Genomic DNA, 461,373 nt, shown 5'->3' on the forward strand with positions numbered 1-461,373 from the left:
TGGATGGAGTCGAGGCTTGCCGAGGACTGGTCGGCGGCCGCGGCCTGCTGCGAGGCGGCGATCGCGATCTGGGCGATCATCTTGTCGACGCGCTCGGCCATACCGATGATGCGCTCGAGCGCCTCGCCGGCCTGGTTGGTGGTGACCACGCCCTGCTCGACCGTGCCGGTGCCGCTCTCCATGCTGGAGATGGCGACGCGGGTGCGGTCCTGGATCTCCTGGATCATGGTGGCGATTTCGCCGGTCGCCTGCGCTGTGCTTTCGGCCAGGCGGCGCACCTCACCGGCGACGACGGCGAAGCCCCGTCCGTGGTCGCCGGCGCGTGCCGCCTCGATGGCGGCGTTCAGCGCCAGCAGATTGGTCTTGCGGGCGATCTCGTCGATGGTGGTGACGATCTGCGAGATGCGTTTGGAGTCTTCACCCAGCAGCCCGACGGTCGACGAGGTCTCGCTGACGGCCGTGGCGATGGAGTGCATCGCCCCGAGCACCTGCTTGACGATGTCGCCGCCATCGCGCGCCGTCTGCGCGGCGCTGCGCGCGGTCTCGGCGGCCGACTGCGTGTGACGCGAGACCTCGGCGATGGAGGCCGACATCTCCTGCATGGCGGTCGCCGCCTGCTGCGTCTGCTGGCTCTGCTGGTCGATGCGCTTGTGAATCTGGTCGGAGGAGGAGCGCATCGAGACCGCGCTGCCCGTCAGCGAACCGGCCGTGTCGACGACGGTGCCGATGATGGAGCCGAGGTTCGACTGCATCTTCTGCATGGCCTGCGCCAGTGTGCCGATCTCGTCGGAACCGAAGAGATGGTCGAGCCTGTTGCCGGTCAGGTCGCCCTCGGCGATGGCGTCGGCGCGCTTTGCGACCTGGTCGATCGAGCGGGTGATGCGGCGCGAGAGCAGGAACGAGATGATTCCGCCGACGAGAGCGCCAAGGATGGTTGCGATCCACAGGGTCCAGAGGGTGGATGTGTTGGCGTGCTTCAGTTGCGCGATCTCAAGGTTGGCCTGCGACATCTGCGACTCGCCGAGGTCGCCGGTCAGGTTGAAGAACGACTTGCCCAGGGGAAGAATCTGGTTCTGGAAGGTGTCGTAGGCCTGCGTGGTCCCCTGCGGAGTCTTCGATTCGTTGAGCTGTTCGATCTTGTCTTCGAGCGCCTTCAGGTTGGCAAAGCCGGTCTCGATCTCGCGGATTCGCGTGGCGTCGTAGCCAAGGGCGTACTGCTCGTTGTACTGGCGGAGCCTGGCCATCGACTCATCGGCCTGCGCCAGATACTCCTGCCGGGCGCGGCGGAAGTTGGCTGCCGTGGCCGGATCGACGCCGAAGAGCATGTAAGACTCAAGCGCATGGATGCTGTAGACCATCCTGATCCGCAGGTCGCGGGTCACGGCGTTGATGGGGATGTGCTGCGTGGTTGCGCTGGCGGCAAGCCGGTTGGCTTCCTGGATGCGCATCGTCGCGGTAAACGCGCTGAGCAGCATGGCAAAGATAAGGGCGCCTGTAGCAAGGCTGAGTTTCGTTTCAAGTTTCATGGGTCTTCCCGTCGCTGAAAGTTTTGTTGGAGGCAGGTGCAGGATTGCCGGGCGGTCAGGCCATCGATCCGTGAATCAATGAGGTTCGCTGAAGTTCACATCGACCGTCTGATCGGTGGTATCGGGACCGGGCTCAAAACGCCAGCGGCGAACGGCTTCAGTTGCTGCCGGACTGAGAAGAGCGTGGCCGGACTCGACCTTGGCGTCGGAGACGGAGCCATCCGGCTGAACCGTCGCATGGACAACGACGGTGCCGCTGACATGCATCCGGCGGGCAAGCTCGGGGTAGACGGGCGGGACTTTGGTAAGGCAGGCGCGGTGCGTGCCGGCAGCGTGGGCGAGCCCGGCCCCTATAGCCAGGGCAAATAGAACAAGTAGATGAGCGGGTAAGCGGCGAATCGTTGCCAAGGTAGTCCTCCAAAGGTTTCAGAGGATGTATCGGCAACTGTGGATTTGGCTTTAGGTGCGGAGTTTCATGAGGTTGTTTGTCTACGAAACTGAGTGCCCATCTTCGCTGCGTAGCGGCTAAGGTGGGACGACCGCCACCGCACTCTCCGGAGTCAAAAAGAAAAGGCGGATCGCACTTCGCGCGATAACCCACCTTAGCGACGATGAAGCCGTCGCGAAGATGGGGCACCCGGTTGGTTGGCCATGAACACAACCTTTTGAAATTTCACATTCAGTGGGCGGCTACAAGGTCGTGCGCCGCGATTTCGGCGAAGGTAAGGTTCTCGACCGCGCTGCCCGTCCGCTGCTTCCAGTCCAGGAACAGCTTGCCATAGCTATCAGTCAGGCAGGTCGCGGTGTCGATCTTCAGCTCGGCGAGCGTACGATCGATCCACTCCGTAGGGCCTTCAAGCTCGGCGTAAGTGCCAATCGGCGTCTCATCGATGACCAGGTGCGGTGTCGAGTTTGTCGCTGCATCGACGACGGACCATTCGGTGCGGTACTTCTCATAGGTAAAGGCAGGCCTGTAGCCGAGGCTCTCGAAGATATGGCCGAGGGCGGGGCCGTCGGCGACGGCGGTCTCGGTCTCAATGCGCACCTTGTAGCGTGAAGACTCGATGATGTCGCCCGGGCGAGCGGTGCGCTTGTGAGTGACCGTCCAGACAGGGCCGTACTGCCGGATGCGCAGAATCTCCGTGTGCGCGCGCAAATCGCGGGCCGGTGTGTCGTAGAGCGTGTTCTGCTCGAAGGTGCGCGGAGTGTCGAGATGAAAGCCGAGTTCAGGCAGGAGGCTTTGGAGCGCGGCCGGATCGGAGACGGGAAACTTCAGTTCGATCTCTCGGTTCTGCATGGCTGGAGTATACGGCGGTATGGCAGCCGCAGACGATAGGATTGAGGTATGTCCGAAGGAAAAACAGAGCGTCTGGAAGGGATGGCGGGCGTAGCGCGCGCGGCCCAGATTCTGCGCGAGGGCGGCACGGTGGCATTTCCTACGGAAACCGTCTACGGCCTCGGGGCGAATGCGCTTGATCCTGTGGCAGTTGCGAAGATCTTCCGCGCCAAGGAGCGGCCCGGCTGGGATCCCGTGATCGCCCACGTCAGCGACCGCGAGATGGTTGCACGAGTGGCCCGGGTTATGCCAGCGGCGGAGAAGCTGATGACCGCGTTCTGGCCGGGGCCGCTCACGCTGCTGCTCCCGAAGACGTCGGCTGTCCCGGATTCGGTCACTGCGGGACGTTCGCTCGTGGGAGTGAGAATGCCGCGGCATGAGTTGGCGCTGGCGCTGATTCGTGAGGCGGGAACTCCGCTGGCGGCGCCGAGCGCGAACCGCTTTGGCAGGACGAGTCCGACGGCGGCGGCACATGTGCTCGAAGACCTCGATGGCAGGATCGACGCCGTGCTCGACGGAGGGTCTACTCTTGTCGGGGTGGAGTCGACGGTGATCGGACCTTCGGAAGACGGCCCTGGCTGGGTGGTGTATCGGCCGGGCGGTGTCTCTCTGTCGGAGCTGGAGCGCGTTCTTGGCGCTGGTTCGGTCTCGGTGTTTCGTCCGGTTGAGAGGGCGAACGCGCCGGAGAGCCTGCCGTCGCCGGGCGTTGGCATCAGGCACTATGCTCCGCGCGCGCGGCTGGTGCTGGTCTTTGAGCCGTCGCGGAAGAAGGTTGCAGCGCCGTTATGTCTCATCGGAGAGATCGATCAGTTGAAGGACTCTCCGGGCGAGATCGGCGTAATGCTACCCGATGGCTGGGAGAGCCCCGGTGCGCCGCTTGTGTACCGCTGGGGTGCGTGGGGCGACGGCGATACTCTGGCGCGGCGTTTGTTTGCTGGACTGCGCGAACTGGACGAGCGCGGCGCGAAGGTGATCGTCTGTCCGGTGCCGGAGATGGATGGTATCGGCGAGGCGATCCGCGACCGGCTGCGCAAGGCTGCGCGGGAGAAATAGTCAGCGCGCCGAGGTTGCGAGCTGGCCCGCGAAGGCGTCGAGCGAGAGGGAGCGCAGGAGGTTGCGGCGCATTCCGCTCCAGACCTGGTCGAGAGCGCGGGTGGTCTGTTCGATCCATTGGAAGGTGACGGACTGCGCCATCTTTTCGAGGTCGGCGCGGATGTCGGTGTTGCGGACTAACTCCGGCGTTCCGGATTGCAGTAGAAGCAGGTCTTCGAGCAGGAGCGAGAGGGTGCGGAGGAGGCCGACGGTTTTTTGCTGGCCTTCTGCCCCGGCGCGATAGGTCTCGGTCATCTTGAAGAGTGCGGTATGGTCGGGCTCGGCCACGGCCTGCCGGAGAAGGAGCAAGGCATCGGCGCGCGCGGCTGTGTAAGCGGCGAGGTCGAAGGAGAGCGCCTTGCCCGCGGCTCCCTGGGCGAGGCGGGCGATGAGAGTGCGCTGCTTTGGTGGAACGTTGTGGCGCCGGTCGGCGAGGAGCATCTCGATCTCTTCGACGGGAAGAGCTCCGAGGCGGACGAGGGCGCAGCGGGAGCGGATGGTGGGTAGAAGTTCGCCCGGGTTCTCGGCGAGCAGGATGATGTGGACGGTTGCGGGCGGCTCCTCAAGCACCTTGAGCAGGGAGTTCGCGGCCTCCTTCATGAAGCTGGAGGCCGTGATGATGAAGATCTTGCGCGGGGCCTCGGCGGGCAGGTAGTTGGCGCTATGGATGATGGAGCGCACCTGGCCGAGCTTGATGAGCAGCTGCGGCGGGTCGGGCGGCACGATGAGCACGTCCGGGTGCGGCTGGATGAGGACGCGCGTGTCCTTTTTGTCCGTTTCGCGGAGGTCTTCGCGAGCGGCGACGGCCTTGTCGACCTCCTCGTCGAGGTTGAAGGCGGTGGCGATGCGGGTGCAGTTTTTGCAGACGCCGCAGAAGCTGGCGAGCGTCTGTCCGTTGGACCAGAGGTCGCGGGGCTGGCGCTCGCACTCGACCGCCATGGCCAGCATTAGCGCGAGGGTGTATTTTCCGGCCCCGGCGGGACCGGCGAGGATGAGCGAGTGGGGCAGGCGGCCGTGCGCGATCGAGGTCCGGAGGTGCTCGACGGCGGCCGAGTTGCCGAGGAAGTCGTTGAAGGTGGCAGGGCTGCTACGTTCCGGTTGTGTGTCGCTCATTCTCCACCCCTCAGGTCTATTTTAGAGGACGAGAGTGGATGCTCCGGGGGCCGGGTTTTAACCAGAGGGGCAGCGGAATGAACGTCGCGAGGATGGGAAGGAGAACAAGCTGTCCGTTACCAACTTCGCAGCCCATCCTGACGCTTCAGGCGAAGTGACAGCACAGGAGGAGTAAGCACTTGTCCTGACGCCTTTGGGGGATGGTGGAAAACGGGGTGATTTCGCAGTATGGAGGAGATGCGGTTCCTCCGGCCCCAGATCGGTTTGCCCATGGCTCTTATGTTGGTGAGCACCGTTGGCGCGAACGCTACGATCAGCACGGTGTGGCGCACGGCTACAAAGACCGTGCTGCAGTTGGATGACGCAGACGACAGCGGGCAGGCTTACGAGAGCCTGCGCGACGACGTCTCCCGGCACCCCGATGATTTCATCACCTTCGCGACGCAGACTGCCGCGAACCGTTTTATCGAAGAGCATGGCTTTGAGATGAACCGCGAGACCGAGCGGCGGATGATCGAGCGTGGCGTGCTCGGATACTGGCGCGGCAAGACGGTCGTGGTGCTGCCGCTGTATTCGATTCATCGCGGGCTGTAGAGCACCGGCCAAACCTCTGGACAGTTTGCTTTTGCTCCCTGCAAATAATGCAGGTCCTTCGACTTCGCTTTGCTTCGGTCAGGATGACAAGCTGAAGAGGGCACTTCTGTACGAGAATGAAGCGATGACCTCTGTGCGTATGGACAAGTGGCTGTGGGCGGCACGTTTTTTCAAGACGCGGGTGCTGGCGGCGAAGGCGTGTGAACTGGGCCGGACCGACTGGAAGAGGGGCGAGATGACATGGCAGCCGGCGAAGGCTGCGCGCGATGTTCATGTGGGGGACATGCTTCGCGTGAAGAACGATGGCGGCGAGTTTCAGGTTGAGGTGCTGGGTCTGAGCGAAGTGCGTGGGCCTGCCTCGGTGGCGCAAACGCTGTATCGCGAAACAGACGAGAGCAAGGCTGCGCGCGCGGCCGTGGTTGAGGCGAAGAAGGCGATTCCTGTGTATGAGAGCACGTGGGAGTCGGGACGGCCTACGAAGAGAGATCGCAGGGTGATGACGCGGCTGCGAGGACGGTAAAACAATGAGGCATTCTTGTAAGCGAGGAGATATTTCATGCGGTTGATCAGCAGTAGTTTCAAGGACGGAACTGCCATCCCGGGAGAGTTTGCGTTTGCCGTTCCCGATGCGGCGAACCATGTTGCGTTGAGCGCGAACCGGAATCCGCAGCTTGCGTGGTCGGATGTTCCCGCGGGGACGGAGTCGTTTGCGCTGGTAGTGGTTGATCCCGACGTGCCGAGCCGTGGCGACGATGTGAACAAGGAGGGCCGGGAGGTTCCGGCTTCGTTGCCGCGAGTGGACTTCTATCACTGGCTGCTGCTGGATGTCCCTTCGAGCGCGCGGGAGATTGCGGCGGGAAGTCAGAGCGACGGAGTGACTCCGCATGGCAAGCGCGGGCCTGCCGCGCCGGGCGGGATGCGGCATGGAGTGAATAGCTATACGGGATGGTTTGCGAGCGATCCGGTGATGGAGGGCGACTACTTTGGATACGACGGCCCCTGTCCTCCATGGAACGACTCGATCGTGCACCACTACGTCTTTACGCTGTATGCGCTGGGTGTGGAGCGGCTGGAGGTTGACGGTGAGCTGACGGGCGAGAAGGTGCTGGAGGCTCTTGAAGGCCATGTGCTGGCGACGGCGAGTCTGACAGGAACGTATTCGCTGAACCCGAGTGTGAGGTAGGCTCTTCGACTGAAGAGGCGATGAACGGATACACTTAAAGGCCAAACGCAACGAAGCCTCTCAAGACCCAAGGATTCAGTAAATGAAACTGTTGTTCTCGCTTGTTCTGTCAGCCCTCTTCATGGCCCCAACTCTCTCTCAGGCGCAGGTCGGACTTTATGTCAATCCTGTGGGGACGCGGGTGAGTAACTCGCAGGCCGACCACGGAGTGTTCGCGTTTCTCGGCGACGGGTCGACCTCGCGCATGTTCTGGGGCGCGAACATGGGCGGATACTACGACCGCTGGCATGGGGAGAAGTATGACGCGGGCATCGACATCCGCGACACCATCATGGGCGCGGACAACGCGCGATTGAACAACTTTCTGATCGGCGCGCGCGTGGTGGCGACGTCGTGGTCGCCGAAGTGGCGTCCTTATGCGCAGCTTTCGGGCGGCGTGGGAACGACTCGCGCCCCGCACAGCACCGTGAAGACGAGCAGGGCAACGTATGGCGTCTTCGTGGGCGCGGACTACAAGCTGAGCCGCGTGATCGACGTCAGGGCTTTTGAGATTGGCTATGGCTCGCTGACGACGATATCGAGCGCGACGGTGGGCAGCACGGCGACGTCGTTTCCGTCGTCGAACCTGATCCAGGTGAGCGCGGGGCTGGTCTTCAGAATTCGATAATCAGGATCCGATCATTCAGACGGTTGCAGAGATGCGCGCGGCGACGATCTCGCGGATGCGCGCTTCGATCTGATCGATGCCCGCATCGTCGCGGATTGCTGCGACGCGCTGGGGTTCTCGTGCGGCGATGGCCTCGTAGGCCTGGTGGATGCGGCGGTAGAAGCCGTCGTCCTCGCGCTCGAAGCGGTTCTCGTCGGTGCCTTTCTGCTGGGTAGTGCGCCGGTTGCGGCGGCGGGCGCGTTCGAGGGAAGACTCAAGCGAAGGAAGAAGAAGGATGGTGAGGTCGGGCTGCAGGTTGTCGCAGACGGCGCGGTGCATGGCTAAGATGCGCTCGCTGCCGAGCTGGCGTCCCGCACCCTGATAGGCCTCGGAGGAGTCGGTGTAGCGGTCGCACAGGACGACGGCCCCGGCTTCGAGCGCAGGCAGGATGATCTCGTGGATGGCCTGGGCGCGATCGGCGAACATGAGCGCCATCTCGGCCAGCGGAGCGATGGGGCCAATGGTGGCCTCGGAACGTGAATCGAGCAGGATGGCCCGTATGCGGTCGCCGAGTGCCGTGCCGCCGGGCTGGCGGAGGGTGACGACCTTGTGGCCCTGGGATTCGAGCCAGGCGGTGAGGCGGCGGAGCTGGGTGGTCTTGCCGGAGCCGTCAGGCCCCTCAAAAGTAATGAAATAGCCGTGAGACATGAGTTCAGCTTATCGCAGGGGCGTCAGAAGGCGTCTAACGAAGTAGAGCAGTTGGACGGCGACAGCCGAACCGCATTGCCGTCTTCTGCTCCGCGAAAAAAGCGGAGTGAGGAGGAAGTATGCTCGTCGCTGTTTTCATCGTGGTTGGAGTCATATTGACTGCAATCTGCATCGTTGCCTATACATCGAAGAAATACCCCGACGGCCAAACTCGTTCCAGCGCTGTAAGCGACGCGCTGAGAAGTGAGCTGGCGCATCGTCATGCAAGCGGGCACACGCGGTAAGGCCCGGCGCGCTGAGGGTGTAATCGAAATGCAGACAAAAAGGCCGCTCCCATGGTGGCGCGGGGAGCGGCCTTTTGGGTTGAAGGCAGTTCGTTCAGGAGCGTCGAATGCGTTCCATCTGGACTTCGTTGTAGCGGTCGCCTGCGATCTCGCCCTGAGGAACAGCAGCCTCGAGTTCGGCGACTTCGGCTGCTGAGAGCTTAATGCCGGCGGCGGCTGCGTTCTCTTCGAGGTATTTCCGGCGCTTGGTACCGGGGATTGGAGCCATGTCGTCTCCCTTGGCGAGGACCCAGGCGAGTGCGAGCTGGCCGGGTTTGACGCCGCGACGATTGGCGATGGCTGTGACCCGGTCGACGAGGACCTGGTTCTTGTCGAAGTTCTCGCCGGCGAATCGCGGGTAGCGCTCGGCGCGGAAGTCTCCGGCGCCGAGGTCGGACTTGCTCTTGATGGCCCCTGTGAGGAAGCCGCGCCCAAGCGGTGAGTAGGGGACGAAGCCGATGCCAAGTTCACGCACGGTGGGCAGGATCTCGCCTTCGACGTCGCGCGTCCACAGGGAGTACTCGGTCTGGAGAGCTGTGATGGGGTGCACCTTGTGGGCGCGGCGGATGGTTGCAGGTAAGGCCTCGGAGAGACCGAGGTACTTCACTTTGCCGGCCTTGACGAGGTCGGCCATGGCTCCGATGGTGTCTTCGATGGGCGTCTCGGGATCGACGCGGTGCTGGTAGTAGAGGTCGATGTGGTCGACGCCGAGACGCTGGAGCGAGGCATCGCATGCCTGCTTGACGTACTCGGGCTTGCCGCTGATGACCCAGTAGGTGGGGTCGTCCTTCTTGCGGATGTTGGCGAACTTGGTGGCGAGGAAGACCTCGTCGCGGCGAGACTTGATGGTCTTGCCGATGAGCTCTTCGTTGTCGCCGATGCCATAGGTGTCGGCGGTGTCGAGGAAGGTGATGCCGAGGTCGAGCGCACGGAGGAGGGTCGCTGCGGACTCCTCGTCGTTACGCGGACCGTAAAACTCGCTCATACCCATGCAGCCGAGTCCCATCTGCGAGACGACCGCGCCCTGTGAACCTAACTTGATCTTTTTTATACTCATGTAGCAGTTAGATGATGTCGGCGGCATTGAGGGTTCTCCCTTTCGTGGAAAGAACGGTGGCATCGGCAAAATGCGAGGATCCCTCGACTGCGCACACACAACTTGTCATCCTGAGCGGAGTGGTTCGCTTTTTTGCGAACCCGTAGCCGAAGGACCTGTACTCTTTCATTTTCTGTAAATTGTCGCCGGAAAGATGCGGATGCAGGCCCTTCGACTGCGCTGCGCTCCGCTCACGATGACAAACAAGTTTTATCGGCCGGTCGTGCTGTTCTCCCAGTGCACTCCGTCGGGGGCGATGGTGATGTTGACGGGACCCTGGGCGCCCTCTTTGAGGAACGGGCCTTCGGAGTCCTGTTCCTTATGAGCGGAGTCGGTGTAGATGAGCTTCATCTTGCCTTCGCCGAGCACCTTGAAGCGATAGTGAAAGTCGGCACCCGGCGCGAGGGACTGCGTTCCGAAGCTGGCGCTGGGGTAGTCCACCTCGATAAGGCGGATTGGCTCTGCCGTGCGATTGGAGACGGTGGTCGCAACATAGGGAGAGCGGCAGCCGGTGAGACAGAGCGCAGGCAGCAATGCTAAAGCATGGAAGAGACGCATACGGGTTTAAGGGTATCAGGTGGGTGCAGATACGGCTGGAAGAAGAAGTAAAGCAGATCCGCTCCGCTTCGCTGCCGAATGCCAAGATGCGTGAAAGCAGCTACGACGAGGCACGGTTCAGGCATAGAGAGGCGGTGGAGTGCGTTCGAGGATGCGGGCGGTGAGGACGACTCCGGAGCGGTTGTCGTGGAGGGTGATGGGGAAGGCGAGGACGCTCCATGTGATGTTGAGTTCGCCGGACTTTGGCAACGCGAGCAGGCCACGGCGCGTACGGTCAATGTAAGTCTCGCGGGTAAGGGAGACGGTTTTGAGGACCTCGCGCCAGTCGCGCATCAGCGTAGGCATCTCGTCAAAGACGCAGCGGCCGGGGAACCAGTCGCGCGCCTGACCGAGATAGTCGGCGGCAGCGTCATTGCAGTACATCCAGACGCCGCGGTCGTCGAAGATCTGCACCAGCACGTCGGAGCCGATGGCCATGGAGATGCGCGAGTAGAAGAAGTCGCGTGCGTCGACGACGACAGGCACGCCGCGGCGCTTGGCCTCGAGCGAACTGAGGGCCGAGAGCAGGTCTTCGACCGAGCTGTAGCCCTTGAGCAGGTGCATGTCCTCGGCGCCACCGAAGTGCCGCTCGAGCGTGGCGGAGAGGATGATGATGGGCACATGCGGGCGGCGGCGGCGCAGGTGCGTCGCGACCTCGGTGCCGAACTGTCCGGAGCCCAGGTGGTAGTCGAGCACGGCAATGTCGATGGTGTTGAAGGCTTCCATCGCTTCGTCGATGGTTGAGGCTGGGATGCAGTGGTAGCCGTGCTGCCGGAGGATAGCCGATCGAAGATGGAGATTGGCAGGTTCGTCGTCCAGCAGCAGGACACGAACATTCCCTCCGTTATGGGACACACCTCCACTCAGTTCGGGCGGCTCAACCATGGCTAGCCATAGGATGCAACAGATTGCAGAATCGTCAACCCGCAGATGGCTTATTTTTCATTAATTTTGGAGGAGGACTTCAGGCTGCGGAGTAACTCCGGCAGACGGTTGACCAGGGCGACAGACCGCAGCCACTGGCGGTTATCGATAGCGGGGTAACCGCTGACGATCTTGCCGGGCTCGACGTCGCCGGGGATGCCGCTCTGCGCCGTGGCGATGGCTCCGTCACCCACGGTGCAGTGGCCGGCGACGCCGACCTGCCCGGCGAGGATGACGGATCTGCCAATGGTGGTGGATCCGGCGAGGCCGACCTGGGCGCAGAGCAGGGTGTCTTTGCCGACGGTAGAGCCGTGGCCGACCTGAACGAGGTTGTCGATCTTGGCCCCGGCGTGGATGCGGGTTTCGCCGATGGAGGCGCGGTCGACGCAGGCGTTGGCCTGGACCTCGACGGAGTCCTCGAGGACGGCTGGGCCGGACTGGAGGATCTTGTACCAGCTTCCGTCGGCCTGTTTGGCGAAGCCGAAGCCGTCGGCCCCGATGATGGCACCGTTCTGGAGGACGACGTTGTCGCCGAGCTGGCAGAACTCGCGGACGACGGCGTGGGCGTGGGCGAAGAGGTTGTCGCCGGCGCGGACGCTGGGGTAGATGACGACGTGAGGGAGCAGGACGGCATTGTCGCCGATGACAGCGTTATCCCCAACCACAACGTAAGGGCCAATATGAGCGTTGGCCCCGATCTTCGCGGTCGGCGCGATGACTGCGGTGGGGTGGATGCCGGGGGCGTATGCGGGTGCCTGATAAAAGAGCTCAATGGCGCGGGCGAAGGCGAGGTAGGGGTTCCTGATACGCAGCGTGGCGGCGGGGATCTCGGGGAAGTCAGGCTCGACAAGGACGGCGGAGGCGCGCGTGGTGCGCGCGAGAGAAGCGTACTTGGGGTTGGCGACGAAGGTGATCTCGCCGGGGCCGGCGGTCTCGATGGAGGCGACTCCGGTGATGTCGGCGGAGGGGTCGCCCTGGAGGGCGGCTCCAAGGCGCTGGGCCAAGGCTTCGAGGTTCATGGAGGAATGATAAGGCCTGCTTCAATTCGGTCGGGCGTTGGGCGGAAGGTTTTGGAAGAGATCTTCCTGCAGGGAGGGAATGGAGGAGGAGGGCGGCAAAGGCTTTTTGCGTGACGGCGTAGTGATGACGGCGATGAGCTGGAGGTCGGAGATGGAGGTGCGCGGGATGTAGATGCGCTGGGTGTTGGAGCGGATGTCGGGCGGGATGAGGAAGAGTCCTGCGTCGTCGAGGATGTCGTCGGCGAGGGAGAGATCGATGGGGGCGAGTCCTTCAAAGATGTCAGCTTCCGTAGAGGTGCCGGACTTGTTGCCGCCGGGGGCGCGGAAGGCGAGCCGCAGCCAGAGGCCTTCGGTACGAGGGCGAGCGAGAAAGGTCTTGCGGGTGAGGCGTTCGGGATTTACCGCGTCGCTAAGGTTGAAGTCGCGGACGTAACAGATGTATTTGATGTCCTCCAGCGGCAGGGGGAGGATGTGGCCGGAGAGGTCGAGCAGGTCCACAACCCGCTCCGGGGTCTTGTCGCCGGGTTTTGCCGGGGACTGGCTGCGGACGAACTTCGACAGCGGAAGATAGCCGGGCAGGGTATCTCCGAGGGAGCGCCGGACGATGACTTTTTTGTGCGCCGAGGACATGGGTCTACTGGCGGATTGTCGCATGGCGCAGTGAGGACAACAGGCAAAAGCTGCGTCCCGAGTAGTCAATTAGCCAACTCTATGTTAGAGTCAGCTTTTGTGTCTCAAATAGCGAGACTTTTCTAAGCGGTTGATATTTCTTGGCTTATGCCGGGCCTGGCATCGGGAGAACCGCTTAAGACCGGCTTGGAGCGACTACCAACACATATGGCCGATTACATCTATCTTCTTGAAAACCGACTTTCCAAAGCACAGCAGGCAGCTTTGGAGAAAGTACGTGAAGTAGCTCGCACAAAAGGATTTACAAGCTTTCTCGTAGGTGGGGCGGTCAGAGATTTGACGAGTGGCTCGCCAGTGCGCGATCTGGATGTAGTGGTTCAGGGAAACGCTCTCAAGTTAAAGAAAGATATAGAGAAGGCGGGTGGAAAAGTATCCGGAGAGTCGGACGCGACGCAATCGTTCTTTGTCCGCTTTCCCGGGTCGGTGCGGTTAAGCGTTGGCTCGACACAGTCGGTCACCTATCCGAAGCCGGGCAAGCCGGTCTACAAGCCGGCAAACATCCTCGAAGATCTGCGGCAAAGGGACTTTACGGCCAATGCGATGGCCCTTTCGTTGAACCAGGGGTCGTATGGCCTGCTGATGGATCCGCTGAACGGCGTTGCGGACATTGAAAACCGCGAACTGCGCCTGGTGAACCCTTACGGGTTTATCGAGGATCCTGTGCGGATGATCCGCGCAGTGCGATTTATGGCCCGGCTGGGCTGGCAGATGGACGAGCGTACCCGGTCGCGGTACGAGACAGGAAAAGAAGAGAACTACATTGCCGCTATGCCTGCCTCGCAACGTGGGTATGAGACGGAGGAGCTCTTTCTGGAGGAAGAGCCTCTGCGGGTGATCAGGCGGCTTGAGGCCGAGGGGTGGGTGAAGCACCTGAACCCGGCGGTGGCCTCGAACAAGGCGAATGTGAATGAGCTGGAGAAGCTGCGGGACGTCCAGACGCAACTGCATATGCAGGGAATCCACGCGGAGACTTCGGCGGCAATCTTTCCTCTTCTGACGGCGAAGATGGCCCCGAAGGATGTTGCCGCGCTTAAAAAGAGCTTTGTGCGTCAGGGGTTTGTGGACGACATCAATGGCCTGGAGGCGGAGGGCAAGGCGTTCGCGGCGCAGCTTGCGGGCAAGGAGGCGGCTCAGCCGTCGAAGGCCTGGAAGCTGCTGCATTCGGCCCGGCCCGAGGCCGTTCTGTGGGCTGCCCACCATGTGAAGACAGCCGGAGTGCAGAACAAGCTGAAGGCGTTCTACACAGAGTGGCCGCAGGCGCGCCAGAAGATTCCGTATGCGCAGATGCAGGAGATGCGCATTACTCCCGAGGTTGCGGGGTATGACGAACTGCTGGATAAGCTGTTCTTTGAGCTGATGGACAACAGGCTGGGAACCGTCGAGGAGATGAAGGCGTTCCTCGAGCCGTATTCGCCACCCGCTCCTCCTCCGCCGGTGCATCTGCGCCGCGCGCGGGCGACCCGCAAGGACGCGAAGCCGCCCAAGAACCGGAAGAAGGCCGCAGCCGCGGCGTCGGAAGAAGGGCAGGACCAGGTGGCGGTGTCCGTGGAAGGGACAGCAGCTCAGGAGACGAAGAAGGCATCTCCCGTTTCTTCGAAGGTGAAGAAGGAGGAGCTGAAGAAGGTTGCGGCTGTTCCTGCGAAGAAAGCTGCTCCAGTTGCAGTGAAGAAGGCTGCTCCGGTTAAGAAAGCTGTGGCCAAGCCGGTGGCGAAGAAGGCAGCGGCGCATAAGTCAGCCAAGGCCGCGGCGAAGAAGGCTGCTCCTAGGGCTACTGCAAAGAAGGCGCCGGCGAAGAAGGCTGTAGCGAAGAAGCCGGTGGCGGCGAAGAAGGCCCCTGCAAAGAAAGCGGTGGCGAAGAAGGCTGCTCCGAAGAAGAAGCGGTAGTCGGGCTTCTCAGATTGCAGAATGACCGAGTTGGCATTTGCCGGCTCGGTCATTCTGGTTTCAGAGCGATTTTCCTTCAGGCGTGGTTCATTCGGCGTGGATTTTATGTCGCGTTTTCAGCGCTCGATACCTTGATTGGCATCGCTTACCTGGGACTTTGGCCCAGGCTGGTTTATGTAGGGTCTTTGGCCCTCGGACTACATGTCCGTGAAAAATGCTCTAACGGGCTGTGTGGGAGCGGAGACAAAATGCGGGGTTCCTCGACTACGCGTATCCGACTCGTCTGCGACTCGCTCATGCCTTCGCTAGGAATGACACCTCTGACAGGAGTGTTGCAGAGGTCCTATGGCTACTCGCCGTAGATGTTGATGGTGAGGGGGGAGTCCTGGAACCAGTAGCTGCGCGCCATGCGGAATGCGGTGGTCTTGCGGTGGATATCGTAGTGCGTCCCGGTGACGACGGTGGGGACAGAGAGCAGGCAGGCGGCGTGCAGCACGGGAACCTTCGACTTCCAGGCCCCGGCGAGGATGTTGGCGATCTCACCCAGCGCGTCGTAGACGTCGCCGTTGAGCTCGGCGATCTCGATGCCGAGCATGGTTGCGGCGATCTGCCTGGCGGTCGCCTCGTTGACGACGATGCTGTAGCCCCCGCTGAGCGCGCCGGCCAGGCCGACGACAGCGGTGAGCGTGATGGGGATGTTGGTGGGGGCTACGGCCGACTCGGACACGGTGACAGCGGAGCCGAGCATGAGGGCGAAGACCTCGTCGACGGACTGGTCGAGGAGGGCGGTGTCGGTGATTTCGGCGAGTAAGGAGGTCTGCTCCGGTGCGTCGATCGTCGGGGCCATGTTGGTTGGGTCATCTCCTGCGCAGGTGGTCTTGCTTGCTCTATCGGCAGGAGCAGGGAAGGGATGAGGAGAAAGAAAAGGCCCGGCCTCCGCAAGGAGACCGGGCCAGGGTTGTAAGGGTTAGAAGTGGTACTTGACCGACAACTGGAGCTGACGCGGACCGGAGCGGACAGAGGTGATCTGACCCCAGGTCGAGGGCGTGCTTACGTTGGAGGATGGGTTACCCCAGGATGCGTGGTTAGTGACGTTATCGGCATCAGCCCGGAAGTTGATCTGATGCTCGTGCCATATGGTGAAGTCCTTGGTGACCGAGGCTCCGTAGTTCTGGTAGCCGGGCCCACGCAAAGCTGAGGGACGTGTGGTACCGAAGGCGCCGTCTGCGGGCTGACCAAAGGCGCAGTTAGCGATATTTGGCACCGTGCTATTCACGACCTGGTTTCCGAAGCTATCCTTGACTGTTCCACAGGGAGTAGCCGAGGCGTCGTTACCCCACCACTGGTCGATGGTGCGGTTGACAATCTTCAGCGGACGATAGTTATTCGAGCGCTCCGAGTTGCCGTTGGTACGCGTGTTGTTGGATGCTGCGATATTGACCGGGAAGCCCGAGTAGTGGATGCCAGTCAGGCCAATCTTCCAACCACCGACAATCTCGTCGAGGAAGGCTGGCATGTTGCCGCCAAACATCCGTTTCCGCCCAAGCGGCAGGTCGTAGACGAGGTTCCAGTTGATGGCGTTGCGCACGTCTTGGCCTGTCGAACCGTACTCTGTGCTCCCGTCGTAGACGTTCTGCCAGTAAGCCGAGGCTGCGGTGATGCTGGGTACACCATAGAAGCCTGTGCTGTTGGTAAAGGCGTGGCTCCAGGTGTAGTTGGCGGTGTACTGCAGGCCGTGCCATGCACGCTGGCGGAAGCTGGCTTGCATGGCGTTGTAGTTCATCATCGCGTTGGAGTCGGTATAACGGACATTGCCGTTGTAGTCGATGCCAGGCGTTTTGGCGAACGGAGCCGGGGCCTGAGTAAGGCATGGCGAGTTCGAAGCGTTCTTGATGGTTGCCGGGTTTTGAATGACGCCATTGATGACGCAGGTGTTACGCAGCTGGTTGCGCCAGTTGGCGGTGACCAGGTGTTGGCCCGACTCGCCGACGTAGCCAACCTGGACTGAGGCAGTGTTGGTGACCTGGTACTCCAGGGTAAGGTTGTAGATGGAGATGAACTCCGGTTTGAAGTGCTTGTTCCAGACGTTGAATACATTGGAGAGCGTAGTGCCGGATCCCATGCCATCCTCGACCTTGAAGAAGTTGCCCGGCGTGGTACTGGTAGCTATAGTGCCGTTCGCCTCAAACGCGGACTGGAAGGGATAGTTGGTGGTCATGCGGAGGTTGGCGCCAGTGCCTTCCATGAAGTTCTGGAGACCGTAGCCGCCGCGAACCACGAATTTTGGAACGGCGTTCCATGCAAAACCGAGACGCGGCATAAAGCTGGCATGGTAGGGGTCCACCAGACCGCGGCCGTATCCGGCGGATTTTGCCGTTACGCAAGCGACGCCCGCTGCGGCGCACGCAGAGGTATTGTCACGGTCGATGATGATGACCGAGGGGTTGTTAGGATCAACGGTGGACATCTTGCCGTTGACTTCGTAGATCGGCTGCGCGTACTCGTAGCGAACGCCGAGATTGACGGTGAGAGTGGGCAAGACCTTCCAGTCGTCCTGGACGAAGAATGCGTTACGCCACTGACGCATGCCAACCGGACCGGAGACACCGCCGATAGCCTTGGAACTGACGCGATCCATCACTAGGTCTGCAGCAGCATAGCCGGTGCTGTACTGCTGAGCTGGCTGAGTACCCGTGCCAACCCACTGCACGTTTGTGGGGACTGTGCCGCCGTTGGGGTTGGTAGTTCCTTTACCGGTGAAGAAGTAGGCACCGAGTGAGCCATCGTTACCAGGGTAGAAGTTATTCTGCTGCTGGCGGAAGAACTGAACTCCGGCCTTGAGGGTATGGCGGTTCTTAAGCCAGGTGAAGTTATCGCCATAGAGGAAAGAGTTGAGGGTGAAGTTGGTTCCGGTGTTGATATTGCCGAGATTGGTGTACTCGGTACCGAGGCCGGCGGTAATGGAACCCGTGGCAAGGGCCTGAAGGGAGAGGCCGCTGAACCCGGCAAAGGCCTGCGCATAGGGATTGTTGGCCCCGATGCCGAGCACCTTATTGCCGTTGGTGCCGAAGACGCCGGTGGGATCGAGCAGGACGGCGGCGTTGGACACGATACGAGTGTAGCCGGCGCGGAACTCATTGACCATGGATGAGTTGAAGGTGTGAACCTCATTGATGGCCAAACCGCGGACGGGGAAGGTGGGAGCAGCGGCAAAGCTGGTAGGAAGGACGTTCTGCGTGGACGCTCCCTGGTTGGCCCATGAGAAGCGACCGGAGACCGAGTCCTTGTCGGAGAGCTTGTAGTCGAGCTTTACGTCGAACTGGTCTCCGTAGTTGCGCTGCTTGGTGGGACCAGAGTAGTTGCCGGACGCTGGCGAGTTCGGGTTGGGTGCGTGGTTGGCGCGGGGATATATTTCGGGATGCTGTAAGAGGTAGAGAATTGCAGGATTGGTAATCGTGATCTTGTTATTGACGTAGCCCGGAGAGCCTGCGCTGGTTGCATCATAGAGTTGAACCAGGCGGCCATAACTGGCGCAATGGTAGCCGTTGATTATGACATACGACGAAAGGCCGCCGTCATTGGAACACATGAATTTGGGATCAAGGAGTTCTGAGAAATCGCCGGCTCGCTGAGCGTCGGTGAGCACGGTTGCTGTACCCACACCGCCCGAGTGATAGCGTCCACCTTGGTAGTCGGCGAAGAAGAAGAGCTTGTCATGGAAGACCGGGCCGCCGAAGGTAGCTCCGAACTGGCTGCGAGTGAAAGGAGCGCGCGGGGTAAAGTTTGCAGCAACACCATTGGTGACGTGCTTGTTGGCCCAGGTGTTGGCGTTGAGGCGTTGGTTGCCGAGAAAGAAGAAGGCACTGCCATGGAACTGGTTGGTGCCGCTCTTGGTCTGGTACAGAATGTCACCGCCGAGAACGTTGCCGTATTCGGCAGGGGCATTGGCGCTGATGACCTGAACCTGGCCGATGGCGTCGGGGCTGGGGCTGTAGCCGGCGGTATCGTCGAGGGTCTGGTTGATGTTCATACCGTCGAGCAAGTATTGGTTCGTCTGCTGACGATTGCCGTTTACAGAGACGGATTGTTGTGTGCTTACCGGGCCAGAGATCGACATCTGGCTCACGAATCCGTTTGGATTGGTGCTGACTGCGCCGGGGAGGAACATGGTGAGCGCAACAATGTTGCGGCTGACCAGGGGCATGTTCTCGATGGCGCGGGTGTCGAGTGTCGTGGAGAGCACAGGGCTCTCGGTATTGATCAGAGGAACGAGTTCGGACTCAACAGAGACCTTCGATTCTGTGCCTGCAAGGTTGAGCTTGGCGTCGAATTTTACGGTCTGGCCCGTATCGAGGACGAACGGTCCGACGGTGCTGGTTGCGAAGCCGGCTGCATCGACAGCGACCTTGTACTTACCGATCTGGAGGAAGCGGAGGTTGTAGACGCCTTCGTTGTTGGAGGTCGTCGCGGTTTGAACGCCGGTGTCGACGTTGGTCGCGGTGACCTTGGCGTTCGGCACGACAGCGCCGGACGCGTCGGTGACGATACCGGTAACTCCGCCTGTGATCGTCTGCGCCCCGGCGGCCAGGCTACAAACCAGTAGCAGGACCAGCGGGAGGAATGTGTGTTTGAGATATTTTTGCATCTGTGTCTCCTAAAATGCTTGGTGACGCGGTGAAGTGTGACTTCTCTTTACGGCTGGTTTGATGGAGCAAAGAATCTGTAGTTGATCTTCCAGTGGCCTGTCTTTCCCGGCGGCACATCGAGGTTGATGTAGGCTTCCGGGGAGACTGTGGTGTGAACCGACCACAGAAAGAAGCGCGAGATCGGTGAATCGGAGCTCTGCTCGATCCCAACCTTTGTTTTCGTGTCTTCGACCGTGAAATGGTAGTCGCTAACGTTGCTGGAATAGCCTTTGAGGTATCCGGCTACGGATTGCCCGGGCTGTAGGTCCTCCTTATAGGTGATGTTGTTTGTTGCAATCTCTACGGCGTCCCCCAGCGGAGTCTCGGGCTCAGGCTTGAAGGGGAAGCGAATCTGATAGCCCGCGGACGTGGGCTTTCCGTCGAAGACGAAGAAATCGTGGTCGTAGACGGCGGTGGTGATCGCGCGGGTGCCGGTGTTCCTGAGCGAATGATCGAGCGTCATCACGGGGCCGTCGATGCTCAGCGTCTTCTGGTAGACGTAGGCGTAGCCGCGCGGGCCAGTGAGCTTATGGGTAAAGGTGACGGAGTGTTTCTTGACGCTGGTGGTCCACTTACCGTTGTCGACGATGGGATACACGGTGCCGAACTTGTATGGCGTGTCGTCGATGCGGCGGAGGACGCCGACGCCGGGCTTGACGAAGAGCTCACCGGGCTTCGCCTCGCTATACCCCAGAGCGCCGTCTTCGGAGCGGAACTCCTCGACCGGGCCGGTGATGGCGTCGTGGATCATGGGGTCGTACTTCGAGAACCACTCGCCGAAGAAGCGGTGGCCGTTGAGCGAGACGCAGCCGACGACGCCCGACCAGTCGAAGCGGGAGGAGCGGTAGTAACCGTTTACGGTATCGGGAAGGAAGACCAGGGCGTCGAGGGTGCCGTTGGAGAGAAGCGCCTTGGGGTGGTCGGAGTGGGGGACGTCCGCGCAGAGAGACGGAGCCGCCACCGCTGCAAAGGGAGCAAGCAGCAGGGCGGCGGAGAGCATGCCGCTGTGTAGATGTATGGACAACCGGCGATTCAGAACTCTAACCAAGAGACTCTCCGCAAAGGCTGTACTCCAAAAACGGAACCATGACCTGCAAAAAAGTGCAGGCCAAAACGGCCTAGGGCCGAATGGACATCGAGTGGTGAAAGATATTGTTGGAATCGTAACGCTTTTTAACCCCCTGAAGGAAGGGGTAAAGTTCGCCTTCGCCATAATAAAGCTGGGGCCAGAAGTCGTAGGCCAGCATGTCGGCGTCGGGATAATTGATATAGCAGCCCTCGTAATGGTCGTTCCAGTAGGGGGTTCCCTTGTGTTTTGCATCGACATCGGGGCCTGAATAGAGGTCGCTGTAGAAGTCGCGCATCCATTGCAGGTGCGCGGCGTCGTCCTCGGGCTTGCGCCAGTAGCTCTGGAGCTGGAGCTTGAGGATGGAGGCCCGCTGGGGAACCGAGGTAGATGCCGCCAGTTCGGGTTTGTTGACGGCGCCGCCGTAGGAGTCGACGGCAAGGATGCCGCTGACCTGGGCGCCGGGGATGGTCCGGTTGAGATGTTTGTAGATGAGTTTCGCCTCGTCGGGAGTGAAGGCGCGCTTCATATAGCAGGACTTGTACTTTGCCCGGGCGCCTCCGCCAACACCGCCGCGAACCGTGGCATCGAACCAGGACTGCTTGTTCATCATATGGGGACCGACGGAGCAGGGGACTGGAGTGCCATCGGGCTTTCTGACGATCTCGCTCTTACCGGCATCCGGGGTGTGGCGGGTTTCCATGGGTTCGCTCTTGGTGACGACGGGCTTGCAGGGCTGAAAGAGATCGACGAACTCGTTCAGCGGGCCAAGGTCGTCGCATGTTCCGTCGGGATTGCAGAACTGTACGGAGATTCCGATGCGGCCTGAGGAGCGATGGGAGAGTCCAAGCGCGGTGAACATACCCCAGGTGTCAGGATCTTTTCCGCGTGCCTCGAAGTAGTGGCTAAAGGTGGTGAGTATGGCCTCGAAGCGCTCTGGAGTCATGTCCTCCCAGGGGAAGCCCATGCTGACATTCATGACCTCGCGGGGAGCGACGGGCATCTTGTCGAAGTAATACGACGTAATGACGCCGAAGTTGTTGCCTCCGGCACCGCGGCAGGCGCGGAAGAGGTCGGGATCGTGAGTGGCATCGACGCGGCGTTTTACGACGTTTCCGGAGGCGTCCACGGTGAGGATATCGACGGCGGTGAGCCAGTCGACGGTGAGCCCATGAAGCCGGCTGAGAACGCCGTAGCCACCGCCGGAGATGTGTCCCCCGGCAGCTACTCCGTAGCAGGAGCCTCCTGGAAGCGTTACACCGTACTGCTTATATAGCTCCGTATAGGCGTCGCCCAGGCGCATGCCGGTACCGAGTTTATAGGTGTGCCCGCTTCCGGTGGCGTCAAAGCCGTTCAGCAGGCTGACGTCGAGAATGACTCCGCCGGGGTTGTTGGCCACGAAGTCTTCATAACAATGGCCGCCGGAGCGAATAGTGGGGCGCAGGCCTGCTTTGACAGTCTTCTGGAGCGCATCGGCAAGGTCGTCAGCGTTCTGGCATACAACGATGTTTGCCGGGCCGTCGGCGTCGGTTGACGGCCAGCGAAGGTTATTGCCCTTCCGGAGAGTGAGGTAACGAGGATCCTGACGCGAGACGGTGATCGACATGTTCTTCCTTGACAGCTTTGACTGTGATACACGTGCAACGAAACCCTGCCGATTTTGACCGGATGGATGCCATGAAAGGCATTGACAGGGGTATAACTCGAAGGTTCAACCCGGTATCGACGATCGCAAAAACTGTTGATGGAGTCCTGCATCGGTTCTGCGGACTTCCTAGTGTCTGTGTACAGAGTGTTTCGATTTGATTACAGCGGAGTTATAGATGTCAACTGTCTGAAGGGTCATGGGTTAGCTAGGTCAAATGGCCTACGGAGTGTCCCATGCTATTTGGCTTTTGAAGTCGCAGGTTTGGCATGCCCGAGATAACTGACAATGCTGGGCGGCTTCATGGGTGATTTGAGAGAAGGTGTAATGAGATTGTGGCGTAAGCGTCTTTGCGGGTGGGAGGCTGATTGGAATGGGTGAGATGGCAAAAGATCCGGTATGTGGGATGCAGGTTGCCGTTGCATCGGCGAAGTGGGTATTCGAGCACGGTGACAAACAGTGGTATTTCTGCTCCGAAGGATGCAGGCGGAAGTTCGAGAACGAACCTGCGCGATATGACGGAAGCAGGCCCAACCCGACATCTGGAGGTCTGGTTGCGATTGGTGGAGCGCAGTCTGTAGAAGGGGGATGCTGTGGCAGTCGCGGCGGCGGTCGCGCGGCGCGGGCTGATATGTCCTCCCCGGCTGGCGCGGGCAAATATACGTGCCCGATGCACCCAGAGATTGTTAAGGACGGTCCGGGAAGCTGCCCCAAGTGCGGCATGGCTCTTGAGCCGCTGGAGATCACTGGCGAGGAGGGGAGCAATCCGGAGCTGGAAGAATTTACACGCAGATTGTGGGTTGCCGCGGGACTGACGGTTCCCCTGATCGCCGTCATGGTGATGGAGATGTTGCCGGGAGCCCCATTCGCAGGTTGGATTCACAGCCGTTGGCTGGGGTGGGTGGAGATGCTGCTGGCGACGCCGGTCGTGCTGTGGTGTGGTTGGCCGTTCTTTGAGCGGGGGCGGGTCTCGGTGGTGAACCGCAGCCTGAATATGTTCACGCTGATCGCACTGGGAACAGGTGCGGCCTATCTGTACAGCGCGGTTGCGGTGATTGTTCCCGGGGTGTTTCCGGATTCGTTTCGTGAGAACGGCGCGTTGGGGTTGTACTTCGAGGCCGCTGCTGTGATTACGGCGCTTGTACTGCTAGGCCAGGTGCTGGAGCTGAAGGCCAGGGACAAGACGGGAGGCGCGATTCGCGCGCTGCTGGGGCTGGCCCCCAAGACGGCGCGGCGGATTGAGAGCGATGGCACGGAGAGAGATGTTCCTTTGAGCGAGATTGCTGTGGGAGATCGCCTGCGAGTCCGGCCAGGGGAGAAGGTGCCGGTGGATGGCGTGGTGCTTGAGGGGCGAAGCTCGGTAGACGAGTCGATGGTGACCGGAGAGCCGGTCCCGGTGGAGAAGAGCGAGGGAGAGCGGGCGGTCGGCGGCACGATCAACGGCAATGGCACGCTGGCGATTCGCGCAGAACGAGTAGGGGCCGATACGCTGCTGGCTCAGATTGTGAAGATGGTGAGCGAGGCGCAGAGATCGCGCGCTCCGATCCAACGGCTGGCGGACAAGGTGGCGGGATACTTTGTTCCCGCGGTGCTTGCGGTGGCAGTGGTTGCGGCTGTTGTGTGGGCGGTGTGGGGGCCGGAGCCGCGTCTGGCGCATGCGTTGGTGATTGCGGTGGCCGTGCTGATGATTGCGTGTCCGTGCGCACTGGGGCTGGCGACGCCGATGTCGATCATGGTTGCGACAGGGCGTGGAGCGCATGAAGGCGTTCTGGTTCGAAGCGCTGAAGCGCTGGAGACGCTGGAGAAGGTCGACACGCTGATTCTGGACAAGACAGGCACCCTGACGGAAGGCAAGCCGCAAGTGGCGGAGATGATTGCCGCGGAAGGTTTCAGTGAGGATGAACTGCTGAAGACAATTGCAAGCCTGGAGAAGGTAAGCGAACATCCGCTTGCGGCGGCAATTGTTCATCGCGCAGTGGAAGGCGGAGTTGCTCTTGAAGAGGTGAACGGGTTTACGTCGGTGACAGGGAGGGGCGTCGCGGGCGTTGTTGGCGGACGCCGTGTTGCAGTTGGCAACGGCACATTGTTGCGCGATGAAGGAGTCGTTGCCGGAGCCGCGACCGAGCAGGCAGAGGCGTTGCGCCGGGAAGGAAAGACGGTGATGCTGGCTGCGATCGATGGGCGGTATGCAGGAGCGATTGCGGTTTCCGATCCGATCAAGGCGTCGTCGAAACAGGTAGTGGACGAGCTGAAGCGGGGCGGGATGAAGATCGTCATGGTGACAGGAGACAACCGCACCACTGCGGCCGCCGTGGCGGAGAAGCTGGGGATCGAGTTTGAGGCGGAGGTCTCACCCGCAGGCAAAGTGGAGGTCGTCAGGCGGCTACAAAAAGCGGGAAGGAGCGTTGCCATGGTGGGGGACGGAATTAACGACGCACCTGCGCTGGCGGCGGCGCAGGTGGGGATTGCCATGGGAACGGGAACGGACGTTGCCATGGCGGCCGGGGGCATCACTCTTGTAAGCGGCGATCTGCGCGGACTTATACGGGCCCGCTCGCTGAGTGAGAGGACGATGAAGAACATTCGGCAGAACCTGTTCTTCGCCTTTGTCTATAACGCGGCTGGAGTTCCGTTGGCTGCCGGAGTACTGTATCCGCTGTTTGGGTGGCTTCTGAGCCCGATGGTAGCGGCGGCGGCAATGAGCTTCAGCTCGGTTTCCGTGATTGCAAATGCGCTTCGACTGAGGACGGTGAAGCTTTGATGATGGTCAAAGTTAGCGATGAAGTGCTGGTATTAAGTACGAAATAAAAACAAAAGCGAAGAGCGCAACACAAGCAATTTGTACGCGCGTTGGAATTTATTGGCCAACGCGCGTACAACTCCTGTCTAACGTAAACCCATACCTGCTATGACTCCGCGCATGTAGGCGAAGCTCTTTGTGACGCCGGGCATGGGGTCGTTTTCATTAATTTCATACTCAAGATCAACGTTGCCCTTGTAGCCGATATCGACAAGTGCCCGGAAGATTGCGGGGACGGGCATGACGCCATCACCGACGGCCACCTGGCTCTCTTTGACCATGCCGTTGGCGAGGTCCTTCATGTGGAGATCGAAGAGGCGTGGTCCAACCTTTTTGATGGCAGCGACAGGATCGGTGCCGGTTCGCATGGTGTGGCCGACGTCGATGCAGCAGCCGATGCGGGGGTCCATGGACTTCACAACTGCAAGGACATCAAGCGGGGATGGCCACTGTTTGTCTTCCGTCCCGTGGTTGTGGATGGCGAGCTTGATGTCGTATTGCTTGACGAATTTTTCGACACGAGGAAGGACCTGCCTGGTAGGAGAGCCGACGATGATGGGAATGCCAGCGGCCTTGACGTACTCGAATTTTGACTTGATGTCGTCGTCGTCATCCTTGCCGAAATAGATGGTTCCGGCGGCAGTTAGCGTTAACCCTGCGGCCCGATATTCCGCGGCCCGCGTGGCGATCTGATCGAAGGGTGTCATGGGGAGATGGACGTCTTTGAGGTTGAGGTAAGGAGACTTGAGCTCCTTCATGAAGCCGATCAACTGCTGCTGATTGAACTTGCGGAAGGTGTAGCTCGCGATGCCGAGGCGAATCGGCGACCCGGATGGTGCCGGTGCGGCAAAGGAGAGGGAAGTATTGGCGAGGGCGGCGGAGGCGGCGAGGGCGGTTCCGCCACGAAGCAGGCTGCGGCGTGAGAGGTTTGGATTCATGAACGGCATAGTAGCGATGTTGGAAGGTGGTCGTCCAGTTGGAAAGGACATGAGCAATGGGATGGAACTCTATTTAAATTTTTTATTGACATGCCTTAATCGTTGCTGGTAGCTTTCGTTCGCTCTTCAAACAATACAAAGTTTTGGGACGAACGTTGTCCATTTTCGGAGGCTTACGAATGAAACGCTTATGGATGGTACTGTCAGTTGCTCTATGTCTAACAGCGTTACCACTTACGCTGAGAGGGCAAGCGGTGAATGCGACGTTGCTGGGTACGGTTCAGGACACGACCGGCGCGACGATCAACAATGCGAAGGTCACGGCGACCAATATGGCCACGTCTACGGTCTATGAGTCGGTGACAAACTCAGCAGGAAATTACACGGTGCCAAACCTTCCTCCGGGCAGGTATTCGGTGGTGGTTGTTGCCCAGGGATTCAAGAAGGAGACGCACCAGAACATCGATGTGCTGATCAACTCTTCGACCCGCGCGGACTTCGACCTTGCGCCGGGAAGTGTTTCGGAAGAGGTGATGGTGACGACGGCTCCTCCGCTGCTGCAGACCGACCGGGCCGACATCTCGACGAAACTGGAGGCGCACCAGCTTGCGAATCTCCCGATGACAACGAACCGGAACTTCCAGTCGCTGCTGACGCTGGTTCCGGGAACGACGCCGTCGACATACGAGCACTCGCAGTTCTTCAATGCGCAGGGCTCGCTGCAGACACGTGTCAACGGCATTCCGCGCCTGGGGAATTTGTACCAGATTGAAGGTATCGATAACGATGAGCGCACTGGCCTGCTGCAGATCATCATTTCTCCCGCAGAGTCGATCCAATCGGTTGATATTTCTACCAACAATTTTGATGCGGAGATGGGCCGCGCAGTAGGTGCAGTGACGAACGTGATCCTGAAATCCGGATCGAATTCGTTTCATGGATCGGCGTTTGAGTACATACAGAACAACGCGGTGAATGCCCGGTCGTACTTTGGTGGACCGCTTGGTCATCTCACATACAACAGCTATGGCGGTTCGATCGGTGGGCCGATCTTCAAAGATAAGCTGTTTTTCTTTGGCGACTACCAGGGCAGCGCGGATCACGAAAGAATATCGAATACGTTCACGATTCCAGATGCCCGCTACTATACGCCGAATGCGCAGGGCTTCATCGATCTGAGCTCGGCGATAACACTGGATAAAAACGGCAATCAGATTGGGATCGTCTACGATCCGGCGACAGGCGATGGGCGGACGGTTGCTCAGCCGGTGGGAGTTCCGGCTGGAACACCTCGAACAGCGTTTGCGAACAACCAGATTCCTATCGGGAGAGTGAACCCGATCTCTCTCGATATCCTGAAGCGCGTAAACGCCGCAGCCGCACAGTATGGCAAGCTGAATGGGTCTGCGCCGTTGTCGAATCCCAGCAACAACTACACGTCAAATCTTCCCTTCACGAAGGGGACGAATAGCTGGGACACAAAGATCGACTTCACGCTCAATGAGAGGAACCACATCAGCGGCCGTTATAGCTGGCAGCGTGTGAATACGTTCCAGGCGCCCGCGTTTGGTTCGTTCCTCGGCGGTCCGGCCGGCGGCGGTTTTCAGGGAACGGGCGTTCAGACGTCGTACAGTACTGGGGTGAACTACGATCACGTCTTCTCGCCGACCTTGTTTACCGAGGTCAGGTTCGGTGTCGCCCATCTTCGCAACAGTGCACAGCCAAGCGACTACGGCTCGAACGATGCGACGGCGCTGGGAATTCCTGGGGTGAATATCAATCAGTTCACCAGCGGGCAGGTGGGACTTTCGATTAACGGGGGATTCACCGGCACCCTGATCGGTTACTCCGCCTCGGTGCCATGGATCCGAGCTGAAGCGAACATCGACTTTGTCAACAACTGGACGAAGATCGTCCGTAACCACACGATCAAGTTTGGCGGTGACTTGCGACGGGTAAGAGACGATCTGTTGCAGGACCAGACATTCAGTCCGCGTGGCGTCTTCAATTTCTCTGACGTGCAGACGTCGGACGCGGCCAGCAAAGGCACAAACCTGGCGAACAATATTGCGAGCTTCCTGTTAGGGCTTCCTAATCAGGTTGGGCGTGATGTGAACACGTTCTTTCCCGCTTATCGCCAATGGTGGCTCTTTGCGTTTGCCACCGACAAGTGGCAGGTTACGCCGAAGCTCACAGTGGACCTCGGCACCCGATGGGAGTTCTATCCGCCGGCGACGCCGAAGATTGCCAGCGGATTCTCGAACTACGATCCGGTTGCAAACAATCTGGTTATTGCGGGCGTTGGCGGCAACCCGTCCAATCTCGGTATGACGACCCGCTACCGCTATTTTGCCCCGCGCACAGGTTTTGCCTATCGTGCGACGGACAATACCGTGATACGCGGTGGATTCGGTATCAGCTACATGCCGTTTGCGGATAACAACTATGCGTATAACTATCCCGTGCGTTCCAACAATTCATATGGACCGCAGGGACTGAGCGCGTTTACTCCTGCCGTGCTGGCCGATGGCGTGACTCCTGCTACGTTCCAGGCGGGATTTCCGGCGCCGGTACCTGTGCCGATTCCGGCAAACGGTATTATTCCCGTGACGACGCCGACTCTCGTGGCACAGGCACAGTACTATGTTCCGCTGGACTACAAGAACCCTTATGTAGAGTCGTGGAATCTTGCGGTTCAGCAATCGTTGCCTTATGATATGTCGCTTCAGATTGCGTATGTGGGTAATCACGGCGTAGGCATTCCCGGGAACATCGACATTAATAATCCGACCGATGTCTACGGTGGAGGAAATAATTCGAAGCCGGGTTATAACTGTGCGGGGTGCAGCCCAACAGTTCACCGCGTTGCAGCAACCAACAAGATATTCAACGGATTCTCCTCCAACTTCCAATCGTTGCAGGTTCAGGCGACGAAGCGGTTCGCGAAAGGACTAGGTTTTACTTCGGCCTTTACCTGGGGTAAGGGGCTGGGGTATGTCACTGGCGATGATGGTGGGATCCTGTTCTTTACGACGGCCAACATGCACAGAAACTATGCTCCGAATGACTTTGATCGCAGGTTGAACTTCCAGCAGAGCTTTACCTATGAGCTTCCGGTTGGCCGTGGTCATCGCTACCTGAGCTCCGGGGTTGGGGCTTATGTTCTGGGAGGCTGGAAGCTGTCGGGTGTGTTCTCAGCCGTATCTGGATTGCCCTTCTCGGTCTATGCGAGCGGCACCAATTTGAACACGCCAGGCACTGCGATGCTTGCGAATCTGACCGGCGTCTACAAGGTCCTGGGAGGTATTGGATCGAGCAGCCCGTGGTTGGACAAGACTGCATTTACGCAGCCTGGCGCCTGCCCGCAGACTACTCCCGCTACGCCATGCACACTGCAAAATGTTCAATTGGGAAATACCGGAAGGAATCAGTTCCGTGGACCGGGCTATATTCAGGACAATCTGTCGATCTTCAAGAGCTTCCCAATCTGGCGTGAGGCTGCGCTGGAGACGCGGCTCGATGCGTTCCAGTTGAGCAATACGCCGCAGTTCAACGTGCCGAATTCTGGCAGCGGCAATCTGTTTACCTCTGGAAACTTTGGAACCATTACCGGCACTCTGGGAAGCGGGCAGGGAAGTGTCAACGGTATCGGCGGCGGACGCAGCCTTCAGGCGTCGGCGCGGATCACGTTCTAGGCCTGCAAAATCTGTAGCGAATTGGAGGCCAGTTTCTGTTTCAGCAGAGACTGGCCTTATCTTTATGAGGAGGGGAATAAGCGATGAATCGGATTTCAAGGCGCGGTTTTTTAGCCGGTGGAGTTGCAATGGGGCTGGCTACTGGTATGGACCGTTCGGCATTCGCATACAAGGCATCACCGTTTCGGGTCGCGGTGATTACGGATGAGATCTCGCAGGACTTTGACCATGCCTGCTCGGTTGCGGCGAGGGACTTTGGCATGCAGTGGGTGGAGCTGCGTGGGATGTGGAAGAAGAGCTTGCAGTCGTTGAGCGATGCGGAGACCGCGGACGCGCTGAAGATTCTGGCGAAGTACAACCTGCGCGTGACCGACATCGCGAGCCCGCTGTTCAAGGTAGACTGGCCGGGCGCGCCGAAGTCGGAGCATGGCCCGAAGAACGCTCCTGCTTCGAGCGATGTGTTGAAGGAGCAGGACGCTGTGCTCGAGAAGAGCATCTCGCTGGCGAAGCAGTTCAAGACGGACAAGGTGCGGTGCTTCGATTTCTGGCGTATTGAGAACGTCGCGCCTTATCGCGAGGCGATCGACCGGAAGCTGGCCGAGGCGGCTGAGGTCTGCGGGAAGCAGGGTGTCAGGCTTGTGCTCGAGAACGAGTATGCCTGCAACACGGCGACTGGGCGCGAGGCGGCACGGACGCTCGCGGCAGTGAAGTCGCCGCACCTGGCGCTGAACTGGGACCCGGGCAACGCCGTGATGCGCGGTGAGTTCGATGCGTACCCCGTGGCGTGGAATCTTCTGCCGAAGGACCGGATTCATCACTGCCATGTGAAGAATGCGGTGAAGGGAGCCGACGGCAAGGTGGTGTGGTCGCCGGTGGGGACGGGCATCATCGACTGGACGGGGCAGTTCCGCGATCTTGCGAAGGCGGGGTATCGCGATTCGGTGAGCCTGGAGACGCACTGGCATGGCGGATCGTCGCCGGAGGATTCGACGCGGCAGAGCTGGGCTGGGATGAAGAAGGCGCTGGAGGACTCGGGGAATCTGTGAGGCATTCCGGATTATGGCGAGGCGCAGGATCCCAGCTTGGTATTGGTTGCGGTGCAGGCAAGATACGGGGATTCTTCGCCTTCGGCTCAGAATGACGACAACTATTCGCCCTAGCGATTGGAAGATTGCTCGGTGTGCGGTTGCTTTCATCAAGGAACTTTGCCGGTTGCCAGCATACTCCGATATGCAGTTCGTCCCGCGATTTCGCATTTCAGCGGCTGTGGAAAGCTTGCGTAGAAGTGCAAAAACACCCCAATATATTGACGTTGACCTGCCGGTAGGCCCTTGCTATAGTGAGTGAACTTCATGGTGTTGCCGGTCGCGAGGCCGGCAACTGAAAAGGGAATCCGGTGAAAATCCGGAGCTGCCCCGCAGCGGTAAGCAGGAACGAACGCTCCACGAAGGCACTGGCCGAAGGGCTGGGAAGCCGGAGCAAGTAGGTAGCCTGCAGAGTCCGAAGACCTGCCATGAGGCCGTGCCCGAGGGCACGAAATTCACACACCTCCGAGGGGAAGGTGCGGTGGTTGCGGCCTGTCTTTTTGCGGGCAACTTCCGCTGTACGCAGCTCGGAGCAAAGGACGCTCCCATGGCGACGGTGCAGGCGACACTCACTGATCTCGATCCGAACTTTCCCCCATCCGAAGCCGTGCTGCAGATGCAGGTGCGCAAGCGCAACGGCTCGCTCGAACCGGTCGATGTGAACAAGATTGTGCGGGCGGTGCAGCGCTGCTGCTATGGGCTGCCGCACGTCGACCCGCTGCGCGTTGCCAGCAAGACGATCGGCGGCCTCTTCGATGGCGCCTCGACGCGGGAGCTTGATGCGATCTCGATCCAGACTTCGGCGGCGTTGATCGCCGAGGAGCCGGAGTACTCTCGTCTGGCAGCGCGGCTGCTGCTGGCCACGATCGAGAAAGAGGTGGCGGGGCAGAACATTTACTCCTTCTCGCAGTCGATGGAGGTGGGGCATCGCGAGGGTGTGGTTTCAAAGGACGCGGCGGAGTTCGTCGCGGCGAATGCAAGGAAGCTGAACAGCGCCATCGACGACCGACTGTCCGATCGCTTCGAGTACTTTGGGTTGCGCACGGTCTATGACCGTTACCTGCTGCGTCATCCGATCACGCGGCAGGTGATCGAGACGCCGCAGTACTTTTTCATGCGCGTCTCGGCCGGACTGTCGGTGCGCGTGCATGAGGCGGCAGAGTTTTATCGGCTGCTGGCGTCGCACGACTATCTGCCCAGTTCGCCGACGCTCTTCAACAGTGGGACGAAGCACTCGCAGATGTCGTCGTGCTATCTGCTGGATTCGCCGAAGGACTCGCTGGAGTCGATCTACGACGCTTACAAGCAGATTGCGATGCTGTCGAAGTTTTCGGGCGGCATCGGTCTTGCGTTTCATCGTGTGCGCTCGGAGGGCTCGTTGATTCGCGCGACGAATGGGCTGTCGAACGGCATAGTGCCGTGGCTGCGTACGCTCGATGCGTCGGTGGCGGCGGTCAACCAGGGCGGCAAGCGCAAGGGCGCGTGCTGCGTGTATCTCGAGCCGTGGCACGCGGATGTGGAGTCGTTTCTGGAGATGCGCGACAATACGGGCGACCATGCTCGGCGAACGTATAACCTCAATCTCGCCAACTGGATTCCGGACCTTTTCATGAAGCGCGTCGATGAAGATGGCATGTGGTCACTCTTCGATCCTAAAGATGTGACTCATCTGCCCGATTTATTCGGTGTGGAGTTCGAGCGTGCTTACGTCGAGGCCGAGGAGCAGAAGAAGTATGTGCGCCAGGTGAAGGCGCGCGATCTCTACGCGCGCATGATGCGAACGCTGGCGGAGACCGGCAACGGGTGGATGGTCTTCAAGGATGCATGCAATGTGAAGTGCAACCAGACGGGTTTGCCGGAGAACGTCGTTCATCTCTCGAACCTCTGCACGGAGATCACGGAGGTGACATCGTCCGAGGAGACGGCGGTGTGCAATCTGGGTTCGATCAATCTTGCGCGGCATGTGACGGATGGTGCGTTCGACTTCGACAAGCTGGCTGCGACAGTGCGTCATGCGGTGCCGATGCTCGATCGCGTGATCGACATCAACTATTACCCCGTGCCGCAGGCCGCAGTAGCAAATAGCCGATGGAGGCCGGTGGGGCTGGGGGTGATGGGGCTTCAGGACGTCTTCTTTCAACTCCGGATGGTCTTCGACTCGCCGCAGGCGCGTGCACTCTCGGCCAAGATTCAGGAGGAGATTTACTTTCATGCGCTGACCGTCTCCTGCGAGCTTGCGGAGCAGCACGGTCCGCATGCGGCTTTTCAGGAGTCGCGCGCCGCAAAGGGAGAGTTTCAGTTCGATCTGTGGGGCGTGAAGCCGGAAGACAGCGCGCGGTGGGAGTTGCTGCGTGAGCGAATGAAGAGGTCGGGTCTGCGCAACTCGTTGATGATCGCGATTGCTCCCACTGCGACGATCGCGTCGATCGTCGGCTGCTATGAGTGCATCGAGCCGCAGGTTTCGAATCTGTTCAAGCGCGAGACGCTTTCGGGCGAGTTCATGCAGATCAACCGCTATCTTGTGCAGGAGCTGAAGCAGCTTGGCCTGTGGTCGGAGGAGATGCGGACACGCATCAAACTTGCCGAGGGCTCGATCCAGGGCATTGAGGAGATTCCGAGCGATGTGCGCTCGATCTATCGCACGGTGTGGGAGCTGCCGATGCGTTCGCTCATCGACATGGCGGCGGGCCGCGGGGCCTTTATCGACCAGAGCCAGTCGCTGAACCTGTTTGCGGAGTCGCCAAACATCGGGAGGCTCAGCTCGATGTACATGTATGCGTGGAAGCGCGGCGTCAAGACGACGTACTACCTGCGCTCGCGTCCCGCGACGAAGATCGCGAAGACCACGGTCGCGGCGGCGTCGAAGGGCACAGCCGTCGTTATTAACGCATCCGCGAGCGTTACGTGCTCGCTTGACAATCCAGAGAGCTGCGAAGCCTGCCAGTAAAGGAGAAAATCTATGTCCATCGCAACACCGAACGCCATTCTCGATCCCGGTCTTTCGCTCACGCTGAGGCCGATGCGTTATCCCGTCTTTTTTGAGATGTTCAAGGATGGCATCCGCAATACATGGACGGTTGAGGAGGTGGATTTTTCGACCGACCTGGTTGACCTGCGCTCGCGTCTTACTCCGGCGGAGATTCACCTGATCCAGCGGCTGGTTGCATTCTTTGCGACTGGAGACTCGATCGTCTCCAACAACCTGGTGTTGAATCTCTACAAGCACATCAACTCGCCCGAGGCGCGGCTTTATTTGTCGCGTCAGCTCTTTGAAGAGGCAGTGCATGTGCAGTTTTACTTGACGCTGCTGGACAACTATGTTCCCGATCCCGAGGCGCGCGCGGCGGCGTTTGCCGCGGTGGAGAACATTCCGTCGATCACGAAGAAGGCGCAGTTCTGCATGCGCTGGATGGATTCGATTCAGAAGCTGGATGAGTTGCGTACTCCTGCCGAACGCAAGCAGTTTTTGCTGAACCTTGTCTGTTTCGCGGGGTGCATCGAGGGTCTGTTCTTCTTCGCGGCGTTTGCCTATGTGTATTTTCTGCGTTCGCGCGGGTTGCTGAACGGCCTTGCTGCGGGAACGAACTGGGTCTTCCGCGACGAGAGCTGTCATCTGGAGTTTGCGTTTGAAGTCGTGAACGTTGTGCGGTCGGAGGAGCCTGAGCTCTTTGATGCGGAGCTCGAGCAGCAGATCGTCGAGATGATGAAGGATGCGGTGGAGTGCGAGCTGCAATTCGCCGCAGACCTGCTATCGGGCGGCGTCGCGGGCCTGTCGGTGCGCGAGATGCGCCAGTATCTGGAGTACGTCGCGGACTCGCGCGTTGCGCGCCTGGGTATGCCAGCGATCTTCGGCTCGAAGAACCCGTTCGCGTTCATGGAGCTTCAGGATGTGCAGGAGCTGACGAATTTTTTTGAGAGACGCGTTTCGGCGTACCAGGTTGCCGTGGCCGGCGAGGTGGCGTTTCACGAAGATTTTTAGTCTGCCCGGTACTGCCTGATATACCGGCGGCAAGGCTTTGACGGTATCGTGTGCATCTTCCTCTATAACAAAAGGGAGGCTGCCGAAGTTCGGCGCACAAGAACTCTCACACATAAGGAGAAGCATGATGAATCGTCGATCCTTTCTGCAGGGCTCTGCGGCCCTTGCCGGATGCAGTACCGTCGGCCTGACGGGATGCATGAAGCGGGCAGTTACTGCTGCGGTTGCGGGTGCGCCGCCGCTTCCGTTCTACGATGTGCCGGGGCCGATTACGCCGATCCGCGCAGACGTCGATCGCATCTTCCGGATTACGGTCTGCCTGAGACCGTTTCGCGCTGCCGGCCCTCGCCTCGATGTCGAGCGCGTGGGCGACAAGGTTGTTGTGCACAACTATGGGCATGGCGGAAGCGGCTGGTCGCTCTCGTGGGGATCGGCCGACGTTGCGGTACGCAAGGCGCTTGACGCGGCGAATGGCAGCAGGGAGATCGCGGTGATCGGCTGCGGAGCGCTGGGTCTGACTGCGGCGATCACAGCGCAGCGCGCGGGGTTTCGCGTAACGATCTACGCGAAGGAACGGCCGCCGTTTGTGCGTTCGTCACGGGCCACGGGCTCGTGGACGCCGGATTCGCGGATTGCCCTGGCTTCGGCGGCGTCGCCTGATTTCGCTGCGCAGTGGGAGTCGATGGCGCGTACATCGTTCGCGATGTATCAGAGCTACCTCGGCATGTCTGGAGCGCCGATCGAGTGGACCGATCGCTATATGCTCTCGGACATGACGCGCAAGGAGAGTGCTGCTCAAGCGGATCAGGGCAATACGCATGGGTTTGCGCATTATGCGGAACGCATCGACGACATTACTCCCAGCTCGCAAACGATCCCCGAGGGGTTGCATCCTTTCCCCACGAAGTATGTGCGGCGCAGTTCTTCACTGACGTTCAATGTTGCGGACTACTCCCGGCAGTTGATGAACGACTTTCTGATTGCGGGCGGAAGGATTGAGACGCGAGAGTTCCATTCTCCTCAAGAGATCGCCGCGCTAACGCAGCCGGTGATCGTCAACTGCACGGGATACGGCGCGCGCCAGCTCTGGTCGGATGAGAGCATCGTCCCGATCCGCGGGCAGATTGCGTGGCTGATTCCGCAGGAGGGGGTCCACTACGGCCTGTTTTACAAGGGTGTCTATGTGCTCGCGCGGCGTGACGGTATTGTCGTACAGCCGGGAACGGGCGGCGAGGATGAGGGATGGAACGACACGAACGAACAGCCGGACAGGGCGGCTGCCGTTGCCGGTGTGCAGGTGCTGCAGGAGCTTTACAGCCGCATGGAGATGATGCCGCGCAGGCGCGCATGATGCGGTCATCGGGACGAAAGCGAAGGTCCGTGCTGGCGCGAGCAAAATACGGGGATTCCCCTTCGCTGCGCTCGAGAGTCAGAGTGATGGCACGGTAGCTGGTAAAGCGCTACAACTCGAGGCGGGAGTCGTCGATTGCGAGCCTTACGTTGCCATCGGATTTTGCCAGGCGGCGGACGGCTTCCATCTTGTCGACGTTAGCCTTCAGCATGACAACGGCTATCGGGATGGACTTTCCTGCCGATTTGATGGTGCGGATCGCAGTTTCGCGGTCGATATTGCAAACCTTCATCAGCACACGAATGCCACGCTCGACGAGCTTGGCGTTTTTCATGTGCACGTTCACCATCAGATTGTCGTACACATAGCCGAGCCTCGTCATGGCGCCAGTCGTGATCAGGTTCAGGATCATCTTCTGTGCAGTTGCCGACTTCATGCGGGTCGAACCGGAGAGCGCCTCGGGGCCTACTTCGGCGACGATGGTCGTATCGGCTACATCAGCCAGTGCGGTGTTCAGGTTGCAGACGACGGCGGCGGTCTTGGCCCCTCGTGCACGAGCATATTCGACAGCGCCGACGACGTACGGCGTGCGGCCAGATGCCGATACGCCGATAACAATGTCCTTGCGGGTTGGCCGGCGCCGTGCGATGTCGCGTTGGCCGATTTCGGGAGAATCTTCGTTGACGTCAGAGGCGGATGCCAAAGCCTTTGGTCCGCCGGCCATGATGTACTGCACCTGCGCGGGGGCGGTGGAGAAGGTGGGCGGACACTCCGATGCGTCGAGCGAGGCGATGCGTCCCGAAGAGCCTGCGCCGACGTAGATCAGCCGGCCGCCATCGCGCAGCGATCGTGCAACGGTATCGATCACAATCGCGATCTCCGGCAGCGCTTTTTTAACGGCAGCGGCGATCTTTGAATCTTCGTGATTGATGATCCGCGCGATTTCAAGAGCCGACTTTGTATCGAGGCCCTCGGAGGCAGAGTTGGGGGTCTCGGTGGTGAGTTTCTGAAACTCATCGGGGCCGTTCTGAGCGGATTTCAACGGCGGAGTCGACTCGATCATGGTGAGAGTAGCCATAAAGATTTTACTGGGTGTTCGCCTGCTGCTCCTCTTTTATATGATTCTAGTCCTAATAGACCGTAGTTGCGTATGGAAAGGTACATGTTTGATACCCGGCATGAGGCTCCGATCAAGCGAATCATACCTTCCTCACATGCTTGGACGGTCGAGTCGCCGGTCCGTCTCGGATGATAAGTGAGCAATCGCAGGATTGCCCTGCTATGTCAAACGATTATCTGTAATATGCAGGTCATGGCAAATAGATCGCGTTGGTGCTGCTCTGTGGCCGGTTTTCTGGCTATCGCATTGGGAGTTGCTGGTCTTCGTGCTGAAGCGCAGCCTTTTTCGCTCGGCCTGCAGAAGACGGATACTACTCTGGAGGACCGACTCACAACTTTGGCATCGACGCATCACGGTCACGTGGCGCTCTATGCAACCCAGTTGAACACGGGGAAGACCGTGGCCATCGATGAAGACCATCCCGTCCAGACAGCCTCTGTCATCAAACTGGCGATTCTGTTTGAGGCGATGGAGCAGGTGCGCGCGGGGAAGGCCCACTGGGATGAGAAGCTCACTCTTGCAAAGGGCGATGGCGTCAGTGGCTCGGGCGTGCTCAGTTTCTTCGATGCTCCGCTAACGCTAACACTGAAGGATGTTCTGACGATGATGGTCATCGTGAGTGACAACACTGGCACGAACCTGGCGATCGACCGCTTTGGCGTCGACGCGGTGAATGCCAGGATCGCCTGGCTGGGCCTAAAAGATACCCACCTGTACAAGAAGGTGATGAAGCCGGCGACAGGCCCGATGCCCGCAGACCAGCCGAAGTTTGGCCTGGGAAAGACGACGGCACGGGAGATGGCGACGATCATGGAGAGGATCGGTCTGTGCGAGCTGGCCGGTCCAGGCGAAAAGCCGCAGCCTGGAGATGCGGCGATCTGTCAGGTGGCTTTAACAATGTTGCGTAACCAGTTCTACCGAAACACGATACCGAGGTATCTTGAGAAGCTGGATTCGAGCGAGACTGGCTCAGGGATTGCCAGCAAGACTGGCAGTTTGAATGCAGTTCGGAACGATGTTGCTCTTGTGGCCGGGAAAGATGGACCGATGGTGATTTCGATCTTCACCTACGAAAACGAAGATAAAAGCTGGACTCCCGATAATGAGGCTGAGATGATGATTGCAAGGCTGGCGAAGGAGATTGTTGAGGCCTGGTCGCCGGCTGGAGTGGACGGCAAGAATCTCGTTCCCGGGTTGGGGCTTGGTCTTCATGTGGCTCCCGAACCTGCGAAAAGCGCGTCTAAATGATTGAGGAAGAAAGTAAGGCCGTGGATGTAAGCGAGCCGAGAGAACCGGCACAAGAACTCGACACAGGTCTGCCTGAAGCGCCAGCCAGAAAGAAGGGCAGCGCTCACTCGTGGATTCGCGACCTCATTATCTCTGTCGCTGTTTCCAGCTTCATCATCATCTTTCTCTACCAGCCTGTTCGTGTAGAGGGCACGAGCATGTTACCGATGCTTGAAGACCAGGACAGGCTCTTCATCAACAAACTGGCATATAGGGTAGGCGAGATTCAACGCGGCGATGTGGTCGTCTTCCTTTATCCGCACGATCATCAAAAGAGCTATATCAAGCGCGTCATCGCGCTTCCCGGCGACGATCTTCGCATCGACCACGGCCGTGTCTTCGTCAATGGGCATGAGTTGGTTGAAAAGTATGTTCCGCCGCGCTTTGAAGACGATCGCTCTTTGCCGGAGACGGTTGTGCCTGAGCATGAGTACTTTGTGATGGGAGACCACCGTTCTATATCGAGTGACAGCCGAGACTTCGGCCCCGTTGACCGCGACCTGATCTATGGGAAGGCGGCCTTTGTGTATTGGCCGATGGAGCAGGCTGGGGTTGTCCGGTAGATTGCCGTCTCACAACAAATACAAAGACAGAAAGCGGGGATTCTTCCCCTTCGGTTTCGCTCAGGGTCAGAATGACGGCTTGTTGAGGGAGTTTTCAAACTCGAAAACGGCGTGGCTGAAAGCCACGCCGTTTCTCTTTGCGTGCAAGATTATTTGGAAGTCGCGTTTGCAACGATCTGAGCAAAGGAGCCCGGGTCGAGCGATGCTCCTCCGACCAGAGCGCCGTCAATGTCCTCCAGGCAGCAGAGCGAAGCGGCGTTGTCCGGCTTCACTGAGCCGCCGTAGAGAATTCTCGTCGCCGCGGCGACAGTGGGCCCTGCCACCTTTGCCAACTGCGCACGAATGATCTTGTGCGCTTCCTCTGCGATCTCGGGTGTGGCGGTCTTGCCTGTTCCAATGGCCCAGACGGGCTCGTAGGCGATGACCAGCGGGCCCAGCGCGGCGGGGTCGATGCCTTCGAGGGCGACCGCGACCTGAAGGTTCAGGACCTCGGTGGTCTTGTTGGCCTCGCGCTCATGCAGGTGTTCGCCGACGCAGACGATAGGCACCAGGCCATGCGCGAGCGCCGACTTCAGCTTCAGGTTCACGGTGGTGTCGGTCTCGTTGAAGTACTGCCGCCGCTCGGAGTGGCCGATGAGGACGTGGGTTGCGCCGATGGCCGTAAGCATCGTCGGCGAGGTCTCGCCGGTATATGCGCCTTCATTGAGCCAGTGCATCGTCTGCGCGCCGACGGCGACGGACTTGCCGCGTGCGGCGTCGACGAGCGCGGGCAGCGAGGTCATCGGAGGGCAGAGAACGACTTCGGCCTTGTCATTTTGCTTGACCAGGGGAACGAAGTGCGTGAGGAAAGCCGTGGACTCGGCGGGGTTCTTGTACATCTTCCAGTTGGCAGCGATTAGCAGTTTGCGCATGGGAATCAGTTTCCATTTCCTTCAGGAATGAGTTTGGCGTTGCAGCGATTACTTGTTCGTCAGCGCGGCAACGCCCGGCAGGGTTTTGCCTTCGAGAAACTCCAGTGAGGCTCCGCCGCCGGTCGAGATGTGCGTGATCTTCGCGGCGACTCCCGATTGCTGGACCGCGGCGACGGAGTCCCCGCCGCCGACGATGCTGGTAGCATCCTGATTTGCCGCGACGGCCCTGGCGACTGCGTTCGTGCCTTTGGCGAAGGCCGGCATCTCGAAGACCCCCATCGGGCCGTTCCACACGATCGTGATGGCGTCGGCGATCTCTCGCTTGAAGAGCTCGACCGAGGCGGGGCCGATGTCGAGCGCCATCATGTCGGCAGGGAAGGCGCCGGTCCCGGAGAAGACCTGCGTCTTCGCATCGGAGGCGAACTTGTCAGCGAGCACGTGGTCAACCGGCAGCAGGAAGCTGACGCCCTTCTTCGCTGCTTTGGCCAGCGCCGCCTTGGCGACGTTGATCTTGTCGGCCTCGACAAGCGATTTACCGGTCGTCTGCCCCTTGGCGTTCAGGAAGGTGTAGGCCATGCCTCCGCCGATGATCAGCGTGGTGACGCGGTCGAGCAGGCTGTCGATGACCTCAATCTTGTCGGAGACCTTGGCCCCGCCGATGATGGCGACGAAGGGCTTGATGGGATCGCTGACGGCCTTACTCAGGTAAGTCAGCTCCTTTTCCATGAGCAGGCCTGCGCCGGAGACGGGCACGTGGTGCGTCACGCCCTCGGTCGAGGCATGAGCGCGATGGGCGCTGCCGAAGGCGTCGTTGATGTAGATGTCGCAGAGTGAGGCCAACTGCTTTGCAAATTCCGGGTCGTTCTTCTCTTCTTCGGCATGGAAGCGCAGGTTCTCAAGCAGCAGCGGCTGGCCGGGCTCGAGACCGGCGACCATCTCGGTGGCGATCTCGCCGACGCACTCGGGGGAGAAGGCGACGTTCTCCTCTTCGCTGATGACGTGGTCGAGCAGCTCGCGCAGGCGGTCAACGACCGGCCGCAGGCTCATCGAGGGCACCACCTTGCCCTTGGGGCGGCCAAGGTGCGAGCAGAGGATAACGCGAGCCTTGCGCCGCAGCGCGTACTCAATTGTTGGGATCGTCTCGCGGATGCGTGTGTCGTCGGTGATGCGAGGCGAACTGTCGGGTCCATCGACCGCAAGCGGTACGTTGAAATCAACGCGGATCAAAACCCGCTTGTTGGTGAGGTCTATATCGCGGATGGACAGCTTCGACATGCAGGTTCCTTTTCGACGGAGGGGAGTCTGGTTGTGATGCAGTGGATTCGTGAATCGTTATTGCTATCCATGATAGCGGGTGCCGGAGCATTCTGACCGGCCAATGCAAAAACTTCACCCCTGGAGTGGCATATCGGTGCGAATCAGCGCGATGGGGAATTTGACGCAAACGCCGAGGGGAGCGCAATTGGGATGGGGTAGGCTCAAGGCGCGCGGAAGCGGAGGCTGTTACCACGCTCCCGATGCAGCACAGATGCAGCGTTATGAAGAGTACCTATTCCGGAATAAAGGCGTCGGCTTCGATCTCGATGTGCCAGCGCGGATCGAGCAGCTCCTTGACGACCACCATGGTGGCGGCGGGAAGGACGGTCGAGAAAAATTTGCCGTGCGCATGGCCGACCGTCTTCCAGTCTTCGGCACGCGTCAGGAACATGCGTGTGCGATAGACATGTTCCATGGAAGCGCCGGCGTTCTTCAGGGCCTCGGCGATGATCGTCAGGCAGCGCTCGGTCTGCCGGGCAACGTCGAGGTCGTCCGCGCCTACTGGCCCTGTCCCGGAGACATGCACATGGTTACCGATGCGGACTGCTCGCGAGAAGCCGATGACAGGCTCGTAGGGAGATGTACCCGAAATGTTGGTCCGTTCCATGAGTTGAGTCTAATGGCAAAGCTGGGATACGGTGGTCAGCATTTGATGATGTAGCATTCGGCCATGCGCGTAACCAACCCCGCCCGGAATCGAAGGGTTCTCGATGTCTTGTGCATCTTGCTTTCAGTTCATTTTGCAATTGCCTACCTGACATTGACACGGCCGATGGTCGATTTCGGAGTATATAAAAACATCGACCAGTTGCGTGGTCCGTTTGCATTCCGCTTGCTCCCCGCGCTTCTGTGGAGATGGGTGACCATACCTGCCGATTTTTTACATCGGCATATACCGCATCTTTTTCTACCCCGGTTGAATGCTCCCTTCGATTCAAACGACAACTGGTTTCTCTTCTTTCTTACGTTCGCCGCCCTGCTCGGCACGCTCAGCATCGCGAGGCGGCTGGCGCGTGATATCGGCAAATCAGAAGGATTCGAGTGGCTTGCGCTCGGAATGGCGTATGCCGCCTACTTCGACACCATTCTGGTGCTGAATCGAAACCTTTTCTATCCCTACGATCTGACTGCTTTATTCTTCTTCACCGCGTTGTCTTATCTGGCATATCGCGGCCGTGCTCTTGCTTTTGCCCTGGTGCTTGTGCCAGCGATGATCAACAAAGAGACCGCAGCCATGGCAATCTTTCTCTGCTTTGGTCTGCACGTTCGTCGCACCAACCTGGTGAAGATATTGGCGACCTGTACTGCCTTAGGTTTTGAGGTGATTGCGATCCGCCTTGGCCAGAGCTTCTATCTGAACTCGCTCTGCCCGGGATGCGCAGGACCGCCGGAGTACCACATGGGCATGAATCTGCGGCAGATGGCAAACCCATTATTCTGGGCCGCGCTTCCCGGCGTCTTTGGTTTTGCCTGGGTTGCGGCGTTGATCTTCTGGCGATATGCTACTCTGCGCACGCGTCGAACCGTTGCAGGATTATTTGCAGTCTGGTTTGTGGTGATGATGGTAACCGGCATCATCCGGGAGATCAGAATCTTCTCCGAACTATCGGCGCCGTTGCTCATCGTCGTCGCCGAGGGCTTGAGCGGCTGGATGGCACAAAAGAAGACGGAAAGAGTTGAGATCTCGACTCTTTAGAGCATAAGGAAGGGCGTACGACCATGCTGGCCGACGCCCTTTCTGCATTGCAGAGATTACGCCTTTACAGACCCTTCTTCACCAGGAAGAGAATCAGGTCCTTGACGCGGTTGGAGTAGCCCCACTCGTTGTCGTACCAGCTGATGACCTTGCCCGTGGTTCCGATCACCTTGGTTAGCTTGGAGTCGACGATGGACGACAGGGCATTGCCCTTGAAGTCGGAGCTCACGAGCTCCTCGTCGCTGTAGCCGAGGTACGGCTTGAGTTCGCCTTCAGCGGCGGCCTTCAGCGCGGCGTTGACGCTCTTCACGTCGATGGGCTTCTCGGTGACGAAGGTCAGGTCGACGACCGAGACGTTCGGGGTTGGAACGCGGATGGCGAAGCCGTCCAGCTTGCCGTCCATCTCGGGGATGACGAGCTTGAGGGCCTTGGCGGCGCCTGTGCTCGACGGAATCATCGACAGGGCAGCGGCGCGGGCGCGGCGCAGGTCCTTGTGCGGCGTGTCGAGGATGACCTGGTCGTTGGTGTAGCTGTGGATCGTGGTCATGATGCCCGACTTGATGCTGAAGGCGTCATTGAGCACCTTCACGACCGGGGCGAGGCAGTTGGTCGTGCAACTCGCGTTGGAGATCACGTTGTGCTTTGCGGCGTCGTACTTGCCTTCGTTGACGCCGAGCACAACGGTGATGTCCTCGTTGGTGGCGGGGGCGGAGATGATGACCTTCTTTACGGTCGAACCGAGGTGGGCCTTGGCCTTCTCCGCGTCGGTGAAGAAGCCGGTCGATTCGACGACGATCTGGGCGCCGACGGAGGCCCAGTCCAGCTTGGCAGGGTCGCGCTCTGCGAAGACCTTGATCTTCTTGCCGTCGACGGAGATGAAGTCGTCTCCATGCTTGATGTCGTGGTGCAGGTTGCCGAGGATCGAGTCGTACTTGAGCAGATGCGCAAGCGTGGCCGGCGTGGTGAGGTCGTTCACGGCGACGAATTCGATATCTGGGTTTCCGAGAGCGCTGCGGAAGACGTTACGTCCTATACGGCCGAAGCCGTTGATTCCTACCTTTACAGCCATGGTTACCGTTGCTCCTGTCAATTTATAGTGTCTTTGAACTATTGTAGAACGTTGCCGCGGCAAGGCGCATCCGGCCAGCGGGATTCCCCAGGAAATGTCTGTGATTCGTGGAAAGAGTGCAGTCTCTGGTTCGCCGATTTGCGGGCCGGTTTCGCCCTGTGTTACAAGCGACATATGCGCGAATTGCGCGATTGGATAAGCGAAAAGATGAGACGACGCCCAAGACGTGGCCCGAACGATTCGGAGTCCACGGGCAAGAGCGGGCAGGAACTGCCCGCAAATCAACCTGCTCCGCTGAGGCCCTCGTACCCTGAGCCAGCGGCTGCAACTGTAGCTCCGCAGGCTGTTGACGAACCTGTAGCATCCGCTACCGCTGAAGTTCAGGATGTCGCTGTTTCTGCGCCAGAGCCATCGGAGCAAAAGGTCGTTGTGGAGACGCAGCCTGAGTCGCTTGCGACCCCACCTGCGGAGCAGTCGGCGGCGAAGTCCCCAAAGGGTTCCGTGGTCCTTACGATTGGCCTCCCCGGATCAGGTAAAACGACCTGGTACAAGCGCCGTGGTGTTACACCGCTTTCGAGCGACCTGCTGCGCACCATCCTGTTTGACGACATCACGGAGCAGCGTTACCAGGGGCTGGTCTTCTCCACGTTGCGCAGCCTTCTGCGTGCGCGGCTGATTGCCAAGATGCCCTGGAACTATGTCGACGCGACGAACCTCTCGCCTCACGAGCGGCGCCAGTGGATCCGCATGGCGAAGAGCTTCGGCTACGAGGTGCAGGCGGTCTTCTTCGATGTGCCGCTGGCCGTCTGCATGGACCGGAACCGCAAGCGCGAGCGCGCCGTGACCGACGAGGTAATGCAGAAGATGGCCGACCGCCTGAAGCCTCCGAGCTTCAAGGAAGGCTTCGAGAAGATCACCATCGTGCGCGTCAAAGGCCAACCCGGCACGACGCCAGAACCGATCGCCGCTGACCAGCAGCACGGAGCCGAGTCCGACCCCGAGGCGGCGCAGTAGCGACGCACGCGGTAGAGTAACGACATGCCCACGGCTGGCGTTGAGTTCGCGAAGGTGAGCTACACGGCAGCAGGTGGGCATCTTGTTTTGCGCGACATCTCACTGAAGCTTGAGGCGGGGACGACGACGGCGCTGCTTGGCCGCAGCGGCTCGGGCAAGACCACCCTGCTTCGGACCGTAAACGGGCTTGTATCGCCGGCTTCGGGAGAGGTTATGGTGAATGGCCGCAGGGTGACGGCGATTCACGATGCCGCGAGCATGGCGGCGCTGCGCCGGGGCATCGGCTACGTGATCCAGGAGACCGGCCTCTTCCCACACATGACCGTGGAGCGCAACGCCGCGATGGCGCTGGAGGTAGCTGGGCACTCCAAGGCCGAGTGCGAGCGGCGCGCCCGCGAGGTGCTGGAATTGACAGGCCTCGAGTTCGACAAGCTGAGCAAACGGTATCCCTGGCAGCTCTCCGGCGGCCAACGGCAGCGCGTGGGGCTGGCGCGGGCGCTCGCGCTCGATCCCGAGGTGCTGCTGATGGATGAGCCGTTTGGTGCGCTCGATCCGCTGACCCGCGCCGAGATGCAGGATATGCTCAAGGGCTTGCTCGGCGGATTGGGGAAGACAGTGCTGCTGGTGACGCACGATCTCGACGAGGCGCTGTACCTCGCTGATCGAATCGTCTTTCTCGATGGAGGCGAGGTAGCAGCCGATCTGCCGGTGGCAGATGTTCTGCGCTCGAAAATTTCTAAAGTAAAAGATTATGTTTTGGCGGTACATCGCGCGGTGAATGAATGATGCAGGTCATTCATCGATACGGATGGGAGATTGGGCGGCTGACCTTTGAGCACCTGTGGCTCACGCTGAGCGCCATGCTGCTGGCAGTTGCGATTGGGCTGCCCTTTGGCATTCTGCTGACGCGCAGGCCAAAGCTGGCGCGTCCGGTGATTGGTTTTGCGAACGTCGTGCAGACGGTGCCGAGCCTCGCGCTCTTCGGTCTTCTGCTGCCGGTGCCGTGGCTGGGGGAGAACGCGGCGCGGCTGGCTATCGTCGCACTCACCGGCTACGCTCTACTGCCGATCCTGCGCAATACCTATGCGGGTATACGAAGCGTCGACGCTGAGCTGGCGGGGGTCGCCGATGCGCTGGGCATGACGGCGAGGCAGCGGCTGTTGAAGGTGGAGCTTCCGCTGGCGGCGAGCGTGATCCTTGCGGGGCTGCGTACGGCGACTGTGACCTGCGTCGGCGTAGCGACCATCGCGGCGGCGATTGGAGCCGGGGGGCTTGGCGAGTTGATCTTCCGTGGCGTCGCCAGCGTGGATAACGGTCTCGTACTTGCCGGAGCGATTCCTGCGGCGCTACTGGCATTAGTTGCCGATGCGCTGCTGGGGCTGCTTGAAAAGCGACTGACGGTTCGGCGGGGATGAGCGGTATGCGTTTCATGCATCTTTCTGCCGCTGCGGTCTTTGGACTGTTTTTACTGACTGCGTGTGCGCCTCCGCGCTCTTCGCGCATCACGGTCGGAGCAAAGAACTTTACAGAGCAGGTGGTGCTGGGCGAGCTTCTGGCGCAGGAGATCGAGGCCGTTACGGGGCAGCCCGTCGCGCGGCGGTTCTATCTTGCGGGGAGCTACATCTGCCAGCAGGCGCTGGTGAGCGGCCGCATCGATGCCTACGTTGAGTACACGGGCACGGCACTTACGGCTATCCTGAAGCAGCCGCTGCCTCCGGTGGGTGAGCGGGATGAGGCCCGGGTCTTCGATACGGTGCGGCGTCTTTATGCGGAGCGGTATCGTGTTCGCGTCGAGCCTGGTCTGGGGTTTGAAGATACCTTTGCGATGGTTGTTCGCGGGGCAGATGCGAAACGTATGGGACTGAAGACGATCTCCGATGCCGTGCCACACGCCTCTGGGATGCGGCTGGGGGTCGGCTATGAGTTTGAGGAGCGGCCCGACGGCCTGCGCGGGCTTCAGGCCGCCTATGGGCTGAAGTTCGCCGAGGCTCCGCGGCTGATGGATCTGGGTTTGCTATATCGTGCGTTGTCGAACAATCAGGTAGACATGGTGGCAGGGAACTCAACAGATGGCCCGATTCGCGCGCTTGGGTTTGTGGCGCTTGAGGACGACAGGCATTATTTTCCACCATATGAAGCGGTGCCGCTGGTGCGCGAAGACTCGCTTCGCCGCCATCCCGGGATTCAGGATGCGATGGACAGGCTGGCGGGGAAGTTGACCGCAGACGAGGTTCGCGAGATGAATAATGCAGTGGATGGTCAGCATCGGGATGTGGCCGAGGTCGTCCGCGAGTTTCGCCGCAAGAAAGGTCTTTGAATGGAGGTGCATGAATGTCTGAGCAAAAGGTAGAGCCATGGCTGCGTGGGACGCGGACTGACGTCGACGCTGTGCGTCGTGGAGTGCTGCACGCACTGGAGTTGGCCGCTGAAGACATTGCGCGCTGGTGCGATCCGCTGAATGGCGAAGAGTTTGAAGTGCATCCTCTGGGCCTGCCTTCGGTGGGGTTTCAGTTGCGCCATATCGCGCGATCGCTCGACCGCCTGCTGACCTACGCCGAAGGTCAACAACTCAGCGAGCGACAACTGAAGCTCCTGCGCACGGAGGAGGAGTTCGTCGATCGCGAGGCGACGCTGATGGAGTTTGCCGAGGCCATCGAAGTATCGGTAAACCGTGTTATGGGAATCTCTTCGGCAATCTACGAAGAACCTCGATATGTCGGACGCAAGAAGCTCCCGACGACTGTCGGAGGGCTTCTGGTCCACGTTGCCGACCACACGCAGAGACACGTGGGGCAGACGGTGACGACATCCAAAGCCATTGTTGCCTTGCGGCCGAAGTGAATAGTCGTACGGTCAGCGTTTGCGGTTGAGGAGCCCACCCAGGGCGTTGGTGAGTGAGTCGGTGGCTGGTTTCTTGATGCTGGCCGGAGTCTTGCTGTCTCCGCTTAATGCACTTGCGCCACTGGTCATTGCGCCGCTCAGGTTGGGTGTAAAGGTTGGATTGGAGGTAGTTCCACCAATCGCAACTGGGATACCGTTGCGAAGCGCGTTTGAGGCCAACCCGCCGACGGCACCGGCTGCGCCTGAATTGGGGATCATTCCCATCAGCGATCCGGCAATACCGCCGATTCCCGCAGCATTTTTTCCACTGCCGGAGCCTAAGATGCCGGTCAGTTTGAGGATGATGTTGTAGTTCAGCGCGCCTGCCGCAGACACTGTCCCTGCTCCAGTTGCCGTACCAAGCGCAGGCATATCGAGCGCGAGGTTGTCGGTGCGTACATTGCCGCCGTTGACGTTGATGTTGGTGCTGAGAGAGCGGACGGCCGTCGTTGATCCAGTCTTGGCGCCGGTGAGAGCGGTGACGGCGGAGAGCTTCGACCCGAGGTCGAATCCGGCCAGGTTGGTGTTTTCGAGACGAATGGGACCGTTGATAATCGGCTGAGCCGTCGATCCGGTCATAGTCAGCTTTGTGGTCAGGGTCCCGCCCTGCAGCCGCGAGCCACTGGGCAGATGCACTCCAACGGAGGGAAGGAAGGCCTCAAGCTCGTCGACTGGCATAGCCTGTCCGTTGACTTGCAGGTTGAGCGCCGTGGTCGATCCGCTGGTCTGGTAGGTCCCGGTGATGTTGACGACAGCACGGCCGATGGTGATGGTGGCTTGTTGAATTTGCCCGGCAAGTGTCTGCATATTCTGTGCGACGGCCATCTGCACATCGACTGGCTTCTGCGACGGCGAGCCGTTTGCGGCGACCTGAAGATTCTGCGCATTGGCTGAGATGTTGGCGTTAAGGTTCCTTCCGTCGGAGAGGGCCTTCAGGTCGATATTGGCGAGCCCCTTGATGCCTGCATCGGGAGCGACGATGCCGCTCGAAGCGAGGTCGACATGCGTGAGCGCTGCGTGCGCGTTGAAGGGTGTCGAGGAGGCTTTCTGCTGGTTGAAGGGGCCGGCGGTTCCGTCGGCGCTCAGTGAACCTCCACCGGGAATCTGCGCGCTGGCCTTGAAGGGAGCGGCGGTCGTTGGGGAGATATTGTTGATCTCGGCGTTAAGCTGCTGGTAGACAGCGGAGTTCTTCTGGCCGGGAGCGGTGAGGGTAAGCGAGCCGTTCTTGATCTGCAAATGGTTGGCGCTGAAGGTGCTGAGCATGTCGCTGGAGTCGGGCGGCTTCTGCTGCACGGGAGTTGTGGAGGGCTTGTTGTCGCGAAGGACGGTGAGCCTGGGCGAGTCGACGACGAGGTCGGCGACGTGAAGCTGCTGGCCGTTCCATGTGGCAGTGAGGTCGACGGCGCCGATCACGCCGGAGATGCCGGAAGAGGACTCGACGAATCCGGCCGCGAGCGGGTCAATGTGCTTCGCCTGAAGTTTGGCGGAGAAGGGCGTGAGGGAGGCGTCCTTCCGGTTGATCGGCCCGGCGTTGCCGGCGATCGATACGGTCCCGTCGCCGGGAAGGTGTGCGGAGGCGTTATACGGAAACTGTTTGTCGAAGGTGAAGTTTTTCACTTCGAGATTAAGCCGGTCGTAGGTCCGCTTCGGTGTAGCGGGTGACCCGGCGGCAGGCTCCGTCGTTATGGTGAGCTGGCCGTCAGTCACGTCGATCTTCGCGATATTGACATCGGGGGCTTCACTGTTGCCGCCACTGGCCGGTGTTTGAGCGTGCGCTCCACCGATGGTGGAGTAGTTCCAAGTGCCGTTGACGTGACGAATGAGGTTGATCTTTGGCTCGTTGATGACAAAACCGGTGATGCTAACCTTGTGGCTCAGGATGAGCGGGATGATCCCGACGCCGATCTTGACGCGCTTGGCCTGAAGGAAGGGCTCAGTGCTGAAGGAGGGATCGTCGGAGAGGGTGGCGTTTTCGGCGACGAGGCTGCCGGAGAAGACGGAGAGGTCGAGCTTGCCGAGAGTCGCCTTGCGGCCCAGCGAGGTCGAGATCTCCTGCTCGATGCGCGCACGGAAGCTGTCGGCGTTGAGGAAGAGTGGAATGGCCAGACCGGCGATGAGAATGAGAGCGACGATACTGCCGAGGGCGATGAGAAGAGTCTTGTGACGCGCTGCCATAAAAGCCCTTTCTTTATTTGAAAGGTTCTATCTTCAGATGCAAGCAGTGTAACGGAGTCGCAGTCTCTGGATTGGATTCGTGCCTTGGGCCAATACGGGGATTCTTCGCTGCGCTCAGAACGACGACGTAAGAAGGCGAAACGGCGATACTAACAATCAGCCGACAAGGTGACCCATCTTGTCGCGTTTGGTCCGAAGATAGCGCTCGTTGGTTGGCTCTGACGGAACCTCAGCGGAGATGCGTTCAACGACTTTGACGCCGGCCAGCTCAAGCGCCTCGACCTTGGCGGGATTGTTGGTGATAAGGCGAACAGCGGGGACGCCTAGCTGCTTGAGAATCTCGGCCGGGAGCTCAAACTCACGGCAATCGGCTTTGTAACCCAACTCGAGATTGGCCTCAATGGTGTCGAGTCCCTGGTCTTGCAGCTCATAGGCGCGAAGTTTGGCCATGAGACCAATACCACGCCCCTCCTGCTGCTCGTAGAGCAGAATGCCCGAACCGGCGTCGGCGATGGTTGCGAGTGCAAGCTCGAGCTGCTGACGGCAGTCGCAGCGCAAGGAGTGAAACACATCTCCGGTAAGACACTGCGAATGAATGCGGACGATCGGCGGCGCGGCGTGGATATCTCCCATGACCAGGGCCACGGCCTCTTCGATCCGTTTTGCCGGAACGGGAATGGCATCATTGCAGGGACCGGGGTTGTCGACGATGCCTTCAAAGCCAAGGATGCGAAATTGTCCCCAGCGGCTGGGAAAATCGGCTTCGGCTATCTTATGGACTTCTGTGAAGGTCATCGTCTTTCGATTATACGTTTCGGCGCCCATGCAAGATTTGATTCGGGATGAGGCCGGGACGATGCAAAGCCAGAATACGTCAACGAATCCATAGCTGCCTTGAAGCTGGTGGAGCGTAAAGTAAGGGTGTGGCGCATATCTCGCAATCGCTGATTTTGATTACGCTGCTGGTGGAGCTTGGGGTGGCGGCAGCGCTCTCCAGCTCGCTGGCGCGGTCAAGCGTCTTCAAGCGGCTGCTGCTGGCCGAAAACAGAACCTTGCGGCAGACGGTGGGCCTGGTTGCTCTAATCTGCATACCGCTGGCTTTAGGTGTGCTGGTCCGAGTGAAGGTACCGAACTTTCTGGCTGCGGACATCTCTTTTGAGGCGACGATCCTGCTTGGAGTTCTGGTTGGTCCACTGGCGGCGATGGCGGGCGGAGCAGCGATGTCCTTGCCCGCCATGGGGCATCACGAATACTGGACTCTCCCGATAAATCTGATCATTGCCGCAATCGCGGGCACCTTTGGCCGGTTTGCCGATCGTGAAGATGTGTGGTCGTTTTCGCCGATGATCGACCTGAGCATCTACCGATGGGTGACGCGCAATATCCGCCGTCCACACCTGGATCGGCAGGTACTGCTGCTGGTGTTGATTGCGGGGATGCAGTTTTGCCTGAGCATGCTGTCGCGGTTCTATCCGCGGCGGTACTTTGCGTTGCACTCGGACGAGTGGTGGGTGGAGCTTCTGATCTGCGCCAATGCTCCGATTGTTGTGGGCATCCCGCTGAAGATATGGAATGCGATCCGCGTGGAAAAGAAGCTCGAGGAGCAGGGACGGCTGTTGTTGGAGGCACGCCTGGATGCATTACAACGGCAGATTAATCCGCACTTTCTGTTCAATACGCTGAACTCCATCACTTCGCTGGTTCGCGTGCATCCGGAGCTGGCGCGGGAGATGATCGTGAAGCTCGCGAACATTCTCCGCGTGATTCTGAAAGACCGCGAGGCGTTCGTTCCCCTGAGCGAGGAGCTTGCGTTTACAGACGACTATCTCGATATCGAAGTCGTGCGCTTTGGAGAAAAGCTGAAGGTCGTGAAGGAGATTGCCCCAGAGACGCTGGATATCGTCGTTCCGGGAATGCTGCTGCAGCCGCTGATCGAAAACAGCATCAAGCATGGGCTCGAGCCAAGGATCAGCGGTGGAACGGTGACGCTCCGCAGCCGCATCTCGGATGACGGTATGCTGACGATCGAGGTCGAAGACGACGGTGTGGGAATACCAGTCGAGCGCGACGATCTATCTCCCATAAAGGGGCCGGGATCAGGAACGGGCATAGGTATGCGGAACGTTCGTGAACGCATGGCGGTGCAATATGGAAATCTCGGAAGCGTCGAAATCAATAGCCGTCCTGGCCGTGGGACGAAGGTGATTCTGCGAATGCCTGTGCTTGAGGCTGGCGCTGTGACATGGCCGCAGAGCGGGCGCGAGGTACTTGAGGCGGCGACTCATGTCGTGGGCGATGTCATGCGCAAGGTCGACCCCGATGGCCGGCTGACTCAGGCGTTGCGTTCGAGCACGCGGCGGTAGTAGTCCTCGTAGAACGGAATGATCCGCGTAGTGCAGAAGCGGTCCTGTGCTGTGCGACGGGCAGCCTGCGACATCGCCTGAATGCGAGGTGGGTCGTTGAGCAGGGCGATAGCGGCGCTGGCCATGGCATCGACGTCTCCAATCTCGAAGAGCAGGCCGTTTTCTCCATCGTCAATGAGCTCGGGTACGCCGCCGACGCGCGTGGCGATGGCGGGAACGCTGCATGCCATGGCTTCGAGCGCGGCGAGGCCGAAGGACTCCATCTGGCTGGGCATGAGCATGAGATCGGCGAGCGGGAGAAGCTCGTGGACCCCATCCTGCTTGCCGAGGAAGTGGATGCTGTCCTGGACGTTGAGGCGGAGCGCGAGATGCTCGGCAGCGCTGCGGTCCGGGCCGTCGCCGATGAGCATGAGCCGCGAGGGAAGCGCGCGGGCCACACGGCTGAAGACTTCGATAACGTCGAGGACACGCTTGACCGGACGGAAGTTGGAGAGATGCACGAAGAGACGCTCATTCGGCGCTGCGAACTGTGGTCTCATCCGGGCGACGAGGCCGGGCTGGCGGACGTAGAGGTCGCAGTTGACGAAGTTGCGGATGACCTCGATCTCGCTGTCGATGCCGAAGGCCTCGCGTGTGCGGTCGCGTAGGTGCGATGAGATGGCGGTGACGCCGTGGGACTGTTCGATGCCGAAGCGCGTGATGGGAAGGTACGAAGGGTCGAGGCCGACGAGGGTGATGTCGGTGCCGTGCAGCGTGGTGATGAAGGGAAGTCTGCGGCGGCGCGTCGTGATGGTGTGCGTCGCGATCATCTGGCTGGCGAGCAGCGCGCTGACGGAGTGCGGGATGGCGTAGTGGACGTGCAGCAGATCGAGCGCGTAGAAGTCAGCAACCTCGGCCATGCGCGTCGCGAGTGCGAGGTCGTAAGGCGGGTACTCGAAGAGCGGGTAGGTGGCGACGGAGACCTCGTGGAAGTGGATGTTGGCTTCGCGGCCGGTTAGGCGGAAGGGCTGTGACGAGGTGATGAAGTGCACCTGGTGGCCGCGCGCGGCGAGCTCGATGCCGAGTTCAGTAGCAACGACGCCGGAGCCGCCGTAGGTGGGGTAGCAGGTGATGCCGATCTTCATCGTTTGCTCCTACACCTTCGCGGATGCGTGGACAGACTGAAGGCTACCGAAATGGATGAGCGAGGGGGCGTTCGGTTGCAGGAGTCTCGCAGGGATGGCTGCGAGGAGCGCCTGCATCTCGATCTCGCGGTGTGCGCGAAGGCGCGTGGTGACGCGATCGAGGTCTCGGTCGTTGTAGCCGGGGTGACACACAAGCTCGAAGGTCCCGTCGGACGGCAAGGCGTTGAGAATCTCGGTGAGCGTTGCCGTGTTGAGGTTTCCCGTGGCGGAGACGCCGACGGTGCCATCGGTCGTGATGACGCCGTGATTGCGGAGTTCGGGGATGCGCTGAAAACGGGATTCCAAAGAGTTGAGAATGCGAATCTGCATGCGACGTTTGAAGCTGGCGTGATCGAGCTGGCGAGTGAAAGCAGGCTCGAAGGGGTTGCGGATAGCCGGGATGGAAGCGCCGGTTGCCATTTTGACGAGAAGGTTCGCCATGCGGGGGAAGAGATGAGTGTGTTTATGGGTGTCAATGTGTGTGGGCTTGAGGCCAGAGAAGACGAGGCGCTTAATCTGAGCATAGGCTTCGCGCACGATGTCCTCTTCGCGGATCTGACCGAGGTGGAAGGCGCGGATGAAATCGACGAGTTTGGGACGGAAGGTTTTGCGGTCGGGTCCGATGAGTGTGGGGATGCGGTTTGGCGGTGAGACGGGAGTGCCGTCGGTGAAGACGAGATGGCAACCGACGCCAAGCGTTGGGTTTGCTTTGGCGATGGCAACGGCGTCGTCGAAGGCGGGGCCGCCGGCCATGAGCGTGGCCGAAGTGAGCACACCCGCGCGATGCAGTTCGAGGATTGAGCGATTAATGCCGGAGGTAAGGCCGAAGTCGTCCGCGTTGATGATGAGGCGGGGAGGCATGAGCAGTGGACTTTGGCGCAGTGTGAAGTGGTGGGCAGAGAGGGACTCGAACCCCCGACATCCTGCTTGTAAGGCAGGCGCTCTAACCAACTGAGCTATCCGCCCACTTCTTCCTCAGTGTATTGGAGCGAGTGGCGAGATGCAACGATGGACGGCAGGTTTGTCAAAGAGACCCACTGCGGATATTGTCAATCGGTGTGTGTATTTTGAAAGGACTCGAAGAGCATGGGGATTCGTTTGCATTTTTGGGGCGCGGCACAGACGGTCACGGGGTCGTCACATCATCTTGAGTGTGCGGGCAAGAATATCCTGCTGGACTGCGGTTTGTTTCAGGGCAAGCGGCAGGATGCGCAGCAGATCAATACGCATCTTGCGCTCTCGGCGGCGCAGCTTGCGGGGCAGGGGCAGGATGCGCTTACCTCCGTCGTGCTCTCGCACGCTCACATCGACCACAGTGGCAACCTCGCCTCGTTGACGAAGCAGGGGTACCGCGGACCGATCTACGCGACGCCTTCAACGATTGACCTGTGCAATCCCATGCTGAAGGACAGCGCGCACATACAGGAAGGCGATGCGGACTTTATGAATCGCCGGAGAGGGAAGCGCCGGATGATCGGGGTGCCGGAGGGCGCGGCCCCAGTGGAGCCGTTGTACACGGAGGCCGACGCGGAGCAAGTGCTGCAACAGCTCAAGCCCGTAAAGCTGCATGAACCGCAGTTGCTTGCCGGATCGTCCGCTGACGCCGGATTCAGCATCTCGCTGACGAATGCAGGGCACATGCTTGGCTCGACGTGTGTGCTGGTGAATGCGACGGAGAAAGGGCAGAAGACGCGCCTTTTATTCTCAGGCGATGTTGGAAGAAAGGACCTGCCGATCATTCAGGACCCCGACCCCGCGCCAGCGGCCGACTACCTGATTATGGAGAGCACTTATGGCAACCGTCTGCACCAGCCGATCGGCCCAGTGAAGCAGAAGCTGGCAGGTCTGGTGAGGCGCGTGGCGGCGCGCGGTGGACGCATTATCGTTCCTGCGTTTGCCGTAGAGCGCACGCAGCAGTTGGTCATGCTGCTGCACCAGTTGCACGATGAGAAGCTGATCCCCGATCTGCCGATCTTTGTCGACAGTCCGCTGGCGACGAACGTGACGGATGTCTTCCGCAAACACACGGAAGACTGGGACAAGGAGATATGCGAGTTCTACCAGAAGGGGATCGACCCCTTCGGGTGGGAACGGCTGAAGTATACGAAGACGGTGCAGGAGAGCAAGGCGCTCAACGACCTGCATGTGCCGTTCATAGTGATGTCTGCCTCAGGCATGTGCGAAGCGGGGCGCATTCTTCACCACCTTAAGAACGGCATCGAAGATCCGAGGAACCTCATTTTGATTACCGGGTACCAGGCTGCCAATACGCTTGGACGCAAGCTGGTGGAGCGGCAGCCGGAGGTCAATATCTTCGGCGAACCGATGCGCGTGCGGGCCGAGGTCGATTCGATCGGCGAACTGAGTGGGCACGCCGATCAGCACGAGTTGCTGAGCTGGATGGAGCCGACGGTATCGACGCTGAAGAAGGTCTTCCTTGTGCACGGCGAGCCATTGGCCCAGCAGGCGTTGAAGGAAGAGATCGAAAAGCGCTACAAGCTCGAGGTCGTCTGCCCGAAGCGTGGTGACAGGTTCGAGGTGTCGTAGCAGCGCTTCCGTTCAGTGCGCTGCGGCGGGAGTGAGTGGAAGAAAGCGCGATGAGGGGTAACCCTCTGCGCGAAGCTGGAGACAGCGCCAGGCTTCGACGGAGTTGAGTACCACCTTGTGATGGATGTCGTACTCCGGCGGCCAATTGGAGCCGTGCGTCCGCCAGTCAATCGACAGAGCGGGCTGGCGCGTGTTGAATGCGTTCATGATGAGCGCGGTGCGGCCGAGGTGGTAGGGCGAGCTCACGATCTCTGCCGACGACCAGCTGTGCTGGTGCATGATCGCGGATGAGTAGTAGATGTTCTGGATGGTGTTCTGCGCCTGGCCCTCTTCGATGATGTCGGCGGCGGGAACGCCCTGCGATTCGGCGAAGAGCGCCATCGAGTGCGCCTCGACGAAGTGGTTGTGAGCAGCGCCGCCTGTCATGATCAGACGAGGTGCTACTCCAGCCTTGTACTCGCGTACGCCTTCGAGGACTCTCTCTCGCTGCTCTGGTGAAGGCGATCCATCGGGTTTGGACGGTGTTCCAAGAACGATAATCGCGTCGAAGCGCGTAGCCGCCGTATTGTGTGTGGGCAGAGTGAAGAAGTTGCCGTAGACCACGAGTGTTGCGGCGAAAGCCAGGACGATGATGGCGAAGAGAAGGTTGCGAATGAGTTTCACGCCCTCAGGGTAGCAGAGGTTTCAACAGGCGCCGTGTCGAGAATTCGGTGGACCTCGGTCAGAAGTTGCGGCAGTGAGAACGGCTTGGGGAGGAAGTTCCAGTTCTGGATGCGCATCTGTTCCAGCTCGACTGGCTCCATGATGATGCCGGAGATGATCAGGACCGGCAGCGAGGGGCGCATCGATTTGATCTCGCGCGCGAGATCCATGCCGGTGCGCTCAGGCATGGAGAAGTCGGTGATCAGCAGGTCGATCTTGGGCGACCGCCGGAAGATATGCACCGCGCGGTCGGCGCTTTCGCAGGCGTGGACGCTGTAGCCTTCGTGCTCGAGAAAGGTGCGAATCAGTGAGCGAATGTCGGCGTCGTCATCGACGACGAGGACAGTGCGTGGGGCCTGGAGGTACGGGTTCTCGAGGTGCATTGTTCTTCGACGCTTCAAATTCAGATTCGTGACACATGAATTTGGATGCCGGAGGGCCTCTGGAAATCGTCGAGAACCGTACGCAAATCTTTCGATGGGCCGAAGGATAAGTCTTCGGAAGATTTTTCGCGAAAGAAGTGCTCAGGCAGCGCTCTATTGTTATAGAGCTTTAGCTGAACAGAAACTCCTTCGTCCGTAGCTCTTTCACAACATCGCGCAGCTTTGCGGCCTTTTCGAACTCGAACTTCTTGGCTGCTTCTCGCATGTCGGATTCAAGCTTGCCGATGTAGACATCGAGTTCCTGCTGGGTGCTGAAGTCGGGCATGTCGCCGGTCTCTTCGGTGAGATCGGCGTAATCGGCTTTGAGGATGCCTGCCAGTGCCATCTCCGTGGGGCGGATGATGGATTGCGGCGTGATGCCGTTCTCTTCGTTGTAGGCTTCCTGGATCGCGCGGCGGCGGTTGGTCTCGTCGATGGCGCGCTGCATCGAGTCGGTCATCTTGTCGGCGTAGAGGATGGCGCGGCCTTCGAGGTGGCGCGCGGCGCGGCCGATGGTCTGGATGAGCGAGCCCTGGGAGCGGAGGAAGCCCTCTTTGTCTGCGTCGAGGATGGCGACGAGCGAGACCTCGGGAAGGTCCAGGCCCTCGCGGAGCAGGTTGATGCCGATGAGCACGTCGTACTCGCCTTTGCGCAGGTCGCGGAGCAGCTTGATGCGCTCGAGAGTCTCGATCTCGGAGTGCATATAGCGGCAGCGTACGCCGACCTCGGTGTAGTAGCCTGCGAGGTCTTCGGCCATGCGCTTGGTCAACGTGGTGACGAGCACGCGCTGGTTCTTTGCGGTGCGTTCGTGAATCTCGGCGAGCAGGTCGTCGATCTGGCCTTTGACGGGGCGTATCTCGACCTCGGGATCCGTCAGGCCCGTGGGCCGGATGATCTGTTCGACGACGACGCCAGCGGACTTCGTCAGCTCGTAGGGGCCGGGCGTGGCGGAGACGTAGACGATCTGGCCGGTGCGCGACTCGAACTCCTCGAAGCGCAGAGGGCGGTTGTCGAGTGCGGATGGCAGGCGGAAGCCGTAGTCGATGAGGTTCTGCTTGCGCGAGCGGTCGCCGTGCCACATGCCGTGGAGCTGCGGGACGGTGACGTGCGACTCGTCGATGAAGATGAGGAAGTCGCGAGGGAAGTAGTCGAGCAGTGTTGGCGGAGGCTCGCCGGGCAGACGGCCGGACATGTGGCGCGAGTAGTTCTCGATGCCGTGGCAGTAGCCGACGGACTTGATCATCTCGAGGTCGAAGCGCGTGCGCTGGTGGATGCGCTGCGACTCGACAAGGCGGCCTTCTTTCTCAAGCTGCGCCTCCCACTCGGAGAGCTCGGCGAGGATGGAGTCCATGGCGGAGGTCTTGCGCTCGGGCTGCACGACGTAGTGGCTCTTGGGGTAGATGGGCAGGCGCGAATACTTTTGTTTGACGGAGCCGAAGAGCGGGTCGATCTGCGAGAGCGAGTCGATCTCGTCGCCGAAGAGCTCGATGCGGTAGGCGCTCTCGTCGTAGGTGGGGTAGACCTCGATGATGTCGCCGCGCACACGGAAGGTGCCGCGGCGGAAGTCGACGTCGTTGCGCTCGTAGAGAATCTCGACCAGGCGCCGCGTGATGTCTTCGCGCTTGATCTTCTGGCCCTTTTCGAGCAGCAGCAACATGCCGTAGTATGCCTCGGGCGAACCGAGGCCATAGATGCAGGAAACAGACGAGACGATGATGCAGTCGCGGCGCTCGAAGAGGGAGCGCGTCGCGGAGAGGCGCAGCTTGTCCAGCTCCTCGTTGATGGTGGCTTCCTTCTCGATATAGAGATCGCCGGAAGGGATGTAAGCCTCGGGCTGGTAGTAGTCGTAGTAGGAGACGAAGTACTCGACGGCATTGCCCGGGAAGAACTGCTTGAACTCGTGGTAGAGCTGCGCGGCGAGCGTCTTATTGTGCGCGAGAATGAGCGCGGGGCGGTTGAGCTCCTGGATGATCTTCGCCATGGTGAAGGTCTTGCCGGAGCCGGTGACGCCGAGCAGCACCTGGTCCTTTTCTCCCGCGTTGAGGCCGGAGACGAGTTCGCCGATGGCGCGGGGCTGATCGCCCTGCGGCTTGTACGTGGTGGTGAGCTGGAAGTCCATCACCACATAAGATAGTGGAAGAGCGACGGAGGATGCTGAATGAGTGACGGAATCGAGCTTTGGCTGATACGGCATGGCGAAACGGAGTGGAGCCTGAGCGGCCAGCACACTAGCCGGACCGACATTCCGTTGACCGCGCAGGGGCGCGAACGCGCCGTGAAGCTGAAGGAGTATCTGAAGGGGACGACGTTCGATGCGGTCTTTGTCAGCCCGATGCAGCGCGCACGGGAGACCTGTGCGATTGCGGGATTTGGCGACCGGGCGGTTGTGGACGACGACCTGAAGGAGTGGGACTACGGTATCTATGAGGGCAAGACGACGGCACAGATTCGTGACAGCATTCCGGACTGGAGCGTGTGGAAGGACCCGATCGTCGATGGCGAGGCGGTGGAGCATGTGGGCGAGCGTGCGGATGCGATGATCGCGCGCGCATTGGGCTCCGCGCCCGCGGGTGGCAGGGTGGCGCTGTTTGCGCACGCGCACATCCTGCGGATTCTTGCGGCGCGTTGGCTGCGGCTGGCGGCCGTGGACGGCAGCCTGTTTGCGCTGGGCACGGGGAGCGTCAGCGTACTTGGGTGGGAGCGTGAGACTCGCGTGATTCAGTCATGGAATCGAGGCTTTGACGTTTAGGGTGCTTGTGTAAGCCAAGTTTCTGCGCATGGTAGATGCCGCGGTGTCCGCTGAAGAGATAGCTGACGACGCAGGCGATCGCGGCAAAGGCTCCCGCTTCGGGGCCGAAGAGTTCGAGCGCCATCAGGCCGCCTGCTATGGGAGTGTTTGCCGCTCCGGCGAAGACGGCGACGAAGCCCATCGCGGCGAGCAGCGATGATGGCAAGGGAAGGACGCTTGAGAGCGCGTTACCGAGCGTTGCGCCGATAAAGAAAAGCGGCGTGACCTCGCCACCCTTGAAGCCGGAGCCCAGGGTGAGAGATGTGAAGGCGAACTTCGCGGCGAAGTCGTAGCGCGGCAGATGTTCGGAGAAGGCAGCGACGATGGTGGGAATGCCAAGGCCGATGTATTTCGTCGTGTGAATCGCGAAGACGGCGAGCGCAACCAGGACGCCCCCGACGAAGGGGCGCAGCGGGGCAAAGTCGATCGAACGCTTGAAGAGAGCGCTGACCGCGTGCGTGCATCTGGCAAAGAGCAGCGCGGTCAGGCCGAAGATGACGCCCGCCACGATGGCCGAGCCCATGCTCGCCGGGTTGAGCGGCGAGGTCGCGGTGACGGTGTAGATGGTGTGGTGCACTCCCCACAGGTGCGTGGTGTAGTCGCCTGCAAAGGCTCCGACGAAGCAGGGGAGGATGGCGTCGTAGCCGACGCTGCCGATGGTGAGGACCTCGAGGCCAAAGACTGCTCCCGCGAGTGGAGTGCCGAAAACGGAGCCGAAGCCCGCGCTGATGCCTGCCATCAGCAGGGCGCGGCGGTCGTGCTCGGGGAAGTAAATGCGCAGGCGCCGGAGAATGCGCGTGACCTGGTCGGCGAGCGAAGCCCCGGTCTGAATCGCCGTCCCCTCGCGTCCTGCCGAACCGCCGAAGAGATGCGTGACGACGGTGCCGAGGAGGATCAGCGGCGTCATGCGCGCGGGAATCGTCCGGGGCGAGCGCGAAGTGCGAGTGATCTCGGTATGGATCTCGTCGAGGATAAGATTGTTTCCGCCTTCGACCGATTTGCCGAGGTAGAAGTAGACCAGCCCGATGGCCAGCCCCGCCAGCGGAAGCAGCGCGATGATCCAGCGGTGCGACTCGCGCGTGTCCGTGGCCCAGTTGAGGCTGACGAGCAGCAGCGCCGAAGCCGTGCCGCCGAGAATACCGGCAAGCGTAGCCAGAAGAATCCAGCGCAGGGTGTGAGTAAGAAGGTGGAGTTGACGATTCAGAACGGACACAAAAGCAGACATGAGCCTCCTACAGAGATCGTAGGAGTCATCAGCAGCGCACGTACTGCGGTTAGAGGCGGAACCCCATCGCCTTGAATTTGTGAGTTAAAGCTAACAAGCGGCACGGGCAAGGTCAAAGAGATTCTGAGCTACTTGCGATATGCTCCGGTTGCAGCCCGACGCCGATCACACGTGCCGTAAGGTACTTGAGCCCTGGAAAGTTCACGATAAAACGAAAGATCAGCGGCGCCTTCACAGGCCCCGGGTTCAGCAGGATGCGGTTAAGAATGCGATGTGCAAACACCTGGAAGGTCTGTGTGCGTTTGACAGCCTTCTCGCGGTAGCGCTGTACGTCGGCGAGATGATGCGGCGTAAGCGAGTTTGAACGCAGCGCCTCAGAGAGCAGATTCGCGGTAGCAACTGCATCCTGGAGCGCAATGTTAATGCCGATCCCGCCGACCGGCGACATTGCATGTGCCGCATCGCCTATGCAGAGCAGACCCGGCGAAGACCACTTCTGAAGACGGTTTACCTGCACCGTAAGCAGCTTCACCTTGTCCCACGAATCAACCTCGCTTACGCGGTCGGCGAGAAATGGAACGATTCGCGTTATGCTCTGCTGGAAGGCCGCCAGGCCAGCCTCCTGTATCTGCGGGAACGTGCCCTTGGCGATCAGGTAGGCGACCTGGAAGTAGTCGATGCGGTTGATCAGGACCATCAGGCGGCCATAGTTGACATAGCCAAGTCCGTTTTCAGGATCGGAGTCATGGCGTGGCAGCCGCAGCCAGAGCACGTCGATCGGAACGCCTTCTTCGACGACGGGCAGGTGGGCAGCCTCGCGTGAAGTGGCATGGCGCCCGTCGCAGCCGACCGTGAGAGTTGCAGGAATCTCTACGGTGCCATCGGCTGTCTTTGCGATCACACCGATTGTTGTGCCGTTGTTCTGCATGAGCCCAGTTACTTCGTGTCCCATGCGAAGCGTGAAGGTGGGGAGTTTTGCGGCCTCCGAGGCCAGAAAGCTCAAGAAGTCCCACTGCGGCATCAGGGCAATATATTTCGCATGGGTATGAAGGTGGCTCAAGTCAGCAACCGTGAACGTCTGGTCGCCGAGCCGCACGGCTGCTTTCCTGATCTTGGAGTGCCTGATCTTCAGGAGTTGGTCGAGAAGGCCAAGCTCATACATCAATTCGAGAGTCGATGGGTGAATGGTGTCGCCGCGGAAGTCGCGGAAGAAGTCGTTGTGTTTCTCAAGTACCGTCACGTCCACTCCGGCGCGGGCCAGGAGAAAACCGAGCATCATGCCGGCGGGGCCTCCGCCGACGATGCAACAGGTGGTCTTTGCGGCGGTACTGTTGGAGGCAGCCATGGGTGCGATGAGGGTAACAAGACCGCTCGAGGCGGTCAAAATGCGGAAGTGCGGTTCGTGCTAGATTCAAGCCATCTATTCGCTTTAAAGGAGATTGCTATGCGCTGGCTTCGCTCGATGTGTGTTGTGGTTGCGAGTGTGACGAGTTGTGCTGCGCTGGCCGCTGGCTTGAGCGACGAAGAGCAGGGCAAGGCGTGGTGGGCGCATGTGCAGTATCTGGCGGACGATTCGATGCGCGGGCGGTCGACGGGCAGCGAAGAGTATCTGAAAGCTGCGGCATATGTCGTCGACAAGTTCAAGTCGTATGGACTGGAGCCTGCGGGAATCAACGGAGGGTTTTATCAACCGGTAAAGTTCGATGTGCAGCGCGTGATAGCGGACAAGTCTTCGATGAGCCTTGTGGCCGATGGCAAGGTTGAACCGCTGGTGCTGGGCACGGACGCGTTGATCGGCCCGCGTTCAGCGGAGTTGGGGAAGATCGATGCGCCGCTGGTGTTTATCGGCTATGGCCTGCATCTTCCGGAGTCGAAGTACGACGACTTCAACTCGCCAGAGGTGCCGGCCAGTTCGTTGAAGGGCAAGGTGGTCGTCTACATCAATGGCGGCCCGGCCGATCTGCCGGGGCCCTTGAAGTCGTATGCGCGGACTGCGCCGTTTATCAAAGCGCTGCGCGATACAGGAGCTTTGGGCGCGATTGCAATCCCGACGCCGAAGTCCATGGACTTCGGCTGGCAGCGCATGGCGAGTGGGGCATCGCAGGCTGGAATGCGACTGTCGGCTACGCCCGACGCAGCGGCAGTCGCGGCGAAACACCCTGCGCTCATCGACTACTACGGGACGATGTTGTCGGCGGTCTTCAATCCTGCGGAGGCCGAGAAGCTGTTTGCCGGAAGCGGTCACAGCTTTGCGGAGCTGCTTGCGCTGGCGGATGCGCAGAAGCCGCTGCCGCGGTTTGCGCTGAACAAGAGCGTACGCGCAGCGGTTGTGGGCGAGCAGTCGACGGTGGAGTCGCCGAATATCGTGGCGAAGCTCGAGGGATCGGATCCAAAGCTGAAGAAGGAGTACATCGTCGTCTCGGCGCACCTCGATCACCTGGGTGTTGGCGCTCCGATACATGGCAAGACGATCTACAACGGGGCAATGGACGATGCTTCGGGCGTCGCAAGCGTACTTGAAACGGCGAAGGCCTTCAGCGAATCGAAGATGCGGCCGAAGCGGTCGATTCTCTTCGTCATCTTCACTGCCGAGGAGAAGGGGCTACTCGGCTCGCGTTACTTTGCAGGGCACCCGACCGTGCCGGAGGGGTCGATCAAGGCGGCGTTGAATCTCGACATGTTCATGCCGCTGTTTGCGCTGAAGAAACTGCACGTTCAAGGGCTGGAGCAATCGACGCTTCAGATGGATGCGAAGAAGGTGGGTGAAGCTCATCACATCGTGGTGGCGGGCGACCCGGAGCCTGATCGCAACTCGTTCATTCGTACCGATCAGTACAGCTTTGTGCAGGCAGGTGTACCTGCGCTGGCGTTCAAGTTCGGCTGGGAGGCCGGATCGCCGGAGTACAAGGCCTGGCGCGGGTGGCTGGCGGAGCGGTATCACTCTACGGCTGACGATCTCTCGCAGCCGGTGGATCTGGTCGCCGCTGCGCGGTTCAACAGCTTCTTTTACGATCTGGCGCGGACGGTGGCGGATGATCCGGCGATGCAGCATTATCTCGATACGAGCTTCTTCAAGCGGTTTGAGCGGTAGAAGCGGTTCGAGCTTCGCTCGAATGCCCACCTTAGTGCGATAAAGCCGCGCGAAGATGGGGCACCCGATCATGCTTGTTCCTATCCGTATAAGCTGGATATATGTTTTCTGTTTTTCCCCGCCTGATTGTCTTCGACCTCGATGGTACGTTGATCGATTCGCGGCAGGATCTTTGCAACTCGGTCAATGCCATGCTGAAGCATCTTGGGAAGCCGGAGCTTCCGGAGGACGTGATCGCCAGCTACATCGGCGATGGCGCTTCGATGCTGGTGCGGCGGGCGCTGGGCGATCCCGAGGGAGATGCGCACGACGAGGAATATCTTAGCGGTGCGCTGATCTACTTTCTGGACTACTACCGCGCGCACAAGCTGGACTTTACCTATGTCTACCCGGGCGTGATGGAGTCGCTGGCGGCGATCCGGGCGGCGCGGCCAGAGACGCTGATGGCCGTGCTGACCAACAAGCCAGTGAATCCTTCGCGCGATATCTGCGACCACTTTGGGCTTTCGCAGTATTTCTTTCAGAACTACGGCGGCAACAGCTTTCATACCAAAAAGCCCGACCCGCACGGACTTCTGACGCTGATGGAGGAGGCTTCGGCGATCGCCGGAACCCCGGTCCCAGCGAAGGAGACGATGATGGTGGGCGACACGGAGGTTGACGTTCTGACGGCGCGCGCGGTGGGAGCGCGGTCACTGGGGTGCAGCTTCGGACTGGCTCCGCATCGGCTGGAGGCGGCTAGGCCGGACTTTCTGGTGGACTCGGCGAAGGGATGGATGCAGGTGCTTGGTATATCCCCCCTCCCCCGTACCTGATCGCCTCATTTGGGTTTATGGGAGGGATTGATTCAGCGCTTTGGATCATCTTTGGGATGATGGGGTTGCGAAGATCTGGGGCTTAATAGGTTTTCCGGGAAGGTCTGTGACGGCTCCGGCGAAATGCGGGGATTCCCCGATCCGCTGTGCTTACTCGGAATGACACCAGGCATAGTGACGGGCCTAGACGGCGGGAGGGAGGAGGGCCGCCCCTTGTGGAGGCGGCTGAGTAACTCGAACCAGAAGTCCACTGTGTTCCCTCCCGAGGTCGTAGCGTCGTTTATCGGATGGAGATATCTCCGGAGCCGGTGTTGGCGCGGATGGTGGCTCCGCCTCCGTTGACGGTGCCGGAGATATGGTGGCGATTGAGCGAGCCCTGCATGGAGATGGGTTGTGCGACGTTGACCGAACCCGAACCTGTATCGGCGACCAGGTTGAACTTCGCTCCGCTACCTAGGTCCATGTGGATGGAGCCGGAGCCAGTAGAGAGCTTCCAGTCGGTGGAGGGGTTGCCCTGGACTTCGATATCTCCGGAGCCGGTGGAGGCCTTGAGAGCGCCGTTGACGCCGTGGAGGCGAACGGAGCCTGAGCCGGTCTCGGCCTTGACGTCGCCCGGGCCGGACTCGTGAAGCTCGACATCGCCGGAACCAGTGCCGAGGGTGGCTGTGCCCTGGATACCGCTGGCGCGAACGGAGCCTGAGCCGCTCTGGGCCTTGAGGGTGGCGCCGACGTTGTCGATGGTCATATCGCCTGAGCCGGTGGCGGCGTTGATGTTGGACGTGCGGGGGAGAGTGACGTCGTAGTCGATGGAGATGTTGCGGAAGAGATCGTTATCGCCGTGACGCTGGCCGATAATGATCTCATTCCCGTTCTGCTGGATGGGAGGATTGTCGGCGATTTGATTGACGCGGGACTCGACGTTGCCGCCGCCGCTCATCCAGCCGTTGTTGCCGTGAACGTGACCGGTGATGTGAATCTGATTGTCGGAGCCGGGCTTGAGGCGGATGTATCCCGAGCCGGTTTGGACTGAAACGTTAGGCGCGCCCGAGACTGTGAGGTTGCGTTCGAAGGTGCGGTCGGCTGCAAAGGCCGCGGTGGTGAGGGCGAGGCTGGCTGAGGCCAGCAGGATGCGTGCGTTCATAGTACGGCCTCCGTTGGATGAAGCAGGTTACGCTGCCTCCGGATAATTGGTTCCGTAATTAAATCCTGAATCGATTTTCAGAGTGATGCCATCAATTAGATGGTTGTCGAACTGTCGTAAAGAGAGATCGACAACAGGAGATAGAGAGATGGCAAAACTGGCAAATAAAGTGGCGGTTGTGACGGGAGCGAGCAAGGGTATTGGCGCTGCGATTGCGAAGCAGCTTGCAAAGGACGGCGCCAGCGTCGTCGTGAACTATGCTTCATCGAAGGAAGGTGCCGAGAAGGTTGTTGCCGAGATCAAAGCTGCGGGGGGCAATGCAGTTGCCATCGGCGGATCGGTTGCAGACGATGCCCAGACGGTAAAGCTCTTTGAAGAGACGAAGAAGGCTTATGGAAAGGTCGACATTCTGGTGAATAACGCAGGCGTGTACGCGTTTGTACCGCTGGAGAATGTTACGGCTGAGGAGTATGCCCGCCAGTACAACACCAATGTTCTTGGTCTTCTGCAGGCGACGCGCGAGGCGGTCAAACTGTTTCCCGCGGAGGGTGGCAGCGTGGTGAACATTAGCTCGGTGGTCAGCACGTTTGCGCCGCCGGCTTCGAGCATCTACAGCGGAACCAAGGGCGCCGTCGATACGATCACCAAGGTTCTGGCCAAGGAGCTGGCTCCGAAGAAGATTCGGGTGAATGCCATCAACCCTGGCTTCGTCGTTACGGAAGGTACGGAGACAAGCGGCATTGCGGGTACAGAGCAGGAAGCCTTCTTTATCTCTCTCACGCCGCTCGGGCGCGCAGGACAGCCGGACGATATCGCTCTTCCTACTGCCTTCCTTGCCTCCGATGATGCGCGCTGGATCACCGGGGAGATTATCAAAGTGGGTGGCGGCGCAGGGATGTGACCCGTAGAAGTTCGCTGTTGGTTGTTGCCGGGCCTGACGCCGGAGCTGCAATTCATCGCAGTCCGGCAGCAGGCTTTTCGCATTATTGCTGAAGGATGACGGTATCGCCCTGCTTGAGTCCCGAGAGGATCTCCGTGCGGGTCCCGTTGGAGATACCCGTCTTGATGGAGACCTTGCGGCGGCCCTTTTTGTCGTTCTGGTCGGGGACTTCCACGGAGGCGTTGCGGTCCTTGTCGTACATGACGGCCTGCTCGGGGACGGTGAGGACGCCCTTGTGCTCTTCGAGGAGGATCTCGGCATTGGCGGTCATGTTGGCCTTGAGCTCACCGCCGGGGTTGTCGATGGAGACGCGAACCTCAAAGGTGGTGACATTATCCTTCTCAACTCCCAGAGGCGCGATCTTGGTGACTTTGCCGAGGAAGGTCTTGTCCTTGAAGGATTCGACCTTGATGCGGGCGGGCTGGCCCATGTAAACCTTGCCGATGTCGCTCTCGTCGACCTTACCCTGAACGTAGACCTGGGTGGTGTCGCCAATGGTCATGACGAGAGTTGCCGTCGAGCCCATGACGAGGATGGAGCTGACCGCGTCGCCAAGCTCAACGTCGCGGGAGAGGATGACTCCGTCCATGGGCGAGGTGATGGTGGTGTAGCTGAGCTGCTCTTCAAGCTGCTTGAGAGAGGCCTGGGACTGCTGGACCTGCGCCTGCGCCTGGTGGAGCTTGGAGGTGTCGACGGAGATCTGTGCGACGGCCTTGTCGCGGGTGTTGGCGGCGGCGAGGTACTTCTGCTGCGCGTCGTCGAGCGCCTGCTGGGAGACGACGCCATCCTTGGACATGGAGAGGGCGCGCTCGTAGGTGTTCTTGTACATGGGCAGGTCGGGCGCCTCGGCGTTGACCTTGTCGTACTGGATGGCGGCCTGCGCGGCGCGGGCGTTGGATTCGGCCGCGGCGAGCTGGGCCTTCTGCGCGTTAACCTGGGCGATGATCTCGACCTGGTCGAGCTGCGCGAGGACCTGGCCCTGCTTGACGCGCTGGTTGATGTCGACATCGAGGCGCGTGACGATGCCGGAAGCCTTGGACTTCAGCTCGACCTTGGTGATGGGCTGGACCTTGCCGGTCGCCACAACGGAGCGGGCGATGTCGCCTTTTTCTACCTTGCCGAGCTGCGAGGGCTCAAGCTTGGCGCTGTTGCCGCGTGCGGCGACCGCGACCCCGAGTATGACGGCGACGACGACGGCGGTGAGGCCGCCCCATATCCAGAGTTTCCGCTTTTGTTTCCGCTGTGTAGCCAAGGTCGTGCTCCAGTCAATTCAGTAGGGGAAGTTCTGCTTCGGGTAGGTTACGTACTGAGCAGCAGCCCGGTTCCATAAACGGGGGGAAAGTTTGCCGGGTGAACCAGTCTTTAGACGTAGGGACGAGGGCTTTGGGAGAGAAGAAGGTGCAGTCTTTCTAATAACAACTGAGGTTATTCTAGCCGGGCAGAAGCCCTGGGGGAGATTACAGAAAAGTGTCACGCGGGGGAGCGCGGTTTGGTTCGAAACTTGTTCAAAGGTCGAACTACGGAGATTCTTCGGCTGCGGCTCAGGATGATGGGTATCTGATCAGTGGAGCAGTCTTGATGGTTGAGTGGCATCCTGAGCAAAATGCGGGGGATTCTCCAGTTCGACTTCGCTCGGGCAGGCTCATCGCCCGGAATGCGACGCTCATCTTTACTGGTGGAGTTGAGATTCAGGCGTATTTGCGGAGGACGCCGAGAACCTTGCCCTGGATGCTGACGCTGTCGGCGGGGGCGAAGATGGGTGCCATCTCGGTGTTTGAGGGTTGGAGGCGGATCATGTTTCCTTCGCGGTAGAAGCGCTTGAGAGTGGCGTCGGAGCCGTCGACGAGTGCGACGATGATCTCCCCTTCGCGGGCGGTGCGGGTGCGCTCGACCAGGACGTAGTCTCCGGAGACGATGTGCTCGTCGCGCATGGAGTCGCCGCGAACCTCGAGGGCGAAGACCTCGCGGTTGCCGATGATGTCGCCGAGCGAGATGCTCTCGGCGGTCTCGATGGCCTCGACGGGTTTGCCGGCGGCGATGCGGCCGAGCAGGGGCAGGCGCTCTCCGCTGCGTCTCGAGCGGGCAGGCAGGACATCGATGGAGCGGCTGCGGTTGTGGGCGCGCTGCAAGAGGCCCTTGTTCTGGAGATTGGTGATGTGCTTGTGCACGGTGGCGAGCGAGCTCAGGCCAAGCCCGCTGGCGATCTCCTCGTAGGAGGGGGAGTAGCCGTTCTTCTGCGTGAAGCCGGAGAGAAAGTCGATGACCTCTTTTTGCCGCCGCGTGATAGCCATGCGGGAATTGTAGCGAATAAAAAGCGAATTGCAATAGGCAATGTTGATTCTTCTTTCTGGAGATCGAAGGGAGGGAGGCAGATGCCGGATATTCCCGTTTTGAAATCGTTTGTCGCAAAAAACTGCAATGAGGTATTGAACCGATTGCCGCGATGCAACAAGGTAGTAGGACACCGCGGGTTGGTCGTACCGGATCGCAGAGATTTGCGAGCGGCCTGGCGGTGCTGCTGAACCGAGGAGATGCGATGCAGGTTTTAATTGTTGAAGACGATGCTGCTTTGGGTGTTTTTCTTGAGAAGGGGCTGAAGCTCGAGGGCCATGAGGTTTCGTGGGTGGGGGATGGCGAGGCGGCGCTGGAGCACGCGCGGCTGCATCGGCCCGATCTGATGGTGCTGGATCTGAGCCTTCCAAAGAAGGACGGCGTTGAGGTTCTGGAAGAGCTGCAAGGTCAGCTCGAGGGAACGGCCGTGCTGGTACTGACGGGAAGAAGCATGCTCGAAGAGAGGATACGGTGCCTGAATCTGGGCGCGGACGATTGTCTGCTGAAGCCGTTCAGCTTTCATGAGCTGACGGCGCGGTGCAGGGCGCTGCTGCGCAGGAAGAAGCGCTACGCCGACCCGATGCTGCGCCATGGCGACGTGGAGCTGAACCGGATGGAGCGCCGCGTGATGCGCTCGGGGAAGAACGTCGAGCTTACAGTGAAGGAGTTTGGCCTGCTGGAGTACCTGATGCAGCGGCAGGGAAGGTGCTGCGGCCGCGCGGAGTTGCTGCGCGAAGTTTGGCAGATGTCTCCCGACGCGGGGACGAACGTCGTCGATGTGTATGTGAACTATCTGCGGAAGAAGCTGGGCGCGGTAGCGTCGGCGGACGAGGCGGATGGCCACTCGGTGATTGAGACGGTGCGCGGCGAGGGGTACCGGGTGAAGAGCGTTGCCGCCAGGAAGCCGGTTGCGAGTGTGGCGGCGTTTGCCGGCGCAGCCGCGATGGTGGGTGCGTGAGATGCCGGAGCTGCGGAGTTCGGAGACAGGTCTGGCGGAGCGGATCGACGACATGCTGCACGGGTTGTGTCAGCCGCTGACGGTGTTGCAGTGCCGTCTCGCACTGGGAAAGCTGAACGGCGAGCCGGAGGCGATGCGGACGGCGATCGGTGAGGCACTGGGAGAGTGCGCTCGCATGAACAAGGCTGTGGGAGCGATGCGCGAGATGCTGCTAGAGGTGGGGAGTTGCGAGCAGTAGGTCAACTGGTTCAACGTGGGCAAGAGGGTGCGGCGATGAGAGGTGAAGGGACGGCGATGTTGGAGCAGGGGGTGCTGGATGGAGCGTCGGTGCGGACGGTGGTGCTGGCGAGTGCGGATGCGGCGCTGCGGCAGCGGCTGCGGAGCTCGTTGACGGACTTGCGCTGGGAGGTATTCGAGGCCGCGGGCGGAGCGGAGGCGATCGCGCGGCTGGAGGCGGTGCGTCCCGAGGCGCTGTTGATGGATAGCTGGCTGCCGGACCTGGAGGCGAGTGAGTTTGCCGGGCAGATACGGATGATGTATCCGGCGGTGGAGCTGATGGGGATCGATGGAGGAATGGAAGGGAGCGCGCGGAGTCCGCGGCGGAACGAGCTGCTGCATGCTTTGCGTGAGGCGCAGGGCGCAGCGATGGCGGACACTGCGGTGTGGAAGGCTGCTCCGGTTGCCGTGCCTTCGGTGGCGCATCGCAGGCCTGTTGTAGATGCTGTCGAGAGGAGCGCGGCAACTTCGGTCGAGGCAGTGCAGTTGCTCCCGGGGATGGTGGGTGCGAGCGAGCTGATGCGTGAGCTTGCGGACCTGATCAAGCTGGTGGCGCCGCGCTCGACGACGGTGCTGATCGAGGGTGAGACGGGGACGGGCAAGGAGGTTGTTGCGAAGGCCGTGCACAAGCTGAGTGAGCGGGTAGGCAAGCCGTTTGTGGTGCTGAACTGCGCGGCGATCCCCGAGGCGCTGCTGGAGGCAGAGCTGTTTGGCCACGCGCGCGGAGCATTCACCGGTGCGGTGCAGTCGCGGACTGGACGCATTGAGGCGGCGCACGGAGGCACACTGTTCCTGGACGAGATCGGCGAGATGCCGCTGGCGTTGCAGGCGAAGATGCTGCGCTTTCTGGAGTACGGCGAGTTGCAGCGCGTGGGGGATAACGAGACGATGCGCGTTAACGTGCGCGTGATAGCAGCGACGCATCAACCGCTTGAGCAGAGAGCCGAGGAGAAGAGCTTCCGGCTGGACCTGTACCACCGGCTGGCGGTCTTTCCGGTGGAGGTCCCGGCGCTTCGTGCGCGCATGGACGATATGGCGCTACTGACTGAGCACATTCTTACGACGCTGGGGCAGAAGGCCCCTCGCAAGAGGATGAGCGATGCCGCGCTGGCGCGATTGCAGGAGCATCACTGGCCGGGAAATGTGCGCGAGCTGATGCATGTGCTGGAGCGCGCGGTGATTCTTGCGGGCGAACGTCCGGAGATCGGGGCCGAGGAGATACGGTATCGGCGGGCGACGCGGTAGGCGGGTTTGCAGGGAATGGCGTTCAGAAAAGGCAAAACCAAATACGGGATTCTCCGCCTACGGCTCAGAATGACTACGCAGAAAAATAGAGGTTGTCCAATCGCTTAGAGCGCTCTCATTTGAGAGCGCATTTTTTTGGTGCGTTACATGCATAGGAGATGGCGGAGGAGTTTTCTATGCAGGTGACGACGGCTTTGAGCGAGGCGCTGTGGCGCTATCTCGACCTGACCACGGAGCAGATGAAGTTGACCGCGGGCAATATGGCCAACGTGGACACTCCTGGCTACAAGACGCAGGGGTTCGATTTCGAGCAGGAGTTTTCGCGGCAGCTTGCGACGGTGGGCGATCAGGCGTTGCGGCCGGCGGCCTCGCAGGATGTGGACGGCCTGGTGACGCGACCAGATGGCAACAACGTTTCGATGGACCGCGAAGGGATTGAGTTGGCGAAGTCACAGTTGCGGTTTCGACTGGGCGTGGAGCTGCTCAAGCATGAGTACTCGAATGTGATGAGCGCGATCCACGCTGAGGCGAGGTAAGCGATGAATCTGTTTGGCGTGATGGACGTGAGTGCTTCGGCGCTGAAGGCGGAGCGGGTACGCGCGGAGGTTGTTGCCGCGAATATGGCGAATGCGGAGACGACGCGAACTGCCGATGGCGGCCCGTATCAGCGGCACCACGTGGTCTTTGAGGCGGAAGGCGATGGGAGCTTCAGGCAGTCGCTGGTGAGCCACATGGGCGGGCTGGGTGCGAGCGGCATTGGGTTCGGCGGGATGCGCAGGCTGGGTAAGGCGGTGACGGCAGATACGACGGTCGACGGCGGCGTTGCGGTGACGGGCGTGATCGCCGATGCGAGCGCGCCGCTGCGCAGGTACGACCCGCAGCATCCTGACGCGGGGCCGGATGGGTATGTGTCGTACCCCGATATCAATCCGCTGACGGAGATGGTGGACCTGATGGGGGCTCAGCGATCGTACGGGGCGAATGCGTCGGCGATCCAGGCAGAGAAGAACATGGTGGCTTCGTCGCTGGAGATTCTGAAGTGACGCAGCAAGAACAGGAGAGAGTGCGATGAGTGGAGCGGGAGTGTTTACGAGTGTGGCTTCGCAGGCCAGTTCGGTCTTCAGCGGAGCGGCGAAGGGCGTGGGGGTGCAGAACGCGGAGCCGCAGGCAGCGACGCCGTTTTCCGGGATGCTGAAGACGATGGTGGAGCAGACGAACGAGCTCGATCGCAAGGCATCGGAGACGGTGACTGGCTTGCTAAACGGTAAGGGCGTGGAGATTCACGACGCCATGATTGCGACGCAGAAGGCGGACATGGCGTTTGAGCTGTCATTGCAGGTGAGGAACAAGGCAGTGGCTGCCTACCAGCAGATGATGGGAATGCAGTTTTAGGGTTGCGGAGCGAGGCAGATGGCTGAGGCGGAACAGCAGCAGCAGGGAACGGGGCTGGAGCGGGTGGAGAGACCGGGCACAACATCGGCGAATGCGGGAGCGGCGGGCAGGGTGCTCGATGCTGTCGTAAGTATGCGCGAGCGCCTGATGGCGCTGCCCGCAAGCAGGCGGACGTGGCTGTTGGCCTCGGCTGCTTTTGTGGCTGCGATGGCTGCGGCAATGGCGTGGTATGCAGGGCGGACGGACTGGAAGCCGTTGTTCAGCGGGCTGGATGGAAAGGATGTGCAACAGGTCTCGCAGGAGTTGGCGGCAGCGGGGATTCAATACCGCATGACAGCGGACGGAGCTGGCATCGAGGTTCCAGCGGAATCGGTTGACAAGGGGCGGATGGAGGTTGCGACGAAGGGCATGCCGCAGACCGGCAGGCTGGGCTTTGAGCTGTTCGACAAACCGAATTGGGTGGGAAGCGAGTTCGACGAGAAGGTGAACTATCAGCGCGCGCTCGAGGGCGAGCTGGAGCACACGATTGCATCGCTCGGCGCGGTACGGTCGGCGCGTGTTCACCTGGTGTTGCCGCAGCAGTCGCTGTTTACGTCGGAGGAGCGCGCGGCGAAGGCCTCGGTCGTGTTGAAGCTGAAGCGTTCGTCGTTGAGTGAAGAGCAGGTAGAGGTGATTCGCAGCCTGGTGGCTGGTGCAGTGGACAACCTGAGCGCGGAGAACGTTGCGCTGGTGGATGCGGACGGAAGGGCGAACTTCAGGTCGCGATCGAAGAACGGGACGGAAGCCGACGCGGAGCAGGCGATGGAGTCGAAGCTGGTGGCGATGCTGGAGCCGCTGGCTGGACGCGACAACGTGCGCGCGACGGTGAATGTGAGTTATGACGACGGCACGGAGGTGCGGACGGACGAAGTCTATGATCCGAACCAGTCGGCGACGCTGAGTATGCAAAAGAGCGAACAGACGCAGACGCCGCCGGTGAAGGCGACGGGGGTTCCGGGGACGGCGAGCAACTCTCCGGCAGGCGCGCCGGTGGGAGCGGTGCAGGGATCGGCAGCGGCAGCGGCGCCGGGAACTCCTCCGCTGCTGCAGAAGGAGGCGCTGCCGGTGTATCCACAGCAGGGGTATGGCGCGGGGCAGAGCATTCGCGAGGAGACCGGGACGTTTGGCGTGAGCAAGCATGTTGTTCACACGGAGCAGGCCCCTGGGCGCGTGCGCCGTGTGACGGCGGCTGTGGTGGTGAACGATCGCGCGAACGTCGAGGGCGCGGGCAAGGCGGAGCACACGGTTTGGAAGGCGCGCTCGGCAGACGAGATGCGAAGGCTGGAGCAGTTGGCGCAGGCGGCGGTGGGGTACGATACGAAGCGCGGCGACCAGGTAGTGGTCGAGAACGTCAGCTTCAGCTCGAATGCGCCAGAGGCAAAGCCGCCTCTGATGGAACAGTTGACCGAACAGGCGCGAGCGTTGGCACGTACACAGCCCGGGCTCGCGCGCACTCTAGTCATTGGGGCGCTGGGTCTTTTGCTGGTGCTGTTTGTGCTGCGCCCGATTGCGCGGCAAGTAACGGCGACGCTCGCCGAGCCGAGGTCTCTGAGTGCTGGCACGGAGTTGCCTGCGCTGATATCGGGGCCCGTGGAGCCGGAGATGATCGAACCGTCCGCTCCCATCGCCGCGAGTCTTCCTGAGATGAAACGGACGAAGGAACAGATGCAGCATCGCGGTATCTATGAGCAGGTTGCGGAGCATATACGGCGTGAACCAGGCCAGAGCACGCGGCTGTTGGAGGCGTGGATCGGTTCGGGTGAGGAGATGGAAGCATGATGATGGCAGAGACGGCAACGGCACAAAATATACAGCGCATGCCGCTGCTTCTTCCTGAAGAAGCGTGTTTCGTGCCTGCGGACATGCCGGGATTGCGCAAGGCGGCGATCCTGCTGGTTGCGTTGGGTGATGAATTGGCGAAGACGCTGTTTCAAAGCCTGTCGGAGAACGACGTGCACCGCGTCACCGAGGAGATCACCCGCCTGGGCGAGATACCGGCACAGCAGTTGACGCAGGTGATGACGGAGTTCTATGGACTGCTGGAGACGCAGACGTACATGGTGCGCGGTGGTCCGGAGTATGCTCTGCGCGTGCTGACGGAGGCATTTGGCGCAAGCAAGGCTGAAGGCATGCTGGCCCAGGTGAAGCGGATACGCGAGCGCTCGAACGGCAACATGGCGGTGTTGCAGCGGATGGACCCGCAGCAGTTGAGCAAGTTCCTGGAGACGGAACATCCGCAGACGATTGCGCTGGTGCTGGCGCATGTGGACGCCAAGCGCGGCTCCATGATCCTGATGCAGCTTGAGCCGGCGCTTCGCGTGGATGTGGTGAAACGGCTCGCGGAGATGCGGCAGTTCTCATCGGAGATGGCACAGAAGGTTGCCTTTGTACTACACCGCAGGCTGGAGGGAGTGGGCACGGGCGGACGGAAGTCGTACTCGGGCTTCAAGGCCGTCGCCGAGTTGCTGAACCGGATCGACCAGATGGCGAGCAAGGGAATCCTTGAAGAGATTGAACAGCAGGAGCCGCAGCTTGCTATTGGAATCAGAAATCTGATGTTCACCTTTGAGGACCTGCTGACTGTGCCTGCAGAGAGCATTCGCGAGTTTGTGGCCGCCGCAGACAAACGCACGTTGGCGATGGCATTGAAGGGTGGCCGAGAAAACCTGAAGGCCCACCTGTTCAAGGCGATGAGTTCGCGTGCTGTGGAGATGTTGAAGGAAGACATGGAGGTTATGGGGCCGGTCAGGATGAAAGACGTTGGCCTGGCGCAGCAGGAGCTGCTCGCGTTGGCGCGTCAGCTTGAGGCCGAGGGCAAGATGATGTTGAAGATGGGGGCCGACGATGATCTCGCCGTATGACGCCGCGCAGACGATGGAGAAGCCGGAAGAGCGGGTTGTTGCGCCGCTGGAGTTTCACGAGCTTAGGGCAATAGAGGAGATGGTCGAAGCCGCGCAATGGGTGGATTCCGACCAACGCTGGAGGGAGCAGATAGCTTCGCTTGAGGCCAAGCTGGTCCTGGAAAAAGGGAGCGCCAGAGTGCTAGTTGAAGAGGCCAGGCGCGAAGCTCAAGTGCGCACGCGTGAAGAGATCTTCTCCGAGATGGAGAAACGCATCGATGAGGAACGATCGAGGATTGCGGGTGTTGTGCGGGAGTTTGGCCGCGAACGCGAGAGGTACTTTGTAGAGGTTGAGGATGAGGTTGCAGGTCTGGCGCTCGCGATTGCGCGCCGGGTGATTCATCGCGAGGCATCACTGGATCCGCTATTGCTGCGCGCAGCGGTGCGAGTGGCCCTGGATAAAGTTGCAGGCGAGAGCAACGTGACGCTTCGCGTGGCTGAGGGAAGGGGGCAGCGTTGGCGCGATGCGTTAGCGACAGAGCGAGGCGACGTGGCGGTTGCGATTGTCGAAGGCAGCGAACTTCAAGTGGAAGAGTTGGTGCTGGAAACCAGCGTGGGGCGCGTAGATCTCGGTGTGAACGCACAGTTGAAGGAGATTGAACGAGGCTTCTTCGACCTGCTGAAGAAACGGCCGACGCTATGAGCGGGACCCCGTGGCAGGTGCGGCCGAAGCTGCTTGCTCCTTACTTCGAGCGCCTGGAAAGAAGACCGGCATGGAGATGGAGCGGACGCGTGACCGAGGCCAATGGGCTTGCCGTTGAGTCGGAAGGGCCGCTTTGTTGTGTCGGCGAGAGTTGTGAAATTGTTGGCGCAGATGGCGGGCCGCACGAGGCAGAGGTGATCGGCTTTCGCGGGCGGCATGTGTTGACGATGCCATTGAACTCTACGCGCGGAATCAGCTATGGCGATGTGTTGGAGGCGACAGGCCTGGCACCATCGATTGCCGTTGGCGAGCAGATGGAGGGGAGAATTCTGAGCGCGACGGGCGCTCCTCTTGATAGCGACGCTCCACATCGAGCGACAGAGGCGTGGCCGCTTGATGGTGGGGTCCCTCATCCGATGAAGCGGCTTCCTATCCGCGAAGTGCTGGGCACAGGTATTCGTGCAATCGATGGCCTTCTGACGGTAGGCCGGGGACAGAGAGTTGGGATCTTCGGCGGCTCTGGTGTTGGGAAGAGCACGCTGATTGGCATGATGACGCGCAATACCCAGGCGGACCTGACGGTGGTGGCCCTGGTCGGTGAACGAGGCCGCGAGGTGCGGGAGTTTGTGGAAGACTCGCTGGGCGAAGAGGGGTTGCGCCGGTCGGTGGTTGTGGTGTCGACGTCAGACCAGAGTCCCTTGCTGCGAATGCGTGCGGCGCAATCGGCGACGTCGATAGCAGAGTTCTATGCGTCCAAAGGACGGCATGTGCTGCTGGTACTGGATTCGTTGACGCGCTATGCGATGGCGGCGCGTGAGGTTGGCCTGGCTGCTGGAGAGCCGCCGACCAACAAGGGATACACTCCGTCTGTCTTTACGCGACTGGCGAAGCTGGTGGAGCGGACGGGTAACTTTGAGCGGGGAAGCATCACTGCGTTCTATACAGTGCTGATGGAAGGAGACGACCAGCACGACCCGGTGGTGGATTCTGTGCGCTCGTTTGTAGACGGACATATTGTGCTGTCACGGGCGCTGGCCGCCGCGGGAAGGTATCCGCCGATCGATGTGCTGGATTCATTGAGCAGGCTGATGCCTGCTGTGACTGCAAAAAACCATTTGGCGCGGGCTTCACTGGTACGCGGGTTATTGGCTTCCTACGCGCGCTCTGAAGACTTGATGCGGATTGGGGCCTATAAGCACGGTACAGACGCAGAGCTCGACCGTGCAATACGTGCCATGCCGTCGCTTCACCGGTTTCTGGAGCAGGGGAGCGGTGAGGTGATGACTCTCGACGAGTCGATCGAACATCTGTGTTCGATGGAGTTGTAGCGATGCACGACCGGCTAAAGGCGATGCGTCGTGTACAGCGCGTCCATGAATTGATCGAAGAGATGCACAAAGCCGAGCTGCTGCGTGTTGTCGCCGAGGTTCAAGAGACGAAGCGTGCGATTGGGCGTCAACGAGCGATTGCGCAATCGGCAGCGATGGAGTGGCGCAATGCGTTGGGCGGCGGCGATGGATTGGTGGCGTCCTTCTCGGTAGTGCGGCGAACGGCAGCGCGCGGACACGAATTGCGGCTGGTCCCGCTGTTGAGAGAGAAGGAGCGGCGAAGCGAAGAGTCGCGGCAGAGGTATTTTGACAGCAGACAGTGGACCGAAAAGACGAAACGGTTGAGCGAAAAAGTCGAAGACGACCTGGAAGCCTTGGAGGAGAAGCGACTCCAAAGGGAGGCCGATGAACGATTTCTCGCACGAAGACGATGGATCCAATTGAAGAGCGACGCCGATAAAAGGTAAGTGTTGCCTAATGCAATTCGAAAGATATTTGGCTGGCGAAGTGCAGTGCTGCCGATGAGATGCATGTACATGGAGAGAGCGGCGAATGAAAATCAGCTCTGTAGATGTTAGATCGCTCCTGATGCGACTGCACGACGAGATTCAGGGCGAAACTGGCAAGATCACTGCCGGTCCGATGTCATTCGCACAAAGCCTGGACGAGAGCCTTGTCTTTGACGGTGCCCCGACAGCCGGCAAACAAAATGACGGCACAACTGTTGCTATCCCCATTGTGCCAATGGAGACGAGCGCATCGCCCATAGCTGCCGATGTTTCCTGGGGAGCCGCTCCAAAGGGCGAGGTGGAAGCACCTAAGCTATCAGATGCACCCGGGATACAGGCACGGCCGTCGCAGCCCAGTGAAGCGAAGGCTGAGGACGTCAACGCAATTGACGCAGATGACATACGGGTCGAGAAGACGGCCAGAAGGACGATCTCGCTCTTAGAAGATCTGGGAGGTAAACGGGAGACTGGGAAGAGTAAGCCAGAGCACAAACGAGAAGGCGGCAGCGCTGGGGTGGGGAGCGATACTTCGAGCGAGATCAAGTCTGCCGTAGTCGATCAGGCGGGACAAGGTATTCATGCGGAGGCGGTGGCAACAGACTTACGCCCGGTACTTCAGCCTGTGCAGGCAAGTGCCACTGGTGGTGAGACGTTAGTTGAAGCATCGTCAACCGGGTCCGAGGAGGCCAGGGGGCCGGGTCGCCATGCGAGACCTCAATCGATAGAGCAAGCTACGAAGCCGGCGACGGTGACGCTGGAGGCGCGTAAGGGGAAAGGCATCGCAATCGATGCGAACAAAGCAGACAACGATAAAGCCATGTCGCAGGCGACGGCCGCAGGTGATTCTCAACAAAGTTCGATAGCGCCAGTGCGAGAAAAGCCGTCGCCGAAATCAGAAGATGCGAATGCGGGTTTTCAAACGGCAAGCTCTGCGATTGGGGTGCCCTCAGTGCAGCAGTCAACGGTGGCTGCCCATGCGTTGGCGCAGGCCAAGACTTCTTCGCACGTAGAGGTTCTTACCACTGTGATGCAGGATCGCAGTGCCTCGGAGCCTCCGCAGGCGACGCTCCAGGACCACCGCATTCTGAACGCAACGACGTCAACGATTGAGGTCGGAGTGTCAAGCGGCTCGCATGGTTGGCTCAAGATACGGGCCGAGATGACAGACACTGGCACAGTCAAGGCGTCGATTGCGCCGGCGTCGGTAACAGGGCAGGAGATACTGCATCGCGATTTGCCGCTGCTATCGAGTTTTCTCGAACAGGAGCGAATCCCGGTGAGCTCGCTGGCTGTACACCATCCGGCTCCCTCATCGGGGATCGGAACAGCGCTGAGCGACGGCGGTGGATCCGCCGGCCAATCGCAAGGCGAGAGCACGGAAAATCGGGGCAAGCCTCAAGGTTTCGTGGAGGCGAATGACATGGTCATTTCCGAGGGATTGATCGACGTGCGTCTGGGCGATCCTGCGATTGCGAGCGGGATTGGCGGCAGTTGGCTGAGTGTCCGGGCATAGAGTCCGGAAGTCTATTTGAATTTTGCAGATAACGAGTATAAGGAGAGGCTAAACATGGATGTTTCGAGATTGAATTCAATGGCGGGGAACAGTCCTGCGGCTGAACGGGTGGCCTCGGCGCTCGTTCCTAAAACGAGCACGGCGAAGGCCCATGATGCGTCAAGCACAGGCAACGGCGATAGCGGCTCGACGAGCGCTTCGACAGACAACTCGACGATTACAGCGAACGATTTTCTTACGCTGCTCGTCAGCGAGCTGAAGAACCAGGACCCGACGCAGCCTACGGATCCCAGTGCCTACATTCAGCAGCTTGTCGGCGTCAACAGCCTGCAACAGTTGATCCAGATCAACAAGGGACTGACGACGTTTGAGAGCGCAATCACCGGCTGACGCAGCCGCACACACCAACAACCAGAGCAACCAAGGAGACGGAGATGGCATCATTTTCAATTGCACTTAGCGGATTGCAGGCCGACACGGTAGCGCTGAACACCATTGGTAACAACCTCGCAAATCTCAACACCACAGCGTTCAAGAAGCAGGGGACGACGTTTGAAGATCTGTTCTACCAGCAGATCGGTACTTCGGGATCGAGTAACCCGCTGCAGGTTGGCGTTGGTACAAGGGTTTCTGGAACCTCAACCAACTTTTTGCAGGGAACGATTCTGCCGACAGGTCAGCCAACGGACATGGCGCTGAGCGGCGACGGCTTCTTTATCACCGAGCAGGGCGGCGTGCAGGCATTGTCACGTGCGGGCAACTTTCAGATCAATCAGCAGGGCAACCTGATTACGGTCGACGGCGCCAGCGTGATGGGATATCCAGTGCAGAATGGCGTAGTCAACGCAAACGCGGCGCTGACTCCCCTCGTGCTCCCCATTGGAGTTACAGAGGCTGCGCAGGCCACGGGGAACATCTCGCTTACCGCAAACCTCAACGCAGGCGCAACGGTGGGGACGCAGTTTACGACTCCCGTAACGGTGTATGACTCGCTGGGGCAGAGCCATGCCGTAACGGTGAACTACACCAAGACCGCAACCAATACCTGGAGCTACAGCGTCGATCTTCAGGCTGGTGACGCTACGGGAGCACCTGTGAACAATACGGGAACGCTGACCTTCGATGCGAGCGGAAACCTGGTCACGCCCGCGGCCAATGTCTCCGGGATTACCTTTCCGGGAATGGCGAACGGATCGAGCGATCTGACATTCAATCTAAACCTGTACAAGAACGGAAGCCCGACGCTGACCCAGTCGACCGCGGCCTCGACCAACACCGCTACCGTGCAGGATGGCTTTGCCAGCGGAACGTACCAGAACTTTTCCGTCGACGGCAATGGCGTGATCACGGCTATGTACAACAACGGGCATAAGGCGGTGGTAGGCCAGGTTGCGGTGGCGCGTGTCACAAATCCTCAAGGGCTCACCATGATTGGGCATAACAGCTACACGACGACCAATGCCTCTGGCGACGCTATCTTCGGCGTTGCAGGGACTGGCGGAAGGGCTTCCATCGAAGACTCGGCGCTGGAGCAGTCAAACGTTGATATTGCGCAGGAGTTTTCCGATCTGATCGTCGCACAGCGGTCATTCGAGGCGAACTCGAAGACGATTACGGCCTTCGATTCAATAACACAGACCACGCTGGGGATGATCCGGTAGATCAAGCAGTGGTTGCGGGCGCCGCGTGGGTGAACGCGGCGCCGGCCCACTTCGTCGAGTCTTTCATGAAATTTCATTAATCAGCGCCCGCCTTGTGATGGTCTTCCGATTGCATTGCCTGTTGGTATCGAGGACCAGGCAAACATGGCAACTACACCTACTGTTACTCAAACGAATCCAGCAGAGTCGGGAAAGCTTCCTCTTGCTTCGCTTATTATCGCGGTCGCATTGGGGGTGATCGTATCAGTCGCTGCGGTGGGAGGAGCGGGGTACTACCTCATTCATTCCGGAAAATTGAGGCTGCAGACGGCGCCTCCCGCACAGAGTGCGGCTGCGCCTGCTTCAACAAAGACACATGCGGTCATGCTGGAGCCGATGGTCGTGAACCTTGCAGATAGCGCAGCAGGCTCTTATCTGCGTATTTCGATGACGCTGAATGTTGGCGATCCCGCAGATGCTCCAGCGAAGGAAGAGAAGAACATAAGTAAGGAAGCAGATTCCGCATTACGCGATACCGCGTTGACGGTGCTCGGAAAGCAGACATCCGAGGGGCTGCTTGCCGCAGACGGAAAAGAGCGTCTGAAGACGGAACTCAAAGCTGCCTTCGTAGAGCATAACCCCGAGATCAAAGTCATGGACCTGTACATTACAGAGTTCCTGGTCCAGAGATAGCCGCCTGCGTTTGCACCTGCAAGTGATGGAGAAGACATGGCCGAGACAGAACAGATAAAGGTTCAGGCGGAGCGTAAGCCCTGGATGATGCGCATCGAAGAGCACGCTGCATGGCCGGTTCTCTCAAGATTGACCGTGCCGATCAGCGCGGAGATCGTACTCGCCGGTTTTAAGGTGCGGGACCTGCTGGCACTCAAAACCGGCCAAATCATAGTAAGCGAATGGCAGGAGACGGAAGATGTTCCTGTGAAGGCCGGGCAGATCCAGATGGGATGGAGCGAGTTTGAAGTGATCGATCAACAACTTCTGATTCGCCTGACACGGTTGGCGTAAGAGGGAGAGGCTTCGTGCAAAGCATGCAACTGGACAACATGATGTCTGTAGTTGATAGACAAAGCGGCCTCGTGGGTTGGCTGTTGAGCAGGTGGAGGGGACGCGCGCGATTCCGCGACAGAAGCGTTCGGCAGATGCAACTGCTGGAGACGCTGTCTGTTGGGGGTAAGCGGCAGCTTGCGCTGGTGCGTTGCGGTCGTGAGCAATTCCTGGTTGGCATGGGGGCTGAGGCGGTCTCGACGATCGTCAAGATTGGCAACAGCGAGAGTGAGCAAGGTCAATGAGGATTGCCTGGAAAAAGGGGTGTTTGCATTGGGCGCCGCTGCTTCTTCTAGCAGCGCTTGTTCCCGTGCTTCATGCTGAAACGGGACCGGCGCAGTCATTCTGGGTTAGGCGCGGCAATACAAGTTTGTATGGAGCCCATCAGGCTGCGAAGAAGTCCGCTGTACGCCATGTCGAACCGAGAAATACGCAGAACCTACCTGGTGCAATTGCGGGAGATGCGGCAAAGAGCGATGTAAAAGAGTCAATCGAAGACAGCTTGAAGTCCAATCGCAGCACGTCTTGGTCGATTGTGGTTGGCCTCACTTTGCTGACGCTTCTTCCTGCGCTTCTGCTCTCGATGACACCGCTGGTACGGCTTCTGGTGGTTTTTCACTTTTTGCGCCAGGCGCTTGGAACGCAGACAGCTCCATCCAATCAGGTATTGATGGGGCTGGGGCTGATGATGACATGGTTTCTGATGCATCCCGTGCTCGTGCAGGTGGAGCAGCAGGCGGTCGTACCGTATCAGGCCGGCACAATTGCTGGTGAAGATGCGATTGCTCGTGGCATTGAGCCTGTGAAGCAGTACATGCTGCGTTACGCGCGCGAGAAAGACCTGGCCGTATTTGCCTCCGCCGGCATGAGTGCACGGCCGGCTACGAAGAGCGATCTGCCGATCCAGGTGGTAGTGCCCGCGTACATCCTGAGCGAGTTGAAAGCAGGCTTTCAGATCGGGGCGATTCTCTTCCTGCCGTTCCTGCTGGTGGACCTTGTTGTGGCGAGTGTCACGACGTCCATTGGAATGATGCAGCTCCCTCCGGTAGTTATTTCAACACCGCTGAAGATACTGCTCTTTGTGATGGTCGATGGATGGAATCTGCTGGCCGACCAGTTGATTAAGAGTTTTACGTGAGGGAGAGATGGGGCCGGATCAGACAGTCGAGGTGATGCGAAGAGTGTTGATTGAGGCAATGATGCTGAGCGCTCCGCTGCTGGTGAGCGCCTGTGCGGTGAGCCTGCTGGTGAGTCTTCTGCAGACGCTGACGGGAGTGCAGGAACAGACATTGACGGCGGTGCCAAGGCTGGTCGTGGTCTTTGTGGTTGCGATGATTTCGCTGCCCTGGACGGTGCACAGGCTAATCGGTTTTACGCTGCGGCTGTTCAACGGCGGTTTTCACAGGTTTCTGGGGTAGCGATGGCGGGCACGACTTCATTGATACGGGACTGGCCGCAATACCTGGCTGCGGTGGTGCTGGTTATGGTCAGGCTAAGCGGATTGATGGTCTTTGCGCCCATGTTCTCTTCGGCAGCGATAGCACCGCGCATCAAGGCTGGGTTTGTCTTTGCGATGACTGTGATGTTGGCGCCTGTGGTGGGAGCGGTGCCAGATGCTCACGTGGAGCTTGGCGTGACCCCCGTGCTCGGCGAGCTGAGTGTGGGGCTGGTCTTCGGATTGTCACTGATGCTGCTGAACGAGTCTCTTCTGTTTGCAGGAACTTTGCTGGGGATGGAGTTCAGCTTTTCGCTAGTTAATCTGATGGACCCGAATTCGATGATTGAGACGCCGGTGCTGGGCCAGATGCTGGGATGGCTTGGCATTTTGACCGTAATCGGCGCCGGGTTGGATCGCACGCTGCTTGCCGCTATGATGCGAAGCTTTGTCGCGGCCCCAGTTGGTCATGTGGCGATTGCGGCGAAGACAGGGGCGGCGTTGGCGTCTATGGCAGCGGGAATCTTCTTTGCCGGATTGCAACTGGCCGCGCCTGTCATTGCAGCGGCGTTGGCGGTCGAGGTAACGGTTGCCCTTGTCTCAAGGCTCTCGCCGCAGCTTCCGGCTATGGTCATCGGAGTCCCAGTAAAGACGATGGTCTCCTATGCAGTCCTGATAGGCAGCCTCGCGGTATGGCCTGCATGGGTCGAGCGTCACTTTACGGCGTTGCTGGATGCGGCTGGGAGGCTGGTGAGCGCATGAGCGGACAGGCCACAGAGCAGGCGACACCACAGCGCAAAAAGAAGTCGCGGGAGAAAGGCGATATCGTTCGCAGCCGCGAGTTGCTCTCTGCCTTGGCAATGCTTGGAGGCGTGCTGATGCTGGGCGCGACGGCACATGGATTCTCATCGAGCTGGGAGGCGGTGTATCGCGAGAGTTTACGTTCGGCTGCGATTGGCGAGATCGCAGGAGAGCGCCATTGGGACAGTGTCGTCCGGCAGATGTTCGCTCCGGCGCTCGCCCCAGTGGCGCTGGTGATGGCCGCGAGCTTCGGTTGCGCATTGTTTGCAGGTGTCGCCCAAGGTGGCGGCGTACAGCTTCACCCGAATGCAATTGAGCCGAAGTTCACGCGATTGAACCCGGTGGCGAACCTGAAAAACCTCTTCAGTCTACGGGCGGCAACGCGCGTCGTGAAGTCGCTGGTGCCGGCTGCGGCGATGGTGGCGCTGGGGTGGGCGGCGTTGAAGGCGTTGATGCTGCTGATGCCTGTGATGAGTATGGTGCGGCTGCCCGCGACATTTTCAACGGCCTATGGATTGGCGCTCGATGCGGCTTGGATCACGCTCGCGTGGTCGGGGCTCGACTATGCGATGGAGTGGAGAAGCTGGAACCAGCGGCTGAAGATGACAAAACAGGAGATACGCGAAGAGACGAAGGAGTCGATGGGAAACCCCGAGGTGAAGGGGCGGATCCGGCAGATTCAACACGCCATGCGAAAGCGCAAGGTAAAGGCGGATATGTCTCGCGCGAGTGTCGTCATCACAAACCCGACGCACTATGCCGTTGCGCTTGAATTCAGCTTCGAGACGATGCAGGCGCCGACGGTACTGGCAAAGGGCCGCGACCTGTGGGCTGCGGAGATTCGTGAAGAGGCCCGGTGGGCAGGAATCCCAATCATCGAAAATCCGCCGCTGGCGCGAAGTCTGTATCGCCTCGTCGAACCCGGACAGTCAATTCCGTTTGATCTGTATGCGGCGGTGGCAGGCATTCTGGCCTTTCTTTACCGGCAGAAGGTGGAAGAGCGGATGCGTCGTGAGAGGCATGCGCAGGCAGCACAAAAAAGCGCGGGGCGCCGTGCAACGGCACCGATGAGCATGTATGGATTTGGAGGCGGGATATGAGTGAAATTAAGGCGCCGGTGAAGTGGACTTCGACGAAGATGCAGGCGTTACTGCTGCCGATTGCGGCAATCAGCATGGTATTTGTCATGTTGATTCCAGTGTCGGGACCAGTCCTCGATCTCCTGTTGGCTGCATCGATCGCAGCATCGGTGATTGTCTTTCTGACGGCGGTGCAGGTGCGGCGGGCGGTGGACTTCTCGGTGTTTCCGACGCTGTTGTTGCTGCTGACGCTGTTCCGTCTTTCGTTGAACCTGGCGTCAAGCCGCAGAATTCTGCTGCACGGGCATGAGGGCACAAGCGCCGCGGGATCCGTCATCGAGGCGTTCGGTCAGTTTGTCGTTGGCGGAAACTATGTTGTTGGGTTCGTACTGTTCCTTGCGTTGATCGCGATCCAGTTCCTGGTCGTCAGCCACGGCGCTGTACGAACCGCAGAAGTAACGGCACGGTTCACGCTTGACGCTCTGCCGGGCAAGCAGATGGCGATCGATGCCGACATGAACGCCGGTCTGATCGATGAGCAAGGGGCGCGAAAACGGCGCGAGGCGATCGCGCGTGAAGCGGAGTTCTACGGCGCAATGGACGGTGCCGCCCGGTTCAATCAGCGCGACTCCATGGCAACAATTCTGATAACGGTGATCAACATTGTTGCCGGGCTGCTGATCGGTGTTGTCCAGCAGGGAGTCGATCTCGCAACCGCAGTTAAGACATACACCATTCTGACAGTCGGCGATGGCCTGGTGACGATGATTCCAAGCCTGCTTGTATCGATTGCAGGCGGCATGGTGCTTACGCGAGCTTCATCTGCTGGATCGCTCGACAGCGAGCTTGGGAAGCAGTTGCTGCGAGGCAGAAACACGTTGTGGATCGCCTGCGGTGTGTTGGTTGCGTTGGCTCTGGTCCCTGGATTGCCAAAGCTGTCGTTCCTTCTGCTGGCGATGGGGGTTGCACTGATAGCTCGTAGGCTCCCTCACGAAAGTGCCGGAGAGGTTGCGGAAAGCGCCTCTACGGCGACAGGCAAGGCGCAACAGGTTGAAGCAGCAAAGAGTGAAAACCTGGTGTCCCTGTTGAAGATCGACGAACTGACGCTGGAGATCGGTTTCCAGCTGATTCCCACGGTGGATGAGAAGCAGGGTGGGCAGATGTTGAACCGCGTTCGCGCGCTGCGCCGCCATCTCGCAACTGAGCTTGGATTTATCGTTCCTCCAATCCATATCACCGACAACCTGAGACTGAAGCCGAGAGAGTATGTCGTGAGCCTTCGCGGCGTCGAGATCTCGCGCTGGCAGACAGAGCAGAACTGCCTGCTTGCGGTAAACGCCGATCCCAAGGCGCGGCCTCTGCCGGGTATCGAAACGCGCGAGCCTGCCTTTGGCGTTGCGGCACGGTGGATCGAGCCTGGGCTTGAGGAGCAGGCTCTCGCTGCTGGTTACTCGGTCGTCGACCAGACCACTGTGATCGGCACACATCTTGGCGAATTGATCCGGCGACACGCGCACGAACTACTAAGCCGCCAGGAGGTCAAACGCCTGCTGGACAGCATGAACGAAGGCTATCCAAAGCTGGTTGAAGAGTTGGTGCCGAAGCTGATGTCGCTCGGGGAGGTGCAGCGTGTGCTGCAGCAACTGCTGCGCGAACAGGTTTCGATCCGCGACCTTGGCGCGATCCTGGAGGTGCTGGTTGAAGCCTCGCAGCAATCGAAAAACATTGTGCACCTGGTTGAGAGCGTGCGTCAGTCGCTGGGGCGTGGTTTGGTGCGGCCGTTGCTGGACGTGGATGGTGGCCTGCGTGTACTGATGCTCGAGCACGGGATGGAGAACGAACTGGTGGGAACGTTCGATCCACAGAGCGCAGGGTTGGCGCTGGGAGATGGCGCGGCTTCGGCGATGGGTATGCCCCAGGATTTCCTGCGCAAGCTTGTGGAATCTGTGAAACGCCTAACCGGAGCGGGCGCGACATCGGCCCTTCCCGTGCTCCTATGTCCGAGTCCGGCACGATATCACGTTCGGCGCTGGCTTGAGCCGTTTCTACCGAAGGTCACGGTGTTGTCTCCGATCGAGATTCCTCCCGAGGTAAGGGTGAAGAGCATGGGGACGATCGGTTGAAGCGGGCAGAGAGTTTGAAGCAGGGGAAGGGAACTAGGAGGAAGCTAATGGGGGCAGGAAGGTCGATCCCGGTGGATGTCGTGCCGAAGTGGATGGGAGCGCAGGGGCCGCTGGTTGGAGCATTCGGAACGCGCGAGACAGGATTGTCCGCGCTGGCGCCGTTTCTTGAGAGTGCGTCCACTGGAACAAGCAACGGAGCAGCATCGGAGAGAGAGTTGTTGCTGATGGAGCATCTCCCCACGGTCCGATACATCGCGCGCCGGATCCACGAGCGGCTTCCTCAGCATGTTGATTTGGACGATCTCATCTCTGCCGGCGTTGTTGGATTGATCGATGCATTCTCAAAGTTCGACCACAACAAGAAGGTGCAGTTCAAGAGCTACGCGCAGTTCCGCATTCGCGGTGCGATTCTCGATTCACTGCGAACGCTGGACTGGAGTCCTCGTGAGTTGAGGCGCAAGGGAAGGGCCGTCGAAGAGGCAATTCGTGCTGTGACGCAGCGTATTGGACACGCGCCGTCGGAGCAGGAGATCGCTACGGAGATGGGCTTGAGCCTGAACGAGTACCAGCAGTTGCTCGGCGACCTGAAGGGGCTTGAGATAGGCAGTCTGCACATAGAACGGTCAGAGGATTCAGGAGACGAGGAGCTTGCCTATATACCGGGTTCGCCTGAGGAAGACCCGCTCTTTCGCTGTCTTAAAGGCGAGATGAAGCAGAGGCTCGCCGACGCGGTCGACGAACTGCCGGAGAAGGAACGCATGGTGCTCACGCTCTACTACTACGAAGAGCTGACGATGAAGGAGATCGGTGTGACGCTGGGTGTGGTTGAGTCGCGGGTCTCGCAGATACACTCATCGGCAGTTCTGCATCTGCGAACGGCGTTGGGTGGCGTGCGGTCTTCCAGTGCTCCGATGAAAACAAGGGTTGCCGGTGGCAAGCGAGAGAAGCGTTAGCCGCGCGATGGAAGAAGTGCCGAACACCACATTTGTTATTTCATCAATCGAGGTCTGGTGATGCAGAAGAATCTAGGGCAGGACGACATCGATGCACTCTTCGCCGCGGCGAATGCCTCGGTAAAAGTGGCGCAGGAGAGCAGGAATGAATGCGAGCCGGAGACCTATGTCTTTAGCCGCGCGGGCAAGATAAGCAACGACCAGATGCGCGCAATCAGCACGGTCAACGATCTCTTTGCGCGCAATCTGATGCATGCGATGAGTGGATGGCTGCGCGCTCCCTTTCGTGCCAAGCTGGTTGCAGGCGAGCAGTTGCCGTTCAGTGAGTTCATCGAACGGTTGTCGACTCTTGCGTACCTATGCTCGGTAAGGCTTGAACCGCTTGGCGCCGTGGGATTGATCGAGATCGATCTTTCGCTCGCCGCGCCGATCGTCGATGTGTTGCTCGGAGGCACAGGTACGGCAGGCCCGTTGCGAGAGCTTACGGAGATTGAGGAGTCGATCATGACCTCTGTTGTCGAAGTGATCGTGCAGGAGTTGTCGTTGGCCTGGCAACCGGTAGGGCTGGAGTTCGCTCTGGAGAAACGCGAGACAGAGGCGCAGGCCGCGCGTACGATGACACTCGGCGAGAAGACGCTCTGCGTCAGCTTCGATCTGAAGATGATAGGCGCGCAGGGAGTGCTCAATCTTTGTCTGCCCGCGGTTGTGCTGAATGCCATCCTGCGGCGGCTGATTACGGAAGGCGACAGGCCGCGCCGGCGTTCAGAGGATGCCTCAAAGAGGATGCGTGAGCTTATGAGTGGCGCCGTTGCAGGCGTCACGTTGCAACTGCCGCCGATGCGGCTTCCTGCTTCGCAGATAGCGGGATTGGAGCCGGGATCGGTGATCCGCCTTCCTGTCTCCCGGCATGAGTGCTCTGAGCTGCGAATCGGGGGCATCAAGTTTGCATCCGCATGGCCGGTACGAAGTTGCGATCATCGCGCTGCGCGCCTGCATGGTATGCAAGAGAGCATTGCAAACGAACCCACGCCGGCTACCGTGCCGCAGTTGAACTAGAGGAGATGTGTGATGGAGCAGGTGACAGGCGGTACGGCTGACGGCGCAGGTCAGGATTCGAAGATTGGCTTGCTGAACGACATCGATCTCGATGCCACCCTTCGATTCGGTTCTTGCGATATGTCGATGGAAGAGGTGCTGGGCCTTGGGCCTGGCGCGGTAATTGAGCTTGACCGGCATACCGGTGATCCGGTGGACCTGGTCGTAGGCGGCAGAATCGTGGCTCGGGGAGAAGTGGTGGTTGTCAGCGGCAACTTCGCCCTGCGCATTACAGAAGTGGCTGCGCCGCAACTGCGGCTGGAGAGTATTCGATGCTTTTTCTAAACAGAAAGACACCGCACCACGGACAGGGGCTGCTGGGCGCGGCCTCTATGCAGGGCTCAACGGCATGGACGGATGACAGCTACCGTCCGTCCAGTGCATTACTGCACGAGGAGAGGGCCAGTGCGGCAAAGCGAGCCTGCGGAAGCATCGAGTGCGAGTCAACAAGAATTTCTCCATGGAGGAACCGCAGGCGTCCGATCTTTGAAGACCGCTGGGCATGCAGCGGCCGTTGCATCCTCTCGATGGTCCGCGCTGCTGTGCGGCGCGAATCCGTCGAGCCGGATGCCGCCCACCCCGTGCTTCATCGTCATAGGGTTCCCCTCGGCCTGGTGTTGCTGGCACAGGGGTGGATCACACATGCGCAGTTGCAACAGGCGCTTGAGGCGCAGCGCGCTCGCGGAGGCCGTATTGGGGACTGTTTGGTGCAGGAGTGCGGCGTTGAACCAGCACAGATCACTCGCGGCCTGAGCATGCAGTGGAGTTGTCCCGTGCTGACGGCCAGTGGATTTACGCCACGCGCGATGGCGATGATTGTGCCTCCTGTCTTTATCGAAGAGTTCGGTCTGCTTCCGCTGCGTGTCGCCGGGTTGCGGCTACTCTATCTTGGGTTCGAGGAGCGCCTTGACGCCTCGGCCGCACTCGCCCTGGAGCAGATGACGGAGTTGAAGGTTGAGAGCGGCTTGGTTCCGGCCGAGGAGTACACATCGGCACGGCAAAACCTGCTGGAGTATGAAGGCGTTCCCGTGAAGACCGAACATGCCGATGAGCCGGACGCGCTGGCCGCGCGTATTACCGCGATTCTTGAACAGAAGCAGCCTGTCGCGTCGAAGCTGGTAAGGATGCACCAGTATCTCTGGCTGCGGCTCTGGCTCGAGGAGGGCGCAAGGAAAGGCACCGGCGCACTGCCGCACAACCGTGAAGACATGATGGACTATATCTTCACAATCGGGGCGCGGTCCTGAGTCAAGAGGTTATTGCTGAGAGAAGGTGACTGCGCTTGCTGTCTCCGAGAGGCCGCTTGCAGGTACGACGCTGCCCGCTCCGCCAACCTGAGATACAGGCTTCGCCGAACCGCCGAGGCCCAGCTTAATGATGGCCCGTGAGTCTGGCATCAACTTGGTCTGCCAGCCATTGTCAGCCTGGTATTTCTGCATGGCATTCTCCGTGGCGGCATCCCAGTGTCCGCTGGAGTCTTTCATATAGCCCGATTTCACCAGAGCTGCCTGAATCTCAGATGCTCGCGCGTCGTCGATAGAGCGCTGCCCCGAGGAGCGTTTAACCGCGGTCTTCGAGTGCTTGGTAGAGTTCTTGCCGGGAGAGGTAGGGCCGCGACGGCTATGCGTCATGGCAACGCCGGGCGTGATCGCAGTGGCAAGTAGCAGGGCAGAGCAAAGAATTCGGCCTGGCCGCATGTCGTTAGAAACCTCGCGTAGGGGGGATGGCGTACAGGAGCGACTCATCTGCCAACCCCTGGCTTTAAGCGTATCCGGGAATAATAGCCGACGCAAGGAAAAGACGAACGTGAAAGAGAAAGATAAATTATCTCGATCGTAATAAATGACTTAGCAGTGTAATTTGCACACGAAAACAATGGCGGGAGGCATTGTTCGCCTCCCGCCATTGTTTCCAGATTTGAATCTGCCTGGTTACGGAAGGGTCCCACCTATATATGAATTTCCCGCACCCTTTTGGAATGGTGAGTGAATTACGAAGACCACATCATCCTTGGATTTGAGACTGTTGACGACGGTCCTGTAAGACGCCTCGTCCGTGACAGCCTTCTTATTGATCTCCGTGATGATCGTTCCTTTGACCAGGTTGATCTCGTCGGCAAAGGAGCCCGGACGGACGCTGGTGACAATGACCCCCTTGCTGATACCCGACTTCTGCGCGACTGAGCCCGGTATCGCCGAGACGGTGATTCCCAGCTTGCTCTGGCCGGCATCGGACTCCTGCGGCGAGTTGTCGTCGTCATCGTTGTTGCCTGCGAGATCGGCATACGTCTTTGCGCGATCACCGATGGCAACGTTGGCCGAGTTCTGTTTGCCATCGCGGAGATAACCGAGCTTGACCGTCGATCCGACCTTGCGGGCCGAGATGTCGGCAACCAGGTCGTCGCCGTCCTTGATGTTGCGGCCGTCGATGGAAACGATCACGTCGCCGGGCTGGATGCCCGCCTTCGCCGCGCCGCCGTTCGGCGTAACGGTCGAGACGATGACGCCGTTCTTGAAGCCGTACATGCGGCCTACCGCCGAGCTCAGTGACGACTGGAAGCTGATACCGATGGAGCCGCGGACGACCTTGTGCTCCGGCCCGATCAGCATGTTATAGACATTGGCGATGATGTTCGACGGCATGGCGAAGCCGACACCCTGCGAACCCATCGACTGGGTGTAGATGGCGGTGTTCATGCCGATGACCTGGCCGGACATGTCGACCAGCGGGCCACCGGAGTTGCCTGGGTTGATGGCCGCGTCGGTCTGGATAAAGCGCTGGAACTGGGTCTGTGAGACACCCCCTGGGCCGGGAGCTTCATCGATCGACCGGTTCTTTGCCGAGACAATACCAGCCGAGACCGTCTGCGAGAGACCGAAGGGGCTGCCGATGGCAAGCACCCAGTCGCCGACCTGAGCGCCGTCGGAGTTTCCGAGCTTCACGGTGGGCAGCGGCTTGTCCGTCTCGATCTTGATGACGGCGATGTCGGTGTCCTTGTCGGTGCCGATCACCTTGGCGAGACGGCCTTCGGTGTCGGGTCCGCCGTCGGGATCACTCGACAGCTTTACGTAGATCTTGTCAGCCTTATCGACGACGTGATTATTGGTGATGATGTAGCCGCTCGGGTCAACGATGAAACCCGAACCAAGGGCGCGGCGTTCCGCTCCGGGCATGCCTCCGCCGTCGCCGTCGTCATCGCCACCCTGTCCGCCCTGACCGCCGAAGAAGCGGTTCAGGAAGTCCTGCATATCATTATTTTGCTGGTCGTCTCCTCCCGGAGTGCGCTGGCCGGGGCGGCGGCGGTTCTTGTTCACTGATTGCTTGGGCAACGACTCCGTGTTGATGTTCACAACCGCGGGGCCGACCTGCTTGACGATCTGCGAAAACCCGTTGGAGAGCGTCTGAGCCGCGGGGACCACCAGAGGTTTGGCTCCCGAGGTGTCGAGCGGGGCCTGTTCCTTGCCGCTAACGCCGTGCGTGAGCACCGAGCCGACCAGGATCCCGGTCGAGAGCGTAGCAAGCAGGGCGAAGGTGGTGGTAAGACGGTGGCTGCGCATACGCTCCAGCCATGTCGATTTGCTCATCGGTGTATCCATCTGTAGATCGAACCTCTTTCGTTTGCCGCTGCGGGCCTGCGGCCATATAACAGGCGAAAATTCGCAAAGACTTAAGCTCAAGTATAGAACGCTTGCCCCATATGCGAATGTCCCATAAGGAACCAAAGGCCTTCCGGTTGGTTAGACGCCGTCTGTACGCAAAGGTGTCGCCCCCGCAGTGGTATCAACCTATTCATGATGAGGGATAGGCGGGGACCGGTTCTGCCGTCGGCAGCAGCTCGGTAACGAGAATGCCTGCGAAGATCAGTCCAGCGCCCTCCAGCGAACGGACGCTTAGCCGTTCACCCAGAAAAAGAAATGAGACCAGCCAGGCGAACACCGGCTCCAGTGTAAGCAGCAGCGCCGTGTGGGTTGGCGGCAGATGCTGCTGCGCCCAGCTCTGTATGGTGAACGCCGCCGCGGTCGCAAGCAGGCTGGTGATAGCCAGCGCGACGATAAGCCGTGATGTGAGATGGAGATAGATTGGCCCGCCGAGCGGCAATGTAATTGCCATCACCAGGGCTGCGGCTGCGATTTGCAGCGTCGCCAGCTGGGCGATGGGGACGCGCGTCGAGGTGTGTGCCAGCGCGAGCAGGTGAGCGGCAAAGGCAATAGAGCAGAGCAGCGTGAGCAGGTCGCCCGTCCCGATCGAGGTAAACAGATTCGCCCATGTCGTCCCCGCCGGTGTAGTAAGCAGCAGCAGGCCGGCAAACGCAAGCAGGGCACCGAGTCCGGAGCTCCAGCGGGGAGCATAGGCGTTGGCTGGGCGAATGGCACGAATCGCCGACAGCATCGGGACGAACACCACTACCAGGCCGGTGATGAAGGCGGACTTTGCAGCAGTCGTCCGTGCAAGTCCAGCGGTCTGAAGCTGGTATCCGGCTGCGAGAAAAATACCCACGACCAGCCCGGAGAGCAGCGTGCCCTTTGAGATCTGCCGAAGGCTGCGCCGGTTAATAATTATGAGCGCGATGGCGGCAAGGGCCATGCGCAGAAGATTGAAGAGAAGGGGTGACGCATCCTGCAGCGCATCCTTGACGAGCGTAAAGGTCGCACCCCATACGGCAACGACACCGAGGAGCAGAAGATGCGCGAGAGCGGAAGGGCTTAGACGAGGCAATGTCTTTCGTTTGAAAACGGCGAACGCTTACTTTGATGGACCGCCATTGGCTCCGCTTGCAGTGTAGACCGTCTCGCCACTCACAACCGTGCGCAGAACATTCGTGTGGAGTAGCTGCTGGGGAGTGGTAGAGGTGATGTCCCGGTCCAGCACGACGAAATCAGCAAGGGAACCTGGTTCCAGCCTGCCGAGGTCTCTCTCGCGGAACTCGGCGAACGCGGAGCCTTGCGTATAGGCATAGATAGCCTCGTTGAGCATGATCTTCTCCTGCGGCTGGTAGGTCCTCGTTCCTGCCTCGTTCTGGCGGGTGATGGCTGCGTACAGTCCGCGGAAAGGATTGATCGACTCAACCGGGTAGTCGGTGCCGAAGGCCAGCGGGATGTGATGGTCGAGCATGGAGCGCCACGCATAGGAGTATTTCGCGCGCTCTGACCCCAGCCGTTCCTCAGCCCAGTTCATATCGGTAAGCAGGTGCGAGGGCTGCATGGAGGCGATGACGCCCAGCTGCCGGTAGAGATCGAAGTCCGCGGGGAGGAGAACCTGGGCATGCTCGATACGATAGCGCATGTAGTAAGAGGGCGAGCCTCGAGGAACGCCACAAGGATCGAAGAGTTTTCCTTCCTGCATCCGTTTGCGAGCATCCTCCGACAGTCGTGAGAAGCACGTATTCATGTCGGCCTTTTCGCGCTGTGCGGTGTTGGCATCAGCTGCCTCGAAGGCGTCAAGCGCCATATGATTCGCCTGATCGCCGATGACATGAAGACCAACCTGAAAGCCCGCATCCGCACGCTCCTTCGTCATCGCATCAAGCGTCGCCTGGTCGTAGCGCGGAATCCCCGAGTTGCCGGGATCATCGGAGTAAGGCGCAGCGAGAGCAGCAGTGCGCGAGCCCAACGAGCCGTCCATAAAGCCCTTCAGCATCCCGGTGCGGAGAAGGGGATCGTCCGCCGGATGCGAGGCGCGCTCTTTTTTCAGCGTGTCCAGCGAAGCGCCGAAGGCCAGCCACTCGCTGACGCGCAGGTGGAGCTTGCCCGCCTTTTCCATATCTTCGAGTACGAGGAAGTCCTCCCAGCTCGACAGGTCCTGAACCGAAGTGACACCGTGAGCAAGCGCATCGTCGATGGCGAGCGCAAGGGCCTTGCAGCGCTCTTCGGTGGTCGGTGGAGGAACGACTTTATAGAGAATCGACATCGCCGGGCCTTCGCGCAGGATGCCTGTGAGTTCGCCGGTGGCGTCGTGGTCGATCTTGCCGCCGGCAGGGTCCGGCGTATCGCGCGTGATACCCGCGGCGGCGAGCGCGGCGGAGTTGGCAATCAGGATATGGCCGTCGGTGCGCTCGAGCACGGCGGGATGGCCACCGCTGACGGCATCGATGTCCTGACGCGTAGGCAGTGTCTTGCCCGGCCACTTCGTATGGTCCCACCCGCCTCCCTGAAGCCATGCCCCAGGCGCTGCCTTTGCTGCGAATGCGCGGATACGCTGCTGCATCTCCGCCAGTGAAGTTGTGCCGTCGAGATCGATGGTCAGCTTCTGCTGGCCTGCGCTTGCGATGTGCGTATGCGCATCATTGAAGCCCGGCATCATGAACGCACCGCCAAGATCGACGATCTTCGTCTGCGGGCCCTTGCGCCGCAGGATATCTGCGTCGCTGCCAACCGCAACGATCCTTCCGCGTGAGACCGCCAGCGCCGATGCCTGCGCGGGTGTCCCCGATGGATCGTTAGCGCGGAGGTGCGCACCGGTAAGAATCTTCGCGTGGAAGTAGACGATGTCGGGACCGCCGGCAGGCGAGGCTGGCTGTGCCGGCGATAGAAGGGGCACGGTCAGCAGCAGAGTAAAGATGGCAGTGAGCTTCACGGCGTCGAGTGTACCTCAGCGCTTGAAGGCGCGGACGCGGCTTCATCGGCAAGCTGCGGTGCAATCTGCGTACTTGCCAGCAATAGAAGCAGGATGCGCCGCAGAGCGACCTCGCGGCCTGTGGGGTCGTACCACTCATCGAGCGTGTGGATGCCTCCGCCCGTTCCTCCCGTAGCGATAGCCACTGCTGGAATCCCAAGCGACAAAGGCAGGTTGGCGTCGGTCGATCCCAGCCGCTGTTCTGTAGACAGATTCAGGTGGCGGTCGACCGAGTGGAGCAGATCGAGCAACGCCGAACCGGTGGAAAGCTCCGCGGCCGGGCGGTCTCCAATCTCCTCAATGCTCAGGCTGGCCGGAGCAGGCAGTGCGGTATATGGAGCGACCGTCTCGTGCAGGATGCGCTGGATCTCGTGCGCCGCCTCGCGCATCTGCGCCGTTCCGGTCGATCGCAGTTCGATGAGAGCTGTTGCCGACGATGGGATGGAATTGACCGAGGTTCCGCCGGAGATATGCCCGAGGTTGAGAGTGGTCAGCGGCGTCGATGACAGCGGCAGGTGCGAGATCGCCGAGAGCGCCCGGCTGAGCAGCAGGATCGGATTGGGCACACCGGCATCCGACCAGGAGTGCCCTCCAGGGCCAGTGATCGTGATGCGGTATCTCAAGCTGCCGAGGCCGCTGGTGACGACAGCCGAAGTCCCACTGCCTTCCAGCGCAATGGCTGCAGCGATACGGTCACGATAGCTCCCGCGCGTGAAGATGTGGCGCATGCCGCGCAGGTTACCCTCACCTTCTTCTCCAACATTTGCCGCAAACAGTATGGTCGCAGGAGGGTTAACCTTCGCATAGCGTAAAGCAGCGGCCAGGGCCAGTAAGGCAGAAAGGCCAGCGCCGTTGTCGCAGATACCCGGGCCAAAGATGCGCGGCGAGTCTGAGGCCTCAAGTGGATCGCATGGCGTTTCGGCAGGAAAGACCGTGTCCAGATGCGCCGAGAGCAGGATCACCGGCGACTCATCCTCCCCGCCCTCCGTGGCGAGTTCGCCGAGCGCATTGCCCTCCTCATCGAGATGGACGTTGGTGAGGCCGAGTGAACGAAAACGCTCAAGAAATGCCTCCGCACGCTGCTGCTCTCCGAAGGGAGGCCCGGGGATGCGGACCGTCTCCAGCAGCCAGCGGCGTATCTGCGGCTGGTGAAGATGCAGCCAATAGAAGGCGCGATGAACTGCGGTGAGCGTCGCCAGTTGCGTTACTCGCTGATGGGTGGATGCGGTCATTGCTTATTTGAAGAGTAGCGCGAGTATGCAGGTTCGGATTACTTCGTCTCGTAATCAACTTCAACCAGGAAAAGTCCCTGCGGGGGGGCAGTGGGCCCGGCGGCGGAGCGTGAGCGCGCCGCGAGTATGGTGGGAACTGCCTCGGCGGACGTCCGGCCACGGCCTGCGTCGACGAAGGTGCCAACCAGATTGCGAACCATGTGATGCAGGAATCCCGATCCGGCGACGCGATAAATCAGCAGGCCATCCTCCTGCCGGTTCCACGATGAGGAAAAGATTTTGCGAACGGACGACTTTCCCGCAAGGAGGAAGTCCTTAGCGTCGGTTCGAGAGTGAAGGTCGGGATCTGTCGCGGCGAAGGATGCGAAGTCATGTTCGCCGATTACGTGAAGGGCTGCCTGCTGCATGGCAGCCAGATCGAGAGGCCAGGTGCAGTTCCAGACAAAGGGGGCGAGAGTCGGCGGACAGATGGCATGGGGGGCGATGCGGTATTCGTACGTCTTGCGCCGGGCACTGTAACGTGCGTGAAAGTCTGGGGCAGCGGGTTCTATCGAGACGATACGAACGCTCCCGGGAAGCTGATTGTTAAGCGCGCGTTGCAAATTGGGTGCCGGAATGGGTGAATTGAGGGTAACGGAGGCTACCTGGCCCAGGGCGTGAACCCCGGTATCGGTGCGACCCGAGCCCTGGGGTAGAACCGCCTCCCCGGTAATGCGATGGAGGGACTGGGCAAGGGTGCCCTGGACGGTAGGCAGTCCAGGTTGAACCTGCCATCCATTAAAGGATGTGCCGTCGTAGGCGACCGTGAGCTTCCAGTGGGGCATGAGGATAATCTGGACGGTAACACGAAGAGTAAGGTCTGTTCACCACATTGCGGATGCGCTAATAGCCGGGGTTGATATACTTAGCCCGTTGTAACTCCGTGAAAAATTAGCTGGAGGCAGGGGAACGAAGATGGGAGTGACTGCGTATCACAGCCCATCCGGTAACCTTCGATCCTAAGGGGTTACCGGATCGAACCATCATTAAAAAGAGTCCTAGGGACTGTGCCACACGTCTTAGAAAGCTACGGATGGAAAATCTTCTGTAAGAGCCATAAATAAGTTCAGGTTTACTGCGGCTTGCGCCGGTTGTGCGTGGCGGCACCCGAAAAGAATCGTAAATCCCGTACTCTGCCCAAAGACGGACGGCCCGGGAATGAATCGGTAAGGAAGAGTTGGAGAGCGTATCGTGAGATTAAAGGACTTGCAGGCAGTGGCAAGCATCGTTTTGCTGCTGATGAGCGTGAGTACAGAGCCAGCACTGGCCCAGCAGACCCCAGCCCCGCAGGCACAGGGCACACAAACCAGTCCTGCGACGTCGGCCGTGACCAATACCACCGGCACGCCTGACCTGCCACCGGCTCCCAAGCCGACCGAGCCGCTCTATCTGCGTAGTACGAACATCGACTACACGAAGCCGAAGAGCCATCTGTGGAACCTGTTTGCGCCATATACGGCAACCAACGTTCCCCAGACCCGCCTCGGGAATACTCCCCGGCTCGATCAGTTGCTGCGTGACGGGAAAATTTATCTCAGCCTCTCCGATGCCGTGACGCTGGCGCTTGAGAACAACTACGATATTGCGATCGCCCGCATCAATCTGGACATCGCTGACACGGACATCCTGCGCACAAAGGCAGGTTCATCCTTGCGCGGTGTCTCGACCGGCCTGGTAACCAATACGCTGGGCAGCTCGGGAACGACTGTCACCGGCGGCGGTGGTCCGGGTGGAACATCGAGCGCGGCTGGTGGTGGCGGAGCCGGCGCATCGGGACTGGTGCTGAGCACAAATGGCGGTGGACCGCAGGTCGAGAACCTCGATCCTTTGCTGACCGGAACCATCCAGTACGACTCGGCCAACACACAGCAGACGACAACCTTTATTACCGGTACCAATACCCTGAACCAGAACACGGGCACCTACAACTTCGGGTATCAACAGGGGTTTCTGACCGGCACGCTGTTCAACTTTACGTTCAACAACTCGCGGTCGACGACCAACAGCATTCGGTCGAACTTCAGCCCGCAGGTGAACTCGTACTTCCAGGCTAAGGTAACGCAGCACCTGCTCCAGGGCTTCGGTCCCTGGCTGAACGGCCGCTACATCCTTCAGGCGAAGAACGACCGCCGCATTACGGACTCCGCATTCCGCCAGCAGCTTCTTTACACCGTAACCCAGGTGGAGAATATCTACTGGGGTCTGGTGAGCGCCTATGAAGATGAACAGGCGAAGGAACGCGCCCTGGCTCAGTCGACGCAGTTGACCTCCGACAACCGCAAGCAGCTGGAGATTGGAACGCTGGCCCCGCTCGACGTCGTGAACTCGGATGCAGCAGTAGCCACCGATAAGCAGGCCCTCGTCGCTTCGCAGACGAACCTCGAGTACCAACAGCTGCTAATGAAGCAGGCGATCGCCCGCAACCTGAACGATCCGCAACTCTCGAATGCTCCCGTGGTTCCGACCGACCGTGTCAGCCTGGACCGTCTTCCGGAAGAGGATACCCCGGTTGAGGATCTTGTAAAGCAGGCCTATACAAACAATCCTCAGATTGAGCAGGCCACGCTCAACATGAAGAACAACGAGATCACCATCAAGGCGTTCCACAATGGCCTGCTGCCTACAGTCGATGCGTATGCGTATTATGGCGGCGCGGCGCTTGGTGGCGCTCAGAACCCCGCTCTGCAGTGCAGCGATCCGGTGACCTTCAAGCCAATCCCTTGCCCTCCGGGAACGGTGGTCCCCAGCAGCTATGGTGACGTGCTCGGCAACACCTTCAACAACACTTACCCGGACAAGGGTATCGGCGTGAATATCAGCATTCCTCTGCGCAATCGCGTTGCTCAGGCCGACCAGGCCCGCTCGCAGATGGAGTACCGCCAGTCGCAGATGCGTCTGCAGCAGCTCTACACGCAGATACGCATCCAGGTCATCAACGGCCAGTACGCTCTGACCAATGACCGCGCGCAGGTGCAGGCGGCACAGGCCTCTCGCGACTTCGCGGCCCAGAGCCTCGATGCCGAACAGAAGAAGTACCGTCTCGGTGCTTCGACCACGGCACTGGTTCTGCAGCAACAGAGAAATCTGGCTACGGCAGACAATGCCCTGATCTCAGCCACGGCAGCGTATGCAAAGGACCGCGTGGCTTTGGCACAGTTGGTGTCGAACCTGCTGGACAAGTACGGCATCAATATTCAGGATGCCGCTACCGGAAACATTACCCAGCAGCCGGTGGTTCCCGGCTTGACGACACCAAAGCAGCCGGAGGCCCCTAAGCCGATCTCGGCAGCTCCAGCGACTGCTCCCCGGTAAACAACATCAACCTCGCACGAGAAGCCCGGATCGTCGATCCGGGCTTTTTACTGGGAACCATGTTTACTCGAAAACAACGAATTTGCCCCGTCAACCTGCAAGAGAGCGGAGCCGCTCGACTACACTGGTCTTCATGAGTGATGGACACGAAACCAGGCTGAACGGACTCTCCGAGGCGCCCTCAGCTTATCTTCGTTCTGCGAAGCACCAGCCGGTCGATTGGCATGAGTGGGGCGAAAGAGCTTTTGCCTTGGCGGTAGAACAGAACAAGCCCATTCTTCTGGACATCGGAGCGGTGTGGTGCCACTGGTGTCACGTCATGGACCGCGAGTCCTATGAGAATCCCGAGACGGCGAAGATCATCAACCAGCACTTTATCGCGGTGAAGGTGGACCGCGACGAGCGTCCCGACGTCGATACGCGCTATCAGGCGGCTGTTTCTGCCATCAGCGGACAGGGCGGCTGGCCTCTGACCGCATTTCTGACCCCCGAAGGAAAGCCATACTTTGGCGGGACGTACTTTCCGCCCGATGACCGCCACGGCCGGCCTGGATTTTCGCGCGTTCTTCTGACGATGGCCGAGTCCTTTCGCAAGCGACGCGACGAGGTGAACGATTCGGCCAACAGTGTCATGGCTGCGATTGAGCACAACGAGAGCTTTATGGGCCGCATCGGCAATCCCGGTCCGGAGCTGGTTGCAAAGCTGCTCGGAAGCATCCTGACTCAGTTCGACGCGCGCTCTGGCGGCTTTGGATCGCAGCCGAAGTTTCCACACTCCGGGGCGATCGATCTGCTGCTGGATGCCTCGTCTCGTGTATCGGTAGGCGACGGTACGGATCTTGGCGAGCATGCCCGGACAGCCGCCATGTCGACGCTACAGAAGATGTCGCGCGGCGGCATCTACGATCATCTCGCCGGCGGCTTCCATCGCTATTCGGTCGATGATCGCTGGGTGGTCCCCCACTTCGAGAAGATGGCCTACGACAACAGCGAGCTGCTGAAGAACTACGTCCATGGCTTTCAGAGCTTTGTCGAACCGGAGTGCGCCCGCGTAGCGAAGGAGATCGTCCGCTGGATGGATGAGTGGTTGAGCGACCGGGAACGCGGCGGCTTCTACGCCTCGCAGGATGCGGATTTCTCGCTCGACGATGACGGCGACTACTTCACCTGGACCCGCGACGAGGCGGCGGCGGCGCTCTCTGCCGAAGAGCTGGCCGTTGCCAGCGCCTTTTACGACATTGGCGAGATTGGCGATATGCACCACAATCCGGCCAAGAATGTTCTTCATGTAAGGGGAACGCTGGAAGGCGTCGCGAAGTCGAATGCCATGCCGTTGGATCAGGCAAAAAAACTTTTGGTGTCGGCAAAGGCGAAGCTGTATGCCGCGCGTCTGAAGCGTCCGACGCCTTACGTCGATAAAACGGTGTATGTGGGATGGAATGGCATGTGCATCTCGGCCTACCTTGAAGCCGGCCGCGTCCTCGATCTTCCGGAGGCAAGAGCGTTCGCGCTGAAGTCACTGGACCGCGTGCTTGCCGAGGCATGGGACCCGGCGAAGGGCATGGCCCATGTCGTCGCTTATGGAGAGGGTGGTACGGCATCACGGCGGGTCGCTGGCGTGCTCGACGACTATGTCTTTCTGGGCAACGCCGCACTCGACGCCTGGGAAACCACCGGCGAGATACCTTACTACGAAGCGGCGCAGGCCATTGCCGATGCTGCCATTGCGCGTTTCTACGATGCGACCGGAGGCGGGTTCTTCGATACAGAGATCGTTGCCGATGGAGCAAAGAGATTCGGTGCCCTGGCTACGCGGCGCAAACCGCTGCAGGATTCGCCGACCCCGGCTGGGAATCCTGTTGGCGCCACACTGCTGTTGCGGTTGGAGGCGCTGAACGGCCGCGAGGACTATGCCGTGAAGGCGCTTGAGGCGCTCGAGACCTTTGCGGGGATCGTCGAACACTTCGGTCTTTACGCAGCCAACTACGGGTTGGCATTGCAGCGTATGGTGCAGCGCGCAGTCCAGATCTGCATCATTGGCGACGACACCGCGGCGCGACGGCTGGAGGCAGTCGCCTTGGCCCGGTATGCCGTCAACAAGAGCGTTATTCGGTTCCGCCGCGACCAGATCGCCGCGTTGCCGCCTGCGTTGGCGGAGACGCTGCCGCATCTGCCGCAATTGAAGGACGCCACCGCGGGCAGCTTCGCGGTTGTATGCAACGGCAAAGGCTGTCTGCCTCCGGTATCCACGGTCGACGAGCTCATTATGGCGATGAACCAGGCCCTATAAGCTCAGGCCCCGATCGATGGAGGCACAGGTGGCGCGGTGGGATCCGCCTTCTGCATCACCAGCATGTTTGACGAGATGCCCAATGGGATTCCTTCCTTCTCGAAGACAAGGATGATGCGGCGGCGCAGCTCGCGCAGCACGGGGTCGCGCTGGTTGGCGCGGACGCGGATATTGACCGGATAGATGATCTCGCGGCCGCGTATCTCGTTGACGCCGAGAATATCCGGGTCGGAGATGGCGATGTCTTTGAAAGCGGAGTCGTTTCGCACGTCGTCGGCAAGTCGCTTGAGAAGCGCCATCACCCTGTCCGGGTTGGCGCTGGCATCGACAGAGACCGGCAGCGAGGCAATGGAATAGTCTCGCGACTGATTCGATACCGTGGCGATCTGGCTGTTCGGAATCACGTACAGTGTGCCGTCGGCATCGCGCACCCGTGTGCTGCGCAACGAGAGCCCTTCCACGGTCCCTTTGACTCCGGCGATGGTGATAACCTCTCCGACGTTGTACTGATCTTCGAGAAGGATCAGGATGCCGTTAATCATGTCCTTGAAGATGGACTGCGCCCCAAGCCCGATGCCAACACCGAGAATTCCCGCCGAGGCCAGTATCGGCTGGTAGGGAATATCGAAGACGGTGAGAATCTGGAGAAATGCCAGAAAGCCGAGAACGCCGTAGGCGGTGGCCCGGGTGAGGGAGGCCATCGTGCGAAGCTGTGCGGCGCGATGAAAATTGCCCACCTGCTGCCCGGCCCGTTTGTTGAGCCGGTTGACGAAGAATTGAACGATCCTCCACAGAATGAGAGTGATGACAAAAATAGCGATCAGCTTCGGCAGCTTCGCAGTCAGGAACGATGCAAAGTCTTGGTGCCATTCTTTCGACAAAACGCGGGAGAGGCGTTCGTCCTGCTGGATATCTTGCAGGACAGGAGCAAGAAGGAGCATGATACAGGCAACTCGCTTTCGATAGGTTTCCTGCACTCAGAATGCAGGAACTTGTTGTTTGATGCAAAGAATGCCAGGGCGCGGGGAAGGAGGTTGTATGAGAGATCGATATGCTGTAGCGATAGCCTTCGCGGTGTTTGCGGCAACCTTCTCCGCAGTGGGCGTTGCGCAACGCGGCAGTAGCGCGTCGCAGCAGTCGCAGCCGCCAGTCCAGCCAGCCAGCAGGTCGACATTTCCTCAGCCCATGGGGATGCCGATGGGTGGCATCGATCCGGCCTCGAACATGCCTGACCCCTTGAGCGGAAGGCTTGCGGAACAGCAGGCGCGTACCCGCAATAGCGAACGGCAGAAGAAGATTGAAACGGATACGGCCAAGTTGATGGACCTCGTTAACGAGTTGAAAGACCAGGTCCAGAGCGACAAACCGATTCCTCCAGCTGACCTGAGCAAGCGCGCCGAAGAGATCGAAAAGCTGGCACGGAGCGTTAAAGACCGGATGAAGGGATAGCCCCGCCTTCGTTTTGTGCGAACTTCGATCGATCTCGACCTCTTGAAATACGACTGTGGTTGCGGGAAGGCCCAGCCGCAGTCTTATTTGTATGTCAGCGATGCGGGCAGATTGATGCTCGGAGCGGGCAGGCTGAATGTGGCTGGTGTCGCTGCCGTCTTCAGTGCAGCGACTACGGTTGCGGGGCCCCAATCGGGATGCGCTGCCCGTAACAGGGCTGCCGCACCTGCGACCAGCGGCGCTGCGGCGCTGGTCCCTATGGCCTGCACATAAGCCGTGTGACCAAGATTGAAGCAGCCAAAGCTATGCAATGTGTCGTTGGGCAGGCCCTCCCGCGTATTCGGCAATCCGGAACTGCACGCTCCACGGACCCATCCGCTCACATCCATGTCTCCTCCCGAGGGGTAGCTGCCGCCCGGAGCGGCCAGCGCATCGAGCGGCGCACCATAGTTGGAGTAATAAGCCAGCGATGGAACGCCAGGGGCGCAGGTGGCCCCACTGTGCTGGTCCTGCATGCAGTCTGGATTCGTCGAAGCGACGATGGCTAGCACGCTGCGCGCCTGTGCCGGAATCTCGATATAACGCGGATTCGCCAGGTTGTAGCCATCGTTGCCAGCCGCGGCCACCAGCACAGCCCCGGCCTGCGTCGCGGCATAGGTGACGCGATCGAAGGCGGCCTTGACGCCTGCGCCGTCGCCGGTGGCGAGGTCGATCGTCGCCCCCAGCGACATGGAGATGACATCGGCGCGATTTGCGATAGCGTCGTCGATGCCCTGGATGACCCAGCTCAGCAGGCCGCTGGACTCGCCAGCTTCGCAGCGGGCGGTATCGGTGCCGCCAACCATCGTGGCTGGCACGCGCTCAAGCACCTTGATGTTCAGGATCGAAGCAGACGGCGCGACTCCAACGACCTGGCCGGTGCCTGGTCCTAGCGCCGCAGCGGCCAGTGAAGCAGTCCACGTGCCGTGTCCGGCCTGATCGCGTGGCGAACCATCGTCGCACATGCTGGGCAGCGCGCGTTGGTCGATCTCGGAGAGATTCAGGGCGAGGTTGGGTGCGAGGTCCGGGTGGGAGGCGTCCACTCCGCTGTCGAGAACTGCAATACGCACCCCTTTGCCTTTGGTGGTGTCCCATGGTCCGCTGGCCTGACCGCCGGGAACGCCGCTGCCGTATCCTCCTGCCTGGCGTACCGCCCACCCCTGTGGGGAGTTGTAGTACCTGTCGAACGTCGAAGCTCCGATGGCAACCGAGAAGACCGGAGCGATCTCGTTCGCCGCCACGGTACGCACCTGAAGGTGGTGCGACGTAACAATGCGGTCGTGCAGCACATACTCGACGTTGGGCTGCGCGGCGAGCCGCTGCATGACCTCACGATCATCGCCATCGCCTGTTGTCCTGGAAGATGCCGGTGCCGCCACTTCAATCGTTGCCATGCCGAGGCGGTCCTGGCGGCGCAACATATGTGCGCCGACGGTTCGCGCGCGCAGTGGAGCATCGCCCGGAACCGTCATATTGCGGTAGACGACGATGTAGCGGTTGGGCACAATGGCTGTCGCCGGGGACGCAGTGGTTTGACCTCCAAGGCCGGTTGCGAGAGTGGCTAAAATTGGCACGATGGTTAGAAATTGCCTGCGAACCGGCACGGGGCACCTCTGGTATCGTTCTCAACTCCTCTGATCGGCGGGGGTGATGAAGACCGTCAGGGAAGAAGCCGGGTGTGCTATTACTTTGGTGTATCGGGCTTGGCGTCCACGACGTGGCCGGGAACCTCGCCAGTACATTGACCCTGTTTGCAGCCACATGCTCTAATTGGCCCCTTCAATGAAGCAAGCGAAACTCTGCCGAACTGAAGCTGGTAAATCTTAAGGAGACCTTTGCATGCATGCAGTAAGCCTGATGGCTTTGTTTGTTCACGGGCAGGCGCCTTTTACGCCTGCTGTGGGAGATGCAAGTGATGGACGGATATGGCTTTGGATTGCGATGGGCGTGGGTGCGCTCGCGCTGGTTGCGGCCCTCATGCTGGCCCGGACAGTAATCGCCGCCGACACCGGCACGGCGGACATGCAGGTGATTTCGAACGCTATTCGTGAAGGGGCCGAGGCCTTCCTTCGCAGGCAGTACAAAACCATCGGTGCGATTGCGGCCGTGCTCGCAGTTGTGCTCTTCATCGGCTATCACCTGTCGGAACGCACATCCGCTTATGCGCTGAAGACGGTCATCAGCTTTCTGATGGGAGCTGTTTGCTCCGCCATTGCCGGATACACCGGCATGTACTGCTCGATCCGCGCCAACATTCGCACGGCCTCAGCTGCGCGCTCCAGCCTGAACAATGCGCTGCAGATGGCATTGCGCGGAGGGGCTGTTACCGGGCTGGTCGTGGTGGCGCTATCGTTGCTCGGAGTCGGGATACTGTTCCTGTTCTTTGGCGGACTCGAGAATCCTCAAGCCGTGCCGTACCAGCTTGTGGGCTTCGGCTTCGGAGCTTCGCTCGTAGCGTTATTCGCACAGCTTGGCGGCGGTATCTATACCAAGGCTGCTGACGTGGGCGCCGATCTGGTGGGCAAGGTCGAGGCGGGCATTCCAGAGGACGATCCGCGCAACCCCGCCGTGATCGCCGACCTCGTAGGCGATAACGTTGGCGACTGCGCTGGCCGCGGCGCTGACATCTTCGAGTCGACTGCCGCAGAGAACGTTGGCGCCATGATTCTCGGCGCCGCGCTTTACCCGGTCTTCGGCGTCAAGGGAATCCTCTTTCCCCTGATCGTCCACGCGATCAATCTGATCGCGAGCATCGTGGGCGTCTTCGTCGTCAAGTGCAAGGAGACGGAAGACCCGATGCACGCGCTCAACCGTGGTTTCTATGTCACATCGGCGCTGGCGCTGCTGGGATTCGCCGGGGCCGTCTACACCATGCTGAATGGACCGGCGGTTGAACCCATATGGCTGCTCGGTTGTGGGGTCCTTGGTCTGGCGACGGCCTTCCTCTTCGTCTGGATCACCGAGTATTACACCGAGTCGATCTATCGCCCGGTGAAGTCGATCGCGGAGGCCTCACTGACCGGCCCCGCGACCAATATCATCAGCGGCCTCGCCGTCGGTATGGAGACGCCTGCGCTTCCTGTTGTCGTCATCTCGGCGGCGCTGCTGCTCAGCTACTACTTCGGCGTGCGCGGCCTGGCCGGAGTGGCGGGGATCAGCGACTACGAAAAGGGAATCTACGGCACGGCAATTGCAACCATGGGTATGCTCAGCTGTGCAGCCTACATTTTGGCGATGGATACCTTCGGGCCTATTACAGACAACGCTGGCGGCATCATCGAGATGTCGCATCAGCCACATGAGATCCGCGAGCGCACGGACAAGCTGGACTCCGCCGGCAATACCACCAAGGCGCTGACCAAGGGATATGCCATCGGGTCGGCCTCGCTGGCGGCTTTCCTTCTCTTCTCGGCTTACCTTGAGGAGATCAAGACAATCGTTACAGACAAGGTAGTGCACGCGGGCGGATACATGCCCGAGGGATGGAGCTTCACCAACGTCAACCTTGCTCAGGTGCCGGTCTTTGTTGGCGCTCTGCTGGGCGCGATGCTGACCTACCTCTTCAGCTCAATGGCGATCAAGGCGGTGGGACGCACGGCGCAGATGGTGGTGCAGGATGTGCGCGCGCAGTTCAAGGAAAACCCCGGCATCATGGAGGGGACATCCAAGCCGGACTACGGACGTTGCGTCCATATCGTCACTGGTGCTGCCCTGCGTGAGATGGTGGTTCCTGGAGCGCTGGTCGTCGGCCTTCCCGTTGTCGTTGGACTTCTCTTCCGCCACTTCAGCGCGAGCTATCACGCAAACACAGAGGCCTATGCACCGGGAACGATTCTGCCTGTACCTGCGATTGCAGGGAAGGCGGTCAACCTGGCTGGTGCCGAAGCCGTTGCCGGTCTGTTGATGGTGGGAACGATCGCCGGTATCCTGCTCGCCATGCTGATGAACAACGGTGGCGGCGCCTGGGACAACGCGAAGAAGTTCATCGAGACCGGCCAGTACGGCGGCAAAAAGAGCGAAGCGCACAAAGCGGCTGTCGTTGGCGATACTGTCGGCGATCCCTTCAAGGACACAGCCGGCCCCAGCCTCCACGTGCTGATCAAGCTGCTGGCGACGATCACGCTGGTGCTTGCGCCGCTGTTCGTCTAAGCCGCAGTGCAAACTGAAGCGGCAGGGAAGAGTTCGCTCTTGCCTGCCGCTTGTTTTTAACGATCTGTCCGCGATTCGACTTGGATGGTATTGTGACCCAAATCGTCACGCTTAACCGGTACAATCTTCTACGGCAGTGGTTGCAGGCTGTTGAGGAACAAGGGTATGACACGTCCATCTGGAAGTGGCGTAGCAGAGAGGAAGAAGACGGCGAGCACAGTGGCGGGGACGTCGCTGACGCGGGAGCAACTGGTGGAGTTCTACCGGCTGATGTATCTCTCGCGCCGCACGGACGACCGCGAGATCGTTCTCAAGCGTCAGCAGAAGATCTTCTTCCAGATATCCTGCGCCGGTCACGAAGCCCTGCTGGTTGCGGCGGGTATGGCCATGCGTCCGGGCTACGACTGGTTCTTCCCCTACTATCGCGACCGTGCCATTTGCCTCGCGCTTGGAAATACAGTCGAGGATCAGTTTCTTCAGGCCGTGGGAGCAGCGGACGACCCCGCCAGCGGCGGTCGCCAGATGCCGTCGCATTGGTCCAGCACAAAGCTGCACATCGTCAGTCCGTCGTCATCCACGGCGACGCAGTGCCTGCACGCGATAGGCTGCGCCGAGGCGGGACGCTACTTCTCCAGGCATCCGGAAGCTGCAGCGAAGCACGACGGCGACTATCGCCAGTTCAAGGACGTCGCGTTTCATGGCGACGAGGTAGTCTACGTCTCCATTGGCGAGGGTTCGACAAGCCAGGGCGAGTTCTGGGAGTCGTTGAACACCGCCAGCAATGAAAAGCTCCCCGTCGTCTACGTCGTCGAAGACAACGGCTACGCGATCTCAACGCCGGTTGAGGCGAATACACCCGGTGGCAACATCTCGCGATTGATTGCGAACTTCCCCAACTTCCACTTTGCCGAGATCGACGGCACTGATCCTATCGCCAGTTACAACGCGATGGTCGAGGCTGTCGCCTACTGCCGCGCAGGCAAAGGGCCGGCACTGGTGCACGGGCATGTCATTCGTCCGTACTCGCATTCTCTGAGCGACGATGAGCGCGCCTATCGTACTGCGGCGGAACTTGAAGCCGATGCGCTGCGCGACCCGATCTCGCGTATGCAGATATGGCTGCTGCGCGAAGGCATTCTCGACGCCGATGGAATCAACCGGCTGGAGCGACAGGTGGACGACGAGGTGCAGCGTGCCGCCGACCGGGCCATCATGGCCAAGCTGCCCACGCCCGACACGATCCTGAAGCATGTCTACTCCGAGGACCTGACGCCGATGGACGCGCGCTTCGACCGCGAGCCGGAGAAGACCGCGGACCAGAGCGAGCGCACGATGGCCGATCTGATCAACACAGGGCTGAAGGACGAGATGCGCCGCGATCCGCGTATCGTCGTCTTCGGCGAAGATGTGGCCGATGTGACTCGCGACGAAGCATTGCGCGATGGCAGGCTCAAAGGGAAAGGCGGCGTCTTCAAGCTGACATCGGGTTTGCAACTTGAGTTTGGCAGCGACCGCGTGTGGAACTCGCCCCTTGCCGAGGCCAACATTGTTGGCCGCGCCATCGGCATGGCTGTTCGCGGGCTGAAGCCGGTGGTCGAGATACAGTTCTTCGACTACATATGGCCGGCGATGCACCAGATGCGCAACGAGATGTCGGTGCTGCGGTGGCGCTCGAACGGTACATGGAACTGCCCGCTGGTGATGCGTGTCCCGATCGGCGGCTATCTCACCGGTGGCTCGATCTATCATTCGCAGTCGGGCGAGAGCATCTTCTCGCACACCCCTGGGGTGCGTATCGTCATGCCGTCGAACGCGCTCGACGCAATCGGACTGCTGCGCACCGCGATCCGTTGCGACGATCCGGTACTCTTCCTTGAACACAAGCGACTCTACCGCGAGACCTTCGGCCGTGCCATGTATCCTGGGCCCGACTACACGGTTCCGTTCGGCAAGGCGAGAATCGCGCGTCCCGGCAAAGACCTCACGGTCATCACGTATGGCGCCGTGGTTCCGCGCGCGCTGCAGGCGGCGCAGAAGATCCATCGCGACAAAGGCCTCGATGTCGAGGTGATCGACCTCCGCAGCCTCACGCCGTATGACTGGGAGGCCATTGCAGAGAGCGTTCGCAAGACAAATCGCGTCATCGTTGCGCACGAGGACATGATGAGCTGGGGCTATGGCGCAGAGATCGCCGCGCGCATCAGCGACGAGCTCTTCCACGACCTCGACGCTCCCGTGCGCCGTGTAGCGGCGATGGACACTTTTGTCGCTTACCAGCCGCTGCTTGAGGATGTCATCCTGCCGCAGCCTGACGACCTGTATCGCGCCATGGACGCGCTGTCAGCGTTTTAGCGAAAGTTTTCTCCGTACCCGCAACTGCTGCCCTTCAAATGGGTTATTAGCTTGTGTAAGCTGCGATCTGTACCCGTGTCTGTCAGGGAGAAGAGCATGTTGTCGAGAAGATCTTTCAGCCGAAACCTTTACACCTCGTTCGAGGCTGGAGTTGCGGCATGCCTGTGCGCTCTTTTGCTGGCCCAGCCTCTACCCGCCGTGGCCGCCAGGAAGAAGACAGCGTCGCAGGTGCTGTCGATGCAGGACGACGAACACGTCCTCCACGCCCTGAACCGGTTCACCTTCGGGCCGCGTCCTGGCGATGTCGCCGCGGTGAAGGCGATGGGGCTCGATCGCTGGTTCGACCAGCAACTGCACCCTGAGAAGATCGACGACTCGGCGCTTGAGGAGCGTTTGGCAAACTACCCCGCCATGAACCTCAAGCAGGCTGATCTTCTACGCCGCTATCCCAGCCCTCAGATTCTGCGGCAGGTCATGAACGGCAGGCTCTCCATGCCGGGCGATCCTGTTGAAGCAGCTATTTATCGCGATGGCATCGCCCGCTACGAAGAGGCAAAGGCCAAGGACGCGAAGAAGCCGGTTGAGATGGCGAACAACGCCGCGCCGGAGTCGATGGCGAAATCCAAGGACGATGAGGTCAGCGCTCTGCCAGGCGACAACGTTGACCCGGGAACTCCTGCGATGGCAGAGCATGAGAAAGAGTTTTACTCCGGACTTGATGCCATCAATGTCGTCAACCTTCCTCCCGGTCAGCGCATGAAGCGGATTCTCGCCATGAATCCCGATGAGCTGCGAGCGTTTCGCAAACATTTGAATCCGGGCGAGCTGGCTGCGGCTGGAGAGGGGCTGACTCCGGAGCAGAAGGAAGTTCTGATGGCCCTCGGCACCGGCGGGCCGAGATTGGTCGGCGGTGAGATTCTCGCAACCAGGTTCCTCCGCGATGCCTACAGCCAGAGACAGCTTCAGGCGGTGATGACCGACTTCTGGCTGAACCACTTCAACGTCTACATCAGAAAGAACCAGAACGAGCCTTACCTGCTTCCGTCGTATGAGCGCGACACGATCCGTCCACACGCCCTCGGAAAGTTCGAAGATCTTCTCGTTGCGACGGCGAAGAGCCCTGCCATGCTGCTGTATCTCGACAACGCGCAGAGCATCGGCCCGCACTCCCGCGCTGCCGAGCGGGTTGCCAGGGTACAGGAGATGACGCCGAATGCACCGGCCGCCAAAGGCCGCTCGCAGGGGCTGAACGAAAACTACGCCCGCGAGCTGATGGAGCTGCATACCCTCGGGGTGAACGGAGGATATAACCAGGCCGACGTCGTCCAGGTGGCGAAGGTCTTTACCGGCTGGACAGTCGAGCCTCTGCGCGGCGGAGAGTTCCAGTTCGAAGAGCGTCGTCATGAACCCGGCACAAAGACCGTGATGGGCAAGGCAATTCGCGAGGGCGGCGAGCGCGAGGGGCTCGAGGTCCTGCATATGCTTGCCACCAGCCCGGCTACGGCAAGGTTCCTCTCCAACAAGCTGGCGGTACGTTTTGTCAGCGATACGCCGCCGCAGTCGCTGGTCGATAAGATGTCAAAGGCGTATCTCGTCAGCGATGGCGACATTGCAACCGTGCTGCGAACCATGTTCGAAGCGCCTGAGTTCTGGTCGCCGCAGGTTGTTCGCGCCAAGATGAAGACCCCGGTGGAGTTTGTCGTCTCGGCCGTGCGCGCAAGCAATACCGAGATCGCAAATCCGCTGCCCCTGGTGCGCGCCCTCGATACGCTGGGCATGCCGCTCTACGGGATGCAGACGCCGAATGGCTACAACTGGATGGCGGAGCCATGGGTCAGCACTGGCGCACTGGTCAGCAGGATGAACTTCGCCGTCGCTCTCAGCGCAAACCGTCTCCAGGGTTCCTATTCCGACTGGAGCTCTCTGTTGGCAACGAAGACTCCGAATCTTCAAACAGTCGCAGCGGACGATGCAACCGTCGCGAAAGAGGCTGAGCTCGAGGCGCTTCTGCTGGGGCAGCCGGCGAGCGGCAAGACCCGCGAGACGGTCCTGAAGCAGCTCTCGGAGCAGCCGGCCCAGATGGAGGCGGAGAAGGCATTCCGAATTGCGTCCCGCGACAAGGATCCGATGGGAGTCATCTTGAATGCCTCGGCCCCCGTCCAACCGGTGCGCCCGCGGCAGGACCGCGAGACAGTCGTGATGGCCGGACTGCTGTTGGGATCACCAGAGTTCCAGCGCCGCTAAGGCATGTTTTATCATCCACATCGATAAAAAACGAAACTTAGAGTTCGATATGGAGTTTCTATAAAAACAAAGACCTGCGGTCTGGTGAGATCGCTGATGCCTGGTTCCGATGTTGAGGAGAGATACGATGTCGCATATATGTTCCGGTGTCACAAGACGCGGCTTTATGAAGGGTGGAGCTCTGGCCCTGGTAGGAACCTCAACCATCCCGAGCTTCCTTACCCGCAGTGTCATGGCCGAGGTGACGACCGCCGCCGCCAACCACAAGAAGCTGGTCATCCTCTTCCAGCGCGGCGCCGCCGATGGTTTGAACATTGTCGTTCCGTACCGTGAAAAGAACTATTACGCCATGCGCCCATCGATCGCCATCAAGCAAAACGAGGTGATCGACCTGGACGGCTTCTTCGGTCTGCACCCTGCGATGGCAGCCTTCAAGCCGCTCTACGACCAGGGACATTTGGCCATCGTTCATGCGGCTGGTTCACCCGACACCACCCGCTCGCACTTCGACGCGCAGGACTACATGGAGAGCGGCACCCCGGGTGTGAAGGCCACAGAAGATGGTTGGCTGAACCGCGCGCTGCAAGCCGAGACGCTAACCGGCAAGCCCAGCGCCTTCCGCGCCGTCGCCCTGGGAACGCAGGTGCCGCGTACCTTGCAGGGGAAAATATCGGCCATTGCCGTAAACAATCTGACGGACTTCTCCGTCGCTGGCCGCGGACCCCAGACCTCGCCGATCAGCAATGCTTTCCAGGCAATGTACGACTCCAGCACCGACTCTGTGCTTCACGGCACGGGCGAGGAGACATTCGAAGCGGTCAGGATGCTGAAGGCCGCCAACCCGTCGAAGTATCAGCCCTCTGCCGGCGTCGTCTACCCGAATACGCCCTTCGGCAATAGCCTCAAACAGATCGCCCAGTTGATGAAGGCGAATCTCGGGGTCGAGGCAGCCTTCTCCGACATCGGGGGCTGGGACACACACCAGAACCAGGGAAACACCAACGGCCAGTTGGCCAACCGTCTGCGAGAGTTCTCCAACACCATCGCCGCCTTCTGGCAGGATATGGGCGATGATGCCCAGAACATCACCCTGATGACCATGTCCGAGTTTGGCCGTACCGCCCGGCAGAATGGAACCGGCGGAACCGACCACGGGCACGCCAATGTCATGTTCGTCCTCGGCGGAGGGGTGCGGGGAGGCAAGGTCTACGGCAAGTGGCCCGGCCTGGCCAACGAGCAGCTCAACGAGGGCCGCGACCTGACCGTTACGACAGACTTCCGACGTGTTCTAGGGGAGGCCGCGTATAAGACGCTGGGATCGAGAAATCTTGACCTGGTGTTCCCCGGAGGCAGGGTTGAACCTTCCAGCTTCCTGGGCATCGTATAGTCAATTTTCCACAGGAAGTAGGGCTATGGCTGTCTCGCGGCCAGTGTGACCAGCAAAACTGTCGTTATTCTGAGCCGAAGAGCCTCCTCTGAGCGAAGTCGAATGGGCGAAAAATCCCCGTATTTTTGCTCGCCGTCGCATGGGGCCTTGGTCGTCAAACAGCACTACACCGATACGAAAACCGCTATAAGTTTTAGGTTGCCCTGTGAATACATTTTTTAGGATATGAATCTTGGTTCAATTCAAAAAAATGGAAAATTCACACAACTTTTTGTGTCCCGTGGCGTCTTATTGGATGTAGCACACAAGCGCTGAGATCAGCAGTTTCCCACGGTTTCGGCTTCCTATATCCGCAAGGCAACTCCCCCACCAATATGAGGCCCCCAGATAACCGGGGGCCTTCTCTCCTTAAGGCTAAGTTTCAGCTCAGGCCGAACTTACGGTCGAGTGCACAGGCCCCGGTGCCGTAGAAGAACAGCATGGTGGCAAGGGCAAACAAGGCCAGGGCGTACTCCGATCCGTCATAGCCGTGGTGGCGGTCGACCATCACAATAGCGACAAGCATATTGGCGGCAACCAGGAAGGCCGCGAATCGGGTCAGCAGGCCGAGCAGCAGCAGGATACCGCCACCGAACTCCGCCAGTGCGGAGACCGCGCCCATCCAGTAGGGGAGCCCGAGCGATGCGACGAAGTGACCATGGCGCTCCAGCGCGGAGAAGAGGTTTCCGCCATGAAAGCCGCCTGGGGGAACCACCTTATGGTAGCCGTGGTACACCATAGCCACCCCGAGCACGAGGCGCATCACAAACGCTCCCCACGGTTGGAGATTGTTCAATGTCTTGGACATACAGTTTCCTTTTCTTGAGGTTACCCCTGAAAACGATCTCTCAGTGCTGGATTGTTCCGGCAGGTGCCGTCGAAGGAACAATGGCGGAGGCAGGCGCTGTGACGTATTGGTCGAGGAAGCGGGTCAGCGTCTCGTTGAACAGGGGGCCACTCGCCGCAGGAAGCGAGGTCGTCAGCTTTGGGGTCGCTGCCGTTGCATAGGCTGCAGGTTCAGGCTCCCTGTCGGAATAGATCAGCAGCTTGGGCGTCGTCAGCGTGGAAAGCGGTGTGGCGAGAGGGAACCGCTCGCGGAAGAGTAGCCCGGCAGGGACCAGCTTGGAACGGTAGTCCTGGCGCGCTGCATCGAGCAGGTCAGTGTAGGGGGCGTCGAGAATCAGTGCCGCTACATCCGGGTGGTCTGCCGCAAGCCGGGTCGCCAGTGAAGCCCCAACTCCCGTGCCGTAGAGCACAATCTGCTGCGGGAGAACCTGATGTGTGCCAGTTAGGTATCGCCAGGCGGAGGCTGCGTCCTCGGACATACGCTGCTGGTTTGGGTGAATCTCGCCGCTGTGGCCATAGCCGCGATAGTCAAACCAGAGCACACTCAATTGCAATTCCCGCAGCGCGTTTACGGTGGCTGAGGCATTCAGACGCGAGCCGTCGCCGCCGCCGAGGAAGAGCACGGTGATCTTTGAGTAGCGCAATCCCGGGTCGGCGCGTAGCAGCTCGCCTGTCAGTTGCGGACGGCCTGTCTCATCGGGGCCGAAGCGAACCATTCCCGCAGGAGCAGGTTTCGTCCTTGCCGAAGGATCGGGATGCAGGACGATCTGCCACTGGCCAATGCGATAGAGCAGACAGAGGCTGAGATAGCTACAGATGAAGGCGGCGACGGCGGCAGCGCCAACTGCTTTAAACAACCATCGTCCGCTCACCAGTTGTTGGGCCGGTGCGGGTGTTTGGGAAGATGGTCTTTTGCGCGGTGCGGACATCGAAGGAGGCTTCTACGAGAGTAGCACCCGCCCTCCAGGTTGGAGACGATACGATTGAGGGAGGAGGCGTTCGAGATTGGAGAAGTGGGTAAGGCTGTGCGGGCTGTCCGAGGCGCCATCGCCGGGCAATGTAATCGAGGTCGAGGTTGAGGGAGTAGCTCTCTGCGTTGCCAATGTGAAAGGCGAACTTTCAGCGATCGACAACATCTGCCCGCATCGCAACGGTCCGCTTGGTCAGGGATGGCTCGAGGGCGAGACCGTGGTCTGTCCGTGGCACTCGTGGATGTTTCACGCAAAGACCGGCGTCTCGGAGTATCCGGCGAATGAATGCGTTAAGGCGTTTCCCCTCAAGGTTGAGGGTGACGATGTGCTTGTGCGGATCGGCGAACGTCAAATCCTCTGAAAATCCGTGCATGTTTTATTGCTGATTCATCGTTCCATGCCGCACGCGAATAACAGATGCCAATTCGTGGCTGCGAGGTCGAAATGCGCGCTCATTGCTGATAGAATCTATTAAATCCACTCCCTCGGTGAGGAAATGCAGGCAATCCTGGCGCTCGAAGACGGGCGCATCTTTCGCGGCAAAAGTTTTGGCGCTCCAACGGAGTGCGTAGGCGAAGTGGTTTTCAATACATCCTTGACCGGCTATCAGGAGATCTTTACCGATCCCTCCTACGCTGGACAGATTGTCGTTCTGACCAATCCTCATATCGGCAACTACGGAACGACTCCGTCCGACGCCGAGTCTCGAAAGCCCTTTATTGAAGGCCTCGTGACCCGCGAGTTCTCTCCCGTAAGTTCGAGCTGGCGTTCCACTCAGGTCGCAGACGAATACCTGGAGCGCTATGGCGTTCCGGTCATCGCCGACGTCGACACGCGCGCCATCGTGCGGCACCTGCGTGCCAACGGCGTGATGCGCGGCGTGATCGCCAGCGGCGACAACCTCGACGTTGACGCGCTGGTTGCCAAGGCCCGGGCGATCCCGAAGATGGAGGGCACCGATCTCGCCAGCGTCGTCACCACGAAGGAGCCGTACAAGTGGGATGCGACGGAGCCGAAGAACCAGACTGGCGACCCGCTGCTGAAACCAACGGTTGAAGGTGACACGCTGCACGTCGTCGCATACGACTTCGGCATCAAGCAGAACATTTTGCGCATGCTGGCGCGCGAGAACATCGACGTCACTGTCGTCCCTGCAAGGACGCCAGCCGAAGAGGTGCTCGCAATGAATCCCGATGGCGTCTTCTTCTCGAACGGTCCTGGCGACCCTGAGCCGCTCGACTACGCGATTGAAAATGTCAAAAAGCTGCAAGGCAAGAAGCCGATCTTCGGAATCTGCCTCGGCCACCAGATCTTCGGTCTCGCGCTCGGCGGCAAGACCTACAAGCTGAAGTTTGGCCACCACGGCGGCAATCACCCGATCATGAACCACCAGACGGGCAAGGTCGAGATCACGGCACAGAACCACAACTTCAACGTCGACCCCGATTCGCTGCCTGAGAACGTCGAGAAGACGCACACCAACCTGAACGACCACACGCTCGCAGGTTTGAAGCATAAGGCCGACCCGATGTTCAGCGTGCAGTATCACCCCGAGGCCAGTCCCGGGCCGCACGACTCGCACTACCTCTTCAAGGACTTCCGCAAGATGATGGAGGAGTGGAAGAAATGAGTGTGGTGCCGTCGGCGAGTTTTGCTCAGGAATCTTCCGGGCAGCAGTGGTTGCCCGATTCCTTCTGGAAAATCGCAACGGCATCGGTGTTTTTTCTTGCATCCCTTAAAGGACTTCGCTTTCCCAATCGCTGGTCTGCAACGCAGGCCCAGGTCGATTATGCGTTTGGGTTCGTAAAACGCGGCTTTTTCGGTGCTTCGATAACGCACTGGCTTGGACTCAACCATTACGCGCGCTTCACGGTGTTTTCGTACCTGGTTTTGGCGGTCTTCTTTGCAATGCTTGTGCTTCTGATCAAGGGAAGCGGGATCGCTGCGCGTTGGGGCGATCTGGGAGTCGTCGCGCTCTTTGCGGGAAGCTACAGCGTGACCTATCTATTCAACACGGTCGGTTATCTCGAAATTTTTTCCGCCGTGCTGGTACTGTCCGTCTTGCAATTGGCGGACAGTCGCTTTCGCTTCGTCGGGTCTGTCGCCGTAACGATCATCGGTCTGTTGATTCACGAGGCCTTCTTGTTCATGCTGTTCCCGGCGCTCCTGCTGCCGTTTGTGTTGGAGTGGCTTCAGGAGCAGGACAGGGTGCGAAGGGTACGCCTTGCATCGTTCATAGGGGTTCTGATCCTGGTCGCAGCAGCTCTCGCGATAAAAATTGCTATTTCCCCGTCGATGAGCCAGGGTCAGGCCGCGCGTATGGCATCGTCCATCGTCGCGAAGAGCGATTTCACCCCGAGGTACGATTTTTTTGATGTGATGACGCGATCCGGACGTGACAACCTTCAGATCATGATCGGCTATTTTCACAGCTCCGGCTGGTGGGCTCGTCAGGCGTCAAGCATCGCTGTCTTCGGGCCGACATTTATTCTTCTATTGGCGGCTTCGCGCAGGATTTTACGCGCCGCGCTGCATCGTTATTGGAAGTACGGCTTTGCCGCAGTTTGTACCGTCTCGTGCGCTCCGTTACTCATGCACTTTGTCGGTTGGGATGTTGGCCGGTGGAATGGGGTCGCATGTCTTATGGCGTTCATCAGTCTTCTTACGGTGGCACGTTTTACGCAGGGCCGGCCGTTGCCGGTGTCTGGAAGGTGGCAAAGGGCCGTGTTGATTGCTTTGCTCTTCAGCATGTCGTCTGGAAGTTTGCTGATGTACGGGAAAGACGACAAGTTTTTCCCGGTCCTGGATAAATTCAGGGAAACGCTTTTAGGTCTCCAGGGCGGAGGCCTCATCCATATGGTGAACTCTGGAGATTGATCAGAGTCGCAAGGTACTTGGGTTGTAATCAGGAAATTAAGATGCCACGCAGAAATGACATCGCGAAGATACTTGTGATCGGCTCGGGCCCGATCGTGATTGGCCAGTCGGCGGAGTTCGACTACTCAGGCACGCAGGCGTGCAAGGCGCTCAAGGCGGAGGGCTACGAGGTTGTTCTTATCAACTCGAACCCGGCCTCCATCATGACCGATCCCGAGGTTGCCGACCGCACCTACATTGAGCCGTTGAGCGTTGCTTACCTTGAAGAGGTCATTCGCGTCGAAGCGGAAATGATGGCTCCTGGCAGCGGCATCTTCGCTGTGCTGCCTACGGTTGGCGGGCAGACCGCGCTCAATCTCGCCGTCGATCTCGCCGACTCCGGCTTTCTCGAAAAGCATCGTGTCGAGCTGATCGGCGCGAAGCTTGAGGCCATCAAGAAGGCGGAGGACCGCCTGCTTTTCAAGGATGCGATGAACAAGATCGGCCTCGATATGCCGAAGTCGCAGCTCTGCACCACGGTGAGCGCGGGCCTCGAGTTCGCCGCAAAGATCGGCTTCCCGGCCGTCATCCGTCCCAGCTTTACGCTCGGCGGCTCCGGCGGCGGCATCGCTTACAACCGCGAAGAGATGACAGAGATTCTCTCGCGCGGCCTCGATCTCAGCCCAGTGCACGAGTGCCTGATCGAAGAGAGCGTGCTCGGTTGGAAGGAGTATGAACTCGAAGTCGTCCGCGACCTGAACGACAACGTCATCATCATCTGCTCGATCGAGAACTTCGACCCGATGGGCGTTCATACCGGCGATTCCATCACGGTCGCTCCCGCGCAGACGCTCACCGACCGTGAGTACCAGGTGATGCGTAACGCCGCGATCAACGTCATTCGCGAGATCGGCGTCGAGACGGGCGGAAGCAACGTACAGTTCGCCGTCAACCCGATCACAGGACGCATGACCGTGATCGAGATGAACCCGCGCGTCTCGCGCTCGTCCGCTCTGGCATCGAAGGCGACGGGCTTCCCGATCGCGAAGATCGCGGCGCGCCTCGCCGTGGGCTACACGCTCGACGAGATCCAGAACGACATCACCAAGGCCACTCCTGCCTGCTTCGAGCCGACGATCGATTACGTCGTCGTCAAGATCCCGAAGTGGCAGTTCGAGAAGTTCCCAGGCGCCGACGAGACGCTGGGCCCGCAGATGAAGTCGGTCGGCGAGGTGATGGCCATCGGCCGCACCTTCAAGGAAGCCATGATGAAGGCCGTGCGATCGCTCGAGACCGGCAAGAAGGCCACCGCGGACGAGATCGAGCCGCGCCGCCTGACACAGCGCCTGGTCACTCCGCACCCCGAACGTCTCGCCTACATCCGCTATGCTTTCGAGCGCGGCATGACAGTGCGCGAGGTTGCGCGCATCACCACGATGGACCCCTGGTTCCTGCACCAGATTAAGCAGATCACGGACGAGATCAAGGCCATCGGCGGCACGGGCGTTGACACAGTGACATCTGAACAGTTGCGCACAGCCAAACGCATGGGCATCTCCGATGAGCGGCTTGCCGCTGTCTGGGGTTTGACTGGCGCCCAGGGCACGGCGAAGGTGCGCGCGTTGCGTAAGAAGCTCGGGGTGATGCCGGTCTTCAAGCTGGTCGACACCTGCGCGGCGGAGTTCGAGAGCCTGACGCCCTACCTCTATAGCTGCTACGACGAAGAGGACGAGGCGACTCCGACGGATCGCAAGAAGATCATCATCCTCGGCAGCGGGCCGAACCGCATCGGGCAGGGAATCGAGTTCGACTACTGCTGCTGCCATGCGGCATTTGCGCTGCGCGAAGACGGTTACGAGACGATCATGATCAACTGCAACCCGGAGACGGTCTCTACCGACTATGACACCTCCGACCGCCTCTACTTCGAGCCGCTTACGCTCGAGGACGTGCTCGCCGTCTACGAGCACGAGGCCTCGTCTGGCGCGGAGATCGGCATGATCGTGCAATTCGGTGGACAGACGCCGCTCAATCTCTCTCTGCCTCTGAAGAATGCAGGCGTCCCGGTCATCGGCACCTCACCCGAGTCGATCGACCTCGCCGAGGACCGCAAGCGCTTCGGCAAGCTGATCGAAGACCTCAAGATTCCGCAGCCGCAGGGTGCAATGGCGACCAGTGTCGAAGAAGCTGTAGCCGGTGCGAACCGCGTTGGCTACCCCGTGCTGGTGCGGCCCTCCTACGTGCTCGGCGGGCGCGCCATGGTCATCGCCTATGACGACGCCGAAGTCCTCAACTACATGACTACGGCGATCGAGTACTCGCAGGAGCGTCCTGTCCTGATCGACCACTTCCTCGAAGACGCGACCGAGGTCGATGTCGACGCGCTCTGCGATGGCGACGATGTGGTGATCGCGGGTATCATGCAGCACATCGAAGAGGCCGGTATCCACTCCGGCGACTCCTCCTGCGTGCTTCCCGCAGTCGATCTCAGCGCCGATGTGCTCGACACCATCCGCGACTACACGCGCAAGCTGGCTACAGCGCTCAGCGTGCGCGGACTCGTCAATATCCAGTTCGCCATTCAGCGCGGCAAAGTCTACGTCATTGAGGTCAACCCACGCGCCTCGCGCACGGTACCCTACGTCTCGAAGGCCACGGGGATTCCGCTGGCCAAGATCGCGTCGCGCATCATGGTGGGCCAGAAGCTCAAGACCCTCCTTCCTGCGCAGGTTGCATCCGGTAAGGACCTCGGCACCGGCTCGCACTTCTTCGTCAAATCGCCAGTCTTCCCCTGGGGCAAGTTTCAGGGCGTCGATCCGGTGCTCGGGCCGGAGATGCGTTCCACAGGCGAGGTCATGGGCGTCGCCGACAACTTCGGCGAGGCCTTCGCCAAAGCGCAGATCGCAGCAGGACAGACGCTGCCCACCAAGGGCAACGTCTTCCTCAGCGTCAACGACCATGACAAGGCAGGCGTCCCCGCGCTGGCGCGCCAGTTTGTCGAGATGGGCTTCCATCTCGTCGCCACGCACGGAACCGCAGCGGTGCTTGAAGAAGCAGGTCTGCAACCGGAGCGTGTCTACAAGGTGAAGGAAGGACGCCCCAACGTCGTCGACCTGATCAAGGGCGGACGCATTCAGTTGATCGTCAACACACCGCGAGGGCAGGACACGTTCTTCGACGAGAAGGCGATTCGCCGCGCGGCGGTGCAGGGAAGAATTCCGACGATCACTACACTCGCCGCTGCTCGCGCGGCCGCTGAGGGTATCTCAGCCTTACAGCGTGGAACATTGAATGTGATTGCCCTGCAGGAGCTTCACGCCAGCCGTGGCGAAGTTCTGGTCTAGGGAGCCTCCGATCGAGGGGCGGGATCTACGAGGATCGGTGCAGTCATGAGCGAGCTACTGAGATTGTTCGCTGCGCGAAGAATGACGACGGCTTGTCGGTCACAGGGATAGGAGATGGCTCTAGTCGTTGTTGAGGCCGAACTTCGCCCCGATGGCGTAGCCGATCATCGAAAGAGGGATCCATGTTCCGGCCACCAGGCCGTCACCTGCCATCAGGCCGCTGCCGTGTTCGATGTCGAAGAACGTGCGCCACAGCTTCTCCACCGCGCCGCAGTTTTCGCACAGGCCGTTGCCGGTCGGCAGGTCCAGGACCCACACGCACACAACAGCAAACACAACGATGCCGGATATCCAAACATAGCCGGCGATATCGTTTTGCTGGCGGCGCGCGACGATAAATCCGCCAATCATCGGAACCAGAAATGACAGTGCTGTAGCCAGCAGCTTCGGATTCAATGAATCCGGATCAGGGTGGTTCATCGTGATCACGACGATGACCAGCAGAAGAAACAGCAACGCAACGGCTGTGTGAAGAAGAAACCAGAAGGCCTCACGCCCAAGGTCTCCAACCGATTTTCCCTGCGAGATGTCCTGATACCCGTTCATGGTCTGTTAGAAGGTTACTCGAAAGCGGCCGCGCATTGGGAGGCGGTTGATTACGTCTTTCGTGTCATCCTGTTGCCTATCCAGTGACGGGCAGAGAGGCCGCGGAAGCTACGTCGTTTGAAAGCCACGACGTACGGGGACGCCTTAGAATAAAGGAATGCTTCTTGAAGGTTTGCATCTGCCCCTTGTCACGCCGTTTTATCCCGATGGCCGCCTGAACCTGCGCAAGATCGAGCACAACGTGGACCGTTACTCGCGGACCCCGGCGTCGGGAATCGTTGTGCTGAGCGGCGCAGGCGAGCCGGAGATGCTCTCCGACCAGGAGACGCGCGAGGCCCTCAGCGCGGCCATCTCTCTCGCAGCCGACAGCAAGGTGATGATTGCAGGTATCTCTCGCGCGAGCGTTCTGGGCACGCTCGACCTCGCGGACTACGCCTCCACTGGCGGTTACGATTGCGTTCTCGTACAGCGCCCCGCCAACCTCTCCGGCAAGCTACAGGAGACGCGCACCTTCCTCCAGTCCGTCGCCGACCGGTCGCCGCTTCCGGTGGTTCTTTACTCCACTCGCTCCGCAGAGCTCTCCGTCGAAGACGTCGCGGAGTTGGTCTTCCACCCGCAGATCATCGGCTTAATCGACGAAGACGCGACCATGGGCCGGATCGGCCAGCTTCGAGCGGCGACGTCTGCCGTGAGCCGCGAGGTGACCGTGACCACGGTCTTCAGCCCCGTCACGGGAAGGATGCTTGCGGTGAAGGAGTCTGCGGGCGCGGCAACCTTCGTCTCGGCTGAGACGCTGGGCGGAGGCGCAGCCGTGGCCACGGCACCGCCGAAACCTGCGATCAAGACCCGCAGCAAGCAGGTAGGCTTTCAGATCGTTGCAGCGTCTTCTGCCGCGATGCTCGAAGGCCTTCGCGCTGGAGCGGCTGGCGCGATGCCGTCGTTCGCCGCGTGTGCTCCCCAGGCAAGCTACGAGGTCTACGCCGCCTGGAAGGACGGCGATCAGCGCCTTGCGGACGAGAAACAGGCCCGCATCACTCCAGCTATCGAAGTCGTCGTGGAGGAACTCGGCATCCCGGGTATCCGCTACGCCTCCGATTTGACGGGATACTTCGGAGGCCGCCCGCGGCTGCCTCTGCTACCTCTCAGCGGAGAACAGCGGGAGCGTATTGAACGAGTGATGCAGGGCATCAGAAACTAGTCTTTCACCCCAAGCTCACGCAGCAGAAACGCATAGTCGAAGGCGATCTCCTTCAGGTAATCGTACCGGCCTGAGGCTCCGCCGTGTCCGGCGTCCATGTTGACGTGCAGCAGCAAAGGGGTGTCGTTCTTCTTGATGGCCCGCAGTTTGGCAACGTACTTCGCGGGCTCCCAGTACATCACCTGCGAGTCGTTCAGGCTGGTCTTCACGAGCATCGCCGGGTAGTCGCCCGGCTTCAGGTTGTCGTATGGCGAGTACGAGCGCATGTACGCGAACGCCTCAGGCTCGTTCGGGTTGCCCCACTCTTCGTACTCGGCCACCGTCAGCGGTAGCGTGGCGTCGAGCATCGTGTTCATCACGTCGACGAACGGCACATGCGAGAGCACCACGTGGAAGAGATCCGGGCGCTCATTCACGACAGCGCCCATCAGCAGCCCGCCCGCGCTTCCGCCCTCGATAGCGACGCGGTTCTTCGCTCCATAGCCATTGGCGGTAAGGTGCTCCACCACGGCGATGAAGTCGGTGAAGGTATTCCGTTTCACCATCATCTTTCCGGCGTCGTGCCACGTATCGCCGAGGTCGCCGCCGCCGCGAATGTGCGCGTAGGCGAGCACGACGCCTCGATCCAGAAGCGACAATCTGGATGCGCTGAAACCGACAGGCAACGGATAGCCATATGACCCATATCCATAGACATACATGGGGTTGCTCGCGTCATGCTTGAAGGAATCGCGGCGGTAAACAATCGAGATCGGTACCCTCACTCCGTCAGAGGCCGTGACCCAGAGACGCTCCGAGGCATAGCGGGACGAGTCGAACCCGCCGGGGACCTCCTGCTGTTTCAGCAGCGCCGAGGTTTCTGCCGCCACGTCGTAGTCGTAGATCGATGCAGGCGCAACCAGCGACTGGTAGCTGTAGCGGAACTTCGTTGTCTCGAACTCGCGATTGATATTTGAGGCGGCGGTATAGGTCGGCTCCGGGAAGCTGATCTTCTTCGCCTCGCCCAGGCTGCCGTCGGCGTTGAATGATGCGACGGCAAGCGCGGTCAGTCCGAGCTCGCGTTTGGACAGGACGCAGAAGTTCGCGAAGAGGTCGAAGTCCTCCAGCGGGACTTCCTTATCCTCGGCGACGAACTCCTTCCAATCTTCGCGGCCGCCGCCGTCGACGGGAACCGTGACGACGCGGAAGTTTTTGCCCGTGTCGTTTACGCGAATGTAGAAGAGGCCGTCGCGGTGATCGACGTAGTACTCCTGCTCGTCCAGACGGGGCGCGATGACGAGAAACACGCCTCCTGGCGTCTCAGACGGCAGATAGCTGCACTCGTTGGTCGTGTGACTGCCGGCCTCCATCAGCAGGTACTTGCCATCGCGGGTCTTGCCTACGCCCAGGTTGAAGCGCTCATCCTTCTCTTCGTAGATCAGGGCGTCGTCCGTGACCGCATCGCCCAGGCGGTGGCGAAAGAGCTTGTCCTGCCGCTTGGTGACCTCGTCCTCGGTGGTGTAGAACAACGTGTGCGAGTCGGCCGCCCAGGCAAACGATCCGACGCGTTCGGCGGAGTCAGGCAGATCAGCGCCTGTGCTCAGGTCGCGGACGTGCAGCGTGTACTGGCGAAACCCGGTGTTGTCGGTCGAATAGGCAAGCTTGTCTGCGTCCGGGCTGACGGTCATGCCGCCTACGGCCATGAAGGCCTGTCCTTCGGCCAGCTTGTTGACGTCCAGGATCACCTGCTCTGGCTGCCCGGCATCGTAGGCGCCGTTGACGGATCTACGACGGCAGTGGATGGGGTACTGGCTGCCCTCGACCGTGCGGGTGTAGTAGAACCAGTCCCCGTAGCGGAAGGGGACCGACTCGTCGGTCTCCTTGATGTGCGACAGCATCTCGGCGTAGAGCTTTGTCTGGAACTCCTCTGTTGGCTTCATCACGGCCGCTGTGTAGGCGTTTTCGGCCTCAAGATATGCGGTTACTTCAGGCGATCCTTTGTCGCGCATCCAGCGGTAATCGTCTTCCAGTGTCTGCCCGTGCAGGGTTGTCGGCGTGGGTTCCCGGCGTGCAACCGGAGGCAGGATGTTACTTTCGGTCATTGTCAAAGCTCCAGATGACAGGATACAGTGCAGTCCGCCGAGCTTCTGGGGTGGCTCTGCGATGTGCAACCAAATCCGGGTGCAGGGCCACAAAACAATATGGGTGGATTTCTGCCTAGGGCCAAAGGAGAACGAAAATGAGAGTCAGCACAAATCACTTGCTCGTCATTGCAGTGGGGGTTCTACTCGTTCCACAGCAGCCGCTGTTTGCGCAGGATCCCATGGGGACTCCGGCATCGCAGACGCAGGCCAATCAGCCTGGTCGCGTACCGTCCTCTACGACATCTATGCAGGACTCCTCAGGCGCTCCCGGCGACACTGCCCAGGAGATGAAGGATAAGATATTCCTTCGCAAAGTCACGGAAAATGGCCTGGCGCAGGTCCAGTTGGGCAAGCTGGCATCCGAGAAGGCATCCTCACAGGATGTGAAGGACTATGGCCAGAAGATGGCTGACGACCACGCGAAGCTGAATACCTCCATGGCCACAATTGCCGATTCCATCGGAATGCGACTACCTAAGAGTCTCAACAAGGCTGACCAGGCGCAGTACGCGAAGCTGAGCGCACTCTCGGGCGAGGCCTTCGACAAGGAATACCTGACCTGCATGATCCGGGGCCACCATGAGGACATGCGCGAGTTTCGCATCGAATCCCAGACCACAACCGACCCGGATCTGAAGGCCGAGGTTGATAAGGCGCAGAAGGTAATCCATGAACACCTGGCGCTTGCCAGGAAACTGGCAGCCGATAACGGTGTGCAGCTGCCGGTGAGCAAATCGTCGGCAACAAAGTCGAACTAATGTAAGACGGCGAATGAGTTGTGCACTATCACCTCTTGTAGACCGTCGGCCAGGGTCATTCGCGTTTCTACAACCCGATGCAGCGTAGAATGATCGGACGATGAACCGTATTGCCCGATGGCTGGGGATTGTCCTTCTGCTGCTTGTGCCGGTGGCGCCGCTCGTGGGCGAATCGGTCAAGTCTCTTCCCGCGCCTACCGGATACGTGAGCGACTTTGCCGGAGTGTTGTCGGCCACGACAAGGCAGAATCTTGAATCGCTCTGCACCCAGGTGGATCGGCAGGCGCATGCGCAGATTGCGGTCGTCACCATCAACTCACTTGATAATGACCAGACCATTGAAGAGTTTGCCACCGAGCTTGAAGACAAGTGGGGAGTGGGGAACAAGGACGACCGTGGCGTCCTGATGGTCCTGGTAATGAAGCCCCGCAAGGGGCGCATCGAGGTTGGCTACGGGCTTGAAGGCATTCTGAACGACGCCAGGGTCGGCGACATAGGCCGCTCCATGGTTCCCGCCATCAACCAGGGAGACTACGATACGGCGGTTCCCCAGGGTGTGCGGCAGATCGCCGGCATTATTGCGCAGGACGCCGGGGTGACGCTCTCTGCCGCGGGCCACACCTACCGCCGCCAGCGCGTCTCCGATGAACAGCCCATTCATCTTTCCTTTACGCAACTGCTGATTGGCGGCGGCGCAATTCTGCTGCTCCTGTTCTTCCTCGCCAAGACCGGCAATATGGGCCTGATCTTCTTCCTGCTCGGCAACCTGATGGGCGGCGGCTACCGTGGCGGCCGCGACCGCGACGACGGCTGGGGTGGAGGCGGCGGGGGAGATGGCGGCTTCGGAGGTTTTGGCGGCGGCCGTTCAGGCGGCGGCGGGGCGAACTTCTAGCATCTATCGCAAGAAGGTACAGGGCCGCGAAACACAGGGTTGATCGAAGGGGAGGAGCCTCCGGCGGGATGGTAAAGTACAGCCGGTAGACCTTCTAACGAATTGAATGAAACTTTAGACGAAGGGAAGACTCGAAAGAACATGAAACCTTTATGGATCGTGCTGGGTGTCGTCGGCCTCATCATCCTGCTGCTGCTTTTTGCAGGCGGCAGCTACGTCAGCACCAGGAACACACTGGTCGAAAAGAACGAGGCCATCAACCAGGCTTTCTCGCAGGTTAACGTCGTTCAGCAGCGAAGGCTGGACCTGATACCGAACCTTGTGGCCTCGGTCAAAGGCTATGTCGCTGAAGAATCTACCGTGTTGACCAACATCGCCAATGCCCGCGCAGGAGTGCTGGCGGCAGGCACCGACCACGCCGCTAACATTGATGCCAATCGTAAGCTCGATGTCGCGCTGGGGCCGTTTTTCCGCCTGCAGGAACAGTATCCCAACCTGAGGAGCAACGAGCAGTTCATGCGCCTGAACGATGAGTTGGCTGGAACGGAAAACCGTATTGCCGTTGAGCGCCAGCGATACAACAAGGTGCTTGAGGATTACAATGTCTACGTTCGGCAGTTCCCCAACAGTATCTGGGCCGGTATGGCAGGCTTCCACTACCGTGACGAGTACTTCAAGGGGAACCCCGAGAACAATGTCGCGCCCAAGGTCGACTTCTCAAAATAATGTAGAAGCCGAATGCACCTTGGCACGAAGAAAGGCCGTCGCAGTTCAAGCGACGGCCCTTCTTTTGTCTTGAAGCAGGCGTCTATTTGAATGAGGAGATTGCCGAAGCCTCGTCGTCCTTGATGTCGAAGACGGTGTACAGCTTGGTGATCTGCAACAGGTCCTGGACCTTCTTGGTCAGGTTCAGCAGCTTCAACTCGCCGCCGGCGTTCTTCACCGTGGTGAACGCGCTCACCAGTTCGCCGATACCCGAGCTGTCAATGTAGCTGATGTCTCCCAGGTTGAGCAGGATCTTGCTTTGACCCTTGGCAAGCAGGTCGCGGACTGCGTCGCGAATTGTGACGCTGCCTTCGCCGAGCGTAATGCGGCCGCTGAGGTCGAGAATGGTGACGCCGTCCACTTGGCGGGTAGATACTTTCATGCTCATGATTGCTTCTTCTCCTTAGGTCCCCGACTGCGCGGGTGTGCGGTGCTTAATCAATGTCAGCTCGGTGCCAGGGTGTAGCTGCCGAAAGTTTACCTCATCCATAAAGGCCCGTATCAGAAAGATGCCTCTGCCGGAGCCGCGCAGGATGTTTTCCGGGGCCAGCGGGTCAGGCAGGGTGCTTGGGTCCAGTCCCGGTCCCTGGTCGGTGATGCGGATCACCAGGTCGTCCGCCGTTGTCTCGAACGAGGCGGTGATGTGTTTGTTCACGTCATACGCGTTGCCGTGCAGAACGGCGTTCACGGCCGCCTCCCGCACCGCCATGGCTATGTGGGGAATGGTGTCTTCGTCGAACCCTGCGCGCTGCGCGTACTGCTCCGCCGTCTGTTCGATCTTGTTGACACTGTCCAGGGTGGAATCGAGTGTAAAACTGGCGCGCGGCTTGTCGGTGGTATCGGCCAAGGCTGTCCTTGCAATCATCGAGTGCCCGCCGTCCACAGCAGACAACGGCAATGATGGCAGTGTGCTTGTGCTCGTCGCGAATGTCAAGGTTTGCCCCTCTCGAACGTCGATGTCACGCTTGGTTGAATACCGGTCACATAACCCCCGCGTTGACGGCGCGGTGGGCTAATATGCCTTCACGAGGAATCTACATGAAGAACTGCCTGGCGTGCATCGCTGCGTCTATTTTTCTTGCTGTAACAGCTTTTGGCCAGAAGCCTGCGCCAGCGCCTCAGCCGCTGGAAGCGATGCCCTATTCTCCATCGCTCGATCTTACATCGCTCGACCGCTCCGTCGACCCATGCAACGACTTCTACAAGTTCTCCTGCGGCGGATGGATGAAGAACAATCCCATCCCCTCCGACCAGCCCCGCTGGGATGTCTACTCGAAGCTCGCCAACGACAATATGCAGTTTCTCTGGGGCATCCTCGAGGCCGACGCCAGGGCCTCCAACCGCACCGCTACCCAGCAGAAGGTCGGCGATTACTTCGCCGCCTGCATGGACACCGCCGCCATCGATAAGCTCGGGGCCGAGTCGATCGAGCCCACCCTTGCGGCCATCGATAAGCTGGCGGACCGCAAGTCGCTGATCGCCTATCTTGGCCCGCTCAACCGCAGCACGCGCGGCAGCTTCTTCTTCAACTCCGGATCAACGCAGGATCCCGGCGACTCCAACTCCGTTATAGCCGAGATCGCTGCTGGCGGTCTTGGCCTCCCTGACCGCGACTACTACTTGAAGACCGATGCGAAGAGCGAAGAGACCCGCAAAGCCTATATCGCCTACGTCGAGAAGATTCTTACGCTCGTAGGCGAACCGGCAGCAGCGGCCCAGAGAGATGCAGCGGCCATCATGCGCATCGAGACCGGTCTGGCGAAGGCATCGCTCACTCGCGTCGAGCGTCGCGACCCCTACAAGCAGTACCACAAGATGACCGTCGCCCAGCTCGCGGAGCAGAGTCCTGCAATCAACTGGCCCGACTACCTGCGCGCGCAGGGAGTCGCCAACGTCGCCACGCTCAATCTCGCTCAGCCCGCCTTCCAGAAAGCCGTCGACCACGCCCTCACGACTGAACCTCTCGACGACTTGAAGGCGTACCTGCGCTTCCATGCTCTTACTGCGGCGGCTACGTCGCTCTCGTCTCCTTTTGAAGATGCGTCGTTCGACTTCTACAGCCGCTACCTGCGCGGCACGCAGCAGAAGCCTCCCCGATGGAAGACCTGCGTCCGGCAGGTCGATCGCTCGCTCGGCGAAGCCCTCGGGCAGGAGTTCGTCGCACGGACTTTCTCCCCTGCAACCAAGCAGAAGACCGTTCTGATGACCGACCAGATCGAACAGGCCATGCAGACTGAGATCGAACATCTGGACTGGATGAGCCCCGCCACCAAGCAGGAGGCGCTCCGCAAGCTGCACGCCGTCCGCAACAAGATCGGTTATCCCGACAAGTGGCGCGACTACTCGAAGCTCGACATCAAGGCAGGCGACTTCTTTGGTAACTCAGTTCGTGCCGCCGACTTTGAGGCGGCGCGCGACTGGGCCAAGGTCGGTAAGCCTGTCGATCGCAACGAGTGGGACATGACTCCGCCCACCGTCAACGCCTACTACAACCCGCAGATGAACGACATAAACTTTCCGGCTGGCGTGCTTCAGTCGCCGCTCTACGATTCGAAGTCCGACGACGCACCCAACTACGGCGACACCGGCTCGACCATCGGCCACGAACTCACCCACGGCTTCGACGACGAAGGCCGCCAGTTCGACGCGCAGGGCAATCTCAAAGACTGGTGGACGAAGGAAGACGCCAAGGGGTTTGAGGACCGCATCAACTGCCTCCGCGATCAGTTCGCGACGTACGTCGTCGTCGACGACATTCACATCAACTCCAAACTGACCAGCGGCGAAGACGTCGCCGACCTGGGCGGGACCCTGATCGCCTACATGGCATGGAAGAAGGCCACCGAGAACCAGCGCCTGTCTCCCATCGACGGCTTTACGCCCGATCAGCGCTTCTTCATCGGCTTTGCCCAGTGGGCCTGCGAGAACACCCGCGAAGCCAACAGCCGGCTCCAGGCAGCAACCGATCCTCACTCGCCAGCCTTTGCGCGCATCAATGGCATCGTCACCAACCTGCCGGAGTTTGCCGCCGCCTTCAAGTGCAAGGTTGGTCAACCCATGGTGAAGGCGAAAGTCTGTAAAGTCTGGTAATCTCGCGCGAGCGGGACCAGAGATGAGCAAAACCGGCAACCTCAAAACGACGACTGTCTCAGCGCTGGTCGGCGCTCCCGTTCGCGATGCAGCGGGTAGCCTGCTGGGGCGTGTCCGCGAGTTTGCCGTAGTGCCTTCCGAGGACTCGGGCCGCGTCCTCGGCCTTATCCTCAGGCTCTCCCGCTCAACGTCGAAAGAGCAGGGAAGCATGGCGCCGATCGAATCGGTCGAGTTCGTCGACGACGGCCTCCGTCTTCTTCCAGGAGCAACCCTGAAGCCGCCGCCAGAGGACAGCTCGCTCGTCCTTCTGGAACGCGATCTGCTTGACCAGCAGATCATCGACGTCAACGGACATAAAGTTGTCCGCGTGAACGACGTCAATCTTCAGTGGGAAGAGTCTTCGGATACGGCAAAGCTGACCCTGCGAATCGCAGAGGTGGAGGTCGGCTTGAGGGGCGCCGTTCGCCGCATTCTCAAAGGCTTCCCATCTTCTGCCGTCGACCGGATAGCCGCGCGCACCAGGGCCAGCGTCATCCCGTGGGACTTCGTCGATCTGATCGACCCAGCCCGCCGTGTTCGCCTGAAGGTTGGCCAGGACCACCTCGCGCAGATGCACCCCTCCGACCTCGCCGATATTCTCGAAGACCTTGCACCGCCGGAGCGTCAGGCCCTCTTTGAAAGTCTGGACGAAGAGATCGCTGCCGAGACCCTGGAAGAGGTTGAGCCGAAGCTGCAAAAATCGCTGATCCAGGCGCTCGATTCGGAGCACGTGGCAGGCATCGTCGAGGAGATGGACCCTGGCGCCGCCGCCGACCTTCTCGCCGAGCTTTCCGACGAGAAGTCCGAGGCCATCCTCGAGGAGATGGACCCGGAGGAGCGCCAGGAGGTTGAGGAACTGCTGGAGTTTTCGCAGGACTCCGCCGCCGGCCGCATGACGACCGAGTACATCGCTCTGTCGACGGAGTCCCGCGTAGCCGACGTTCATGCCGCGTTGCTCTCCTTTGAGGGCGACATCGAGATGATCACCGATATCTACCTGGTCGGCGAAGAGGGCCATCTCAGCGGTCTCATCCCCATTGTGCGGATACTGCTTGCCGGAACTGAAACTCCACTGGCCGATCTCCCCCGTGGCCATCTGGTCACCTGCCACGTCGATACGGCTGGCCGCAAGGTTGCTGAACTCTTCGACAAGTACAACCTCCGCTCGCTTCCCGTCATCGACGCGGAAAAGAAGCTGATCGGAGTCGTCCACGCGGAACAGGTGATTGCGCTGCTACGCGCGGCCAATTGATGCCTTCCTGTTCCAGCAGCTCTCATCGGATAATCGAAGAGGAATGAAGATCCTCTACGCAGCGGGCCTCTCCCCGAACGACTCGTCGCTCTATCGCTTATGGGCGTTGGAGCGGCTTGGCCACAAGGTCGTGGCGTTCAATTTCTTTCCGTATGAATCGTCGAACAAGCTTGTTCGAAAGATTGTCCATCGAATCGCAATGGGGCCGCAGGTCGATCGCTTCAATCTCGACCTGATCGCCGCCGCAGAGCGTGAGCGCCCCGATGTGCTTTGGGCCGATAAACTGCTTTGGATGCGTCCGCGTACTCTGGACCGCCTGCGCGAACTAGGCATCGTTACGGTCAGCTACATGATCGACAATCCCTTCGGTTCGCGCCAGGACCCCGGATGGCGACTCTACATGAAAGGCATTCCGCACTACGATCTCCATGTCGTACAGCGCGACAAGAACATTCAGGACTACATGGCCCGTGGCGCCCGCGACGTGATTAAAATTCAAACCGCCTACGAGCCCACCATTCATTTTCCGCCGACTGAGGACTGGTCTGACAAGGACCGTAACCGCGAGGTTTCCTTTATCGGAACACCGTATGATGATCGAGCTGAGACGCTCACGCGGCTCTCATCTGAATTTGGGACAGTGATTTCGGGTGGCCGGCATGTCTGGCAACGCGCTCTCTCGCCAGATGCCTTTAAGGCACTCTATCGTGAAGGCGAACTCTTTCTAGAGCAGTACCGTGAGGCCATCTGGCGCTCCAAAATCAATCTCAGCTTCATTACCCACTCCAATCAGGACGAGTTCGTCCATAAGAGCTTCGAGATAGCAGGCTGTGGCGGCTTCCTGCTCGCCGAGCGCTCCCCCGGTCATATGGCTCGCTTCAAAGAGGACGAGGAGGCAGTCTTCTTCACCGGGTATGAAGAGTTGGCGCTGAAGATTCGCCGCTACCTGCCCGACGAAGCAGCCCGCACACGGATCGCTGCTGCTGGACACGCTCGCGGACAGCGCGACGGTTACCACAACGACCGCCAGGTAAGCCTCATCATCCTGCGCGCAGAATCCATCCTTCACAAGCGCAACGCAAACAAGTAAAACGCAAAAGCACGTTATTCTGGAGCGGGGGCAGTACGACTCCGGTTCATCTCACAACCAAGGGCTGGCTTTTGACGGGGCCACGCCATAACACTGGCCTCTACTCCTGGAGCGCGGGGAACGCATGACACTGTGGCGAAGATGGCGGACGCGGTTGCTCCTCTTTCTCGCCGTGCTTGGCCCTGGCTTCATCACCGCCAACGTTGACAACGACTCCGGCGGCATCCTCACCTACTCGCAGGCGGGAGCGCAGTACGGCTACGCGCTTCTCTGGACCATCATCCCCATCACTCTCGCCCTCATCGTCGTGCAGGAGATGTGCGCGCGCATGGGCGTTGTCACAGGCAAGGGCCTCAGCGATCTCATCCGCGAGGAGTTCGGCCTCCGCATCACCTTCGTCATCATGATCCTGCTGGTCATCGTCAACTTCGGCAACGTCATGGCGGAGTTCGCGGGAATCGCCGGCTCCATGCAGCTCTTTCACCTCAGCAAATACATCAGCGTTCCGGTCTGCGCCTTCATCGTCTGGATACTCATCGTGAAGGGCGACTACAAGAGCGTCGAAAAGGTCTTCCTCGTCGCCAGCTCGGTCTATATTGCGTACATTCTGGCTGGCGTCCTCAGTGGTCCCAACTGGCACACAGCCCTCGTCCAGACCGTCAAATTGCCCGAACGCGCCGTCTGGAGTGACAGGAACTACGTCTACATGACAATCGGCGTCATCGGCACCACGATCACGCCATGGATGCAGTTCTACCTGCAATCGTCCATCGTCGAAAAGGGAATCAGCATCAAGGAGTACAAGCACTCCCGGCTCGACGTCATCGTCGGCTCCATCTTTACCGACGTCGTGGCCTGGTTCATCATTGTCGCCTGTGCGGCCACGCTCTTTACGCACGGCGTGCGCAACATCGCCGAGGCGTCCGACGCCGCCGAAGCGATGAAGCCTCTCGCCGGCCAGTATGCCTTCATCCTCTTCGCCGGGGGACTCTTCAACGCCTCGTTGTTCGCCGCCTGCATTCTTCCGCTCTCGACGGCATATACCGTCTGCGAGGGCCTGGGGCTCGAGAGCGGGCTCGACAAGAGCTTTGGTGAGGCGCGGTTCTTCTACTGGTTCTATACGCTGCTGCTCTCGCTGGGAGCAGCAGCCGTACTGATCCCGAACTTCCCTCTGATCAAGGTCATCATCGGCTCACAGGTGCTCAACGGGGTGCTTCTCCCCGTGGTGCTGATCTTCATGCTCCGGCTCATCAACCGGTACGAGCTGATGGGCGAGTATACAAACTCGCGCTGGTTCAATGTCGTCGCATGGCTGACGGCGATCATCGTCATCGCGCTGTCGCTGGTGCTGATGTGGAACAGCATCCACGGCTGAAGGCGTGTTCTATTCCTGAATGAGTCGTCATGAAATCGCCATCCCGGCCGGAGCGGAGAGATATGCTGTTCGCTCGTCGTGCCTAAATTGTCCCAAGGCTTTTCTACTTGGCCGGCATTTCGAGATGTCTAAAGGATCTTGCCGTCAGACAGGTCCTGGATCAGTCCATGGTCTGCCGCGAGAAAGTCGTACCCCGTCAGTGTGGGGAGCGGGGCCCAGCGCACATCGTTGAAGATGCGGTTCTCGATCTCTCCGCTGAACTCCGTCACCGTGAAGAACTCGAGGTCGATCACCCCGCCGTTGCGGTAGCGATGCCGAACCCGCGCGACGCTCTTGCCCAGAGTGGCATTGATCCCAAGCTCTTCGTTTAGCTCACGGATCAGCGCCGCCTCCGACGTCTCGCCGGACTCGATCTTGCCGCCGGGGAACTCCCACTTCAGGCTCATCGGCTGGTCGGGCTTGCGCTGGCAGATCAGCACCTCGGTTCCCTCCGCGCCCTGGCGCAGGATCAACGCGGCCACGACGAACCTTACCGGCCTTGGCATGGTCGTTCCGGGGGGGAGCTTCAGTTTGCGAATCGTCGAAGTCACAGGACTACAGTTTAGACTCCAACGCGCAATTATTCATATTTTCAACTTCAGTCAGGCGGGTGTGACGGAGGCAGGATAGTAAACAGGCCAGTTCTCCTGCACGCAACGGTCGAGCAGGCCGGTCGTCGGATTCACCGGAAATGCGCGTTTTGCAATCGTCAGCATCGCCGCATCGTGGATCGAATTGCCAAACACTGCGTCCGGCGAGGCGATCCCAACCCGTTTCAGCGAGACAACCTTGCCCTCGTCCGTGGGAACGTCCAGAAGGGTATCGGTCACCACGCCGTTCTTCGACTCCACGCGAGCGGCAAGCACTCGATCGGCAGGGATTCCGAAGCGGCGGACCCCCTCTTCGATGACCCAGTCGTTCGTCGAGCTCACCGCCCAGATGTCCGCTCCGCTGGCGCGAAGGTTCTCGACAAGCTCCAGCATCTCGGGAAAGATATTGCGCTCGATCTTCGAGGCGAAGAAGTCGCGTGCTGCCTTGCGCAACTCGTCCTCGCGCAGTCCCTGGTAGATCTGCACCATCTCGCCGCAGATGGCGATCTCCGAGACCTCGCCGCGATGGTAGGCGCGATAGCGGGCGTCCATCCAGTCGGCGGCCTCGCGCGAGACCAGCCCCGTCTCGATCGTCCACTTCATGAACGTTGAGCCGGCGTCGCCCGACCAAAGCGTACCGTCGCAGTCGAAGACGGCGACCTTCGGCGACAGGGAGCTGACTGCTGCGTGAAACTCTTCGGTACTAAGCGATCGAATGCTGAGTGTATTGCTCAAGAGGAACTCGACTTTTCCGCGCATGGCGCTCATGGCTGCGCTGTTCAGGACTTCTGCTAGTAACTGATTTTATCAACCGGGCTGCGCGAAACCTATCGTCAGATCAGGTCGTTTGAACCACGATCAATACGTGCAGCAGGTTAAAATCTCATGATTCCATTTCGACTGGATCGGCTCGATTTTCCCAGAGGTGTCATCCTGAGCGAGCGTAGCGAGTCGAAGGATCTGCGGCTTGCTTATGCAGGCAATATCTTTATCGGCATCGGGCAAAACGCAGATCCTTCGACTCCGTTTTGCCCGCAAAAGCGCGGCAAAACTACGCTCAGGATGACACTTCATGTGGAGGGTCTCGAAGAGATCGCGCATCTTGGAATCACAAGATCGCACAATAAGTTGTCATACCGCCTAGATCGGTGGCAGTCCACTGACAACCTGAACGCCCGCCGGAGCCGTGAAGGTAAAGTCAGCCTCGCGGGTCGGCACATTCTCCTCGACCTGCGTGAAGGTGAACTCCGTCGTCGCGCCATCCAACTCTTCCATCTTCATATGCTGAATCGCGCCGGCCGCCGTCACATCGAGCGTCAGTGCTTTGATCCGCTGCTCCATCCCCACCGGCACTCCTGCGATGTGGATGCCGAGGGAGTCCTGGGTCACGGTTAAGCTGCCAAGCTCTTTCTTCAACTGCGTATGGCCCAGCAAAAACCGCAGCGGGCTGCGCAGGTCGTCCAACTGCTTTGCGGGAATGCGCTGTGCCTGGTCGTCGCCCGGCGTGTAGAACCACGCAAACTTGCCGTCGAGCACAAAGACCTTACCCGCGGGCTGGTCGTAGCTCCACCGCATGCGGCCCGGCTTCTTCAGCAGCAGCGTTCCAGACTCTGTGCGGTCGATCCCCATTCCGGCATAGCGCTCGGTGTAGTGCGCCCGCAGTGACGAGAGCCGGTTGTAGTGGTCGTCGACCTTGCGCAGCAAAGTGTCGGCATCCTGTGCACGCACGAAAACCGGCAGCGCCAGCGCGGATGCCAGCAACAGAACGCCATGCCGCAGGAAGGATCGCATTACTGAATGGGCTGGGTGCAGTTCGTTCCCCCGGCCGGGTCAAAGGTGATGCGGTTGTTCTCGTCCGAGCAGAAGCCACGGTCGCCCGACTTGCCCACCGACGTCGGAACGGCGGTGACCTCGTAGGAGGTGTACATGTCCTGGTTGTTCACCGTCACCTTGTTGCAGTTGGTGATCGCGAAGGTATATCCAGCCTTGTTCCCTGAGGCGACATCCATTGGGATCAGTTGCGCGGCCTGGGCTGAAGGCGCACCAGACTTTGGATCGCCGCCAAGCTGTGCCAGCGAACACGAGAACCCATTCGCTGGATACATTGAGTTGTAAGATAGCTGTGCCTGAACGATGGTGCGAACCGACTGCACCGCAGAGAGCTCATGCGACTGTTTGGTCAGTTTCAGCAACTGGGGAACGGCGAGAGTCATGATAATCAGCATGACCGACATAACGATCAGAAGCTCGATGAGAGTAAAACCTTCTTCGTGCCCAGCCATCTCCCGTTGCAACTTCTCGCCTGTGCTCTGCCGATCCATCATCAACCTCGCCTCGTTCATCTCTGACGTCCAACTCCAGACTTTATCAGCAGGCGAGGTCTTCGCGCTCGACCTTCATCTCGCCAAGGTTACCAAGCAGAGTCAGGGCCATCGCCTCGGTGCGGAAGAGCTCGTTCGCCAGCCTCTTCACGTCGTCCGGGGTGACTGCCTCGATCTCGCGCGTGATCTCCTCTACGCCGAAGAAGCGGCCGTAGTACATCTGCTGCCGTGCAAGGTTCGCCATGCGGCTCGACGAGCTCTCGAGTCCCAGAACGATATTGCTCTTCAGCTGGTCCTTTGCCCGCTTCAGCTCGGCGTCGCCGACTGTCTCCTGCTTCAGACGCCGCAGCTCGGCCATGGTGAGCGCAAGCGTCTCGCGCGTCTTGTCCACGGCCACGCCGGCCGAGATGATCAACGCCCCTGTATCGCGGTAGGGGCTCATCTCCGAGTAGATCGAGTAGGCCAGCCCGCGGTCCTCGCGGATCGACTGGAAGAGCCGCGAGCTCATGCCGCCGCCCAGCATCGCATTCAGCAGATAAACGCCGTAGCGGTCAGGGTGGTTCACGGCCGGGGCCGGAACTCCCAGGCAGAGCTGCACCTGCTCCAGCGACTTCTTGCGCTTGAGCGTAATGTGCGGCATCGCAACCGGGGCCTCGCGCCGGGGGAAGGGAGTGCTGGCGCTGGGCGCCAGGCCAGCGAACTTCTTCTCCACCTCGGCGACGAAGCTCTCGTGCTCCAGATTGCCTGCGGCCGAAAATACAATGTTCCGCGGCGTAAACGCCTCGCGGTAGAACTTGAAGACCGTCTCCTGGTCGAAGGCCGACACCGTCTTCTTCGTCCCGAGGATCGGCCGCCCTAGCGCGTCGCCTTTCCAGAAGTTCTGGGTGAAGATCTCGCTCACCAGGTAGTCCGGGTTGTCCTCGTCCATCTTGATCTCTTCCAGGATCACGCCCTTCTCGCGAGCCAGCTCGTCGGGGGCGAAGGTCGGATGCAGCACCAGGTCCGATAGCACATCGAGTGCCTCGTTGGTGTGCTCGTCGAGCGCCTTGATGTTGAAGCAGACGGTCTCCTTGCCGGTGAAGGCGTCCAGGTTGCCGCCGATCGTGTCCACCTCGCGGGCGATCTGGCGTGCCGAGCGCGCCGTCGTCCCCTTGAACACCATGTGCTCTACAAAATGGGAGATGCCGTTGATCTCGGCCGCCTCATCGCGCGACCCCGAACCCACCCACGCGCCCATCGAGACGCTGCGGAGATGGGGGATGCTTTCGGTCAAAACGATCAGGCCGTTATCCAAAACAGACTTGCAGATGTTGCGTGAGACACGGGGGGTAATGCGTATATCTTCGATCAGGGTGCTTGCTGCCATAGGTCTATTCTTTCATAGGCCGCCCAAAGGGGGTAAACTACAGACAGGCAAGGATATGGGTGAAGTTTAGGCGCGTATGTGGCACAAAATAAAAGACGAATCGCTGGCGCCGGAATCGGCCGCCGCGCCCAGATCGAAGGCCCTCTTCGGGATGCTCCCCGGCGAGCTGAAGGCGCTGATGGGGAGCATCGGCCAGAAGCCCTACCGCGCCACGCAGATCGTGGAAGCCATTTATAAACAGCGCGTTAGCTCCATCGACGAGATCACCGTCCTGCCCACAGCCCTGCGGGAAGAGCTTTCAGCCGCCGGATACACCCTCGGTCTGCCAGAACTCGTCCAGACCGCCCGCTCCGTCGACGGAACCGAACGCTACCTCGTCCGCCTGGCAGATGGCGAGACCGTCGAGACGGTCTGGATGCCCGACGGCGACGGCGGCGAGCGCGGCGACGGCAGCGATGCCTCAGCCGAAGAGGAGGCCGCCGAAGGCCTCGAGGGCAACCGCTCCGAATTCGCCACGTCGCCACGCCGCGACCTCAGAAACCTGGGCGCGCTCGAGCAGAACGGCTATCGCCGGGCGACCATCTGCATCTCCTCGCAGGTCGGATGCGCTGTCAACTGCCAGTTCTGCCTCACGGCCAAGCTCGGCATCAAGCGCAACCTCACCGGCGGCGAGATCGCCGGCCAGGTCGCCGCTGTCCTCAACCGCCACGGCGTCAAGATCGGCAAGGACCGCATCAACCTCGTCTTTATGGGCATGGGCGAGCCCTTCCTGAACTACGACGAGTTCATCCGAAGTGTGGAAATCCTCGCCAGGCACATCGGCATCCCCGAATCGCGCATGACCGTCTCCACCTCCGGCATCGAGCCAGCCATCCGCCGCTTTGCCCTCGAACCCCTGCGTCCCAAGCTCGCCCTCAGCCTCAATGCCTCCAACGACACCGTCCGCGAGCAGGTGATGCCCATCACGCGCAAATGGAAGATCGCCCAGCTTCTCGAAGCCGTCGGCACCATCCCGCTGGGCAAGCGCGAGTGGGTCACCTTCGAGTACGTCCTCCTCGGCGGCGTCAACGACCAGCCCCAGCACGCGCGCGAGGTCCTCGACCTGCTCAAGGACATGCGCGCCAAGGTCAACCTCATCGTCTGGAACCCCGGCCCCGGCATCGCCTACACGCAGCCCAAACCTGAGGATGTAACCGTCTTCCAGAAGCTGCTCATCGAAGGCGGCATGCCCACCTACATCCGCCGCCCCCGAGGCCGCGACATCTACGCCGCCTGCGGCCAGCTCAAACGCACGGTTAGCGAAGAACCGCAGCTTATCATGATCGATTCAGCGACGATTTAGAGGATAGTGTAATGGCTCGCCTTTCGATTGGTTTAGTCACCACCCTGGAGTTTTTCATTGGTGTTCTGTTTGCTCTGTGGAGTCTCTATGGAGTGAGTGCATTTTTCGCATCGCTAGCTCGCAGACATTTTGGTGAGGCTATCTTGTCCGTCCTCTTATTTTTAGCTGCAGCATTTGTTTCGCTGCTGTGCTTTTCAGCCGGGGTTGGATTGATCAGAAGATCTCAAAGAGCGCGGTTTTCTTCCTTAGTCCAAGGATTTTTCGTTGGCGGTCTGGGCTTGGTGTGTCTGTGGTCAGCAACACATCCAACTGACGAATATTCGCGCTCCGAATCGGGTTTCGGAGTCGGACTTGCGTTAGTCGTCCTTGTAGTGAGTTTTCTCTGGGTAGTTCTGCTGAATCTTCCTCAGACGCGCGCTGAATTCAAGCTAACGTGATCGCATAGCCTTGAGATGAGCGGTTCTAGTCATATCGAAGTATTGAGGCGGCTGGTAAGCCGAGTTCTCACCAGCGGCCACTCTTCCTTCGTAATCGAGAACCACACGCTGTGTCGCAGTGACCCATCCGGCATCACGTAGTGGTTGCGAAACGTCCCCTCGTACACCGCTCCCAGCTTCTTCATCGCAGCCTGCGATTGCAGGTTCTCGTGGTGCGTCTTCAATGCCACGCGATTCAGACCAAGCGTGTCGAACGCGTATTCAAGCTGTAGCAGCTTCGCCTCCGGGTTCACGCCCCTCTGATGCAGCTCCGGCGTGATCCACGTATGGCCGATCTCGACGGTCTTGTTCGTCAGGTCCAGATCGATGAACCGTGTCGACCCCACCACACGGCCGTTCTCTTTGAGAACCGTCACCCACGGCATCTGGGGCAGGGGAGCAAGCTTTGCCTTCAGCGCCGCAGCCAGCCACGCCTCCAGATCATTCCGCGTCTCAACGCACGTCGTCATATATCGCCAGATGCGCTCGTCGAAAGCGATCTTCTCCAGCTCAGGGAGATGCTCACGCCTTAGCGGCTCAAGCTTTACATCTCTTCCTTCGAGAGCAGGTTGTTCCATGCCTAAGACTCTAGCAGGCACAGCGATTGCGCCCACCGCGCTTCGCCTCATAGAGGGCAGCATCGGCCCTGTCGATCATATGAGCAAACCCCTGCTCGACGCTGCTGAGCCCAATGCTTACTGTGACGGCGATCGCTTCCTCCTGGATTGCGACCGGCGTCGTGGCGACCGAACATCGGATATGCTCTGCGATCTCACACGCCTCATCGAGAGCGGTCTCCGGTAGGAGAACGATGAACTCTTCTCCGCCATACCTCGCGAGGATGTCCTCTCGACGCAGTGGAGTTCGTATAGCCCGGGCGATAGCCTCAAGCGCAATGTCTCCACCGATATGCCCATAGCAGTCGTTGATCGATTTGAACCCATCGACATCGATCATCATGATCGACAGCGGAGCCTTGATCTCCTGCGCTCTCTGTCTCTCTGCCTCGAAGCGGGACATGAAATACGAGCGGTTGTATACCGTGGTCAGCGAGTCATGGGTAGCCATGTAATGCAGCTTGGCCCGTGCCTTGCCCAGCTCTACCGTCAGCCGGATAATCCGCGACATGGTGAGAGGCACCATAATCAGGGGGACAATGGCGCCGATAAGTCCGGAGTAAAGATACCCACTGCCGGTAAGCCCAAACAACCACGCGAGCGCCAGCGTGACGAGAATGGAGCCAAGAGTACTGGCTAACGTCAGGAGCAGCAGGGCGCGTCCATGTCCAAACCGCAGGATCCAGCTCTCTCGCTCCTGAGAAACCGATGAGAGGCTGCTCAAAATCTCAGCAGTTTGCAGCCGTCTGCGGATCGGATCTCCCTTGATTCCAGAGATGGCAGAAGACACATTTGAAGGGGGATGGTTGTTCATTGGCAATAGCGGTGGCGCCTAGTGAACCGGCATGGAGCCCGTTGAGGTCATGCAGATAGAAAGCAGTACCTGGGCCACGCGGTCATGGTCATGCCGCAGTACATCCCCTTCGTGAAGAAAGTTACCCGTAATCGGTTCCACGCCCAGCGCCCGCACCCGCTCCAGATCGTTCACCAGAGGCTCCTGTCCCTCGCGCGCATACTTCGCATGCAGCTCCTCTGAGATCGGAGCCGTATTGATCAACGCATAGTCGAAGAGCTTTCGTCCGCCTGCATGTTTCAGCGTCTTTTCGACGTGCTCCGATGCGGTCAGCCCCAGAGACTCGTTGGCCTGCGTCATCAGGTTGCAGACGAAGACCCGCGTTGCCTTCGACGCCGCAATCGCCTCCGGGATGCCCCGCACCAGCAGGTTCGTGATCAGCGATGTGTACAGCGATCCCGGCCCGAGCGTGATGAGGTCGGCGTTGGCGATGGCCTCCAGAGTCTCGGGAAGAGGATCGGCGCCCGAAGGCTCCAGCGTCAGCTCAGCGATGGTCTTCTTGCTCCGGGTAATGTTCGTCTCGCCCTCGACGATCGAGCCGTCTTCCATACGCGCTGCCAGCGTGACGTTCGCCGTGGTTGCCGGGAAGATCCTCCCGCGCGTGGCCAGAATCTGCGACGACATCTGGACCGCCTGGGTAAAGTCGCCGGTTACGCCCGACATCGCCGCCACAAACAGGTTGCCGAAGTTGTGCCCCTCAAGCTCTCCCTGGTCGAAGCGATACTTGAACAGCCGCGAAAGCAGGTGCTCGTCCTCAGACAGAGCGACCATGCAGTTGCGGATGTCGCCGGGGGGAAGGATATTTAGGTCGTCGCGCAGCCTTCCCGAAGAGCCGCCGTCGTCCGTGACGGTTACGACCGCTGACAGGTCGCCGATCATGGACGTGGGGCCGATGCGGGGCGTAGAACTCTCCCTCGGAGTCCGGCGCCGCTCATTGACCGGGACAAACTGCTTCAGCCCGCGCAGCAGCGTCGACAGGCCCGTGCCGCCGCCGATTGCGACGACGCGCAACGCCCTTTCAGGGCCCCCGGTTGGGTTCGAATACAACAAAGACACCTCGCAAAAGACAACGCTCGATCCATGGTAACTGGATCGAGCGTTGTGAAAGAAATACCAGATGTTAGCTGCTGAAGCTTGCTCGAAGCTAGACCTCGGGGTAGAGCAGCTCGGTGAAGCGAGGATCGTCGGCCATGTCCTGAAAGTCCGAATCCGCGCGCGCCTGGATGCGGTTGCGCGGGTTGCGGCGGATGGCCTCGGTCAGATGTTCAAGGCAGGTCTGCGAGTCGCCGGTCATCGACGACAGCACCGCCAGCCCGTAGAAGGCGTAGTCGGCGTTCTCGTCCTGCTTCAGGATTCCCTGGAAGTGTTCGCGGGCATCCTCGTAGTTTCCGTCGTTCAGCAGCGAGACGGCATAGTCATAGCGCTCCTCAGAGTTCGAGAAGGCCGTTTTGGTCTTCGATGCCTGCGCTTCGCACGCGCTCATATACATACGAACGCGCTCGGCAAGGTCGCCCGCGCCGGTATGCAGCAGCTTCTCGAACGCCGTGCGCGCCTTGTCGAACCTGCCTTCCTGCATCAGCCGGATCGCGGCTTCGTAATTTGAAAGAACATGGGCCCGGGCTGGATCGTCTGCTGGGGAGACCGCACCGGCGATGGTGCGGGGGGAGCGTTTGGGAGCAGTTGCGGTCTTTGCTGTCTGTGCCATGGTCAATTTCTTTTTTCGCCCGTACCGGGCGCACTCCTGAGCTAGCCGTTTGGTCGCGGCCAACCGATTTTCTTGATTGCTTCAGTCTCGGATTTATACGCAGAGACGGGCCTGAGGTCAACTCCACGAACGAGTCAGCCTCATGTCCGGTATTTGTAGATTACAGGGTTCAGCTCCGGATCGTTGTACATCTTCATCTGCCGGTAGAGTTTGAACCGCCTTCTACCTGAAGCCATCTCCTCATTCAGGACACCAAGCGCCCCTGCCAGATCGTCACGCTGCTCCTGGAGCAGCAACAGTCGCGCCCGGTTCTTCTCGCGATGTTCTTCGGAGGCGCCCGCGCGTCCCGCCTCTTCCGCCGTGTGGTAGATCTTCAGCGCGAGGATCGAGAGCCGGTCGATCATCAGGCCCGGCGTCTCCGAGTGCAACGGCGCGTCCGGGTGCCCTGCGAAGACCTGCTGGAACTCTGCCAGCAGCAGGCCGTCGATCTGCTCTACCAAGTCGTTGCGTCTCTGGTTAAGCCGGTCGATAGCGCGTTTCACGGTCGCAATCGCGGCATCTGTCGCGCGAGGATCGCGGGCTTTGTCCTCCTCATGCCACAGGTCGAAGTTCGCGCGGTGCTGGGCGCGCACCAGCTCGTTCAGGTTTGCCGTTCCGCCCTCGCGGACGATGAGGGGCTCTACGCTGCGCGGGCTGTGCCACTCCGCGGTCGTCTGGCCGTGCAACTGGGTGATGGCGGATGCGTCCAGCATGTTGTACAAGTTTCGTAACTCCATCGATGACTTTACCAGTTTGCGCCATGGATATTGCTCGATTGCCTCCGAGCAAGCAGACTATGAACAGGCCATGACGACCGAATCACTCCCCAAGATGACTGCGGCCGCTGTTCCACCGGCAAAACGAGTCCTGATCTACAGGCTGGGCAGCCTGGGCGATACGCTGATCGCGCTGCCTGCGCTCCACCTGGTCGCACGCGCCTTCCCCAATGCCGAGCGGCGCATGTTGACGAATGTTCCCGTCAGCGTCAAAGCTCCGCCCGCGGCCGCCATCCTCGACCACACTGGACTCGTCCACGGCTTCATTCGTTATGCCGTAGGGACGCGCAGCGTGCTCGAACTTGCAAAGCTCTGGTGGACCATCCGCCGCTGGCGTCCCGATGTTCTCGTCTACCTCGGCTCTTCGCGAGGAGTGGAATCCGCGCAGCGGGATGCGCGCTTCTTCCGGCTCTGCGGTATACGCCAGCTCATCGGTGTGCCCGTCACGGAAGACATGCAGCAGAACCGCTGGCAGCAGGAGGCCCAGGCCCTGGAGCCCGAAGCCGAGCGGCTCGCCCGCAACATCGCATTGCTCGGCGACGCACGGCTCAACGACCCCGCAAGCTGGGACCTCCACCTTACAGAGGAGGAGAAGGCCAGAGCCGATGCCGCACTCGGCCCGCTGCGTGAGATGCCACTGATTGCCGTTAGCGTCGGGACCAAGGTGCAGTCCAAGGACTGGGGCCGCGACAACTGGCGCGCACTCCTCGCGCAGCTTGCCGTCTTGCATCCCGGCTACGGTCTCGCGCTCAGCGGAGCGCCGGAGGAGAGCGAGGCCAGCGAGTTCGCAGGCGATGGCTGGCGCCAGTCCGGCGGCGGACCCGTGGTCAATCTCTGCGGCAGGCTCACCCCGCGCGAGAGCGCCGCCGCCTTTCGTCGCGCGCGTATCTTCATCGGACACGACAGCGGCCCCATGCACCTCGCCGCGGCCGTGCAGACGCCCTGCGTGGCGATCTTTGCGGCCCGCAACAAACCGCGCGTCTGGTTCCCATATGGGAATCGGCATCGCGTGCTCTATCACAAGACCGAGTGCTGGGGCTGCGGCCTCGAGACCTGTATCGTCGAGCGCAAACGTTGTCTCACCTCGATTACCGTCGATGAAGTTGTTGCCGAAGTGCGAGCTATTCTCGGGTGACACCAAAGCGTCACCTTTGCTGTAACCATGAATCATGAGGGATGCGATGATAGAAGTCGAAGGAGCGACTCCCCGCGGCATGCTACCCGAATTGCACTCCATTCTGAACCTCCTCGAAGGAGGCTTCTCCAGCCTCAGGGTCCTTGTTGTCGGCGATATTATGCTCGACCGCTACATTCACGGCGAGGTCGAGCGGATCTCACCAGAGGCCCCGGTTCCTGTCCTTCGCCACGCCACGCGCTACGAGCGTGCGGGCGGCGCGGCCAACGTCGCCATGAACCTCGCCGGCCTCGGCTGCCATGCCATTCTGGCCGGTTTCTGGGGAGACGATAGCGAGCAGGCTGAGTTGAAGTCGATGCTCGAACGCGCCGGCGTGGATACCGTAGGCGTCGTTACAAGCTCGCTTCCTACCATCTCCAAGACCCGCATCGTCGGCCGTCAGCAGCAGCTTCTTCGGCTCGATATCGAGAGCCGCGACACTCCACCCGAAGACGAGATGAACCGGCTCATCGAGCGCGTCACCAGCCTGGTCGACAAAGTTCACGCGGTCATCCTCTCCGACTACGCGAAGGGAGCGCTCTCGCGGGCTGTCTGCGAGGCTGCTATCCGTGCCGCGAAGGCAAAAGATATTCCCGTGCTGGCCGATCCCAAATCGCCGGACTTCGGCAAATACTCCGGCGCAACCAGCGTCTGCCCCAATCTCGGCGAACTCGCCCTTGCTACCGGTATCCCATCGCACCAGACCGAAGCTCTGCTGGATGCAGGCCAGCGACAGGTCGCCGAACACGATCTCGGCTTCCTCACCGTCACCATGAGCGAGAAGGGAATCAGCGTCCTCTGGCCTGAGCGCCGCTTCCATTCGCCGGCTCGCGCCCGCGAGGTCTTCGACGTCTCCGGCGCTGGAGATACCGTCATCGCTACACTCGCCGCCGCACTTGCTGGTGGCCTCCAGGTCGAAACCGCCGTCGACCTTGCCAATCTCGCCGCCGGCATTGTCGTCGGCAAGATGGGAACGGTGCCCATCGCACAGCATGAGTTGATCGCCGAGTTGACTCCCTCGACCGGCCTTACCGCTGGCGAGAAGATCCTCGACCTCGAGCGCATCTCGCGCCGTGTCGCCGAGTGGCGCGCCTCGGGCGAGACGATCGTCTTCACCAACGGCTGCTTCGATCTCCTCCACGTCGGCCACATTACGCTGCTTGAAGACTGCCGCCGCTTCGGCACCAAGCTCGTCCTCGGCCTCAACGCCGACTCTTCCGTCTGCCGCCTCAAAGGGCCAACGCGGCCCATCGTTGGCGAGCGTGAACGCGCCCGCGTGATGGCCGCGCTTGCCGCCGTCGACGCCGTCGTGCTCTTTGAGGAGGACACCCCGCTCGAACTGATTCGCGCCCTCAAGCCCAACGTCCTCGTCAAAGGCGGCGACTACACCATCGAGACCGTCGTCGGGCACGAAGATGTGCTCGCCTACGGAGGCCGCGTCGAGATCGTGCCCACGGTCGAAGGGTTCTCAACCACCAACATCGTCAAAAAACTGGCGGCAACCGAGGAGAAGGCGAAGTGATCATCGTTACCGGCGGAGCAGGGTTCATTGGCAGCAACCTCGTCCATCAGTTGAACGCCATCGGCGAGAAGAACATCCTCGTCGTCGACAACCTCGCCCCAGCGCCGAACCTCAGCGGGCCGAAGTTCCTCAACCTCGCGGGCGCGCAGTACGCCGACTACATGGACAAGCGCGAGTTCCGCGCTGCGGTGAAGTGTGGCGACTTCGAGGGTGCCAAGGTCCGCGCCATCCTGCATCAGGGGGCGTGTTCCAACACGCTCGAAGACGATGGCCGCTACATGATGGACAACAACTTCACCTACTCGAAGGAGCTGCTGCACTTTGCCCTCGAGCACAAGATTCCGTTCGTCTATGCCTCCACGGCGGCGACGTACGGCGCAAGCACCAGCTTCACCGAGGTCCCCGCCAACGAGCGGCCGCTCAATGTTTACGGTTACTCCAAGCTGGTCTTCGACAACTACGTCCGCCGCCTGATACCCGAGATGAAGAGCACCGTCGTAGGTCTGCGTTACTTCAATGTCTACGGTCCGCGCGAGCAACATAAGGGACGCATGGCCAGTGTGCTGCACCACTTCACCAAGCAGCTCAAGGAGACCGGCACCATCTCGATGTTTGAAGGCTCCGGCGGATACGCCAATGGAGAACAGCGCCGCGACTTCGTCTACGTCAACGACCTCGCACGCATCAACCTGTTCTTTGCTGGCCTGCTTCCCGGCGAACACGCCCCGAAGAACGTCCACGCCGTCGTCAATGCCGGAACCGGCGAGGCCCGCACCTTCAAGGCAGTGGCCGAGGCGCTGATGAAGGTCCACGGCCCCGGCAAGATCGAGTACATCCCGTTCCCCGGCGACCTCAAGAACCGCTACCAGCACTTCACCCAGGCAGACATCGCCGGGCTGCGTGCCGCAGGGTACACCGCGCCGTTCACCTCGCTGGAAGAGGGAACCGCGGAGACCTTCAAGAGCTAAAGCACGCTTACATCCGGTAAGCTTTAATTTTGCGATCCAAGGAAGAAGTGCTATCTCACCCAAGCGAGACGAACCCATCGCCTTGCAGAGGAGAGAGCTGTTTCTTCGCCATGCTGAAGAATCCCGGAGCGAAGCTCGACCACAGAGGCTCCAGCCCCCTTGAAGGGCAGAGGAGAGGCGCAATGTTGAATAACTGACAAAGGGTGTTTTGATGAACCGTATCGATGAAAAGCTTCAGCCTATCTTCGCCGATGTGACTCGCCGCAACTCTGGCGAAGCGGAGTTCCACCAGGCGGTACACGAGGTTCTGGAGAGCCTGGGCCGCGTTGTCGCCAAGCATCCCCAATTCCTCGACCAGGCGCTGATCGAGAGAATCTGCGAACCGGAGCGGCAGATCATCTTCCGCATTCCATGGGTGGACGATGCCGGCAGGGTGCAGATCAACCGCGGCTTTCGCGTACAGTTCAACTCCGCGCTCGGCCCCTACAAGGGCGGAATGCGTTTTCATCCATCGGTCAACGTCGGCATCATCAAGTTTCTCGGCTTCGAGCAGACGTTCAAGAACGCGCTGACCGGAATGCCCATCGGCGGCGGCAAGGGAGGGTCCGACTTCGATCCCAAGGGCAGGTCGGATGGCGAGATCATGCGCTTCTGCCAATCGCTGATGACCGAACTGCACCGCCATCTTGGCGAATACACCGACGTTCCGGCGGGCGACATCGGCGTGGGCGGACGCGAGATAGGCTACATGTTCGGGCAGTACAAGCGCCTGACCAATCGCTACGAAGCAGGCGTCATCACCGGTAAGGCACTCGCCTATGGCGGGTCGCGCGCGCGCACCGAGGCGACCGGCTACGGCAATACCTACTTCGTGCAGGCCATGCTGGAGACTCGCGGGACCGGCTTTGACGGCAGAAAGGTCGTCGTCTCGGGTTCGGGAAATGTGGCGATCTATACGATCGAGAAGGTACAGGCCTTCGGCGGCAAGGTCGTCGCCTGTTCCGACTCCAGCGGCTATGTCGTGGACGAGAACGGCATCGACCTCGATCTGCTGAAGGAGATCAAGGATGTGCGGCGCGAGCGCATCTCGGAGTATGTAAACACGAAGGGAGCGGGCGTGCACTTCATTCCTGCCGATAAGGGTTCGGTCTGGGATGTGCCCTGCGACGTCGCCATGCCCTCGGCCACGCAGAACGAGCTTTCCGGCAAGGATGCGGGCACGCTGGTGAAGAACGGCGTGATCGCCGTGGGCGAAGGCGCGAACATGCCATCGACCCCCGAAGCGATCAAGGTCTTCCAGGATGCAGGCGTGCTGTTTGCCCCCGGCAAGGCGGCCAACGCAGGCGGCGTAGCTACGTCTGCGCTCGAGATGCAGCAGAACGCGAGCCGCGACAGTTGGACCTTCGAGCAGACTGAGGAACGTCTCGCCACCATCATGCGGAACATCCACGACACATGCGCTTCCACCGCTGAGGAATACGGCGCAAAGGGCAATTACGTGCTCGGTGCAAACATAGCGGGCTTCGTCCGCGTGGCCGAGGCGATGCAGATGATGGGCGTCATCTGACCGGCGACCTCGGTGGTTGCAGGGGGGCCCTCACAAAGAGGGTCGCCTGTAGAGCGGTTTGTGATGCAGATTCCTCCGCTGCGCTGCGGAATGACAAAGCTGGAGGGAGCACTTTAGAGCATTTTCCTCGCAGGTGCGGTCTTCAGGGCCGAAGGCCCGTCACATAACAGCCTGGGCCGACCGGCCTGGCCGCGCTTGCAGGGAAACATCTCTAAGGCGAGGAAGGAGTGGTGAGAGCGCTGGGGCTCGAACCCAGGACCAACGCCTTAAAAGGGCGATGCTCTACCAACTGAGCTACGCTCTCGAACCGTATCTCCAAGTTAGCACATTCCTCAGTGCAAATTTTTTTACCCCGACTCACGCTTCTAGGAGATTCCAGAGCTGTGGCGCGATGGAGATCTGGGTCCCTCCATTCCCCGCAAGATGTACAAATCGCAGGTACCAAGCGGGTGACGTGTGACACGAAAGTCGCATCATGGATTCATTGACTTGCATTTGAGGTGCCATTAACCTCGTGCTATTGCATGACATCGAGAAAAGCGTGTCAGCAAGCAAGCAAAGCCGCCGGCAGCATGTGCAGGCCGAACCGCCGGGACAGGACAATGACGATGGAAAAACGGGGCACGGACAAGATTGAGGATCTCGGCGTCGCCGAGACACCGGAAGATGTCGCTGTACTTTACTCGTGGGCAAATCTTCACGGTGCAAAGTATCGCGACTTCTCGGCTTCCCGCCGGGAGTACCGCGCCCAGTTGCGCCATCGCGCTGCCGAGCAGGTCCGCCAGCAGGCGCTCATCGCTCAGGCCGAAGCTGAAGCAGCCGCCTCTGTCGCCGAAGCGGAGGCGCGCAAGGCTGCGGATGCGGCCCGGCTTGAACCCGGCATCAAATCCGACTCCTCCATCAAGCGGAACCTTCGTAACGCTGAAGAAGCTGCGCGAACAGCCGCGGCCGAAAGAGTAGAGGCCGCCCGTCGTGCTGAAGCTGCCGCAACCGCCGAGGCCGCCGCCCGCCGCGAAGAGCGCGAGATCGCAGACGCCCATGCCTCGGCCGAACGCCAGGCCGCCCGCTACGCCGAATCCGAGATCCGACGTCGCGAGGCCAGTATGCGCGGTGTCAATCAGGACGAGGTTCCCGGTCAGATAACCGATCCCTACACGCCGCAGCCTGCAACGTTTCCACAGGGCAGCTACGCAGAGGCCGTCCGTTACCAGACCACGCCTGTGCAACAGGAGCAGCGACAGGAGATGTTTCAGCCTCAACAGACGGCCCCGCCGGTCTCAGTCCGGCAGCCGGCCCCCGTTGTCCAGCAGCCGATCGCGCCTGTTCAGCCTCCGGCGCAGGTCGTCGAATCTATCGTTGCGCGTGGCACCGATTCAAGCTCCTCCCAGCGAAGGCGCCAGGGGTACCGCCCCGACGACGCTTCGGGCGTCAGACAGATCTATCGCGGACCCGAGTACGACGCTCCGCTAACAGAACGCCGTGCGACCGACTCCGGCCGCATGCCGACCCCCTCGCAGCCGCGCATGGAAAGCCAGGTTCCCAGGGAACGGAGAACGGTACCCGAGCAGCCGCGCGTCGAGTCGCAGATTCCCCCACAGCCTGCGCCTGCTTCTCCAGGGGCGGGTTCGTCTGCCTCTGGATCCGGAGTGGCCGGTTCCAGCAGTGGCGGGCGGCACCCATTCAACGCCCAGGCTACGCCGCGGCAGGATGTCGTGCGCGGGGATGCGGTGAAACCTGCCCCCGCTCCTGCCGGAGTGTCCCAGCTGCGCCCCACCATTCCGCCAGGCGCGCCTGCACACAACACACCTCCTGCGCGTTCAGTGGAACCTGCGCCGATCGCGCCGTTCTGGGAGCACTCGCGCCCCGTAGAGCGGGCCGCTACCGGATTCAACACCGTTTACGATCCGAATCGCGAGCCTGCGCCGGGCTCTGCATCGGCCATGCTCCCGATAGCTCAACCAATTGCGCGAACTGAGCCTGCTGCCGCACCGCGGCCGGTTTCGCCATTCTCGCAGCCGCCGGTTATCGGCGACCCAACCCGCGGACGCAGAGCGCAGGACGACTTCACCATGGATCGTTCCGTTGGCTTCCCAGCGATTCAGCGGGCTGGAACCGGTGCGCAGCCGCCGTATTTTGGAGAGCAACAGCTTCCGCCATCGCCGCAGATCGCCGAATCCGGCCCCAATACGCCATTTTCCGCCGATCCCGCGGGTCCGGCGTGGTTTTATGCTCCCGCAGCTTCTGCTGAGCCTCAACCGCAGTTCGGCAATCCTGTGCAGCTACCCTCGGTCGCAGAGACGCTTCAGCACTCCCGCGAGCGCGTCGCCGCTCGCTGGTATGCGCTCAAGGGGGTCTTCGAGCAGCCGGGTGAAACGGTGGAGCAGGTTCCCGTTCGCCAGAAAGAGATTCGCACTCCCGTCCTTGCCGTCTTCTCGCTTGCGGGTGGCGTCGGCAAGACCAGTCTCGTCGCCACCATTGGAAGGTCCCTCTCCTCGCTTGGGGAAAAGGTACTGCTTACCGATACGACCTCACACGGTCTGCTTCCGTTCTACTTTGGCGCCAGCGAGCTCAGACAGGGAACGGTCCGCACCTTCTCGCCGCCCAGCGGCAGCACAGACGCGCCGATCTATCTGGTCAGCTACGACGTTCCCACGGAGAAGGCTGAGCAGCCGGAGAAGGAAAAGCTGGTTGAAGACATCCTCAACAACAATCGCGGAACCCATCGCATCATGCTGGATCTTACCGTCAATTCGGCATGGATCATCCGCTACATGGCCCGCATGAATCCGACAGTGCTGGTTCCGCTGGCCCCCGACATGAATTCGGTCATCAGCCTTCAAGCCATAGAGAAGTTCTTCCAGGGGATGGTCGACGCCGACGGACGGCCTTTGCAGCCCTACTACCTGATCAATCAATTCGATGTCTCGCTGCCGCTGCATCTCGATGTGCGAGAGGTGCTGCGCCGCCAGCTTGGCGACCGCCTCCTGCCGTTCGTCATCCACCGCGCGCCCGAGGTCTCCGAGGCCCTGGCCGAAGGAATGACGGTCGTCGACTATGCGCCGGAGTCGCCGGTTTCGGGAGATTACATGAATGTCGCAACCTGGCTGCGCACCGTTGCGGCCCCTGCCACGGCAGGTTTCCGCAATGTGCGCTGGAGTGAGCGATGAGCGATTCGCCACTCTGGCGCGAGTTTGAATCCGGCGATGGGCTTCTCCTCAGGTTGCTCCGCTTTGTCATTGTCGTGGCGGGCATCGTCTTCCTGTTTTCGACGGCGATCCTCGAGCTGACCTGGCCGCAGCAGCTTGTCCTTGGTCTGCTGACCGTCCTTGTCGCCATCTGGATGGACCGCAGTTCCAGTTCTTACCTCGTCACGCTGACGCTGATGATTGCGTCCATGTACTCGACCTTCCGGTACGGGTTCTGGCGTATCGCGACGACAGGCAAGTTCTTCTTCGATCCCGGCTCCAAGTGGAGCGTTCTCGACGGCTTCTTCATCTCCATGCTGCTGCTGGCCGAGGCCTACGCCTTCATCATCCTCTTCCTCGGCTATCTTCAGACCGTCTGGCCGCTGCGGCGCACCCCTGTGCCGCTTCCGGAAGACCCACATGTCTGGCCCTCGGTCGATCTGCTGATCCCCACTTACAACGAGCCTCTCAGCGTGGTGAAGTACACCGCACTCGCCTCGATGAATATCGACTGGCCCGCCGACAAGCTCAATGTCTATATTCTCGACGACGGCAAGCGCGAGGAGTTTCGCAAGTTCGCCGAAGAGGCCGGCATCGGCTACATGACGCGCGACGACAACGCCCACGCGAAGGCCGGCAACATCAACCGCGCGCTTGCCCGGCTCGACTCGCCCTTTGTCGCCATCTTCGACTGCGATCACGTCCCCACGCGCAGCTTCCTGCAAGTTACACTCGGCTGGTTTCTTCGCGACAACAAGCTGGCGATGCTCCAGACGCCGCACCACTTCTATTCGCCCGACCCGTTCGAGCGCAACCTCGGCCAGTTCCGCACCATCCCCAATGAAGGAGAGCTCTTCTACGGTATCGTCCAGGACGGCAACGACTTCTGGAACGCGACCTTCTTCTGCGGCTCCTGCGCCATCCTGCGCCGCACCGCGCTCGACGAGATCGGCGGCATCGCCGTCGAGACCGTCACCGAAGACGCCCACACCTCGCTGCGCATGCAGATGAACGGCTGGAACACGGCCTACATCAACATTCCTCAGGCCGCCGGTCTCGCTACAGAGCGTCTCAGCGGCCATGTAAAACAGCGTATTCGCTGGGCCCGCGGCATGATCCAGATCATGCGCACCGACAACCCGCTCTTTGCGAAGGGCCTCAAGCCGGCGCAGCGTCTCTGCTACTTCAACGCGATGACGCACTTCCTGTATGCGTTGCCGCGCCTCATCTTCCTGACGGCTCCGCTGATCTACCTCATCCTCGGCCAGGTCAACGTACCCGGTTACTGGGCTGCGATTCTGGCTTATGCGCTTCCGCATCTTTTCCTGTCGAGCATTACCAACTCGCGCATTCAGGGCAATCATCGCCACTCGTTCTGGAACGAGATCTACGAGACCGTACTTGCGCCGTTCATCTTTCTGCCGACCATGCTTGCACTGATCAATCCCAAGCTCGGCAGCTTCGATGTAACGGCAAAGGGCGGCGTCGTCAACCGACGATTCTTTGATACGCGCATCGCGCGGCCGTTTCTGTTCATGATGTCGCTCAACCTCCTTGGAGCGCTGCTCGCGATCCCGCGCCTCTTCTATGTCCCGTTGCCTTATATCGGCGATCTCTACGATGCGGGCCACTCCGGCACCGTCATCATGAACCTGGTCTGGGTCTGCTTCAACATGGTCATCCTTGGCGTCTGCTCCGCGGTCGCCTGGGAGAGCCAGCAGCGCCGCCAGACCGTGCGCATCGAGATGGCCGCGCCGGTCCAGGCCCGCATGGCAAATGGAAGCCTGATTCAGGGGACCACCTACGATATGTCCAGCGGCGGCCTGATGATGAAGATGGAGCGCGACTTTGTCGCTTCTCCCGGCGATTCCATCAAGCTCTCCATGCCGGTGCTCGACGGCGACGCCATCTTGCCCGCAACCGTTATCGAGATCAGCGGAAACATTATTCGCGCTCAGTTCGATCCGCTGACTCTCCAGGAAGAAGAAGCGCTGACCATGATCCTCTACTCCCGCGCGGATACCTGGCTGGGATGGGGAGAGAACCGCGAACCCGACCAGCCCATGAAGAGCCTGGGACTCATTTTGAAGCTCGCCGTAAAAGGGCTGTCGGAGACGGCAAGAGGTTTGATGAAGACTACAAAGAAGACCGCGCCGAAGGGCAAGCTCGTCACCAGCATCTCTCCGCTGCTCCTGCTGGCGCTCCTGTTTTCGGCTACAACGCTGCTCGCTCAGCCCGATCCTACTTCGGCGCTTACGGTCTCCGATACAGGGGTGCAGGCACGCACTGTTGCTCCCGGCACATTCGACAATCTCTTTACGCTTGCCGACCTCGGCGTACCCGACACCATCGTCCTTCGCGGAGTCGACGCCTACCACACCGTCTACTTCTCGTTGCCGCAGACGCAGATCGTCAAGACGGCCACGATGAAGCTGCAATACCACTTCTCACCCGGCCTGATCCCGTCGCTCAGCCATCTCAAGGTCTCGCTCAACGGAACGCTCTTCGCCACGTTGCCGGTCACCCTCAAGCCGACGCCTCCCGGCCCTTCGGATCCCAATGGCACCCGCGCCGAGAACAGCGCGCTGCTCGAAGCGACCCTCACGCTGCCAGCCGAGATGCTGGTGCGCGACAACCAGCTCACCTTCGAGTTCGTCGGCCACTACACCATGGAGTGCGAAGACCCCTCGCACACCGCGCTGTGGAGCCACGTCGACGCCACGTCGACCATCGAGCTAGCCGGCTCGCTGCTGCCGCTTAAGGACGACCTCAAGCTGCTCCCGCTGCCGTTCTACGACTCCAAGGTCAATCTGCATCCGTCGATCCCGATCGTCTTTTTTGGACAGCCGTCGCCTCGCTCTCTTCAGGCGGCAGGCATTGTCTCGTCATGGTTCGGTGTCCTCACCGACTCCCGGGCAATCCGCTTCCCAGTCTCGCTCGGCACGATCCCCGCGGGTAATGCCATCGTCATCGCCGAAAACTCAGGCGATCTTCCCGCCGGCCTCAAGGCGGGAGGCGCATCCGGCCCCACGATCACGATGCGGCCCAACCCCAACGACCCCTACTCCAAGGTGCTGGTTCTCACCGGAGACAACGCCGACGATCTGCTGACTGCCGCGCTCGGACTTGCGCTTCAGCGCGACATGCTCTCCGGCGACTCCGCGCGCATCGGATCGCTCAAGATGCCCGCTGTCCGCGAGCCCGACGACGCACCGCGCTGGCTCTCGACCGAACGCATCACTCCAGTTGGAGACATCGCGCAGACGGGCGACCTCCAGGGCGATGGCTCGGTGCCTATGCGTATCTACATGCGCGTGCCGCCTGACCTTTACTACGGCCAGATGCAGAACCTCTCCTTCCATCTCGGCTATCGGTACAACGGGATTCCCATCTCCAACGAGAGCTCGATGCAGGTCTATATGAACGACGCCTACATCAGCTCCACGCCTTTGCCCCACACGGAGAATGCCTCGGCGCAGCTCGAAACAGTAGTGCCGGTTCCCGTTGGCAACATGCGGCCGTTCTCCAACACCTTTATGTCGCAGTTCATCTTTCTGCTCGCCAAGAAAGGGAAGTGCCAGGACACCGCGCCCTACAACATGAAGGCGGCGATTCTCAAGGATTCCTATCTCGACATCAAGGACATCCCGCACTGGACCGCGCTGCCCAACCTTGAGATCTTCGCCAACGCGGGGTATCCCTTCACCCGGCGCGCCGACTTGTCCGACACGACAGTCGTTCTCCCCGGCTCTCCAGCCGCCGACGAGATCGAGACATACCTCACGCTGATGGGGCACTTCGGCAGCCAGACCGGCTATCCCGTCACCAATGTCAGCGTCACCGACGCCGACGGCATGAAGACCGACGGGCGCAAGGATTACCTCGTCATTGGCACTGTCGATGACTCGCCCGCTCTCACCAAGCTCAATCCCTCGCTTCCTGTCGTCGTCGATGGCAGCGGACTTCACATTCAGGACACGCAGGGCTTCTTCGCCTCGATGCAGCACGCCTGGTGGAAGGTCCGCAGCTCGGATCACATTCAGTCCGGCCAGCTTGAGACCGCCGGAGGCCTCCCCGACGTTCTCATTGAGGGCATGGAATGGCCTGCGCGCTCCGGACGCTCGGTTGTTCTCGTCGCCCTGCGCGACCATGCCGTCGTGCCCAACTTCCTCTCCGTCTTCCTCAAGACCGCGCAGTCCAGCGACATCTCGCAGTCGGTCAGCGTGCTGCACGGGCGCCGTTTCTCCTCCTACCGCATTGGCAACGACGTCTACTACGTCGGCTCGCTGTCGCTGTGGACGCGCATCAACCTGTTCTTCTCCCAGTTCCAGTGGTCGATGGTGCTCGGCACGTTCATCATCTGCTTCCTGCTGGCGACCATCGTCCGGGCATCGCTGCGCCACCGCGCCCGTGTGCGGCTCCAGGGAAATGACTAGGTCATCGTGAATGTGGCTGTTGAAGGGCTCAATGTTTCGCAAACGGCACGGCTTCAGCCATGCCGTTTGCGTCCACTCTAAAGGAGTCGCTCGTCTGAAACGCTCACACCACGGCCGCAGGATGTACCGCAACATGGTGGCAGCCCTCCTGCTTTCGACCGCGCTTTCGACCCTCTGCCTCGCGCAACCCGCGTGGCCGCTCTGGGACAGCTACAACCGCATCGTCATCGACCAGCAGGGCCGTGTCATCGACCATAGTGCGCAGGACCGCACCACCAGCGAAGGCCAGTCCTACGCCATGTTCTTTGCTCTTGTGGCGAACGACCGCGCGCGCTTCGACAAGCTGCTTCATTGGACGGAGATCAACCTCGCTGGCGGTGATCTCACCCAGCATCTGCCCGCCTGGAGCTGGGGCAAGGCGGGCGATGGCTCCTGGAAACCGCTCGACCTGCATCCAGCCTCGGACGCCGACCTCTGGATGGCCTACTCCCTTATCGAAGCGGGACGTCTCTGGAAGGATCCCCACTACGACCGTCTCGGAATGGCGCTGGCCGCTCAAGTCGCGCAGCAGGAGGCAGTCTTTGTTCCGGGACTTGGAACCACGCTGCTTCCCGGACCCACCGGCTTTCACCCCGACGCGCAAACCTGGATCATCAACCCCTGCTACCTCCAGCCCTCGATTCTTGCCCGCCTTTCGAAGGCGATGCCCAATGGCCCCTGGGCCGCCATCCTGGATTCGCTCGACCCCATCCTCGCTCAGGGTTCGGGCGCGGGATATGCGATGGATTGGGTTACAGCCGGAACCGGCATCCATCCCTCCGCTACTCCCACCCAGCACGCCTCGGGCGATGCAGGTTCGATGCCCGTAGGAGGCTACGAGGCCATCCGCGTCTATTTATGGCTCGGCATCGCAGACCCCGGTACGCGCAATCTGCATGGCCTTCTGGCCCGTGTTCCGGCGATGGCCTCGTATCTACAGTCGCACCCCGTTCCCCCGCAGCAGGTCGATGCGCTGGGAAGGGTCGTGAACCCCAACGGACCCCCCGGTTTCTCGGCTGCGCTCATTCCATATCTCCGCGCCCTTGGAAAAGACTCCGAGGCGAAGATCCAGTCCGACCGTCTGGCCTCCACCCGCGACGCAACAACCGGCTTGTACGGAAAGAGCGCCGACTACTATGATCAGAATCTCGCACTGTTCGCAACTGGTTGGTCCGAAGGGAGATTCCGCTTCGATCGCGACGGAAAGCTCCACGTAAAGTGGAAGTAAACATGCTTGTGAAAAGAGCTATTGGCAAAGCAGTAAATACAAGAAAAAAAGGTACAAAACCGGAAAAAAGCGGTAAGCTTCATTAGAATACGTGAGCTGTCGGCGGAAGAAATTGTCGATAGAAGTATCCCGGTAAGTGACGAGGCGAATGAGTCCAGTGAGTCCAGGAAGACCGAAAAGCCCAATTCGGATGTTCTGTGCAGCAGCCGTGCTGGGGGCAGGCGTCTTTGTTTCACTGCCGGTGCAACTTCACGCGCAGACCCAATCCGCAGCGACGCAGGCCCTGCTCGATAAGGCCCACGCCCTCGAGGTTCGCGGCCGCATGGACATGGCCTCGCAGACCTGGCAGCAGGTCCTTCTCGCCGACCCGAACAACACCGACGCTCTCGCCGGTCTCGCCCGCGCGGCCAAGATGAGCGGCAACAACAATCTTGCCGGGACATATATAGACCGGCTCCGTGCCATCAATCCCAACGACCCGAACATTCAGCGCATCGAGAACATGGGGTCGCAGCAGAACCAGTCCTCCGCTCTTGCGCAGGCGGGTAAGTTTGCCCAGTCCGGTCAGTATGCGCAGGCGATGGCCATCTATAGAAAGACCTTCGGCGATGCGCCGCCTCCAGGAGACTGGTCTCTCGCCTACTACGAGACCGAAGCCGCGATTCCTGACGACCGTCCCCACGCTATTGCCGGTCTCCGCGCACTCGTTCAGAAGTACCCCAACGACTCGCGCTACCAGATCGCTCTCGGGAGAATCCTGACCTACAATCCGGCGACTCGCGCCGAAGGCCGCCGCTTCCTCGAGAAGCACCCCAACGACCCGCAGGCCGTCGAGGCGCTGCATCAGTCGCTCGTGTGGGACCAGTCCAACCCTGCATCGGCTGCCGATATCCGTGCCTACCTTTCCAAGCACAACGATGCGCAGCTGGCGGATGCGCTCAAAAGGCAGCCGAAGCCCAGCACGGCCGTTCCGCAGACTCCCGAACAGTTAGCCGAAGCTTCAGCCGCTCGCGCCCGCAGCCAGGAAGAGCAGGCTGCCTATGCTGCTCTGAACGCCAAGCGTCTCGACGAGGCTGATACCCGCTTCAAGGCGATCCTTGCCAAGGAGCCGGACAATCCGCGCGCCCTCGCCGGTCTCGGCTATGTCCGTATGCAGCAGGGCAGCTTCGGCGGAGCGATCAGCTTCCTCGAGCAGGCCAAGCAGTATGGCGCACGCGACAGCGGACTCGACAACGCGCTCGAGACCTCGCGCTTCTACAGCACCATGGCCGATGGCCAGACTGCTCTCAACGAGAACGATCTCACCACGGCTGAGCAGAAATATCAGGAGGCGCTCTCTCTCCGTCCCAACAGCTCAGAGGCCCTTGAGGGTCTGGGCGGCACACTGCTCAAGGCGCAGCAGAACGACGCTGCGGTCGATATCTTCGAGCGTTACACCAAGGCCAAGCCCTCGTCATCCGCTGCATGGCGCGGACTCTTCATGGCGCAGTACAACGCCGGCAACGCCCCCGGGGCACTGACGACTGAACGTAAGATCCCCTCCGCCGTTCGGTCGCAGTTGATGAAGGACCCCGACTTCCTGCGCACGCTCGCCTCGGCCTACTCTGCCGTCGGCCGCGATGCCGATGCGCAGCGCGTCCTTAAGAGCGCCCTCGAACTTCCATTCCCCACCGGGGCCAAGGGGCTCAAGGTAGAGACGCAGCTTCAGTACGCCGCCCTTCTTCTGCAGGCGAACCGCCTCGATCAGGCCCAGGCCCTCTATCGGCAGGCCGTTCAGACCGATCTTTCGAACACGCAGGCATGGCAGGGGCTGGTTCGTGTCGAGCACGCGATGAAGCAGGACGATCTCGCCGTGCAGGCGCTGCAAAGCATGCCGCCGTCCAGCTACCAGATGGCGATGCGTGACCCCGGCTTCCAGACGACGGTCGCCTCCATCTATCAGTCGCAGAACAAGCTCGACATTGCCCAGGACATTCTCGAGAAGTCCGTTGCCGCACAGATGCAGGCCGGGCAGAAGCCATCGACCGGCGTTCTGCTTCAACTCGCAGGTATCTATCTCACGCGTAACAATGCGCAGGCCGCCTACCCCATCTATCGCAAAATTCTCGCTGACGATCCCCAGCGCCCCGACGCATGGAAGGGCCTGGTCACCATCCTGCACGCCACCAATCGCGACTCCGAGGCTCTCGCCCAGGTGCAGCAGATTCCGCCCGCGATTCGCCAGCAGTTGGAGAACGATCCCGAGTACCTTCAGGCAGTCGGCGCTGTCTACAACGCGCTCGGCCAGCCGCAGCAGGCGATGGTCTTTATGCAGCGCGTGCAGCAGCACTACGCGATGCAGCACGCCGCTCCTCCGGCAGACATCGATATTCAGGACGCATGGCTTCTCTATAACGGAGGCAACGACGCCGGTCTCTATCGCCAGTTGATGCTCCTCGGCGGACGCGCCGACCTCTCTGACGAGCAGCGCCGCACCGTACAGACCATCTGGTCGAGCTGGGCCGTCCGTCGCGCCAACCAGACGGCTGCCACAGGAAATATCAAGCGCTCGCTGGCAATTCTCAACGCCGCGGCAAAGTCTTTTCCGGATAACCCCGGCGTCCTTCGCGCCCTCGCCTCCGGCTACGCCCGGGCGGGTCAGCCCAAGCAGGCAGTGGTCATCTTTCAGTCGCAGGACATGACTGCGGCCACGGCCTCCGATTACAAATCCGCCGTAGGTGCTGCACTTGCCTCCGGTAACACGAAGGACGCCGAAACCTGGCTCCGGTACGGGCTCGATCAGTATCCGCGCGATGCCGAGATGCTCAATCTCGCCGCACGCTTCGAACAGGCACGCGGTAATAGCGGTCGTGCCGCGGACTACTTTAAGGCATCCCTGGCAGCGCTTCCTCCCGGAGATCCCGGTGCCGAACTCGCCGGCGAACTGAGCCAGCCTGCGCCCGTCCGCGGTCTGCCCAGCGCCGCCCACGCCGCCGACCTTGCCAATCTTCTCGGAGTCTCCGACGGCTCCGATATCGAAGGAGCGCAGGCCCCCTCGAAGCCTTACCTGCCCAGCTACTCCAACTCGTCTGGCCAGGCCCCGGTTCAGAACCCCTATACCGGAAGGTCGAGCGTCGTTCCGTCGTATATGTCGAACCCGGCAGCCCGCAAGCCGAAGAGCAGCGGTTCGCGTCTGGGCGACTACGTGCCAGAGACGGTGGCATCCTCCTCGGCGGCAACCGGCGTCAGCAATCCTCCGGCAGACACGATCGTTGCCATGTCGACGACCTCCTCTGAGGCGGAAGACTTTCAACGCCGGCAGATCGCCCGCCCCACCGAGCAGGCCCAGTCGCAACCCCTGATCTCGGCCCATCCCCAACAGGATAGCTACGGCCCCTACGTTCCTTACGTCGCGACCTCGCCGATGGCTGTTGACATGTCAGCTCCGCAGGCTGCAATCAAGAATCCCGAGTGGGGCTTTACGCCGACGCCGACCACAGTCCAGCTCGGCGATGCGACACCGCATATCGATCCGCCGCAGAAGGAGGTTACCGACGTTCTCCCCGCGGCGCGTTACATGCCCAATGCACGGGTGGGCTCATCGCGTCCTTTGATTGGGCAGAGCAATCCTTCGCAGGCCGGTCTTGAGTCGCTCTCGACGCGCAACGCGCAGTACAACCCGCAGGCCCCCTCGCAGGCGGGAGACAGCTACGGCCAGCAGTATCCCCAGCCTGGCGCCAGCCCGCATATCGGCTCAGCTCGCACACGCCGCTCGACTTCTTCCAGCTCAGCCTCGCAGCGCATCACCTCGCAGCCGCCGCTGAGCTATCCTGGCGTTCAACGTCCGCTTACCGACTCCGGCTATCCGACTCTCACGCCAATGCCATCGCAGGGCGCACCTCCGACCGACGCCGACCTTCTCGCCAAGAACGTCCCTCCACTGCGCGGTTCCTACGATCCCAGCGCCGTGGTTCCAGGCGGCCCGCTCTCGCAGCGTGAGAAGACGGAACAGGACCTCGCCGCTCTCGAAGGCTCCTACTCCGGCTGGATCGGCGGCACCGGCTATGCGCGCTACCGCAGCGGTACGCCCGGCTTCGACCGACTCAGCGACCTTGAAGCTCCCTTTGAGGCCTCAGCCGTTCTTGGCAAGGCGCTTCGCGTCTCTGTTATTCCGCGCGCCGTCTTCCTGGGTTCGGGCGCAGTCAATACCACTGCGTTCCAGAACCAGAACGGCGGCGTCATTCCAGTGCTCGGAACCCTGCCAGGCAACGCCCTGGTCGCACCGTCACAGCAGTTCTCCTCCGGTATCGGCGGCGAGCTCCAGCTCACAACGCAGAACATCGGCCTCTCGGTGGGATACACGCCCTACAACTTCCTCGTCTCCAACGTGATCGGCCACTTCCGCTGGCGTCCTCTGGGTGGCCCCATTACCTTCTATGGTGACCGCGACTCCGTCAAGGATACGCAGCTCTCCTATGCCGGCCTCCGCGATCCCGGCAGCATCACTCCCCTCTACCAGGGCAACATCTGGGGAGGCGTCGTCTCCTCCGGCGGCGGCATTCGCATTGACACCGGCAACGAGCGCGCAGGCTTCTATGCTCAGGTTGGCGGAACGAACATCGACGGCTATCACGTCCTCGAGAACCGGCGCTACGACGGCACCATGGGCGCTTACTTCCTCGTCCATCGCTGGCCCGGTTTCGGCAAGCTCAACATGGGCGCCAACTTCTTCGGCATGCACTACGACCACAACGAGCGCGGCATGACCTACGGCCAGGGCGGATACTTCAGCCCGAAGGCCTACTTCCTCGCCTCGGTGCCGCTTGCCTACGAAGGCAACTACGGAAACAACTTCCACTTCACCATTAATGGGAGCGCGGGCATCCAGACCTTCCAGGAGGAGAGCGCGCCGTTCTATCCGCTGGACCGTCCTCTACAGACCTCTTCGGGGAATGCTTATTACCCGCAGAACAGCAGCACCGGCCTGAACTATGGACTCGACACGGAAGGCGCCTACCGCGTGACCGACCGCTGGTATGTCGGCGGCTTTGTGGTCGCCAACAATACCAGCAACTACAACATGATCTCCGGCGGCTTCTTTGTGCGATACCTCTTCAAATCGCAGATCCCCACGGAGACATCGTCGCGCGGATACTTCCCGCCGAATACTGGTTTCCGTCCGCTGCGCGTCCCGTAGCCTCCATCTGCCGCGGTTGTCATTCCGTAGCGCAGCGGGGGAGCTTGCCCTGAGCGAAGTCGAATGGGAGTCTGCTTTCTTTTGCGCTGCAACAAATGCCTGCGGAAACAGCAGCCTCTTGCGCTGTCCGGTTCTCCCCCGAAGCGGTCATCTATCAACAGATAATTTCGTTGCAACTTGGGGCCATCACGTCGTATAACCACGACACGCAAACAATCTCGCCTCCGGTTATCTACCTTCGACCGCCGGTTTTCTGGGAGTTGCGTGCGAGGCCCTGATGAACTTTCTGTACGACTTGCTGCAAACGGTTCTTCGTCGTTTTTCCGTTTTCGCCCTTCTCTTTCTTCCGGCAACAACATTATTTGCCGCCAAAGACAGCGTCCCCGACTGGGTGAAGACGGCCGCTGCCCAGCAGCTTCCGAAGTACTCTTCCGATACCAACGCCGTTGTCCTGCTCAACGACACCACCTACGCTGTAGCCCCTGACGGCACCGCTGTCGAACGCGTTCGCAGGGTGGTCAAGATCCTCCGCCCCCAGGGTCGAGACGAGGGCCTCGTCTTCGTGCCCTTCGACAATGACCGCAAGATCCATTCGCTGCATGTCTGGAGCATCTCTCCCGACGGCCACGAGTTCGCCCTTAATGACAAGGAGATCGTCGAGTTCGGCTATCCCGGTCAGGGCAATCTGTACAGCGATATGCGCGTTAAGGCTGCGAGACCCGCAGGCCGCGATCCCGGTGGCGTGGTTGCCTATGAGTATGAGCGGAGCGAACGGCCCTATATCGCCGAGACGACCTGGTTCTTTCAGGAGAACATCCCTCGCCTCAGCCAGACCTTCACGCTGGAACTGCCTGCCGGTTTTAGTTACTCCACTGTCTGGGCTCACCACGCTTCCATCAAGGAGTCCGATCTCGAAAACCGGCGCTGGCGCTGGGAGATGAATGGGACCCCGGCGATCGATCTCGAGCGCGTTCTCCATCGCCCGTCCGAACTCGCGCTCGCTGGCCGCATGACCATCCGTTACGCTCCCGCAGGAAAGTCCGCCGATGCAGCGGACGGCTGGAAGAGCATCGGTGAGTGGTATGACGGCCTCTCTCGCAACCGGCTTGCTGCAACGCCTGAGATCGCCGCCAAGGCCAATGAGCTCGCCGCCGGCAAGACCGACTTCTACGACAAGACCGAAGCCATCGCCGAGTTCGTGCAGAAGCAGATCCGCTACTTCGTCATCGAGATGGGTATTGGCGGCTATCAACCGCACTTCGCTGCCGACATCTATCGCAACCGTTACGGCGACTGTAAGGATAAGGCGACGCTTCTGTCGTCGATGCTCTCCACCGTCGGCGTTCATGCTGCGCTTCTCATGGTCGACGATCGCCGCGGCGTCATCGACCCCAAGGCACCGTCCATCGTCGGCAATCACATGGTCACCGCCATTGAGGTCCCCAAGGGCTACGAGTCGAAGAAGCTGCGCAGCGTGGTGACGGCGAAGACAGGCCGCCGTTACCTGGTCTTCGACCCCACCTGGGAGAAGACGCCGTTCGGCCAGTTCGAGCACGAACTACAGGGAAGCTACGGCGTTCTGATGGAGGGCGCGGAAAGCCAGGTCATCGCTCTGCCGGTGCTGTCTCCTGAGCTGAACACGATTCGCCGCACGGCGAGCATGCGCCTTGATTCAGACGGCACCCTCAAGGGAAGTGTCGTCGAACGCCGCTTCGGCGATGTCTCCGACCGTAGACGAAGCTTGTACACTCACGGCGACGCCAAGGAACAGAGCGACTACATCGACCATGCCCTCGAGCAGGACTTCCCTACCTTCAAAGTTTCCGAGATGAAGATCGAGAACGCCGAGGCGCTTAACAAGGACCTGACCAACACCTACACGCTCGACGTCGAGCGCTATGGCCGCTCCATGGGGCAGCTTCTCATGGTGCGTCCGCGCATCCTCGGCAGCGAGGCCCCGGCTGTCGACCACGAACACCGCACTGTCCCCATCGACCTCCGCGAGACCATGCAGGCCACGGATGAGTACAACATCGAATTGCCCTCAGGCTATGCCGTCGATGAACTTCCTGAAGCCGTCAAGCTCGACGTAGGCTTTGCCTCCTACGAGAGCTCCAGCCAGGTCAAAGACAACGTTCTGCACTACACACGCACATACACGGTTCGCGAGGTGACCCTGCCTCCCGAAAAATACCCTGACCTGCAAAAGCTCGCCGGCGTGATCGCGACCGACGAGCAGAGCCGCGCCATCTTCAAAAAGCAATAGACAAGGCTGTTTCCTGCAACAACTCAAAGAAGGATCTACAGAAATGAATGGGATGACTCAACGACTCCTGCGTACAGCGATCGTTCTCTCGCTTGCCTCTCTCTCTTCGCCGCTCGTTCGCGCCGACCAGTGGACGGAGCCGACCAGGGAAGAACTCTCCATGACCTCGCAACCCGAAGTCCCGGGGGCGGCCGCCGTCTACCTCACGCGCGAGGAGACCACCGAAGACAAGCTGCATATGTGGCACGTCTATACGCGCCTGAAAGTCCTCACCGAGAAGGGCAAGGACTACGCCAACGTCGAGCTGAACTACCGTTCCACAAATGGTGGCGGCGGCTACACCGTCTCAGACATCGCGGGGCGCACCATACATCCTGACGGCACCATCATTCCGTTCACAGGCAAGCCCTACGAGAAGCTCATCGAAAAGACCCAGGGCTACGGTGGCTCCAAGTACATGGCGAAGGTCTTCACCATGCCCGATGTAGAGGTGGGCAGCATCATCGAGTACCGCTACACCCTGCGCTACGACGACTACTACTACATCTCTCCCGACTGGTTTATCCAGTCGGAGCTTTACATGCGCAAGGCCCACTATGTCTGGAAGCCTACCAGTGCGACGCTGGTCATCAGGCGCGAGGGAAGGGAACAGCTCAGCAATGGCATTTCCTGGTTTCCCGTGCTCCCCAAAGGGGCCGAGGTCAAGATGACCCGCCTTCCTCCTACCGGAATGGATCGAGACGGCCAACTGATCTTCGATCTCGACGTCCACGACATTCCCCCTTCGCCGAAGGAGGAGTACATGCCGCCTATCCGCAGCTTCAGCTACCGTGTGCTCTTCTTCTACTCTGCGTACCGCTCCGGCGACGAGTTCTGGAAGAGTGAAGCGAAGTACTGGTCCAAGGAGTCGGACAAGTTCATCGGACCGAACGCAAAGGTCACTGCCACGGTTCAGCAGTTGGTGGCTCCCTCCGACACGCAGGACCAGAAGCTCCACAAGATATACAACGAGGTGATGAAGTTCGAAAATACCGACTTCACCCGTACACACGACCGCGCCGAAGACAAGGCTGCAGGACTTCACAACATCCACTCGACTGACGATATCCTCGAGCGCAAGCGTGGCTCCGGCGACCAGTTGGCAGAGCTCTTCGTCGCCATGGCCCGCGCTGCCGGCATGAAGGCGTATCTCTTCTCTGTGACCAATCGCAGCCGCAGTATCTTTACACCCGCGTATCTCAACACGTCGCAACTCGATGACAACATTGCTGTCGTCAACGTCGATGGCAAGGAACAGTTCTTCGATCCCGGCAGCCGCTACTGCCCTTACGGCCATCTCGCGTGGGAGCATACCTTCGCCGGTGGCATCCGACAGACCGACGGGGGGGCGGAGATCAGCCAGAGCCCCGGCGAGCCCTATACCTTCTCGCGCACCGAACGCGTTGCCGATCTCACCATGGACGAGCACGGAGAGGTCACCGGCATCGTCAAATTGACCTTTAAGGGATCGCCCGCTTTGACCTGGCGCAAACGTTCGCTCGAAGGCGACACCACCAGCTTCAACCACGCGCTGCAAACCAACCTTGAGCGCCTGCTGCCCGGCGGGGTCGAGGTCAAAGTCGGAACTATCCAGAACCTCGATGCCTACGAGGAACCTCTCGTCGTCAACTACACCATCAAGGGACCGATCGGCGCGCCGACAGGAAAGCGTCTCTTCCTCCCGTCAGACATCTTCGTGAGCAACCAGAAGGCGACCTTCCCGCACGAGAAGCGCGAGATTGCCGTCAGCTTCGACTACCCGGCCATGACCCTGGATGCGATGCGCATCAAATTGCCTCCATCGATGAAGATCGAATCTGTACCGGCGAAAGACCAGCAGCAGTTTCAAAAGTTCGCTCTATACACGTTTGAACCCCAGTCCACGGCGAACTCGGTGACAGTCCGTCGCAACTTCACCATCGGCGAATTCCTCTTCATGCCTAAGGAGTACCCTGAGCTTCGCGGCTTCTACAACAAGCTCGAAACCAAGGACCAGGAAAACATCATCCTCACGGCTGCGCCGGCTGCGGCTGTTGTCTCCTCAAACTGAGCCGGATGCCGTCTGCCGAACCGCTGTTTGGCAGACGGCACACCTTTACGGAGGCGTTTGAATAGTCGCACGCAAACGATGTCACGGCGCTCTTCTCCAGCACCATCCAATCGACGCCTTTTGGTGCGAGCGCGGCAAACCGGTCTGCATCGCTCTGCCTGCTCAACCCTGTCTGAGCCTCTTGACCTTCTTTCCACTTCTCTGTCAACGCGGGTGTGATCGCAGCCTCTCCTCCATCTTTCGAGTAATCCGGCAGCGCGCTACGCTCCGCAATGGCGCGGAAACATTGCGCGTCTTCGCCTGGCCGGGTAATGTAGTCCGCATCCAGGGCAAACTTCGCGTCCTTCGGCGTGTTCTCACGAATCCACTCGAACGCCTGGACCCAGCCGTTGGTTGTGGTTCCGGCAGTCTGCGTCAGTTCGATATGCGCTGAAGCGGGAAAGGTCTCACGCTCTGCCAGGAACATCAGAGCGCAAAGCGAGCCAAAGGCGGCTGCCCAGCGCAGCTTTCTCATGCCAAGCCGTCGCGCGAGCGCAGCTCCCACAAACAGAATCATCACAACATAGATCAGTTGAAAGACGCGCATCGGTTGCAGGCGCGCTACAAGGTGCGTCGCCAGCCGCTCGCGCGCAAACACCGCTGCAACAATCAAGGCCGCCGAGCCAACGGTTAAGCCCATCCGAGCCAACTCGCGGCGGGCTGTTTCGTTGCGCGCTCTCCACGCCACCGCTCCCAGAATGGCCAACGGAGCAATGGCTCCGGCAAGCTCATACCAGTGCCACTCGCTCAGAAACCAGTAATAGCGTGACATGGCTACAGCGCGGTATGCCGTCTGCTCCGGCGGGGCCACGGTCTGTAGTACGGCTGCTGTAACAAGCGCCGCGATGCCCAGTCCTGCGGCCACCCCCAGGCGCGTTTTGAGGCGCTCGGGTATTGAGACTGCAAGGGCCAGCACGCAAGCAAATCCATAAGCCGCCATCAGAGGATGCGCGAGTGCCGCTGCTGTAAGCGCAACGCCGGCCAGCGCAAGGCTGTCCCACTTCCACCTGCCGGTGTCGCGCGTCGAGCCCAGAAAATCCAGCGCGCCAGCCAAAGCAAACAATGTCAGCGGCGTCGAGAAGCTCCGCGCCGTAACATACGGGTCCATCAGCATCAGGGACGTTCCCGCAACCGGCAGCGTCAGCCACACCGCCAGCAGGGCAACCGCTCCGGTGCGCTCGCGCAGGCTGCGGAAACACCGTCCCGCCAGCAGCCATGCGGCCCATAGCGTTGCCCAAATGCTTATCAAATGTAGCGCCAGCAGCACCGTCTCAAGTTGCAGCCCCGATGTGCGCACCAGCCAGGCCACTGTGGGGGCGAACAGCGAAAAACGAAGGTGCCCCAGTACGAACTCAGGCCCGCTCGCATACAGTGTGGGATCCAGCACGCGCTTTACCCCTGCCAGGTACAGCCCACCATCTTCTGCATAGGGATGAAACCCGTGAACCACCAGCGCCAGCGCCGTCAAACCGGTTATCAGGCCTGCTGCATAAAGTGGCCTCTCGCGCGGCTGTTGTTCTCTTTCCGGCTTCTGTGCCTGGTCCGCTTGAAAAAGTACCGGTGTCGCCAATGAATGTGCTCCTGTCGGGCCATGCAATAGGTGTTCAATGCACGATCGTTTATGCAGCAAGGATCATGCGCAAGAATTTCACAGAACGCTTCAATCTCGGAGCAGATAAACTTCAGTGGTTCACAAAGGTGCAATGACGGTTAAGACGTGGTGCGGGGTCGCTTTGTCTACGTCCAGTACAGGAAAATGTAACGTTACAATGAAAAGGGCTCATGCTCGACCAATTCAATCTCTTTTTCCAGGCTTAGATGACCAAAACCCGCAGTCGCAATCTCTTCAAAACCATCCCGGGTCTTCTCATCAGTGCCTTCTTCCTCTGGTACACCTTCCGCGGCATCTCTTTCGAACAGATACGCTCTCTTCGCCTCTCCCATCCCGGCTGGATCGCCGGGGTTCTCGGCTTTACCTTTGCCAGCTACGCTCTCCGCTGTGTGCGATGGACGCATATGATGCGTTCCACCGGTGCGCGTTTTCCCATCTGCGCCCGGGTCCTGATGACCTCCCTTGCGGCCAACAACATCATGCCCTTCCGCATCGGCGATATCATGCGCGTCTTTACCTACGCCAGCGACCTCGGCGCTTCGCCCTCCGTCATCCTCTCCACCGTCATTCTCGAGAAGCTCCTCGACATCTTCGTTCTCGTTCTGCTCTTCGTCGCCTTCATGGGCAAGGGAGTCAGCCCTCACTCTCGTCTCACCGCTGAAGTCCTTCTCGCTATCTCTTCCGCCGGCCTGCTCATTGTCATCCTGGGCGCGCGTACGCTTGAGCCTATCATTCAGCGCTTTTTCGCCCGTCTTCACAAGAACCCCGGCCAGCCGTCGAAGTTGCACAAGATTGAGCATTGGCTCCTGCTTGCGCTCGACTGTATACGCCAGATCGGTATCGCCGGCTCTTTCTTCCTGCTTATCCAGTCCGCCGTCATATGGGCCTGCGAGGGAATGATCTTTGTCTCCGGCGCTCGCCTCATCGATCTCGCCGTCGACCACATCGGCCCCTGGCAGGCGGTTTCCGTCGCCAATCTCTCCTACCTCATCCCCAGTTCGCCGGGGGCTATCGGTACGTTTGAGTGGGCTGTCAAAACGTCGCTCGTCAGCCACGGCGCCAGCGAGCCCCACGCTGCGCTTTACGGCCTCGCCCTACACGCCTGGCTGCTCATCTCAGTCACCGGAGCGGGAGGAATCATCTTCCTCATCCACCGCATCCGCATCCACAACCACACACCGCTGCTGGAAGAGATCGAAACCCTGCCCGCCGAACTGCCGTAGTGCGGACCCACAATGCAGCTCCGTTGTACGCATTGGCCAGAGGTGTCATTCCGAGCTCAGCGAGGAACCCCCGCATTTTTCCCGCCCCGCCACAAACCCCTGGGTGCCCCATCCTCGCAACGCGAAGGGTGGGATGAACTGTGCCACACTCACGTAAACTAAACACAAACCAACAAGCGGTGAATCCGAAAGCATGTATCGCACAATCCAGCAGTCGCTCACGGCGCGCATCCAGTCCATTCTCGCCACCAAATACGACGTCACCCTCGCGAGCCTCGCCGTCGAGCAGCCGCCCTCCATCGCCCTCGGCGAACTCGCTCTCCCGGTCGCCTTTGAGCTCGCCAAGCGCCTGCGTAAAGCTCCCCGCGCCATCGCGACTGAACTGGCCGCCGAACTCTCCGCACAGCTTCCCGAGGGTATTGCCTCCGTCGAGGTCGCAGGAGCCGGCTACCTCAACATCCGTCTCGACCGCGCCTATATCGCGAAGCACACCGCCGCCGACAAACACGCCGATATCGGCGGCCCCGGCTTCCGCCTCGTCGAACACACCAGCATCAATCCCAACAAGGCCGCGCACATCGGCCATCTGCGCAACGCCATCCTCGGCGACACCTTCCAGCGGCTGCTTCGGCCTGATGGTTACAAGACCGGCTATATGGTCGGCGTACAGAACTACATCGATAACACCGGCGTCCAGGTTGCGGACGTCGTCGTTGGCCTCGTTCATCTCGAAGGCAAAGACCTCGCGAGCACAAAACAGCTCCTCGCCGATCTCGCGGTCAAAGGTGAGCGGATTGATTTCTACTGCTGGGACCTCTACGCCCGCGTCTCGCAGTGGTACACCGCCGATTCCGATCAGGTGGCCGCGCGCAAACAGGTTCGTCTCGACACGCTCCACGCGCTCGAACAAGGTGGTAACGACACCGCCGTCATCGCCGACCTCATTGCTACCGCTGTCCTGCGTCGCCATCTCGAAACCATGGAGCGTCTCGGCATCGAGTACGACTTCCTCCCTCGCGAGAGCGAGATCCTTCACCTGCACTTCTGGGATGCCGCACGCCAGCTCATGATCGAAAAAGGGGTCCTCTACCTCGAAGCCGAAGGCAAGAACAAGGGCTGCTGGGTCATGCGTCGCGCAGGCGCAGAGCAGGAAGAGGGAAGCGACGGTCCAGACGAAGACGCCAAGGTCATCGTCCGCTCCAACGGCACCGTCACCTACGTGGGTAAAGATATCGCCTACCACCTCTGGAAGTTCGGCCTGCTCCCCGGCAAGGATTTCGGCTACAAGAAATTCCACCAGTACCCGAAGCACATGTGCTGGATTTCCACCGGCGGCCCGAGCGATGAAGGCGCCCCTGCCTTCGGTCACGCCGACGCCATCTACAACGTCATCGACTCGCGCCAGAACGACCCGCAGACGCAGGTCGTCCAGGCGCTTCGCGGCATGGGCTTTACCGAAGCCGCCGACCGCTACACGCACTTCTCCTACGAGATGGTCGCGCTCACGCCGCGCTGCGCCATCGAACTTGGCTACCCCATCAGCGAAGAAGACCAGAAGCGCGCCTATATCGAGGTCTCGGGCCGCAAGGGCTTCGGCGTCAAGGCCGACGACCTGCTCGACCGCCTCACCGCCGCGGCGCGCGCCGAGGTCGACACGCGCCACCCCGATCTCGACGACGAGAGCCGCGCCACCATCGCGACGCAGATCGCCGTTGGCTCCCTTCGCTACTTCATGTTGCGCTACACGCGCAACACCGTCATCGCCTTCGACTTCAAGGACGCGTTGAGCTTCGAGGGAGAGACCGGGCCCTACGTGCAGTACGCCATCGTGCGCGCCGCGAACATCTTCCGCAAGGCAGGCACAACGCCCGAGGCATCGCTGGCGGCGGTCGCCGGTCTTGACATCGCTGCCATCCTCAACGGCGGCGAGGGAACCACGCTCTGGGAGACCTGGCTGCTCACTTCGCGTCTCACCACGCTTATAGAGCAGGCCATTACCACCTCAGAGCCTGCTTACATTGCCAAGTACGCCTTCCAGCTCGCGCAGCAGTTCAACAACTTCTACCATCGCCACCACATTCTCAACGAAGAGAACGCGGCAAAGAAGGCCCTCTACCTCGCCACCGCAGCAGTAGCGCAACGCGAGATGACCCGCGCTCTCGGCTATCTTGGCATCGATGCCCCAGAGCGCATGTAGCAGCCGTTGGTTTTTGAATTGTCATTCCGAGCGAATTTGAGTGAGGCTTCGGCGGTTTGCTCCTAAACCGCGTACCGGCGCACCCACTCCACAATCGACCGCACCGCGATCCCGCTCGGCCCCTTCGCCAGCCAGGGCTTCAGCTCCTCGTTCCACGCGCATCCCGCGATGTCGAGATGCACCCACGGCGTCTCTCCCGCAAACTCCTTCAGGAACATTGCCGCCGAGATCGCCCCGCCCCAGCGCGATCCGCCCGTGTTCATAATGTCTGCAATCTGGCTCTTGATCACGTCCTTGTAGTCGTCGGTGCAGGGAAGCCGCCAGAACTTCTCCCCCGAGATCTTCATTCCGGCGCTAAAGCTCTCAAACGCACCCTCGTCGTTCGAGAACAGACCGGCATTGATCATTCCCAGTGCTACGACGCAGGCCCCGGTCAGAGTGGCGGCGTTGATCAGGTGCGTACATCCCAGCGTCTTCGCATAGTGCAGCCCGTCGGCGAGAACCAGTCTGCCCTCGGCGTCGGTGTTGAGCACTTCGATCGTCTTGCCCGACATCGCCGTCAGCACATCGCCCGGCTTGTATGCCCGGCCACCCGGCATGTTCTCCGCCGAGCACACGATGCCGATCACCTTCACCGCGGGCTTCAGTTGTGCAACCGCTCGCATGGCCCCAATCATCGCGGCAGCCCCGGCCATGTCGTACTTCATCTTCTCCATGCCGTCGGCGGGTTTGATCGAGATGCCGCCCGTGTCGAACGTAATCCCTTTCCCCACCAGCCCAAGCACAGGAGCGTTCTTCGGCAGCGTCTTTCCCTTCTCCAGCTTCGGTTCGTAGGTCATCACCACCAGCGCCGGTGGTTCATAAGACCCCTTCGCCACGGCGTGGAACGCGCCCATGCCCAGCTCAAGCAGCTTCTCCGTTGAGTACACCTCGCACTTCAACCCGGCCTCGCTGCACATCGCCTTCGCCCGCTTGCCAAGCTCTGTCGGAGTCAGCACGTTGCTGGGCTCGTTCACCAGCGCACGCGCAAAGTTCTGCGCACCGGCGACAATCCGCCCCTCTTCAAACCCCGTCTGAATCTCTTTCTTCGTCGTGTCCTCAGATTCCCGCGCAACCAGCGTCAGCGTCTGCACGGAGCGGTCCACGCGGTCGCTGCGATAGGTGTCCCAGTCCAGCTCACCCACCTCCGCGCCTTCAACAATCGAGCGGCTCGTCAGCACACAGGGCAGGTTTTCCAGATGCTCGTCATCCAGGGCGTGATCTTCGGGGAAGGCGATCGCCATCTCACGCACGCCCCGCGGCTTGGCGGCGCGCACTGCAGTGCCCGCGCCTTTGCGTACCTCGTCCACGGAGAGCGTCTTCGCCTTGCCCAGACCCACAACCAGCAGCCGCTCTGCTTTTAGTCCATTGGGCGAGTGCACCAGCAGTTGTTCGCCCAGCGTGGCTTTGAACTCACCCGACGCCAGCACCGCAGCCACTGCATTGCTGATAGCGTCCGAAGTTGTCAGCAGGGCTACAAGAGGGTCGGCATCCTTGCCGATTGCCACATCCACCGCGAACACCGCGAGCATCGGCGTTGCCAGACCCGCCGGATCCTGAAATAAGAGCTTCGTCTCCATGCCAATATCCTAGCGCGACTTAGTCAAGGAAGCCTACAACCGAAGCGTTATCCATCGATGACGCATCCATCGATAGGCCACAATAGAACGATTCATCCACAGTCAAATGGGCAAACAATTCTCGGGTGCCCCATCCTTCGCAGCCTCATCGCGAAGGTGGGATGAATGAATCCGGCCGCGCCGGACTTGTGGCTCTAAGAGGGCCCTACCGCCGCTGACTCCGCGCCACGGCTGCCCTGGCCTCTTTGTCCGCCTCGCGCCTCCGCTCCGTCTCGCGCTTGTCCCAGTCCTGCTTGCCCTTCGCCAGCGCAAGCTCGCACTTCACGCGGCCGTTACGGAAATAAAGCCGTGTCGGAATCAGCGTGAAGCCCTTCTGTCGCGTCAGTGCCTCGAGCTTCCGAACCTCCTGCCTGTGCAGCAGCAGCTTCCGCGTCCGCAGCGACTCATGGTTCATCGAGTTTCCATGCGAGAACGGCCCGATGTGCGCATTCAGCAGAAAGCACTCGCCGTCCTTCAGTAGCCCATAGGAGTCCTTCAGATTCGCCTTGCCCTCGCGAATCGACTTTACCTCGGTCCCCCGCAGCGCCACCCCCGCCTCAAACCTGTCTGTCAGGAAGTAGTTATGGCTCGCCGCCCGGTTTTGCGCGGCGTCTCTCTGGCCCGCTGCAACCGGGTCGCGGTCCTTTGGCTTGGCCGTCGCGGCCTTCGGCTGGTAGGCGGCTGTCGGATTGGAAAGCGAACGAGGCATGAATCTTCTACTTTAACACGCAGATAGAGCTGCCAAGCCGGGGGTCCCATATCGGCAGTCTTATCGTCAGATGTGGAATCATTCGCGCAAAGCGCGAACCTTGCTCCCACCCTCAACCTTGTTATTCCGGGCGAAGTCGAGGAACCTGCATTTTTTACAGGAGGCCGGGTGCCCCATCCTTCGCGATTTTGCGAAGGGTGGGATGGAACCTCTCCCGATCAGCAGACTTCCGCAGCCCGGAACCTCATAACCCAAACGTGGCAAATCCCCAGCCTCACCCATCCCTCAATTCCACGTCTAACCCCATAGAACAGCAAGCAAAAACCCTCGTCTGGCGGCAGTCGCCAGGGCAGGGATGACCCAAAAGCCTCACCCCTTCCGACCGAGGTAAACGTTGCACCAGATGCTATACTCACCCGAGCGCGACAGCCTGACAGGCGCCGCTTCCACAGGCAGTTTTTGTAGCGCTGGTCTGGCATCGGTCTCCGGCGCACGGCTCGCTCTTGATCAATTAAAGGAAGCAGATAGAAGCAGAATGGGTCGCGGCAAGACAATAATTCTCTCGAAGCTGGCCACACACACCGCTAAGACGCTTACGGCAACAGCGGCGTTCGCTGCCATCGTGCCTGTACTCCTCATCTCCGGCGGTTCTTCCGTCGCGCACGCTCAGTCCGCGGGCAAGTGGTACAAAAAAGGCGTCGACGCCGAGGCGCACCAGGACTGGGACGCCGCCTACGAGGACTACCGTCAGGCCAACCTCAAGAAGCCCAAGGACCTCCGCTACAAGGCGCACCTTGAGACCACACGCTTCCAGGCAGCTGTCTCGCACGTCGACCGCGGCCGCGTCCTCCGCCAGAACGGCGACCTCAACGGCGCCTTCAACGAGTTCACCCGCGCCATCCAGATCGATCCAGGCAACCAGTCCGCGCAGCAGGAGCTCGACCAGGTGCAGAAGGAGCTTGCGGCTCCTCCCACTCCACCCCCCAACCCGGGCCTGCCCCAGATGGCCGGTCAGGACGTCGTCTCCCGCGACCTCGCCACCGTCGCCGGCCCCATCGAGCTCAAGCCCGTCTCCAACGCGCCGCTCACCCTGCACATGGTTGAAGACGTCAAGAACATCTACCAGGCCATCGGCAAGATGGCCGGCCTCAACGTCATCTTCGACCCCGACTACACCTCCAAGCGCATCCCCGTCGACCTCACCAACGTCTCGCTTAGCGACGCTCTGCGCATCGTCGGAACCATTGCCGGGACCTTCTACAAGCCCGTCACCCCCAACACGATCTTTGTCGCGCAGAACAACCGCACCAAGCGCAGCGACCTCGACGAGTACGCCGTCCAGACCTTCTACCTCACCAACGCCTCCGGTCAGGCCGACGCCAACGAAGTCCTCACCGCGATCCGCAACGTGCTCGATCCCAGCACCAAGATCACACTCGTTCCTTCACAGAACGCCATCATTGTGCGCGCTACGCCGGACCAGCTTCTTCTCGCACAGAAGATCATCGCCGACGTCGACCGCGCCCGCCCTGAAGTCGTCGTCGACGTCGCCATCCTGCAGGTCAACCGCGACAAGGTCCGCAATCTCGGCATCACGCTGCCGCAGTCGATCACCATCACCCCGCAGGCTTCATCCAACAGCACGTCGAGCAGTTCCAGCAGTTCAAGCAGCTCCAACAACAATTCGACAACCCCGTCCAACTTCACGCTCAACTCACTGGCCAACATCAACGCTACCAACTTCGCGGTCTCCATCCCCGGCGCCACGCTCAACGCTCTGCTATCGTCTTCGGACACGCGCATTCTGCAGAACCCGCGTATCCGCGCCACCGACGGTCAGCGCGCCAATCTCAAGATCGGCCAGAAGATTCCCATCGCCACCGGCAGTTATAACGCCGGCGTTTCCACCGGAGTCGCCAGCATTGGTGTGCAAACGCAGTTCACCTACCTCGACGTAGGCGTCCAGATCGACATCACCCCCACCGTTCACTACGACCGCGAGGTCACACTCAAGACCCATTTGGAAGTCTCCTCTCAGCAAGGGTCCGTCACCATCTCCAACGTCACTCAGCCCATCATCGGCCAGAACGTCGTTGAGCAGACCATTCAGCTTAAGGAAGGCGAGCCCTCGATCCTCGCCGGACTCGTCAGCAAATCTGACAACCGCAGCACCGCCGGGACACCCGGCCTGGGAGAGTTGCCCTTCTTCAAGTACTTCTTCGCGACCAACAACAAAGAGGTGCAGGATAACGAGATCATCTTCCTGATCATCCCGCACATCGTCCGCGAATCCGTGCTTACCCGCGCCAACACCCGCGCCATCGATACCGGCACTGGTCAGGCGATCGAGCTTCGTCAGGACCCGACTCTCGCCGATCTTGGTACCGCTGTCACGCCGGGTCGTCAGGCGCAGATCGGTCAGGCCACCTCGGCAGCCAACGCCGCCGCCGCCGCCGCTCTCCAGATGAAGCAGCAGGCGCAACCGGTTGCGCCGCCGCCAGCCTCGCAGACACCGAACCCGGCTACGGCGCAGCCCGCCGGTCCTCCGATCAGCCTCTCCGTCACCCCGCCATCAGGCGATCAAGCTGTAGGCAGCACCTTCCAGGTTGCTGTCACGGCTGCGAATGCGCGCGATCTCTACGCCGTGCCGATCCAGCTCCAGTTCAACCCGGCAGTGCTCCAGCTCGTCAACGTCGATGCCGGCGACCTGCTCGCGCGTGACGGACAAGCCGTCTCCATCGTCCATCGTGATGAGGGCAACGGTCTGGTGACCATCTCCACGTCGCGTCCTCCCAATGTAGCGGGAGTCAACGGGCAGGGAAGCGTCGCCACTCTCACCTTCAAGGCCATCGCAGCGGGCGACTCCAACCTCGCACTCGTCAAGGTTGGGGCCCGCTCCAGCACGCAGGCCAATCTGCCCGCCGTAGGCTCGCAGACTCTGGTGCATGTCAAGTGATTGCGCAGTCCAACCCGGTTTTCCGCTTGTCTCCTCCGAACGGGCACGAATGGGTGCCCCATCTTCGCCGCGGTTTTATCGCGGCTAAGGTGGGCATTCGAGCAAAGCTCGAACCATCTCGCACCGCGCGGAAGTCCGAACAGCTTCTAGGGACGCCAAGCCTTCAGGCTTGGCCTTCTCTTCATGCAGAGACGGAAGGGGCTTCGGCCCCTGGGGTATGTTTTTGCCGTCCGACCAACGTCACAAACCCCGAAGCCGGCCTCACCCTCGTCGAACTGATCATTGTCGTGGCCATCCTCTCCATCCTCGCAACAGCAGCCGTCCCCATCGTCCGCTTTCAGGTACGCCGCGAGAAGGAGCGTGAGCTGCGCCGCGACCTCTGGGAGATGCGCGCCGCCATCGACCGTTATAAAGATGCCGCCGACAAAGGCGCCTTCCAGATTAAGGCCGACTCCATCGGCTATCCCCCCGACCTCCAGACCCTGGTCGACGGAGTCGACGTTCAAGGCAAGAAAGTCCGCTTCCTTCGCAAGATTCCAACCGACCCCATGACCGGCACGAACGAATGGAGCCTGCGCTCCAATCAGGACGACCCCGACTCCGACTCCTTCGGCGGCCAGAACGTCTTCGACGTCCACTCCAAGAGCCTCGGCACAGCCCTCGACGGAACAAAGTACGCGACATGGTGAACAAAGCCACAAACCGGGTGCCCCATCTTCGCCGCGTAGCGGCTAAGGTGGGTTTGCAGGATGCTGAGCACGGCTTTACTCTCATCGAGCTGATGATCGTCATGGTCATCATCGGCCTGCTCGCGGCCATCGCCGTCCCGATGTACGTCCAGAGCGTCCGCCACGCCCGTGAGGCCGTTCTCAAAGAAGACCTCCGCACCATGCGCTCCGCCATCGACTCCTATACCGTCGACAAGCAGAAGGCCCCGCAGTCCCTCGACGATCTCGTCCAGGCAGGCTACCTCAAAGCCATGCCGCTCGATCCCTTCACCCACCGCACCGACACCTGGGTCCCCTCCCAGGACGACACCCTCCAGTCCCTCGACCAGACTGAACCCGGCATCACCGACGTCCACTCCGGTGCCCAGGGGGTAGCCGGTGACGGCACCTCCTACTCCGCCTGGTAAGGCATGCAAGGCGCATGTCATTTGTTTGTCATTCCGTAGAGTTAGCGGAGGGATCTGCATTCAGTATCCTTGCGCCGCTCCTTGTCCAGCACGACTTTTCAAGCGCATACTACGTCTATATAAGACGAGCCTGTAGGCCCAACCTTTAAGGAGACAAACTATGCGTAGCGCGACGCAACTAGGTCTGGCAGCCATCCTTGCCTTGTCTGTTGTCTCCTGGGCGCAGACTCCGTCCTCGACGCCTCCGGCATCCCCGTCGCAGCCTACGGCTGCCCCCGGCGCCGGCGACAACAACAACGGCCCCGCCTCCGGCTCCGACGGCAAGAAGGACAAAGATGCCGCCCTTGACCACAAGGAAAAGGCCCCCAAGCCCAAAGCCGACTCGCTTCCGTCCCCCGGCGAGAACCTCGACCCCCACATCAAGAAGGGAAGTGAGGACGACGTCGACGCCATCGGTACCCGCAACATCGGTGGCCGCGGTCTCGGCAACTGGTACTCGACCGACTCCGAGATTCGCATGGGCAAGCAATACTCCATGGAGATTGAGAAGTCCGCGCACATGGTCACCGATCCGGTCATCGTCGAGTACGTCAACCGCGTCGGCCAGAACATCGTCAAGAACTCCGACTGCAAGGTTCCCTTCACCATCAAGATCATCGACTCCGACGAGATTAATGCGATGGCACTGCCCGGAGGCTTCTTCTATGTCAACTCGGGCCTCATCCTCGCTGCCGACGAAGAAGCGGAGCTCGCCGGTGTCATGGCCCACGAGACCGCGCACGTCTGCGCCCATCACGCCGCCCGCCAGATGACGAAGATGAACATGGCGCAGATCGGCTCCATCCCGCTCATCATCTTCACCTCGGGCACATGGACCGGCTACGGTATCTACGAGGCCACGCAACTCGCGATCCCCATCGCCTTCCTCAAGTTTTCGCGCGCCGACGAGGCCGAGGCCGACTGGCTCGGTCTCCAGTACATGTACAAGACCGGCTACGACCCGCAGGCCTTCATCCAGTTCTTTGAGAAACTCGACGCTCTCGAGAAGCACAAGCCGGGCACTCTCGCCAAGGTCTTCAGCGACCACCCGCAGACCCCGGACCGTATCAACAAGTCTGAAGACGAGATCGCCACCATCATGCCTGCACGGCCCGACTACATCGTCTCGACCTCCGAGTTCGACGACGTCAAGGCGCGCCTCGCCCGCATCGAAAACAAGCGCAAGCTCAACGACAAAGGCAAGGACGGCAAGCCCACCCTGCGTCGCGTAGGCGGAGGCAACAACGATCCCTCCAACCCCAACAACCCATCGAGCACCGGCGACGATCGTCCAACGCTGGGCCGCCGCGATTAGGCTTGCTCACGAGCGTCATTTCTTCGCAAACGACCGCAGCAGCACAACCATGTTCCACACATCCTCGTCCTTCGCGCGCGCGACATCTTCGGCCGGCATCTGGCCCTTGCCATTCCTGATGATGTAGAACATCTCGCCATCGGTTATGTCCTTGAGAGTTGCCGGGTCGGTATAGTCCTTCATCTTCAGCTTCATATCGGCGACAGCATCACCTTTCCCATCACCGTTTGCCCCGTGGCAGAGGGCACACTCATAGCCGTAGATCTTCTTCGCGCGGGCCAACGACTCAGGCGTTGGCTTAACCGGGTTCACCATGCGCGCCGCTTCAGCCGGAATCGCTGTCGGCGTCGGTGCAGGGACAGGAGCGGGTTGTTGTGGAGAATATGCGAGAAGCAGCGTACAGCAGAAAAAAGGCTTCAGCACACGAGCCCCCTTGTTTGCCGGGCAAAATCTTATGCCTCCCCTGCTCCAAATAGGAAGCATTTTCTTTATCCGGGAATCTTCCTTGGCCAGAATAGGGGGCGTCTTCGCCGTGCAGCGGCTAAGATGGGTTTGCAGGATTCCTAACCGTACCCGATAAAATAGAGCTATGCCCAAGCAGGAAAAAGCTCCCAAAAAGACCACCGGCTACACCGACGATCACGCCGCCTCCGGCCTCGATACAAAGTTCCCGGAGATCGAAACCTGGCCCAATCAGTTCAAGGCCTACGAGATCCTCATCGACGACCCGGAGTTCACCAGTGTCTGCCCCAAGACCGGGCTTCCTGACTTTGGCAGGCTCACCATCCGCTACATGCCCGGCAAGCGCTGCATGGAGCTGAAGAGTCTCAAGGAATATCTCTTCACCTACCGCAACCTCGGCATATTCCAGGAGAACATCGTCAACCAGGTCCTCGACGACGTCGTCAAAGCCACCGACCCCGAATGGGCGCTCGTCGTCGGCGACTTCCGTCCCCGCGGCGGAATCTCGACCATCGTCGAAGCCTTCTACCCACGCCCTAAAAACTCCAAGGGGCCTCGTGGTTAGCTCTACCTGTTGAATTTGCAGGCGAAATAGATCAGACTTACGTGCAGCCGCTCAGCAGCATCTCCAGCACGCCTCAAAGGAGATTCACGTTGACCACTGCACGCCGTCTGATCGCCGCCTCCGCTCTCTTCTTCGCCTCCGTCGCCTTCGCGCAGATCCGCTCCACGCAGAACACCCCGTACTCTGCTACTGAGAAGACAATCGTCGTCCAGACCCTCTCCGACGGCACCCATATCAAGACCGAGACGATATCGTTCTTTGCGAGAGACTCCGCAGGCCGGACGCTGCGTAAAAGCGACGTATCTTTCGGCCACGACCAGTCGATGATGCAGTCATCCATCTTTGACCCGATGACACGGACTACGATCGTCTGGACCAGCAACAGCAAGCACGCAACTCGCGTCCATATGCCCGATCCTCAATCTCGAGCTCAGGCCGGCTTCGCTGCATTGGCTTCCGGCAGCACGGTAGGCACGGTGGTCGCAGGCGGAGTTGCTTCATCTGCAATGACATCCGCTCCCCCTGGAGCACCTGCCAACACACGCCAGCGCCCCGAGCAGCATATCGAGAAGCTCGGCACTCAGAGCATTAACGGTGTTCTCTCTGAAGGTTCCAGGACCACCACGATCTATCCCATCGGATTCGCCGGCAACGACAGGCCCATCGAAGCTGTCAACGAGACATGGTTCGCAACGGATCTGCATATCCTTATTCGTGGCGTATTCACTGATCCGCGCATGGGAACACGAACCACCGAGGTCATCAGCCTCGACCGCGCCGACCCCGCCCCCCAACTCTTCCAGCCCCCCGCCGATTACGAGATCAGAGATCAGAATCCCAATCAATAGATACCCAAACGTGGCATTCCGAGCGCAGCAAAAGTCGGTCCTGCTTAAGGACTCGGCTTCAGCCGTGCCGTTAGATTCCCGGGAAAGCGGCTTTCACTGAGGTGTCTTCGGCCGAACTACGAGAGGATGCCAACCCGCCCGGCACTGCATATAATCCGTGGAATGGTCATCGTCTCTGTCCTCTATCCCAAAACCGCTGATTCGCACTTCGATCACGACTACTACCTCAAGACCCACACGCCGCTCGTCAAGTCCACATGGACGCCGACTGGTCTTGAGCGTGTCGAAATCTTCCGCGGCGTCTCCACCCCCGATGGCAGTGCGCCCGCCTACGAACTCATCGCGCACCTCGCCTTCACTTCGACCGGCCACCTTAACAAGTCGCTCGCAGCAGGTGCTGCTGTTCTCGGGGATATCGCCAACTTCACCAACGTCCAGCCCATCATTCAGGTCAATCTGCCCATCGCATGAAAAAACAGTCGGCACAAAAATAACTGTCATGTTCTGAATTGCTTACCCCTGTTTTCCACCGCGTTTTCTTGACAGGTACTGCTAACCTTAAATTAAGGACATCGCTCTTTCGAAGGCCCAGCCACCGCTGGGCTTTTTCGCTTTAAGCCTTCAATCGCAGGACCGGACAACATGCTTTTTGTGACCCCACTCGCAAGGCATGTGTTTCCAATATCTTGCGCAAAATCATACCGGGGGGGACCCATGCACGGATGCACCGAAATCGAGGACCACAAAGACACCACAGGCCGTACCCGCTGTACCCACGACAAATCCAATGGCGGGCGCTGCGGAAGCCCGGCCCTCCGTGGCGGCAACCTCTGCTACTTCCACAGCGAACATCGCGGCTCCGTCGAACAGATCCGCGAGCGCAAGGCCCGCCATCGCTCCATCACGCTCTCATCCATCCGCACACGCGAAGAGATACAGCGCGCCATCGAAGCTGTCATGCAGGCCATCGCCGCGGCAGAGATCGACTCCCGCCGTGCCGGACTCCTGCTCTACTCCCTGCAACTCGCCTCCAGCAACATCAACCAGCATCAGAACAATCACTTCAAGGCTCTGCCCAAACCCATGCAATACCTCGGCGACAATCCCCAGGAGCGCATTGCGCAAGAGAAACGCCGCGAGTCCCATTCTCATTACGGCACTGAAGAACACCCGCAGTTCGCAGCAGACGGAGGACCCATCTCTCAAACACCCGGCTATGTCTCCGTCGAACGTAAGCACAACGACGAAGCCATCCCTGACTTCACAGGCCGCCCCGGCCAATGGGAAAAACTCGACAATGGCATCGGGTCCCTGCTGCTTGAGTCCCTCGGCAAACACTACAGCAACAACCGCCCACTTTCCGCTAAACCCTCCGAGCGCTGCACCGCGCCGGAACCTCAGACCATCGTCATCGCAGCGGTGCAAGCCACAGCAACGACGCGCACGCACAGGAGAATACGGATGCCCCATCTTCGCCGCGCAACGGCTAAGGTGGGCATTCGAGCGAAGCTCGAACCGTTGTGCGGGTGTCCCATACATTCAACCCGCCCATATCTCGGGTGCCCCATTCATGACGCAGTCTTATCGCGACATGATTGGATCATTCGCGCAGTGCGCGAACCGCTTCTGGGTACGCCAGGCCTTCAGGCTTGCCTCTCTCATAACAGAGGCGGAGCTGTCTTCCACTCTGCGAAGGCAGGAGCGAAGTCCTAAGAACGAAGCGACAGATTTATCGTATGCACCTTCCGCTGCTATCCTCCCAGTGATGGCCTCCGCGACCAAACCGACGCGCTCCACGGCTGTAGTTGGAGCGACCACCGCGCTCGTCCTTCTCACCGCGCTCAACTTCGTCAACTATATCGACCGCTACATCCTGCCCGGCGTACAGGAGCAGATCAAAGGCGAGTTCCACCTCACCGATGAGCACATCGGAACCCTCACCTTCTGGTTCATGATCGCCTACATGGTCACCTCGCCCATCACGGGCTGGCTGGGCGACCGCTTCCCGCGCAAACCTATGATCGTGATCGCCGCGCTCTTCTGGAGCGGCATCAACTTCTTCACCGCTTCAGTCACGTCCTACGACTCACTCAATCTCCGCCACGCGGCCCTGGGTATCGGCGAGGCCAGCTTCGGAATCTTCGCCCCGGCCCTGCTCTCTGATTTCTACCCGGCCGAGCAGCGCAACCGCGTGCTCACCATCTTCAACATCGCCATTCCCGTCGGCGCCGCGCTCGGCTACCTCGTCGGAGGAGTCATCGGCGATAAGTACGGTTGGAGACACGCCTTCATCGTCTCCGCCATTCCCGGCGTGATCATCGCGTTGCTCATCCTGTTCTTCATGAAGGAGCCCGAGCGCGGAGCAAGCCAGCACGAAAAGGCGAAGCTGGAGAAGGAAACCGTCCTCAGCCTGGTGAGGAATAAGGCGTACCTCTGCTCCATCCTCGGCTATGCCGCCGTCACGTTCTCGCTCGGCGGAATCTCCTGGTGGATGCCGTCCTTCCTCCAGCGCGTCGCCGGACGCACGCAATCGAGTGCGGCCTACCTGATGGGGGCCGTCACCGTCGTCACCGGCCTGCTCGGGACCATCACCGGCGGTGTCATCGCGCAGCGCTGGTCGAAGAGGACGCCGAAGGCGCTTTACCTCGTCCCCGCCATCAGCGCCGCCCTCGCTGTGCCACCCGCGCTGGTCTGCTTCTTCGGCCCCCACAACCTCACCGTCCCATCGCTCGCGCTCGCCATCTTCCTCATCTTCCTCGGCACAGGCCCCGTGAACGCCGCAACGATGAACGCAGTCCGCCCCGAGGTCCGCGCCACCGCGATGGCCGGACAACTGCTCGTCATCCACGCGCTCGGCGATGCAATCTCACCTCGCATCATCGGAGCGGTCAGCGACCGCTCCACGCTCAACCTCGGCCTCGGTTCAACGCTCATCACCATGCTCGTTGCTTCCATCATCTTCTTCATCGGGTCGCGCTACGCCCCACCGCTCACCGACGAACAGCCTGCCGCTGCCGCATAATGTCTGTTTCGTCTATAAAAGTTGTCATCCCGACCGGAGCGTAGCGGAGTGGAGGGATCTGCTTTTCTGCCAATGCATATCGGAGGAATCACAATCGGCGTTGCCTGGCTCGTCGCCCTCGCCTGGCTCTGGAAAGCGATTACTGCCTGGCGCGGCCTGCCAACGATCGCGAACCTGCTAAAGCCGGAGTTCGACAAATCACCCGTTGCCAACCCGCCAATCACCGTCATCGTCCCTGCCCGCAACGAAGCCGCAGCGCTGCCGTCGTGCCTCGAATCGCTGTTCAAGCAGGACTATGCAAACCTTCAAATCGTCGCCGTTGACGACCGCTCCACCGACGCGACAGGAACCATCATCGACGAATTGGCATCGAAGAACCCCGCAAAGCTGAAAGCCCTCCACATCGCCGAACTTCCCGCCGGCTGGCTCGGAAAGACCCATGCGATGGCACTCGCCGCACGGTACGCCATCGTCGTGCATCGCCCCGACTATCTGCTCTTTACCGACGCCGACATCATCTTCGCCCCCGAAACGCTCCGCCGCTCCCTCGCGCAGGCCGAAGCCACAAACGCCGACCACTTCGTCACCTTCCCAACCCCGATCATCAAGACGCCGAGCGAAGGAGTGATCCTCGGATATCTGGGGGTGATGGGGATGTGGGCGGCGCGGCCCTGGAAGGCCAGCGATCCGAAGGCCATCCGCGACTCGATCGGTATCGGGGCCTTCAACCTTCTCAGAACCGATGCTTACCAAAAGCTCGGCGGCTTCGACGCCCTCCGCATGGAGATCCTCGAAGACCTCACGCTCGCACGCAAGGTAAAGCTCGCTCACCTCCGCCAGCGCGTCGCCACCGCTCCCGGAATGGTCAACGTGCACTGGGCGGCCGGGGCGGCGGGAGTAGTCAATGTAATGACCAAAAATCTCTTCGCCGTCTTCGGCTTTCGGCTCGAGCTTGTTCTAATCGCTTGTCTTGGGATCGCGCTCTTCTGCCTCGGTCCCGTCGTCTTCTTCGCGTTGGCTGCGACGCGCACTGCGGCTGTTCTCAGCCTGGCTGTGATCGCCGCACTCTATGTGCTCTCCTCGCGCCACTCGAAGATATCGCCTTGGTATGCGGTGCTGTTCCCGGCAGGGGCCGTGCTGTTTCTCTACTCGCTGCTTCGCTCGACTCTCACAACGCTCCGCGATGGTGGCGTGACCTGGCGCGACACCTTCTATCCGCTCAGCGAGCTTCGCAACAACGACGCTCCACACAGAGGTGCGAATTCAGGAAAGCCGGAGTGACCGTCCCCGAGGAGAACGGAGGAGCTATGCTTCGACGAGAACCTTGCCGTAGCGCTTCTCGACGTACTCGTTGAGGATCTCCTGGAACTCCTCGACGATGCGGTCTCCTTTGAGCGTGGTGAAGAGCTTGCCGTCGACATAGACGGGGGCCTTCGGCTCCTCGAAGGTTCCGGGCAGCGAGATGCCGATGTTGGCATGCTTGGACTCGCCGGGACCGTTGACGATGCAGCCCATGACGGCGAGCTTGAGCTCCTCGACGCCGGCGTACTGCTTCTTCCACTCGGGCATCTGTTCGACGAGATAGCCCTGGATGCGCTCGGCGAGTTCCTGGAAGTAGGTTGAGGTGGTGCGTCCGCAGCCGGGGCAGCTTGTGACCTGCGGCATGAAGCTGCGAATGCCGAGCGATTGAAGAATCTGCTGGCCGCAGCGGACCTCTTCCGAGCGGTCGCCTCCGGGAGTCGGTGTGAGCGAAACGCGAATGGTGTCGCCGATGCCGGAGAGAAGCAGCGGGGCGAGGCCGGCAGCGGAGGCGACGATGCCCTTCATGCCCATGCCTGCTTCAGTGAGACCGAGGTGCAGTGCGTAGTCGCAGCGACGCGCAAGCTCAGTGTAGACGTCGATGAGATCGCGAACGCCGGAGACCTTGGCGGAAAGAACAATCTGGTCGCGGCGAAGGCCATAGCGCTCGGCTGCGGCGGCATTGTCGAGCGCGGAGACGACCATCGCCTCCATCATGACGTCGCGCGCGGGAAGGGGATTGGAGGACCTGGAGTTCTCGTCCATCATCTTCGTCAGCAGAGCCTGATCGAGCGAGCCCCAGTTGACGCCGATGCGCACGGGTTTCTGGTGTTTGACCGCGACCTCGACCATAGTGCGGAAGTTGTCATCGTCCTTGCGGCCGATGGAGACGTTGCCGGGATTGATGCGGTACTTTGAGAGCGCCTTCGCGGTGTCGGGATACTTTGCGAGGAGGAGATGACCGTTGTAGTGGAAGTCGCCGATGATAGGCGTCGTCCAACCCTTTTTCGCGATGCCTTCGACGATGTAGGGGACTGCCTTGGCGGCATCGTCGTTGTTGACGGTGATGCGAACCATCTCGGAGCCAGCGCGCGCCAGGGCGGCGATCTGCTGGACGGTGCTCTCGACGTCGGCGGTGTCGGTATTGGTCATCGATTGGACGACGACCGGTGCGGTGGAACCTACATGAACGCCACCAATGTTGACCGTGACTGCACGACGTCGCTGTATCTCAGGCATAAAGTCTCCACCGTAAAGTTTACCATTCGAGGGTGGTCGAAGGGCGGGTTACACTGGGTACAAGGCCCGGTAGCTCAGTTGCATAGAGCAGCGCACTCCTAACGCGAAGGTCGCAGGTTGGACTCCTGCCCGGGCCACCACAAAACCTCTTATAAACACTGGCGATTGTTCGATAGGCTTAGTTCCTGACAATTACTTCACCTGATTGTGTGATACAGAAGTGATACAGCAAAAGCTTTTCGTCGTCGCATTGAGTTTTTTGATTGACTTTTGTGTTTTCCAGACGCTAGAGTAAGAAGAGTAAGAGGCAGGTAACCTCAGTAGAATCTGAATGTTGCACGTAAAAACTTCTTGACTTTCCTCTTTCACCCCCTTACATTTGAGACATCACAGTTAGAGGGTTGGGCAGAGTTGTCAGCTGTCTGTGAACTTAGCGCTTTAAGCACTGAATAAGGAACTAACGCAGCAAGTAACAGGCGCACTAGGGACGGCAACTAACCGCAGCAGTCAGCGGTCTGTCGAAACCAAAATGCAACCTCGTTACGGGTCAATGCCACGACCCAAATACTCAGGCCGCGCAGAGACAGCGCAGTAATCAAAGTCTCGGGATGTTGTGCTGACCTGCTGTGACAGGAGCTAGGCCATCCTTAGAACGCTGCAACACAATCCGCTAAATCCTAACGGTCTCGCTGCGGTCATCTATGATGCTCCAGCGGCGTTTCCGTCCTATCACCCAATCTGCACTATCTACCTCCCTATCTACGCAAAGGAACCAATGCACAACTCGCTCTATGTCTCAACGACCATCGACTTGATGGCCGCAGGTGAACTGCCCCCAAAACTTCTTTACTCACGCCGTGATGCTGCCCACGCGTTGTCCATTTCGCAGCGGTCTCTGGACTATCTCATAAAAACAAAGCGACTGAAGGTCCGTTATTTGGGCAAGAAGCCGATGGTTTCGTTTGAAGAACTTGAACGCTTTGCTTCACGTGACCACCGAGAACTCACCGGCAATGCTAGCCGTCTGAACTAAACCCTCTGACAATCTGACGACGGTCTTCGCGTGACAACGCAGACGCACACGTGCGACTCGTGTCCTGTTGACGACTTCTCCCACCTCATACCGAGGTCTGCCCCATTGTGCCTTTGACACGATGCAGGTCTCTCTCATCCACAAGGAACAAAATTGAATTTATTGCAAGAGTTTGAATCTGCCGTTTTCGACATTGCGGCAATGGCCACCGAAGCCATCACCGATACCACAGCAGCCGGATACGATGCTGTCATCAATGACGAGAGTGCGCCTGCTCCTCCAACACCCTTGAGCCTGAAGCCTGGAAGCTGGTTACAGGAGAGCTGCGTTCATGGTCGCTCATACTACGGACGCTGCACCAACCGAATGACCAAAGGTTGGGAACATCAAGGCGAAATCACAAAACTCGCAGAAGCTGTGCGAGACGCCTATCAATTCCGCCAGAGTCGCGCAACCATCATCCGCATTGTGGATCACCTATCGGAACAGGAGGCGTGCTTCATCGGAGCTGGAAGCGGAGGAGGCAGAAGCTCTACCCATGTGCGGCGTCATCGAAGGATCAGCCAATCGGAATTGAACATCGCCTATACGAAATACAAGTCTGGTGAAAACAGTGTCTCTGACGTGATGACCGTTTTGGAGGACTACGTCTACGCGAAAGCACGGAAAGAGTCTCGCACCTTTGACGCACGTATGCAGGGGACCGAAGAAGATTTAGTGAGTGAGTTTAAAGCATCAATCTGCCAATCCGTCATTGAACAGCGATGCAGAGGATCATTCTCCAACTACATCAATCGAGCGTGGGTGAAACGTGCAAGCACTTTCTTTAACAATTGGATGGACGAACGGGCGCTGTTTGAGTCCTCAGCGCCTGAAGATGTGGCGGAATGTGATGACGAAAACTATACCGTTCCTGCGCACGAAGTGGCTGCATTCCAGCAATGGCGAATGGATGAGCGTGATAGTGCTGCACCTGCCCCGGGTTGTGGCATAGACCAGTTGAAAGGAACACAGCGCAAGGTGGCAGAGCTGCTGCTCGCTGGGCAAAAGCAAAAAGACATCGCAACTGGTCTCCGATTGTCGCGCCATCAGGTGGCGAGAGTCGAACGGCAGATTGCAAAGAAAATCGCGGAGGCCGCTCTATGAAGAAGGTGATTTCAAGCGACCACGATGTAATAAACATTCCTATATCGCTCATCAGTGACGAAAACTTCCTCAAGCTCACAAGCAGACCAATTGATTTGCTGTTTGCCTTAGCACACAAAAAGAACGGGTCAGTGCAGAGCTTGGCTGACCGGCTAGGAATGCGCGTGGTGAATGTATATCGGGAGCGAACCCGACTGAAAGAGGCAGGCTTTATTTATCTCAAGGAGGGAAAGGCTCGTGTCTCGTTCCCCCTCGATTTCGAGATTCCGGGCACGTTCAGTCTGCCTTGCTTTCTCGTTGATGAAAGACTCTCCACAGAAGAGTGGAAGTTGATGCTTGCGCTGTATCGGGTTGCGCATGAGATGAACAGCGCAAGACTCACAATAAGGTCCAATGATCTGTGCGCATTTAGTGGGGTAAGCGTGAAGAACCTGGCACGCGTTCGTAGAGAGCTGGTCAGTAAGGGATTATTGCTGTGCTCGAAGGCGGAATACTCACTCCGAAATCCAATAACTCAAGAGGGTGTCGACCAAGTTTTCGGACTGGAAGCGTAGGGTGAAATCCTCATATGAGATACCGCATATGAGATACAAATTATCTCTGGTGAGGATTTTTGCTAAGATTCTGCCCCTCGTCCAACCGGCTAAAATCCTCATGTGAGATACGAGCACTCCAGCTCAACCTGCTTATTTATAGGTGGTTAGCTGTAAATCGTGCTTCCAGGTTTTCAAATACATCACTGGTATTGAATTGGAGCGTTGCTCAGAGGGGACGGCAGCCCTTAGGCTGTCCGGACCCCCACTGTATGAGTGCATGTAATCAAACAATGTAATCGAAAAGTTTTTTCAAAAATCAAGGTTACAAAACAGTCTTTTGGGCAGAACGCCGTAGGCAAAAGGTAGCGCGTAGCGCCCCACCCCAGTTCCCGCCGCCCCCTCCCCGTCCTGCTGCACTTTGCATAGTGTGCACGCCCTCCAAAAAATGCACAGTGTGCATCCCGTCAAAATATTTTCACTTTTTTCGACGTGCCCCCGCGCATTTTGGGTGTTTTCCGTACTACACATATAGAAAAGGTAAAAGCCATGGAGCTGATGAACCATTACGAAATCGAAAGCAGCTTGTTCCGGCTCCTGGTCGAAACGATTGTGGAGGAACAAAAGACAGTAAAGACGGACGGTGTTGAAGACCTTCTGTTCGTGTTCCGTTCCCACTTAAACAATTTGGGCAGACTGGCCGTTGGCCAGCAGCCGGATTATCTAGATTACGAAGAATTGCTTGAGGCCATCGTTACGGTAAATGAACTGATTCAAGCCTTAGCAGAAAACCATCCCATAGACGTGACCGACGATAGGACGCAGGCAGGCCGTATGTGTGCGCTGCTGATTGATGTCCGCGCTGACCTTGAGAAGACTTGCTGGGAGGTTGAGGACCGAATGCCGCAGCTACGCGCGACGCTCTCTGAGACACGGGCAGAGAAGTTCATCCACTAATCAAGTTTTGGCACAGGTTGTCCTTGCCCCTTTCGGGGTTTCCTTTTCCTGTTGCCAGCGGAAGCAGTTCGCTCGGTGGCCTGCTGCTTCCGCATTTCATCTTGACATCAGCACGCACGAATCGTTCTCTCCTGTTCGGTTTCGTGTTGTCGCTGTACGAAGGGCTATTGTTTGACATGAGCGTCCGGCAGTTAGGGCAGGTTGTAGCGTGCTATTGCGGGCTGCGCTCCCTGCCACCCTTCACAATGGACTAGTTGCGTCCACTCCACGCAATGATGGGAGCAGTCGAGGTTTCTCATATTTTCCTTGGCTGTTCCCGCCCATTTCTCACATCGAGGCCAGTACCCAGAGGCCATGCTGGGGCTGGCAAGTCGCCCACGCCTAATCAACGCAGACGCCCCGATGGTTTGATGCCGTCGTTCAGGCAGCAGGAGTTCGCCTAGGTTTTCCCTGCTGCCTCTCTTTCGGCTGCTGCCCTAACATTGCCGCCGGGTCCGATTGCAGCTATCGCTGGATCTGAGACTATGGGATCGGACCAGGGTAACGACAGGGAAAATCAGTCTGGAGCGCGCACGGTGGGGTTTGGGTTTGTTCTGGGTTGCCTAAGTTAGATGTTCTTCAACGAAACGGCGCACCCAGGACAACATGTCTTCAACGTCGTTCACTTTGACCTTAGCAAACTGCCCATGATCGGCAGAGTTGCGTAGATCCGCCTCAGCAGTGATTCTCTTCTGTACGAGCTTGTCGTAAACCTCGGCTTTCGCAAGTTCCGTGTTTAACACGTTCAGATTCGACTTTGCTGGATCGTACACAATGCCGTTCTTATCGCATAGTTTGCGCAGTGTATCTTCCAGGACCGCACCAGCAACTGAAGCGGCTGGTACGTGATAACCCTGCTTGAATAGGGCATCTGCTTGTGTCAAGAAATCATCTAGCAGCTCCGCACGCACCAAAGTCCGGATTTCACTTAGTAAGCCATCCGCATAGTCTTTACTTGCGGCTTCGAGAATGCCAAGGCAGTCTACAAAGTAATAGCCGTTTAATTTGCTCTCAGGAGTTTCAGCGATAGAACGTATGTCCTTATAGTGCGTGCTAGTTCGACCACAAACACGTTCGATCAGATTGATAGCTTGTGTTCTCCATCGCTGATATTCAATTTGATTGGGGTGTGAATAATAGTTTTCACCGTCCCACCGACACTGCCGAAGAATTTGGGCCGCCTCCAATTGGAGAGCGTTGAATTGTGCTGTGATTTTCTCGTCTGTTAGAGGCATTTACCTATTATGCTCCGGTCACAGTTCATGATCTCTTGGCAAGACGAACAACGCAACGCAGGCGTAGGGGGCCTTTAAAACCTCCAAAGTCGACCCAGTTTGACTCAGCCCGAGTCAGAAAAACGCATCAACTAAACAATATAAAAACTCATAATGCTATATGAACAATCATAAGTATAGATTATGTGAGGTTTTGTCATGCCCCGCCCTAGAAAAACTGTTGAACAACTCAAGCTAAGTGGCACCTATCAAGCCAATAAAGGGCGGTATGCTGCACGTTTGAATGCTAAAGAGGCTTCAAACGATTTGCATAGTGTGCACGCGACTCGCTTCCGCGCACCTCGACACTTTAGCAAAGAAGAGCGTGCGGCGCACAAAGAAATCATGACTACGTGTCCCGGTCTCATTGAGGCCGACCGTCTCTTGATTGAAATTGCAGCTGTCATTCTCGCGCGGCAACGTGCAGGCGTGGCGAAGACCAGCGAACTAAACAAACTCGCAAGTCTTCTTGAAAAGTTTCGTGCCCGTGTTGCCACAGCTTCAGCAACAACCCCGTCTGACACCACAATAACCGGCGATTACACAGATAGAAACATCATTCGATCTCAGCAACTACTCTCAGGTCAGCTCTCACGTGATGAATACATCCGTCTGGAAGAGGCCGATGCAGCACAGCTCACAGGCGACGATAAAACTTGGGCAGAGTTCTTTCGTGATGATGATCTGTTTCAATATGACAATTCGCTAAAAAAGATTCGCAGCTAACCCGCTGCAAGCAACATCAGGCGCAACCACGCCGAAACGAAATCTAACACAGCCCAGCCCTTTTACCGGCTGGGATTTTTATTCCCCACCTATTTTGCAGACCCTCTCTCGGAGGTGTGTGCACAGAAAGAACAATTCATGTCACAATCCGTTGCCTTTACAGGCAAGGGTGCAAGTCTTTCGATTTCGACTGACGGCACCACGTTTACCGCAGTAAAGCAGTTGCAGAAAATCACATCGAGCGGTCAGAAGTCGAACTTTGCCGACATCACCAATCTCGATTCACCTAGCGCGTTCGTTGAGACTCTACCTACTACGCTCGATTCCGGCACGTTGTCCAGTACCTGTGTAGCTAATCCATCGGACCCCGGCCAATTGATGTTGCTGGCTGCTTTTCAGGCTCAGACGAAACTTACCTGTAAGCTCCAGTACCCACCTGTAGGCACTCAGACCGTTGGCCTGCTCAAGAAGTTCTCTGCTTATGTGAGTTCGGCTCCTATGCCGTCTGCTGCTGTTTCCGATGCTTCGACTTTCGATTTGGAGCTGAAGATTACCGGCCCCGTCCAAGACGTTGCGGGGTCGTAAACCATGATTCAACTTGGTCTATCTCCTCCCGAAAGACGCTCCAGTTTAGAAAACCCGCAGATACCCCTATCGAGTCCAGCTGCCTTTGAAATCTTAGGAGGTGGTTGGGGCAGCGATGCGGGCGAAGTAGTAAACGAATATACGGCTATGAGACAGGCAACGGTGTTCAGTTGCATCAAGACATTGGGCGAATCGGTTGCCTCTTTGCCTCTGTGTCTCCACAAGGTGACTGATAAAGGCATTACGCAACAGGTAAACAGCCCTCTTTATCGTCTCTTGAGTGCTGAACCTAATTCTGAGATGACTGCGTTTAGTTTTTTCGAGACGCTAACTGTTCATCTGAACTTGACCGGCAATGCGTATGCCCAGATCCAACGTAGCAACGGTGTACCAATCGCGCTGTGGCCGCTGCATCCGAGATTGACACGACCTGTACGCCTGCCCTCTGGTGACCTCGCATATGAGACAGAGGACGGTGGACAGAAGCGCATTCTGAAAGCATCCGATGTTCTACATGTTCCCCTCACAAGCTGGGATGGTCTCGTAGGCCTGTCGCCTATTCAACAGGCAGCCCGCGCTATTGGTCTCTCAATTGGGGCTGAAAAATACGGTTCACGATTGTTCCGTAATGGTTCGGTTCCTCTACTTGCGCTGTCTACGGCAGAACGGGTTAAAGCGGAAGATAAGTCTCGCATTAGAGCTGATTTTGAAGCGTTGCAGTCTGGTGACAACCAACATCGTGTTGCAGTGCTCGACCAGAATTTGACTCTTACCAAGATCGGCATCAGCCCTGAAGAAGCGCAGTTTCTAGAGACTCGCGCCTATCAGCGTTCGGACATAGCTGCTATCTACCGTGTACCGGCATCATTCGTTGGCGAACAGCAGAAGATTTCAAACTCCAACATGCAGGAGCAGAACAAAGAGTTTTATGCCTCAACGATTCGTGCTCTGTGCTCTCGCATAGAGGCAGAAATCAATCGAAAGCTGTTTGCTCCAACCTCTGGTCTTGTAGCCAAGTTCGACCTTTCTGAACGCCTTCGTGGTGACTGGGAAAGTGTCGCAGCTGCCGTAACAACGATGCGGCAGTGGTCGATTGCTACAGCGAATGAAGGCAGGCATCTGCTTGGTCTGCCTAGCTTGGACAACCAAGTCTGGGGAGATAGTCTGTTGATCCCCGTCAACATGACTGTTGTATCTGCCACGTCTGGTGAGAAGTTGCTAGACGCTTCGGCTAGTGTTCCTGCTGCTGCTGCTCCCGCGCCTCCTGAAGGCACTATGGCCGATGACGCCACAACAGAAGTAGGTACCAATGATGAACCATAAGGAAATCCGTTATCAACAGGCTAAAGAGCTTCGCGTTCAACCAAACGCAGACGGTTCCAAGACCATTAGCGGCTACTGTATCGTCTACAACTCGCCAAGCACTGATTTAGGCGGGTTCACAGAGATAGTGGCCCCTGGCGCGGTTACAGCGTCGCTGGCAAACAATCCAGACGTGCTCTGTCTCCGGGACCACACACTCACGATCCTCCTGGGCAGGACGACATCAGGAACCTTGACTCTCGTTGAGGATTCCATCGGTGTACGTTTCAGTTGCAAACTGCCCAACACAACGCAGGCAGCAGACGTGGCGGAATTAATCCGACGTGGTGACATCTCGGGGATGAGCTTCGGATTTGTAACCTTGGAAGATTCATGGGCTAACGCTGGCGATAAGCTGGTTCGCTCACTTCTCAAGGTTAACTTGTACGAAATTTCCGTGGTGAGTCTACCTGCGTATGACGCCACATCTGTGTCTATGCGTTCCGTTCCCGATAGTGTGAGGCAGAAACTGGCTAACACTAAGAATGCAGATGCAACAGCGGATGCAGAGCGTTATCGCAGGTACATGAAGCTAAAGCTCGACAGCCTCCGCATCACTGCCCAACGAACCCGCTAGTCATTGAACTGCCGACGCTCCACGGAGTGTGTGCAGTAATTCCCACCCAAATTTCACGCAGACCCTCCACAGGAGGAGTGTGCGCCTACCTATCGCTGCGAAACGCAGCAAGAAAGCAAACAAACAATGGATATTCGTAGCATTACTGAGCAGTACAACAAAGCCCTCCACGACCTCAGCGCGATTGCGCAGAAGGAAATGACGCCTGAAAACCGCAGTGCATTTGATGCGCTTTCCAAGACGGTAGAGGAGATTAAGGGTGACCTGGAGCGTGCGCAGCGTGCAGAGGAAGTGAATGCTTCCATCCGCTCTGCCCAGAACTCAGGCCGTCCGCCCCGCAGCAACCCCGGTGCAGAAATCGAAGGTGCTGACCGCAAGGAAAACGAGAAGCGTGCCTTCTCTGAGTGGCTGCGCACTGGGCAGGTATCGGCAGAGAACCGTGACTTCATCCGCCGTGCAGAGACTCGTGACCTCGGTGTGGGTCCGATTGCTGGGCCTATCACTGGCGGTGGCGTTCTGGTTCCGACTGGCTTTGATCCTCAGTTCCACATTGCTCAGAAGTCGTGGGGTGCTCTCGCTGGTGCAGTTCGCAATTTCAACACGGCGAACGGTGCTCCGCTTCGCGTGAGTTTGAGTGACGACACTGCAAACGGTCTGTCTCTCATCAGCGAAGCAACTGCTGTGAGTGAAAATGATCCTGGCGTAAGCGGGTTCACATCGAACACGGATGAGATGACTACTGGCCTGGTCAAGGTCAGCGTGTCGCTCATTGAAGACAGTGCGTTCGACATCGACAGCTTTGTACGTGACACCTTCGCCAAGCGTTACTATCGAGGTCTCTCGAAGTTCATTCAGCAGGGCAACGGTAGCAACATCGCTTCTATCGTCACTGGTGCTGCCACTGCGGTGACAACTGCGGCTCCCACGGCCATCACATATCAGGAGCTGCTGGCCACATATGCTGGTCTTGATCCTGCATATGTCGAGCAGAGCAGTTTCACTATGAGTGCTTCGACCCGTAATTTTCTGATGGGCCTGACTGACAACTATGGGCGTCCGCTGCTCACTGAGGCAGGAGCAGTGCCCTTTGGCACTCTGTTCGGTCGTCCGATTGTCATCTCGCAGTATGCGGACGCCGTGGCAGCATCGAAGACACCAATTCTGTTTGGCGATTTGCAGGCAAGCTACACGCTCCGCAATGTCAACTCAGGAATGCGTATCGTTCAGCTGCGTGAGCGGTTCGCAGAACTGAATGAGGTTGGCTATATCGGCTACACCAGGGCAGGCGGATTTAACACCTCGCAAGCTGGCTCCCCGAGTCTCGTTGCTCTTAAGACGCACGCCTAACCTCTAACAACTGAATAAGCAACAAGCCTGTCATCGTCCCGCGTGGATGGTGGCAGGCATTTTGCTATTGCACCAAAGAAAGACACACACTAATGCAAAACACGCCCGCAGTGGCAACCATCGCATCTACCACTACCAGTTCTATCTGGTCTTTTTATGGCCCTTTTCAGACCTTCCAAACCGGCTTCAATACACCCCGATACGACACGGAAATTTCTGCACTCCTCACGGTCGTTTGCAACATCCCGTTTCGCTCTTTTATGAGCGCAGTCTTTGGCCGTAACAACAATGGCCCCAAGTTGCCCCTCAAAGTAATCACATCCTCGCAGAAGCTCATTGACACCGTTGCTGCACTCGATGAACTGACTAATTCATCGCCCGTACATGGCCAGCTTGCAAGCAGGTTGCGTTCGTTTGACATCACATGGGAGCTTGTTGAATCAACTGACCCAGCTATTGAAGAGCTGAGAGCGTGGCAGGCAGGGTTGGTGCAGGCATGAGGCTATTGCAACTAACCGTCACCAGTTTCAACAACACAGGCGTGTATCACCTTGTTGGAGGTCGCTCGTTGAGCCACAAGAGCGCATCGGTGTACTCAGACAATCCAGCACTGAGAGCAACAGTCGCAGGGCTTTCAAAGATTCCCTGGCTCTCAATTACCCGCCGTATCAATGACGGGAAGTCAAAGGGCAAACGGTTGAAGCTCATGTTCTACAGCGATGGCTCTGAACTGATTGAGTCCTGCCACTATCTCGCCTCGCTTGAAGATGCTTCAGAGCTTCCTCAAGAGGCACAGGAACTGCACAGTCTGTTGCAACGCTTTGAGGTGTTGCTATGGACGCGGCTAGATGAAGAGGCAACAGCGAAGCTCAGGCAATGGGCAGAGACGGTTGGTGCCCGATGAACAAACCGATCATCATTACAGTCGCCAGCCTTAATCGGGATGCTATTTACCGAGTCACTGGACCTCTGCACTACGCTTCTATCGGTGGAGCAATCTGCAAGCTCTACTCAAATCGTGAAATGTGGGCAGTCCTGAACGCATTGTCTGCGCTTCCTTGGAATCGTCTGGCAAGGTCGAGCATGGGCAGGGAGTACGCAAACAAAAAGCTGCCTGTAACCATCCGCACAACAAACCCTGAAGTAATCCGTATCTGTATGGAATCTGCATCATGGAATGAGCCACAGGGAGAATATGCCGTACTGCACCATCTTCATGAAAGGTTCAGCTTTTCCTATCAGCTAATCGAAAAGCATGAGGTCTTCGATCTGATAGAAACTTGGGCAGACCTTCAAAGAGCATAGATAACAGCCAGCGACACAAGAGTGATGATGAACCAGACCAGCGTGCTGCTCTTCAGCCAGTAAGGGGCAGGCTCTGGTGCTGACTGTGCACCTGGTTCAATGACGTTGATTTTCGTGACAACTTTCATTCGATAACCCTGAACTCGCCGGATGGCTCTGGGACAAGCAGACCGTCTTCCTTTAGTCCTTGGATGTGCAGAAGAATGCCTTCATCCATCTTCTGCTCCACTTCCTCGAATGTATCGCCTCCCGCAGCGACTATTGGGAGATCCACTGCGAAGGCTCCCCAGTTCCCACTTTCTTCGTCTTGCTCGAACTCGACAGTGTAGCGATGGATGATTTTACGGAACGTCTGATTCATCGTGACCTCGATTTGGATAAAGCCCCTGCCCTCGATTGTGAGAGCAGGGGTAATCTAGTTCGATTTGGTATATGGAACGGGCTTAGGGAAGACTCTACACATGGGACAGCCTTCCTGGTGCTCTCTGAGCAGTTTGTAAGTAGTGTAGAACTGTTGGCTATGCGATTCAGAGACTATCTCTTTGTCGTCAAGTTCGTTGAACTCATTGAGCAATCGGTTCCACTCTTCGCAGGGTGTTAGAGGCTCCTTTAGACCCTCATCTTTCCATGCTCGATACATCTCTTCTTTCGTCATGATTCAATTGCTCCTCGTTGGCCAATTCGCACGATCTAGACACCTGTATATCGGTAGTTCTCCAAGTTCACCGACGAAGGCTTCGTAGATGTCGATGCTGGAGCGGAGGTCGATCATCCGCGCACGCTGTGCAGCTGTGTGAGTGGTCAAGGCAGACAACGTTTCATATTCGCCGCCCCATTGCTGGAGTGAGTTGGCTACGGTGAAAAGTTTGGAGACGAGAGAACCAGAGGATGAAGGCGACGAAACAGTAACGTTCAATTTGAAGCTCCGTAAGGGGAATTTAGTACGAGCTGAATCATCCCCTGAAGCTGTCTTTCAGTCAACGCCTAAATTCAGTGCAATCAATGAGATAACAAACAAAAATTTCGCGTATTCGGCTCTGCGTAAGGAACGCCAGACTCACTTTTTCGGTGGAGGTGGTGGCGGAACTTTGATTGGTATGCCTGCCTTTTTATTGCCCGTTGGCGGGAGCTTCAACGGCGCACTATCCTTGCCACCATTTTGTTGTGCCATGCGGTTCTGACCTCACTTTCGCAAAATCCTACTTCTTAGTGTTACCTGTTGGTTGTTGTGTCGGTTTTGAAGGTGATGCAGGCACCTTTACATTCAACCCTTTGTTAAACGTATCCGAAGGAGAAGGGACTTTTACGTTCAAACCGTCATTAGCGATGATCGGAGTTTTTTTCATAGAAGTGACGTCCATATGGAAATTAATAATTACAAAGCAGATGCAAAGTGCAACTCCAATGAGGAAAATTACACCGTTAGCCCAATTCAAATATTGAACACGTTCCGCCATTTTAAAAGGAAAATCGACATGTTCATTCGCCTTTTGTTTCTCCCAGTATTTTTTCGCCTTGTCGTGAACAAAAATACTGATTTGATATGAAAGCAATACCAGTGCGATGCAACAACCCAATGCAATAAATGATGCGTAGAGCAATCCCCTAAATATCGCGTGATCCACTGGAACGATGTCTTTTACAAAAGCCAACGAGAGAAGAAGAAATGCAGACGACAGTGTTAATAACTGTTTGTCGTATTCTTCTTGATTTTTCGTCATCGCTGCAAAGGCTTCATCTCTCTCCTTGTCACACATTTCTTCAAACTTTATCCGTGCAGCCTCCGAACTTTTTAGTTCAAGTCTGGCTGCAACATCTCTAAGATTTTTGGAATGTGCCATACAGTGAGTTCGAACGTTGCTAGGTAAAATGCCAGCTAAATTTGGGAGCTTCCTTTGACGGCAAGCACTGTCTGATACAACCTGTTGTCACTTCGATGACCGCTTGCCCGGTGACCGTTTTGAGGATCGTTTGTAGTGTTCAGTTTCAGTCTCGCGCGGTTTCTTCTTCGCAGCACTCTTTTTTACGAATCTCCCCGTCACAGAACTTCTGACTACAGTAATTTTCTTTGCTGTGGCTTTCCTTCCTGCCATTTTGACCTCCCTCATGCTCGATGAGCGGATTTAGTATGTGCCGAAGCTTCCTAATTAGCAATCAAAAGAGGAGACTGCTAATCGCAGGAATCTAACTAGATTCCCCTTTTGGCGGCGTTGATCGGTGTAACGACTGGTACTGCTCCTCTGACAGCCTCAACGTCACATCTCCATGAAATTTGGCCAGCTAGTCTCCCCACCTGCCACCAAACCCGCCTTTGACCTGTGCCAGCTCGTAGCGGTTCGGGAACTCTACTGTTTCGCCCGCCCGCAGTTTCTCTGCAACATGCTTTGCTAACTCCGGCGAGACGATCTTCTCGAAATCCTTCTCAAACGTACCAACGTTCACGGACCACCATTTGTGCGTGTCGTGCTCTGATGCAGCGATAAACGTGACGGTTTCCAAGCGTCCTTTGTAGTCTCCCTCCGGGCGTAGGAAGGGAACCGCGATGAGCTTATATGTCTGCTGCATATATTCATCCCCTCTTTGTCTAACTTCCCGTCAGGCACGGGATCATGTCATGTGGCGAATAATAAGCGAAAATATTGTGGATCGGGGAAGGAAAATGGGTGCGTCTCACGGGGCTGAAGTTTGTTCAACTCCAAGAATCAATGCCGATTATCGGGACTTCCACAGCTATTTGTTGCTAGTTTTGGTTCCAAATAGCCTGATATGCACACAAGTCACGGTATTTCCGCTGGCAACACTACATGTCGTGCTTTATACTTGACACCCCAATTAGGGGGACTCACAATGTAAACGTACAATTTGGAGGGTCTCCCAGTGGAAAACCATGTTAACGTCAATGTAGTCAATCAGATAAAGACGGATAAAACCCCAAAAGAAGAAAGCACCAAGAGACAGAGGCTGCGCTTAGCAGTTGCAGTGTTAACGGCCTTCGCAGCTTTGTGCGGTCTGGCAAAAGCCTTCATTCACCAGCAGCCCATCGAGAAAATTCCAACCAACGCTGAAAGCCTCTCGACTCAAGCTCAAACCTCGTTTGCAGGCCGCGTTTCTGACCGAGCAGGTAAAGCCATCCCAGGTGCGGTTGTCATAGCTACGACGGATCAGAATGTCGGACAGACAATTAAGACTGACAGCAACGGACAATTTCAGTTGCTCCTCGCGCCGACCGCTCAGACACTCAGGTTGACTGTGACCGCAGACGGATTCCAGGCTGTGACGGTGCAGGCGGATGTCCATCGAACCGGACCGGAAGAAATCATCATGATTCCGGGAGCGGCGATTGCGAACCCGGCAAAGGTAGAACACACACGACTGCGCGGGTCTGCTCCGAAACCTGTGGAGGTCGCACCATCGTCAATACCTCAGCCTGCCGCGCCTCTACCGGCTCCAATAATCAATCAGGGGGTCATCAACAACGGAACAAACAACGGTGTGCAGAACAGTTGCTTCTATGGAGGCTGCGACCAACACGTCAACGTAGACCAGAGCGTTAGAGTGAACGACCCTGTGATACCGCAGGCATATTTCGATCAGGAGCCATTCATTGATTATGAGCACCCCAACAACATGAACAGCAATCCTGGACAAGGGAATCAGGATTCAGTCCAGACTCTTCATATTCATGTTAGGGGCATATTTGACAATCCAGTATTTGAGATTAGTTGCGATAGCCCCTGCAATATAGATCGCTCGTTTATGGGTAGGAGATCAGGGTCTAATTTCATAGAAAATAACACTGGTCTCTATGTACACAGAGCAACGCCAGATTCCATGCATCATTTGATTGCGTTTGAAGACAGGCTATCGCCCACAGCATACTTCTCGCTAAGGGTGAGTTCTCAAAACCGTCAACCTGTCAAAATTACATCTGTTTATAGTTCCAGACTGCCGCCGGGTATTGTGAACTAGTTTTTGCACCTTCAGGATTTAGTCATTGAGCACGTTCAGTGCGTTCACTAGTGTTGTCTTATCGAGGTGAGCGTAGCGTGCAGTCATCTGGATTGTCTTGTGTCCTGCTGCCTCTTGTATGACCTTGAGGCTCACACCCTGCTGGGCTAGTCGAGAGCAGAATGTGTGACGTAGATCGTGCCAGCGAAGGTTCTTGATTTTGGCTCTACGCAGAGCAGACAGCCACCAGTTCTTGTTATCACCGATACCGAACGCCGAGTTGTCAGGTGACTGGTTTGGTCTATCCTCGGAGCGGTCTTTGCGCCCTAGCTTCATTTTCTGAAGCGCCTTCATCGCCACTATGACGTTTGGAATCATGTGGACGGTGCGACTGGCTCCGTTCTTGGTATTCCGGAGCAAGATTTCCTTTGCATGAAAATCCACGTCGTCCCATGTGAGACCGTACTGTTCTCCTTTACGCATCCCAGTCTTTAGAGCCACTTCAAACTCGTAAATGCGGTGCAGCATTCTCTTCCTCCGTTGAGGATTGCGAGGACCGCAGGCGTCTACATCTTGCTGGAGCACTTCACGCAGGCGTTTCTCCTCCGCAGGCGTGAGATACCTGATTACGCCATTGCTGACTGGTTCTGGCTCCACATCTCGAACGGGATTGACTGTTACCAGTGACCTGTTCTTGCCGTACTTGTAGACGGCAGAGAACATGGCTTTATAGCGATTGCTGGTGGCTGGTGCGACTTTCAGGCTGCTTAGCCAGTCGCTAACCTCAAACGCTTTTAGACCCGCCGCACTGCGATTGCCGAACTGTTTCTTGATAGCACCAAGGCGTTGCGGAGGGTTTAGTTGGTCTTTATACCGCTGAGGATTGGTCTGAATCTGAGCCAGCAGGCCATCACACAGGTCTCCGACCGTTACCCCCTCCTGCACCGCATTCATTTCTGCGAACGTCCGGACCGGCACCTTAGCGGAAGAGGGAACTATGCCCTCGCCGCTCCGCTTCAGGGTTCGAGCTTTCTCAACATAAGCGATGGCAGCCGCTCTATCCCGTCCAAAGGACTTTCGGACGAGCTTGCCACTTTGTCTATATCTTGCGTGCCAGATTCCACTGCCTGGTACCCTCTCGTAGACCCCTTCGACTGGTGCAGCCCGCCGTGCCATTGGTTCTCCTCGGGATTCAGCATAGCCTAGATACGAGCTTTTGTGTGATACGAATGTGATACACCAAACCCGTAATCCTTGCGACGTAGTGCAAAGTTCTTCTCGCAAGCTAAGTAATAAATACCCTGTATTTATAGGGGCTTTGTGAGCATTAAGTGTCAAAGCGTCGCATCGTGTTACAGCTATTCAAGCGCACTCCTAACGCGAAGGTCGCAGGTTGGACTCCTGCCCGGGCCACCACAAACTTTATATGTATCAGACATATAACCGGGAACTGTTGCTACCGCATCCGCTTTTCTAGCGTCGGTCGCTGTACGATTTGATTATCTGTTTCTCACGGGTCGATAAGAAAGCAGTCTTCCGCCGCAAATGTCTCGCAGCCCTCGTTTCTTTGAACGCATCTTCAGAGCCTTCCGCTATCGCGACTTCCGCTTAATGTGGATGGGGGCGTGCGTATCGACGATAGGGACGTTCGTGCAGCAGTTCGCACAGAGCTGGCTGATCTATGACCTGACGAAAGATCCTTTCTATCTTGGACTGGATCTTTTTCTGGGCCAGTTACCCATCATGATGTTTTCGCTGTTCGGGGGAGTTTTTGCTGACCGGCTGGACCGGCAGAAGCTGCTGCTGGCGTCGCAATACATCCAGATGGTGTGTGCTTTTCTGCTTGCGCTGCTGTTTGTTCTGCATGCTGTTCAGGTGTGGCACATTCTGGCGCTGTCGTTTGTGGTGGGAGTGGGGCAGTCGTTCGGCGGACCTGCCTACTCGGCGTTGCTGCCGAGCCTGGTGGATGCAGAAGATCTATCGAATGCAATCGCGATGAACTCAATCCAGTTCAACCTGGCGCGCATCGTGGGTCCGACGATTGGCGGGTTGGCATACACGACGCTGGGAGCAACCTGGTGCTTCACGTTGAACGGCCTTTCGTATATCGCCGTGATCATCTCGCTCTTCATCATTCGAGTGAAGTTTGTGCCGGCCAGATCGAGCGAGCCGGTGTTGAAGAGTATGAAGGAAGGACTGCGCTTCATACGTCACCGCGATGGGATGATCGCGCTCGTGATCCTGGCATTCTGTACGACGCTGTTCGGTTTTTCGCTGAACGGTTTTCTTCCAGTGTTTGTGCGGAACGTCTTTCATCGGGGGCCTGAGACCTACACGGTATTGCTGGTGTGTTCGGGAGCAGGTTCGATATGCGGTGCGCTTGCCGTTGCCGCGTCGGAGAAGATGAAGGGGCAGGGGCGCCTGACGCTGCTGATCCTCGTCCTGCTGGGGCTCATCATCACGGGGTTTGCCGTGTCGAAGTGGCTTCCGCTTTCCTGCGTGCTGATGTTCCTGGCCGGCGCCGCCATCATGGCATCTGCTTCGTTTATGCTTTCGCTCGCACAACTCATGACGACGGATGCGATGCGCGGGCGGGTGATGAGCGTGTACAATCTGGCGTTTCGTGCGGGCATTCCTTTAGGCGCTCTGGCACTCGGCAAGCTGATTCCCGTTCTGGGCGTTTCAAAGGCGTTGTCGGGGACGGGGTTGGCCCTGGTTGGCGTCTCTTTCTATTTCCTCCTGGTGAATCGCGACTCGACGTTCCAGCCGGCATCGCGGCGGAATGGACAGGCTTGAACCTGGTGACAGTTTAGATAAAACGATTTTCTCAAGGGTTTGATCTGTACTGTACGATTGGCCGTGTGTTAGAAATTTCAGATAGTTATTTGTTCTGGAACGATACATAGCCAGCTTGATGTCGCACGGTTTGCCGCAGCGGAAGTGGATGCCGCTGAATTCGTGCGGTGGAATTGCTGAGTTCTCAGGCCTACCCGGGTATCGAGGTTTCATGCGTCATCTTCACCGTTATCTTGCCGCCGGTACTGCATCAATGGTTGCGGTACTCACTGTTCTCTGTTGCTCGCCTGGCCTGACGGTCGCTTCTGCCGCTGGCGCGCAGGCTCCTACCACCTCAGCATTTAATCAGGGGCAGGTTCGTGCCGCTGAAGATCCAGCTGTGGTGGCTCATGGCAAGGCACTGTACGGTATCAACTGCCAGGCATGCCATGGATCGGACCTGCGTGGCGGCGATATGGGTGGGCCCAACTTGTTGCGTTCGCAGATCGCGCTCACCGACAAGCACGGCGAGTTGATTGTTCCCATCATTCAGGGGGCGCGGGCCGCGCAGGGGATGCCGAACCTTGGATTGAATGACGAGGACGCGGGTGCGGTGGCGGCTTACGTGCGTTCGGTTATCTCGACCATAGGTGGGCAGGGTGCACCTCCCGGCCAGAAAAAGGTTCTCGATATCGTCGTCGGCGATGCAGGCCGCGGACAGGCTTATTTTGCGGCGCATTGCTCCAGTTGCCATTCCCCGACAGGAGATTTGAAGGGGATTGCAACGACCTTTCATGAGCCGGTCCAACTACAGGCGCGCTGGATTACCGGTGGCGCTGGCGGTGCACAGGCCAGTCCCGCAACCAAGCCAACGGTCGATGTGACCGTTGCACCGGGAGAGAAGGATTCGGGCGAGCTTGTCCGCATGGATGACTTCCTTGTGACGCTGCGACGCAGTGATGGCACGGAACGCTCGTTTACGCGAAAGGGCGCTGCGCCTGTTGTCGTTGTGCATGACCCGATGCAGGCCCATCGGGAGATGCTCTCCCACTACACGGATGGAGACATCCACGACGTGACTGCTTATCTGGTGACCCTGAAGTGAAACTGACATACGCTCTTTCGATTGCCTCGCTCGCCGTCTGCTCCGCTCTGTCGTTTGCACAGGGTGGCGGAGTGAAACCGCAGGAACTTCTGAAGCCACTGGGTAAAGAGTGGCCCACTTACAACGGCGACTATACCGGCAAGCGGTACAGCTCCCTGGCACAGGTGAACCGCCAAACCGTGAAGAACCTTTCGCTGGCCTGGATGTCGCAGTTGACGCCGGGGATGGAGACTCCTCCGCCGGTTATCAACGGTCGTCCGGCTAGACCGGCTGGACCATCGGTTCCGTTCCAGATTGGAGGCGAGGGACCGGGCAATATCAACATCCGTGCAGGATCGATCAAGGGGTCGGTACTGGCGGTGGATGGCACTCTCTATGTCACCATGCCGGACAATGCCTGGGCCCTGGATGCGCGCGATGGCCATCAGTTGTGGCACTACTACTGGAAGACAAAGGGTGGCACGCATATCGGCAACCGCGGCTTCGGTATGTGGAATGGCTACCTCTTCATGGAGACGCCGGACGACTACCTGGTGTCGCTTGACGCGAAGACGGGCAAGGAACGTTGGCACAGGAAGATTGCCGATGTCGAGGAAGGGTACTTTTCGACGCCGGCTCCGATCATCATTGGGAACCATGTGTTGGTAGGCGTAGGCAACGATATCGACTCGCCGGGTTTCCTCCAGTCTTTTGACCCGGAGACTGGCGATCTGCAATGGAAGTTCTACACAGTACCGATGAAGAAGGGCGATCCAGGGGCAGACTCGTGGGCGAGTATCGATGCTGCACGTCACGGCGGCGCGCAGACGTGGATTACGGGAGCATACGATCCGGCCACAAACCTGTATATCTTCGGAACCGGCAATCCTACACCGGCTTACACAACGGGCGGCCGTGGCGACCTCGACAATCTGTTTACCTGCACATTGATTGCGCTCGATGTGGACACTGGAAAGATGAAATGGTACTTCCAGACTTCGCCGCACGACATGCACGATTATGATTCGGCGCAGACGCCTGTGTTGTTTGACGGAATGTTCAAGGGCAAGATGCGCAAGATGGTGGCGACGGCAGCACGCAACGGCTACTATTTCACGCTTGACCGTGTGACAGGTGAGCACCTGGTTACCAGCAAGTACGGCACCGACACAAACTGGGCCAAGGGTCTTACACCTGAGGGCGGACCAAAGCGCGACCCAGAAAAGGACGCAACGATTGCAGGCTCGCTGTTCTCGCCGGGCTCGGGTGGGACCACCAATTGGCAGCCTCCCGCGTTTTCTCCGGTTACCGGACTGTTCTACACCTACGAGGTCAACAGCTTTTCATTACTTTACCTGACGGACCCCGATCCGCGCGGCTCGATGGGGCTGGGAGGTAAAGAAGAGGTCGATGTAGGAAGCAGTGGGAGCTACCTGACTGCGATCGATTACCGCACCGGCACGGCGCGCTGGCGTCATCGCTTTTACAATAACCGCTCTATCGGCGGCGGCGGTTTGCTGGCGACTGCGGGAGGCCTGCTGTTCTCCGGCGATGGAGCGGGAAACCTGGTTGCGTTTGATGCTGCCGATGGCAAGACGCTATGGAATACGCGCATCGGCTCAGTCTCCAATGCGCCGCAAACATTTGAGATGGATGGTCACCAATATGTCATCTGCGCCTCGGGCGATAAGATGTGGGCCTTCATTCTCCATTAGCCCTGTTGCCGGATTTTGTGCGGCGGTGTTAATAAAGAGCCCCTTTGAGGGGCTCTTTATTGTGGTCGAATATCTTCGACGCTGCTGGTAGAGCATCGAAATGGCGCATTTCATGGCGCAATTTTTATTTTCGCCCGCTGAAGATAAATTGAAATTTCTTCCCCAAAAACTGTACATAAGACGGTTGTCTGCTGTAGTAATGTGTTCATCGTTTTCTGCTCAGCGCACATATGTGTGGAGCTACTTTCGTGCAGGTGGCATGTCAGGCATTCCTTGTAGTTGCAGGATCGATTGACTCAACCCGAAGTGAAGGAGAACAGCAGCTATGAGCCCAAACAGCGCAAGACGCAACATTCTGGATCGTCGTAACTTTCTTCGCGGTGCAGGCAGCGGATTGGCTGTAGGCGCGTTGCTTGGATCCGCCGCGACGCAGGTTGAAGCGCAGAGCGGTCAGCAGGCGACGCCGGAACCTATTACACATGCCGGTGTCTTCCGCGAGATGACGGACAAAGAGAAGGTTGCTCGCATTGCATCCAACAGCTATCCGATCCGTTGGATATTCAAGAGCCGCGGTGAGCTGGTGGACAAGGAGACTGTTGCCAGGTTGAAGGCAAAGTATGGTGAGATCACCATGCTGGATTTTCCCGCCTTCACCAAAAAAACATTTCCCGGCGTGACCAAAATGGACATGTGGTCGAGCCTGTTCGGCGATATGGACGACAAGAGCCAGTTTGTCCAGCAGACCGTTACCTTCAATGGCAAGGAGCGCCAGATAACGGAGTTCGACCCCTCTGCTACTTCCAGCAAGCGCTGGCTGGAGAAGATGGCAAATACGCAGGTGAAGGAAGGCGTGTTCTGCCACCACATCTCCAACAACGCCCCGCGCAACATCTGCGAGCTGGATGATACGAAGCGCAAAGAAGGGGTTGAGATCGCGAAGAAGTGGCTGGACGGCGCTGCTATCATCGGGGCCAAGTCGATGCGCGTCAACAGCGGCGGCCCGCGTATTGCGCCATGGCCGAACCCGGATACGTCGAGCTATCCAAAGAATCCCGAGATCGAGAAGTATCTCGACCAATGTATCGAGTCTTTCAAGGAGATGGCGGACTATGGAGCCAAAGTCGGCGTAAAGGTGACGCTCGAAAATCACTGGGGTCTGACCGCGAACCCGATCAATATCCGCATCATCATTGAAGAGGTCAATAATGTCTTTTGCGAGGCAAGTCCGGACTTCTGCAACTGGGAGCACAAGTATCTGCTCTATCACGCGCTGAATGACCTTGCCCCGTATGCGCATACCACCGTTCACGCGAAGTTCTGGAACCGCTTTGGCGAGCCTGATGTGCAGCGCAACGTGCGTATTATGCTGAACAACAATTACACGGGGGTGTTTGCGCTGGAGTATGAGGATGGTCCATGGGATGGCATCGAAGGCGCGCAGTATCTTTACCGCGAGGTGATGGCGGCGCTCTAGCCCTGTTTGTAACGCTAACTGTTCTGTGGAAGCGTTGCGGACCTTCTGAGTCAGCGTGTATGTTGTAGGGGCAATTAAATTTCCTAACGATGTGCGTTGTTTTGCGGCGGAGAAGTGTGCGTGTGCGCTCTGCCCGGAAGGATGAAGGCTATGGGTCTCGGTAGTTTCGCAGGCATGGAACGTGTATCCAGTTCAATTGGAACGTCAAGCGCAAAGGCCACGTTGTACAGACGGTTATTGGGCGGGTTGTTGCTGGCGGCTCTGTCGGTTTCCTGCGGCACAGATGCAGGTGCGCAAGCGAAGCCAAAGATCCCGGGGAACGATTGGATCGAGCTCTTCAACGGCACCGATCTGACCGGATGGACAAAGGTGGGCGAAGAGAGCTGGACTGTTGAAGACGGCCTGTTACATGGACGGGGACTGACGAAAGCATACGGCTACCTCCAGACGGACAAAGACTACAAGGACTTTCAACTGTCGCTGCGCTTCAAGTGCGTGGGCGATGGCAACAGCGGCGTGTTCTTTCACACGGGGTTCAAACCAGGGACAGTGGACGCAAACCAGGGCATGCAGTTTGAGATTGACTGCTCGATGATGCACCACACCGGTGGCGTGTATGCCGAAGACGGGCGAGGGTGGGTTGTGTGGCCTTCTCCTGAGAATGAAGGAGTGGTTCGCAAGGGCGAGTGGAACGATTACCTGGTCGAGGTCGTCGGCAACCGCTATCGCTCGCGCTTAAATGGCGTCCCGATGGTGGATTTCACGGATCCGAAGCCCGGCGCTCCTGATGGCAAGATTGCACTGCAGCTTCACGCGGGGGGCGCTGGAAATATGCAGTTCAAGGACATCTGGATCCGCGATCTTTCCAAGCGCTAAGACCGCGGGCCGTCGCTCGCAGAACTGAGAAATACAGATGGACAGGGTGAAGAGTTCAGCGAGACGGCGGTTCCTGGTTTTGCTAGGCTTCTGCGTGGCTTGCGCTACAGCGGTCACCAGCGCTGTAGCGCAAGCGCGACCCGATGCTGCGCACAGCACGTGGCGCGAATATGGAGGCGCCGCCGATGGCGCGCAGTACTCGTCGCTGCGTCAGATTGATCGACGCAATGTCAGCAAGCTGGAACGCGTTTGGACGTTTTCGACGGGCGATGAGCGTGGGTATTCCTTCAATCCGCTGGTGATTGGCCGGACGATGTATGTGCTCGCGCACAATAACTCCGTGGTCGCGCTGGATGCGGCTACGGGGAAAGAACTTTGGTCTCATCCACTCCATGCAAAGAGTTTGTTGATTACGAATCGCGGACTCAATTATTGGGAGAGCAAAGACGGCCGTGATCGCCGATTGATTCTGTCCGTGGATAACGCGTTACGGGAGTTGAACGCGGAGACGGGACAGCCGATCGAGAGTTTCGGAACCAATGGCGCCGTCGATCTACGCGACGGGCTTGGCCGCGATCCGAAGAGTTTGACGCTCGTGCAGTCGTATAACCCGGGGCGCATCTTTGGCGATCTACTCATTCTCGGTTCGGCGACCAATGAAGAGTATGCGTCCGGACCAGGCGACATTCGCGCTTACAACGTGCTGACCGGCAAACTGACGTGGAGCTTCCATACGGTTCCCCATCCGGGTGAAGCAGGTTATGAGACGTGGCCGAAGGATGCGTGGAAGACCGTGGGCGGAGCTAATGCGTGGAGCGGCATGGCCCTCGACGAAAAGCGCGGGATCGTTTTTGTGCCTACTGCCAGCCCAAAGTACAACTTCTACGGAGCAGACCGCAAAGGCAGCAATCTATATGGGGACAGCCTGCTGGCGTTGAATGCGCGCACCGGAAAACTTATCTGGTACTACCAGATGGTGCATCACGATATATGGGACTACGACAACGCCACGACTCCCATGCTGCTTACGGTCCGTCATAACGGCCGCAAGGTGGATGTGGTAGCACAAGCCAGCAAGGTCGGTTTTGTATGGGTCTTCGAGCGCGAGACGGGCAAGCCGTTGTGGCCGATCGAAGAGCGTCCAGTGCAGAAGTCCGACATGCCGGGTGAAGAGACGTGGCCCACGCAGCCATTCCCGACAAAGCCCGCGCCATTTGCACGCCAGTCCTTCACGGTGAAGGACCTCAGTCCATTTCTGGAGCCGGAGGAGCGGGAAGCGATAACGAAACAGATGCTGGCGGCGCGCAACGGCGGCCTGTTTACGCCTCCTTCGACGGTCGATACGGTTGAGATGCCAGGGAACAACGGTGGCGCGAACTTTGGCGGTGCGGCCATTGATCCCGATCGGGGATACTTCTATGTTGTCTCAAAAGATCTACCCTCGATGTTGAAGCTGACGCTGGCGACGGAGCCATCGAAGTCGGGACCGCCCGAGGCTCGTGGACGCGCACTATTTGAAGCGAATTGCAGCTTGTGTCACGGCAGTGACCGTAAAGGAAAACCCCCGGCGATTCCATCGCTCGCAGATGTCTTCGATAGAGCGGGGGATGAAGATATTGCAAAGGTCATCCACTATGGCAAGGGTGTGATGCCGGCGTTTGCCAGGCTAGGGGATACGGATGTGGCATCGGTGCTGGCTTACCTGAAACACCCTGAGCGCGCTCCTGCATCGACTGCAACCTCGACAACGCCGGCGAACACTGCCGCGATCGATCCAGTCACGGCACATTACCGCAGCGGCTTTGGGTTTATGTTCGCGCAGAGCGGCCTACCGGTGATTGCGCCACCCTGGACAACGTTTACTGCTTACGATCTGAACACGGGAGATATCCGCTGGCAGGTCCCTTTAGGTGAAGTTCCTGAGCTGGCCGCTCAGGGACACAAGGACACGGGTTCTCACTTTCCGAAGACCAATCCGGTTGTTACGGCAGGCGGATTAATTTTTGCGGGAAGTCGCGACCGCAAGGTTCGCGCGCTGGATTCGAGTACAGGCAAGGTGCTGTGGGAAGCCGAGCTGGATGCAGCGATTGAAGGCATGCCTGCGATCTATGAAGTCAATGGACGCGAGTATGTTGTCTTTTGCGCGGCAGCGCGATCGACGACGCATACACATGCCGTGCCGGGGCATCCTGCTTCTCAGGACCCGATCCACGGCGCGTATGTTGCCTTCGCTTTACCGGAGTCCGCAGATAGGCACTGAGCCGGATGACCCCGGAAAGAAACGCGACCTCCGACTCAGATCGTTCAGCTACTGAAAAGATACAGTCCGTCGAGAGCCGGATCTGATCGGCATCAGAAACTTGACGCTTCGGGGGATGATTAATATCATCCTCGTATCAAAAGTTTCAAACACTTTCCGAGAAGATATTTCTGTCGCAGCCTTCATTTGCTTCGGTTGAGATGAGTGTCTGTATGAGCTAGTCCGGGCCTTATGGATGCGAGTGAAAACTGAACTTTTCTCTAGATCGCTGCCTCTAGTTTGAAAAAAAACAAGAATAAATGCACTCTCCGGTCGCTTGAAGTCTGTTTTCAAATTCAAGGAGGTCCATATGCGTTGCATTTCGAGCTTGAGGAGTATCTGCGCAAAGCAAGTTGTACGGCATGCAGTTTACGGCCTGATATTTTCGATAGCGGTTATAGGCGGTAACTCTGCATTGGCGCAGAATACAACTGCCGACGTGGTTGGCACAGTGACGGACAGCACCGGCGCTGTCATTCCCGGCGCGACGGTCGAGCTGACGAATGTCAATACGCAGGAGAAGCGCGTTATTACTTCTGGAGCGAGTGGTGAATATGTCTTTACGCTTTTGAAGCCAAGCCCCTATTCGTTGACAGTGACAGCCCCTGGATTCAAGGTATTCAAGATCAGCTCGTTCGCACTGGCGGCAGGTGACCGTTCCCGTCAGGATGCACGTATGGATATCGGCGGCACGGGAGAAGTTGTGACGGTCGATGCCGCGCCACCCGCTCTGCATACCGATAGCGCCGCGCTTATTACAACAGTCACCGAGAAAGCGACGCAGGAGTTGCCGCTCAACGGACGTAACTTCATCAACCTTGTGCAAGTAACGCCGGGCGCGACAGAAGGACTCAACAACGGCCTCGCCAGCGGCAATCGACCTGATGATCGCAGGCAGACCTCATCTGTCTCTATGAACGGCCAGGCCGATATGATGAATAATCAAACGATTGATGGTATCGATAACAATGAGCGCGTTATCGGTTCTATCGGCGTTCGCCCCTCGGTCGACGCGATCCAGGAAGTCAGCGTCCAGGCGAACGTGTTCACGGCTGAGGTGGGCCGTGCCGCAGGCGCCATTGTTAACGTAATTACAAAGTCCGGCACAAACAGCTTCCACGGTTCCGTCTACGAGTTCTTTCGCAACGACAAGCTGAATGCCAATCCATATAAATTTGGCGCGAATATTCCTAAGCCTAAGTATCGCCAGAATCAGTTTGGAGGCAGTCTTGGCGGTCCGATCGTAAAGGACAAGACCTTCTTCTTTGCAGACTACGAAGGTTTGAACATCGTTAAAAATCAGAATCCGACGATCACCACTGTACCTACGCAGGCGGACCGCAATCTGCTTACCACGATTCCGGCTGCACAGATCGACAAGATCGGTCTTCAGTATTTCAACCTTTACCCGTTGCCAACAAATGGCAATCCTTCCGGTAACTATGTGGGGGCACGCGGAGATTCGCAGTTCAACAAGACCGCTGACGGCCGCCTGGATCATCGCTTCAGCAATGGGGACCTGGCTTACCTTCGATATACCTACAACTCGGTCGACACGAAGATTGGCACGCTCTTTCCGGCAGTGAATACTTCTGCCGCAGGCATCGTCGAACCGGGTGGCAATTTAGGCAGCTATCCTGGGCCCGCAGTTACTCGTGCACACCAGGCACACTTGAACTACATTCATACTTTTACGCCCAGATTGCTGCTGGAGCTGAAGGCTGGTTACACTCTGCTGGACAACTCGCAGTTGCCCCTGAACTACGGCAACGCCATCAACACGAAGTTCGGTCAGCCGAATATTAACACAAGCACGCGCAGCAATGAACTGTCCGCCATTACTGTGAACCAGGGAACATCATCAACACTGGGAAACCGTCCTCCGATCATCTATCACGAGAATACGTGGCAGTATGAGGGTGCACTTAACTACATCCGTGGCAAACAGACGATCAAGATCGGAGCTGGTGTCATCCGCCGCCAGGATTCGACGACGCAGACAGATACTGCAAACGGCAACTGGAGCTTTACTACTTATGCCGCACTGCTGACTGGCGACTACCTGAGCGGCGGCAGAAATTCGATTCTTTATACTCCGCGTAACCGCACCTGGGAGCCGCATGGCTTCATACAGGACGACTATCATGTGGCGTCGAACCTGACGCTCAATCTGGGTATTCGTTACGATCTATTCACGCCGTACACCGAGACACAGAATATCCTGTCCAACTTTGATATTAATCTTGGGCGAATTGTGATTGCAGGTCAGGACGGCGTCAATGGCTATGGCAACGTGCGCGCAGATTACAGTAACGTTGCGCCTCGTTTTGGCTTTGCGTATACGCCGTTTGCGAAGACGGTTGTTCGCGGCGGTTTTGGATTGAGCTTTGTGCCGGAAAACACTACATCGGGTTCGGCGCTGGTCAATCAGCCGTTTACGGCTACATGGGGGGCGTACACGCCCGCACAGGCAGTTGCGCAGGCTACTACGATCGGACTGCCGAACCCTACGCAGTATGCAAAGTTTGCGGGTGGCCTGCCGACTCCAGCACCTAATAGCGCGACGAACCCATCAGGTAGCATTACTGCAGCGCTCGACACCAATTTTCGTTCCACGTACATCGAGCAGTTCAACCTGACGGCGGAACGAGAATTCTCCGGTTTCGTGGGGTCGCTCTCTTATGTAGGTGAGCTCGGCCGCCACAATGCTTATTATCTGTCGGACTACAACACCATACCTGTTGCGCTGGGTGCGAAATCTTTTCTTGTTCCGGGAGATACGACGACACCTTCACCTGCAACCGCTACAGACTTCAATACCCGCCGCCGGTTCAACGGCACCGTACCCTTTGTCACCTCTATTCCGTTGTATCGCAGTACAGGATCGAGCAGCTATCATGCCATGCAGGCGGTCCTGAAACGTCGCTTCAGCAAAGGGTTGGACCTGCAATTGGGCTACACCTTCGCCCGCCTGCTGGATAATGCTGAATCCATCAGCAACAACGGCGGCAATGGGTTTGGTTCATCCGCTGATCTGATTCCAATCATCGAATATGGCAACGGCAACCTGGATATTCGTCATCGCGTGACGGCAACGTTCAACTACGCGCTGCCTTTCGGTGAAAGTGCACGTGGTTTCAAATCGGTCCTGATCAAGGGATGGCAGGCCAACGGCCTGGTGGTGTGGAACACGGGTATGCCGTTCTCCGTTACCAACGTCACGAACCGTACCGGAACCCGTCCGACCGCGGGCAACAGCGATCGTGCGAACATGATTGGCAATGGCAAGGTAAGTCATCCGTCGATCAGCCGGTGGTTCGATATCAATGACTTCGTCTTCCAGCCTGCTGGAACGGTTAGCAATCAGCGTCGCAATCAACTTTACGGTCCTGGATTGCAGCGCGTAGACCTGTCGCTGTTCAAGAACTTTGATATCTATGAAAGGCTGAAGCTTGAGTTCCGCACGGAAGCATTCAACGTGTTGAACACGACTCAGTTTGTCAACCCGAGCTCATCGCTCAACATTGTTGCCTGCAGCGCAACGGCACCTTGTACTGGCAACTATCCGGTTGCTGGCTTCCAGCCTGTTTCCACCTTCGGAACAATCACATCGACGGCCAACGCATACAACCCGCGTCTGATCCAGTTTGCGGCTAGATTGAAGTTTTAACTTTTGCACAACGAAGCGGCTCCTTTGGGAGCCGCTTCATTGTTTAATCTAACAAGGACGTTGTCACCGTCTTGCCCTCGTTCCGTTCCGTGATTAATTTTTGCGTAGAGAGATGTGTTTGATGAAAGTTGGGCTTCTTGGTTATGGATTCATGGGTGGCGCACATCTGGCGGCACTACAGCGTATTGATGGAGTGGAAGTAACGGCGGTTTCTTCGCGCGTTCGTCCTTCCGCTGATGGACCCGCGCGCGGCAACATGGACCTGAAGAGCGGACCTCTACCGGAGACGGTCGCCTGGCATTCAGACTGGCGATCAATCGTCTCCGATCCCGCGATCGATGCTGTCGATATATGCCTTCCGACCGACATGCACCGGGAAGTTGCGCTGGCAGCGTTTGCCGCGGGTAAGCATGTGCTTTGCGAAAAGCCGATGGCCCTGACCACTGCAGATTGCGCCGAGATGCAGGCTGCGGCAAAGGCATGTGGGCGCGTCTTCATGGTGGGGCAGGTTGTCCGTTTTATGTGGCCTTACCGTTATGCTGCGAAGTTCATCGAAGAAGCAGGCCGCGACAAGGTTGTGCGATGTGTGCTGAGGCGCAGCACAGGGTATCCGCAATGGGGAGGCTGGCTGACAGACGTGAAGCGGAGCGGCGGTGCGATCATGGACCTGCTGAGCCACGATCTGGATCAAGTTATCCATCTCTTCGGGAGACCACAATCTTTTCATGCGAACAGTGTGGGGCCAGTGGACACGATGCGCGGTGTTTTGAAATATAACGATGGACTCATCGTTGAAGTGGAAGGCGGGTGGGTGACACCTGAAGCTCCATTCTCAGCGGGCTTCGAGATACAGACGGAGGGCGAGTTGCTGATGTTTCACGAGAACGCGCTCGCCCGTAAACAGGGTGAGGGCGAGGCCGTTTCCGTAGAGGTGCCGGACCACGACCCTTATTTCGACGAGGTTGCGTATTTTATCGACTGCTGTCGGCAAAACGCGGTACCGGCATTATGCCCGCCCCAGGAATCGATGCAGGCTGTTGAACTCTCACTGCAACTCATGGCATCTCGCGATGCTGGTGGAAAGGAACTTACATGGAAAGCGTAAAGCCACTTGAGATTGGCCTTGTTGTTTGGGCGGAGGGGACCGCCGAAGAGACGTTGAAGTATGTCTCCGGCTTTGGCTTGCGGTCAATGCAGCTTGGCGTTCCGCCTGCGTTGAACTGCGCATCTGCGATTCGGGATTGGAAAGAAGCCTTGTCTTCATCTCCCATTGCGGTCACAAGCGCTGTTTGTTCGTATGAAGGAGAAGACTATACCGATCTGGCAACTGTCCATGAGTCGGTAGGGTTTACTACGGCACAGTATCGCGCAGAACGAATCGCACGCACAAAAGAAGTGGCATGGTTTGCACACGAACTTGGAGTTGGGGCAGTCTCTTGCCATATCGGCTTTATTCCCGCGAAGCGTTCAGAGCCGCTTCACGCGGAGCTGGTTACTTTGACACAGGAGATATGCGCAGATCTGGCAGCAAGCGGACAAAACTTTGTGCTGGAGACTGGGCAGGAATCGGCAGAGGTCCTGCTCGGTTTTCTAGCGGATGTGGGCAAGGAAAATCTGAAGGTCAATTTCGATCCGGCGAATATGGTTCTCTATGGCTCGGGCGATCCGCTGAAGGCGCTCACGCTTTTGCAGGCCCACGTATCGTCGGTGCACTGTAAGGATGGCCGCTCTCCAGTTCCTGGGGGTAGTGGGCTGGGTAAGGAATGCGCATTGGGTGACGGAGAGGTAGATTTCCCCGGTTTTCTGCGGATATTGAAGAGCTTCAACTATTCCGGCGCGCTGACGATCGAGCGGGAGGAACAGGACCGTGCGCGGAGAACCGCAGATATCGGAACTGCAGTCGCCAGGCTCCGGCAGTGGACGGCATAGTTGGCCCTGGAAAGCTCGCGGATGGCGCAGGGTAAGGTCATCCTTCTCTAGTGAGTCTTTTGTTATAGATAGGTTTGTCAAGCGCGATATACTCGTTTGCGATGCCACGACGATCCAGTACACATCATCCAGGGGCCAAGCAGTCGATACGCATGAAAGCGTATCAGCTGATACAGCACAAGATTGCCACGGGAGAGCTGCGAGCCGGGACCTTAATCTCAGAGCTGGCGATCTCGAAGGAACTGGGCAGTAGCCGCACGCCGGTTCGAGAAGCGGCGGGACAGTTGCTTGCCGAGGGGCTTTTAGACCTTGGGTCAGGTGGCGGTATTGTTGTAACGCAGTTGACTCGGCAGGGCATCATCGATCTTTATGAGCTGCGAGAGGCGCTGGAGGTCTTTGCCGTGGGCCGGGCTGCGCGTGAAGGGGTGCGGCCGGCAGACAGGAAGCGGCTGGAGAGCCTGCTGGATGAGACCCAGATACTGATCAAGGAACTGAAAGAGTCCGGCAAGCCTGAATTGAATTCAGAGCAGATGAAGCGCTTTGCTGTCTCGGACCTTGGGTTCCATGCACTGTTGATTCGCCTGGCTGCGAATGCGCGCATCTTGAAAGTCGTGAATGATACGCGTTTGATGATCCGCATCTTTGCTATTCGGCGTAGCGGGCATAAGAGGGAAGAGCTGGAGCGGATTTACAAGCATCATCGCGCGATCCTGCAAGCTGTGGTCGATTGCGATACCGAGGGCGCTCGCAAGCTGCTCGCCGAGCACATCCAGGCCAGCGGGCGGGAGAGGCTCGAAGAATTCGATCTTTGGGAACGCGAAAACCATCTGGCGAACATTGACATGGGGAGTTCGTTCAGTTTCAACGGCTGACCGGCTCTATTTGAATGCTCGATAGCTCAACAGATTCGTTCTCATATAGCTAGCTACGGATTGTTGTACTCCTATATATTTCTATCCAAGAAATAAATAGACATTTTCAATGCCGACTCGAAACGTTTCGCGAATTGGGAAATAAATACGGATAGACAGGAAGGGTGAATGTCGGCACTGGCTCTGCTCTTTGTATCGCAACGGCTCACTCATCTCTCCGGCATCGATGTTCTAATTCTTGCGCTCTACTTCGCGGTCGTGATTTTCATCGGGTTTTATGTAAAAGGATCAACGAATACAAGCGAAGAGTTCTTTTTGGCGGGACGCGAAATGAGCGCCTGGATCGCCGGATTGAGTTTTGTTTCCGCGAATCTTGGGTCGCTCGAACTGATGGGCTGGGCTGGGTCGGCATATCAATACGGCATCCTTGCAACGCACTGGTACTGGGTTGGAGCGATTCCTGCGATGCTGTTTCTCGGCATTGTGATGATGCCCTTTTACTACATCTCGAAGACACATTCTGTCCCGGGCTATCTGCAACTGCGCTTTGGAGAGGGTTCTCGTGGACTTGCAGCAATCAGCTTCGGCTTGATGACGATCCTGATGTCGGGCGTCAATATGTTTGCGATGGCTGTAGTGATGCAGACAGTTCTCGGTTGGAACATTACTTTCTCGATCTGGATCGGCGCAATCACTGTAGCGGTATATGTAATGTTGGGTGGTCTTCGCTCAGCCATTATCAACGAGGTGTTGCAGTTCGTACTCATCTGGGCAGGTGCGGCGCTGATTCCCATTCTCGGCTTGATCGAAGCAGGCGGGTGGACAAATCTCAAGGCACAGATTGCGGTGAATGTCGGATCGAACGATTACACGCACCTTTGGTCGACTCTGGGGACATTTAAAGGCAATCCGATGGGAATTCACTGGACCGGGATTGTCTTTGGGCTCGGAATGATCATCAGCTTTGGCTATTGGACGACTGACTTTCTTGTGGTGCAGCGCGTGCTTTCGGCGAACAATCTGAGAGCGGCGAAGATGGCCCCCATCATTGGTGCGGCTTTCAAGATGGCGGTTCCGCTGATCGTGATTGTGCCTGGCCTGCTCGCGCTGGCTGTTCTTAAAAATCCCGACGGAAGCCTGATGCATCTTGTGCCTGGAGACGTAGCGAAGGCAACAGGGCAGCATGCGTATGACGAAGTGCTGCCGCTGATGCTGATTCGTTACTGCGGCCCCGGGCTGCTCGGCCTGGGTATTACGGCTCTCGTCGCCGGTTTTATGAGCGGAATGGCCGGAAATGTAAGTGCCTTTTCAACGGTGTGGACGTATGACATCTACGGTGCTTACATCAAGAAAAATGCTTCGGATAAACACTACGTTGCAATGGGCAGATGGTCGACCGTTATCGGTATGCTGGTCTCCATCGCTACCGCCTACCTGGTCGCTCATGCCAGTTCGATTATGGATTATGTACAGGCGCTCTTCAGTTTCTTTATTGCTCCGCTATTTGGCACAGTAATTCTGGGAATGCTGTGGAAGCGAGCGACGCGGGCCGGCGGCTTTTGGGGATTATTTGCCGGAACGGCCAGCTCGATCGCAATGTTTGCCTACGTGCAGACTGGAGGAAAAGCCGCATTGGCACGTATTGCGCTCTCACCCGATGCTCAGCCGATGGCGGAAAACATGTATCGCGCACTTTGGAGCTGGCTTGTGTGCGTTCTCGTTACAGTGACTGTCAGCATGATGACAAAGCCAAAGACAGATGAGGAACTGAAAGGCCTTGTCTACGGCGCAACGGTTATTCCCGATGACGGGGCCACGTCGGTTTGGCAGAAGCCGATCTTCTGGGCAGGAATCGTGACGGTCGTGTTTATTGCGCTCAATGTAATTTTCTTTTAGCGAACGCAGTTCTTACGAGGAGTTTATGGCAGAGGGAACAGGCAGGGGAGAATCGCTCAGCATCTGGTTCTTTGTCGGCGTCATGACGTTGTCGTATGGCCTGGTGCTATTGCCATATGGAGCATGGGCATGGGTCGGAAATCACGAAGCGAATACAACGTTGCATCAACTGCATCCCACATTCTGGTGGGGATTGTTGCTTACGCTCTTCGGTGGGTTCTACACAATTCGCTACAGGCCACGGTCCGGCGATACCGACCGCATCTGAACGACGATGAGGAATCGATGAACTCATTCCAGTTGGAAGGAAGATGCGCGGTCGTTATCGGAGGGACCTCAGGCATTGGCCATGCCATTGCACTTGGCCTGGCACGGGCAGGCGTGAATGTCATTCCTGTGTCACGCAGTGCTGAGGCTTCGGCACAGACGGCCCAGCAGGTAAGGAGCCTTGGCTGCCGCAGCCTCGACGCCTATGTGGATGTGACACAGCGCGCATCCATCGAGAAACTCCATGCTGCCGTCCAGAACGAGCTTGGTGATGTGCATGTTCTGGTGAACTGTGCTGGTGTAACGCAGAGGGCGCCTACTGCAACATTTTCAGAGAATGACTGGAACCGCATCTTCGATATCAACCTGAACGGTACCCTGCGAGCATGCCAGGTATTTGGACAGTCAATGATTGACCGGCGCAGGGGGAGGATTATCAACATCGCATCTCTTTCCACCCTCGTCGCTTTTCAGGAGGTAGCAGCTTATTGTGCTAGCAAGGCAGCCGTTGGCGCCCTGACCCGTTCTCTTGCGGTGGAGTGGGCGCCCTACAATGTGTTCGTGAATGCGATTGCTCCGGGGATATTTCCAACAGCGCTCAACTCCGCGATTCTTGAATCTCCGCGGGGCAAGGAGCTGAAGATGCGTACGCCGATGCAGCGCTTCGGACAACCGGAAGAACTGATTACGACTGCGCTTTATCTTGCATCGGATACCAGCAGTTTCACCACGGGGCAGATCGTTGCGGTGGACGGTGGTTTTCTTGCAAGCGGAGTCAATCAATAACTGCAAGGTATTGCTGGGGAAGCTCTGAAGGGGAAGACGATGAAGATAGTCGCAGCGCGGCTTATTGTGTGTTCGCCCGATCGTAATTTCGTTACTCTTCGCATCGATACGGACGAAGGGATCTACGGCCTGGGTGATGCCACGCTCAACGGGCGTGAGCTTGCCGTTGCAGCATATCTAGAAGAGCACGTTATTCCTTGCCTGATTGGCAGGGAAGCCTTTCAGATAGAAGACATCTGGCAATATCTCTATCGCGGTGCATACTGGCGGCGCGGTCCCGTGACGATGGCGGCGATCGGCGCCGTCGACATGGCGCTGTGGGACATCAAGGGAAAAGCGCTGAATACGCCGGTATATAACCTTCTCGGTGGGGCAAGCCGCCAGGGCTGTATGGTCTACACGCACGCGAATGGAAACGATATCAGTGCCGCTATCGATGCAGTCCAGCGCGAGCGTGAGGCGGGCTATCTTGCAGTGCGCGCACAGGCGGGCGTGCCGGGAGTCGCTTCAAGCTACGGAGTGCCTAAGGGAGGAAAACCCTATGAGCCGGCTGAGCGAGGATTACCCGCGGAGAGCCTGTGGTCGACGGAGCGCTATCTCAACTTTGCTCCGAAGCTGTTCGAGGAACTGCGTAAGAGTGTTGGCGAAGACCTGCATCTGCTGCACGATGTCCACCATCGTCTGACGCCGATCGAGGCAGGGGGATTGGGAAAAGCCCTGGAGCCGTATCATCTGTTCTGGATGGAAGATCCCACTCCTGCTGAGTTGCAGTCGTCATTTGCTGTGATCCGTCAACATACGACAACGCCAATCGCGGTGGGCGAAGTCTTCAACTCAATCTGGGACTGCAAGGAACTGATCGAGCGCCAGCTCATCGATTACATTCGCATGACTATTGTGCACGGAGGAGGAATCACACACATGCGTAAGGTCGCGGACTTTGCCAGTTTGTATCAGGTGCGGACAGGATGCCATGGCGCAACGGACATGAGCCCGATCACCATGGCTGCTGCGCTGCATCTTGGCCTGGCGATTCATAATTTTGGAATCCAGGAACATATGCGTCACAGTGCTCTGACCGATGAGGTGTTTCCTCATGGCTATCGTTTCGATGCGGGCTACATGCACCCCGGCGATGCTCCCGGACTCGGCGTCGACATCAACGAGTCTCTTGCTGCAAAATACCCCTACCAGCGCGCATATTTACCGATTGCGCGCAAGCTGGACGGTACGCTGACGGACTGGTAATAGGTCAGCGGCTAACGAATCAGCATCGAGACAATACTGGCGCTCATCAGATTGGCCATTGTTCCAGCAAGCATTGCGCGCAGGCCAAGCTGGGCGAGGTCATTGCGACGTTCCGGCGCCAGAGCGCCGATGCCGCCGATCTGCATACCGATCGAACCGATATTCGCAAATCCGCATAGCGCAAAGGTGGCAATAGAAAACGTTCGCGGCGACAGCTGCGTTTTTTGAAGCCCCAACTGTGTGTAGGCGACGAACTCATTCAGCACGGCCCGTGTCCCGAGCAGATTTCCGATAGCAGGCGCTTCCTTCCATGGGATGCCGATGAGCCACGCGACGGGCGCGCCAATTACTCCCAGAACAGCGTTGAGCGAGTGCGGGAACGGAATGCGTCCGAGTGTCCACAGAAAGTTTGAAATGCCGAGCATCATCGCATTGAATAGGCCAACGAGTGCGAGAAAGCTGATGAGCATGATGGCAACGTTGAAAGCCAGCTTGCCTCCGTCGATTGTCCCGCGGGCGATAGCGGCGACGAAGTTATCGTTCTTGTGTTCTTCATTGGGGGGCATCTTGACCGTGCCAGCGGTTGCGGGAACCTCTGTCTCAGGCACAAGCATCTTGGCGACCAGAATTGTTCCCGGGGCGGTCATGATGACTGCTGAAAGAAGATCCTGCGCATTGATGCCGAAGCTGATATAGGCGGCCATTATGCCACCGGAGACATGCGCCATCCCAGAGGTCATAATTGTCATCAGCTCTGAGCGCGTAGCCCCGTCGAGAAACGGGCGAATGGTTAGGGGAGCCTCAGTCTGGCCCATAAAGATCGACGCAGCAACATTAGTCGATTCCGCACCGCTGGTGCCCATCGTTCGTTGCATGATCCAGGCCACGATGCGAATGATCTGCTGCATCAGCCCAATGTGATACAGGATGGCAAAGAAAGCAGAGACGAAGATGATGGTGGGAAGAACGGCAAAAGCAAATACTGCGAGGGGGTTGCCGGGGGTGCCGAGGTTGCCAAACACCATGGACGAGCCGTCGGCGGAGTGGGCCAAAAGTGAGGTTACGGCGACAGATCCTTTGTGGAGTAAGGTCTGCCCGTAGGTCCATTTAATTACAAGGAAGGCAAAAAGGACCTGCAACCCAAGTCCCCACGCTACAGTGCGCCAGCGAATGGCGCGCCGGTTGGTCGAAAAGACGTATGCGATTCCGAGAAAGACGGTGAGTCCCAAAAGGCCAATAAATCGATGCAAAGGCGTGGCTCTCCTGCACGTTACTACAAGTGTGTGGGATGAGTGTAACGGGAATTGGCCCTGAGCAACAGCGATTTATGCAGTGGCAACAGGCATTACGCTCCGCCTGCAGCGTGGCTGCGGAATCTCCCGCTGGCCGTGAGGGCCGGCACGCTGTCAAGACGGATGTGCCTCAGCGGCGTCCGCTTCTGCTTAAGCGAGTACATGCGCAGGTCGGCGATGCGAAGCAGGCGGGTTGGATCGGCGGCGTCTTCAGGGAAGATGGAAATGCCGATCGATGCGGAGACATTCAATGTCTGTCCGTCGAAGATAAACGGCCGCTCGATGGCCCTGCGAATCGTCTCGCTCAACTGCTCGGCCGATTGTGTATGGCCGGGATTGCACGCAACCAAAGTAAACTCATCGCCGCCAAGACGGGCGAGGCAATCGAAGCCATGAACATGCTCTCGAAGACTAACGGCGACATGCCTCAGTAGTTGATCGCCGGCCTGATGTCCATAATTGTCGTTAATCTGTTTGAAGCCGTCGAGGTCGAGCATGAACAGCGCCAGCGTGGTTTCGGAGCGGCGGCAACGATCAAGCGCCGTCGAAAGATGGTCTTCAAAGGCCCGGCGGTTGGGTAGGCCCGTGAGTTCATCATGCAGGGCCAGCCAGCGGTTGCATGAGACCTGTTCCTCCAGCATAACCAGGATCATCCCGATAGAGATGAGTGATTTCTGCATATTCCATACGTGCGATGCAATATCTGCATATGCTCGCAGATTGACAATAAACGGGTGAACAAAGAAGCAGATGGCCCAGATATAAAACCCTGTGAGAATAGCCAGCCGGCCTGTGCTTCTACCTGGCAGGCGCCGTTGGAACTTTAAACCTGCTACGGCGTAAACGCCGCCAAGGCTCCAATAGACGAGGTCCCGGAACTTTCCGTTATAGGCGAGTACTGCGATTCCAACCCAGCCCGCAAGATGAACGACTGTGACCAGCCATGGACGGCGGAGAACGATCGAGCTTCCGATTGCAATCATTAGCCCTAGAGCGATCCAGGGATAATATGAGGCCGCCTTGTAGATGTGCAGGCCGTAGGTCGTATTGAGGGCAAGCAGAGGCAGGCCATTCAACACAAGGTAAAGCAGGCGCGTTTTCACCGGCAAAGGATGTGAACTGGAATCCCAGGTGAACACCATGCCGGCGATGAGGTAGCAGTCCAGCACGATAACGTGTAGCGCCGTAGCTGGCATACTGTTTTGAGAATAGAAGATATGTGCTATGGATTCGACAAGAGTAATGAACAGACCGATAAGCCAGATATCTGCCTGTTCCTGCGGGTGCCGCCGCCGCATAAGCAGAAGAATAGCGATAAGAATCGCCAGGGCCGATAGATCAGGGAGAAAGGCGTAGTTCATCAGGCTCCATACTTTCTTTTGTCGGCAGGCATCTATTTACTGTCTAAAAAGATGGGCTCATGTGTGCCTGCCGTAAGGAGATATTTCACTCATTATCTGTCAAATATGCGATGGAACGAAGATGAAATTCTCAATTTAAATAAGCCAACGTTCGCTGAACCAGCCTCTCCTCTCCGTTAGGCCGCAGCATACTCCATGGATCAGGAGGCGGTTCTGGCTGTGATCGCCTCGCGCACTAATGCCTGCTTTTCTGGAGGTGAGCTTGAAATGACCAGCGTTTCGCGGAGCATCTGCTCTGGTTCATCGAGCAAATACTGGTCTTCTGAGAAGAGCGTGAAGATTGGTTGCCCCCTTTCCAGTCGATCACCCAGTTTGGCGTGCGATTCGATGCCGGCATGTGCGCTTACCGGATCGCCTGGCTTTTCGCGACCAGCTCCCAGGCGCTGCACTGCCCAGCCAACCTGTTTGCAATTCATTGAGTGGAGAAAGCCGTCTCGATCCGCGGTGACGACACGGGATGCCTTGGGCTTGTGGTGCGAAGCGGGATCGCGAAATACCGATGGATCGCCGCCCTGGGTTTCTACGATCTTGAGCCATGCCTTATACGCTTCGCCCGATATCAAAATCTCGTCTGAGAGCTCTGCGCCGGCCTCCGGGGTATTGGTTTGGCCGGCAAAATAAAGCATCCAGCCAGACAGGGCGTTCGATAGCTCAATCAAATCCGCAGACATGGGATGTCTCACCTGTTTCATGATGTCGACACACTCCCATACCTCAATCCAGTTTCCCGAAAACCGTCCCAGTGGCTGATCCATGCTGGTAAGAAGAGCGGCCGTCCTTGTTCCTGCGGCCTCACCTGTTTGAACCATCAGCTCAGCCAGGTACTTGGATTTCTCATAAGTCGGCATAAAGGCGCCACAGCCCACTTTGACGTCGAGCACCAGGGCATTCAACGACTCCGCAAGCTTTTTGCTCATGATGCTTGCAGTAATAAGAAACGGCGACTCGACTGTCCCGGTGTGGTCTCGCAGGGCATACAAAATACGGTCCGCCGGAACGATCCGCGGCGTCTGGCCGATCAGGGCTGCACCGCATTGGATCAGAGTGTCTGCCAGTTGCCGAAGGTCGAGCTGGGTATTGAAGCCGGGAATGGTCTCCAGCTTGTCCAACGTCCCTCCCGTGTGCCCAAGCGAGCGCCCGCTGATCATCGGGACGCAGATACCGGGAACACCTTCGGGTGTTGGGTGTGCAAGCCCGGCAGCGGCGAGAACCGGAGCAATCAGCAGCGAAGTCTTGTCGCCCACGCCTCCAGTCGAATGTTTGTCGATGGTGAAGGTGTTCAGCGGACCCGCATCAAAGGTATCGCCGGAGAAGCGCATTGCCGAGGTAAGCGTCGCCAGTTCATGAGCATCCAGGCCGCGTTCAAACACCGCCATCAGAAGGGAAGCGATCTGCGCGTCGGTAACCAGCTGCCGTTCCGGAGTCCGCTCGACGATGGCTCGCACGAAGGATTGGATCTCCTCGTCGGTAAGGGCAAGGCCGTCGCGTTTGTGCAGGATCACGTCAATGGGATGTATCTGGCTCATAAGTGTCGTCAATCCCCGCTCTCGTTGAGAATAAAGGCATGAGGAAGCAGCTCGGCGACGGTTGAGCGGGTTAGTGTGCCGTCGGCGTCAGGGAAGTAGACCTCGGTCTGCGATGAACTGAACTCATGGATCGTCTGACGGCAGCCGCCACAGGGCTGACTTGCTGTGTCGTTGAGGTTGACGATGACGACTGCACGGATTTTGATGTCCGATCCATAGAGTGCAACTGCACTCGAAATGGCCGACTGCTCGGCGCAGGTTGTAAGCCGGTACGAGGCGTTTTCGACGTTGCAGCCAATAGCCACATTTCCATCTTTGAGCAAAATTGCTGCTCCCACGCGGAACTGACTGTACGGGGCATAGGCGTTGGCGGCCGCAGCCAGCGCGCGCGTGCGGAGGTCGTCGACCTGTGCTTGGGAGATGCCGGTGTCTGTGTCTTTTTGAGACATGATGAAGAGGCTATCGGGTGCGCCCCGTGAAAGGCAAGTGCTTCCGTCCTCACGCTTTGGCTCTTTCTTCCGATAGAGCAGATGTGGACGACTTGACTAAAGAGTTTATCGCAGAGAGTCAGGAAGGGCTGGATCGCATGGAGCGATGCCTGACCGACCTGGAGACGAGGCCACAGGACAGCGCACCTTTAGTGGGGGAGATCTTCCGTGCCGTCCATACGATCAAGGGAACCACGGGCTTTCTCGGGTTTTCACGGCTTGAAAAGCTGGCACACGCAGGCGAGCATCTGCTCGGTTCATTACGAGAGGGACGGCTGGCCGTTACCGAAGACCTTATAAGCGGACTGCTCCGGTTGCTCGATGGGCTCAGGGCAATCCTGGCCCTGATCGAGGAAACGGGTAGCGAAGGCACACGGGCCAGCGATGAAGACAGTTTCCTAATCGCGGAGCTTGCTGCTTTGAACGATGAAGTTCCAGAGCTTGCCAGTGTCGCACCGGTCGTTGCAATAAAAGCCAGTGAAGACACTTTGCCTTCAGGGCAGGCCGCAAACCCCACACCAACGATGCCGACGGGGAGTGGAGCAGCAAACAACGACAAAACTCTGCGCATCGATGTCGATGTGCTGAACCGCATGATGAACCTGGTTGGTGAACTGGTGCTGACACGCAACCAGATGCTCCAGAGTGGAGTCGAATCGACAAGCTTTCCGGAGCTTGCGCGACGGCTCGACAGCGTAACGGCTGATCTTCGCGAGACCGTGATGCAGGCCCGTATGCAGCCAGTCGGCAACCTCTTCGGGAAATTTCCGCGGATGGTCCGCGATCTCGCGCGTACATGCGGACGCGAGGTGCGTATCGAATTCTTCGGCCAGGAGACGGGCCTCGACAAGAGCCTGCTCGAAGCCATCAAAGACCCGCTGACCCACGCAGTAAGAAACTCGGTCGATCACGGAATTGAATCTCCCACAGACCGTGTGCTTGCCGGGAAACCGGCAGAGGGCTGCGTCATCCTGAAAGCCTTCCATCAGGGCGGGTCGGTCGTGATTGAAGTCTCCGACGATGGTGGTGGAATCGCCATGGAGCGTGTGCTTGCGAAGGCGGTCGAACGCGGTCTGGTGACTACAGAACAGGCTGCTGAGATGAGCGAGCGTGAGGCGTTGCAACTCATATTCCTGCCTGGGTTCTCCACTGCGTCAGCCGTCACCACCGTCTCCGGACGTGGCGTTGGCATGGATGTTGTGAGGGCAAATGTCGAGAAGGTGGGCGGGAGCGTCGAGCTTGAATCCAAGGTCGGCATCGGTACAACGCTGCGCTTGCGCGTGCCCCTGACCCTGGCGATTGTTCCAGCCCTGGTGGTCCGCAGCGGAGGCCAGAGCTTCGCGTTACCGCAGACAACGTTGATGGAGCTGGTCTATATCCCGACTCGGGACGTCGCGCAATCCGTTGAGCGCGTTGGCGCTGCAGAGGTCTTTCGCCTGCGCGAGAGGCTGCTCCCCATGGTGTGGCTCGACCGCCTGCTCGGCTTGAAGAATGCTTCCGACAGCCACGGCTTTTATATGGCGGTACTCGAAGCGGAGGGTTGTCGCTATGGCCTGGTTGTCGACGATCTGCTTGCGCCGGAGGAGATCGTCGTGAAGCCTCTCTCCGCTGTGCTTCGTGAGATAGGTCTCTTCTCGGGCGCAACCGTGCTGGGCAATGGAACGCTGGCGCTGATTCTGGATATTGCAGCAGTCGCGGCACGTGCCGGAGTCAAACCGGTTATAGAAGAAGAGGAGACGCAGACCGTCGAGATCAAGCACGATAACGAAGAGTCGTTCCTGGTCTTTGAAGACAGAGCACGCGAGCGGACTGCGTTGCCGCTTGAGATGGTCGAGCGCATTGAGAGCGTCGCTCTGGGACAGATCGAGTATGCCGGCGGGCGCGCACTTCTACAGTATCGCGGCGAATTGCTGCCGCTTCGCGATGATGGCGGTGTCCTTGATGAGATGCACATATCCGGTGCGCAAGATGAACATGCCTCCGCAACAATTCTCATCTGTGGCGATGCCGGCTCCAGGGCAGCACAGCGTATGGGCATTGTTGTCAGGCGCGTGCTTGATGTCTCAGATGGCACACTGCTCGATCGAGACTCCGCCTCGGCAGACACCGAGCTGGCACTCGTTAAAGACAGACTGACGGCGATCTTTCGCGGCTTTGGCGGAGACAAGCATGGATGGAAGGAGGTTGCATGAAGGTTGTGGCTCAGCAGACCGATAGCATTCATGACGACGGCAATAGCAGCTCGCTGTGTTCAATGTACGCCGGGGATGAAAGCTTTGGCATTGACACCAGCAAGATTCGCGAGGTGTTGGGCAAGCGAGAACTGGAACGCGTTCCCATGGCTCCGGCCTTCGTTGCCGGTGTGGTTCCCTATCGCGGAGATGTGTTAACTGCAGTCAGCTTCCGCGCCCTGCTTGGTCTTCCCGATAGTGCAAAGGCAGGGTGCGTCCTTGTGCTCGAGGATGAGGAAGGTCAGGAGAGGTTTGGCCTTGTCGTGGATGCAGTTGGCGGCGTCGTTACTGTAAACCGCAACATGCTCGAGGCAAATCCCTGCACACTGGAAGCGCGGTGCAAATGGCTCTTTGACGGGGCTTACAAGATGCAGACAGGCTTGATGGTCCAGCTTGATCCACAAAAGTTGAGGCCTTCGAGGCTGGCAGAGACAGAAATGTTCAGCCAAGGGATGGCGCAGCAGGAGGTAGCATGAAGGCCCTGATTGTCGACGATTCAAGTTTCATTCGTGAGTATCTCCGTCATCTTCTGACACGCATGGGGATTGCGTGCGAGGAGGCAGCGGATGGAAACGCTGCTCTCGAAGTTCTCTCCGCGCAGCAGGAGTTCGACCTGATGCTGCTCGATGTGAATATGCCGGTCATGAGCGGCCTGGAGTGCGTGAAAGCTTTGCGGCAAGCCAGGCTCCACCCCGCCATGAAAGTGATGATGGTAACAACTGAGGCCGACAACTCGTTTATCTCTTGCGCGCTCGACAACGGTGCCGATGAGTTCCTGATGAAGCCGTTTACGCCGGAAAGCCTCCGCGAAAAAATGATGCTTCTTGGCTTTGCCGCATAGAATCAATGCGCTGATCGAGACTCTTTACGAACGACTTGAGGGCAGGAACATGGAAATGATGGACGAGCGTCCGCTGCGTGTACTCGCCGCGGACGACTCAACAGTCATGCGCGGTATCATGCGAACGCTGTTTCTACGGCACGCGAAGACCGAGCGCAAAGACATGCCGCGAATGGAGCTGGTTGGTGTTGCCCGCGATGGCGCGGAGTGTCTTGAAGCAGCATCTCGGTTATCTCCCGATGTTCTTGTTCTCGATCTGGAGATGCCCAGGCTGAGCGGCCTTGAAGTCCTCGATAAGCTCAGAGAATCTCGTGTGCGCCTGCCGGTGATTATGTGCAGTTCGCACACCGAACGTGGTGCGAGGGCCACGCTGGACGCGCTGTCCCGCGGAGCCTCGGATTATGTCATGAAGCCGGCAGGGCAGCGCGACTTTGAAGCGTCGCTTGCTTCTCTTGCAGAGCAACTGTTGCCGAGAATTGCTGCGCTTGCCGTTGATCGAAGCGCACGCGCAAGCCTCCTGGAGAAACATACCGGTCGCGCTCAAGGCCGTTTGCCTCAGACCAGGAAGCGTAGTGACGAAGGTGGGTGCGGTGCACGGGTTGACGTTGTCGTGATTGGCGTGTCGACCGGAGGGCCTGCGGCCCTTGAGCAGCTGTTGCCACAGCTTTCGGCTGCATTGCCCGTGCCCGTTCTGATTGTGCAGCACATGCCGAAGCTGTTTACGGGAGTGCTTTCGGAACGGCTGGACCGCTGCTGTTCTTTGAATGTAGCTGAGGCGTACCACGGCGCTCCTCTGAAGGCAGGTGCGATCTGGATCGCACCCGGGGACGAGCACATGGAGATCATGTCGCAACCGCAGATCGGATGGGACGGAAGGATCGCACGAGGGGCCAGTATCAAACTCCACCGGCAGGAGCCGCTGAATCACTGCCGGCCCTCGGTTGACTACCTCTTTCATTCGGCAGCCCATCTTTATGGAGCAGGAACGCTTGGGCTTGTGTTGACCGGCATGGGCTCCGATGGCCTTGAAGGCTCTCGATCCATTCGTAACGCGGGTGGGACCGTTCTGGCGCAGGATGAAGCAACCTCTGCTGTCTGGGGGATGCCTGGTCGAGTGGTCGAAGCAGGCGTCGCAGCATCGCCACTTCCACTGCATGCGCTGGCGCGCGAGGTCAATATCAGGGCCGGTTATGCGCGATCGATTGCAACCAGCGTTACAGAGGGCTCGCTGCGGCCCCGCAGACAGAACGAGGTGGTAGCAAATGGCTTGTTCTGAGGCTGACTATGTCTTCCTGCGCGAGCTTGTGCTCAGCCGGTCTGCGAACCAGATCGATTCGTCGCGCAAAACTCTCTTCGATACGAAACTCACCCCGGTCGCGAGACTTGCCGGAGCTTCCAGCGTGAAAGATCTCGTCGATGTGCTTCGTTCGAGTCAGTCGGCGCATCTGCACCAGGTCGTCACCCAGGCAATGATGATCAACGAGACCAGCTTCTTCCGCGACGTCAAACCATTCGACTTATTGCGCACAGACATACTCCCTCGTTTGGTGGAAAGCAGAAGAGAGCAGCGCAGACTCCGCATATGGAGTGCGGCAAGCTCAACCGGCCAGGAGGCTTACAGCATTGCCATGCTTCTGGCAACGGACATGCCAGAGGTACTCGACTGGGACATCAAAATTATCGGAACGGACATCTCCCAACAGGTGGTCGACTACGCGCGACGCGGGCGATATCGCCGGTTGGAGGTCAATCGTGGCTTACCGGCATCCATGCTGCTCAAGCACATGACCCGGGATGGCGAGGAGTGGGAGGTGAGTGCAAGGTTACGCGGAATCTGCGATTTTCGTTGCGCGAATCTCTGCGCTGCACTGCCTGCACTACCTACCTTCGACCTTGTGCTTCTGCGCAATGTACTTCTGTACTTTTCGCAGCAGGATAGAGGCTCAGTCTTTCGATCCGTTGATCGTCAGATGGCGCGTGATGGATATCTTCTGCTGGGCAATGCCGAACAGGCAGAGGAGTCGACAGATCGGTTCAGTGTGGAGTTTTTGAAGAATTCCTACTTCTACCGGCCTGCCCGTGAAGCCTGAACCCTATTGAGGGGGTTGTCCGGGAGCTGGCTGATCCTTCTTCTTGTCTCCACCACCGCCGAAGATCTTTTGGAAGATATTCTTCTTTTTCGGCGGGTGCTGATCGACTTCTGCGGGAGGTGGTTCTACGGGTTTAGCCGCTGGCGTATGGACCGCAGGGGATACTGCTGTTGCCGGTGCCGGATTTTCCGGCCGCACAGGTTCAGAATGACCGCCCAGCCCGAAGATCTTCTGAATAAAGTTCTGCGGACTTTCCATCATCTGGGTGCATGTTCCGGTCGGAACAGTTCCGTCCAGGAAGGCGATGTTCAACGTCTTATCGGAACAGCTCGCATCAGCCAGCAGGCCGGAGGTTCTGTCAACGCGCGCAAAGGTGATGCCAGATGGTGGCGAGAATGACTTCACATCGGAGTATTGGGGAAGCTGGATGGCCCGCTTCATAAACTCCGCCCAGATCGGAGCGGCTGCGTCGGCTCCCTGAATCTTGATGTCCGTGTAGTCGTCATTGCCGACCCAGACCACGCAAAGCAGCGTGGAGGTGTATGCCGCGAACCATGCATCGTGCTCCGTGCCGGTCTTTCCCGCCGCCGGTGCGGTAAAGCCGCGCCCGCGTATGCCCGCGCCCGTGCCGAAGTTCAACACGTTCTCCATAAGAGATTGGGTGAGGAAAGCGACGCGCGGATCCAGCACCTGTTTCGCGTCGGGAGAGTAGTCCGCGACGATGTCCCCCGACGCGTTCCGTACCGAGGCGAGCATCCACGGATTGATATGAACTCCATTGTTGGCGAAGACCGTATAAGCGCCGGCCATATCTAGAGGCGTGGCGTTGTATGTCCCAATTGCGACCGATGGAGTGCCGCGAGCGTTGACGATGCCGGCAGAGCGGGCGAGCGAGGCGACGTTGTTGTAGCCCACCTGCTGCGCCAGTGCGATCGTGGCAATGTTAAGCGAGTGCGCAAGCGCATCTACAGCGGTCACCATCCCCGGGTACTCGCCCTTGACAAAATTGTTGGGCGTGTACGATTTGCCGCCGGAGCCGAAGTCCTGCGGATCGTCGTTGATCTTGGTGACCGCCGTGAATGGTCCTTCGCCGTCGATGTTCGTTCCGTTCAGCGAGGTATTGTAGGCCTCGGCGTACACAAATGGCTTAAAGATGGATCCAGTGGGGCGCTGGGCAACCGCATGGTTGAGCTGGGAGGTCGCATAGTTGCGTCCGCCTACCAAAGCAAGAACCTGACCTGTGTGGGGATTGAGTGCGATGAGTGCGACCTGAGGATAGGTGATAGGCCCTGCATAGTCTTTGTCTTTCCGGGCAAGGCGCTTGCGAACAAGCTCATCGACGTTCTTCATGCCGATCTCAACAGCTTCCGACGCTACGGCCTGAAGGTCCGGATCGAGCGAGGTATAGATGCGAAGGCTCTGGTGCGCCAGGTCCTGGTCGCTGATCCGCTGCACCAGTTGGTCGTGCACCAGATCGACGAAGTACGGCGCTTCACTGGCATCGACGTTCGGCGGGGCCAGGCGCAGCGACTCCGCCTTGGCCCGTGTCGCCTCGCCGGCTGTAATCGCGTTCGTCTCAACCATCGAGTCGAGCACAACGTTCCGCCGCGCAGTCATGCGTTCCGGGTGGCGATAAGGGTTCAACCGGCTGGGGCTTTGGATCATCCCCGCCAGCATCGCGCACTCGGCTGTATCGAGCTGCTTCAGGTCCTTGTTGAAGAATGCCTGCGCCGCTTCGCCAAAGCCGTTGATGTCATAGCTTCCGCGATGCCCAAGGTTGATCTGGTTGGCATACATCTCGAAGATCTGCTGCTTCGAGAAGTGCGATTCAAGCTGAAAGGCCACAAGAATCTGTGTGGATTTGTACTTGAAGAAATCGATCTTGTTGGAACGCTTGGGCTCGACGAACAGCAATTTGGCAAGCTGCATGGTGAGGGTCGACCCGCCTCCACGCCACTTGCGATCGCCGATCATGTCATGCCAGACCCAACCGACCATGGTGATGTAGTTGATGCCGCCGTGTTCAAAGAACCGGCGGTCTTCGATGGCGAGCACGGCCTGCACCAGCCGCTGCGGAATGTCCTGATAGGTGACGAGCCGCCGCTTTGTGCGGCTGTTGTCGTCGGAGAGAGCGGTGATGAGCTGAGGTTCAAGTTCATAGGCGCTGAGCGCAGCGCCGTTTTCGGCTGTAATACGCTGTACGACGCCGCTCGACGTGCTGATGGTTGCGCCGTCGGTGGTATGGTAGCTCTCGGCCCCCGGTTTGATAAAGATATTGTCGCCGTTGAGCTGGAAGGTGCCGAGCTGCGGGTTGCTGTTGTAGCCGGCGCGGCGCAGATCGGCGGCGATCTCGGAGGTGGAGAGCTTCTGGCCGCTTCGAACCTCGCGGGGTGCGGCATAGATGCGCGAGACACTGGCGACCAGTGGGCCTTTCGCCAGCCGCTCATCCACGACGTGCGAGGCCTGGATGTAGAAGTAGCCGAAGACCACGAGCCCGATGAGGACACAGCAGGCAATGCTGAGCAATGCGAAGCGAACCAGCCTGTTATCCAGGTGAAGTCTGTCGATAAAGGTCTGACCGTTGCGACCGGGTCTACTGCCGTATTTGAGTTTGACGGGCAAAGTGCTCTTTCTTCTTATGACGGTTTGACTGCCGAACCGGGGAGCTAGGGTTGCAGGGCAGATGTTATTCGATTGGAGACATCAGCTGCTACCTGGTCCATCGCCACATCTTGAGGCTTGCCAGCCAGCCTGTCTAAAAATTCAACCTTACCTTCAGCAACTCCGCGTCCAATGTTGATTCGATAGGGGATGCCGATCAGATCTGCATCCTTGAACTTAACTCCTGCCCGCTCATCGCGGTCATCCAGTAGAACGTCGAGGCCCAGGCCGGAGAGCTCCGCGGCTACCTTTTCGCCTGCCGCCAGCAGGTTCGCATCGGCCACATTGGTGATCGTTACCACAACCTGGAAGGGCGCGATCGCCGGGTGCAGCGCATAGGCGGAGCCATCGTTCGAAGCCGCCGACGACTCGATTGCCGCGGTAAGAATGCGCTCGATCCCGATGCCGTAGCTTCCCATGATCGGTGTAACTTCTTTGCCGTCTCGGTTGAGAACGGAGGCGCCCATCGACTTCGAGTACTTATAGCCCAGTTTGAAGATGTGGCCGATCTCCACCGCCTTGCCCAGCCGCAGCGGTGAGCCGTCGACCGGGCAGCCCTCGCCCTCGATGATGTTGCGCACATCGGCGACCGCCGTCGGCTTGAAGTCGCGCACCGGCGTCACGTTCCGCAGGTGGTACTCCTCCTTGTTGGCCCCTGCAATCAGGTTCGTCCGGCCCTCGAGTGCCTTGTCGAGAATGACCAGCGTTCCCGGCTTCTTCGGATGCGGCGCGGCCTCAAGTCCAATCGGACCAAGATAACCAGCCGGGGCCTTGAAGACCTCGACGATCTCCTCCGGTGTCATCGGACGCAGCTCGCCGCCGGTGATCGAGACCAGCTTCGCCTCGTTAAGCGAGTGGTCGCCTCGCAAAAAGACGACAACTGGACGCAGCGCGCCGAGCTTCGCATGGTCGGCCTCCGGCAACGCCGCCATGTAGGCCATCGTCTTGATCTGGTGCTGCGGTTGGACATTGAGAAACGTTCCCACTTCTTCAATCGTGCGCTGTCCCGGTGTATGTACAAGCTCGGGCTGCCCATCACCTGTCGCAGCGAGATCGTCGACAGGTGCGAGCCGGGAGGTCGCCTTCTCCAGATTGGCGGCATAGCCGGAGGTCGAGCTTGCGATCAGGTCTTCGCCGGCTTCCGTATAGACCATGAACTCCTGCGATGCTGAGCCGCCCATGGCTCCCGAGTCTGCCTCGACGGCGACGAAGTCGAGGCCGCACCGCTTGAAGATGCGGCGATAGGCCGCGTCGTGCTTGTTGTAGCTCTCGTCGAGGCCTGCCTCGTCGATGTCGAATGAGTAAGCGTCCTTCATGATGAACTGGCGCACGCGCAACAGTCCCGACTTCGGGCGTGGCTCGTCGCGGAATTTCGTCTGGATCTGGTACCAGATCTGCGGAAGCTGCTTGTAGCTACGCAGCTCGTTACGCGCAATCGAGGTCATCACCTCTTCGTGCGTCATGCCCAGGCACAGGTCCGCGCCCTTGCGGTCCTTCAGGCGAAACATGTTGTCGCCCATCACCTGCCAGCGGCCACTCTCCTCCCACACCTCGCGAGGGTTCAGCGCCGGAAGCAGGAACTCCTGCCCGATCTTGTCCATCTCCTCGCGCACGATGGCGACGATTTTGTTGATCGACCGGTTGCCGAGAAAGAGATAGCTGTAGATTCCCGCGCCAAGCTGGCGAATATAACCGGCACGCAGCAGCAGCTTGTGGCTGGCCACCTCGGCGTCTGCAGGAGCTTCACGAAGAGTAGGGATAAAGAGTTGCGACCAGCGGTGCATGTGTTCTGTGTGACCTTCCGGCTTCTTAAAGTCGTTCGTCGTTGATTCTCTTATTCTAACTTCCGCAGCGGGTTGACGCAGGTCGTCTAGATCAGTTCGAGCGTCCACAGATCATGCAGATGCAGCACGCCTTCGGCGCGGCTATCCTCCGAGGTGACGATCAACGACGTGATCTTCTTCTCCTCCATCAGCGCCAGCGCCGACGAGGCGAACTCTGTTGCGGCGATCGTGACCGGGTGCGGATTCATGATCTCGCCCGCAGTATGTTCGAGAGCCCTGCCCCCGTCGCGTTCCAGAAGACGGCGCAGGTCGCCGTCGGAGATCATGCCCAGCAGGTGGCCGTCGCCATCGAGTACGGTCGTCATGCCCAGCTTGCGGCGCGACATCTCGTAGATCACCTGCGGCATCGGAGTCGAGGGCAACACGCGAGGCAGAGCATCGCCCGCGTGCATCAGCTCTCCCGCCCGTGCCAGCCGCTTGCCGAGTCTTCCTCCAGGATGGAGGTCGGCGAAGTCTTCCGGCTTCCATCCGCGGCGGCGGCTTACCTCAAGCGCCAGAGCGTCGCCGAGCGCAAGCATCACCGTGGTCGAGGCCGTCGGCGCAAGGTTGTGCGGACAGGCCTCGGAAGAGACGCTGGTGTCGAGGATGACGTCGCTCGCCGGCGCCAGCGTCGAGGTTGCGCAGCCCGAGAAGGTGATGAGCTTGTCTGCCAGCCGCTTGAGCAACGGAAGCAGCCGCAGAAGCTCCTCGGTCTCTCCGCTGGCTGACAAAGCAATCACGGTGTCGCCGCGCGAGAGCATTCCGAGGTCGCCGTGGACGGCGTCGGCGGGGTGCAGATAATGAGCAGGCGTCCCGGTTGAGCGCAGCGTTGCAGCCAGCTTGCGGGCGATGATGCCGCTCTTGCCGATGCCGGTGACGATGACTCGATTCTGCCGGGCGATGGACTCGAGTAGCAGCTCAACCGCCTGGTTGAAGGCAGGCAGCATCGTGCCGTCGAGGCGCGCGGCGAGTTCGCTGAGAGCAGCGGCCTCGATGCGGACGAACTCTGAGGGGCGAGCGGCTTCAGGCGAGCTGTCGGTCGTGTCGGGCATCGTGCAGAACCTTACTGAGGTTAGCAGAGCGAAGGTTTGAGGAAGCTCGTGACCGCGAATCCGGCTTTGCGTCTAAACTGAAGAAGGTGGTCCGCGCGGCTTTGCGGGGCGAAAGGATGTACGGCGGTGATGCGAAGGGTTGGGGTTCTCGGGTTGATGGTGGTTGGCGTCGCGCTGATGTTGTGGGCGGGCTGGCACAACCTGCGCGAGCGGCGCCTGGCGACGCAGCAGGCGCGGGACAAACAGATTGTCCTGATTCCGGCCAAGCCCGGCGACGAGGGCGAAAACGGGCTTCCGCAGATGCGCGGCAAGGCTGCGCCGGCGTTCGCGCTGATGAACCTCGAGGGCAAGAAGGTCTCGCTCGCCGACTACAAAGGCCGCCCCGTGCTGGTGAACTTCTGGGCTACGTGGTGCGGACCGTGCAAGGTGGAGATGCCCTGGTTCGAGGAGCTTCGCAACCAGTACGCCTCGCAGGGGTTTGAGATCCTCGGTCTGACCGACGACGTCGATGCGGGCAAGGACGCGATTGCGAAGGTCGCCACCAAAGCCGGCGTCACGTATCCCATTTTGCTGACGGACGGCAAGGTGCAGACTGCTTACGGCGGGCTCGACGTTCTGCCAATGTCGTTTTACATCGACCGCAATGGCGTAATCGTGGAGCAGACCGCCGGTCTCGGCTCGAAGAGCCAGATTGAGGCAAACATCAGGAAGACGATCGCCTCCGGCACGACGGCGCAGGCAGGTGGACTGTGATCCGAAGCCTTGTGTTGACCGGCCTGCTGGCTGGTTCGAGCATCGTCGTTGCGCAGCAGGGAACATTGACCACTCCGGTTGCCAAGATCAAGCAGTATGTGACGTTCGCCGCCGAAGAGCAGGCGGTGAAGGCTGGCAAGAAGAGCGTCGTCGAACTGCGCTTCAAGGTGACCGAGGGCTACCACGTGAACTCGCACACGCCGAAATCGGAGCTGCTGATTCCGACAAACCTTACATTGAAGCCCGCGGCCGGAGTGACGGCCTCGGCGCTGGAGTACCCGGCGGGCACATCGTACTCGTTCAGCTTCGAGCCGAACGAGAAGCTGGACGTCTACACCGGCGTGTTCACGGTCAAGGTCCCGATTGTGGCCGAGGCGGGGTCGCACACCGTCGAGGGCATTCTGCGCTACCAGGCATGCGACAACGCCGCGTGTTATCCGCCGAAGATCCTGCCAGTGGAGTTTGTGGTGACGGCGAAGACCGCGGGAGCGCAGGCGCGATAGCCTTTGCGGCCTGATGTATCAGGGTGGCAAAGGCGGTTCCCGAGCGCAATCCACAGTCGCCGCGGCAAGGCGCGGTGGCATGATGAAGCGAAGTCCGAGCAAAAAAGAGAAGACATCATGGAAGAGTTCAGAAGGCTGACCCGGCTGCCGGCATACGTGTTCAACATTACAGGCGAGATGAAGGCGGCGGCTCGCAAGCGCGGCGAAGACATTATCGACTTCGGGATGGGAAATCCCGACGGCGCGACGCCGAAGAACATCGTCGACAAGCTGATTGAGGCGGCACAGAAGACGCAGACGCACCGTTACTCGCTCTCGCGGGGCATCCCGCGGCTGAGGCGTGCGATCTCGAACTGGTACAGGACGCGCTACAACGTCGACATCGATCCGGAGACCGAGGCGATTGTGACCATCGGCTCGAAGGAGGGCATCGCGCATCTTTGTCTCGCGGTGCTGGATGATGCGGACACGGTCGCCGTGCCGAATCCGAGCTATCCGATCCACATCTTCGGGCCGGTGATCGCGGGGGCGAAGGTGCAGAGCATCAACATCGCAGACGCTGCGGGGGCTGAAGATATTCTGGCCCGGCTTGAGACGGAGCTGCCGCGAATGAATCCGCGGCCGAAGCTGCTGATCCTGAACTTTCCGTCGAACCCGACAGCGCAGACTGTCGACCTTGCTTTCTTCGAGCGCATCGTTGCGCTCTGCAAGGAGTTGGGCATCTACATCGTCCACGATCTCGCTTACGCCGATCTGGTGTTCGACGGCTATCGCGCGCCGAGCGTGCTGGAGGTTCCGGGCGCGAAGGAGATTGCCGTCGAGTTCTTCACGCTGTCGAAGAGCTACAACATGCCGGGCTGGCGCGTGGGCTTCATGGTGGGGAACAAGAAGCTGGTTGCGGCGCTGGGGAGGATCAAGAGCTACTTCGACTACGGGACGTTCACGCCGATCCAGGTGGCCTCGATCCAGGCGCTCGAGGGGCCGCAGGAGTGCGTGAAGGAGATCGTCGACAACTACAAGGCGCGGCGCGACGCTCTGGTACCGGGACTGAACAAGCTGGGCTGGCCGGTCGAGCTTCCGAAGGCGACGATGTTTGCCTGGGCGAAGATCCCGGAGCAGTACCGCGCGCTGGGCTCGATCGAGTTCTCAAAGAAGCTGCTGACCGAGGCCAAGGTGGCTGTGAGCCCGGGCGTCGGCTTCGGCGAGTATGGCGACGGTCATGTGCGCTTCTCGCTGATTGAGAACGAGGAGAGGACGCGGCAGGCCCTGCGGGGGATCAAGCATATGTTCAAGAACGGGTAGCTCCCCCCATCCTTTATTGCGCAAAGTCTTCGATCGAAAGACGTTAGGTCTGGACTTCCAGCGCACGTTCCATGCCAAAGCCCCGGAGAGATCCGGGGCTTTTTCTTTCGCTGAATTAAGTATAGCGAGTGGAACGGAACTAATCGGCAACGTGGATCTCCTATGGATTGAGATAGATAGATGAAGCAGGGGCTTGACAGCCTCTGTTGTGGAAAAGCCGGGGGCATCGTTCTTTGATGCTGCAACGAGGGACCTCATGGCGTGGTTTTATCAGCGGAACGGCTGTCAGCGATCTGGGATGGAGAAGAGTGCGAAGAGCAGGAGGATGGCGGCTGCCGGGAGAAGTTCAAGAGGTCCGAGAGGGGCGGCGGCTGCGGAGAGAATGGCACCAGCGAGAAAAGCTATCCAGACGCTTGTTTCTAACAGAGCGCGGCGGAGTTGTGTGTCTCGGGGGCCTTCGGGCTTTGCGAGCTCGATGTGGAGCGTGGCTTGGGCGAGGTGGTTTGCGATCTTGTTCAGGGTTCCGGTGATGAAGGTGAGGTTGATGGGTTCTTTTCCGACCCGCGCGAGTGCCGGATTGACGAGACCCATGGCAAAGCTCAGGAGCGGAATGGCCAGGTTCGGGTGGGAGCGGTGATGGAAGTTCAATACAACGAAAAGGGCGAGCAGGAAGGCCGTGAGGCCGAAGATTATCGTGCGTGAAGAGCGGAGCTTTGCATGCACGAACCAGTTGCCGGTGAAGCTGCCGCCGAGGAATCCGGCGATGGCGAGCGCAAGAGGAATGGCTGCCGTGATATGCGCGCGACCCAGACGGATGCCTGCAAAGGTCGTGTTGCCGCTCATGAAGGAGACGAAGGTCCCGAAGAGACGAATCGCATATCCATCGACGTACCCGGCGATGAGGGCCAGAGAGGCGGCCTCAACTTTGGGGTGGCGAAGAATGGAGGCGCGCGGCAGAGCCATGAGACACATCATAGGAGATGCGGGGCATCCGTTTGGTTCGCGCGTTGCGCGAATGTTCCCACATCTGGCGATGAGACCGCCACATATGGGGCACCCGATTTTGTGGCAGGTGGACCAATCATTCTGGATATCGGCGTCCAGTTGCTACTGTGAGCCTGTCTCCAGATGCGCCAGATAGTCTGCGGGGGAGAGGACCCTCACAGCGTTGCGAGCGGTGTTGGGAAAGTGTTTCAGGTTGCCCGTCACGAGCCAGCATCCAGCAGTGTGGGCTAGAGCAAGGAAGGGGCGATCTTTGGGGTCTGGCGAATGGATGACAGACGGGAGATCGGGGTCGGCATCGGGCAGGAAGAGGCTTTCCTCAATGAGGAACTCAAGCCAGAGGGGAGGGAAGCCGTAGCGGCGGAACTTTGGGCGGCGTGCGACCTCGCGATACTCACGGACGATTGCGGGGCTGGTGGCCACCTGTACACGGCCCTCGAGAAGCCAGTCCATGACGAGCGTGGCAGGCGCGGTATCGGGCCTGATGGCAGCGGAGACGATGACATTGGTGTCGAGGACGATGAGCCTCATCCGGCTCTACGGCGGCGCGGCCGTGCGGTTCGGACTTGTTCGATCTCGCGGTCGATCTCTTCGCCGGTGAGCGGCGCAGCTTCGGCGCGACGCCAGTTGGCGCGCAGGCTGGCTTTTGCCATAGCGCGCCGCAGCTCGCGGTCTTCAGCGGCGACGTCTCCGAGTACGGGTACGAGGAAGTAGGCGGGGCCGTCCTGCCCGGCGAGCAGGATGGTCTCGCCGTCGGGGACGGACTTTAGGGCCTTCGAGCCTCGGGTTCGGAATTCGCGGAGTGAGACCTGGCGCATGGTTCGTCCTCCTGGGTAGTGTAGCCGTTTTGGCTACGCTTTACCACTGGCGATTCTTTGTCGCTTGCGGTGTGGAAGGAGAGCGGTTCGCGCGTTGCGCGAATGTTCCCACATCTGGCACCCGATTCTGCGGCGCCGGTTACTTCTTGGTGGCGGACTGTTTCTTCTGGGCTTCCAGGAAGCGGCGTGCGCGGTCGAGGGAGCGGGCTTTGCCGAAGACGATCATGCTTTCGAGCAGCGGCGGCGACATCGTCGAGCCGGTGATGATGGCGCGGAGGAGCATGAAGTTTTCTTTGACCGACCACTGCTTCTCTTCGCCTAGTTTGCGGAGGGAGGCGTCTAGTGCGTCGTGGTTCCAATCGGAGGCTTCGATGGCGGCCAGCTGATCCTGGGCGAAGGCGAGGGTGTCTTCGGGGGTGCGCTTTTTGGGGACCCAGACCTCGGGCGGGGGCAGGACGTTGTCGGAGAAGAAGAAGCCGGTCATGTCGCCGAACTGGGTGAGGGTCTCGATGCGGTTCTGCATGAGAGCGGAGATGTGGCGGAGGTAGTCGTCGCCGAAGACGCGCTCGCGGATGGCGAGGAAGAAGTCTTCGGGGGAGAGCTTGCGGAGGTACTCGCCGTTGAGCCACTTGAGCTTGGCGAGGTCGAAGACGGGGCCGCCGACGCGAATGTCGGTGAAGACGAAGTGCTGGACCATCTCGTCGAGGGTGAATTTTTCGATGACGCCATCGGCTCCCGTGAAGTCGGACGGCATGCCGCCGCCCATGAGGCCGAGGAAGTTGAGGATGGCCGGGGGAAGGTAGCCGGAGTCGCGGTAGTAGATGAGCGAGACGGGGTTCTTGCGCTTGGAGATCTTCGACTTGTCGAGGTTGCGCAGGAGCGGCATGTGCCAGAAGCGCGGGACGGCCCAACCAAAGGCCTTGTAGAGCAGGACGTGCTTGGGCGTGGAGGAGATCCACTCCTCGGCGCGGATGACGTCGGTGATCTCCATAAGGTGATCGTCGACGACGTTGGCGAGGTGGTAGGTGGGGAAGCCGTCGGACTTCATGAGGACCTGGTCGTCGACGTTGCCGTGCTCGAAGGTGATGTTGCCGCGAAGCTCATCGCGGAAGGTGGTGGAGGCAGTGAGATCGTTGCCGTGGGGCGGGACGGCGAGGCGGATGGTGTAGGGCTTGCCGGCTTTGGCGTTCGCCTCGATGGTCTCGGGGCTGATGCGGCGGCAGGTGCCGGGGTAGCGCGGTGGGAGTTTGGCGGCGAGCTGCTGCTTGCGCGTGGCCTCGAGCTCTTCGGGGGTACAGAAGCAGCGGTAGGCGGTGCCGTTGGCCAGCAGGATTTCGGCGTGCTGGCGGTAGATTTCTGTGCGTTCCGATTGGCGGTAGGGGCCGTGGGGGCCGCCGACGTCGGGGCCCTCGTCCCAGGTGAGGCCGGCCCAGCGGAGGGAGTCGAAGATCATCTGCTCGGAGGTGGAGACGAAGCGGGTGCGGTCGGTGTCCTCGATGCGGAGGATGAACTTGCCGTTGCGCTGGCGGGCGTAGATGAAGTTGAGCAGGCCGATGTAGGCGGTGCCGACGTGGGGGTCGCCTGTGGGGGAGGGAGCGATGCGGACGCGGATGGGGGCTTCAGGATCGATGCTGTTCATGATTTGGTTGAAGGTTAATGCTAGCAGAGGGAGGGTTCATCCCACCCTTCGCGATGAAGCTGCGAAGGATGGGGCACCCGGATATTTTTTGGCGCTTCAGGCGAAATGCAGGTCCTTCGACTCGCTGCGCTTGCTCAGGATGACACTTTTGTCAGCGTTGAAGCTACAGGATGTGGGGTGGGGCTACTGGCAGAAGGCGAGGAGGGCGAAGAGGAAGATCCAGAAGACGCCCATGGCGTGCCAGTACCAGGCGGTGCAGTCGATCAGTATCTGGCGCGTCTCAAGCTGGCGCGAGGCGTAGAGGCCGGTGAGAGAGGCCAGCAGCGCGCCGATGCCGAGGAAGAGGTGGATGGCGTGGGTGTATGTGATGAGGTAGAAGAAGTGGCTTGATGGATTGGAGCTGAAGAAGACGTGCTGGATCGTCAACTGGTGCCAGGCGATGGCCTGCCCGATGAGGAAGAGCAGCCCCAGGAAGGTGGTCGCCACAAGCCAGGGGAGGACGCGCCGGGTGAGCGGTTTACCGATACCCAGCCACTCGTCCATGACGTCGGTCTCGCGGAACATGCTGCGCCTGGCCAATTCCATGGAGACGGAGCTGATCAGAAGGACGGCGGTGTTGAGCCAGAGGATGGGCGGGATGGCCGTGGGCAGCCAGGAGTTGACGTAGCGGTTGTAGACGTCGATGTGGCTGGAGTGCTGGGCGACGAAGAAGGCACTGACGATGGCGACGAAGAACATGAGGTCGCCTGCGAGAGCGAAGAAGAGTCCGAGGCGGGCTCGTCCGAGTTTTTCTCGGGGGCCACGGCGCCCCTGGGGGCGGTCGTTCCAGTTTTCGTTGTCGCCCCCGCCGCCGGTGCGTTTGTCGGTTGGCGGACGCCGGCCGTGGCCACCTTCATGATCATCGAGGCGGCGTTTTTTCTCGCGCTCGGTGTTGATGGGGGTGATGGTGGATGGCATGGACGGCCTCTCGCAAGACGAAACGCGCTAAAGACAGCTTACTCCGGTTTGATGCTTTTGGCTCAAGGAGAGAGCGTCTTCGGCTTCATTCTGCGGGCGGTCAGCGGCGGAGGAGGCGCTGCCACCAGGATTTGCCGGGTTCCTGCTCGTCGTAGAGATGGAAGGGCTCGGGCTGGGGCGGCATGGCGTTGTTCATGAAGGCCGCCAGCGGGTTCGAGACGCAGAGGAGGTGCGCGTAGTCGGGTCCGTATTCTTCGGCGACAAAGTCGTGGGCGTCGCGCATTCTGGGAGGGCGCGAGGTGGTGTTGTGCGCGTCGGTGGCCAGGAAGTGGACCCAGCGTTTGGCGAGCAGATCGTGGGCCATCCGTTGCGCCTGCCGCCCCATGCGTCCCATGACCGAGCCCGCGGTGACCTGGACGAGCACGCCGCCACGGAGCCATTCGGCGATGCGCTGGGGCTCCTTCTGGAGGGTCGGGTTGCGCTCGGGATGGGTGAGGATGGGGGTCAGGCCTTCGATCTGCATCTGGTAGAAGGTCTCGGGGAGGCTGCGGGGGAGCGCGTAGTCGGGGACCTCGACGAGGATGTAAATGCCGCCGTTGAGGGAGAAACGCGTGGGATCGTCGTGCGCCTGCTGGATGTTGTCGTAGGACATGTGGAAGTCGCAGCCGCGGCCGAGCTTGAGCTTCAAGCCTTCAGCGTCGATGCGATGTTGCAGTTCGGCGATCTTGGCGTCGATGGTTTCGGGAATGTACTGCCAACGATCGTTGGCGTGGGGGGTGCAGGCGATGTGGGTGATTCCGTCGGCTGCAGCGATGCGCGCCATCTCGAGCGAGGTTTCGAGGCTGGTTGCGCCGTCGTCCTGGTTCCAGAGCAGATGATGATGGATGTCGATCATCGTGTTGGCTCCAGAGGTCAGCGGGCGGCTGAGGCGAGTGATACGGCTAGTGACTGGAAGAGCAGGAGGCCGTCGGCTGAGCCGAGAAGAGACTCGCTGGAGCGGTCCGGGTGCGGCATCATGCCGAGGACGTTGCGGCCCTCGCTGAGAATGCCGGCGATGTTTTCAAGCGAGCCGTTGGGGTTGGCCTGCGGTGTGATCGCGCCCTCGGGAGTGGCGTAGCGGAAGGCGATGCGGTCTTCGGCCTTCAACTTCGCGAGCGTGCCGGCGTCGCAGAAGTAGTTACCCTCCATGTGGCCGATGGGCATCTGGAGGACGCGGCCTTTTTCGAGGCCGTGGGTAAAAGGTGAGTCTGTCGTCTCGGTGCGCAGGTGGACCTGCTTGCAGATGTAGTTCTGGCCGGCGTTGCGCATGAGCGCGCCGGGCAGGAGGCCGGACTCGCAGAGGATCTGGAAGCCGTTGCAGATTCCCATGACGAGGCCCCCGTTGCGGGCGAACTTCTGGACGGACTGCATGACCGGGGCGAACCTGGCGATGGCCCCGGTGCGGAGGTAGTCGCCGTAGGCGAAGCCGCCGGGAACGAGGATGGCGTCGCAGTTCTGGAGGTCTTCGGAGGCGTGCCAGAGGAAGGTCACGGGCTGCTCGACGAGGTTCTCGATGACGTTGTAGGTGTCGTGATCGCAGTTGGAACCGGGGAAGACGAGGACGCCGAATTTCATGGGTTAAGGATAGCATTCATGGAAGGGCGTTCCGATAGCGCGAAGGCTGGTGGATATGGCAGCAGGCAATACTCCCGGAGCACATCTGAAGACGGCGGGCCGCGCGCTGGTGGACTGGTGGCGGGCGGCGACGCTGGATGCGCTGATTGTGGGAGTGCTGTGGCTGATCGGGCTGGAGTTGATCCGCGTACCGCTGGCGCCGATGTGGGCGCTGCTTGGGGCGATGCTGCAGATTATTCCGGTGTACGGAAGTATGCTGGCGCTGGTGGGGCCGGTGCTGTCGGTCGCCTTCAAAGGATCAGATGATTGGTGGAGGCTTGGGTTGGTGTTGGGACTCTATGGCCTGATCGTTGCTCTTGAAGGACTGGTGATCGCGCCGTATGTGCTGCATCGTACGACGAAGGTGCCGTGGTGGGCGGCGCTGGTGGGGCCGATTGTGCTGGGGATTGTGATTCCGTTTTGGGGAGTGCTGCTGGCTCCTCCGCTGCTGGCGGTTGTGTTTGCGTTTCGCAATCGCGCTCAGCCGAAGCCGCCTCATGCTCCTGGGTCTTGAAATGGTGATGAGTTCTCGAGGCATACCCCAGGGCTAAAGCCCCTTTCTTCTTTGGCGAGGATGAGACCCGAGGCTGAAGCCTCGGGCTACCTGGAAGCGGATCGCGCTCTCGCGCGATGGCCCACATCTGGCGAGAGGCCGCTGGATATGGGGCACCCGGCACTCGACTTGGCACCATGTTCGCGACGGGTTTTCGTAACGAGTTGGAGGCTCAGCGTAGCGCGATTCTTAGCAGAAACAAGTACAGTTCGAGCTTCACTCGAATACCCACCTTAGTCACTGCGTGGCGAAGATGGGGCACCCGATTTTTGAGCGGGAAACTTCGAGATCCTCAGGCACCGAGTTTGTAGCGGGTCTCGGCGAGGCGGTAGAGCGGGCGCCAGACGAGGCGGTTGATGGTGACAACCATCATGGCCATGACGATGGTGGCGAGCAGAAGGATCTGGAACTGGCCGCTGTCGGTGGCGGCGCTGATGACGGCGCCGAGGCCGATCGTCTCGAGGGTCTGGTTCTTGAGGTGAAAGTACTCGGCGATGATGCTTGCGTTCCACGCGCCCCCGGATGCCGTGACGAGGCCGGTGACGAGGTAGGGGAAGATGCCCGGCAGGATGACGGTGCGCCAGCGCTGGGCGCGAGGGAAACGGAAGAGCTCCGCGACCTCGCGCAGGTCGGAGGGGATGGCCATGGCCCCGGCGATGACGTTGAACAGGATGTACCACTGTGTGCCGAGCATCATCAGCGCGATGGAGCCGACGCCGAGGCCTCCGCCCATCTGGACGAGGGCAAGGAGGATGACGGGGAAGAGCGCGGTTGCGGGCACCGAGGCGGCGATCTGCGCCAGGGGTTGCGCGATGCGCGCGAGGCGCGGGTGAAAGCCGATGGCTACGCCGACGGGGATGGTCCACGCCGAGGCGAGCAGCAGGGCAACGTTGACGCGGAGGAAGGTGGCGAGGGCTCCTTTCATGATCTGGCCGAACTGGCTCCAGGCGATCTGGCGCAGAAGCTGAAGCGCGTGGAAGGCAGCGTAGAGAATGGCGGCGGCGATCAGAACGAGGACGGCTCCGCGGAGGATATTGACGAGCCGTTCGTTGCGATTCGCTTCGGGCTCGGCGGTAACGGTTTGTGCGGCGAGGCGCCGACGCTCGAAGGCCGATCTTCGATTGCTGTCGACGCGGCGGTAGAAGGCTTCGGCGAGGGGGTCGACGGTGTGTTTGCGAAGGGCGCGGATGCCTTGCGAGTGTTGCACCAGGTGCAGCAGCGGCGAGTTGATACGCGAGGTGGTCTCGATCTGCTCGAACTTGAACTTGTCGCTCCAGGCGATGATGGGACGCCAGATGATCTGGTCGGTCGCGACGATGATGGCGATCATCGTTGCCAGTCCCCAGGCGATGGCGGAGAAGTCGCCTTTGCTGGCGGCGGTCTGCAGATAGGAACCGAGGCCGGGCAGGCGGAAGTCGCGCGTGCCGAGGACGAACATCTCGCAGGCCATGAGGAAGAACCAACCTCCGGCGACGGAGACCATGGAGTTCCAGACGAGTCCGATGGCGGCGTAGGGCAGCTCGAGCGAGAAGAGGCGCTGCCAGCGGGAGAACTTGTAGATGGTGGCTGCTTCGCCAAGCTCGCGCGGGATGCTCTTGAGCGAGGAGTAGAAGCTGAAGGCCATGTTCCAGACCTGGCCGGTGAAGATGAGCAGGATCGCTCCCATCTCCACGCCGATCTGGCGCGTGGGAAAGAGCGCGACCATCGCGAGCATGACGCCGGGCAGGAAGCTGAGCACGGGGATCGATTGCAGGATGTCGAGTCCGGCGATCATCAACGCTTCGATACGGCGGTTGTATGCGGCGATGTATCCGTAGGCGATGGCGAAGACCAGCGAGAGCAGGTAGGCCAGGCCGATGCGCACGACGGAGTAGAAGGCGTAGCGCGGCAGGGCGCGCGGGCTGAGCGAGATGGTGATCTCTGGGACGGCGTGGCCGAACCAGTACTGCGCGAGCTGGACGACGCCATAGAAGCAGGCGAGGCCGATGCCGGCGACGCAGAGGTCGAGCACGACAGGCCAGCTTCGGCGGAGGACCTGCGCGCGGGCCAGCGTCTCGCGCCCCCGGACGTAGCTGAAACTGTCCGGAAGCCGGATCATGCGTCGATCTCCGCGCCGGTGGCGGTGTCCTGGTGTAGCACCTCGGGCTGAATGAAGCGGCGGCGCGAGGCGTCGAAATCGAAGATCTCGGCATAGCGGCCCCAGTTGATGGCGGTCTCGAGCTGGCGCAGGGTCTCGTCCTCGCTGAACTGCTCGTCGAGCACGTCGTGGAAGAACTCCTCGGAGACGCTCTTGTCGCTCTTGGCCTCGATGGCGCGAACGATCTGGCGGAGGAGAAGGACGTTCTCGATGGCCGCGGTACGGAAGAGCTCCTTCTGGCGAAGGATCTCGGAGTTGGCGTATTCAGCGCCGAGGGGCGTGATGAGGGCGTCGCCTTCAGTTACGGTAAGGAAACCGAGGAGCTGGGCGGCGTCGACGATGGGGAGCAGGTCGTCGATCTCGAAGGCGAGGTCGTCGGCGAGTTTATAGATGTCGTCGCGACCGTTGTGGTCGACGAGCAGCTCGAGCAGGCCGGCGATTCCGCCGGGACGCGCGTGCGGCAGCATCTGGTATTGCATGTGGCGCTGGTCGCGGACCTTCTTTCCGGTCGCGGTCTGGGGCAGCGCCGGGGGCTGCGCGTCGGGCTGGGTGAGCACCTTGTAGATGTAGTCGACGAGCTGGGTGAAGGCGCTGGCCTTGCGTTCGCGCGGGTGTGCGAGCGAGACGCGGAAGTCGGTGCGGACGTGGCCGGGGTTGCGGCCAAGCACGATGATGCGGTCGGCGAGCAGCACGGCCTCTTCGATGTTGTGGGTGACGATGAAGATGGCGCGCGTGGGAATGGTCTTGTTGTGCCACAGCTCGAGGAGCTCGGAGCGCAGGTTCTCGGCAGTGAGGACGTCGAGGGCAGAGAAGGGCTCGTCCATGAAGAGGACCTCGGGCTCGACGACGAGGGCGCGAGCGAAGCCGACGCGCTGACGCATGCCGCCGGAGAGCTCCTTGGGGTAGGCGGCCTGGAAGCCGTCGAGGCCGACGGTGTCGAGGATCTTCATGGCGCGCTTGCGGCGCTCGGCGGGCTCCATGCCCTGGGCCTTGAGCGGCGCCTCGACGTTTTCAAAGACGGTGAGCCAGGGGAAGAGCGCGAAGCTCTGGAAGACGATGGAGACGTTGACGTCGGCGGTCTGAATGGGACGATCATGCCAGTAGACGGTCCCGGCGGAGGGTTTGGAGAGACCGGTGAGCATCCGCATGAGGGTCGACTTGCCGGAACCCGAAGGACCGAGCAGGGCCACGATCTCGCCTTCACCGATGGAGAGGTCGGTGGGCGAGATGACCTGAATACGGTTCTCGCTGGGTTGCGCGTAATATTTCTCAACCCGTTCGGCGCGTATGATCACATGCTGCATGGCAAGCCTGAGTTTATGTGCTTAGAATGTAACGGTTGCAGGGAGTTGCTGGTCTCGATCCTTAGGCCCAGCGTATCATTAGTTTATAAGACTTTGGTAAAGCGACGTACGTGGATCGCATTGCAATGAGCTATTAAATGATTCAAGCGAGGAAATGACCGAGTATGCCAGAGATGCCGTCCACGTCTGCCAGGCCGAAGGTACTTGTTGCCGACGACGAGCAGGTGATTGCAAACACACTTGCCATTATTTTAAACCAGGCAGGATTTGAGGCGCGAGCTGTGTTCAGCGGAGAAAAGGCCGTAGAGCTGCTCGACAGCTTTCAGCCCGACATGCTGATCAGCGATGTCATTATGACGGGGATGACTGGGATCGAGGCAGCGATCGTTACGCGCTCCCGTTTGCCGAAGTGCAAGATTCTTCTGTTCTCCGGTCAGGCTGCGACGGCTGATTTGTTGGAGAAGGCCCGCGAGCAGGGTCATGAGTTTGAGATTCTGGCCAAGCCGGTTCATCCGACAGATCTGCTGGCGAAGTTGCGGGGATAAAGCTGTAGAGCGGGCTTTCAGCGTCTGTGTGAGAACTGGGGTAAATCGATCGGGCTTCAGCCCTCTCAGTTCTCGGTGTTCTGTCCATGGGGCTTCGCCCCATGCTGGTATAGCACGCGCCGTTGGCGCTGAAGGTTTTGCTGGTTCTCACACAATCTCTTTCAGCCCCCGGTATCGTCCGCGTTGGACCCAAACCTGGGGCTGCTCCTCAGGCTGGTAGAGTACGGGTCTTCGGCCCTTGAAAGCATCTGCGACATCTTTGTGAAGACAGTTATCGTCCGAAATTCGCAGCTGCAAATGAAATTGCTCGTTAGGACGGTGAGTGTCGCTTGCGGTCTTTGATCTTGACTGCGGGTGAGCCGGCGTAGACGGTCCAGGCTTCGAGGTTGCGGGTTGCGACGGAGGCGAGGCCGAGCACTGCACCCTCGGCAACGTTGACTCCGGGAGCTACGGAGGCGCGTGCGCAGATCCAGGCGTAGGGCCCGAGCGTCATGCGGTAGGCGATCAGGGGAAAAGCGGGATCGTCGTAGTCGTGGGTTGCTCCGCAGAGATAGGCACTTTGGGAGAGGATGACATGAGAGCCGAGTTCGATGGGAGCTGGGTTGTAGATCTCTGCGCCATCGGCGGCAGTCACTTGATTGGCGCAGATGAGGTTCCACGGAGCCCATATTTTTGATCCGGGGTAGAAGTGGCAATCGGGGCCCATGGTTGCGCCAAAGAGACGAAGCAGCTTGGAGCGCCAGGCATGGAATGGCCGGGGCGAAAAGCGATAGAACAGCAGCCAGCAGATATTCCAGGTCAGTCGCAGGAGACGGTTAGCCAGTGAGAATGCAGGGCGGAGATAAGGGTCTGCTGCCGTCTGTGCGGAGATGTGTTCGGCCGCGTTGTAATGAATTGGTCTGGGCATATTGGAGCGGTTCAGGTCAAAGTTGGCTAGACGGTCTCCTTGCCCGGTGTCGTTGCAGACTCGAAGAGGCGGATGATTGCCTTGGCATTTTCTCGCATATCGTACCGCGTCTGGAAGCACTGCCGGGCACGGATTGCCATGTCCCTGCGTTCGTCGATGGACATGGCGATCCAGCGTTCGAGGAGATGAAGCGTTCCTTCCGGCGTATCCATCTCCATCAGGCCGGCATTGTCGTCTGCGATGTCTTCGGCGATGTTGACCTTGTCTGCGAGGAGAACCGGAGTTCCGCAGCCCAGCGCTTCTGCTACGGCAATACCGAAGTTCTCCTGGTGTGAGGGGAGGATAAAGGCTTCCGAGGCGTAAAAGGCGCCCCACTTGCCATCGCCAGTAATCATTCCGGGCCAGTGGACGCGATGGTCGATACCTGCGTTCCTGGCCATCTGCTTCAGGATGGAAGCCCATTGCTGCTGGTCCGGGCCCGCCATGACGAGTTCGAGGTCTGGATCGGTTGGAGCGGCCTTGGCAAAGGCCTGAATGAGCATGTCGCAGCCTTTCTTTTTGTGAATGCGGCCGAGAAAGAGCAGAAACCTTTTGCCGCGGACACCGGGGCACTTCTCGTAAAAGGCTGTCTTCAGTTGATCAGCGGGCTTCTCCGGCGGGCTATTAGCGCCATAGGGAACAACGTAGGGATTCCACTTATGCAACCAGAAGCTTTGCTCGGCGAGACGTTTTTCTGCCTGGGACGTGAAGAGAACGCGATAGGCATCACGCAGAATACGGTACTCGGCCGGCACCCAGTAGAGCCACTTTTTAATGTGCTTCAGGGGGAAGGCGTGCTTGAAGTAAGGATCGAGCATGCCGTGCGTAAAGACGACATAGGGTGTATTTCCGGCAAGTGCCTGCCACGCCGCAAAGCCACAGTATTGCCATAACCCGTTGACGACAACACCGTCGAACCGGTCACGGTTCTTCTTCAGCCAGGGCAGAAGCTTTGTGTTAAAGCCGTAGGTCGTGCTGGTTGGGCCGAGGGCATGGACGGGAAAGCCAGTTTGTTTCAGGTACGGCGCGGACGGATCGTCAAGCGTGACGACCTCGCCGATATAGCCGATCGGCCCATAGCTGAGGAGTACGCGCACCGATTCGACGGGGCCACCGGCTTCGGGGTTCAGCGTTGCGATGATGTGCAGTATTCGCATAGAAGTTAATGCCTATCGAGAATAGCAGCCGCCTCCACGGATTTGAGCGGCTGGGTTAGCAGGTCATGGTGCAATCTTTTTTGTGACTGCGGCAAGTGCATGCCGCAAGCCGCGAACATCCTCTTCAAAATCCCAGGATCGAATCCGTTCAAGCGCATGCTCTCCCATCCGTTGCGTTGTTTCAGGGGTTGTCAGTATGCGGCGCAGCGCGCCAGCGAGGGCGTCGCGATCGCCGACGGGAAATATCTCTCCTTCAATGCCAGATGTGACGAGGTCGCGCTGGCAGCCGACGTCGTCGGAGACGATAACGGGGCGCGCGGCATTCATCACCTCGTTGACGATCAGCCCCCACGGCTCGTGACGCGATGGTAGAACGAAGACGGAGCAGAGGTCGAAGAACCCTGGAAGTTCGGACTGATTGCGAAAGCCGCAGAAGCGAATGCTTCCAAAACCGGTTTCCCGCGCGGTTTGTTCAAGAGCGGGGCGTTGTGCTCCATCGCCAACAATGACCAGGTAAGGATGAGGCTCGATGCCGGGAGCAGGAGAGAGACGACGATAGGCCTCCAGGAGATCGGCGCAGCCTTTACGCTCCTGGAGCTTGGAGGCAAAGAGAATGACCGGACGTGTAGGATCCAGGTTCAATTCTTGCTGTAGAGAAGAACGGTTGGGCCTGGCGTCGCGGCTGCATTGTTGAAAATAACTGTTGTCGACAGCATAGGGCATGAAGAACTGCGGGATGTCCGCGCCGAAGTGCTGCTGCCAGAACTTCGCATTCAGGGTGCCGATGGGGAGAACACCGCTGACGAGCTTGCCGAGCAGATGAAGATAGAGTTGTTGAAGTGCCTGTCTCCACCGATGCCGTTCGTTCCCGCTGATCCTGGACTCCGCCCGGACGAGCACGGGGATACCGAGAGACCTGGCAGCAAGCATGGCATGTAGAGCGTTGACGTTTGCATAGCCATGAAGCCAGAGGGCATCAAAACCGGGTTGATCACCGCGACCTCGAAGACGGCTGAAGATGCCGTGGTTGAGGGGAGAGGTCCGCGTGATTCTCCCTAGATCGCGGAGAGAGGGTAAAAACTCGTGTTTGTATCCCCCCAGTAGAGGCACATCCCATTTGACGCCCACGCCGCCGAAGCCTACGTCGTTATAGCCACGTATGGAGAAATCGGAACCGAAGAAGGCAGTGAGGTCGATGTCGGGTTCCTGGGCGATGCGCCGCAGAAGTGGCGCCTGGTACTGAATGGGATGCGTGACCAGATAAGCCAGGCGGACTGCGTTCTTCTTCTCCTGGGTCCGCTTGGGGAGGGAATCCATGATCGCTTGCTCTGTCCTCGGTTATCCAATCATTGAGTTGCAGGCTATGGTCGAGCGGCCACAACAAGAATCGAAGCCAGACCGAGCAGAGTAGAAAGGCCACCCGACTTGATCGCAGCCCTCATGGCATCGCTTGGCAGGAAGACGATATCGTCCACCTGAAGGACAGGGTCTGGATCCTTGCCGTTCATCACGCGCTTGATATTGACGTGCACAACTTTACGGTCCAGGCCGACGGTACGAATCAATCTCAGGTCGCCAGATTTTCCCTCGAATCCCGGTCCACCGGAAAGAGCCGCAACCTGCATCAGGGTTAAAGGCGAGTTTTGCTGAAGAGGAATCGCCCCCTGGAGTTTGAAGGCCCCAAGAACGTAGACGACACCTGTCCGGGAGACAAGGATGGTATCGCCGGGGAAGATTGGCACGTTTGCCTTATCGCTCTGTAAGGGATCGGTCCCGAGGTCGACGACGATAGGCTTGTCGACTCCCGGGCGTTGAATCGTGATGAGGTGACTTGCCGTAGGGGGCAGTCCTCCGGCCGTGGCGAGAACATCCAGGAGCTTGCGCTGGCCTCGAATTGGAACAACGCCATGTAGCTCTCCACTGACGGTTGCTGACTGATTGGGGGATTCCGTCAGTTGGACAGCTACCTGCGGATTGCGATACATGCCGGCAGCGATGAGCTTAAGTGCGATTGCCCTCTCCGCTTCATGTATGGTGAGGTCCTGGAGCTGAACCTTTTCGATGAGAGGCAACTGCACCGAGCCATCCAGGCTAACGACTGCCGTAGGGACATAATCAGCCGAGCCATAAATATGTACGGCAATGACATCTCCTGGGGCAAGGCGTATCTCACGGTTCTGTGGGAAGAGAACCGCCGGGTCGGTTGTAGGAGCGATGGCGCGATTTACTGGCGTCGAGGAACTGAGGGCAGGGCCGCTGAACTGCGCATGAGCTGCAGTCGTTGTCATGCCAGCAAGGCATAAAGCCAACAGAAAAATTGACCGGCGGAAGAATGAGCGGCGTGGCCGTATTGAGAAGGAAGAGTGCATCACGATTCCGCGTCCCTTCCTTTTTTTACGGTGTCAGATGCGGACTCCCGCGATTGCCAGCTTCCCGCTTCGGCCCCTGAATAGCCGTACTCGGAATATCCGTAGTAGCCATAGTATTCCGGAGAACTGAGGTCGACAGCATTCAGGACGATGCCAGTGATGGGAGCGCCGGAACGCAGGAGAAGGTCCCGCGCACGGCGTACGATGTGCTTGCTCGATTTGCCGTGGCGAACGATCAGGATGACAGCGTCCGTCCGGCGCGCCAGTACGACACCATCGGTAACGGACAGGATCGGAGGCGAATCGAGAATGATGTGCGTATAAATCTGCCCGCAATGCTCAAACAGCTTGTCCATTGCCTCGGAGCTAAGCATCTCGGTGGGGAAAGGAGGGACTGGGCCGCTGACGAGGACGTCGAGATTGGGGACGTCGGGGATCTTCTGAATGGACTGTTCGAGGGTAGTGGCCCCGGTGAGAAGTGTCGTTAGTCCGACACGTCCATTCAGTCCAAAGCGGTGATGAACATTTGGACGTCTGAGGTCGGCATCGATCAGAAGGACGCGCGCATCGCCTTGTGCCAGGACGCAGGCGAGATTGCTTGCGGCGGTTGTTTTTCCTTCCGATGGCGTTGCGCTGGTAAGAAGGATGAATTTGGGGGGATGTCCTGCTGTTGAGAGCAGAAGCGCAGTCCGAAGCGAACGGAAGGCCTCCGCGAACTGGGATTTGGGCTGCGAAAGAGAGCCGATATTGCGCATCGCGGTGGACATGCCGGCGTGATCGCCGCCGCTGCCGCGCCGCGATCGGGGGATGATGGCAAGCGAGGGAAGCTCCGTAATGCTTTCGATTTCAGCGACGCTGCGCATCCCGGTATCGAGGCTTTCCATCAGGAAGGCCAGGATGATGCCGGCGAGCACACCGAAGATCAGCGCCGTAAGAATAATGGTCGATTGCGGTCTGAGTACAGGGGCTGCTGGAAGCAACGCCTGGTCGACCACATCGATTTCAAGCGATTCAAGGCCTGCCTGCACATCGGCCGTGCGGAGCCTCTGGAGAAGGTTTTCGTACAGGTTCCGATTGGATTCGAATTCACGCTGGCGGAGGGTGTATTCCACCAGGTCGTCCCGTAGCTTATAGGCTTCGGTTTTTTGCGCTTCAAGTGCGGCAGCGGTTTGATCTTCGTTGGTTCGTGCGGCAAGATACACCTGTTTTGCCTGCAAGAGAAGGCGGTTTTGCTCGACGTTGATCTCGCGCGTCAGTTCGTCGATTTGAGCCCTTTGAGCCTTGGCCTGTGGATGGTTTGGCCCGAGGGTCGATTCCATCTGGGCATAAGCGGCGCGGGCTGTGGCAAGCTGACCGCGCAGCGTAGTCAATTCGCCGGGAGTAGTTCCAGGCACCGTATCGATCGATCCCTCGATGGAGTTAGGATCCATGCCGTTCAGCATGCGGTAACGCGACTCGGCGATGATGCGGGCTATCCGCGCATCGTTGGTCGCCTTGGAGAGTTGTTCGATGGAAGCAGTGATCTGGCTATGGTTCGGATCGAATCCTACGATACCAAGCCGTTTCTGAAGCTCCATCAGTTGTTCCTGCGAGGTTTGGACCTGCTGCTTGAGATCGTCAAGCTGACTGGAAAGCCAGTTGGAGACTCGACGGGTTGAGGCAAACCGGGTCTCGAAGCTTCGCTGAACATACGACGAGATAACTTTGTTGACGATATCGGCGGCGAGTTTGGGGCTTAGCGAGCTATAGCTGATACGAATGATGTCGGTTTTCGGCACCTGCGTGATATGCAGGTTGCTTTGCAATCTGTGAACCACGCTTTGCCGTACCTGCGGGCTGTCGAGGGCTGCGCGAGGGGATGGCGCCGGGCCTCCAAGGAAGTCGGGATTATTGGCCAGGTCCATCTCGCGGGCAACCGTCACCATCAGCGTGTCGCTTTGCAGAATAGCGACCTCGGTCAGCATTTTGGAGCCTTCAACCGTCTGGCTCTGCACTGCGCTGACCCGGTACTCGTTCGAGGAGCCGGAGCGCACCTGGATACGGCCGAAGGCTTCGTAGATGTGAGGCTGCGTCTCGGCGGAGTAGATTCCGTATACCAGCGATATCAATACGCAGACGATAACGATCCACCGGCGCTTTCTGAGTGTAATAAGGGCTTCAGAAAGCGTCGTGTCTGTAACCGCCGTGCTGAAAGACGGGGTCGGGGAGTCAGGCGTGCCCATTGAGGGCGGTGTCTGCGCGATATGCGGACCCATTCCGACTAGTCTACCAAGACCAGCGGTGCTGTCACTGGAGTAATTGTGGCAGACAGGTAACCCTTTCAGTTCCTTGAAAAAAGGCCGGAGTTCGATATGCTGGAAGTTGCCAGAGAAGGAAGTGAACTCCCCCGATACCATGAAAAAAGACATTTCGATTGCCGTCGTAGGCTCAGGATACGTAGGCCTGGTGGCCGCAGTTTGCTTCGCAGAGATGGGACATCAAGTCATCTGCGTCGACAATGACGAGCGCAAGGTGGCGGCGCTCCAGGCGGGCGACAGCCTGATCCACGAGCATTTTTTGCCAGAGCTGCTGGCTAAGCACCGCAACGGACATGTCCGTTTTACAACCGATCTGGCCGAAGCAACGCGCCAATGTGGCTCGATCTTTATCGCTGTCGGAACTCCACAGAGCGAGACAGGGGATGCGGACCTCTCCTATGTCGAAGCGGTAGCGTGTGAGATCGCCAGGTCGCTGGACAGTTACAAGGTGATTGTCGAGAAGAGCACCGTTCCGGTTTATACGAATGAGTGGATCAGCCGCGCAATGGAGCGCAATGGGGTTGATCGCAGCTTGTTCGATGTCGTTTCCAACCCTGAGTTTCTGCGGGAGGGGACGGCGGTCGTCGATTTTCTGCACCCCGATCGAATCGTGGTTGGGGCGGACAGCGAGCGGGCTGGAGCGGTCCTGAGCGAGATCTATGCTCCTCTGACGACGGGCGAGTACTACGAACGACCGGGCAGCATCTCTGGGTGTTGCAGTGTCTCGGAGCCTCCACCGCTGCTGATGACGTCGACCAAGAGCGCGGAGATCATCAAACATGCTTCGAATGCGTTTCTGGCGTTGAAGATCTCGTTTATCAATGCCGTCTCGAACCTGTGCGAAGCGGCGAATGCCAACGTGGAACAGGTGGCCCGCGGCATGGGACTTGATACCCGCATCGGTCCAAAGTTTCTCAGGCCGGGGATTGGCTATGGCGGCTCGTGCTTTCCGAAAGATGTTGCGGCGTTTCGCTCGGTTGCAGAACAGATGGGGGTCGACTTCAGCCTGCTGAGTGAGGTGGAGAAGATCAACGTCCAACAGAAGAAGCGGTTTGTCAGCAAGGTCCGCTCGGCGCTGTGGAACCTGCGCGGCAAGCGGCTGGCGGTGCTGGGGCTTGCCTTCAAAGGCGAGACCGACGACATCCGCGAGTCCCCGGCGATCGAGATTGTTCGGATGCTGATGGCAGAGGGATGTTCGATTGCCGCATTTGATCCGGCGGCGATGCCGCGCACGGAACAGGTCCTGCCGCAGAGTCAGAGCCTGCGTTATGCGCGGGACGTCTACGATGCCGCTTCGGATGCCGATGCCCTGCTGATTCTTACGGATTGGCCGGAGTTTGCAAGCCTTGACCTGAAGCAGCTCAATCAAGCCCTCCGGTATTCCATTGTGATTGATGGGCGCAATCTGTATGACCCCCGTGTACTGACAGAGCAGGGATTCACGTATCTCAGCGTGGGCCGACCGGCTGCGTATCCGGTCCGCGACCATGTTCCAATCTCTTCACGATGACAGCGGCGTCCGCGGTATAGACAAGTTGAATGATGGATTTTGAATCAGGCCGATCCCTGGCCTCTTTTGCGAACCCGGGCATTGCCGGGAGTTTAGAAAGGTGGAACATGTCGTCTCAAACTGTTCTTGTCACCGGTGCAGCGGGGTTTCTCGGCTCGCATCTGGTTGACGCGATCCTGGCGGAGGGACACAGCGTTATTGGCGTCGACAATCTCTCGACCGGAAATACGGCCAATCTCAAGCACCTTTCTTCGGAGCCGCGATTTCGTCTTCTGACCCAGGACATCACTCAGGCGTTTGATCCCGGGCCAGTCGATTATGTCTTCAACTTTGCGTCGCCTGCCAGCCCTGTCGATTACGCGCGGCTCGGCGTTGAAACGCTGCAGGTTGGGTCTTTGGGCACATTCAATACTCTCGAGATCGCCCGCAAATACAAGGCCAGCTATCTTCATGCTTCGACATCGGAGTGCTATGGAGACCCAGAGATCCATCCGCAGGTAGAGACTTATTGGGGCAATGTCAACCCGGTCGGTCCGCGGTCGGTGTACGACGAGGCAAAGCGGTTTTCTGAGGCGGTAGTGATGGCATATCACCGCTATTACGGTGTGGATACACATCTGGTCCGCATCTTCAACACCTACGGACCACGGTTGCAGGCCAACGATGGCCGCGTGATCTCGAACTTCATGGTCCAGGCCCTCAAAGGTGAACCGCTGACGATCTACGGCGATGGTTCGCAGACGCGCAGTTTTTGCTACGTCTCAGACCTGATCGAGGGCATTGTCCGGCTGTCGCGTTCCGCGGAACATATGCCGGTGAACATCGGCAACCCCACGGAATGGACGATTCTTGAGTGCGCGCAGGAGATTCTGGCGGTTACAGGATCAAAGTCGGAGATCGTCCGCAAGCCGCTGCCGCAGGACGATCCCACGCGCCGCCGCCCCGATATCGCGCGCGCCCGGACGCTGCTGGGATGGGAGCCCGGCATCTCATTGCGCGAGGGATTGCAGCGTTCGCTCGACTACTTTCGCGCAAGCATAGGCTAGTTTAGCGGTTTCCTTCACGGTGTAGATGTTTTCGTTGGGACGGGCTTACAGCCCTCGGTATTCGTCATGCTTCGAAACCCATGCCTTCGGCCTGGGCTGGTATGGAGCCGGGCCTTCGGTCCTGAAACATGCGACTACACCTAAAGGGAAACAGCCTTAAGGACGTACTCACCTTGGATAGCGTTTCAGCTGGGGATACCACGTCAACTGGAATGCAACCGCCGTATTGTTCTGCTTGCCGGTTTTATAGATAGGCGCCTTCCAGCCCTCATATTGCACCGACCCGTTAAATTCGATATCGGGGCCGAACCGTTTAACCACCCCGACCTTGAACTGATTCTGTGTGGTCCCGAGAAGGACGAAGTCTTTTGCCGTCTTTTTGTTCAGATACGAGAGCTGAATCCATTCGTTTCCCGAGAGATGCCAGGTGAGCCATAGATTGCCTCCCTTGGCTTCACGGCCGATCCAGTCGCCCATGATGAAACCCTTGTTGGTGTAGCCCTGTTTCTGAACGACTTCAAAGTAGCTGAACTGTCCTCGATCGCTCAGCGCGACCGGCTGGTCGGAGGTAGCGGCCTCGACACGGAGATCGAGTGGGCGCAACCTGCCGGGGAACTGGGAGATGAAGAGGCCTGTCCGGTATGCGGCGCGACGGGGAGCGCTGATTGGAGTGACATCGTCGTGGCTGATGGAGTCGGCATAGAGGGTTGCGTATTTGCGAACGAACGGCAAGCGGTAGGAGAAGCTGAAGTCGCTGAACCTTGCTCCTGGATCGTCTCTCGAATACTTCTCCTGCACCGTTGTGTCGTTGATGTCGAAGAAGCCCTTGAGGAACGTGTGCAATGTAACCGGAGCGTGATCTTTACCGCCGAAGATGATGGTGCGCTGAAACCCGAACTCAAAGTTTTTCGTGGGGCGGAAAGAGAACATTTCCGAGTGGGTATAAGGACTGTTCGGTGCCGTGTGGCCTTTCAGGCTTCCGTAAAAGAAGTCGTATCGAACCGGGCCAAGCAGCTTTGAAACCAGAAAGATATTCAGTGGTTCCACGCGGTTGATGCGGAACGAGTAGATGTTTTCAGCGTTATTGGACCAGGCCATGGCGCCTGCCTGCGCGGGACTGAGCCAGGCGTCGGTCTTGCCTCCTGAGATCTCGTGACCCAAAAGATGAAAGGAGAGAGCTGCTTCCACAAGTCTGAAATTGTTCTGCGCGGGCAAGTTGCCCTCCGGGATCGTCAACTGCGGCCGGTTGGGCGGAGCGTAGGGCTTAATCAGGTCACGGTCGGAGAGCAGATTTGCAAGGTCGTAGGAGTAGCCGGTTCCGGCGGGCGCATGCTGGTACTCCCCGCGCACGTAGAGCGAGAAGCGACCAGCCTCAGCCAGCGTCGAAAACCCTGTGATGTTGTTGAAGCCGCTCTCGTAGGGACGGCCGTAATCGTTGTATAGCGTCTGGCCAAGGTGGTAGCTGTCACGCAGCACGGGGCCGGAGATGCCGGTGATCCGCGTATAAAACGAGTGCGTTCCATAGACAATGCCGCGCGCCGCATAGCCCATGGGGGCTTCGTCGGTGAACTCGTGCAACAGCTTATCGAAGATGGCCTGCGCCTCTTCGTTATTGCTCTCCATGATGTCGTGTTGCGATTGCTGCAACATGTGGACAACGCTGCGCCGGGTCCAGGGCCGCATTCCAATGAAGGCTGAGTCGAGAAAGCCCATGGAATACAGCCGCATCATCTGCGGGTAGACCCAGCTATCCATGGGGATGTAAGCCGAACCCAGGGCATCAACGGGATGCTCGACAACAGGGTGATAGGCCGGATAGGCCGAGTAGAGCTTGCCTGAATCGGGAGGCGGTGCCGGAGCGGTGGCTGGTGCCGGAGCAGGAGCGGATGGAGCTCCATCCCGGTGCTTTTGTTGATCGGGATCGTAGGCCGGTCTTGAAGGTTCCTGTGCCGGCGATGCGGAAGAGGGCGTAGATACCGAAGGCGCTGACGGTTCGGGAGCGGAAGGCGTCTGGGAGACACCCGCCGTCAGCATTGCCGAGAGGAGATAACAGAGGCTGGGGAGAAATCGAATCCGCAAACGCACCTCAAAAACTTCTGCCAGACTGGCTTAAGTGTAATCTTTCGAGGGCAGAGCGGTCCGTCCGGATGGTCCTGGCCCTCTATGACTGTTTAGATGCGCTTTGCTTCTTCTTCAGCCGCCTTCGAGCGTCCGTCTCAACCTGCCGAAACCATGTGGGTGTTGCGACCTTTTTCGCTTCAAGAAACTGCCGTAGATGCTCGATAGGATCGCCTGATGCAGGAGATGTACGACGGCCTTGCGAGCGCCAGGCAATGCACTCGATCAATACCGGGCCATCGCCACCGCGAGTGCGGCCGAGCGATTCCTGAATGACGCGATACAACGCGACGGCATCGCAGGCGTCGACGGGAATTCCGGGGACGCCGGATTTTCCGGCCACACGGGCGATGGTCGCGACCTCGTCACGTTTTCTGTAGCCCGTTATGCGTGGCAGCTGGATGAAGATGATCGGCAGGTCGTACCTGGCTGCGGCTGCGAGCGCGTGAGAGCAGGCGGCAGCGCTCAGTTCATCCCTTTGAATGTATGCGACGACGACTCCCTGGCGAGACTGGGACTTGAGGGCCATGGAGGCCCCCAGCGCCATCCGCAGGCGCTGTTCTGCATCGGAGATCGCCGGCAGCAGCCGCCCAGCAGGCTCTTTTACCGATTTTATGGAGGAGTAGGTTTTCAGCAGAGCGGCGGGGGCGACTCCGAGGATCGAGGACATCCCTGCGCTTGTTTCTGCGTCGCCGATCAGGTCGTCAGCTCCGAGTTGAAGGACGGTACTTGCCCGTACAGCTTCCTGGCCGCGAATAGAGGCGATTCGCCGTCTTTGTCCTCTGGCGCGCGCGCGCTTCTGAAGGGCCTCTTCGAGAACTCTGGCCTCAACCATCGCGACATACATCGCCCTGAGCTTTGCATTGGGGACCAGCGGATTCTCTCCTGGCTCCCCTTTTCCCTTCAACGTCATCGTCGGTCTTTCTCCCTGATACAGCGAGAGGGTTCCACAGGTGGAACCCTCTCGGCTGACACTGCCTATTGTCTTCTATGCGTGAGCCGGATCGCCAGCCTCGGTGTTCACTCCGAGTTCGGCGAGTGCCTTTTGCGCTGCCTTGGGCTTGAACTTACCGTCGCGCGCCAGCTTCGAGAGCGTAGCCCCGACGATCGCCTCGGCGCTGACCTCGAAGTGCCTGCGCAGGTGCTCGCGGTTGTCGCTGCGTCCAAAGCCGTCGGTTCCGAGGGCTACAAGACGCGTGGGCAGCCACGGAGAGAGCGCATCGGGAATGACCTTCATGTAATCGCTTGCCGCGATGATCGGGCCCTTCGTGCCTTCGAGCGCCGTCTCGAGGTAGCTCTTCCTGAGCGCCTCGGCGGGGTGCAGGCGGTTCCAGCGCTCGGTGGCGAGCGCGTCGCGGCGAAGCTCGATGTAGCTGGTCATGCTCCAGACGTTGGTCTCGACGCCGTACTTCGAGGAGAGGATCTCCTGCGCGCGGAGCACCTCGTTGAGGATGGTCCCGCTGCCGAAGAGCTGGGCCACGGCCTCGCCCTTGAGCGCGGGCTTGAGCTGGTACATGCCGCGGAGGATGCCTTCGGTGACGCCCTCGGGCATCGCCGGCATGGCGTAGTCCTCGTTGTACATGGTGATGTAGTAGAAACAGTCCTCGCCCTTCTCGTACATGCGGCGCAGGCCGTCCTGCACGACGACGGCAAGCTCGTAGACGAAGGCCGGGTCGTAGGTCTTGCAGGTGGGGATCGTGCTCGAGAGCACGATGCTGTGTCCATCCTGGTGCTGCAATCCCTCGCCCAGCATGGTGGTGCGTCCGGCGGTGCCTCCCATCAGGAAGCCCTTGCCGCGCGAGTCCGCGAAGGCCCAGGCCATGTCGCCGATGCGCTGGAAGCCGAACATCGAGTAGTACATATAGAAGGGAATCATCGGCACGCGGTAGTTCGAGTACGCCGTGCCGGCGGCGGTGAACGAGGCCATGGAGCCAGCCTCGGTGATGCCCTCCTCGAGGATCTGGCCGTCGGTCATCTCGCGGTAGTAGAGCAGCATGTCGGCATCGTGCGGCGTGTACTTCTGTCCCTCGGGGGCGTAGATGCCGACCTGCTTGATCGCCGACTCCATGCCGAAGGTGCGGCCTTCATCGGGCAGGATGGGCACGATGAGTTTGCCGAACGCGGGGTCCTTCAACAGGTGGCGCAGGATACTGACGAAGCCCATCGTGGTCGAGACGGCGCGCTTGTTCGATCCGGCTGTCCATTCAGCAAAGTAGTCGAGCTTCGGCGCGGTGAAGTCGAGCTTCGGCACCTCGCGTTTGGGCAGGTAGCCACCGAGCTCCTGCCTCCGCTGCTGCATGTAGACGATCTCTGGCGCGTCCTGAGAGGGGCGGTATGGGGTGCCGTGGGTCGCGGCCTCCTCGGGGATCGGGATATCGAAGCGCTTGACGAAGGCGGCCAGCTCGCTGTCGGCCATCTTCTTCTCGTTGTGGGTTGCGTTGCGCGCCTGCGACGATCCCATGCCGTAGCCCTTGACGGTCTTGGCGAGGATGACCGTGGGGCCGCCCTTGTGCTCCATGGCGCGCTTGTAGGCGTTGTATATCTTGCCCGGGTCGTGGCCGCCGCGGTGCAGGCGCTCAAGCTGCTCGTCCGTCATGTCGCGCACGAGCTCGAGAAGCTCCGGGTACTTGCCGAAGAAGTTCTGGCGCAGGTAAGCGCCGTTCTTCGCCTTGAAGGTCTGGAAGTCGCCGTCGACGCACTCTTCCATACGGCGCAGCAGCAGACCGGTGTGGTCGCGCTCGAAGAGAGCGTCCCAGTCCGAGCCCCAGATCACCTTGATGACGTTCCATCCGACGCCGCGGAAGTGGCCCTCGAGCTCGTCGATGATGCGCTTGTTGCCGCGCACCGGCCCGTCGAGCCGTTGCAAGTTGCAGTTGACCACGAAGATGAGGTTGTCGAGCTTCTCGCGCGCCGCGACGGAGATGGCCCCGAGGGTGTCGACCTCGTCGGTCTCGCCGTCGCCTACAAAGGCCCAGACCTTGCGCTCGGTCGGCTGGATGAGGCCGCGATGCTCGAGGTAGCGCATGAAGCGCGCCTGGTAGATAGCGTTCAGCGGCCCGATGCCCATGGAGACCGTGGGAAACGCCCAGAACTCCGGCATCAGCCAGGGGTGAGGATAGGAGCTCAGGCCAGGGGTCTCGCGGAGCTCGTGACGGAAGTTCTTCAGGTGGGCGTCGCTGAGCCGGCCTTCAAGATAGGCGCGCGCGTAGACGCCGGGGGAGGCGTGGCCCTGGAAGTAGATGAAGTCTCCGGGCTGGTCGCCGTACTTTGCGTGGAAGAAGTGGTTGAAGCCGACCTCAAGCAGGGTCGCGAGCGACGAGTAGGTGGAGATGTGCCCGCCGATGCCTGCATCCTTCTTGTTCTGACCATGGACCATGGCCATGGCGTTCCAGCGGATCAGGGCCTCGACGCGGCGCTCGAGCGAGCGATCGCCGGGATAGGGAACTTCGTCGTGTTTGGGGATGGTGTTCTGATAAGGAGTTGTTAGCTCACTCTGTACCGGGACGCCGGCCTCGCGGGCGCGGGTATGCAGGGCCTCCAGCAGTTTGGCGCTCTGTTCCCAGTCGCCTGCCACTACCTCGTCAAAGGCTTCAATCCACTCTGCAACTTCTCTGGTGAAGTCAACCTGTGCAGGCGTTTCAAGCTTTGTAGTCATAAGCGGTCCTTATCTCCCCATTCTTTTGGGCGCATACTCAGCGGCCCAAAACTAACCACATCTAAGATAATCGCCAAACCCCACAACCGTCACTTGTCTGACCATTTCCTGTGCGAAAACCGGATATCCCTTTACGGTAATCGCCGCCCATGTCTGGGCCCGATGAGACGGGTAGGGCACATGTCCGTTGTGAACGGTCTTCGATTGGTTTATAAAACTCCCCGTTCCGAAAACTCACGAAACAAAGCCACGAGGAGCTTTTATGAATAGGAAATTTGTGATGCGCGCCTGTGCCGGGTTCTGCTTGGCAGCCTGCACCTCTGTGCCGCAGCTTGCTGCCGCGCAGAGCGCAAGCCAGGCTGGGCCGGGGGCATCGTCCGCAGCCAGCGCCCCTGTCGAGGAGAAGCAGTACGACCTGCTGTTGAAAGGGGGGCACGTTATCGATGCGAAGAACAACATCGACGCCATTCGAGACGTTGCCATCAAGGATGGAAAGATTGCGAAGGTTGCGGCGGGAATTCCGGCAAACTCCGCCATCAAGACCGTGAACGTGGCGGGCCTGTATGTCACCCCGGGATTGATCGATATGCACGTCCATGTCTTCTGGGGCCTGACAAAGGACGATTATGCCGGCGGCGACTGGGCGGTTGCACCCGACGGCGTTACGTTGCGTGACGGCGTGACTACCGTTGTAGATGCCGGTTCGTCGGGGTGGCGCAACTTCGAGACGTTCAAGGAGCGCGTGATCGATCGCTCACAGACGCGGGTCCTCGCTGAGTTGAATATCGTGGGTGCGGGCATGGGCAGCGGTCCGATCGAGCAGAACAAGGAGGACATGGACGGCGAGAAGACGGCCGAGATGGCCCTGAAGTATCCCAACATCGTTGTTGGGATCAAGAGCGCTCATTTCACGGGTCCGGAGTGGTTTCCTTATGAGCAGGCCGTCAAGGCCGGAACGATTGCTCATATCCCGGTGATGATTGACTTTGGCTCGCGTCGTCCGGAGCGTCCTCTGTATCAGCTTCTTGAAGAGAAGCTAAGGCCCGGCGACATCTACACGCATATGTATGGCGGCAGCCGCGGAGAGCAGGACCCAGAGACGGGCGGACCGGGCAAGGGCATGTGGGAGGGCCGGAAGCGCGGCATCTACTTCGACGTAGGCCACGGACAGAGCAGCTTCCTGTTCAGCGTGGCCGTACCGTTGATCAAGGCGGGCTTCATCCCCGATTCGATCTCCACGGACATTCACTCCGACAATTTGAACGAGGGGTTGAAGGACCAGTTGACGACGGCAGACAAGTTCCTCGCCATGGGGCTGCCGCTGAAAGAGGTCATCGCCGAGATGACGTGGCACCCGGCGGTAGAGGTGCAGCAGACACAACTGGGGCACCTGTCAGAGGGAGCCATTGCCGATGTCGCTGTGCTGAACGTTCATCATGGCGACTACGGTTTTATCGACGGCGCGGGAGCAGTGTTGAAGGGCCACGAGAGATTGGAGTGCGAGTTAACCATCAAGGACGGCAAGTTTGTCTACGACCTCAATGGCCTCTCGGCCCCGCCGTGGAACCAGCCGCCAGGACCTGCGGAGAAGCAGGCGAAGAAGTGGACCTCGCTGCGTATTCCAACCGGGCTGCAACGTCCGATGAACCCGCAGATGGCAGCTCGCATGGCGAGGTTCCCTCCACGGTGGCAGCCTTACGAGACAGATGCAAACGGCAAGGTTACCGTGAAGGCCGCTGCAAAGCTTCCGCCCCCGGGAGTGAAGAGGCCGAAGCTGGATGTGCCTCCTCAGGCTTCAACGTGGGCCAAGCCACCGTACGACTCGTGGCCGGCGGCCAGGAAGTAGAAGCCAGCACAAAACAAACCCGCGCTCTAAGTCGAGCGCGGGTTTTGTTTTCAGAATTGCCGTCTATGTTGAGTAATCGGCGTTGATGCGGACGTACTCTTCTGTAAGGTCGCAGGTGATGAACTGGCAGCCGGCCACGCCCTGGCCCATGTGCATGGCGATGGTGTACTCGCGCTGCTGCATCACACGATGCGCGGCGGCCTCGTCGAAGGCGGGGGAGCGCATGCCTGCTTCGTAGACGGGGACATCGCCGATGCGCACGGTTACAAGGACAGGGTCAAACTCGACTCCTGAGTATCCGGCGGCGGCCAGGAGGCGTCCCCAGTTGGGATCGGCGCTCGACCACGCGGTCTTGCAAAGGGGCGAGTGCGCGATAGCACGGGCGATCTGGCGGGCGTCTGCCTCGTTGCGTGTGCCTCCGATGTCGAGCGTGACGACGTGGGTCACTCCCTCGCCATCGTCGACGACCTTGTGGGCGAGCGTGCGGCAGACGGTGTTGAGCGCGGTAGTGAAGCTCTCGCGTGAGGCGCCGTCGAGCTTCACGTTACTGCTGCGGCTTGCCAACAAAAGCACGGTGTCGTTCGTCGATGTATCGCCGTCGATGGAGATGGAGTTGAAGCTCTGTTGTACGGCGGGCTGCAGAAGCTCTCGGAGGCTTGCTCCGTCGGCTGCGATGTCGGTGAACAGATACACCAGCATGGTGGCGTGAGGCGGAACCGGCGGTCCGAGCCGCGGATGAATCATGCCTGCCCCCTTGGCCGCGCCGAAGATGCGGACCTCTTTGCCGTCGACGTTGATGGAGGCCGAGGCGACCTTCATCTTCGTGTCGGTCGTCATGATGGCCTGGGCGAATAATTCTGCGTGGCTGGAGGAACTGCCCATTGCGGTCTTCAGGCCCGGGAGAGCTGCGATGACCTTGTCGCCGGGGAAGGGAACGCCGATGATGCCGGTCGAGGAGGGGAAGACCTCGTCGAAGATGCAGCCGAAGGCCTCTGCGGCGGCGACGCATGTGGCGGTGCAGGCGTCGATGCCGGCCTGTCCTGTGGCGCAGTTGGCGTTGCCCGCGTTGACGAGCACTGCCTTGACGCGGCCGCCGGTCGAGGCCATGTGTTTGCGCCCAACTGTTATCGGGGCGGCCACGACCTGATTGCTGGTAAACATGACCGCAGCCTGCGCTCCTGCCGGAGCGACTGCGATGGCGACATCCAGATTTCCGCTGGCCTTGATTCCTGCTTTGACTGCGCCCCACTGGAAGCCCAGGGGAAGGGCTTCGTTGCTCAACTTCGACTCACCGTCCATCTCCTTACTCTATCAAGCAACGATGGAGCCGGCGATGAACGGTGAAGTCATCATGCCGCGGAGAAGTCGGCCTTGAGCGTTCTGCCCTCGGCGGAGCTCTGCCGCGCGAGCTCGAGCAGGCGAATGACGCGGTAGCCGTCCTCGGAGGTGACGGCGAGTGGGGCCACGCCGAGGATGGCGTCGCGAACGTTGGCGTAGAAGCCGCGATAGTCGCCGAGCTCTGTCTTGACCTTCGTTCGCGTCAGCGTTCCGGGGTTGGCCGGGTCGGGCGCAATGACGAGCGTCCCCCAGGCAGACTCAGGTTCGGCGAGCCACTCGCGGGGATCGCCGACGGGCGGCACGGTTCCACCGGCGACGAGCGTGGGCTCCTGCGGGTCGAGGCCGTATTTGATGAAGCTGCCCTTCGTGCCATGAAGCAGAAAGCGCGGCGCGGGCTCGGCGGCGACCATGGTCGCGCGGCAGATTGCCTGGAGCTTCGGATAGTCGAGCGTGATGTCGAAGGCATCTTCAATGCCGGTGGTGTCGCGGTCGCGGCGCACGCACGCGGCGATCGATTGGGGCGCTCCGAAGAGCGCGAGCGCCTGGTCGACGAGGTGCGGGCCGAGATCGAAGAGCATTCCGTTGGCGTCGTTTGCGCTCTCTTTCCACGTGCCCTCGCGCGGCAGGGGACGGAAGCGGTCGAAGTGCGACTCGAAGGTGACGAGTCTGCCTAGTTCTCCTGAGTCCACGATTTTGCGCACGGTCTTGAAATCGCCGTCCCAGCGGCGGTTGTGGAAGGGGGCGACGATCAGCTTATTGGCAGCGGCGGTCTTGATCAGATCACGGGCCTCGGTGCTGGTAGCTGCAAACGGCTTGTCGATGACGACGTGCTTGCCCGCGAGCAGGGCCTTCTTTGCGAGGTCGTAGTGTGTCTCGTTCGGCGTGCCGACGACGATCAGCTTGATGGAGTCATCGCTCAGGGCCTCTTCGACACTGCGCAGAATTCGTGCGTTCGGATACGCTTTTGCGGCCTCATCGCCGCGACGCTGCACGATCGCTTCAAGCTTCAAGCCGGGAACCGCACTGACGAAGGGAGCGTGAAAGACGCGCCCGGCAAGGCCGAAGCCGATAACAGCAACACCAATCTCTGCCATGAATCCTCCTCAGGATTTCAGATCATTGTGTCATGTGTGAAAGCCGATTGCGCGAACGGCGCTATTGTTTGATGTTGACCGAAATGGAGTTGAGCGTGAGAAAGGTTGCAACCATGCGAAACTTTTTGCGGCTTAAACGGCTTCTAAGCATCTGAATTGAGAAAGACATTGCCCGGCGCCGGTTTCCCATCCCCGCCGGTGCTGTGAATAGAGCTTCAAAATACAGAGGATGCAGGTACCATCGAAGACATGGTTCAACTCAGGAAAGTGGCTGAAGCGCAGCGATTCGTCTGCGGGAGAGCTGGCTATAGGAGAGGCGCGGCAGCGGTCCTGGGCCTGACCCTGGCGTGCCTGCCTTCCGCATACAGCCAGCAGGCGCAGGGATCAGGAAATCAGCCCAAGCCGACGCAGACCGGGCCCAGCTCGGGCCCCGAGAGCTCCCCGATCGCCGGCGCGCAGCAGCAGCTCTACACCGTCTCCGGCCAGAACGATGCGGGTGTGACGCAGGACTCGTACAAGGGCTCCATCGTCGAAGGCAAGGCGACGGGAACGACGATCGACCTTTCGCTCGACGATGCGATCAAGCGCGGCCTGAGAAATAACCTCGGTGTCATCCTGCAGGGAGCGGCGCAGAGGAACGCGAACGGCCAGCGACTGGAGGAGCTTCAGGCGCTGCTTCCGACGGTGACCGGCGCGGCGAGCATTAATGTGCAGCAGGTGAACCTTGCAGCCTACGGATTGAAGTTTCCCGGGATTAATCCTATTGTTGGACCCTTTCAGGTAGTCGACTTCCGGGCGTATCTCACGCAGAACCTTGTCAACGTATCGGCCCTTCAGAATTACATCGCCGCCAAACACAACTTTGCTGCGGCGAAATTGACCGCCGCCGACGCGCGCGACCTGGTTGTGTTAACTGTGGGCAATGCCTATCTGCTGTGCGTAGCCGATGGAGCGCGTGTCGAGGCCGTCAGCGCGGAGCTTGCGACCTCGAAGGTGACGCTCGACCAGGCTGTCGCTGCTCACGAAGCGGGCACAAGCCCCAAGCTCGATGTTCTACGCGCGCAGGTGGACTACCAGAACGAGCAGCAGACGCTTATCTCCGCGAAGAACCAGCTGGCGAAGGACAAGCTGGCACTGGCGCGGGCGATCGGACTTCCGCTCGATCAGGACTACCGCCTGACGGACCAGGTGCCCTATGCGGCGTTCAACGACATTGATCCGCAGGCGACTGTTGACCAGGCGTTGAAGACGCGCAAGGACCTCGCGGCCTCGGGCGAGAAGGTGAAGGCGGCGAGCGCGCAGAAGACTTCGGCGTGGGCGTATCAGCTTCCCGTCGTCAGCTTCACGGGAGACTTCGGCGACCTGGGGCAGACGCCCGGCCACTCGCACTCAAGCTACAGCGCGACTGGCCAGGTGACGGTGCCGATCCTTCAAATCGCGAAGACGAAGGGGCAGGAAGATGTGGCTGGCGCGCAGTACGATCAGGCGCGCGCGCGTCTCGCCGACCAGGCACAGCAGGTGAATGCGGACGTCCGCGACAGCATTCTCGATATTCAGGCGGCAGCCAAGTTGGTTGAAGCGACGCACTCAAACGTGGAGCTGGCCAATGAGGCCCTCAGCGAGGCGCAGCAGCGGTTCAAGGCGGGAGTCTCTGACAACCTGCCGGTATCGCAGGCGCAGGCACAGACCGAGCAGGCCAACGACCAGTACATCAGTGCGCTCTACCAGCACAACATCGCCAAGCTTTCTCTGGCGCGTGCGCTGGGCGCGGCACAGACAAATTACAAAGACTACCTCGGAGGGAAGTAACCTTGGCAGACGCTGAGCAGAATAAAAACAACGCACCGGAGATCGAAGAAGAGTCGCCGGAGAAGAAGTCGCGGCGCAAGCTGGCAGTGATCGCCGTGGTGATGCTGCTGGCGATCGGCGCCGCGCTGTTCTATTGGCACTCAACCTTTACAGAGGACACCGACGATGCGCAGGTGGACGGCGACCTGTACCAGGTCAGCGCCCGTGTCGCCGGACAGGTAGTCAAGGTGTATGTCGAGGACAACCAGGCGGTGAAGGCCGGCGACCTGATCGCGGAGATCGACCCCAAGGACTTCCAGGTGGCGCTTGAGCAGGCGCAGGCCAACCTTGCCAGCGCCGAGGCGGCCGCGATCCAGGCGAACGTGAACGTGCCGATTGCGAGCATCTCTTCGAGCACCAGCATCAGTACGACAAGCTCCGACGTTCAGGGCACGCAGGCAGCCGTAGCTCAGTCGCAGAAGCAGGTGCAGGCCGCGGCGGCGCGGGTGGACCAGGCCAAGGCGAATGCCGTCAAGTCCGACCTCGACGTGGAGCGCTACAAGCCCCTCGTCGAGAAGGACGTGATCTCCAAGCAGCAGTTCGATGCGGCGGTGGCGCAGGCCGCGGCCAATCGCGCGGCTGTGCTTGAGGCGGAGTCGACGCTGATCGGTCAGCAGGAGGCGGTGCGTCAGTCGCAGCAACGGCTCATACAGTCGCGCTCGCAGGCACTCGAGGCAGCGAAGAACGGACCCAGCCAGGTCAAGGCGCAGCAGGCCAGGGCGCAGGCGGCGCTTGCCGACGTCAAGCAGGCACAGGCGAAGGTCGACCAGGCGAAGCTCAACCTTGGCTACACTCACATCACCGCGCCAGTGTCAGGCATCGTGAACAAGAAGAACATCCAGGTCGGGGCGAATCTCTCCGTGGGCCAGGATGTGCTGACAATCGTTCCTCTGACCGATCTGTGGGTCACCGCGAACTTCAAGGAGACGCAGTTGGACCGCATGAGGCCAGGGCAGGACGTCACCATCAAGGTCGACGCCCTTGGCGGGCGCAAGTTCCACGGCAAGATCAAGCAGATTGGCGGGGCCACCGGCTCACGACTGTCGCTCTTTCCTCCGGAGAACGCAACCGGCAACTATGTGAAGGTCGTGCAACGTATCCCGGTTCGCATCGACTTCACCAACCTGGCTGACGAGAACAAGGACATGTCGCTGCGTCCGGGCTTCTCGGTGACGCCGATTGTTTCCGTAAAGTAAAAACGGAACTGATCGAGGACGGGCGGCGAAAGCCGTCCGTTTCTTTTTTGCCGCTCAGTTCGGCATGGTGATCGAAGACCTGCCGCAGGTTAAATCAGTTGCTGGCAGACCAGGTGAAAGATCGCCGTCCCGTCCTGCCGCCCGGTTCCGTCAGCGGGGCCGGGCTGTGTATCTTTAAGGAACGCTGCGGCATCCAATTGCCGTAAGGTTTTCCATCGATATTCTTGTTCGCCCTATGCCGATCGCGCTAGCATTCTTCGTTCACTACGCCTACCTGATCCTGTTTCTCTGGGTCCTGGTGGAGCAGATCGGCATTCCGATTCCGAGCGTGCCTCTGCTGCTTACGGCGGGAACGTTGAGCGCGACACACCAGATTCATCACCTGTCGGCGCTGATCGCTGTCCTTGCGGCGTGCATGATCTCCGACTCAATCTGGTTCCTGATGGGACAGCGGTACGGCAACAGTGTGCTAAAGCTGCTCTGCCGTCTGTCGTTTGAGGCCTCGACCTGCGTTAGCAAGACCGAGGGCTACTTTACGCGCCGGGGACATGCGACGCTGCTTTTCTCGAAGTTCGTTCCGGGGCTGAGCACGGTTGCGCCTCCCATTGCCGGCCAGATCGGGATGTCCTACACAAGATTTTTTATGTGGGACCTCGCCGGTTCGTTCATCTGGGCGGAGGCATTCCTTCTGCCGGGCCGCTTCTTCGGCGACGTGGCGCAGAAGAGCGCTCCGTTCTTCCACTGGCTTGGGCGCTTTGCCTTCATCATCTTCGTGCTGATGGTTCTCGGCTTCATGGCCTACCGCTTCCTCAAGACGCGGAAGTTCCTGCAGCAGGTGCGCGAGCTGCGGTTGGAACCGGGCGAGTTGAAGGAGATGATGGACCAGGCTGCCGAGCTGGGGAACAAGCCTCCGTTCATCGTCGACCTGCGTCACCCGCTGGACTACGCGCCCGACCCGCGCGTATTGCCGGGCGCCCTGCGGATCGGGCCCAACGAGATCAGGCTGCACAGCGAGATCATCCCTCGCGACCGCGACGTGGTGCTCTACTGCACCTGCCCGAGCGAGGAGACGAGCGCGAAGCTGGCGCTGCAACTCCACAAACTTGGGGTCTACCGCGTTCGTCCGTTGCGCGGCGGATTTGATGGCTGGAAGGACGCCGGGTACCCGCTGGAGGAATACCCGGTGGAAGCTCCACCAGCGACTGCGGTGTTGTCCACCGATATCGCTCCCGCTTCGCAGGCCAAGCCTGCTCTGCCGCTGCTGTAACGTCGCGCGGCCTCATCCTCCTATCTTGAAGTTGACAGTGAAGGTCGTCTGTATCTCTGTCGGCTCGCCGTTCAGAAGGTAAGGGCGATAGCGCGCGGACCTGATCGCATCGAGCGCGGCCTCACGGAGCATCGGCGGGCCGCTGATGACGTGCAGACTCTCGATCGCGCCGGTCTTCGAGATGATGGCTTCGATGACGACTGCGCCGGAGATACCGGCAGCCCGGGCGATGGCGGGATATGCGGGCCGAATTGGGGCAAGCAGAACCCCTGCGGTGACACCGTTTGAGACTCTCACCCGTTGTGCCGGGCGCTGCGCTGGAGCAACCGTGACGGCCGGCCCGTGGTTGGCCGATGTTGCCAATGCGATGGGAAGGCCATCTCCCACGCCCATGTGGATCGCGCCGATCACAGGAGCGTCTTCGGAAGAGCTTCCCGGGGTTCGATCAATGATCGGCGGTAGCGGGCGCGAGGTGACGGGGAGCGTTGCGGACGATGCATCCGTTGCAACCTGCTGCTGCGTGGCTACCGGAAGCGGAGGTCTCGGCGGCGGAGGCGTGAAGACCAGCGGCGTGTCCACATGGAACGCCAGTTTCTCTGGGTGAAGCAAAGGTATAACCACCAGCGTAGCGGCTATGGCGATTTGCAACGCGGAAGAGCCAGCCATCGTCCACCGGCGGGTGGCCGACTGGGTTGCAGTGCGCGATTCAAACATGCTGTCCTCGAACATAAAGCACCTCTAAACCGGTTCAGGTTCAGGGGCGCATCTAGCGAGGAATGCGTCCGTTGAATGGTTAGACCCCTCTGCGCCGAGAAATGTTCCCGCGAAAAAAGCTCCACAAAGCTGCTCCCATTGAGCGATGATGGATCACCATGGCACATCAGTCTGCGACTCTCCCAGCGGCAACTCCGGCCTCTACGACCGTGACGGCGCCGAAACCATCCCGCGTCCTGTCCATCGATGTCCTGCGCGGCATCACGATCGCGTTCATGATCCTGGTCAACGACGCAGGAGATGGTCATCACACCTATGTGCAGCTTGAGCACGCTGCCTGGAATGGCTGGACGCTGACCGATCTGGTCTTCCCGACGTTTCTTTTTGTCGTCGGCATGTCGATCATCCTGTCGATCAACGCCCGTCTGCAGCGCGGCGCCAGCAAGCGCGACCTTGCTCTGCATACCTTCCGGCGCGCGGCGACGATTTACCTTGTCTACACCTTCATCGCACTCTTTCCGCACTTCAACATCACCCACTTCCGCTTCTACGGCGTGTTGCCGCGCATCGCGCTCTGCTATCTGATCGCCGGTCTCATCTGTCTCGTCACCCAGCGGGCCAGCACTTTGCTGACGATCGCGGCCGTTCTGCTGGTCACTTACTGGGTGTTGATGCGCTTCGTCCCGGTACCCGGCTTTGGCGTGCCTGGCGTCGATGTTCCTCTGCTCGACTCTGATCGGAACCTCGCCGCCTGGCTCGATCGCGGCATTGTCGCATTCGTGCAGCGCACCCTCCACACCGGCAGACTGTATGAAGTAACGCGCGATCCTGAAGGGCTGCTCAGCACGATCCCCGCGATCGGCACAACTCTTCTTGGTGCGGTTGCATCTCTGTGGCTGCGCCGAGCAGAGACCAAGCCGCCCCACATCAGCCGCGCGCAGTGCGCCTGGGGGTTTGCTGTTGCAGGCGTCGCCGGTATCACCTCTGGCCTCATCTGGAACATCTGGTTCCCGATCAACAAGAAGCTCTGGACGAGTTCATACGTTCTCTTCGCCGCGGGTTGCACGCTGCTCGGCCTCGCGCTCTGCTACTGGCTGATTGATATGAAGCACATTCACGAGACGAAGCTCGGAGCGAAGCTTACCTGGCCGTGGTTCGTCTTCGGCTCGAACGCCATCGTCGCGTATGCGGTATCCGATCTGCTGGTTGAGACCTTTACCGCCATTCACACCTCGAGCATCGGCCCCAACGGCAAGCCAATGTCGGTGTGGAGCTGGGTCTACTGGCACGTCTTCGCCAGCCACGGCTCGACGAACAATACCTCGGCGGCGTTTGCGCTTGCCTATGTGCTGGTCTGCTTCATCCCCAACTGGATTTTGTGGCGGAAGAAGATCTTCGTGAAGCTCTAGTCATTTCGTCTCTGGCCGCGTAAGCCGTTACCATAGACGTCGGTGCGGCTTGCCGCGGCAGGAGAGGGAATTGGCTTACGACGATCTTCGCGACTGGATCAACGAACTGCACAAGGCCGGTGAGCTGAAGCGCATCACGGTCGAGGTCTCGCCCGACCTCGAGATGGCCGAGATCGCCGACCGTGCCGCCAAGATGGGGCGCGGCACAGCGAAGGCCGGCGGCCCGGCGCTGCTGTTCGAGAACGTCAAGGGACATCCCGGCGCGCGCGTGCTGATGAACCAGTTCGGCAGCACACGCAGGATGCGGCTCGCGCTCGAGACCGATTCGCTCGGCGCCATTGCAGACCGAATCCGTCTTTTGCTGAAGCCCGAGACGCCGACCAGCCTGATGGACAAGCTGAAGATGCTGCCGAAGCTGGCGGAGGTGGGCAGCTTCTTTCCGAAGGCGGTCGCGGCGAAGGACGCTCCCTGCAAGCAGGTGATCCTGCGTGGCGATCAGGTGGACCTCACTCGCCTCCCGATCCTCAAGACCTGGCCGCAGGATGGCGGCCGCTTCATCACGCTGCCCTGCGTTATCACGAAGGATCCGCACACCGGCAAGCGCAACGTGGGCATGTACCGCATGCAGGTCTACGACGGGAAGACGACCGGGATGCATTGGCAGCGCCAGAAGGTTGCGGCCGAACACATGCGCGAGCGGCTGCGCGCAACGTCGGAGGACACAACCGCCGCCGTCGACCTGATGGCTCAAACTGCGGGCGGCACCGCCGCAGCTCCGTCAGCGCATACGATCTCGAATGCAACGCTCGGAAAGATTCGCGGGCAGAGGATGGAGGTCGCCGTTGCCATCGGCACCGATCCGGCGACCACCTTCAGCGCAATCGTTCCTGCACCGCCCGATGTCGAGGAGTATCTGATCGCAGGTTTCCTGCGCCAGAAGCCTCTGGAGCTGGTGAAGGCGGAGACCGTCGATCTCGAGGTTCCTGCCAACGCCGAATACATCCTCGAGGGCTACGTTGAGCTGGGCGAACTGCGCACCGAGGGACCCTTCGGCGACCACACCGGCTTCTACACCATGGAGGACGACTACCCGGTCTTCCACATCACCTGCGTCACGCACCGCAAGGACCCGGTCTACGCGGCCACGATCGTCGGCAAGCCTCCCATGGAGGATGCCTGGATGGGCAAGGCCGTCGAGCGCATCTTTTTACCTCTCATGCAACTGACGTTGCCTGAGATTCGGGACGTGAACCTGCCGCCCGAGGGTGTCTTTCACAATCTGATGATTGTCTCGATCCGCAAGTCTTACGCTGGCCATGCTCGTAAGGTGATGAACGGCATCTGGGCGATGGGGCAGGCGATGTTCACCAAGTGCATCGTCGTGGTCGACGAGGACTGCGATGTGCAGGACATCGCCGAGGTGGTGCTGCGCGTGACCAACAACATCGACCCCGAGCGCGATATCCAGTTCACGCTCGGCCCGGTCGACTCGCTCGACCATGCCAGCCGCCTGCCCAACTACGGCAGCAAGATGGGGATCGATGCCACGCGGAAGTGGGCGGCGGAGGGATTCACGCGGCCGTGGCCTCCGATGCTCGCTATGGATGCAGTTGTAAAAACCCGGGTCGACGCCATGTGGAAGAAGCTGGGGATCGAGTAAACCATTGCCTGAATCACGGAATTGATTCATACTTGTGGTATGAAATTCAGAAGCAAGGTCGGCGAGCGCGGCCAGGTTGTTATTCCCAAAGCAATTCGGGACAACCTCGGGCTGAACACGGACAGCGCTATCGTCTTCGAGCTCAAGGGGACCACGTTAACGCTCACACCGAATCGGGAGATGCGCCGTTTCGATGAGGCCCTGCGCAAATACAAGGGATCGCTTCGAAAAGATCTTTTGGCCGAGGGCTACTCTTCGGTGGATGATTACATTCGTGAGACGCGCGGAAGGTGACGACCGCAGTCGATGCCAATGTCCTGCTTGACATTCTTGCAGGCAGTAACGAAGAAGCGACTCTCGCTGAAGAGGCTCTGCGCAAGGCGGCCCTGTCCGGCGAACTGGTGCTTTCGGCAATCTGCTATGCGGAAGTTGCCGGCAGATTCTCTTCCCAGGGCCGCGCCGATGCATTTCTGAATGGCTTAGGTTGTGAGATACATCCAGTCGATCAGCAGATAGCTTTCCTTGCAAGCCAGTATTTTCGAAGCTATAGACGCCGTGGTGGCGATAGAACACGCATCCTGCCGGATTTTCTTATTGCAGCACACGCACAATTGCGTGCAGATCGGCTGTTGAGCCGCGACAAGAGATTCTTCGGCACATCGTTCCCGAAATTGAAGACGATTAGCCCGGTGGAGATGGCTCGATAGCTATTCGACCGTCACCCGCGTGACTACATGGCGGATGCCGTGCCATCACCGTAAATCGTCGTTGCACACATGGCCGTTTTTCCGCTCACGCTATACTTGATGCATGTCTATCGTTCGCAACGCCGCCGCCATCGCCAAGGGAATGAGCATTACGCTGAAGGAGGCTTTTCAGCCCTCCGAGGTTGAGAACTACCCTGACGGCAAGGGTCCCATGCGTGGCGCGAAGTTCCAGGAGCGCTTTCGCGGCAAGCACCAGCTTCAGCGTGACGAGAACGGCTTGGAGAAGTGTGTCGCCTGCTTCCTGTGCGCGGCGGCCTGCCCCTCAAACTGCATCTACATCGAGGCGGCGGAGAACACGGAAGAGAAGCGCATCTCCTCGGCCGAGCGATATGCCAAGGTCTACAACATCGACTACAACCGGTGCATCTTCTGCGGCTACTGTGTTGAGGCCTGCCCGACGGATGCGATCACTCATGGACACGGATTTGAGCTGGCTTCTCTGAATGCGACTACGCTGGTGATGCGCAAGGAAGACCTCCTGGTGCCCAATCCGAAGCTCCCCGATGTGGTGCAGTCGAACAAGGACAAGGCCGAAGTTCTCGCCTGATCACGCGAGACCCGTAAGATTAGCGCTGATTCTATTGCAGTACCCGCAGCAGTGTGATAAAACAGTAACTACATTCAGTCTGCGCTGGAAACACTGCAGACGCGAATTTCATGAAGAGTGGTTGAGGGAAGAGCCCTGTGACGCCACGACAACCGGCCTGAAACCATTATTTCGGGCGACCGGTGTCAACTCTCTCCTGGAGACAGGGAACATGAGATTCGAGGGGCATACCCCATTTTGCCCCGCGAACTTCAGTCCATGCCGGACTGCATGTTTTCTACATGCAGGTCTATTCCAGAAGAGACGTCACAGATCATCACCTCCTCCACACTGGAGAGAGCGTAATGAGCTATTCCTGTTCGGCTGTGGCGTATGAACTGAAGTGCAACGAGTGTGGCAAGCTCTTCGGCAATCAGCCGCTCTCGGCCTGCCCCGACTGCCTTGCCCCGCTCGAGGTCACCTACGACCTCGACGCCGCTCGTGGCGTCTTCACACGCGAGGCCATCGCCCAGGGACCAGCCAGCATCTGGCGCTATGCCACGCTGCTTCCGTTGCCCAAGGGGCTCCAACCCGACCTTCCGGTTGGCTTCACGCCGTTGGTTCGCGCGAAGAACCTCGGCAAGCGCATCGGCGCGAACAACCTCTATGTCAAAAACGACGCCGTATGCTTTCCCACGCTCAGCTTCAAGGACCGCGTCGTCTCGGTCGCACTGGCCAACGCGCAGGGCTTCGGCTTCGAGACGGTTGGCTGCTCCTCGACCGGTAACCTTGCGAACTCCGTTGCGGCGCAGGCCGCGCGCCTCGGATTGAAAGCCTGCGTTCTTGTTCCCTCCGATCTTGAGCCAGCGAAGATTCTCAACACGCAGGTTTACGGCGCGCGGCTCGTACGCATCGACGGCAACTATGATCACGTCAACCGCCTCTGCACGCAGATCGCCGACGAATACAACTGGGGCTTCGTGAACGTGAACCTGCGGCCCTACTATGCCGAGGGCTCGAAGACGGTCGGTTATGAGATCGCGGAACAGCTCGGCTGGAAGCTTCCCGACAATGTTGTGGTGCCCATGGCTGGCGGTTCGCTCGTCCGCAAGATTCGCAAGGCCTTCAATGAGCTGGTCTACCTCGGCCTGGTCGAGGAGAAGTCGGTGCGCTTCTTTGGCGCGCAGGCGACCGGATGCTCGCCGATCTCGCACGCTGTGAAGCAGGGCTGGGACTACATCGAGCCGCAGCGCCCGAACACCATCGCCCGTTCGCTCGCCATCGGAAACCCGGCCGACGGCCCCGCTGCCGCCAAGATGATTCAGGAGACCGGCGGATGGGCCGAGGACGTCTCCGATGTCGAGGTCGTCTCCGGCATTCAGGAGCTTGCAGAGACCGAGGGCATCTTCACCGAGACCGCCGGCGGCGTCACGACCGCTGTTACCGCGCGTCTCTACGCGCTGGGCCGCATCTCGCCCGATGAGATCACCGTGAGCTGCATCACCGGCAACGGCCTCAAGACAACGGACGCACTCGCCGGCCACTACCAGCAGGAGCGCGCCGTGCGGCCGCGTCTCGCTGACTTCGACGCTTACCTCCGCGAGCTTGACGGCGTCGCGGAGCAGGAACTTGCAGTTGCAGGAGGAAATTGAACGTGTCCATTAAAGTAACGCTTCCCACCGCCTTCACGCGGCACACGGACGGCAAGAAGCAGTTTGACTCTGCCGCGGCGAACCTTCCCGGACTGCTCGCCGATATCGATCAGTCGTTCCCCGCGCTCTCCACCCAGATCAAGGGTGACGACGGCAAGCTTCGCCGCTTCATCAACATCTATGTCAACGACGAAGACATCCGCTTCCTTGGCGGCGAGTCCTACGCCTTTCAGGACGGCGACGAGGTGATGCTGATCCCGTCGATCGCCGGTGGCTCGTTCTAGATCAATCGAATCGGGACTGAAAGAGGCGCATCCACGGGTGCGCCTCCTCCTTTTGCGACTGGAGCAACGCGGGCAAGGGGAGGCGCGCATCTTACCTCGATGCGACACAATGACTCCTGAGCGAGAAAGGCAGCCCTATGTTTCTCAAGCTGGCTATCGTCTTGTTTCTCTTGTGGCTCGGCATCGTCCTGACAGTCAAGATGGCTGTGTTCCTCGTCCACCTGCTGCTCGTGTTCACGGTCGTGGCCCTCGTGATGCACGTGATCAGCGGAAGGCGGGCGGTGTAGGCTGTACATGCAAAAGGAGGGCAAGTCCGACGGGCCGCCCTCTTTTTGATAGGAACGTTGCCTACTGATGCGCTGAGGGCTGAGGCAGGCCGATGCCTCCCGGAAGCACCGTCGACAGGGCCTCGGGCGCATCTTCCTTCAACTCCGGCAGCTTGCCCTCAAGGGCGATCTGCAGCACCTGGTCCATCTCTTCGACGAAGTGCAGCTTCATGCTCGACTTCAGCAGCTCAGGAAGCTCCGCGAGGTCCTTCCTGTTCTCTTCAGGAAGCACAGCCTCGAAGATGCCTACGCGGTGCGCTGCCAGCAGCTTCTCCTTCAGGCCGCCGATGGCGAGCACCTTGCCGCGCAGCGTGATCTCGCCGGTCATGGCGATGTCGCGGCGCACCTTGATCTTCGTCAGCGCGCTGGTCAAAGCCGTGGCAAGTGTGATGCCGGCCGAGGGACCATCCTTGGGGATCGCGCCTTCGGGCACGTGCACATGAATGTCGACGTTGCGGTAGAAGTCCTTCGCCAACCCAAGCTGGTGCGCGCGCGAGCGGACATAACTGAGCGCCGCCTGCGCCGACTCCTGCATGACGTCTCCGAGCTGTCCGGTCGTCGTCAGCTTGCCCTTGCCGTCCAGCACCTGGACTTCGGTCTGCAGAATAGAGCCGCCGACCTCGGTCCACGCCAAACCAGTGACGAGGCCGACCTCGCTCTTTTCGTGCACCTGCGAGTCGCGGAACTTCGCCACGCCGAGCAGATCGGCGATATTCTCAGCCGTGATCGTCTCCTTGTGCTGTGCGCCGTTTTTGACGACACGCCGTGCGACTTTGCGGCACACATTGCCAATCTCGCGCTCGAGATTGCGCACGCCGGCCTCGCGCGTGTACGCGCGGATAATTTGTTGGATGGCGCCATCCTCGAAGACAACCTGTTCTTCGGTGAGTCCGGTGGCTTCGCGCTGTTTCTTCACGAGGTACTGCTTGGCGATCTCCAGCTTCTCAAGCTCTGTGTAGCCATGCAGCCGCAGGATCTCCATGCGGTCCTGCAGCGGACCGGGAATAGTGTGGAGCACATTCGCTGTAGCGACGAAGAGGACCTGCGAGAGGTCGTACTCGACATCGAGGTAATGGTCCTGAAAGGAGGTGTTCTGCTCGGGGTCCAGCACCTCAAGCAGGGCACTGGCCGGGTCGCCACGAAAGTCCGAGGCCATCTTATCGATCTCGTCCAGCATGAAGACCGGGTTCTTCGTCCCCGCCTTCTTCATCGATTGAATGATCTGCCCCGGCAGCGCGCCAATGTAGGTGCGCCTGTGTCCGCGAATCTCGGCCTCGTCGCGAACGCCGCCCAGCGACATGCGCACGAACTTGCGGCCCGTCGCCTTGGCGATCGACATGCCGAGCGAGGTCTTGCCCACGCCCGGAGGTCCGACGAAGCAGAGGATTGAGCCCTTCGGGTTCTTGACCAGTTGGCGGACCGCGAGAAACTCGAGGATGCGCTCCTTGATCTTTTCAAGGCCGTAGTGGTCTTCGTTCAATACCTTCTCGGCGTAATCGATCGAGCGGATATCTTTGGAGCGCTTCTTCCACGGCACCGCCAGCAGCCAGTCGAGATAGTTGCGCGACACGGTCGATTCGGCCGACATCGGAGGCATCGCCTCCAGCTTCTTGAGCTCCTGCAACGATTTGTCGAGCGCCTCCTTCGGCATGCCGGCGGCTTCGATCTTCTTCTTCAGCTCGTCGAACTCCGACTTTTCGCCGCGGCCCAGCTCCTTTTGGATCGCCTTGATCTTCTCGTTGAGGTAATACTCCTTCTGCGCCTTCTCCATCTGCCGCTTTACGCGCGACTGGATGGTGCGGTCCATGTTCAACTTTTCAATCGCGAGATCCAACACATCAGCAACGCGCGAAAGCCTCTGCTCGGGGTCAAAGACTTCCAGCAACTGCTGCTTCTCCTCAATCGGAAGCTGAAGGTTTGCGGCGATCGTGTCGGCCAGCTTTGCCGGTTCGTCCGGGCGCACGCTTGCGGCCATCGTCTCGTAGTTGAGCGACTGCTGCAGCTTGACATACTGCTCAAAGAGAGAGTGCACGCGCTGCATCAACTGCTCGACCTGCTGAGTCAACTCAAGCTGGGTCTTACCAGTGCGAACCGTTGCTACAAAAAAGCCGTCCGTGTCATTAACCTCGACTGCACGCGCGCGCTCCACGCCTTCGACCAGCACCTTGATGTTGCCGTCAGGCATCTTCACGCTCTGCACGATGTTGCCGATGGTGCCTGTGGCGAAGATGTCGTCCGCGTTGGGCTCGTCGACAGAGGCATCGTGTTGCGTCGCCAGGAAGATCTTGCGGTCGCCCGACAGCGCCTCTTCCAGCGCGCGCACGCTCGACTCGCGGCCGACGACGAACGGTGTCATCATGTGCGGAAAGATGACCATGTCGCGGATAGGCATCATCGGCAGCTTACGAACGTCTGCGCTCAACACTTCTTTTGTCTGGTTACTCATCGCTCTCCCTGATTAGACGCACAAACGTTGGCAACGACGCAGCGCACAACCGCTGCAGCTTCAGGTGATTGTAATGCTTCCGAGCGCATTGTGCTCTCCCGGGAAGGAGTTACCGCGGAGGGAACTCCACGAACGCTTCGGCAGGAAGCGTTCGGTATGAACGAAGCATGTGCAGAACACAGCAGCAGGGCGCGGACGCCAGTGGGAAGGAGATGCGGCCAAACGGAGAACCGCTCAGCCGGCTTTTTCGAGCAGCACCGGAAGTGTGAGGTCGCGGTTCTTCACCATGGCTTCGGTAATGACGATCTCTTTTACCTTCTTGTTGCCCGGCACGTGATACATCAGATCGAGCATCAGCTCTTCGATGATCATGCGAAGGCCGCGAGCGCCGACCTTGCGCAGCAGCGCCTCGCGGGCAATCGCGCGCGCCGCTTCGTCAGAGAAGGTGACCTTCACGCCTTCGAAGTCGAAGAGTTTGGAGTACTGCTTCAGGATGGCGTTGCGTGGCTTGGTGAGAATCTCGATCAGAGCGGCCTCATCCAACTCGTCGAGGATGCCCATCACCGGCAGACGGCCGACGAACTCGGGGATCAGGCCATACTTCAGCAGGTCCTGGGGCTCGGCCTGGCGCAGTAGCTCGGAGTCGCGCTGCGCGCGGATAGGCATCACGTCCGAGTCCTTCGCCGCATCCGCGTCTGCAACAGCACGGAAGCCAAGCGCCTTCTTGCCAACACGCCGTCCGACAACCTTCTCCAGCCCGACAAATGCGCCGCCGCAGATAAAGAGGATATTCGTCGTGTCGACTGCAGTGAACTCCTGATGCGGGTGTTTGCGTCCGCCCTGCGGTGGAACGTTGGCCACAGTCCCTTCGAGAATCTTGAGCAACGCCTGCTGCACGCCTTCGCCGGAGACGTCGCGCGTAATCGACGGGTTCTCGTCCTTGCGGCCGATCTTGTCGATCTCGTCGATGTAGATGATGCCGCTCTGTGCACGGGCCACATCGCCGTCAGCGGCCTGCAGTAGCTTCAGGATGATGTTCTCAACGTCTTCGCCAACATAACCTGCCTCGGTCAGCGTCGTTGCATCGACGATGGCAAACGGTACATCCAGCATCTTGGCCAGCGTATGCGCCAGCAGCGTCTTGCCCGATCCGGTTGGGCCTACCAGAAGGATGTTCGACTTCGCGAGCTCCACATCATTGCCGCGAGTCTTGTTCATCTGAATGCGCTTGTAGTGGTTGTAGACTGCGACTGCCAGCTTCTTCTTGGTCGTCTCCTGTCCGATGACGTATTCATCGAGGAACGCCTTGACTTCCTGAGGCTTCGGCAGATGCGCAGGCGCTGAACCAGGCTGCGCCTCCGTGCGGTCGTCCTCAAGAATGGAGTTGCAGACTGCGACGCACTCGTCGCAGATGTACGCGCGCGGATAGTCTGAAGGAGAGGAGATCAGCTTGGCGACTGCATCCTGGGACTTATGGCAAAAAGAGCAGCGAAGCGATTCCTCTGGTCCCCGTGATGTTTTCATAAACGCGGCAACTCCTGGCTAAGTGGTGCAGGAAAATCTTTTATCAGTCTACACCTGTTTATCGGTTGAAAAGGGGAAGCTGGGATGGTACTTCCGCACGTTAGTGCGGGGCATGATGACGAAGGTTGTAGATGCCGTTAAAAACGCTGAAGGCCCGGGTACTTACAGCCGGGCCTTCAGATAATCGTTGAAGTTCTACGTCCGTGGCCGGTCGATGATGTCGTCGATGATACCGTACTCCTTGGCCTGCGACGCCGTCATGATGAAGTCACGTTCTACGTCTCGCTCAATGCGTTCAAGTGTTTGCCCCGTGCTGGCGCTCATCAGTTTGTTGGTGATCTCGCGGATGCGAAGAATCTCGCGTGCATGGATGTCGATGTCAGTCGCCTGTCCGCTCAACCCGCCCATCGACGGCTGGTGGATCAGGATGCGCGAGTTGGGCAGAGCGAAGCGCTTGCCCTTCTTGCCAGCCATCAACAGGAACGCTCCCATCGAGGCAGCCTGACCGATGCAGAAGGTCACCACATCGTTCTTGATGTACTGCATCGTGTCGTAGATCGCCAGGCCGGCGGTGATCGAGCCGCCAGGGGAGTTGATGTAAAGCTGAATGTCCTTCTCCGGGTCTTCACCGCTCAGAAAAAGCATCTGCGCGATGATGACGTTCGCGATATTGTCGTCGATCGGCGTCCCCAGAAAAATGATGTTGTCGCGAAGCAGACGGCTGTAGATGTCGTAGGCGCGCTCGCCACGACTCGTCTGCTCGATCACCATCGGTACCAGTCCCATATCGCTCTCTTTCTTTTGGTCGTTGAACTCTGGGTTGTGAGCTGAGGAGATTGCTGCTACGAGGCCAGCTTTTCGTAGAGCACGCTTGCAGTCTTCTCGCGGCGCATCTGCTCGCGAATCCGGTCCAGGCCGCCATCCTTCGACAACCGCTCGCGCAGTCCCTCAAGGGGCTCGCGCGACTGGAGCGAAAGCATCAGCAGCTCGCGATCCATATCTTCGTCGCTGACGGCAACATTTTCAGCTTCGCCGATCTTGTCCAGGATCATCGATGCCTTCACTTCATTCAGCGCCTGGTCGCGTTGTGCCTCGCGCAAGCGCCCAAAGTCGAGCTGGCGCATTGCCTCCGCCGTCATGCCTTGCTGCGCGAGCGCACGCAGACCGCGGTCGAGCCGCGCATCCACCTGTTGCTGCACAAACGACTCGGGAACAGGGAACTCGAACTTATGCACCAGCTCATCCAGCATCTTGTCGCGCGCCTGGCTCTCGAGCGCATTCTTCTTGCGGTCGGCCGCCATCTCGCGCAGCTTCGTCTCGAAGTCGTCCCATCTCTCGTAGTTGCCGAGCTGCTTGGCAAACTCCGCGTCACGCTCAGGGTAGATCTTCTTTTTGATGGCCTTTACGGTTACGTCATAGCCAACCGTTTGGCCGGCAAGACGCTGCTCACCAAACTCAGCAGGATAGGTCACCTCGAAGGTCAGCTCCTGTCCTGGCTTGGTGCCGCGCAGAGCGTCGTTGAATGCGGGCAGCGTGTTCTTGCCGCCGATCTCAACCAGCACATCTTCGCCGGTGATCGGCTCATGCTTGCTGGCGTTCTCAACGCCGTCCTCGGTGACTGTCTGGGCCAGGTCCTTCACCTCGCCCTTGAAGTTGATCTCTGCCCAGTCGCCATCCACCAGGGGGCGGTCTTCCTCGATCGGCTCAACCGTTGCATGGCTGTCGAGTACACGCGCCAGCTCCGCCTGGTATTCGTCTTCGGTCAGGGAGACGTCGGGCTTCTGGACCTTTACGCTGTCGTAGCCGGCAACACTGATCTCGGGCGCAACCTCGAAGGCGGCCTTGAACTTCAAAGGCTGGCCGTCGTGCAGTTGCAGGTCGAGCAACTGTGGCTCCGAGATCGGGCGTAGCTTCTGTTCGTCGATCGCCTTGCGGAATCGCTCGGACACCAGGCTCTCAAGAACCTCCTGTCGCAGCTCCTTGGCGAACTTCGAGCGCACCAGCGACTCCGGCACCTTGCCTGCGCGGAAGCCCGGGATACGCGCCAGCTTCTGGTAGCGCTTCGTCACGCTCTTGAAGGCCTTCGAAACCTCATCGGCTGCAACCTCGACTTCGATTTCGCGGGTCAGCTCTGGATTCAACGAAGGTCCATGATGATGGTGCTCATGGTCGTGATCGTGGTCGTGCGTATGTGTCGCTTCGGTCTGCGCTTCCGCCGGGGACTCTACAGCCCCATTCGTCTCTGTTGTCTCTGTCTGAGTCAAATCCATGCCTTCCAGTGTGGTTGCGCCAAATTACGTCGCAGCTACCGGCCCCAGCCAGCACCGCGCGATACGCACCTTCTTACTACTGTAAGTGGGTTCATTGTGGGGGGTCAAACCGCCTGGGACCACGATCAGGGCATGTTGCCCGGAACATCTGCCAGACCATTCGCGGACAGTGAACCGCCTGGGGGAAGCGCAAATATCTCGACACGGATACGCCATTGCACCGTCTGTCCGGGTCGAACAATTACCATGCCCGTATCCTGCCCCGTCCACTCCCGGCCGAAGGGGTCGTCGTAGTTGAACTGTGGCGAGATCGCCACATAGCCGCCATCCGCCGGGGCAGAAACATGCACTGCCTTGATTGTGGGACTCAACATTGTCATTCGCAGGCCGTAGTTGTTGATTGGGTCTCGAAATTCAGCGACGGGGCCGTTGTCCAGCGGCGCCTGGCGCAGGTTGACGAACGTGTCCTCAAGCGTCAGGTCGGCAAGCCTGGCGCCTCCACGCCCGCTGAAGTCGTACTTCGTGCCCGACACGTCCAGCAGTCTGCCTGTCGGCTCGTCGGCCCGTTGCAGTTCAAGGCGCGTCACGCTGGGCAATCGCAGAACAATGGCTTTCCGTGCATGGTTCTGGACCGCAAAGCGTGGGCGCCATCCCATGCCAACTGGCTCGGACTCATCTCCTGTATTGCGTGCAGTAAGCTTCATCTCCAGCACCCGGCTGCTTAGCTGGATCGTCGATGCAAGCTCCAGCGCCGACGGCCAACGGCCATCGAAATCTCCGGGCTGGTAGACCGCTTCCGACTCTCCGCCATCCGGCATTACATTCGTCTTCACGGAACTCGCCGGAGTGCGCAGCAGCAAACCTCCCGCGGCGATACTCAGTCCATTCACCCTCTCGGCGGGCAGGCGAATCGGCTTACCCTCCCACGCCGTCCCAAGGCTGTTGCCGCTTTGTGAGAATCCCAGGATTCTCCCGGCCCACGGAACTTCAAACGCGCCGCCCATCTTTAAACTCTCAGCGCCGTTTGCATCCTCGTCCTTTCCCTTCATTCGCTCCGCGGCTTCTGAGAGTGGAGGCGAGGCCAACAGGTTCACCTCACCCTTACCCGGAAGGTAGGCCTTGATCTGAAAGACATTCATTCCCCGTCCGGGGAGCAGCGTTACCGAGAGAAACTCCGGGACGGCGCCGCCTTCGATGGTCGAGCGCTCCAGTACCACCGGCTCCTGCCCCCCTGGTAATGCCACAGCGGGAGTGGCGCTCTGCGGAATTCCCTTCAACTCGCGCTTCAGGCGCGCGAACTGCCCTCGTAAGTGTTCGTGCCAGCCGATGGCCAGTGCAAGGACAATCACTGCCAGCGCGGTGATGGTAAGCACTCCGGAGCGCACCACCACAGCCTGCCATACACGGCTCATCAGAGTTGTCACGCCGTTGTCAGATCCTGAGCCATACCTTCGGTTCAATCTGAAATCCCCAATCCGCTACCTGCCGAAAATCTCAAAGAAAAGCCCCTAACTTGAAGAGAATACTAACTGAACGGCTTCTTTTCACAATCGTACCTGCCTGCCACTATCATGGGATGCAGTGAGACGTTCTGTTGTAAAGCCACTGCCGCCGGTTTTCCTTAAAGTTCAGCAAGCCATCACCACCTGCGAACTCTGTCCCCGTCTACGCCTCTACTGTAAGGCCATCGGGGAAAAGAAGCGCCGCGCCTATCGCGATCAAACCTACTGGGCACGCCCCGTACCGGGCTTTGGCGACCCGCGAGCCAGGGTATTGGTTCTGGGCCTTGCTCCTGGGGCGCATGGCGGAAACCGCACGGGAAGGATCTTTACCGGCGACGGCTCGGGCTACTTCTTGTATCCCGTTCTGCATGACACGGGCTTTGCCAATCAGGCTGAGAGCTACTCCATCGACGATGGCTTGCGGCTCCGCGATATCTGGATTGCGGCCGTGGCCCGCTGCGCACCCCCAGGAGATAAACCCACGCCGCAGGAGATACGCAACTGCCTGCCCCACCTTGCCGCAGAGATTGAACTGCTTCCCCGCGTTCGTGTCGTAGTTTGTCTTGGCAAGATCGCCTTTGATGGCTACCTGGCCTATTTGAAATCGAAGGACGTTATTACGCGCAAATCCGTCTACCGCTTTGCTCACGGAGCGCAATATCTGCTGCCCAACGGAGTAACTCTTCTGACGAGCTATCATCCTTCATTGCGAAATACCAATACCGGAAGGCTCAACCGGGCAATGTTTACCCGCATCTTCATTCGCGCAAGGGAACTGGCGGGTCTTGGGGAGGCATAACGAACTCTCTACAAGACAGCCTTACCAGCGGTTCTTCTGGGTAACATCAAGCGCCGCGAATGCTGGAGCGACTACCATTGCGATAAATGTGACGATGATCAGGAAAGTCCTCACGTGCACCACCTCACGAAGACTCTAGCGTGATATCTGTCTCAATCGATTGGCCATGCAACGCAGGGAACGTCAGTCGCCATTATCCTTGCTGGTTCGCGGGTAAACGTCGGCATCTACGGGGCGAAACCAACCAAAGCCGCAACCGTCGAATCCTATCAACCAGAGCGGGGACTGCATCCACGTCCGTCGCATATCGCAGGGGATAACGCATGAGTGCAAAAAACTATTGGCTGGCATTTGGTATTGGAGTCTCCGCGGGAGCGGCGATCGCCCTTCTTTATGCTCCGCAGAGTGGAGCGCGCACCCGCAAGCAGCTTCGTAAGGGCGTCGAAGGAGCTGTCGATGACGCCAGCGACTATCTGCACGATGCGGGCGATTACCTCAAGCAACAGGCCGAGCGGCTCGCCGACGAGGCCCAGGATGCCGTCAAGCGAGCCCGCAAACAGGCATCACACCTGGCCGATAAGGCAGGGGAGCAGGCCAGCGATCTGGCCGAATCGGTCTCCGATATCGTAGAGAGCGCCGTGAAGTCCGCCAAGGCCCTCGTCTGAAAACAATCAATCGGCGCTATGGAAGCTTGTGGCTTCGGCCACTCTACAAGCTGTCCTACTCTGACGGTCCCACAGCCACTACAAAGTAAGTGGCTGGCGTATCCCCGGCATTCTGTATGTAGTGCTTATCGCCAGCCACGCAGATTCCGACATCTCCGGCAACCATCGTTCTTGTCACTCCGTTGGTGGTTAGTGCAATTGTGCCCGATTGCACCAGCCATATCTCGCTGTGGAGATGCGTCTCCATAGGCTCATGCGGTGCGCCAACTTCCTGCGTCGTCTCATGAATCTCGAGCTGGATGTTTCCTGCCTTGAGCATTCCCTTCGTATAGCCGCGCGAAGCGCGCTTGGGAATGGAGCCAGTCCGCGCAGGTCCGGGTTTGAACACGCCGGACTGTATAGCGGCCAGCGACGCGTCCGCCGCATATACAGCCGATGGGCTCAAAGAGAGCAGGGCAGGCAACAGCGAGACAAACTCCCGACGGTCCAGCGTCATTTTGAGAAGATCTCCATCAATAGATTTATGAAGCGATTAAAACAATACGCCCCGGCCACATCGCCGGGGCATATTACTTCCATCTTTGTCGAGTAGGTTATACGGCCGACAGTGCAAAGCCAGCCACCTTGTCCTCGCCATCGTTCGAGATCGGACGATAGAACAACTGGTTGTTCTCCATGTAGACCTCGAGGAACGCTGGCCGCACCGCGATACCACCGGCGATCAGCGCCTCCGACAACGGGTCTTCGACGTACTTCTGCAGAGCTCTGCGAAGCGGGCGCGCACCATAGGTGCGGTCCGATGCAGTCTTCTCGATGATCCACTTCTTCGCCTCGTCGGTCACCGAGATCGTGATCGACTTGTGCACCAGGTTCACGTTCAACTGCTGCACCAGAAGCTCGAGGATTTGCATCAGGTCGTTGTCGTTCAACGAGGTGAAGATGATGATCTCGTCCAGACGGTTCAGGAACTCTGGATTGAAGGTGCGCTTGACCTCACCCTTCACCAGCTCCTCCATCTTGTCGAGCACCATGTCTTCCTTCTCGCTCTGGAAGCCCAGCCCCTGCCGCTTCTGCAGATGCTTCGCTCCAATGTTCGAGGTCATGATGATGATCGTGTTCTTGTAGTCGACCGTGTTGCCTAGGCCGTCGGTCAGCTGTCCGTCTTCAAACACCTGCAACAACAGGTTGAAGACATCCGGATGAGCCTTTTCGATCTCGTCCAGCAGAACGACGCAGTACGGATTGCGCTTCACGCGCTCCGTCAGCTGTCCGCCCTCCTCGTAGCCGACATATCCCGGAGGCGAACCGATCAGCTTCGAGACCGAGTGCTTCTCCATGAACTCCGACATGTCGAACCGGATCAGCGACTTCTCCGAACCAAAGAGGAACTGCGCCAGCGTCCGCGCCATCTCCGTCTTTCCGACGCCCGTCGGTCCAAGGAACAGGAAGCTGCCGATCGGGCGCGCCGGGTTCTTCAGACCTGCACGCGAGCGGCGAATCGCACGCGCAAGCGCCGAGATCGCCTTCTCCTGCGAGATCACGCGCTTGTGCAGCTCTTCCTCCACGCGAAGCAGGCGCTGCGTCTCTTCTTCCTTCAGCGAGGTGATCGGAACGCCGGTCCAGCGGCTCACCACGTCCTCGATGTCTTCGCGCGTCACGATGCCCGCCGAAGAGTCGTCGAGGTGGTACTTGTCGCGCAGCGCCCGCAGGTTCTCGCGCTCCTTGCGTTCCTCGTCCGAGTAGAACCGTGCCTTCTCGAACTCGTGGTTCGCAATCGCGTTCTCCATGCGGTGCACGATGAACTTGATCCGCTTCTGGACCTCGGTCAACTCCTCGGGCAGGGAGGTCTGCCGCAGCTTCACCCGCGCACCAGCCTCATCGATCAGGTCGATTGCCTTGTCTGGAAGGAAGCGGTCGGGGATATACCGGCTCGAGTGCGACACCGAGAACGTAATCGCATCGTCCGTGTAGCTGACAGCATGAAACTTCTCATATTTGTCCTTGATGCCCATGATGATCTTCACCGCGTCCTCTTCCGATGGCGGCGGCACCTTGACGGCCTGGAAGCGCCGCTCGAGCGAGCGGTCCTTCTCAATCGACTTGCGGTACTCCGCAGGAGTTGTCGCGCCGATGCATTGAATCTCGCCACGGCTCAGCGCCGGCTTCAGGATGTTCGCCGCATCGAGCGATCCCTCCGCGGAACCCGCGCCCACCAGCGTGTGCAGCTCGTCGATGAAGACGATGGAGTTCTGGTTCTCCATCAGCTCCTTCATGATCGTCTTCAGCCGCTCTTCAAACTGGCCGCGATACTTTGTTCCCGCGACGATCAGCGACAGGTCGAGCGCCAGCACGCGTTTGTCCGCCAGAAAGCTCGGAACCTCGCCGTCGGCGATCTTCTGCGCCAACCCCTCGACGATGGCCGTCTTACCGACACCCGGCTCGCCGATCAACACGGGGTTGTTCTTCGTGCGGCGGCACAGGATCTGGATCACGCGGTCAACCTCGGAGTCGCGTCCGACGAGCGGATCGAGCTGCTGGTCCAAAGCCGACTGTGTGAGGTCGCGCGAAAACTCCGCCAGCATGCTCTGCTCGCCGCGCTGCGATTTGCTGCTTGTCGATGCCGGGGCCTTTTCCTGCGTCGTCCGCTGCAGCTCCTCGCGGATCGCCGGAAGCCGCAACCCGCGCTCCGTCAAAATTTCGGCAGCGAAGCACTTCTCCTCGCGCAGTAGGCCCAGCAGAAGATGTTCTGTCCCAATATGTTTGTGGCTCAGGCGCTCCGCCTCCTCAGCCGCATAGGCCAGCACCCGCTTGCACTCGTTCGACAATGGGAGATCCACCGAGGTCGAAACCTTCTCCCGGATCGTCGTATGTCCCTCAATCTGCTTGCGGATCGACTCCACCGAGGCATGCGACCGCAGAAAGCGGTTCGTCAACGCCTTGTCTTCCCGAAGCAGCCCCAGCAGAAGGTGTTCCGTTTCAATATAAGGTGACCCGAACTGACTTGCCTCGTAGCGGGCAAAGAAGATTACCCGCCGCGCTTTCTCTGTGTAGCGTTCGAACATGTTCTCCCTTTCGAACCGGCCACCACCGCCAGGCCTGGGAGCCGACGATGACGCCATTGCCTTGCCATTCCCCCGCGTACTTCCTCGCGATGAGAACACCTCAGGTGCTACCGCAAACTATGCGGCGCATCCCATCCACTTACTACCAGTGTAGTCGCCGCGTCAACCTTGCTGTAATCCCGCAAAAGTTACTGCTTACACTACATCAATAGTCATTCGACGCAATATGTGAAAATTCGGTTCGAAACCCTTGTCACGGCCGTGTCACTTCTTCCAGCCGTCCACCCTTTAGCCGCAGCATCCGCGTACATCTCCCTGCAAAATCAAGATTATGCGTCACCAGAACGCTTGTCAGTCCATGCGCCTGGTGCAGCCCCTGAATCAACTCGAATACCGCCTCGCCCGTCTTCGTGTCCAGATCGCCCGTAGGCTCATCGGCCAGAAGCAATTTGGGTTCCGTCACCAGCGCCCGTGCCAGCGAGACCCTCTGCTGCTCCCCGCCGCTCAGCTCACCCGACCGATGATGCCCCCGCGCCCCCAGGCCCACCTCAATCAGCCAGAAGCTCGCCTTATCGATCGCAGCCTCACGTCCCATCCCCCGAGCCAGCAGCGGCATGGCGACGTTCTCCAGCGCCGAGAACTCCGGCAGCAGGTAGTGGAACTGCCACACGTAGCCCACGTCCCGATTGCGAAACTCCGAGGCCTGCCGCGAGTTGAACCGGCTCAGCCGCTTCTCGCCGCAGTACACCTCGCCCGCCGTCGGCTTGTCGAGCGCCGCCAGCAGATGCAGCAGTGTGCTCTTTCCCGCGCCGCTCTCGCCGACGATGGCCACCATCTCCCCCGCATGAACGGTAAGGTCGAGCCCGCGAAACAGCTCCAGCCCCCCGGCCCCCTCCGAGATCTCCGCGTAGACCTTCGTCAACCCCTCGGCCCGCAGCACTACCGGGGGCTTCGGTTCAGTCGAAGACGGTAAGGGTTGAAGCCCACTCTCCGATCCCAAAGAGGTGTCATCTCGACCGGAGGCGGCGTTTTTGTCGCCGGAGTGGAGAGATCCCCGCATTTCATCCCCTTGCTCAGCCACGAATCGCTCCTTCAACGCCCGCAATCGACGGGAAAGCCATAGCCTTACTCATATCTGAGCGCCTCCGCGGGCAGCACCTTCGCCGCGCTCCCGCTCGGGTATAACGTAGCGATCAAGCTCACCCCCAGCGACACCGTCGCAACAATCACGCCATCCCAAACCCGTGGTGCGAACGGTAGATAGTCGATCGAATACACCGAAGCATCCAGCGGAAATCTATAGTGCCCGCCCACCCAGCTCAGCGCATAGCCGAGCACCAGTCCCAGCACCGTTCCAATCACCGAGATCAGCAGCCCCTGTAAGAGAAAGATGCGCCGCACCTGCATCTCCGTGGCGCCAAAGCTCATCAGCACGGCGATGTCGCGCGTCTTCTCCATCACCATCATGGTCAACGCAATCAGGATATTCAGCGCAGCGACACACACGATCAGCGCGAGCACAATGAAGGTCACAATCTGCTCCAGCTTCAGCGCGCGAAACAGTTCGCGGTTCTGCTGCATCCAACTCGTCGTCTGAAAGCCCTTGCCCGCCTCCTCTTCGATGACGCGGCCGATCTTGTCGGCTTTGTACAGGTCGTCGACCTTGAAGCTAATGACCGAGATCAGATCTGGTTCCGAGAACAACCGTTGCGCATCTTTCAGCCGCATGAACGCATAGCTCGAGTCGTACTGGTAGAACCCCGACTTGAAGATCCCCACCACCGAACACCGCTGGTACTTCGGCACCAGCCCCAGCGGCGTCAGCTCACCCTGAGGACTCGTCACCAGCACCGTATCTCCGACCTTCGCCCCAATCGTCTCGGCGAGGTCCTTCCCAATCACAATTGGAGGAATCGCCTGCACCGCCACCGGGCCAGACGAGTCCGGGTGCCCCATCTTCGCGACGGCTTTATCGTCGCTACGGTGGGTTGCCGCCACAGAACTGTCCACCGGCTCCAGCGCCTCCGCCGACCCCTCATACACCTTCTGCAACAAGTCCCCGACCGTCTTTTCATCCGCCGGAATAATCCCCTTGATCAACCCGCCGCCTGACCTCGCACCGCGCGAGATCAGCACCTGTCCATACAGCCCCGGAGCCGCCGCCGTCACATGCGGCACCTGCCGCAGCTTCGCCAGCAAAGGCCGCCAGTCGCGGATGCCGTCAGCCGCAATCCGCATCAGGTCGACGTGCGCGGTCGAGCCCAGCAGCCGCTCCTGCATGTCCCGTCGCATGCCGTTCGTGATAGCAAGCGCAATAATCAGCGACGCCACCCCGGCGGCCACGCCGATGATCGAGATCGCCGTAATGATTCCCACGACGGCCTGCCGACGCTTTGCCCGTAGATACCGCGCTGCAATAAAGAGCTCAAATCGCATGGATCACCAGCTTACTATCCACGAGTCCCCTGGCAGGCCGGGAGGTCCAACCCGCAGGCTTTAGCGTTCCATCACCTTCGGTAGATTCCAGTGGTTCCAGACGGCAAGCATTCGCAGCACGAAACAAACCACTGCGCCAAGGCCCATCGCCCATCCCTTGCGAAGCTTCATCGCAACTCCGATCACGACCACAATCGCACCAGCCAGTGCCGCAGCGGCATACACATCCGAGCGCAGTACGCCCGGAATCTGTGCCAGCAGGATATCTCGCACGGTTCCGCCGCCTGCTCCCGTCACGGCGCCCATCATGATCGCGAGTAAAGGATTGATTCCGAACTCGAGTGCCTTTTCGGTTCCCGCAACCGCAAACAGCGCCAATCCCGCCGCATCCAGCGTCACCATCAACGGTACCGGCACTCTTTCGAACAGTCCATGAAAGCAGAACACGGCAAGGCCGCCTGAGATCGCCGTTGTTGCATATCTCCAGTCGCGAATGCTGTTCGGCGGAATCGCCCCAATCAGCAGATCGCGAATCGTGCCTCCACCAAGAGCCGTTACAAACGACAGCACCAGCAGTCCAAAGATGTCGAGCCCTGCATTGATTCCCGCCAGCGCGCCCTCGACCGCGAAGACGAATGTTCCGATCAGGTCCACCACCAGCAGCAGAAAATCGGGGTCGTACAGATTGAACCGGCCGACGCCTTTCTTCGTCTGCGCCGCGATCCCCTCTGTCAACGAACCACCGCCTTCACCGCGGCCATGTTCTCGTAGCGGTCGTAGACGCGCACGGCAATCACATGCTCCTTCGCGTCCGCTACAGCAGCGGTCGCCGCAGGAACGTCCGCGGTGAAGTCGTACCGCTCCGTCTGCGAGTCCGAGACCTTGCCCACGGGCTCGAGATACTGCCACGGTCCCGCGTCGATCGAGTATTCGGCATGAGCGATCGGCGAGGTAGCATCTCGCGCATCGAGCGTTGCATGAATCTTCTGCCCGGCCAGCGTAGCCGTTAGCGTGCCAGGCACGGGAGGCGTCGTGTCGACGACGAACACCGCGCTCTCGCGCTCACCGGTCAGAGCGTCCGAGCCCGTGTGAGCCGGAGCATCGCTGGCCACAACCTTCAGGCTGTAGCTTCCATCGGGCAGCAGGGAAGAATCGAAGCTCAGGTAGCGGTCGCCGATCTTGTCCTTCAGCAGCCGCCAGTTCTTCTCGTCCACGCCGCGATACCAGACCGAGAACACCATCTCATCGCCATTGTCGTCATGCGCCTGCCAGCGTGCCGTCACCGCCGATTTGTCTCTCTGCGCGGTCAAAGGCATCGTGCCAGGGTCCTGCTGGAAGCTGACGTTTGCCGAACCGGCCGCAGGAGGAAACGCGACCTGCACCGTCGTGTTCTGCGCCGCCGCGTTGCTCGCAGGCATGCGCGCTCCCGGCTGCACCACGATCTCGTCGACCACGGGCGCGACGTTGCGCGTCAGGTAGTTCAAGCCCACCGCGTCGATGCTGGCTTCGCCCGTGGCCGGACGCAGCACGGCCTTCCACTGTGCAAAGCGACCCGCCGGGATGCTGACGGTGCCATCGGTTCCAACGCGCGACCACTCGCTCCAGCCCATCAGCGGACTCTCGACGTTGCCGCTGCGCAGCCACAGCTCATAGGACTGCGGACCTCCCGTGGCCCGCATCTCCATGCGTCCCCACTGCGCGAAGCCCTGCGCGTCGAAGACCTCGCTCGTGTACGACGGTTCCTTCGCCGGAGCATCGTTCAGGCGAAACAGCTTGCCGCTGTTGCTCGTCGCTACCAGCACGCCGTCTTTTACGGGGGCGAAGGCCATGCCCTGCGCCGCGTCGAGATGCGTCACGTCGGTGAACCGTCCGGGCACCGTCGTGTCGACGCGGTAGATGCGTCCGCGATTTCCCGTCGCCGCCAGCAGCGCGCCGTTCCGAACGGTCAGCGCGTAGACGACGTCGTCCTTCATCTGTGCCAGCCGCAGCGGTGTTCCATCCTTTGCGATGCGGTAGATGTCGCTGCCCTCGGGAACAAGCGTGTTGGCTCCCGCCGCAGTCGAGGACGCTGGCTGGACAAAGGTAATCGAGACGCCGACGTTGCCGGTCACCGGCAGCGGAGGCAACGGCGTTGCGCCCTTTCCTCCCACACCGGCAGCATAGACGTTCCCCGCGGAATCCATCGCCAGCGCGGTGATCTCGCGCCGCGGCGCCGCATAGACAGCGAAGGGCTTCGCCCCGGCCGTCTTCGTATCGATCCTGTACACAACGCCCGCGCCGTCGGAGCCCGCCCAGAGCGTGCCGTCGGGCGCCATCATCAGGCAGCGGATGTGCTGGTCGGCTGTCTTGAAGAGAACCTCAGCCTTGCCGCCGGCAGGCACGCGATAGACGGCCGCCGGGGCACCGGTTGCGACGAAGAGATCGCCGTTGCCGCCCTGGGCCACGCTCCAGAGGTACTTCGGCTTTTCGCCGGTCGTCGCCGGGTCGAAGACGACCGCGCCGTCGCCGCCTCCGGCGGGAACCCGATACACCTTGCCGTCTGGCGAAGTTGCGACAAGCAGAGAACCGTCCAGTGCCACGGCGATCGCCTGGATAGCAAGCTCCTTCGCCTCGAAGAGCTTGGTTGCCTTTCCGTCCGGCGCGATCTTCATGAGCTGGGCCGACCCGGCGGAGCTTCCGCCCAGCCCAAGATAGGCATTGCCCACTGCGTCGCTTGCCAGCGACCAGGCGTAGCTCTTCGTCGAGTCGTAGGCCATCGTCATCGATGGCCCGGCTTCCAGGCGTCCATCGTTGCGGATCGCGACGCCAGTGGCCGTACCGCGCTCCATCTGATCGTAGCGGTCGACGGTCCACACCTTCGTGCCCTGCGCCTGCGCCATACTCGTAAGCGAGGCGGCAGCAGCCAGGACAAGGATCAAGTTCCGTTGCATCATCGTCATCTGAGTCTAAAGCACGACAAAGCAAAGAGGCGGAGAGCATGGTCTCCGCCTCTTTCATCTGACGTTCTGAAGGGTGAAAAGCTAGTTCGCCAGAACCGCGCGGTAGCGTACCTGGTTCTTCTTGACCTTGGCAACGGCATCGTTCGCCTTCGCCATGGCGAAGCGCTCTGTAATCGCCTTTACGTTATGCCGCGCGGCGACGTCGAGCATCTCGTGCAGGTCGCGGGGGCTGCCCGTTGGACTGCCCGAGATAGCTCGCTGACCGGCGATCAATGGGAACGCCTGCACCTGGATGCCTGACGGCGGTACGCCGACGACGCACAGCGTTCCCTTGGGCCGCAGGGCTTGCAGGTAGGCATTCCAGTCCTGATCGGCGCTGACGGTTGAGAGCAGGAAGTCGAACGATCCTGCCACTTTCTTGAGAGCGCCAGTATCGCGCGTATTGACGAAGTGATGCGCTCCCAGTTCCTTGGCTTCCTTCTCCTTGTCCTTCGAGGTGGAGAAGGCGGTGACCTCTGCTCCGAAAGCGCGAGCAAACTGGATGCCCATGTGCCCCAGGCCTCCGATGCCAATCACGCCGACGCGGGAAGAGGGACGCACACCATGATTGCGAAGCGGGCTGTAGACCGTGATGCCGCCACAGAGCAGCGGAGCGACGTTTTCGCTGTCGAGAACCTTTGGTACAGGGATAGCGAAGCGGGAGTTTACGCGGATTCTGTCGGCGTAACCGCCATTGCGCCCCACACACGTGGGCTGCGACTGCGCACACAGATGCTCGTCGCCCTGGCGGCACCACTCGCAGATTCCGCAACTGTCGGCCTGCCAGCCGACGCCCACACGCTCGCCTACGGTACGATCGCGTACCGTATCGCCCACGGCGATCACCGTGCCGACGATCTCGTGGCCAGGAATGAAGGGGTACTTGCTGATGCCCCAGTCATTGTCGATCAGGTGAATATCGCTATGGCACACCCCGCAGTGCGAGATCTTGATCTCAATCTCGTTCGGTTGCAGGTCTCCCGGATCGAACTTGTATGGCAGCAACTGTGCACCGGCCGCGTGAACAGCCAAACCTTGAATCTCACTCATCAGGAATCAGTTCCTTTTCTCGCATAGCGGTTGCCGGGCGACTTATGGTTTCGATGCTACAACATCGCTCTGCGCAAAAAGCCATACACCTATCCCGCCATTTCCGGCCTGCTCACGATGCGGGCTTACGCTAACGGATTGAAAGATTTAGAACCTGCGAGCCGGTCACGGCATATCCCGTCTCGACTGAGGCTGCCTCTACCATGCTCTCTCCGCTCAACTGAATCTTCTGCGAGTCCTTGAAAGGAGCGAGAACATTGGCCATCGACAGAGGAAGGCCTGGCAGCGCTTCACCCTCCAACACAGCCTGAGCGGTCTTGCTCAGCAATGTCACGTAGATTCTGTCGTTGGGATGCAGACGGTTGATCTGTGCGATGGTGTCGGCGAGGCCAACAGAGCGGCGAGGCGCTTGTCCACTTACCAGGCGATCAATGGCAGCGCCATCGCTCACAAGCAGTCGCAGCGGCCCTGGCTCCAGGTCGGCGGGCAGCTTGACCTTCAGCTTCACCAGGCGGCTTTGTGACTGGTAGGGGGAGAGTGTGGCCTCCACCTCAATCGTGTCGCCTGCATGGGCTTCGATGGCGCCGAGGCGGGCAGACTCGATGATGGCCGTCCTGCGCTCGGCAATTCCTTCCATCTTCAGCTTCATGCCACTGACAACCGGTTGTTCGAGAGGATTCCCGTATACGCGGCTGAACCGGTCGTTCACGAAGAGTGCGGCATTGATGGCGGCCGGGTTCAAGTCGTTCTGCGCGAGCAGCCCCGCGAGATGGATCGCAGGCTGTCCTTCGACGGCGATCTCGCCCGTCAGCCGATAGCTCATCTCCGCAGCGGCAGTGTTGGTGCTCTGAAGGCTCTGGTACACGGAGACCAGCATTGCCGAAGGCGTGAGTTGCCGGTTATCCAGCACCTCGAAGTGAAAGTTCCTTATCTTTGCAGAAGTCCCGGCTGCCGGCTGCGTCACCTCAACGGTGACAGGGATCATTCTTGCCTTTGCGCCAAAGCGTCCCATGATGGCGGAGGCGCGGTCTTCCGTAAACGCTCCGACAGTCTCGGTCGTATTGACGATCTTGAAGGCGTTCAGGGGTGAGGGAAGGGTCGCGACGACGGTTGCCTTGGTCATGGGCATGTCCACCGGCCCATACTGCGTGATGGGATGACCACACGCCAGCAGGCGCGTTGGGTCGACATAGGTAACGGTGCATGTGCCTGCGACGGAGAGGTCGCCCCGCACGAGGATGGCGCTTACTGCCGATCCCGGAACCAGGGGTTCAGGCTGTGAGGCTTTGGCGTCGGCGCTGCCGAGACCCGCGACGGGGGTCAGGCCCATCACGCGGAACCTGTCTCCGAACGTTGCTACCGTTTCAGGACTGAAGCCGCTAAAGACCAGTGGAGTCTCCATCGCCTGCATCTCAAGGCCATTGCTGTTATCCGGTGAGAGAGGGGCAAATGTTGCCGCTCTTTCAGTATGGGATTGTTCCGTCTGTGAGGCACCGGCTGGGGGAACCTCACCGTCGCGCACTTCGAGCATCTGCTCGATGGGGGTGATTCCCGCGATAGGCTCCTTGCTGAACTGGCCGATCCGGTAGCTCAACGCTCCCAGCAGCCGCCCGTCGATGTAGACCGGGCTGCCGCTCATGCCGGCCACGACGCCGGTGAACTCAGGCTTGGCGCCGTGCAGGCGCGCAAGAATCATGTCCTGTCCCGGCCCGAGAGAGTCCTTGAGTACGCCGAGAATCTCAACCTGCATCGGTTCCGGGTCGACGCCCTCGAAGACGGTGTAGGCGACGCCCTGCATCCCGCGTTTAACCTCGGACAGAGGAAAGATTCGCATTCCACCTTTGCCCATCGCTGCCGCGGCAGTAGGAGGCAGCGCAGCCGCCGCAGTGGATGCCACGGCCGAGGCTTGTGCCTGCAGCAGGGTGGGGCCAAGGCCAGCGATAACCCAACACAGGGTCAGGCTTCGAGCCAGTCGCGTCTTTCTGTTTTCCGTCACGTCTACAAGACTAGAGCGTCGCTGCCCGCAACACCAGCGGGTAATCGGGCCTCAGAACGCCTGCCGGGTTAGACGCAGGCCGTTGGCGGACGCTATCACCGCAATGACCGCGCCTGCGTCCAAGAGGACGGAGTACATTTGCAGATGATGACTTTTTCACGAATTCGCCGTACAGCTCCCTGGGCATTGCTTCTGGTTGGTTTTGCCGTGTCTCCGTATGCGGCTTTAGCGCAGTCGTCTCCGCAAACGCCTCCTCAGCAGCAAAAGCCTGCCGACGATTCGGCTGGTCCGGACACGGACAATGGCCCGATCGTTCTGAAGAAAAAGAAGGAGGCGGACGACAATGCACCCCCTCCCGCTCCTGCCGCTCCAGTCGAGCCGAAGGTCAAGAATCCGAATAACGAGACCTACTCTCTAAGGGTTGATGTCCCGATTGTGAACCTGGACGTCAACGTGCTCCTCGATAAGACGCACCAGTTCGTTCCTGGGTTGAAGGCGCCGAACTTCCTGGTGCTGGAAGATGGAGTCCCGCAGACCATCACCAGCGTTCGGATGGCCCAAACGCCGATTACTGCCGTCATGCTGCTGGAGTTTGCCGCAAATAGCTACTATTTCATCCGTGACATGCAGAACGCTTCGTTCAGCTTCTTCAATACGCTGCGCCCGGACGACTACATCGCCGTCATTACCTACGATCTGCGTACACATATCCTGACCGACTTCACCAACGACAAGAATCTTGTCGGCAATGCGTTACAGTCGCTCGTAATTCCGGGCTTCTCGGATACGAACCTCTTCGACGCGCTCTATGAGACGATCGACCGTCTGAGCCGCATCGAGGGCCGCAAGTACATCATTCTGATCGGCACTGGCCGCGATACCTTCTCACGACTCACATTGGACAAGATTCTTGCGAAGGTCAAAGCAACTCAAAATATAACGATCTTTACGATTGGAACGGGTGCGCTGGTCAGGGAACTGGCCGACGCGCGCGGCTATATGGGGCCGGTCACGCGGCTCGACTACCTGCAGGCCGAGAATCAGATGAAGACCTTCGCCCAGATGACCGGCGGCATGAGCTTCAATCCAATGTTTGAAGGAGCGTTGCCCGACATCTTCTCGCAGATCAACGACTCCATCCGCAACGAGTACGTGCTGACCTACCGGCCCACCAATAACAAGAACGACGGCACTTACCGCCGCATCCAGGTAAAGCTGGTGGACAACGAGGGCCATCCCTTGCAGATGCAGGATGAGAAGCACAAGCCGCTGAAGTACTCCGTCATCGCCCGTGACGGCTACCGCGCCAAACAAGAGGTTGAGTAGGCAATGCAATTGCATCTTCGGGGCGTAGAAGCAAAGCAATGAAAGCCCTATCTCGCGCAACACCTGAGCGGAGCGTTCGCGCTTTTGCGAACGCGCAGTCGAAGGACCTGCATTTGCTCTTTTGTTTAGTGGAGTGTAGCCGGGACGGAAAAAATGCAGATCCTTCGACTCCGCTACGCTCCGCTCAGGATGACAAATGTGGAGGCTGTTTCTTTGCAACACGGTTTGTTCGTGAAGAGGTTTTCGTGATGCCCACTTGAGCACACGACGAGTTAGTTTTCCGACTGGTCGCGCTTGTAAGGCTTCTGCATCAGGGCTCGGGCCTCGTTCACCGCCCCTTGCGTGTTGTCATTGGTCTGAACTGCAAGACGGTATTCGTTGACGGCGCGGTCTCGCTGGCCGGTAATGTCGAAGATGCGTCCCAGCTCAATGTGGCTCCACACCTCGACCCACTTGGGATCGCCGTCTCCCCGCAGGGCATCGCGGAACGAGTTGGCGGCTGATTGATAGTTGCGCTGCATGAAGAAGACCTCGCCGATACGGTAGGCGGCCAGCGAGCTGTTCTTGTTGGCGTCGAGCGCCTTCTGGTATTCGATCAGTCCAGCGGTCAGGTCCCCCTGGGCCACCTGCTGCTGGCCGCGCAGCACGGCGACGCGGACGGCCAGGTCGGGTGTGCTCTTGAGCACCCAGTTCTGCGGGTCGATCGAGATGCGGCGTGGGCGGCCGAAGGTCTCGACGGAAAAGTTGCTATCGGTTCCAGAAACGTCAACGCGGCGCACCTCGGTTTTGCCGTCCGTCTCGATACGCAGCTCGACCGGCATACGGAAGAGGTCGAGGTCCTGCGCGATGGATCCCACGGTGCGAAATCCCTTGTTGTTGCCGAGGCGGAAGACGGTGTACTTGTTGGTGAACGTCGGCGCGCCGGTACCGTCGCACCACTGCGCGAAAAAGGGTCGCAGCTCAAGCTGCGACTGCGCTTCAGCGACAGTCTCCACATTGGCGGTGCGGACGCCTTTGTCGGTGTACTGCGAGAGCAGGCCGCGAAGGAACTTCAGAAAGACATCGTCGCCCATCTCCCAGCGAAGCATGTGAAAGACCATGGCGCCTTTTTCAAGCGTCATTGACTGAAACTGCGGTGAAAACGGGTCGAGGCGGCCCAGGGTGGTCAGCGGTTCCGTGTCATAGGCGAGTGCGCCGGCCTGAACGTCCATGACGGCACTTTGAAAAGCAGTCTTTCCAGCTGAATCCTCGACGTACATCAGTTCGGCGTAGCGCGACATGCCGTTGGTGATCCAGGCATCGTTGAGGGTCGCAGGAGAGATCTCCGATCCCCACCACTGGTGCGCCAGCGTGTTGGCCAACAGGCGCGAGTACGTCTTGCCCGCAATACGCGAGCCGGCGATCCCGGCTATCTCAGGCGCCCATGTCGCCGAGACAGCATCCGATGGCATCTCGACCAGGGCGATGTTACCGCTCTCGGGCTGGCCGAAGGTGGATGAGAAGAACTCGAACTGTTTGGCTGCGTCCTGAGCAAAGGGGACGGCCGCCGCCTTGTGCGCCTGAGTGATGTAGACGCGCATGTTATTGATGCCCGGTGCTGCTATGGGTTCAAGAAATTTACCGGCGATAATGGTGCCGGGGAATCCGGGTTTGGCCCAGTTGAAGGTGTACTCGGTGCGGTTGCCGGGGAGGCTCTTCGGTGCGGCAACTCCGCTGCCTGAGCCGACGACGCGCTCATCGCCGGGGACGCGAATGTGCATCTCGGCCGTAAATCGGTTGATGTAAAGGCCAACCATGGGAAACCATCGCCCCGGGTAGAGAAGGATGCTGATGGGGTCTTCCACCGAGGCGAGCTTGATGCCTTCCACCGGGCTGGTCTCCGAGCCTTTCAGTGTGCCCGCGTATTCAAAAGTCCAGGTAGTCGAGGTGCCTTTTGGGATTGGATTGCCAAGATTGAAGCGGACGGTGGAGTTGGTCGTCAGACGCTCGGCTTGCAGCGGCTTATTCTGAGCGTCAGTGACCTTTGTGAGTTGCAGACCGTTATTCAGCTCGAAGACTGGGGTAGAAATGTCCTCCAGCGCCGTGAATGTGACAGCAGCTGTCGCGGAGAGCTTGTTGTCCGCCGGGTACAGGTCGGCGTTGATGACGTAGCCGGTGACCTGCATCTGGACCCTTGCCGGGGCGGCCCAGGAGGTAGCATTCAAAAATAAGATTGTGGCCAGAACTGCAATCGAAGAACGAAGATTTCGAGCAAAAGAGCGCATGAAGGCAAAAATCCTCAACAACATGGTACTGCCGTATCCCTGGTTGAACACAGGGCTGGTTAGTTAGACGCTGTTGTTGGCGATTCGGCCACTGTATGTCGCCGAATCCCGGCCGGGTGGGTTAGCAGTGAGTCGACGGCGTCGGCAACCTGGGTGATAGAACTGGTTCCGGCCTGCGAAACGAGCTTCCGCCTGACTTCAGCCAGATCGTCAATCATCTGTGAGCGCTCCTGCGTGTCGTTGAGCAGGAGATTAAGCTCGTCAGCGACTTTCCGAGCGGTGAAGTTTCCCTGAATCAGCTCGGGAACAATGCGTCGGCCTGCAATGAGGTTCACCATGCCGATAGGCAGATTGCCGGAAGCGTCGGGTTCATTGGATGGCCAGACCTCCCGGGGATAGCTGACCAGCTTTTTTGCAAGGCCGAAGGTAAGCGGTGAGACTTTATAAACGACGAGAAACGGGTTTCCGATAATCGCGGCTTGCACCGTAGCGGTTCCACTGGCGACCACGGCCGCATTGGCATGATAGAGAGCCTCACGAGCATCGTTCACGATATGGAGCGGTCCCGCCTGTTGCCATGCTGTGTTGCGGGTAATGAAAGTGTTCAGCCGCTCCCACTCGATGGTTGACGCCAGAGGAATGAGGAACTCGTATCCCGGGCCAAGTTGGGCAGCAGCTTTCACCAGAATGGGCAGGTTTGCCTCGATCTCCTTCCACCTGCTTCCGGGCAGCAACGCTATCCATTTATAGCTGAGATCGAGAAAGCCTTCGCGCGCGGCATAGGCCTCACGCGAAATAGTTGGCAGAGGAAGTTCAGCCAGTGGATGGCCGATGAAAGTAGCGTCAACATTGCGCGCGCGGTAGAAGGTCTCCTCAAAAGGAAAGATGACCATCATGCGGTCGACCCGCTCCTGCACCCAGCGCAGCCGGCTGCGCTTCCACGCCCAGAGCTGTGGGCTGACGAAATAGACGACCGGGATATTCAGCGCCTTCAATTCTCGCGCGAGCCGCAGGTTCACGTCGGGGAAATCGATCAGGACTGCTGCCTGCGGACGGCGCTGCTTGATCGACGCTACCAGTCTTCGATAGGAGCCGTAGACACGCGGCGCGTGGCGCAGCACTTCGGTGATGCCCATGTGGGCGACGTCTTCGGCGCGCACGATGCGCTCCTGGCCGGCGGCCTCCATCTCGCTTCCGCCAAGCCCAAAGAATTCGGCATGGGGAAGACGGCGCAGCAGTTCGCGAATGATCTGCGCGCCGTAATGATCGCCCGAGGCTTCGCCTGCGGATAAAAAGATAGCCGGGTTCGACATCGTTCCGTGCGTACAGTGTAGATTCTTCGAGAGGTATGTGCATGACAAATAACATCAAACGGTTTAGAGCACCGCTGGAGCCGTTACCCGGCAACCTTGGATGGACCGTTGCCCGTATACCATTCGACGTCTCGAAAAGCTGGAAGAAGATGGTCCGCCTGCGCGTCAAAGTAGAGGCTGGTGGACAGATATTCCGCACGTCCCTGTTTCCCGATTCGACGCACGGCGGCCACTTCGTAGTGGTCAACAAACGGATGCAGAAGGCGGCTGGCGTGAAGACGGGTGGCATGATCGATCTGGCCGTGGAGCCGGATATTGAAAAGCGAGATGCGCAAGTGCCGGCCGAGCTGGCCACCATCTTTAAAAAAGAGAAGGCGGTTGCCCAGTGGTATGCGAAACAGAGTGATGCGACCAAGCACGATATCGAAAATCGCTTTGCCCAGGTAAAGAGTCCGGAGGCCAGAAGACGCCGCGCGGACCAGTTGGCAGAGCGCGTTCTGTCGGCGCTGGAGGGGGAAAAGGAGCTTCCACCGATCCTTGAGATCGCCTTCCGCAGAAACCCGGTTGCTCGCAAAGGTTGGGAGCAGATGACGCCGTTACAGCGACGCGGGCACCTGCTGGGCATCTTCTATTACAAGAGTCCGGAGGCGCGAGAGAAGAGGACGGGCAAAGCTGTGCAGGAGTGTCTGCGGGTGATGGAGAAGAAGCGTAGTGCGGAGTAGAAGCTACGGCCGTGGCCGGGTGACCCATAGTAGTGGCTGACGGATGGGAAAAGTGCGGTCGAGTTCGACCGTTGTTGTATCCGGGGGAAGTTTCCTCCAAAGGTCGGCGTACTCCGGACGGTTATAAACCCTGGCGGCAAAGAGCAGCGCAGGCCTTCGCAGAGGAAGCTGCGAGAAATAGGTAGCGTCGGCTCGATAGGGCCACGAGCCACGATTGCCGATGAAGGGGAACAGCCGCGCGATGACGATGCGCATACCAGGGCCGTCCTGCAACTCGTAATCCCAAACACTCTCAAAACGCGTCGACAATAATTCGCAGCATCCGGCCAGCAGGTCGAGGTTGAACAGCGAGTTGCGATACGGGTTCGGCGTTGCAAGCTCGTGGACGAAGTTGCCGTCGAAGGATATCTGTGCGCGGATGGTGGAGGTACGAAACTGATGTCTCAACGTTGTAAGAGCGCTGTCGTCCTTCAGATTGAGCCTTGCGCAGGCCGCTGCCTGGAGCAGCCACGACGATCCGTTGTGGTCGTGCATGTCGCGCGCCAACCCAGCCGCACGCGATGTATTGAGCCAATCCAGATAGCTGGTAAACCATTTCGTAATCGTGTCGAGTGCGGCCGGTGTGAGGGCGTCGGAGTTCGACAGAAACGGAACCGACTGAGCGATCTCCACCAGCGGCAGTCCTTCGATGACGCCTTCAGGGTGGCCGGTCTTTGTGCCGACTGCAACCTGCGCAAACTGAAGCGTTGGCGTCATGGCCGTCTCAGGTGCTACGAACCATGTCTGTAGATGAAGGACGGCTTGCTTCGCATAACGTTCGTCCTTGGTGATGACGTATGCGCTTGTCAGCGCTGGAACGATATGGCCGAGCGCGAACAAAGCATTGCGGTGAGCGACGAAGGCATTTGGCTGGTCCCCAGGCTCGGAGTAGAAATCGTGTGCCGACCCTGGGGAGCTGCCAGCGGGCTGTCCGGTGATCGGAGATGGTTCTTCTCTCAGATAGCGGTCCGCCGCGGAAAGAATGCGGTCGTGATCGATGGCTGCAACGTTGGGGCGAATCGAAGAGCCGCCAGTAAGCGGTGACTGGCCAAAGAGCCGCGAGGCGAGCAGGCTTGAAGCGGCTTGTGTGCAGAACAATCTGCGCGTTGCGTCCATGACCGAACCTCGCGCCGAAGAGTATCACGTCTGAAGCGATAGTTTGTTTTGCGGGTGAGCGCAGAGTCGTCATAAGGAAATTCACCCGGTAGTATGGAAGTATGCGTGGGGCATGGAAAGCAATAGCTATTGGATTGGTGTTCAATGCTGCAACGGCGTGGGCGGCCGATCGTACGGTAAAGGTGTGTGTTAAGGATGAGCAGGGCAATGCTATCAGCGGTGCCCAGGTTCTTCTGCGGTCGAGGCCTGTCATTTTTGCATCGAGCGACGATACGGGGTGTGCCCGTGTTCTGGCTCAGAGTTCCAAAACCACCGTTGAGGTCTCGCACGCAGGTTTCGCAACCGTGTCGCAGCCGATTGGAACTGGCGACATCAACATAATGTTGCATGTCGCTGCGGAAAATTCCGTTGTTGAAGTGACGGCGGCACGCACTCCGCTCTCGCTTGACGCCAGCGCCAGCAGCGTTCGTACCATGTCGGCGCAGCAGCTTGGCGAGGCGCCGGGCTTCAATCTCGACGACAAGCTGCGCCAGGTGGCTGGATTCCAATTGTTCCGCCGGACGGGCTCGTGGGTCGCCAACCCGACCACGCAGGGAACTTCTCTGCGTGGGCTTGGTTCCACAGCCGCCAGCCGCACGCTTGTGCTAAGCGACCAGATTCCTCTCAACGATCCTTTTGGCGGATGGATTCACTGGAACGAGATTCCTCTGTTGGCGATGCGCAACGTGGAGCTGATGCGTGGTGGTGCCTCTGACCTGTATGGTTCGAGCGCTATCGGCGGCGTCATCGATGTGAATCCCGTGACTCCTGAACAGTTCGATTATGTCCTCGATCTCAGCGGATCGAGCGAGGACACGTCTAGCCTGAACGGCCTGCTGACGGGTGCTGTGAAGGGCTGGAGTGGGCTAGGCGCGGCGTCCCTGTTTCACACTGGAGGTTATACGCTGATTGCCCCGGAGGTACGTGGCGCCGTGGATGTTCCCTCCAACGTGCACTCGCAGAGCGGGCGGCTTGAGGTGCAGCACGAGGCAGGTCCGGGTGCGGTCTTCCTTCGCGGGAACCTGCTGAACGAAGCGCGCAGCAATGGAACTCCGCTGACGACAAACGCGACACGCATCTGGCGCTATGCCACAGGCGGGGACTGGAGCGACGGTGGCAACGGTCGAGTTCTGCTTCGCCTGCACGGAGCGAACCAGGGTTATCGGCAGAGCTTTTCGGCCGTCGGCGCGAACCGTGCAACAGAGAGACTGACGCGCCTCCAGATTGTTCCATCCGCGCAGTTGGGAGCGGTAGGCCAGTGGGCGCACAGCTACGGCCCTCTCACACTGGTTGCAGGCGCCGATGTGCTGGATACGCGCGGCAGGGATGCGGAGACACCCGTTACCAACAACGTTGCTCAGCAGACCGTCAGCATCAGCGCACGGCAGCGTGACACCGGCGTTTATGGTGAGGCGCTGTGGCAGCCCCATGGATGGTCGGTCGCGTTTTCATCGCGCGTTGATCGCTTTTCCACCTTCGATGCACGGCAGACTGGAGTCACTCCTGCACCGGTTCTTCCGCAGATTGGGGAGACGATCTTCGATCCTCGACTGGGAGTTGTGAAGCAGCTCCGCGGCGGCGTCTCACTGACAGCTTCAGCGTTTCGCGCGTTCCGAGGACCGTCGATGAATGAGCTCTACCGCACAGGGCAGGTTGGGCAGCAGACGACCCAGGCAAATCCTGCGCTTCGCTCCGAGCGTGCGACAGGATGGGAGGCGGGCGGCTTGTGGAACGTTCGCCGTATTGGAACGGTGCGGTCCAGCTACTTCTGGACGCAGGTCAATCGCCCGATTGCGGCGGTGCAGATCAGTGTGACGCCGACGAGTCAGTTATTGCAGCGGCAGAATCTCGGACAACTGACGAGCAAAGGCATCACCGCCGAGGTCGAGATGCGGCCTGTCAGTTTTCTTGCAGTCACCGCCGGGTACCAGTATGCCAACTCGACGGTCACGAAGTACCAGGTCGATCCGACGCTGGTCGGCAAGTGGACGGCGCAGGTTCCGCGCAACTCCGCAACGCTTCAGGCGCGTATGGAGAAGCGGCAGTGGGGCGTCTTTGCAGTCGATCTCAGGACGAGCGGGCAGCAGTTCGACGATACCGCCAACCAGTTCCGGCTGAATACTTATGCGCAGGTCGATCTCTACGCTGAGCACTCCTTCGGTCACAAGTTTCGTCTCTATGCGGCAGTGCAGAACCTGGCGGACTCACGTATTGAAGCTGGCCGGACACCGAACCTGACACTGGCCGCGCCGCGGATCATTACCGGGGGCATCCGAATCCACTGATACCCCTACGGAGAGGGGTATGTTCCCAAAGCCATGGAGTGGGCCTTCAGCCCTCGTTAGCAGGTGGCTGGACTCAAACCTGGGGGCGTTGCCCCAGGCTGGTATAGTTTGGACCTTCGGCCCTGAAGAACTGCTTGTTCGCCTTGACAGGATTTCAGGCGATAGCGGCGTTCACCAGCGCCTGCGCTTCACTCTGAATCTGCTTCAGGTGATTGGGACCTTTGAAGCTTTCGGCGTAGATCTTGTAGACGTCTTCGGTGCCCGATGGCCGCGCGGCGAACCAACCGTTTTCCGTGGTGACCTTCAAGCCGCCGATAGGGGCGTGGTTGCCGGGCGCTTCTGTAAGGATGGCCGTGATCGGTTCACCAGCAAGCTCCTTTGCCTTGACCTGCGAAGGCGAGAGCTTGCCCAGTTTGGCCTTCTGATCCTTGGTGGCGGCGGCGTCGATGCGCTGGTAGACCGGGTTGCCGTACTTTGCGGTGAGTTCAGCGTAGAGTACACCGGGGTCTTTGCCGGTGCGGGCGGTCATCTCGGCGGCTAGCAGGCCGGGGATCAGGCCGTCCTTGTCGGTTGTCCACACGGTGCCGTTGCGGCGCAGGAAGGTGGCGCCAGCCGACTCTTCGCCGACGAAGCCGAGTGAGCCATCGATGAGGCCATCGACGAACCACTTGAAACCGACGGGGACCTCGAGCATGGGACGGTTGAGGCCCTTGGCGACGCGATCGATGATGCTCGATGAGACAAGGGTCTTGCCGATGGCGGTCTTTGCTCCCCACTCCGGCCGGCTGGTGAAGAGGTACTGGATCATCACGGCGAGGTAGTGGTTGGGATTCAGCAATCCGGTGGAGCGTGTGACGACACCGTGGCGATCGTGGTCGGTGTCGCATGCCCAGGCAACGTCAAACTTGTCCTTGTTCGCGATCATGCTTGCCATGGCGTAGGGGCTGGAGCAGTCCATGCGGATGCGGCCGTCCCAGTCGAGAGTCATGAAGCGGAAGGTGGGATCGACGTGCGTGTTCAGGACTTCGAGAGGCAGCTTGTACTGCTCGGCGATGCGCGGCCAGTAGTGAACGCCTGCGCCGCCGAGTGGGTCGACGGCGAGCTTGAGCGCGGAGCTGCGGATGATGTCGAAGTCGATGACGTTGGCGAGGTCGGTGACGTAGGCCGTGATGTAGTCGTGGCGGTAGGTCTTCTCCGCCGAGAGCGCTTTGGCGTAGGTGGTGCGCTTGACGCCCTTCAGGCCTGCTGTGATGAGTTCGTTGGCGCGGTTCTCAATCCACTTGGTTGCGGATGTGTCTGCCGGGCCACCGTTGGGAGGGTTGTACTTGAAGCCTCCGTCTTCAGGAGGATTGTGCGATGGAGTGATGACGATGCCGTCGGCGCGGTGCAGCTTCGGGTTGGCGTTGCGCGTCAGGATCGCGTGCGAGAGGGCGGGCGTGGGGGTGTAGCCCAGGTGTTCGTCGATCATCACCTCGACGTCGTTGGCTGCAAGAACTTCGAGCGCAGTCGTGAAGGCGGGTTCGGAGAGAGCGTGGGTGTCGCGGGCAAGAAACAGCGGCCCAAGCGTGTGTTGTGCGGTGCGGTATTCAACGATGGCTTGCGTGATGGCGGCGATGTGGTCGTCGTTGAAGGATGCAGCGAAGGAGTTGCCGCGATGTCCGGAGGTTCCGAAGGCGACACGCTGCGCGGCGATCGCGGCGTCGGGATGTAGGGCGTAATAGGCGGTGATCAGCCGCGGCAGATCGACAAGCGAGTCGAGGGAGGGGAGGTGGCCGGGCTTGTTGGTCTCATTGGAGCTCATGTCGTCGCTTCAATTCCTTTTCGAAGATCAAATAGTCAACTTATGCACTATATGAGATGCGATGCCGGTGAGGAAGACCACCGATGTTGCAAACCCAGTGATGGCGCGGATGCGAATAACGCGGAAGTCGCATGTAATATGTTGATGTTTCCATTAAATTTGTCCCTGAACCATAAACGTGCAGGGAAAGTACCGCATGGCCGGGCCATGACACATGGCCAACGTGCATCGCTGAGTATCGATCGTTGAACAGTGTGAGCCATATCGTCCCCTTTTCGGATCGATTGGCTCCAAGGGGCCCGATGGGTTTGGTTGTGAAGATCGTGCGTTCTGCGGGACTGGCAGCGGCACTGCTGGTCGCGGCCGATATGGCCGCCATCGCAGTCGAGCCAGTGCTGATCGCCGATACGCACGTCAACAGCGCGCGGCCAACTGCGAACAGCGGCGCCATCTCGAACCTGAACGTTGGCGGCGGCTATACCGCATTGCTCCAGTTCGATCTTGGCACACTTCCCAGTGGAACGACTTCGTCCCAGATTTCCCGTGCCTTGCTGCGGCTTTACTGCAATCGTGCGGATACGCCGGGGCTGGTGAGCGTGCAGCCTGTAGGCGCGTCGTGGGGGGAGTACAGCGTCACCTTCAACACGCTGCCTCAACTGGGTGCGGCGCAGCAGGTGATGTCAGTCGCACAGGCGGGGACATATGTCTGGGTGGATGTGACGGCAATGGTCCAGGGGTGGGTAGCAGCTCCTTCGAGTAACAACGGCCTTGCCCTGACAGCAGGCACCGCTTCGGTTCAATTCGACAGCAAGGAGAATGACCTCACGGGACATGCCCCTCTGCTTGATGTGGTGCTGGTCTCGCAGGGGCCAGTTGGGCCTAAGGGAGATCCCGGCGCAATCGGCCCGCAGGGGCCACCCGGCGCGGGTGGTGCTATCGGCCCTGCGGGAATTCAGGGTGCGGCAGGGCCAATGGGGCCCCAGGGGCCGAAGGGGGATGCCGGTGTTCAGGGGCTTCAGGGACTGCAAGGCCCTGTGGGCGCTGCGGGGCCAGCCGGTGTACAGGGAGTTGCCGGGGCTACAGGCCCTGCCGGATCGCCCGGGCTGATCTACCAAGGGGCCTATGCTTCAACGACGAACTACGCGTTGGGTGACGTGGTGTTCTGGCAGGGGGCGAGTTATGTCTCGCTTGGAGCAGTCAACCATGGGAATACACCATCGGCCAGCCCTTCTCAGTGGGGAGTTTTGACGGCGCAGGGACCCCAAGGTCTTCAAGGGCCGGTGGGCGCGACGGGAGCTGCCGGGCCGCAAGGGCTTCCGGGATCGGTTGGGCCTCCAGGCGAGCAGGGGCCTCAGGGAATTCAGGGAATCGCCGGGCAGGCGGGTGCGCAGGGAATCCCGGGCGCTCAGGGGCAGCAGGGCTTGCAGGGGCCGATTGGGCCTCAGGGGGCGGCGGGGCCGGCGGGGATGGCCTTTCGCGGCGCGTACTCGTCGACGACGAACTATGCGATTGGCGACGGAGTGACCTTCGGCTCGTCGGGATACGTCTCTCTGGTGGACAACAATCATGGCAACACGCCTGACCAGAGTGCGGGCGCGTGGGCTGTCTTCGCCGCCGGTACTCCTGGTCTGACAGGTGCGGCGGGGGCTACTGGGTCTCAGGGGCCAATCGGCGCGCAGGGACCGGCTGGTCCACAAGGGCCGCAAGGGCAACAGGGAGCGATAGGGCCGCAGGGGCCTCCTGTAGCGAACTACACGGGCAACTACAGCTCGGCGGCGAACTATGCGCTCAACGATGCCGTGAGCTATAACGGCTCGACGTACATCTCGCTCGTCGCGGGCAATGCGGGCAACACGCCCGCGTCGAGCCCGCTGCAATGGGCGGTGCTTGCGGCCCAGGGTCCTGCTGGTTCAACGGGCGCAACAGGCGCTCAAGGTCCTGCTGGTCCGGCTGGTGCAACTGGAGCTACAGGACCAGCAGGACCTCAGGGGCCGCCGGTCAGCTTCAGCGGGGGCTGGTTAACTTCGCGTTCCTACGCTGTTGGCGATGCGGTAAGCTACAGCGGAGGAAGCTATATCGCCATCGCCGCAAATAGTGCCCGGCAGCCCGATGTAAGCCCGGCTTACTGGGCCGTGCTTGCCCAGGCGGGAGTTGCTGGAGCCGCTGGCGCAACCGGAACGCAGGGCCCCCAAGGCACACAAGGCCCGGCGGGTGTGACATACCGGGGGCCATGGTCTGCCACGACCGGCTACATGGCGAACGATGCGGTCTTCTATGCAGGCAGCACCTATCTCGCGTTGGCAACAAGCATGGGGTCGGCCCCGGACATCAGTCCATCCGCATGGGCCGTGCTTGCACAGGCGGGGAGTGCAGGTGCGACAGGACCTTCAGGAGTGGCCGCGACGGTGGCTGTGGGGACTGTATCGACGGGCGCTGCCGGGACCCTGGCGTCAGTGACGAACACAGGCACACCGTTGGCGGCGGTGCTTAACTTCACCATCCCGCAGGGCGCTGCCGGGGCTTCGGGAGGTGGCGGTGGAGCTGGGACAAGCGGCATTCCGTTTGCGTCGATGTATCACTCTGTATCCTTCAACACGCTGTACTACTCGGTGAACAACACATCGACCAGCGCCTCGGAGAGTGCGCAGGTGCTGACGTGGGCGCCGAACGGCTGCACGGCATCATCGCTGAGCGTCTACTCGCAGCAATCGAACACAATTACGGTTACGGTGCGAACGGGAGCGTCTGGCGCGATGGCGGACTCCGCGCTCTCCTGCTCGGCTGCAAGCGGGGGACAATGCACCGTAACGGGAGCCGTTGCCGTTCCTGCCGGAGGGTTTGTCGACCTCTCGATAACCGGGGCCAGTGGAGCTGCGGCTGGCGTCTGGACGGCCCTTGTATGCAACTGACCGCCACAGTCAGTGGCCGGACCAATCGCAGAGCAGGTATGCTGTTGAGCGGTGTGTCAACCGCAGGAGTTGGACGATGAAGTTGTTTCAAGTAGCGGCTTTGGGGACGATGGCGGCAGCTCAGGCGATGGGCGCAAACTCTCTGCTGGCGCAGGGAGCGCTGAAGATTGACGAACCCTCGGCGAAGATGGCAGCTTCGATCATGCAGCAGTGGCCTCGCGGGGTCGTCAGCACCGAGAACCACCCTGGCGCATGGGCCTATGAAGAGGGTGTGCTGCTGGATGGCATGGCCGCACAGTGGCATGCGACCGCCAACGGCGACGACTTCCGCTACATCAAGGATTCGGTCGATAAATACGTCGATGCCGACGGCACGATCAAGGGATACAACGCCGACGCGCACAGCCTGGACGAGATTGAGATGGGTCGCGCCGTTTTGCTCGTCTACCGTGTGACCCAGCAGCCGAAGTACTACAAGGCCGCGAAGTATATTCACGATCAGCTTGCCTTGCAGCCGCGGACTGCGAGTGGCGGCTACTGGCACAAGAAGATCTACCCCAACCAGATGTGGCTGGACGGCGCCTACATGGCTGCACCTTTTCGTGCGGCCTATGCCGCGACCTTCCAGGAACCCTCAGACTACGACGACATCGCCAGACAGCTTTTGATGATGTTCGACCACATGCGCGATCCCAAGACCGGCCTGTTGAAGCATGGATGGGATGAATCGAAGCAGATGAAGTGGGCCGATCCCGCGACAGGTCTCTCGCCGGAGATATGGAGCCGAGCGCTCGGATGGTATGCCATGGCGCTGGTCGATGTGCTGGACTGGCTCCCTGCGGACCATCCGCAGCGTGCGGCGCTTGTAACGGCGCTCAACCGCACGATTGCGCCAGTCATTGCGTATCAGGACAAGAAGACCGGACTGTGGTGGCAGGTGATGGACAAGGGCGCGCAAAAGGGCAACTTCGCCGAAGCCTCTGCAAGCTGTATGTTCGTCTACGCGATCGCCAAGGGGGTGCGGATGGGATACCTGCCGCAGGCTGACGAGGCGAGCGCCCGTAAGGGATGGCAGGGAATTCAGAGGGCCTTCGTAAAATCCGATGCCGACGGAAAGATGGAACTGGATGGAACGGTAAAGGTTGGCGGTCTTGGCGGTACACCATATCGCTCCGGAACATTTGACTACTACATCGGCGAGACGACCCGTGTGAATGACGCGAAGGGAGTGGGCGCTTATCTGCTCGCCGGGGCCGAGATGGGACAGTCCTCGACCGAGGCATTGGGGCAAGGAAAGACCGTGATGGTCGACGCCTGGTTCAACTCGCAGAAGCGCAAAAATGCGGCGGGACAGACGGAGCTCTTCCACTACAAGTGGGACGACGATGCCAATCCGGGCTTTTCGTTCTTCGGACGCGCCTTTCAGCGTTACGGCGTCAAGCTGGCAACTCTCAAGACCGCACCTACAGTAGCCGATCTCAACAAAGCGCAGATATATCTGATGGCTTCGCCCGATATTCCTGCGAAGAACCCGACTCCGAATTACATGGACAAGGCCAGCGGCGACGCCATCGAGGCCTGGGTCAAGGCTGGCGGTGTGCTGATTCTGATGGAGAACGACAAGACGAACTCCGAGTTTGAACACTTCAACACGATGAGCGAGCGCTTCGGAATCCACTTCAACGCCGTACTGCGCAATACGGTCGAAAACAACAACTGGCCGCAGGGAACGGTGATGGTTCCAGCAGGTACAGGTATCTTTACTTACCCGCACAAGGCGTATCTGAAGGAGATCAGTACGATCACCATCTCCGGCCCAGCGAAGGCAGTTTTGACCGACAAAGGCGATGTGTTGATGGCAGAGACCAGGTTCGGCAAAGGAACGGTCTTTGCCGTTGTGGACCCGTGGGTCTACAACGAGTACGTCGACAGACGCAATAAGCTGCCGCTCGATTTTGACGGCTTTGACGCCGCAATCGATCTGGCGGGATGGGCCGTTCGGCAGTCGAAGTAGTTTAGAGATGTGGAGCAAGAATCCCGCGAAGCTCGCGGGCGAGGGACGCGAGATGCAGCAACGACTGCTGCGTTGGCCTCTTCAGGATCTCTTCGATCTTGCCAGCGACCGAGCCTGCATCTCCGTAGCCGAACATGCCAAGGTTTCCCGAGAGTTTGTGCGCGACAGACTGTGCCTCGGCACGCTCCGTCTCGTCGAGTCTGCCTGATGCCGCCAGCAACGCGGTCTTGTCCAGCAGCGCAAGGCGCTCCCGCATCGAGGGGAGATGACGTTGCCAGAGATTTGCCAGTAGGGCGGAGATCTCTTCTGCTGCTGCCAGTTTTGCGCTCATGTGAATAAGACGCAAAAAGAAGGTAAGGTGGCCCTCTTTTGAGTTAACACGAAAGTGGTAGCGAATGAGGAGATCATTGGCAGGGAGCGTGAGGGTCTGCACCTGTTTCTATCGTGGGGTCGAGGAGGTCTCTGCGCTTCGGTTGGCTGAGTGATTGTCCGTCCAGTGAAGAGCGTCTGCGATTTGCTCCGCCAAAGTCAATGGATCGAAGGGTTTGAAGAGCACGGCTGCGACGCCAAGCCCGGCAAACCGCCGCTTGTCCACACCTTGAACTTTAGCCGTCAGAAGCACAACGGGGATGTGGGCGATGGAAGGAATCTGTTGCATCTCCCGAAAGGTGGATGGACCATCGATCTCAGGCATCATGACATCCATCAGGATGGCATCAGGCTGGTGCGCAATGGCGACTTCGATTCCTCGAGCGCCAGACTCGGCTGTGAATATCTGCCAGCCCGCAGTTGCTTCCAGCGACAAGGCCGCTACTTCGCGGATATCATCCTCGTCGTCAATAATCAGAACTCTTCGCATGAACGTCCTCATTCTCTCACGCAAAGAAAAAAATACCAGATGAAAAGAAGTTTCTTCCTGTCTGGTTACCTGAGATTGGAACGATGTTTATGGAAGAGTTAATGGGTGTCAGTTAGGATGCCGGGCCAGCTGTAGTCAGGTCTGAGAACCTGGAACGGATACGCTGGACCATCGACAACACCAACTCCTCAACTTCATGAGGCTGCACCTTCGCCTTCGTCAGAAACTCGGTCGGGCCAAGGCGCAGGCGCGACATCTCGGCGTCGGAGATCTCGCGGCCAGAGTAGACGACCAGCGGCAACGACTTCAGCGGCGGTTGCTGCCGCAGCCACTCCACGAAGGAGAACCCGTCGCCGTCAGGCAGCGTAAGGTCGAGGATCAAAAGGTCGGGCTTGCGGCTGATGCACTGCCGGATGGCCTCCTGCCTGGTGGAGGCGTGATCCACATGCACGGCGGCGTCCTGGAAGTTTGCAATCAGAACACTGGCAAGGTCATGGTCGTCTTCCACCAGAAGAACATAGGCCGGTCCATCGCCATGGTGGAGGACACGCCCCAGCTCTGCGAAGAGCAGATTTTCATTGAAGGGCTTCTGCACCCATCCCTGTGCATCGCCGGTAAGCTGGGGGCGCAACGTCGACGAGAGAACGCTGAGAACAACGACCGGGATATTTGCGGTTACAGGATTGTTGCGTAGACGCTGCAATGTCTCCCACCCGCTAAGGCCGGGCATGTAGAGATCCAGGAGAATTGCTTCCACCTGCGTCTCGGCAGCGAGTGTGAGGGCCTGGTCGCCCGAGCTTGCCTCGATGACGGTGTAACCCTGGCGCGTGAGATGTTCGGAGACGACCGTGCGAATGCCGGCGTCGTCGTCGCAGACAAGGATCGCGCCTTCTCCACGCGGAGGCAATGCGGCTGGGAGCGATACGTCTGTAGCGCGCGTTGTGCGCGGCAGCATCACGTAGAGCGTCGTGCCCTTGACGAGATTCTTCTGCGCCCAGATCGAGCCGCTATGCTGCTGGACGATGCTGCGGCAGATCGCGAGCCCCAGACCGGTTCCGCCGCGCTGGCGTGCATCGGATGGTTCGACCTGCTGGAAGCGGTCGAAGATGGAGTCCAGCTTATCGGTTGGGATGCCACGGCCTTCATCGACAACCTTCAGCAGAATCGAGTCCGCGGTCGCATCGGTATGAATGCGGACTGTAGAGGCAGCAGGCGAGAATTTGATGGCATTCGAGAGAAGGTTCGTCAGCACCTGCAGGATGCGGTCGGAGTCTCCGTCGAAGAAGAGGGCTTCGGGGGACGCAGCCTGGGCGACGGTGAAGGGAACAAGCTCAAGGTGCACCGAGTTTGTGTCAGCCATCGGCGTCATGGTCTCAATGGCCTGCTGGCAGAGGTCGCGCAGAGAGCAGCGGCGGATCTGCAATGGGGCGCGTCCCGATTCCATGCGCTCGAGGTCGAGGATGTCGTTGATCAGACGGATCAGGCGGTCGGTGTTTGTCGTTGCGATGCGAAGCAGGTTGAGCGCCTTGGCGTCGAACTGCCCGATGGTGCCGGAGGAGAGAAGCCCGAGTGCGCCGCGAATGCTGGTCAACGGCGTGCGCAGCTCGTGCGAGACCGTCGAGATGAACTCGTCCTTCAGGGTGTCAAGCTGAGACCGTTCGGTGAGCTGAATCTTGTCCTGGTGCTGCTGCTCGCGCGCCTTGCTTAGCTGCGTGGCCAGATCGCGTGTCGTCCGCTGTGCCCTCAAGAAGGCGTAAAGCAAGATTCCATATGTTGCCAATAGCGACAAGAAAGCAAGGACGGGGAGCATATGCATACGACGGTTGAACCTCGAGAAATCCCAGGGGCAGAGTGCGTCTTTAAATGGTAACTTGACTCGCCAAAGTCAAGATAACTAAAACGAAATGCTAGTAAATCAAAGTAGTACAACGATTATTGGGTGCAGACTATTGCTTAATTGTAGACCGCAAGTAACCGAACGTTTGGGAGAGTCAAGCTCAACAGTAATACTTGAATCTAAGATGCTGATTTAAAGGAGCTAACAGCTCTTGCGTCTGCAATGGCAAGAATTGCAGAAACTGTTCGGTTTCGGAATACCACCTAAGGGTGTTGCCATTGAAGTCAATAGTCTTCAGCAGAATCCGAGCAATTATCTGCCACCAAAATAAGGAGAGGCTGTCTGAAAACAGCCTCTCCCGGTAACTGGCGTTTGTCCCGGTCTATGCGGTTACTGCCACCTGATCCAGTATGGCTGCCCACTTCTTGCCCTTGCGATTTGCCTGGGCGTTTTTGTGGAAGGCGTAGCCTGCGACCAGCGGGAGTGCCATGGTGGCTTCGGAGTAGACCATCTGCTCGTAGGTGGTGTCGACCTTGCCCCAGCTTGAGGCCTCCTTCAGTGTCGAGCCAGACAGTGCGCCGTCACGGGCGTCGGCCACCGTGATCTGGATGGCATACTTGTGCATCGAGGCATCGACGCCGAGGATGTCTGCGGCCACGACGATGTCCTGCGCGAAGTTCTTCGGCACGCCGCCGCCAATCATCAGCAGCCCGGTGGTGGGATTGGCGATCTTCAACTGGGTGAGCTCGTAGAAGTCCTTTGCCGAGTCGATCGAGACCGAGAGCTTGCCCTGACGAGCGTGCTGGTGGGCGACGAGGCCGAAGCCGGCTGAACAGTCCGAGAAGGCTGGGCAGAAGATTGGCACGTTCTTCTCGTACGCGGCCAGAACGATGGAATCGCGTCCGCCTGCCTGGGGAGTCTTGCCGTTCTTCGCGAGGTAGGCGCCCATCTCGCGGATGAACTCGCGCGAGCTGTAGGGGCGCGGATCGAGCGAGTTGGTGATCTGGTGCGTCGTCTCGTCGCAGAGGCGCAGCTCTTCCTCGTCGATGAACGTGTCGTAGATGCGGTCGATCATCAGCTCGCGAAGCGTGTTGTCCTCGTGGCCGTACTTATACTCGTCGCCGGCGATGTAGTGGTTGAAGCCGAGCGCCTCGAAGAAATCCTGGTCGACGATGTTGGCGCCGGTCGAGACGATGGCATCGACCATGTTGTTGCGCACGAGGTCGACGATGACCTTCTGTAGTCCGGCCGAGATCAGCGAACCAGCGAGGCACAGGATGACGCCGCAGTCGGTGTCGCGGAGCATCATTTCGTAGATGGAAGCGGCGCGAGCGGTATCGCGCGAACTGAAGGCCATCGACTGCATGGCATCGACGAGTGCCACAACGTTATGCTGCTTGATGTCGATGTGCTGGATGGGCTGGGCGAGGAGTTCTTTTTTCGTAGGCATAGCCTATATAGGATATCAAGCAAAATCCCATGATTGACGCGGGTTTGCATGAATATTTGCGTCCTTCACAGCTTGTGGTGCTGCGATGGATTTGCCTCAAAAACGGTGACCGGCGAGACTGTATGCCATGAACGTCAACCTGGCCGAGCGGGCGCATAACCACAACTGGAAGCTCGATCCAATCGTGCGATCGCTGCTCGACACGGACTTCTACAAGCTGCTGATGTTGCAGTTCATCTGGAAGAACTTTCCCGATGTCCATGTCACCTCTGAGACCAGCAACCGCACCACTTCGGTGCGCCTGGCTGAACATATTCCAACCACAGCACTGGTCGAGCAGATGGAGCACGTCCGCCAGCTTCGCTTCCGGCGAAGCGAGATGATCTGGCTGGCCGGCAATACCTTTTACGGTACGCGCAGCATCTTCGAGCCGGACTTTCTGGAGTGGCTGGAGAATGGTTTCCGCCTCTCCGATTACGAGATCTTCGAGCACGGCGGGCAAATTGGCCTGCGCTTCTCCGGCCTGTGGACAGAGGTCACGATGTGGGAGGTTTACGGTCTGGCGCTGATGAGCGAGATGAAGACCCGTTCTGCACTAAGCAAGCTCAGCGAACTGGAACTTGACATCCTGTACGCTCGCGCCAAGACCCGTCTCTGGGACAAGATCGAAAAGCTTCAGCATGTCCCGGATCTCAGCATCTCGGAGTTCGGCACGCGCCGCCGTCACAGCTTTCTGTGGCAGGAATACGCCGTGATGGTAATGCGGGCGGGACTGGGCAAAGCTCTTTCCGGTACCTCAAACACGTACCTTGCCTACAAGCACGACCTTGAAGCTATGGGAACCAATGCGCATGAGCTTCCCATGGCGCTGGCTGCACTCTCAAAAGACGACGCAGAACTGCACGCCTCGCAGTACCGCGTGCTGGAGCTGTGGCAGAAGAGCTATGGCGGCGAGCTGCTTATTATGTTGCCCGACACTTTCGGCACGACCCAGTTTCTGCAGGGAGCGCCGGACTGGGTGGCTGACTGGACCGGCCAACGCACCGACTCAAAAGACCCATTCGTCGCGGGAGACGAGTACATTGCATGGTTGATGAGCCGTGGTCGCGATGCACAACGCAAACGCCTTATCGCCTCCGATGGGCTTGATGTCAACGACATCATCGAGCTTCACCGATACTTCGACGGCAGGATTCGTTTTAGTGCGGGGTGGGGAACGCTGTTGACGAATGATTTCCGCGGCTGCCATCCTCGCGGCGAGAGCGATCTCGATCCCATTAGTCTCGTCTGCAAGCTGATGACGGTGAATGGCCGGCCCGCGGTGAAGTTGAGCGACAACGCGCACAAGGCCACCGGGCCTGAGCAGGAGATTGAGCGCTACCGCCGTGTCTTCGGAAGCGTCGCCGTGGAAGGTGCGGAGGTTGTGGTTTAGTGATGCGCTTGAAATCGTGCGCAGCTATACTCGGCCTTATGCAGAAATTCGGACGCGTGATTCGTTTTGTGGTGGCCTCCGCCATGGTGCCTTTGTTCGTTGTGCAACCCTCGTTCCCGTGGGGAGCTGATGGGCACAGAATGATCAACCGTCTGGCCGCAGCGAATCTGCCGAAGGACGTTCCCGCGTTTCTGCGTAACGGCAATGCTCTCGACATGATGGAGTACATGGGGCCGGAGCCGGACCGCTGGCGCAACAAGGCTGTTCCAGAGCTGGGCGACGAGCAGGCACCGGAACACTTCATGGACATGGAGTATCTTGATCTCGTTGGTGGAACACTGCCGAAGAAGCGGTACGACTTTATTCGTGCCCTTGCAAAGGCACAGGCGGCGCACCCTGAGATGCAGTTGCAGCCTGAGGTTGTAGGACTGCTGCCGTACATCACAGAAGAAGTGTGGCAGCGGCTACGCAACAGCATGCACGAGTACCGTCGTCTACTGGCGGCAGGTGAGGACACCAAACCCGTCGAGACCGCTATCCTGTTTTACGCGTCATGGCTGGGCCACTATGTCGCCGATGGATCGCAGCCGTTGCATACGACGACGAAGTACAACGGGTGGACCGGCGACAATCCCAATGGCTACACCACAGACCACAAGATTCACTCGCAGTTTGAATCGCTCTTCGTGACAGCGAATATCAAACCTTCGGACATTGCGCCGATGGTTGCTGCGGCACAGCCGAAGGTGTTGAACGACGAGTGGGCAGACTTTCTGAGCTATCTACACGATACGTCGACTCAGGTGGAGAAGGTCTATCAGCTTGAGAAGGCGGGCGGCTTCATCGGAGCCGGATCGCCGGAGGCGAAGGCGTTCACCGAAGAGCGGCTTGCGGCAGGGGCCATTGAGTTGCGCGACATGATCTACACGGCCTGGGTTCGTAGCGGTGACCCGGTGGAGGAGTACCGCGGGCCGAAGTAATCGTCAGTGGAGGATTGGGTATTGACGCTGCTGGACTCGCGCCAGGAGCCGGCGCAGAAGTGGTGTCAGTGCAATCGCAATCAACGGTGCCACAAGAACTGACAGTACGACCCACACGACAAGTGCGTGCCACTCCCAGCGCCATATCTCTCGCACCAGGTCGATCGGATGTTTGCGCGCGGCCTCAAAAATCGCTGCCGGCGCCAGTGGAAGTGCGGCCGTGTGGAAGACGATGCTCCCCACTCGCAGGAAAGGGATAAACAGCAAAAGCTCCAGCGGGTAGACGATGTGGTTTCCTACCTGCGAGGCTGCTACGTTCAGGCGAAAGATAAATGCTACGGCGAGGCAGAGTACCGTTGTACTCCCAAGCAGCGGATTGATGCCGATAACGACGCCTGCGGCGATACTCCATGCCAGCCGCTCGGGTGTCGCACCCATGCGGAGCAGAGCAAGGATGGGCAGAACCATGCGCCGGTAGAGCCAGTTGTGATGGACGTGGGTATCCACCCTGGTATCTTCTCTGGAACTTAGATGTTTGTTGTCCACGACTGTCAGGATAGACTGCCGTCGACGACAATGTCGTTTGGGGGCCGGTCGGGTGAGTGTTCTACGGTCGTTGGTTCGGAGTGTTCATCTTGCGGGATATTTTGCAAGGTACGGAGCGGAGCTTCTGATCAAGCGGCCATCGACGCGCGAAGCTCGTGCAGAATGGCTGCACCGTTTCGCAGCAAGCGCTATCAAAGGGCTAGGCATTGAGATCGAAGCCAGCGGAGATTTTCCTGAATGCGGCGCGTTGATTTCGAATCACCTCAGCTATCTCGACATTGTGGTTCTCGCAGCGATTCATCCATGCGTCTTTGTATCCAAGGCTGAGGTCGCTTCCTATCCTATGCTGGGCTGGATGACGACGATGGCCGGGACTGTATATGTCGAACGCGGCCGTGGAGGCTCGGCGTTGAAGGCGCGGGCAGGAATGGAGGCCGCTCTCAATGCAGGATTGCCGGTGGTCTTTTTCCCGGAAGGGACGACGTCGGACGGAAGCGGCCTGCTCAGATTCCACAGCGGGCTTCTGGCGCAGGTCCTTGCTGCCGGCGCTCAGGTGACGGCGGGACATATTTGCTACAGGATGGATGCCGACAATGGAGATGCCACGGTTTCGGACGATATCTGCTATTGGAGCGATGATGCGCAGCTTGTTCCGCACATCTTCAAGTTGTTGGGGCTGCGGGGCATTCGCGCCCAGGTGAAGTTCGCAGACGCGCCCATCAGATTCTCATCCGACGCGGAGCATCGTAAACGAGCTGCGCTGGAGGCCTGGGTGGCGGTTGGCGAGTTGTCGCAGCGGGCAGCGCATGTGCACCCTGTCTGACTCAGCGCATGAGCCCGAGCTGGTGCAGGCGCTGTAGTACCTGCTCGACGGACCAGTCCAGCGCGTCAGTTCCTTCCACCGTGACAGTCGCGTGTTGTGCCGAGGGGACGACGTAGAGATCGGCCATCGGTTTTGCGGTTGCCTCGAACTGTGCTCGCACGCTCTCTTCGGTGCGGCCTCGCTCGCGCATGTCGCGGTAGATGCGGCGGTTCAGGCATATCTCGTTGGGCGCATTGACGTAGATACTGAAGTCGTACAGCGCGCGCAACTCGGGGTAATGCAGGGCGAGGATGCCTTCGACGATAAGTACGCGCGACGAGTTGATGGTCTCGGTGCGACCGGGCACACGGGTGTGCGTGGTGAAGTCGTATATGGGGCGCTCGATGGAACTGCCCTGGGCGAGGTCTTCGATATGCCTTGCGAGCAGTGCGTGCTCGAGCGAATCGGGGTGATCGAAGTTCTGGAGGGCGCGCTCGTCAGGCGGCAGGTGTCGCAGGCATCTATAGTAAAAATCAAGCGGCAGGAGCGTAGCTGCGAGTTGACCCGTCAGTTCGCGAGCGAGCGTCGTTTTGCCGGAGCCGGAGCAGCCGGCGATGCCGACGATCACCGGGCGCTCGGGGAGCGATAGCTGTATGGGTTGTTCGTGCATGGTCAGCTCTTTCGCTGTGTGGACTCTTTGATACAAACTAAACGGTTCGAGCTGCGCTCGAATGCCCACTCATGCGATAAGACTGCATGAATGGGGCACCCGGCCTGTGGTTTACGGGGCCAGTTGCGGGATCAGAGCCGTGAGCAGACCGGTAAACTGCGCTGCGATTCGCTTGCCGATCTCCATCACCTCTTCGTGGTTGATCGGTTGGTCGAGAACGCCTGCCGCCATGTTGGTGACGACGGAGAGCCCGAGGACCTCGATGCCCATGTGGCGTGCGACGATGACCTCGTGCACGGTGGACATGCCGACGAGGTCGGCGCCGAGTGTGCGGAAGGCGCGAATCTCGGCGGGTGTCTCGTAGCTTGGGCCGAGGACGGCGAGGTAGACTCCCTCGTTCAGCGTCCAACTCTGCTTTGCCGCTTCGGCGATTGCCAGCCTGCGGAGGGCAGGGGAATAGGCCTCCGACATATCGAAGAAGCGCTGGCCAGAGTTGGGCAGGACTCCAAAGCGTGGGTCATTTGGTCCGAGCGCGGCGTTGGTGCCGGTGAGATTGATGTGGTCGGAGATGGCGACGATGGCTCCCTGGCCGTATCGCGTATTGATGCCTCCCGCGGCATTGGTGACGACGAGTTGCTCGACGCCGAGTAGACCGAGTACGCGCACGGGAAAGGTGACCTGCTCCATCGAGTAGCCTTCATAGGCATGGACGCGGCCCTGCATGACAGCGACGGAAACGCCGTCGATGGTTCCCAGGACCAACCTGCCCGAGTGTCCGGCAACAGTGGACTGGGGGAAGTTCGGTATTTCAGCGTATGGGATCACTGTGGCGTCCTGTACCTGGGAGGCAAACTCGCCAAGGCCGGAGCCGAGGATGAGGGCAAGCGTCGGCTGGATGGGGAAGCGGGTGCGGATGAAGTCTGCGGCGTTCTTTGCCTGCGTATAGTTATCGTTCATTGGATTGGTGTGAACAGGAGTGTTCCCTCCCCATACTAACTGGTGGAAAACCTTCAAAACAATACTGTTATTGGACCGGTTGCGGCGTGGACTTATGGCTAAGTGGAACAGTCTCAGGCCTACATTCAGTTTAGCGATTCGGAGTGGAGGAACAGGAGGGTTTGCAAGGTTTATTTCGTTGCGTCAATCCGTAGATTTGCATGGCATTTGGAAAAGTTTTCAACGGTGCAAGATTCTAGCAGCGATTGGACAGGCTCCCTCAAGACGCTCAAAATTGCGATATGAATCGCCTTATCTTTGCCGGCCTGATCGTGCTGTCGGCATCGATGACCTTACCGGCACAGAAAGTAAAACCCGTTGCTGTTATGGATAGTGACGGCGATGGGTTGAGCGATGCCCTGGAAACTGAGTTGCTCGATCAGTTCCAACCGAGGTGGATGATAAGCAAGGATGACTGCTCGGTGATGCCGGCGCAGTTTGCGCCGACGTTTGTCGAGCCGACAGCGATTGCCGACGATGGCGCAGTTTACGGGCAGGTGTTTCCCAGGGGACAGACGCCGGGCGTGGTGGAGTTGCACTACTACCATCTCTGGCGGCGCGACTGTGGCCAGATCGGGCACCCTCTGGATGCGGAGCATGTTGCTGTGCTTCTGAAAGATGAGGGCCACGGCAAGCCGGAGTGGCGGGCGATGTACTGGTACGCGGCGGCGCACGAAGATACGGTTTGCGATGCAAGCCAGGTAACGCGGGCTGCAACAATCGACGCTGAGAAGAGAGGCCCCAGCGTGTGGGTGTCATCGGGCAAGCATGCGTCGTTCTTTAGCAAGGAGTTGTGCACCCATGGCTGTGGCGGCGACAGATGTATTGATATGGAACGAATGAAGCCGGGTGAGATTGTGAATCTTGGCGAGTTATCGCGCCCTTCCGGAGAGGCCGTGTGGGTCAGTTCGCCGCGCTGGCCATTGGCGGAGAAGATGAGGAGAAGCGATTTTACCGAGGCCAGAATCGCACAGATTGAGCGGCTACCCGATACGGACATTGCGTGGGCGAATCCAGGCAAACGCCCTGTGCAGGCTGCGATCTACGGGGGAAACTCGGCCGTTGGTGGCATCGCCACTGGTGGCAGGAGTACCGATGCTGCGTTGTCGTCGGCGAACGATAAGACGAATAGCTCCCTGGATATTGCCGAGCGCAGGACGGGAAACGCTTTGGCTAAGAGTTACAAGAACGTCAAAAAGGCATTGGGAAAAGCGGCGAAGGGAACAGGGAAGGCGTTGGGAGCTGAGACAAAGGGTACTGCTGCGGAGACGGGATCGCATTGAGCATCCGGCGCCGACAGGTCTCGGCTTCGCCCGCAGCGACACAGCTTTGTGTTGGTTGCGCTGCGGAATGACAAGCCAAAGTGGAATGATGGGTGACCAGTAGAGTATCGCTGCGATCAGCCCTTGCCACAGCCGGCGCGGTAGACGCGCGGCTTGCGCCACTCTTCATCGGTGGCGAAGATGACGCAACTGCGGCCAGTTTCGGTGTCGAGCCGCCAGGTGATGTTGCCCTGGCGATAGAGTTGATAGCGTCCGCTGCCGGCAAAGGTCATTCCGTTGGGAGGATTGGGGCTGATGGTGTCGGTTGCGGGAACCGTGCCTGCGGCCGGTTGCTGCTGAGACTGCGTGACCTGCGCAGCGTTCGCCGGAGTCGTTACCGTTGTGGGCTGTGTAGGGGCGGCAGCAGGCTGCTGGTTTGCGGCTTGTGTGTCGGCAGCGGAGGGATAGACGACCGTGTCAGCGTCAGAGGGGGTAGCCCTGGTATCGGAAGCCGCTGTGCGCGCGATACCGTTGGAGTAGACCTCGCCGGAGGTTCCTGTGCGCTTGGCGTCGTAGGTGTTGTAGCCCACATACACAAAGAGCGCGAGAACCAGCAGGAGCACGATGACGATGACGCGTTTTGTCATGCTTCCTTTCTGCACCAGAACTGGAGCACTCCGATACCTATGATGCAGTCTACCGCATCATGATAAACCCCATTAGCGCAATGGTATACATCGAAAAATTCACGTCGATGCACCGATAGATGTACGTGTCTCTCTGTAACTGTTTGACAAGCAAAGCATGAGGTGGCGAAGCCGTTACTATCTCGTTATCAGTTTGGGCGGGACAGGAGTATCATCAAAAATGTGCCGAAATACTCGATCGTCGTTCCATTCCATAACGAAGAAGACAATGTCACGACGCTTTATGACCGCCTGAAGGCGGTGATGGAGCAGGTGGGGGAGAGCTTCGAGCTGGTATTTGTGGACGACGGGTCGCGCGACCGCACCTACCGTCTGCTTGAGGAGATTGCGGCGGTTGACTCCCGCGTTCTGGTAGTCAAGCTGCGGCGTAACTTCGGCCAGACCTCTGCGCTTGCCGCAGGATTCGACCATGCCCAGGGGGAGTACATCCTGGCGATGGACGGCGACCTGCAACACTCGCCCGACGAGATACCGAACTTCCTCGCAAAACTTGAAGAGGGGTACGACGTAGTGAGCGGCTGGCGCTCGCAGCGCGGCGACAACTTCATCATGCGTCGCATTCCTTCGCGGGCGGCGAACTGGCTCATGGCGACGTTGAGCGGTGTCAACATCCACGACTTCGGGACGACCTTCAAGGCATACCGTCGCGAGGTCATCCACAATATCCCGCTCTACGGCGAGATGCACCGGTTTATCCCGGCGTTGGCGTCGTGGTATGGCGCGAGCATCTGCGAGATACCGATCTCAAACCCAAAGCGCGAGTATGGCAAGAGCCACTACGGCATCTCGCGGACGTTTCGGGTGTTCTTCGACCTGCTGACGATCCGGTTTTTGCTGAAATACATGACGCGGCCGCTACACTTCTTTGGGACAATTGGTGCCCTGAGCGTAGTTGCAGGCGCTGGCATGTCGATCTGGTTGCTGCTCCTCAAGCTGGTTACGGCACAGCATGTGATGGATCTTCACGGTCCGCTGTTCGTCGTTGCTGGTGTCTTTATTCTTGCAGGCGTACAGATGATTGGCATTGGCCTGCTTGGTGAGCTTCAGGTAAGACACTTCCACACTGCTTCGCATCGTGCGCCGTATGCCATCGACCGGATACTGCGTCTGCGCTCGGAAGAGAGCCTGCTGCAGTAACTGCGATGTAACTTCTTTGTTTTTACAAAAAACTCCATCGCAACGTGCTCTATCTCGGGTAGAGTGTTGAGCATCTTTTGGCAGAGCCCGCGTTCGTTGCGGACAAGCCGACTGACGACAGGAGAGTGCCCATGGCTTCACATTATGAGTTGAAGAATGCTGCGAACGGTCAGTTTATGTTCAATCTGAAGGCGGGCAATGGCGAGATTATTCTTACAAGCGAAACCTATAAGTCGAAAGAAAGCGCGCTGAATGGCATCGAGTCAGTGAAAAAGAACGCTGCCGACGATGCGCAGTATGAGCGCAAGCAGTCAACCTCGTCCCAGCCTTTCTTCGTGTTGAAGGCTAAGAATCACGAGGTGATCGGGCGAAGCGAGATGTATAGCTCGGATGGGGCGATGGAGAAGGGAATTGAGTCGGTCAAGAAGAATGGCCCCACAGCGACGACGAACGACATCAGCCATTGAAGTCCTGAATACTCTCCGAGAGACGCCGGCTCCCGTGATTTAGAGCGGCTAGCGTCATTGCACAGATGTGCGGGACCCAGCCAGAACTGGCCTTCGTCGCTCTATCTCAGAGACGAATAGGCATTCTTACGCATCCAAAGGTTCTATGCAGGCTATTCAGATACAGCAAACCGGCGGACCCGAGGTGATGGTGCTCCGCGAACTGCCGACACCTTCTCCTGGAGCGGGCGAAGCGTTGATTCGCCTGGAGGCGTCGGGCGTCAACTTCATCGATGTGTACCTGCGCGAGGGACGCTATCCGGCTGCGTTGCCTTACATACTTGGGCAGGAGGGGGCAGGGACAGTTGTCGCGCTGGGTGACGACACGGCGAAGAGTGAATTTAAGGTTGGCGATCGGGTGGCATGGTGCAGCGTGTCCGGGACGTATGCGCAGATGGCCGTTGCACCGGTATCGCGGTTGATTCGTGTTCCGGATGACATCAGCTCGCAGCAGGCTGCTGCTGCGATGTTGCAAGGAATGACGGCTCATTATCTGGCGCACTCCACCTACGGCATTCAGCCGGGAGATGAGGTCTTGATCCATGCCGGTGCGGGAGGAGTTGGACTGCTGCTGATTCAGATGGCGAAGTCTTTGGGTGCCCGTGTGTTCACTACGGTCTCCAACGAGGAGAAGGCTGAGCTGGCGCGCGAGGCTGGCGCCGACGAAGTGATTTTGTATACGCATGAGGACTTCGCTGCTGCGGTGAAGAAGCTGGCATCGGGGCCGGGAATGACGGCCGTGTACGACTCGGTGGGAAAGACGACGTTCGACAGGTCGCTTGAGGTGCTGCGTCCGCGCGGGATTCTGGTGTTGTATGGAGGATCGAGCGGCGCGGTGCCTCCGTTCGATCTGATACAGCTTTCGAGGAGAGGCTCGCTGTATGTGACGCGACCTACGTTGAACGACTATACGGCTACACGCGAAGAGTTGGTGGCTCGCGCGGGATCGGTGCTGCAGGATGTTGCCAGCGGCGCGCTGAAGTTGCGGATCGCGCATGTCTATCAGCTTGCGGATGCAGCGAGCGCGCATCGTGATCTGGAGGCTCGGCGGACGACAGGCAAGGTCCTGCTTATTCCGTAACATTGGCCACGAGGAGAAGCAATGAAGTCGAATGCGACAACGAATCTTTTGCTGGCAGTGATTGCCGTACTTCTGTTTGCGATGGTGATCTCACCTTTGCGCAAGCCAGAACCAGTGCTGGCGCAGACGCCGGATGTGGATTACTTTTTTGAGCCGGGGACGTTCATGGTGCGCGCTCCGGACAATAGTCAGCAGGTGTATGCCAAGGTGGTTGTCGACCTGCGGAACGGGCGGATATGGGGCTTTCCTACCCTGACGCCGCAACCTTATCCGTCGGATCCGCTCTACAACAAGGCGCAGGTCTCGCACCCGTTTCTGCTCGGACGCTTTGCGCTTGAGGACACGAAAAAGTACATTGCGGACCCTCGATGAAGTAGTGTCGGTGTTCTTATTTTTTTGACTTCGGAGTGCGCGATGACGCACACTGAAAACTCAGCCAAGTCCTGCGACGCGCCACTGTTCTGGCGAGTTGTATTACGAATTCTTTGTTTCGCCACGGAATGTTCGGGAAGCGCGGTGAGAAGCCGCCACTGCCCCGCAACTGTGATTCGCGCATGCTTTCAAGGAAAGCGTGAATGCTGCCAGGCTCTCTGCCACTGACTTGATCTTGTCGGGAAGGGAGAAAGCCGGTTGGTTGTAGCTCGCTGCGACCGCAATGGCAATATGTACCCGCGACAGTCAGGAGACCGGTTCCGTCACGCGCACATCAGCCACATTCCCGAGGGGGGAATGGAGGAGTTGCCGTTCATGCTCGCACGTCTCGGCCGTCACGCGGCCTCATTCGTCTTTCGCGCTCTTGCCGCGTCTGTCTTCACGCTTGCCGCACATGCTGTCATTATCCGCGGCGCCGTAACCGATCCTCTGGGCGCAGCGGTTCCAGGCGCGCGTGTTCAACTCATGCAGGGTAAGACGTCCGCCGGCTTTGCGATTGCCGGGCCGGATGGCTCCTTTGAGATTCGCAGCACCGGTTCGGGACGCTTCTTTCTGCTGACCTCTGCGCCAACCTTCACTCCCGGCATCGGCAAAGACTTTTACGGTGGGCGGACGGATGTAATTTCGCGCAACGTGACACTCGAAGTGGGATCGGTGACGGCGCAGATGACGGTGACTGCGACGGGCATCTCGACGCCGATTCAGCAGACCAGCTCGGCGATCAACCTGGTGCCGTTCAGCGCGCTGCAGGAGCGTGTGGGTATAGTGGACGATCTGCGCCAGTCGCCGGGAGTGGCGGCAGTGCAGTCGGGGCAGTATGGCGGGGCGACTTCGATGTTTGTGCGCGGCGGAAACTCGGACGCGAACAAGGTGATGATCGATGGCGTGACGTCGGAGAACGTCGGCGGCGTCTTCGACTATGGCATCGTCTCTTCGACCGCGCTCGATGGGATCGAGATGTACCGCGGGCCGAACAGCGTTCTATATGGGTCGGACGCGGGTGCTGCGGTTGTGAACTTCACGACTCCTCGCGGTGGTACGGCGCGGCCGGCGCTGAACTACTCAGGCGATGCGGGCAATTTTTACACCTATCGCAATGAAGCAACCGTGGCAGGAACGCATAACAGGCTGGACTATTATGGCGCGTTCTCGCGTTTCGACTCGTCGAACGCATTGGCCCTGGACAAGTTTCATGCAGCAACAAGCGCGGCGAACGTTGGCTACAACCTGACCGCGAACACGCTCGCCCGGTTTACGGTCCGCAACGGCGTCTCCGCGATAGGCACACCGGGAGCGCACGATTTTTACGGCGTGTCGGCGAGCGGCAAGCAGGGGGACCAGAATCTTTACTCTGGCGCGACGGTGGAGAACCGCCACAATCGCTGGCACAATCTCGCTCGTTATGGCATTGCGCGCAAGCGTGAACAGCAGATCCTCTTCGCGGCTCCGGGCACGTTGCTGATGGTGCCGTCGTTCTTCGGGCCATATCCCGACTACTACGGCAATACGGTTACGATTCGCGGCGCGAATGGATACTCGGCTACGGGACGTGCGTCGTTTCTTGCAGGCACGAATTTTCCAACCGGCAACGATCAATCGTCACTGCGCGACGAGCTTTATTACCAGTCGGACTACACCTTCTCTCCGCATCTGATCGGTCTCCTCGGCTTTCGCTACGAGAATGAGCGCGGTTCCTTCAACAATCCTGGTGCCTTCACTCCGTCTTCGCAGCACCAGAAGATCAAGCGCACGAACTACCAGTACACGGTGCAGTTCCAGGGAGACATCAAAAACCGGCTCTTCTACTCGTTTGGTGGAGCAATCGAGCGCAATAACCTGTACGGCACGGCGGGAACGCCACGCTTCGGGCTGGCGTGGGTTCCTGTACTTCCGGGAAGCGGACTGCTTCGTGGAACGAAGCTTCGAGCGAACGCTGCTACTGGTGTGCAGGAGCCGTCGCTGGCATCGGAATACAACTCGCTTTATAAGCAGTTGTCCGACACCGGTGACACGGCTTCGATTGCAGCCTATCACGTGCGTCCCATACAGGCACTGCGCTCGCGGACCTACGATATTGGCGTAGACCAAAACATTATCGGACAGAAGTTGATTCTGAAGGCCGGCTACTTCCACAATCAGTTCAACCGCCAGGTGGAGTACGTCGACGGTGGAACCTTGAAGAGCGTCTTCGGTATCAAGCCAAGCGATCCATTCTTCTTTGGCGCTCTTCTCAATTCGCTGGCGTTCCGCGCGCAGGGCTTTGAGGGTGAGTTGCAGTACGCGCCGAGCAATCACATCCTGCTTCGCGGCGGTTACACGTATCTCGCCTCGGTTGTGGAGCAGTCGTTCTCGACCGACGCAATCAACAACGGAACGGCGGCGCAGAATCCGAATTTTCCGGGGATTCCGATCGGATCGACATCGCCGCTGGTGGGCCAGCGTCCATTCCGGCGTCCTCCGCAGACGGGGTTCTTCTCGGCGCTGTATGAGCGGCAGAAATTTTCAGCCGCACTGAAGGGCGCTTTCGCAAGCCGCGCTGACGATTCCACCTTCTTGTCATATGCCGACGCTAATGGCGACAATACGTTGCTGTTGCCAAACCGTAATCTTGACTTCGGCTTCGCCAAGCTGGATGCCTACGGCACCTACGCGGCTACGCGGCACGTGACGGCGTTCGTCGAACTGGGAAATCTGCTAAGCCAGCAGCATATTGGGCCGGTCGGCTACCCTGGGTTGCCGTTTACCTTCCGCACAGGACTCAAGGTTCGTGTCGGCGGCGATTAATTGCGTACTACCTGTAAAGCAAAACCATCGTCTAACCTACGGAAGCGAGGGGTGACGATGGTTTATCGCTTGATGGCCGCAACAATACTGGCAGCAGCTACATTTGCGTTTGCGCAAGAGGGGCCGGTTGCGACGCAGTCGATCGTGACGGTCAATTCGAAGGCACCTCAGACGCTGACGTCGAAGAACCTGACGGTGAAGGTCAACCGGCATGACGCGCAGGTTGCAAACGTCGTGCAGATTCCTGCAAACGGTACACAGGTGGCACTGCTGATTGACGATGGTTTGCGGACTTCAGTGGGCCGGCAGCTTCCTGATCTGAAGCACTTCATCACTTCATTGCCCGCGGGAGTGGAAGTCTTTGTGGGATACATGCAGAACGGCCGCGTCGTTCCTGCACAGAACTTCACCACGGACCACGCGGCTGCGGCGGCGAACCTTCGTCTGCCGATGGGGGCTGCGGGGATGAGCGCCAGCCCTTACTTCTGTCTTTCGGATTTCGTGAAGAAATGGCCGGGAGGATCGAGTGCTGATGGTGCGATGCTGGCACCGAAGGCACGCTTCGTCATGATGCTGACAAGTGGCGTCGACCCCTATAACGGCAGCACAAGCATGATGAATCAGAACAGTCCATACGTGGAGGCTGCGATCTCCGATGCGCAACGCGCTGGTGTGCCCGTGTACTCGATCTACTACGGCGACACAGGCTTTCGCGGTGGCAATGCAAGCTTCAGCGGGCAAAGTTATCTGCTGAATGTCGCGCAATCAACCGGTGGCCAGGCTTACTACCAGGGAACTGGAAATCCAGTTTCGATTGCACCCTTCCTGAAACAATTTACCAAGGCTCTCTCTGAGAGCTATGTCGCTACCTTCGACGTATCGGGCAAGGGAAATTTGGTCGATCTCAAATTTGATACAACACTGCAGAACACGAAACTACAGACGCCGCAGATGGTGCGGCCAGGAACTCGGATCGTGGCGACAGGGAACTAGCTGAAGTCGATTCCCGCTGCGCGGTAGATCGATCGGATGTACTGCATATCCCGAAGTCCTTCTTCGCCTGGGGTGTTTGGCGTGCGGTTCTGGGCGATGCAGTCGCTGAAGTGGTCAATTTGCCTGACGAACTGCATCGGGTCGAGTTCTTGATTGGTCTCATCGATGTTGATAGCAGGCGCATCCGGCCTCTCTTTGTAAGTGGCCTTAAGATGCAGGCCCTGGTAGTTGAAGGAGCCGACCTCAAGCGTGCCCTTCGAACCAAAGACCTTGTACATGCCGGGCATGGATGCTCCATAGGTTGTTGCACAACTGGCCAGAGTGCCGGAAGGGAGGCGCATCGTCCAGACGAGGTTCTCTTCGACGCCATCAAAGCGACCATCGTGGTCGGGTGTGCTGGCAACAGCGGTGAACTGATCCGGCTCTTCGCCGGTGAGATAGCGCACTGCATTCAGTGAGTAGATGCCGACATCCATCAGCGGGCCGCCGCCACCCAGCGCGTGGGTGGAGCGCCACTCGCCTCGCGCGATGTTGAAGCCGTTGACGCTACTGATGGCCTCGACCCTTCCAAGGGTTCCGTCGCGGATCAGCTTGATCGCTTTGAGGTTGATGGGTTCGTAGTGCAGGCGGTAAGCGATCATCAGCTTGACGTTGGCCGCCTTGCATGCGGCGATCATCTCCTCAGCCTCGGGCACGGAGACACTCATCGGCTTTTCACACAAAACATGCTTGCCTGTTTTCGCCGAGCGAACCGTGTATTCGGCGTGCATGCTGTTGGGCAGGCAGACGATGACGGCGTCGATGGCTTTGTTATCGCGGATACGCTCCAGCTCTTCGTAGCTATAGATGGAGGTCTTCGGGACGCCGTATTGCGCGGCGATCCTCTCGGCCTTATCGCGATGACCGCTCACGAGTGCAACAACCTGCGATGACGAGCCCTGCGCGATTCCTCGCATGTGGTGATCGGCAATGCGGCCCAGGCCGATGACGCAGTAGCCGATCTTCTTCTGAGTGGACTGACCGTAGAACGAGAACGGTGAGAGTGCATGGGCTGCAATGCCAAGTGCTCCGAGCTTCGAAAACTCTCTTCGTGAGATCGCCATGGGTGGGCCACTCCGTTTAGGCTGGAATTCTTTTGGGGATAAGAATAAAACAGAATGCCGCCAAACGTTCAATGGATTAGCTGGAGGGCGGTTTGGATGGAGACGATGAAGTGGATACCAGGAATCCGGAGCTTGTGCAGATCTTCATCGTTGGTCACGAACAGTTCAACTCCATAAGCAGCTGCGCATGCCAGTTGGATGGCATCGGGTGGCTTCACTCGGTGAGAGGCGCGGATGCTGGAATAAATGTCTGCGGCTCTTTCATCGAGAGGGACGATGGTCGCAACCTGTGTGATGGCCGATTTATATTGTTGCGCCAGAGGCTCGTGGTTATGGCGGCGCGGACCGGTCATGACTTCGCCAAGCGTCATTGTCGAAGTCACAAGATCGGAACCGGAAACCAGCATTTTTTGCCGCAACGAGCTTACTGGAGTACGGAATTGAGAATGCGCATCAAGTAGGTAGATGAAGAGATTGGTGTCCCAGAAAACGTGAGTCACTCCCACCCCTCCCGCAACTCGCGGACGTAGCGGTCGGCGTCGCCGAAGGTCCATGTGCCGGCGAGGGCAAGGATAGGGTCGAGCGAGAGATCGCCTGCGTTTTTGCTTTCCCAGGCGGCGTACCAGTCGAGGAGCTTGCGGTAGTCGGCAGAGAGGGAACTGGCTTCAGGCAGGCGACGCGCGCCGATGCGATGTGGGTCAACGGGGTCGCCACGGCGATAGAGGCGACGTAGCCCGTCAGGAGTCTCCATCAGCATGCAGAGCCGCGCGTTATTTGGCGGACGGTTCGCGACACAGTGCTGGTTAGCGTGCTGGTAGATGGTCATCGGTTGCCGCGAGGAAAGATGCTCAACTTCGACACGGTGAACGATCTCCTGAACGGAGAAGGCCTTTGTGCGGGGATGCTCACGGTGCAGGAGCGCCGTAGCGACCCAAACTGCGTCGGCGGCGGAGAGGTCAAGATGGAGCACGGCTTCCATCCATCTACCATATCATGTGCAGAATAGAATTTCATTGAATCTCGTGATATAGTCACGGAGAAGCCATGAATAAGTATCTGCCACTTTATCGCTGGCTTGCTGGTCAACCTGTCAACCTAACCGTGATCCCGATGGAATTCAAGCAAGTAGAACAAATCCTAAGTTGTCCTCTTCCTCCAACTGCGCGGAATCGAACTGCATGGTGGGCGAACAATCCACAAAGGCATGTTCAGGCAAACGCATGGCTTAGCGCAGGGTTCTCTACTGAAGATGTAAACCTGGCCGCTCAAACGGTGAACTTCGTTCGTAACTAAAGGAAAAGCCCCGGATTGCTCCGGGGCTTTTCCTTTGTGCTTGGTGGCTAGGGTTTTAGTACATGCCGTCCATGCCGCCGCCGTGGTTGTGGCCGCCGCCTGCGGGCTCCTTCTTCTCCGGGATCTCGGAGATCATGGCCTCGGTGGTGAGCATCAGGCCCGAGATCGACGCCGCGTTCTGCAGAGCAGTGCGGGTGACCTTGGTCGGGTCGATGACGCCGGCCTTGACCAGGTCCTCGTAGACGCCGGTTCCGGCGTTGTAGCCGAAGTTGTTCTCCTTCGACTCGTGGATCTTGCCGATGACGACCGCGCCCTCTTCGCCTGCGTTCGAGACGATCATGCGGAGCGGCTCTTCGATGGCGCGGCGAATGATCGAGGCACCGATCTTCTCGTCGCCTTCGAGACCCTTGATGACCTCGTCGACTGCGGACGACGCGCGAACCAGCGCCACGCCGCCGCCGGGGACGATGCCCTCTTCGACGGCCGCACGGGTTGCGTGCATTGCGTCTTCCACGCGGGCCTTCTTCTCCTTCATCTCGGTCTCGGTTGCAGCGCCGACCTTGATGACGGCGACTCCGCCGACCAGCTTGGCGAGGCGCTCCTGGAGCTTCTCGCGGTCGTAGTCGGAGGTGGTCTTGTCGATCTGCGCGCGAATCTCCTTCACGCGACCCTCGATCTCAGCGCCCTTGCCGCCGCCGTCGACGATGGTGGTGTTGTCCTTGTCGATGGTGACACGCTTGGCGGTGCCGAGGTCCTCGATCTTGACGGACTCGAGCTTGATGCCGAGGTCTTCGGTGATGGCCTTGCCGCCGGTCAGGATCGCGATGTCCTGGAGCATGGCCTTGCGGCGATCGCCGAAGCCCGGGGCCTTGACGGCAGCGACGTTCAGCGTGCCACGCAGCTTGTTGACGACCAGCGTCGCCAGAGCCTCGCCGTCGACGTCCTCAGCGATGATGATGAGCGGCTTCGCGGTGCGTGCGATCGACTCGAGCAGCGGGAGCAGGTCCTTCATCGAGGAGATCTTCTTCTCATAGATGAGGATGTAGGGGTTCTCGAGAGCGGCTTCCATGCGCTCTGCGTCGGTGACGAAGTAGGGCGAGAGGTAGCCGCGGTCGAACTGCATGCCCTCGACGACGTCGAGCTGCGTCTCCATGGTGCGCGACTCTTCGACGGTAATGACGCCGTCCTTGCCGACCTTCTTCATCGCCTCGGCGATGATGGTGCCGATCTGCGCATCCGAGTTGGCCGAGATGGTGCCCACCTGAGCGATCATGTCGCCGGAGACGGGCTTCGACAGCTTGCTCAGAGCGCCGCCCTGCACAACGCCGTGCTCATCACGCTTGCCGATGATGGCCTCAACAGCCTTGTCGATGCCGCGCTTCAGCGCCATTGGGTTTGCACCGGCGGCGACAGTCTTGACGCCCTCGCGGTAGATGGCCTGCGCCAGAACGGTTGCAGTGGTGGTGCCGTCGCCAGCGACGTCGGAGGTCTTCGATGCAACCTCACGTACCATCTGCGCGCCCATGTTCTCGAGCGCGTTGCCGAGCTCGATTTCCTTGGCGACGGTCACGCCGTCCTTGGTGATGGTGGGCGAACCGAACTTCTTCTCGATGACGACGTTGCGGCCCTTGGGGCCGAGCGTCACCTTGACTGCGTCGGCGAGCGTGTTGACGCCACGCAGGATCGCCTGACGCGAATCTTCTCCATGCAGAATCTGCTTTGCCATTGTGTTGCTCCTGTTACCGGCATCTAGCCGGATAGAAATTTTGAAATTGCTGCGGATTGATCCGCTGGTTCAGTTTTTCAGTGCAGCGGGGGAGGCGGCGAAGCCGCGTCTGCTGCATGCAATGCCTACTTGAGGATGCCGAGGACTTCTTCTTCGCGCATGATCAGGAGCTCTTCGCCATCGAGCTTGATCTCGGTGCCGGAGTACTTGCCGAAGAGGATCTGGTCGCCAGCCTTGACGTCGAGCGGGAAGACCTTGCCCTCGTCGTTCGACTTGCCTTTACCCACGGAGATAACTTCGCCCTGCTGTGGCTTCTCCTTGGCGCTGTCGGGGATGATGATGCCGCCACGGATGCTTTCGCCTTCTTCCACGCGGCGGACCAGGATGCGATCGTGCAGCGGTGTAAATGTCTTCGCCATTGCTTACATCTCCTCAGTTACGAATTGGCCGGGCGGGCTTGCCGTCCGGGTTTGCGGCACACGCATGAATCCGGTGTCTACGCCGGGTTCACCGCAGAGTTGTCTGGAAGTGCCGCCGGATGCCTGAACCTTCATAGCCCTTGCGGGTCGTGCATCGGCGGCAGGCTTAGCACTCAAGCCTTCCGATTGCTAACGATAGAGGAGTCTTCTCCGCGTGTCAATCCAGAAGGTGTAAAATGTGAGTGAAAGTCGCGCAGATGTGTGTGTAGAATGAGACTATTCTAAATGGTTGGAAATAAACGAGATGCTGGGAAGGTGTCTGCAAATAAACAAAGGCGTAAGATGGTGAGCATGATGTTTCGTCGCAACAGTTGGCTCCGTCTCGCGTTGGTTACGATCTCGGTTGTTGTAGCTTCTTCCTGCCTGCTGGCGCAGAGTTCGCCTGTAAAGCGTGGGCGCAAGTACAAGCCACCACCGGAGACTTCGAAGATCACCGTGCAGGTGACGAAAAAGTTCAACGGCAAACCGATCATGAATGCTGCTGTCATCTTCAATCCCTATGACAGCAACGGTAAAGACATCGGCAATCTTGAGGTAAAGACGGACCCCGAGGGCAAGGCGACGATCGACATTATTCCTACGGGATCGCTGGTACGCGTCCAGGTGATTGCGAACGGCTTTGCCACCTATGCTGAGGACTTCCAGATCGACGAGCCGTCTCGAGAGATCGATATCGCTATGCTCCGTCCGCAGGAGCAGGTTTCGTCTTACGTCGACAACTCAGGCAAGTCCTCCACGCGCAAGGCGGGAGTGCAGGAGCCCATCCGGTCTAAGTCTGCGGACAAGACGGCGCAACCTCAAGCCAAGCCCAATACTGCTCCGCCTCCCGCTCAGAGCACAACGCCTACCGCACCGCAGCAATAGCCGTCATGACCTTGAGACCCCTCGCAGGTAAGACTGCGGTTGTAACCGGTGGAGCGAAACGTATTGGACGCGCCATTGCCCTTGAGCTTGCACAGAGGGGCGCATCGGTTGCGATCACCTATCTCGGCTCACAGCGCGAGGCAGAGCAGACGGTCCGAGACGTTGCCGCATTCGATGTCGACGCGCTCGCTATCCGCTGTGACCTTCGTGAACCTCACGCTATCGAAGCCATGGTTGCCGAGGTTGCTGGAGAGTTCGACCGCATTGACCTGCTTGTGAACAACGCAGGCATGTTTGAGTCGATCGCGCTTGAAGCGATCACACCCGAGTTGTGGGACCGGATGTTTGCAACCAACACACGAGCGCCGTTCCTGGTGGCTCGTGCGGCTCATCCCCATCTGAAAGCCGTGCAGGGACGTATTGTGAACATCGGTTCGCTTGGCGGACTGCACCCCTGGGCGACACACGGCCACTACTGCACCTCGAAGGCGGCGCTGCATATGCTGTCGGAGACGATGGCGAAGGCGTGGGCGCCGGAGATCAGCGTGAACTGCGTTGCGCCGGGGATGATCGTTCAGGGCGAGGTGGAAGAGGCCTATGAGCACTTTGCGCAGAAGACACCCATGCAGAGAAATGGTACGGCGGCGGATGTTGCCTCAGCAGTGCTTTACTTCGCGACGGCGCCGCACTTTATCACCGGGCAGTTGCTGACGGTCGATGGCGGGCTTGGTTTGTAAAAGAAGCTAACGGGGCTGGTCGATCTCCATGCCGAAGCGCGATAGTTCGCGCTTCTGCATGTGGTAGTCGATAAAGAACCCGATGCCGATGGCCAGAGGGATGAGACCGGCCGCGGCTCCAGCGAGGACATTACGTTCGCTAACAATGTAGCGGAGCGTTGTGAAGAAGAGGATCAGCCCAATGCCCGAAGAGACGAGGACGATACCGGCACGGCGAGCATTGCTCAGACTGCGTAAGGGGTCTTTCGGAGCGCGGTCGACCTCGTTGGGTTTGCCGAGAACCTTCTCGATGTCTTCGACGGACATGCCGCGGGCGAGCATCGCCATGCGCTGGTCGGCGCGAATGCGTTTGTTGTGAATATCGGACCAGATGCCGGCGACGATTGCCACGATGGCGACTGCGAATGCCCCGAGGGGAATGATGAATGGCGTAAAAAAGACTCCCATTTTGGATAAGCCTCCCTTTCTGCCAGCGTTAGACAACAGAGGCTTGTTTAAGTTTCATGCATCGTGGTGAAACTTTTAGTAAGCTTCGAGGTCTAACGTTGCCGGTGAGCTTCGATCTCAGCTTCGAGCAGGTAGTGCGCGAGAACCAGGCGATGGTCTTCCGTACGCTTTATCGGCTGACAGGAAGCCGCGAGCATATTGAAGACCTGGCGCAGGAGGTCTTTCTGCGACTGTACAAGGCGCTTCCAAATTTCCGCGGCGAGTCGCTGGTCGCGACGTATATCTACCGCATTGCCGTCAACGTCGCACAAAATGAGTGGAAGCGGAGGAAGCGCTCGGACCGGCCGCTGGTCTCGATCTCCGAGGAGAAGAGTACCTGGGAAGACCGGCTCGAACATCCTGACCAGAATGCAGAGCAGCAGATGGAAGAGCATGAGCTTCGTCTAAGAGTTGAGGGGCAGTTGCAGGAGCTAAGCGCCGTGGAGCGGAGTGTTCTGGTTCTCTATCACCAGGAGGAGCGGAGTTATGAGCAGATTGCGCTGGCGCTCAATATGCCGATTGGAACGATACGAACGCATCTGCATCGCGGAAGAAAGAAACTGCGTGAGCGGCTGCAGGAGATGCAGGGAGCCGAAAGGAGGACGCCATGCCCGGTGAAGAGTTGACGCCTGAAGAGATGGACGCTCTTGTCCGCAAGATGGAGGAGCGGGCGCTTGATGAGCGCATCGTTCGGGAGCTGGAGCGGGTGCCGGAGATCTCCGCGACGATCCCGTCTGATTTTGCTGCAAGGGTTGCGGCGCAGGTCCCAGCGCGGAGGGAGATCACTGTAACTCCGACTCACTACGGCAGAACTGCGATCTGGATCAGCTTTGGGGTGTTGTTTGTGGCGTTGGTGGCGCTTTCAACCTATAGCTTCGTAGCTTCAACGATCGGCGCAGCGGTGGAAACGTTCTTGTGCGTGCAGTTTCTGGCGATTGCAGTGTGGATCGGAGTTCGCCGCTGGAGAGCTTCCTAGTGGCCACCGAGGGCTTCGGGGTCGGGCTTGGAACGCTTGTCGGGCAGGCGCATGATGAAGGGTAGCGGCGCGAGGCACAGGATGATAACAGAGAGCACGAAGAAGGCGTTCTTGTAGCTCAGCATGGAAGCCTGACGCAACATCTGCTGATAGGCGCGGCCAACAGCGAGTTGAGAGGCCTGGGCGGCGGACATGCCGTGGGCCATGAGTTGATGCGTGACGCTAGCGATGTACATGCGGTATTGCGGGCTGCCCTGAACGACGTTTGCGGCGAGCGCAGTCTGGTGCACCTGGGCGGTTCGTGCGATGAAGGTGGTGAGAAGCGCTGTGCCTACGCTGCCACCCAGGTTGCGGGCAAAGTTCGACAGGCTGGATATCTGGTTGGTTTTACTCGCGGGTACGCCGACGTAATTGAGTGTACTGATGGGGATGAAGATGAAGGGAAGGCCGATAACCTGAAGCATGCGCCAGAGGGTAACGGTCCCGAAGCTGGTATTAAGGTCAAGTCGCGTTAGGTTGTAGATTCCGGCGGCTGTTGCGATGTAACCAAGGGTGACCATCAGGCGGGGATCACCTTTTCCAAGCGTGCGTCCGGCGATTGCCATCATGATCATCATGACGAAGCCAGCCGGTGACAATACCATTCCGGCGCGCTCGGCAGTATAGCCAAGCAGTATCTGGAGGTATTGGGGAATGAGAACGGTGCTGCCGAAGAGGACCATGCCGAGGATAAGTTGCAGGAAGACGGCTGTTCCGAAGTTTCGGTTACGGAGCAGCTTGAGGTCGACGATGGGATGGGAGTGGTTCCACTCCCAGATGGCGAAGATGATGAGCAGAACGGTAGCGAGAGCGGCAAAAGTTACGATCATTGGCGAACCGAACCAGTCCTTTTCCTGCCCTTTATCGAGCGTGAACTCGAGGAAACCTACACCTGCGGCGACGAGGCCGAGGCCGAAGAAGTCGACCTTCTCGCGGCGGGCTTCGATCATGCGCGCGTTGAGATGCGGCGGATCTTCGACCATGCGGTTGGAGAGATAGAGCGAGAGCAGGCCGACGGGAAGGTTGATGAAGAAGATCCAGTGCCAGTTGAAATTGTCGGTGATCCAGCCTCCGAGAGTTGGGCCGATTGCGGGTGCTACGACGACGGCCATGCCGTAGACGGCGAATGCCTGGCCACGCTTTTCAATCGGAAAGGTGTCGGCCAGGATGGCCTGCTCGCTGGGAGCGAGGCCTCCTCCGCCGGCGCCCTGCAAGATGCGCGCGAAGACGAGGAAGGGAAGCGTTTGTGCAATGCCGCAAAGAAGAGAGCAGATCGTAAAGAGAGCGACACACGCCATGTAAAAGCGCTTGCGTCCAAAACGATTGGAGAGCCATCCCGAGATGGGGAGGACGACAGCGCTTGAGACGAGGTAGCTGGTCAGGACCCAGGTGGCCTCTTCCTGGCTGGCCCCAAGGGTCCCGGCCATATGGGGCAGTGCGACGTTTGCGATGGAGGTATCGAGGACCTCCATAAACGTTGCCAGCGTGACAGTGAGGGCAACCGCCCACGGATTGTGGTGGGGCTTCCAGACGGCTGGAATGCCGATCGAGGATGTGGCCGCGGCCGAAGACATATCAGGTAGCTGATATGATATCAGGGATCTGATATGTTGAAGGGCAGGCAGAGCAGTGGGAAAAGAAGAAGCAGAGCGAAGGTACGGCGAGACGCGGCGGGCAATCCAGGGAATGAAGCGCATCTTGCTGAGGTTTCGCGCGCAGATGGACGAGCAGCTTCGCCCGCAGCGGGTGACGATTGCTCAGATGCAGGTTCTGTTCGCCATCCGCAGCGCTCCGGGCAGCTCAGGCGCGCAACTGGCTCGGTCGTGCTACATCACACCCCAGACGACGCAGGCGTTATTGAAGCACCTGGAGCGGGGCGGTTTTATCGTGCGCGGCAAGCATGCGATCAACGACCGGATCGTGACGGCGAGTGTGACTCCAGCGGGGGAGAGGCTGGTGAAGTCGGTGGAGAAGGAGGCGGCGGTCCTACAAGAGAAGATTTGGAAGGGAATCTCGGATCGCGAGCTTATGCAGATCAATGGGTTGCTGGAGCGGTGCCTGGAGAACCTTGGCGGTATAGACGAGGCGATGTCTGCATAGCAGAACGAGAGCCCTGGTGACATCTCATCCTCTTCGACGTGCTTGTCGCTATGACTTTGCGGCGAATCTGAGCCTTACATAGTCGGCTGTCCAGTTGCCGTGGCCGTCGCGCAGAACCGGTTCAAGCAGGGAGACAGTATGCGCGATTGCCTGGGTTCGATGGTTTGTGGCCAGTTGATCGAGTACGCCGTTTCGAAAGGTTGTAAGCCATGCCTCCATCCCATTCGGGAGTGGTGTAGGACGAGGAATAAGCTCGATCGATTCGACGGTAAATCCTGCCTGTTCGAGGAGATGGCGATAGACGGCAGGCGAAGGGTAGAACGATGCGGCAGCGGTCTCGGTGTCGATGCCGTAAGGTGCCAGGGCGGCGGAGAGGGCGGTCCGGATTGCGGCAATGTTGCCCTGACCACCCATCTCGGCGATGAACCGGCCTCCAGGCTTGAGTGCGCGGTGTACTCCAGCGAGCAGTGCAGGATGACGGTCTTCCGAGAGCCAATGAAGGGCTGCATTGGAGAAGACCGCGTCGAACTGATGATGGTAGGGAAGAACGTCGGCGCTGTGATGTTCAACGCGGAGTCCGCGAGCGCGAGCAGCCTCGAGCATGGATGGAGAGTTGTCGACTCCGATGACGGTAGCGCCAGTAGAAGCCAACTGTGCAGTGAGCGCGCCATCGCCGCAACCGAGGTCGAGGATGTGTTCTGCGTGCCGTGGGTCAAGCATCTGCACGACTGCCGTAGCGAGGTTGGCAACGAAGCGCCCGTTGGCTGCGTAGGCTTTGGTGTCCCAGCTTTGTTGAGAAATGGGCGGAGTTGAGCTCATGCTTCTATTGTGATCTGGCGGAGGCGCTGACGCGAGCAGGATAAGCACTTTTCAAGGCGTTATAAGCAGCTCGCATGATTCCGATGTCATAGTGTCAACTGCCGTAGCCTCGATGCTTCATCGCCTTCAGCTTTTCTTCATCGGGCCAGGAGATGGTGAGAAGAAAGGCGGAGTCCTCCACTGCCTCGACCTCGTGTTTAATGGACGCGCCAAGGGTGATGAGGGTTCCGGCACGCAGGTCGTGGGTGTTTCCCTGGGCGATGAAGTGGATGCGTCCTTTGAGTACCTGTACGGAGATGGTGCCGTCGGCGTGGTGCTCCTTCATCTTTGAGCCGGGCTCCATCGTGATGAGGACTGCCCTGAAGTCTTCCTTCTTGAAGAGTGTCTTGGCATAGTGGCCTGTCGGCCATGGCTTCTTGCGCTCGGAGGCGGATATTTCACCGGGAAGGTCGAAGCTGGCAAAGGTGTCGATCATGTTGCCGTCAGCTTGTGAGGTGGTCATACAGGTGCACTCCCTTCAGCTTTTGAAGATTTAGATGCAGCCATTCTGCCAGAACGATGCCAGTTTCATATACTTATGGTTCGCACGCCCTCTGGAGGGAAGTTGCAAGGAGCGAACGGTATGACAGGTAACACAAAAGCTGCGGTTGAGTTTGCGCAGCAGAATGGCGTGCGCTTTGTAGAGGAGTTGAAGGCGCTTCTGCGTATTCCTTCGATTTCGACGTTACCCGAACATGCATCCGATGTGCGTAAAACGGCACAGTTTGTGGCGGATGAGCTTCGACGCATCGGGATGGAGAATGTGCGGCTGATTGAAACGGTATCGGCGGAGCATCCCGCGGGCCATCCACTGGTTTATGCCGATTGGCTGCACGCAGGCGCTGGGGCGGTGACGGTCCTTTGCTATGGACATTATGATGTGCAGCCGGCGGAGCCGCTCGATGAGTGGAAGTCTCCGCCGTTTGAACCTGATGAGCGAGATGGCAACTTGTATGCGCGTGGGGCGGTAGACGACAAAGGCCAGATGTGGATGCATGTCAAGGCGCTGGAGTCGCTGTTTGCCGCGAATGGCGGAAGGCTCCCAGTCAACGTGCGCGTGATTGTTGAAGGCGAGGAGGAGGTTGGGGGCGAGGGAATCGCGCGATTCGTACGCGAACATGGCGACCAGTTGAAGGCCGATGTCGCAGTCGTGAGTGACACGGAGATGTTTGCGCCGGATCTGCCTACGCTTTGTGTCGGACTGCGTGGGATGATCTACACCGAGGTCGAGGTTCGAGGAGCGCGCACCGATCTGCATTCGGGAATGTATGGCGGAGCCGCACCGAATCCTTTTGTTGCTCTGGCGCATATCATCGCGAAACTGAAGGACGAGAGCGGGCGCGTACTGGTGCCGGGGTTCTACGACAAAGTGGCCAAGCCGTCAGCGGACGAGTTAAGGGCATGGAAGGCGCTGCCCTTTGACGAGGAGCACTACCGCCAGACCGAGGTGGGATCGGGCGAATTGACCGGGGAGCCAGGCTATAGCGTGCTGGAACGAACATGGGCGCGGCCTACGCTGGATGTTCACGGCATGCCGGGAGGATTTATCGGGGCTGGGGCGAAGACAGTGATTCCGGCGAAGGCGGTTGCGAAGATCAGTATGCGGCTCGTCCCTGACCAGACGCCTGCGGAGAGCTTTGCTGCATATAAGACGTATGTTGAGTCGATTGCTCCGAGGGGAGTACAGGTTGAGGTGCGTTTGATCCATTCAGGAGACGCTATTGTGGTTTCTACCGACAACCCTTACGTAAAGGCTGCGACCGGTGCAATGCGCGAGGTCTTCGGCAAAGAGACTGTGTTTGTTCGTGGCGGAGGGTCGATTCCGATTGTTGGAGACTTCGTGCGAGAGCTAAAGATTCCTACACTGCTGATGGGGTTTGGGTTGCCGGATGACAACCTGCATGCCCCGAATGAGAAGTTTCACCTTGCTAACTTCCATCGCGGGATTGAATCGCTGGTGCGTTTCTTTTCGGGCATCGGCAAGGGATGACAATGAGCGGCTTGCTGGAGAATTTTGCAGCGTACATTCTTGCAGGCGGCCGCAGTACGCGCATGGGCCAGGATAAGGCGATGCTTGAGTTGGCCGGGAGGCCGCTGGTGGAACATGCAGTAAGAAAGCTGCGAAGCATTACTCCCGATGTTTGCATTTTGAGCGGCAACCCTGCGATGGCAAGGTTTGCGCCGCCGGTTGCCGATCTTCATGTGAACTGTGGACCTTTGGGGGGGATTGAAGCGGCGCTCTCAGATTCAAAAAAACATTGGGTGTTGATTGTGCCGGTGGATACGCCATTTGTTCCAGCAGCTCTGCTGAGGTATTGGGCGAACGATGTTTTGCGGCGCAGAGATGCGCGGGTCTCTCTGTTTGCTGTAGACGGCGCGGTACAGCCGGCGCTCTGTCTTGTGCATCGCGATCTTGCTTCTTATGTGCGGGAGTCATTGGAGGCAGGCAGGTTGAAGCTTTTTCCGGAGCTTAAGGGTGCGGCGGAGCAGTTGGCTACAAGGATGGACGCGAGGATTGAAGACGTGTTGCTTGTACGGAAATGGGATGAGGAAGCGGCGGCAAAATTCTTGAAAGAACTTGAAAGCGCGGGCAGCGATGGCGCTATCACCGCGGCGCAACGAGTAGCCCTGCCGGTGTGGTTTTCCAATCTCAACACTCCTGATGAGTTTACCGACGTGGAACGATATGCTGACGCTCTTGAGGAGCAATCCAGATATTGACAAGGACGAATGCAACAATAGTGCAAGAGGGCCCCGATGGCGGACGAGAGACAACGAGAGGATGGCTTGACGCATGTGCCGGACGACGGGGGGAACGTGTCGTCTGCTGACAACACGTCTTCGTTGACATCGGACATCTCGTCGGATGTCGCTCCTGTAGTGGAAGAGTTTATGGGACAGGCGGCGCAGCAGAATGAAGCTGCCGCCGACGCCGTGTTGGACATCCACGAGAATCCTCGTCCGTATATTTCGTTTGAGCACGTATGGAAGTCATTTGGGAAGTTTGTTGTCCTGGAGGATGTCAGCTTTTGCGTGATGCCGGGGGAGACCCTTTGTATTCTTGGCCGCAGCGGAGTTGGAAAATCGGTTTCGTTGCAGATGCTCATGGGGTTTCTCAAGCCCGATAGCGGAACGATTCGAGTGGCAGGCGACGATATTGCCGGGTATACCGAGTCGGAGATGCAGGCAATCCGACGCAAGGTCACGATGGTTTTCCAAAATGGAGCGCTGTTCGATTCAATCTCTGTTGGTGAAAATGTGGCGTTTCCTCTAAGAGAGAGAGGCGACCTTAGCGAAGAGCAGATATTACAGGTCGTTAAAGGGCTGCTTGAGATGGTTGGCGTTGCGGGGATGGAGAACCTTCTGCCCTCAGACCTTTCTACAGGGATGAAGCGTTCGGTTGCTATTGCGAGGGCATTAGCGGCGCAGCCTGAGGCAATATTGTATGACGAGCCCACAACGATGGTTGATCCGTTGATGGCCCACCTGCTAGGTGACCTTATTGAGCGGCTGAAGCAACAGTTGCATCTGACCAGTATTGTTGTGACGCACGATATGCGTTTTGCCAAAAAGCTGGCGGACCGCGTCGTTTTTCTGCATGCGGGAAAAGCCCACTTTTTTGGAACGATGCAGGAGATGGAAGAGAGCGACGACCCGGTTCTGAAGGAGTTTCTGACCTTAGACGAACTTGTTGTTCCTGTTGTTTAAGCGTGTGCATTGCGTCAGCCAAGCGCAGAGCCCCAGATTTCATACAGGCTGGCAACCAAAGAATGAGTTTATCAATCACACAAGGGTGTTAACTGTAATCGCTACTCCCCAAACGTGTCATTCAAGGGTGATTGCAAGTGTATGTTAGCGGCAATTATTCTTTTCTTATAGTTAGGCAGAGGGTGAAGCCGCTTAGCTAGTCCGAGATTGCTGGCATATATGTTGGCCACTGCATCAATGCTGATGCCAAACTGGATTTTGATTGTTGTTCTTGATGGGAAGGTCTGCATTTTTGCAGTCTCTAACCGGTTGAGCCTGGGAATGTACGTGAAAGGCGTTCAAAATGGCGACACCAGATTACCTCCAGCAAGTTATCGTCTCGGGACACAGAACGCGAGGTCATAGCGTATCCAGGTTTGGAGTTTTCCGCCGGCCATCGGTGACAAGCCTGGTCTGGGCTTCGCTGGATCTGATGACAGTATTGCTGGCTGCCATTCTTGCGTTACGTTTGAATGCTGCGGTTCCAGCGGGCGTACAGACATTCACGGCTGCTACGCCGCATGTGATTCAAGCATCCCCCCGCGCTCTGGTCCTTTATCTATGCTGGTTTGCTGGCTGCGTCGTATTTCTGACCAGATCTTACGGTTTGTATGGACAGATCCAGCACCGTAGCGGCCTCCATGAACAGCGCATGACAATTCAAGGGGTACTAACCTCGGGGCTGCTTCTCTGCGGGGCCCTCTATCTATTTGAAGGTGCGGCGATTTCGCGCGCCGTAGTTATGTCGACGGTGGTGCTTTCGACGGTATTGCTGTGTGTACGGCGCGCGCTATGGCGACGCATCGTCTATCGCCGCTGCCGGGAAGGTATTCAAACGCGTAACGTTATGATCGTCGGCGCAGGGCGTGTGGCCCATGCGCTGAGGAACCACCTCGACTCATTGGAGCATCTGGGGTTTCGCTTCAAGGGTTTTGTTGCTCTAACCGAGCGCGAGGCTGAGAGTGGCGATGCCGACGTGATTGGCGATGTGCGCAACTGCGTATCGCTGGCACGCTCGCTCTTTGTGGATGAGATATTTTTCTCCGTTCCAGGTGACAAGAAACTGGTTATCGGCATGGTGGAAGAAGCACGGCAGGCTGGAATTGACGTGCGTGTTGTGCCTGACCTTTACGACGGTCTGGCATGGAATGCTCCCGTGGAATATATCGGGCAGTTCCCAACGATTCCGCTCCATCGCAGGGACTTTCCGATTGGAGCATTTTTGTTCAAGCGCGTACTCGATATCACCGTATCTTCGATTGCGCTCGTTGTACTTTCGCCGCTGATGCTGGCGATCGCCATTGCAGTCAGATTGGATTCCGATGGCGCCATCTTTTACCGTGCACAACGCATAGGGAGGAAAGGCCGGACCTTCACCTGCTATAAGTTCCGCACGATGGTGGCGAATGCAGACAAACTGAAGGAGCAGTTGGCCCACATGAACGAGCGGGACAGCGTTCTGTTTAAGATTGCCAACGATCCACGCGTGACACGGATGGGCGCATTTTTGAGGAAGTATTCGCTGGATGAGCTGCCTCAGTTCTACAACGTTTTGCGAGGAGATATGAGCGTTGTAGGGCCACGACCGCCGATTGCGAATGAAGTGGAGCAGTATGACCTGTCGCATCTGAGGCGCCTCAACGTGCTTCCCGGCATTACGGGACTATGGCAGGTTGAAGCACGGCAAGACCCGTCGTTTGACAGCTATATCTCGCTGGATACCGCATATGTGGAAAATTGGAGCCTATGGCTCGATATGAAGATACTTGCCCGAACCATTGGAGTGGTCTTCAGCGGCACTGGAAGCTAAGGCAATTCCACGCGAGGCGGGGCAAAGCGTTAGACTTACGATGTGAAGATAGCTCTGGCGCAGATCAACCCCACCGTTGGCGACTTTACCGGAAATACGAAAAAGATACTTGAGTTTGCTGAGCGCGCAGCGGAGCAGGGCGTCGATCTTGCCGTGTTCCCCGAGCTTGCGATATGCGGATATCCTCCGGCTGATTTTCTTGAAAAGCAGGCGTTTGTCGATCAAGCGGTACAGGCTTTGCATGAGCTCACGGACTGGACAGCAGCAGGTAATCGCCCTCAACTGCTTGTAGGTACAGTGCTGCCGGCGGATGGGCCTGTGGGGAAGCGTGTGCGCAATGTTGCGGCGTTGCTAAGGGGAGGCAAGGTTGCTTTTATTCAACAGAAGATGCTGCTGCCGTTTTATGACGTCTTCGACGAACAGCGCTACTTTGAACCTGCTTCGTCGCAGGCGTTGATTGATCTGGACGGCAGCCCAATCGCTATTACGATCTGCGAGGATGCGTGGAATGATAAGAACTTCTGGCCGCGCCAGCTCTATCCGGTTGATCCTGTCGATGCGTTGATGCAACAAGGAGCGGCCGACAACGCGCCGCGAATGATCCTCAACATCTCTGCTTCTCCGTACTGGCAAGGGAAGCCTGCCGTACGGCAGCAAATGCTGGCGGCGATCGCTAAACGCCATAGAGCTTATGTATTGATGGCAAATCAGGTTGGAGGCAACGACGGCCTGGTGTTTGACGGTTCTTCGATTGTACTTTCGCCCGAGGGAGATGTTATAGCACGCGGCGCGTGTTTCGAAGAGGACATGGTTATCGTTGACACGGAAGCTGTTTCACAGGCAACGACCGCGGCTTGTGACGATACGGCAGAGATCTGGCAGGCGTTGGTCCTTGGGACACGGGACTATGTGAGAAAGTGCGGTTTCAGCAAGGTGCTAGTTGGTCTGAGCGGAGGTATCGATTCGGCTCTGGTAGCCGTGATCGCGGTTGAAGCACTTGGTGCGGAGAATGTGGTTGGGGTGGGCATGCCGACGGAGTATTCGTCGCTTGGCTCAATTGAAGATGCGCGAAGCCTGGCGAAGAATCTTGGGATACGGTTTGAATTACTGCCGATTCACGATGTCTTTGCCCAGTTTCAGTCTGTGCTGGCACCGCTTTTTCAAGGGACGGCTTTTGGGCTTGCAGAGGAAAACCTTCAGCCGCGAATTCGTGGCACGCTGCTGATGGCGCTTTCTAACAAGTTTGGCGCGCTGGTACTGACGACCGGTAATAAGAGCGAGATGGCTGTGGGCTACTGCACTCTGTATGGCGACATGGTGGGTGCACTGGCTGTGATTGGTGACGTCTACAAGACACGGGTCTACGCTTTGTCACGATATGCCAACAGGGCGAAAGAGATTATTCCGCGCAATACGCTGGAAAAGCCTCCTTCGGCGGAGCTGCGTCCGGGGCAGCTCGATACGGACTCGCTTCCACCCTACAATCTTCTCGACCCGATCCTTGAGGCGTATGTTGAGCGGTATCTTTCAGCAGAAGAGATCGCGCGCGAACAGAACGTGGATGAAGGGTTGGTGCAGTCGGTGCTTACGTTGGTTGAGCGGAGCGAATACAAACGTCAGCAGGCCGCTCCCGTCTTAAAGGTGACGCAGAAGTCGTTCGGCACTGGGCGAAGATTTCCCATAGCCGTTAAAGTTCAGGTTTAATAACAATGCAGTATTTGATCTTGCGAAGGAAGGGTTCCTTGAAGAAAAGAGCTATCGTTTTATCGGCAGTGTTCGCAGCATCGGTTTGCGCAGCTTCGATCAGTCAGGCTCAGGCAGGAGCCGCGGCGGCTGCTCAACCAGCATCTCAGGCGGCGCCCGCTCCCAAGCCTCCGTTGCAGTTGCAGTCGCTCGATCCTTCGAGCCGCCCCGATCCGTTTCCACCGGTCAATGCCAAGTACTTTACGGCTGCTACACCAACGGTCGACACGGTTAATGCGTTCTTGAAAGCCCTATGGGGCTACGATCCGAACCGTATCTGGCGGGTCGAGGCTATACAGACTACACAGGCGCCCGGTGTCAGCAAAGTCATCGTGTTTATCTCGGACAAGAGTCCGAATGCAAAGGTTGCTTCCTCATCGTTCTTCGTAACGCCGGATGGAAAACATGCCATTGCGGACAATTCCAACGTAATCAACTTTGGCGCGACCCCATTTGCAGATACCCGCAAGCTGCTGCAGGACAGGGCAGACGGCGCTTATCGCGGTGCGGCAAGCAAGGACCTGATGCTGGTGGAGTTTGCCGACCTGCAATGTCCGCACTGCAAAGAGGCGCAGGCAACGATGGATAAGCTGGCGCAGGATTTCCCGAATGCGCGCATCGTGTTTCAGAACTTTCCGCTCGTAGAGATTCATCCGTTCGCGCTTAAAGCTGCGGAGTACGGCTACTGTATTACGAAACAGAAGAACGATGCGTTCTTTACCTATGCGTCTGCGGTTTTTGACAACCAGGCAGCGCTGACTCCGGATGCGGGCGATAAAACGTTAAAGGATGCGGTGACCAAGGCGGGTCTGGATCCAGCGGCGATTGACGCCTGTGCAGCAACGGAGCAGACGAAGAAGGCCGTTGAGGCATCGATTAAGCTGGCGCAGGATGTTGCGGTTGAGCAGACACCGATGCTGGTGGTGAATGGCCACATGCTGCCGCTGAATGGTGTGCCGTATGAGACGTTGAAGACGGTGATCTCTTATCAGGCGGCGCAGGACGGAGTAAGCACAGGGGCTGTAGCCCCGAGAACTCCGCCAACGCTCGGCAGTCGATGATGAAGAAGGCATTTACTGCAAGGGCCTCGGGTTGATCGAGGCCCTTTTCTATGCTCGATGAAGGAAAAACAGCCGGAGAAGAAAAAGCAGAGCGAGCAGATAGAGCATCCAGCTTGAACGTTTCGCCCGGCCGGTGAATATCTCGAGAGCGGCGAAGCTGGTGAGGCCGAAGCTGAGGCCGTCTGCAATCGACCAGGTGAGCGGGATTGTGGTTACCGTCAGGAACGCCGGGATCGCGATGACGGGTTCGTTCCATTCGATCTTTCCCAGACCGGTAAGCATGAGTCCGCCGACGAGGATGAGCGCTGGCGATGTCGCAAAGCTGGGGATGGCGCCCAGCAAAGGAGCAACAAAGAGAGAAAGTGCAAAGAGGAGTCCAGTGACGATTGCGGTAACGCCGGTCCGTCCTCCTGCTGCAACTCCAGCTGAAGATTCTATGTAACTGGTTACGGTGCTTGTGCCTGTGAGTGAACCGAGAATTGTCGCGGTGGCATCTGCAAAGAAGATGCGATTGAGGCGAGGAATGCTGTGTTTCGCCGTCATCAAATTGGCGCGGTCCGCAACCGCGACTAATGTGCCGATGTTGTCGAACAGGTCGACAAATAAAAAGACAAAGACAATTTCGGCCGCGCCGATGTGCAGTGCGCCAGAGATATCGAGATGAAACGCAGTTTCGCGGAGTGCCGACAAGTTGTACGGGATGGGCTGCCAGTGGACCTGTCCGAAGAGCAATCCAACGCCCATGGTTCCCAATACGCCAATCAGCATAGCGGCTCGTACTCGGAGCGCCTGTAGCACCGCAATAAGCACAAGCCCAAAGAGTGCCAACGCTGTGGCGGGTGTTTTCAGGTTACCGAGTGCGACAGTAGTCGACGGATTCGGGACGATGATACCTGCGTTTCGGAAGCCGATAAAGGCGATGAAGAGGCCTATTCCGCCAGCGACGGCTGCATGGAGTTGATGAGGAATTGCGCTGACAAGCAGCTGGCGAATGCCGGTAAACGTGAGGATCAAAAATATGATGCCAGAGAGGAAGACTGCTCCCAGTGCGGTCTGCCAAGGGACGTGCATTGCCTTAACGACGGTATAGGTGAAGTAAGCGTTCAGCCCCATTCCTGGCGCGAGAGCCAGAGGATAGTTGGCCAGCGTCCCCATCAGTACACTGCCAAACGCGGCACAAAGACAGGTTGCTACGGTAACTGCTGCAATCGGCATCCCGGTTTCGTGCAGGATGGCTGGATTGACGAAGATGATGTACGCCATCGTGATGAACGTCGTAAAGCCGGCGAGGATCTCTGTGCGCCAGTTTGTGTGCCGTGCAGAAAAACCGAAGTAGTGTTCAAGTTTGGAGCGCATTTGTGGTGGATCGTCCGCTGAATAAAATGGGATGGGTATCATCAGCATACCGTGAAGGGAAAAGCGATGACTGCGGAAGATGTGAAGAAACTGCTGCGCCTGGAACCACACCCTCGGGAGGGCGGATGGTTCATGCAGACTTATGCGGCCGTAGAGAGCATTCCTGTGCAGACATTATTCGATCGCTACAACGGAGCGCGACGACTCTCTACAGCGATTTTTTACCTGCTGGAGCCGGATACCTTTAGCGAGATGCATCGACTGCGTTCCGATGAGATGTTCCACTTTTATGCTGGCGATGCGGTCGAGATGCTGCAACTGCTGCCAGGAGGAACAGGGAGGTCGATTGTGATTGGGAACGACCTCCTGCGCGGACAGAAGCCGCAGGTCCTGGTGGAGCACGACGTGTGGCAGGGGGCGAGGTTGATTCCAGGCGGGGCCTGGGCGCTGCTTGGCTGCACGGTCGCTCCAGGGTTTGAATATGAAGACTACGATTCGGCCAGCCGCAGCGAACTCACGGCCCTGTGGCCGGAGTTCGCTGGACAGATTGCAGAGCTTACGCGCCGTTAGAAGGTCTTCAGGTATTCGATCAACGCGCGCTTGTCCTCATCGCTTAGCGGCGGCTCTTCAGCGAAGTAGCTTGTGCCAAAGTAGTGACCGCGGTTCACGACAAGGTCAGGACATTTGCTCAGCTCCATAAGCGGTCCCTGAAGGTCGACGAATGCTTTTTTAACATCATCGTCTGTTGCGTCCGGGGGAAGGTTCTTAAGTGTATTTTTGGCTTGAACCAGAACTTCGAGCACTCGTTTTTGATAGGCGGCGCGTTGAATAGGATCGTGAGTCTCGGGAACGACGTTCAGGTTCGCGAGAAGCCCGACGGGTATTCCTTTGGGGATAGGGCCGATCTGTATGCCGTCTTCGCCGAAGAGCCATGGGGCGAAACGCGCGAGAGGTCCGCGAAGCGCTTGCAGAAAGTCGGGGAGATAGCCGCTCGCAACGCGAAGGTAGCTACGGTCGGTTGTACGGTCGATCGTTCCGGGAACCTTATTGCCGAGGACGGAGTCGGTTTGCCTCTTCTCGGGCCAGAGCAGTTGCTCGATCGAGTCCTGAAAAGAATCTAGCCGGGCTTCGACGGATGGACTCGAGTTGAATCTTCCGAGGCTGTTGTTCAGAAGAAAAGGAGCCGTTGACCAGATGCTGATGAGTGAAGGCGGACGAGTATATCCTCGACCTCCCGCTGGAAGCGTGTATGGTTTTGGCTGACCCGTAAACGGATCGTAGATGGTGATTGTGCCGGCGGAGGGAAGATCCTTGTAGGACTGTGAAGAGAAGTTGTCCCAGATATTTCCCCCGATGGCATTTGTGGCAAGCGGACTGCACGCATTGGTTTGCAATAGTGTGACTGGAACACGTAGCTCGGTCGACAGATAGTTACCTTGTGTAAAGTCTGGTGCGAGGACAATCTGACGCATCTTGCTCTTGTAGTCTTCTGTCTTGGTCCACTCCCAGTATCTGTTCCAGCAGTCCATGTAGCCTGAACCGGCGCAATTTGCGGGGTCCGCATTTGGAGGAGGAGTGGGATACTTGCTGGAATGGCAGCGTGCGCAGCGTTCAGCGAATGCGATCTTGCCTCGTTTGAGAACTGCCTGATCTTTTGTAATGTGCGCGAGGCCGCCAGGAGCGTCTTTCAGCAGGTGTGGATCCGTGCTCTTCAGGAAGAAGAGCGCCATGTCGAGCGTCTGGTTCTCGGTCGCCTCGTAATAGGCGGAGTTGTTACGGGCATCGATAACTTTGATGGGTGTTACTTCCTTACCGCCAATCAGCGCGTTGAAATGCAGCAACCACTCTTCACTGAATGTGCCAATGTTCAGATAGACGCGATTGAGCGCGGCCAGCGCCCCAACGGAGTCTGACCCGTCCTTCAAGACGCGCGGAGTTTGAACGATATCGGGCGCTGTGTAAAGCCGCGTCAGTGGGCCTGAGGAGACGTAGTCGTTGAATTGCTTATTGTCCTTCTGTCCATCCGCAAGACGTTCCTTGCCCCAGCGAAGGGCCTGATCGAGCCGCGGCCCAAGTGCGTACACGGCATTCATTGTTCGCGGATTATTGATGTTATCGGTAGAGATCAGCGAGGTATCAAGCGTGCCGGGCCGGGAAGTATGGAAGAGTTGGAATATGTAGCTGCTGGACTCCGGGCTCCAGTCGAAGATTCGATCGATCCAGAAATACTGCGCGCCGACATTGGAGCTGAGGTTCTCCCACTTGGGATTGTTCGGATCGGCAGGAGGTTTCACCGGATTGGGTCCTACATGGCAGAAGCCGCATGACATGCCGACCCGGTAAGGGCGAATCAGGTCTTTTGAGAGGTAGTACTTCGGGTCGGTGTAATAACGATTCGCATCCCACTTCTTCTGCGCAGCTGCATCGAAATCGGGGTTAGGGAAGAGGCGCAATCCTACGATTCCCGTGGCATACCCGTAGTACGAGCCGGCGTCGATATTCTTTCCGCGCGCGCCAATCTTTACGCCTGGATACTTCTGTTCGTTCTCGAAGGGATCCGAACCGCATTTGGGATCACGATGATCGAGCCAAAGACCATAGCGGTTGGGATCGGGGCCAGTTGCTTTGACCATGCAAGGCTCGTTCAGCAGGCCAAGATATTCCCAGCGGTTGTCGCGGGTCGCCTTCAGTGTGGGATAGGAAGAGATGGTCTTCAGAAAGTCGAGGTTGCCTACACTGGTCTTCGTCAGGAAATCCCACATGCGATCGTTGCCCGCAGCCCATACAATCCAGGTATTGCGGCCCTTAATCTCATCTGGGGTGAGAGCAATTCCGCCATCCATGTCGTGGAAATAGTCTTCGTCGGCCGCAGGAAAACTGCTTGCAGGGCGATTAGCAAGACGTGCCTCATCCTTCACATGACCTGGAATTCCAGAAACGCCAGGAGTTCCATTGCAGCCCTGCAGAAGCGTCAGGAAGGCAACTACACAACCTCCAACAGCTAAACGTGCTGCCTGCGCTGGCAGAGATAAGGTAATTTTGAAGAGCCGATTTCGATCAAAGCCTTGCATCACTATCCCTCCATTTACGAACTAGTGCCAACGCGCGCAATGTATCGAAGCGCACGAATTCCAGGTAGAAAGAAATATGCTCCGCCGCGCACAGTAACGAAACGGGGAATGTTGTGAATCTGTTGCCGCAGGCCGGCATCCGTTGGGAGCGAAAATCGACTGGCCGGACATCCAGCCGCAGTCTGGCGAATACCAACGAGTGGGTCGTCTTCATCTCGCAGCCCATCGAAGGTTGTGCTTTGAAGCCACGAGCCCTGAATGAATTCAAACTGGCGCCCTATGTTTGCATTAAGACAGATGAAATGAAGCCCACTGGCAGGCTCGTTAGGTATAGGCGCTGCTTTGCGTTGGTCCTGCGTGAGTGGAGGCCCGTATTCGCGGCCACGCCGAATAAGACGATGAAAACGTGTCGATGCGACTCGGTCGAAGTGCAGAGGGGCCGGGTCTTTACTGAGAACCCTGTTGAGTGCCAGAATACGAGACAGCCTTCCTAACGCTCCCCGTGGAGTATCGGAAGGGAGATCGATGTTACGCGGATTTGCTCTACGGATATGCGAACCGAAGGGACACAGAACTCCTTGCGGGTCCGAATCAAAGGTAAATTGATTGCGGCGTATATCATCCGCAGCAGGACCGACGCCTTCGATGGGTTCATTCGACTGTGGGGGAAGCGATTCTCCGGACATGCGACGCCCGACAAACAACTCTGCGAGTTTTTGTGCGTGATCCGAATCCCCGCCGGTTTGCTCGTTGAGAAACTGCCAGAATCCATGGACATCCTGATCGAGTTGACGCATGACCAGATAAGTTCCGTTTCGGCCTAAATCCTTCTTGGCTGGCGCATCTTCAGCGTTGGGGAGATCTGCAGTTGAATTTTCAAGTATCGGGCGAGTGGTGTATCTGCCGTACTCATTTGGATATCCGAGCACGAATTCGCCAAGCATGGAGAGGTTCCCATAGCTGAGCTTGTCACCAGAGGAATCGCGCCTCCTCTCCCAATCGACTGCCGGGTTGCTGACGCCATCAACAAATCCGAAGGGCTCGACGCCGCCCATATTGGTCGTAACCAGAGTGCGCAACAGAGCAAAGCCCGAGCTCTCTACCTGCGACTCAATCGTATTTTTCCATTCGTGGAGGGACGACTGCTCATAGAGCAGGACAACGATGTCTGGCACTGAGCTCTGTTGTCCCCATAACCATTGATCGGGAGAGTTTGCTCCAACGTCGCCCAGCCTGCGCGAGCGATTGTCTTCGCCTGTCATGCCGGAGATGAATTCAGGCGAAAAGGCATTGATGACTTCTTCTGGAACGCGTAATTTTTTCAACCCTTGAGCGGTAATAGCGATCTGTAATGCACGAGATGGCGGAGGGTTTTGTGTCTCCGCAGTTGTAACAGGTGCTTGTCCAAGCCATCTTGATGCAGATGCAGACTCGTCGATGCGAAGCAGCAAAAAGCAAGCCTGTGTGAGCTTGCCGTAGCCAAAGCGTAGCAGGCCTTGCATGTCCTTAAAATCGTCGTTGGATAAGGGAGCCACTGCTGCTAAATACTCCTTTCAACGTTGCCAACGTCTATCTTCTAAAAGAGACCTATCCACTGTTGCAATGCTCTATCGCTCATCCAAGGCTGTTCCAGACCAGAGCGGATTCGCGCATTACGCTCTTTATCGCAAGCTGTAAGATTTGGTGTTGCGTTATACCACACCTGGGTCGGCAACTGATGCCGCCGTAAATAGTCCTTGAAGGTCAACTCGTCCTTTGCGCCATTGGCGATGAGCCAATCTGTTTTGGGATAGCCGAGGCCATTGCTGAAGACAACGTTCAGTCCCCAGGCCACTTTGTTGATAAAGTCGCCCATGTATGCTTCGAGGCTTCCGTCGTAATTACTCGCGAAGAACGCACGCTTGTGATCGTCGAGGAACACCCAGCGGGCGAATTGAATGGTGACGACACGCGCCAGGAATCCTCGATTGAAGACGTGTCGAGCCGTGTAATCGATTGCGAGGAATACCGTAGCAATCGTCCAACGGCGAAACGAGCCTGGTTTGAGATTGCCATATGCGCTGAATTGGTTCGTAACGAGATGATCTTCAATCCTTGCTAGATCGTGATTGTGATCCGCCCTGGGGCGTGGAGCAATCACGGGATCGGTTTTTTCATGGATGCGAAGCTGGATTAAAAAGAATGGAAGGTAGAGCAGAATGAGCGGCAAGAAGAGAAGAAGCAGCAATGGGATGCCGATACAGTGCAAGATGTTCTTAATCCGCCAACTCAAAGGTGTCGGAGGTTCAGGAGTTAGCGTGATTCGACCTGCCGTCTGCTCTTGTTCGACGAAACGATGTAACGCGTCCCAGACCTGCCTTGGACTGGAGCCGCTGAGATCCGTCGCTTCGATCCGCTTCCCCAGTGCCTGGTACAAAAGTTCTTCTTCATGCACTTGCACTAGGGTGCGGCCAATCCAATTGACATATGAGGCAGATGCGCGTGCGTTATGAGCGTGTAGCCATGAGGTCAGGTTCGCCACTGTGGGAGGAGATACGCAGTTTGAAAAGATGCGTACGAGACCGACACCCGCGATGGAGACAAGATCACCGATAAAGCGGTCCACCTCTCCATCGAAATCGCAGAGCAGGGCGAGGGACTTTCCACTCGCTGCTATAGGGTCTCCGTATGCAAGAAGGTCATCTCTGGTTGCGTCTTCCAGAATCACAAACCGAGCAAAGTGAAGAGTATCGATCTCATGAAAGGGGACTAAGGCGTTGGTTGGATCGTACGTGCCGGGTTGAGACGTCATGCTGGCCAAGAGTGAACGCAGTTCATTCTCGTGGCTTGGAGCAATGGAAGCAACGATCATGATGTTGGCTTGGGGAGTCATTGTGTTTGTTCCGTCGTACTCTCGCAAACGATGGAGCCCGGGAAAATCACAAAACCGCAACAGCTAGCAAAGACTGTTGATCATATGACCAGCCTCTACTCAGTTGAAGTCAAACCACATAAGAGGCCCAAACCTAATTGTGAAGAGACGATATAGTCGAAGCAATCGCTTGTCAACGCAGATTCATCGTATGTCATGTTCTTGATTCTCTCGAAGGATGACGTCGACAGCTTTTTCGGCAGCCATGTAAATAGCACTTGCGATAAAGAAACCTGGAATGCGCGGGAAGATTGACGCATCGACAATGCGCAGCCTTTGCGTCCCGTGAACGCAGAAATTGCTGGAGAGGACGCCTAGTTGATCGCATGGGCCGATCGCGCATGTCGATGAAGCGTGGTGTCCCCAGGCATGATCGCGCACGAAGGCTCTAAGGTCGTCGTCTGACTGGAGCGAATCACCCGGCAGTTCCTCAGCTTCAATCTGTCCGATGTTCTTGAAGTATTGCGTAATCTTGCGGGTGAAGCGAATCCCTTCAACGACCGCGGCGAGGTCCTCTTCTCTGAGATCGCTGCCCTCATCGAAGTAATGAAAATTGATAAGCGGCGGGTCGAGCGGATCCGCAGAGCGAAGTGTAACGCGACCGGCCCTGTTGTTTGTATGAGCCTTAAGCACAACCCAGGTCAGGTAGTTCAGGTTATTTGCAAAGATAGAGGAGTATCCAGGTTTATAGCCCCGAAAGAGACCAAGTATGGCGAGGCAAAAAATATCTGGAGTTGCTTTGTCAGGAAACGACCTGCGAAAAGCAGCCAGGACGCCACCGTTTGTAATGTATGGCCCTTGCCGCGCTTTTTTCCATTGCTGGAACGGTGGATCGTCGGATGAGAAGCGAGCGCCGCGGAAGATGCGCCATTGTTTGAACTTCATTCGATTGACGATGGGAACTTCGTATCGGTCTTGTAGATTCCTGCCGACTCCAGGGAGATCAACTCGTACGGGAATGCCGTGCACCGCAAGTTCATCAGAGGGCCCAATGCCCGAGAGCATCAATAGTTGTGGCGAGTTGAAGGTACCTCCAGATAGGATGACTTCGCGACTCGCATAGACGCGAATCGTTTCGCCGGTCTGGATAGCGGGAGTGGCGCTCGCCCCGTAGAGGCGGCTCCCCTTGATGTATTCCACGCCGATTGCTCGATTGCTATCGTCAAAGAGAATCTTCGTTGCCAGCGCATTGAGTTCGATGATCAGAAGCTGAGGCGATTGACGATGAACATTCAGTATTCGCTCGCGTGTACCAGTGCGAGCGTGATCGCTCGTAGTGAGAGGAAGGTATCGTGCACCTCCTGCGCTCTCTCTTACAAGGCGCCAATCGTTTGGATCGAATGCCCCCTTCCACAGCCAGCGTAGATGGTCTCGGCGGCTGCCGGCGTGTTTGAAGGCCTGCCAGGCAGAAATCAGAATTGTTCGGACGAGCGTCCAGTCGAAGATTGCCGCGAGCGGAATAGCACGCTCAGTCGACAGCCATCCATTCCAGCCGTGGCGCGTAGGGTTGAATCCGAACCAATTGAGCAGGCGATGAAACGTGCGATGACGACAGCGTTCGAGACGTTCAAAGTAGCTCCGCATGTGCTCGGCACTCCAGGAGTCGTCACCTGTGAGTTCCGCGATCCCATCCCAATCCGAGTTGTGCGGATAGACGAAGATCATTGCATTGTGAGCCGTACAACCACCTAGCGCTGCGGAGCGGGGATACAGCACTCCATCGACTCTCTTGCCGTCGTGGGTCTCTACGTAATTCGGATCACGCCTTTGCCTGTCATCATTCGCATAGTGGCGAACGAAGAAGTTCCATGCAATGTTCTTGTTTTCCGAGGCATAGCCGTTGAAGACCGGCACATCGTAGTCGTTTGGTAGACCGCCACTTGGAGAAGCGGGATCAGCCTGGCTGGCTCTGGGATCGTCGCCAGCCTCAAGCAGTAAAACAGTACGGCCGGATTCCGCCAATCGCGCGGCGACTGTTCCGCCACCTGCGCCAGAACCTATAACGATAAATTCAGCGATTGCGTGTTGTGTCTCGTTGTTCAACAGCGCCTCTGCCTGTCGGAGTTTGTACGAGGGGCCTTGTTCGTGCATCCATCGTAGCGTCAGTTGGTAAAAACCTGAAGCGGCTAAATTGCACCCTGTCAACTGTTCGATTGACAAATGCCGGCAGTGAGGTCATAGTTGGCCATGCTCGCACATGGGCCTCGGTGTGCATTGATTTCTGAAGCATAAGGAGATTGCACGATGGCCTATACCGTCAATCAGTTGATAGAGATGTCCAACCAGCAGCTCGATGAACTCTTTTCAAATAGTCCGACGGGAGATATTCCAAACGGCGAAGCGAATGGGACAGCAATCGTCGCACCTGGCACAAAGTTTTCGCCAGCGATTGCGTCACTGATCAACATCTTCACATGGCAAGGGAAGACCTTCGACGCTGTTCATGGCACGTTAACGAATCGCATTCTTGCATTTGGTTTAAATGCAATCGTGGCACAGGTTTATAAGTCAGAGAGCTGGTTTGATGGCAAAGAGTGCATCGTGCTGGACTATTCGAAGACATCGATGCTGGCTGAGCATGTTCGCGATGAGATCCGTCAGATTGGGCCAGGGTTCTATCTCGGGCTTGTGTATTGGAAGAAGGACAAGACAATTCACTTCGCACTGCAATTTCCAACCTCATAGACGTCAGTTGTGACGTTGTTTGTTATGTGCGAGGTGCGACTTGACCCTAAATCCAGACAGACCTGTTCCGAAGGCCAATACAGGATCGGCGCTGCTTAATGCGCTCGCCAACTGCGCTATTAAGCTGGTGCAGTTAGAGCGGCGGTTCGATCCATTTTATCGCCCGGCGTTTGATTCTGTTCTCCGCGATCCATTGGCGAATGTGGTGACGTGGCTCATCAACGCAAGACGGCATGATGACGGCCTGAAGATAGCCGAAGAAAAGCTCTTGGAAGATGAGGAAATTTACTTCGACTCGATCATTTCCACCTTTCAGGCGCAACTGCGTGGACTATGGAAGCCGGGGGCTTTCGAGAGAGGAGGTAATACAAAGACCCATGGAATCGTACGTGCGGACTTTACAGTACACGATGGACTGCCGGCACAGCTTCGTCATGGCATCTTCGCAGAGCCGCGCACATATAAGGCATGGGTGAGGTTCTCAGGGCCCGGGCCGTACATTACTCCCGATATCGACGATGTGGGATTTATGAGCATGAGCGTCAAACTAATGGGAGTACCCGGCCCAAAGTTGATGGACGAGGAGAAGTTCACGCAGGACCTCCTCGCAGTCTCGGCGCCTGTTTTTGTAAGCCCCGATGCAAGCGCAAATGCGCAGTTGCAGGTTGAGAGCTTGAGGAATGCGCAGGTCTTCTACTTCATCAATTTGCATCGTCCGCATATTCTTGACTTTGTGATGCAGTCGCTCTTTCTCAAAACCCAGAGCAGCCCGCTTGAGTCACCCTATTTTGGACAAGTCCCTTACTTGCTGGGAGAAGGGCGGGCGATGCAGTACTCCTTCTGGCCCAGCTCGACTGTAAAGACGCGCATACCGCGACTGCCCTTACGCCCGCCTGACGACTATCTGCGTCAGGCGATGGCGGCGACGCTTTCGCGGCAGGACGCTGTATTTGAAATGAAGGTGCAGCTACAGACTGACTCGTTTTTGATGCCGCTGGAAAACAGCGCTGTGCTGTGGCCTGCAAAGAAATCGCCTTATGTGGCAGTGGCAACTGTTAAGATTCCAGCGCAGGTCTTCAGTTCACCTGCCCAGATGGATTTTGCGAAGCGTTTGTCATATAACCCGTGGCATTGTATTGCTGAGCATCGCCCACTCGGGAACATTAACCGCGCACGGCGTAGAGTGTACGACACGCTTTCCAAATTCAGGCACAGCATGAACAATGTGCCGTTGTATGAGCCTACTGGCGACGAACGCTTCGAGTGAAGCTCTGCTGGTAGTCTCCTTGACTGAAGCGGCTGTCGGCGCATATTCTCTTCGGTCTTTGGATGTCTTCCCGCTTGTGTGCTGCTGGTTCGGGCCCGTCGTTATTTCAGCGAGGTGCGATAAAAATGGCAGAGATCACTGTTACGAACTGGTTTGGCAATATTGTGTCGCACCCGCAGGTGGTGGTCGACGCGAACTCCGTCGAAGACATTATTGCGATCGTGAAGGATGCCGTGCACTATCCGGCTCCTGTGCGAGCAGTTGGATCGAACCACTCGACCTCTCCTTGCGGCACGGCCGATGGCGGGACGCTTATTCGAATGAAGATGAATCAACTGCTTAGCATAGGCCCCGAAACGCTTGTGGCGCAGGCGGGAGCGACGCACCTTCACATGGCGAAAGCGCTCCAGGAAAAGGGTTATCAGTTTTATGTGAACACGGAGATCGGTAGCCTTACCGCAGGAAGTGCTGCGTGCGCAGGAACAAAGGATGCGTCCTTTGAGGGCGAGTATGGCCAGGTAGGTTCCTACATTATTGGCGCAAAGATGGTGCTCGCGGATGGTTCGCTTCTTGACGTAACAGAAGCTGCGCAACCGGACCTTATGAAGATCGTTCGATCAAGCTATGGTTTGCTCGGAATCGTATATGAAGTGACCTACAAAATTCGTCCACTGATTCCCATGGCTGTTCATCACACGACGTATGGCCTTGCTGAATTTTTGAAGGAGTTGCCAGCGTTGCAGGCATCCGGCTACTCCATGATGTATTACATGTTTCCCTTCGCCGATAAGATTACGGTTGAATTCAGGAAGTACAATCCGTCCGCGACAGGAGAAGCCAACTGTACCGCCTGGGCCATCAGGAACCATATATGGGGCTCATCGGGGCCTAAGCTTGGGCACGATATTGAGCAGAATATCGCCTCTCCATCCATCCGCTACGGCATCGTCGATGCGTTCAACGCATCCTGGCGGCTGACGCTTGAGAACATCGTATCGAGCGACTACACGCACGCCCCCGACCAGATCATCGACTACCCGCCTGTATCCAACGATCATCGCTATACGTTCAGTCTGTTTGCATTTCGTGAGGAAGACTTTCCCGCGGCTATCTCGGATTTTTACAAATTCTGCAACGATTACTACCAACAGAAGGGCTATCGCTCGAACCTGCTTTACGTTGGCTACAGAATAGCTGCGGACCAGCAATCGCTGCTCTCTTACTCATATCATGGGACGGTCATGACACTGGATCCCGTATCGACTGCGAACCCTGGCTGGGACGAATACCTGACAGCGTACAACCAGTTTTGCAGCGACCGGGATGGCGTCCCGCTCTTCAATCAGACTGCGAACTTAACGCCTGCGATTATGAAGAAGGCCGTGGGAGACCGATTACAGCTTCTTGCGGATACACGCAAAAAATATGATCCCGGCGACAGATTGCTGAACCAGTTCTTTAAACCGTATCTGATGTAGGCCGGGCGAGAAGCTTTATCGAGAGGAAGAAATTTGGAGGCGCGGGTCGGGATCGAACCGACGCATAAAGGTTTTGCAGACCTCTCCCTTACCACTTGGGTACCGCGCCTCTGTGTGGGCCGTTCTGTTCAGCCCTGCAAATTGTATGTGAAGTTTACCGCAGGCAGGGAATTATTTGGAGCGGGAGACCGGGGTCGAACCGGCGACATCTTCCTTGGCAAGGAAGCACTCTACCACTGAGCTACTCCCGCTCTCACAGAAGTAAGTATATCGACTCGTCATCGTATGGTCAAACCTTGTGGGTGCCATGCGATACAACGTCTTTTCGCCGATTAGATTAATTGGGCAACCGCTGATTGAAGGGGATACGCGGTCCAGCAACCTCGTTGGAGCGATGACGCACAATGTGCGGTGTAATCAGCAGGATCAGCTCGCTTGAATCGGTCTCCGCAGTCTTGTCGGCGGTAGCAGTCTGGAATCCTGGAAGCTCACCCAAACCGGGGATTCCACTGATTGCGGCTGATTCTGAGCGGCTCAGCGAACTCGCGATCAGCGTGGTTTCTCCATCGGCCACCGTAACGTCAGAGGTGTACTGCCGGTTGATGAGGATGGGAATGTTGTTGATGGCGGCTCCGCCCAGCGCTTGAATCTTCAGGTTGAGCTTCAGCTTTACCATGCCAGACCGCTGGACGGTTGGAGTAGCCTCCACCAGTAGGCCCAGGTCTTGGTATTGAATCTGCGGAATCGTTACTGAGCCGGATGCTCCCAAGTATTGATTAAGCAGGCTCTGCGCGCTTACTCCATTGATCGTTGTGCCCGCAAGAGAAGAAGCGTTGCCTGAGATTCCGCTGGTGTAAGTTGCGGTGAGGATCGGATAGCGCATTCCTGATCGAAAGGTTCCATTCTGCCGATCGTCGACACGAAGCTGGATATTGTCCAGGGCGCGTGTGTCGCTGGAGTTCAGCGCAAGGTTGAGCTTTGTCGATGCGTTTGCCGTGACGCCTGTGGCCGTAAGCCCGCCGCCGAAGAAACCGAGCGTATTGCTTAACAATGTGCTTTGAACCAGGCCGGACGAAATAAGTGCCAGGGCAATGGTGATATCGCTGGCATTTGCCGGAATTAACCCCTGGCTGATGGCCTGCTGCACCAGCGACTGGTTCGCCTGCACCAGCTTTCGGGCTTCGCTTTCAACGTTGTAAACACCTATCTGCTGAGGAAGCTGCGCGCCGATGTTGCGCTGCCGCGTGCGATCGACGGTATAGAGGCGCATATCCAGCAAGACCTCGGCGCCGCCCTCGACTAAATCCGCAAGAGTGAGGTTGACAGCGGTAAGCGTGTCCTCGGGAGCGCGCAAAGCCAGGCTTCCACTCCCCGCCTGGACTGTAGCCTGCTTGACGTCGAAGACGCTGCGAACCACATTCCCCAACTCGTTCATCTGTTCGGTTGTGAAGCCCGGAACATAGATGGTCTCTACCAACTGGCGTTCGAGGCGCTGTCGGTTTTCAGTATTGTCGGTTGCGATCAGAATCGTGTGTGCATCCATTGGCACTGCAAATCCATTTGCCATTTGCAATAGGATTGCGGATGCCTGATCGTATGCCACGTCGTCGACATTGAACCGCAACGGTTTTACTTGGATGCTGTCATCAAAGACGGCACGGATGCCATAGCTTGCAAGAACCTCCGTCATCACCTGCTTTGAGTCTGCGGCAATCTGAAACGATCTTTTCCCCGGTTTCGGCTCGAGGGAGATGGGCCCTGCAATCGCCGAGGTCTTTGAGAAGAGAGCGGCATTGGTTTGGCCGCCCTGGATTTGAGGTTGAAACGAGGCTGAGACTGCCGCGGCATCGAGGTGTTGCGTAATGATCGGGTTCGTCGGATCAAGTCTCTGTGCTTCGGCTAACAGGCTTTGAGATCTGTCGGGATGACCGAGTAGGCGAGCCTTGCCTGCCTGTTGTACCAGTTCCGTCACACGATGCTCACGAGCCAGCGCTGCGGCCTGGACATAGTCTCCATTGGAGGGGTTGAGCGCTGAGGCCAGAGCAAATTGGGACTCTGCGCCAGCCAGATCGCCTCGATCGAGCAGACGGGCACCGGACAGGTAAGCATCGTCTGCCCGTTTTAATCGCCGGGGGTTTTCCTGCACGTCTTTTGAAGGTTGCGTCCCGGACCTCCCGGCAAGATCAACTGTCTGCCGGGCTGGGGGTGTTTGCGCAGGTTCCTGCGCATACACCACAGCTAATACGCAGGCGGTCAACGCCACCGCAGTAAAAGAGCGGCGCAGCATCGCAGCGCGGTCTGGGAGGCGGGACATCATCGGCTGCTGATTAGACGGAATCCGAAGATTAACGGCTTCCCAAAATTCCCCGGCTGATGCTCTCCACCCGCGGACGCTCGCTGGCCGGTGGCCGACGCATACCGTTACGGATCTGGGCGGTATCCATATCGAGTTCCGCAAGGGTGCGGCTCAGCGTATTGCGGTGCATACCGAGCTCTTCAGCGGCTTTGCACTGGTTGCCTTTGTGGTGCGCGAGGACTTCAAAGATGTAACGGCGCTTAAACTGCCGAACCGCATCTGCATAGAGAACACCGGCACTGTGCATCTGAATAACAAGACTGTCCAATTCGCGCTTCAAAGGTTTTACTCCTTGCATGTCGTCTTTTGTGCGACTCTCCTCAATTGTGACCCTAATGATGCAGCTTGATCCAATCGGATGCGTTGTGCTTGATCTGCGCGGTGCCGTTCAGAATGAGTTGCTCAAGGTCGTGAGGTACAACGAAGGATACCGCATGTGCCCCGGCAAGGAAATAGGGTGCCAGCCGGGAATTTTTAACCCACTCGGTTCCCGGTAGAAATGCACTGATCGCCGTTAGGATGGCGACGCCGATCAGGCATCCGCGCAGGAAACCAAAGGCCGCCCCGCCCATCCGGTTGAAAAATCCGAGGCCAATGGCATGGGCTGTGGTGTGAATCAGGCGCCCTGCGATAGTGGCCGCAACCATGATTCCAATAGCAATGAGCAGAAAGGCAACGACATCGGCTACGCCGGAGTTGGAGGTGAGACGCCCCAGGGATGGTGCCAGACGGCCATAGTTCCATGCCGCTACCAGGATTCCGGTGACCAGCCCTGCAAGGGAAAACAACTCCCTCACCAGTCCGCGTAGAAACGCCTGCACGGTGGAATACACAAGCGGAGTGAGCAGCAGCCAGTCGAATGCAGTCATGGGGTGACTTAGAGGGTTGAACGTCCGGTAATCAGCCTGTAGGCTTCAAGATACTTTTCGCGGGTGCGCCCAACGACGTCATCGGGCAGGCCTGGTGCGGGAGCCTGCTTATTCCAGCGGATAGACTCAAGGTAGTCGCGAACATACTGCTTGTCGAACGACGGTTGCGCTCCTCCGGGCGCATAGCCCTCTGCTGGCCAATAGCGCGAGGAATCCGGCGTAAGTACCTCGTCGGCCAGCACAATCTCTCCGTCGATCAGGCCAAACTCGAACTTGGTGTCGGCGAGAATCAGACCCCTGCTTTCGGCATGGCGTGAAGCCCTGTCGAATATCTCCAGCGTCAGGTCGCGAAGCTTATTGGCATACTCTGCCCCAATCGTCTTCACGACGGTATCGAAGGAGATATTTTCGTCGTGCCCGCCAGTGTTGATCTTTGCAGCCGGAGTGAAAACCGGCTCTGGGAGGCGATCAGATTCGCGCAGACCTGTGGGTAGCTTGATACCGCAGATTGCTCCAGTGGCCTGATAGTCCTTCCATCCAGAACCGGAGACATACGCCCGTGCGACACACTCCACCGGAAACATCTCGGCCCTGCGCACGATCATACTGCGGCCTGCAAGCTGGTCGATGAAGGGCTGGAGCGGTGCAGGGAACTCAGCGGGCTCCGCCGTCAGAACGTGGTTTTTTACGGTGCCCTTCAGAAAGTCAAACCAGAAGAGAGAGAGCTGGGTGAGAATTCGTCCCTTGTCGGGAACGCCTGTGCCAAGCACGTGGTCGAAGGCAGAGATGCGATCTGTGGCAACGAAGAGGAGTTCCTTGTCGCTGAGCGAATAGATATCGCGGACCTTACCGCGTGCCATGAGCGTAAGAGGGCCTAGTTCAGTCTGAATGAGAGCTTTATGCATTACTCAATGACGGTATCATCTTCAGCGTTCGATCTGCTGGGAATGACTGCCTTAAGATAGTGGCAGGGTTAGATCGATCGCATCATGCCCATCCCGATGTGCTGGGCAATGGACGTAGACCAGTTTTTTGGATGGATCGAGAGTTACGGTAGCGGCCTTTGAGTCGCACTGTTCATCGCTGAAGGAACTGCGCTGCACCATGCGTCGAAGGAACGGTACAAGCGTTGGACGGTAGAAGATTCCCAGGTCGATACCCGGATGGCCAGCCACGCTTACATCCCAGGGAGTTCGTTCCACGACGTAGTTGCTGCCAATGGAGCGTATATCCGGGGGGCCGGTGTAAAAGATACCCGTAAGCGGAAACAAAAAGGTCGACCCGAAGATGGGCACCAACAAGATCATCGCGCTGATCGAAGTGAGCCAACGCGGCCGCATCAAGCTAAAGCGAACCAGGATCATCTCATATCCCACAACGGCGGCCCAGCATATGAGCGTATCGATGTGGGGTGACATCGTCAGCCAGCGGGTTGCCACAAAGATCAGGCGGATTGCCACGACCACTGCGGCTGAACCCAGGACGATCCGTTCCGCCGGCAGCGGTATTTTTTGCCAGAAGAAGCGGAGAGCCAGGATCGCGGCGGTCAAGATGAGAAGCAATCCGATGGTCGGTCCGAAGTACATGCTTGCTTAGCTTAGCTCAGAGAGCGAAGCCCAGAGCATCTTTGCCCTGGCCTGTTCGATTTCAAGCAACAGCGCGCCGTGCAGCCGAATCGTCGCGACGGTTCAGATTGACACTGACAATCTTCGATACGCCTGGCTCCTGCATGGTGACGCCGTAGATGACGTCCGCCTGGGCCATGGTCCGCTTGCTGTGCGTAATGACTACAAACTGCGTCGTGGCACTCATGTCCGCGATCAGCTTGGCGAAGCGGCCCACGTTGGTCTCGTCCAGCGGAGCGTCGACCTCGTCGAGGATGCAGAACGGCGCGGGCTGGAACTGGAAGATGCCGACCAGGAGGGAGAGAGCGGTGAGCGCCTTTTCTCCACCAGATAGCAGAAGGATGTTCTGTAGCTTCTTCCCCGGAGGCGACGCAATGATGTCGATTCCGCTTTCGGCTGAGTTCTCGGCGTCGGTGAGCTTCATCAGGGCTTGGCCGCCGCCGAATAACTTGGTAAATGTCACCGAGAAGTTCTCGTTGATGACCTTGAAGGCCTCATCGAACTTCTGATGTGATATCTCATCAATCTCCTTGATGGAGGCCTGCGTATTCTCGATCGAGTCGAGTAGGTCCTTGCGTTGTGTCTCGAGGAAGCCGTGACGCTGGCTGGTCTCGTTGTACTCCTCGAGCGCCATCATGTTGACCGGCCCCATGGCCTCGAGCTTCTGTTTGAGGGCGCGGGACTCCTCCTCCTCGCTGTGCAGGGCGTCGCCTTCGATGCGCTCGATGGTTTCGTCCTCGCGCAGAGTGATCGCCTCGACCGCAAGGTCGTTGAGGCAGGTCGCGTCGATGTGCTCGATGTCGGAGGCAAGCTTTGCCGCGCGCGCAGTGAGTTCTGCACGCTGCTCCCGCAGCGCCTCGGTCTCGTGACGGAGCGTGCGCAGGCGCTGATCCAGCGTTGTCAGCGCGGTGCGGAGTTCGGCCGCCTCCGCAGTCAGGCGAGCTCCCTCGGCAACTGCCGTTGCGCGTGCCTCGGTCAGTTCGCCATGCTGCACGGCAAGTGTGGAGGTCTCCTCTTCGCGGCGCAACTTCTCGCCGCTTGATGAGGTGAGTTGCTGTTCCAGTTGCTGAATGCGCTGGCTTTGTCCCTGATAGAGGCGGCTGGTCTGGTCGAAGTTCGACTGCGCATTGCGGCGACGCTCCTCCAGTCCGGCAAGCGAGGCGGAGGCCTCTGACGCTGCTTGCTGAAGCTGCTCGCGGCGGCTGCGCAACTCATCCAGATGGCCCTGCAACTCAACGAGCGTAGCTTCCAGGCCTGCTCGTTCTGCTTCGAGCGTATCGGCCTCCTGCTGTTTGCGGGCGATCAGCTCCGTTTTCTGGTTGCGCGCATCTCGGTTACGCTCCGTTGCAAGCGACCACTCCTGCAGGCGGCGCTCGATGCGGGCCGTCTCCGACTCCATCTGCCGCAGGGCCGCACCGGAGTTTGCTGACTCGCGCTCGGCATCGCGGCGCTCGATCGTCTGGCTCTCGATTGCCGCGTTCAACTCGCTGATCTGGCGCGACAGGTCGGCGGTAGCGATATCGGTCTGTGCAAGCTCCCGCTCAGCCTGATCGATCTTCTGCTGCACCTCGCTCAGTTCACGCTTCAGCGCCAGCGGACCCTGCGCGCGGGGGCGTCCTCCGGTGACGGTGACATTGTGGAAGGTTTCTCCCGTGGGCGAGAGGAAGAATGCGTGAGGATTCGAGAGCGCGAGCGATCGTGCCGTGTACGAATCAGGGGCGACAAAGCCTTCGCGCAGCTTGGGCAGAATCACCTCCAGCGATTTTCCGAAGCCGTCGAGCACGCGCACGCAGTCGCGGAGCGCCACAACGCCCTCGATGTTCTGGGTATTGGAAACGGCTTCGCTCGTCATTCCTTCGGCAAAGGAGAAGTTCGCCTGTGCATCGTTCGGATGGACCAGGAAGGTCGCCCGTCCAGCCACGTCCGTCTGAAGCAGGTGCATCCCGGCGTCGGCCGCGTCCCAGCTCTTGACGACGACGTAGTTCAGCTCGTCGCGCAGGAACTCGTCGACGACGCTCTCATACTTCCCGTCAACTTCAAGGAAATCGGCGAGCGTACCGACCGGAGCCATCGTTCCAGTCTTTGCAGCGGCGCTTGACTTGAAGATATTGCGAACCGTCTCGGTCGAGTAGCTGTGGTCGCGGATCAGACCCTCGAGCGAAGTGCGCCGTCCGTTGAGCGTGGCGACCTCGCCGCGCAACTGGTCGCCGCGACGCTTACTCTCGTTCTCCTCTTTGCGGCGAGCGTCAATCTGTAGGCGGCGGTCTGCAATCTCTGCTTCGAGTCTCTTCAGGCGCTCAGTGACAGACTCGAATGTGAGCTTGACCTGTCCGCGCTGCAGGCCCAGCGTCTCCAGCTCCTGTCGCGCAATGTCGGACTCGCCGGCCAACCGCTGCGATTCCTGCTCCAGCCCGGCGAGTGAGGCTTCTGCCTGGGCCATCTCATTGCGCGTCTGCGAGGCGCGCTGCACAAGCTGGAGCGTCTGGCGGCGGTTCTGCTCCGCCTGTTGCTCGGCTGTCTGCAGAGCGCGTACCGCCTCCTGCGCCTGTTGTTGCTGTTGTTGCGCGGCTGCCCGCGAACCTGTTGCTTCGGACGTCGCATTCTCGAGGAAGCTGCGGTGTTGCTCGAGCTCACCGGCAAGAGAGGTAAGCTGTTCGCGGGCCTGGGCCAGCTCGTCCGCTCCCGAAGCAAGCCGCTCGGTCAGCTCGGCGATACGGTCGGCGTTCGACGCCGTACGCGCAGCAATGCGCTCCAGCTCAACGGCCGACTGATTGGCCCGCGACCCGGCCTCGCGGATGTGCTGATCGAGAGCGTATCCGCGATTGATGCCTTCGGTGTGTTCCGCATCCATCTGCTCGATGTTTGCGGCCTGCGCATCGATCTGGGTCGCCAGCGACGCGATCTTCTCGGCCGTTGCGGCTTGGTCGCTGTCGAGCTGCGTCATGCGGCTGGCGAGTACAACGCGCAGCCGTGTCCGCAGCTCATCGCGCAGTGCTCCGTAACGCTCGGCCTTGGCGGCCTGGCGCTTCAGGGTGGCCATCTGGCGCGTGACCTCTTCAAAGATATCGTTCACGCGCGCAAGGTTCTGCTTGGCGGCCTCGAGGCGTAGCTCGGCCAGACGCTTTTTTGTCTTGAAGCGGGTGATGCCAGCGGCCTCTTCAATGATGCTGCGGCGGTCCAATGGCTTCGAGCTGAGCAACTGCCCGATGCGCTCCTGCCCGATGATGGCGTAGGACTCGCCGCCAAGGCCGGTCCCCATAAAGATGTCCTGGATATCGCGCAGACGGCAGATCTTGCCGTTCAGCAGATACTCCGAGTCGCCGGAGCGGAAGAGGCGGCGCGTGATCGTAAGCTCACCGGCGCGAACGGGAGCACGGTTGAACTTGCGACGGCGTATCTTCAAAACCACATTGCCGGGAACAGCCTCTCCCTCGGCAGTTACGCCAGTTGTGGCGCTAGCTTCGGCCGCAGGAGCTTCACCTTCGATTACCGTGCCCGGCTGCGCCTCGGCGACGGCATCTTCGGTCTCTTCGGCACGCAGACGGCGAAGCTGGGCTTCGTCCCAGTCGGTGACGCTGGCATGCTCGGCGGGGTGCTCATCGGCAATGACAACTTCGGGACCTTCGGGAGAGAGTGCGGCGCCGTCGTAAACCTCCGGGTCGACGAGGGTCAAGGAGACCTCAGCCATGCCGGTTGGCTTGCGGTCGCGTGTGCCGGCAAAGATGACGTCCTCCATCTTTACGCCACGCAGGCTCTTGGCCGACTGCTCACCGAGTACCCAGGTGATAGCGTCGGAGATGTTCGACTTGCCGCAGCCGTTGGGGCCGACGATGGCTGCGATGCCTTCGCCGCTGAGCTGGACCTCTGTGCGGTCGCAGAAGGACTTGAATCCGAGAATCTGGACTTTCTTGAGCTTGAGCAAGTTCACACCTCTCAACCGTGCGGCGCTCCAGGGAGGGAGGCACGGTCATTAAGACTGACCTAACTGTAGCCGCGTCCGGGGCTGGAATCAACGGGAACAACACTACAGATTGTGGATAAGCAGGCAGTAATACTACGAATGGGTATGATAAGCGGTATCATCCCTGGAATCAACGAAAACGCGGCAAGCCACAGCACAGATTGGGAGGCAATTCAGCATCACTGAAGCCCAGCACGGCTCTGGTGAATTTACAGACTCGATTTTACGTCGATATCCGGCGCGAAATTGCCGCAAGTCATTGCATGCTTGCCACAAGAGCAACGAGGTTCATATAATCCGCATCATCATGCCATGGAGCCCTTCGTTATGCAGTTCAATCGCTCGCCTCAGGGTGCAGGTGTTGCGAAAAGAGCTGCTGAATGGCGCAACTATGATGTGATACATCTTTCTGACCCCGGATTCACCGGAAGGCAGAGTTCAAGAAGAGAGATTTAACTGAGGAGCGTGGAATGAAGAAGGTGGTAGTTGCGTCTCTCCTGGCGGTCGCTAGCACAGCAATAGGTGCGCGTGTTGCGGTTGCACAAACTCAGGTGAACCTGGGATCCAATGCGCAGCAAACAGGTGGCGGCGTGCAGCTTGCACCCGCTGAATACAATGCGTACACCGCGGCTATCGGACAGAGCACGCCGCAGACACAGGCCCCCGCGCTTGAGCAGTTTCTGACGACCTATCCGCAGTCGCAGGTCAAGGACGACGTGTTGCAGCGCCTGATGCTCGCTTACAGCGCGTTCGATCCTGCGAAGACCCTCGACGCCGCTGACCGTCTGTTGCAGGTCGAGCCGGCTAACATCCGCGCCCTCACATTTGAGACATACTTCCGGCTTCAGAATGCGGAGCAGGTACAGGATCCCGCGGCGAAACAGACCGCGCTCGACAAGGCTGCCGAATACGGCCAGAAGGGGCTTGCAGCCGCCAAGCCAGCCGCGATGACTCAGGCTGACTTCGACACGGTAAAGAATGCGGCAACGCCCGTCTTCCATCGCGCAATTGCTACAGCGGCGTTGAATAAGAAGGATGCTGCGACGGCAGTCACCCAGTTGAAGGAGTCTCTTGGAAGCGTCCCGGCAGACCAGACCAAGACACCTGGTCCCTTGCTACAGGACACCTACACGCTCGCCCAGGCTTATTACCAGTCGACGCCGCCGGATCTCGTCAACTGCACCTGGTATGCTGCGCGCGCCGCTTCTTTCGCTCCAGAGCCTTACAAGTCCCAGATGATGCCTCTGGCGAAGTATTGCTACAAGAAGTATCACGGCGCCGACGATGGCTTCGATGCAGTGGCAACCGCCTCTCAGCAGAGCCTGAATCCTCCGGCTGGTTTCTCGATCGTTCCTGCTCCCAAGCCTGCCGACATTGTGAAACAGGTGATTGCGAGCACGCCCGATCTGGCCACACTGGCTGTCTCCGACAAGGAGTTCATCCTGCAGAACGGTTCTCCTGACGATGCAGCTAAGGTCTGGGACACGATCAAGGGCAAGTCGGTCCAGTTCCCGGATGCAACGGTAGTCGCGGTGACCGATACCGCGCTGCAGGTTGCTGTGTCAGACGACGCTGTTCAGTCGAAGACGGCGGACTTTACCTTCAACCTCACGGCACCGCTGAAGACTCCTCCGGCGGTTGGCGCGAAGGCGACGGTAACCGGAACCTACGCTTCGTTTACCCCGAACCCCATCATGATCACGATGAGTGATGGCGCGGTCGTCGAGCCGAAGAAGGCCCCGGTTAAGCCGAGCCCGGCGCGTCGTCCTGCACGCAAGCGGTAGATCTATTCAGAAGCCCAGTAAAGAGGCAGCCTTCGGGCTGCCTCTTCGCATTCGCTCCCCCCATACTTTTTACGCAAAATCTTCAACCGATTAGGTTTATCGGTGGACCCCGAGCGCACGTTCATAACCAAAGTACGGGAGCTTCTGTTCAGCAGGTTTTATAAGGCATTTAAAGAATGGCCTATTTAAAGAATACCTGATGGAGTGGGATAAATCGGCAAATGTAAGTTGCTAATACTAAAAGCGTTATATGCCTCTCCCTCTTGACAGGATTTAGCCTATTCTCCCAACATGAGGTGCTGGACAGAGTAGGCGCGGCCTGTGGCACCGTCACAGCCGATGAGTGAGGCGCACATCTTCGGATTACCTTTGGCAGCCTCGAACTTACCCGGCATACCGGTGAGGAACCGGTTGAGAACCAGTTCCGTCTCGACTCCGATGACGGAGTCATACGGCCCGGACATGCCGACGTCGGTGATGTAGGCCGTGCCTCCGGGCAGAACGCGGGCGTCGGCGGTGGGGATGTGGGTGTGCGTCCCCATGACGGCGGTGACACGGCCGTCGAGATACCAGCCGAGAGCGACCTTCTCACTGGTGGTCTCGGCATGAATGTCGAGCAGGATGACCTTCGCGGTGATCTTGCTCAGTAGCTCGTCGGCCTTGCGGAAGGGGTCGTCGCAGGAGGACATGAAGACGCGCCCCTGGAGATTCATGACGGCGTACTGCTGGCCGCTGGGGAGTTCGCCCTGGTAGACGCCAAACCCGGGCGTGCCGACGGCGTAGTTTGCGGGGCGGAGGACGCGGCGGTTGCGCTCGTGCGAGTCGGCGGGGACGGTCATGTACTCGAAGATCTCACGCTTGTCCCAGATGTGGTTCCCGGTGGTGATGACGTGCGCGCCCATGTCGAAGATCTCTTCGGCGAGCGACGGCGTGATGCCGAAGCCTCCCGCGGCGTTTTCGCCGTTGATGACGAGGAGGTCGACGGAGTTGGTTTCGATGACGTGCGGGAGGTGCTCGCGTATGATGTGGCGGCCGGCGGAGCCGAAGATGTCGCCGACGAAGAGAATATTCACCTTGAAAGTTTACATGGTCACGGAAGGCGGCCGTGGACGGCGCGGGTTTGTGTGGTAGCTTTTGTGCATGGCGCAGAGCGGGAGGTTTCAGTTGAGCGTGCGGGTGTTGGCTGTCCTGGCGAACGAGCCGGAGACGATGCACACGTCGGCGTCGATCGCCGAGACGCTGAAGGAGAGCGCGGTGATGGTGCGCCGTTCGTTCCTGCTGCTGCATAAGGCAGGGTTGATCGTGCAGCGCAAGGGACCGCACGGCGGGGCAAAGCTGAAGCTTCCGCCAAAGCAGATCGGCCTGGGAGACATCTTTGCAGCGACTGCGGGGAACTGGCTGACGGTCGAGGACAAGGCCGTGGCGGGGCTGATGAAGAGGGTGCGCGAGGACGCGGTGGAGGCGATGAACGAGCACTCGCTGGCTGGGGTGGTGAAGCGGTTGAAGAAGGGGAAGTAGGGGCATACCGCAGGGGCTGAAGCCCCTTTCTTTCTGGTACACAAAGAGACCCAATGCTAAGGCATTGGGCTACCTGGAAGCGGGTTCGCGCGTCGCGCGAACCATCCCACATTCAGATCAAGATGTGGGGTACCCGGTACCTGGCCTATTTTGTTGTCATTCCGACCGGAGCGACTTTAGTCGCGGAGTGGAGGAATCTGCTGTTTGCGCCACGGAAGGTCTTGGTAGAGAAAGCAGACTTCTCCACTCCGCATCTCACGATGAGGCTGTGAGATGCTCCGGTCGAAATGACAACTTTCTGAAACTGCTCAACCTCAACAGAGACCGACCGGTGAAGTTACTCGGCGGACTCTCCGTGGGGCTGTTCTTCCTTCTGGGCAACCTGCTCGACGGTCTTCTGCCGCGGGCGCATGAGGGGGAAGAGGATGACGTCGCGGATGGAGCTGGAGTTGGTGAGCAGCATGGTGAGGCGGTCGATGCCGATGCCTTCGCCTGCGGTGGGTGGAAGGCCGTAGCCGAGGGCGCGCACGTAGTCGTCGTCTACGGCGGACATGGCTTCTTCGTCGCCGCGCTCTTTCTGCTCGATCTGCTGCTGGAAGCGGTTGTCCTGGTCGATGGGGTCGTTGAGCTCGGAGAAGGCGTTGCCGACCTCGAAGCCGCCGATGTAGAACTCGAAGCGCTCGACCCAGTCGGGCTCTTCGGGCTTGATCTTGGAGAGTGGCGAGACGGCGAGAGGGAAGTCGTAGATGATGGTGGGCTGGATCAGGTGGGGTTCGGCGAGGCTCTCGAAAAGAGCAGCGATTGCGTGACCTGGATAAGATTCGTCAGCAGGTAGTTTGCTGACTGCCGCTTTAAGCGCAGCACCGAAAGCTAGCCCAGCTTCGTTATAAAAGAACGCTTCAGTCCGTCCCACTGCATCGAGTACTTGTTCTTTATCTGCTGAAGCAAGAAGGGATTTGAATGCACCAAATGATTCAAAAGAGTTCAGCGTTGGTTTCGTCCTTAGCTCATCTGGCCAGAACTTGATGATGGCCTCACGCATGGAGAGTTTCGTCCAGTTGCCGAGGTTGATCTCGTTGCCGTTGAAGTGGGTGATGAGGGAGCCGTTGACTTCCATGGCTACGAACTTGATGAGCTCTTCGGTGAGGTTCATCAGGTCGTGGTAGTTGGCGTAGGCCTGGTAGAACTCGAGCATGGTGAACTCGGGGTTGTGCCGGGTGCTGACGCCTTCGTTGCGGAAGTTGCGGTTGATCTCGTAGACGCGGTCGAGGCCGCCGACGACGAGGCGCTTGAGGTAGAGCTCAGGCGCGATGCGGAGGAAGAGGTCGATGTCGAGCTCGTTGTGGTGGGTGATGAAGGGGCGCGCGGCGGCTCCACCAGCGATCTGCTGCATCATCGGGGTCTCGACTTCGAGGTAGCCGCGGGTGTCGAAGAACTTGCGGAGGGCGCGGAGGACGGCGGCCCGCTTGACGAAGACCTCGCGGACGTTGCGGGGGGCGTCGTTCTCGGCAGCTACAACCGCATGGCTAACCGCAGATCCTTCGACTGCGGCGGCTACGCCGCCTTCGCTCAGGATGACACTTTCAGTGGGTGTGGAAGCATTGGGTGTGGTCGAGGTTGGTGCGGGCTTGTCGGCCTTGGGGCTGTGGCCGGTGTTCATGAAGAGGTCGACGTAGCGCTGGCGGTAGCGGAGTTCGGTGTCCTCGAGGCCGTGGTACTTATCGGGCAGGGCCAGCATGGCCTTGGCTAGGAAGGTGATGCCAGTCTGCTCGGGTGTGGAGGCGACGTGGACAGTGAGCTCGCCGGTGCGGGTGCGCATAAGGTAGCCGCGGACGCCGACGTGGTCGCCGAGGTCGAGGAGCTTGTAGAGGGCGAAGGCGTTCTCGCCGACGTCGTCTTTGCGGACGTAGATCTGGAGGCGCTGACCGCCCTGCTGGAGCTGAGCGAATCCGGCCTTGCCCTGGAGGCGGATGGCCATGATGCGTCCGGCGATGGCGACCTGTTTGCGGTCGGCTTCGAGCTGCTCGCCGGTAACGGGGGACTCGGGGGAGTCGTACTGCCTTTTGAGCCAGGGGATGAGCGCGCCTTCGAACTCAGTCCACCCGGCGGCGCTGGAGGTGAAAGAGTTGGGATAGGTCGCGTGGCCGAGGGCCTCGATTTCTTTGAGCTTGTCCTGGCGCTGCTGGTAGAGCTTCTGCTCGAATTCGGAGTCGAAGTGCACGGTACTTCCTTTGGAATGATGGTCGTTGTTCAGTATAGCGGCGATGGCGCGGTGGTACTGGCAGAGAAACGGATCTCTCCACTTCGCTGTGCTCCGGTCGAGATGACGCGGTTCGGATAGGGCCGCAGAAAACACTGCGCAAATCGTGATGTAATGGTGTTCGCCATGGCTGACGGAGAGAAGAAGAACGCGCTGGGTGAGCTGGTGAAGGCTGAGTCGATGATTCAGCTTGCCATTGCGCTGCCTGCGGGATGCGTGATCGGCTGGCTGATCGGGGCGTGGCTGGACCGACACTTCCATCAGTCGTGGATGGGGATTGCGGGAATTGTGCTGGGCGCGATCGGAGGCTTTGTGCAGATATTCATGACGGCTTCGCGGTATTTGAAGAGGGGCGATTGAGTGCGGGGCGGGTGTGAGTAAGTGAGAGCTTTGGAGACATTTTCGGATGCGGACTTCCGGCAGACGATTCTGCGGGCGCTGCGGCTGCTGGCGGTGATCTCGGTGGTCGGGGCGCTGTTACTGTGGTGGAAGCTGGGGTGGCAGTCGGCGGCGCTGCTGGCGGTCGGCGCAGCGATCTCCGCCTCGGGGCTGTGGGAGTGGCTGCGGCTGATGACGGCCGTGATGGCCCGGATGGACCAGGGCGGCGCGGCGCGGCCCATGGCGATGGTGCTGTTGGGATTCTTTATACGTCTGGCCGCGACGGTAGCGCTGCTTTATGTTAGCCTTAAGGTACTGAACGGTTCTGTCTATGCGCTTGCAGCCGGGCTTGCCCTGGGGGTGTTCGCACTCACGGTGGAGGGTCTGAGGCTGGTCAAAGCGTGGACTGTGTAAAGACTCTGAAAGCGTTCACTCTGAACCATTTATGCCCAATCAGCTTTTGTTCACCAAGTTTCTGAACGCCCACTTCGCCGCGCCTGTCGCGGCGCTGCTCGAGGCCGTTCATGTGCATCCGAAGTATCCGCAGGCTCCGATAACAAATGCCTTTGCGATGGAGTTGCTGGTCTTCCTGATCTTGATCGCATACTTCCTCGTCGTGCGCTTCACCCTGAGCGTGGAGAAGCCGGGTGGTTTCCAGCATGTGGCGGAGATGACGAACTCGTTCGTCGCCGACCAGGGCGAGCAGATCATCGGGCATGGCTCGGAGCGCTTTACCAGCTACCTGACGGCGCTGTTCCTGTTCATTCTGCTGAGTAACCTGATGGGTCTGGTTCCGGGGCTGGAGTCGCCGACCGCTGATGTAGTGGTCCCGCTGGGATTTGCTCTGGTCACGTTCCTTTACTACCACTACCACGGTGTGCGCTCGAACGGCGTTGGTTACATCAAGCAGTTCCTGGGGCCGGTGTGGTGGCTGTATCCGCTGTTGTTTCCGATCGAGATCATCTCGCACTGCGCGCGTGTGCTTTCGCTCACGGTTCGACTTTACGCGAACATGTTTGCGGGCGACCTGCTGACGCTGGCGTTCTTCTCGCTGGTGCCGATCGGCATTCCGCTGGTCTTTTTGGGACTGCACCTTGGCGTGGCGGTCATTCAGGCGTATGTGTTCTTCCTGCTGGCAGCGATCTATCTGTCACTGGCAGTGGCGCACGATCATTAATACCCCAAGGGCTAAAGCCCCGATTTAGGGGCGTCCGGAGAGACCCAAGGCTAAAGCCTTGGGCTACCTAGAAGCAAAGGCGTTAAGGCGAACCGCAATTGTTGCGATCTAGACGCTGGTTCTACAAGTTTGAGTTTGCGGTGGAGGGACTCCCTCTCTGCCGTAGCAACAACGCCGCGAGCGTGAGGGTGCCAGCACGGTGAGCATCAACCACCCACTGGCGGCGTATCTGACGGGAGATGGAGTAACGCAATGAAGAAGCTTCAGTATCTGTTTATGTCGTTGGCCGCGATGCTGCTCGCAACGCCGGCTTTTGCGCAGGGTGCAACGCAGTACTCGCCCGCTTCGCAGTGGGTTCCTCTGGCTGCTGGCCTGGGCATGGCCCTTGCAGCCGGTCTCTGCGGTCTGGGTCAGGGTAAGGCGACTGCTTCGGCCACCGAGGCTCTTGCTCGCAACCCCGGCGCTCGCCCCGGAATCTTCATCTTCCTGATTCTCGGTCTGGCGTTCATCGAGTCGCTGGCGCTATTCACCTTCGTTATCATCTTCCTGAAGGTGCAGGCGTAAGCTCGTTGGTTGTTGGAAAGGCCCTCGCTTCGGCGAGGGCCTTTTTTCTACCTCCAATTTTTGCAAAATCTCGGGCGTCATGAAACCGCAGTCGATGAATTTGGGCGTTGAACGTGCGCTGGTGGAATGAAGAGAGTCACAACAAGATTCAGCGCAAACAGTGTGACAGATGTCAACTCGATGAGCGCTGAAAAAGGCAGGACTCTCCAGGCGAAACCCCAATTATTCTCATAAGCTAATGGTTCAGCGGTTACCCGCAGCGCACATCCAAGATTTAGCAACAGCAGAGACCAGAACATCACCTGTGTGCTCCACAGGGCTCGCATTCCGCAGAATGCAGGAAGAACCCGCTGCCCAATCGCAAAGACCATACCTGCAACAAAGCCTACTGTGAGCGCATGACGGCTGGAACCCCATATCCCCCCTGAATGATCGTATGGAACTGCCAGTAGGTCCAGAATGCATGAGAGCAGAAGCCAGACGTAAGCAATACGCACAAAGAGTGGGAATGTGGGATGGACATGCAGCAGCTTTGCGGGTTGAACCGCGGGTCTCCAAACGTGTAGCGCTTCGATTGCCAGCAGCGCCGCAAACAGAAACGCTACGGCTGATATGGCCTGCCATCGCAAAAAGAGAGCCGTGAGAGCCACAACAATGCAGCTATACGCTGCAAAAAGCGGGACTCCGCTGGTCTGCCGCATCCCAATGAAGATGGATAACCATCGAGCATTGAAGGCGAATATTGTTGGAACGAGAATGCCCCACAGGGCGAGCACCACCATTTGTTGATCAAGCAAATGCGGTAAAGCCGGCGAATCTGCCGCAAGTGCAAGTTGGAGCAAAGTGATGAAATTGACGATAAGTACTGCCAAAAAGGCGAATGTCGACGCGATAACCGACTTTAGCCAAATCTCCTTGGGTTTGTTCTTGCCGTGTGTCCGCCCTTGCCGCAGTGAGCGCCCGAAGAGATAGAACGCAACAAGTTCCATCGCGGCAGAGAGTGGAAGCAAGACCCTCCAATGCCAGCCGGTTGCGCCTCCAACCCATCGGCACGTAATTCCCGATGTCCAAAGGGCCCATGCTGCCCATCCCGCTAGAACGGGGAACCGGGTTGTGGACTGCATCTTCGTCAAAGAGTAGAAGCCTATACCGATGATGAAGGAGCCAATCCACCCAAATATCTGCGCCTGTCCGTGGGCCTGGAGCCACGCTGGATCCAAGCGAGTCAGGGTGTGTTCTTTGGAGATGTCGATTAGCTTCCAGACGCCTAGAAACGTTCCAGGAAGCACCATGAAGAATAGGCCGCTTGCGATGAATGCTATTGCAAGCCTCTGGCTGTGCCTTTCGATCGCAAGGCGATCGACATTCGGGCGTTGTCCCACTATGGGTGCGATGTTTTCCATGGTTCTGTTGGCTGCTGCCATCTTCGGTCGACCGTAGGCTGTTATAGCAATGTGCAACCACAGGCTATAGCGGTCAGCAAGCAGAACTCTATGACTTTTGTCGCTTGAGGAAAAGACAATCCGCAACTGGGTATCGCATGATTCCCGTGAGTGCAGATAAAATCTGCCACTCAGTTACCGAATGCTATAGATGACCTCAGTTCGCGGCTGGGGAGTATCGATGCTGTGAATGGCGGCATCTGCGCTGCGGTGTGCCAGGTCGAGGATTCGATTGGGTGCTATACCCAGCAGCAGGGTGGCGACTGCGGTGAAGGTGAGGGCGATAGCCACGGGGATGGAGACGGGCGTGAGGCTGACGTGCACGGAGTCGTGCGCAGGGCGAGTGTAGAGAGCGGCAAGCAGGCGGAGGTAGTAGAAGCAGGCGATGCCGCTGTTGAGGAGGCCGATGACGGCGAGCCAGACGTTGCCCGAGTGGAGCGCTGCCGAGAAGACGTAGAACTTGCCGAAGAAGCCTCCGGTGAAGGGGATTCCGATGAGCGAGAGCAGGAAGAAGCCGAGCGTCGCGGCGAGGACGGGGCGCTTGAGGGCGAGGCCGGTGTAGTCGTCGATGGTACGGGCGCGCTCGTCGTAGCCGCCGATCTGGGTGATGACGGTGAAGGCCCCGACGTTCATCGCGGAGTAGGCCGCGGTGTAGAAGCAGGCCGAGGCGATGCCGTCGGCGGGGAACGCCGTGTAGGCGACGAGCAGGTAGCCGGCGTGCGCGATGGACGAGTAGGCCAGCATGCGCTTGACGTCACGCTGCATGAGTGCGCCGAGGTTGCCGACGAACATGGAGAGCGCGGCGATGATCCAGATGAGTGCAGCCCAGCGGTGCTCGTAGGTTGGGAAGCCGGAGAAGAGGATGCGCAGGAGGACGGCGAAGGCGGCGGCCTTGGGAGCGGTCGACATGAGTCCGACGACGGGAGCGGGAGCGCCCTGATAAACGTCGGGGGTCCAGACCTGGAAGGGAGCGGCGGAGACTTTGAAGCCGATGCCGATGATGATGAGTGCGAGCGAGAGAAAGGCGAGTGTTGGGGTGGCTGTGGCGGCGAGTCCCTGCGCGATGGCGTCGATGCGCGTGGAACCGGTGGCTCCGAAGGCCAGCGCGATGCCGTAGAGGAAGAAGGCGGTGGCGAAGGAGCCGAGCAGGAAGTACTTGATCGAGGCTTCGCTGGTAGGGGCCTGACCCTTGCGGAAGCCGGCCAGAATATAGGTGGCGATCGACGAGATTTCGAGGCCCACGAAGACCATCAGCAGTTCGACGGAGCAGGTCATGAGCATCATGCCGGTGGCGCCGAAGAGAACAAGGGCGAAGTACTCGCCGGCGACGTTAGCATGGCCCTCAAAGTAGTCGAGCGAGCTGAGGAGCGTAACCAGTGCGACGGCTGCGATCAGCAGGTGGAAAAAGACAGAGAAGGCGTCGACCTGGATGGTGCCGTAGAAGGCATGCACGGTTCCGAAGCCGAGCTGATACCAGCTTGCAAAGCCAGCCGCGACGGTTCCGAGAATGGCGAGCCAGCCGAGAGGTTTACGCGCCTTTTCGGCTGAAAAGAGCGGGTCGGCCAGCATGACGAGGACGCCGGTGATGGTGAGGATGTATTCGGGCAGAAGAGCGAGGACGTTGGGAGACATCTACTGTGCTCCTTTCGTCGCTGAGGGTGCTGTCGTCATGTTGGTGTGATCGGGGTGTGAGGATGCAGCCTCGAAGTTTACCGTGGCACCCTGAGTATGATTGACCGTCTCGGCGATTCGAGTTCCGGCGGTATTGATGGCCTTCATGAAGACCGGAGAAGCGATGCCCATAAAGAGAAAGAGCGCGATGAGCGGCCAGAGTGCCAGATGTTCACGGGCGTTGAGGTCTGGCGCGGTGATGGTTTCGGAGCGCGGGCCGAGCTCGCCGTAGAAGACCTTCTGGATCATCCAGAGCATGTAGGAGGCGGTGAGGATGACTCCGGTGGTTGCGAGCGTGGTCCAGCCGATGTGGTGCGCGATGGTGGACTGCATGGTTCCGGAGAAGACGAGGAACTCGCCGACGAAGCCGTTGAGCATGGGCAGGCCGGTGACGGAGAGCGCTGTGAGCACGAACATCGTCACGATCCAGGGGAGGTTAGCGGCTAGTCCGCCGTACTCGCGCATGTCGTAGGTGCGGTAACGCTCGTAGAGCAGGCCGAGGAGCATGAAAAGGGCTGCCCCGCCGATGCTTTCGTTGAGGGTCTGGTAGATGCCGCCGTCGATGCCGGAGACGGTAAAGGCGAAGATGCCGAGGACGACGACAGAGACGTGGCCGAGGGTTCCAAAGGCAGCGAGGCGCTTGAGGTCCTTCTGGACGAGGGCGAGCAGCGCGCCGTAGACGATGCCGATGGCTCCTAGTGCGAGCATGAGCGGGGCGATGCGGTGCGACTGTCCGGGGAAGATGCCGAAGGAGAATCGCAGGATGGAATAGAGGCCGAGCTTTCCGGCGATGACCATGACCGCTGCGGTGGGAGCTTCGGAGACGGCGTCGGCGAGCCATCCGTGCAGAGGGAAGACGGGAACCTTGACGGCGAAGGCAGCGAGGAAGGCCAGCGAGGCGAGCCAGAGCGCGGTGGTATTGCCCGAGATGTTGTGCGTGGCGGCGAGAGCGGCCAGTTGCGGGTAGTCGAAAGTGCCGGTGCGGGTGTAGAGCCAGAGCATCGCGACCAGCAGCATTGCTGACGGGATAAACGTGTAGAGGAAGAACTTGATGGCGGCGCGGCGGCGGTTCTCGGTGCGGCCGAAGGTGGCGATCAACAGCGCCATGGGGACGAGGGAGAGCTCCCAGAAGGCGTAGTAGAGGAAGAGGTCGAGCGAGACGAAGATGCCGAGCATCGCGACCTGCTGGAGCAGGAAGAGAACGTAGAAGAGGCGGCGGCGGTTGTCGATGGCGCGCCAGGAGATAAGGACGCCCAAGGGAGCAAGGAGTCCGGTGAGGACGACGAACCACATGGAGAGGCCATCGACGCCTACGTGGTATCGGATAGCGGGAGAGGTGATCCAGGAGAGGTTCTGCTCGAAGAGGTAGCCAATGGCGTGTGGATGGTAGGGTTGGCCAAGGATGCACTCATCCATGGCGATGCGTGGGTGATAGTGGAAGGGAAGATGAAGCGTAAAGAGGAAGGTCAGCAGGGTGACAGCGAGGGCAGCCCACTGCTGGAGCTTGTCGCGGTCGGGCAACAGTGCGAGGACGATGGCCCCGGCGAGCGGGGTGAAGGTGATGATCGTCAGGATGTTGTGGTCGATGTTCATCAGTACCCTTTATTGCAAAAAAGCAGATCCCTGCGGGATGACAGTCAAAATTAGTGCAGCCAGATGGAACGGCCGAAGATCATGACGGCAATGACGGCGGCGGCCCCGAGTGCGAGCCAACCGGCGTAGGAGCGGATGTTGCCGGACTGAATGCGGCGGGCCAGTGAGCCGAGGCCGCGAGCGGATGCTCCTGCTGCGTAGCCGGAGCCGTTGACGACGCCGCCGTCGAAGAGCGTACCGAGGATGAGTCGCGAGAACATGAGCAGCGGCGTAACGATGAGCGCCTGGTAGATCTCATCGATGTAGAACTTGTTTTCGACGAGGCGGTAGAGGGCAGGGAACTTCGCGGCGTAGCTGGCGGCGGTGAGGGGCTTCTTGTAATAGAGGACGTAGGCGATGAAGAGGCCAAGGAGCGCTACAAGAACGGAGACGGCGGCGAGGCCGAGTTCGAGGCCGTGGGAGACGGTTTCGGCTGCTGCGGCGCCATTGGAGAAGACGGGGGCGAGAAATTCTCCGATCTCGTCGTGGCCGCCGAGTGCGTGCGGGACGCCTACCCAGCCTCCGATGATGGAGAGGAGGGCGAGGACCATAAGGGGGAGCGTCATGACCAACGGGGACTCGTGGACGCCGTGGCCGTGGTCGCCGTGGGCGGCATCGTGGTGTTCTTCGAAGCGCTCTTCACCGAAGAAGGTCTTGAACCAGAGCCGGAACATATAGAAGGAGGTCATGCCGGCGGTGATGAGTCCGACGAGCCAGAGGAGCTTTCCGAGTGGGTTGGGGCTGGTGAAGGCCTGGAAGAGTATCTCGTCTTTTGAGAAGAATCCTGCGAGTGGGGGGATTCCGGCGATGGCGAAGACGCCCATCGTCATGATCCAGAAGGTGATGGGAATGCGTTTGCGGAGGCCGCCCATTTTGCGCATGTCCTGCTCTCCGGAGAGGGCGTGGATGACGGAACCGGCGGCGAGGAAGAGGAGCGCCTTGAAGAAGGCGTGGGTGAGGAGGTGGAAGATGCCGGCGGTATAGGCTCCGACTCCGCAGGCGAGGAACATGTAGCCGAGCTGAGAGACGGTGGAGTAGGCGAGGACGCGCTTGATGTCGTGCTGCACCATACCGATGCACGCGGCGAAGATGGCGGTGGCGGCTCCGATGACTGCAACGACGCCGAGGGCCAGCGGGCAGTGGTCGAAGAGGACGTGGCAGCGGGCGACCATGTAGATGCCTGCCGTGACCATGGTGGCGGCGTGGATGAGAGCCGAGACCGGAGTGGGGCCTTCCATGGCGTCCGGTAGCCAGACGTAGAGCGGGATCTGCGCGGATTTGCCGGTGGCTCCGAGGACGAGGAGGAGGGTGATCGCGGTATAGATGCCGCAGGTTGTGGGGTCGGCGGCAACGGCGGTGAAGACGGTGGTGAAGTCGAGCGAACCGAAGTGCGCGATGAGGAGGAACATCGCGAGGAGGAAGCCGAAGTCGCCGATGCGGTTGACGATGAAGGCCTTTTTGCCGGCGTTGGCGGCGGAGTCCTTCTTGAAGTAGAAGCCGATGAGCAGGTAGGAGGCGAGGCCGACGCCCTCCCATCCGACGAAGAGGAGGAGGAAGTTGGCGGAAAGGACCAGAACCAGCATGAAGAACATGAAGAGGTTCAGGTAGGCGAAGAAGCGCCAGTAGCCCTCTTCGTGCGCCATGTATCCGACCGAGTAGAGATGGATGAGAAAGCCGACGCAGGTGACGACGCCCAGCATGATGAGCGTGAGGTGGTCGACGGTGAAGGTGAAGTCGGCGTGGAAGCCGGAGATCTGGATCCAGGGGTTGCCGAAGAGGGTGAGGGTGGAGTGGATGGACTCAGGCGCTCCTGCGGCCTTCATCGAGAACCAGAGCCAGACCCAGAGGCAGGCGGAGGCGAAGGTCGGGATGAGCGCGACGGCGGAGACGAGCGGGCGCGGCAGGCGGCGGCCCAGGGTTCCGTTGATGAGGAATCCCGCGAAGGGAAGCAGCGGAATCAGCCATAGATAAGAGGCGGGCATCTCGAGTCTCGTGTCCTTTAGTCCTTAGTTCTTGAGCAGGTTGACCTGGTCGACGTTGAGGGTCTGGCGGGTGCGGAAGATGGCGATGATGATGGCCAGGCCGACGGCTGCCTCGGCTGCGGCGACGACCATGACAAAGAAGACGAAGATCTGTCCGGTGATCTGGTGCCGCATGTGCGCGAAGGCGACGAAGGTTAGGTTGACGGCGTTGAGCATAAGCTCAATGGACATGAAGATGGTGATGATGTTGCGCTTGATGAGGAAGCTGGCGACGCCGATGGAGAAGAGTACGGCAGCAAGAACCAGGTAGTAAGAGATAGGCACGGTCATGGCTAGATATCTCTCCTCTGCTTCCGGGCCGCAAGGATACAGATGAAGGCCGCGATCAACGCAATAAAGATGGGCAGGAAGTGCTTCATGTCGATATGCACTATTGCTCCTTTCGTGCGAGCACGACGGCTCCGAGGATAGCGACGAGGATGAGGATGCTGGTGGCCTCGAAGGGGAGCAGGAGGTCGCGGAAGAGAACGCTGCTGATCTCCGTGATGTTATTGACAGCGTGCGTGAGGTGGCTGGTGATGTCCGTTGAGCCGAAGGTCTTGCCGTTGGTGAGGAAGACGAAGCTGAGCAGGCAGAAGATGGCGGCCGCTCCGGGGAAGCCAGCGATGTAGGCGGCTCGGCTGCCGTGGGTGCGCTCTTCTTCGCCCGCGTTCAGGAGCATGACGACGAAGACGAAGAGGACCATGATGGCGCCGGAGTAGACGATGACCTGGGCGGCGGCGAGGAACTCAGCCCCGAGCGACCAGTAAAGGACTGCCAGCGACATCATGACGACGACGAGCGAGAGGGCCGAGTTGATGGGGTGCCGCTGCAGCAGGAAGTTGATGGCTCCGGCGACGGCGAGCAGACCAAAGATGATGAAAAGTGCCAGTTGCATGATGCTCCGCGGATTCTTCTTATTGAATCGCTTGAATCATTTGAAACAGCTTAGATTTTGGTGGCTACCTATTGATTGTAAAGCAGGTAGCGTAAGGCTCAATCAACTGTGAACAGCTACTTTCTCAAGAGTTGTCCAATTTCTCTGAATCAGTCGCGAAAGTTCGCGAAGATTGGTCCATGTTGAGGGTTGATGTTCAGGGGCTAGGGTTTGTAAGGCGAAATCTACGTCGTCCCATTTATCTGAATTTCTACTTGTAATGTCTGCTCTATACTCTCCGCGGAAGCGGAGTACTCGGAGCTTTATTTTGTCGGTTGCAAATTCCACCACCGCCGCATCGAAACCACTCGGATATCCCTCACCATGCGACAAGACTTTTCCCGCGTGATCGCGAATGATCCATTCAAAGGTTGATACCACCTCGGCGTCGAATCGTTCGCGGGAATTTGCGCCAAAAAGCCGAGCTCGAAGTCTGCCAAATGGCGTTTCGCTGCGGAGTGGACCAAGAGTCTGCAATGTTCAGGACCTTAACGCGAGGACAAGCGAGGTGGCGAGAATGTTGAGGATGGCGACGGGAAGCAAAAACTTCCAGCCGAAGGACATCAGTTGGTCGTAACGGAAACGGGGAAGCGTGGCGCGTACCCATATATAGAGCAGCAAAAAAGCGAATACCTTGGCGACGAACCAGAGAACGGGGAAGATCGCCGAGAGGATGGGGCCGCCGAAGTCTGCCGGAAGCAGGTTGCCGAGGGGACTCGATGGGCCGCCGAAGAAGAGCAGCGTGGCGACGCAGGCGACGGTGATCATGTTGGCGTACTCGGCCATGAAGAACATGGCGAACTTCATGGAGGAGTACTCGGTGTGGTAGCCGGCGACGAGCTCGGATTCGGCCTCGGGCAGATCGAAGGGAGCGCGGTTGGTCTCGGCGTAGGCGGCCATCAGGTAGATGAAGAAGGCAACGATCTGGAAGCCGCCGAAGATGTTCCAGGAGAGGGCCCCATGGGCAGATTGGCTGTCGACGATATCGCGGAGGCGGAGGGAACCGGCGCGAAGGACGACGCCAACGAGCGACAGGCCGAGGGCGAGCTCGTAGCTGATGACCTGCGAGGTGGCGCGGAGGGAGCCGAGCAGTGCGAACTTATTGTTCGACGACCAGCCTGAGAGCGCGATGCCATAGACGCCGATCGAGGTGATGCCGAGGATGACGAGGAGGCCGATGTTGATGTCGGAGATGGCGAACATATCGACACCGGCGATGTGGTTGACGGCACCGAAGGGCACGACGGCGATGGAGATGAGCGCGCAGGTTAGCGCGATGATGGGCGCGAGGATGAAGAGCGGGCGCTCGGCAGCCATGGGCATGAGGTCTTCTTTGAGGAAGAGCTTGATGCCGTCGGCAAGGGGCTGAAGCAGGCCGAAGGGGCCGACGCGGGAGGGACCCCAGCGGTTCTGCATGCGGCCCAGGACCTTGCGCTCGAGCAGAACGGTGTAAGCGACAGCCGTCAGCGTGATGACGAGCACGACGACGATCTTGAGGATCGAGAGCAGCAGGAATGTCTGAAAGTCGGTGAGGTGGCTCACGGTTTTTTACTCTTACTCCTGTGTCAGTTTCATTCGGCTGCGGTGTGGATCTGGATCAGCGGCTCGTTAGCTTGGTAGCGCTGAACGTCGTTGAGTGCGGGCGAGAAGCGGCCCAGGGTTCCCGAGGTGAAGAGGCCGTCGCCGGAGGGAAGCACGAGATCGCGGCGGGCGGCGTTAGATGCGGTCGCGGCGGGTTCCAGGTGTTGATCGTTGCCACTGATCAGTTGCAGCCGGAGAAGGTTGTAGCCGGGGACGAGGCGCTGGATCTCGTCGAGGATAGCGAAGGGGTCGAAGGGCGAGAGCCTGGGCTCGAGGTTGTTGGCGGTGAGCCAGACGGCGTGGCGGTCGGCCTCGCCTGCCTGTGCGCCGCGGGACTGGCCCATGTCGGCGCGAACGCCCGGCGTGCTCTTGCCGAAGGGAACGAGAGCATGGATGTCGGTGCCCATCTTGTCGGCGACGCGGACAAGCAGCTCGAAGTCGGTACGGACGCCGGCGCGGTCGCCTGCCTTTTGGACGAGCTGGAGGTCGCCGTAGCTGTTGGTGACAGAGCCTGACTTCTCGTACAGGTTTGCGGCGGGGAAGATAACGTCAGCGAGCTGCGCGGTCTCGGTCATGAACATCTCGTGGACGACGACGAAGGTGTCCACGAGGGCGGCGGGGTCGACGTTGTAGCGCGAGATGGGGTTGGAGTTGACGACGTAGAGAGCGGATAGCTCGCCTCGTCCGGCTGCTTCGAATATCTGGAGCATGTCGAGGCCAGCAGTCGTGGGCGCGTTCTGCTCGGCATAGGGGCCGGGATTGGCGACTGGAACGTAGCCGGGGAGCATGTCGGGGAGAAGGCCCATGTCGGCCGCGCCGCGCGAGTTCGCGTAGTCGGAGAGCAGGGCGAACTTTGCGCCGGGGATGGTGAGGCCGAAGTCTATGAGGCGCTTGAGGTCTGCGCCGCGAAGCTCGGAGCCGATCAGGATGAGGAGCTTCTCTTCCGATTTGACGGCGTCGCGGAAGCTGCTCAGGGCGTTTGCGTCGGTGGCTGCGCTCGTGGCGGAGGCCGCGTCGCCAGCAAGGTAGGCGGCGAAAGCTCCGTAGCCGAAGGGAGCGAGGGGGAGGAAGGCCTTGGCCTGACGGCGCAGCTTGATCTCTTCGGTGTTGGCGACGTAGAGGCGCGCCTTGTTGAGACGAACGTCGGTGCGGAGGTTCCACGCGGTGCCGGGGGCCTGGTTCGTCGGGTCGCCGCCGACGATGAGGACGGCGGGGTAGGTCTGAGTGTCGCGCAGGGATGCAGTGCGGTTGGTCTGACCGGAGAGTGCCTGGGCGAAGGTGACGTAGTCGGCGGTGCGGTGGTGGTCGATATTGTTGGTGCGGAGGACAGTGCGAGCGAACTTCTGGAGGAGGTAGGCCTCTTCGTTGGTGAGGCGGTTTCCGCCGATGACGCCGATGGAGCTGCCGCCCTTGCTGTCGCGCAGCTCATGTAGCTTCTTGCCAGCGTGGTGGAATGCTTCCTCCCAGGAGACTTCCTTGAGCTTGCCGTCGGGCTGACGAACGAGCGGTGAGGTGATGCGCTCGGGCTGGTTGGCGAAGTCGAAGGCGTAGCGGCCCTTGTTGCAGAGGAAGTCGCCGTTGATGCCGGACTTGTCGCGGTTGTCGCCGCGAACGATCTCGGCTCCGTCGGAGGTGGAGCGAACGCCAAGCGTGGTCTTGCAGCCGTCGCCGCAGTGGGTGCAGACGGTGGCAACGTGGTTCATCTCCCAGGGGCGGGTCTTGTAGCGGTAGGCTCCTGAGGTCAGCGCGCCGACGGGGCAGGCGTCGATGCACATGCCACACTGCTCGCAGTCGAGGTGGGCCAGGTGATCGGGCGACTGATGCGCGGGGATGTTGGGCGCAATCACAGCGGAAGATCCGCGGTTCTGGATGCCGAGGGCGAAGACGTCCATGCCTTCGCCGCACATGCGGACGCAGCGGTAGCAGAGGATGCAGCGCGGGCGGTCGAAGTAGACGACCGGCGACCACTTCTGCTCTTCGCGGTGGTTCTTGGGTTCGGCGTAGAAGCTGTCGGCGGCGCCGTACTTGAAGGTCATGTCCTGCAACTCGCACTCGCCGCCGGCGTCGCAGACGGGACAGTCGAGCGGGTGGTTGCCGAGGAGGAGCTGTAGAGTGGCTTTGCGCGCCTGGGCGATCTCGGGGGATTCGGTGATGAAGACCTGGCCCTCGGCGACCGTGGTCGTGCAGGCGGTTTGTAGCTTGGGAACCTTCTCCTGGCGGACGACGCACATGCGGCAGGCAGCCTGGAGGGAGAGCCCGGGGTAGTAGCAGAAGGCGGGGATCTCGATGCCGGCGGACTTGCAGGCGTCGATGAGCAGCGTACCCGCGGGGGCGGTGAGTTGTTTGCCGTCTACTGTGAACTTTACGTCTGGCATTTAGTGCGCTCCCACGAGCTGTTCGACCGTGATGATCGGGGTTCCGGCCTTGTGGCCTTCGATGTAGTCCTCGAACTCCTTGCGGAACTTCTTGACGAAGCCGAGCGTCGGCATGGCGGCCGCGTCGCCGAGCGGGCAGAAGGTGCGTCCCATCATGTTCTCGGCGAGGTACTGGACGTTGGCGACGTCCTTCTTGGTGCCGCCGCCGTTGTAGACGCGGGTGAGGGTCTTCTTGATCCAGTCCGTGCCCTCGCGGCAGGGAATGCACCAGCCGCAGGACTCGTGCTGGTAGAAGCTGATGACGCGGAGGGCGAATTCGACGATGGAGACGGTCTCGTCGAGTACGACGATGCCACCGGAGCCGAGCATGGTGCCGGCCTTGCCCATCTGGTCGAAGTCGAGGCCTACGTCGATCTCCTCGGGGAGTAGGACCGGGCAGGAGGAGCCGCCGGGGACTACGGCCTTGAGTTTTTTGCCGTCCTTGATGCCACCGGCTACGTCGTAGATGGCCTTCTTGAGGTTGTAGCCCATGGGAAGCTCGTAGACTCCGGGGCGTTCGACGTGGCCCGAGATGCCGAAGAGGCGTGTGCCGCCGTTACGCTCGCTGCCAATCTTGGCGTAGGCCTCGCCGCCCATCAGGAGGATGTGCGGGGCGGAGGCGATGGTCTCGGCGTTGTTGATGACGGTGGGGCCGCCGTAGAGGCCGACGACAGCAGGGAACGGAGGCTTGATGCGGGGGACGCCACGCTTGCCCTCGAGCGACTCCATGAGGGCGGACTCTTCGCCTACCTCGTAGGCTCCCGCGCCGGTCTGGGTGACGATGTCGAAGTCCAGGCCCGAGCCGAAGATGTTCTTGCCGAGGAAACCCTTGGCGTAGGCGTCGGCGACGGCCTTCTCGACGATCTTGAGCAGGTAGCGATACTCGCCGCGGAGGTAGATGAAGCCCATCTTTGCGCCGATGGCGAGTCCCGCGATCATCGTTCCTTCGATGACAGCGTGGGGGTCGTGCAGAAAGATGACGTGGTCTTTGCAGGTGCCGGGCTCGGACTCGTCGCCGTTGACGAGGACGTACTTGGGCTTCTCGGACTGCTTGGGCACGAAGGACCACTTCATGCCGGTGGGGAATCCGGCGCCGCCGCGTCCGCGAAGACCCGAGGCCTTCATGGTGTCGATGATCCAGGTGGCCATGTTCTCGCCCTGGGCGATGGCTTTCTGCACGGCCTGGTAGCCGTCGAGCTCGAGGTATTTGTCGATATCGGCTGCGCCCTGGCCGAAGCGGCGCGAGATGACTTTGACTTCATCGGGATGCGAGACGAGGGTGGGCATCTACTTCACGTCCTTTCCCTGACCTGCGCGGTAGGTCTCGATGATCTCGTCGACCTTGACCGTGGTGAGGTTGTCGTGGAAGTCGTAGTTGACCTGCATGGCCGGAGCCCAGCAACAGGCTCCTATGCACTCGACCTCTTCGAGGGAGAAGGCGCCGTCGGGGGTGACCTCTTTGTGGCCGATGCCGAGCTTGTGCTTGCAGTGGTCGAGGATCTCGTAGCCGCCGCGCAACATGCAGGAGATGTTGGTGCAGACCTGCACGTTGTACTTGCCTGCGGGCTTGGTGCGGAGCATGGAGTAGTAGGAGAGGACGTTGCGGACGTCGAGTTCGAGCAGGTCGAGGCGCTGAGCGATCTCGGTGACGACGGCGTCGGAGACGTAGCCGACCTCATCCTGCGCGTAGAGCAGCATGGGAATGAGGGCGGAGCGCTTGACCGGGTAGAGGGTAACGAGGTGGTCGAAGCGTGCGGCGGTGGCCGGAGTGAAGATCGAATTGGTAATCGTGCTCATCGGGTACGTCCTGACATTCGTTCCGGGTTGCAAGGCGAAGCAGATTCCTCCGCTACGCTACGGAATGACAAACAAAAGCGTCGGAATGACAATCCGTTTTCCACGGAATGACAACCAAAAGTACTAAGACTCACTCATCATCTCCCGCGCCAGACGTTCGGCGGCAAGGTCCATCTCTTCGGTGTTTCCATTCAGTTTAACCGTTCCGTCTTCTTCGAGCGAAAAAGAGGAGCGATTGCCCTCGGTATCTTCTATGAGGTCATGCCTGAAGCGGAGCCAGCGATCGGCTACGCGGAGCGTGATCTCGTCTGCGCCGACCTCGACGACTGCGTGATGCCGGCTGTTGAGTCCGTGGGCGGCTGCGTAGGAGCGGAGCAGGGAGGCCCAGGAGGTCCAAAGTTCGCGGTGGAGGCGGTCGTTGATGTGGACTTCCTCCGGATTGGCCGTCGCTCCAGGCGAAATGCAGGGATTCTTCCCCTTCGACTCGCTTTGCTCGCTCAGGGTCAGAATGACGGTGGGTGGCATTAGCGGTCGATGGCTCCCAGCACGATGTCGATGGAGCCGATCACGGCGACGACGTCGGCCAGCAGCCTGCCCTTGCACATTGTTTCGAGTGCCTGGAGGTTGGAGTAGTCGGCGTTGCGCATGTGGACTCGGTAGGGCTTGGCGGTTCCATCGGAGACGACGTAGTAGTTCATCATGCCGTGTGCGGCTTCGACGGAGCTGGTGGCTTCACCTGCCTGTACAGCAAAACCTTCGGTAACAATCTTAAAGTGATGGATTAAGGATTCCATCTGCGTCTTCATCTGCTCGCGGTCGGGCAGGATGATCTTGGGGGCGTCGGCGACGATGCGGCCCTCGGGCATACCGTCGAGGGCCTGAAGGCAGATTTTGACGGATTCACGCATCTCCTGCATGCGCAGGACGTAGCGGGCCCAGACGTCGCTGTCGTTGGAGACGGGCACCTTGAACTGGAACTTCTCGTAGCTGGAGTACGGCATATCTCGACGAACGTCGAAGTCGATGCCGGCGGCACGCAGCGGGGGACCTGTGACGCCTAGCGCAATGGCGTCCTTGGGCGAGATGTAGCCGACACCCTTGAGGCGCTTGATCCAGATGGGATTGTTCTGGAGGAGGCCTTCGTACTCGTCGATCTTCGAAGGGAAGTCGAGGAGGAAGGCGCGGATCTGGTCGTAGAGGCCGAGTGGCGGCTCCAGGCTGACACCGCCGATGCGGATGTAGCTGGTCATCATGCGCTGGCCGCTGACGGCCTCGAAGATGCGCATCAGCTGCTCGCGTTCGCGGAAGCAGTAGAGGAAGACGGTGAGCGCGCCGATGTCCATGGCGTGCGTTCCCAGCCATACGAGGTGCGAGTTCAGCCGCATCAACTCGTTGAAGAGCACGCGCAGCCACTGCGCTTTCTCGGGGATCTCAAGGTCGAGAAGCTTTTCGACGGCGAGAGCGTATGCCGTGTTGTTGGTCATCGGCGAGAGGTAGTCGATGCGGTCGGTAAGCGGAACGACCTGCTGGTAGAACTTTGCCTCGCACGTCTTCTCGATGCCGGTGTGCAGGTAGCCGATGTCGGGGGCGAGGGAGACGACAGTCTCGCCGTCGATCTCAAGCACAAGACGAAGCACACCGTGCGTGGACGGGTGCTGCGGCCCCATGTTGATGACCATGGTCTGATCAGAGATAGGATCGGCACCGTGGTGATGGAACTTGGCGTCGGCTACGACGTCTTCGATGCCGGGATTGATCTGGTCTGGAGCGGCGACGGGTGACATTAGCGGTAGCCCTCCACGGGATAGTCTTTGCGCAGGGGATGGCCTTTCCAGTCTTCGGGCATCATGATGCGGCGCAGGTTGGGATGACCGCCGAAGTGGACGCCAAAGAGGTCGAAGACCTCGCGCTCGTAAAAATTGGCCGAGGGCCAGACGGAGGTGATGCTGTCGAGAGAGGCGTCTTCACCGGCGAGCCGGACTACGAGGCGGATTCTCCGCTTCAGCGAGAGGGAGAGGATACTGTAACTGATCTGAAAGCGTGGCTCGGAGGGGTACCAGTCGACGGCGGTTACATCTTCGAGGAAGTTGTAACCGGCCTGCTTTACCGCTTCACAGGCTGCAATGATGTTCTCGCGGGCGACGGTCACGGTAAGCTCTTCGCGATCGTATTTCGCGGCGACGGTGAGATCGGCGAGCGCTTTGAGGGCAGGTTCTTCAGGAAACTTATCGAATACTGCTTGAGTATCGAGGATCGCCGGTTCCATTAGAGATCCCCTTTATCGGTGGACCAGTCGAGGATGCCCTTCTTCCACACATAGAAGAGGCCGACGGCCACAAAGCCGAGATAGACAAGCATCTCGTAGAAGCCGAACATCTTCGATCCTGTAATTGCGGGGAGACGGCGGAAGATGACGGCCCAGGGAAGCATAAAGACAGCTTCGACATCGAAGAGGATGAAGAGCATGGCAACCATGTAGAAGCGGACGGAGAAGCGGCCGCGAGCATCGCCGATGGGATCCATGCCGCACTCGTAGGGGCCCAGCTTGGTGCGAGAGTTCTTATGCTTGCCGATGAGGAATGACACTCCCACCATGCCGCATGCAAGCCCAAGCGCCACCAGTATTTGCAGGACAAGAGGAAGATAATTCCAGATGTAGGGATAATTGTGCATGGCCATCTTTGACTCTAAGTTTGTGGTTGTCCAGTGTCAAGCCAAGAGAGGCTTTGTGCGGCTATCGCGCTGCTAGCGAAGTAGTTGAGAGTAGGCCTCGATGATTCGATCGCCGATCTGGGCAACGATGAGTCCTCCAGCGGCGAGGAAAGCCCCAAAGGCAAGTTTTGACGACGTGTTCCCGCGTCCCTTTACCAGCAGAAACACTCCATAGATGCTGGCGCCGATGACGCCAAAGAAGAGGGAGAGAATAGCGGGCCAGAATCCGAGGAAGGCTGCGATCATGGCAAGCAGCTTTACGTCGCCGAGTCCCATGCCTTCGCGGTGGCGGACAGCCTTATATATCCACCGGACAAGGAGCAGCAGAAGCGCGACCCCGCAGATGGCGAGGATGCGTCCTCCTACGAGGGCTTCTGGGCCGGTGAGAAAGACGTTGCCGCTGTCGGTGACTCCGCCGGGGCTTGTGAGCTTGATGCTGTTGCGGGTGAGAAGCACCTCTCCTTCAGTCGGCCCGAGAAAGACGGCCTGAACGCAGATAAGGAATAGCCCCACAGCGGTTCCGGTAAGCGTGAAACTGTCGGGAAGCAGGCCAGTCTGCCAGTCCATTACGATCAGGCCAATGAGAAATACGCCGATGAGCGTGACGGCGATATTGGCAATGACAGCAAATGCAGCATACGAGGATGAGCCGCCGCTTTGAGCCGGTTCGAGGAAATAGAAGTGCAGCACCGTGTAGAGTCGAGCCGCCTGGATTGCGAACCAGATGCCTGTAGCCAGCTCGACGAGCGGATAACGCAGGGCGATGGGTTGGTGGCAGTCGCGGCATCGGGCGCGCAGAAGAACCCAACTGATGATCGGGATGTTGTCGTACCACCGTATGCGGGATTTGCAGTTGGGGCAATACGAACGAGGATGAACGATCGACTCATGTTTCGGCAGGCGTGAGATGCAGACATTCAGAAAACTGCCAGCGATCAAACCAAGGAGAAAGCCGACGATCTCATATACGGTGCGCGAGGTCACGCAAGAAGTATACGGCGAAGGCTAGAAGTCGACGTGCATGCGTATGGCTTCAACGAGGATGGGGCCGCGATCTTTGTTGTAGCCGGGATGATCGATGAACTGCACGTTGAGCGCGTAGTAAACCCCGCGCCAGGCGTGGAGATTGTAGTAGCTCTCCAGAATGTCTTCGCGGGCATAGTTCAGGTTGCCGTCGCCGAGTAGAAAGCCAAGGCCGCCGTAACGCAGGTAGTTCTGGTGATCGCGTTTGATGGCGTTGGAGACGAAGGCAACGCCGATCTGATCGTTAGGCCGCGAGAAACGGCGGCCTGAGTAGTCGCCGCCGAAAGCAACGGTCTGGTCGACTTCAGTGTAGGCGTAGGATTCATGCTGTCCTTCGTTCCAGCCGACGCGAAGGAAGGCGCGCAGGTTTGGGGTAAGTTCCTGCTCGGCATTAAGTCCAAAGCCATATTTGACCGCGCCAAACTTCGCGTGTGCCGTGATATCGGGTTTGGCATCCTCTCCGGAGAGGTAGGCGTTGACGGCATCGCGATAAAGGCCCATGTGCGCGCGATTGACGAAGCCGAGTACGCGAACTGTTCCTTTGCGCTCGGGTGAGACGAGTGGGCCGAGCAGCGGCTTGCGCAGCTCGAACTCGAAGTTCTGACCACTGGCACGGCTGATGGCCCAGTCGAGGTCGATGCCGTTGGCGACCGTGGGCATGGCGGCGAGAGCATAACGCGCAGACCATGCCCGGTCATGGTATTCCAGCACGCCTGCGTAGGTGTAGCCGCGCGTGTCGGCGGCGTAGTCCCAGGCGCCGTTGTTGTCGACGGTCCAGTTGAGGAATTGCAGATGGCTGTCGGAGCCGATGGAGTTGATGTCGAAATAGTCGGGAAGGCTCATCTTGCCGAAGCGCAGCTCGAAGCGACGCTCGGGCACCTGGGTTGAAAGGGAAAATGGGGTTCGTTCGGCATCGATGAGCTTGCTGGTCAGGCCGACGGTTTGATGGATCACAACACGCGCGAGATATGGCTTGGAGCCGAGGTTGGGGTTGCGGACGACATCGAGATTGGTAAAACCGGCAAGCCCGAGCGCCTGACTGATCCCGCGACCGCCGGCGGATTCAAAGTCGACGATCGCGTCCGTGGCGTAGCGCGGATTTGAATTGAGTTGCATGCCTAGGAACAGTGTTCCGACAAGGGACGTCTTGTATTCACCTCGGGCCTGCATGCTGTTTGGGCCATCGTAAGGTGAGTGAAATGGAGCATGTGCCTGGAAGACGATGTTGGCCTGTCCGGAGATGAGGTAGCGTCCGTTCTCCGAGTGGGGAAACATCGTGGTGGAGGAATCGGACGAGGGAGCCTCCGGGAGAAAAACGGCTCCCCTCGACTGCTCGGAGGACGTCATGGCAGAGGTCGACACCACGGCTTGTCCGAGCGCGAACGGAGCAAGAGTAAGGCTCAATAAAAAGGGTAGATATCGCATCAGGCTTTCAGGTTTCCAAAGGTCTTTAATGTTGCAGGGCTGGAAGAACACAGTCGAAAGGGGGAAAGCCTGTCCTGCGCCGCAGACGGAGAAAGACAGGCCACGCTGATCCAGGTTCGTCCTCCTGTTCCATCATCCCTTCTGGGACAGTGAACCAGGTGCAGGCAATTGGGCACCGCTCATCGGCGGTCTCCACCCAGCGGGAGCGGACGGCTGGCCTTGGGGTGGTCTTGTGCTGAAAAAGGTGAGCGATTCTCGTAAGTACGGGTTGAATCATTGGCTGTTTTCTCCTTTCTGCGACCCTGAAGTTTCGTGAAAGCCAAGTCGCGAGATGCGGTATACATACTATACCCCCCTTGGGTATTACGAGGCGATGAAAATGTTGCGTGTGAGCAGTGAAAGAGCCAAACTCCAAAACCGCATGAAGCGCGTTCGCGGACAGATGGAGTCGGTGGAACGGAAGCTGGGAGTCGAAGACCACGACTGCGCGGAGATCCTGATGCTGCTGGCGGCGGTTCGCGGCGGAATCAACAGCTTGATGGCGGAGGTTCTGGAGGACCATATTCGTCTGCATCTTCTGAAGGGCGGCCGTGCTCCGCTTACGCCCGAGTTGGGTGAAGACCTGATTGATCTTGTTCGTGCTTATCTGAAGTAGGAAAAACATCAGTGCTTTATCGAAACGTTTGAATCAGTAGCCACGCATTGAGGCCAGCGATCAATGCCGCGACGATCCAACTCGTGGTGCGGATGATACGGTTGTTTGCGAACTGCCCCATTGTGCGCGGATCACTGGTAAGGCTGACCAGGGGAAAGACGGCAAAGCTCAACTGCATGCTGAGAATGACCTGGCTGAAGACGAGGAGTTTGCCGGTGCCTGAGCTGCCATAAAGGGCTGTAGCAATAACGGCAGGGACGATGGCGACAAGGCGCGTTATCAATCGGCGCATCCAGTTGGGCAGGTGAATATCGAGGAAGCCCTCCATGACGATCTGTCCGGCGAGAGTTCCGGTAATGGTGGAGTTCTGGCCGGAGGCCAGCAGCGCGAGCGCAAACATCATGCTGGCGCCGGTAAAGCCGAGCAGGGGAGTGAGAAGCTTGTAGGCGTCCTCAATCTCTGCGACTTCAAAGTGTCCGTTGCGATGGAAGACTGCCGCGGCAAGAATAAGGATGGCCGCATTGATGAAGAGCGCGAATGTAAGTGCGACGGCGGAGTCGATGTTTGCCAGGCGGATTGCATCGCGCTTGCCGCCGGGAGTGCGCGGATAGTTCCGAGTCTGCACGATGGACGAGTGCAGGTAGAGGTTGTGCGGCATGACGGTTGCACCCAGGATGCTGATGCCGATGTAGAGCATGTCGGGGTTTGTAGCAATTGAGGTTGAGGGGATGAACAGGTGGCGCAGGACAGGCAGCCACTCCGGTCGTGAAAGAACGGTCTCGATGCCGAAGAGCACGGCGATGGTCCCGATGAGGACCATGACGAGCGCCTCGATATAGCGAAATCCGCGGTGCTCCAGTAAAAGGATCAGCAGCACATCGAGGCTGGTGATGATAACGCCAGCAATCAGCGGAATGTGGAAGAGCAGTTGAAGCGCGATGGCGGAGCCGATGACTTCCGCCAGGTCGCAGGCGGCGATCGCCACTTCTGCAAGAAGCCAGAGCGCTATGGTTGCACGGCGGCTATAGCGCTCTCGGCAGGCCTGCGCCAGATCGCGTTCGGAGGCGATTCCTAGCTTTAGCGCAAGACTCTGTAGCAGGATTGCCATCAGGTTCGAGGCCATGATGACGAACAGAAGCGTGTAGCCATAGCGCGAGCCCGCTGCTAGATCGGTCGCCCAGTTGCCAGGATCCATATAGCCCACGGCCACCATGAACCCGGGTCCGATGAAGCCTAGAGCGCGACGCCAGTAGGTGCCTGATTGAGGGACCGCAACGCTGGAGAAGACGTTTGGCAGCGTTGGACGCTGAGTGGCGGCCTCTTGAGTGGTCGAGATGGAGGTGAGCGTGTCCATAGCGCCACGAAGGTGGCTTAGCTTTAGTATGCCACATGATGTTAACTATGGTTAATAAATTTTGAAATTACTTTGCACGCACCCATACTCTCTCGGCCGCCGGCTTTCCCAGTGTGGACTTGCCTGTAGCTGTTTCGATGGTGATGGTTTCGTCATAATTTTTAGCGACAACCTTTACCGATGCCTGCGGGCCGATGCTCAATTTGTGGAGAAAGAGCAGAAGTTTGGGATCTCGCTCATAGAGGTTGACGACGGTGTAGTCGACTTTTTCCCGCGCCTCAAAAAGGGGAATCAGGCCACGCTTTCGTTGCGTCGCGGGGCTGTCGGGCAGAACGGCGTTGCCGTGCGGGCATGTTCCTTTTTCGCCAAGCTTCTCGATCAACTTTGCTTCAAAAGCCGGCGAGACAGCATGTTCAAGCCTCTCGGCTTCGTCGTGGACTTCGTACCATTCCATGCCGAAGACTTCAGAGAGCATGCGCTCTATCAGGTGGTGCCTTAGCGCAGTTTTGTACGCGGTCTCTTTCCCCTTCGCGGACAGGCGAATGGTGCCATCTTTCTTTACAAGCACGAAGCCGTCGCGCTTGAGGCGCTTGAGGGCCATTGTGACGGCTGGAGCGGAGACGGAAAGCCAGTGCGCGAGTGTTGCCGAGATAACGCGCTCACCCTCGCACTCCGCTTCAAGAATGGCTTTGAGGTAGTCTTCTTTGGATACTGTGATCGATGTATTCATCCAGATCGCACCGTGGTTAGTGATCTGAGATTAACTATAGCTAATTGATTCGATCGCAGTGCTGTCAATTATCGGCTTCTGGCCCCCGCGGCAACGAGACCGACTCCTGCAACAAGCGCTATGGTGCTCAATATGGGTGAGATCGGCACAGCCTCTTTCTTGTCATGGGATATCTGGATGGGGCCGGCATCGACGTCTTTGTGCCGATGGGTAAAGCTGAAGCCGCCGGTGACAAACCCGACGATGCCTAGAAGGATGAGGAGTATTCCTATGATCGTTGCAGGTTTCATCTTCTCGGAGACCTTTCATAAAGCTGATGTGAGGTATACAAACTGAATTGATAAGTCGGGCAGCGAACTGTAGTTCCGATGCTGCGACAAAGAAGCTAGATGTATACAGAGTCCATGGTTCTTGCATCTTTCTGTATTAGGAGCGTAGTCTTTGCGCTACACGGGAAAGGAGGATGATCCAGCCTATGAAAACTGACAGTAAGAGTTGCATCGAAATGCGTGAGGTGACTGAGGCTTAGAGCGTCCTGCTCTAGTCCTGGCGACTTCAGTAGCTTGCTGAACGTACTCCGCCGAGGCCAAAGTCCGAGCAAGGACGCCTCAGGTCAATCTCAACAGTTCACCGGTAAACGGCCTGCCTCTCATCGAGTGCAGGCCGTTTGCATTTGGTTCTAAAATAACTTCATGACACCTCTCGTAATCGCAGGCAGGGCCTTTCAATCGCGACTGATTGTTGGAACAGGCAAGTACAAGGATGGGCCAGAGACGCAGGCTGCGATTGAGGCTTCGGGCGCGGAGATGGTTACGGTCGCGGTGCGGCGCGTGAATCTCGACCGGTCGAGCGAATCGCTTCTAGATTTCATCGATCCCCAGCGCTACTTCCTGTTGCCGAATACCGCTGGCTGCTATACCGCCGAAGAGGCGATCCGGGCCGCCCGGCTGGGACGTGAGGTGGGGCTTTCTGACTGGGTGAAGATTGAGGTCATTGGCGACCAGGCGACGTTGTACCCAGACGTTCAAGCAACACTGGAAGCGACCAGGGTGTTGGTGAAGGAAGGCTTTACCGTTCTCCCTTATACCTCTGACGATATTGTGTTTGCGAAGAGACTGATTGACGTTGGAGCGGCTGCGGTCATGCCGCTGGGCGCCCCTATTGGCAGTGGCCTGGGCTTGCAGAATACGGCCAACCTGCGCATTCTTCGCGAGATGATTACCGAGATCCCGTTGATCGTGGATGCGGGTGTTGGAACGGCGTCGGATGCGACAGTAGCAATGGAGCTTGGATTTGACGGTGTGTTGATGAATACAGCCATTGCGCAGGCCAAGGACCCGATCCTTATGGCCGAGGCGATGCAACATGCTGTGCTGGCCGGGCGGCAGGCGTTTCTTGCGGGGAGGATGCCTCGCAAGCTGTATGCAACGGCCAGTTCACCGTTAGAGGGCATCTCCCGGTAGCAGACTCAAAGTCGATAGTAAATCTGCGTGGCGGAATGCAGTAAACTTCGCCCATGCGTGTCTTCGGAATCGACTGCGGAACGGAGTTCACCGGGTACGGCGTGATTGAGGTGGACAGCGAGGCAAAGATGCCTCGTCTGATACATCTTGCCGCAGGCACAATTCGACTGAACAAGAAAGACAAGACGCCCCAGCGGCTGGCACAGGTCTATGCGGAGTTGACCGCTATGATGGCGGTGCACCAGCCGGATGTTGTGGCGGTTGAAGAGGTCTTCTTTTCGGCGAATGCGAAGTCGGCGCTGAAACTTGGCCAGGTTCGCGGTGTTGCATTGCTGGCTGCGGCGGCCTCGGGGTTGCCAGTCGCAGAGTACGCTCCATTGAAGATCAAGAGTGCCGTGGTCGGCTATGGCCTGGCGGCTAAAGAGCAGGTGCAGTTTATGGTGACACGGTTGCTGGAACTGGACGCTGCTCCAGAATCACCCGATGCCGCGGACGCGCTGGCGATTGCGATCTGCCATATCCACTCAGCGCAGACGCTGATGCTTCAGGGCGCAGTGCGATGAGGTGGACGTGGCCTCTTCTCTTGGGTTCGGTTGCCGCGGTGTGTTGCGCGCAGTCTGCTGCTTCAGGAGGTACATCTGCTGGAGCGACGTCGCAGGCGGAGGTCCGCTTTCAGTTTGAGCGGATGGGGCTGGCTGTTCCGAAGTTCACGATGATCGTGCATGAAGATGGTACGGGGAGTTACAAGGGCGAGATCGCACCGATCAGTGGTGGGACCAACGGCGCGATGCTGCAACCTGCATCGCCCGGGCAAACGATCGATCGCAAGATCAAGCTGGGCGCAGCGACCACAGAGACGATCTTCAAGACGGCCCGTTCGCTGGACAATTTCAATATTGAGTGTGCATCAAAGGCAAAGAATATAGCTGATACAGGCAAGAAGACTCTGAGCTATTCCGGGCAAGACGGGCACGGATCTTGTAGCTACAACTATTCGGAGAATAAGGCCATCACGCAACTGACAGAGATGTTTCAGGCGATTGCTTTCACCATGGACGAGGGGCGCAAGCTCGACTTTATGCATCGCTTTGACAGGCTGGGGTTGTACTCGGAGATGGATTCGCTGAAGCACGAGGTTCAGGAGAAGAGGGCGCTCGAGTTGCAGAACATCGCACCGTCGCTGACCTCCATCGCAAATGATGAAGCGCTGATGCAGAGGGTGCGGGAGAGGGCCGTCATGTTACTCAATCAATCCGGCGAATCGAAGTAACGCTACTTCTTACTTGGTTTGCTCACTTCTTTGCGAGGGTGCGGTAGATTCTTGCCATCGCCTCCAGCCCAAGGGATTCTGCCCGTATCTGGCGCGAAATATCTAGCGGCCAAGCCGCGCTTAGATCTGCCTGCGGATATCCCGCGGCGCGCAGGTTGTTTTCCAGTGTCTTCCGCTTCTGCGCGAAGCTCTGCTTGAGGAAACGGTCGAAGCCTGCGGGGTCGACGTTCAGTTCCGCAAACCTCGGGGCAAAGGTGAGGCGGAGCACGGTGGAATAGACTTCCGGCGGTGGAGAGAAGGCCCCTGGCGGAAGTGTGAAGAGGTGCTCAACCTGAGCGTTCATCTGAGCAGTGGCTGAGAGCAGGCCATAGTCGCGAACTCCCGGCGAGGCTGCGACGCGATCTGCCACCTCGCGCTGCATCATGACGACCGCACGGGACAGAAGACCGTTAGAGCCAGCGGAAAAAAGCCTGAGGAGGATGTCGGAGGTGATGTAGTAGGGGAGGTTTCCGATGACGTCGGCGGTCTCGCCTGGGTGGACAAGACCGGCAAAGTCGGCATCGAGTATGTCGGTTTCGATAACCTCAACCTGAGGCTGCGTGGCGAAACGCTGTGCCAGTGCGGGAGCCAGATCGCGGTCCAGTTCGAGGGCTATCAGTCTTTTGCAGCGCGGGGCGAGAATATCGGTGATGGCGCCGCGGCCGGGGCCGATCTCGATTACAGTGCGCCGGCTGAGGTCGCCAAGAGCATCGACGATGGCATGTTTGGCGCGATCGTCGACGAGAAAGTTCTGCCCGAGTTTCGGTTTACGCTTCACGTCGTGTGGTACGCTTTGACGGTTTCGTGCATCACTTTGTATAGACTAACGTTTTGTGCTGGATGAGGGAGAAGGAATGCATATTGTTTTTGCGGCATCGGAGTGCGCGCCATGGGCAAAGACGGGCGGTCTGGCCGACGTCGTCAGCGCTTTGCCGAAGACACTGGTCAAGATGGGGCATAAGGTGCAGGTCTATCTGCCGTACTACCGGCAGGTCGCAAAAGCTGTACCGGAGCCTTCAGTTGTGTTGCACAGCGTTACGGTGCCGTTTCCTTCGTACAACCGGTTTGTCCGTGTCCTCGATGGTGGTAATGCGGATGGCGTCCAGATGTACTTTGTGGACGCTCCCGAGCTGTTCGATCGCGAAAGCTTCTATGCAACACCCTCAGGGGATTATCCGGACAACGCAGAGCGCTTCGGAACATTTTGCAGGGCAGTGATCGAAGCGACGAAGGTCATCGGCGTCCCTGATATTTTCCACGTGCACGACTGGCAGACTGCAATGCTGGCAGTCATGCTGCGCTCGATCTACTACTTCGATCCAATGCTGCGCCATATTCCGGCTGTGCTCACAATTCACAACGCTGGGTATCAGGGAACATTTCCCCCCCGCACGATGGAGACGCTACTTCTGCCATGGGACATGTTTACCTTCGAGAAGCTCGAGCAGTACGACAAGGTTAATTTTTTAAAGGGTGGCATTGTCTACTCCGATGCGATTACGACGGTGAGCCGGACGTATGCCGAGGAGATACAGACGTCCGAGTTTGGCAATGGTCTGGAAGATACGCTGCGGAGGCGGTCAGGTGACCTGTTCGGCATTCTCAATGGAGCAGACTACTCGGAGTGGGACCCAGCGATCGATCCGCATATTGCAGCGCATTATTCCGTAAAGAAGCTTGATGGTAAGAAGGAGTGTCGCCGCGACCTGCTACATGCCCTCCGTTTTGAGAATATAGGCGACGAGACCGCAGTGATCGGGGTTGTCTCACGCTTTGCAACGCAGAAGGGGATTGACTTCATCGTCGATATTATGGACCGCCTTCTGAAGGAAGACGTTGTTCTTGTCATGCTTGGCAATGGGGAGGAGTATTACGAGCGGCTGCTGGTTGAGATGGCTGAACGGTATCCCGATAAGGTGAAGGTGCAGGTAAAGTTCGACAATGTCATGGCCCACAAGATCGAGGCAGGATCGGATATCTTCCTGATGCCGTCCCGCTATGAGCCGGGCGGATTGAACCAGATTTACAGTCTCAAGTACGGCACTATTCCTGTTGTCCGCGCTACAGGGGGGCTTCAGGATTCCATCGACGAACCGCCGGATGGCGGTGGCAATGGCTTCAAGTTCTCAGGCTACGATCCGAATGCGCTACTGGACGCCGTGCAGCGTGCGCTGGCGGCATTCCGGGATAAGAAGGCATGGAAGGCGATGATGCTGCGTGCCATGTCGCAGGACTTCTCCTGGGAGAAGCCAGCGGAGGAGTATGTGCAGGTTTACGAACGCGCCATCCAGAACCGCCTTTAGGCAACCCGTCTTTTTCTCTGTAAGAAGTAGTGCAGAGGAATACCCATCAGGATGATGAGGGTTCCGATGACGGAGTTGCGTGGCTGGTCGGCGAAAGAGAAGACCAGCAGGACGATTGCGGCAAAAATAAATAACAGCGGCAGTACAGGGTAGCCCCAGACGCTGTAGGGACGGCTGGCGTCCGGCTCGCGGCGGCGAAAGACAAAGACGGTGCTTGCGGTGAGAGCGTAGAAAAACCACTCCGCAAAGATGGCGAGAGAGAAGAGCGCCTGAAAACGTCCGATGGCAAGAAGCAGCAGCGAGCTGAGGACTGCTTGCAGTATCAGTGCCGAAGCCGGAGTTTGAAACTTTGGGTGGACGTAGGCAAGTTGCTTGAAGAACAGGCCATCGTGCGCTGCGGCGAAAGGCACCCGCGCCCCTGAGAGCGACGAGCCGACAAAGGTAGCGCAGATACTGACGGCCATTCCCACAGAGACGAGGCCTTCGCCCCACTTGCCTACGATCAGGCGGAGTGCATCGGCGGCAGGGCGGTCCGCCGCTGCGATAGCCGCAGCGGGCATCACGTACTGGATGGCCGCGTTGGTGAGCATGTAGAGACCGCCCACAACGGCTACGCCTCCTACCAGTGCCAGCGGGAGGCTCCTTTGCGGGCGTTGTATCTCGCCTGCAAGCTGTGTGACATCGCTCCAGCCATCGTAGGCCCACAACGCGGCGATCAACGCGACCATGAAGCCGGAGAAGCCGCCTCGGGCCCCGGTGAACTCGGTGGTGAAATTGGACCAGGAACCGTGGCTGCCCGCGGCTCCGAAGCAGACTCCAGCGATGACGACGATCAGGACGATCTTGAGCCACGTCAGCGCGAGTTGTACATTGCCGGATTTGCGCGTGCCCAGAATGTTCAGGCCGGTGATGAGCCATGTCATTGCAATGGCAAAGACCTGGCTCCAAAGCAGGTTGGCGAAGGCTGGCTGCATGAGAAAGCTGAATACAGTGAATGTGGCCAGTACGCGCGCCAGACCAGCCGCGATAGTTGCGATGGATGCCGGCTTGGCGACTGTGATCCAAGTCCACATGTAGAGGAAACCCATCAGGTCGCCGTAGGCCTCGCGGATGAACGCGTATTCGCCGCCGTACTTGGGCCGTTGCGCTGCGATCTCCGCATAGGTCATCGCGCCGAAGAGCGAGAGCAGGCCTCCGACGATCCACACGGCGTAGACCATTCCGGAGGAGCCGACCGCGGCCATCATCTCGCGCGGAACAAGAAAGATGCCGCTACCGATAATGATTCCAACGACGATCGACGTCGCGTGCGATGCGTTTAGAACGCGGGGAAGCTCAGACGGTGTTTCCTGCATGGGGGTTGGAGCGAGAGTAGCATATTTGCCTAGTAGAAGAACTTCAGGTCGTTCCAGTCGGTAGAGAGATTCTTCTTTCGGCCACGCACAAGGTAGATATTGCGGTGTTCAAACGGCATCGACAGAGGGTGCTCCATGCGACCTGCGACTTCGACCGAGTCATAGAACTTACGCATGTCGCCGGGAGTAGCACCATTAATGATGATCATCAATTCTCCTGTGTAGCCATGTGATCCCCACAGCCAATAGTTGTTATGGCCACTGACGGCAAAGGGCAGACCCCGGCCAAGAAAATTGATCGCGCTGGCTTCTCCGTAATTGGACCCGAAGATGCCGACTTTAGAGCGGTCCTCTGGCGATAGCGAACGGTAGATACGAGTTACCTGGTCGACCTCCTCCTGCCAGCCGAAGCGATCGGCGTAGAACTGTGGAAGAGGGCCGCTGCTGTCGTTCTCCGTATTGCCTGTAGCGTTGTAAAGATGTGTGGCTTTCGTGTACCTGAGCCATGCGTCGGGCTGCATGACGGGAATTGACAGAGGCAGGACGATGAGGCCAAAGATGATCAGGAGCGCTTCATATACAGGAAATGCGAAGACCCGGTTCGATACGACCGAACGCCGGGAGGCAAACCTCTGCTCCCACGCGACACCGCCCGCGGCAAACAGCACAGGGTAGATTGGGATGACGTAATAGTCCTTCGCATACAGCGCCATCATCATGGCTAGAAAAATGAGATAGGTGTAGCAGATCCAGCGCAAGGCCTTGGCCTGAGAGTTACGAAGCAGCCAGACGAGACCGGGTATCCAAATCAAGATCGTCAGTGGTTGCAGATTGAGAATCTGCTTGCCAAGGAAGGGGAGCGGTGCGAGCTTAATGTTTTTGTTGTGGATCCTGCCATTGTGGAGGAACTCGAGCGTCGGCCAGTGGTTCGAGATCTGCCAGATCAAATTTGGCAGAGCGATCGCGATTAGCAGTCCCACTCCGATCGCGGCCCAGCGGGAGAAGAGCAGCCTTCGTTGTGGAGTCAGCAGAAGGCCAACCAGAAGCGCCAGTAAAAAGAAGGTCATCGACGGCTTGTTGAGAAGTCCGACTCCGCCGCAGATTCCAAATACTACCCAGCATCGGGCCTCATTCGCTCCGCGCAGGATCATGATGATGGAGAGCAGGCATCCCATCCAGAAGATGGACTCGAACGAGTTCATCGACAGAAAGCTGTCCAGACCGAGATACTGTGGCGCGAGCAGGATGCCGATCATGGCAAGCGCCTGTGCCGGACGGCGCCCCCCGAGTGACCAGGCAAGGATGCCGGTGAGCAGCACGCGTCCTGCTCCGGCAGCCGCCGAGAGCAGACGGATGCCAGCCAGCGAGTGCCCGAAGAGGGTCTCCGCCAGACGTGCCTGAAGCGCGACGATGGGGCCGTGATCGACGTATCCCCACGCCAGGTGACGCCCACAGATCAGGTAATAGAGCTCATCGCGAAAGTAGCCATAGCCTATATGCGCTTCCCAGAGGTTGGTAACGATATGCAGCGCTAGCTTAATGACGGCGAAGGCAAGAGCCAGGCGTAACGCTGCATGAAATGTGGGGTCGGGCGAATATACAACTGTCGTTCTGGCCGTTGCGCTGGCAGTTGCCATCGAGTGCTCTCCAGACTGTGAACTTTGGTTCCTGTGCAATGTACTACGCTTGTGAGAGCCTCAGGTTCCCTGATTTACTATTGTCTCGTTCAGGGCCCAAGTGGAGACTTTGCAGGATCGAAGGGGTTGAGAGATGGATTGGACACCGGGTGGTGGGCTTAGCAGCGATGTCGAGGATCGGCGCGGTTCTTCGGGCGGCGGCGGTTTCGGCGGTGGTGGGCTCGGAATCGTCGGCATTATCTTCTTGCTCGTTATCAGCCTGATTACGGGCCGCAATTACATCGGCAGCTATCTTGCCGGTGGAGGGCATGTCGCCACGACATCAAGTGACAGGCCTGCGACGGCGTCTCCGGCCGAAGACCGTTCAGCGCAGCTTGTCTCGTTTGTGCTCGACGATGTGCAGAAGACATGGGAGCAGGTGCTGCCCGAACAGACGAGACAGCCATACCGTCATGCAAAGCTGGTATTGTTTCGCGACTACACGCAATCCGGCTGCGGTGTCGCCCAGTCTCAGACTGGGCCGTTCTATTGCCCGGCCGACGAGAAGGTCTACATCGACCTCGGCTTCTGGGACGAGCTGCGGCGCATCGGTGGCAGCACGGCAGACTTCGCGCAGGCTTATGTGATCGCACACGAGCTAGGCCATCACGTGCAGAACCTTCTCGGCATCGAGCGGCAGATGCGCCAGCTTACTGCCCGGAATCCGTCGCAGCAAAATCCGCTGTCCGTGAAGCTGGAGCTGCAAGCGGACTGTTTGGCTGGCGTATGGGCGCATACCGCGGCGCAACGCGGTATTGTCCATGAAGCCGATGTGCAGGATGGCCTGAGCGCTGCTGCAGCAGTAGGCGATGACCATATACAGAAGATGTCTCGCCGCGCAGTCAGCCCGGAGAGTTTCACGCATGGCACCTCCGCGCAGCGGCAAAGCTGGTTTACGAAAGGTTTGCAGCAGGGTGATGTTAGTGCCTGCAATACATTCCAGAATGGCGTTGGCGATAGTTATTGATCTTTCAGCCTAGGCAACGTTTGTGTTGATCGCCGGCTTTTCGGCAAGGAAGACACTGACCACGGTACCGTGCGCCGATTCGCCCGTATCGCTTGCGAGGTCGATCGTCCCACCGTGTTTGTGGATGATACCGCGGCTGACCCAAAGCCCCAGCCCGGTGCCGCGCTCCCCCTTCGTGGTGAAGAAGGGCTGAAAGAGATGCGGCCGTACATCGTCGGAGATGCCCTTGCCGTTGTCGGCGATGATGATGAGCGCTCCTGGCGGCATCTTGTGTCCGGCACTGTTGATTCCGGCGGGCAAGGCAGAGGCGCTGATTCGAACCTCGCCCCCGGAGTCCGCGGCTTCAGCGGCATTCGTAATGAGATTCGTAAAGACCTGCCGCAACTCCGCCGGGAAGGCATCGACAACAATTGGCCGGGGAATGTCGGAGTTGACGGTAACGCCAAGCTCCTGAAAGCGATGCTCCATCAGCAGAAGAATCTCCTTGAGTATCTGCTGGAGGTCAACCGCAACCGGAGCCTTCGATTCACGATAGAGCCCGAGCATGGCTCGGCTGATCTGTGTCACACGGGCGAGCTCACGTTCTGCCATGTCGATAAACTGCTCGAACTCCTCTTCCGTGACGCCGTTTTTCATCAGGTAGAGCAGGTTGGAGACAGAGTCCAGCGGGTTATGGATCTCGTGTGCAATGGTGGCAGCCAGGCGTCCGGCAACCGCCAGCTTCTCATTGGCGAGAAGGGCCTCCTGGGTCCGGCGTTCCATGGTGATGTCGCGGAAGACGAGCACGACGCCGACGGTCTCTCCGGTCTGATCGCGGACGGGAGCGCCGCTGTGTGCAATCAATATCTGTGTCCCGTCTTTTCGGATGAGGGCCGTATTACTGGCCAGTCCGACGACGGTTTTCAGACGCATGACCTTGGCAACGGGCGTCTCCAGGGGCTCGCGAGTATGTTCGTCGGCGATGTGATACACATCCTCAAGTGGAAGACCGACTGCGTCAGCTTGTGACCACCCAGTCATCTCCGCGGCAACGGGGTTCATCATCTGGATACGGCCGGAGGCGTCGCAGGTGACGACGCCATCGCCGATTGAATCGAGTGTGGTTCGCAGGCGCTGCTCGGACTGGAAGATCTCCTCGGCCCTGCGGCCAAGAATTTCAAGCGAGCTTCGATAGGCCGAGGATACGGCGTGGAGGCGGCTGCGCATGAACAGGCCAATCAGGACTCCCATGCCTAGAGCAATGGCAATCAGCGCCTCCAGCATGTTGCGCACTTGTCTCTGCCACTGCGCAATACGAACCGTGCGTCTGGCCTCGGCATGCTGAGTAATCGAGTCGATGTCCTGCCTGACCTGGTCCATCAGGCTCTTGCCATAGAGGTTGAGATTGACATCGTTGGTATGGCCGCCTGCACGGACCAGCGAGATGATCGGCAGCGCAAAGGCATCGCGCCATGTCTGATGTTCGTTGCGAAGGTCTTCGACGTTATACCGTTGCTCAGAGTCTGTGCCGGTAAGGGCCGCCAGCTTTTCAAACTCGGAGGGCAGACGGTTTCCCGCATCATTAAACGGTTGGAGGAAACGTTCGTCGCCAGTTGTTTCAAAACCCCGCAGGCCGGACTCTTCGTCGATGATGAGTTTAGCGACGAGACTGGCCTGCGCTATGCGCGCATCCGTCGTCTGAATGATGCCGACGGTCTCATTCGCACCACGCATCTGCCAGTAGAGCGCGCCGGCAGTCAGCAGGAGCGCAATGACCGGAAGAAGAAGCGCTTGCTGAAGAATTCTATTGAACTGGCTAAGATTCACGGCCCCTCACCTATCGTTTGCCCGGCAGGTTCAGGGCGTATTCGTCGGCTGAAAAAGAGCTTCCAGCTTGCTCAAAAGTACTGGCGCGCCCTCGCCCTTGGTCATGTAGAGATTGACCAGGGAGGTCACTTCGGCCGGTAAACCAAGATATGCGGACAGGAGGAGGATTGGGATGGCCGGTTTGATCTGGCGCATGCGGCCAGCCACTTCGCCGCCGTGCATCCCGGGCATGGAGTAATCAAGGACAACGGCTTCCACTGGTTCGCTTTCGAAGATACGCAGCCCTGAAGCCCCGTCCATGGCTGTAAGTACCCGGTAGCCAGCGCGTTCCAGCAGAACCTTCCGGACCCTGAGCCCGATCAGTTCGTCATCCACGCAAAGAATAAGGTGCGAGGTTTGTGTCATATAGGTGATCAACTCGATCAGAAAAGGGAGCAAGCACTACAGGATTACCAACGTCAGTATACTAGGGAGCCCAAGATCGGAAAGACTTAACGATTCATCGTACATTTGCAAAGTATGAACCAGAGGTGGGCTAAGCTGAGGAGGCGGTAACGCTTGTAGCAATCGAGGTCTAACCTTTTGAATCAGACGATCTTTGTACTGGAAGACGAAGCGGATATCTCCCGGCTGGTGCAGTATCACCTGGAGAGCGCCGGGTTTACTGTTCGCCCCTATCTCACGGCCAGCCAGATCATCTCGGATGCCGAACGGCAGCCTCCATCCTTATTCTTGCTGGACATTATGGTGCCAGGGGGCGACGGGCTGGATCTATGCCGGCGCCTCAGACAGAATCCAACGCTGAGCGTGGTTCCCATCATCTTTCTCACCGCGCGGGCTGCAGAAAGCGACCGGGTGCACGGTCTCGAACTGGGGGCTGACGATTACATCACCAAGCCCTTTGGAACACGCGAACTGGTTGCGCGCGTCAAGGCAGTTCTGCGCCGGTTCGAGCGCCCGACGGCCCCTTCGGTCGTCCGGTTTGAAGATGTGGAGATCGACGCCGGAGCCATGCAACTTCGGGTAAAGGGCGAGCTGGTAACGACGACGGCGACAGAATTCCGCCTGCTGGACTACCTGGCGCGTCATCCGGGACGAGTGTTCAGCCGAGATCACCTTCTGGACGCGGTATGGGGCGATGCGCGCTTTGTCACACCACGCTCGGTCGACGTTTATGTCCGTAGGATTCGCGAGAAGATTGAAGACGATGCAGAGACGCCGCGTTATCTTAAGACCATGCGCGGGGCGGGCTACCGTTTCGAGATACCAAAGACGGCCCAGATTCCGGCATAGAGGGCTTTCGAATCGTGTCGCGTAGCTTGTTCTTTTCGTTTTTTCTGCGGATGACGATCGCGCTGGCTTTTGTAGCCTTGATGCGGGTGTGGTTTACGCCGCGCGGCTGGATTCTGGGATCGGTGCTTGTACTCCTGTGGGCTGCAATCAACGCATTGCTGTTGTCCCGATCGGTGCGTCACAGCATTCTTCCTCTTGAGACCGCAACCGCGTCCATTCCAGAGCGTCCGGTTGACCCAGTGCCCCCCCAGTTCAGCGACTTCGAGGGTCTGGCGCGGGCCATATCTGCTGCATCGGCGCACGTCGTGCATTTGCTCGACAACTCAGCCGAGAGCAGGCGGGAGCTCGAGGCCATGATCGACAGCATGCAGGACGCAGTGGTCGCCGTCGACCAGGCGGGCCGCATCCAGTGGACCAACCAGCGTATGGAGAAACTGTTGCCCGTGGGCTCAATGGGAGCAGCGGTTCGCGTAGGCCATGCCCTCGTACAGACGATCCGCGATCCGGATGTGCTGGCGTGCGTGCGTTCCGCATTGGAAGAACGGACAATCTCGGAGCGCCGTTCTATGTCTCTGCTGCCCGGGAGAATCTTTGAAGTTGCTGCATCCCCCATGCCCGGTGGTGGTGCAGTGGCGGTGCTGCACGACATTACCCGCATAGAACAGGTCGAGCGCACGCAACGAGAGTTTGTCGCCAATGTTAGCCACGAACTGCGGACGCCGCTGACTTCTATTACAGGTTATGTAGAAACGCTGCTCGACCATGAATCTGGTCTTAGCTCACAAGCCCGCGAGTTCCTGACGACGATCCACAAGAACGCGACCCGGATGAACCGGCTGACAGAAGATCTTCTGCTGATGGCACGAGTCGAGTCCTCAGAGCTTGAGTTGCATCCGGTCTCCGTCCCGGCCGATGTACTGATACGCGATGCGGTGCAGGCGATGAGCGGTATGGTTCAGGATGAGGAGGCCGTGCTTGAAGTTGGCCCAACGACGGGAAGCGTGGTATTCGCTGATCAGGACGCAATCGTCCAGGTGCTCAGCAATCTGATTGAGAACGGGATTAAATACGGCAAATCGAAAGCTAATGGCCATAGCCGTATCGTCATCAGCGCTTATGAGGTGACAGAGCCCGCGGAAGGCGTTGAGTTCAGCGTCCGTGATTTTGGGCAGGGGATTGCCTCGGAGCACCTTGTAAGGATCTTTGAAAGGTTCTACAGGGTTGACAAGGCCCGCTCCCGGGAGTCCGGGGGAACCGGGCTGGGGTTGGCCATCGCCCGCCATATCGTTCAAACCCAGGGAGGAAGTATCCGGGCGGAGAGTGAACTGAATGGCGGAAGCAACTTTCTTTTCACGCTTCCAAAGGCTCAAGCGTCTTCTATCTGATTGTTTTTGCTGTTTTTGAACCCGATGTAACCTTGCGTTAACAATTGCCGGTCAGACTGAAAGAGAGCGGTTTTTGAGCTGGGGGAAGAGTGAAGCTATTGGCATTTGCGGCAGGCGTTCTGGCCCTGGCGGCCATACCCGTCGGTGCGCAAAGCATCAATGGCGCAGGAGCGACCTTTCCGTACCCCATCTATTCAAAGTGGTTCAGTGAATATAACCGCATTCACCCTGAGATAAAGATTAACTACCAGTCGATCGGGTCGGGTGGCGGAATCCGTCAGGTCTCCGACGGCATTGTGGACTTTGGCGCGACCGACAGCCCAATGACGGACCAGCAGATTGCGGCTGCCAAGGTGAAAACCGTCCATATTCCGACGGTACTCGGCGCAGTCGTTCCGGTGTATAACCTGCCTGGCCTGGGGAAAGACTTAAATTTCTCCGGCGATGTGATTGCCGATATCTATCTGGGCAAGATAAAGAAGTGGAACGACCCACGAATTGCAAAAGACAATCCGGGGATCAATTTTCCCGATCAGCCAATCCTTCCGATCTATCGCTCCGATGGCAGCGGGACGACTTATATCCTTACCGATTTTCTCGCCAAGGTGAGTCCGGAGTGGTCCACCAGAGTGGGGAGAAACACCTCCGTCAGGTGGTTTGCCGGGATCGGGCAGAAGGGGAATGAAGGTGTAGCCGGCCTGGTTCGCCAGGCGCCGTATGCCTTCGGTTACGTCGAACTGGTATTCGCGGCACACAACAAGATGGCCTTCGGTGCAGTAAAGAACCCTTCCGGGGCGTTTGTGAAGGCCTCAATCGAGAGCGTGACTGCGGCAGCAACTGCCACGGCGAAGACGCTTCCCGCAGACTTCAGGGGCTCAATCACGAATGCGTCGGGACCTGCTTCCTATCCCATATCGAGCTTTACCTGGCTGTTGCTTCCTACTGTCTCGCGCGACCCGGCAAAAGCCAAGGCATTATCAGGCTTTCTTCTCTGGATGCTGGACCACGGCGAGGGTGAGGCGGCAGCGCAGTATTATGCGCCTCTTCCAAAGCAGGTCCAGGATGCCGTGCGGAAGGTCGCAGGACAAATCAGATGACCGATATGAAGGAGATTTGCCGGATACAATCACGATGACGGACTGTTGTGTCCATCATTTCTCCGGCCTGTGTCATGAGCATGGAACGAGAACACGGCGCGTCACAGCTTCTTTCATCGCCGCATGAGCCGGGTGTGGAAGTGAGCGACGCAACGTCTCCCATACGCGCGTTTCTGAGCGCGCGCGGTAGTGGACGCGTGGCCGATTCAAGTTTTACTGCGTTGATGTTGACGTGCGCTTGCAGCATCTTTGTCATTGTTCTGTTCATCTTCATCGTGCTCGTGCGGAACTCTCACCTCAGCCTTGCGGCGTTTGGCTGGAAGTTTTTCACTCGCGACGCATGGGACCCGGTTGCGGGAGACTTCGGTGCGCTGCCGTTCATCTACGGCACACTGATGACCTCCTTTCTGGCGCTTCTCATGGCAGTTCCGCTTGCCCTTGGGGTGGCAATCTTTCTGACGGAGCTGTGTCCAAGACCTCTGCGAGCACCGATCTCGTTTCTCTCCGAGTTGCTGGCTGCCATTCCAAGTGTGGTCTATGGCCTTTGGGCAGTCTTTGTGCTCGTTCCGTTGATGCGTAGCACGATCGGCCCGTTTCTACTGAAAACCTTTGGCTGGACAGGTCTCTTCGAGGGGCCGAATTTCGGGGTGGGGATTCTGACCGCCGGAATGATTCTTTCGATCATGATTCTTCCGATCATCTCTTCGCTTACGCGCGACATCATGACTGCTGTTCCGAACAGTCAACGCGAAGCCGTACTCGCATTGGGCGCAACAAAGTGGGAGATGATCCGGATTGGCGTCCTTAGAAACTCTCGGATCGGCATCGTTGGCGCGGTGATGCTGGGATTGGGACGCGCCCTGGGAGAGACGATGGCGGTCACCATGGTGATCGGCAATCATCCGGAGATCACGAAAAGCCTCTTTGCCCCGGGGTATACCCTGGCCAGCGTCATCGCCAACGAATTCTCCGAGGCGACGGGCGATCTCTACTACAGTGCGCTGATTGAGATTGGCCTCGCGCTGTTTCTCGTGACAATCATCGTGAATGCAGTTGCGCGTCTGATGGTATGGGCGGTCACCCGCGGCGCTCCATCGAGGGTCTCGTGATGAGTATGCCACTCGATAGGATGAACCCGCTGGAAGCTCCGCGCAAGCCCTCGCGTGGAAACACTGTGCGTCGTTCCATTGCAAACTATATTGTGAGCGGGATGGCTGTTCTTGCAACGGTGATTGTTCTCGCGCCGCTTGCAGCGATCCTGTTTTATCTCATCTACAAGGGAGCTTCCTCGCTCAACGTTGCCTTCTTCACACGGATACCGGCGCCTGTCGGTGAAGAAGGCGGGGGCATGGCCAATGCTATCGTCGGCTCGGGAATTATTCTGGCGCTCGCCAGCCTGATGGGTATCCCGATTGGTATCGCTGCAGGGGTCTACCTCGCTGAATTTGGGCGAGGGAAGTTTCTAGGCAACGCAGTCCGCTTTACCGCCGATGTTCTTAACGGCGTTCCGTCTATCGTTATGGGCATTGCTGTTTATTCGCTGGTGGTAAAGCAACAGATGCACTATTCGGCGCTTGCCGGTGGAGTGGCCCTGGCCATCATGATGATCCCGACCGTCACGCGAACGACGGAAGAGATGCTGGCAACTGTGCCTCATGCCGTGCGCGAGGCAGCGCTTGGTCTCGGGGTTCCGAAATGGCGGACGGCTGTCTCTGTCAGCCTGCGAACGGCATCGCCGGGCATCATTACAGGCTGCATGCTGGCCTTTGCCCGTGTTGCAGGAGAGACTGCCCCACTGCTTTTTACTGCGTTTGGCAACCAGTTCTGGAGCTTCAAATTGAACGAGCCGATTGCAGCGCTTCCGCTGCAGATATTCGTGTATGCCATCTCGCCATACGATGAATGGCACCGGCTGGCATGGGCTGGCGCGCTCGTATTGATTGCACTCATTATGATCTCGGTTACACTCGTTCGCATCTTTGCCAACCGCGGCGTACTCAAGGGAGGAAGTTAGTGGGAGTTGGCATTCAGGTCGAAGATTTGAACGCGTGGTATGGAACCACGCACACATTGCAGGACATCAACCTGCACATTCCCGCCAATCATGCGACGGCGTTGATTGGCCCCTCAGGCTGCGGCAAATCGACTTTCGTCCGCTGCCTGAACCGCATGCATGAAACCAATCCGATCGCGCGTGCAACGGGAGTTGTGAGGATGGGCGACATCGACGTCTATCGCGATGCCTCGCCGGTGGAGATTCGCCGTCGCGTTGGCATGGTGTTTCAGCGTCCCAATCCATTTCCTACCATGTCGATCTACGACAACGTCATAAGCGGGCTGAAGTTGAATGGCTTTCGTAACCGCCGCATTCTGGACGAGACGGTAGAGCGGTCCCTGAAGCAGGCAGCCTTGTGGGAGGAGGTCAAGGACGATCTGAAAAAGAAATCAGGAGCTTCGCTCTCCGGCGGTCAACAACAACGTATGTGTATTGCCCGCGCGCTGGCCGTCGATCCGGAAGTCTTATTGATGGATGAGCCCGCATCCGCGCTCGATCCAGTGTCTACGTCAAAGATCGAAGACCTGATCTTCCAGCTAAAGAGCCAATATACGATTGTGATTGTGACCCACAACATGCAGCAGGCTGCGCGTGTGGCCGAAAATACAGGGTTCTTTTTGAATGGGCGACTGGTGGAGTTCGATTCGACGCACAAGATATTTACAAATCCCCATGACAAGCGCACGGAGGATTACATTACCGGGAGATTTGGCTGATGCGCGTCAAATTTCATCAGAGTCTCGACGAGTTGAAGGAACGGCTACTTGTAATGGCCGGAATGGCCGAGCAGGCGATCCAGCGCTCCGTCGAAGCCTACCGCACACGCGATCTCAGCATTTGCGAGCTTGTCTTTCACTCCGAACCGGCCATCAATCGTCTGGAACGTGAGATCGATCAGATGGCACTCGACCTGCTCGCCATGGAGCAACCGATGGCGATCGATTTGCGGTTCATTCTTTCAGTCATTCGTATTAATGCCGATCTTGAACGGGTCGGCGATCAGGCGGTCAACATCGCCGTGCGTGTGCGCGAGATGGAAGCCTTTGGCAGTATCGATTTGCCGGTCGATATCCCAAAACTCGCTTCGCTTTCGCTGGCGATGGTCCGCAAGGCGCTTCAGGCATTTATTGAAGGCAATGCAGAGCTGGCCGCCTCCGTCTTCAAGATGGACGACCAGGTGGATGAGATGAACGACGCAGCGTATAACGCGCTGAGCGCTCTCATCAAGGAAAAACCGGAGATGACTCCGCAGGCATTGAATGCGCTGATCATTGCACGCAATTTGGAACGTGTCGGTGACCACGCCACCAATGTTGCTGAAGACGTCATTTTCTGGGTTCGGGGAGCGGATGTGCGTCATCACGCGCCAGGCAACTAAGTCACATCTGGCCTGTTCTCGTGCTCCCACCATATGAGCTTTGAGATCATCGGATAATAAAGACCCATCTTCAATTTGCGTTCTTCATTAGTTCCCACGATCGTTTCCGCATAAGTTGACATCTGAGGAATGTACTTGTCGCGTTCTTGCCGCAGAAAGTCGTCGATGCGCGGTCCACGGTATTCCGCTGTTTTGAAATCGATAATCCATAGATGCCCATCGCCATGAGCTAGAGGTGCTTCACCGGCTTCAAATATTCTGTCCAGGCGAACGCTGACGTGTCTTTCATTCCATGATGTATATGCGCTCTCGCTGGCAGCGTGCTTGTGAGGCGCAAGGACCCACAGTCCTTGAGGATCACGCAAAGTAGCGGTGAGCGCCTGATACGCACGGACGGCAATGCTGCGTGTATCTGACGGCGACAAGCCTGAATTACGCACAAGAGTCGCTATCCGTGGTTGCCATGATTCAATCTCGTTCAATAGGGTCTCAGCCGCTTGCCCCATAGAGAGGTTTCTGGCCAACACCTCGAGAAAAGAGTGCACCGTATTGCCTAGCACGCGCGATTCAAACGATCCTTCAGGTCTTTCAAACGCGACGGACTCCGGGGTACTTCCGTTGCGTTGACCGCGGGCGACGACTGCGAGCGGACGCGGCGATTGAAAGCCAAGCGACAAACGATAGAGCGTCTGCTCCCTGACAGGAGGCTCTTCGGATGCGGCAATGGAGAGAGTTATAGAGTTCGTCGTTGCCTGTTGTGGCATGGTGAAGACTGGCGCAATTAGCGGCTTTGAAGCTGCGCTACTGTCTATGAAATGCTCTTCCGCCGCTGGCCAAGCGGCTTCGAGCAGACTTCCTGGCATGGGCCGGATCGATTGGTCCGATCTTCTGTCGACTGTAGCGAAGAGGTGCAGCTCTTCACGTGCCCGTGTGCAGGCCACATAGAAAAGCCGCCTGCACTCCGCGGCATCCCGTCTCCTGTGAATTCCGTAAAGCCACTCATTCAACGCTTCAGAGTCTTGCCCTCTGCCAACGATAGGAGCAAAAACCACCTGCGGGTGTTGGTCGTCCGTGGAGTGAAGCTCTTCCCAGGCCAGCAGCCTCCCACGATAAGCGCGAATTCTTTTCTCGAGCCCTGGCACAAGAACGACGTCCCACTCAAGTCCCTTGGCACCGTGGATCGTCATTAAATCCACAGCGTCATTCACCATGGATGGCGCGGCGTATAGCTGTCCTAATCGCTGCTTAAGCAGGGATAAGTCGATGACGGCCGACTCGGCCTCTGCTTCGTCCAGCAGTTGAAAGTAACGGTTGGCATTGATTGTCTCCTCTTCTGTGAGGTAGCTGCTCCCACCTAACGAGTGCCAGGTTCGCTCGACGAGTTCTGAGAGACGCAGCCGCGAACGTTGACCCGCAGCCGCAACAAGGACCGGCCAAAGCCTTTCGAGGCGAGTGATACTGCTATCCGAGAGTTCATGACCGCGCTGTTGAATCAGTTCCGCCACGGTGTAGCTCATGAACGTCGCATCGTCTGCGCCGCAGAGCTTGTGGAGTTCCGTCAATTCCAAACCGCACCATGGCGCGCGAAGTAGAGCCAGCCACGCAACGCGGTCGGCAGGATGCAGCAGTGCGCGTGTAAGCGCGAAGAGATCCAGCACCTCAGACCTCTCTCCTAGAGGTTCAATCTCTACCGCGCGAAAGGGAATGGATGTACGCTTCAGCTCCGCCACAATCTGCGTCAGGTGACTGCGGTTCCGCACGAGCACAGCAAGTCTCCAGGGTTTATCGCGTCCCGGCGGCAGATTTCTGGCACGCCATTTCTCGATGATGGTGCGTACCGACTGTGCTTCGTGCTTAGCGAGTCTCCGGCGTGTTCCTTTGCGATCTTCCTTTAGCTGTTCTTGAGACACCACGTGAGGATGCCACACCACGTTGCTTTCTGCTGCGGACGGACGTACAGGGTCTGCCGGGGTGTAGACAGCCTCGTCGAGCCGGGCTTTGTCGATTGCGCGAGGGAATATCCGTGAGAAATCGTTATTGAAAGATTGAACAAGACCGGCCTGCGAACGGAAGTTCGACGTGAGCAAAAGGGAATCGAGTCTCAAATCTCCCAGACTCAGGTCTTCCATCGTGCGAATAAAGCGTTCCACCCTGGCCTGCCGGAAGAGATAGATGGACTGCTTAGGGTCTCCTACGAGGAAGATCGTCTGGCTCCTGCCATCCCAACCCTGAGTCAGAAGCTCGACCAACTCATATTGACTGGTCGAAGTATCCTGCATCTCATCGACGAGCATGTGCTGCAGCTTCAAGCCGGATATGGTGTCGATGGCACTGGCGTCATGACGCAATGCGGCACGGGCAAGCAGGCCCAACTCTGCAAAGTCGCACTTACCTTGTTCTGCAAAGACAACCTGAAGCTCGGCCAGCGCGCGATACAACACATGGAAAAGGGACTTTGCAACCTCCCATTGTTCCTGCGGATACTTTTCGGCCGGCAAGGCGGCGACGCGATTCACGGCACTCAAGAGCGCATCATTGCCTTCAAGTGTGCTGATTATCTCGCGCAGCTTCTTCTTTTCTTCTTTCGTTGTTGCAAATCTAACGACATTGCTGTTGAAGCCGGATCGCCACTCTCCGGCCTTGGTGATGAGAAGATGGGCAAGGGCCCGCCACCGTTCGAGGTCTGTTGTGGTTGCTGCCGGTACGTCATATCTCCCACAGCATGCGGCAATAGGAGACGGCTGGCCTTCATAGCCTTCATTCCCCCCTGCCTCGGCTGCAAAAACGAAGATAGATTCAAGAACGTTTGCGGGAAAGACCTGGAGCAGATGCTCAAGCTCTTTACCGATTGCTTTGGCAAGCGCACCTTCCAGGCGCGGCCGAACTACGTTTTCTAAAACGTCCTCTTCAAGGCTTTGCCTGTCGAGTGGGACCAGTCTTCCCCATTGATCGCGGAGCGAAAGCATGTCTGCCAGCAGGTCTCTGGTCTGGAGGAGATTGCCATCGCGGTGCAGCAGGACAACGCTGAGGGCTTTGCTGAGAGCGACATCTTCACCTCCAAGCTGCATCAATGTTCTTTCAGCTGCGAGGCGATAGAGCGTAGATGAATCTTTGACCGGCGAGAGCCCGCTGCCCCCCGAAAGCAAGGGCAATCCCCGCGCTATTTCGGCGCAGATAGAGTCGATCGTTCGGACGTTGAGCCGTTTGGGATGCTCAGACAACTTCCAGCCTAATGTGCGGTCCTTTTCAAGTACGGATGCAGCGAGTTTTTGCGTCTCTTCATCTGCCGCTTCGAACCGATTGTGTAAGGCTCGCTCAAGCTGTTCAATAATGCGTTCGCGAATCTCTCCAGTGGCCTTCAAGGTAAAGGTGATGGCCAGAACCTGTTCAGGCTGCTCTACGTCAGGTAGGGAAAGCAGTTTCAGGTAGCGTTTGATGAGCAGGCTCGTTTTGCCTGATCCCGCAGGAGCCTCCACAATCCATGAGTTGCTGACGTCGAGTGCTTTCCGGCGCTGCTCCTGGTCCCGCAGTTGATTCGAAGAGGAAACCTCTACGATTGCCTCATCCGGCTTCTCAAAGGCAAAGAGATTACCCATTTCCATCGAAGGTCGTTTCTTCATCGATATCCTCATCGAAAGATGCCGGGTCTAGACGGCACAGGGTTCTCTGTCCACAATAAGTACAGGTCTGGGGATAGCTCTTGGGATCGACGATCGCATCCCCTCGAACGAAGGCTTCCGCAAGGCCGGTCAAAATAGCGCGCCATTCCACGACCTGCTCAGCCATTGAAGTTTGTCGCCTGCTCGATCTTTTCTCCGTTGCCGTCACCTTTGAGGCATAGCCGTCCAGCGCCATGTCGCGCCCCGCGCGAATGCGAGCGAACGCCACTTCAGCCAACTGAACATCTGGCTGAACGACATCCGACAGCACGGCATATAGAGGCAACTGTGGCGCGTCTGGCCGTTCACTCTGCCAATCCGTCGGTTTCGCCGGACCTGTTTTGTAGTCGATAAGGACTTCACCGGCCTCTGTCGCATCGATACGATCGACACGCACCCCCAAGCGAAGCGGCCCTATCGCAACATCGTCAAAGTTTTTTTCACGGAGCTTTACGCTGAATGCTTCGCGATTAAGCTCGACATCAAGCCAGGGTGTTAGAAGATTCCAAAGACGCCGGCGCTGTATTTCGATATACGCTTCGTCCCAACCCGCAACTGCCGAATCGACTGCACGCTGAAGGCCATGCTCGATGGAGCGCTGGAGTACCGCACGACGATCCTCTACACCCATTTGCTTGAGGGCAGCTTGTGTCTTCACCTCATTCCACAGATATTCAAGCGCCAGATGAACGATATTGCCTCGTTCCGTAGCGTCCATACCCAACTCGCGGGTTCTCAAGTCGGAGGACCATAGGCGGCGTTCTGCAAATGCACGAAAGCCACACGCTGCCTGCAGGCGTAAGATCTCTGCGCCACCACGAATCTTTCTATCGGGTAAAGAGGGAGGGGATGCGCTATCCGAGAATTTTTCCAACTTAAGAGTCGCGGCTTTTGGATCGTGCGGAGCGATCTCTTCGATAGAAATCATACGGGATTCTAGGGATTCGATGATCGGCGCGGGCCGCTGTTTTCCTGCCTCAGTCTCTCCGGCGTAGCTGAAGATTGCAGACGTAGCGCTGCCGGCAAGCCTCTTTGCAATGCGATGAGCATAGGCATCATCGATAGCAGGATCTGCGCCAGGCATACTGAGTTGAAGTTGTAGGCTCCAGGGAAGCAATGGATTGACCGCAGGCCTCGAAGGCCAGGTAAGGTCCCCCAAACGCATAAACCAGAGCGCGTCAAAGTTGCTTCCTGCCGCCTCCAGAGGACCAACAACCTGCACTGGGGCATCACGTGATTCAGGGGAGAAGGTCGAGGACTTTGCGATGCGTTCCAATGCCCCAAGGGCCTTTGAGTAGCCAACTGACAGGCCTTCGAAGTCCAGTGCCGCCAACTCGTCGAGAGCCGATTCCCATCGTTTGCGTGTCTGAAACTCAATCGTGTCCTCAATTGTGCTACCCCACTGCGCTGCTGCCAGTACATCGCGCATTGCGTCGGCCCATTCGGTATATCGCTTCACTCCGGTGTCTACCGCCTGTTTGTGCGCTGTCCGTTCAATGGAGCGCAGTGCGCCACGTAGGTGCACGAGGTGAGATCTCCTGCCAGATTGCTCAATCATCCCAACGACTGAGCCAAGTGTGAACTCTGGCCGCAGCAAGCTGCTTCTTCGCAGATCGAAGGCATCGAAACTGGCCCTTGCATTTACTTCAGCTTCTACGTATGCGATGAGAGGAGACACGAGCAGACTACTGACTCGCTCCAGCGGCAGGGCAGTGCTGACCCATCGAAGAATATCCAGAGCGGTCCTTACAAGCGGCGTCTCCGAAAGGCCCGCTCCTACAGAAAACTCATACGGCGCACAATGGTTCGGAGAGTCGATGCCTTGGAGATCGGGCGCCAGTATCTCCCGGAAAGTTCTATCGATGCCAGGTCGAATAGCTTCCAGCCCGGGAACAACAATCGCAATCCGCTTGTCAGGTGATATCTGCAACTGTCTGCGTGCCCATCGTGCGGCTGCTGCTACCTCTTCAGGTTCGTCTGTGGCACAGACCAGCAAAGGGTCTTGGTTGGCGATCGTCGTATTGATCTCTTCCACGCGAACGCCTGCCCCACGAATGACATCTAGCAAATTTCGCCGTGCGGGAGACAACGCATCGAAACCAACAAGTGCAAGTGCCTTAGAAACTTGTAGACTCTCTGCCAATACCGCCGCTTGTAATCGGCCTTCAAGTTGCGCTGCGGAAAGCCAGCGCCGGCTCCGGCAGCGTTTCTCAAACTCGGTAGACCAGCGCTGAAATGTCTGCGTCTCAAAGCTGGCTGATGCGTTGCGTAGACGGCTAAGTCCGTTGTATTGAGCCAGCAGATGCCAAGCGTCGGCGGCAAGTTCAGCAAGTGAGTCGACTGAGCGAAGGTGGCTCCGGTTTTCAGAGTCGTTCGCTATGATGCTGCACCAGATCGCGTGCTCTTGTGTCCGGCTCAGCAGCAACTCATCTGCATTGCCATCCAGAAGCAGTCGGTGCCACAGATCGGCGGTCCAGGAATCCCATGCCAAAACCTCTGCTGGTTGCCACAGCTTCAATGAGGCCAGTTTATTTCTGCGATCAAAGGCACGCCGCAAAGTACGAGCGGCTCGTTGGTTGCCGGTGACAACAATAGCTCCATGGTCGAGAGCGTCGCTCACGGCCCTGGGCAGCTCTACATCAAGCGGCTTTAAATCCATACTCTCCGGTTATACGCTCAACAGGACTGGAAAAGTCCGCAACTAGCCTGGGGGGAAGATCGCGCGTTGTGAATGCACGTATGATTGATGGCAGGAGTTATATCAGGTGCCCCGTCAGCCTCTCTTTGCCCTATCGTTATTTGCCGCTACACTTCTGCTTCTGCCCGTCGCTGGTTGCCGTAAATCAGCATCCTCGAACTCTAAAGCGGCTTACCCTGAGAAAACATTTCAGGTAAAAGGGCGGGTCGTGAGCACCGATGCGACTCACGTGACGCTCGATCACGAGGCTGTTCCAGGCTTTATGGAAGCGATGACGATGCCCTATAAACTGAAGGATCCTTCGATCGTCAGCGAACTTCATCCCGGGGACCGCATCACAGCGCGCATCACCGTCCAGCAGGATGCTGCAGGCTTCCGCTCTCCTGAACTGGACAACATCGTCGTCATCGCTCAGGCGCGCCCCGACTATAAGCCCGCGGTGCAGTATCACGTCCCGCAAGTGGGCGACTCCGTGCCGGACTTCCGCCTGCTCAACCAAAGCGATCGCACGATTCATCTGGGCCAGTTCAAAGGCAAGGTGCTCGTAGCTACTTTTATCTACACACGCTGCCCTCTCGCTGATTATTGCCCAAGAATGAGCAGCAACTTTGCAGAAATCGACAAGTCACTCTCTACAGATCCCGCACTATACGCCGGGACCCATCTTCTCAGCATCAGCTTCGATCCCGCCTATGACACGCCATCGGTGTTACGAAACTACGGGGGCGCCTACACGGGCAACCACACGAAAGAAACCTTCGCCCACTGGGACTTTGCCGCCCCAACCGAAAAGGAACTAGGCGAGATGACGAAGTTCTTTGGCGTGGGGATAACCCCTGGGGACAACAAGACGCTGAACCATTCGCTTTCGACCATCGTCATCGGCAAAGATGGCAAGATCGCCGCATGGTATCCCACCAATGACTGGAGTCCGGCGGAGGTCATAGCCGCAATCAAGAAGGCCGCAGCGGTGTCCTGACGCTATTGCAGGTTATTGGCTGCATATATAAGCCTCCAGATGGCGTATCGTCTCCTCTTGTTCGGAGATAATCCAGTTCACCAGGTCGCCGATCGAGAGCACGCCGACGACTTTGTCGCCGTCGCGCACCGGCAGATGGCGAATACGGTTCTTCGTCATGATGTGCATGCAGTCGGCTACGGTGTGGTCGCATGAGACGCAGATCGCAGGGCTGCTCATGATCTCTGATACAGCAGTCTCCCGCGATGACCGGCCTTGCAGGATCACCTTGCGGGCATAGTCACGTTCGGAGATCATACCGATCAGTTCGCTTCGTTGCATGACCAGAAGAGCGCCTACCTGCTTGTTGGCCATCATCTCAACGCACTCGTACACTGAGGTCTCCGGTGAGATGGACCATAGGTCGCGCTTTTTTTTGCTCAATACTGCGCCAACTGTCGTTGCCAGTTCGCTCATCGAGAGCTCCTTTTCCCCTTGCCGGACAATGTGGCAGGTCTTGGCCGGGTAGCTTAGTCCTGTCAATATGTTTTTGGCAATCGAAACCTGCGAGGGCTTTCCAGCAGTCGTCTTTACCGGCCCCGATCATTTATTCTGAGCCTTCGATACCCTCAACTCTATCTAAAGAAACACCCGGGAGTTTTTCCATGTCAAAACTGACCATCGTCTTCGGAGTCCTGCTTATTCTGCTTGCTGTTATTGGTTTTGTGTCGACTGGGAGCACTCATCCCACGGCCCTGATTCCTGGCGGCCTTGGGTTGGTCTTCATCCTGTTTGGCGTCATGGCAAATACCCCAGACCCGAAGAAGCGCATGCTCTGGATGCACATCTCCGTTACCATCGCCCTGCTTGGCTTCCTCGGCACGATCCCCGCCGGCATCGACAGCTTCCGTCTCTCTCGCGGCGTCGAGTTCCCGCATCCGGCCGCAGTCCTGGAGAAGGCCGCTATGTCGCTCCTGTGCCTGATTTATGTTCTGTTCTGTATCCGGTCGTTTATCAACGCCCGCTTGAAATCCGCCTGAAGCCAGGTTCAGGAGAAAGAAATGGAGGAGCGCTGTTACATCTGTGACGACACGCCGCCTGCTAAAGGCGGTAAATCTCCTCAGGCGTACACTGCTAACAAGATGCCCTCGATAGGTCCCTCGAGTTTTGGAACACACGGCATAAAAGCCGCAGACAGGCCCTCCCGTAACATAGGCAGGTCCACGTCGGCGGACCTTACGGCATCCCGCCCAAAACCGTCCCTCAAGAAGGTGCTTCCCGAAGTCTGGAAGCTGATCAAGCCTCGCAGGTTTCTGCTGGGGGGCAGCTTCCTGCTAATGGTGCTCAATCGCGCCAGCGGCCTCATTCTGCCGGCCTCCACGCGATACCTCATTGACAATGTCATGGGCAAACATCTGATTCATCAGTTGCCCATTATCGTCGGTGTCGTCGTTCTGGCAACGATCATCCAGGGCATTACGTCGTTTACGCTCACCCAGTTGCTTTCGATGGAAGGCCAGCGCCTGATCGCAGAACTGCGCATGAAAGTGCAGGAGCATATCGGTAGGCTGTCCGTCACCTTTTATGACGAGAACCGCACCGGGACGCTGGTCGCGCGCATTATGACCGACGTTGAAGGCGTGCGAAACCTGATTGGCACCGGTGTTATCGACTTCTTCGGCGGCGTGCTCACCGCCGTTTTTGCCTTTGGCTATCTTGTTCATCTCAGTGTCCAGATGACGTTGGTCACCTTCGCCATTCTCGTCATCTTCGGGCTTATTCTTCAGCGAGCATTTAAGACCATTCGCCCCATCTTTCGCGAACGCGCCAAGATTAATGCCGAGGTCACCGGCAGGCTGACCGAATCCCTCGGCGGCGTCCGTGTCGTCAAGGGCTACCACGCCGAAGCCAGCGAAGCCTCAGTCTTCGCCAAGGGGGCAAACCGGCTGCTCCAGAATGTCATCTCGTCGCTCACGGCACAGTCGCTGATGTCGCTGGCATCGACGGCGGTGCTGGGCATCGTCGGCGCACTTATTATGTACCTGGGCGCGCACCAGGTTGTCGCCGGGAAGCTGACGACAGGTGGCTACGTCACCTATGTGATGTTTCTTGCCTTCATGATCGCCCCCATCGTGCAGCTGGTCTCCATTGGCACGCAACTTACCGAAGCGCTCGCCGGACTGGACCGCACAACGGAGATACTCTCTGAGCCTGCTGAGGATGCCGACCCATTGCGTACGCGCGAGCTCGGTGTCATCCAGGGAGACGTCGTCTTCCGCGACGTAACCTTCGCCTACGAGGAAGGGAAGCAGGTCCTGCACGGCGTCAACTTCGAATCGCACCCCGGAACCGTGACTGCACTCGTTGGATCCTCGGGCTCCGGCAAATCCACAATCATCTCATTGATCTGCGCCTTTCATACTGCGACTACTGGGCAGGTGCTGATCGACGGCATCGACCTCGCCACGATCAACCTTGCAAGCTATCGAAGCCAACTCGGAGTCGTGCTTCAGGAGACCTTCCTCTTCGACGGAACGATCCGTGAAAACATCCTGTTTTCGTTCCCCGAGGCGACGGAAGAGCAGTTCAACGATGCCTGCCGCATCGCCCGCGTCGATGAGTTCGCTTTACGTTTTGCCGAGGGCTACGAGACGATCGTCGGCGAGCGCGGCGTAAAGCTCTCCGGCGGGCAACGGCAAAGGCTTTCCATCGCGCGTGCAATTCTGGCCGATCCACGCATTCTCATCCTGGACGAGGCCACAAGCTCTCTCGACTCAGAATCCGAGGCGATGATTCAGCAAGGCCTCAACCACCTGATGCAGGGCCGGACCACCTTCGTCATCGCACATCGGCTCTCGACCATTCGCCGCGCCGACCAGATTCTGGTTGTCGAACAGGGAAACATTGTGGAACGTGGGACTCACGATTCACTCTTCGCCGCAGGTGGCCGTTACTACGATCTCTACACCAGGCAGCATGGTCTGGAGACGAACCTCTTCCTCGCCCCGGGAGAAGGGGACAAGGTGGAAGAGACGGAGACCTTTAAGGTCTAAGCCCTGATTGCATCTAAGTTTTTCGGGGAGGAAATGGGGAGGTAGACCTGTTGCGGTGGGACTAACGCTTCGGCGTCACCGTGACGCCCATGCCGCTCAGCTTACTGCGGGCCTGCATGGCCTCCGGTGAGTTGGGGAAGCGCTGAATCAGCGCGCGCAGTTCGCGAATTCCGGCCTCATTCTGCTTGAGCGCGATCAACGCCTGGCCCTTGTGCAGGTGCGAAACGGGGACCTTGTTGTTGTCCGGATACTGCTCAAGGACACGGTCGTAGTCCTTGATGGCGTCCTGATACCGTCCCGCGCGGTAAGCAATCTCCCCCTGGTAGTACGAAGCATTTCCAGCCAGAGAGTGCTCCGGATAGAACTTCACAACGTCTGAGAACTCCGAAGCAGCGAGCTGATACTTGGCTCCCATGTAATCTCCCAGCGCGGTCTTGTAAAGATCGTCCACCGGGGGAGCGGCCGGACCCGCTGGCACAGGCAGTGGAGCAGCAGACATCGGTGTTCCCGCGGAAGGCTTGCCTTTTTTGCCTATGGGGGCGGTTGGCGCAGGGGGCATTGCGTTTGCCGGCGGAGCGGAGTTATCCATCGGCGCCCCGGCTCCAGTGCTCGCTGGCATGTTTGCGTTGAGAGACTGCTGCTGGCTCTGCACGTCCTGCATGATTTTTTCAAGGCGAGACAGCCGGGCCTTCACCTCGTCCAGCGAATCGTTCATCGACTGAATCTGCCCGGAGACCTGGTCCAGTTTTCCGTTCTGCGTCTCCTGCCTGCTGCCAAGCTGCTTCTGAAGCGCATCCACATTGGAGGACAGGCGATTGACCGAATCCGCGCTCTGCTGAACAAGGTCCTTCATTACCCCCATGCGCTCATCGTTCGATTGCTGGAGCCGCGCCACGGCATCCTGGAGTTGCTGCACCTGCGTCTGCAGTTGCACGATCTCCTTGCTTACAGCGAATGCAGGCGTCGCAGGCAGCACCAGAACGGCTGCAAAGAGTACGGCCGCTGCTGCCATAGGACGATTATGCGTAAATGGTTTAAACATGGCGGTTTTACCTCGCCTTTCCGCGTTTTTCTTGGTCTCTCTCATGCAAAGGTGGGGGCCCTCGCGTCATCTCGAATGGAGAAGGAGACGCGAGGGCCGGTAGTGGTTCGAATAGGTTTAGCGGTCCATCGAGAACTGCGCGCGGCGATTCTGCTGCCAGCAGCTTTCATTCTCTTCCGTGCAGAACTGCTTCTCCTTGCCGTAGCTGATGACGCGAATGCGAGATGCGGCGACGCCGGCATTGACCAGAGCTGTCTTCGCGGAGTTGGCGCGGTTCTCGCCAAGCGCGAGGTTGTACTCCGCCGATCCGCGATCGTCGCAGTAGCCGCCGATCACAAGCTTGATGGCCGTGTGCGCGTTCAGATAGGCGGCAGCCGTCTTCGCGGAAGATTGAGCATCCGGGCGTAGATCATAGCTGTCGTAGTCAAAGAAGATGTCCTGCACGTTCTGATGGAACGCAGCCTCTGACCCCATATCCCCCTCGGCAGGAGCGGTCGGCGCTGTAGGAACACGGACGGTAACACGAACATTGGCTTCAGTCGTTCCACCATCGCCCTTCGCCGTCAGATGAAAATTTGTGGAATTCGACGGAGATACCGTCTGCGTACCGTTCGCGGGAACCTCTCCAATACCGTCAATGGTCACAGTGGTTGCGTTCTGGGTGCGCCAGTTGAGCACAACCGACTGACCGAGATCGACCGTAAGCGGGTCGGCTGACAGGGTCGCAGTCGGCGCCGGGGCGGTAGCTGCAGGCATAGGGCCGAGCGAAGAAGGATTAACGGCCTTGTCCTTCTTGTGGCAGCCGGTGACGGCGCTCAGAGCGGCTGCAACGGCAACCATTGCCAGGGCCCTGCGATAACGTGCGTGCGATACATTCATGAGTCTCTCCTACATGGCATTTCAAGGTCAGAAAAATCAAATAGACAAGGTTGATCTGCGAGCTGTCCTTTTAGAACATTATCTCGCAGCGAACGATCGTTTACTTCCAGCTCCAATTTGGCATGTCTGCGCCCGCTTCGGTGAGCGCGCGTCTTCCTGTGCCATCGGAAAGCATTGAAACAATGCGCGTGCTCGACGCGCGTCCTCCCGGTGTATTCGCAAAAACAATGTGGCGGCCATCAGGCGACCACGAAGGGAAGTCGCAGCGGCCGATATCGTGCGTCACCTGAATCCAGCGTTTGGTCGCAACTTCCATTACGTAGATGTCCTGCCCGCCCGGCGCGCCCGGTCCATACTTGCGGTTCCAGGCGAAGGCGATGAACTGCCCATTCGGCGACCAGGATGGCGACGTGGCATATCCCCCGTCTGTCATGCGGGTGACGCCCGAGCCATCGGTATCCATGATGTAAAGCTGTGGTAGGTTCGTCCGTCCGCTGATCCATGCAATCTGCGATCCCGTCTTGGGGTTGAAGACAGGCGATACATCCGGTCCGCGGAAGCTGGTTACGCGATGGCCTCCGCCTCCGTTGGAGTCGGCGATCCATATCTCAGGGTCGCCAGTGCGCGATGAGGAGTACGCAATATCGCGTCCGTTCGGAGACCATGCGGGAGAAAGATTGGTCCCGCCGCCCGCCGAAGCGAAGTTGACCATGCGGTTGAGAAGAAGCGAGTACATCCGTATCTGGAACCCATCACGTCCCAGTGACGAGAATGCAATGCGGCTGTTGTCAGGCGCTACCCGCGGAGAGAGAGAGACCGTTCCCAGGTGGGTAATCTGGTGCTGGTTGGCCCCATCGTAGTCCATCGCCCAGATCTCTTTATTCCCGCCAGACATCTTCACGTAGTAAATCTTCGTCTCGGCGATTCCTGGAGTGCCCCCGCCAAGCCTGAAGATAATCTCGTCGGCAAAGCGGTGCGCGATCTGTCGCGCCATCCCCTCGTTGGCATCCTCGCTGTACTGCTTTGCGAGCACCTGGGGGAACTGCGCATTCTTCGCGTCGAAGAGGAAGCCGCTGACAGTAAGCCGCCCTCCCGACGCGCCGAAGGCCCCAAAGGCAACCATCGCCGCGTTGGCGGGCGCCGCGCTCCACTGCGCCAGACTGATCTCGCCCGGTGCGCCCGGCGTTGCCTGTGGGAGCATGCTCTTCGAGACCATGTCGAAGATGCCTGCATTCGCCAGGTCGTTATAAAGCGTCGTGTCGAAGGTGCGTTTCAGCGGAACGGTCTGAGGATCGTTCGCCGACACAGCCTTGAAGTCAGCCACCGCAATGCGGATGTTCGAGACTCCACTCGATGTCTCCGTCTTGAACCAGTCTTGCGCATTGGCGCGCGTGCAAAGGGCACACGCCGCAAGGCTGGCTGCGGAGACAAGGGCGACGCGGGTCAGATGTGCCAGAGGACGAGCGGGACGAAAATTCATCTCTTTTATCGTAGACGCAAAGCAGCCCCGAATGGGTGTCTCTTAATTGGGAATCAAAACAAATACGTGCAATAAACTCTTCAAAAGCTGCCAAAATGATGCGAATCCGTTCGTTTTCCCGTTCCAACGCAGGCCATGATCTTTGTCATGTATCGTTTTAGCGTCTACCAAACAGTGAAAGAGGAGAGATGCCAATCCATCGCCGCCAGTTGCTGAAACTTGCCACAGCCACAACGCTCAGCAGTTTGACCCCCGCCCTCGCCAGGGCGGAGCAGCAGGCTGCCAGCGCGACTCGCGGAATGGCAACGCCAAAGATCAAGGACATCAGCGTCATCGAGTGCGAACCGGCCGGTGTGCGCCTGACCGTCGTCAAAATCACTACGGACCAGGACGGCCTCTACGGCTACGGCTGCGCCACCTTCACCCAGCGTGCTGACCTCGTCAAGCCAGCCGTGGAAAAGTATCTGAAGCCATTTCTGCTCGGCAAGACAACAGACCGCATCGAGGATATCTGGCAGTCCTGCTACGACAGCTCCTACTGGAAGAACGGCCCCGTTCTGAATAACGCCATTAGCGGCATCGATCAGGCCCTATGGGACATCAAGGGCCGACAGGCAGGGATGCCCGTCTACCAGCTATTAGGCGGCAAGTGCCGCGAAGCCGTGGATACCTACGCACATGCCGACGGCCCGGAGTATGCCGACGTCGTGGCTGCTGCAAAGCGTTACATGGGCCAGGGATTCCGAAATATCCGCGTACAGATCGGCGTTCCCGGCATGGCTGGATACGGTTCAGCCCGTTCCGCGAAATCGGACTTCAAGCCCTTGCACGACAAGCCGTTCTTTGAGCCGCTTGCCTATATTCGACGCGCCTTAAAGCTGTTCGAGGTCTGCCGTCAGGAGCTTGGGGAAGAGATCAACCTCCTCCACGACGTCCATGAGCGTGTCTCTCCCAACCAGGCCGTGCAGTTCTGCAAGGATGCGGAGAAGTTCAAGCTCTTCTTCGTTGAAGACCCTCTATCGCCAGAAGACATTGCCTACTTCAGACAGATTCGCGAGAACTGCACCACCCCCATCGCCATGGGAGAGCTCTTCAACAGCCCGCACGAATGGCAGCCCCTGATCGAAGGCCGCCTGATCGACTACATCCGCTGCCATCTCTCGCAGGTCGGCGGTCTCAGCCCCGGACGCAAGATCGCCATCCTCGCCGAGCAGTTCGGCGTAAAAACCGCATGGCACGGTCCTGGAGATGTCTCGCCCATCGGCCACATGGCCCAGATCACGCTCGATATCGTCAGCCCCAACTTTGGTATTCAGGAGTACTCCCCGTTCAATGAACGCAGCCAGGCGATCTTTCATGGCTGTCCACAAATGAAGGACGGCTACCTTTGGGTCAACGAAGCTCCAGGGTGGGGAATTGAGGTCGATGAAAAGGAAGCAGCCAAGTCACCATTCACGCAAAGCAAAAATGGTCTCAACGGGGGCTGGGGAGAGATTCGCCGCCTCGACGGCACGGTTATCAAGCAGTGATTCACAGCCGCGCGCGGAGAATGGCTGATCAAACGGTCGCCATTCTGAGCCGTAGGCGAAGAATCCCTGTATTTTGCTCAAGCCGGCAAGGACTATAACTTTCGCAAGTGACTTCCAAAGCAAGAGCAACCTAGGCTCTGAGGAAGGCTGCGATTCACTTAAACCTTATTACTGCGTGTAATGGAACGTGTATTCCACCGTAATGTGGTCGCCGGCCGGCAGTGGCCCGAAGCTTTCAACCCTCTGCACAGCGCGCATCGCTGAAGTATCGAGCGACGGCGAGCCGCTGCGGGTTTCAAACCGAGGGTTGGCCGGCGATCCATCGCGATTAATATCGAATACAACCGTCACGCTCTTGCCCACCGATGTTCGAGGATCGGCCTCGGTCGTATACCAATTCTGAGCTACAACCTTGTTCACGATATTCACGTAGTAAGCGAACCGTGCTCCAAAGGTGCGGTCTTGCACCATTGCGGATGCAGTGCCATTCTTCAGCTCAATCGTCGATTGCGGGATCCGTATCCCGGCAGTCTCTCCAGTCGCAGCCTTAGTCGGCTGTGGAGGCGCAGGTTGCGGATGCTTTGGCGGAGCGGGAGTGGGCTGGGGAGCCTGCTTGACCGGCTTCGTCTTCTCCGGGACAGCGACCTCATCCGGTTTTGGTGGTGGCTCCGTCTTTTCCTTCGTCACGACTGGTGCCGGGCTGGGCGACTCCGAGGTCAGCACCCCCGTATCCAGCTCGCGCTGTTTTGGAGGCAAGGGCAGCGACGCGACCATCGTCGCCTGAATCGCACCTGCCGTAGCCGCATTTTCACCCCAGCTATGCCCGCGATTATTGAAATACGCAAGAACAATCACCAATCCCGCAACTACACCATGCAGCACAAGCGAGCCAAAGAAGTTCCCGCGAAGGTTGTCGCCTTCGGGGTGCTCGTCGTGTATCCAGCGGAGATCGGTGGCCATACTTGCGTTTACTTCTCGATAGGACGGGTAACAATGCTGATGTTGGTAATGCCTGCCTGCTTGACTGCATCCATCACCGAGGCGAAGGCTCCAAACGGCACGCGCTCGTCGGCGCGCAAATAGATCACGCGCTTGGCCGGGTCTCCCTTGCCTGTGCTGCGCAGACGAGCGGGAAGCTCGTTCACGTTTACCGGCTTGTCCTGAAGAAAGACGTTCTGCTCACGGTCGATCGTGACCACCATGCGTTCATCGGTCACCTGCGCGACAGTCCGGGTCTTTGGGATCGCTACATCAATACCGGATTGCAGCACCGGGGCCGTGAGCATGAAGATCAGCAGCAGCACCAGCACCACGTCGACCAGCGGCGTGATATTGATCTCTGCAAGCGCAGTCTGTGTGCGTCCCTTGGCCGAGAATGCCATGGCTAAAAGGCCCTCCGGCGCGGCGGCTCCTCAACCGGTGCGTAGGTTGGTGCGGGAGGCTGCGGTTGAGTGGGAGTCAGCATCGCGGCGTTCTCAATCGCATTCAGTAGTTCACGGCCGAAGTCGTCCATGCGCGATCCGAACTCGCGCAGCCTCGCCGTAAGCTGGTTGTATCCGATGACCGCTGGAATCGCGACCACCAGGCCAGCGGCGGTCGTAATCAGCGCCTCGGAGATACCCGGCGCAACCGCCCGCAGCGTCGCGGCTCCCGCAGTGCCAAGTCCGTGGAAAGCGTCGATGATGCCCCATACCGTACCGAAAAGACCGATGAACGGCGCAATGGCGGCGATTGTCGCAAGCCACGTCATCCTGCTCTCCATCGCCGTCAGCGCCTCTGAGGAGGCTGTCTGCGCAGCCCTCTCCAGAGCGACCGGATTTCGCGGCAGACCGCGGCCGCCGTTCTGCCGCTGGTACTCGTCGTGAATCTCGTTGAACACCGAAACCAGAGGGCTTGGCCTGAACTGGTCGGCGATTGCAGCCACCTCGCTCAGGCGGCTCGACTTGCGGAAAGCCCGCACGAATCTCTGTCCCTGCATCTGGGCGCGGCGAAAGCCCGACCACTTCGACAGCATGATGGTCCAAGAGAAGATGCTCGCGAGGAGAAGGAGTAACAGCACCGTAAAGGCGACCGGCCCGCTGTTATGAATCATCTCTCCAATTGCGCTGGTGCTTCCGGCTGCGGCAGGTGCTGAGGCGGCTTCTTCCTGAAAGAAGTGAAGGGCTAAGGCAAGGGTCCAGACCATAGATATTTTGTCCACCAATAGCTAGTGTAAATCGTTAGACGCCCGGTGACCTGCCCATGGGAGCATCCGGCTTGGTGCGGCGCATCCATTTGCTAAATCCACATCGCCTATTTTGCTATCCTCGCCGTGTGTAAAGGTTCCACTTTGAGGCCACAAGATGCTGCTGGAGTTGCGCGCTGAAAACTATGCTGTGATCGATCGTTCGGCCGCATCCTTTGGTCCGGGGCTCAATCTGATGACCGGCGAGACCGGCGCCGGCAAATCCATCCTCATCGACGCGCTTCAGATGCTGCTCGGCGGCAAGGCCTCCTCCGACATCGTTCGTCACGGCGAAGAGCGCGCCGTTCTCTCGTGCGTCTTTGAGCTCACCCCAACGGCCCAGGCGGTCCTCGAAGCCAACGGCATCGACTCCGGCATGGACTCCGAAGACGACCACATCCTGCTACGCCGCGAGATCGCCGTAAACGGTAAGGGCCGCGTCTTCATCAACAATCAGCAGGCCACTGTCGGCGTCCTGCGGCAACTGGCTCCGGAACTGGCGTTGGTTCATTCGCAGGGAGAGACGCTCGGTGCGTTCGACCAGGCACAGCAGCGGACGCTTCTCGATCGCTTTGGCGAGATCGCAAGCGACGCCGTCGCGGATGCTTTCGAGGCTTGGCGCGCGACGACGGCAAAATTAGCCGAGCTTGAGGCCGATGAGCAAGACCGCCTGCGGATGGCCGACCTCTGGCGTTTCCAGGCGCAGGAGATCGAACAGGCGACCCTGACAGCCGACGATGAAGACGTTCGTCTGGAGGCGGAAAAGCGCGTTCTTTCCAACTCCGAGCGGCTCTACACCGCGGCGATGAGCGCCAACGATCTGCTCTACGAGAGCGAAGGCGCAGCCGAGACCACGCTGGGATCTGCCCTCAAGCATGTCGAGGACCTCGCCCGCTTCGACGACCGTTTCGCCGGCCCGGCGCAGCAACTGGCAGCGGCGAAGGCAATCGTTGAAGACGTCGCCGCCGAAGTGCGCGAGTTTGCCGAAAACATCAACGCAGCCCCGGGCCGTATTGAGGAGATTGAGGACAGGCTTGCTGCGCTCGATCGCCTGAAGCGGAAATACGGCCAAACCCTTGCTGATGTCATGGCCTTTGGCGCTGAGTCATCGCGACGGCTGGCCGAGGTCGAAAACCGGGACGCTCTGCTCATCGAGCTCAAGACAAAGCAGGAGAAGGACGCTTCTGCATACCGCGCCGTCGCGCTCAAGCTCACGGCATCCCGTCGCGATGCTGCCAAAAAGCTCGAAAAGCTCGCAGTAGCTCAGATCAACGACCTCGCCATGAATGCCCGGTTTGAGGTTCGTATCGTTGCGGACGAATTGAGCGCCTCGTGGACCGCACACGGATGGGACAGGGTCGAGTACCGCATTGCAACCAACCCCGGCGAGCCCCTGAAGCCGCTTGATGAGATCGCCTCGGGTGGCGAAATGTCTCGCGTGATGCTGGCCCTCAAGGTGACAGTGGAGGAGGGAACTCACTCCGGCAAAAAGAAGAAAGCTCCTCTGCCGCGAACCTTGGTCTTTGATGAGATCGACATTGGTATCGGAGGCCGTGCCGCTGAAGCGGTAGGGAAGAAGCTCAAGACGCTCTCGCGAGGCCAACAGGTTCTCTGTATCACTCATCTGCCCCAGATCGCTGCCTTTGCCGACCACCACTTTCTGATAGAAAAAACCGAAAAACGGGGTCGTACTCAGACTGAGATTCGCCGGATGGACGTAGACGAGCGGATTCGCGAGGTCGCACGCATGTTGAGCGGCGAGAAGCTCACCGAGACCAGCCTCAAACACGCCGAACACCTGCTGGAGATGAGCCGCTAACAGCCGGCTTGTCCGCACATCTCCCCGGCGGTCTCCCGCATCTGAGCTAGGCAGCCGGTTTATGGAGGGACCCACTCATGGCTGTAAATCCCCAGAAATGCGCCACTCCCGGTTGCAACTGCATGGCTCAACAAGGATCGAAGTACTGCTCAACCCAATGCGAAGATGCGAAGAAGTTCATGACGCTGCGGTGTCAGTGCGGGCATCCCGAGTGTACGCACTGAACCATCTGAAATACGTGGTTCCCTGAAAATGTCTTCCACGATGCGCCAGTGCCGGCTAAAGTATTGCAGAGGTGTGGTTTGACGAAATATGTCAACTGCGTTTTTGCACCATGGATGGTTCAGTGCAAAAGGCATTTCCGCGGCTAAACGCGGTATACTTTACTGGTGACCACTACGACCCTTGATTACGCTGCTGTAACAGACGGCGGCACTTCCGCGACAACCAAGCGCGTCCTCCTTCTCAAGCCTCGCGGCTTCTGCGCCGGTGTTGTCCGCGCGATCGATATCGTCCAGATCGCCCTCGACACCTTCGGCGCACCGATCTACGTTCGCAAAGAGATCGTGCATAACAGCTACGTCGTCAACGACCTGGCCAAGAAGGGCGCCATCTTCGTCAACGAACTCGACGAGGTTCCTGAAGGTGCGCGCGTGATCTACTCCGCACACGGGGTGTCCCCGGCCGTGCGTCAGCGCGCAAAAGACCGCGGCCTGAAGGTCGTCGACGCCACCTGCCCGCTCGTAACCAAGGTTCATGTCGAGGCCATCAAGTTCGCCAAGCAGGGATATTCGCTGGTTCTCGTCGGCCATCGCGACCACGAAGAGGTGGAAGGCACGCAGGGCGAGGCCCCGGACGTCACCCAGGTCGTCTCCAGCGTCCAGGAGGTTGAGGCGCTCGTGGTTCCCGATCCCGACAAGGTTGCCTATCTCACGCAGACGACGCTCTCGCTCGACGAAGCAAAGTACATGATCGACGCGTTGAAGAAGAAGTTCCCCAACATCGTCGGCCCGCACGCGCAGGACATCTGCTACGCCACGGAGAACCGGCAGACCGCGGTCAAGAATGTTGCTCATGGAGCAGACGTCGTGCTCGTCGTCGGTTCGCGCAACAGCTCGAACTCGAACCGCCTGGTGGAAGTCTCAAAGAATCTTGGCACTAACTCCTACCTGATCGACAAGGCGGAAGACATTCAGCCCGAGTGGCTCGATGGCGTTGGCACCGTCGCTGTCACAGCCGGAGCTTCTGCGCCCGAGGTTCTCGTGCAGGATGTTGTTGGCTATCTGCAATCGAAGGGGTATGGCTCAGTCGATGAAGTTGAGGTCATGCCCGAGAATGTACGCTTCGGCCTGCCCCCGGGACTGGTTCAATCCATCCAGCCCGCAGCCGCACAGTAAGCGCAGTATCGGAACTCGAGAGCCTTTTGTACATGAATAGATCTACAGGTAATCCGCAGGCGTCCGGTCAGTCGGTTCAACCTCGCTTCGGCAGGCTTGACCTTGGACTTGACCAGGTCGTCGACGGAATCCAGCGGGCAAAAGACTGGCTGTTCGGCCAGCAGCAGGCAGAAGGGTACTGGTGCGGCGAGCTCGAAGCCGACGTCATGCTCGAGGCCGACTATATCTTCATGCATACTTTGCTCGGCACCGGCGATCCCGGGAAGATGCAGCGCGCCCTGAACGAGATTCTGCGCCACCAGAATGAAGACGGTGGCTGGAGCCTCTATCCCGGTGGCCCCTCGAATATCAATTATGGCGTGAAGTCTTATCTCGCACTCAAGCTGATGGGATGGATGGCAGACCACCCGGTAATGGTCAAGGCGCGGGAGTGGGTGCTGGCCAACGGCGGCGTCACTGAGTGCAACACCTTCACCAAGATATATCTCTGCGCGCTTGGCCAGTACGACTACGACGCCGTACCCGCGGTTCCTCCAGAGATCGTTCTCTTTCCAAACTGGTTTTACTTCAACATCTACGAGATCTCCTCATGGTCGCGCGGCATTCTCGTACCGCTTTCGATCATCTACGCGAAGAAGCCGTTCAAGAAACTCGCGCCTGAGCAGGGGATCGACGAACTCTTCGTCGGCGGCAGGCAGAATGCAAACCTTCATCTGAAGTGGGACAAGAAGAACCCCATCAGTTGGCGGAACTTCTTCCTCTTCACCGACCGCATGGTTCACTGGTTTGAACGAGTCCACATTCGTCCTCTGCGCACGATGGCCATTCGCAAGGCAGAGAAGTGGATGCTCGAGCGCTTCGAGAAATCAGACGGCCTGGGCGCAATCTACCCGGCCATGCTGAACTCGATTGTCGCCCTGCGCTGCCTCGACTACTCCCTCGACGATCCGCAGATGATTCGCGCCATGGATGAGTTCGAGAACCTTGGCATCGACTGCCCCGAAGGTACGCCTGACTACCCGACGCCGACCTTCCGTATGCAGCCCTGCTTTCCTCCCGTGTGGGACACGGCACAGGCGATGTACGCGCTGGGCGAGGCCGGAGTCCCGCGCAACGACCCGCGGATGCTCAAAGCCGCCGACTGGATTCTCTCCAAGGAAGTCCGCACCAAGGGAGACTGGGCCGAAAAGGTCAAGAATGTCGAGCCGGGCGGCTGGTACTTCGAGTTTGACAATGAGTTTTATCCGGATGTCGATGATACCGGGCAGGTTCTGATGGCCTTGAACTGCGTCGACAATCCCCGCGAGCGTTATCAGTACGAGGTCTCGCAGCGCGCCATCAACTGGATCTGGGCCATGCAGTGCAAGAACGGCGGCTGGGCCAGCTTCGACAAAGACAACACGAAGATGATCTTCCAGTACATCCCCTTCGCCGATCACAACGCTATGCTCGACCCGCCGACGGTCGACATCACCGGCCGAATGATCGAGATGCTGGCGCAGTACGGCTACACCCGCAAAGATCCGCGCGTCGAAAAGGCCGTTCAGTTCATCCTAAGGGAGCAGGAGCCTGACGGAAGCTGGTTTGGCCGCTGGGGAGTCAACTACCTCTACGGCACCTTCCTTGTCCTGCGTGGCCTTGAAGCCATGGGGATGTGGAACCACGAACCCGCCATCCAGCAGGCTGCGGAGTGGATTCGCATGGTGCAGAACACGGACGGCGGATGGGGCGAGACCTGCGGGACCTACGACGACCCCAACCAGCGCGGTATCGGGCCAAGCACACCGTCGCAGACGGCATGGGCAGTCCTCGGGCTTTTGGCTGCTGGCGACACCCGCTCCGACTCCGTGGCCAAGGGCGTTCGCTGGCTGATCGAACGCCAGCACGGCGACGGAAGCTGGGACGAACTCGTGCCCGGCCGCAACGGCGAGAGCTACTACACGGGAACAGGTTTTCCCCGGGTCTTTTATCTCGGATACCACCTGTACAAGCAGTACTTTCCGTTGCTCGCATTGACGACTTACGATCGCGCGATGAAGCGCGAGGCGGCAGAACAGGTCGCATAAGAAGTAGAGAACTTTCTGGAGGAACACCCGAATGGCGGTACCGGTCTCACAGGCCTGGACGGTTGCAACCTACGTGCTGAAGCAGAAGCTGGCGGGACGCAAGCGCTACCCGCTCGTGCTCATGCTCGAGCCGCTCTTTCGCTGCAACCTCGCCTGCGCGGGCTGCGGCAAGATTCAGTATCCGGCGCACATCCTCAAGACAGACCTCTCGCCAGAGGAGTGCTTCAAGGCAGCCGAAGAGTGCGGCACACCGATGGTCTCCATCCCCGGCGGAGAGCCGCTGCTCCATCCGCAGATGCCGGAGATCGTCGCTGGCCTGGTCGCCCGCAAGAAGTACGTCTACATGTGCACCAACGCTCTGCTGCTCAAGGAGAAACTGCACCTCTTCAAGCCGTCGAAGTACCTCTCCTTCTCCGTGCACCTCGATGGCGAAAAGGAGCACCATGACTTCTCCGTCTGCCGCGAGGGCGGGCACGACATCGCCATGGAGGGCATCCGCACCGCCGTCGCCGCAGGATTCCGCGTCACCACCAACACGACGCTCTTCGACGGTGCTGATCCGAACAGCGTGCGCCGCCACTTCGACCAGCTTATGGCCGCGGGCGTCGAGAGCATGATGGTTTCGCCTGGCTACACCTACGACAAGGCGCCGGACCAGAACCACTTCCTCGGCAAGGCGAAGTCGCGCCGTCTGTTCCGCGCCATCCTCTCCAACCGAAAGAAGTCCTGGGAGTTCAACACCCACCCCCTCTTCGCCGAGTTCCTGATGGGCAAGCGCAACTTTGAGTGCACGCCCTGGGGCATGCCGACCTTCTCCATCTTCGGCTGGCAGAAGCCCTGCTACCTCCTCCAGGACGGCTACGCCGACTCCTTCAAAGAACTGATGGAGACGACCGAGTGGTCCAACTACGGCGCAAAGAGCGGCAACCCGCAGTGCGCCAACTGCATGGTCCACTCCGGCCACGAGGCCTCAGCGGTCGACTACAACTTTGGCACACTAAAGGGATTCATCGAAACCGCGAAGGCCTACATGTTCCCGTCGACCTATCCTGACCAGGAAGCGGAGAAGCTGCTCAACGAGTGGAAGCCGGCGCACGCGATGCCGCTGGTGCAGATTCAGGGCGCAACGAAAGACCAACTGCAGCCGGTCTCGGGAGACTAAGCACGATGGCGACAGAGCAGCAGGAACACCTCAAGATCGAGCAACTGCGTCAACAAAGTGCCGACGAGATCGAAACCATCGCGGGTCGCGAGAAGGAGAACCTCGAGGGATGGATTCCCACCCTCGCCTCCGACGCCGAGATTCGCGAGGCCCTTGAAAAAGCCTTCGACTACCGCGGCGACGTGACCATCACGCGCAAGGACGGCTCAAAGATCGAGGGCTATCTCTTCGACCGCCGCTCCGGCACCTCGCTCAGCGACTCCTTCGTCCGCGTAATCCCCTCCAACGAGAGGACGAAGGTCAACGTCAGCTACTCCGACATCGCTGCGCTTGCCTTCACGGGCCGCGACAATGCCGCGGGCAAGACCTTCGAGGCCTGGGTGAAAAAGTACTGGGAGAAGAAGGCCGCGGGCGAAAAGAACATCCAGATCGAGCCTGAAAAGCTGGACTAAGAACGGCGCCGGGCCATAGATTTTTCCACCGGCCGGCAGTAATCCACCAGGGACAACCGCACGTGCGCGTATTCATTACTGGAGCCACAGGCTTTGTAGGTTCTCACGTAGCGCGCAGGTATGCCGCCGAGGGCGCGCGCCTTGTCCTTCTCACGCGTTCAACCAGCCGGACAGACGCACTGGCGGGGCTCAACGCAGAGATCGTCACCGGCGATCTCCGGCAACCCGAGGGCCTACGCTCCGCTCTCAAAGGCTGCGACGCTCTCGTCCATGTCGCAGCGGACTACCGCCTTTGGGTCCGCGACCCCCAGCAAATGTACTTGGCCAATGTCGACGGCACCCGCGAGTTGCTGCGCCTGGCCCGCGAGACCGGCGTCCAGCGTGTCGTCTACACCTCCAGCGTAGCCACGATGGGCTTCAAGTCCGACGGCACCATCGTCGACGAGGACACGCCCGTCTCGCTTGCCGACATGATCGGCCACTACAAGCGCTCGAAGTTTCTCGGCGAACAGGAGGCCATCAAGGCCGCCCGCTCCGGCCAGCATGTCATGATCCTGAACCCGACAACCCCCATCGGCCCCGGGGACATCAAACCTACTCCTACAGGGAGAATTATCGTCGACTTCCTCAATAAGAAGTTTCCCGCCTACGTCGACACCGGCTTGAACCTCGTCGATGTAGACGAGGTTGCACGCATGCACGTCGCGGCGCTCGACCATGGCACGCCCGGCGAACGCTACATCCTCGGTGGAGAGAACCTGACGCTCAAGCAGATCCTCGACCGCATGTCGGCCATCACCGGCCTGCCGTCACCCACCATGAAGGTCCCTCACGCCGTTGCCATGGCCTTCGCCTTCTTTGACGAAACAATCACCGGCAAACTGCGCGGCAAGGAACCGCGCGCCACCGTTGAAGCTGTCCGCATGGGGAAGAAGACGATGTTCGCTTCTTCTGCCAGGGCCGAACGCGACCTTGGCTTCAAAGTCCTCCCCATCTACAACGCATTGCGTTCGGCCATCGACTGGTTCGTCGAGCATGGATATGCCCCAAGATACGGCGGTCCAGCGGTATGAGGATCGCGATCGTCGCTGCGCTCCCCGGCGAGTTGAAACCGCTTGTGCGCGGATGGGAGAAGCATTCCTCCGGGACGAAAGGTGTCTCCATATGGAAGTCATCTCAGAACGGTGACGAGCTGATCGCCGTCTGCGGAGGCATGGGCGCCTCCGCGGCCACGCGCAGCTTCGCCGCAGCCGAAATGCTCGGCGCTCCCGATTTGGTCTTGTCTGTCGGCTGGGCCGGCGCGCTCGATTCAGGAATGCGCACGGGCCAGTGTTACATTCCCTCTGCGGTGGTCGACGTCCAGACCGGTGAACGCTTCCAGATGGCCGAGGGAGGCCGACAGTTGCTGCTCGCAACCACTCCACAGGTCGCTGACAGGGATGAGAAGCGAAGGCTCTGGCGCAGCTATGGCGCTGCACTTGTCGATATGGAGTCCGCAACGATCGCTCGTCTTGCGCAGATTCGCCAGATTCCGCTCTGCTGCTTCAAGGCGGTCTCCGACGGCCCCGACGCACGCCTGCCCAACCTCAATCGCTTCATCGACGGGCAGGGGCAGATGCGGATGGCGTCGTTCCTCGCCCACGTCGCCCTCCAGCCACGGTTCTGGAAACCCTTGGCCAGACTGGGAAGAAACAGTGGCCTGGCCGCCGATGCGCTCGCGGAGAAGATAAACAAGTTCCTGCTGGAAAAGAACGTCCAGCGAACAAACAGAACGGGAGCAGTCTAGAGCTTGAGCGACGAAACTATCGCAGTGCCTTCCACCATGCGCGCCGCCGTCTATCGCGGCATCAATGACGTCCGTGTCGAAACGATCTCCGTACCTGAGATCGGCCCCGGAGAGGTGCTGGTAAAGATCCACACCTGCGGAATCTGCGGGACCGACCTCAAAAAAATCCACACCGGCTCACACTCCGCTCCCCGCGTCTTCGGACACGAGATGGCCGGCACCATCGCGGCTGTCGGCGAAGGCATCACGGGCTTCAAGGTCGGAGACCGCGTCATGGCCTACCACCATATCCCCTGCGGTGAATGTTTCTACTGCCGCAAGCACACCTTCGCCCAATGCGAGACCTACAAGAAGGTCGGCTGCACCGCAGGCTTTGCGCCCTCGGGCGGCGGCTTCGCCGAATACATTCGCGTAATGGACTGGATCGTGCGCCGAGGCCTGGTGAAGATCCCAGACGGCGTCCCCTTTGAGCAGGCGGCCTTCATCGAGCCGGTCAATACCTGCTACAAAGCCATCGACATGCTCAACCTGCAAACGGATGAAACTGTGCTGGTCATCGGGCAGGGGCCGATCGGGATCCTGCTCGCCGCACTGGCCAAGCGAACCGGAGCAACCGTACTGACGAGCGACCTCTACCCCGAGCGCCACGCCGTCGCGGCAAAGTTCGGTCTCAACCACCCTCTCGACGCCCGTGGTGACGTGGTGGCCGCAGCAAAAGCCGCCACCGAAGGCCGAGGCGCCGACGTTGCACTGGTCGCCGTGGGAGGCAACGCCCTGATCAAGGTGGCAATGGATGCCATCCGTCCCGGTGGCCGCGTCATGCTCTTCGCCGCTACGCAACACGGCGAAGCCCCGTTCGACCCCGCTGCTGTTTGCATGGACGAGAAGACGCTCATGGGCTCCTACAGCGCCTCCGTTGCCATCAACGACGACGTCGCACAGCTAGTGCTAGAGGGCTACAACGAAGGCTTCGACCTGACACAGCTCATCTCGCACCGCTTTTCAGTCGAGGACGCCGTAGCCGCCATCGATCTGGCCTCAAACCCACAGCCCGATTCGATGAAGATCGTCATCCAGTCCTAATGTCCAGCCTGGGTGAAGATCGTCATCCAACAGTCCAGCGAGGTGTCATTCCGAGCGGAGCGCGAAGCGCATAGTCGAGCAATTCCCGCATTCCGCTCGCACCGGAACAAATGCCCGTGCAGGTCAACTCGCTGGGATCAACCCCTCAATCCCTATTGCGCTTCTTGATCTCAACGTTGAGTCGTTTGATCTTCTGGTTCAGCGTCGACAGCGGAATGCGAAAGTGTTCCGCCGCCTCCGTCTGGTTCCAATGGCAGCGCTCCAGCCTGTCGGTAATGATGCGCCGCTCGATCTCTTCCATCAGGTCAAACAGGGAAGCGTCCGGCTGATGCTCCAGCATGCTCGCCGAGTAGCTGCTTCCGGTAAGCTGCGCCGGCAGAAGCTCCGGCGGAATCACCTTGCCGGTCGACAGCACGACGCCGCGCTCCATCGCGTTCTCCAGCTCGCGAACGTTCCCCGGCCACTCATAGTCCATCAGAATGCGCATCGCCTCAGGCGAGAGCGTGCGTTCCTCCATGCCATTCTCGTTGCCATAGAACTTCAGGAAGTGCGCCGCCAGCAGCGGAATGTCCTCGCGCCGCGATCGAAGCGGCGGCAGCTCCAGCGTAATCACGTTGAGCCGGTAGAAGAGGTCCTCGCGGAACCGTCCGGCCTTCACCGCCTCCTGCAGATTGACATTGGTCGCGGCGATGATGCGGACATCGACCTGGATCTCCTGCGTCCCGCCCAGATGCATAAAGCGCCGGTCCTGCAACACCCGCAGAATCTTCGCCTGCATGTCCATCGTCATCGTCCCGATCTCATCGAGAAAGAGCGTGCCGCTGTTCGCAACCTCAAACAGCCCCTTCTTCGCAGTGACGGCAGAGGTAAACGCGCCCTTGACGTGGCCGAAGAGCGTCGACTCCAGCAGCTCCGAAGGCACTGCTCCTGTGTTGACCGGCACAAAAGGCCGTTCACGCCGAGGCGAGTTTCCATGGATGGCCTTCGCGATCAGTTCCTTGCCCGTCCCGCTCTCCCCTTGGATCAAGATCGTCGAACGGCTGGGAGCGACCTGGGCCACCAGGTCGAACAGCTTCAGCATCGGCTCGCTCTTACCGACGATGTTCTCGAAGTTGTAGCGCTGCTTCAGCGTCCGCTTGAGTTGAACAACCTCTTCCTCGGCGCGATGCCGTGCAATCGCCGTGCGAATGTCGGCCAGCAGCTTTTCGTTGTCCCACGGCTTCTGGACAAAGTTCTCAGCCCCCGCACGAATGGCGTCGACCACGTTGCCCATCGTGCCAAAGGCCGTGATCATGATCACGGGAAGTGTCGGGTACATCTCGACGATGCGCGGCAGAAGGTCCATGCCGCTCTCGCCAGGCAGCGCAAGATCCAGCAGTAACAGGTCGTACGCGCTGCGTGCAAGCTGGTCCATGCCGCTGGGGCCATCCTGTGCCAGCGTCACGGTGAAACCCTCAAGCGTCAGCATGGTGTCGAGCGACTCGCGAATACCCGCTTCATCGTCGATGATTAAAATTCGTGGGCTGCCGGCGATACGGTCGGCTGCCTTGTTCGAGACTGACTCCTGCGTCGTCTCTATCGTTGTATCAGGCATGAATCGTCTTCCTGTCGGCCTCTGCTGAGGCCGGCGTTGTTACCGGGCGGCTGGCCGAGACAGGGAACTCAAGTTGGAACGCCGTTCCCACGCCGACTTCGCTCTCGACGTGAATCTTCCCAGCGTGCTCCTGCATGATGCCGTAGCTCACGGCAAGTCCCAGGCCCGTGCCCTTGTGGCCGCCCTCCTGCGGTTTTGTCTTCGTGGTGAAGAACGGGTCGTAGATGCGATGCAGGTGCTCACGCTCGATGCCCGCGCCCGTATCTTGAATCCTCACCATGACGCGCCCCCTGCTGCGGAACGTGGCGATACGGAGCGAGGCGTTCGGCATCCCGAACATGGCGTCCTTGGCGTTCAGCATCAGGTTCAGAATCACCTGTTGCAGCTTGCCGCGATTGCCGTGGATAGACGGCAGGTTCGGATCGAAGTTCGTCTCCACCCGAATCTGCGCCGTCTTCAACTGGTGCTCCAGCAGGACCAACGTATCGTGCAGCAGGTCGTTCAAATCGACGTTCGTAAATTCGCTCCCGCTTGTGCGCGAAAAGTTGAGCAGTCCGTTGACGATCTCCGATGCGCGGAATGTCTGCTGCGTAATCTTCTCAAGCACCGGCGCAAGCCGCTCATCGTCACGCATGTGCTTGGTCAGCATCTGCGCGTAGCTCGAAATCACCGCCAGTGGCGTGTTCACCTCGTGCGCCACCCCGGCTGCCAGCAGACCAATCGAAGACAGCTTCTCCGACTGCGTTAGCTGCGCCTCCATCTGCAACCGGTCGGTAATATCGTCGACCAGGATGATCCGCCCGATCGCAACAAAGTTCTTCGAGACCAGTGGAGCGATGGCGATGTTGGCCACCCGCACCTCGCCCGACGGAAGCGCAAGACGGAACTTGTACAGCGTGTGCGTGCCTTGTTCCTCGCGAACCTCGTTGAAGCGCGTGACAAACTCCGCGGGGAAGAGCGACGAGAGCGGCTGTCGCAGCGCCTCCGCGCGAGACTTGGCGAACATGACCTCCATCTGCGCGTTCCAGCTCTCCACCCTGTCTTCCAGGTCGACCGCGAAGATGCCGATGTTGATCGACTCCACGATGTTCTCGTTGAACTCCTTCAGCCGCTCGAAGTCGGTGATCTTCTGCTCCAGCCTCCGATAGAGCTGCGCGTTCTGGATTGCGATGCCGATGTAGCCGGCCAGCGACTCCAGCACCTCCATGTCCTCGCTCGTCAGAAAGTCGCCATCGTTCGTGCGGCCCAGACCGATCACCGCAACTGTGCGCGTGCCCGATCCCTCGCGGTTTGCCACACGGCACGGAAGATAGTAGTTCAAGTCCAGCCGGGCGGCGCTCAATCGCTGCGCCTCAGGCAGACGCAGCATCTGCTGCGGATTTTCGAGGAACAGGTGGTTGTTCGCGCCGGGGCGATCAAAGTCGAGAAAGCGAACATCCAGCGACCGCAGCTCGACCGGCAACATGTTCGTCAGCCCATGCGAGGTTGCCAGCTCAAACTCCGGCGAAGCCGACGGCCTGTCGTTCTCCACGGCAAGAAACACCGCAACGCGTGTGACCAGCAGCGCCTGCGGCAGCCGCTCCACGATTGAGTTGAGCAGCGCGCGCAGGTCGGTCTGCGAGTTCAGTCCGCGGCCAAACTCCACCAGCGTCTCGCGGTAGTCAAAGCGTTTCTGATCGAAGACCCTGTCCACACGCGCCTGAATCGCCTTCTTCAGCGGATCGAAGATCAACCCCGTAATGATGATTGCAATCAGGAAGCCCCACGTCCTCATGCTGGGCAGCCGCGTGTGCACCATCTCCGCCGTAATTGCGACCACGCCGAAGTACAACCCGACCAGTGCCGCCGTCGCCAGCGTGTACGTCACGCCGCGCTTGAAGATCAGGTCGACGTCCATCAGCCTGTAACGCACGATGGCCCAGGCAAACGTCAGTGGAAGGAAGACCAGCGACAGTCCAGCCAGCTTCGTCAGCACGCTCGGCACCGTGACGTCGGCCAGGTAGGGAATCGCAAGCAGCGTAAACGGCGTAATCGCCAGCAGCGTGCCTCGCGTGAGCCACTTCAGTTGCTGCCGCTCCAGCGCGCTCGTCTCCCGGCGATAGCGATACTCGAAGATCGCTGCGGCGGTCACGTAATAGAGCGCCATGTACCCCACCGAGAGCTGATCCAGCTTGTGACGCAGTATCTCCGTCGCCGACCAGTACTCGATCGCCCAGACCTGCAAGCCCACCAGCAGTGCCCCGGGAAGATACAGCGCCACGCACAGCAGACGTCTGCGCAACTTCGCCGCTGTCGTCTCAGCGTTGGAAAAGTTGACTGCGAAGTGCAGGAACAGGGCCGGCTGTAGCGCCGCCGCCGCCATGTTGCCCCAGTAGATCACCCAGTCGAAGGGATCCAGCTCCGTCGTGTACTTGAAGGAGTACAACACGAACGAAACCAGGCAGAAGACGTAAAAATGCGTCGCCTTCGGCGCCGTCCACCGCCTGAAGAGCACATAGATCCCGATACACAGGTAGACCAGCGCAATGAAGCGCAGACCCTGATTGATCGAGCGGTCCGTCGGCTCAAGAATGACCTGGATGTCGAGCTTGGTTGCGTCCTTGAGCCCGTCAACTCCAGGCGCTGGACGCAGAATCGAGTAGGTGGCATGGGCCCAGATGCCGCTCCGGAACATCTCCCGAACAAAGGGAGCCGTGCGCGTCACCGGTCTCTCGTTGATCCCCACCAGTACATCGCCGGTACGAATGCCCCCCCTGTCTGCGGGCGATCCCCCGGGAACATGTCGAGCGACCAGACCGCCGGAGCCCTCGATCCACGAGACGCCGTCCGTAGGAACCTCAAAGCCGCTCTCGCGGTTCAGGTTCAGCATCGCAAGTACGCAGGCTCCCAGCGTCACAACAGCCAGGGCCACTGCCAGGATGCGTGTTTGGGCGGCGTTCTTCATGGGCCTTCAATCAACAAATATGCACCTGACGTGCCAAACGTGCTAGACAGTAGCCGCAAGGGTTCGACGCAATCGGGCCGTGCATGATTCTATGAAAAATCATATCGCATTCTTTGAATCACATATTGTTCAAACCATGGTAGCTACCAGAAGTCAGCGTCTTAATCACTTCATAAGCCTCTGCTTCGAGTCGACGATTTGCAATACAAATTTTAGACGGCCGAAATATTTCAATTAGCGCAGAGCTCACACGCCGCTACCCGGCCCAAACATCTCGCCGAGCCATCCACGCATCGCGTCTTGCATCTTGTCCAGCTTCGGCCCGGGAGACGACGCGGTCCCCTGAAAAAAGTGCTCCGCGCCTTCGACCCATACCAGCCGCTTCGGCTCCGCAGCCTTTAGCAGCATCGGTTCGACAGCTACCCGGGGGCCGTACTGGTCCTCC

At 59.0% G+C, this 461,373-nt stretch carries 389 protein-coding genes, 5 tRNA genes and 3 riboswitches (2 of these 397 cut by a window edge); of the genes, 213 read left to right on the forward strand and 181 right to left on the reverse strand.

What is annotated here, in order from left to right; all coding sequences use genetic code 11:
• The 3 genes from JSS95_03010 to JSS95_03020 all read right to left on the reverse strand — a co-directional run.
• Positions 1–1,526, reverse strand: partial view of a methyl-accepting chemotaxis protein gene (locus tag JSS95_03010; protein ID MBS1798773.1) — the 5' portion only. Its footprint begins 184 nt before the window's first position; 1,526 of the gene's 1,710 nt are visible here — the first part of the coding sequence; the start codon lies at positions 1,524–1,526; the stop codon falls past the left edge of the window.
• A gap of 75 nt (positions 1,527–1,601) precedes the next feature.
• On the reverse strand, positions 1,602–1,793 hold the full coding sequence (locus tag JSS95_03015; GenBank protein MBS1798774.1) for a TonB family protein: 192 nt from the start codon (positions 1,791–1,793) through the stop codon (positions 1,602–1,604).
• 412 nt (positions 1,794–2,205) lie between these two features.
• Positions 2,206–2,823: a class IV adenylate cyclase gene (locus tag JSS95_03020; protein ID MBS1798775.1), complete on the reverse strand. Its 618-nt coding sequence runs from the start codon at positions 2,821–2,823 to the stop codon at positions 2,206–2,208.
• Between the two features lie 48 nt (positions 2,824–2,871).
• Here JSS95_03020 and JSS95_03025 point away from each other — a divergent pair, with 48 nt between their 5' ends.
• Complete coding sequence (locus JSS95_03025) at positions 2,872–3,915, forward strand: threonylcarbamoyl-AMP synthase (protein ID MBS1798776.1); 1,044 nt, start codon at positions 2,872–2,874, stop codon at positions 3,913–3,915.
• Here the strand turns inward: JSS95_03025 and JSS95_03030 are convergent, their stop codons facing one another.
• Entirely contained in the window at positions 3,916–5,067 is a 1,152-nt protein-coding gene (locus JSS95_03030) for a DNA polymerase III subunit delta' (GenBank protein ID MBS1798777.1), read from the reverse strand. It lies immediately after the preceding gene.
• A gap of 270 nt (positions 5,068–5,337) precedes the next feature.
• Here JSS95_03030 and JSS95_03035 point away from each other — a divergent pair, with 270 nt between their 5' ends.
• The 4 genes from JSS95_03035 (at position 5,338) to JSS95_03050 (ending at position 7,511) form a co-directional block, all read left to right on the forward strand.
• Positions 5,338–5,661 (forward strand): hypothetical protein, encoded by a 324-nt coding sequence (locus JSS95_03035; GenBank protein ID MBS1798778.1) that lies wholly within the window; start codon positions 5,338–5,340, stop codon positions 5,659–5,661.
• A gap of 124 nt (positions 5,662–5,785) precedes the next feature.
• Positions 5,786–6,181 carry an RNA-binding S4 domain-containing protein gene (locus JSS95_03040; protein MBS1798779.1) on the forward strand — a complete coding sequence of 132 codons (396 nt, stop codon included), beginning with the start codon at positions 5,786–5,788 and terminating at the stop codon, positions 6,179–6,181.
• A 36-nt stretch (positions 6,182–6,217) separates the two neighbouring features.
• On the forward strand, positions 6,218–6,844 hold the full coding sequence (locus tag JSS95_03045) for a YbhB/YbcL family Raf kinase inhibitor-like protein (GenBank protein ID MBS1798780.1): 627 nt from the start codon (positions 6,218–6,220) through the stop codon (positions 6,842–6,844).
• Positions 6,845–6,926: 82 nt separating this feature from the next.
• The gene (locus JSS95_03050; protein ID MBS1798781.1) at positions 6,927–7,511 is read left to right on the forward strand and encodes a hypothetical protein; all 585 of its coding nucleotides are present in this window, start codon (positions 6,927–6,929) and stop codon (positions 7,509–7,511) included.
• A 15-nt stretch (positions 7,512–7,526) separates the two neighbouring features.
• On the opposite strand, the gene tmk is transcribed toward JSS95_03050, so the two are convergent.
• Positions 7,527–8,198: a dTMP kinase gene (gene tmk, locus JSS95_03055; GenBank protein MBS1798782.1), complete on the reverse strand. Its 672-nt coding sequence runs from the start codon at positions 8,196–8,198 to the stop codon at positions 7,527–7,529.
• Between the two features lie 119 nt (positions 8,199–8,317).
• Between tmk and JSS95_03060 the strand changes: the two genes are divergently transcribed.
• Entirely contained in the window at positions 8,318–8,482 is a 165-nt protein-coding gene (locus tag JSS95_03060; protein MBS1798783.1) for a hypothetical protein, read from the forward strand.
• A gap of 94 nt (positions 8,483–8,576) precedes the next feature.
• Here JSS95_03060 and JSS95_03065 read toward each other — a convergent pair whose 3' ends face one another.
• The 5 genes from JSS95_03065 to JSS95_03085 form a co-directional block, all read right to left on the reverse strand.
• Complete coding sequence (locus JSS95_03065; GenBank protein ID MBS1798784.1) at positions 8,577–9,578, reverse strand: aldo/keto reductase; 1,002 nt, start codon at positions 9,576–9,578, stop codon at positions 8,577–8,579.
• Positions 9,579–9,827: 249 nt separating this feature from the next.
• Complete coding sequence (locus tag JSS95_03070; protein ID MBS1798785.1) at positions 9,828–10,175, reverse strand: hypothetical protein; 348 nt, start codon at positions 10,173–10,175, stop codon at positions 9,828–9,830.
• 117 nt (positions 10,176–10,292) lie between these two features.
• The gene (locus JSS95_03075; protein MBS1798786.1) at positions 10,293–11,099 is read right to left on the reverse strand and encodes a response regulator; all 807 of its coding nucleotides are present in this window, start codon (positions 11,097–11,099) and stop codon (positions 10,293–10,295) included.
• Between the two features lie 50 nt (positions 11,100–11,149).
• Positions 11,150–12,157, reverse strand: coding sequence for a UDP-3-O-(3-hydroxymyristoyl)glucosamine N-acyltransferase (lpxD, locus tag JSS95_03080; protein ID MBS1798787.1), 1,008 nt, complete (start codon positions 12,155–12,157; stop codon positions 11,150–11,152).
• A gap of 21 nt (positions 12,158–12,178) precedes the next feature.
• Positions 12,179–12,787 carry a hypothetical protein gene (locus JSS95_03085; protein ID MBS1798788.1) on the reverse strand — a complete coding sequence of 203 codons (609 nt, stop codon included), beginning with the start codon at positions 12,785–12,787 and terminating at the stop codon, positions 12,179–12,181.
• Positions 12,788–12,994: 207 nt separating this feature from the next.
• Between JSS95_03085 and JSS95_03090 the strand changes: the two genes are divergently transcribed.
• Positions 12,995–14,731 carry a CCA tRNA nucleotidyltransferase gene (locus tag JSS95_03090; protein MBS1798789.1) on the forward strand — a complete coding sequence of 579 codons (1,737 nt, stop codon included), beginning with the start codon at positions 12,995–12,997 and terminating at the stop codon, positions 14,729–14,731.
• Positions 14,732–15,080: 349 nt separating this feature from the next.
• Here the strand turns inward: JSS95_03090 and JSS95_03095 are convergent, their stop codons facing one another.
• The 4 genes from JSS95_03095 to JSS95_03110 form a co-directional block, all read right to left on the reverse strand.
• Positions 15,081–15,479, reverse strand: a complete 399-nt coding sequence (locus tag JSS95_03095; GenBank protein ID MBS1798790.1) for a chemotaxis protein CheX — start codon at positions 15,477–15,479, stop codon at positions 15,081–15,083.
• A 219-nt stretch (positions 15,480–15,698) separates the two neighbouring features.
• Positions 15,699–19,376 (reverse strand): TonB-dependent receptor, encoded by a 3,678-nt coding sequence (locus tag JSS95_03100; GenBank protein MBS1798791.1) that lies wholly within the window; start codon positions 19,374–19,376, stop codon positions 15,699–15,701.
• A gap of 47 nt (positions 19,377–19,423) precedes the next feature.
• On the reverse strand, positions 19,424–20,416 hold the full coding sequence (locus JSS95_03105; GenBank protein ID MBS1798792.1) for a hypothetical protein: 993 nt from the start codon (positions 20,414–20,416) through the stop codon (positions 19,424–19,426).
• 118 nt (positions 20,417–20,534) lie between these two features.
• Positions 20,535–22,088 (reverse strand): FAD-binding oxidoreductase, encoded by a 1,554-nt coding sequence (locus JSS95_03110; GenBank protein ID MBS1798793.1) that lies wholly within the window; start codon positions 22,086–22,088, stop codon positions 20,535–20,537.
• Between the two features lie 421 nt (positions 22,089–22,509).
• On the opposite strand from JSS95_03110, the gene JSS95_03115 reads away from it, so the two are divergent.
• Positions 22,510–24,888 carry a heavy metal translocating P-type ATPase gene (locus JSS95_03115; protein MBS1798794.1) on the forward strand — a complete coding sequence of 793 codons (2,379 nt, stop codon included), beginning with the start codon at positions 22,510–22,512 and terminating at the stop codon, positions 24,886–24,888.
• A gap of 125 nt (positions 24,889–25,013) precedes the next feature.
• Here the strand turns inward: JSS95_03115 and JSS95_03120 are convergent, their stop codons facing one another.
• Positions 25,014–25,865: a sugar phosphate isomerase/epimerase gene (locus JSS95_03120; protein ID MBS1798795.1), complete on the reverse strand. Its 852-nt coding sequence runs from the start codon at positions 25,863–25,865 to the stop codon at positions 25,014–25,016.
• Between the two features lie 179 nt (positions 25,866–26,044).
• Between JSS95_03120 and JSS95_03125 the strand changes: the two genes are divergently transcribed.
• From JSS95_03125 to JSS95_03145, 5 genes are all read left to right on the forward strand, one after another.
• On the forward strand, positions 26,045–29,560 hold the full coding sequence (locus JSS95_03125) for a TonB-dependent receptor (protein ID MBS1798796.1): 3,516 nt from the start codon (positions 26,045–26,047) through the stop codon (positions 29,558–29,560).
• An 83-nt stretch (positions 29,561–29,643) separates the two neighbouring features.
• Positions 29,644–30,606, forward strand: coding sequence for a sugar phosphate isomerase/epimerase (locus JSS95_03130; protein MBS1798797.1), 963 nt, complete (start codon positions 29,644–29,646; stop codon positions 30,604–30,606).
• 290 nt (positions 30,607–30,896) lie between these two features.
• A riboswitch (cobalamin riboswitch) is annotated at positions 30,897–31,091 on the forward strand.
• 101 nt (positions 31,092–31,192) lie between these two features.
• The gene (locus JSS95_03135; GenBank protein MBS1798798.1) at positions 31,193–33,592 is read left to right on the forward strand and encodes a ribonucleoside-diphosphate reductase subunit alpha; all 2,400 of its coding nucleotides are present in this window, start codon (positions 31,193–31,195) and stop codon (positions 33,590–33,592) included.
• A gap of 12 nt (positions 33,593–33,604) precedes the next feature.
• Positions 33,605–34,624 (forward strand): ribonucleotide-diphosphate reductase subunit beta, encoded by a 1,020-nt coding sequence (locus tag JSS95_03140; protein ID MBS1798799.1) that lies wholly within the window; start codon positions 33,605–33,607, stop codon positions 34,622–34,624.
• Positions 34,625–34,751: 127 nt separating this feature from the next.
• Positions 34,752–35,975 (forward strand): FAD-dependent oxidoreductase, encoded by a 1,224-nt coding sequence (locus JSS95_03145; GenBank protein MBS1798800.1) that lies wholly within the window; start codon positions 34,752–34,754, stop codon positions 35,973–35,975.
• A 109-nt stretch (positions 35,976–36,084) separates the two neighbouring features.
• On the opposite strand, the gene murQ is transcribed toward JSS95_03145, so the two are convergent.
• Positions 36,085–37,053, reverse strand: a complete 969-nt coding sequence (gene murQ / locus JSS95_03150; GenBank protein ID MBS1798801.1) for an N-acetylmuramic acid 6-phosphate etherase — start codon at positions 37,051–37,053, stop codon at positions 36,085–36,087.
• A gap of 234 nt (positions 37,054–37,287) precedes the next feature.
• Between murQ and JSS95_03155 the strand changes: the two genes are divergently transcribed.
• Positions 37,288–38,343: a serine hydrolase gene (locus JSS95_03155; GenBank protein MBS1798802.1), complete on the forward strand. Its 1,056-nt coding sequence runs from the start codon at positions 37,288–37,290 to the stop codon at positions 38,341–38,343.
• Positions 38,340–38,945 (forward strand): signal peptidase I, encoded by a 606-nt coding sequence (gene lepB / locus JSS95_03160; GenBank protein MBS1798803.1) that lies wholly within the window; start codon positions 38,340–38,342, stop codon positions 38,943–38,945. Before JSS95_03155 ends, lepB begins: the two co-directional genes overlap by 4 nt.
• A gap of 149 nt (positions 38,946–39,094) precedes the next feature.
• Here the strand turns inward: lepB and JSS95_03165 are convergent, their stop codons facing one another.
• From JSS95_03165 to JSS95_03175, 3 genes are all read right to left on the reverse strand, one after another.
• On the reverse strand, positions 39,095–39,856 hold the full coding sequence (locus tag JSS95_03165; GenBank protein ID MBS1798804.1) for a triose-phosphate isomerase: 762 nt from the start codon (positions 39,854–39,856) through the stop codon (positions 39,095–39,097).
• Positions 39,857–39,904: 48 nt separating this feature from the next.
• Entirely contained in the window at positions 39,905–41,131 is a 1,227-nt protein-coding gene (locus JSS95_03170) for a phosphoglycerate kinase (GenBank protein MBS1798805.1), read from the reverse strand.
• A 274-nt stretch (positions 41,132–41,405) separates the two neighbouring features.
• Positions 41,406–41,780 (reverse strand): RidA family protein, encoded by a 375-nt coding sequence (locus JSS95_03175; protein MBS1798806.1) that lies wholly within the window; start codon positions 41,778–41,780, stop codon positions 41,406–41,408.
• Between the two features lie 252 nt (positions 41,781–42,032).
• On the opposite strand from JSS95_03175, the gene JSS95_03180 reads away from it, so the two are divergent.
• Positions 42,033–42,869 carry a hypothetical protein gene (locus tag JSS95_03180; GenBank protein MBS1798807.1) on the forward strand — a complete coding sequence of 279 codons (837 nt, stop codon included), beginning with the start codon at positions 42,033–42,035 and terminating at the stop codon, positions 42,867–42,869.
• Between the two features lie 64 nt (positions 42,870–42,933).
• Here JSS95_03180 and gap read toward each other — a convergent pair whose 3' ends face one another.
• Complete coding sequence (gene gap, locus JSS95_03185) at positions 42,934–43,938, reverse strand: type I glyceraldehyde-3-phosphate dehydrogenase (protein MBS1798808.1); 1,005 nt, start codon at positions 43,936–43,938, stop codon at positions 42,934–42,936.
• A 207-nt stretch (positions 43,939–44,145) separates the two neighbouring features.
• On the opposite strand from gap, the gene JSS95_03190 reads away from it, so the two are divergent.
• The 5 genes from JSS95_03190 to JSS95_03210 are packed head-to-tail and all read left to right on the forward strand — an operon-like array spanning position 44,146 to position 47,793.
• Positions 44,146–44,952 (forward strand): AAA family ATPase, encoded by an 807-nt coding sequence (locus JSS95_03190; GenBank protein ID MBS1798809.1) that lies wholly within the window; start codon positions 44,146–44,148, stop codon positions 44,950–44,952.
• 24 nt (positions 44,953–44,976) lie between these two features.
• Positions 44,977–45,738, forward strand: a complete 762-nt coding sequence (locus JSS95_03195; GenBank protein ID MBS1798810.1) for an ATP-binding cassette domain-containing protein — start codon at positions 44,977–44,979, stop codon at positions 45,736–45,738.
• Positions 45,735–46,367: an ABC transporter permease gene (locus JSS95_03200; GenBank protein MBS1798811.1), complete on the forward strand. Its 633-nt coding sequence runs from the start codon at positions 45,735–45,737 to the stop codon at positions 46,365–46,367. Before JSS95_03195 ends, JSS95_03200 begins: the two co-directional genes overlap by 4 nt.
• Before the next feature lie 5 nt (positions 46,368–46,372).
• Positions 46,373–47,269, forward strand: coding sequence for an ABC transporter substrate-binding protein (locus JSS95_03205; GenBank protein ID MBS1798812.1), 897 nt, complete (start codon positions 46,373–46,375; stop codon positions 47,267–47,269).
• Between the two features lie 14 nt (positions 47,270–47,283).
• Positions 47,284–47,793: a DinB family protein gene (locus JSS95_03210; protein MBS1798813.1), complete on the forward strand. Its 510-nt coding sequence runs from the start codon at positions 47,284–47,286 to the stop codon at positions 47,791–47,793.
• Positions 47,794–47,805: 12 nt separating this feature from the next.
• Here JSS95_03210 and JSS95_03215 read toward each other — a convergent pair whose 3' ends face one another.
• Both JSS95_03215 and ribA read right to left on the reverse strand, forming a co-directional pair.
• Positions 47,806–50,007, reverse strand: a complete 2,202-nt coding sequence (locus tag JSS95_03215; GenBank protein MBS1798814.1) for a DUF748 domain-containing protein — start codon at positions 50,005–50,007, stop codon at positions 47,806–47,808.
• 156 nt (positions 50,008–50,163) lie between these two features.
• On the reverse strand, positions 50,164–50,802 hold the full coding sequence (gene ribA, locus JSS95_03220) for a GTP cyclohydrolase II (protein ID MBS1798815.1): 639 nt from the start codon (positions 50,800–50,802) through the stop codon (positions 50,164–50,166).
• A gap of 128 nt (positions 50,803–50,930) precedes the next feature.
• Between ribA and JSS95_03225 the strand changes: the two genes are divergently transcribed.
• On the forward strand, positions 50,931–52,370 hold the full coding sequence (locus JSS95_03225; GenBank protein ID MBS1798816.1) for a histidine kinase: 1,440 nt from the start codon (positions 50,931–50,933) through the stop codon (positions 52,368–52,370).
• On the opposite strand, the gene bshA is transcribed toward JSS95_03225, so the two are convergent.
• The 3 genes from bshA to JSS95_03240 form a co-directional block, all read right to left on the reverse strand.
• Positions 52,340–53,494, reverse strand: a complete 1,155-nt coding sequence (bshA, locus tag JSS95_03230) for an N-acetyl-alpha-D-glucosaminyl L-malate synthase BshA (GenBank protein ID MBS1798817.1) — start codon at positions 53,492–53,494, stop codon at positions 52,340–52,342. The two genes, JSS95_03225 and bshA, sit on opposite strands and share 31 nt — an antisense overlap.
• Before the next feature lie 9 nt (positions 53,495–53,503).
• The gene (locus tag JSS95_03235) at positions 53,504–54,394 is read right to left on the reverse strand and encodes a ChbG/HpnK family deacetylase (GenBank protein ID MBS1798818.1); all 891 of its coding nucleotides are present in this window, start codon (positions 54,392–54,394) and stop codon (positions 53,504–53,506) included.
• A gap of 28 nt (positions 54,395–54,422) precedes the next feature.
• A tRNA-Val gene (locus tag JSS95_03240) sits at positions 54,423–54,499 on the reverse strand.
• Between the two features lie 120 nt (positions 54,500–54,619).
• On the opposite strand from JSS95_03240, the gene JSS95_03245 reads away from it, so the two are divergent.
• Positions 54,620–56,080, forward strand: coding sequence for an MBL fold metallo-hydrolase (locus JSS95_03245; protein MBS1798819.1), 1,461 nt, complete (start codon positions 54,620–54,622; stop codon positions 56,078–56,080).
• Positions 56,081–56,092: 12 nt separating this feature from the next.
• Here the strand turns inward: JSS95_03245 and JSS95_03250 are convergent, their stop codons facing one another.
• The 3 genes from JSS95_03250 to uvrB all read right to left on the reverse strand — a co-directional run bounded on the left by JSS95_03250 (position 56,093) and on the right by uvrB (position 59,329).
• Complete coding sequence (locus JSS95_03250) at positions 56,093–56,743, reverse strand: YdcF family protein (GenBank protein MBS1798820.1); 651 nt, start codon at positions 56,741–56,743, stop codon at positions 56,093–56,095.
• Positions 56,740–57,165: a response regulator gene (locus JSS95_03255; protein ID MBS1798821.1), complete on the reverse strand. Its 426-nt coding sequence runs from the start codon at positions 57,163–57,165 to the stop codon at positions 56,740–56,742. Before JSS95_03255 ends, JSS95_03250 begins: the two co-directional genes overlap by 4 nt.
• 169 nt (positions 57,166–57,334) lie before the next feature.
• Positions 57,335–59,329 carry an excinuclease ABC subunit UvrB gene (gene uvrB, locus JSS95_03260; GenBank protein ID MBS1798822.1) on the reverse strand — a complete coding sequence of 665 codons (1,995 nt, stop codon included), beginning with the start codon at positions 59,327–59,329 and terminating at the stop codon, positions 57,335–57,337.
• A gap of 33 nt (positions 59,330–59,362) precedes the next feature.
• Here uvrB and JSS95_03265 point away from each other — a divergent pair, with 33 nt between their 5' ends.
• Positions 59,363–59,953, forward strand: a complete 591-nt coding sequence (locus tag JSS95_03265; GenBank protein ID MBS1798823.1) for a histidine phosphatase family protein — start codon at positions 59,363–59,365, stop codon at positions 59,951–59,953.
• Here the strand turns inward: JSS95_03265 and JSS95_03270 are convergent.
• Entirely contained in the window at positions 59,886–61,217 is a 1,332-nt protein-coding gene (locus JSS95_03270; protein ID MBS1798824.1) for a voltage-gated chloride channel family protein, read from the reverse strand. The two genes, JSS95_03265 and JSS95_03270, sit on opposite strands and share 68 nt — an antisense overlap.
• A 112-nt stretch (positions 61,218–61,329) precedes the next feature.
• Positions 61,330–62,562, reverse strand: a complete 1,233-nt coding sequence (locus tag JSS95_03275; protein ID MBS1798825.1) for an FAD-dependent oxidoreductase — start codon at positions 62,560–62,562, stop codon at positions 61,330–61,332.
• A gap of 117 nt (positions 62,563–62,679) precedes the next feature.
• On the opposite strand from JSS95_03275, the gene JSS95_03280 reads away from it, so the two are divergent.
• Together JSS95_03280 and JSS95_03285 are read left to right on the forward strand one after the other, a co-directional pair.
• Positions 62,680–64,308 carry a M20/M25/M40 family metallo-hydrolase gene (locus tag JSS95_03280; protein ID MBS1798826.1) on the forward strand — a complete coding sequence of 543 codons (1,629 nt, stop codon included), beginning with the start codon at positions 62,680–62,682 and terminating at the stop codon, positions 64,306–64,308.
• 101 nt (positions 64,309–64,409) lie between these two features.
• The gene (locus tag JSS95_03285; protein ID MBS1798827.1) at positions 64,410–65,123 is read left to right on the forward strand and encodes an HAD hydrolase-like protein; all 714 of its coding nucleotides are present in this window, start codon (positions 64,410–64,412) and stop codon (positions 65,121–65,123) included.
• Positions 65,124–65,403: 280 nt separating this feature from the next.
• On the opposite strand, the gene JSS95_03290 is transcribed toward JSS95_03285, so the two are convergent.
• A complete protein-coding gene (locus tag JSS95_03290) occupies positions 65,404–66,264 on the reverse strand; it encodes a DUF4097 family beta strand repeat protein (GenBank protein MBS1798828.1) in 861 nt (286 codons plus the stop codon).
• Positions 66,265–66,412: 148 nt separating this feature from the next.
• Between JSS95_03290 and JSS95_03295 the strand changes: the two genes are divergently transcribed.
• A complete protein-coding gene (locus JSS95_03295) occupies positions 66,413–67,165 on the forward strand; it encodes a glucose 1-dehydrogenase (protein ID MBS1798829.1) in 753 nt (250 codons plus the stop codon).
• A gap of 82 nt (positions 67,166–67,247) precedes the next feature.
• On the opposite strand, the gene JSS95_03300 is transcribed toward JSS95_03295, so the two are convergent.
• Together JSS95_03300 and lexA are read right to left on the reverse strand one after the other, a co-directional pair.
• A complete protein-coding gene (locus tag JSS95_03300) occupies positions 67,248–68,456 on the reverse strand; it encodes an efflux RND transporter periplasmic adaptor subunit (protein MBS1798830.1) in 1,209 nt (402 codons plus the stop codon).
• 436 nt (positions 68,457–68,892) lie between these two features.
• On the reverse strand, positions 68,893–69,495 hold the full coding sequence (lexA, locus tag JSS95_03305; protein MBS1798831.1) for a transcriptional repressor LexA: 603 nt from the start codon (positions 69,493–69,495) through the stop codon (positions 68,893–68,895).
• Positions 69,496–69,740: 245 nt separating this feature from the next.
• Between lexA and JSS95_03310 the strand changes: the two genes are divergently transcribed.
• From JSS95_03310 to JSS95_03435, 26 genes are all read left to right on the forward strand, one after another.
• Positions 69,741–70,493 carry a response regulator transcription factor gene (locus JSS95_03310; protein ID MBS1798832.1) on the forward strand — a complete coding sequence of 251 codons (753 nt, stop codon included), beginning with the start codon at positions 69,741–69,743 and terminating at the stop codon, positions 70,491–70,493.
• A 1-nt stretch (position 70,494) separates the two neighbouring features.
• A complete protein-coding gene (locus JSS95_03315) occupies positions 70,495–70,731 on the forward strand; it encodes a hypothetical protein (GenBank protein MBS1798833.1) in 237 nt (78 codons plus the stop codon).
• A gap of 56 nt (positions 70,732–70,787) precedes the next feature.
• Positions 70,788–72,014: a sigma-54-dependent Fis family transcriptional regulator gene (locus tag JSS95_03320; GenBank protein MBS1798834.1), complete on the forward strand. Its 1,227-nt coding sequence runs from the start codon at positions 70,788–70,790 to the stop codon at positions 72,012–72,014.
• A gap of 176 nt (positions 72,015–72,190) precedes the next feature.
• The gene (locus JSS95_03325; GenBank protein MBS1798835.1) at positions 72,191–72,550 is read left to right on the forward strand and encodes a flagellar biosynthesis protein FlgB; all 360 of its coding nucleotides are present in this window, start codon (positions 72,191–72,193) and stop codon (positions 72,548–72,550) included.
• A gap of 3 nt (positions 72,551–72,553) precedes the next feature.
• Positions 72,554–73,057: a flagellar basal body rod protein FlgC gene (flgC, locus tag JSS95_03330; protein ID MBS1798836.1), complete on the forward strand. Its 504-nt coding sequence runs from the start codon at positions 72,554–72,556 to the stop codon at positions 73,055–73,057.
• Between the two features lie 25 nt (positions 73,058–73,082).
• Positions 73,083–73,406 carry a flagellar hook-basal body complex protein FliE gene (gene fliE / locus JSS95_03335; protein MBS1798837.1) on the forward strand — a complete coding sequence of 108 codons (324 nt, stop codon included), beginning with the start codon at positions 73,083–73,085 and terminating at the stop codon, positions 73,404–73,406.
• A gap of 18 nt (positions 73,407–73,424) precedes the next feature.
• On the forward strand, positions 73,425–75,224 hold the full coding sequence (fliF, locus tag JSS95_03340; protein MBS1798838.1) for a flagellar M-ring protein FliF: 1,800 nt from the start codon (positions 73,425–73,427) through the stop codon (positions 75,222–75,224).
• Positions 75,225–75,262: 38 nt separating this feature from the next.
• Complete coding sequence (gene fliG / locus JSS95_03345) at positions 75,263–76,306, forward strand: flagellar motor switch protein FliG (GenBank protein MBS1798839.1); 1,044 nt, start codon at positions 75,263–75,265, stop codon at positions 76,304–76,306.
• Positions 76,290–76,988, forward strand: a complete 699-nt coding sequence (locus JSS95_03350) for a hypothetical protein (GenBank protein ID MBS1798840.1) — start codon at positions 76,290–76,292, stop codon at positions 76,986–76,988. The genes fliG and JSS95_03350 overlap by 17 nt, the downstream gene beginning before the upstream one ends.
• Positions 76,985–78,316, forward strand: coding sequence for a FliI/YscN family ATPase (locus JSS95_03355; GenBank protein ID MBS1798841.1), 1,332 nt, complete (start codon positions 76,985–76,987; stop codon positions 78,314–78,316). Before JSS95_03350 ends, JSS95_03355 begins: the two co-directional genes overlap by 4 nt.
• A 2-nt stretch (positions 78,317–78,318) precedes the next feature.
• The gene (locus tag JSS95_03360; GenBank protein MBS1798842.1) at positions 78,319–78,783 is read left to right on the forward strand and encodes a hypothetical protein; all 465 of its coding nucleotides are present in this window, start codon (positions 78,319–78,321) and stop codon (positions 78,781–78,783) included.
• An 85-nt stretch (positions 78,784–78,868) separates the two neighbouring features.
• Positions 78,869–80,338 carry a hypothetical protein gene (locus tag JSS95_03365; GenBank protein ID MBS1798843.1) on the forward strand — a complete coding sequence of 490 codons (1,470 nt, stop codon included), beginning with the start codon at positions 78,869–78,871 and terminating at the stop codon, positions 80,336–80,338.
• A gap of 78 nt (positions 80,339–80,416) precedes the next feature.
• Positions 80,417–80,728 carry a flagellar hook capping protein gene (locus JSS95_03370; GenBank protein MBS1798844.1) on the forward strand — a complete coding sequence of 104 codons (312 nt, stop codon included), beginning with the start codon at positions 80,417–80,419 and terminating at the stop codon, positions 80,726–80,728.
• 44 nt (positions 80,729–80,772) lie between these two features.
• Positions 80,773–81,999: a flagellar hook protein FlgE gene (locus JSS95_03375; GenBank protein MBS1798845.1), complete on the forward strand. Its 1,227-nt coding sequence runs from the start codon at positions 80,773–80,775 to the stop codon at positions 81,997–81,999.
• 144 nt (positions 82,000–82,143) lie between these two features.
• Positions 82,144–82,671, forward strand: a complete 528-nt coding sequence (locus JSS95_03380) for a flagellar basal body-associated FliL family protein (GenBank protein MBS1798846.1) — start codon at positions 82,144–82,146, stop codon at positions 82,669–82,671.
• A gap of 36 nt (positions 82,672–82,707) precedes the next feature.
• Entirely contained in the window at positions 82,708–83,004 is a 297-nt protein-coding gene (locus JSS95_03385; GenBank protein MBS1798847.1) for a FliM/FliN family flagellar motor switch protein, read from the forward strand.
• Positions 83,005–83,018: 14 nt separating this feature from the next.
• A complete protein-coding gene (locus JSS95_03390; protein MBS1798848.1) occupies positions 83,019–83,288 on the forward strand; it encodes a flagellar biosynthetic protein FliO in 270 nt (89 codons plus the stop codon).
• Between the two features lie 206 nt (positions 83,289–83,494).
• Positions 83,495–84,181: a flagellar type III secretion system pore protein FliP gene (gene fliP / locus JSS95_03395; protein ID MBS1798849.1), complete on the forward strand. Its 687-nt coding sequence runs from the start codon at positions 83,495–83,497 to the stop codon at positions 84,179–84,181.
• A gap of 7 nt (positions 84,182–84,188) precedes the next feature.
• Positions 84,189–84,461, forward strand: coding sequence for a flagellar biosynthetic protein FliQ (locus JSS95_03400; protein MBS1798850.1), 273 nt, complete (start codon positions 84,189–84,191; stop codon positions 84,459–84,461).
• 2 nt (positions 84,462–84,463) lie between these two features.
• Positions 84,464–85,240: a flagellar biosynthetic protein FliR gene (locus JSS95_03405; protein MBS1798851.1), complete on the forward strand. Its 777-nt coding sequence runs from the start codon at positions 84,464–84,466 to the stop codon at positions 85,238–85,240.
• Complete coding sequence (locus JSS95_03410) at positions 85,237–86,379, forward strand: EscU/YscU/HrcU family type III secretion system export apparatus switch protein (protein ID MBS1798852.1); 1,143 nt, start codon at positions 85,237–85,239, stop codon at positions 86,377–86,379. Before JSS95_03405 ends, JSS95_03410 begins: the two co-directional genes overlap by 4 nt.
• Complete coding sequence (gene flhA, locus JSS95_03415; protein MBS1798853.1) at positions 86,376–88,481, forward strand: flagellar biosynthesis protein FlhA; 2,106 nt, start codon at positions 86,376–86,378, stop codon at positions 88,479–88,481. The genes JSS95_03410 and flhA overlap by 4 nt, the downstream gene beginning before the upstream one ends.
• Before the next feature lie 47 nt (positions 88,482–88,528).
• Positions 88,529–89,434: a FliA/WhiG family RNA polymerase sigma factor gene (locus JSS95_03420; protein MBS1798854.1), complete on the forward strand. Its 906-nt coding sequence runs from the start codon at positions 88,529–88,531 to the stop codon at positions 89,432–89,434.
• 60 nt (positions 89,435–89,494) lie between these two features.
• On the forward strand, positions 89,495–90,490 hold the full coding sequence (locus JSS95_03425; protein ID MBS1798855.1) for a FliM/FliN family flagellar motor switch protein: 996 nt from the start codon (positions 89,495–89,497) through the stop codon (positions 90,488–90,490).
• A gap of 12 nt (positions 90,491–90,502) precedes the next feature.
• A complete protein-coding gene (locus JSS95_03430) occupies positions 90,503–90,814 on the forward strand; it encodes a FliM/FliN family flagellar motor switch protein (GenBank protein ID MBS1798856.1) in 312 nt (103 codons plus the stop codon).
• Positions 90,802–91,776: a hypothetical protein gene (locus JSS95_03435; GenBank protein MBS1798857.1), complete on the forward strand. Its 975-nt coding sequence runs from the start codon at positions 90,802–90,804 to the stop codon at positions 91,774–91,776. Before JSS95_03430 ends, JSS95_03435 begins: the two co-directional genes overlap by 13 nt.
• Positions 91,777–91,785: 9 nt before the next feature.
• Here JSS95_03435 and JSS95_03440 read toward each other — a convergent pair whose 3' ends face one another.
• The 6 genes from JSS95_03440 to truA form a co-directional block, all read right to left on the reverse strand.
• A complete protein-coding gene (locus JSS95_03440; protein MBS1798858.1) occupies positions 91,786–92,226 on the reverse strand; it encodes a peptidoglycan-binding protein in 441 nt (146 codons plus the stop codon).
• Between the two features lie 234 nt (positions 92,227–92,460).
• Complete coding sequence (locus JSS95_03445) at positions 92,461–94,125, reverse strand: trypsin-like peptidase domain-containing protein (GenBank protein ID MBS1798859.1); 1,665 nt, start codon at positions 94,123–94,125, stop codon at positions 92,461–92,463.
• A gap of 193 nt (positions 94,126–94,318) precedes the next feature.
• On the reverse strand, positions 94,319–95,245 hold the full coding sequence (locus JSS95_03450; GenBank protein MBS1798860.1) for a DMT family transporter: 927 nt from the start codon (positions 95,243–95,245) through the stop codon (positions 94,319–94,321).
• A gap of 27 nt (positions 95,246–95,272) precedes the next feature.
• The gene (locus tag JSS95_03455; GenBank protein MBS1798861.1) at positions 95,273–97,087 is read right to left on the reverse strand and encodes an amidohydrolase; all 1,815 of its coding nucleotides are present in this window, start codon (positions 97,085–97,087) and stop codon (positions 95,273–95,275) included.
• A gap of 11 nt (positions 97,088–97,098) precedes the next feature.
• Positions 97,099–98,373 (reverse strand): M20/M25/M40 family metallo-hydrolase, encoded by a 1,275-nt coding sequence (locus tag JSS95_03460; GenBank protein MBS1798862.1) that lies wholly within the window; start codon positions 98,371–98,373, stop codon positions 97,099–97,101.
• Between the two features lie 38 nt (positions 98,374–98,411).
• Positions 98,412–99,197, reverse strand: coding sequence for a tRNA pseudouridine(38-40) synthase TruA (gene truA / locus JSS95_03465; GenBank protein MBS1798863.1), 786 nt, complete (start codon positions 99,195–99,197; stop codon positions 98,412–98,414).
• A 454-nt stretch (positions 99,198–99,651) separates the two neighbouring features.
• Here truA and JSS95_03470 point away from each other — a divergent pair, with 454 nt between their 5' ends.
• Together JSS95_03470 and JSS95_03475 are read left to right on the forward strand one after the other, a co-directional pair.
• Positions 99,652–101,724, forward strand: coding sequence for a TolC family protein (locus JSS95_03470; protein ID MBS1798864.1), 2,073 nt, complete (start codon positions 99,652–99,654; stop codon positions 101,722–101,724).
• A gap of 133 nt (positions 101,725–101,857) precedes the next feature.
• The gene (locus JSS95_03475; protein ID MBS1798865.1) at positions 101,858–104,014 is read left to right on the forward strand and encodes a thioredoxin domain-containing protein; all 2,157 of its coding nucleotides are present in this window, start codon (positions 101,858–101,860) and stop codon (positions 104,012–104,014) included.
• A gap of 2 nt (positions 104,015–104,016) precedes the next feature.
• On the opposite strand, the gene JSS95_03480 is transcribed toward JSS95_03475, so the two are convergent.
• Positions 104,017–104,955 carry a mechanosensitive ion channel family protein gene (locus JSS95_03480; protein MBS1798866.1) on the reverse strand — a complete coding sequence of 313 codons (939 nt, stop codon included), beginning with the start codon at positions 104,953–104,955 and terminating at the stop codon, positions 104,017–104,019.
• Between the two features lie 97 nt (positions 104,956–105,052).
• On the opposite strand from JSS95_03480, the gene JSS95_03485 reads away from it, so the two are divergent.
• Positions 105,053–105,463, forward strand: a complete 411-nt coding sequence (locus tag JSS95_03485) for a hypothetical protein (GenBank protein ID MBS1798867.1) — start codon at positions 105,053–105,055, stop codon at positions 105,461–105,463.
• An 83-nt stretch (positions 105,464–105,546) separates the two neighbouring features.
• Here JSS95_03485 and JSS95_03490 read toward each other — a convergent pair whose 3' ends face one another.
• Complete coding sequence (locus tag JSS95_03490; protein ID MBS1798868.1) at positions 105,547–106,974, reverse strand: S8 family serine peptidase; 1,428 nt, start codon at positions 106,972–106,974, stop codon at positions 105,547–105,549.
• A 385-nt stretch (positions 106,975–107,359) separates the two neighbouring features.
• On the opposite strand from JSS95_03490, the gene JSS95_03495 reads away from it, so the two are divergent.
• The 4 genes from JSS95_03495 (at position 107,360) to JSS95_03510 (ending at position 115,634) form a co-directional block, all read left to right on the forward strand.
• Positions 107,360–109,651, forward strand: coding sequence for a sodium-translocating pyrophosphatase (locus tag JSS95_03495; GenBank protein MBS1798869.1), 2,292 nt, complete (start codon positions 107,360–107,362; stop codon positions 109,649–109,651).
• Positions 109,652–109,816: 165 nt separating this feature from the next.
• Positions 109,817–112,003 (forward strand): dehydrogenase E1 component subunit alpha/beta, encoded by a 2,187-nt coding sequence (locus JSS95_03500; GenBank protein ID MBS1798870.1) that lies wholly within the window; start codon positions 109,817–109,819, stop codon positions 112,001–112,003.
• Positions 112,004–112,099: 96 nt separating this feature from the next.
• The gene (locus JSS95_03505) at positions 112,100–114,247 is read left to right on the forward strand and encodes a DUF1800 domain-containing protein (GenBank protein MBS1798871.1); all 2,148 of its coding nucleotides are present in this window, start codon (positions 112,100–112,102) and stop codon (positions 114,245–114,247) included.
• A gap of 166 nt (positions 114,248–114,413) precedes the next feature.
• Positions 114,414–115,634 carry a DUF1501 domain-containing protein gene (locus tag JSS95_03510; protein MBS1798872.1) on the forward strand — a complete coding sequence of 407 codons (1,221 nt, stop codon included), beginning with the start codon at positions 114,414–114,416 and terminating at the stop codon, positions 115,632–115,634.
• 421 nt (positions 115,635–116,055) lie between these two features.
• Here JSS95_03510 and JSS95_03515 read toward each other — a convergent pair whose 3' ends face one another.
• On the reverse strand, positions 116,056–116,481 hold the full coding sequence (locus JSS95_03515; protein ID MBS1798873.1) for a DoxX family protein: 426 nt from the start codon (positions 116,479–116,481) through the stop codon (positions 116,056–116,058).
• A 40-nt stretch (positions 116,482–116,521) separates the two neighbouring features.
• A complete protein-coding gene (locus JSS95_03520) occupies positions 116,522–117,376 on the reverse strand; it encodes an alpha/beta fold hydrolase (GenBank protein MBS1798874.1) in 855 nt (284 codons plus the stop codon).
• Positions 117,377–117,524: 148 nt separating this feature from the next.
• On the opposite strand from JSS95_03520, the gene JSS95_03525 reads away from it, so the two are divergent.
• From JSS95_03525 to carB, 4 genes are all read left to right on the forward strand, one after another.
• Positions 117,525–117,851, forward strand: a complete 327-nt coding sequence (locus tag JSS95_03525; protein MBS1798875.1) for a Rieske 2Fe-2S domain-containing protein — start codon at positions 117,525–117,527, stop codon at positions 117,849–117,851.
• Between the two features lie 135 nt (positions 117,852–117,986).
• Entirely contained in the window at positions 117,987–119,120 is a 1,134-nt protein-coding gene (gene carA, locus JSS95_03530; protein MBS1798876.1) for a glutamine-hydrolyzing carbamoyl-phosphate synthase small subunit, read from the forward strand.
• A complete protein-coding gene (locus JSS95_03535; GenBank protein ID MBS1798877.1) occupies positions 119,117–120,367 on the forward strand; it encodes a hypothetical protein in 1,251 nt (416 codons plus the stop codon). The genes carA and JSS95_03535 overlap by 4 nt, the downstream gene beginning before the upstream one ends.
• A gap of 41 nt (positions 120,368–120,408) precedes the next feature.
• Positions 120,409–123,690, forward strand: coding sequence for a carbamoyl-phosphate synthase large subunit (gene carB, locus JSS95_03540; GenBank protein MBS1798878.1), 3,282 nt, complete (start codon positions 120,409–120,411; stop codon positions 123,688–123,690).
• 120 nt (positions 123,691–123,810) lie between these two features.
• Here the strand turns inward: carB and JSS95_03545 are convergent, their stop codons facing one another.
• Complete coding sequence (locus JSS95_03545) at positions 123,811–124,296, reverse strand: hypothetical protein (GenBank protein MBS1798879.1); 486 nt, start codon at positions 124,294–124,296, stop codon at positions 123,811–123,813.
• Between the two features lie 157 nt (positions 124,297–124,453).
• On the opposite strand from JSS95_03545, the gene JSS95_03550 reads away from it, so the two are divergent.
• The gene (locus JSS95_03550; GenBank protein ID MBS1798880.1) at positions 124,454–125,494 is read left to right on the forward strand and encodes a dihydrodipicolinate synthase family protein; all 1,041 of its coding nucleotides are present in this window, start codon (positions 124,454–124,456) and stop codon (positions 125,492–125,494) included.
• On the opposite strand, the gene JSS95_03555 is transcribed toward JSS95_03550, so the two are convergent.
• Positions 125,491–127,575 carry a S9 family peptidase gene (locus tag JSS95_03555; GenBank protein MBS1798881.1) on the reverse strand — a complete coding sequence of 695 codons (2,085 nt, stop codon included), beginning with the start codon at positions 127,573–127,575 and terminating at the stop codon, positions 125,491–125,493. The genes JSS95_03550 and JSS95_03555 overlap by 4 nt on opposite strands.
• 137 nt (positions 127,576–127,712) lie before the next feature.
• On the opposite strand from JSS95_03555, the gene JSS95_03560 reads away from it, so the two are divergent.
• The 3 genes from JSS95_03560 to JSS95_03570 all read left to right on the forward strand — a co-directional run bounded on the left by JSS95_03560 (position 127,713) and on the right by JSS95_03570 (position 129,993).
• Positions 127,713–128,375: a DUF4142 domain-containing protein gene (locus tag JSS95_03560; GenBank protein ID MBS1798882.1), complete on the forward strand. Its 663-nt coding sequence runs from the start codon at positions 127,713–127,715 to the stop codon at positions 128,373–128,375.
• A gap of 100 nt (positions 128,376–128,475) precedes the next feature.
• A complete protein-coding gene (locus JSS95_03565) occupies positions 128,476–129,267 on the forward strand; it encodes a TPM domain-containing protein (protein ID MBS1798883.1) in 792 nt (263 codons plus the stop codon).
• Between the two features lie 141 nt (positions 129,268–129,408).
• Complete coding sequence (locus JSS95_03570) at positions 129,409–129,993, forward strand: LemA family protein (protein ID MBS1798884.1); 585 nt, start codon at positions 129,409–129,411, stop codon at positions 129,991–129,993.
• 82 nt (positions 129,994–130,075) lie between these two features.
• On the opposite strand, the gene JSS95_03575 is transcribed toward JSS95_03570, so the two are convergent.
• A complete protein-coding gene (locus tag JSS95_03575) occupies positions 130,076–130,420 on the reverse strand; it encodes an STAS domain-containing protein (protein ID MBS1798885.1) in 345 nt (114 codons plus the stop codon).
• Positions 130,421–130,435: 15 nt separating this feature from the next.
• A complete protein-coding gene (locus tag JSS95_03580; GenBank protein ID MBS1798886.1) occupies positions 130,436–130,897 on the reverse strand; it encodes an ATP-binding protein in 462 nt (153 codons plus the stop codon).
• Between the two features lie 173 nt (positions 130,898–131,070).
• On the opposite strand from JSS95_03580, the gene JSS95_03585 reads away from it, so the two are divergent.
• The 4 genes from JSS95_03585 to JSS95_03600 all read left to right on the forward strand — a co-directional run bounded on the left by JSS95_03585 (position 131,071) and on the right by JSS95_03600 (position 136,878).
• Positions 131,071–133,122, forward strand: coding sequence for a M13 family metallopeptidase (locus JSS95_03585; GenBank protein ID MBS1798887.1), 2,052 nt, complete (start codon positions 131,071–131,073; stop codon positions 133,120–133,122).
• Positions 133,123–133,144: 22 nt separating this feature from the next.
• Positions 133,145–134,413 carry a magnesium transporter gene (locus JSS95_03590; protein ID MBS1798888.1) on the forward strand — a complete coding sequence of 423 codons (1,269 nt, stop codon included), beginning with the start codon at positions 133,145–133,147 and terminating at the stop codon, positions 134,411–134,413.
• A 43-nt stretch (positions 134,414–134,456) separates the two neighbouring features.
• The gene (locus JSS95_03595; protein MBS1798889.1) at positions 134,457–135,503 is read left to right on the forward strand and encodes a glycosyltransferase; all 1,047 of its coding nucleotides are present in this window, start codon (positions 134,457–134,459) and stop codon (positions 135,501–135,503) included.
• 124 nt (positions 135,504–135,627) lie between these two features.
• Entirely contained in the window at positions 135,628–136,878 is a 1,251-nt protein-coding gene (locus JSS95_03600) for an Nramp family divalent metal transporter (GenBank protein ID MBS1798890.1), read from the forward strand.
• Positions 136,879–137,006: 128 nt separating this feature from the next.
• Here the strand turns inward: JSS95_03600 and JSS95_03605 are convergent, their stop codons facing one another.
• The 5 genes from JSS95_03605 to JSS95_03625 form a co-directional block, all read right to left on the reverse strand.
• A complete protein-coding gene (locus JSS95_03605; GenBank protein ID MBS1798891.1) occupies positions 137,007–137,423 on the reverse strand; it encodes a (deoxy)nucleoside triphosphate pyrophosphohydrolase in 417 nt (138 codons plus the stop codon).
• Between the two features lie 96 nt (positions 137,424–137,519).
• Positions 137,520–138,266, reverse strand: a complete 747-nt coding sequence (locus JSS95_03610; protein ID MBS1798892.1) for an HAD-IB family phosphatase — start codon at positions 138,264–138,266, stop codon at positions 137,520–137,522.
• Positions 138,267–138,647: 381 nt separating this feature from the next.
• Positions 138,648–139,298 (reverse strand): outer membrane lipoprotein chaperone LolA, encoded by a 651-nt coding sequence (gene lolA, locus JSS95_03615; GenBank protein MBS1798893.1) that lies wholly within the window; start codon positions 139,296–139,298, stop codon positions 138,648–138,650.
• The gene (locus JSS95_03620; GenBank protein ID MBS1798894.1) at positions 139,298–139,828 is read right to left on the reverse strand and encodes a prepilin-type N-terminal cleavage/methylation domain-containing protein; all 531 of its coding nucleotides are present in this window, start codon (positions 139,826–139,828) and stop codon (positions 139,298–139,300) included. Before JSS95_03620 ends, lolA begins: the two co-directional genes overlap by 1 nt.
• Positions 139,829–139,874: 46 nt before the next feature.
• Positions 139,875–141,194 (reverse strand): insulinase family protein, encoded by a 1,320-nt coding sequence (locus JSS95_03625; protein MBS1798895.1) that lies wholly within the window; start codon positions 141,192–141,194, stop codon positions 139,875–139,877.
• Positions 141,195–141,270: 76 nt separating this feature from the next.
• Between JSS95_03625 and rlmN the strand changes: the two genes are divergently transcribed.
• Both rlmN and JSS95_03635 read left to right on the forward strand, forming a co-directional pair.
• The gene (gene rlmN, locus JSS95_03630) at positions 141,271–142,536 is read left to right on the forward strand and encodes a 23S rRNA (adenine(2503)-C(2))-methyltransferase RlmN (protein MBS1798896.1); all 1,266 of its coding nucleotides are present in this window, start codon (positions 141,271–141,273) and stop codon (positions 142,534–142,536) included.
• Between the two features lie 11 nt (positions 142,537–142,547).
• On the forward strand, positions 142,548–142,973 hold the full coding sequence (locus JSS95_03635) for a hypothetical protein (GenBank protein ID MBS1798897.1): 426 nt from the start codon (positions 142,548–142,550) through the stop codon (positions 142,971–142,973).
• Positions 142,974–143,002: 29 nt separating this feature from the next.
• Here the strand turns inward: JSS95_03635 and JSS95_03640 are convergent, their stop codons facing one another.
• The 5 genes from JSS95_03640 to JSS95_03660 all read right to left on the reverse strand — a co-directional run bounded on the left by JSS95_03640 (position 143,003) and on the right by JSS95_03660 (position 146,939).
• Entirely contained in the window at positions 143,003–143,590 is a 588-nt protein-coding gene (locus JSS95_03640) for a GNAT family N-acetyltransferase (GenBank protein MBS1798898.1), read from the reverse strand.
• A gap of 10 nt (positions 143,591–143,600) precedes the next feature.
• Positions 143,601–144,353 carry a GGDEF domain-containing protein gene (locus JSS95_03645; protein MBS1798899.1) on the reverse strand — a complete coding sequence of 251 codons (753 nt, stop codon included), beginning with the start codon at positions 144,351–144,353 and terminating at the stop codon, positions 143,601–143,603.
• Positions 144,354–144,461: 108 nt separating this feature from the next.
• A complete protein-coding gene (locus tag JSS95_03650) occupies positions 144,462–145,493 on the reverse strand; it encodes a YvcK family protein (GenBank protein ID MBS1798900.1) in 1,032 nt (343 codons plus the stop codon).
• 133 nt (positions 145,494–145,626) lie between these two features.
• Complete coding sequence (locus JSS95_03655) at positions 145,627–146,187, reverse strand: hypothetical protein (GenBank protein MBS1798901.1); 561 nt, start codon at positions 146,185–146,187, stop codon at positions 145,627–145,629.
• A gap of 140 nt (positions 146,188–146,327) precedes the next feature.
• On the reverse strand, positions 146,328–146,939 hold the full coding sequence (locus JSS95_03660) for a DUF4254 domain-containing protein (protein MBS1798902.1): 612 nt from the start codon (positions 146,937–146,939) through the stop codon (positions 146,328–146,330).
• 118 nt (positions 146,940–147,057) lie between these two features.
• On the opposite strand from JSS95_03660, the gene JSS95_03665 reads away from it, so the two are divergent.
• The 4 genes from JSS95_03665 to gdhA all read left to right on the forward strand — a co-directional run bounded on the left by JSS95_03665 (position 147,058) and on the right by gdhA (position 152,233).
• Complete coding sequence (locus tag JSS95_03665) at positions 147,058–148,137, forward strand: glycosyltransferase family 9 protein (GenBank protein ID MBS1798903.1); 1,080 nt, start codon at positions 147,058–147,060, stop codon at positions 148,135–148,137.
• Positions 148,138–148,216: 79 nt separating this feature from the next.
• A complete protein-coding gene (gene hldE / locus JSS95_03670; GenBank protein MBS1798904.1) occupies positions 148,217–149,698 on the forward strand; it encodes a bifunctional D-glycero-beta-D-manno-heptose-7-phosphate kinase/D-glycero-beta-D-manno-heptose 1-phosphate adenylyltransferase HldE in 1,482 nt (493 codons plus the stop codon).
• Positions 149,695–150,666 (forward strand): ADP-glyceromanno-heptose 6-epimerase, encoded by a 972-nt coding sequence (gene rfaD / locus JSS95_03675; protein ID MBS1798905.1) that lies wholly within the window; start codon positions 149,695–149,697, stop codon positions 150,664–150,666. The genes hldE and rfaD overlap by 4 nt, the downstream gene beginning before the upstream one ends.
• A 211-nt stretch (positions 150,667–150,877) precedes the next feature.
• Positions 150,878–152,233 carry an NADP-specific glutamate dehydrogenase gene (gene gdhA / locus JSS95_03680; GenBank protein ID MBS1798906.1) on the forward strand — a complete coding sequence of 452 codons (1,356 nt, stop codon included), beginning with the start codon at positions 150,878–150,880 and terminating at the stop codon, positions 152,231–152,233.
• A gap of 228 nt (positions 152,234–152,461) precedes the next feature.
• Here gdhA and JSS95_03685 read toward each other — a convergent pair.
• Positions 152,462–152,537 (reverse strand) — tRNA-Lys (locus tag JSS95_03685).
• 304 nt (positions 152,538–152,841) lie between these two features.
• Here JSS95_03685 and JSS95_03690 point away from each other — a divergent pair.
• From JSS95_03690 to JSS95_03715, 6 genes are all read left to right on the forward strand, one after another.
• Complete coding sequence (locus JSS95_03690) at positions 152,842–155,400, forward strand: hypothetical protein (protein ID MBS1798907.1); 2,559 nt, start codon at positions 152,842–152,844, stop codon at positions 155,398–155,400.
• Entirely contained in the window at positions 155,397–159,854 is a 4,458-nt protein-coding gene (bcsA, locus tag JSS95_03695) for a UDP-forming cellulose synthase catalytic subunit (protein MBS1798908.1), read from the forward strand. Before JSS95_03690 ends, bcsA begins: the two co-directional genes overlap by 4 nt.
• Positions 159,855–159,885: 31 nt before the next feature.
• Complete coding sequence (bcsZ, locus tag JSS95_03700; protein MBS1798909.1) at positions 159,886–161,121, forward strand: cellulase; 1,236 nt, start codon at positions 159,886–159,888, stop codon at positions 161,119–161,121.
• A 190-nt stretch (positions 161,122–161,311) separates the two neighbouring features.
• The gene (locus tag JSS95_03705; protein ID MBS1798910.1) at positions 161,312–166,297 is read left to right on the forward strand and encodes a BCSC C-terminal domain-containing protein; all 4,986 of its coding nucleotides are present in this window, start codon (positions 161,312–161,314) and stop codon (positions 166,295–166,297) included.
• A 277-nt stretch (positions 166,298–166,574) separates the two neighbouring features.
• Complete coding sequence (locus JSS95_03710) at positions 166,575–168,563, forward strand: DUF3857 and transglutaminase domain-containing protein (protein ID MBS1798911.1); 1,989 nt, start codon at positions 166,575–166,577, stop codon at positions 168,561–168,563.
• Positions 168,564–168,615: 52 nt separating this feature from the next.
• Positions 168,616–170,652, forward strand: coding sequence for a DUF3857 and transglutaminase domain-containing protein (locus JSS95_03715; protein ID MBS1798912.1), 2,037 nt, complete (start codon positions 168,616–168,618; stop codon positions 170,650–170,652).
• Here JSS95_03715 and JSS95_03720 read toward each other — a convergent pair.
• Positions 170,612–172,261: a hypothetical protein gene (locus JSS95_03720; protein ID MBS1798913.1), complete on the reverse strand. Its 1,650-nt coding sequence runs from the start codon at positions 172,259–172,261 to the stop codon at positions 170,612–170,614. The genes JSS95_03715 and JSS95_03720 overlap by 41 nt on opposite strands.
• 248 nt (positions 172,262–172,509) lie before the next feature.
• On the opposite strand from JSS95_03720, the gene JSS95_03725 reads away from it, so the two are divergent.
• Together JSS95_03725 and argS are read left to right on the forward strand one after the other, a co-directional pair.
• Positions 172,510–173,526: a flippase-like domain-containing protein gene (locus tag JSS95_03725; protein MBS1798914.1), complete on the forward strand. Its 1,017-nt coding sequence runs from the start codon at positions 172,510–172,512 to the stop codon at positions 173,524–173,526.
• Between the two features lie 193 nt (positions 173,527–173,719).
• Positions 173,720–175,723: an arginine--tRNA ligase gene (argS, locus tag JSS95_03730; protein MBS1798915.1), complete on the forward strand. Its 2,004-nt coding sequence runs from the start codon at positions 173,720–173,722 to the stop codon at positions 175,721–175,723.
• Positions 175,724–175,785: 62 nt separating this feature from the next.
• Here the strand turns inward: argS and JSS95_03735 are convergent, their stop codons facing one another.
• The gene (locus JSS95_03735) at positions 175,786–177,342 is read right to left on the reverse strand and encodes a leucyl aminopeptidase (protein MBS1798916.1); all 1,557 of its coding nucleotides are present in this window, start codon (positions 177,340–177,342) and stop codon (positions 175,786–175,788) included.
• A gap of 205 nt (positions 177,343–177,547) precedes the next feature.
• Positions 177,548–178,090 (reverse strand): SsrA-binding protein SmpB, encoded by a 543-nt coding sequence (smpB, locus tag JSS95_03740; protein ID MBS1798917.1) that lies wholly within the window; start codon positions 178,088–178,090, stop codon positions 177,548–177,550.
• 403 nt (positions 178,091–178,493) lie between these two features.
• Here smpB and JSS95_03745 point away from each other — a divergent pair, with 403 nt between their 5' ends.
• The 4 genes from JSS95_03745 (at position 178,494) to JSS95_03760 (ending at position 183,535) form a co-directional block, all read left to right on the forward strand.
• Positions 178,494–181,046: a type II and III secretion system protein gene (locus tag JSS95_03745; GenBank protein MBS1798918.1), complete on the forward strand. Its 2,553-nt coding sequence runs from the start codon at positions 178,494–178,496 to the stop codon at positions 181,044–181,046.
• A 95-nt stretch (positions 181,047–181,141) separates the two neighbouring features.
• On the forward strand, positions 181,142–181,735 hold the full coding sequence (locus JSS95_03750; protein ID MBS1798919.1) for a type II secretion system protein: 594 nt from the start codon (positions 181,142–181,144) through the stop codon (positions 181,733–181,735).
• Positions 181,729–182,181 carry a prepilin-type N-terminal cleavage/methylation domain-containing protein gene (locus JSS95_03755; GenBank protein ID MBS1798920.1) on the forward strand — a complete coding sequence of 151 codons (453 nt, stop codon included), beginning with the start codon at positions 181,729–181,731 and terminating at the stop codon, positions 182,179–182,181. The genes JSS95_03750 and JSS95_03755 overlap by 7 nt, the downstream gene beginning before the upstream one ends.
• 160 nt (positions 182,182–182,341) lie before the next feature.
• Positions 182,342–183,535 carry a M48 family metalloprotease gene (locus JSS95_03760; GenBank protein MBS1798921.1) on the forward strand — a complete coding sequence of 398 codons (1,194 nt, stop codon included), beginning with the start codon at positions 182,342–182,344 and terminating at the stop codon, positions 183,533–183,535.
• Positions 183,536–183,550: 15 nt separating this feature from the next.
• On the opposite strand, the gene JSS95_03765 is transcribed toward JSS95_03760, so the two are convergent.
• On the reverse strand, positions 183,551–183,958 hold the full coding sequence (locus JSS95_03765; protein MBS1798922.1) for a cytochrome c: 408 nt from the start codon (positions 183,956–183,958) through the stop codon (positions 183,551–183,553).
• Positions 183,959–184,124: 166 nt separating this feature from the next.
• On the opposite strand from JSS95_03765, the gene queF reads away from it, so the two are divergent.
• The 6 genes from queF to JSS95_03795 all read left to right on the forward strand — a co-directional run bounded on the left by queF (position 184,125) and on the right by JSS95_03795 (position 189,713).
• Positions 184,125–184,562: an NADPH-dependent 7-cyano-7-deazaguanine reductase QueF gene (gene queF, locus JSS95_03770; protein ID MBS1798923.1), complete on the forward strand. Its 438-nt coding sequence runs from the start codon at positions 184,125–184,127 to the stop codon at positions 184,560–184,562.
• 89 nt (positions 184,563–184,651) lie between these two features.
• Positions 184,652–185,410: a hypothetical protein gene (locus tag JSS95_03775; GenBank protein ID MBS1798924.1), complete on the forward strand. Its 759-nt coding sequence runs from the start codon at positions 184,652–184,654 to the stop codon at positions 185,408–185,410.
• 162 nt (positions 185,411–185,572) lie between these two features.
• Positions 185,573–185,881 carry an EthD family reductase gene (locus JSS95_03780; protein MBS1798925.1) on the forward strand — a complete coding sequence of 103 codons (309 nt, stop codon included), beginning with the start codon at positions 185,573–185,575 and terminating at the stop codon, positions 185,879–185,881.
• Between the two features lie 243 nt (positions 185,882–186,124).
• Positions 186,125–187,123, forward strand: coding sequence for a hypothetical protein (locus tag JSS95_03785; GenBank protein ID MBS1798926.1), 999 nt, complete (start codon positions 186,125–186,127; stop codon positions 187,121–187,123).
• Between the two features lie 52 nt (positions 187,124–187,175).
• Positions 187,176–188,432 carry an MFS transporter gene (locus tag JSS95_03790; protein ID MBS1798927.1) on the forward strand — a complete coding sequence of 419 codons (1,257 nt, stop codon included), beginning with the start codon at positions 187,176–187,178 and terminating at the stop codon, positions 188,430–188,432.
• A 72-nt stretch (positions 188,433–188,504) separates the two neighbouring features.
• Complete coding sequence (locus tag JSS95_03795) at positions 188,505–189,713, forward strand: glycosyltransferase (protein MBS1798928.1); 1,209 nt, start codon at positions 188,505–188,507, stop codon at positions 189,711–189,713.
• A gap of 24 nt (positions 189,714–189,737) precedes the next feature.
• On the opposite strand, the gene ispG is transcribed toward JSS95_03795, so the two are convergent.
• On the reverse strand, positions 189,738–190,970 hold the full coding sequence (gene ispG, locus JSS95_03800) for a flavodoxin-dependent (E)-4-hydroxy-3-methylbut-2-enyl-diphosphate synthase (GenBank protein MBS1798929.1): 1,233 nt from the start codon (positions 190,968–190,970) through the stop codon (positions 189,738–189,740).
• Between the two features lie 63 nt (positions 190,971–191,033).
• On the opposite strand from ispG, the gene JSS95_03805 reads away from it, so the two are divergent.
• The 5 genes from JSS95_03805 (at position 191,034) to JSS95_03825 (ending at position 194,639) form a co-directional block, all read left to right on the forward strand.
• Positions 191,034–191,110: transfer RNA gene (locus JSS95_03805), tRNA-Arg, on the forward strand.
• A 635-nt stretch (positions 191,111–191,745) separates the two neighbouring features.
• Positions 191,746–192,003, forward strand: a complete 258-nt coding sequence (locus tag JSS95_03810; GenBank protein ID MBS1798930.1) for a hypothetical protein — start codon at positions 191,746–191,748, stop codon at positions 192,001–192,003.
• 153 nt (positions 192,004–192,156) lie between these two features.
• Complete coding sequence (locus JSS95_03815) at positions 192,157–193,149, forward strand: hypothetical protein (protein ID MBS1798931.1); 993 nt, start codon at positions 192,157–192,159, stop codon at positions 193,147–193,149.
• Positions 193,146–193,703: a hypothetical protein gene (locus JSS95_03820; GenBank protein MBS1798932.1), complete on the forward strand. Its 558-nt coding sequence runs from the start codon at positions 193,146–193,148 to the stop codon at positions 193,701–193,703. The genes JSS95_03815 and JSS95_03820 overlap by 4 nt, the downstream gene beginning before the upstream one ends.
• A gap of 528 nt (positions 193,704–194,231) precedes the next feature.
• Positions 194,232–194,639: a hypothetical protein gene (locus JSS95_03825; protein MBS1798933.1), complete on the forward strand. Its 408-nt coding sequence runs from the start codon at positions 194,232–194,234 to the stop codon at positions 194,637–194,639.
• Positions 194,640–195,241: 602 nt separating this feature from the next.
• Here JSS95_03825 and JSS95_03830 read toward each other — a convergent pair.
• Complete coding sequence (locus JSS95_03830) at positions 195,242–195,913, reverse strand: DUF4145 domain-containing protein (GenBank protein MBS1798934.1); 672 nt, start codon at positions 195,911–195,913, stop codon at positions 195,242–195,244.
• 198 nt (positions 195,914–196,111) lie between these two features.
• Here JSS95_03830 and JSS95_03835 point away from each other — a divergent pair, with 198 nt between their 5' ends.
• The 8 genes from JSS95_03835 (at position 196,112) to JSS95_03870 (ending at position 201,854) form a co-directional block, all read left to right on the forward strand.
• Complete coding sequence (locus JSS95_03835; protein MBS1798935.1) at positions 196,112–196,678, forward strand: hypothetical protein; 567 nt, start codon at positions 196,112–196,114, stop codon at positions 196,676–196,678.
• A gap of 138 nt (positions 196,679–196,816) precedes the next feature.
• The gene (locus JSS95_03840; GenBank protein ID MBS1798936.1) at positions 196,817–197,263 is read left to right on the forward strand and encodes a hypothetical protein; all 447 of its coding nucleotides are present in this window, start codon (positions 196,817–196,819) and stop codon (positions 197,261–197,263) included.
• Between the two features lie 3 nt (positions 197,264–197,266).
• Positions 197,267–198,586, forward strand: coding sequence for a phage portal protein (locus tag JSS95_03845; protein ID MBS1798937.1), 1,320 nt, complete (start codon positions 197,267–197,269; stop codon positions 198,584–198,586).
• Positions 198,573–199,202 (forward strand): HK97 family phage prohead protease, encoded by a 630-nt coding sequence (locus JSS95_03850; protein ID MBS1798938.1) that lies wholly within the window; start codon positions 198,573–198,575, stop codon positions 199,200–199,202. Before JSS95_03845 ends, JSS95_03850 begins: the two co-directional genes overlap by 14 nt.
• 126 nt (positions 199,203–199,328) lie before the next feature.
• On the forward strand, positions 199,329–200,549 hold the full coding sequence (locus JSS95_03855) for a phage major capsid protein (protein ID MBS1798939.1): 1,221 nt from the start codon (positions 199,329–199,331) through the stop codon (positions 200,547–200,549).
• 92 nt (positions 200,550–200,641) lie between these two features.
• On the forward strand, positions 200,642–201,049 hold the full coding sequence (locus JSS95_03860) for a hypothetical protein (GenBank protein MBS1798940.1): 408 nt from the start codon (positions 200,642–200,644) through the stop codon (positions 201,047–201,049).
• Positions 201,022–201,453 (forward strand): hypothetical protein, encoded by a 432-nt coding sequence (locus JSS95_03865; GenBank protein ID MBS1798941.1) that lies wholly within the window; start codon positions 201,022–201,024, stop codon positions 201,451–201,453. The genes JSS95_03860 and JSS95_03865 overlap by 28 nt, the downstream gene beginning before the upstream one ends.
• Positions 201,450–201,854, forward strand: a complete 405-nt coding sequence (locus tag JSS95_03870) for a hypothetical protein (protein MBS1798942.1) — start codon at positions 201,450–201,452, stop codon at positions 201,852–201,854. The genes JSS95_03865 and JSS95_03870 overlap by 4 nt, the downstream gene beginning before the upstream one ends.
• On the opposite strand, the gene JSS95_03875 is transcribed toward JSS95_03870, so the two are convergent.
• Together JSS95_03875 and JSS95_03880 are read right to left on the reverse strand one after the other, a co-directional pair.
• Positions 201,842–201,982, reverse strand: a complete 141-nt coding sequence (locus tag JSS95_03875) for a hypothetical protein (protein ID MBS1798943.1) — start codon at positions 201,980–201,982, stop codon at positions 201,842–201,844. The two genes, JSS95_03870 and JSS95_03875, sit on opposite strands and share 13 nt — an antisense overlap.
• Positions 201,979–202,215 carry a type II toxin-antitoxin system HicB family antitoxin gene (locus JSS95_03880; GenBank protein ID MBS1798944.1) on the reverse strand — a complete coding sequence of 79 codons (237 nt, stop codon included), beginning with the start codon at positions 202,213–202,215 and terminating at the stop codon, positions 201,979–201,981. The genes JSS95_03875 and JSS95_03880 overlap by 4 nt, the downstream gene beginning before the upstream one ends.
• 487 nt (positions 202,216–202,702) lie before the next feature.
• Here JSS95_03880 and JSS95_03885 point away from each other — a divergent pair, with 487 nt between their 5' ends.
• On the forward strand, positions 202,703–203,035 hold the full coding sequence (locus JSS95_03885) for a hypothetical protein (protein ID MBS1798945.1): 333 nt from the start codon (positions 202,703–202,705) through the stop codon (positions 203,033–203,035).
• An 18-nt stretch (positions 203,036–203,053) separates the two neighbouring features.
• Here the strand turns inward: JSS95_03885 and JSS95_03890 are convergent, their stop codons facing one another.
• Entirely contained in the window at positions 203,054–203,695 is a 642-nt protein-coding gene (locus JSS95_03890; GenBank protein ID MBS1798946.1) for a hypothetical protein, read from the reverse strand.
• Positions 203,696–204,134: 439 nt separating this feature from the next.
• On the reverse strand, positions 204,135–204,419 hold the full coding sequence (locus tag JSS95_03895) for a hypothetical protein (protein ID MBS1798947.1): 285 nt from the start codon (positions 204,417–204,419) through the stop codon (positions 204,135–204,137).
• A 312-nt stretch (positions 204,420–204,731) separates the two neighbouring features.
• Between JSS95_03895 and JSS95_03900 the strand changes: the two genes are divergently transcribed.
• The gene (locus JSS95_03900; protein ID MBS1798948.1) at positions 204,732–205,823 is read left to right on the forward strand and encodes a carboxypeptidase regulatory-like domain-containing protein; all 1,092 of its coding nucleotides are present in this window, start codon (positions 204,732–204,734) and stop codon (positions 205,821–205,823) included.
• Positions 205,824–205,841: 18 nt separating this feature from the next.
• Here JSS95_03900 and JSS95_03905 read toward each other — a convergent pair whose 3' ends face one another.
• Complete coding sequence (locus JSS95_03905) at positions 205,842–206,756, reverse strand: site-specific integrase (protein MBS1798949.1); 915 nt, start codon at positions 206,754–206,756, stop codon at positions 205,842–205,844.
• Between the two features lie 591 nt (positions 206,757–207,347).
• Here JSS95_03905 and JSS95_03910 point away from each other — a divergent pair.
• The 14 genes from JSS95_03910 (at position 207,348) to JSS95_03975 (ending at position 226,693) form a co-directional block, all read left to right on the forward strand.
• On the forward strand, positions 207,348–208,598 hold the full coding sequence (locus tag JSS95_03910; GenBank protein MBS1798950.1) for an MFS transporter: 1,251 nt from the start codon (positions 207,348–207,350) through the stop codon (positions 208,596–208,598).
• 211 nt (positions 208,599–208,809) lie between these two features.
• Entirely contained in the window at positions 208,810–209,682 is an 873-nt protein-coding gene (locus tag JSS95_03915; GenBank protein ID MBS1798951.1) for a c-type cytochrome, read from the forward strand.
• Between the two features lie 2 nt (positions 209,683–209,684).
• Positions 209,685–211,376: an acido-empty-quinoprotein group A gene (locus JSS95_03920; protein MBS1798952.1), complete on the forward strand. Its 1,692-nt coding sequence runs from the start codon at positions 209,685–209,687 to the stop codon at positions 211,374–211,376.
• Positions 211,377–211,701: 325 nt separating this feature from the next.
• Positions 211,702–212,850, forward strand: a complete 1,149-nt coding sequence (locus tag JSS95_03925; protein ID MBS1798953.1) for a TIM barrel protein — start codon at positions 211,702–211,704, stop codon at positions 212,848–212,850.
• A 174-nt stretch (positions 212,851–213,024) separates the two neighbouring features.
• Positions 213,025–213,726, forward strand: a complete 702-nt coding sequence (locus JSS95_03930) for a DUF1080 domain-containing protein (protein ID MBS1798954.1) — start codon at positions 213,025–213,027, stop codon at positions 213,724–213,726.
• Positions 213,727–213,763: 37 nt separating this feature from the next.
• Positions 213,764–215,986: a PQQ-binding-like beta-propeller repeat protein gene (locus JSS95_03935; protein ID MBS1798955.1), complete on the forward strand. Its 2,223-nt coding sequence runs from the start codon at positions 213,764–213,766 to the stop codon at positions 215,984–215,986.
• Between the two features lie 349 nt (positions 215,987–216,335).
• Positions 216,336–219,695 carry a TonB-dependent receptor gene (locus JSS95_03940; protein MBS1798956.1) on the forward strand — a complete coding sequence of 1,120 codons (3,360 nt, stop codon included), beginning with the start codon at positions 216,336–216,338 and terminating at the stop codon, positions 219,693–219,695.
• Between the two features lie 121 nt (positions 219,696–219,816).
• On the forward strand, positions 219,817–220,800 hold the full coding sequence (locus tag JSS95_03945; protein ID MBS1798957.1) for a Gfo/Idh/MocA family oxidoreductase: 984 nt from the start codon (positions 219,817–219,819) through the stop codon (positions 220,798–220,800).
• A gap of 86 nt (positions 220,801–220,886) precedes the next feature.
• Positions 220,887–221,624, forward strand: coding sequence for a sugar phosphate isomerase/epimerase (locus JSS95_03950; protein ID MBS1798958.1), 738 nt, complete (start codon positions 220,887–220,889; stop codon positions 221,622–221,624).
• A 152-nt stretch (positions 221,625–221,776) separates the two neighbouring features.
• On the forward strand, positions 221,777–222,496 hold the full coding sequence (locus tag JSS95_03955) for a GntR family transcriptional regulator (protein ID MBS1798959.1): 720 nt from the start codon (positions 221,777–221,779) through the stop codon (positions 222,494–222,496).
• Positions 222,497–222,664: 168 nt separating this feature from the next.
• Positions 222,665–224,392, forward strand: a complete 1,728-nt coding sequence (locus tag JSS95_03960; protein ID MBS1798960.1) for a sodium:solute symporter family protein — start codon at positions 222,665–222,667, stop codon at positions 224,390–224,392.
• A gap of 25 nt (positions 224,393–224,417) precedes the next feature.
• Positions 224,418–224,660: a hypothetical protein gene (locus tag JSS95_03965; GenBank protein MBS1798961.1), complete on the forward strand. Its 243-nt coding sequence runs from the start codon at positions 224,418–224,420 to the stop codon at positions 224,658–224,660.
• A gap of 17 nt (positions 224,661–224,677) precedes the next feature.
• Positions 224,678–225,445 carry an SDR family oxidoreductase gene (locus JSS95_03970; GenBank protein MBS1798962.1) on the forward strand — a complete coding sequence of 256 codons (768 nt, stop codon included), beginning with the start codon at positions 224,678–224,680 and terminating at the stop codon, positions 225,443–225,445.
• Positions 225,446–225,484: 39 nt separating this feature from the next.
• On the forward strand, positions 225,485–226,693 hold the full coding sequence (locus tag JSS95_03975; GenBank protein ID MBS1798963.1) for a D-galactonate dehydratase family protein: 1,209 nt from the start codon (positions 225,485–225,487) through the stop codon (positions 226,691–226,693).
• 11 nt (positions 226,694–226,704) lie between these two features.
• On the opposite strand, the gene JSS95_03980 is transcribed toward JSS95_03975, so the two are convergent.
• The 4 genes from JSS95_03980 to cdd all read right to left on the reverse strand — a co-directional run bounded on the left by JSS95_03980 (position 226,705) and on the right by cdd (position 231,381).
• Positions 226,705–227,943: a NupC/NupG family nucleoside CNT transporter gene (locus JSS95_03980; protein MBS1798964.1), complete on the reverse strand. Its 1,239-nt coding sequence runs from the start codon at positions 227,941–227,943 to the stop codon at positions 226,705–226,707.
• 95 nt (positions 227,944–228,038) lie between these two features.
• Positions 228,039–229,346, reverse strand: a complete 1,308-nt coding sequence (locus JSS95_03985) for a GGDEF domain-containing protein (GenBank protein ID MBS1798965.1) — start codon at positions 229,344–229,346, stop codon at positions 228,039–228,041.
• A 200-nt stretch (positions 229,347–229,546) separates the two neighbouring features.
• Positions 229,547–230,932, reverse strand: coding sequence for a thymidine phosphorylase (locus JSS95_03990; protein ID MBS1798966.1), 1,386 nt, complete (start codon positions 230,930–230,932; stop codon positions 229,547–229,549).
• Between the two features lie 8 nt (positions 230,933–230,940).
• A complete protein-coding gene (cdd, locus tag JSS95_03995; GenBank protein ID MBS1798967.1) occupies positions 230,941–231,381 on the reverse strand; it encodes a cytidine deaminase in 441 nt (146 codons plus the stop codon).
• 83 nt (positions 231,382–231,464) lie between these two features.
• Between cdd and JSS95_04000 the strand changes: the two genes are divergently transcribed.
• From JSS95_04000 to JSS95_04020, 5 genes are read left to right on the forward strand one after another with little or no spacing between them, the layout of a single operon-like run.
• On the forward strand, positions 231,465–233,612 hold the full coding sequence (locus JSS95_04000; GenBank protein ID MBS1798968.1) for a chemotaxis protein CheA: 2,148 nt from the start codon (positions 231,465–231,467) through the stop codon (positions 233,610–233,612).
• Positions 233,609–234,127, forward strand: coding sequence for a chemotaxis protein CheW (locus tag JSS95_04005; protein ID MBS1798969.1), 519 nt, complete (start codon positions 233,609–233,611; stop codon positions 234,125–234,127). The genes JSS95_04000 and JSS95_04005 overlap by 4 nt, the downstream gene beginning before the upstream one ends.
• The gene (locus JSS95_04010) at positions 234,124–234,492 is read left to right on the forward strand and encodes a response regulator (protein MBS1798970.1); all 369 of its coding nucleotides are present in this window, start codon (positions 234,124–234,126) and stop codon (positions 234,490–234,492) included. Before JSS95_04005 ends, JSS95_04010 begins: the two co-directional genes overlap by 4 nt.
• A gap of 55 nt (positions 234,493–234,547) precedes the next feature.
• Positions 234,548–235,768, forward strand: a complete 1,221-nt coding sequence (gene cheB, locus JSS95_04015; GenBank protein MBS1798971.1) for a chemotaxis-specific protein-glutamate methyltransferase CheB — start codon at positions 234,548–234,550, stop codon at positions 235,766–235,768.
• Positions 235,755–236,582, forward strand: coding sequence for a protein-glutamate O-methyltransferase CheR (locus JSS95_04020; GenBank protein ID MBS1798972.1), 828 nt, complete (start codon positions 235,755–235,757; stop codon positions 236,580–236,582). The genes cheB and JSS95_04020 overlap by 14 nt, the downstream gene beginning before the upstream one ends.
• A 3-nt stretch (positions 236,583–236,585) precedes the next feature.
• Here the strand turns inward: JSS95_04020 and JSS95_04025 are convergent, their stop codons facing one another.
• The 3 genes from JSS95_04025 to JSS95_04035 form a co-directional block, all read right to left on the reverse strand.
• On the reverse strand, positions 236,586–239,204 hold the full coding sequence (locus JSS95_04025) for a transglycosylase domain-containing protein (protein ID MBS1798973.1): 2,619 nt from the start codon (positions 239,202–239,204) through the stop codon (positions 236,586–236,588).
• A gap of 44 nt (positions 239,205–239,248) precedes the next feature.
• Entirely contained in the window at positions 239,249–241,027 is a 1,779-nt protein-coding gene (locus JSS95_04030; protein ID MBS1798974.1) for a proline--tRNA ligase, read from the reverse strand.
• 86 nt (positions 241,028–241,113) lie between these two features.
• Positions 241,114–242,118, reverse strand: coding sequence for a KpsF/GutQ family sugar-phosphate isomerase (locus JSS95_04035; GenBank protein ID MBS1798975.1), 1,005 nt, complete (start codon positions 242,116–242,118; stop codon positions 241,114–241,116).
• 156 nt (positions 242,119–242,274) lie between these two features.
• Between JSS95_04035 and JSS95_04040 the strand changes: the two genes are divergently transcribed.
• The 3 genes from JSS95_04040 (at position 242,275) to alaC (ending at position 244,676) form a co-directional block, all read left to right on the forward strand.
• Positions 242,275–242,871 carry a TlpA family protein disulfide reductase gene (locus JSS95_04040; protein ID MBS1798976.1) on the forward strand — a complete coding sequence of 199 codons (597 nt, stop codon included), beginning with the start codon at positions 242,275–242,277 and terminating at the stop codon, positions 242,869–242,871.
• Positions 242,868–243,374, forward strand: coding sequence for a protein-disulfide reductase DsbD N-terminal domain-containing protein (locus JSS95_04045; protein MBS1798977.1), 507 nt, complete (start codon positions 242,868–242,870; stop codon positions 243,372–243,374). The genes JSS95_04040 and JSS95_04045 overlap by 4 nt, the downstream gene beginning before the upstream one ends.
• A gap of 114 nt (positions 243,375–243,488) precedes the next feature.
• Positions 243,489–244,676: an alanine transaminase gene (gene alaC, locus JSS95_04050; protein ID MBS1798978.1), complete on the forward strand. Its 1,188-nt coding sequence runs from the start codon at positions 243,489–243,491 to the stop codon at positions 244,674–244,676.
• Between the two features lie 285 nt (positions 244,677–244,961).
• Here the strand turns inward: alaC and JSS95_04055 are convergent, their stop codons facing one another.
• The 7 genes from JSS95_04055 to purQ form a co-directional block, all read right to left on the reverse strand.
• Positions 244,962–245,639, reverse strand: a complete 678-nt coding sequence (locus JSS95_04055) for a DUF1275 domain-containing protein (GenBank protein MBS1798979.1) — start codon at positions 245,637–245,639, stop codon at positions 244,962–244,964.
• Between the two features lie 144 nt (positions 245,640–245,783).
• Entirely contained in the window at positions 245,784–246,209 is a 426-nt protein-coding gene (locus JSS95_04060; GenBank protein MBS1798980.1) for a putative toxin-antitoxin system toxin component, PIN family, read from the reverse strand.
• Positions 246,206–246,496: a prevent-host-death protein gene (locus JSS95_04065; GenBank protein MBS1798981.1), complete on the reverse strand. Its 291-nt coding sequence runs from the start codon at positions 246,494–246,496 to the stop codon at positions 246,206–246,208. Before JSS95_04065 ends, JSS95_04060 begins: the two co-directional genes overlap by 4 nt.
• 139 nt (positions 246,497–246,635) lie before the next feature.
• Complete coding sequence (locus JSS95_04070; GenBank protein ID MBS1798982.1) at positions 246,636–248,135, reverse strand: glutamate--tRNA ligase; 1,500 nt, start codon at positions 248,133–248,135, stop codon at positions 246,636–246,638.
• A gap of 183 nt (positions 248,136–248,318) precedes the next feature.
• Positions 248,319–249,092 carry a cytochrome c oxidase subunit 3 gene (locus JSS95_04075; GenBank protein ID MBS1798983.1) on the reverse strand — a complete coding sequence of 258 codons (774 nt, stop codon included), beginning with the start codon at positions 249,090–249,092 and terminating at the stop codon, positions 248,319–248,321.
• A 100-nt stretch (positions 249,093–249,192) separates the two neighbouring features.
• A complete protein-coding gene (locus tag JSS95_04080; protein ID MBS1798984.1) occupies positions 249,193–249,987 on the reverse strand; it encodes an exopolysaccharide biosynthesis protein in 795 nt (264 codons plus the stop codon).
• A gap of 17 nt (positions 249,988–250,004) precedes the next feature.
• On the reverse strand, positions 250,005–250,706 hold the full coding sequence (purQ, locus tag JSS95_04085; GenBank protein MBS1798985.1) for a phosphoribosylformylglycinamidine synthase subunit PurQ: 702 nt from the start codon (positions 250,704–250,706) through the stop codon (positions 250,005–250,007).
• Between the two features lie 55 nt (positions 250,707–250,761).
• Here purQ and JSS95_04090 point away from each other — a divergent pair, with 55 nt between their 5' ends.
• Positions 250,762–251,259: an AI-2E family transporter gene (locus tag JSS95_04090; GenBank protein ID MBS1798986.1), complete on the forward strand. Its 498-nt coding sequence runs from the start codon at positions 250,762–250,764 to the stop codon at positions 251,257–251,259.
• A gap of 331 nt (positions 251,260–251,590) precedes the next feature.
• Here JSS95_04090 and JSS95_04095 read toward each other — a convergent pair whose 3' ends face one another.
• Together JSS95_04095 and JSS95_04100 are read right to left on the reverse strand one after the other, a co-directional pair.
• Positions 251,591–253,396, reverse strand: a complete 1,806-nt coding sequence (locus JSS95_04095; GenBank protein MBS1798987.1) for an ABC transporter permease subunit — start codon at positions 253,394–253,396, stop codon at positions 251,591–251,593.
• Complete coding sequence (locus tag JSS95_04100; protein MBS1798988.1) at positions 253,393–254,739, reverse strand: nitrate/sulfonate/bicarbonate ABC transporter ATP-binding protein; 1,347 nt, start codon at positions 254,737–254,739, stop codon at positions 253,393–253,395. Before JSS95_04100 ends, JSS95_04095 begins: the two co-directional genes overlap by 4 nt.
• Positions 254,740–254,903: 164 nt before the next feature.
• Here JSS95_04100 and JSS95_04105 point away from each other — a divergent pair, with 164 nt between their 5' ends.
• Entirely contained in the window at positions 254,904–255,284 is a 381-nt protein-coding gene (locus tag JSS95_04105) for a response regulator (GenBank protein ID MBS1798989.1), read from the forward strand.
• 310 nt (positions 255,285–255,594) lie between these two features.
• Here the strand turns inward: JSS95_04105 and JSS95_04110 are convergent, their stop codons facing one another.
• The 5 genes from JSS95_04110 to JSS95_04130 form a co-directional block, all read right to left on the reverse strand.
• Positions 255,595–256,191, reverse strand: coding sequence for a putative colanic acid biosynthesis acetyltransferase (locus JSS95_04110; protein MBS1798990.1), 597 nt, complete (start codon positions 256,189–256,191; stop codon positions 255,595–255,597).
• A 26-nt stretch (positions 256,192–256,217) separates the two neighbouring features.
• The gene (locus JSS95_04115) at positions 256,218–257,387 is read right to left on the reverse strand and encodes a glycosyltransferase (protein MBS1798991.1); all 1,170 of its coding nucleotides are present in this window, start codon (positions 257,385–257,387) and stop codon (positions 256,218–256,220) included.
• A gap of 63 nt (positions 257,388–257,450) precedes the next feature.
• Positions 257,451–258,704 carry a glycosyltransferase family 4 protein gene (locus JSS95_04120; protein MBS1798992.1) on the reverse strand — a complete coding sequence of 418 codons (1,254 nt, stop codon included), beginning with the start codon at positions 258,702–258,704 and terminating at the stop codon, positions 257,451–257,453.
• Between the two features lie 44 nt (positions 258,705–258,748).
• Positions 258,749–259,756, reverse strand: a complete 1,008-nt coding sequence (locus JSS95_04125) for a polysaccharide biosynthesis/export family protein (protein ID MBS1798993.1) — start codon at positions 259,754–259,756, stop codon at positions 258,749–258,751.
• Entirely contained in the window at positions 259,756–262,011 is a 2,256-nt protein-coding gene (locus JSS95_04130) for a polysaccharide biosynthesis tyrosine autokinase (GenBank protein ID MBS1798994.1), read from the reverse strand. The genes JSS95_04125 and JSS95_04130 overlap by 1 nt, the downstream gene beginning before the upstream one ends.
• Before the next feature lie 139 nt (positions 262,012–262,150).
• Here JSS95_04130 and JSS95_04135 point away from each other — a divergent pair, with 139 nt between their 5' ends.
• Both JSS95_04135 and JSS95_04140 read left to right on the forward strand, forming a co-directional pair.
• On the forward strand, positions 262,151–263,563 hold the full coding sequence (locus JSS95_04135; GenBank protein MBS1798995.1) for a UDP-glucose/GDP-mannose dehydrogenase family protein: 1,413 nt from the start codon (positions 262,151–262,153) through the stop codon (positions 263,561–263,563).
• A 107-nt stretch (positions 263,564–263,670) separates the two neighbouring features.
• Complete coding sequence (locus JSS95_04140; protein MBS1798996.1) at positions 263,671–264,609, forward strand: SDR family oxidoreductase; 939 nt, start codon at positions 263,671–263,673, stop codon at positions 264,607–264,609.
• A 168-nt stretch (positions 264,610–264,777) separates the two neighbouring features.
• Here JSS95_04140 and JSS95_04145 read toward each other — a convergent pair whose 3' ends face one another.
• The 3 genes from JSS95_04145 to aceE all read right to left on the reverse strand — a co-directional run bounded on the left by JSS95_04145 (position 264,778) and on the right by aceE (position 270,382).
• Positions 264,778–266,643: a capsule assembly Wzi family protein gene (locus JSS95_04145; GenBank protein ID MBS1798997.1), complete on the reverse strand. Its 1,866-nt coding sequence runs from the start codon at positions 266,641–266,643 to the stop codon at positions 264,778–264,780.
• Between the two features lie 127 nt (positions 266,644–266,770).
• Positions 266,771–267,640: a hypothetical protein gene (locus JSS95_04150; protein ID MBS1798998.1), complete on the reverse strand. Its 870-nt coding sequence runs from the start codon at positions 267,638–267,640 to the stop codon at positions 266,771–266,773.
• Positions 267,641–267,715: 75 nt separating this feature from the next.
• The gene (gene aceE, locus JSS95_04155) at positions 267,716–270,382 is read right to left on the reverse strand and encodes a pyruvate dehydrogenase (acetyl-transferring), homodimeric type (GenBank protein MBS1798999.1); all 2,667 of its coding nucleotides are present in this window, start codon (positions 270,380–270,382) and stop codon (positions 267,716–267,718) included.
• 280 nt (positions 270,383–270,662) lie between these two features.
• On the opposite strand from aceE, the gene JSS95_04160 reads away from it, so the two are divergent.
• Positions 270,663–272,228: an amidohydrolase/deacetylase family metallohydrolase gene (locus JSS95_04160; GenBank protein ID MBS1799000.1), complete on the forward strand. Its 1,566-nt coding sequence runs from the start codon at positions 270,663–270,665 to the stop codon at positions 272,226–272,228.
• Positions 272,229–272,291: 63 nt separating this feature from the next.
• Here the strand turns inward: JSS95_04160 and argJ are convergent, their stop codons facing one another.
• Positions 272,292–273,527 (reverse strand): bifunctional glutamate N-acetyltransferase/amino-acid acetyltransferase ArgJ, encoded by a 1,236-nt coding sequence (gene argJ / locus JSS95_04165; GenBank protein ID MBS1799001.1) that lies wholly within the window; start codon positions 273,525–273,527, stop codon positions 272,292–272,294.
• A 50-nt stretch (positions 273,528–273,577) separates the two neighbouring features.
• On the reverse strand, positions 273,578–274,660 hold the full coding sequence (locus tag JSS95_04170; protein ID MBS1799002.1) for a Gfo/Idh/MocA family oxidoreductase: 1,083 nt from the start codon (positions 274,658–274,660) through the stop codon (positions 273,578–273,580).
• A gap of 249 nt (positions 274,661–274,909) precedes the next feature.
• Between JSS95_04170 and JSS95_04175 the strand changes: the two genes are divergently transcribed.
• From JSS95_04175 to JSS95_04185, 3 genes are all read left to right on the forward strand, one after another.
• Positions 274,910–276,469, forward strand: coding sequence for a TolC family protein (locus tag JSS95_04175; GenBank protein MBS1799003.1), 1,560 nt, complete (start codon positions 274,910–274,912; stop codon positions 276,467–276,469).
• Positions 276,470–276,570: 101 nt separating this feature from the next.
• Complete coding sequence (locus tag JSS95_04180) at positions 276,571–277,704, forward strand: HlyD family secretion protein (protein MBS1799004.1); 1,134 nt, start codon at positions 276,571–276,573, stop codon at positions 277,702–277,704.
• Between the two features lie 235 nt (positions 277,705–277,939).
• Positions 277,940–278,971 (forward strand): VTT domain-containing protein, encoded by a 1,032-nt coding sequence (locus JSS95_04185; GenBank protein ID MBS1799005.1) that lies wholly within the window; start codon positions 277,940–277,942, stop codon positions 278,969–278,971.
• Between the two features lie 12 nt (positions 278,972–278,983).
• Here JSS95_04185 and JSS95_04190 read toward each other — a convergent pair whose 3' ends face one another.
• Positions 278,984–279,700: an energy transducer TonB gene (locus JSS95_04190; GenBank protein MBS1799006.1), complete on the reverse strand. Its 717-nt coding sequence runs from the start codon at positions 279,698–279,700 to the stop codon at positions 278,984–278,986.
• Positions 279,701–279,843: 143 nt separating this feature from the next.
• Between JSS95_04190 and JSS95_04195 the strand changes: the two genes are divergently transcribed.
• The 8 genes from JSS95_04195 (at position 279,844) to JSS95_04230 (ending at position 286,270) form a co-directional block, all read left to right on the forward strand.
• Positions 279,844–281,094, forward strand: a complete 1,251-nt coding sequence (locus tag JSS95_04195; protein ID MBS1799007.1) for a DUF1624 domain-containing protein — start codon at positions 279,844–279,846, stop codon at positions 281,092–281,094.
• Between the two features lie 70 nt (positions 281,095–281,164).
• Positions 281,165–282,754, forward strand: a complete 1,590-nt coding sequence (locus JSS95_04200) for a UbiD family decarboxylase (protein MBS1799008.1) — start codon at positions 281,165–281,167, stop codon at positions 282,752–282,754.
• Between the two features lie 39 nt (positions 282,755–282,793).
• Complete coding sequence (locus JSS95_04205; protein ID MBS1799009.1) at positions 282,794–283,048, forward strand: AbrB/MazE/SpoVT family DNA-binding domain-containing protein; 255 nt, start codon at positions 282,794–282,796, stop codon at positions 283,046–283,048.
• Positions 283,045–283,461, forward strand: coding sequence for a PIN domain-containing protein (locus JSS95_04210; protein MBS1799010.1), 417 nt, complete (start codon positions 283,045–283,047; stop codon positions 283,459–283,461). Before JSS95_04205 ends, JSS95_04210 begins: the two co-directional genes overlap by 4 nt.
• Before the next feature lie 103 nt (positions 283,462–283,564).
• Positions 283,565–284,068 carry an NADH-quinone oxidoreductase subunit I gene (locus JSS95_04215; GenBank protein MBS1799011.1) on the forward strand — a complete coding sequence of 168 codons (504 nt, stop codon included), beginning with the start codon at positions 283,565–283,567 and terminating at the stop codon, positions 284,066–284,068.
• Between the two features lie 105 nt (positions 284,069–284,173).
• Positions 284,174–284,286: riboswitch (SAM riboswitch) on the forward strand.
• Positions 284,287–284,412: 126 nt separating this feature from the next.
• Entirely contained in the window at positions 284,413–285,699 is a 1,287-nt protein-coding gene (locus JSS95_04220; GenBank protein MBS1799012.1) for a threonine synthase, read from the forward strand.
• 2 nt (positions 285,700–285,701) lie between these two features.
• Positions 285,702–285,983, forward strand: coding sequence for a MoaD/ThiS family protein (locus JSS95_04225; GenBank protein ID MBS1799013.1), 282 nt, complete (start codon positions 285,702–285,704; stop codon positions 285,981–285,983).
• 137 nt (positions 285,984–286,120) lie between these two features.
• On the forward strand, positions 286,121–286,270 hold the full coding sequence (locus JSS95_04230) for a hypothetical protein (protein MBS1799014.1): 150 nt from the start codon (positions 286,121–286,123) through the stop codon (positions 286,268–286,270).
• A 61-nt stretch (positions 286,271–286,331) separates the two neighbouring features.
• Here JSS95_04230 and lon read toward each other — a convergent pair whose 3' ends face one another.
• The 5 genes from lon to JSS95_04255 form a co-directional block, all read right to left on the reverse strand.
• Positions 286,332–288,755: an endopeptidase La gene (gene lon / locus JSS95_04235; protein ID MBS1799015.1), complete on the reverse strand. Its 2,424-nt coding sequence runs from the start codon at positions 288,753–288,755 to the stop codon at positions 286,332–286,334.
• Positions 288,756–288,989: 234 nt separating this feature from the next.
• Positions 288,990–290,279: an ATP-dependent Clp protease ATP-binding subunit ClpX gene (gene clpX, locus JSS95_04240; GenBank protein ID MBS1799016.1), complete on the reverse strand. Its 1,290-nt coding sequence runs from the start codon at positions 290,277–290,279 to the stop codon at positions 288,990–288,992.
• 195 nt (positions 290,280–290,474) lie between these two features.
• The gene (gene clpP / locus JSS95_04245; GenBank protein ID MBS1799017.1) at positions 290,475–291,065 is read right to left on the reverse strand and encodes an ATP-dependent Clp endopeptidase proteolytic subunit ClpP; all 591 of its coding nucleotides are present in this window, start codon (positions 291,063–291,065) and stop codon (positions 290,475–290,477) included.
• Between the two features lie 56 nt (positions 291,066–291,121).
• A complete protein-coding gene (gene tig / locus JSS95_04250; GenBank protein MBS1799018.1) occupies positions 291,122–292,549 on the reverse strand; it encodes a trigger factor in 1,428 nt (475 codons plus the stop codon).
• Positions 292,550–292,674: 125 nt separating this feature from the next.
• Positions 292,675–293,961, reverse strand: coding sequence for a hypothetical protein (locus JSS95_04255; protein MBS1799019.1), 1,287 nt, complete (start codon positions 293,959–293,961; stop codon positions 292,675–292,677).
• A gap of 169 nt (positions 293,962–294,130) precedes the next feature.
• Between JSS95_04255 and JSS95_04260 the strand changes: the two genes are divergently transcribed.
• Together JSS95_04260 and JSS95_04265 are read left to right on the forward strand one after the other, a co-directional pair.
• On the forward strand, positions 294,131–294,850 hold the full coding sequence (locus tag JSS95_04260; GenBank protein ID MBS1799020.1) for a uracil-DNA glycosylase: 720 nt from the start codon (positions 294,131–294,133) through the stop codon (positions 294,848–294,850).
• Positions 294,851–295,173: 323 nt separating this feature from the next.
• Positions 295,174–295,515, forward strand: a complete 342-nt coding sequence (locus JSS95_04265; GenBank protein ID MBS1799021.1) for a YtxH domain-containing protein — start codon at positions 295,174–295,176, stop codon at positions 295,513–295,515.
• Between the two features lie 55 nt (positions 295,516–295,570).
• On the opposite strand, the gene JSS95_04270 is transcribed toward JSS95_04265, so the two are convergent.
• The 8 genes from JSS95_04270 to JSS95_04305 form a co-directional block, all read right to left on the reverse strand.
• Complete coding sequence (locus JSS95_04270) at positions 295,571–296,005, reverse strand: cupin domain-containing protein (GenBank protein ID MBS1799022.1); 435 nt, start codon at positions 296,003–296,005, stop codon at positions 295,571–295,573.
• Positions 296,006–296,108: 103 nt separating this feature from the next.
• Positions 296,109–298,577, reverse strand: coding sequence for an ATP-dependent Clp protease ATP-binding subunit (locus tag JSS95_04275; protein ID MBS1799023.1), 2,469 nt, complete (start codon positions 298,575–298,577; stop codon positions 296,109–296,111).
• A gap of 253 nt (positions 298,578–298,830) precedes the next feature.
• Complete coding sequence (locus JSS95_04280; GenBank protein MBS1799024.1) at positions 298,831–299,637, reverse strand: ABC transporter ATP-binding protein; 807 nt, start codon at positions 299,635–299,637, stop codon at positions 298,831–298,833.
• Between the two features lie 65 nt (positions 299,638–299,702).
• Positions 299,703–301,013, reverse strand: a complete 1,311-nt coding sequence (locus JSS95_04285) for an ABC transporter permease (protein MBS1799025.1) — start codon at positions 301,011–301,013, stop codon at positions 299,703–299,705.
• Positions 301,014–301,073: 60 nt separating this feature from the next.
• Positions 301,074–301,697 (reverse strand): TRIC cation channel family protein, encoded by a 624-nt coding sequence (locus JSS95_04290; protein ID MBS1799026.1) that lies wholly within the window; start codon positions 301,695–301,697, stop codon positions 301,074–301,076.
• A gap of 47 nt (positions 301,698–301,744) precedes the next feature.
• Positions 301,745–303,892, reverse strand: coding sequence for a hypothetical protein (locus JSS95_04295; protein MBS1799027.1), 2,148 nt, complete (start codon positions 303,890–303,892; stop codon positions 301,745–301,747).
• A 141-nt stretch (positions 303,893–304,033) separates the two neighbouring features.
• Positions 304,034–305,041, reverse strand: coding sequence for an NAD(P)-dependent alcohol dehydrogenase (locus JSS95_04300; GenBank protein ID MBS1799028.1), 1,008 nt, complete (start codon positions 305,039–305,041; stop codon positions 304,034–304,036).
• A 130-nt stretch (positions 305,042–305,171) separates the two neighbouring features.
• Positions 305,172–306,890 carry a SpoIVB peptidase S55 gene (locus JSS95_04305; GenBank protein MBS1799029.1) on the reverse strand — a complete coding sequence of 573 codons (1,719 nt, stop codon included), beginning with the start codon at positions 306,888–306,890 and terminating at the stop codon, positions 305,172–305,174.
• 291 nt (positions 306,891–307,181) lie between these two features.
• Here JSS95_04305 and JSS95_04310 point away from each other — a divergent pair, with 291 nt between their 5' ends.
• On the forward strand, positions 307,182–308,363 hold the full coding sequence (locus JSS95_04310) for a VWA domain-containing protein (GenBank protein ID MBS1799030.1): 1,182 nt from the start codon (positions 307,182–307,184) through the stop codon (positions 308,361–308,363).
• Positions 308,364–308,635: 272 nt separating this feature from the next.
• Here JSS95_04310 and JSS95_04315 read toward each other — a convergent pair whose 3' ends face one another.
• Both JSS95_04315 and lpxB read right to left on the reverse strand, forming a co-directional pair.
• The gene (locus JSS95_04315) at positions 308,636–310,627 is read right to left on the reverse strand and encodes a peptidase M1 (protein MBS1799031.1); all 1,992 of its coding nucleotides are present in this window, start codon (positions 310,625–310,627) and stop codon (positions 308,636–308,638) included.
• 59 nt (positions 310,628–310,686) lie between these two features.
• On the reverse strand, positions 310,687–311,940 hold the full coding sequence (gene lpxB, locus JSS95_04320; protein ID MBS1799032.1) for a lipid-A-disaccharide synthase: 1,254 nt from the start codon (positions 311,938–311,940) through the stop codon (positions 310,687–310,689).
• Positions 311,941–311,981: 41 nt separating this feature from the next.
• Between lpxB and JSS95_04325 the strand changes: the two genes are divergently transcribed.
• The gene (locus JSS95_04325; GenBank protein ID MBS1799033.1) at positions 311,982–312,662 is read left to right on the forward strand and encodes a DUF1905 domain-containing protein; all 681 of its coding nucleotides are present in this window, start codon (positions 311,982–311,984) and stop codon (positions 312,660–312,662) included.
• A 3-nt stretch (positions 312,663–312,665) separates the two neighbouring features.
• Here JSS95_04325 and JSS95_04330 read toward each other — a convergent pair whose 3' ends face one another.
• On the reverse strand, positions 312,666–313,817 hold the full coding sequence (locus JSS95_04330; GenBank protein MBS1799034.1) for an alginate lyase family protein: 1,152 nt from the start codon (positions 313,815–313,817) through the stop codon (positions 312,666–312,668).
• Between the two features lie 137 nt (positions 313,818–313,954).
• Between JSS95_04330 and JSS95_04335 the strand changes: the two genes are divergently transcribed.
• Positions 313,955–316,141 carry a TonB-dependent receptor gene (locus JSS95_04335; GenBank protein ID MBS1799035.1) on the forward strand — a complete coding sequence of 729 codons (2,187 nt, stop codon included), beginning with the start codon at positions 313,955–313,957 and terminating at the stop codon, positions 316,139–316,141.
• 154 nt (positions 316,142–316,295) lie between these two features.
• Here the strand turns inward: JSS95_04335 and JSS95_04340 are convergent, their stop codons facing one another.
• Positions 316,296–317,942: an alpha-D-glucose phosphate-specific phosphoglucomutase gene (locus JSS95_04340; protein MBS1799036.1), complete on the reverse strand. Its 1,647-nt coding sequence runs from the start codon at positions 317,940–317,942 to the stop codon at positions 316,296–316,298.
• 302 nt (positions 317,943–318,244) lie between these two features.
• Between JSS95_04340 and JSS95_04345 the strand changes: the two genes are divergently transcribed.
• Both JSS95_04345 and JSS95_04350 read left to right on the forward strand, forming a co-directional pair.
• Positions 318,245–320,851, forward strand: coding sequence for a collagen-like protein (locus tag JSS95_04345; GenBank protein ID MBS1799037.1), 2,607 nt, complete (start codon positions 318,245–318,247; stop codon positions 320,849–320,851).
• A gap of 76 nt (positions 320,852–320,927) precedes the next feature.
• Positions 320,928–322,865 (forward strand): glycoside hydrolase family 88 protein, encoded by a 1,938-nt coding sequence (locus tag JSS95_04350; GenBank protein MBS1799038.1) that lies wholly within the window; start codon positions 320,928–320,930, stop codon positions 322,863–322,865.
• Between the two features lies 1 nt (position 322,866).
• Here JSS95_04350 and JSS95_04355 read toward each other — a convergent pair whose 3' ends face one another.
• The 4 genes from JSS95_04355 to JSS95_04370 form a co-directional block, all read right to left on the reverse strand.
• Positions 322,867–323,298: an Hpt domain-containing protein gene (locus tag JSS95_04355; GenBank protein MBS1799039.1), complete on the reverse strand. Its 432-nt coding sequence runs from the start codon at positions 323,296–323,298 to the stop codon at positions 322,867–322,869.
• Between the two features lie 6 nt (positions 323,299–323,304).
• Positions 323,305–323,724, reverse strand: coding sequence for a response regulator (locus tag JSS95_04360; GenBank protein ID MBS1799040.1), 420 nt, complete (start codon positions 323,722–323,724; stop codon positions 323,305–323,307).
• 112 nt (positions 323,725–323,836) lie between these two features.
• A complete protein-coding gene (locus tag JSS95_04365) occupies positions 323,837–325,540 on the reverse strand; it encodes a response regulator (GenBank protein MBS1799041.1) in 1,704 nt (567 codons plus the stop codon).
• Between the two features lie 403 nt (positions 325,541–325,943).
• Positions 325,944–327,011, reverse strand: a complete 1,068-nt coding sequence (locus JSS95_04370; protein MBS1799042.1) for a deoxyhypusine synthase — start codon at positions 327,009–327,011, stop codon at positions 325,944–325,946.
• A gap of 127 nt (positions 327,012–327,138) precedes the next feature.
• On the opposite strand from JSS95_04370, the gene pncB reads away from it, so the two are divergent.
• Together pncB and JSS95_04380 are read left to right on the forward strand one after the other, a co-directional pair.
• Positions 327,139–328,443, forward strand: coding sequence for a nicotinate phosphoribosyltransferase (gene pncB / locus JSS95_04375; GenBank protein ID MBS1799043.1), 1,305 nt, complete (start codon positions 327,139–327,141; stop codon positions 328,441–328,443).
• 38 nt (positions 328,444–328,481) lie between these two features.
• Entirely contained in the window at positions 328,482–329,423 is a 942-nt protein-coding gene (locus tag JSS95_04380; protein MBS1799044.1) for a nuclease, read from the forward strand.
• Between the two features lie 3 nt (positions 329,424–329,426).
• Here JSS95_04380 and JSS95_04385 read toward each other — a convergent pair whose 3' ends face one another.
• Positions 329,427–329,861, reverse strand: a complete 435-nt coding sequence (locus JSS95_04385) for a DUF2062 domain-containing protein (GenBank protein ID MBS1799045.1) — start codon at positions 329,859–329,861, stop codon at positions 329,427–329,429.
• Positions 329,862–330,021: 160 nt separating this feature from the next.
• Here JSS95_04385 and JSS95_04390 point away from each other — a divergent pair, with 160 nt between their 5' ends.
• On the forward strand, positions 330,022–330,792 hold the full coding sequence (locus JSS95_04390; protein ID MBS1799046.1) for a 1-acyl-sn-glycerol-3-phosphate acyltransferase: 771 nt from the start codon (positions 330,022–330,024) through the stop codon (positions 330,790–330,792).
• A 1-nt stretch (position 330,793) separates the two neighbouring features.
• Here JSS95_04390 and udk read toward each other — a convergent pair whose 3' ends face one another.
• Both udk and JSS95_04400 read right to left on the reverse strand, forming a co-directional pair.
• Positions 330,794–331,441, reverse strand: coding sequence for a uridine kinase (gene udk / locus JSS95_04395; protein MBS1799047.1), 648 nt, complete (start codon positions 331,439–331,441; stop codon positions 330,794–330,796).
• 111 nt (positions 331,442–331,552) lie between these two features.
• Positions 331,553–332,398, reverse strand: coding sequence for a purine-nucleoside phosphorylase (locus JSS95_04400; GenBank protein ID MBS1799048.1), 846 nt, complete (start codon positions 332,396–332,398; stop codon positions 331,553–331,555).
• 281 nt (positions 332,399–332,679) lie between these two features.
• On the opposite strand from JSS95_04400, the gene JSS95_04405 reads away from it, so the two are divergent.
• Entirely contained in the window at positions 332,680–333,720 is a 1,041-nt protein-coding gene (locus JSS95_04405) for a hypothetical protein (protein ID MBS1799049.1), read from the forward strand.
• A gap of 116 nt (positions 333,721–333,836) precedes the next feature.
• Here the strand turns inward: JSS95_04405 and JSS95_04410 are convergent, their stop codons facing one another.
• Positions 333,837–334,346 carry a hypothetical protein gene (locus JSS95_04410; GenBank protein MBS1799050.1) on the reverse strand — a complete coding sequence of 170 codons (510 nt, stop codon included), beginning with the start codon at positions 334,344–334,346 and terminating at the stop codon, positions 333,837–333,839.
• Positions 334,347–334,568: 222 nt separating this feature from the next.
• On the opposite strand from JSS95_04410, the gene JSS95_04415 reads away from it, so the two are divergent.
• From JSS95_04415 to JSS95_04440, 6 genes are all read left to right on the forward strand, one after another.
• On the forward strand, positions 334,569–335,543 hold the full coding sequence (locus tag JSS95_04415) for a glycosyltransferase family 2 protein (protein ID MBS1799051.1): 975 nt from the start codon (positions 334,569–334,571) through the stop codon (positions 335,541–335,543).
• Between the two features lie 131 nt (positions 335,544–335,674).
• A complete protein-coding gene (locus tag JSS95_04420; protein MBS1799052.1) occupies positions 335,675–336,010 on the forward strand; it encodes a YegP family protein in 336 nt (111 codons plus the stop codon).
• 145 nt (positions 336,011–336,155) lie between these two features.
• Positions 336,156–337,130: a quinone oxidoreductase gene (locus tag JSS95_04425; GenBank protein MBS1799053.1), complete on the forward strand. Its 975-nt coding sequence runs from the start codon at positions 336,156–336,158 to the stop codon at positions 337,128–337,130.
• 21 nt (positions 337,131–337,151) lie between these two features.
• Positions 337,152–337,502 (forward strand): hypothetical protein, encoded by a 351-nt coding sequence (locus JSS95_04430; protein ID MBS1799054.1) that lies wholly within the window; start codon positions 337,152–337,154, stop codon positions 337,500–337,502.
• An 89-nt stretch (positions 337,503–337,591) separates the two neighbouring features.
• A riboswitch (cobalamin riboswitch) is annotated at positions 337,592–337,840 on the forward strand.
• A gap of 37 nt (positions 337,841–337,877) precedes the next feature.
• A complete protein-coding gene (locus JSS95_04435; protein MBS1799055.1) occupies positions 337,878–340,346 on the forward strand; it encodes a TonB-dependent receptor in 2,469 nt (822 codons plus the stop codon).
• A gap of 57 nt (positions 340,347–340,403) precedes the next feature.
• Positions 340,404–341,339 carry a hypothetical protein gene (locus JSS95_04440; protein ID MBS1799056.1) on the forward strand — a complete coding sequence of 312 codons (936 nt, stop codon included), beginning with the start codon at positions 340,404–340,406 and terminating at the stop codon, positions 341,337–341,339.
• Here the strand turns inward: JSS95_04440 and JSS95_04445 are convergent.
• The 3 genes from JSS95_04445 to JSS95_04455 form a co-directional block, all read right to left on the reverse strand.
• The gene (locus JSS95_04445) at positions 341,336–342,442 is read right to left on the reverse strand and encodes a Gfo/Idh/MocA family oxidoreductase (GenBank protein ID MBS1799057.1); all 1,107 of its coding nucleotides are present in this window, start codon (positions 342,440–342,442) and stop codon (positions 341,336–341,338) included. The two genes, JSS95_04440 and JSS95_04445, sit on opposite strands and share 4 nt — an antisense overlap.
• A gap of 68 nt (positions 342,443–342,510) precedes the next feature.
• A complete protein-coding gene (locus JSS95_04450; GenBank protein MBS1799058.1) occupies positions 342,511–342,942 on the reverse strand; it encodes a type II toxin-antitoxin system VapC family toxin in 432 nt (143 codons plus the stop codon).
• On the reverse strand, positions 342,939–343,412 hold the full coding sequence (locus JSS95_04455) for a hypothetical protein (GenBank protein MBS1799059.1): 474 nt from the start codon (positions 343,410–343,412) through the stop codon (positions 342,939–342,941). The genes JSS95_04450 and JSS95_04455 overlap by 4 nt, the downstream gene beginning before the upstream one ends.
• Before the next feature lie 74 nt (positions 343,413–343,486).
• Between JSS95_04455 and JSS95_04460 the strand changes: the two genes are divergently transcribed.
• Complete coding sequence (locus tag JSS95_04460; protein MBS1799060.1) at positions 343,487–343,735, forward strand: hypothetical protein; 249 nt, start codon at positions 343,487–343,489, stop codon at positions 343,733–343,735.
• Between the two features lie 55 nt (positions 343,736–343,790).
• Here the strand turns inward: JSS95_04460 and groL are convergent, their stop codons facing one another.
• Both groL and JSS95_04470 read right to left on the reverse strand, forming a co-directional pair.
• Positions 343,791–345,461, reverse strand: coding sequence for a chaperonin GroEL (gene groL / locus JSS95_04465; protein MBS1799061.1), 1,671 nt, complete (start codon positions 345,459–345,461; stop codon positions 343,791–343,793).
• 125 nt (positions 345,462–345,586) lie between these two features.
• Positions 345,587–345,880: a co-chaperone GroES gene (locus tag JSS95_04470; protein ID MBS1799062.1), complete on the reverse strand. Its 294-nt coding sequence runs from the start codon at positions 345,878–345,880 to the stop codon at positions 345,587–345,589.
• A gap of 351 nt (positions 345,881–346,231) precedes the next feature.
• On the opposite strand from JSS95_04470, the gene JSS95_04475 reads away from it, so the two are divergent.
• Together JSS95_04475 and JSS95_04480 are read left to right on the forward strand one after the other, a co-directional pair.
• Positions 346,232–346,804 carry an Ig-like domain-containing protein gene (locus tag JSS95_04475; GenBank protein ID MBS1799063.1) on the forward strand — a complete coding sequence of 191 codons (573 nt, stop codon included), beginning with the start codon at positions 346,232–346,234 and terminating at the stop codon, positions 346,802–346,804.
• Positions 346,805–346,809: 5 nt separating this feature from the next.
• A complete protein-coding gene (locus tag JSS95_04480; protein ID MBS1799064.1) occupies positions 346,810–347,541 on the forward strand; it encodes an SDR family oxidoreductase in 732 nt (243 codons plus the stop codon).
• Positions 347,542–347,547: 6 nt separating this feature from the next.
• Here the strand turns inward: JSS95_04480 and JSS95_04485 are convergent, their stop codons facing one another.
• A complete protein-coding gene (locus JSS95_04485) occupies positions 347,548–347,988 on the reverse strand; it encodes a hypothetical protein (protein MBS1799065.1) in 441 nt (146 codons plus the stop codon).
• Between the two features lie 104 nt (positions 347,989–348,092).
• Between JSS95_04485 and JSS95_04490 the strand changes: the two genes are divergently transcribed.
• Positions 348,093–348,653, forward strand: coding sequence for a sigma-70 family RNA polymerase sigma factor (locus JSS95_04490; GenBank protein ID MBS1799066.1), 561 nt, complete (start codon positions 348,093–348,095; stop codon positions 348,651–348,653).
• Positions 348,635–349,003 carry a hypothetical protein gene (locus tag JSS95_04495; protein MBS1799067.1) on the forward strand — a complete coding sequence of 123 codons (369 nt, stop codon included), beginning with the start codon at positions 348,635–348,637 and terminating at the stop codon, positions 349,001–349,003. Before JSS95_04490 ends, JSS95_04495 begins: the two co-directional genes overlap by 19 nt.
• On the opposite strand, the gene JSS95_04500 is transcribed toward JSS95_04495, so the two are convergent.
• Positions 349,000–350,616: a DHA2 family efflux MFS transporter permease subunit gene (locus tag JSS95_04500; GenBank protein ID MBS1799068.1), complete on the reverse strand. Its 1,617-nt coding sequence runs from the start codon at positions 350,614–350,616 to the stop codon at positions 349,000–349,002. The two genes, JSS95_04495 and JSS95_04500, sit on opposite strands and share 4 nt — an antisense overlap.
• 55 nt (positions 350,617–350,671) lie before the next feature.
• Here JSS95_04500 and JSS95_04505 point away from each other — a divergent pair, with 55 nt between their 5' ends.
• A complete protein-coding gene (locus JSS95_04505) occupies positions 350,672–351,142 on the forward strand; it encodes a MarR family transcriptional regulator (protein ID MBS1799069.1) in 471 nt (156 codons plus the stop codon).
• A 48-nt stretch (positions 351,143–351,190) separates the two neighbouring features.
• Here JSS95_04505 and JSS95_04510 read toward each other — a convergent pair whose 3' ends face one another.
• A complete protein-coding gene (locus tag JSS95_04510; protein ID MBS1799070.1) occupies positions 351,191–351,961 on the reverse strand; it encodes a class I SAM-dependent methyltransferase in 771 nt (256 codons plus the stop codon).
• Positions 351,962–352,055: 94 nt separating this feature from the next.
• Positions 352,056–352,463, reverse strand: a complete 408-nt coding sequence (locus JSS95_04515; protein MBS1799071.1) for a cupin domain-containing protein — start codon at positions 352,461–352,463, stop codon at positions 352,056–352,058.
• Between the two features lie 120 nt (positions 352,464–352,583).
• Between JSS95_04515 and JSS95_04520 the strand changes: the two genes are divergently transcribed.
• From JSS95_04520 to JSS95_04545, 6 genes are all read left to right on the forward strand, one after another.
• Entirely contained in the window at positions 352,584–353,990 is a 1,407-nt protein-coding gene (locus tag JSS95_04520; GenBank protein ID MBS1799072.1) for a dipeptidase, read from the forward strand.
• A 2-nt stretch (positions 353,991–353,992) separates the two neighbouring features.
• Entirely contained in the window at positions 353,993–354,721 is a 729-nt protein-coding gene (locus JSS95_04525) for a molybdenum cofactor guanylyltransferase (GenBank protein ID MBS1799073.1), read from the forward strand.
• 36 nt (positions 354,722–354,757) lie between these two features.
• A complete protein-coding gene (locus JSS95_04530) occupies positions 354,758–355,708 on the forward strand; it encodes an ATP-binding cassette domain-containing protein (GenBank protein ID MBS1799074.1) in 951 nt (316 codons plus the stop codon).
• A 343-nt stretch (positions 355,709–356,051) separates the two neighbouring features.
• Positions 356,052–357,557, forward strand: a complete 1,506-nt coding sequence (locus JSS95_04535; protein ID MBS1799075.1) for a sugar transferase — start codon at positions 356,052–356,054, stop codon at positions 357,555–357,557.
• A 42-nt stretch (positions 357,558–357,599) separates the two neighbouring features.
• Positions 357,600–359,261: an NAD+ synthase gene (locus tag JSS95_04540; GenBank protein MBS1799076.1), complete on the forward strand. Its 1,662-nt coding sequence runs from the start codon at positions 357,600–357,602 to the stop codon at positions 359,259–359,261.
• 5 nt (positions 359,262–359,266) lie between these two features.
• Complete coding sequence (locus JSS95_04545; GenBank protein ID MBS1799077.1) at positions 359,267–360,361, forward strand: thioredoxin domain-containing protein; 1,095 nt, start codon at positions 359,267–359,269, stop codon at positions 360,359–360,361.
• Positions 360,362–360,409: 48 nt separating this feature from the next.
• Here the strand turns inward: JSS95_04545 and JSS95_04550 are convergent, their stop codons facing one another.
• Entirely contained in the window at positions 360,410–361,717 is a 1,308-nt protein-coding gene (locus JSS95_04550) for an NCS2 family permease (protein ID MBS1799078.1), read from the reverse strand.
• 66 nt (positions 361,718–361,783) lie between these two features.
• On the opposite strand from JSS95_04550, the gene JSS95_04555 reads away from it, so the two are divergent.
• Positions 361,784–362,287, forward strand: coding sequence for a cupin domain-containing protein (locus JSS95_04555; GenBank protein MBS1799079.1), 504 nt, complete (start codon positions 361,784–361,786; stop codon positions 362,285–362,287).
• Here JSS95_04555 and JSS95_04560 read toward each other — a convergent pair.
• The 4 genes from JSS95_04560 to JSS95_04575 form a co-directional block, all read right to left on the reverse strand.
• Positions 362,284–364,788: a hypothetical protein gene (locus JSS95_04560; protein ID MBS1799080.1), complete on the reverse strand. Its 2,505-nt coding sequence runs from the start codon at positions 364,786–364,788 to the stop codon at positions 362,284–362,286. The two genes, JSS95_04555 and JSS95_04560, sit on opposite strands and share 4 nt — an antisense overlap.
• A gap of 14 nt (positions 364,789–364,802) precedes the next feature.
• On the reverse strand, positions 364,803–366,323 hold the full coding sequence (locus tag JSS95_04565) for a peroxidase (protein MBS1799081.1): 1,521 nt from the start codon (positions 366,321–366,323) through the stop codon (positions 364,803–364,805).
• A gap of 41 nt (positions 366,324–366,364) precedes the next feature.
• Complete coding sequence (locus JSS95_04570) at positions 366,365–367,660, reverse strand: hypothetical protein (GenBank protein MBS1799082.1); 1,296 nt, start codon at positions 367,658–367,660, stop codon at positions 366,365–366,367.
• A 183-nt stretch (positions 367,661–367,843) separates the two neighbouring features.
• Positions 367,844–369,790, reverse strand: coding sequence for a GMC family oxidoreductase (locus JSS95_04575; protein ID MBS1799083.1), 1,947 nt, complete (start codon positions 369,788–369,790; stop codon positions 367,844–367,846).
• 153 nt (positions 369,791–369,943) lie between these two features.
• Here JSS95_04575 and JSS95_04580 point away from each other — a divergent pair, with 153 nt between their 5' ends.
• The 3 genes from JSS95_04580 (at position 369,944) to JSS95_04590 (ending at position 373,129) form a co-directional block, all read left to right on the forward strand.
• Positions 369,944–370,384 (forward strand): hypothetical protein, encoded by a 441-nt coding sequence (locus JSS95_04580; GenBank protein ID MBS1799084.1) that lies wholly within the window; start codon positions 369,944–369,946, stop codon positions 370,382–370,384.
• Between the two features lie 91 nt (positions 370,385–370,475).
• The gene (locus tag JSS95_04585; GenBank protein ID MBS1799085.1) at positions 370,476–371,651 is read left to right on the forward strand and encodes a catalase family protein; all 1,176 of its coding nucleotides are present in this window, start codon (positions 370,476–370,478) and stop codon (positions 371,649–371,651) included.
• Between the two features lie 125 nt (positions 371,652–371,776).
• Positions 371,777–373,129 (forward strand): FAD-binding oxidoreductase, encoded by a 1,353-nt coding sequence (locus JSS95_04590; protein MBS1799086.1) that lies wholly within the window; start codon positions 371,777–371,779, stop codon positions 373,127–373,129.
• A gap of 34 nt (positions 373,130–373,163) precedes the next feature.
• On the opposite strand, the gene JSS95_04595 is transcribed toward JSS95_04590, so the two are convergent.
• The 8 genes from JSS95_04595 to smc all read right to left on the reverse strand — a co-directional run bounded on the left by JSS95_04595 (position 373,164) and on the right by smc (position 381,901).
• Positions 373,164–373,238, reverse strand: a tRNA-Cys gene (locus JSS95_04595).
• 67 nt (positions 373,239–373,305) lie between these two features.
• Positions 373,306–373,380 (reverse strand) — tRNA-Gly (locus JSS95_04600).
• A gap of 86 nt (positions 373,381–373,466) precedes the next feature.
• Positions 373,467–375,443 (reverse strand): hypothetical protein, encoded by a 1,977-nt coding sequence (locus JSS95_04605; GenBank protein MBS1799087.1) that lies wholly within the window; start codon positions 375,441–375,443, stop codon positions 373,467–373,469.
• Positions 375,444–375,474: 31 nt separating this feature from the next.
• Entirely contained in the window at positions 375,475–375,765 is a 291-nt protein-coding gene (locus JSS95_04610) for a histidine kinase (protein MBS1799088.1), read from the reverse strand.
• A 52-nt stretch (positions 375,766–375,817) separates the two neighbouring features.
• Positions 375,818–376,354 carry a CvpA family protein gene (locus tag JSS95_04615; GenBank protein ID MBS1799089.1) on the reverse strand — a complete coding sequence of 179 codons (537 nt, stop codon included), beginning with the start codon at positions 376,352–376,354 and terminating at the stop codon, positions 375,818–375,820.
• Between the two features lie 8 nt (positions 376,355–376,362).
• A complete protein-coding gene (locus JSS95_04620) occupies positions 376,363–377,259 on the reverse strand; it encodes a phosphoribosylaminoimidazolesuccinocarboxamide synthase (GenBank protein MBS1799090.1) in 897 nt (298 codons plus the stop codon).
• A 51-nt stretch (positions 377,260–377,310) separates the two neighbouring features.
• Complete coding sequence (locus JSS95_04625) at positions 377,311–377,904, reverse strand: hypothetical protein (GenBank protein ID MBS1799091.1); 594 nt, start codon at positions 377,902–377,904, stop codon at positions 377,311–377,313.
• Between the two features lie 97 nt (positions 377,905–378,001).
• Positions 378,002–381,901, reverse strand: coding sequence for a chromosome segregation protein SMC (gene smc, locus JSS95_04630; protein MBS1799092.1), 3,900 nt, complete (start codon positions 381,899–381,901; stop codon positions 378,002–378,004).
• A 509-nt stretch (positions 381,902–382,410) separates the two neighbouring features.
• On the opposite strand from smc, the gene JSS95_04635 reads away from it, so the two are divergent.
• Positions 382,411–383,724: a hypothetical protein gene (locus JSS95_04635; GenBank protein ID MBS1799093.1), complete on the forward strand. Its 1,314-nt coding sequence runs from the start codon at positions 382,411–382,413 to the stop codon at positions 383,722–383,724.
• 278 nt (positions 383,725–384,002) lie between these two features.
• On the opposite strand, the gene JSS95_04640 is transcribed toward JSS95_04635, so the two are convergent.
• Positions 384,003–384,797 (reverse strand): TIGR00282 family metallophosphoesterase, encoded by a 795-nt coding sequence (locus JSS95_04640; GenBank protein ID MBS1799094.1) that lies wholly within the window; start codon positions 384,795–384,797, stop codon positions 384,003–384,005.
• A 67-nt stretch (positions 384,798–384,864) separates the two neighbouring features.
• On the opposite strand from JSS95_04640, the gene JSS95_04645 reads away from it, so the two are divergent.
• Entirely contained in the window at positions 384,865–385,242 is a 378-nt protein-coding gene (locus JSS95_04645) for an Rrf2 family transcriptional regulator (GenBank protein ID MBS1799095.1), read from the forward strand.
• 337 nt (positions 385,243–385,579) lie between these two features.
• Here the strand turns inward: JSS95_04645 and JSS95_04650 are convergent, their stop codons facing one another.
• A complete protein-coding gene (locus JSS95_04650; GenBank protein MBS1799096.1) occupies positions 385,580–387,463 on the reverse strand; it encodes a lysine--tRNA ligase in 1,884 nt (627 codons plus the stop codon).
• 165 nt (positions 387,464–387,628) lie between these two features.
• Between JSS95_04650 and JSS95_04655 the strand changes: the two genes are divergently transcribed.
• The 4 genes from JSS95_04655 (at position 387,629) to JSS95_04670 (ending at position 389,621) form a co-directional block, all read left to right on the forward strand.
• Positions 387,629–387,862: an AtpZ/AtpI family protein gene (locus JSS95_04655; protein ID MBS1799097.1), complete on the forward strand. Its 234-nt coding sequence runs from the start codon at positions 387,629–387,631 to the stop codon at positions 387,860–387,862.
• A gap of 21 nt (positions 387,863–387,883) precedes the next feature.
• On the forward strand, positions 387,884–388,294 hold the full coding sequence (locus tag JSS95_04660; GenBank protein ID MBS1799098.1) for a hypothetical protein: 411 nt from the start codon (positions 387,884–387,886) through the stop codon (positions 388,292–388,294).
• 31 nt (positions 388,295–388,325) lie between these two features.
• Complete coding sequence (atpB, locus tag JSS95_04665) at positions 388,326–389,057, forward strand: F0F1 ATP synthase subunit A (protein MBS1799099.1); 732 nt, start codon at positions 388,326–388,328, stop codon at positions 389,055–389,057.
• Between the two features lie 252 nt (positions 389,058–389,309).
• Positions 389,310–389,621, forward strand: a complete 312-nt coding sequence (locus JSS95_04670; protein MBS1799100.1) for an ATP synthase F0 subunit C — start codon at positions 389,310–389,312, stop codon at positions 389,619–389,621.
• A 77-nt stretch (positions 389,622–389,698) separates the two neighbouring features.
• Here the strand turns inward: JSS95_04670 and JSS95_04675 are convergent, their stop codons facing one another.
• The 16 genes from JSS95_04675 to JSS95_04750 form a co-directional block, all read right to left on the reverse strand.
• The gene (locus tag JSS95_04675) at positions 389,699–391,024 is read right to left on the reverse strand and encodes an NnrS family protein (protein ID MBS1799101.1); all 1,326 of its coding nucleotides are present in this window, start codon (positions 391,022–391,024) and stop codon (positions 389,699–389,701) included.
• A gap of 174 nt (positions 391,025–391,198) precedes the next feature.
• Complete coding sequence (locus JSS95_04680) at positions 391,199–392,695, reverse strand: NADH-quinone oxidoreductase subunit N (protein ID MBS1799102.1); 1,497 nt, start codon at positions 392,693–392,695, stop codon at positions 391,199–391,201.
• On the reverse strand, positions 392,696–394,327 hold the full coding sequence (locus JSS95_04685) for an NADH-quinone oxidoreductase subunit M (protein MBS1799103.1): 1,632 nt from the start codon (positions 394,325–394,327) through the stop codon (positions 392,696–392,698).
• 50 nt (positions 394,328–394,377) lie between these two features.
• Positions 394,378–396,348 (reverse strand): NADH-quinone oxidoreductase subunit L, encoded by a 1,971-nt coding sequence (nuoL, locus tag JSS95_04690; GenBank protein MBS1799104.1) that lies wholly within the window; start codon positions 396,346–396,348, stop codon positions 394,378–394,380.
• A 24-nt stretch (positions 396,349–396,372) separates the two neighbouring features.
• Positions 396,373–396,672 (reverse strand): NADH-quinone oxidoreductase subunit NuoK, encoded by a 300-nt coding sequence (nuoK, locus tag JSS95_04695; protein MBS1799105.1) that lies wholly within the window; start codon positions 396,670–396,672, stop codon positions 396,373–396,375.
• Positions 396,673–396,778: 106 nt separating this feature from the next.
• The gene (locus tag JSS95_04700) at positions 396,779–397,285 is read right to left on the reverse strand and encodes an NADH-quinone oxidoreductase subunit J (GenBank protein MBS1799106.1); all 507 of its coding nucleotides are present in this window, start codon (positions 397,283–397,285) and stop codon (positions 396,779–396,781) included.
• Positions 397,286–397,804: 519 nt separating this feature from the next.
• A complete protein-coding gene (nuoH, locus tag JSS95_04705) occupies positions 397,805–398,866 on the reverse strand; it encodes an NADH-quinone oxidoreductase subunit NuoH (GenBank protein MBS1799107.1) in 1,062 nt (353 codons plus the stop codon).
• A gap of 29 nt (positions 398,867–398,895) precedes the next feature.
• Entirely contained in the window at positions 398,896–401,280 is a 2,385-nt protein-coding gene (locus JSS95_04710) for a molybdopterin-dependent oxidoreductase (GenBank protein ID MBS1799108.1), read from the reverse strand.
• Positions 401,281–402,606, reverse strand: coding sequence for an NADH-quinone oxidoreductase subunit NuoF (gene nuoF, locus JSS95_04715; GenBank protein MBS1799109.1), 1,326 nt, complete (start codon positions 402,604–402,606; stop codon positions 401,281–401,283).
• On the reverse strand, positions 402,607–403,116 hold the full coding sequence (locus JSS95_04720) for an NAD(P)H-dependent oxidoreductase subunit E (protein MBS1799110.1): 510 nt from the start codon (positions 403,114–403,116) through the stop codon (positions 402,607–402,609).
• Positions 403,117–403,239: 123 nt separating this feature from the next.
• Positions 403,240–403,539 carry a transcriptional regulator gene (locus JSS95_04725; protein ID MBS1799111.1) on the reverse strand — a complete coding sequence of 100 codons (300 nt, stop codon included), beginning with the start codon at positions 403,537–403,539 and terminating at the stop codon, positions 403,240–403,242.
• Between the two features lie 101 nt (positions 403,540–403,640).
• Positions 403,641–404,900, reverse strand: coding sequence for an NADH-quinone oxidoreductase subunit D (locus JSS95_04730; protein MBS1799112.1), 1,260 nt, complete (start codon positions 404,898–404,900; stop codon positions 403,641–403,643).
• Entirely contained in the window at positions 404,900–405,382 is a 483-nt protein-coding gene (locus tag JSS95_04735; GenBank protein ID MBS1799113.1) for an NADH-quinone oxidoreductase subunit C, read from the reverse strand. The genes JSS95_04730 and JSS95_04735 overlap by 1 nt, the downstream gene beginning before the upstream one ends.
• Complete coding sequence (ndhC, locus tag JSS95_04740) at positions 405,382–405,789, reverse strand: NADH-quinone oxidoreductase subunit A (GenBank protein MBS1799114.1); 408 nt, start codon at positions 405,787–405,789, stop codon at positions 405,382–405,384. The genes JSS95_04735 and ndhC overlap by 1 nt, the downstream gene beginning before the upstream one ends.
• A gap of 72 nt (positions 405,790–405,861) precedes the next feature.
• Positions 405,862–406,812, reverse strand: a complete 951-nt coding sequence (locus JSS95_04745) for a prepilin peptidase (protein ID MBS1799115.1) — start codon at positions 406,810–406,812, stop codon at positions 405,862–405,864.
• Between the two features lie 21 nt (positions 406,813–406,833).
• Positions 406,834–408,276, reverse strand: a complete 1,443-nt coding sequence (locus JSS95_04750; protein MBS1799116.1) for a carbohydrate porin — start codon at positions 408,274–408,276, stop codon at positions 406,834–406,836.
• Positions 408,277–408,649: 373 nt separating this feature from the next.
• Between JSS95_04750 and JSS95_04755 the strand changes: the two genes are divergently transcribed.
• Entirely contained in the window at positions 408,650–408,931 is a 282-nt protein-coding gene (locus JSS95_04755) for a metal/formaldehyde-sensitive transcriptional repressor (protein MBS1799117.1), read from the forward strand.
• Positions 408,932–408,947: 16 nt separating this feature from the next.
• Here the strand turns inward: JSS95_04755 and JSS95_04760 are convergent, their stop codons facing one another.
• The 3 genes from JSS95_04760 to JSS95_04770 form a co-directional block, all read right to left on the reverse strand.
• On the reverse strand, positions 408,948–410,285 hold the full coding sequence (locus JSS95_04760; protein ID MBS1799118.1) for an Nramp family divalent metal transporter: 1,338 nt from the start codon (positions 410,283–410,285) through the stop codon (positions 408,948–408,950).
• 67 nt (positions 410,286–410,352) lie between these two features.
• Positions 410,353–411,015 (reverse strand): metal-dependent transcriptional regulator, encoded by a 663-nt coding sequence (locus JSS95_04765; protein ID MBS1799119.1) that lies wholly within the window; start codon positions 411,013–411,015, stop codon positions 410,353–410,355.
• A gap of 68 nt (positions 411,016–411,083) precedes the next feature.
• Positions 411,084–411,305, reverse strand: coding sequence for a DUF3185 domain-containing protein (locus JSS95_04770; protein ID MBS1799120.1), 222 nt, complete (start codon positions 411,303–411,305; stop codon positions 411,084–411,086).
• Positions 411,306–411,707: 402 nt separating this feature from the next.
• On the opposite strand from JSS95_04770, the gene JSS95_04775 reads away from it, so the two are divergent.
• Genes JSS95_04775 through JSS95_04785 form a run of 3 tightly spaced genes read left to right on the forward strand, consistent with a single transcriptional unit; the run spans position 411,708 to position 413,748 of the window.
• A complete protein-coding gene (locus JSS95_04775) occupies positions 411,708–412,478 on the forward strand; it encodes a thiazole synthase (GenBank protein ID MBS1799121.1) in 771 nt (256 codons plus the stop codon).
• Between the two features lie 53 nt (positions 412,479–412,531).
• On the forward strand, positions 412,532–413,041 hold the full coding sequence (gene ruvC / locus JSS95_04780) for a crossover junction endodeoxyribonuclease RuvC (GenBank protein MBS1799122.1): 510 nt from the start codon (positions 412,532–412,534) through the stop codon (positions 413,039–413,041).
• A 20-nt stretch (positions 413,042–413,061) separates the two neighbouring features.
• Positions 413,062–413,748, forward strand: a complete 687-nt coding sequence (locus JSS95_04785; GenBank protein MBS1799123.1) for a hypothetical protein — start codon at positions 413,062–413,064, stop codon at positions 413,746–413,748.
• Positions 413,749–413,770: 22 nt separating this feature from the next.
• On the opposite strand, the gene rsmA is transcribed toward JSS95_04785, so the two are convergent.
• Complete coding sequence (gene rsmA, locus JSS95_04790; protein ID MBS1799124.1) at positions 413,771–414,565, reverse strand: ribosomal RNA small subunit methyltransferase A; 795 nt, start codon at positions 414,563–414,565, stop codon at positions 413,771–413,773.
• A 76-nt stretch (positions 414,566–414,641) separates the two neighbouring features.
• Here rsmA and glgA point away from each other — a divergent pair, with 76 nt between their 5' ends.
• On the forward strand, positions 414,642–416,090 hold the full coding sequence (gene glgA / locus JSS95_04795; protein MBS1799125.1) for a glycogen synthase GlgA: 1,449 nt from the start codon (positions 414,642–414,644) through the stop codon (positions 416,088–416,090).
• Here the strand turns inward: glgA and JSS95_04800 are convergent.
• Positions 416,087–417,445 (reverse strand): amino acid permease, encoded by a 1,359-nt coding sequence (locus tag JSS95_04800; GenBank protein ID MBS1799126.1) that lies wholly within the window; start codon positions 417,443–417,445, stop codon positions 416,087–416,089. The genes glgA and JSS95_04800 overlap by 4 nt on opposite strands.
• A 29-nt stretch (positions 417,446–417,474) precedes the next feature.
• Positions 417,475–419,082, reverse strand: a complete 1,608-nt coding sequence (locus tag JSS95_04805; protein ID MBS1799127.1) for a glycosyltransferase family 39 protein — start codon at positions 419,080–419,082, stop codon at positions 417,475–417,477.
• 133 nt (positions 419,083–419,215) lie between these two features.
• Between JSS95_04805 and JSS95_04810 the strand changes: the two genes are divergently transcribed.
• A complete protein-coding gene (locus JSS95_04810) occupies positions 419,216–420,088 on the forward strand; it encodes a neutral zinc metallopeptidase (protein MBS1799128.1) in 873 nt (290 codons plus the stop codon).
• 9 nt (positions 420,089–420,097) lie between these two features.
• On the opposite strand, the gene JSS95_04815 is transcribed toward JSS95_04810, so the two are convergent.
• Positions 420,098–421,894 (reverse strand): CHASE3 domain-containing protein, encoded by a 1,797-nt coding sequence (locus JSS95_04815; protein MBS1799129.1) that lies wholly within the window; start codon positions 421,892–421,894, stop codon positions 420,098–420,100.
• 30 nt (positions 421,895–421,924) lie between these two features.
• On the reverse strand, positions 421,925–422,299 hold the full coding sequence (locus JSS95_04820) for a response regulator (protein ID MBS1799130.1): 375 nt from the start codon (positions 422,297–422,299) through the stop codon (positions 421,925–421,927).
• Positions 422,300–422,476: 177 nt separating this feature from the next.
• Between JSS95_04820 and JSS95_04825 the strand changes: the two genes are divergently transcribed.
• The 7 genes from JSS95_04825 to phoU all read left to right on the forward strand — a co-directional run bounded on the left by JSS95_04825 (position 422,477) and on the right by phoU (position 429,103).
• Positions 422,477–423,187: a response regulator transcription factor gene (locus JSS95_04825; protein ID MBS1799131.1), complete on the forward strand. Its 711-nt coding sequence runs from the start codon at positions 422,477–422,479 to the stop codon at positions 423,185–423,187.
• Positions 423,188–423,201: 14 nt separating this feature from the next.
• Positions 423,202–424,572, forward strand: a complete 1,371-nt coding sequence (locus JSS95_04830) for a PAS-domain containing protein (GenBank protein ID MBS1799132.1) — start codon at positions 423,202–423,204, stop codon at positions 424,570–424,572.
• Positions 424,573–424,661: 89 nt separating this feature from the next.
• Entirely contained in the window at positions 424,662–425,669 is a 1,008-nt protein-coding gene (gene pstS, locus JSS95_04835; protein ID MBS1799133.1) for a phosphate ABC transporter substrate-binding protein PstS, read from the forward strand.
• 80 nt (positions 425,670–425,749) lie between these two features.
• Entirely contained in the window at positions 425,750–426,778 is a 1,029-nt protein-coding gene (gene pstC / locus JSS95_04840) for a phosphate ABC transporter permease subunit PstC (protein ID MBS1799134.1), read from the forward strand.
• A gap of 5 nt (positions 426,779–426,783) precedes the next feature.
• The gene (gene pstA / locus JSS95_04845) at positions 426,784–427,683 is read left to right on the forward strand and encodes a phosphate ABC transporter permease PstA (GenBank protein ID MBS1799135.1); all 900 of its coding nucleotides are present in this window, start codon (positions 426,784–426,786) and stop codon (positions 427,681–427,683) included.
• Positions 427,683–428,441, forward strand: coding sequence for a phosphate ABC transporter ATP-binding protein (gene pstB / locus JSS95_04850; GenBank protein ID MBS1799136.1), 759 nt, complete (start codon positions 427,683–427,685; stop codon positions 428,439–428,441). The genes pstA and pstB overlap by 1 nt, the downstream gene beginning before the upstream one ends.
• Positions 428,441–429,103 (forward strand): phosphate signaling complex protein PhoU, encoded by a 663-nt coding sequence (gene phoU, locus JSS95_04855; protein MBS1799137.1) that lies wholly within the window; start codon positions 428,441–428,443, stop codon positions 429,101–429,103. Before pstB ends, phoU begins: the two co-directional genes overlap by 1 nt.
• Here the strand turns inward: phoU and JSS95_04860 are convergent.
• Together JSS95_04860 and JSS95_04865 are read right to left on the reverse strand one after the other, a co-directional pair.
• A complete protein-coding gene (locus JSS95_04860; protein ID MBS1799138.1) occupies positions 429,100–432,723 on the reverse strand; it encodes a UvrD-helicase domain-containing protein in 3,624 nt (1,207 codons plus the stop codon). The genes phoU and JSS95_04860 overlap by 4 nt on opposite strands.
• Entirely contained in the window at positions 432,692–435,421 is a 2,730-nt protein-coding gene (locus JSS95_04865) for a PD-(D/E)XK nuclease family protein (protein ID MBS1799139.1), read from the reverse strand. Before JSS95_04865 ends, JSS95_04860 begins: the two co-directional genes overlap by 32 nt.
• Before the next feature lie 106 nt (positions 435,422–435,527).
• On the opposite strand from JSS95_04865, the gene JSS95_04870 reads away from it, so the two are divergent.
• On the forward strand, positions 435,528–436,439 hold the full coding sequence (locus JSS95_04870; protein MBS1799140.1) for an SCO family protein: 912 nt from the start codon (positions 435,528–435,530) through the stop codon (positions 436,437–436,439).
• 12 nt (positions 436,440–436,451) lie between these two features.
• On the opposite strand, the gene JSS95_04875 is transcribed toward JSS95_04870, so the two are convergent.
• The gene (locus JSS95_04875; protein ID MBS1799141.1) at positions 436,452–436,895 is read right to left on the reverse strand and encodes a CBS domain-containing protein; all 444 of its coding nucleotides are present in this window, start codon (positions 436,893–436,895) and stop codon (positions 436,452–436,454) included.
• 188 nt (positions 436,896–437,083) lie between these two features.
• Between JSS95_04875 and JSS95_04880 the strand changes: the two genes are divergently transcribed.
• On the forward strand, positions 437,084–437,458 hold the full coding sequence (locus JSS95_04880) for a hypothetical protein (protein MBS1799142.1): 375 nt from the start codon (positions 437,084–437,086) through the stop codon (positions 437,456–437,458).
• A 102-nt stretch (positions 437,459–437,560) separates the two neighbouring features.
• Complete coding sequence (locus JSS95_04885) at positions 437,561–439,471, forward strand: ABC transporter ATP-binding protein (GenBank protein ID MBS1799143.1); 1,911 nt, start codon at positions 437,561–437,563, stop codon at positions 439,469–439,471.
• A 61-nt stretch (positions 439,472–439,532) separates the two neighbouring features.
• Here the strand turns inward: JSS95_04885 and JSS95_04890 are convergent, their stop codons facing one another.
• The 3 genes from JSS95_04890 to tolB all read right to left on the reverse strand — a co-directional run bounded on the left by JSS95_04890 (position 439,533) and on the right by tolB (position 442,872).
• Positions 439,533–440,483: a tetratricopeptide repeat protein gene (locus JSS95_04890; GenBank protein ID MBS1799144.1), complete on the reverse strand. Its 951-nt coding sequence runs from the start codon at positions 440,481–440,483 to the stop codon at positions 439,533–439,535.
• A 147-nt stretch (positions 440,484–440,630) separates the two neighbouring features.
• Positions 440,631–441,392, reverse strand: coding sequence for an OmpA family protein (locus JSS95_04895; GenBank protein ID MBS1799145.1), 762 nt, complete (start codon positions 441,390–441,392; stop codon positions 440,631–440,633).
• Positions 441,393–441,492: 100 nt separating this feature from the next.
• Positions 441,493–442,872 (reverse strand): Tol-Pal system beta propeller repeat protein TolB, encoded by a 1,380-nt coding sequence (gene tolB, locus JSS95_04900; protein ID MBS1799146.1) that lies wholly within the window; start codon positions 442,870–442,872, stop codon positions 441,493–441,495.
• Positions 442,873–443,060: 188 nt separating this feature from the next.
• Here tolB and JSS95_04905 point away from each other — a divergent pair, with 188 nt between their 5' ends.
• Positions 443,061–444,401: a starvation-sensing protein RspA gene (locus JSS95_04905; GenBank protein MBS1799147.1), complete on the forward strand. Its 1,341-nt coding sequence runs from the start codon at positions 443,061–443,063 to the stop codon at positions 444,399–444,401.
• Between the two features lie 168 nt (positions 444,402–444,569).
• On the opposite strand, the gene JSS95_04910 is transcribed toward JSS95_04905, so the two are convergent.
• From JSS95_04910 to JSS95_04920, 3 genes are read right to left on the reverse strand one after another with little or no spacing between them, the layout of a single operon-like run.
• Complete coding sequence (locus JSS95_04910) at positions 444,570–445,361, reverse strand: energy transducer TonB (GenBank protein ID MBS1799148.1); 792 nt, start codon at positions 445,359–445,361, stop codon at positions 444,570–444,572.
• Between the two features lie 8 nt (positions 445,362–445,369).
• Positions 445,370–445,783, reverse strand: a complete 414-nt coding sequence (locus JSS95_04915; GenBank protein ID MBS1799149.1) for a biopolymer transporter ExbD — start codon at positions 445,781–445,783, stop codon at positions 445,370–445,372.
• Positions 445,784–445,785: 2 nt separating this feature from the next.
• Entirely contained in the window at positions 445,786–446,586 is an 801-nt protein-coding gene (locus tag JSS95_04920; protein MBS1799150.1) for a MotA/TolQ/ExbB proton channel family protein, read from the reverse strand.
• Positions 446,587–446,743: 157 nt separating this feature from the next.
• Here JSS95_04920 and recN point away from each other — a divergent pair, with 157 nt between their 5' ends.
• From recN to JSS95_04960, 8 genes are all read left to right on the forward strand, one after another.
• A complete protein-coding gene (gene recN / locus JSS95_04925; protein ID MBS1799151.1) occupies positions 446,744–448,444 on the forward strand; it encodes a DNA repair protein RecN in 1,701 nt (566 codons plus the stop codon).
• 389 nt (positions 448,445–448,833) lie between these two features.
• Complete coding sequence (locus JSS95_04930) at positions 448,834–449,841, forward strand: 4-hydroxy-3-methylbut-2-enyl diphosphate reductase (protein MBS1799152.1); 1,008 nt, start codon at positions 448,834–448,836, stop codon at positions 449,839–449,841.
• Between the two features lie 32 nt (positions 449,842–449,873).
• Positions 449,874–451,907, forward strand: a complete 2,034-nt coding sequence (shc, locus tag JSS95_04935; GenBank protein ID MBS1799153.1) for a squalene--hopene cyclase — start codon at positions 449,874–449,876, stop codon at positions 451,905–451,907.
• Positions 451,908–451,938: 31 nt separating this feature from the next.
• Positions 451,939–453,069, forward strand: a complete 1,131-nt coding sequence (gene hpnH / locus JSS95_04940) for an adenosyl-hopene transferase HpnH (protein ID MBS1799154.1) — start codon at positions 451,939–451,941, stop codon at positions 453,067–453,069.
• Between the two features lie 5 nt (positions 453,070–453,074).
• On the forward strand, positions 453,075–453,521 hold the full coding sequence (locus tag JSS95_04945; GenBank protein MBS1799155.1) for a hypothetical protein: 447 nt from the start codon (positions 453,075–453,077) through the stop codon (positions 453,519–453,521).
• Between the two features lie 62 nt (positions 453,522–453,583).
• Positions 453,584–454,594, forward strand: a complete 1,011-nt coding sequence (locus tag JSS95_04950; GenBank protein ID MBS1799156.1) for an NAD-dependent epimerase/dehydratase family protein — start codon at positions 453,584–453,586, stop codon at positions 454,592–454,594.
• Positions 454,591–455,307 carry a nucleoside phosphorylase gene (locus JSS95_04955; GenBank protein MBS1799157.1) on the forward strand — a complete coding sequence of 239 codons (717 nt, stop codon included), beginning with the start codon at positions 454,591–454,593 and terminating at the stop codon, positions 455,305–455,307. Before JSS95_04950 ends, JSS95_04955 begins: the two co-directional genes overlap by 4 nt.
• A 36-nt stretch (positions 455,308–455,343) precedes the next feature.
• Positions 455,344–456,390 (forward strand): zinc-dependent dehydrogenase, encoded by a 1,047-nt coding sequence (locus JSS95_04960; GenBank protein MBS1799158.1) that lies wholly within the window; start codon positions 455,344–455,346, stop codon positions 456,388–456,390.
• Between the two features lie 145 nt (positions 456,391–456,535).
• Here JSS95_04960 and JSS95_04965 read toward each other — a convergent pair whose 3' ends face one another.
• From JSS95_04965 to JSS95_04975, 3 genes are all read right to left on the reverse strand, one after another.
• A complete protein-coding gene (locus tag JSS95_04965; protein ID MBS1799159.1) occupies positions 456,536–457,984 on the reverse strand; it encodes a sigma-54-dependent Fis family transcriptional regulator in 1,449 nt (482 codons plus the stop codon).
• Positions 457,977–460,928: a PAS domain-containing protein gene (locus JSS95_04970; protein MBS1799160.1), complete on the reverse strand. Its 2,952-nt coding sequence runs from the start codon at positions 460,926–460,928 to the stop codon at positions 457,977–457,979. Before JSS95_04970 ends, JSS95_04965 begins: the two co-directional genes overlap by 8 nt.
• 246 nt (positions 460,929–461,174) lie before the next feature.
• Positions 461,175–461,373, reverse strand: the 3' portion of a protein-coding gene (locus JSS95_04975; protein ID MBS1799161.1) for an alpha/beta hydrolase. The gene runs 509 nt beyond the window's last position; 199 of the gene's 708 nt are visible here — the last part of the coding sequence; its start codon lies off the right edge, out of view — the gene reads right to left on this strand; the stop codon is at positions 461,175–461,177.

This window comes from Acidobacteriota bacterium, from assembly GCA_018268895.1.
Classification (GTDB): domain Bacteria; phylum Acidobacteriota; class Terriglobia; order Terriglobales; family Acidobacteriaceae; genus Edaphobacter.

What these genes read in the sequence shown, in the direction of transcription:
- JSS95_04755 (MBS1799117.1), top strand. Translation starts at nt 408,650, where the DNA reads ATGAAAATGTTGCGTGTGAGCAGTGAAAGAGCCAAACTCCAAAACCGC.
- JSS95_03760 (MBS1798921.1), top strand. Translation starts at nt 182,342, where the DNA reads ATGCGTAGCGCGACGCAACTAGGTCTGGCAGCCATCCTTGCCTTGTCT.
- JSS95_04030 (MBS1798974.1), bottom strand. Translation starts at nt 241,027, where the DNA reads ATGCACCGCTGGTCGCAACTCTTTATCCCTACTCTTCGTGAAGCTCCT.
- ribA (MBS1798815.1), bottom strand. Translation starts at nt 50,802, where the DNA reads ATGACCTTCACAGAAGTCCATAAGATAGCCGAAGCCGATTTTCCCAGC.
- JSS95_04205 (MBS1799009.1), top strand. Translation starts at nt 282,794, where the DNA reads ATGAAATTCAGAAGCAAGGTCGGCGAGCGCGGCCAGGTTGTTATTCCC.
- JSS95_03880 (MBS1798944.1), bottom strand. Translation starts at nt 202,215, where the DNA reads ATGAATCAGACGTTCCGTAAAATCATCCATCGCTACACTGTCGAGTTC.
- JSS95_03605 (MBS1798891.1), bottom strand. Translation starts at nt 137,423, where the DNA reads ATGCCAAGGCCGGTAAGGTTCGTCGTGGCCGCGTTGATCCTGCGCCAG.
- JSS95_03215 (MBS1798814.1), bottom strand. Translation starts at nt 50,007, where the DNA reads ATGGCAGCGCGTCACAAGACTCTTCTCATCGCCCTCGGCAGTATCGTC.
- JSS95_03545 (MBS1798879.1), bottom strand. Translation starts at nt 124,296, where the DNA reads ATGAACGGGTATCAGGACATCTCGCAGGGAAAATCGGTTGGAGACCTT.
- JSS95_04590 (MBS1799086.1), top strand. Translation starts at nt 371,777, where the DNA reads ATGGCAGAGATCACTGTTACGAACTGGTTTGGCAATATTGTGTCGCAC.
- JSS95_04065 (MBS1798981.1), bottom strand. Translation starts at nt 246,496, where the DNA reads ATGCGCCAGGTCTCACTCCGCGAATTCCGAACCCGAGGCTCGAAGGCC.
- JSS95_03660 (MBS1798902.1), bottom strand. Translation starts at nt 146,939, where the DNA reads ATGCTGGACGCATCCGCCATCACCCAGTTGCACGGCCAGACGACCGCG.
- JSS95_03780 (MBS1798925.1), top strand. Translation starts at nt 185,573, where the DNA reads ATGGTCATCGTCTCTGTCCTCTATCCCAAAACCGCTGATTCGCACTTC.
- cheB (MBS1798971.1), top strand. Translation starts at nt 234,548, where the DNA reads ATGATGGACGAGCGTCCGCTGCGTGTACTCGCCGCGGACGACTCAACA.
- JSS95_04385 (MBS1799045.1), bottom strand. Translation starts at nt 329,861, where the DNA reads ATGGGTGCGACACCCGAGCGGCTGGCATGGAGTATCGCCGCAGGCGTC.
- JSS95_03165 (MBS1798804.1), bottom strand. Translation starts at nt 39,856, where the DNA reads ATGCGCAAACTGCTAATCGCTGCCAACTGGAAGATGTACAAGAACCCC.
- JSS95_04720 (MBS1799110.1), bottom strand. Translation starts at nt 403,116, where the DNA reads ATGAGCACGATTACCAATTCGATCTTCACTCCGGCCACCGCCGCACGC.
- JSS95_03295 (MBS1798829.1), top strand. Translation starts at nt 66,413, where the DNA reads ATGGCAAAACTGGCAAATAAAGTGGCGGTTGTGACGGGAGCGAGCAAG.
- JSS95_03145 (MBS1798800.1), top strand. Translation starts at nt 34,752, where the DNA reads ATGAATCGTCGATCCTTTCTGCAGGGCTCTGCGGCCCTTGCCGGATGC.
- JSS95_03280 (MBS1798826.1), top strand. Translation starts at nt 62,680, where the DNA reads ATGTGTGTTGTGGTTGCGAGTGTGACGAGTTGTGCTGCGCTGGCCGCT.
- JSS95_03950 (MBS1798958.1), top strand. Translation starts at nt 220,887, where the DNA reads ATGCAGCTTGGCGTTCCGCCTGCGTTGAACTGCGCATCTGCGATTCGG.
- JSS95_04820 (MBS1799130.1), bottom strand. Translation starts at nt 422,299, where the DNA reads ATGACACAAACCTCGCACCTTATTCTTTGCGTGGATGACGAACTGATC.
- JSS95_03275 (MBS1798825.1), bottom strand. Translation starts at nt 62,562, where the DNA reads ATGGCTGCCTCCAACAGTACCGCCGCAAAGACCACCTGTTGCATCGTC.
- JSS95_03445 (MBS1798859.1), bottom strand. Translation starts at nt 94,125, where the DNA reads ATGGATACACCGATGAGCAAATCGACATGGCTGGAGCGTATGCGCAGC.
- JSS95_03385 (MBS1798847.1), top strand. Translation starts at nt 82,708, where the DNA reads ATGGCCGAGACAGAACAGATAAAGGTTCAGGCGGAGCGTAAGCCCTGG.
- JSS95_04445 (MBS1799057.1), bottom strand. Translation starts at nt 342,442, where the DNA reads ATGGCGATCTCACGAAGAGAGTTTTCGAAGCTCGGAGCACTTGGCATT.
- JSS95_04380 (MBS1799044.1), top strand. Translation starts at nt 328,482, where the DNA reads ATGCAGAAATTCGGACGCGTGATTCGTTTTGTGGTGGCCTCCGCCATG.
- JSS95_04230 (MBS1799014.1), top strand. Translation starts at nt 286,121, where the DNA reads ATGTTTCTCAAGCTGGCTATCGTCTTGTTTCTCTTGTGGCTCGGCATC.
- JSS95_03835 (MBS1798935.1), top strand. Translation starts at nt 196,112, where the DNA reads ATGCCCCGCCCTAGAAAAACTGTTGAACAACTCAAGCTAAGTGGCACC.
- JSS95_04035 (MBS1798975.1), bottom strand. Translation starts at nt 242,118, where the DNA reads ATGCCCGACACGACCGACAGCTCGCCTGAAGCCGCTCGCCCCTCAGAG.
- JSS95_03425 (MBS1798855.1), top strand. Translation starts at nt 89,495, where the DNA reads ATGCAGAAGAATCTAGGGCAGGACGACATCGATGCACTCTTCGCCGCG.
- JSS95_04485 (MBS1799065.1), bottom strand. Translation starts at nt 347,988, where the DNA reads ATGGGAGTCTTTTTTACGCCATTCATCATTCCCCTCGGGGCATTCGCA.
- JSS95_04810 (MBS1799128.1), top strand. Translation starts at nt 419,216, where the DNA reads ATGGATTGGACACCGGGTGGTGGGCTTAGCAGCGATGTCGAGGATCGG.
- JSS95_03840 (MBS1798936.1), top strand. Translation starts at nt 196,817, where the DNA reads ATGTCACAATCCGTTGCCTTTACAGGCAAGGGTGCAAGTCTTTCGATT.
- JSS95_03110 (MBS1798793.1), bottom strand. Translation starts at nt 22,088, where the DNA reads ATGTCGATCACCGTCTCGCGTCAGGATCCTCGTTACCTCACTCTCCGG.
- JSS95_04500 (MBS1799068.1), bottom strand. Translation starts at nt 350,616, where the DNA reads ATGTCTTCGGCCGCGGCCACATCCTCGATCGGCATTCCAGCCGTCTGG.
- clpX (MBS1799016.1), bottom strand. Translation starts at nt 290,279, where the DNA reads ATGAAAACATCACGGGGACCAGAGGAATCGCTTCGCTGCTCTTTTTGC.
- JSS95_04605 (MBS1799087.1), bottom strand. Translation starts at nt 375,443, where the DNA reads ATGTCCCGCCTCCCAGACCGCGCTGCGATGCTGCGCCGCTCTTTTACT.
- JSS95_04120 (MBS1798992.1), bottom strand. Translation starts at nt 258,704, where the DNA reads ATGGATTCCCTCCCCAAGCGGACCCAGGAGAAGAAGAACGCAGTCCGC.
- JSS95_04545 (MBS1799077.1), top strand. Translation starts at nt 359,267, where the DNA reads ATGCAGTATTTGATCTTGCGAAGGAAGGGTTCCTTGAAGAAAAGAGCT.
- JSS95_03935 (MBS1798955.1), top strand. Translation starts at nt 213,764, where the DNA reads ATGGACAGGGTGAAGAGTTCAGCGAGACGGCGGTTCCTGGTTTTGCTA.
- JSS95_04370 (MBS1799042.1), bottom strand. Translation starts at nt 327,011, where the DNA reads ATGCCTACGAAAAAAGAACTCCTCGCCCAGCCCATCCAGCACATCGAC.
- JSS95_03255 (MBS1798821.1), bottom strand. Translation starts at nt 57,165, where the DNA reads ATGCACCTCGAGAACCCGTACCTCCAGGCCCCACGCACTGTCCTCGTC.
- purQ (MBS1798985.1), bottom strand. Translation starts at nt 250,706, where the DNA reads ATGAAATTCGGCGTCCTCGTCTTCCCCGGTTCCAACTGCGATCACGAC.
- JSS95_04365 (MBS1799041.1), bottom strand. Translation starts at nt 325,540, where the DNA reads ATGCATATGCTCCCCGTCCTTGCTTTCTTGTCGCTATTGGCAACATAT.
- JSS95_03600 (MBS1798890.1), top strand. Translation starts at nt 135,628, where the DNA reads ATGACACTGTGGCGAAGATGGCGGACGCGGTTGCTCCTCTTTCTCGCC.
- tolB (MBS1799146.1), bottom strand. Translation starts at nt 442,872, where the DNA reads ATGAATTTTCGTCCCGCTCGTCCTCTGGCACATCTGACCCGCGTCGCC.
- JSS95_04020 (MBS1798972.1), top strand. Translation starts at nt 235,755, where the DNA reads ATGGCTTGTTCTGAGGCTGACTATGTCTTCCTGCGCGAGCTTGTGCTC.
- tmk (MBS1798782.1), bottom strand. Translation starts at nt 8,198, where the DNA reads ATGTCTCACGGCTATTTCATTACTTTTGAGGGGCCTGACGGCTCCGGC.
- groL (MBS1799061.1), bottom strand. Translation starts at nt 345,461, where the DNA reads ATGGCAAAGCAGATTCTGCATGGAGAAGATTCGCGTCAGGCGATCCTG.
- JSS95_04655 (MBS1799097.1), top strand. Translation starts at nt 387,629, where the DNA reads ATGGCTGACGGAGAGAAGAAGAACGCGCTGGGTGAGCTGGTGAAGGCT.
- JSS95_04515 (MBS1799071.1), bottom strand. Translation starts at nt 352,463, where the DNA reads ATGACCACCTCACAAGCTGACGGCAACATGATCGACACCTTTGCCAGC.
- JSS95_03970 (MBS1798962.1), top strand. Translation starts at nt 224,678, where the DNA reads ATGAACTCATTCCAGTTGGAAGGAAGATGCGCGGTCGTTATCGGAGGG.
- JSS95_03715 (MBS1798912.1), top strand. Translation starts at nt 168,616, where the DNA reads ATGACTCAACGACTCCTGCGTACAGCGATCGTTCTCTCGCTTGCCTCT.
- JSS95_03550 (MBS1798880.1), top strand. Translation starts at nt 124,454, where the DNA reads ATGCTTCTTGAAGGTTTGCATCTGCCCCTTGTCACGCCGTTTTATCCC.
- JSS95_04285 (MBS1799025.1), bottom strand. Translation starts at nt 301,013, where the DNA reads ATGCGATTTGAGCTCTTTATTGCAGCGCGGTATCTACGGGCAAAGCGT.
- bshA (MBS1798817.1), bottom strand. Translation starts at nt 53,494, where the DNA reads ATGAAGATCGGCATCACCTGCTACCCCACCTACGGCGGCTCCGGCGTC.
- JSS95_04310 (MBS1799030.1), top strand. Translation starts at nt 307,182, where the DNA reads ATGATGACTTTTTCACGAATTCGCCGTACAGCTCCCTGGGCATTGCTT.
- tig (MBS1799018.1), bottom strand. Translation starts at nt 292,549, where the DNA reads ATGGATTTGACTCAGACAGAGACAACAGAGACGAATGGGGCTGTAGAG.
- JSS95_04910 (MBS1799148.1), bottom strand. Translation starts at nt 445,361, where the DNA reads ATGGCCACCGATCTCCGCTGGATACACGACGAGCACCCCGAAGGCGAC.
- JSS95_03710 (MBS1798911.1), top strand. Translation starts at nt 166,575, where the DNA reads ATGAACTTTCTGTACGACTTGCTGCAAACGGTTCTTCGTCGTTTTTCC.
- JSS95_03400 (MBS1798850.1), top strand. Translation starts at nt 84,189, where the DNA reads ATGGGGCCGGATCAGACAGTCGAGGTGATGCGAAGAGTGTTGATTGAG.
- JSS95_04960 (MBS1799158.1), top strand. Translation starts at nt 455,344, where the DNA reads ATGCGCGCCGCCGTCTATCGCGGCATCAATGACGTCCGTGTCGAAACG.
- JSS95_03025 (MBS1798776.1), top strand. Translation starts at nt 2,872, where the DNA reads ATGTCCGAAGGAAAAACAGAGCGTCTGGAAGGGATGGCGGGCGTAGCG.
- JSS95_03855 (MBS1798939.1), top strand. Translation starts at nt 199,329, where the DNA reads ATGGATATTCGTAGCATTACTGAGCAGTACAACAAAGCCCTCCACGAC.
- JSS95_04890 (MBS1799144.1), bottom strand. Translation starts at nt 440,483, where the DNA reads ATGGCAGCAGCGGCCGTACTCTTTGCAGCCGTTCTGGTGCTGCCTGCG.
- JSS95_04880 (MBS1799142.1), top strand. Translation starts at nt 437,084, where the DNA reads ATGTCAAAACTGACCATCGTCTTCGGAGTCCTGCTTATTCTGCTTGCT.
- JSS95_04070 (MBS1798982.1), bottom strand. Translation starts at nt 248,135, where the DNA reads ATGAACAGCATCGATCCTGAAGCCCCCATCCGCGTCCGCATCGCTCCC.
- pstC (MBS1799134.1), top strand. Translation starts at nt 425,750, where the DNA reads ATGGAACGAGAACACGGCGCGTCACAGCTTCTTTCATCGCCGCATGAG.
- JSS95_04345 (MBS1799037.1), top strand. Translation starts at nt 318,245, where the DNA reads ATGGGTTTGGTTGTGAAGATCGTGCGTTCTGCGGGACTGGCAGCGGCA.
- flgC (MBS1798836.1), top strand. Translation starts at nt 72,554, where the DNA reads ATGAATCTGTTTGGCGTGATGGACGTGAGTGCTTCGGCGCTGAAGGCG.
- JSS95_03490 (MBS1798868.1), bottom strand. Translation starts at nt 106,974, where the DNA reads ATGACGGTTCCGGGCGATGCTCCACTGCGCGCGCGAACCGTCGGCGCA.
- gap (MBS1798808.1), bottom strand. Translation starts at nt 43,938, where the DNA reads ATGGCTGTAAAGGTAGGAATCAACGGCTTCGGCCGTATAGGACGTAAC.
- fliG (MBS1798839.1), top strand. Translation starts at nt 75,263, where the DNA reads ATGCCGCTGCTTCTTCCTGAAGAAGCGTGTTTCGTGCCTGCGGACATG.
- JSS95_04895 (MBS1799145.1), bottom strand. Translation starts at nt 441,392, where the DNA reads ATGAATGTATCGCACGCACGTTATCGCAGGGCCCTGGCAATGGTTGCC.
- JSS95_04775 (MBS1799121.1), top strand. Translation starts at nt 411,708, where the DNA reads ATGACACCTCTCGTAATCGCAGGCAGGGCCTTTCAATCGCGACTGATT.
- JSS95_04160 (MBS1799000.1), top strand. Translation starts at nt 270,663, where the DNA reads ATGCGCGCCTGTGCCGGGTTCTGCTTGGCAGCCTGCACCTCTGTGCCG.
- JSS95_03735 (MBS1798916.1), bottom strand. Translation starts at nt 177,342, where the DNA reads ATGGAGACGAAGCTCTTATTTCAGGATCCGGCGGGTCTGGCAACGCCG.
- JSS95_03050 (MBS1798781.1), top strand. Translation starts at nt 6,927, where the DNA reads ATGAAACTGTTGTTCTCGCTTGTTCTGTCAGCCCTCTTCATGGCCCCA.
- JSS95_04175 (MBS1799003.1), top strand. Translation starts at nt 274,910, where the DNA reads ATGGTTCAACTCAGGAAAGTGGCTGAAGCGCAGCGATTCGTCTGCGGG.
- JSS95_04700 (MBS1799106.1), bottom strand. Translation starts at nt 397,285, where the DNA reads ATGCAACTGGCACTTTTCATCATCTTTGGTCTGCTCGCCGTCGCCGGA.
- JSS95_04400 (MBS1799048.1), bottom strand. Translation starts at nt 332,398, where the DNA reads ATGAACGATAACTATACGCAGGCAAAGAACGCCGCAGACTTCATCCGC.
- JSS95_03825 (MBS1798933.1), top strand. Translation starts at nt 194,232, where the DNA reads ATGGAGCTGATGAACCATTACGAAATCGAAAGCAGCTTGTTCCGGCTC.
- queF (MBS1798923.1), top strand. Translation starts at nt 184,125, where the DNA reads ATGCCCAAGCAGGAAAAAGCTCCCAAAAAGACCACCGGCTACACCGAC.
- JSS95_03690 (MBS1798907.1), top strand. Translation starts at nt 152,842, where the DNA reads ATGGAAAAACGGGGCACGGACAAGATTGAGGATCTCGGCGTCGCCGAG.
- JSS95_04710 (MBS1799108.1), bottom strand. Translation starts at nt 401,280, where the DNA reads ATGCCAGACGTAAAGTTCACAGTAGACGGCAAACAACTCACCGCCCCC.
- JSS95_03190 (MBS1798809.1), top strand. Translation starts at nt 44,146, where the DNA reads ATGAGACGACGCCCAAGACGTGGCCCGAACGATTCGGAGTCCACGGGC.
- JSS95_04430 (MBS1799054.1), top strand. Translation starts at nt 337,152, where the DNA reads ATGAAGTCGAATGCGACAACGAATCTTTTGCTGGCAGTGATTGCCGTA.
- JSS95_04560 (MBS1799080.1), bottom strand. Translation starts at nt 364,788, where the DNA reads ATGCAAGGCTTTGATCGAAATCGGCTCTTCAAAATTACCTTATCTCTG.
- JSS95_04095 (MBS1798987.1), bottom strand. Translation starts at nt 253,396, where the DNA reads ATGATCCGGCTTCCGGACAGTTTCAGCTACGTCCGGGGGCGCGAGACG.
- JSS95_04770 (MBS1799120.1), bottom strand. Translation starts at nt 411,305, where the DNA reads ATGAAACCTGCAACGATCATAGGAATACTCCTCATCCTTCTAGGCATC.
- JSS95_03725 (MBS1798914.1), top strand. Translation starts at nt 172,510, where the DNA reads ATGACCAAAACCCGCAGTCGCAATCTCTTCAAAACCATCCCGGGTCTT.
- JSS95_03845 (MBS1798937.1), top strand. Translation starts at nt 197,267, where the DNA reads ATGATTCAACTTGGTCTATCTCCTCCCGAAAGACGCTCCAGTTTAGAA.
- JSS95_03420 (MBS1798854.1), top strand. Translation starts at nt 88,529, where the DNA reads ATGGGGGCAGGAAGGTCGATCCCGGTGGATGTCGTGCCGAAGTGGATG.
- JSS95_04115 (MBS1798991.1), bottom strand. Translation starts at nt 257,387, where the DNA reads ATGCGAATACTGCACATCATCGCAACGCTGAACCCCGAAGCCGGTGGC.
- JSS95_03105 (MBS1798792.1), bottom strand. Translation starts at nt 20,416, where the DNA reads ATGCTCTCCGCCGCCCTGCTGCTTGCTCCCTTTGCAGCGGTGGCGGCT.
- JSS95_03665 (MBS1798903.1), top strand. Translation starts at nt 147,058, where the DNA reads ATGACTGCGGCCGCTGTTCCACCGGCAAAACGAGTCCTGATCTACAGG.
- JSS95_03960 (MBS1798960.1), top strand. Translation starts at nt 222,665, where the DNA reads ATGTCGGCACTGGCTCTGCTCTTTGTATCGCAACGGCTCACTCATCTC.
- JSS95_04040 (MBS1798976.1), top strand. Translation starts at nt 242,275, where the DNA reads ATGGTGGTTGGCGTCGCGCTGATGTTGTGGGCGGGCTGGCACAACCTG.
- JSS95_03120 (MBS1798795.1), bottom strand. Translation starts at nt 25,865, where the DNA reads ATGAATCCAAACCTCTCACGCCGCAGCCTGCTTCGTGGCGGAACCGCC.
- rlmN (MBS1798896.1), top strand. Translation starts at nt 141,271, where the DNA reads ATGTGGCACAAAATAAAAGACGAATCGCTGGCGCCGGAATCGGCCGCC.
- JSS95_04255 (MBS1799019.1), bottom strand. Translation starts at nt 293,961, where the DNA reads ATGAGCCGTGTATGGCAGGCTGTGGTGGTGCGCTCCGGAGTGCTTACC.
- murQ (MBS1798801.1), bottom strand. Translation starts at nt 37,053, where the DNA reads ATGGCTACTCTCACCATGATCGAGTCGACTCCGCCGTTGAAATCCGCT.
- JSS95_04875 (MBS1799141.1), bottom strand. Translation starts at nt 436,895, where the DNA reads ATGAGCGAACTGGCAACGACAGTTGGCGCAGTATTGAGCAAAAAAAAG.
- JSS95_03040 (MBS1798779.1), top strand. Translation starts at nt 5,786, where the DNA reads ATGACCTCTGTGCGTATGGACAAGTGGCTGTGGGCGGCACGTTTTTTC.
- JSS95_04150 (MBS1798998.1), bottom strand. Translation starts at nt 267,640, where the DNA reads ATGACGTTGAAGGGAAAAGGGGAGCCAGGAGAGAATCCGCTGGTCCCC.
- JSS95_03975 (MBS1798963.1), top strand. Translation starts at nt 225,485, where the DNA reads ATGAAGATAGTCGCAGCGCGGCTTATTGTGTGTTCGCCCGATCGTAAT.
- JSS95_04945 (MBS1799155.1), top strand. Translation starts at nt 453,075, where the DNA reads ATGGCGACAGAGCAGCAGGAACACCTCAAGATCGAGCAACTGCGTCAA.
- JSS95_04480 (MBS1799064.1), top strand. Translation starts at nt 346,810, where the DNA reads ATGACCTTGAGACCCCTCGCAGGTAAGACTGCGGTTGTAACCGGTGGA.
- JSS95_03905 (MBS1798949.1), bottom strand. Translation starts at nt 206,756, where the DNA reads ATGAATGCGGTGCAGGAGGGGGTAACGGTCGGAGACCTGTGTGATGGC.
- JSS95_03350 (MBS1798840.1), top strand. Translation starts at nt 76,290, where the DNA reads ATGATCTCGCCGTATGACGCCGCGCAGACGATGGAGAAGCCGGAAGAG.
- JSS95_03860 (MBS1798940.1), top strand. Translation starts at nt 200,642, where the DNA reads ATGCAAAACACGCCCGCAGTGGCAACCATCGCATCTACCACTACCAGT.
- JSS95_03380 (MBS1798846.1), top strand. Translation starts at nt 82,144, where the DNA reads ATGGCAACTACACCTACTGTTACTCAAACGAATCCAGCAGAGTCGGGA.
- JSS95_04735 (MBS1799113.1), bottom strand. Translation starts at nt 405,382, where the DNA reads ATGGAACCGGCGATCCTCGATACTCAAGCAGTATTCGATAAGTTTCCT.
- JSS95_04965 (MBS1799159.1), bottom strand. Translation starts at nt 457,984, where the DNA reads ATGCCTGATACAACGATAGAGACGACGCAGGAGTCAGTCTCGAACAAG.
- JSS95_04280 (MBS1799024.1), bottom strand. Translation starts at nt 299,637, where the DNA reads ATGCGGGGATCTCTCCACTCCGGCGACAAAAACGCCGCCTCCGGTCGA.
- JSS95_04360 (MBS1799040.1), bottom strand. Translation starts at nt 323,724, where the DNA reads ATGCGAAGAGTTCTGATTATTGACGACGAGGATGATATCCGCGAAGTA.
- JSS95_03535 (MBS1798877.1), top strand. Translation starts at nt 119,117, where the DNA reads ATGAGTGTGGTGCCGTCGGCGAGTTTTGCTCAGGAATCTTCCGGGCAG.
- JSS95_04570 (MBS1799082.1), bottom strand. Translation starts at nt 367,660, where the DNA reads ATGACTCCCCAAGCCAACATCATGATCGTTGCTTCCATTGCTCCAAGC.
- JSS95_03990 (MBS1798966.1), bottom strand. Translation starts at nt 230,932, where the DNA reads ATGAGCCAGATACATCCCATTGACGTGATCCTGCACAAACGCGACGGC.
- JSS95_04295 (MBS1799027.1), bottom strand. Translation starts at nt 303,892, where the DNA reads ATGGCGCAGGCGCAGGGCACGAAGGTGTGGACCGTCGACCGCTACGAT.
- pncB (MBS1799043.1), top strand. Translation starts at nt 327,139, where the DNA reads ATGAACGTCAACCTGGCCGAGCGGGCGCATAACCACAACTGGAAGCTC.
- JSS95_04675 (MBS1799101.1), bottom strand. Translation starts at nt 391,024, where the DNA reads ATGGAAAACATCGCACCCATAGTGGGACAACGCCCGAATGTCGATCGC.
- JSS95_04535 (MBS1799075.1), top strand. Translation starts at nt 356,052, where the DNA reads ATGGCGACACCAGATTACCTCCAGCAAGTTATCGTCTCGGGACACAGA.
- JSS95_03430 (MBS1798856.1), top strand. Translation starts at nt 90,503, where the DNA reads ATGGAGCAGGTGACAGGCGGTACGGCTGACGGCGCAGGTCAGGATTCG.
- JSS95_03315 (MBS1798833.1), top strand. Translation starts at nt 70,495, where the DNA reads ATGCCGGAGCTGCGGAGTTCGGAGACAGGTCTGGCGGAGCGGATCGAC.
- JSS95_03175 (MBS1798806.1), bottom strand. Translation starts at nt 41,780, where the DNA reads ATGGAACGGACCAACATTTCGGGTACATCTCCCTACGAGCCTGTCATC.
- JSS95_03245 (MBS1798819.1), top strand. Translation starts at nt 54,620, where the DNA reads ATGGGGATTCGTTTGCATTTTTGGGGCGCGGCACAGACGGTCACGGGG.
- JSS95_03130 (MBS1798797.1), top strand. Translation starts at nt 29,644, where the DNA reads ATGAATCGGATTTCAAGGCGCGGTTTTTTAGCCGGTGGAGTTGCAATG.
- JSS95_03070 (MBS1798785.1), bottom strand. Translation starts at nt 10,175, where the DNA reads ATGCGTCTCTTCCATGCTTTAGCATTGCTGCCTGCGCTCTGTCTCACC.
- JSS95_03500 (MBS1798870.1), top strand. Translation starts at nt 109,817, where the DNA reads ATGACACGTCCATCTGGAAGTGGCGTAGCAGAGAGGAAGAAGACGGCG.
- JSS95_04180 (MBS1799004.1), top strand. Translation starts at nt 276,571, where the DNA reads ATGCTGCTGGCGATCGGCGCCGCGCTGTTCTATTGGCACTCAACCTTT.
- JSS95_03460 (MBS1798862.1), bottom strand. Translation starts at nt 98,373, where the DNA reads ATGACCGCATCCACCCATCAGCGAGTAACGCAACTGGCGACGCTCACC.
- JSS95_04105 (MBS1798989.1), top strand. Translation starts at nt 254,904, where the DNA reads ATGCCAGAGATGCCGTCCACGTCTGCCAGGCCGAAGGTACTTGTTGCC.
- JSS95_04090 (MBS1798986.1), top strand. Translation starts at nt 250,762, where the DNA reads ATGGCAGCAGGCAATACTCCCGGAGCACATCTGAAGACGGCGGGCCGC.
- JSS95_04330 (MBS1799034.1), bottom strand. Translation starts at nt 313,817, where the DNA reads ATGGACGCAACGCGCAGATTGTTCTGCACACAAGCCGCTTCAAGCCTG.
- JSS95_03930 (MBS1798954.1), top strand. Translation starts at nt 213,025, where the DNA reads ATGGAACGTGTATCCAGTTCAATTGGAACGTCAAGCGCAAAGGCCACG.
- JSS95_04915 (MBS1799149.1), bottom strand. Translation starts at nt 445,783, where the DNA reads ATGGCATTCTCGGCCAAGGGACGCACACAGACTGCGCTTGCAGAGATC.
- JSS95_04125 (MBS1798993.1), bottom strand. Translation starts at nt 259,756, where the DNA reads ATGCACTCTTCCTTCTCAATACGGCCACGCCGCTCATTCTTCCGCCGG.
- JSS95_03285 (MBS1798827.1), top strand. Translation starts at nt 64,410, where the DNA reads ATGTTTTCTGTTTTTCCCCGCCTGATTGTCTTCGACCTCGATGGTACG.
- JSS95_04305 (MBS1799029.1), bottom strand. Translation starts at nt 306,890, where the DNA reads ATGGGCAAAGGTGGAATGCGAATCTTTCCTCTGTCCGAGGTTAAACGC.
- JSS95_03135 (MBS1798798.1), top strand. Translation starts at nt 31,193, where the DNA reads ATGGCGACGGTGCAGGCGACACTCACTGATCTCGATCCGAACTTTCCC.
- JSS95_04265 (MBS1799021.1), top strand. Translation starts at nt 295,174, where the DNA reads ATGAGTGCAAAAAACTATTGGCTGGCATTTGGTATTGGAGTCTCCGCG.
- JSS95_04765 (MBS1799119.1), bottom strand. Translation starts at nt 411,015, where the DNA reads ATGAATACATCGATCACAGTATCCAAAGAAGACTACCTCAAAGCCATT.
- JSS95_04555 (MBS1799079.1), top strand. Translation starts at nt 361,784, where the DNA reads ATGACTGCGGAAGATGTGAAGAAACTGCTGCGCCTGGAACCACACCCT.
- smpB (MBS1798917.1), bottom strand. Translation starts at nt 178,090, where the DNA reads ATGCCTCGTTCGCTTTCCAATCCGACAGCCGCCTACCAGCCGAAGGCC.
- glgA (MBS1799125.1), top strand. Translation starts at nt 414,642, where the DNA reads ATGCATATTGTTTTTGCGGCATCGGAGTGCGCGCCATGGGCAAAGACG.
- JSS95_03140 (MBS1798799.1), top strand. Translation starts at nt 33,605, where the DNA reads ATGTCCATCGCAACACCGAACGCCATTCTCGATCCCGGTCTTTCGCTC.
- JSS95_03595 (MBS1798889.1), top strand. Translation starts at nt 134,457, where the DNA reads ATGAAGATCCTCTACGCAGCGGGCCTCTCCCCGAACGACTCGTCGCTC.
- recN (MBS1799151.1), top strand. Translation starts at nt 446,744, where the DNA reads ATGCTGCTGGAGTTGCGCGCTGAAAACTATGCTGTGATCGATCGTTCG.
- JSS95_03045 (MBS1798780.1), top strand. Translation starts at nt 6,218, where the DNA reads ATGCGGTTGATCAGCAGTAGTTTCAAGGACGGAACTGCCATCCCGGGA.
- JSS95_04575 (MBS1799083.1), bottom strand. Translation starts at nt 369,790, where the DNA reads ATGCACGAACAAGGCCCCTCGTACAAACTCCGACAGGCAGAGGCGCTG.
- hldE (MBS1798904.1), top strand. Translation starts at nt 148,217, where the DNA reads ATGCTACCCGAATTGCACTCCATTCTGAACCTCCTCGAAGGAGGCTTC.
- hpnH (MBS1799154.1), top strand. Translation starts at nt 451,939, where the DNA reads ATGGCGGTACCGGTCTCACAGGCCTGGACGGTTGCAACCTACGTGCTG.
- JSS95_04220 (MBS1799012.1), top strand. Translation starts at nt 284,413, where the DNA reads ATGAGCTATTCCTGTTCGGCTGTGGCGTATGAACTGAAGTGCAACGAG.
- JSS95_03015 (MBS1798774.1), bottom strand. Translation starts at nt 1,793, where the DNA reads ATGCATGTCAGCGGCACCGTCGTTGTCCATGCGACGGTTCAGCCGGAT.
- ndhC (MBS1799114.1), bottom strand. Translation starts at nt 405,789, where the DNA reads ATGCACAATTATCCCTACATCTGGAATTATCTTCCTCTTGTCCTGCAA.
- carA (MBS1798876.1), top strand. Translation starts at nt 117,987, where the DNA reads ATGCAGGCAATCCTGGCGCTCGAAGACGGGCGCATCTTTCGCGGCAAA.
- JSS95_04730 (MBS1799112.1), bottom strand. Translation starts at nt 404,900, where the DNA reads ATGTCACCCGTCGCCGCTCCAGACCAGATCAATCCCGGCATCGAAGAC.
- JSS95_03570 (MBS1798884.1), top strand. Translation starts at nt 129,409, where the DNA reads ATGAAACCTTTATGGATCGTGCTGGGTGTCGTCGGCCTCATCATCCTG.
- JSS95_03515 (MBS1798873.1), bottom strand. Translation starts at nt 116,481, where the DNA reads ATGTCCAAGACATTGAACAATCTCCAACCGTGGGGAGCGTTTGTGATG.
- ruvC (MBS1799122.1), top strand. Translation starts at nt 412,532, where the DNA reads ATGCGTGTCTTCGGAATCGACTGCGGAACGGAGTTCACCGGGTACGGC.
- JSS95_04475 (MBS1799063.1), top strand. Translation starts at nt 346,232, where the DNA reads ATGATGTTTCGTCGCAACAGTTGGCTCCGTCTCGCGTTGGTTACGATC.
- JSS95_03155 (MBS1798802.1), top strand. Translation starts at nt 37,288, where the DNA reads ATGGCAAATAGATCGCGTTGGTGCTGCTCTGTGGCCGGTTTTCTGGCT.
- JSS95_04970 (MBS1799160.1), bottom strand. Translation starts at nt 460,928, where the DNA reads ATGAAGAACGCCGCCCAAACACGCATCCTGGCAGTGGCCCTGGCTGTT.
- JSS95_04420 (MBS1799052.1), top strand. Translation starts at nt 335,675, where the DNA reads ATGGCTTCACATTATGAGTTGAAGAATGCTGCGAACGGTCAGTTTATG.
- JSS95_03610 (MBS1798892.1), bottom strand. Translation starts at nt 138,266, where the DNA reads ATGCGCGGAAAAGTCGAGTTCCTCTTGAGCAATACACTCAGCATTCGA.
- JSS95_03125 (MBS1798796.1), top strand. Translation starts at nt 26,045, where the DNA reads ATGAAACGCTTATGGATGGTACTGTCAGTTGCTCTATGTCTAACAGCG.
- JSS95_03555 (MBS1798881.1), bottom strand. Translation starts at nt 127,575, where the DNA reads ATGACCGAAAGTAACATCCTGCCTCCGGTTGCACGCCGGGAACCCACG.
- JSS95_03585 (MBS1798887.1), top strand. Translation starts at nt 131,071, where the DNA reads ATGAAGAACTGCCTGGCGTGCATCGCTGCGTCTATTTTTCTTGCTGTA.
- JSS95_04190 (MBS1799006.1), bottom strand. Translation starts at nt 279,700, where the DNA reads ATGTTCGAGGACAGCATGTTTGAATCGCGCACTGCAACCCAGTCGGCC.
- JSS95_04680 (MBS1799102.1), bottom strand. Translation starts at nt 392,695, where the DNA reads ATGTCTCCCAACGTCCTCGCTCTTCTGCCCGAATACATCCTCACCATC.
- JSS95_04315 (MBS1799031.1), bottom strand. Translation starts at nt 310,627, where the DNA reads ATGCGCTCTTTTGCTCGAAATCTTCGTTCTTCGATTGCAGTTCTGGCC.
- carB (MBS1798878.1), top strand. Translation starts at nt 120,409, where the DNA reads ATGCCACGCAGAAATGACATCGCGAAGATACTTGTGATCGGCTCGGGC.
- JSS95_03795 (MBS1798928.1), top strand. Translation starts at nt 188,505, where the DNA reads ATGCATATCGGAGGAATCACAATCGGCGTTGCCTGGCTCGTCGCCCTC.
- ispG (MBS1798929.1), bottom strand. Translation starts at nt 190,970, where the DNA reads ATGCCTGAGATACAGCGACGTCGTGCAGTCACGGTCAACATTGGTGGC.
- JSS95_04525 (MBS1799073.1), top strand. Translation starts at nt 353,993, where the DNA reads ATGAGCGGCTTGCTGGAGAATTTTGCAGCGTACATTCTTGCAGGCGGC.
- JSS95_03085 (MBS1798788.1), bottom strand. Translation starts at nt 12,787, where the DNA reads ATGTCCTCGGCGCACAAAAAAGTCATCGTCCGGCGCTCCCTCGGAGAT.
- JSS95_04075 (MBS1798983.1), bottom strand. Translation starts at nt 249,092, where the DNA reads ATGCCATCCACCATCACCCCCATCAACACCGAGCGCGAGAAAAAACGC.
- JSS95_04510 (MBS1799070.1), bottom strand. Translation starts at nt 351,961, where the DNA reads ATGAGCTCAACTCCGCCCATTTCTCAACAAAGCTGGGACACCAAAGCC.
- JSS95_04860 (MBS1799138.1), bottom strand. Translation starts at nt 432,723, where the DNA reads ATGAAGAAACGACCTTCGATGGAAATGGGTAATCTCTTTGCCTTTGAG.
- shc (MBS1799153.1), top strand. Translation starts at nt 449,874, where the DNA reads ATGAATAGATCTACAGGTAATCCGCAGGCGTCCGGTCAGTCGGTTCAA.
- JSS95_03655 (MBS1798901.1), bottom strand. Translation starts at nt 146,187, where the DNA reads ATGGCACAGACAGCAAAGACCGCAACTGCTCCCAAACGCTCCCCCCGC.
- JSS95_04435 (MBS1799055.1), top strand. Translation starts at nt 337,878, where the DNA reads ATGCTCGCACGTCTCGGCCGTCACGCGGCCTCATTCGTCTTTCGCGCT.
- JSS95_03090 (MBS1798789.1), top strand. Translation starts at nt 12,995, where the DNA reads ATGGCCGATTACATCTATCTTCTTGAAAACCGACTTTCCAAAGCACAG.
- JSS95_04550 (MBS1799078.1), bottom strand. Translation starts at nt 361,717, where the DNA reads ATGCGCTCCAAACTTGAACACTACTTCGGTTTTTCTGCACGGCACACA.
- JSS95_03565 (MBS1798883.1), top strand. Translation starts at nt 128,476, where the DNA reads ATGAACCGTATTGCCCGATGGCTGGGGATTGTCCTTCTGCTGCTTGTG.
- JSS95_04010 (MBS1798970.1), top strand. Translation starts at nt 234,124, where the DNA reads ATGAAGGCCCTGATTGTCGACGATTCAAGTTTCATTCGTGAGTATCTC.
- JSS95_03705 (MBS1798910.1), top strand. Translation starts at nt 161,312, where the DNA reads ATGTTCTGTGCAGCAGCCGTGCTGGGGGCAGGCGTCTTTGTTTCACTG.
- JSS95_03810 (MBS1798930.1), top strand. Translation starts at nt 191,746, where the DNA reads ATGCACAACTCGCTCTATGTCTCAACGACCATCGACTTGATGGCCGCA.
- JSS95_03360 (MBS1798842.1), top strand. Translation starts at nt 78,319, where the DNA reads ATGCACGACCGGCTAAAGGCGATGCGTCGTGTACAGCGCGTCCATGAA.
- JSS95_03100 (MBS1798791.1), bottom strand. Translation starts at nt 19,376, where the DNA reads ATGCAAAAATATCTCAAACACACATTCCTCCCGCTGGTCCTGCTACTG.
- JSS95_04440 (MBS1799056.1), top strand. Translation starts at nt 340,404, where the DNA reads ATGGTTTATCGCTTGATGGCCGCAACAATACTGGCAGCAGCTACATTT.
- JSS95_03405 (MBS1798851.1), top strand. Translation starts at nt 84,464, where the DNA reads ATGGCGGGCACGACTTCATTGATACGGGACTGGCCGCAATACCTGGCT.
- JSS95_03030 (MBS1798777.1), bottom strand. Translation starts at nt 5,067, where the DNA reads ATGAGCGACACACAACCGGAACGTAGCAGCCCTGCCACCTTCAACGAC.
- JSS95_04920 (MBS1799150.1), bottom strand. Translation starts at nt 446,586, where the DNA reads ATGGTCTGGACCCTTGCCTTAGCCCTTCACTTCTTTCAGGAAGAAGCC.
- JSS95_03890 (MBS1798946.1), bottom strand. Translation starts at nt 203,695, where the DNA reads ATGGCACATTCCAAAAATCTTAGAGATGTTGCAGCCAGACTTGAACTA.
- JSS95_04130 (MBS1798994.1), bottom strand. Translation starts at nt 262,011, where the DNA reads ATGGGTCCGCATATCGCGCAGACACCGCCCTCAATGGGCACGCCTGAC.
- JSS95_04170 (MBS1799002.1), bottom strand. Translation starts at nt 274,660, where the DNA reads ATGGCAGAGATTGGTGTTGCTGTTATCGGCTTCGGCCTTGCCGGGCGC.
- JSS95_04100 (MBS1798988.1), bottom strand. Translation starts at nt 254,739, where the DNA reads ATGCAGCATGTGATCATACGCGCCGAACGGGTTGAGAAATATTACGCG.
- JSS95_03870 (MBS1798942.1), top strand. Translation starts at nt 201,450, where the DNA reads ATGAACAAACCGATCATCATTACAGTCGCCAGCCTTAATCGGGATGCT.
- JSS95_03365 (MBS1798843.1), top strand. Translation starts at nt 78,869, where the DNA reads ATGAAAATCAGCTCTGTAGATGTTAGATCGCTCCTGATGCGACTGCAC.
- JSS95_03480 (MBS1798866.1), bottom strand. Translation starts at nt 104,955, where the DNA reads ATGCTCCTTCTTGCTCCTGTCCTGCAAGATATCCAGCAGGACGAACGC.
- JSS95_04140 (MBS1798996.1), top strand. Translation starts at nt 263,671, where the DNA reads ATGTCGTCTCAAACTGTTCTTGTCACCGGTGCAGCGGGGTTTCTCGGC.
- JSS95_03925 (MBS1798953.1), top strand. Translation starts at nt 211,702, where the DNA reads ATGAGCCCAAACAGCGCAAGACGCAACATTCTGGATCGTCGTAACTTT.
- JSS95_03470 (MBS1798864.1), top strand. Translation starts at nt 99,652, where the DNA reads ATGAGCGTGAGTACAGAGCCAGCACTGGCCCAGCAGACCCCAGCCCCG.
- JSS95_04885 (MBS1799143.1), top strand. Translation starts at nt 437,561, where the DNA reads ATGCCCTCGATAGGTCCCTCGAGTTTTGGAACACACGGCATAAAAGCC.
- JSS95_03205 (MBS1798812.1), top strand. Translation starts at nt 46,373, where the DNA reads ATGCGTTTCATGCATCTTTCTGCCGCTGCGGTCTTTGGACTGTTTTTA.
- JSS95_04760 (MBS1799118.1), bottom strand. Translation starts at nt 410,285, where the DNA reads ATGGACACGCTCACCTCCATCTCGACCACTCAAGAGGCCGCCACTCAG.
- bcsZ (MBS1798909.1), top strand. Translation starts at nt 159,886, where the DNA reads ATGTTTCGCAAACGGCACGGCTTCAGCCATGCCGTTTGCGTCCACTCT.
- JSS95_04750 (MBS1799116.1), bottom strand. Translation starts at nt 408,276, where the DNA reads ATGCGATATCTACCCTTTTTATTGAGCCTTACTCTTGCTCCGTTCGCG.
- JSS95_04080 (MBS1798984.1), bottom strand. Translation starts at nt 249,987, where the DNA reads ATGATCGACATCCATCATCATCTGCTCTGGAACCAGGACGACGGCGCA.
- JSS95_03940 (MBS1798956.1), top strand. Translation starts at nt 216,336, where the DNA reads ATGCGTTGCATTTCGAGCTTGAGGAGTATCTGCGCAAAGCAAGTTGTA.
- JSS95_04300 (MBS1799028.1), bottom strand. Translation starts at nt 305,041, where the DNA reads ATGAGTGAGATTCAAGGTTTGGCTGTTCACGCGGCCGGTGCACAGTTG.
- JSS95_03020 (MBS1798775.1), bottom strand. Translation starts at nt 2,823, where the DNA reads ATGCAGAACCGAGAGATCGAACTGAAGTTTCCCGTCTCCGATCCGGCC.
- JSS95_04805 (MBS1799127.1), bottom strand. Translation starts at nt 419,082, where the DNA reads ATGGCAACTGCCAGCGCAACGGCCAGAACGACAGTTGTATATTCGCCC.
- JSS95_04685 (MBS1799103.1), bottom strand. Translation starts at nt 394,327, where the DNA reads ATGAACATCGACCACAACATCCTGACGATCATCACCTTCACCCCGCTC.
- JSS95_03790 (MBS1798927.1), top strand. Translation starts at nt 187,176, where the DNA reads ATGGCCTCCGCGACCAAACCGACGCGCTCCACGGCTGTAGTTGGAGCG.
- nuoL (MBS1799104.1), bottom strand. Translation starts at nt 396,348, where the DNA reads ATGCCCGCCTCTTATCTATGGCTGATTCCGCTGCTTCCCTTCGCGGGA.
- JSS95_03755 (MBS1798920.1), top strand. Translation starts at nt 181,729, where the DNA reads ATGGTGAACAAAGCCACAAACCGGGTGCCCCATCTTCGCCGCGTAGCG.
- JSS95_03325 (MBS1798835.1), top strand. Translation starts at nt 72,191, where the DNA reads ATGCAGGTGACGACGGCTTTGAGCGAGGCGCTGTGGCGCTATCTCGAC.
- clpP (MBS1799017.1), bottom strand. Translation starts at nt 291,065, where the DNA reads ATGGGACTGGTACCGATGGTGATCGAGCAGACGAGTCGTGGCGAGCGC.
- argJ (MBS1799001.1), bottom strand. Translation starts at nt 273,527, where the DNA reads ATGGACGGTGAGTCGAAGTTGAGCAACGAAGCCCTTCCCCTGGGCTTC.
- JSS95_03820 (MBS1798932.1), top strand. Translation starts at nt 193,146, where the DNA reads ATGAAGAAGGTGATTTCAAGCGACCACGATGTAATAAACATTCCTATA.
- JSS95_03955 (MBS1798959.1), top strand. Translation starts at nt 221,777, where the DNA reads ATGAAAGCGTATCAGCTGATACAGCACAAGATTGCCACGGGAGAGCTG.
- JSS95_04635 (MBS1799093.1), top strand. Translation starts at nt 382,411, where the DNA reads ATGAAGAAGGTGGTAGTTGCGTCTCTCCTGGCGGTCGCTAGCACAGCA.
- JSS95_04135 (MBS1798995.1), top strand. Translation starts at nt 262,151, where the DNA reads ATGAAAAAAGACATTTCGATTGCCGTCGTAGGCTCAGGATACGTAGGC.
- JSS95_03945 (MBS1798957.1), top strand. Translation starts at nt 219,817, where the DNA reads ATGAAAGTTGGGCTTCTTGGTTATGGATTCATGGGTGGCGCACATCTG.
- JSS95_03410 (MBS1798852.1), top strand. Translation starts at nt 85,237, where the DNA reads ATGAGCGGACAGGCCACAGAGCAGGCGACACCACAGCGCAAAAAGAAG.
- JSS95_04145 (MBS1798997.1), bottom strand. Translation starts at nt 266,643, where the DNA reads ATGCTGACGGCGGGTGTCTCCCAGACGCCTTCCGCTCCCGAACCGTCA.
- JSS95_04530 (MBS1799074.1), top strand. Translation starts at nt 354,758, where the DNA reads ATGGCGGACGAGAGACAACGAGAGGATGGCTTGACGCATGTGCCGGAC.
- JSS95_04645 (MBS1799095.1), top strand. Translation starts at nt 384,865, where the DNA reads ATGGCGCAGAGCGGGAGGTTTCAGTTGAGCGTGCGGGTGTTGGCTGTC.
- JSS95_03375 (MBS1798845.1), top strand. Translation starts at nt 80,773, where the DNA reads ATGGCATCATTTTCAATTGCACTTAGCGGATTGCAGGCCGACACGGTA.
- JSS95_03290 (MBS1798828.1), bottom strand. Translation starts at nt 66,264, where the DNA reads ATGAACGCACGCATCCTGCTGGCCTCAGCCAGCCTCGCCCTCACCACC.
- pstA (MBS1799135.1), top strand. Translation starts at nt 426,784, where the DNA reads ATGCCACTCGATAGGATGAACCCGCTGGAAGCTCCGCGCAAGCCCTCG.
- truA (MBS1798863.1), bottom strand. Translation starts at nt 99,197, where the DNA reads ATGCCCCACTGGAAGCTCACGGTCGCCTACGACGGCACATCCTTTAAT.
- JSS95_04410 (MBS1799050.1), bottom strand. Translation starts at nt 334,346, where the DNA reads ATGACAAAACGCGTCATCGTCATCGTGCTCCTGCTGGTTCTCGCGCTC.
- JSS95_03590 (MBS1798888.1), top strand. Translation starts at nt 133,145, where the DNA reads ATGAGCAAAACCGGCAACCTCAAAACGACGACTGTCTCAGCGCTGGTC.
- JSS95_04340 (MBS1799036.1), bottom strand. Translation starts at nt 317,942, where the DNA reads ATGAGCTCCAATGAGACCAACAAGCCCGGCCACCTCCCCTCCCTCGAC.
- JSS95_03985 (MBS1798965.1), bottom strand. Translation starts at nt 229,346, where the DNA reads ATGAACTACGCCTTTCTCCCTGATCTATCGGCCCTGGCGATTCTTATC.
- JSS95_04905 (MBS1799147.1), top strand. Translation starts at nt 443,061, where the DNA reads ATGCCAATCCATCGCCGCCAGTTGCTGAAACTTGCCACAGCCACAACG.
- nuoF (MBS1799109.1), bottom strand. Translation starts at nt 402,606, where the DNA reads ATGCCCACCCTCGTCTCGCATCCCGATGAAGTCAAAGTCATCTCGCGC.
- JSS95_04470 (MBS1799062.1), bottom strand. Translation starts at nt 345,880, where the DNA reads ATGGCGAAGACATTTACACCGCTGCACGATCGCATCCTGGTCCGCCGC.
- JSS95_03065 (MBS1798784.1), bottom strand. Translation starts at nt 9,578, where the DNA reads ATGAGTATAAAAAAGATCAAGTTAGGTTCACAGGGCGCGGTCGTCTCG.
- lon (MBS1799015.1), bottom strand. Translation starts at nt 288,755, where the DNA reads ATGAGTAACCAGACAAAAGAAGTGTTGAGCGCAGACGTTCGTAAGCTG.
- JSS95_04865 (MBS1799139.1), bottom strand. Translation starts at nt 435,421, where the DNA reads ATGGATTTAAAGCCGCTTGATGTAGAGCTGCCCAGGGCCGTGAGCGAC.
- JSS95_04110 (MBS1798990.1), bottom strand. Translation starts at nt 256,191, where the DNA reads ATGCCCAGACCAATTCATTACAACGCGGCCGAACACATCTCCGCACAG.
- JSS95_04005 (MBS1798969.1), top strand. Translation starts at nt 233,609, where the DNA reads ATGAAGGTTGTGGCTCAGCAGACCGATAGCATTCATGACGACGGCAAT.
- JSS95_03195 (MBS1798810.1), top strand. Translation starts at nt 44,977, where the DNA reads ATGCCCACGGCTGGCGTTGAGTTCGCGAAGGTGAGCTACACGGCAGCA.
- JSS95_03060 (MBS1798783.1), top strand. Translation starts at nt 8,318, where the DNA reads ATGCTCGTCGCTGTTTTCATCGTGGTTGGAGTCATATTGACTGCAATC.
- flhA (MBS1798853.1), top strand. Translation starts at nt 86,376, where the DNA reads ATGAGTGAAATTAAGGCGCCGGTGAAGTGGACTTCGACGAAGATGCAG.
- JSS95_03510 (MBS1798872.1), top strand. Translation starts at nt 114,414, where the DNA reads ATGAAGGGTGGAGCTCTGGCCCTGGTAGGAACCTCAACCATCCCGAGC.
- JSS95_03915 (MBS1798951.1), top strand. Translation starts at nt 208,810, where the DNA reads ATGCGTCATCTTCACCGTTATCTTGCCGCCGGTACTGCATCAATGGTT.
- JSS95_04800 (MBS1799126.1), bottom strand. Translation starts at nt 417,445, where the DNA reads ATGCAGGAAACACCGTCTGAGCTTCCCCGCGTTCTAAACGCATCGCAC.
- JSS95_04185 (MBS1799005.1), top strand. Translation starts at nt 277,940, where the DNA reads ATGCCGATCGCGCTAGCATTCTTCGTTCACTACGCCTACCTGATCCTG.
- JSS95_04580 (MBS1799084.1), top strand. Translation starts at nt 369,944, where the DNA reads ATGGCCTATACCGTCAATCAGTTGATAGAGATGTCCAACCAGCAGCTC.
- JSS95_03370 (MBS1798844.1), top strand. Translation starts at nt 80,417, where the DNA reads ATGGCGGGGAACAGTCCTGCGGCTGAACGGGTGGCCTCGGCGCTCGTT.
- JSS95_03095 (MBS1798790.1), bottom strand. Translation starts at nt 15,479, where the DNA reads ATGCTCGGCTCCGCTGTCACCGTGTCCGAGTCGGCCGTAGCCCCCACC.
- lexA (MBS1798831.1), bottom strand. Translation starts at nt 69,495, where the DNA reads ATGGCTATCACGCGGCGGCAAAAAGAGGTCATCGACTTTCTCTCCGGC.
- JSS95_03355 (MBS1798841.1), top strand. Translation starts at nt 76,985, where the DNA reads ATGAGCGGGACCCCGTGGCAGGTGCGGCCGAAGCTGCTTGCTCCTTAC.
- JSS95_04615 (MBS1799089.1), bottom strand. Translation starts at nt 376,354, where the DNA reads ATGACTGCATTCGACTGGCTGCTGCTCACTCCGCTTGTGTATTCCACC.
- JSS95_03785 (MBS1798926.1), top strand. Translation starts at nt 186,125, where the DNA reads ATGCACGGATGCACCGAAATCGAGGACCACAAAGACACCACAGGCCGT.
- fliF (MBS1798838.1), top strand. Translation starts at nt 73,425, where the DNA reads ATGGCTGAGGCGGAACAGCAGCAGCAGGGAACGGGGCTGGAGCGGGTG.
- JSS95_03075 (MBS1798786.1), bottom strand. Translation starts at nt 11,099, where the DNA reads ATGGTTGAGCCGCCCGAACTGAGTGGAGGTGTGTCCCATAACGGAGGG.
- JSS95_03170 (MBS1798805.1), bottom strand. Translation starts at nt 41,131, where the DNA reads ATGTCGAAGCTGTCCATCCGCGATATAGACCTCACCAACAAGCGGGTT.
- JSS95_04055 (MBS1798979.1), bottom strand. Translation starts at nt 245,639, where the DNA reads ATGGCTCTGCCGCGCGCCTCCATTCTTCGCCACCCCAAAGTTGAGGCC.
- JSS95_03495 (MBS1798869.1), top strand. Translation starts at nt 107,360, where the DNA reads ATGGCTTTGTTTGTTCACGGGCAGGCGCCTTTTACGCCTGCTGTGGGA.
- JSS95_03505 (MBS1798871.1), top strand. Translation starts at nt 112,100, where the DNA reads ATGTTGTCGAGAAGATCTTTCAGCCGAAACCTTTACACCTCGTTCGAG.
- JSS95_03475 (MBS1798865.1), top strand. Translation starts at nt 101,858, where the DNA reads ATGAGTGATGGACACGAAACCAGGCTGAACGGACTCTCCGAGGCGCCC.
- phoU (MBS1799137.1), top strand. Translation starts at nt 428,441, where the DNA reads ATGCGCGTCAAATTTCATCAGAGTCTCGACGAGTTGAAGGAACGGCTA.
- JSS95_04670 (MBS1799100.1), top strand. Translation starts at nt 389,310, where the DNA reads ATGAAGAAGCTTCAGTATCTGTTTATGTCGTTGGCCGCGATGCTGCTC.
- JSS95_03910 (MBS1798950.1), top strand. Translation starts at nt 207,348, where the DNA reads ATGTCTCGCAGCCCTCGTTTCTTTGAACGCATCTTCAGAGCCTTCCGC.
- JSS95_04425 (MBS1799053.1), top strand. Translation starts at nt 336,156, where the DNA reads ATGCAGGCTATTCAGATACAGCAAACCGGCGGACCCGAGGTGATGGTG.
- JSS95_03635 (MBS1798897.1), top strand. Translation starts at nt 142,548, where the DNA reads ATGGCTCGCCTTTCGATTGGTTTAGTCACCACCCTGGAGTTTTTCATT.
- JSS95_03200 (MBS1798811.1), top strand. Translation starts at nt 45,735, where the DNA reads ATGATGCAGGTCATTCATCGATACGGATGGGAGATTGGGCGGCTGACC.
- JSS95_03620 (MBS1798894.1), bottom strand. Translation starts at nt 139,828, where the DNA reads ATGGATCGGCAGAGCACAGGCGAGAAGTTGCAACGGGAGATGGCTGGG.
- JSS95_03625 (MBS1798895.1), bottom strand. Translation starts at nt 141,194, where the DNA reads ATGGCAGCAAGCACCCTGATCGAAGATATACGCATTACCCCCCGTGTC.
- lpxB (MBS1799032.1), bottom strand. Translation starts at nt 311,940, where the DNA reads ATGTCGAACCCGGCTATCTTTTTATCCGCAGGCGAAGCCTCGGGCGAT.
- JSS95_03435 (MBS1798857.1), top strand. Translation starts at nt 90,802, where the DNA reads ATGCTTTTTCTAAACAGAAAGACACCGCACCACGGACAGGGGCTGCTG.
- JSS95_04350 (MBS1799038.1), top strand. Translation starts at nt 320,928, where the DNA reads ATGAAGTTGTTTCAAGTAGCGGCTTTGGGGACGATGGCGGCAGCTCAG.
- JSS95_03310 (MBS1798832.1), top strand. Translation starts at nt 69,741, where the DNA reads ATGCAGGTTTTAATTGTTGAAGACGATGCTGCTTTGGGTGTTTTTCTT.
- JSS95_03115 (MBS1798794.1), top strand. Translation starts at nt 22,510, where the DNA reads ATGGCAAAAGATCCGGTATGTGGGATGCAGGTTGCCGTTGCATCGGCG.
- JSS95_04325 (MBS1799033.1), top strand. Translation starts at nt 311,982, where the DNA reads ATGACAAATAACATCAAACGGTTTAGAGCACCGCTGGAGCCGTTACCC.
- JSS95_03035 (MBS1798778.1), top strand. Translation starts at nt 5,338, where the DNA reads ATGGCTCTTATGTTGGTGAGCACCGTTGGCGCGAACGCTACGATCAGC.
- JSS95_04215 (MBS1799011.1), top strand. Translation starts at nt 283,565, where the DNA reads ATGTCTATCGTTCGCAACGCCGCCGCCATCGCCAAGGGAATGAGCATT.
- JSS95_03875 (MBS1798943.1), bottom strand. Translation starts at nt 201,982, where the DNA reads ATGAAAGTTGTCACGAAAATCAACGTCATTGAACCAGGTGCACAGTCA.
- JSS95_04275 (MBS1799023.1), bottom strand. Translation starts at nt 298,577, where the DNA reads ATGTTCGAACGCTACACAGAGAAAGCGCGGCGGGTAATCTTCTTTGCC.
- JSS95_03830 (MBS1798934.1), bottom strand. Translation starts at nt 195,913, where the DNA reads ATGCCTCTAACAGACGAGAAAATCACAGCACAATTCAACGCTCTCCAA.
- JSS95_04060 (MBS1798980.1), bottom strand. Translation starts at nt 246,209, where the DNA reads ATGAGGCTCATCGTCCTCGACACCAATGTCATCGTCTCCGCTGCCATC.
- argS (MBS1798915.1), top strand. Translation starts at nt 173,720, where the DNA reads ATGTATCGCACAATCCAGCAGTCGCTCACGGCGCGCATCCAGTCCATT.
- aceE (MBS1798999.1), bottom strand. Translation starts at nt 270,382, where the DNA reads ATGACTACAAAGCTTGAAACGCCTGCACAGGTTGACTTCACCAGAGAA.
- JSS95_03575 (MBS1798885.1), bottom strand. Translation starts at nt 130,420, where the DNA reads ATGAGCATGAAAGTATCTACCCGCCAAGTGGACGGCGTCACCATTCTC.
- JSS95_04620 (MBS1799090.1), bottom strand. Translation starts at nt 377,259, where the DNA reads ATGCATAAAGCTCTCATTCAGACTGAACTAGGCCCTCTTACGCTCATG.
- JSS95_03235 (MBS1798818.1), bottom strand. Translation starts at nt 54,394, where the DNA reads ATGCCTCCCCGCCTCATCATCAACGCGGACGACTTCGGCCTTACCTCC.
- cdd (MBS1798967.1), bottom strand. Translation starts at nt 231,381, where the DNA reads ATGTCTCAAAAAGACACAGACACCGGCATCTCCCAAGCACAGGTCGAC.
- JSS95_04495 (MBS1799067.1), top strand. Translation starts at nt 348,635, where the DNA reads ATGCCCGGTGAAGAGTTGACGCCTGAAGAGATGGACGCTCTTGTCCGC.
- udk (MBS1799047.1), bottom strand. Translation starts at nt 331,441, where the DNA reads ATGCACGAACAACCCATACAGCTATCGCTCCCCGAGCGCCCGGTGATC.
- JSS95_03965 (MBS1798961.1), top strand. Translation starts at nt 224,418, where the DNA reads ATGGCAGAGGGAACAGGCAGGGGAGAATCGCTCAGCATCTGGTTCTTT.
- JSS95_04460 (MBS1799060.1), top strand. Translation starts at nt 343,487, where the DNA reads ATGAATAAGTATCTGCCACTTTATCGCTGGCTTGCTGGTCAACCTGTC.
- bcsA (MBS1798908.1), top strand. Translation starts at nt 155,397, where the DNA reads ATGAGCGATTCGCCACTCTGGCGCGAGTTTGAATCCGGCGATGGGCTT.
- JSS95_04405 (MBS1799049.1), top strand. Translation starts at nt 332,680, where the DNA reads ATGAATCGCCTTATCTTTGCCGGCCTGATCGTGCTGTCGGCATCGATG.
- JSS95_03850 (MBS1798938.1), top strand. Translation starts at nt 198,573, where the DNA reads ATGATGAACCATAAGGAAATCCGTTATCAACAGGCTAAAGAGCTTCGC.
- fliE (MBS1798837.1), top strand. Translation starts at nt 73,083, where the DNA reads ATGAGTGGAGCGGGAGTGTTTACGAGTGTGGCTTCGCAGGCCAGTTCG.
- JSS95_03560 (MBS1798882.1), top strand. Translation starts at nt 127,713, where the DNA reads ATGAGAGTCAGCACAAATCACTTGCTCGTCATTGCAGTGGGGGTTCTA.
- JSS95_03485 (MBS1798867.1), top strand. Translation starts at nt 105,053, where the DNA reads ATGAGAGATCGATATGCTGTAGCGATAGCCTTCGCGGTGTTTGCGGCA.
- JSS95_03320 (MBS1798834.1), top strand. Translation starts at nt 70,788, where the DNA reads ATGTTGGAGCAGGGGGTGCTGGATGGAGCGTCGGTGCGGACGGTGGTG.
- lepB (MBS1798803.1), top strand. Translation starts at nt 38,340, where the DNA reads ATGATTGAGGAAGAAAGTAAGGCCGTGGATGTAAGCGAGCCGAGAGAA.
- JSS95_03745 (MBS1798918.1), top strand. Translation starts at nt 178,494, where the DNA reads ATGCTATACTCACCCGAGCGCGACAGCCTGACAGGCGCCGCTTCCACA.
- JSS95_03270 (MBS1798824.1), bottom strand. Translation starts at nt 61,217, where the DNA reads ATGTCTGCTTTTGTGTCCGTTCTGAATCGTCAACTCCACCTTCTTACT.
- JSS95_03265 (MBS1798823.1), top strand. Translation starts at nt 59,363, where the DNA reads ATGAGTGACGGAATCGAGCTTTGGCTGATACGGCATGGCGAAACGGAG.
- JSS95_04955 (MBS1799157.1), top strand. Translation starts at nt 454,591, where the DNA reads ATGAGGATCGCGATCGTCGCTGCGCTCCCCGGCGAGTTGAAACCGCTT.
- atpB (MBS1799099.1), top strand. Translation starts at nt 388,326, where the DNA reads ATGCCCAATCAGCTTTTGTTCACCAAGTTTCTGAACGCCCACTTCGCC.
- lolA (MBS1798893.1), bottom strand. Translation starts at nt 139,298, where the DNA reads ATGCGATCCTTCCTGCGGCATGGCGTTCTGTTGCTGGCATCCGCGCTG.
- JSS95_03895 (MBS1798947.1), bottom strand. Translation starts at nt 204,419, where the DNA reads ATGCAGCAGACATATAAGCTCATCGCGGTTCCCTTCCTACGCCCGGAG.
- JSS95_04520 (MBS1799072.1), top strand. Translation starts at nt 352,584, where the DNA reads ATGACAGGTAACACAAAAGCTGCGGTTGAGTTTGCGCAGCAGAATGGC.
- JSS95_04195 (MBS1799007.1), top strand. Translation starts at nt 279,844, where the DNA reads ATGGCACATCAGTCTGCGACTCTCCCAGCGGCAACTCCGGCCTCTACG.
- JSS95_03580 (MBS1798886.1), bottom strand. Translation starts at nt 130,897, where the DNA reads ATGATTGCAAGGACAGCCTTGGCCGATACCACCGACAAGCCGCGCGCC.
- lpxD (MBS1798787.1), bottom strand. Translation starts at nt 12,157, where the DNA reads ATGAACCTCGAAGCCTTGGCCCAGCGCCTTGGAGCCGCCCTCCAGGGC.
- JSS95_03210 (MBS1798813.1), top strand. Translation starts at nt 47,284, where the DNA reads ATGTCTGAGCAAAAGGTAGAGCCATGGCTGCGTGGGACGCGGACTGAC.
- JSS95_03640 (MBS1798898.1), bottom strand. Translation starts at nt 143,590, where the DNA reads ATGGAACAACCTGCTCTCGAAGGAAGAGATGTAAAGCTTGAGCCGCTA.
- gdhA (MBS1798906.1), top strand. Translation starts at nt 150,878, where the DNA reads ATGAACCGTATCGATGAAAAGCTTCAGCCTATCTTCGCCGATGTGACT.
- JSS95_03440 (MBS1798858.1), bottom strand. Translation starts at nt 92,226, where the DNA reads ATGCGGCCAGGCCGAATTCTTTGCTCTGCCCTGCTACTTGCCACTGCG.